Consider the following 461,373-nt stretch of genomic DNA (forward strand, 5'->3'; position numbering starts at 1 on the left):
GGTCGTAAAACGTGGGAAATCGTTGTCAGATTAGTAATTGTACCGCCATTAAAGAAATGAATATCAGCACTAGGTTGGCTAATTCTTAATCTAATTTGAGCCGCGACCCTGCTACAAACCTCATCAGTGCCATAACCTTTGAAACGTTTCCCTGATAAATCATTTAAAGTCTGCATAACTGCAGGGTGAGCTATTTCATTATAATCATTTAAAAAGCTATACATTCACTTACCTACCAATACCTAGTTATATTAATTTATAACCATCATTTATAGGTGCATCTAATTTATTATTCAATGATATTTTTTCTATATAAATACTAAATTTAACGATTAGTATTATTTAATCTACTGAGATGAAATATTAAGTCATTCATGGTCTATTTAATTGATAAATTGGAATATTGTAAAAGGCGAATTTAAGGTTGAGAACGCCTAAACGTCAAGTTATAGCGGTAAGGCCCTAACAACGGGTGTACACCTGATTTAATACGACGTACTCCATGATAATTTAACCGTGACCGACCGCCCCATACCAAGACATCCCCATGTTCTAAATAAACAGCGATTTTAGGCGCATCACGGGTTGCCCCACCAAAATCAAATATTGTGGGTAGCCCTAAAGAAAAAGAAACAATTGGATGAGTGAAATCAGCTTCGTCTTTGTCTTGGTGCAATGACATTGCAGCGCCAACTGCATACCGGTTAATTAGCAAGCATCAGGGATAAAATGTTCGAAGCCAGCGGTACTCGCTGCTGAAGTTGCCAATTGAACAAACGAAATAGGCATAGGTTGCCACGGCTGATTCGTGACAGGGTCACGCTGACTGTAACGATAACCCTTTTTATCTGTCACCCAACCCCAGTCGCCGCAGTTAGTCATTGCTGCCGACATTTGATAACCATTGGGTGTTGCCATATGCCTTAATGGATTAGCAGTAATAACGTTGCTTAATGACTGCAATAATGCATCACTTTGCCCCAGTAAAAAACCTTTGAGTAAAAAAGCCTCTGGTGCAATTTGTACGATATTATCTTCATCAGGAAATAACATATTAGTCACTAGTCACTTTTTTATAATCCAAGTGAATACTCTAATGGATATTAACACAGGAAAAAAGGTTGCTTAGCACAACAAATAAGCAACCATCAAAATACCTTTAACGTTGATAAGCTAAAGTGACTTTTCTTGTTTCCGCTCGTTGGCTCGCCCACACACTGAGTAAAATGACAACCATACCAATAAATTGCAAGGTGCTAAGTTGTTGATTGAGATAAAACCACCCTAAAACCACCGCACTCACAGGGCTTAAGAAACCCAGTGACGCAACTGAACTTGGGCCTAATATTGCAAGCCCACGGAACCATAAAGCGTAAGTCAATGCTCCACCAATAAGCGTTAGATACCCCAACCCGATTAAATTTAATGAACTTAACGGTGGCAAAGCCGGCTCAAACACAATGGCAAATGGTAATAAAACTAAGCCTCCCGCAGTTAATTGCCATGAAGTAAAGGTTAAAGCGCTCACTGGTGGCTGCCAGCGGCGACTCAAAACCGTCCCTGCGGCCATTGAAAATGCGCCTGCTAACCCTGCAACAATGCCTAGAGGGTCTAAGGCGGCATTCGGTGTTAAAAGTAATATTGCTACCCCGAATACCCCCGCTATTGATGCGATAATGGATACCGCTGATAACCGATTATTTAACAACCAGTAGCTTAGAAATAGTACAATTAATGGCTGTACGGCGCCAACCGTTGCAGCTACACCACCAGGTAAGCGATACGCAGCAATAAACAGTAACCACCAAAATAAAGAAAAATTTAAAACACCTAATATCACCACACGTAACCACCAAATACCCTCGGGAAGTTTTCGCAGCACGAGTATCAATAGTAACCCTGCGGGTAAAGCGCGCAATACCGCCAATGTTAATGGTATCCCTGCGGGTAACATTTCTGTTGTCACTAAGTATGTGCTCCCCCATACAATAGGTGCCAATGCAGTCAATCCTAAAACTGTTATACGACCCATATTTCTACTCTCTTAATTTATCTTGACCTCAAGATATGTGCATTTTACCTTGACGTCAAGATAAATAACCGCCATTATTGACCTATGGATAGAATAGATAAAATCACTCAACAGTGGGAAAGAGAACGCCCTGACCTCGATATTAGCCCAATGGGATTAATTGGTCGGTTGGGTAATGTCGCGTACCACTTAACTCGGGAAATGGAAAAGGTCTTCGCTCAGTTTGGTCTTAACCGTTCAAGTTTTGATGTGCTTGCAACTTTGCGCCGTGCAGGAGCCCCCTATACGCTAAGCCCAGGGGAAATGCTCTCAACGTTGATGGTTACATCGGGGACAATGACTAACCGAATAGACCAATTAGAAAAAGCGGGGTTAGTCATCCGCCATACCAACCCGGATGATGGCCGCGGTTTTTTGGTTTCATTAACAACTGAAGGCTTAACGCTAATCAACCAACTTATTGAAGTACATACACAAAACCAAGCTCGCCTCGTTGCTAAATTGTCACCACAAGAGCAACAAGCATTGAATCAGTTATTGCGAACATTCTTAGCGTCATTTGAGCCTAATGAAAAATAACACGCTGTCTTGAGAATAATACGAGGGGGAAATATCTCCCCCTCGTATTATTCATTGAATTGAAAAGGCAATGGCATTTGTAACCTTTCAAAACGGTCACATAAATAAACTAACTGTAATAGTACTTGGGGTTGTAAGTCACTGGAGGTAATCAATGGCTTAAACTGATTAGCCAACCAAAGAGCCCCCAAATCCTCAAGCGTTCTAATGACATACGCGATTTCATTTTGTTGAGTTTGGGATAAACATTGCCTTCCTGTACACGCTTGCGTTTCTAGTACTGAAAGTATCGGCCGAACAAGCTGGCTAGCTAACGTTAATTCAGGCACAAAAGCTTGGCTTTTTTGCTGTTTTTTCGCCATATATTCGATAATTTTATTAAAAAAACCGGAACGTTGCTTCTTACGTGGTGTACTTTCAAAGTCTAAGTAGAACAACTCAATGCTGTGTTCTTTTTTTAACCATAGCGTTTTAGGTACCAACTGAATCGCCTCTTGCGAATGATTTACCTGCACCGTAACAGCACAAATTGGCCATTGCTGTTTTGTAATAAAACGCAATTCTTCAATTTTATGGTCATCACTCCCTTGCCAGTTTAACCGTAAAAATGCTCGGTTTTTTTGTGAGTCAGTCACCGCCCATAAGACACATTGTTCTGTTTCATCCCAATAGAGTGGCTCATAGTCATCAATATGCAATAAAACGGGGGAAAACCTGTTGTCTTGTGTGAGTGTTGGCAACTCATTCGCTGCTAACTGCCAATCGGTATAACCAAATTCAGCTTTAATGTTAAGGTAATCATTGGTTGTTATCCCATTTTCTTGACTGCTAACGGCATAGCTTTCGCCACTGACTGATAATTTCCCCTCCTCTGATAACCGTGGTGAATGCAATTTAAAGGGAGTTTTCATCAAACTCTCGGCGGTATGTTTCCATAACGCCAGTGTTTGCCAAACATTTTGTCGATTAAACGTTGGGTCAAGGCTATTACTACGACCTTGCGTGCATTGAATGATTTTTTTATTTTGTCGATCCCAAAAACTCAATGTAGCACCAATCGCACCACTTTCGGTTTTCCACCAATTTGCATCGATAGGCAATAAATCAAATTCTATGGGTTGATCGCTATACTGCCGCCTTTGCAACCCTTTGAGTTCAATAAGCTGATGTTCATTTGCTACTGATAATTGATGCAAATAAGCTGATATTTCAGCTATCAACCGTAAAACTTGCCCTTCATCCATTGTAAAGTGCTTATCAGCTAACCGCCTGACTTGCTGGCTAAGGCGTCTCATATAATTGGCTAAGCGAGGCAACCCTTCCGCACGCGCTGACATATTCAGTAATTGTAACTGGCTAGCACTGCTTTGGCTAATATGCGATAGCCCTTGTCGTAACATATCCTGAATGAATTGTTCGATTGAACTCATCACTATTTTATCATCTTGGCTAAGCGCCTGTTGATGAGTTTGACTTGCGGTTAATTCCTCTGGCCAATGCCACTCTTGGCCATGCTGAAGCATTAATTTTGCAATAATAGCAAGATGAACCGCATTTTTTTGTTTTTCGGGTAGTGATGAAATCATGCCCTGCAAACCACTACCACGCATATAAATAATTGGCTCATCATATTCTGGTAGAATGATTTTTAACTGGTTCGATTGCGCTTCATAAACTAATTCTTTTTCTTGCCACTCCTGTATAAATCTAAACGCTAAACGCATATCAGGCTTAGAAGCTTGCTTGATTAGGCTTTCTGGTAACAATGCTAATAATTCGCTTAGCACCGTTTCACTGGCTATCGGCTCCGCTGAATCAATTTCTGTGGTTGCATTCGATTGTACCCACAAAACGGCCGCTAAAATGTGTTTACAGCACCCTGTTGCTGGGCAATCACAAGTGGCTTTTTGGATCCCTTGTGCATCTAAAGAAACACGTTGCCCATCACTCGTGAATGTTCCAGCGTCTAAGTCTGTTGGGTTAACTTTTTGGTTTTCAACGTCTTTACGTGCACGTCGAAGTAACCCCACATTCGCAAATACGGCTAATGCATCGTCATCATACTGTAAGTAACTGTTTTGCCAACTCATTGCATGACCTCTGCTAACCATTGTGCAAAATGTTCCGGTGTTAATGCCGCAACATGCATCCCTCTATCTGCAAGTTTTTGGGCAATGTCTGGATCATAAACGGGCAGTGCCTCATCATCCAACGCCGCTAGACCCAATAACTTCACTTGTTGGCTATGTAGGCGTTGTGTGCAATTGAGTAAATGATTGAGGGCGCCCCCCTCTTCAAAATCACTGATTAAGCTAATCACGGTACGTTTTGGATTGCGGATTAAACTTTCGCAATATTGCATAGCTTTAGCGATATCCGTTCCGCCCCCCAATTGCACTGTCATTAACACTTCAACAGGATCATGAGCAAGGTGGCTTAAATCAACCACTTGAGTATCAAAAATCACTAAAGATACACGTACTGTCGGTAATGCCGCTAATATACTTGCGCATACAGCCGCATACATAATAGAACTCGCCATCGAGCCACTCTGGTCCACACACAGGATCACATCCCATGGTAAATGTTGTTGCTGACGAGAATTAAAGTGAGGCGTTTTTATCACTAACCGTTGATTTTGTTTATCATAATTCTTTAAGTTGGCGGCAATAGTTCCTCGCCAATCAAAATTACGGCTGTTTGGTACCAGTGAGCGTCGAAAACGGTTACGCCGCCCTGTTAATGCATGACGAAATTGGTTACGCATTTGACTCAAAATATCATCCACCACTTTGCGTATAATATTTTTAACGGCATCACGGGTTTCTTCGTTCATCTTCCCGCGTAGGCTTAACAAAGCTTTTGCGAGAGATTTTGTTGGCTCCATGGCATTTAGCGCTTGTGGGTCCTTTAATAAGCTACTGATCTCATAACGTTCTAATGCTTGGGATTGCATGCGCTCAAAGGTACTATTGGGGAACAATTTACGCGCTTGGTTTAACCAATTAACCGCCGTTAATTGAGAAGCATCTAAGGAACCATGGCGCCCAGTTTCTTGCTTTAAACCTCGGCGTTGGTATTCCCGACGATATAAAAAGTCCAAAGAGCGTTCTATTTTTAACTCTTCAGCACTAAAGGTGGCCTGGCCAAGTGCGTTATCGGCATATTGCCCAAGTATTAAACGCCAGCGCTTAGCCAATTGAAGCTGTTCAGGGGTTAATGTGACATTTTTCTGACTCATTATTTGCCTTCCTGAGTGCTAATAAGCCAATTTTGTAACCCTAATTCAGTGAGCTGGCTTTGTAATTGTTGTTCAAGTTGAATCACTTGCATCATTTGTTGTTCATTAAATTCTGTTTGGTGCAATGTGAGCTCTTTTGCCTCAATCGCTAAGTCTTGTGCCACATATTGTGCCATTTGTGCATTTTGTTTTGGTGTTAGCTGGCTAAACGCAAACCGTAAATCAGGTAAAACCTGAATAAAACGCCCTTCATCCCATTCACTAAGCAACTGATTTAACATATCAATGAGTAATGGTATACGTAAGATCAACTCAGGTGCAGTTCGCATCACACCAATAAAATAGCCAATTGCCATTTCGGGATCACTACCGGTGCTGAACGCGCGTTTAATTTCCTCTATCAAGATGGTTTCATCAATTTTCGCCCCAAGGTAACGCAAAGCATCAACGGCACCTTTTAAAAGAGGCGCATGGTTTAACTGCCCTTCACAGCGGTCTAATTCATGATAAAAATCGATGCTATAATCATGATTTTTATTAATTTCAGGCATAAAAGTGATTAATTCACGGCAAGCAAGTAATGCTGAAAAATGGTGTTCCTGCTGCTGTTCATCCCCTTGTGTAATTTGTGCAAAACAATAAAACGCTTGTTGCAACAGGGCATCTAAACGTGCTTCGATAGCAAAACCATCTTCAATATCAAAGAATTGGCGCCCTCGCCACAGATGAACAAGCTTATGACCACAAGCTATCAAGGATTCAAACTTTGCATCCTGTTGAATATAGCCATCCAACAATGAAAATAATGCAGGCATCCGTTGATGCAGCCCAATTAATGCAGCTTGCATAAGTAGTACGACCGCACCTTGGCTTGAACGACTAACGCCTTGCTGTTCTAGGTTTTTTTCCATTTCAAACAAACGGTTTAGCGCGATAGTTTTTAATTGTGTTCCTTGTTCCGATAAGGCAATCAATTCCCCTTCAACATTGGACGTCCACGCGTATTGCCATTCTTCAAACAATAAATCCATTTGGTTACCAGACAAAAAGCTTGGCCCAGATAGATGCTTAGCAAAATGGATATCAAGAAATGCTAATAAATGCAGAAATCGGCTACGTGCACGATGTTGTTGATTACGATAGACATCTAAGCGACTCACCTTACTTAAGGTGTCATCAAGCTTGAAACGAAAACTTTTTGCCATTTCATAAGTTTCAGTGACCAGCGGAGGTGTTGCTGTCCCTTTGGGGATTTTCCCGAGTAAAAAGCCAGAGAAACAGGTTTTTATTTCCTGCCAAAGCTCAATTTGGCTTTCATCTAAGCTACCTTTGATAAAAACACTTTGTAACCCATCTAACAGATCATATCGCCCAGGGCCTGCATGCCCACGAAAGGCGGCAAGACGAATGCTTTGCTCTGCGGCCAGTTTAACCGATAAAAAACCAGGAGCAGCTTCAAATTGCTTTTCACGTAAAACATTCGCAACTTTAGAAAGATAGGCAACACCTAGACGATTTCGATAAGCTTGCGTAGGCTGGTTATCTCCTGTTATCTGCGCTTGGCGTTGTTGTAACAATGACAACCATGATTGTTGGTAAAATGCGGGGGACGGCATTCCTGATGCATAGCCATTTAATGCATCGAGTTTGTCATAGCTATAGCGAATGAACCAAGCCTTGTCTTGTTCACCCAGTTTTTGCTGTTGGATAAACGTTTTTTGTTGTGCCGCAGAAAGCTTAAATTGTTGTTTGTGAGCCACTTCCAACCCTTCAAGAAGAGCAAGGGTATGAAAGCCCCCCGTTACCACCACAATTTTAGCCTGTGGATGTTGGGCTTTAATGGTTTGGATATGCGCTTGCATATATTGCTCACGCTGTATAGAACCTTCTGACTCAAGGACTTGGGGTTCATAATCAAGTCGTGCCAATGCACACCATATAAAGCTGTCCATAAAAAATACAGGCCAATCTGCCAGTTGTTCAATCGTTCTTAATTCAAAAATTTGTTCCCATAATTCATCATGGTCACGGCAACCACTTTTCTTCGCAAGCTGGCTAATAAATAAGCTATGTGCTAAGTAACGCTCTTTCTGCAAACTTTGAGATTGCATATCATTAGCTTCGTCTTCATTAACTTGCGCTGTCCATGGTAAGTCAATAAAACGTAGCTGGGCTTGGTATTGCTGACCTATTTGTAAAGCCTGCCATTCTGGGGAATACTCACAGAATGGGAAATAGGCAGAACGAGTGACAGTGTCACTTTTATCATCTGTCTGTGTCGGTTTTAATTCTGTTTGCGCCATAATGGCGACGGGGGGCTGGGTATCATGATGTAATAAGCTCGTCAGTAGCTCATTAAAACTATCGGGTCCCTCGATTAAAACATAGTCAGGTTTGATTTGTTCAATCAAAGACAACGTGCTGTATGCACATGCGGGACTATGATGCCGAATAGGTGCAAAGTAGATACCGGCTGATTCAAGTTGTTGCCTGTCGTGTAATGCATTTTCAATGCGTTCTGGTAAAGGTATAGATAGCAAGCTCACCGCTGATTTCCCTAAGGGTTATTCGCCTTGAATGGCCTTTGCTGATTTAATCATCGTGACAATAAATGGGTAGAACCATAGCGGTTCTACCCTTGTTATGAAAACTTATTGCCAAAATGCCCTCGATGCATCAAAAAAGGCTTTCCAGTCTTGGCTATGTTTTGCCCTTTCTCTCGCGACATTATCAATGTAATAACGCATCCGTTTAATATCATCAGGGTTATCTTTTAAAACCACGCCAATGAGCTGCCGTGCAACTGCTCCTGCATTGAGCGTACCATCGCCTAAGTAATGAGCTTCAAGCGCACATGCATAAGCAATATTAACGGCCTCGGCTGTCGACATAACCGCGTCTGGCGTTTTAATATTGCCCCCATCTTTAGTATTTCCTGAGCGCAATTCTTGAAATGTCGTAACCAACAGTTCGATCACGTTGCTTGGGATTGCCACTTGGCCGTTCAGGTCAGCTAACTCTGTGGCTAATTGCTTATTAATCAGTTCAATTTCAAATGCAGGGTCTTGGATTGGCCGCACGGTTTCAAAATTAAATCGGCGTTTTAGTGCTGATGACATCTCATGAACACCGCGATCACGCAAGTTTGCTGTACCAATTAAATTAAAGCCTTGTTTCGCGCTGATCCGTGCATTGTCTTTCATTTCAGGGATCATCATTTGCTTTTCTGACATCAAGCTAACCAGCACATCTTGTATTTCAGGGGGGCATCGTGTGATCTCTTCAAAACGCACAATTTTACCTTCTTGCATACCTTGGTATAACGGCGAACTCACCAGAGCCTTTTCCGTCGGGCCTTCCGCCAATAGCAATGCATAATTCCATGAGTACTTAATGTGATCTTCTGTTGTGCCCGCGGTTCCTTGAATGGTTAAACCTGAATCACCACTAATTGCAGCAGCTAATAATTCAGATAACATGGATTTTGCCGTCCCGGGTTCCCCTACTAGCATTAGTCCTTGCTTACCTAATAACGTCACAATTGCACGGTCAACCAAAGCATCATCACCGAAAAACTTTGCAGAAATATTGAGTGATTCATCACCTAAAATAAATTGCCTAACGGCACGAGGTGAACGCAGCCACCCTTGTGGTTTCGGGTTTTGTTTATCCGCTTCGGTTAAACGTGCCAATTCATCGGCAAAACGAATTTCTGCGCTTTCACGCAGAACATTCCCTTGTGTTGTTTTATTTTTAGTCATTCCAAAATCCTACGTTAAACCCGCTTACCAAGGTGTTTTCTTTTCCCACTCAGGGTCAAAACCTGCACACGCATCCGCAACTTTTAAATAATCCGCATAGCTTTCAGCTAATAAAATAGGCGGGATATCTTTTAACTCGATATAGCTGCGGTTCCATGAGCTTTGTTGTGATTTTTCAAAGCTTAGTGAAAATAAGACGGCTGGGATATTTTCCTCTGGCACATAGCTACCACTAAACTCGATATAGACATAAAAACCTAAACTAGCGAAATGTTTTGCATAATGGGTAAAGCTTCCACCATCTTCCGCTTGCCCACGTTGGTAACCCATTTTTGTCAAGACGCCACGCAAGGTATAGGTGTCGGTTAACCAACCTTTACGATCTTCAATTTCAGTTAATTTCAGATCCAGTTCAGGGATTTTATGTTCCATCTGCGAGAATAAAAATTTCACTTTGTAATCTTTAAAATGCGCTATCCACGCTTTTCGCTCATCTTCACTGACCAATGCCGCATGGGCTAATTTGATATAAGAATCAGTGGATAACGTAATTTCATCGTCATCTAAATTTAATAAACTGCCATCGTCTGATGGACGAAATACATTTAGAATGTTGTTGTCTTTCGTTTCTATCCAAACTAATTTTTCGATAAGCCCACGCATCACTGGGTGTGCTTGAATATATTCCTGCCAGTCTGCGGTTGTCCAAAGGCGCTCTGCACACATCGCTTCGTACAAACGTGCAGTTTGTAATTCAATCACTTGCTTGAGTTCTTTTTTACTCGCAGTAAATAGTTTTTTAGATTCTTTAGCTAATTCTTCATTGTCTGTTTTGCGTGCAGCAGGTAATGCTTTGATTTCTTTACCTTCAGGATTAAACAAAACGAGTTTTTGTTGTGCGTCCAGTTTCGCGGTAAACGTGCGGTCACCGTATTCAAGTGCCAAGATACCTGTTTCATCCATTCCGGCTGTCGGTATCGTTCTATCTGCGAGTTCATCTGCGCTCCAACCATTACGTTCAGCAATTTGAGCAACAAGCCCGCGTGCTTTTTCCTGAACTGACGCGGTACGATAACGACGAGAAAGAGACAATAATAGTTGGATAATCAGTGGGTCATTACTCGTTGCAACCGCATCAATCATGGCTTCAATTTGTGCACGGCGCTGGTAGTGATCACGCATATAGTTACGCAATGTGGTCACGGCAAGGTGCCCTTCAATACCACAGATCAGGGCTAACATTCCTTTATCACTAATAGCGGAACCTAAATAACGGCGCAGAACTTCATTTTTTATCTCATTAAATGTCTGTTCTAAAGTATAGTTTTCATACTGACTATAATATTCAGGCCAGCGTTTCACCCAATCTTGATAATTAGCTAAGCGTTTTGGCGCATCACGTTCTGCTTCCGCCATTGCCATTTCTAATGACGGCCCAGCAATATCTTGGCCGATAAAGCTATTTAAAATAAAACTGCCTAGTTTCTTTTGGCTCTCCACCGAAAGCAAACCAATATAACGTTGTAGCAGCCCATTCCCTGCTGGCATTTTTAATTTAACCGCTAGGATCACCCACCAGCGAATAATATCTGCTTCTACGGGTTTATTATTTTGCCAAGTTAATGCCGGCAAAGAATCTAGGTTAAACCATGCCATGCTGGCAGGCGCTTTCGCTTTTAGCCCTTTTTGCGCTTCAGCTAATAACACTTTAGGTGCAAGGTAACCAGAAATATCTTCCCCAAATTGTTCCAAAGCGGTTAATAAGGCCGCCCGCACAACTTCCCGTTTTTCTTTCTTTAATAAGGCGTAGAGTGGTTTTAATGAATCTGGATTATTTAAGCGTGCCAGCCATTCAATGGCAGTGACACGAATTTCTTGTTTGCCTGAGTCTAACCCTTCTGCCGCATTAAGATGAATATTCGGTAATGTCTCTAGTAGTTTCTGCGCACTCAGACGATGGGTTTTATTTTCCCCTAGGGCCAACTCCATAATACGTGGAATAAATCGCGCAGGAATGGTCGGCAACATTGCAAGCACATCAATTCCACTCGCCGCATCATATTCTTGGTAATAGCGCTGAGTTTCTTGTTGAGGGATTAAACCCAATGCTTCTGCAATAAAATCTGGATTTTGAATGAAAAACGGCCAAACTTGTGCTGGCTGGTTAAAGATGGCTAACCCATTGGCATATGAGCGTAAGCAAAGGTCTGCAATCAACCGTGTTGCGTTTTTAAAATGACATTGTGTTAACGTTTTTTCTAATTGGCGCAATTCTATTTGCCCAAGAATTCTTGGTGGAACTTCCCGAGTAAGATGATAATGGGATAAATGCTCTTCATTTGTTCGGTTATGGCTAATCAGACGTAATGCATGGAATAACGTAAACTCAGGTAAGTTAGTAATACGTTCTTTAAATTTCACCACGCTATATTCATGATCAGTAATAATTTCTTTACCTGAATTCAGTTTATCAATCACTTTGCAACAAGCTTGCGCATTGAGCTTTTGGAATTCTTTGTAATGGCGTTGCGCCCAATTGTAACTGTGCTTCTGTTTCTTATTTTCTTCAATTTCATTTTCTGCATTTTCTTTTGCTTTTTGCAGCATTTCATTGAAATTATTAACTAAAATTTCTTTTGCACTTTCAGGCAGTGGTGTATCTTCTAATTCAACGAGTTCAGGTAACTCAGTCTCTTCAACTTGGCTGGCAGTATCCATGACTGAGAATCTCGAAATCGCACTTTCAATACTTTTAAGTACCGTTTTATTGGTTTCAGTTGTTAGTGCAGCTTCTAATATCTCACGGTGTTCCCCTATACGGGCAAATAAATCCGCGGCTTGGGTACGCTGTTTTGGTGTTCCCTCTGTTAGAATTTTTGTTAAATGTTGTGTGACCGATTGCGCAGGTAAAATTGCCATTGTCGGTTCCGCAGCCGCACGTACTGTTTTTAAAGAACTAGTAGCAAAAGCAACTAATATATCTGCGAAAAGCGTATAAAGCTCAACATCTTTCTTCAAAGTGTTGATTAATTGAATTTGCCCAGCAGCGGATAAATGATTGGTTAATGTATGCTTAATAAATGCTTGCTCTGCGATTAAATACGCTTTGAAACCTGGAATGGAAAATAGCCGATTTAAGTTATCATAATGATAATCGGATAAATGATGACGGTCGAAAATAATATATAAAATAGTGTTAGCCGGTTTATCAGTTTCTTTTGCGATGATTTCCGTTAATAGGTCAAAATGCCAATGTTTTCGATGTTCTAACTTAGTATCTCGCGAATTATCATAGGTTTTTGCAAAAGCATCGCCCATTAAATAACTCATCCATGACGGTAATTCAGGTGTTAATACTTTGATATTGATATCTTGGCATGCCGCCGCTAACACTTTAGCAAAACGGGCTATCTGTGATGCAGTAATGCCATCACCCACTTTTGAATATAATTTATGCCTTGCGTTTGCCCCTTGGCGAATTAATTTATTATATTGGCTCGAGTTAAAGTTATTTCCCCCCCACCACCAATCTACGGTGCCAGGTTTATCGAGTAAAATAACCGCTTTTTCGTTATCTAATTGGCTTAGTTGAACCAATACTTCTGGCGATTTTCCATCTAGCACATACTCTAAAACAGTTTTAGGCAATGCTTCATCTAATACTGACAAAGGCAAAAGCGCTTCTTGTAAATATTGTTCTGCAACAGGTGATTCTTTTTTCCCAAAAATTGAAAGAAGATTAAATGTGAACTTCGCCATGTGATATCCTTAAAAGTATTTATATAACAACTTCTTATCATTTTAATGATATCGTCACAATTTGATTATTCTTAATCATTTTTAATTAAGATATATCGCTCAATCTGCCCTGCCAATTTAAATTCTGCCTATAGGAATATCCCAGTAGATTTACTCTTGATAATTAACTTTTGCCCAGTAAATAATTTAATTAACTGTCTTATATCTCTATTTTTCTTTTTATTCTGTTGATGGCAATTTTGATAACAGTTTGTTGTTATTTACATCAAATTTATTTCGCGAAGAAAAGCGTTGACTAAACACATAATCTAATATTAGACTAAAAATCCAATCAAGGTATTTTATGCATAATGAGGTAAATATGAGTCAACGGATTGAGTGTGTGAATGCACCGACACTCATTGCCCCCAAAGGGCATTATTCACACTGTGTTACTGCCAATGGTTTGGTTTTTATCTCAGGACAATTACCCGTTGATAAGCTCGGCAATGCGGTGATTGACGTGTCATTCCAAGAGCAAGCCTTGCTTGTGCTTGATAATTTACAAGCATGTTTAGATGCCGTTAACTGTAGTAAAGCACAGTTGGTTCAAGTCCGAGTTTATATCGCAGATATGGAAAATTGGCCGTTATTTAACCAAGTTTATGCTAATTGGATAGGTGACCATCGCCCAGCCCGTGCTGTCGCAGGTGTTGCTGAACTGCATTTTGGTGCAGCCTTAGAAATTGAAGCCGTTGCAGTGTCTGCTTAATTAATTATTATTCATTGGGGTTATATATGTCAGAATTAATATTACCGACTTATCAAGATGTGGAAGCAGCTGCACGACGCATTGCGGGTTTTGCGCATAAAACCCCTGTTCTCACATCAACCACCGCAAATAAAGAATTTGGGGGTGAACTGTTTTTTAAATGCGAAAACTTCCAGCGTATGGGGGCTTTTAAATTTCGTGGAGCCTTTAATGCCTTGAGCTTGTTAAGTCCCGAGCAGAAAAAAGCAGGCGTTATTGCATTTTCATCTGGTAACCATGCGCAAGGTATCGCTTTAGCCGCGCAACTTTTGCGCATTCCAGCCACCATTCTCATGCCCAACGATGCACCTGCGGTGAAAGTGGCTGCTACACAAGGTTACGGAGCCACCGTTATCCGCTTTGATCGTTATAAAGAAGATAGAGAAATACTTTGCCAGCAACTCGCAGCCCAACAGGGGTTAACCATTATTCCACCTTATGATCACCCTGATATCATCTCTGGCCAAGGCACAGCAGCCAAAGAACTGATTGAAGAAGTGGGTGAATTAGATGCCCTATTCGTTTGCTTAGGTGGAGGAGGTTTACTCTCAGGGTGTGCCATTGCAACCAGAGAATTATCGCCTAATTGCCAAATTTATGGGGTTGAACCTTTAGCGGGCAATGATGCACAACAATCATTTCGTCGAGGGGAAATTGTACATATAGACACGCCAAAAACTATCGCAGACGGTGCCCAAACCCAACATCTAGGTAACTACACCTTTGCAGTAATCAAAAATAAGGTTGATGATATTTTCACTGTAACCGATGAACAGCTAATTGACCGCATGAAATTTTATGCAGAGCGCATGAAAATTATCGTTGAGCCGACAGGTTGCTTGTCCTATGCTGCTGCCCTTGCCCACAAAGAACAGTTCCAAGGTAAGCGCGTGGGGATCATTGTCAGCGGTGGCAATGTTGATATTCAGCACTTTGCACAATTAGTTTCATAAGTAGCTAACTAGTTTTATAAAGAATTAGTTTCATAATGATCACCACCCTTCATCTATTAGCAATACGAAAAATAGGTTAAAATTAGGGATTAACGCTTGATAGATGAAGGGAAATTGCATGTCAGATCAAAAAAATAATTCATTACTGGCTCAAGTTGAAATTATTGCAAAAGGTCTTAGTGAAACATTCGCCCCTTTTTGTGAGGTTGTTGTACACGACCTTAAAAATCCAGAGCACTCAATCCTGTCGATTCATAATAACTTATCTGGTCGCCAAGTTGGTGAGCCGACTACCGAACTCGGCCATGCAAGAATTGAATCTGAAGATTTTCCGAACATCATAGCCAATTATACCAACCAATTTTCCGATGGGCGCCCAGTAAAAAGTACTTCGATTGGTATTAAAGATGAGTCAGGGAAATATATCGCAGCATTATGCTTAAATCTGGATATGACGTTATTTAGAAGTATGCAAAGTATGTTATCGCAATTTATTGACGTGGGAAATAGCCCAATAAAAGAGCATATTGAGCCTAATGGGACCGAAGCGATTCGCATACGTATTGACCAATATGCAGCAGCCTTAGCAGCAACCCCACGCACATTGAAAGCGGACGAAAGAAAAAACTTAATTGAAGTGCTACGCAATGAAGGCCTGTTAGATGTGAAAAAATCCATGGAAACGGTGGCACAGCACTTAGGAATATCAAGGGCTTCAGTTTATTTGTATGCCAAAAAAGAAAGTTAACTATTTGCCTTTCTTAATATCTGTTTAATACTGATAGGGAAAAAATCATTCACATCTACGCCGACATTAATGGCTCGGGGCCCTAATACCGCTAAACGCTTAAACTGCTCAGGGTCTTTACCTGAATTATGAACATGTCCATATAAATGAATCGCATCACGGAAGAAGCCTTGCCATTCTAATATTGGGTAATGGAATAACACTAATTTCTGTTTTTGATATTCCAACTCATAATAGCTTTTAACCCATTCAAACAACGATTGGTCGAATTCAGGGTCGTCTAAAAATTTATCATGATTGCCGCGGATCAAATATTTTTTCCCCGCTAAACGGCGTAATATTTTATTGGCATCCGCACCACTACCCTTGTATAAAAAATCACCTAGTATGTAAATCTCATCATGATCAGTAACATACGCATTCCAGTTATGAATTAATGTATCATTCATGTGACTGGTGCTTTTAAACGGGCGATCACATAGGTTAATAATGTTCGAATGGCAAAAATGGGTATCTGAAATAAAGTAAATCATATAAAACCTAAAAATATATTAATAATTATTCTACTCAAGCAAACGATTTGCTTGCTAGCTATCATATCTCAATGATTTTTAATTGCTTTACAGAATTGACTGAAAAACAGATTTATATTGCATTGCCATGGTATATTTCAATTATATCATAGGTAATCATTGCCATTTTTTATGGCTCGCAATTACAACGAAACTACGGCATATAAATAGTTCTATTTATTAATAACAATTCCGGAAGAAAAATGACCGAAACCAATTCAGTTCCACTTTTTTACGATTCATTTGGTACACCAGATAATCCCACCATTGTTCTGATCCCTGGCTTAGGTGGCCATAACATTAGTTGGACGTCAGACTTTTGTCAGGAGATTGCAGATGCCGGTTTTTATCTCTTACGTATAGATAACCGTGATGCGGGTTTATCTCATCATATCAATGAGTTCCCACCTATTGATTTAGGGGTATTGATTGAAAAAATGCAAAAAGGTGAACCTTTCCCTATTCCTTATACTTTATTCGATACGGCTGAGGATATTATCCACCTCTTGGATACATTATCTATTGATAAAGCCCACGTTATCGGCCGTTCCATGGGCGGAATGATAGCACAAATAGTGGCTGCAAAGTTTCCTGAGCGTACACTCTCTCTTTGCGCGATCATGTCATCAACAGGGAACCCAGCACTGCCACAAAGCGCTCCCGATGTTATGCAAATGCTGATGAGCCCAAGTGCTAACCCAAAAGAAGATTTAGAAGGGTATTTATCAGGACAGCTTGCGTTTTATCGCCGGATCAGCTCAACGTTTGGCCCATTTGATGAAAATTATTATCGTGAATATATACTGCAGTCACTCACACGCAATCATTCACCGGAAGGAACAAAACGCCAAATTGTTGCTGTTGCCGTCACCGGAGATCTGCGTCCTTATATTCAGCAAATCAACGTCCCTGCATTGGTTATTCACGGTTCAATTGATCCGCTCTTTCCTTTAGCTGCAGGAAAAGACATTGCTGACAATATTCCTAATGCAAAATTGGAGATTATTGACGGTATGGGCCATGAAACGCCACCAATGATTAATCCACTAATCGCTAAATTGATAATTAATCACTTAAATCAATAAATTAACATACTAAGGCTCTAAAAATGAGCCTTAGTCATGCTTATAACCAACCTTGTTTCTTATGCTGTGCACAAATTGGACAAATATGGGTATTTTCTTCCCAAGAAGAAAAAGGTAAATGGCAGGTATGACACTGCGTATCATAATAATGGAAGATTTTCGGCACGTTATTTTTAGCTGTATAGCTTTGTACATGAATAGATTTAGGAAAACAAACGACTTGGCAACTCATACAACCAGTACAACGTTTTTCATCTATCAAAAATTGGTTATTTTCAATTTCTATCGCATGCTCATCACACATCTTGGCACAAGCGCCACAAAGAATGCATTTTTCCGTGTCTAGTTCGACCTTAAACCAGCTATCTTCAGGGTAAAATTGTTTTCTTGCATTTAATCCTGTTTTCACCTGCCCCTTATCTAACGGCTTTGAATCCAATTTTTGACGAAATAGCATCATCCGACGACCGCTATCGACTTGTTCAGGCTGAACAATACGTAATTGCCAAATAGGTTCTTGTAATGTTTTGAGTTTTAAATTTAATGCCGCAATCGTTGGCAACCATTTATCAACCCAGGGTTCAGCGATTTGCATACCACGAATGCCATATTGCCGGTGCCAAACAATCAGTTCGTCCGCATTAGCAATCGGCTCATCATGGTTTACTATCAAAAATTCCCCTTGATAACTACGTTCATGGGGTTTGATATTTTCGATGGCATCTACAGGGCAAGCAAATAAACAATTACCACATTGAAAACATAATTCATTATTAATTTCTGCATCCATATGGCTAAACGATACCGCCCCCACAGGACAACTGGTGGCACAATTATCACAGATGCTATTTTTCAGGCGTTTTCTTACGCACTGACCGTTAATTATGGGTTCAGGAGGCAGCTCTAAACTAATAAAACGTCTCATTGCTCTACACTCTCCCGTTACAACAAAAATAACTTATTTAAAAATTGTTATATTTAATAGTTAAATTCTAGCATTAATTTTTACACTATTTTAGTACAACACTCTGTAGATAAAGATGATTTGGGCTAAATAATTACTTAAAAACTACAAAACTCTCTGTATTTTGGAGCCTTGTGGTTTACGCCTCCTTTCTAACTCGCTTTTTTCATATAATTATCAACAAGGTTGGTGGGCTCCCAATTCTTCTGTAAATATTCAATATCCTGAATACCAATACAGTTTTCTTCGTCTTGTAGGCGTAGTGTCGCTAACGTCTCCACTAAATGATTCAATTTTTGTTGGGTAGAATGCTCATTTTGCCCCTCTAAAGACTGCACATGAACTACAGTGGGAGCTATCGTATTCGGATACTGAAATATTTTCACACTACGTCCCTGATCTGAAGTATAAATATATCGAGTTGCATTACTTCGGTGGTCAGGTTCTTCTCGAATAACGTTCTTATTAAAATTAATGAGGTAAATCGTGTTTTCACCGCCAAGGCTATACAACGAATTCCAGCCTACAATTTCGCCATTGATAATAAAACTATTTTTTCCGCTAGCATCTGTTAACAACCCATTTGAACCATTAGAGATGAAGACATCATTCCCTTCACCACCATATAAATTGGTATCACTTGTTGATGCATAAAGAACATTATTTCCGTAAATACCATCTGGAATTGAAATGGCTCCAGTTACCGCTTGCGCTTTAAATACCCGCCCGACCCCACTTCTATCCCAAACTTTTTGTTCTGGTCCCCTTGTCCGAATAAACAAGCGCCTAAATGGTGTATTTTCACTAATATGTATATTTTTTGTCTTTGTATCAAGAATTGATGAAAAGCTTAACTCGTTAGAAAAATTTTTAAACTCATCCATAGGGTGCCAAATCTGTTCTGGCGCTAATTCTCTTTTATATTGGCGCTGTTCAGCAAGGTAGCGAACTAAATGTGCCATACCATCATTATGAATATGGACTGGCATATGGGAGGGTAACCGCTGATGATGATAAACTTGATTATTGCTATTTTTATTATTTTGGGGCATCTTTACTTTGACTGTGCGCAAATTAGATTGCGATGTGTAAAGATGATAAGTATCTTCCCGTTCGTCTATGACTTCATACTGTGTTTTAAAATTAAATAAATGAATATTATTAAATCCAACTTGATCTAATATTTCTGTATTACCGCCCCCTTTACTTCCATCAATTAAATAGTGGTCATCCCCTCCTTGTCCATCAAGTTTGTCATTACCCAAGTCAGATAGAATTAAATCACTATTTTCACCACCATATACATAATCATCACCGTTACCTCCATACAAAACATTCCCTCCTCCATTTGTAATAATAATATCATTACCTTCCCCTGAATTTATGATATTTCCTATCATACTGTTGTCTTCAATTAAGTCATCACCATTATTTGTATCTAGAATAGGATAACGAAAATTATATCCCTTAGGAATTTTTATGTAATCATCATTTTCTGTGGGTAATTCCAAACATTCAATTGGTTCAATGTTATAATAATCCCTCCCCATTTTTATCCTAAATAAATTTCCATGACCGTCTTTAATATAAATTTCTTTACTTATTGGGTATGATAAATTAATGAAGCTAATTTCAATTTTTTCATTACTGAATTTATCATATAAAAATATTGATGTTCCCAGTGCCTTGATATCAAATCCATTCTCATAAGGTAATAAAATGGTCATATCAAACTCATTTTCCATTTCTGATTTAATATTTGAAAAGTCAAAAATGATTTTACCTTGAAAAATCTGATCTGGGTTAACTTGATAAACATCTCTTCCTTTAGTAACCATAATATGACTGTTTCTACTGACCATTAAAAGGTGGTCATCATTACTCTCTCCTTTATATTCTAACTTACTCGCTAAACCATGAAATTTAAAATCTCCCCATAAAGGTTGACCATATATTTTATTATCAACTGAAATTGTTTTTTCACTCTCATCGATACTTATTGTAGAGCTAGCGCCTCCCTGATAAGTAATATTAAAAATATTTTCACTTATAATGTGTGAAGCACTTGAATCCAAATGGTTTAGCTTAGTATTTAATACAAATCCGTCCTTTGTATATAATTGATATCTATGAAATATTTCCCTACCATTATTATCTATTTTATACGTGTTTTTTAAAGTAACATTCAGTGTTAAAACTTTCGTTTCTGACTCTGCCGATTTTATTTCAATATTTAATATGAGATCATTACCAGAAATACTGGCATCCTTTATTTCGCTTAACATATACCCTAAATTTACTCGGCTTTGGCCTTGTGTATTTTCAATAATTACAGCTGATAATTCTAATAAATTATCATTTAATTCATCTTGATTATTGTGCCAATCAACACGACGTAGAAAATAACTATCATTACCTTCTCCACCATTGACTATCCCTGATTCAAATATTAATTGATCATCCCCCTCCATACCTTGAATAAATGCAGTCATTGCCCCTACATCTAATGTGTTGGATTCTTTATTACCTAATAATTCTGCTATCGTAGAGCTATCTCCAATTAGCATCACATCATTAACATTGCGTAAATGAATCTTCTTAACTTTATGATTAATGAAGGCCACCTCTGACGTTATATTGTTCAAATCGATATCTATTTTACTGTTGGATGGAATGTCTTTAATGATTATACTATTATCCCCCCCATTGCCATCAAAATAAATTTCGTTACTTTCTTCAATGTTATTATCAAATAATAATGATAAGTTTATAATATCATCTTTTTCGCCGCCTACGAGAAATTTACTCCCTGCATTGATGTTAAATAAATTTTTTGAATTTTTTTTCCCAACGATAATATCTGTTCCATTCCCTGGGTTAAAACTAATGTTTTTTTGCTTTGCTTCATTTTCATATCGGTAACCAATATTTTGCATGCCTTCATAAATAACCCTAGGCTTCTCACTTAATAATTCTCTTGCAATATCAATAGGCTGGTTTAAAAATTCATTCCCTAGTCTATTCACTCTGATATCATTATTTATATCAGGGTGAATCGTATTGGTATAATTATTTCTGGCCTGGAATAGCCGTAGCTCTGATGCTGATAATGAACTTAGTTGTGTAGCAACCGACTGTTTTTTCTTTATGTTATAAAAAGTAGTTAGTTCGTTTTTATGTAAAAATTGTTTTAGTAATAAGCTATCATACTCAGGATTAAGTACAATAATGTCATTGGCAACCTCCTCGCCAATATTTTTATAAGCGATAGGAGCCGTTTTATTCACTAGTCTAAAACGATAATTAAAATTCAGTTCATTGACCCTCTGTGTTTGAAAGCTTTTTACCCAATGATTATCTTGAGAGTCATAATGATAATTTTCCCGAATAAAATTAATTTGCTCGATGGTATAGTAAGGCCCTATTTCATCACTATCAATATGACTAAGAGGTCCACGGTTATCCACATCAGCAAACTCTGCACTACTAATTATTTTTGAGTTATTTCTATAATAAATATAATGTTTGATATGTTCAACAAGGATCGGTTTACCAACCAATTGTAAGTGTTCATCAAAACCTTGATATAAAAATGACGACTTGAACGTATCTAAGTCTTGCTGCCAATTTATATTTTTGAAGTATGCTAAATGCTGTTTATAACTAAATCGATTTAATATATTGTCTGATGGAGGAAAACCAAGTGCAGCACGAATACCTTCTCTGGCTTTTTCATCCCAGCCTAGAGATTCACCGAGTTCCTCTTCAATTTTTTCTACTGCGCGAATACCTGTATATACCATCCCTCCAATTAATAAGGAACCAGCAACAATTAAACCAACGACAGGTATTGCCGATGAACCAATGATTATACCGATCATGGTTACACCCCCCACAATAATGTTAGCAATTGACAAAGAACCATTCACAATTAAGTCTTGGCGCTCTTTATCATTTGTAACCCTGTCTAGTTGTTCAAATGCTTCACAAGCTTGATAAATATCTAACCCCATTCCAATTAAATTAAATATAATTGTAATACGAGCTGTAATTTTTGATGATACATTAAACGATCCAGCTTGTTTATAAGCGAGCTTAAGTAGAATAGGTTGTAAGACCATATCCCCATAATTAAAGAATGCATTTGCGCAGGCTAGATCAAGGTTTTTCTGTATTTCTCGTCTTTCTTTTTCTGATAGATTAGGATTATCTAATTCATCTATTAACTGGTAAACAGAGTTGATTGTTAGAAATATCCCTGTAGAACCAATTCCTTGCCCAAAATAATTAGCTATTTTTGCATAAGTTGGTAATTTAATACCGATGCGTCGTAAATCTTCTATAGTCTTATTCATACCAACTGGATTATCGAGTTGTGATTTTTGAATAATTTGGAGCTGTTCTTGTAGTACGGCCCTTGGTTTGATCATTGAATTAACATCAATTCGTCTTGTTATATGATCATCTTGTAAACTCTTATTAATCATTTTAATTAAATTAATGTCTTTTTCATTTTCAGTTAAAAAGGTTAACTGAAATGCTAATTTATCAGGATTAAATTTAACATTATCCTCCCAGTTTGGAAGCTGAGTATGTTTAAAATCTAATGGTTCGCTATTTATTGTAGCCCCAATATCTCTAAGTTTTTTTAATGATGTTACCTGCTCGCCAAAAATAATTTCCGAGTCATTAGTCACTGATATTTCTGATGACTTGAAAAAGGTATCCAGCTCACTCATAATGCTTTGCCGCATACTGAGGTATGCTTCGCTCTCTGTATTTATGATTTGCACTTCACCAAACAGGGCTTCGCCTACTTTGTGTTTAAATCCCGCAATACTTCCTCTGGTTAATACTGAGCCATCCTCTTGCGTTATTTCTTGGTTAATATAATCATTAAAAACATTAGATAAGTGTTTCTTTGCTTGGCTAAATTCTGAATGACTAATAATAAGCTCAACACCAGTAGTATCGGATAAAGTTAAAAAGTACTTATCATTACGAGAATAGCTTGTAACTGTATATATTTCTTCATCACTTTGAAAAGTGATAATCTGATTATTCCCTATATTTTCAAATAATAATATGTGAGATTGCTCGTTTATTTCATTAGAAACAGCTCCTAATAAATCAAAATTCGATTGATATATTTCATCAAATCTAGTGAGAACTTCTTGTTCTTTATCAGTAACATTATCTATCTTTTGTTTTCGTGTTAGTTTGGTTAAAACTTCAAATTTTTCCTTAAGTTGTAAACTTTGTTCGTTAGTTAAATTACTATGCTGCAAAAGGCGTAAAAAGCAGATATTCTCAAATGAATGTATTTCAACTGGCAATTTATTTACTGTAACATCGAACCCCTCTTTATATGATAACTGAGATAATGCTGCATAATTAGATTTTAGTTTTTCATGTAAATCTAAAATTAATCTAAATTCTTTTTTTAATGACTTTTCGTTTCCAAATGGGGTTTCAATATCTATATAGAGCATTAATAAATCATCAATATATTGATTATATTCTCTTAATTTTATTGGATCTTGGACTAGTTTTAAAACTTCTGCATGATTAAAGCCTTGCCCACTAGGAAATAACGCACTCAAACGGTTTATAGACAGCTGACTTAGGTAGTTTAGTTTTTCAGGCTGGTGGCTCAAAAATTCTAAAATATCTTTTGCTTCAATGGCTTGCTGTTTAATTCTAGTGGTGTCATCATCAATAAATATTGAATTCCACATATGAGAAAAATCATTTTCATTCTCAGCGTCACAAACTTTATTAATTTTTTTACTGATAATGGGGTCATATGCTGCAATATTTAATTTGTTCTTATCGATACTTCCATCTTGGAATGTAAAATACCCTTTTAAATAAAGGTGTCTATTAATATCAATATTCTCTGCCTGTAAATTACCCATACTAATATCTTCAAGTAATGCTATTATTTTATATCTTGGTTCAAAATAATTCTCTAAAAAAACCTTAGTATATATTCCATTTATTTTCAACTTACTCGTTAGTTCCTCACTAAAAATCACCTTTTCTTCTTTTGTCAAAAGTGCCTTTTTATCGGTTAAATATAGAATAATATTTTCTGGCATTTTAAAATCATATCTTGTTTTTAATACATTTAATGAGTTTGCATAGTTTTGAATAAAACCAGGTTCAGAGTGAAGATTATCTATTAATATCCACTGTTGTTTAGTTGCTTTTAGTAAATGCTCTATGTCGCCATATTCTGAGAAAAATTCCATTGTATTCGGGTTTAATTGAAGCAATAATGTGCTATTAGGAAGCTCATTAACGAGATCTTCAGAATATTTTTTTCCTACAATACCTCTTCCTGAACGAATAATAATTTTTACAGTATCGTTGATTTTTTGTGGATTAGCATTCACATTAATTTTATTAATCATTAACCATAATGGTGTTTCTAATATTCCAATATTTTCATATTCACGAATTAGTTCTTTTCTAAAATCACTATTAAATTGAATATCTTTCGCATTTAACTTCTGTTTAAACATAGCGTATGCATCATGATTAAAAGCCACTTTTTTAATCAAATCAATATCAATTTTATACTCATTATTTGGATCCTTAAAAATATCCATAGCAGTAGAATGGTAATCTTTTATTAATTGCCAAACTTCTAGCTCACCACTTCTTAACTCATCGATAAAATATAAACTGGCATGTTTTCCATTAATATAAGCCTGTTGATTAGTTTGATTAATATTAATTTCTAATCGCCAATTTTCAGTAGATTGTTTCTCTTCTATTAAATTATATGGCCAAACTATTTTTTTACTCTCGTTCGTGACACTGATAGGCCTATTATAACCCACAACTGGAAGATATATTCCATGCTTAGCTAATCCTACACTTGCCCTAAACACAAAGTTTTCATTTACCCCCCCACAACCTAATTGGCAACCTGCCAAAACAATTTTATTGGGAGGGTATGCTTTCAGCACATGGCTTTTAAGGTATATCAACCCTGCAATAAGTTGGTAAGCTTGGTACCCCTCAAAGAGACTTTGCTGGTTATGCCCGTTATACTGACCATGACCGATAACCGTCCAACGTATTTTTCCGTTAACTTTCGTTTGTAAATCACCATGTAGCACTTTCCACTGCTCACTCTCAATATCAAACTGTATAACAAGTGAATTACTAGGAAATTTTGCTAATAATCTCCCCGTTGATTTAGCTGCTGTGTCATCATCTCCTATTTGGATTAAAACATGATAATTATATGTCGAGTCACTTGTAGGCCGACTCATTAAATGATGAAAAATTGTAAGCCTTGTGAATTCATCTATAGGATTAAACCAGTTAGATATATTTTTAAGTTCGGAGGACTGCTCCCCTACTAATGGCCTACCATCTATGTGTTCCGTTAAAAATATCAAATCATCATCTTTATTAATTATTTCATCATTAGTTTTCTTGTCATTTATATTTATCATATGAATTCTTTTTCCATGTCAAATTAAAGCCCACCTTCAACTTAACAAGGTTGCCACATCAGTAAAATATATAAAAAAACAATTAAGATTAACTACAATTAACAACGCTCAAGATAATTTCCCTATTAAAATATAAACCATCAAATCGATATGATACACAATCATTTTAAGATTATATTATGTTTACTTGTAATTATATTATATGCGTGTAATTATTTGGATTCATTTCTACTTTCTACGAAGGCCATATATGAACAATTTCGAATTTTATAACCCCACTCGTATCATGTTTGGTGAAGGTAAAATCAGTGAACTTGACCGAGTTGTCCCTAAAAATGCTAAGGTTCTTATTTTATTTGGCGGTGAAAGTGCAAGAAAAACAGGAACCTTAAATGAAGTTGAGCAAGCTTTAGGATCTCGAACATTCGATCATTTTGGTGGAATTGAGGCCAATCCTCGCTATGAAACATTGATAAAAGCTGTCGATAAAATTGAAAAAGAAGGTTTCGATTTCTTGCTGGCGGTGGGTGGTGGCTCCGTCATTGATGGTGTTAAATTTATCGCAGCCGCGGTAAATTACCCAGGCGATAAATGGGAGGTGGTCACAAATAGAGGCTCGACTATAAAAACTGCGCTGCCCTTCGGTACAGTGTTAACATTACCTGCTACTGGTTCCGAAATGAACAAGGGTTCTGTAATTACTCGTGAAGAACTGCATTCTAAACTTGCTTTTATGAGCGACCATGTATTTCCTCAATTCTCTATTCTTGACCCAGTAAAAACCTATACTTTACCGACTCGCCAAATAAGTAATGGTGTTGTTGACGCTTTCGTTCATGTTATTGAACAATATTTGACTTACCCAGTGAATGCTTACGTACAAGATGCATTCGCAGAAGGCTTATTGAAAACATTAATAGAGATTGGACCTAAAGCGCTTGAGACTCCAAAAGATTATGATATTAGAGCCAATTTAATGTGGACAGCCACCTTGGCTTTAAATGGTTTAATTGGTGTTGGGGTACCACAAGACTGGTCTACTCACATGTTAGGCCATGAAATCACTGTGCTGTATGGTTTGGATCATGCACAAACACTCGCTATTGTTCTACCATCCATGCTGACGGAAAAATTAGCCCAAAAACAGGCCAAATTGGTGCAATATGCAGAACGAGTTTGGGGAATTACGTCAGGTTCTGACCAAGAGAAAGCATTAAATGCCATTGAGTTAACTCGAGAGTTCTTTGAAAAAATGCAAGTAGGTACTCGTTTTAGTGACTACCAACTGACCCAAGAGGTTATTGAACCATTAGTTAATAGCTTAGCTGCACACAATATGGTGAAATTAGGTGAGCACCAAGATATTAACTTAGAGATTAGCCGCCGCGTATATACGGCCGCTTTATAATTTCCTCCCACTCGAAAAGGTGCAAACTTGCACCTTTTTCTTTTTTATCACCGAAAGCCCTTTTCCTTATAAGTCATTTAAATTTATCGGTTATTACAACAGCATATAACGTTTAATTGGCTAGATTGTATTTCATATTGCCAGATTTTTAATTGAGAATGGCACATTAGCATCAGCAAAATATTGTTTTCAATTTTGAGCATTAATCACCATATCTCACCACTGTAAATTTAGGTATTTTATAGCTTACAGATAGTCCGAAACAAATATATAACAACAATTAATAAGTTAGGTTGTGAGCCATGTTATCTAAATTTAATATATCAAACAGTGCATTACTTGCATCGTCTCTGCTCTTAACGATTGGGCGTGGTGCAACATTGCCCTTCATGGCTATTTACCTAACCCGTGAATATGAAATGGCTATTGATATTGTCGGTGTTGCAATGTCAATGGCTATGGTGGTTGGTGTTTTATTTAGTATGGGATTTGGTATGTTAGCAGACCGCGTTGATAAAAAACGCTGTATGCTATTCGCAGTTATCGCCTTTATTTGTGGGTTTATTGCGATACCTATCGTGAATAATGCTATTTTAGTCATTATTTTCTTTTCGTTAATAAATTGCTCTTATTCCGTATTCTCAACGGTACTAAAAGCCTATTTTGCAGATACCCTTACGGTTGCATTAAAAGCAAAAATATTTTCCTTAAATTATACCTTCATTAATATAGGCTGGACTGTTGGTCCTCCCATTGGCACCTGGTTATTAATGTATAGTATTAACTTACCATTCTATTTAGCTGCAATTTCAGCCGCTTTTCCAATCTTTTTTATACAACGGTTTGTACAGAGCATAAAACCGATACCATTAGAAGAAGGCCAGACCCGCAAATGGAACCCTGTCTCTATGCTACGAGACCAAGTGCTGGCATGGTTTATTTTATCAACTTTCTTAGGTTCATTAGTTTTTGGAACTTTTACCACTTGGATATCCCAATATGCCATCACCGTTGCTAACAGTGATTTTGCCCAAGTGGTTATCGGTGTTATTTTGCCCGTAAATGCTATTGTCGTAGTGACGTTACAATATACAGTCGGTAAACGTATCACTCCAGATAACTTAAGAGAATTGATGACATTAGGTAGTCTATTTTTTATTTTAGGGTTGGCAACCTTTATGTATGCCCATGAAAACTTATACCTATGGGCTCTTGGCGCCTTTATTTTCACTTTAGGTGAGTTAATCTACGCCCCTGGCGAATACATGTTAATTGATAGTATTGCTCCAGACGGAATGAAGGCCAGTTATTTTTCGGCTCAATCTTTAGGGCTACTTGGCGGTGCATTTAATCCGATGTTAACAGGAGTTGTATTAACTGAACTTCCCCCCTATTTTATTTTCATTATTCTTATGTTTATTACATTTTTAGCCTGGCTATCCATGCTAAATGGAATGCGTCTAAGAAAAAAACAATTATTAGTTACCCAATAGCATTTTTTCTCCACTGAAAAACATTTTCGGTGGAGAAAAATGACCAATCTACTGCCTTTTTATTCTCTGTCTTATCGGTAAAACTAAACAAATAGCTGAACTCAATAATACAATAGTCATGATTATAGAAACCTTAAGATAATTTTTCGAAATAAGTAAAGAAAATATTGGTAATGCAGATAATAAAATCAAGTTGTTAACACTCTCGGATATAGACAAGACAAAACCTTTATTCTCTGCACTTTGCCTTGCTAACATTGCGGTGCTTATCGGAGAGGCCAATCCTAACATCCCACCAATAACAGTTAAGCATAATCCATGACCAATTAACGAAAGCCATCCACTAAGAAATAAGATAATCGTTACTATGATTATTAAAATAATAACCACGAGTTTTGTATTATTTGATACTTTAATTTTTTCAATTTTTGCAACTAAGCCATTGCCAAATAATAATCCCATCCCAAATAATCCCATTAAGCTACCAACCTCCGCACTTTCTAAGTGGGATCGTTGCCTTAATATTTCACCTGCAAGCAAAAATATACAAACTGATACCCCATTCCATAAACCTTTCGCTAATATGAGCCTGATAATGCCTACCGGTTTAATCGCTTTAAAAGATAATTTTTTTCTGACAGTTTTTTGAGAGTACGGTAGTATAAATAGCCCTATAATGAACACGACTAAGCACCCTATCGCGGTATAAATAAAAGGGGCGTACCAAGCAAAATACTGGACTGATATCCCTGCAATGATAGGCCCCGTAATAATACCGACAGTCATTCCCATCATAATACTCCCCATTGCTGTAGCTTGTTTACTTTCACTAATTACATCAGCAATAAGTGCGAAGATAACGGGAACAAGTGCAGCAGAAGCCAATCCTCCGAAGACCCTTAAAACAAGTGCAGTCAATAGATTAGGTGAAAAAATAATGACTAAACTATCGAGTGATAATAGTAAAAGAGCCATAAGCACAATTTTTCGTCTATCAATTCTATCTGATAAAAAACCAATAATAGGAGCTGCCAAGGTATAGGCCAACGCATAAGCCGATACCAACCACGTAATTTGGTCAGGTTGAACATGAAATACCGTTGCTAACGGCGATAAAATAGCCGACAACATAAATTCTGCGGTACCAACAAGGTATACCGCTACTGCCGACAAAAGCAGTAAGTAATGAGTAGAAGTCATAGTTTTCTCGTTTTGATATATATTGCATTATCCAATCAGTGCTTATGATTGGTATCGATATGGTTTTATTTAAAAAAAATTAGGGGAGTTTTTTGGCAGTGAGTAGCTAGTTGTAAGTAACGTTTAAATACTGGAAGTATTGAGATGATTAATTAAGGTAACAAACTGAAAGATAAGAGCGAATAGAGGTCTATTAAATCTTAAACTTTAATTAAATTCAAGAGATTCCTGCAAAGTTAAATATATATTAACAAATATTCCATCTTCTTAAATTTAGCAAAAATAATTACTATCTGATTTCCTTGTTCCTATGCATTTAATACGTAATATTACCCATTCAAATACACTAATTCCTACGATTAATCGACTATTAGCCACTTCTATGTCAAAAAAAACTCTCATTATCTATTTTATAATGTACAAACAATAACATGATAGTTGCTTCCATATTTGGTTATTAAATCAATAGAATAGTTTATTTAATAATCACATTAAAGCATGTTTAGGCTAACGGAAGGTATATAAACATGAATATTATCACTCGGCTTAAATTCGTTTCATTTCTACAATTTTTTATCTGGGGATCATGGCTAGTTACTTTTGCATCTTACCTATTCAATACATTACATTTCAAAGGCGGTGAAATCGGCTTAATTTTTAGTACATTAGGTATCTCAGCCTTATGCTCACCGATTATCATCGGATTTATTGCAGATAAAATTGATAACAGAAAACTTGTATACACTACATCACATATCATTTCTGCTGTATTTCTAATCGTAATGGCTCATAGTGATTCAATAACCCTACTATTTATTGTGACATTAGTTCATCTAATGTTTTATATTCCAACTATTTCTATTTGTAATAGTATTGTTTTTGAAATGTTGAGCGCTGAAAAGCTCGATTCTGATGTTTATTTTCCTAAAATACGCGTTTACGGTACCTTAGGCTTTATTGTCGCTATGTGGACAATTAGCTTATTAAAATTGGAAATGAGTTTTTATCAATTATATATTGGTGCTATTGCATCGATTGTACTCAGTATTTTTTCTATTTTCTTTATTTCAACACAGAGCTGTAAAATTGAGAGAAAAGAAGAAAAACCCAGTTTTAGTTGTCAAAATATTATTTTTCTCTTTAAAAAAGGACGAGTTGCAGTATTTCTATTCTTTGCCATGTTATTAGGCTCTGTTTTACAAATTACCAATACCTTTGGCGTTCCCTTTTTACAAGATATGGCATTAATGCCTGAAGCTAGAGGCTCGGTTTTTTCTGAATATCCCACAATCTTTTTATCAATATCGCAATTTTCAGAAATTATATTTATTTTGCTTTTACCGCTATTACTCAAAAAATTCAAAATTGAAGCTATCCTATTTATGAGTATGATCGCGTGGATTTTACGATTAGGTTTATTTGCTTACGGTGATTTCACTGTGATTGGTACTATCGCTTTATTTTTATCCATGGTTGTATACGGCTGTGCATTTGATTTCTTTAATATCGCGGGAGCACTATTCTTAGAAAAAGAAATTGCCCCCGAATTTCGTTCAACAGCACAAGGTGTATTCACCACATTAGTGAACGGTTTTGGCACATTTTTAGGCGCTGTATTATGTGGATGGGTTATCGAACTTAATACGGTCAATGGTGTGGTGGATTGGAAAACTTTCTGGATGATCTTTACCGGCTACACTGCGAGTTTTACACTTTTCTATGTCATTTACTTGTTCTATCCTAAAAATAGTCAACCGAAAACTGCCATTCAATGACTCGTATTCCCCTTATTCATGAGCCATATATACAGAATAAGGGGGTTATATTATTTCAAATGTGTGATTTTGAAATAGTCATATTAGGGTTACTCTTCATTTTTAGTGCAATTTAATTATTATCTGCCTTATACTTCGCCTCTTTTAGCAATAACGCTTGTTTTCGGTCAATACCCCAACGGTAACCAGAAAGATCACCATTACTCCTAACAACACGGTGGCACGGTATTGCTACCGCTAACATATTTGCACCACAGGCATTAGCTACCGCTCTGACTGCACTAGGCTGGCCAATTTTTTCTGCAATATCACTGTAACTCTTTGTTTCCCCAACTGGGATATTACGTAAAGCTTGCCAGACGCGTTGTTGAAATGCAGTACCTTGAATGTCTAATGGTAAATTTAAACCAATTTCAGGCGCCTCAATAAAACCCACCACTTGAGCGACTAGTTGTTCAAAGTCGTCATTTCCTCCAATGAGCTCTGCGTTCGGGAATTTATCCTGTAAATTATTCAATAACTGCTCAGGGTCATCCCCTAACAAAATGGCGCAAACCCCTATCGGACTTTGTGCAACTAATAATGTTCCCAACGAGCAAACCGCAAGAGCAAAATAAATTTTACTGCCTCTTCCTCCTGATTTCCATTCACTCGGCGTCATGCCTAGTCGTTGAGATGAGGCTTCATAAAAGCGACTATTTGATTGATAACCTGCATCATAAATAGCATCCGTAATTCGTTTTTTTTCTTGAAGCTGTTGCTGCAATGTTTTATGGCGAAATGCATCCGCATATGCCTTTGGTGTTAACCCTGTCTGTGCTTTAAATAAACGGTGTAAATGATAGCGACTCATACCAATATAATCAGCTAACTCTGCCAAGCTCACCGTTTGTTCCTGCTGCTCAATATAACGACAAGCCTTTTCAATTTGTTCTTGATAAAATTGGGTTAATTGTGACGTTTCTGTCCGAAAGCGTTTTCCAGCACAGTAGCCTTGTTCAATAGCTTGCTGTTCATTATCGAAAAACTCAACATTATCTCTATTTGGTAAACGCCCCGCCGCAGATGGATGGCAATAAATAGCAGAGGTTCTTACACCGTAAACAAAATGACCATCTGCGGATTTATTCCTTTCAACCACCGCTTGCCACCTCTGTTCTGGCGTTTTCCACAAATTTTTAGTTATCATCATGTCGCCCTTCGCTGGTTAATTACATTAATTATGACAAACTTCAGTCCTAAAAAACTCCGAACATTGCTTTTTAATTCTAGCTTTATCCGTCCAGCACAAGGCCATAATTACATGAATTCCAATGTGTTATTGCGTTTATAAAAAGCACTCAACAAAAATTGAACCGCATTAGTATTATTTGTTTTTCAGCTCTTTTTGTGCAATGCGTTTTTTAAATCCTGTTAACGTCATTCCTGTATGCCGTTTAAAGTAGCGACATAAATAAGATGTATCTTCAAAGTTTAATTCATCAGCAATTTGCTTAATGGATAAATTACCAATTTCTAATAATGCTTTTATTTCTAAAATAACTTGCCTATCTATTAATACTTTTGGTGGGTCATTAAAAAAAGTTTGACTAATTTTGGACAAGTAGAATGGTGTAATAGACAATTGTTCAGCATAAAATTTCACTTCTTTATGCTGCTTACAGTGAGTTGTAATTAAGTCCCAAAAACGCCAACACAGCTGCTCTTGGCGGCTTTTATTTTCTGGTTTTATAGAAATGTGTTGTGCATGATTACTGATTTCTAAAAATAAATTTTGTAAATGGTTTTTTAATTGTAATACCCCATATTTACCCCAATTAGACACTATAGCTAAAAGAATGTATCTCCAGCTTTCAAACAGTGCAACTTTTTCTAATGGAATTGAAATAACAGGAAAATCATTAAAAAAAGCAAATAATTGATTTGGTAGTACATAGGCAATTTCTGTTGCTAGCTTTTTATCAATCAACCAATATTCCAAACGAAATTTACGTGATTTGGCTTGCAGCATTGCAAAAGAATCATCGTATAAAATGATAATATCGTTTTTGCGTATCAGATGCCGTTTGAAATTAATATTGAAGACTCCATATCCTTGCTCGCATACACAAACCGCCACATAAGATGTTTTAATCGGTTTAAATTGCATCTCATCCATATTACTTTCACCAATCCGAATGGCTTCAGGTAAATCAATTTGATAATTTTTTAAATGCTGCATGATTGTTGTGTTTTGATTTGCTTCATATAACGCCATCATAACAAAAAAGTTGTCATAAGTACCCATAATGTACAAGTTATGCCCTTATTTTATTTTCATAAATACCTAAAATAGCCTTCAAATTAAGGGATACCATAACGGGGAAGATTAGAAAATGGTACTTGCAACAAATAGGTTAGTATTGCGTCCTTGGCAAGAAACAGATGCCGCTGATTTATATTTCTATGCAAAAGATGAAAGAATTGGCCCTATCGCAGGTTGGCCTGCTCACAAAAATGAAGAAGAGAGTCTTTCTATCATCAAGAATATTTTTATGCGAGATGAAATTTACGCGGTAACGTTAAAAAAAGAAAACCAAGCTATTGGCCTGATTGGATTATCATTTAGCCATGAAAGTAATTTTCCCATTGGGGAAAATGATGCAGAAGTCAGTTATTGGATTGGTGTACCGTTCTGGGGTAAAGGCCTTATACCAGAGTCAATTAACGCCATCATGCACCATGCATTTACTAATTTGAAATTAGATAATTTATGGTGTGGTTACTTTCAAGGTAACGAACAATCTAAAATTGCCCAAGAAAAATGCGGCTTCAAATACTATGCAACTCTTGAACCACAATTTATTGAATTAATTGGTGAAACTAAGACAGAAGATATTAGTAAAATAACCGCTAAAGAGTGGCAAACTCGACAGTAATATTTGATTCTATCTATACATGTGGCCAGCATTTATCTGTTTGGCCTTTTTCTTATTAATTTATTGTCACAACTCATTTCAATGATGAATAAAATTATTCTACCGTGTTCCTATTAATGCTATGATTTTTCAATAATTATAAAATTCATACTTTCACTAGGATCACAGGTAAACACATGCAGGACTATGGTATTTGGACCGTTATCACTCCCATTGTGACTATAATTTTGGCGATATTAACTCGCCAAGTCATGCTTTCATTAATGCTAGGAATATTCGTTGGTTTTACTGTCATTAACGATCACAACCTATTATTAGGTGTGCAAGGTACCGTTGATGGTATTATTGATACATTTTCATCTGCAGGGAATACGCGAACAATTGTCTTTATGGTCATGATCGGAGGGATAATGAGGCTTGTTGTTGTGACAGGCGGAGTTCGAGCATTAGTTCAGCTACTAACCAATAAGACAAAACTGATTAAAAACCGTAAATCTACCCAGTTTCTTGCCATTATCATTACTTCTCTTATTTTTATTGAAAGCTCCATTAACCAATTAGTCGCTGGTGCCTCAACTAAAAATCTAGCACGACAATATGGTGTTGCTCCTGAAAAAATGTCCTATATTATCCAAACAGCATGTGTTTCTGTTTGTTCCTCCGCCATCATCAATGGTTGGGGTGCAGTAATAATGGGATTAATCGGGGTACAAATTTCCCAAGGTCTGATTCAAGGCGAGCCCTTTGATATTTTAATTACTTCGATTGGTTACAATTTAATGGCATGGTTATCTATTATAACTATCCTATTCTATGTATTTACCAATATTTCATGGGGTCCCATGAAAAAAGCTGAAGATAAATATCAACAAAATTTTATTGAGGGGAATATTTCCCAGTTACAAAGCCAAGATAATGAAGAAGAGATTATTGATCACCCTAACGCTCATTCTTCATTAAACTTCTTTATTCCTATTTTATCTACGGTGTTAATGGTCCCTATCGCACTATATATCACTGGTGACGGTGACTTTAGCAAAGGAAGTGGTTCGACATCCGTATATTGGGGAGTCATGTTTGGTACTGTGGTATCTTTCTGTTGGTTTATCGGTCGGCGGTTACTAAATATTGATGAATTCTTTAAAGAATTATTTATCGGCTACGCCAATATGCTAAAAATCAGCTCAATTATGATCTTAGCGTTCTTGATGGGAAATGTCTCTGCTGAGTTAAACACGGGAGCCTATATTGCTGAAGTCACTCAAGGAGTTATGGCCCCAGGTTTTTCTATTGGATTTATCTTTATAATTAGCGCCATTATGTCTTTAGCAACAGGCACCTCTTGGGGAACTTTCGCGATAATGATACCTATCGGGGTTCAATTAGGTTTATCTGTAGGAATGCCTGTTGAATATATGATTGGTGCAGCAATTTCTGGCTCAATATTTGGCGATATGACCTCCCCAATTTCTGCGGATGCTATTGTTGCTTCAATGGCGACAGACTGCGAACATATTGAGCATATTCGTACTCAAATGCCTTATGCGTTAGTAACTGCCAGTATTGTTCTTGCTATTTACCTTTACCTTGGTTTTTCTTATTAATTATTGGGAGTTTAGATGTCTATCCAACAACAACTAACACAGTACGCAAAAATAGATTTACTTAACTCGTCGACTCCACTTAATCGATTGAATAATTTATCGCATAAGTTTGGTCGTGAGATTTATATAAAACGTGATGATATGACTCCCCTTGCTATGGGGGGAAATAAACTGCGTAAACTAGAATTTTTAATGGCTGATGCATTAGCCAAAAAAGCAAAAATTATTGTTACCGCAGGGGCAATTCAATCAAACCATGTCCGCCAAACTGCAGCTGTTGCTGCCATGTATGGGCTTGAATGCGTTGCGTTATTAGAAAATCCAATTAAAAGTGATAACCCTAACTTTCTGCATAATGGTAATAAATTATTAACTGATTTATTTGCCACCCGTTGTGTGATGTGTGATGAATTAACCGACCCACAATCCCAAATGGAAGCGCTAATTAAAACACTTTCTCTTAAAGATGCCTATATTGTCCCTGTGGGTGGGTCAAATACATTAGGTGCTTTAGGCTATGTCCAATGCGCTATTGAGATAGCTCAACAGAAGCCAGAACATATTGAATTTGATAAAATTATTGTTGCTTCGGGAAGTGCTGGAACCCATGCAGGGCTTGCCATTGGTTTACAAGAATTACTACCACAGAGCCAAGTTATTGGCGTGACAGTGTCACGAAAGCAACAAGACCAAGCCCCTAAAGTTGAAAAATTACAAACTGAATTGGCTCAATGGCTGTCTCTAGCTAAAACCCCAAAGGTGCAGCTGTGGGATAACTTTTTTGCCCCTATGTATGGAATGCCAAACCAAAAAGGCCTCGCTGCAATCAATTTATTAGCGAGGCAAGAAGGTATTTTATTAGACCCAGTTTATACCGGTAAAGCCATGGCTGGGTTAATTGACTACTTGGAAAGCTCTGAAGAAAAAACTCCCGTTCTGTTTATTCATACGGGTGGAGCCCAAGCATTATTTGCTTACTCAGATATTAGCCAAACAATTAAATAATCATCATCAGATAAAAGGGCTAAATAGTCCTTTTATCTTCTCTCTAATACCAAAAATGCTCTACTTTTCCTCTTCTATGACATTTATCAATTGATTGCTATACACTGATAAAGCACAGGAGAAAACATTTATGAACCAAGTTCCCCATATACTAAGAAAAGCAACGAAACACGACGCGTTATTGCTACATAAAATAGGTACGGAAAGTTATTTGCATCATTTTGCTACATTATGGAATAGCCAAAATGAACTTAACACATATTTAAATCAAGAATACAGCACAACTAAAATCACTGAGGACCTTAATCAACAGCATATTGATTGGTATATTATTGAAAATACGAGCCCAATCGGTTTAGTAAAACTAACCTATCACTCCTGTATACCTGAAACTAATTTAGTTGGTACTTTGTTAAATAAGCTTTACTTTTCTCCTGGCGCTACAGGTAAAGGTTATGGAAAAACCGTATTTAAATTTATTGAAGAGCTCGCAAAACAACAAGGTGACTCTTTGCTATGGTTAGATGTTCTCGCAAGTAACACTCGAGCAATGGCATTTTATCAGTCAAACGATATGCATATTCTAAAAGAAATGTTATTTACAAGCGAAACTCAGCAATCTCTTGAATATATTATGAGCAAAACACTTTAACTGAATATATTGTCACTATAGGATATTCATGAAAAATACAATTCTTATTACTGGTGCAACAGGCCAGGTTGGTCATTACCTTATCCAATCATTACAGAACAAAGGCTATCATGATATTGTTTTAGCGGTTAGAGATCCTGCTAAGTTGAAAAACACACCTTATCGAACTGTTGTTATGGATTATGATAAGCCAGATACTATTGAAACCGCTTTACAGGGTATAGATTCCGTTTTCATGATGACGGGCTATACCATTGATATGCTTGTACAAAGTAAGATCTTCGTTGATATTGCAAAAAAATCGGCCGTGAAATATATCGTGCACTTAGGTGCCTGTGGGGACGATAGCGCTCAAGTGGCCCATTGGGCATGGCACCAGCTTATTGAACGCTATATTGAATGGTCAGGAATACAATTTACTCACCTTCGCCCCGAATCTTATATGCAAAACTTACTGGGTTATCAAGGGGATGAAAACTTACAAAAAGGAGTCTTGCGCTCTTATTTTGGCAATGCGGTACTCAGTTGGGTAGACTGTGCCGATGTTGCTGAACTAGCGGCTTATTGCTTACTTAACCCGCAACAACATGCAGACCAAATTTATCGTCTTGGTTATGAAAACAAAAACTACACACAAATAGCTGAATTATTAACAGAACAATTGGGGATCCCTTTCAGCTATCAGGCAGAAAATCCCAATCAGTTTTGGCAACATGCCGTTAAAAATAATTTAGAACTCGCTTATATGAAAAGTATCTATGACCATTATGTCGCTTTTACCAATGGGGAATTAGACCGTTCAGGAATAATTTTTGATAATTTTCAAACTATAACGGGTAAAGCGCCAACATCACTAAAAGAATTTATTTTAAAACATCAAGAAAAATTCAAATAAACTTAAAATAGGCCTCTAATTTGGCCTATTTTTATATTATTTTTTATTCGCAATAAGTATTCCCAAAAAATTAATATTCCGCCAATAAAGGTCACTGTACTGAGTTGCTCATTAAGAAATAGAGTTCCCACAATAACCGCACTCAGCGGATTTAGTGCAATAAATACCCCTGCACCCGCAGCCACTAATGGTGAACCCCCTTAGCCCACCAGTTAAGCGTAGTATTGCTTTTGCTGTTATTAACGAGAACCAAGCATCACCGGCAACAAAGGCATTTTTACAAATTACCAAAAAACTATATTCGTGATCAGTCAGTGCTATTCAGCAATTGGTAAGTAATCACGTATAAATATTGCTCGTTTGGGTAAATCTCTTTGATAAGTGCTTTCAACGTCTCTAGGTTCATGGCTTCTTGTTTAGCATGGTATTCAGAAATGTCATCATAAGAAATGGGCTCTACCGACAATATTTTAATATCAGTATAATATTCACCTGTTTCCAGCGCGTATACCTTCACAATACTCCCAGGAACATAATGGCTCTCGCTTTTATCACGAATAGTGATAATTTTTTTACCGGAAACTACCAATGGAAGCAAGCGTTCAAAAAAAGTTATCGTGTCTGGTGCGTTATTCATAATAATTCTCTTATTTTTATACAATCTCTTTTCTAGGAAGACCTATTTTCTTATAAATCCAATAAATTGCAATAAAATGGTTCTTTTTGTGCTTTCAATTATACGAACACTATAGCGATCATTCCGTTTTATATACAATCAGGCCATAAAAATATTATCTACGCCTATAAACTGAGTACACATAATGGATAACAATGAAAATTTGTTCTATCAACAAGAATACTATTTTTGGTCTGCAATATGTGCAAATACGGTGAAAATTAGCAACCAAACTAGTGCTTATTTTTCTGAGCTACCATTGCCTATATTTAATTATATTTACCTCCACCAAGGCGCACTCATTTCAGATTACGAGAAGGCCGAAGCGCTATTCAAACAACAAGCTAAACCTTATGCACTGGTTGTTCATGACCAAATACTTTCACTATTTGAGTCAGAAATAATAACACGGAGATTAGTCTTTGATGGTGAATCAACCGCAATGATTTTGCCACAAGGGGCTCTGTCTCAATACAATTCACCACCACCGCTTAATACTGATTTTCAGATAATACAGAGTAATGATCGACTCGAAGATTGGGCTCAGCCGTTAATTACAGCATTCCCTGTCGATTTTGATACAGATGAAAGTGACTCAACTGTTACTGACGAGTATATTCGTTATCACCAAAGAGCACTTGATAAACAAACTAATATGGTGCATTTAGTCTTATTTGCTGATCAGCAACCAGTCTCAACCTTAACTATGACATTTAATAATGAAACAGCTCGACTTGATGATATTGGTACTGATATTCAATACCAAGGTAAAGGGCTCGCGACTTCACTTATTAAACATGCGCTATACCTTTGCCATCAACAAGGGATTAAACAGTGTGTATTGGAGTCATCCAGTGAAGGGTTATCTATCTACAAAAAACTGGGTTTTGAACCTATTTTTAATTACTACAGCTATATTTCGGCGTGATTTTATTGAATGCATCTTAATAATCAAGATGCATTTTACTTTACCTAAAAAAATAAGGTTTAATGTAATCACTAATCGCAAAACTGCACCTAGTGACACAATCATGGGGATTAATATAATGATAACTCCCAGTATATTTATTTTGTCACCGTTTGGTACCAATGTTGAATATCTGTCACAATTTGTTCAGTGTGCAACTGCCCATCTTTATCTTTGAAATAATGGTCTAAATCTTGATAAGAACGGTAACTAACATGGGTATTACGAACTTGTTTCATCATATTATCTGTACCATGAGCATCCACGTTGGTATCCGCCATCGTTTGTATCACCAAATGTGGGGTTTTAACTGACTGGATAAGTTTTAAATTGTCAATGGTGAGCATCTCATACCACCATTTCGAGCCATGGCCGCTGACAAATTGGTCGTTATTTAATTGCTTTTGTTTTACCGCTTCTGCAAATTGTTTAAAACCTTCCTTTGAGTTAGCAATTTCTTCTTTAGGTGTATTATTTTCAATACTATATAGAACATCATTAATGAAGTATTGGCCGCCAACATTCAATGCAACGGATGCGGTAATAAAGTTTTCTTGTGCAACAATTAAATTAGTTACCAGCGCACCTTCACTTCCGCCTAATAGCACTATGTGTTGGTAATCATTTTTTAATTGCTTTAATACTGTTACATAATTATTGGCGCGTTCTAATGGCGAGTCTTTCGACATGTAGTCAACAGGACATTCTTCTTCTGAAGCTTCTTCGCCATTAACCCCCACTTGGCTGTTTAATCCTGTTTTTTCAACTAATAAAATATCATTATGAGGAAATACAACCCCGAAATTTTTCAACATATTGGGGTTATTAATGACGCTTTTACAATCTGAGCCTTGTAATAAAACTAATAAATCCTTTGATTTTTTGGCTTGTTTTTGGATTAAATAATAATTTATATCTTTGCCTGCAAAGTGCATAGTTTGCATACTCACAGGTAAATTCTGTGCAAATACACTTAATGGATAAATTGAAAACAACAAAGGCGTAATTTTTAGTTTCATTGCACACTCATCATGTTCTATAAGGACCTTTCGACGATATTATATTGAGTTTTTTATAACAAATAGCGCCTAAAATGCCCTCGTAAAACAAGATTAAATATAGATATACGGTTTAGACCTGTACAATTTTTTTATGGCGCTTGAGAAACAAGTATTAATGACTCGCTATGGGGGGAGAATGCTATGCAATGGCAATGTTAGCAGCGGGTAAAATCGATATTTGTGTCGAATTCGCACTGGAACCTTATGATATTGTTCCATTAATCCCTATTATAGAACGTGCTATTGGCAAAGTGACTACATTAGATGGTTGCTGAGCTGAAATTGGTGGTACGGTTGTAGCAACAGGCTACCCAAACCTTCATGAACAAATTCTGGCTATCTTAATACAGGTAGTTAATTTTATCTTTTAAGAAGTATTATAAAATGCAATCTACTCAACAAGTTAATAGTCATGTTTCCTTTATGCCTGCGAAAAGGGAACAAGTTTCTACTCGAATTATTTTTTTTATTGCCGGTTTTGTTACCGCGGCCTGGGCAGCCATTGTTCCTTATGTCAAACTTAACACAGGGGCAAATGATGCCACCCTTGGCATGCTACTATTATGTTTCGGTGGAGGGGCACTTATTGCTATGCCAGTAACTGGTGCATTAGCTGCCAAATTTGGTTGCCGCCGTTTAATGGTGTTTTCTACCATCGCCTTTAGTTTGTTATTCCCCATTTTATCCTCTTTATCGCAAATTAACTTTATTATCATTGCCTTATTATTATTTGGAATTTTCATTGGCTTAACAGATTGCGCGATGAATGTTCAAGCGGTGATTGTTGAAAAATCATCTGATAAGCCAATTATGTCCGGCTTTCATGGTTTTTATAGTGTCGGGGGGATAGCTGGTGCAGGTACCATGAGTTTGATCTTGTTACTTGGTGTTTCCGCGACAATGGCATCAATCATCGTTTCAGTTATTGCCGTAGTTTTATTAGCTATTTGCTATAACGGTTTAATCCCTTACGCTAACGCCCCAACAGGCCCTCTTATCGCTATACCGAAAGGCATTGTTTTGGTTATTGGGGTTGTTTGTTTTGCCGTTTTTCTTGCTGAAGGCGCAGTTCTTGACTGGGGAGCTGTATTTTTAATTGAACACCATGGATTAGAAGAAACTTTAGGCGGCTTAGGGTTTGCTGCTTTTGCCACAACTATGACGATTGGCCGATTACTGGGCGACAAAATTGTTATGCGAGTCGGTTCCTCTCGCGTCGTATTTTTAGGTGCTTTACTCGCTTGCCTCGGTTTTGTTATTGCTGTTTTATCTCCTCATCTTATATTTGCCATCATGGGTTTTGCATTAGTCGGTGCAGGTTCATCTAATATAGTACCGGTGATGTTTTCTGCTGTAGGGAAGCAAAAAACGATGCCAGAGGCTCTTGCCGTACCTGCAATTTCAACTTTAGGCTATTTAGGTATTTTGGCGGGACCTGCAGCTATTGGTTATGTTGCTTTTCAACTGTCCCTGGCAACTGCATTATTATTAATTTCTGCATTATTAGTTATTATTGCTTTTGTGACTCGTTTTATCCGTGTGTGATTTTTTGAATCTCATAAGGCTGCCCTTGCAGGTTCAGGTAAAATACTCTGTGCTGAAGATTATATTGATGATAAGCCTGAACACAACGCGTTAGCTATCGCACAAAACGCCCTTACAACAATTAAAAATTCATTTATAGGTAGTAACACGCTAAATCTTGAAAACGCTTTCACAGGAATGCGACCTATGCCTAAAGATGAGATGCCAATTGTCGGAAAAGTTGCTGATTTCGAAGGTTTATATATTATCAGTATGCACGCTGCGATCACGCTAGCACCTTTGATATGCCAATTGGCTCAAGATGAAATCTTGCATGGGATAGGACAAGCCGCATTAGGCCCATATCGATTAACTCGTTTTGTATCAGGTAACTGACAAATGAATATTCCGTTGTACTATTTAAGACATTATCAATCGATTGAAAAAACATTTTGGACATCTATTTGTGAACATAGTATCCAGATTGCACAACACACAATTTGCTATTTAACGCCCCTTAATTCGCCAGCGTTTAACTTTATCTATTTACAGCCTGACTCGACCAGCCACGCCTTTATGCAGGCTCACAACCTGTTTATTTCACAGAATAAAAACCATACCTTAGTGATCCCCGAAGAGATGCTCCTGCAGGTGGTAACTGAGGCTGAGTCATTAGGGTATAAACGTGACAGCGTCACGACCGCAATGGCACTGACCTTAATAAAGCAAAATGAAGTTGAACTGCCTGATAACCAAGTCGATATCGTCTTAGCCAATCACGATTTGTCTTTGTGGGCAAAGCCACTGGTTTCTGCGTTTTACCTGTCAGAAGAGCACGATCAGGTTATTCAGGAATATGTGCGTTATCATGAGGATGCATTACAACAAGGCGCCCCGCAGTTTCACCTTGTGTTACTCGTTAATGGTGAACCAGCGACCTCCATGACGGTGACGATCGAAGGTACGTTAGCGCGTTTTGATGATATTGGTACCGAGCCAAGTCATCAAGGTAATGGTTATGCTTCACAACTTATTGATTATGCGTTAGCATTTTGCCGCCAACAAGGTGTAGAACACTGTTTCCTAGATGCGTCTGAAGCGGGATTTGATTTGTATAAAAAATTTGGATTTGAACCTCTCTTTCGCTATATCAATTATGTTTGGTGCAAATAATTTATAACCATAATGTTATTTGTAGAGCTATCTGAAGTGGGATCATTGTTCACACAATGGTTCCAAGCTCAGTCATTCCAGATTAATCATAATGACAAAATTATCTAATATTTACATATGAAAATTAATATTATTGGCACTAGTGGTAGCGGTAAAAGTACCCTTTGCCAACAACTTTCGCTGTTGTTAAACGTCCCTTCTATCGAATTGGATAGCTTGTATTGGTTAGCGAATTGGCAAGGTTCTTCGGATGATGCGCTTAACCAGAAACTCACCGCTGCATTAGATAAAGCGGTATCTGGATGGGTTCTTGATGGAAACTATACGCGAACCCAACCCATTAAATGGAAAGAGGTTGATATGGTGGTATGGCTGGATTACTCCTTACCAAGAACGCTTTATCAGTCGATTACGCGCACATTGTCGCGCATTCGTTCAGGACAAGAGTTGTGGGCAAATACAGGTAATAAAGAACGTTGGAAAAATGCTTTTTTCAGCCGTGATTCGATAATTCTGTGGCTACTAAAGACTTACTATCCAAATAAGAAAAGAAATCTAAGTCATATGGCAAATATCAACTTACGCCATATTCAGTTTGTTCGACTCACCTCACCAAAAGAAACAAACTTATTTTTACAACAAATGAAAGCTCAAGTTCAGGGTAAATAAACATCTCGGTAGCCATAAAAACCACCGAGATAGTATTTTTTCAGCAATTAAAGCTCATCACATGCCGTTTTCAACATCGCAGTTTGTTGGAATTTTTCAATTCCTAACTCAATCAAGCGGCTGATTAATTGCGGGTATGTCATACCAGCTTGTTGCCACAATTTTGGGTACATACTGATGTTCGTAAAGCCAGGCAATGTGTTGATTTCATTGATGACCACGTCGTTGTTTTCCGTTAAAAAAACATCCACACGGGACATTCCACTGCAATTTAATGCGCGATACGCGGATAAGGCAATCTCGCGTATTTTATCACTCACCGCAGCATCTAACTGTGCAGGAGCCACGACAGAGGCGCCATTTTCATCAATATACTTAGTGTGGTACGCATAGAAACTATCGTGTAATACGATTTCACCACAAGGGCTGGCAAGAGGTTCTTCATTACCCAGTACGGCGCATTCAATCTCACGCCCTTTAACTGCACTTTCAATAAGGACTTTCATATCAAATAAGAAAGCAAAGTCCAGTGCTACGTAAAATTCTGATTCAGTGCTGACTTTACTGATCCCGACAGATGAACCTTGATTTGCTGGTTTAATAAAAAGTGGTAAACCTAATTGCGCCACGGTCGCTTCATATTCAGTTGTTGCGCGCTCATTTTTGAGCACTGTTATAAACGGAGCAATATTTAAGCCTGCATCTCTAAGTAATCTTTTGGTAACGTCTTTATCCATACAGGCAGAGGAACCTAAAACCCCCGGACCGACAAATGGTAAATTCGCCATGCGCAATAAACCTTGTAACGAGCCGTCTTCACCTAAGTTACCGTGAACAATAGGGAAAATAACATCGATTTGTGGCAATGGCTTAGCATCTTCTAACGAAATAAACTGTTCGCTTGTTTTACCTGGAACAAGTGCGATAGCTCGCTTAGGCGTATTCAACGCAATACGAGAGGGATCATCACCATGCAATAAAAAATCAGATTCGTTATATTCATGCCATTGCCCTTCTTTATTAATCCCTAAAAGGCATACATCAAATTTATTGCGATCTAACCCATTGATAATATTTTTAGCAGACTGTAGTGAAACTTCATGTTCTGTTGATCGGCCACCAAAAATAACACCGACTCGTATTTTGCTCATTATTTGCTCCGACATAAAACACCAAACCTAGCCGAGAAATATAGCACGCAAAGAAAAGGTTATGGCATAAATTATTTATTTTTCATTAAGATTAGCTGGCTTTATGACCAAACCTTCTTTTTTTGATAGCTAATTATCTTTTATCTATCAGAGTTTCAATACTGATATTCACCTGTTCAATTAGCCACTGCGTAAAAATAGCCGCTGCACTGCCTTGCTCTACAGGTTTAGATGACAATAAATAATATGCTGAATTATCTTCAATAAAGCCATATGGCGCGGTTAATTGTTTCGATTTTACTTCATCCGCAACCATCAAAAATGACGCAAGCGCCGCCCCTTGCCCAGCCAAAGCCGCTTGTATACACAAATAAAAGTGTTCATATGTAATAGTTTTACTATTTTGAAACACTATTTCTTTTATATTTTGCCAAGTTTCCCATGCAGTTGGCCTAGATAGAGTTGACAGTAGCGTTATATGACTAAAGTTTTCTTTAAAATCAAGTTCAGGCCGAACCACGATGCCCATACGTTCTGAGCACACTTTCACCGCGCAAAGGTTGTCATTCCATTTGAAATCATTACGCCTCAATGCTAAATCAACATTCGTTTTTGTGAAATCGATAACACCACCTGCCGCCACTAAATGCACTGTAATATGGGGATATTGTTGATAAAAATGTGTAAGCCGAGGAATTAACCACTTCATTGCGATTGTAGGTTCACAAGACAAACTAACAACATCAGGAAAGGTACTGTTTTTTATCTTTTCAACACCCTCCTTGAGCTGTTCAAATATTGCACTGGTTGTTTGTAACAATATTCGTCCATTCGCCGTTAAAAATACAGCACGGTTCCTTCGTTCGAATAGCTCAACACCAAGGTGTTCTTCTAATAAACGAATTTGTCGGCTAATCGCACTATGAGTCACATTCAGCTCTTGAGCCGCTTGCACAAAGCTACCTGCTTTCGCAGCAGTGTCAAAAAAACGTAATGACGTTAACGGTGGTAGTTTCATATATAGGTAATAAAAACTGACAGATTTATGTCAGGATAAATCGCTTTTTAGTTTTATTCAATCTATTGATAATAAAAACAATAAATGAACAAACAATTTCAGAATAAATCTGTTTTTGGTCTGTTTTCATTACCTTTTAGGAAATTAATATGAATGAAATTATTGCAGTTGCAACTATTACCATTTTAGCAGTCATTAGTCCGGGGCCAGACTTTGCTATGGTAACTCGTAATAGTTATACCTATGGCATTAAAACAGGCTTACTGTGTGCGCTAGGTATTGCTATTGGTGTGCAGGTTCATGTGTTTTATACCATTTTTGGCATCACTTTGGTCATTATGAGTTCACCCGCATTATTCTTAATCGTTAAACTTATTGGGGTGTTTTACTTGGTATACATCGGATTTAAATCATTGACCAATAAAGTAAAAATATCCTCAGATAAAGCAGTATCAAAGCCATTATCGGCCCTAAACGCGTTTAAAAATGGTTTTCTGACAAATGCATTAAACCCAAAAACCATGTTTTTTGTGGTTTCTGTGTATAGCCAAGTTATCAGTACACAGAACTCAATTTGGCTAAATTTGAGTTATGGCCTATTTATTTCTTTCACTCATTGGCTTTGGTTTAGTCTAATTGCTATTTTCTTTGCAACGCCAGCAGTCAGAAACAAAATTCTTAACTACCAATTTATTATGGACCGAACGATTGGAATTCTACTGATTTTATTGGGATTATCTCTACTATTCTTTAATATAAACTAACTCCACATTCACATTCACATTCATGGTAGTTATTTACCCTGCAATCGATAATATTCATTGACCACTTTCGCCAACTCAACCACATCGGTTGGAATATTGAGTTTGGCGAGTTGGTCAAATGGCACCCATTCAAATGGGGCAAAAGGCGATTGTGATGAGGGTAATAGCTCACATAAGTAAATCATATCAATATGCCAATGGTTCCCTTTCTTTTTATCCGCAATAAATTCTTTCAAGATAGCGATGGGCAACGGTAATACTTGTGTATGGGATGAATCCTGCACTTGCGATACAAAGGGGAAACCGCAACTGACCACTTGGCACTCTAATCCAGTTTCTTCAAGAACCTCTCGGAAAACAGCATGTTGTGGTTCTTCATTTGCTTCAATGTGACCGCCTGGAGGTAACCAAAAACCAAGTTTTTGATGTTCGTGTAATAAAAACTCACCATGCTCATTACGGATCATTGCTGTTGCCGTAAAATGTTTAACTTCCTCTCTCATCTCACCACATCCCTTTTTTATTTTGTTATTCTTACATTGTATTTCTGGTGTTGAGCCTAACACCTTGTTGCCTTCCAGTCACGGTAACCATTTCAACTTACATGAGGCATTTAAAGCGCAGTCAGCGGAAAGAAATTATCGTATGCTTAGCTGATAGCGATTGATTATTAACTCAGGTGGTTAAATTGAAAAAAGAATTTGATTTTTATAAGCAACAAGCTATGAACTTTGAGAATGGGGAACAAAATAAGAACCCATGAGATTTGTTATTGTTCATCATAAAGATGCGCAATAAATTGAACAAATTAGAGGAATAGCCAGCACATAGACTGGCTATTTCTGATAAAACCATTACGCGGTTAATGCAAGTTTTGCTCCAAACATCAAGAATACAGCACCAATACAGCTATTAGAGAACTTCGAAAGCTTTTTATTATGTTTAACCATGTTCGTTACGGCAACAGCACCAAAAATCAGCAGTGATAAATAAATCATGCTACAAGTTTCTAAAATTAGGCCAAGTATGAAAAATGGCACACCTGCACTTGGGTAAGCTGGGTCAATAAATTGGATAAAAAATGAAACATAGAAAATGATCATCTTAGGATTTAGTAAACTTAAAAAAACGGCTTTCTTATAGGTGCCCTTGGTTTCTAAGATAATTGAATCAACATCACCTGTATTTTCTTTCTTATGCAATACGCTATACAGGGTTTTAATCCCTAAATAAAATAAATAAGCCGCCCCTGCGTATTTTATAACACTAAAAAAGATAGGTGATGTTTTTACTAAAGATGCAACGCCTAAAAATGATAGAAAAATGAGCACAGCATCCCCGGTAAAGACACCTAATGCGGCTTTATAACCATTTTTCACACCATATTTTGCACTGCTAGTTAAAACAAATAAAGAATTAGGGCCTGGTACCAATGTAATAAAAATAACACCGATAAGATAAGTCCATAAGTTTGTAATACCGAGATTTTCAAGCATAGGAAACCCGCTAACTCAATAAAAGTTATAACAAAAAATTCACATCATTTATTTATGACTATATGATACAGGCTTTACATTACTTATAAAAGATATCACCACATAATAATGTCAATATGAAATATAAACCCAAATAATATTAAAATACTAGATAAACAACAATGAGTGAAGATCAAAAAACAGAATAACAACCCAAAACGAGAACCTTAATTAGAAGCTAACTATAAATAGCTAATCAAGTAGTTGCAAATGCTAATATAGATAATTAAATTAGCATTTAATTTTATAGAATAAATAAAAGTAGTAGTGATTTGATTATGGTTTCGCGTTATAACATAAAAGTTCGTGCTATTTAAAAGTAAAATTGGATAAAGCCAGTATAAAGCTAAAATAGCTCATTACTAATATTTCATCTCTTTAAAATCAATCAAGTTATATAAGTGTTCAAAATTACAATAAGGTTAGCGTAAATGGTGTCACAACAAAGTAATCAATGGCAAAAAGCAATGATGGCAGGCGCTGTTCATACCGCTCCTCTTAATCTTGCTGTTATTCCTTGGGGAGTTTTAGCAGGTTCAATGGCGGTCGAAACTGGTCTCGATTTCTGGCAAAGCGTAGCGATGTCCGCGATGGTATTTGCAGGTGCGGCACAATTAGTCACTCTTGGGTTGCTTAACTCGGGTGCTGGCTATATCACGATTGTTATTTCTGTTTTTTTTATCACTTCCCAGCATTTACTTTATGGACTGACATTACGCCCCCAAGTTAAAGACTTTACAACTCCTCAGCGCCTTAGTATCGGTTTCTTATTAACAGATGAATTATTTGCGATTAGCGCTGCTAAACGTCAGAGTTTAAGCTTTCCTTATTTGTTTGGTGCGGGGTTTAGTTTTTATCTCGTTTGGTTAATTACTAGTCTTTGTGGGATTGCAATGGCCAATATTGTGGGCGATTTGAGCCGCTTACATCTCGACTTTTCTGTCGTGGCAACTTTGCTTGCAATCGTCGTTCCATTAACAAAAAAAATAAGTACGTTGTGTGGCGTGATCTTTTCACTCGTTGTCGCTATCGTACTTTCAATGTACTCCTTCAGTAGTGCTATTGTTATCGCAGGTGTGGGTGGGATGTTTGTTTCGGTAGCCGTTTCACGTTTATTGAAGGAGGAAAAATGATTTGGCTTTTAATTATTACCTTAACAGCGGTTGTTTTTACTCTACGTTATATTTTTCTAATACCACAGTTGCCAATACGCCTTCCTCTTGTGGTTCGTCAAGCACTAGGGTATTCAGCACCTTGTTTATTAACCGCAATTTGTGCCCCTGTTATCCTATTAGAAAACCATGAATTGCGAACCTTCCCTGATAATCCTTATTTATGGGGAGCGCTATTCTGTGTCATCGTGGCTTCTGTATTAAAAAACATGCTGCTAACTGTCGGCCTTACCTTAGTATTTTTCTATTCTCTTATTTATTTTATCGGTTAACTTATTATTTAAGATAAAGCATCGTTCAGCGCTTTGCTTTATCTTGGTTAATCCCTCATAATATGGCCCTCTCAAAATACATTCCTTTTCAATTTCACCCTGTCATTGATTGTCATAGTGAATACTTTATTGGCCTTACTCAATAAATAGCCAATTAACCTTTATAGATAATGGATAATACAATACCATGCTTAATAATTATGTTTTACGCAGCGTTCGCTATATGTTGGACTTAAGCGACGCCCAAATGGTTAAAATCGTAAAACTCGCAGATTTGGCTGTAACAAAAGAAGAAATGGTGGCTTGGTTAAAAAAAGATAATGAACCTGAATATGTTGAATGTAACGATAATATAATGGGGCATTTTCTAAATGGCTTAATCTATCACCGCCGTGGTAAAGATGAAAACCACCCCGCTCCCGAAGTCGATAGCCGACTTAATAACAATATTATGCTCAAAAAATTACGCGTGGCTTTTGAATTAAAAGATACGGATATGATTGAAATTTATCAGCTTGTTGATTTTCGTGTATCCAAGCCTGAGCTTAACGCAGTTTTCCGTAAACCTGGGCATAAAAACTATCGCGAATGTGGAGACCAATTACTGCGTTACTTCCTAAAAGGCCTGACAATTCGCCTACGTGGTGATAAATAACCGTTATTTTTGTTTGTTTTTTATTCATTAATTTTGCATTCTCCTGACATTTGTCTATAATAGAAGTGACAAATGTCAGGAGATTCAAATGAGAAACTATATCCCCACAACCCCACTTCAACCGACTGCTTCATCCTTTAAACCACTGTGGCGCCATGTAGGGTTACCCGCAGAACGTGGTATTGAGTTAACTCATTTCTTGCGTCAAGGCCTATCTGTCTCTGTCTTAGACAATATCCAAGAATGGTCAGGAATGAGCAAAACTGAATTATTGCGAATATCCGGCATTAATGAGCGCAATATTGCTCGACGTAAAAATGCTGGCCAGCCCCTTAATGCTGATGAAAGTGAGAGAATTGCTCGTCTAGTGCGGGTATTCGATGCTGCGGTGCGTTTATTTAATGGAGATAAGCACGCGGCAAGTGATTGGCTTAACCACCCAGTTAAAGGGTTAGGACATTTACGCCCTATTGAGCTTATTGCGACAGAAAGCGGAGCCATTGAAGTGATTGATTTGATTGGCCGTATTGAACATGGCGTATTCTCATGATTTTATATCGATTGGTTAAATCCAATTTTGCGCATGATGCATGGTCGGGCCAAGGAGCTATGCTCTACGGCGGGCGTTGGAATCATAAAGGGACTCCTGCTGTTTATACTTCAACAAGTATTTCATTAGCGACCCTTGAAATACTCGTTCACATCAATCAAGACAGACTATTGAACCAGTTCAGCTTACTATCCATAGATATCAATGATAAGTACGTGATGAAATTGTCGTTAGATCACCTTCCGACAGATTGGCAACAAGACCCCGCACCAACCTCCACCATGGATATTGGCACTATATGGCTTAATAACCAAGATAGTCTAGCATTATTAATTCCCTCTTGTATTGTTCCCTATGAATACAACGCAATTATTAACCCGTTACATCCGCAATTTCAAAAAGCTTTACATACCGTTAAACCACTAGATTTTAGTGTTGACCCGCGCTTAGCATAATTAGATATTTGCTAATAAATACTGTAAAAAAGCATCTATTTTCGGTGATAATGCACTACGGCTCGCATAAACCGCGCGAAGTTCTATAGGCGCTGGCGATACTTCATCGAATGCTATCCGCGCTAATTTCTTCTGTTTAATCTGTTCTTCGCATGCATCTAACGCCAAAATAGCATAACCTACCCCATTCACTGCAGCAGCATGAGCCAAAATACCACTATTCACTCGGTAGCTGCTGTCAATTATCACTTTTTTCTGTAAGCCAGATGAATCAATAAATATCCACGGTTGCCCCTGTAATGCACTCAAGCTCGAAATGCACGGCATATTGGCTAAGTCAGAGTATGAACACGGTTTTCCTACTTTTTCAATTAATTGGGGTGATGCAACCACAACGCTTTGCCATGATTTGATCAGACGTGAGTGATAACTACTGTCTTCAAGATGACCACGATGAAAAGTGAGTAATAAATCAATATCATCACTAATAACATCTTGAGGTATTAGTTGTGTATCACAGTGAATATTCAATTGTGGGTGAGATAATGCAAACTTCGCTAATAAATCTGCTAATAATAAACTACCGGATTCACTGGGAATAGTTAGCCTTAACGTACCTGTAATTTGTTGTGGATGACATATTTGCACTACAACTTGCTCTAATTCACTGACTAGTTTTTGGCTTTGTTCAAATAAAATATTTCCTGTTTCCGTTAGCCGCATTTGCCGGGTTGTACGTTCAATTAACTGGCTATTAAGTTGTTGTTCCAACTGTTTAATATAACGACTCACATTCGATGTTGGCATTGAAAGTAACTTTGCCGCATTGACAAAATTTCCTTGTGTCGCGACGGCAATAAACACTTTCAATAAATTCAGGTCAACAGCCATTTCTAATTCCTACAGTTCACGCGCTATTAACTTGAACTAATAGCACTAGCAGTAACCAAAATCCATTATTTTTTGATACCGCTGTGCCAGTAATTCGTCTATGTCTAATTGAGTTAGCTCATTTAAATCAGTGAGTAACTGTTGTTTTAATTGTTGTGCAGCTAACTGATAGTCGCAGTGAGCCCCACCCAAAGGCTCAGAAATAATGGTATCGATAATACCTAACTCTTTTAACCGTGGAGCGGTCATTCCCATTACTTCCGTTGCAATTTGTGCCTTCTGGGAATCTTTCCATAAAATAGAGGCACAACCTTCTGGAGATATCGCCGCATAAGTACTGTATTCCAACATATTAATACGATCCCCCACACCAATCCCTAATGCACCACCAGAACAACCTTCACCTGTAATGACACAAATAATAGGGGTTTTTAAATGAAACATTTCTATAATATTGCGTGCAATAGCTTCTGCTTGCCCGCGCTCTTCAGCACCAACACCGGGGTAAGCCCCAGCAGAATCAATAAATACCATCACTGGTAAGTGGAAACGTTCCGCCATTTTCATTAAACGAAGTGCTTTACGGTAGCCTTCTGGCGATGGCATCCCAAAATTACGCATAACTTTCTCTTTTGTTGTCCGCCCTTTTTGTTGCCCAAGCACCATAACCGGCCTACCATCTAAACGAGCAAGGCCACCCACCAGCGCTTTGTCATCAGCAAAAGCGCGGTCACCCGCTAATTCCTGAAACTCAGTAAATATTAATGGAATATAATCAAGGGGATAAGGCCTTAATGGGTGTCTCGCTAATTGGACAATCTCCCATGCCCCAAGCGATGTAAATATGGTTTTCGTAAGTGAATGACTCTTTTTTCTCAAGAGCTGGATTTCTTCTTCTAATTTAATCTCTGATGGATGTCCTTTTTGCTTGAAGGCTATAAGCGCTTCAATTTTGTCATTGAGTTCAACGATAGGTTTCTCAAATGCAAGAACATGATTAGTCATAACGTTCCTAAAATGGTAACAGCAATCTTAGGAGTGTAATCAGAGAATCAATCCCATTCTATGCTTAAAAATAGGATTGATTGTTATCAAGAATGGGATAATGTTTTAACGCTGACTTTTCTTTAGCGAATTTGATTTTAAGCTGTTTTCCATAATCTTTTGAAAATTAGGGCATAAAAAGTGATTTTCTTCAGGACAATTCGCAATATGCAAAATACCCTTTTTTAAGGCTAGTAACCCCTGTATGGTTTGCTCAATTTCTTCTGCTTTTTCAAGTAGGCTCGCACGTTCAATATTAGGGCCATCCTTATGGTTGAGCATGCTAGCAATTTCATCGAGTGAAAATTTAGCTTCTTGCCCCAATGCAATTAAAGACAAACGGGTTATTACGTCTTTCCCGTGATAAACCCGTTTTAACCCTTTACGCCCTATCGGCTTAATCAGCCCTCTCTCTTCATAATAACGTAGGGTTGATGCTGCTAAACCTGATAATTGGCTAACTTGAGAAATATCTAACTCATCAGACATGAAATACTAACCCGCTATAATACTCGCTAATCAGGCTAATTGTTGGCGCAGTAACACCGTAATCGTGCCATTCATAAAAATTTCACGGTCAACAACGTAACCTAACTTTTCAGCCACACGTAAAGAAGCTAAGTTCCTCGGTTCAATAAAACAAATAGATTGCCGATACTTATTTTCTTTCGTCAGCCAAGACAGTGCAGCCTGCATAGCCTCTGTTGCATAGCCTTTTCCTTGATGTTCAGGTGCAATGACCCAACCCGCTTCTGGAATGCCTTTAACATGGGGTTCGACCATACGATGAAAATCCGCGAAACCTAAATCACCAATATATTGACCACTCGCTTTTTCACGGACAGCCCAATAGCCAAAGCCTAATAATGGCCATAAACCACCATAAGCTAACATTCTCATCCATGATTCGCGCTCACTAGAAGGCATACCACCAATGTAACGAACCATTGACTCAGTCGCCCATAACTTCGCAAGTGCAGGAAAATCACTTACTTGGTGTTTATTTAATATCAGTCTATCTGTTTCAAGTTCAGGTATTACAGCCATTGATTGCTTCTCCTTGCTATCTAAATGGGGGTTCATCGAACGTTCTTAATTTCCTTGAATGCAATTTATCCCCTTCTTTCCTCAATAAATCAATAGCACGAATACCTATTTGCAAATGTTCTGAGATTGCACCTTCATAAAAACTGTTTGCTTGACCGGGCAATTTAATTTCACCATGCAGAGGCTTATCAGAAACACATAACAGCGTGCCATAAGGAACCCTGAAGCGATACCCCTGAGCTGCAATTGTGGCACTTTCCATATCCACGGCAACCGCGCGGCTTAAACTAAAACGGCGAGCTGTTGCAAAAAAACGTAATTCCCAATTTCTGTCATCTGTTGTAACAACGGTTCCAGTTCGTAGACGTTGTTTTACCAATTCCCCAGGCATATTGCTAACTTGTTTTGTAGCGTCATATAGCGCACGCTGGACTTCCGCAATACTTGGAATAGGAATATCTGGCGGTAATACATCATCAAGAATATGGTCATCACGCAAATAAGCATGAGCCAAAACATAATCGCCAATTTTTTGGCTTTCTCTTAACCCGCCACAATGGCCAATCATCAACCAAGCATGTGGTCGTAAAACGGCTAAATGATCGCAAATATTCTTTGCATTTGAAGGACCAACACCGATATTTACTAAAGTAATTCCTGCCCCATCTCTAGCGATTAGATGATATGCAGGCATTTGAAATTTTTTCCATGTTAAATCAGAAGTCGCAATTTGTGGATCTGCATTCTCAGCGGTTAAATAATTATGTCCAACACAAGATAATGCAATATAACGACTTTCAGGATCACGTACCTGTTCACATGCCCAATTCACAAATTCATCGACATAACGGTTATAATTAGTGAAAAGAATGTACGGTTGAACATGTTCAGGTGGGGTTCCTGTATAATGCTTTAATCGCGCTAATGAAAAATCCACACGTAATGCATCAAAATGAGACAGCGGCATTTCATCCGTAGCAGAGTTCAAACCATCTGTAATATCATCACTGATATGAGATAAATCGGTTATCGGAAAATGTGCAGCTAAATTACTGCTCATACTCCTATCTAATGCTAAATCTGAACCATCAATGACAAAAGGATAAGGAATTTCAATTTTTGAAGGGCGAACGGAAAAAGTGACATCATAATCCTGTTGTAGGATAGATAATTGCTCAACTAAATAAGCACGGAATAGTTCTGGCTGAGTCACCGTAATGGTGTAATCACCCCGTTTAACAAAACGTGCATAAGCACGGGTTTTTTCGCAATGATCAACTTTGCCTTCCCATGTAACACACAGTTCGGGATAAGCAAATAACCCATTTTCCCTTTCTGTAATATCGGGTATGCGGCCTTCTTTTACATAAATAGCGATAGCATCTCTTAATGAATCAATCGCATTGCTATATAACAACGAAAGTTTATCTAAAACATCTTCAATAGATAAATTTTCATATTTCTGGCATTTTTCCAAAGACACACACAACTCCTTATCATCAGATAAAATTATCTCCGATAACATAGAGTATCAATGTGACAGTTGCAAAATATATCGCGATTAACGTACTTATATCACAGTTAATGTACTACAAAGGATAAAACAATTGGTAATGTGAATACCGCAGCCACGGTTTGTAATGTAATTATACCTGCCATTAGTTGGCTGTCCCCATTTAACTGACGCGTTAAAATATAAGCGGTTGGCGCAGTAGGAATAGCAAAAAATAGTACTAATAGAATTGTTTCAAGGTTTGGCAAAGAAAATAAGCCCGCCACTGTTAATGCTAAAATAGGCATAAGAAGTAAACGTAACAATGTTGACGCCATAATAGGCTTAAATTCATTTCTTAGTGTTGAGGTTTGTAATGCGGCTCCAATACAGATTAAGCCTAATGGTAAGCTGGCAGCTGCGAGTAGTTTTAAAAATTGGTCCGAGCCAAAGGGTAATCCCACTGGGGATATATTCAATAACACGCCAACGACACAGGAAATGATCAATGGGTTTTTTATGATTGGTAATAAAATTTGCTTAGCTGAAACCTTTTGTCCTGAAGATAACGAAAGCACAGCAATGACATTACAGCTTGGTACTAAAACAACCATAATTACCGCAGCAATAGCGATCCCTTCTTTGCCAAATAAATCAGCAACAATAGCCAACCCTAAATAAGTATTAAAACGCGTGATTCCTTGGATATGCGCGCCAAATCTCGGGATAGGTATTTTGAATAAATATTTACAACCTAGAACTAGCACAGAACTAATTGCTAAAACACAAAGGATGGCGCTCGCTAAATAGGGTAATTTAGGGTTGTCCAAAGGTGCAGTTGCGAGACTGTTAATTAATAATGCAGGAAACAAAATAAAATAGTTTAATTTTTCAGCACTCGGCCAAAAATCAGTGGTGAATATTGTCGAGCGACGCAATACAAATCCCATTGCAATCAGAGCAAATAATGGCCACAAAACTAATAGAATCTTATCCATGAGAACGTAATCTGTTTTTATTTGAGCATTAAGTGAGTTTGTTAATCAGTCTATCGTTAAATTTTTGTAGCTGATAGGTAAAAAAAGCGCTATTCCTATGTTTTGCTTTTCTTAGCTTATTTTCGATTAAATCGAGATTGTATCGACTTTCTCTTATTTATATTTAAATAATATATTTTTCCGCCCTTAAAACACAAGCTCCTAAACTTATCTCACTTCGACATATAAAAATCATTTGCTTAGGAGTTCAATATTATGTATTTTTATTCATTATAAATGCATAATTAAAGAGGTTGGTATGTTTAAAAAATTAGTTTTTGCTGGCTGTATGTCATTGGCAGCCTTCGCCGGGAATGTTTACGCAAAAGAAAGCTATACCGTTGGTGCTGGTGGGACTTACCGTCCGTTTGAATATGAAAATAGCCAAAAACAGCTCGAAGGCTTTGATATTGACATCATTAAAGCAATTGCAGAAGCAGAAGGTTTTGACGTTAAACTTGTCAATACCCCTTGGGAAGGGATTTTTGCGACCTTATCGTCTGGTGATAGAGATATTTTAATTTCGGGGATCACAATTACAGATAAACGCAAAAATATGGTTGATTTCTCTAACCCCTATTTCCCGGCTGAGCAAGCGATCGTCATCAGTGAAACATCTGATGTTAAAGACTTAAATAGCTTAAAAGACCTGAATGTAGGTGTTGTGAACTCCAGCACTGGTGATATTGTTGTTTCTGATGTAATAGGTAAAAACAGTACAGCAATCAAACGTTTTGACAATACTCCTCTTTTATTACAAGAACTATTCGAAGATGGCATTGACGCTGCAGTTGGTGATGTCGGCGTAATTAAATATTATATAAAAACGCACCCTGAGAAAAAATTTAAACTGATTTACGATAACCATTTCGAAAAACAATATTTTGGTATTGCTGTCGCTAAAGGGAATAGTGAATTACAGCAAAAAATAAATAATGGCTTAGATAAGATTATTGCAGACGGTACATACAATAAAATTTACCAAAAATGGTTTGATGAAAATGTTCCTCAATTACCAAAACAATAATTAAATTTAACTTAAAGCCATCTATGGATGGCTTTTTCACGTTTTAAATCAGGGTGAAAATTAAGATGTCTGCGTTTCGTTGGGAAATAATTGAAGAGTATGCTCCATTATTTGCTGAAGGCGCAATGATGACGATAAAAGCAACCATCATTTGCGTTATTTTAGGCTCACTATGGGGATTAACCCTCGGTTTAGGCAGAACGGCCAAAGCTGAACAAGGGATTTGGAAACCTATTTTACACTATTTTGTACAGTGGCCAGTTCGCTTCTATGTCAGTGCCTTTCGTGGTACTCCACTATTTGTTCAAATAATGGTTGTTCACTTTGCCTTAGTGCCACTGTTTATTAACCCTCGTGATGGCTTATTTGTTACATCAGGGTTAATGTCTGTTGATACCGCTAAAATGCTCCGCTCCGATTACGGTGCTTTTCTATCTTGCGTCATTGCAATTACTTTAAACTCAGGAGCTTATGTCTCTGAAATATTCCGTGCGGGTATTCAATCCATTGATAAAGGGCAAATGGAAGCCTCTCGTGCGCTTGGTATGAGTTGGGCAAAAACAATGCGCAAGGTGATTCTTCCGCAAGCTTTTCGGCGCATTCTTCCCCCATTGGGAAATAATGCCATCGCAATTGTCAAGGACTCCTCCCTCGCTTCCGCAATCGGTTTGGCCGATCTCGCCTATGCTGCAAGAACGGTCTCCGGCGCTTACGCAACTTACTGGGAACCCTACTTAACAATATCTGTGATTTATTGGATGCTGACATTTATACTTGCTCAGTTGGTGCAATATATGGAAAGAAGGTTGGGCAGAAGTGATTTACGTTAATAATTTACAAAAAAAATTTGGTGATGCTCATGTACTTAGAGGTATTTCTTGTGAAGTTAAACCTCAAGAAGTTATTTGTGTCATTGGCCCTTCTGGTTCAGGAAAAAGTACCTTTTTACGCTGTTTGAATGCGCTAGAACGCCCTGACGGGGGAGAAATTCAAGTCAATGGTTTTAACGTTCATGATCCTAAAACTGATTTAAATAAAATGAGAGAAAATGTGGGGATGGTGTTTCAGCGTTTTAACCTATTCCCCCATATGACCGTGTTAGAAAACTTGATGATGGCGCCAACCTTAGTGAAAGGAATAAAAAAGGAATTGGCACTTAAACAAGCAGAACAACTTCTGATCAAGGTAGGGTTGTTAGATAAAATTGATGCATGGCCAGCCAGTTTATCCGGTGGGCAGCAACAACGAGTCGCTATTGCTAGAGCGTTAGCCATGCAACCATCCATTTTGTTATTTGATGAGCCGACATCTGCACTTGACCCCGAATTAGTTGGTGAGGTTCTTTCAGTGATGAAAACCCTTGCAAATGAAGGTATGACAATGGTTATCGTCACCCATGAAATGGGGTTTGCACGTGAAGTTGCCGACCGAGTCTTGTTTATTGACCAAGGTATAATTCAAGAAGAAGGCACGCCAGAACAACTCTTTACTGCACCTAAAAACCCACGGACTGCGGAGTTTCTAAGTAAAGTACTTTAATTTTATAGCCTGCTTAGTATGCTAAGCAGGTTTTTCTGATAGCCAGGTCTTTTTATTATCGATACGCTAAGAATATTCGCTCTTAATAAAGATTAATTTATGGATATCAAAAGCCTCTGCAAACAATACCGCTCAGGGAAAAAATTTAAATATGTTTTCTTCTGGGGCCACCAAACCAAACAAAATCAAATTACAAAAAGCTGCTTCAGCCAATGGTACCCTTCCCCATTTATTGTTAATAACCACCGCTTTGCCAGTGCAGAACATTTCATGATGGCCGAAAAAGCACGCTTATTTGGTGATTTAGAAACATTGGATAAAATCATTCATGCACCAAATCCCGGAGCGGCTAAAGCATTTGGTCGTGAAGTTCGTGGGTTTAAGCAAGATGTTTGGGATGAAAACCGTTTTGCTATTGTTGTCAGCGCTAATATGGCAAAATTCTCTCAACATGAAGAATTAAAACAGTTTTTACTCTCCACAAACGAACGTGTTCTAGTTGAAGCTAGCCCCGTCGATAAAATTTGGGGAATAGGCCTTGCCGAAGATAGTGAAAATATTGAAAACCCATTAACATGGAAAGGGTTAAACCTTCTCGGTTTCGCATTAATGGATGTTAGAAGTCATCTAGCCAATTAACTCTCTAATTTTTGCTTATTTTCTGATAAAATGAAAAACCCGTTGTTATTAAACAGCGGGCCCGTCATTATTTTATCAAAATATAGAATATACTACTGAGCTTTATTATAAAGGCATTCTGTATTCAATTACCCCAGGCTTTTCTGCCACCCAGTTATACAATTTTTGGCCTCGCAAATTGGTTTCTTGTGTATGCCAATATAGACGGCCACATTGTTTCTCTTGCGCTTGTGCGTGTACAAATTCAATTAATTGTTTTCCTACATGACGTCCTCTCATTTCTGGCGTCACATATAAATCTTCAAGGTAACAAAAATCATTTTCAGCCCATGTTGAGCGGTGAAATAAATAATTCACAAAACCAACAACTTTTCCATTTTCCAACGCAACAGCACAGTACATCGGCTCACTCTCATCAAAAAAGCGCTCCCATGCTTTTAAGGTAATTTCTTCACTTAAATCTACCTGATAAAATTTCTGATACTCTAACCAATACACTAACCACTCTGGGTAATGTTCTGGCGCAACAAATTCCACTGTAACTGGTAATGCTGTTTTATTCATAATAACCCTTCCATTTGTAGACATATTACATAATGGCGCTATAGTACCTAGCAATCTGGCTCTATATAAGAGACACTTTTGTTATTTATTTAGGATCCACTTTATGCGACGCCAACAGCATGCCCAGTTCCCATTACTATTACTTGAAAAAGGTTACATTAAAGAAAATGTTTATCACACAATACGTAATGCCATCTTAGATGGACGTATTGCTGCTGGAATTAAACTTCCTTCCTCTAGAGCATTAGCAGAAATGATGGCGATCTCACGAAATTCGGTAATTGCTGGGTTTGAACGACTAATTGATGAAGGATACCTTTATTCCCAAAAAGGCTCAGGGACTTATGTTTCCCCCCATATTCCTGATGAGTTAATTGGTGCCATAAGTAGCACTAAACAGGGTGACCAATCTGGATATCCTGCATTAAATCTGAATCCTAGAGTTTCCACTTTATCGAATTTATGGGAAAAATCGCGTCCAAATACCAACAAACACCAAATGTTTAATATCGGTATTGGTTGTGTGGACCAATTCCCGCATGAATTATGGGGAAGATTATTAGGTCGAGTTTGGCGTAAGTCCAAACAAATTATTACGCATTTTAATCACCCTGATGGGTATACACCACTAAAAGACTTATTGGTAGATTACGTCCGTTCGACTCGGGGAGTTCATTGTAAACAGCAGCAAATTATTATTGTTAATGGAACACAGCAAGCCATTAATTTAGCGGCAAAAGTCTTATTACAGCAAGGGGATAAAGTATGGTTAGATGACCCTGGCTATGATAGTGCGAGAGCTATTTTAACCGCTGCTGGTGCTGATATTGACGCTATTCCATCCGACAAAGAAGGAATGGATATTATATATGGTGCGAAACACCATAAAACAGCAAAATTAATTTATACCACGCCTTCTCACCAGTTCCCTCTGGGCACAACTCTCAGCTTACCTCGGCGTTTAGCATTATTGGATTGGGCGCAACAAAATAACGCATGGATTTTTGAGGATGACTACAATAGTGAATTTCGCTTTTTATCAAAGCCAATTCAAGCATTGCAAGGCTTAGATAATCATCAACGTGTTATTTATGCAGGGACATTTTCTAAAATGATGTACCCCGGCTTTCGTTTAGGTTTTTTAATAGTGCCAGAAATTCTGAGTGAGGCATTCACCATGATGAAATATTATAGTGATAGCCACTGTGGTTATTTAGAACAGGCCGCTTTAGCTCAGTTTATCCAAGAAGGCCACTATGCACGCCATGTCAGAAAAATACGGAAGATATGTTACGAGAGGCAAAATACTTTTATCAATGCCATCAATCACTATCTCCCTCACCTATTTAATGTACAGATGACGGATTCAGGCATTCATACTGTTTGTTGGGTGAAAGATGGTTATGATATTAACGTGATCCTTAACCAATGCCGTCTGTTGGGCTTTGGCGCACAACCGTTATCGCGCTACTGTATTCAAAGTACTCACCAAAATGCAATTCTATTTGGCTATGCTGCTCATTGTGAAAATGAGATAATTAACAATATAAAATTACTCAGTGAACAATTGAGTAATATATACCCTAGTTAAACAAAAATGATTTTCAGCGTTTATCCGATAGCGCGAATTCTTCTAATCTTTATAACTATACCTTAATAGCATTGTTTATATTGAGGTACTTTTATGACAAAAATAAATTATCCCCATGAGTACGAAGTTGGCGATGTTGTCTTTACCAGTATTGGGACTGAGCTATTTCGCCAAATAGCCTCGGCATCTTTATGTTGGAGTAATCATGTTGGCATGATTGTAGGTCACAATGGTGAAGATTATTTAATTGCAGAAAGTCGCGTTCCCCTTTCAACAACCACGACCTTATCGCGGTTTATTGCCCGTTCGTCTGACAATCGTTACAGTGTACGCCGATTTTCCCATACATTAACAAGTGAACAAAAATCCGCATTAGTCGCCGAAGTTCCTGCTCGTTTAAATAAGTTTTATCACACGGGATTTAATTATGAGTCTTCTAGGCAGTTTTGTTCAAAGTTTGTTTTCGATATTTATCAATCTGCGTTATCAGTTCAAATAGGGGAATTAGAAACCTTCAAGGAATTATTAACTAAAAACCCGAATGCAAAATTAAATTTTTGGAAGTTATGGTTTATTGGGCAAATTCCATGGGAACGTAAAACTGTTACTCCTGCAAGTTTATGGCATCACCCTGAATTATCATTAATTTATCGCAGCCATGATGACATTCATTAATTAGCGATATTGATATTTGACTAAGCCACTCAACGTATATAAGAGTGGCTTAACATGATGCCTTAATCTTTATCAATCAATAAGCATTGCATCGCCATTAAACAAATTTGCTGTAATAGCCAGTTATTATAGTAAAGCCTCTTCTATTAGAGACTTTACTTTGCCTACCTGTACTGGAATTGCGTGGGTTATCGCGATTATTTTTTCTTATTTAGCATCGATTTCAAGTCAGCAAACGGGTTATAAGTTGCTGCTTCAATATCATTTTGTGCATCTTCCCCTGCCACGACATTAGTGCCATACATTTCAGCTTCTGTGTACTTCGAATGCTCATGATCATGGCAAAATAAACACAATAGTTCCCAATTGCTGCCATCTTCAGGGTTATTGGTATGATCATGGTCGATATGATGCACAGTTAATTCACGTAAATTTGAATACACAAACTCACGAGTACAGCGTCCACAAACCCATGGGTAAATTTTAAGTGCTTTTTCACGATAGCCACTTTCTAATCGCGCATAGTTTTTAGGGATCAAAGCCATTGCCGATATTCCTATTAAAAATAGTAATTTTAAGATAATACGCCTAATATACCTCAATTCAGAGCAAAAAAAGAAACTCAAAACAACAAAAAACCCAGATATGATGACATCGCCAACTTTATAGGGCATGTCATCAACTCCGGGCTAATTTATTAGTTAGTTTTTACTTAGATTACTTATTCAACAATTCTGTACGGATAATCTCAGCCCCTGCACTTAATGCATTAAGTTTACCCGTTGCGACCCGTCGAGATAATGGTGCCATACCACAGTTTGTTGATGGATAAAGTTTATCAGCATCCACAAATTGCAACGCTTTACGTAACGTATTGGCGACTTCTTCTGGTGTTTCGATGATATTGCTAGCCACATCAATCGCCCCCACCATCACTTTTTTACCGCGAATAAGCTCAATTAAATCCATAGGAACATGGGAGTTATGGCATTCTAAGGAGATAATATCAATATTTGAGGTTTGCAGTTTTGGGAAAGCCTCTTCATATTGCCGCCACTCAGAACCCAGTGTCTTTTTCCAGTCAGTATTAGCTTTGATGCCGTATCCATAACAAATGTGAACTGCTGTCTCACATTTCAGCCCTTCAATGGCTCTTTCTAACGCAGCCACCCCCCAATCGTTTACTTCATCAAAAAACACATTAAAAGCCGGCTCATCAAACTGAATAATATCAACGCCCGCGGCTTCAAGCTCTTTTGCTTCTTGATTCAATATTTTAGCGAACTCCCATGCCAGTTTTTCACGACTTTTATAATGGTTATCATACAGTGTATCAATCATCGTCATCGGCCCAGGAAGCGCCCATTTAATCGGCTGTTTTGTTAGCTTACGTAAAAATTTAGCATCTTCCACAAAAACAGGTTTTTGGCGTTCAACCGCTCCAACTACCGTCGGCACGCTCGCATCATAACGATCACGAATTTTAACCACTTCACGCTTTGCAAAATCAACACCACTGAGGTGTTCAATAAATGTCGTCACAAAATGCTGGCGTGTTTGCTCGCCATCGCTAACAATATCAATCCCAGCACGTAGTTGATCTTCAAGGGATAAGCGCAATGCGTCTTGTTTTCCCTCGATGAGTTCTTCATTTTGCAGCTTCCAAGGAGACCAAAGCGTCTCAGGTTCAGCAAGCCAAGAAGGTTTTGGTAAGCTGCCCGCGGTAGATGTTGGTAATAATGTTTTCATAATAATTGACCTTAAATTTTTATAATTAATCAAAGCGCGTAGTTAGCAGACCATTGCTCTAGAATATGCTTATAGGGTTCAATAAAGTGTTCTTCCGTATATTTCCCTTGCTCAATAGCCAATCGGCTACGTTCTTCGCGGTCATAAACAATTTTTGTTAATGAATAATCTTGGTTCGTCAAACTCGGTTGATAGCGTGGTCCCGCAACGGAGTTCGCATTGTAAATCTCTGGGCGATAAATCTTCTGGAATGTTTCCATCGTGCTAATCGTACTAATTAATTCAATATTGCTGTAATCACTCAGCAGATCTCCCGTAAAATAAAATGCCAGCGGTGCAACACTATTTTGAGGCATGAAATAACGAACCTGTAATCCCATCTTTTTAAAATATTGATCCGTTAATGAAGCCCCATTTTGCTGATATTCAATACCCAATATAGGATGTTGATTCCCAGTTCGGTGATAAATGTCTTTATTGGAGACGCTTAAACATATTACTGGCGCCTTACTAAAATGCGCTTTATATTCGCTAGAATTCACAAAATATTTAAAGATATTCCCATGCAAGTCACCAAAGTTTTCTGGAATACTAAAACTTGCTTGGTCCTTATTGTGGTCTAACAATAAAACACTAAAATCATAATCACGCACATAAGATGAAAAGTTATTTCCGACAATACCCTCAGTTCGTTCACCTGTTTTATGATCAATAATATTAGTTTTTAATATTTCAATCACAGGGAACCTATTACTATTTTCTTCAACACTCATCTCGACAGAAATAATTTCCAACTCGATTGAATAACGGTCGCTTTTAGGGTTATCCCAATAGGCTAATGTATTGAAACGGTTGTTCATCATGACAAGCGTGTTACGCAAATTTTCTTGGCGATTTTCCCCTCTGGCTAAATTAGCAAAGTTAGTTGTAATACGTGTATTTTCAGAAGGATTATAATTTTCATCAAAAAGACTACTTTTAATCGTAAATGTAAAATTTTTGTTCATCGTCTCGTCACACCCTAAATTCCAAGATGGAAACTCAATTGACTTCTTGATTTTTTAGAAGTTTTAGTTGCCCATTCATCAATCTTTATGTTGTAAATACGTTAATTCGTTTACGTTATCTAATTTATGCCAGAGCTGTTGATTGAGTGAAAGCGACTTAATTTCATTTCGAACATGAACGATTTTCATGATCATCTATTTCACTTATTTTAATTATGTGACGAAGAACTAAGAAATATTATTTTTCATTATAATTCATGATGTTAAGTATATTGCATGGACAATTTCCTAGAGGGGATGAATATTCGACTCGAAGACTTAAACATTGGTTAGTGAAATAAATTTATTTAGTGCATTTAGAAAACACTTAGGTCATACAGTCTAAGTTACTAACTAAAATTAACTACAATAATAAAAGGTGGCACAGTATTATGCACAAAAAAAAGGCACTCGCCCCCGAGTGCCTTTTGACTACAACTCACTGAATATAAAGTAAATTATACCTATTCAGCGGTTCTGGTACTTGTGCGGATCAGGTAATCAAATGCGCTAAGTGCGGCGTTCTAAAAGTGAGTTAAACAATTGATTTAAATGGATTTAGTCAATGGTTGATGTCCACATATTGACCACACTTATAAAGCCTCTTTTGATAAGAGGCTTTGTTTTTGCTTATTTTTCAATGGGTGGGAGGAGTTTTTAGACTGTTTAATCAAGGCTTCGATGTCTACCATTAAAAATATAGTTCAATTAACACCTACAAAACTCGCCATACATAAATAAGGTTTATTATTCATGGTATTATTTGATTGTCGTCACATTAATATAAGCTGTAGATATGTTACAAATATTACATTAATTTTTTTAATGTAATATATAATGGAATGTTATAATGACGCTGCAAAAAATAGTTCAAGAGAGAAATATTACTAAATTATTTCACTTCACTCATTCTGATAACTTATCTTCAATCATTCAGCGAGGCCTAAAAAGTAAAAAAGAATTGGATGATGAAAAGATTGCACATAATCATAACGATGATAAAAGATTAGATGGGCATACAAATGCTATTTGTTTATCGATTAGTTATCCTAATGCAAAAATGTTCTATAAATACAGGCAAGAAAAACAAGGTGATTGGATATTATTAGAAATAAGCCCTACTATTTTATGGGATAAAGATTGTGCATTTTATCCAACAAATGCGGCCTCAAATAACGTTAGAATGAATAAAGTTTCATTGATGCAAGGTGTAAGTGCTTTCAATGCTATGTTTGAAGACAGTATATTTGCAATAGAAAGGTGTAGTACACTACCCACTGAGTTTACTACCGATGTGCAAGCGGAGGTACTTGTTTTTGATAGAATAGAAGCATCATATATTCAAAAGGTCATTCATCCAAATGAGGCCTCTGCAACTCGTTTTCGTTGCTTAGATACAACATTACAACATGATCATTGTGACCCTAATACTAAAACTTTTTATTCTCAAAGAGACTATTTTTTAGGATAAGTTATGGCTGTTAGACCTGTTTTTATACCTATGTTTTATGAAAATGCATTATCTGTCACGAAAGATATTGATTTTAAATGGGCTGCTGGTATGGCTAAAGTACAAAAGCAAAAATCAATTAGGGCATTACATGAAGCTGCCAGTGCTCAAGGATTAAATAACTTATTAGAGATTTCTAGTAAATCAGAAGATGAGCAAGGTATAGCCCTAAGTGCATTTAACCTTAAAATCAAAACTAAATTACTTGCCAAAGAATTCACTGTTGAATCAGCATTTCAAGCAAGTAAGGTTTTCGAAAATGGAGGACCTTATGTTGACTTATTAGATAAAGATTCAAGAGAGTCAAAGCAAGATATAAGGTTAAAAGAATCAGGAAACCTTACAGCTTTTAAATTTTATAAAACTACTTGGCCACTCATTCCTCGTACTGCCTTTTATGATTGGCTGTATTTAAGTGCTCTTAATCAAAATAAAAAACTAGCTGAATATTTGTTAAATTTTGATGGTTTTACGGATATAGAATTTAATCCAGCAAAATCGATAAACTGCCAAGCTAGATCTGCAGCATTATACGTATCTTTAGTAAAACGACATATGCTGAATAACGCATTATCATCTCAAAAAAATTTCTTATCCGTTTTATCATCTCATTACGGAGTTGAAAGTTTTTCTATACAAAATCAGTTATTATAAATTATCAAAACATCTCCATCTGTTTCTCACCCCGATGTGACCTAGGTAACTTTTCCATCGGGATTTCAAAGCCTTCTGGTAACTCTTGTGGGATTGTTTTGGTTAGATAAATTTCAACTGAAGTAATGGTCGTAAAAGAACAACCACACAACAAATTTTGGCATTGGTGGTAACTTCTACGGGTTTCACTACTCATGGATTTACTGGTTTTGGTATAAGTCACAGCGCCACACTTTGGACAATTGAACGCCATTTTATAACCTTGGGTTATGGGTATGCCTGACGTTATTATAATCAATTATCCATCGTTTTGCTCGTCATCCGTCATTTGAATATCTTTGATTTTTACTTCCAGTTCCAAATGGGTAATAAATCCGTTCCCATCAATGGTGTGTGTTACTCGGCTAATCACCCACTGGTGACTATCAATAGTCGGTTTAAAGCCAGTTACCGTCACGGGCATTTCAGGGTATAGGTCTGCGCGCCCCTCAGCCAAAGTGATATTAAATTCTGCCACGCCCCTTTGTAATTTTGACCACTTAGCCACAGCGGCACGTTTAGCGGATTGCTCGTTTTTAAAGGTTTGTCGCATCACAAAAACGTTACCCTCAGCGCCCTCGATGTAATCGCCCTCTTTTTTGCTCGACTTCTCTTTTTTGGGCTTTTGCTTGCGTTTAAGATTGGTTTTCTTTTGTTTGCCGTAGTTCAAATCAAGCCAATAAGCTTGTACGCCGGTGTACGCTTGCCGGTCAGCCAACCTGAAATAATGCTTATCCCCACTTTCGCGCATGATGGTAATGACGGGCAATGGCTTGCCGCTTTGCGTGACTCCCTGATTAGGCACAATAAATAACAGACTGCCGTTTTTAATGGTGGCTATCGCGCCGAGCATTTCAGCCATGCGCGTTAAAAAGCTAATATCACTTTCATTGGTCTGGTCAGCGTGGTCAATTTCAATGTGCATCAATTGTTTGCTGACCGCAGGTTTTAAGTTATAACGCCCCGCTATCGCACTCACCACGTCAGGCACTTTGATATCGTGCCAGCTGTATTCCCGTTTGACGTTGAAGTCTTGCCGAAAGTCCGCGCTACGGGCAGTTACCGTGATTTGGTCGGGAGGGCCTGAGTGACTAATTTCATCAACGGTATACACCCCTTTATGTATTAAGGCTTCCCCCTGCCAGCCAAGGGAGACGGAAATCTCAGCCCCACGCGCCGGTAACGCAATTTTGCCGTCGGTATCATCGATAGTAAGTTCTAGCGTGTCAGCCTCAAAACCCCGATTATCCGTTAATGTTAATGACATAAGCCGGTCATTGACGCCGAGGAGCTGCACGCCGCCGACCGTTAAATCAAATGCAGGAACTTTGACTAAATTCCCCTCTGCCCAATCCATAAAAGACATATTCACCACCTAACCGATTCAATATGCCTAGATTGTCGTCGCGCGCGTAGGTGAGCAATCATCCGTGGTTCTCATGTGCCTATGAGAACCCTAAGTACATGATTTGTTATCAAACATCCCTGAGAATAAAGATAAATAGACATCAGGAGATAATAACGATGGCCGTATATCATCACGGCGTTGAAGTCGATGAAACCACCGACCTCAGCACCCTTATTCGAGATATCGACACTTCTGTGATTGGTATTGTCTGCACCGCAGAAGATGCCGACCCCGAAGTGTTCCCACTTGATACCCCCGTGTTAGTCACGCGCATTAAAACGGTACTCAGCAAAGCGGGTAAAACCGGTACGCTTTACACCACACTAAAAGCGATTGACGACCAATGCAGCCCCAAAGTGGTCATTGTGCGCGTTGCCGAAGCAAAAGAAGGCAGCGAAAAAACTCAAGACCAATTAGTGATTGGGGGTACCGGTGACGATGGCCGCTACACTGGCCTTTATGCCCTGCTAACTGCCGAGGCCAATACCGATGAACGTCCGCGTATTTTGGCGGTACCGAAACTAGACACTAAGCCTGTTGCCATGCAGCTTGCGATTTTTGCCGAGCAAATCAAAGCCTTTGCCTATATCAGCGCAAACGGCTGTAAAACTATCGCCGAAGCCAAGAAATACCGCGAGGATTTCAATCAGCGCGAGGTGATGATCATCTATCCTGAATTTATCGCCTACAACAAAGAAAGTGGCCAAAACGAAGTTATCCCCGCCACCGCTTACGCCATTGGTTTACGCGCCAAGATTGATGCGGAACAAGGCTGGCATAAGTCGATTTCTAACGTGCCGGTTAATGGTGTTTTGGGTATTAGCGCGGATATTTACTGGACGTTACAAGGTAAAGACACCGACGCCAACGATTTAAACAGCCACCAAATCACCACGTTGATTAAACGCGATGGGTACCGCATTTGGGGTAATCGCACCGGCGACAAAGAAATCTATACCTTTGAAGTGTATACCCGCACCGCACAAATCTTGGCTGAAATGATCGCCGAGGCGCATTTTAGCTATATCGACAAAACACTCACCCCCTCATTGGTGAAAGATATTGTCGATGGGATCAACCGCAAAGGCGCACAACTCGTCACGCAAGGCCGTTTATTAGGGTTCCAATGTTGGTATGACCCATCGGATAACCCGAAAGAAAATTTACGCGATGGTAAGGCGCACATTCGCTACAAGTACACCCCCGTACCGCCACTGGAAAACCTGTCTTTAACGCAGGAATTCACTGACGAGTATTTCGCTGTTTTTGACCAACTGGGCTAAGGAAATTGAATTATGGGTATGCCTAAAAAACTTTTTATGTTTGACCTGTTTATTGATGGCCAAACCTACCTTGGACAAGTAGAAGAAGTCACCCCACCAAAGCTGTCATTAAAAACAGAGGATTATCAGGGTGCCGGTATGGTGGGCTCTGTGGCTGTCATGATGGGCTTTGATTCTGGTGCATTAGATATGGAGGCCTCTATGGGGGGCTTAATGTCTGAATTGCTGGAAAGCTGGGGCGCCACCATTGACGGTAAGCAATTCCGCTTTGCGGGCTCTTACTACAATGATTCAACTGGTGAATCCGTTCCGTGTGAAATTCAAACTCGCGGACGTTTTACCGAATTGGATTTAGGCAGTGCGAAAGCCGGTGATAACACGCAACACAAATACACCATCAAAAATACCTACTGCAAAATCACCATCAATAACAAAGAATCATTTGAAGTGGATTTGCTCAATATGGTGTGGAAAGTCAACGGCAAAGACATGTTGGAAAAACACCGCGCCAACATTGGCCACTAATTAACACGGTGGGTTTAATCACCCACCCATTTCACGTTTATTTTAATAGGAATAGTAACCATGGCTGAAGTTATTCAATTCGACGCACCTATCAAATTAGAGTCAGGGCAAGAAGTCACTGAAATCACCATCACCGACACCATGAAGCAAGTCGGCGCATTACGTGGCTTAAAACTGTATGACGTGATGACCTCCGATGTGGATTCACTGATTAAATTGCTGCCACGTGTGACGTCACCGCGTATGACTGAGCGTGATGTTATACAACTGCCAATCCCTGCATTAAATGCACTTGCTACCGGCGTTGCCAATTTTTTAGTACCGAACTCCCCGCAAGAGACGACAGACAACGCGGGAGAGTAATTGAGTGCCCGAACATTGAAACGGACGAGTTAATCGCTGATATCGCCACCGTTTTCCACTGGGCGCCGTCTGAATATGACGCCATGACGGTTGGCGAAATCCTGTTATGGCATAAACGCGCAGCCGCCAGAACAGGAAATGAATCATGAGTGACCGCAATTTAAATATCAAAGTGTCGTTAAGTGCGGCGAATAAGTTATCATCCCCTGTCAGTGCTGCACAGCGCAGCGCGGCAGGGTTAGCAACTCAAATCAAAGCCACACACGCTTCAATCCGTAATTTACAAAGCCAGTCGAAAACGTTCGAACGGCTTTCTAATTCTGTTAATAAAAACTCACAAGCCTACGAAACAGCTAAAAATAAAGTTAAGGCGTTACGTGACCAATACCCCCCGCTAACCCAGCAAACCGAAGAACAAAAGAAAACCTTGGCTGCTGCACGGTTAGAGCGTGACCGTTACGGCCGCACGCTTGACAAAGAAAAACAAAAACTCAATACCGTAACGGCCACATTATACCGCCACGGCATATCCGCACGACAAAGCGGTGATGCCACGGCACAAGTGACACGACGCACTGAAATCTATAACCGGCAGTTAGACGAACAACGCCGCCGGCTTAATGCGGTCACTCGGGCACAAGGCCAATATGCAAAATCAAAAGAGCTACGCAATAAATTAGCCACTGGCGGTGCGATTGCTACCGCAAGCGGTGCGGGTGCGCTGTATGCCGGCGCGCGGATCACGGCTCCTGGTCGAGACTTTGATGAGGGCATGTCAACGGTTCAAGCCCTCACCCGATTAGATAAAAACTCGCCACAACTGGCCATGTTACGTCAGCAAGCGCGAGAGCTGGGCGCCAGTACAGCGTATACCTCTACTGATGTGGCGGCTGGCCAAAAGTTTTTGGCGATGGCCGGTTTTACACCGGATGCCATTAAGGCCGCATTGGGTGGCGTACTTAACATGGGCTTAGCCGGTGACATGGATCTCGGTGATGCTTCCGATATCGGCTCAAACGTTCTGACGCAATTTCAATTGAAAGCGGAAGACATGAACCGCGTTTCTGACGTGCTCACGGCTACATTTACCCGCAGTAATACCGATTTACGCCAACTCGGTGAAACAATGACGTATGCAGGCCCGATTGCCGCACAACTTGGCGTCAGCCTTGAAAGTATGGCAGCAATGGCAGGAACCATGGCAGATAACGGTATTCGGGGCAGTATGGCCGGTACGTCACTTCGCGCGGGCTTATCACGCATGGTTGCTCCAGTCGGCAAAGGCCAAGCCGCCCTTGATAAACTGGGCGTCAGTGTTAAAGACACTAGCGGCAAACTCCGTGACGCCGACGAAATCTTAAAAGACGTTGGCAAAAGCATGCGTAAGTTTGATCAAGCCAGCCAAATTCGCATGAAAAAAGACATTTTCGGCGAGGAAGCGATGGTCGGTATGGGCGCCGTCATTGATGCCGTAATGAATGGCCGTTATGACGCACTGAAAACAGCCAATATGGGCGCCGAGGGTGAAGCCGATAAAAACGCTAAAGTTAAGATTGATAACTTAAAAGGCGACCTGAAACAGTTGCAATCTGCATGGGAGGATCTCGGCATTGAAATTCAAGAAAATGTCAATTCCCCTTTACGCCGTGTCACCCAATCATTGACAGGCTTTATTGGCAAAGTTGGCCAGTGGATGAAAGAGCACCCCAAAACCACGCAAGCCCTTGCAGTTGGGGCAATAGCAATTGCCACCTTAGTCACTGCCCTTGGCGCGTTAGCCCTTGCCGCGGCGGCGGTGATTGTGCCGTTTGCCGCGATGCGACTTAGTCTATTTATGCTTACCGGCAGTCAAGGTTTTGGCGGCTTAATGGCCGCGGGCAGTAATGCCATTAACCTTATTGGTGGCGGGTTTTCTTTGCTATTGAGCCCTGTGGGTTTATTTGTTGCCGCCATCGTGGCCGCTGGGGTATTAATTTATCAATATTGGGAACCCATTAAAGCTTTTTTCAGTGGGTTTTGGGATGGTTTTACGTCTGCCCTTGCGCCAATTGGTTTAGCTTTCAGCGCCACCTTCGCACCATTTGCCCCGATATTCGACGGTATTTCAAATGCGGTCAGCAAAGTGTGGAATTGGTTTAAAGAATTACTGTCACCGGTTCAATTATCTACTGAAGAATTGAAATCGTGCACCGAAGCCGGCCAAGTGTTCGGCGAGGTAGTGGGTAAAGCTATCAGCGCCCTATTCTTTCCCATTCAGCAAGTCGCCAAAGGCCTTGGCTGGATATTAGAAAAACTGGGTGTTATCCCCTCCGCGGCCGAAGCTGCCGCCGATGCGGCACGTGCCATGGGGGTTGACCCGAACGAAAAAGACCCATTCAAAGTACTGAACTCCGTTTCCGCTTATGCAGGGAAAACCGCCAAGGCCAACGAACAGGCACAAAAACAGCAAGCCGAGGCAACCAGTAAAATCACCAGTAGCGTCACCGTTGCCGGTAAACAATTAGAAAAAAACAGCGAGCTACAACAAAAAGCCAATGACGTTAATCCGTTAGAAAATACGGAAAAATACGGCACGTTGGTGTATGACGGCGCAGAAAAGAAAAGCAAAACTAAAGGTAGTAAATCCGCATTAAGTGATGCCGCGGAGAGTGTTGATAGAAATAAACTCGGCGACATTGTGTTTAAAAACTTTCCGGCAGTAACGGCCGTTAATGGACTATATCAAGAGCCCCGTATAGCCGCGAGAAAAACCTCATTATTTCCACAATTCAATGATACGTTGATTAATACCTTAGCCCCTATTCAACCCAAATTAAATGCGGTACCGGTGGCAGTATCGCCGACACGGCCAGAACGGCAAATCATGCAGCCGGAATACAATACTTTTGAGTTGAATTTTTACGGTGTTGATATGAGCAATAAAAAAGAAATTGCCGACATTGTGAAACAGCAATTATCCACCTTGTTACGTGAACGTGATAGCCGCCGCCGTTCCAGCTTAAAAGATCAGGACTAAATTATGATGATGATTTATGGCATGTTTGTGTTTGAGCTACGCACCGCCCCTTATCAAACATTTAACCACTCACTTGACTGGCGCCATGTGAAAAATGACCGTGTTGGCCGCAGTGCTAAATGGCAGTATGTTGGCGCCGGTGAAGATAAGATCACGCTGGCCGGCACACTTTACCCCGAAGTGACCGGCGGTGATGTATCGCTGGAATTACTAAAAACCTCTGCCTATGTTGCCCGCCCACTACCGCTGATTGAGGGCACTGGTACCATTTATGGGATGTATGTGATCACCAATTTAGTCACTGATAGAACAGAGTTTTTTTCGGATGGTAAGGCAAAAAAAATTGATTTTACGCTGTCGTTGAGTCGGGTGAATGAGGATGTTAGGGAAAGGCTGGCAGGTGTGGATGTTGGGGAGTTGATTACAATACAATAACCAAATTATCATTCCAGCTCTATCAACTGGAATGATATTTTTTTAATATAACTATGCAGTAATTTGAACTATTGCCGAAACATACTCATTCCAATTCACTTTACCACCTGAACAGTTTTCAATTGACCAACATTGATTTCTAGAACTGTAAAAACATACATATAAATTAAAATCTTCATCAGAAAGTGCATTATTGACAATACAAAGCCTATAATCAGATTCATTTTTTAAGAAGTGTCTATATTCATTGGGGGTTAGCTGAATTTGTTTGCCAAGGCCAAATAAACCTTTAACTTCGATTCTTAATAGTTCATCAGATTTATATGCTTCTAAATCCCAACCAACATTGTCACGCTCAACACTTTTTATACTATAACCCTGTTTCTCATAGTACTCCGTCGTTCTTGCAACTGCTGATTTTTCTGTTTTCCTTCTTAGCTCAGGATTACTATTATAAATAGCAGAGATAATATCTTCTTGCGTCATACTGTCTTGTTGTTCATTTATTAAAGAGGTTCTTAAATTTATAATTCTCTTCACTCGTTCAACAAAGTCAGCGCCTTCACGGCTATCCCCATACCAAAAAGGTGATGTTCCCATTAAACCTTTTCCATTTCTAGGTACTCTCAAAGTTCGTTCTTCTACAGGAAGCAGTAAGCTATCTTTTGCATCAGCTTCAAACCAATAACTTTCCTCTTCATCATAATGAGCTCTTGGTTTAGCAGTATTCTCATCTAGTTTTTGAATATTCCTAAAAACACGTGCATTTCTATACCACCCAATGACAACATTCCCATCACTAGGACTAGTTGCGCACCAGATAACATCAACACCATCAATGTATGGCTCTTTTATATTATCATTGCCTGAAATCCGTTCTAAATTAAAAGAAGAGCCTCTGTTCCTGACGTAACCATAATATTTACCGCCAAACTCCAAAAAATTTCGGTTTTCATGACCTGTTTTCATCTCACTAACGTAAGAACCACCATTGACTATTTTATCCGTAGTTTCTCCACGGTAATTTTCCATCCATCCAATATTACAAAATAAAATCGCCATATATTTCTCCTTTTTATATATGATTACTCTATAACATTAATTATGATTATTCTGTAAGATAAATTGCTTAGCCGTTAATTCTATGAGACCAATTTATTGTCTTGTGTTTCCTATTTAGTATTCATATATTTTTCATGTAACATACTATGCAGTATAAAATTACTTTACTGAGTTTATTGCTAATGAAAAAAGCATTTCAACGAATTGGTTCTGTATCTAATGCGCATGTTGGCCTTGATTTTGAACTCAAAGCTCAATTGTTTTTTGAAAAACAAGGCATTTTGTTGGAAAAAAATCACAAAGTAATGATAGGTGTTGATAAAATCAAAAAATATCATCGGTTTGATTTAGGTTGTTCTGAACAAAAAATCTTAGTTGAATGTAAATCGCATCGCTGGACAACAGGTAATAATGTACCAAGCGCAAAATTAACAGTATGGAATGAAGCTATGTTTTATTTTCATTCTGCGCCAACTGACTATCGAAAAATAATGTTTGTACTTAAAGACAAAAGAAAAAAATCTGGTGAAACATTAGGTCAATATTATGTAAATAGATTTAAACATCTTATTCCTAATGGTGTAGAACTATGGGAATACGATGAAGTTTCGATGAGTGCTACTCAGGTTTATTGATTTGACAGAAATATTTTAATAACAAAGCCCCATTGGTTGGGGCTCAGAGTAGATTAATGTTATTCGGGTTTTTCAGGCCAATCAATATCTGGTGCGAGTGAAGTATCAACACGGTTTAACAAAACACGGTATGTTTTCCACGCTGTTAATTTTGCGTTGTAATCGTCATCATCAAGACCAACTTCAATGGCATCTTGCAAATATGTGATAGTGGCATTCGCTTCCTCTAATCGCTGCGCCTTTTCCTGCTCGGCTTGTGCAACCAATACCGCTTTTTGAGCTTCAGTATCTGTTACCCATTTTTTGCCGTTCCACTTATCAAATTCTGTTTTCGGCTCTAAGAGAGTTAGCGTATCGGGCAAATCGCCAATAAAATCAATTTCAATCGGTTGGCGGGTTTCTGTGCTGTACGCTGTTTTACCTCTGTTATCTGTCACGATTTCCCACTTAGAGCCATCTTCACTACGCACCACCGCAAAGCCCGCTTTTGTCGGTAGTTCTGGTGCATCAATATAAGCGCCAGCGGACACGCTCACATCAAAATAAATATTCTCCATGCTCGCGTTTAAATATTCACGCGTTTGTGGGTCTGCTATATAAACTTTAATCCAACCCGCTTTTGTTGCTAAACCATTTTCGCCAATTTCTGCTTGTTCAATATCTAAATTATAGTTTTTCATTATGCTGCTCTCACGATATATAAAAATGCAATGTTGCGCGGACGTGTTTCAGTTCCGCCTTCAAGGTTCATCGCGTCTTTTGAAATTGCTCTACGGTTACCGTTACCCCTACCGAAATAAGCAGTACCAGAGCCAGAATCCTCACCAATTACCGAGTGGTTATGTGCTCGAAATGCATCACCTTGAGCCGATAGAACGGCACGACCTGAATCAATACCGCGCCCCGCATCAAGACCTCGAAGGAACTCTGCTCGTAAATCAGGTAAAATTCCTGTTGAGTATGCTTTTGCTAAAAGTGGATAGGTTGTTTTATTAAATGACTGGCCATTACAGACTAAATAACCCGCAGGAGCGGTAGCTTGAGGCCAAGGGATTGGGCATCCCACAGGGTAATCACTTCGTTCAAGATAGCCGGGAATTTTTACGTTACCGTTATGATCTCTCTGAGTATTCGCAGTTGAAAACATGGTATACCACGGGTTAACCACATTATTTGTGATTGTACGAATTCCCACTTTCCCTGCCAAAGTAACCGCAAGTTGAGCACCGTAAGTATTGGATGTATATCCAAAAAGATTAAGGAGAATGTGATTTGTACCATCAAAAGAATCCGTAGATACATTTCCATAAGCGTACCCAATTGAATTAAGTCTATAGTCTGATAGCTTTGGATACCCACCGAGCGAAACTCCGACATCACGCATCCAGCCGCCATCACCCACTAACATAGTTGTGCCTGATTTGTTCGGTATGGTGACTACATTTCTATTACTACCGCTAGCAGTTCTATCAACAATAGTGAGTAGTGACTTATCATCGGTAGGATTTGTTTCAAGAATCAAGTTGCTCGAATCTGCTCTGGTGAGACCTATCCCAGAATAATTACTTGTTCCACCAATTGATAATCTAGCGTATTTAATAGTCACGCTACCTGTTATGGTTCCACCTGTTTTATCAAATTTCCCATTCAGCCCGTTAGTTAATGCTGTATTGGTTGCATAGTCACCCGCAGGGGCATAATTTCCCTTGGGTTGATATCTGCCATCTGATTCAATTTTTGAATAGCTGTACCCAATAGCTGCAAGCTTACCAATTTCAGTAGTGAACAAATGCAAACTAGGCACTTTGTCGTTATCGTTGCCTTTTTGTCCTGAAATATTCGCTTTATCGAATTTTTTATTTAAATCCAGTTTGGTTTGTGCTGATAGTGCATCAATTTTTTTGTCCAGCACGGTGATTTCAGTATTCACATATTCACGAGTTGCCAGAACAACTGACGGGTCAATTTTTAACGTTACTGATTCAGTGTGGCTGACAATTAACACTATACGAATAGACTGCGTGCGACCTGACCCCTCCGCTAATTGTGGCTTATACGTTTCGGGGCAGTTTGCTACCGCAATTAAATTACCGGCTTTATCAAATAAGCCAATCTCACGTATCCACCAACCGCCATCCTGTTCAGGAATAATTTGTTCAGCAATGATTTGATTTTTATTTTTATCATCAATAAATAATGTGTTAATGGCGGCTCTGCGTTTTTCAGCAATTAATTTAGTTTGATTGGTATCCGGCGTTGGCAAACTCCCGCCACCATCACCCACCGCCATTTGAGTCAATTCAAGCTTTGTACCCAGCGCAGTTGCTTGGGCTAATAAGTTCTCACCTAATTTTGTGAGTAAGGCAAAGTATTTCATTGTGGATTAATCCTCATTTCATCAATTAAGTGAATCGCAGCGCCTTGAACATCAAGGCCAGAAACCGAAATTAAAGGCGGTGTATACGCGTAAACAGTCAATGAATCACCGGTGTAACTGGATGCCGCGCAATAAAATTCCCCTCGGGTTTCTAGTTGAATAGTGAGCCCGACAAGGTGACGGCTTGCCGGCTTGGCATCAAAAATTAATGCCTCTAACTCTTGATACATTTCCTCGGTGATACCCGTTTCAAGTACGCCAATATCAAGGCGAAACGTGCCGGCGATTTCGTTGGTTTTCCACCACTCAATCACGCGAATTAAATAGCCCAACGGCTCCACTACTCGGCGCAATGCACCAATGGTGCCCTTGTGTTTATGAATAAACATGGCGGCTTTCACCGCATCCCGTTTGGCTTTTTCTGTCCAGTTCTTATCCCACCGGTCAACGCTGAACGCCCACGCCAAATACGGCAGCAAATGCACGGGGCATTTATCAGGGTTCCACAATTCACGAATAGGAATAGGCACGCGCTCAATCTGTGCCAATGACTCTGCCGCGGCAAGCTCTAACGGTGATGAGCCGACAGGCAATAACCGGCTATTCATCCGAGCCCCCTAAAACGACATTAATTTGCGTGCAGAAACTCGCCTGTGTTTTGTCTAGCTTGATATCTGCAACCGGCTTTTTCAGCTCCACACGTTGCACGCCTTGAACATGCAGCGCGGCATAAATGGCACTAAGGACAATGTCACGGCCTAGCCGGTGTTGCTGTGTCGCATAGCGTTTCACTTGCTCCTCTGCCGCCGCCATGATGGGCTCGTATTCAGGCGAGGGATAACAGTAAATCACCGCGTCGATTTCATAATTAACGATGGTTGCCGATTGCACAGTCACACGGTCAGCCACGGGTCTAATATCTTCATCGTTTAGCGCCATATCGACTTTTTCAATTAAATCAGCCGGTGCGCTGCCGTTCCCCTCACGAGATAAAACGGTGACAGTGACGTGAGCCGGTAATGGGCTAATCACAGAGGCGTCAGAAACCCGACCATCGGCAGAGCGTGCATGATATTCATAACTGCCAATCGGGCCAGCTACGCTTAACGCTTCGAAAGCGGCCGGTATACGCATGCGCAAATTAGAATCGGACTCATACACCGGTGCAATCGGTGGGATAGCGTTTTCATCACCGGCTGATAACATCAGGCGTTTCACGTTGTTATTGGCCGCGAGTTGGTCAAGGTCGGCACCGGTGGCAAAGGCCACCATACTTGCGCGAGCCGCTTCATTAACGCGCTGACGTAAAATCAATTCACGGTAGCAGCTCTCTTGCAATAATTTGGTTAACGGCTCAGATTCCAATTCTAAGGTGCGGGTGATGGCTTCCCGTTGTTCTGCTGGCATCGCACCAATTAGTGCGGCTTTGCGTTCGGCAAAGAGCACCTCATAATCTAACGTTTCGACCACATCCGGTGCCGGTAATAAACTTAAATCAATACTGGCTGCCATACTGTTACCTCACAGGAATAGAAATCGAAATCGGTTCACCCGTTTGCATGATCACACCGGATAAACTCACGCCCATTTCGCCAACATCAGAACGAATATAATCAATAGTTTGCAGCCTAACGCGGGGCTCCCACTGCATTAACGCCATATAACACGCACTCATAATTTTGAGTCTCAGTGCAGGGTTTTGTGGCTGGTCAATCAAGTCATACAACAGTGAGCCGTATTGCCGGCGCATCACCCGCGAACCAATGGGCGTTCGCAAAATATCAGCGATACTTTGGCGAATATGCTCATTATCAGTAAGGCTTTGCCCTGTTTTCGCATTCATGCCGCAATATTTCATACCGGTTCCCCTGATGTATCCCCACCCGAACGCACACCGCTATGTTGGTGAGTATGTATAACCACACCATTAGACGTTATCGCCCCGCCGTTATGGTTAAAATTGCCGGTCATTTCACCGCCCTTTTCCACATTCAACGTGGCGGTGGTGAGGTTATTGGTACAAATCACGTTCGGTGTATCGAGCTTGATTTCGACAGAGGCTTTGCAAATCACTTTTTTGGTTGTTGCACTAATTTCATCGCTAGCCTCAATCACCGCTTTTTTAATACCAACGGCCTTTAATGTTCCGTTTTCTGGCTCATACTCAATCACCGCACCATCGGAAAAAGTGTGGTGTAATGCATTGGCTGAATGTGTCGGCGCTGGGTTCGCATTGCTATACAGCGACCCCAAAACAAAACCGGTTGTTAGCTCACCGCCTATCGCCCCAATCAACACTTGCTCCCCTACCGTCGGCGCCCAGTAACTCCGAGATTCACCGGCGCGATGCACTAACCACCTAATCCAATCTGTAACTAATTCCCCCACTTGAACACGGCAACAGTTATTGTCTAAATCCACCTCAGTGACCACGCCTTGTCGAAAAAGGTTACTGAGTAAACGGTATAGCTCTTGTAAATTCATAACTGCCCCACCAAGTCGAGATAAATCATTTCCAATAAACCTAAGCGTTCATGCTCTGATAGCCCCAATAACTCCCGTTTGGGGTAACGTGCCCGTGCCAGTTCATTCACTGCCCCCTCAAGCCCGTATTGATGTTCCCGCGCAATTGCCGCAGCTTTGCCTTGAAAACCCACTATCGCGCTATCTTGTGTATTGCGGGTATGAAGAAAACGCGCAGCCCTAAGCCGCCTGAACATCGGTGCGTTACGTTTGGTACTGCGCTTGACCGAGGAAAAATTAATATCTAAAAAACGGGTAATATCTTGGCGATAAAAGGTTCTTACCGCGCCTCTATCTTCATCAAAACCGGTAATGGTTTTACCGCGACGACCTTTTGACCCTTGCCAATTTCGCAGGGTGCGAACATCACCACGGTGAATAAATCTAATTTGCTGCTGTGCGCGTAACACTTTGCGTTTACGGGGTTCATAGGCCGAGCCGTCCGCATTTTGTTGGCTACGAATGCGCTTTTGTTGGTCAGCACGAATTGCCCGCGCTAATTTTCCCGTCAGTTTTCGCCGGTAAGCCGCTGAGGTTGTCGATAACAAGCCGTTAAGCTCATTTTCAAGTTGCATAAACAGGCTGTTATCACTCATGAACCATCACCCCCTCATCGATCACGATATCCCATGCAGGTAAGGCAATTTCAGGCTCGGAAATATGCTCTTGCACAATTTTTCCATTCACTTTTTTAACAATCACGCGCTCGGTGGCCTTGATGGTATACAGCACGTCGATTTTTTCATTGTCGAGAATGTCGGCCTTATAGCGAATGCCATTCGCCCGTTTATCAGGGTTAAATAACAAATCTGGTTGATGTTTTCTGGCAAAAGTCAGAATGGCCAATGACAATGCGCTCAATTCGCCGGCGTAATCCATGGCCAACACCTGAATTTGGTACTCATTCAAGTAAGATGCGGATTGTGTACCGGTGGCCTGTATACCACCCTCAGTAATATAGACCTCTAATAAATCAGGGTTTTGTTTAAACTGGGGTATCTGCTCAACAATAGTTTGGCGTAATAGATTTGGCTTTAACATTATCTCCCCCGAGTGTCATAGAGTGCTTTTTGGCAACGCATTTCAATGCGTTCTTGTAGTGGTGCCGTGGCGCATTTGGGTTCTTGCAATAACACCACGCCGCCCAACAAAATCAGGCTTAAAAACAAAATAAAAACAATGAATATCAAGATATTAATTAATGTTTTCATCTCACCCTCTTGCACTGGTCTACCACCTCACGGATATAGCCCTGTAAATAACTTATTTTGGCTCTGTCTTGTTTAATTCCGGTTCGGATATCGTGAACAATAAGTCCACCTTTTCGAGTGAGTCCGACGGTGGCTGCATCGCCCACGCTGCCGGCGCGGGCAGTGTGATTGATGGTGAGCTCACAGGTTGCAAGGTCGGCGCTGGCGAACTGCACGCGACGACGCTCAGTGAGCAAATCATCACGCAAACGTTGAGATTCATTTTGTTCATCTAACAACCTCTGGTTATAAGTCACATCAAGCTGGTGCAAGGTCTCTTGTGCTTTTTTTAACTGGGCGAGTTTTTCATTTGCATCAATAAAGGCTTGGGCGCTTATCGCACTGAGTGCCATTTGGTGCCCCAGTTCACTCACACTTAACTTGGCTTTGAAGTCCAAACGTGCAATGCCAAACACCGCACCGCCGCTAACTAATGCAGCAATAAAGGCAACCGCTAAATATCCCCCAAAAACCTGACAATAATTCACCATTACCGCCCCCATTCGCCGCACAGTAATTCGGCCTCTTGGTCACGGCGGATCACTTGGCCATAACAGCCGTTTGGCTGGCCTTTAGTTTGGCGACAATCTTTACCGCCATCCCGCGTCCATTTAGGAAGCTCCGCACAGGCGCCCTTGATATCTCCCGCATTTAACTTGCGGTAGAACGTGGATGAGAAACATTTAGATGGCCCGATGTTGTAAGGGCAAAATGAAGCAATACCGGCGATTTGCGGCTCGGTCAGTGGTACGTGAACATGGCGTTTAACCCATGCAATCGCTTTGTCAGCTTCAATCTGGTTTAGCCAGTCACATTCCGCTGGGGATAATTGGGTACCCATTTTTACCGGTTTTCCGTCAATACGTGTTACACCACGACAAATAGTGGCCACGCCGCCCCCGTCACGATATGCCTTAAGCGAACTCCCCTCTTTTTCATTCAAAAAACCAGAAAGGATCGCGCCGCCACTGGCACCTGAAATAATCAACGCAATAACAGCCTGACTTAATCGTGATTTGGTATTCATTTCATAAATCCTTTGGTGATTGCTCGGTGACTTTCACAATATTTTCAATATCGCGCTCACTGATGGGGTGACGAGAGAAATAACGTTCTAATATGCGTGTGCGTTTCATTTGCTCACGGCGGTTTAACCGGTAGGTCATTACGCCCAATGAAACACTGGCAATTAACCCGATTAAAAACCCCCACTCATACACGGAAAAATCACCAAAAAATCCTAAAATGCCCGACCCACTGAACAAACCGCCAAATCCAGAAAGTGCGTAAGTTAGGCGGCTCCACCAATCATTCATGCTATTAATCCTGTTTTGTTAATCCCAAAGTTGGATCATGTCTTGTTTTGCCACCGGTGCGAGTTCGGGTAATTCCACCCATTGTCCCGCAGCTAGCTGTATGCCGCCCTCAACCAAATTCGGATTGGCTTGTAGTACTTGCTCAACGATGCCCTGAGTGCGCCCGTAATGCCGCCAACACAATAAATCAACGGTGTCACCTTGCAGCGCCTGCACTTTCATTAGACGAGCTCCGCAAACATGCGTAACTTACCGAGAATATCCCGCACGGCGTTTTGGCCATCACGCCTCAGATCATCAATTTGCGTGCTCAAGGCTTGAGCGTGTTTTTCACCCTCGCGTGTGGTGTCAATATCGCGGTAGTTTTCAATCAATAAGGCCTTAGTAAAGCTATACACCGCATGGTGATAACGAAAAACAACAGCCGTGGTGTCGTTAATTTGTGGTGATGGCACCGCAGATAACTGATTAAACCCTTTGGCTTTTTGTTCCTGCCGCCATTCATCCAATAGCTGATTAACATACAACACCGCTTCAGTGGCCATATGCTTTAAGCGGCTTGTGGTGACATTACCTGTCAAGCGCATGGATTGGCGTAACAGGTCTAAACCAATGTCAGGCCAAAAGTCACCCGATGTGATTTTTTCATCACCATCACTGATGCTTTCGTCTTGCACGCTATGAATTTGTTTTGATGCCACTAAGCTCATGATTACCCCTTTGAAAAAACGGAGGTGGACAGCGACAGTACAGAGGGTTAGCCCTTTATTATTGCTGTGCCTCCGTGGCACGCGGGTGCAACTCGGTTATTGCTATTTTTTAGGCGTTTCGTCTTCTTGCTTACGCACTGCCCGTAATAGCTGTTCAATCTCTTTTTTCACGCCAATATCTTTGTCGATAAGAATGGCTTTTTGTAGGTATTCAAGGGCTAAGGCTTGTTGCTTATCATCATTTTTGAGTGTTAAACCAATGACTTTGTACAACTTGGCACGCGCCCCATCAGGCATATCTGATTGCGCTGTAATACGCTCTAAACTCAGCAAATCATCAAGTGACGCTGTCACTTCATCGTCTTTGCCACTTGCTTTCACTGCTAATGACCAGTCGCAGATTTCATCAACTAAAACAGTGGCTAAGGTGCGGTTATAGTTATCGGGCAATGGTAAATTAAATTGGATGGCATATTCGGCCATGTTTAAAGCTTCTGTGTATAAACCCGCGTCGATATGCCACACCAAAGTACGAGTAAAGACCTCATCAGCCACACCGCTCTGGCTTTCCAACACGCCCTCAATCCAACCGCGATAATTAGGTAAAACCTTACGCTTATAAGCCGCTTTGCGGTCATTGCCTTGGATATTGCTTAGTTGCGCTTGGTCAGCCCGTAAACGGTGCAAAATATTTTCATAGGCGGTCATATCGGCCCGTGACATTTCGGCAGGTACCCCACCGCGACGCGATGCCATTACTTTTTGCCAGTGCTTCTGTGCCGGTGTTAAATGTTCCATTTGCGTTCCCCAATGTTGGCTTAAATTTCTTTGCTTTCGGCGTAGTTGATGCCTTCAATCAGGCAAGATAGACCGTAATCTTCAATCATATAGCCCTCATTACCCGACGAGTAAGTCGCTACACGGTTATATTCCGGCTCATCTTTGATCACACGGCGGTACTTGCCTTTCTGCCAGTACACTGACAGGTTCTTAAAGGTCGTTATCAAGGTTGCGCCATCGGGGAAAAATGGCACTTGTAAGGTCGGTAAGTTACCCATTGAACTCAATTTCAACAGCTCATTACCCGCGAGCATTTCCATGTTTGGGTTTTGTTCACTGTGCTGGTTCATGATTTTGAAGTTTTTATCGGTATAGAGTTGATAACCGGTGATCACCACTAAGCCCTGCGCACGGCGATGCCACGGGTCTAACAATGAATTCACCGCATCGAATACCATCGCATCTACGTTGGCATACATCCCTTTGGCAATGATTTTCCCGCTTTCATCACGGCTGGTTAACGTGACATCTTTCATCACGCGTTGTGGCGCCGCATTACGGATTTTTTGCAGCCAACCTATATTGACGTCTTGTAACAATGGATTTTCGGCTTTATTAGACTTTTTCACCCGTTTCACACCATTGAACCCAATCATTAAGCGGTCATTGGCTTCTTGTTGTGCAATCAGTTGGCTGATCATAGGTTGAAATTCAGGGTGCCCCGCCCATGCGTCTAACCATGAATACGGGATAAACGTATCCCAGTTGGTTTTATCACAACGGTAATCGTCGCTGTTTTCCTCATTGACTTGCTCAGGCTGACGGCGCTCGGTCGTTGAGTCATTCGTACCGGCAATAGGGCCATTGACCGAACCAAAAACCTTTTGCCCCTCCTGGTCCGTCACTCCAAATGAGTTGATTTGTTTTAAAAATGGGCTGTTTTCCATTTTTGCTTTTTCTAAGCGCTGCTGCACCGCAGGGTCAACGCTAAAATTTAATGACGAACCCTCACGGCGTACTCCATTTAAGCGGGCTTGCTGGTCAAGCCATGAGAGATAATTCGCCAGTGATTCATTACTGATACCCATAGTAAAAACCTTTTATTGATTAAAATTGAAGAAAGTAAAACGCGGCTTAATACTCAGCCAACTTAGTCGAACCACCGGTGACTTGAGGGCGTGACTCCCCTGAACCATCAGTCACTGCAAGTTGCTGCTTTAAGGCGTTAAAATCATTGGTTAGCTGTGATAACGCTCGTTTTTGCGCTTCATTTTCGGTTAACAAGGTGCCGCATTGCTGTGCAGTCAACTCAATGGCTGTTTTTAGGTTGGTGGTTTCTTCTGAGTTGTGATTACGTTCAAGCCCTAGCCACTGTTTTACCGTCGATAAAAACTTCTTACCGGCTTCCTTTTCCTCTTGGTGTTCGGTGTGTTGCTCACTTAACAAATGGCACTGCGTTTCTAATGAAGCGGTAAAGTAATTGCCGCTATCTGGTAAGCCGCGAGAAACCGCACTTAGTTCAATAGGTCGAGAACCAATAGCCGCTGGGTAATCAGTCAACGCTACCCCCGTTAAATACGCGCGTTTGGTTTGTGGGAATGAGGGGTAATATTCGATACTGGAAAAAATCTTTTGGCCTGACTTATTCAGATTAACAATGTATTCATCTTTTAAATCATCAATATCAATGGTGACTTCAAGCCCTAATTTGCCTTTAAGTTCACCCTCAGTTAATTCAACGGTATTCACCGCTGAAATCATGCTATAGCTGCGAAATTGGCTATCTGGAAACAAACTTTTAATGTGATCCAAATTCACACGACCACAGTAAAATTTTGGGTCGTAATCTTTCGCCATCTGCTCGATATGTTCACGCTCAACGGGAAAACCGTTTAGTGTCATCCCCTCTGCACAAGCAATCAGCTTTATCTGGCGCGTATTTTTACCTTGCGACATAAATCAATCTCCGTTTCTGACGTAACTGTCATTTCGATAACGCCACTATCTCAATCATCTTCTTTTTACTCAAAGGGTTACGGTTCTCATAGCGCTATGAGAACCCATATTCATAGAGGGTTACGCGCGGGCGTGACAAAGTGACAGCATGATGAAAACAGACATTGACCCACGACAAGAAGCCAAAGAACTTTATTGGCAGGCTTACAGCGTTTCGCAGATTGCAAAGCGGCTGGGCTTAAGCATTCACACCATTTATTCATGGCGACGACGTGATAAATGGGATGATGCATCCCCTATTCACCGTGTCACCGACCAAATACATGTAAAAGTGCTGCGTATCATGGCGAAAGACACGATGACCGCCCATGACTTTAAAACGGTGGATTTCTTTAACCGCCAATTAGACCGCTTTGAGCGTTTGGAAATGAAGAAACAAACGGCGGGAACAAGTAAAGTTAAGGCACAAAAGAATCACTTTACCCCTGAACAAATCGAACAGCTTAAAAACCTAGTGCTAGGTAGCTTATTTGAGTATCAGCGCCAATGGTGGGATGAACGCACGCAGCGAAACCGCTTTATTCTTAAATCACGGCAAATTGGGGCTACGTGGTATTTTGCCCGCGAAGCTTTATTAACTGCATTGGAAACCGGTAATAACCAAATATTTCTATCTGCTAGCCGTGCACAGGCCTTTCAGTTCAAACGCTTTATTCAATTATTGGCGCGCCAAGTGGGTGTTGAGCTCAAAGGCGGCGATGAAATTATGTTGTCTAACGGGGCGATCCTGTTTTTCTTGGGTACCGCAGCAGCGACAGCGCAGTCATATACCGGTGACCTCTATTTTGATGAGGTATTCTGGGTATCGCGTTTCTTAGAATTACGTAAAGTCGCCTCAGCCATGGCCACACAAACGGGATTACGCCGTACCTACTTTTCCACTCCATCCAGTGAAGATCACGAAGCCTATGAGTTTTGGACGGGGGATTTTTATAACAAAGGTAAGCCCGAGAAAGAGCGCAAAATCATTGAGCTATCCCATAAGGTATTAAAGCTTGGCCATTACTGCGCGGATAGTATGTGGCGGCAAATCGTGAATATTCATGATGCCATCGCACGCGGACTGAACCGCGTTAATTTGGAAGAAATCAAAGACGAAAACCCGCCCGACGACTTTCGTAATTTATATGAGTGTGAGTTCGTTAAAACGGGTGAACGGGCATTCAGTTATGATACCTTAATCAATTGTGGCGTGGATGGCTATAACAGTGATGTTTGGCCAGACTGGAAACCTTACGCACCGCGCCCGCTGGGTAATCGCCCTGTTTGGGTGGGTGCTGACCCAACTGGTACCGGTGATAATGGCGATGGGTTGGGGTTAGTGGTTGCCTCCCCACCTGCAGTCAGTGGCGGGAAATTCCGCATTATTGAAACTATCCAGTTACGCGGGATGGCATTTGAAAAGCAAGCCGAAGAAATCAAACGCATTACTCAGCGTTATAACGTGCAATCCATCACTATTGATGGCACTGGGGGTACTGGTGCCGCCGTGCACGAGCTGGTCGTTAAATTCTTCCCTGCTGCCAATTTACTCAACTATTCGGCTCCTATCAAACGCATGATGATCATGAAAATGCAAATGCTGATCCGTAGCGGCCGTTTTGAATACGATGCAGGGTTACATAAGCCTCTAATTACCTCATTTATGACTATCAAGAAAGTACAAACCCAAAGCGGGATTATCACCTATGAATCAAGCCGTGTTCGCGGCTTAGACCATGGCGATTTAGCGTGGGCGGCAATGAACATTTTCTCTAACGAAGCGATATCCAGTGAAACTGGCGGCGCTGGCGCACAAGTTATGGAGTTTTAACCATGGAACAAGCAACAGAATTAGCAGCAACCGAAGAACAAACACAAAGCCCTGAATTTTGTTCATTTACTTTTGACCCGCCATCAATTGTCTCTGGCATTGGTGATTTGCTGGACTGCATGGAGTGCAACCACAATGGCCGTTGGTATGAAACCCCTATTGACTTCACTGGCATTGCACGCTCGTTTACCTCGTCAGCGGCCTACCATCAATCACCGTTAGTGTTTAAACGCAATGTGATCACAAGTTGTTTTGAACCAACGCCGTATTTATCACGCCCTGATTTCACCACCTTAGCGCAGGATTTTGTGGTTTTTGGTAATGGTTACCTTGAAAAGCGCATTAACCGGCTCGGCGATATGTTAACGCTTAAACCCTCATTGGCTAAGTATACCCGCGCCGGTGTGAATGAGGGGCAATACTGGCAAGTGAAGAATTACCAAGATGCCTACGAATTTCGCAAAAATAGCGTGATTCACTTGAAAAACCCATGTATTCACCAAGAGATATATGGCGTTCCTGACTACCTAGCGGGACTCATCTCAGCAAATTTGAATCATTCGGCTACCCTGTTTCGGACAAACTATTATGAGAATGGAAGTCACGCTGGTGTCATGGTGTATCTTTCCGCGGCATTGGCTGACGACAAGGCCGTCGAGTCATTAAAAAAGTCACTCACCGAAGCCCGTAAAGGTAAGGCATTTAAAAATATCTTTGTGTATGCCGCCAATGGGGGCAAGGATGGGATTCAAATTTTACCTTTCTCCCAAATCAGCGCCAAAGATGAGTTTGTCGGTATCAAGGACACCACACGCGATGATTTGTTGGCCATGCACCGGATACCACCACAACTGATGGGGATCATTCCACAAGGCTCGGGTAGCCTTGGCGATATCGAAAAAGCCGCAATGGTGTTTTGGTTCAATGAGTTATTACCGTTGATGGAAAGCATGAAATCAATTAACGACATGCTAGGTGTTGAGGTGATCCGCTTTAAACAATATGCATTGCTGGATTTTTTGACACAGGCGAAAGGTAAAGAGCCGAATTATAAATAACTAAAGATAAGCAAACTGAGTGGTCCATTAACTCAGTTTGCTTATCTAGGCAGCGATTAAGACTTGTACTTGGCTAACATCTCATTAATTTTATTTAATTCCACTTCAATCATTCGATCACAAATATTTGGTAAACCTTTTAATTTTTGTAATAATGCTTTTTTCTCATCTTCATTAAGAGTCCAACTCTCAGCGATACCTGTAACTAAGTAGTTGTTGCAACCTGCTTCATAACTACCAGCCGTTTTCATTTCATAGTTATAATCTTCGATTTTAAACAATTTATTTTCAATCAAATAATTAATCATTTCTGCATTACCAACATAAAATGCATAAAAAATTAGATTTATTTTTTTATTTTTACTTTTATAAAAATAGGAGTCAATATCGTTAATAATTGTATTTTCTAAAATACCTCTATCATTCTTAACTTTTTCAATTACGAAAGGTAAGTTATTCGTTAATATGTTCATTGCTAATTTGTAATCATCATTACTAGGCGGCAATCTTGTTAAAAAATAATTTGCCGCATTAACTTCTCTATACTCTATCATTTTATGATAATCAATGTCTCGAAGATTAACATAACTAGCAATGTTTGGATTTAAATCAATTAACTTATCTAATCTACTAATATATATATCACTGTATTCCTTCTTACTTTCAGTTGCAATTTTATATACTAATTCCCATATTAATTTTTGTTTTGATTCTTCATCTAGTAAAGTGAAATACTTTTCAGCAAAAAGAGCCTCAAGATTATGATTTATAGTCATATTCTTTGATATTTTTTTATCAAAAAAAGACCGGAGGTAGTGTCTACCCTCTTCTATTCTATTAACATCAAAGTTATCTTCATGAAATTGGCAGCCAAATAAAAACTCTAAAGAGTCAATGGGGGCTTCAGACCGAAATAATGCATACCATATATAATCGTCTAGTTCATACTCAACTAAACTACAATTTTTCCCTAATTCTTTTTCTAAAGAGTTAGTGTCTCCATTAGCAATAAATGAATGTATTTTATTTTCAAAATCAACATTTAATTTCTGAGGAAAATAAATAATATTGTATGCAACAAAAGATATTAAGAATGCGCCAACAAATTCACTTGATTTTTTGAATCTAAAAACAACCAGAAAAAAATTCAAAAATGTAAATATGAAAAATGTGAAAATACCAAAAAAAATTTCACCTTTATCTTTAACAAAATAAATTTCAACATCACAATAGTATATAAAATTTAAAAATGGAATGAAAACAGAAGCAATAATCAGACTTCTCCATTTATAAACCTTGCTATTATTTTTAAATTTACTTTTAAAACTATTCTCTTCATCATCCTTAGCAAGAAATTTTTCAGAATGACATTCTGAGGTTTTATCCTTTGGTATTGTATCGTTGAAAGCATTTCCAATCGAAATCAAGTAGGTTATACATAAAGTAATTAAGACTACCGCACCGATCGCAACAACATAACCAAGACCATCAAACATAATAATTCCATTTATCATTAACGAATATCAGTGCATAGTCTTAATGTTAAATTTACCTTAGGTACATAAGATAAATCTCACTCACGTACTATTCCTTATCTTTGAGGCTTATTAGATTAATATATTACCCACAAAAGCGATTAAAACAATCTCAGTGCCATTTCATAATTTCCACATAGACAATACTTGTTTTTTACTCAATCTCACTGCTACGGGCTACAGACTCTCAAATAACCCCACTTATAGGCTAATCAAACCATAGCCAGCGCGGACCATCTTTACCCCTTTGCGCGCGCTTGCTCCCCCGCCTCGCCCGCACACAAAAGGTATGGGATTTTGTGCAGGTGTGCGGAGCGCTGAAAGTTAGGCTGGATATGAACTTGAGTAGAAAATAAGTTTAGATGAGAATTGTGCAGGTTTGTGAAGTATTATCAATATTTGCAACTAAACTGATTCTAATCTATGAATAGTTTTCTAGATTAGTTATTATATCAGCTCAACTTAATTTTAAAGTGATAATTATGAAAAACGATAATAGCTTAATTTATTATTTGAATCAGTTCTGCAATAACAATTTAGGTTATGCTCTACTTATAAACGGAGCGTGGGGAACAGGAAAAACATTTTTTATAAAAAAATATATGCACGAAAACAAAAGCAAGAATAAGTTCATATATAATAGTTTATATAATATCTCAACAAACGAAGATCTAAATCGTATATTCTACAATGCTGCACACCCTATCATGGAAAATGACAGTATCAAACATCTACAAAACATAGTAAAAAAAACCGTTACAATTGCTTTAAAAAGTGCAAGTATTGATATAGATACTAATGAGTTAACAACAAATCTAAAAAAAGAATTAGATGCTAAGGAATTTAATAAAATAAATGAAAAGGTTTTTATTTTCGATGATATAGAAAGGTGTACATTACCAATTGAGATGCTTCTTGGTTATATTAATAATCTATCTGAGCATTCTGATGCAAAGGTAATAATAATTGGTAATGAATGTGAAATAAGAAACAAAGAAGAATACTTAAAGATCAAAGAGAAATCTATAGGAAAGACCATAGAGTTTCATAGCAAAATATCAGAATCGTTAGTAGTGTTTAACGACGAACTAGAAAACAAAACACTAAAAAAAACAATTAGCGATAATATAGAAAAACTTGCTTATTGCTTAAGCACATCAAAAACAGACAATTTCAGAACTGTCAGGTCATTTTTGTATGAATCACAAACCTTATTTAATTTAATTGAGAATAAATTTCTCTCAAAAAATTCATTACTATCTGATTTAATTTACACACACATGATGATTTATTTAGAAGTTAAAAATAACAATCTAAATATTGATAACCTACTAACATACGAGGTACTTTCATCAGACAATAATGATTTGAAAAAAAAATTAATCAATCATTCTTTATATTCAAATGATTTAATATTAAATCCATCATTATGGTATAACATATTAAATAATGACATTATAGATAGAGATGAACTAAATAATGCCATCCAAAACTATTTATTAAGTACAGAATCAGAACCACCTGTATGGTATAAGCTATGGAATTATAAACACATTGAAATTAATAACATATATAATTTAATGAGTCAGCAGTTGAAAAAAATAAGAGAGTGTCAGTTTGATGATATGGGAGAACTATTCCATATTTCCGCATTTTTGCTATTTATGAACAATGAAGAAGTGCTAAATTTAAATGAAGACAAGTTAGTTAATAAAATCAAAAAAAATATAAGTAGTATACTAAGATCTGGTAAAACAATCTCTTTTTCTTCTATACCAGGAGTATCTACAATTACATTTTTTGGGCATGGTGTCATTGGCGAAAAACTTGATGGTATACAAAGTTGCTTCAAATTTCTAAAGTCAGAAATTAGAAAAATCGATAATAATATTTCAATGGATATTATAAAACAAATCAAAAATGAATTAAAAAATGATCCCTTTAGCTTTAAAAATACAATTACATCAAATCACAATAAAAACCATCTAAATTTACCAGTACTTTCAAATATAAACCCCAATAATTTTAGTAATGTTTTTATTAAACATACTCAACCTAATAGACTAAATATTCTATCTGCCATTCAATTTAGATTTCATAATTCAAAAAACACACAGTATATAGAAGATGAGAAGAAATGGTTGCATCAAGTAATTGAAACATTCAAGTTAAAACTAACAAATAAAAATATAAACAAGATCACAAAGCATTATTTAGAAATTTTCATTACAGAATTCAATAACATATTAACATATTAACATATTAACATATTAACATATTAACATATTAACATATTAACATATTAACATATTGTCAAAAAGCAATCTATAGAAATCATAGCATTGCTTTTTCCTCTAGAAAACCGAACTATTCATATAGTACATTGAATAATAAACTAGTTATATTGGAAATTATTCATATGAACAAAACCAATATTTATCATCTTTATCTTTTAGTGGTTCTCTTATAATACCAATTACATTTTGAGCACGTTTCACTTGATAAAAACATGTTTTTTTCTGATGGTATCTTAGAATATGAGATATAGCAGCCTTTGTTTCTTCTGGAGTTTTTAGTCCAAAAGTTATACTCGTGATAGCGTCAATATTAAGGTTAAAAATTTGTCCTCCGCTATTGGGAAAGTAGAATCTCCATTCTTGTTCATAACTCCAATCTTTTGATTTTATTGACAACATATTTCTAAAGAAATCATTAAAAGCATTTTTATCAATCCCCATTCCAATTTGTGCATAAAGTAAATAGGCATTCCTAATAATATTTAGTTCATCTTCATATGTTACTTTTTTTAACCATTCGATAGCATTATTAGGCGATTGATAGAACAGTTTTTTGGGATCATAACCTATACATATTCCTGAGTGGTTATCAGCATAATGTGACCACATAGTGCTATTTGTGGAGGTCTCTGATAACGAAAAAATACCGTATTTCTCACAATTAGAATTCCAATACTTCTGAAATGATCTCACCTTATTTTTTAATTCATATGTCGGCTTATTATTTTCAAATAATAAATCAAAAGTATTATATTTTATTCTTTTTTTATATTTATCAAAATACCAACTTTGAAAATGCACAAATGAATCCTTAAATTGCTGAAAAGACACATCAGCATCATTCAACTTAAACTGTACATCGAATGGATCGTTTAGTTGTGATGGTTTAGGTAACCATAGTCCTTTATTTAAAAGACTTAGGATTGTATATTTTTCAAAGTTTCTATATTTAAATAGTTCAGAAGGTATTTCCATTTTTACTGTTTCCTAAGACATTAATTATCAATAAATATTTCAAATAAAAATACCATCAAGTCAATCAGTAATCTAGCTAGCTAGATTGCTATTTATTTAACCTCCCCCGTTCCGGAAGCTGGTTATAATGGGATACAATACAAAGGTTAAAATGTTACTTCCTTATAAAATAATCAGTTATGTTTTTAATTTAAAGCCTCTTAAAACAGTTACCCGTAACCACGAAGTAACCCATTTGTAACCTTTTACCTTTAATATATTTTATATATATTATCAATAAGATACAAGACTATTTTATGTATGTAACCATTGTAACCAGTTTCCGACCCCCTCCTACGAATTCTGATTAGTTGTCAAAAAGATCAAATAATAGTCCATTCTTACTTCACTCGTAGCAAACGAAATTCTTATCAAAAATAACGGTGACGTGTTCGGAAAAGCGTTACAACCGTTACACCATCCAAAAACTAATCATAACCTATTGATAATAAATAATTCTAATGTAACGTTTTAACCGTTACAACGCATTACAAAACAGAGTGCTAAACGTTACATCCTTATAAAACAATAAGTTATATTTCTAGTTTGTAACCTTTTAAAACCGTTACGCGTAACGGCAAAGTAACGCTTTTGTAACGTTTTTACATGCTTAACTTTCTACTAATAATCAATGCATTACAAACTAAATCTAAATTTGTAACGTTTGTAACGCTTTTCCGAAGCCCCCCCACAAATTCTCTATTTATATAAAAAACCTCTAATAATGCTTATTTATTGTGCAATCAATAATATCTTCTTTATTTGTTATTCTGAGTATTTATGATTTTGCTTTGATGGATATCTTTAGATAAAAGAAAGGCTGCACAAGGCAGCCGATAGAAAGGAAATATACGATAACTAGCTTTCACTGTTTTCTTGGAATACCCAACATCTAAGCACATCCGGCTTCGACAAAGTACTCCCCACCGCAAGCGTGCTATTAAACTGACTGTTTACTACACTTCTCACCGTCTTAACGCCTACAAATTTACGCATACGCCCCGCTTTCAATAAGTTCTTAATATCGGTATTCAATTGCATAGACTGACGGTACTCACTGGCTACCTGTGCAATATGGTTAAAGTTCACCGCAAAAACACCCTTTTCACTACTGTGATTCACACCAAAGGCCTCGTTATCGTGTAAATAATCAAACAACTCCCAAAACTCCATCACTTGCGGTTGGTCGAGTTGGATCGCTTGAACACGTTGTTTGGCCAACTCAATAATAAAGTCACGGGTTTGGCGTATATGAGCCGCTTTTACAGGAAGAACTAACGCTAACGTTTCCAACAACGCAATTAACTGTGCGTGGTTTTTGGCGATCCGCTCATGGTTAATCGCCTTATCCGCAAATAACTGCGCCTGTAAACCATCTACACGCTCATTGTATTGCTTTAATATCGCCGCTTCTTTCATCAATACCGTAGGCAGAAAACCAGACAGCTTTTCAATAGGATAACGTTCAAGGGCAATGGCAGCATAACGAGTTTCAACACTTTGCTCCGCTTTGTCGGTATAAAGATGAATAATCCGTTCTAAAACGGCGCGTGACGCGTTAATCTCTGCATTCTGTGCAATCACAATACTGCCTTTAAATAACGGCTCGTAGGTCTCATTACCGCTATTTTTAACCCCTAGTGAACGCGTCGCACGGCCGTTATACAGTGATTTTAACTCTTCCCAATCAAACGCTTTTAGTTTTGCATTATCTTGCACGCGATCACTTTCAATTAAACACACTGGCAAATTACTTATCTGTGAAAAGTTTCGTCCTCGAGCGGCAACACTCGATTTTGATGCATCGAACCCCTCATAATCTGCACGGCCACATAAACGCCATAAAAACTCAATCAACGTACTTTTACCTGAACCAGGCTCACCGCAAATTTCTAAAAATGGGTAGCTTTTATGGGTCTTGCGTATCTGCTCCGCAAAGAACGAACCCAGCCAGAACGCCAACACCACATAACCTTTTGCACCAAACGCATCCCAAAGAGAACTTAACCAACTGGTATCAAATTCACTAAAATCGGTATTAATGGCCAATGATGGACTAAGGCTTAACGTCTTGATATCCAACTTATTGAGAGAGAAATAATCCTCCTCATTTAACGTAAAACACTTACCATCCTGCACCGCAACATCATTAAACACATACACACCATACTCTTTGTTATAACCCACATAGTTTTGCGTGATCACCTCTTTAATATCTGGCAAGGCTTGTTTGCAAATGCGGTCCAATTGCAAAGTTGTGCCGGTATAAACCGCCCCTTTGGCCACATGCAATAAACGCTTTTTGAATTCACTGGCACTGGTTAATTGCGAGGCGGTAAACGTGGCTTTAACTTGCGGTTGGCGAGGAAAATCGACGCGCATGTAATACCATGATTCGTCAGTTTCTACAGACTTTTGGAAATATAACGGAGTGGGATAACAATTAGCGATTTCAACCACCGTACCTGATTCTTTTACCGCTTTTTGTCTGGCTTCATCTTCATCTAAATCAGGTTCGGCATCATGAATACGCTCAATGGTTTTCATCATTTTATCGATATCCAACTTAAACCAATACAAGCGGTTATCATGTTGAAAATCGAACTCTGAACGTTCCGTCCAGTTAAACATTAAACGCGCCTTTTCAAACGCGGTTGAGGCTAACAACAACTTACCGTAATAGCGATAACGGGCGATATCGCGCTCCGTTAGCTTGCCTTTCATATGTAAGTCATTCCAATCGTTGCCACACTCTTTTTCAGCAGGTCTCGCGGCCGTGGCTTTCCAGCCATCATCGATACTGCGGGCAACAAACTTTTTCATGGCGCGTTCGCCGGCTGCGCCATTATCTAGCGCCCAAACCAACAACGGCTTTTTATTGTTCCCTAGTGCAGCTTTCAGCGCATTCAACGCGACTTCAGGGTAATTATGGCAAGTCATTAACGATACAGCCGCAATACCATTTTGAATCAAGCTAAGTGCATCAAAAATACCTTCCGTTAGCCAAATCTCTTTGGCTTGGGTTAAATCCTGTTGTGGCAGTGTCCACCAATGCCCTTTATAAGAACCAAAAAAGTTAGCTTTGCGATCAAACCGTGAGGGCCTATCAATAATGCGCTCCCAATATGCCCCCTCGGGTAAAGCAAATTTAACCGTTGCCGCACCTAACCCATTGGCATGATAGCTAGACTCGGAATACAACCCTTTCAATGGGGCGATATCAAGCCCTCTGGCGTGCTGTAAATAAGCATCTGCGGCTGCATTTGGTGCTTGTTGCGTCTTGGGGTAGTGTGCTGACCAGTCATCAAATATATCGGGGTAAATCTCTTTTACAATCAACTCAGCGCCGCATTTATTTTCACGGCCACAACGCAACACAAACGGCATTTCAATTGAGGTAAATAGCTCTTTTTTCTTACAATTTGGGCACACACCTTGGCGCAAATAGCCATTTTGCTCTTTAAATTGAAAGTCGTATATAAGGCGAGGCAATAACGCCTGAATATGATATGATTTCATGTGATAACCTTAGAGCACACAATCAGCGTCTATCCCGCAGGTTGTGTGCTTTTTATTTGCTTACAGAAAATGATTTCTCATACGCTGTGGTAATGTTTTTCTTTCAGTTCAAACAGAATTTGGCAGTCAATACACAAGGTGCAGCCAATCACCGCTTGGCGGCGGGCTTCTGGTATTGGGTGATCACAATTCTCACATTCAAACGCAGATACCCTATTCGCTGGCTTCCTCGCAGCTTGGATATTCTGTTCTAGCACTAATGCCGCATGTTCATTAGCGCGGTCGATAACATCAGACATAGTTAAGATCTCCCGCTTGTGACTCGAACTTATCCGCTTCATCGACTAATAATTGGTGTATTTGCGCGTAATCTAATTTCTCTGTTAACACTTTATCGGCTAATTGACGTTGGCGATCAGCAAAACGATTCATTAATGATTTACGCTCATCTTCCCTATTCGCTTTTATATTTTCAGCGACGGGGGTAAATATAGGGTCTGGAATATGTCTCATTTTAAAACCTCATTTTTAGGTAATAAAAAGCCCTGACCGATAAAGGTCATTGTTTATTAATTTGATTATTTAATTGCTATCTAACTCTAATTATTTTCTATATTAATAATCACCTTACGATATTTAATCCGATTTTTTTAACCATGATCGGCAACATGGTGTGTGGTATATTTGCTATGCCTGCAATTTCTTGACCGGAATCAGGCATAACAACCACCTACTAAAGGATATTGAACTATGACTCATGAAGAAAAAGTTAAATTTTTATTTGAACAAACGATGAAAACTATTTGTACAAAAAGAGGTGAACATACGACTCTTCCAAACATTGAGTTTGATTTTCCAATAATTTATCCTGTACTTGAAAAATTGCTCAACGAAAAATTACAAGAGAAATAATATCTGTTTAGTATCAGAGTCTTACCTAATTATATTTAAGGCTCTATTAATGTTTTCATTTATTTCACGAAGTTTATTATTTATTTCTGCATCAGTAGCTGAAGCCCAATCAATATCTTTTTTTAGGATTGATGAAATTATATTTAATTTACTTTCCAAAAATTTGTCATTTTCATCTAAACCAGCGAATGTATTTTCTATTGCATTGATCGCATCATCTAGAGATATAGCCATTCTATAATCACCAACAATCAGAGGTACGAGCGTTGTTGTAACATATTCAACAATTTCTAATTTTTTCTCTTTAATGAGTACATTTAAATTACTTTCCACTTTTCATCCTCCACAGCCCATCGATATATTTTATCGCTTCAGCCATTGCATCAAACTTGCCGAACGACTCCCCTACATGCCAAACGTGATAACGTGTGATTGGTGTCTGCTTCTTACGTGGTAACGTGATAATCATAAACCCGCGATACACCGCACAATGATGGCTCACACAAATAACCTGACTCATTGTGGCTTACCTAAACCCAACCACACCAACCAACCGTCGCGCATTTCTACTGGTAACGACTCATACGCAAGCCTTAAACCATTATTCCATGCAGGCAAATACACATAATTCTCCGCACGACTAGAGCCGGGTCTTTTCATCTGAACAATCGGTAACTTACCTGCTTTACGCATATCTGCCACTGCGCTTGCTGGCTTACCAATCAACTCAGCGAATTTTTCCTCAGTCACAACATCTGACAGACTTACGATTTTCTCTCTCATCTGCTACCCTCTTATGTCAGGCGCTTTCTAGCGCTTTAGGACTCTTTGCTTCATTGCATTGAGATATCAGTGTTCTTATAAAATAAGAGATCTCTTATATAATGTCAACGTACGATAGCGAAAGACTAAAGCTTATACGTGAGTCAGAAAGGCTTAATGTTAAGCAAGCTGCTGATTTGGTAGGTATTAATTATGTTACCTATCATGGATATGAAAGTGGAAAAGCCAAAATGTCATTGGAGTCTGCAATGAAATTCTTTAAGCACCCCCGGTTCAGAAAATACCGCGATTGGTTCATGTTCGATGAGGTTAATCCTGAAGCTGGCCAAATCGCACCGGCTTTAGCGCACACTGGGCACGAAAATTCAGGCTCACCCCACTCAGACAAGAAAACTGGTTAACAATTTATCAGGCATTTTGTGAGGTTAACTCGCAAGGCCAATCGACCCTCGGAGGGCTTTCTTATGGCAATTAAGAAACTCGAAGATGGTCAATATGAAGTGGACATTAGACCGGCTGGCCGTCAAGGAAAACGCGTCAGACGTCGATTTGATACAAAACACGAAGCCGTTTTGTTTGAACGTTACGCCCTATCAAACAAAATGCACAAAGATTGGTTAGATAAATCCAATGATATTCGGCCGCTACAAGACTTAATTGATTTGTGGTGGAACACCTTTGGCAAAAGTAGCGAATATGCGCAGGACACGTTATTAAGGGCAACACGCATTGCGACCGCACTCGATAACCCGCCGATGTGCTTATTAACCGATAAGCAATTAGCACTTTACCGCGAACTCCGGCTCGCTGCGGGTATCAAGCCCTCCACGATAAACCGTGATTTTTCAGCGATAAGCGGCATATTTACCGCTTTAAAGCGCACGGATTTATTTATGGGTAAACACCCAATACGAGGGCTATCACGGTTAAAGCAAAAAGCGACTGAGATGTCCTATTTAACGCATGAAGAAATTGGGCTGCTGCTGAATATATTAAAAGGTGATAATAAAAAAGTGGCGATTTTATGTTTAAGTACCGGCGCACGTTGGGGGGAAGCGGTTAAATTAAAACGCGAGCACGTGATCCAAAATAAAATCCGTTTCACTTTTACCAAAACGGGCAAAGCGCGCATTGTGCCGATTTCCCAAGAAGTCGCGGATGCTGTGTGTACGCGAAAATCCGGTCTGCTTTTTCCAAACACCTCTTATGATATGTTTAGAAAGCACATAAAGACCATTAAGCCTGATATGCCGCAGGGCCAAGCCACGCACGCATTACGGCATACTTTCGCAACCCATTTTATGATGAATGGCGGCAGTATTATTACTTTGCAGAGAATCTTAGGTCACTCGACATTACAGCAAACACTGACCTACGCACACTTTGCACCGGACTTTCTTCAAGATGCGATTACGTATAATCCATTAAAAGGAGGAACAGAGTTAGCTTAATAGATTGTTCGTTTTAGGATGATTTGAACGACAAAAAGCAATACAAATTTAACTTTTGCATGTCCACAAATTGTCCACACTGGGATGCATTTCTCCGCTGTAAGTACCACCAAATCAGCGTTTAGATCGTCCACAAGTTGTCCACACTTGAACACTTTTAGGCACTTTTGAGCCTTTTCTGTACAGATTATGTACAAAAAAAAGGCACTCGCCCCCGAGTGCCTTTTGACTACAACTCACTGAATATAAAGTAAATTACACCTATTCAGCGGTTCTGGTACTTGTGCGGATTAGGTAATCAAATGCGCTAAGTGCGGCTTTTGCCCCTTCTCCAGCTGAAATAATAATTTGTTTGTATGGTACCGTTGTACAGTCACCGGCAGCAAAAATACCTTTAATACTGGTTTCGTTACGTGCATCAATCTCGATTTCCCCCATACGGTTTCTAGCGACTGTGTCGCCTAACCAATTGGTATTAGGCAATAAACCGATTTGCACGAATGCTCCCGCCACTTCTAATAAATGTACGCTATCATCAGTGCGGTCTTTATATTCAAGACCCGTCATTTTACTGCCATCGCCTTTTACTTCTAAGGTTTGCGCATTGACGATAATATCAACATTCTTTAGGCTACGTGCTTTTTGCTGTAATACAGAATCTGCTTTCAGTTCCGGAGCAAACTCCAGAACGGTCACATGCTCAACGACACCGGCTAAGTCAATAGCCGCTTCAATACCCGAGTTACCACCACCAATAACGGCAACACGTTTACCTTTAAATAACGGACCATCACAGTGTGGGCAGAATGTTACACCCTTAGTACGATATTCTTGTTCCCCCGGAACACCCATATTTCTCCAGCGAGCACCTGTTGAAATAATAATACTGCGTGATTTTAAAATCCCACCCGATGCAGTTTCGATTTGGTGTAATCCACCTTCTTCTGCCGCAGGGATCAGTTTTGCAACTGATTGGCCATCAATGACATCAACATCATAGCTGTCCACGTGGTTCTTCAATGCGCCTGCAAAAATAGCCCCTTCCGTTTTGATAACTGAAATATAGTTTTCAATATCAACCGTGTCCATAACTTGGCCACCAAAACGCTCGCCAATTACGCCAGTACGGATCCCTTTACGTGCGGTATAGATTGCTGCTGAAGCTCCTGCTGGGCCACTACCAATAACAAGGACTTCAAAAGGCTCACGCTCTGTGAGTGATTTCGCTGCACGCGCATCTGCGTTGGTATCAACTTTGCTAACAATTTCACTTAACGTCATACGCCCTTGGCCAAACTCTTTTCCATTCAGGAAAACCGCAGGAACGCCCATCACATTACGTTCATCAATCTCATTTTGGAAAAGTGCACCATCAATAGCCGTATGGCTAATATTTGGATTTAAAACTGCCATTAAGTTCAACGCCTGAACAACATCTGGGCAGTTATGGCAAGATAAAGAATAATAAGTCTCAAAGTGGAATTCGCCTTCAAGGCCTTTAACCTGCTCTAATAACTCTTGCGCTTCTTTAGATGGATGACCACCGATTTGCAATAATGCCAGCACAAGAGAGGTAAATTCATGTCCCAAAGGTGAGCCTGCAAAACGCAAACCACTATCTGTACCTGGGTTAGTAATTAAAAAAGACGGTGTTCTTAGTGCGCTATTGCGCTCTTCACGTACAGTGACTTTATCTGACAGAGATGCAATTTGTTCTAACAGCTGCTTGATTTCATTTGATTTTTGGCTGTCATCTATATTAGCAACTAATTCAACGGGTTTAGTTAAACGTTCTAAGTAGGCTTTCAACTGTGCCTGTAAATTATTGTCGAGCATGTAATCCCCTTTAATTTTTATCATAAAATCGGGTACATATACCCGTCATGATCCAAGTTGCAGGCCTAAACACCTGCAACCTGAATTATTCAGTGTTAATCAATTGGGTTAGATTAATTAGATTTTGCCGACTAAGTCCAAAGATGGAGACAGTGTTGCATCACCTTCTTTCCATTTAGCTGGGCAAACTTCACCTGGGTGGCTTGCAACATATTGTGCTGCTTTAACTTTACGTAACAGGTCAGCTGCATCACGACCGATACCTTCAGCAGTAATTTCGATTGCCTGAATGATACCTTGTGGGTCAACAACGAAAGTGCCGCGGTCTGCTAAGCCTTCGTTTTCACGCATATTTTCAAAGTTACGTGTTAATGCGCCAGTTGGGTCACCGATCATGGCATATTTGATTTTACCGATAGTTTCTGAACTTGCATGCCATGCTTTATGGGTAAAATGTGTGTCAGTAGAAACAGAGAAAATTTCAACACCTAATTTTTGGAATTCTTCATAATGGTCAGCAATATCACCCAGTTCAGTTGGGCAAACAAAGGTAAAGTCAGCTGGATAGAAGAAGAAAACGCTCCATTTACCTGCAACATCTTTTTCAGAAACTTCGATGAACTGGCCATCTTTAAATGCTTGGTTAGTAAATGGTTTGATTTGAGTATTAATTAATGACATATGATGTTCTCCTGTTTGGTTGCCTATTAAGTTACTGTTTTACAGCAGCTTAATCCAATCATTACCCACTATCGATTTGATAGGCGCAACCTAATCATGTGCCAATAATTAATAGGTGAAGCATTAGAACGCTTACTGAAAAATTCAGCAAGCGTTTTATGCATTAATGGATGTTTTATGTACAGTAGGTTATGCCATGGTGGCAATCGTTTTGCGAAAACGAATGAGTGCGAGAGAAAAGAATACAGCACCAATAACAACAAGAACCGCAAATTGAGGCCAAACAATTTGGAAGCCAGCTCCGCGATATAAAATCGCTTGAGCAAGGCTAACAAAGTGCGTTGTCGGCATGGTTAACATAATGTCTTGAACAAGCTGAGGCATACTTTCTCGCGCTGTCATTCCGCCAGAAAGCATATTTAATGGCAATAACACTAAGATCATCAACAAACCAAACTGAGGCATGGAGCGTGCAATCGTCCCCATAAAAATACCAATCGACGTTGTCGCAAATAAACTCAAGGCCACCCCACACATAAACAATAAGATAGAGCCTTCGATTGGTACTTGTAGCAATGTTTTTACAACCAAAATTAAGGAAACACCAGATGCAATCAATACCACCAGCCCCATTGACCATATTTTCGACATCATAATTTCAAATGGCGTTAGTGGCATGACCATCAAATGTTCGACGGTGCCGTGTTCCCGTTCGCGGATTAGTGCAGCGCCCGTTAAAACAATCGATAACATCGTAATATTATTAATGATTGCCATAACAGAACCAAACCATGACTGTGTCAAGTTAGGGTTAAAGCGCATCCTCACTTCCAAATCAACAGGTAAACTTGCATTACTACGGTATTTTGCTAAAAATTCATTCACTTCCCCTAAGGTAATATTTTGAATATAACTATTTCCTAAGAAGGCTTGGCTCATCCTTGTTGCATCAATATTTACCTGAATTTCAGGATGCCGTCCTGCAAGCACATCACGTTGAAAATTAGGCGGAATATCTAGCGCAAAAGTATATGAACCACGATTTAACAAACCATCAATTTGATCTGGCGTGATATCCGCGGGTGGTAAGAAATAAGGCGCATAAAAGCTATTGATTATCCGATTTGATAACTGTGACTTATCTTGGTCAGCAATCGCAATGGGCGCATTATGTAAAGAGCCAGGAGTTACCGTTGCGGACGAATAGATCGATACCGTAAAAGCAAAGACAATCAACGCTAGCATTGCTTTATCGCGGCCTAAACTGCGTAACTCTTTGACTCCTAGGTTAAAAATATTCTGAATTTTACGTATCATCGCTATGCCTCCTGCTTTTTCAGGAATAAAACACTGAGCCCAATAACCAATGGAACAGTGATCAGTAATGGGATAAACGATGACTGTAAATCGAATAAATTTAGTCCCTTAGAGAAGGTTCCTCGCGTGATAGTTAAAAAGTGTGATGTTGGATAAACCATCCCAACCCAGCGGCCAATACCTTCCAATGATGAAACTGGGTCAATCATTCCTGAAAATTGTGTTGCTGGTATCAGAGTGATGATAGAAGTACCAAAAATTGCTGCAATTTGGCTTTTCATAAAGCATGAAATCAATAGCCCCATTCCTGTTGCAATACTGATATACAAAAATGCGGCCAAGGTTAACGTCAGAAAACTACCTTTAAATTCAACACCAAATATATAGACGGACAGTATGCAAAGTAATACAAAGTTAAACATGCCTAATAAAATATAAGGGAGCTGCTTTCCAAGTAAAAACTCTAATTTGGTGATCGGGGTGACATAAAGATTGATAATCGAACCAAGTTCTTTTTCCCGAACAACACTCAATGCGCTAAGCATTGCGGGGATCATCATTAATAATAATGGAATAACTGCGGGAACAATCGCCGGTAAGCTACGAACATCTGGGTTATAACGATATCGGGTTTCAATGTCGATAGCTGGCATACCAGCAACGCCAACGGGTTGGCGAGCAGCCATCGTACTTAGCCATGCTAAGTGCATCGCTTGCACATAGCCACGCACAGTTTCAGCGCGGTTTGGCATCGCACCATCAATCCACACGCCAATTTTAACGTTATTGCCGCGTGCAACGTCCCTTGCGAAGTTAGGCGGAATTTCAATCGCAACGGTAATCTTACCGCTACGCATACCAGCCTCTAAATCATCATAATCCTTGATTGGTGGTTGTTCGATAAAGTAACGTGAACCTGCTAAGTTCAGCGTATATCCTTGACTTAACCCCGTTTGGTCGCGATCTAGTACGGAAAAACGTAAATTTTCGACATCCATACTAATACCGTAACCCATAATAAACATAAGAATTACAGTCCCTAATAACGCGAGTGTTGAACGCACTGGGTCACGACGTAATTCCATCCCTTCTCGAATGGAATAACTGAATAACCGGCGTAAACTAAAACGTTTTTTTAACGCTTCGGTCGCTTGTTCTTTCAGTTCAGGGTCAACATGGAACTCAGGGGCAGTTTCTTGCCCTTGTCCTGCATCCCCCACAGCATCCTGTAAATAAGCAATAAAGGTTTCTTCAAGCGTGCCAAGGCCTCTTTTTTTGGTCAGGTTAGCAGGGGTATCACAATCTAAGACTTTACCTGCATGCATGAGTGAAATACGGTCACAGCGCTCTGCTTCATTCATAAAGTGCGTAGAAATAAAAATTGTGACACCGTCACGTCTTGATAGATCGACCATCAAATTCCAGAACATATCTCTGGCAACGGGGTCTACTCCCGAAGTTGGCTCATCGAGGATTAACATTTCAGGTTCATGAATAACTGCGACAGCTAAAGATAACCGTTGCCGGATCCCCAAAGGTAAATCGTCAGGCATTACGTCTCGCACATCATCAAGTTCAAAACGCTGGCACATTTCGTCCACTCGCTGGGGAATTTTGTCCTCAGCTATATGAAAAAGCTTGGCGTGAAGTACGAGATTTTGCTCAACACTCAATTCACTATATAGTGAAAATGCTTGCGACATGTAGCCGACACGCTTACGTGTTTCGATATCTTTCGGATCTATTTCTTGACCAAATAGCCATGCTTGCCCTTCACTGGCTTGTAATAAACCCGTCAACATTTTCATAGTGGTTGATTTACCACAGCCATTAGACCCTAAGAAACCAAAAATCTCCCCTTTTGGGATCTTAAAATTCACATGGTCAACAGCGACGAAGTTACCAAAACGCATAGTTAGGTCTTGGGCTTCAATAGCAATAATATTGTCTTCTGTGGTATCACGTGGAGGGATCACGACTTTTTTGTGGCCACTGCGTTTTTCTTCAGGTAGTAATTCAATAAACGCAGCTTCAAGATCATCACATTGAGTTTGGGCTTTTAATTCAGATGCATGACCTGTAGCGAGCACCTTGCCATCATCCATTGCCACTAACCAATCAAAGCGTTCGGCCTCTTCCATATAAGCCGTTGCGACCAAAACGCTCATATTGGTTTGTCGCAAACGAATGCGGTCAATTAAATCCCAAAATTGCGCACGAGATAACGGGTCAACCCCTGTAGTAGGTTCATCCAAAATTAATAAATCGGGATCATGAATTAGCGCACAGCATAACCCAAGCTTTTGTTTCATCCCTCCTGATAACTTGCCTGCTGGACGGTCTTTAAATGGCGCAAGCCCTGTACTTTCAAGCAAATCCTGAATCCGATATTCACGCTCAGCTTTTGATTGGCCAAATAAGCGGCCAAAAAAGTCGACGTTTTCATAAACAGATAACGTATGGTAGAGGTTCTTCCCTAAACCTTGCGGCATGTAGGCGATGCGAGGGCAAACAGCTCTACGATGCTCAATATCACTCATATCACCATCAAGTACCGTTATTTGGCCTTGTTGAATCACTCTTGCCCCTGCAATCAGGGAGATCAGGCTTGATTTTCCTACACCATCAGGGCCAATCAACCCAACCATTTTTCTTGCTGGGATGGAAAGTACAATGTCATCCAACGCACAATTGTCACCATAATGTTGGCTGACATGTTGTATATCGATAATCACATCACCCATCAGTTTATTGGTCATTGTGGTAATCTCACCTCTAATTCAGCAGGCCAAGATTCATTAGGGTCTAAACGTACATAAGCTTTTCCGGGCAGCCCTGTTTTCACATATTCTAGATGTTGCTCTAATAATTCAGGCGAAATTCGTGCACGCACTCTGAACATTAATTTTAGGCGTTCATTTTGTGTTTCTACGGTTTTCGGTGTGAATTGAGCAACACTCGCCACGAAAGTGGTTTTGGCTGGGATCACGATATTTGGTGCAGCGTCAAGTATGATGTGAACATCACTGCCTAAGGCAACTTTTCCTGCATCTTCAGTCGGTAAGAAAAATGTCATATACACATCACTTAAATCGACCATGTTCAAGACTCGCCCGCCAGCGCCAAGTACCTCTCCAGGCTCAGCGACACGATATTGAATACGCCCGTTTCTTGGCGCTTTTAGAATACTGTCATCTAAGTCCGCAATAATACGGCGTTCCGTTGCTGTCGCTGCATCAACACGGTTTTTCGCTTGGACTATACCAGCGCTTGCAGAATCAATGGCTGATGTCGCGGCGGCAACTTGAGCTTTTGATGCTTCCAGTGCTGCACGAGAGCCTTGCATCTGTGCTGTATCATCATCGACTTGTTGCTGAGATACGGCGTTGGTTCTCACCAAAGCTCTAGAACGATTTAACCGTTTTTGCGCTGCGTCTAACTCCGCTTCACGTTGACGAACAACAGCTTGGGCTGCAACTTTTTCGCTTTTACGTTGCGCTAAAGCAGACTCGGCAGTGGTCACTGCACTGATGGCTTGGCGTAATTGTGCCTGTACTTCATGGAGTTGCTCTTGGAGTGCTCGCGTATCCATACGAGCAAGTTCTTGCCCTTCTTTAACAAAATCCCCTTCTTTTACATTAATCGTTTCAATACGTCCTGCTGTCTTAGTGGCAATATCAATTTCTGTTGCTTCTATACGGCCGTTACTTTGAGAGAATCCAGCGGGTAGACCACCTGAATTAACATTCCAGTAATAGAAACCACCCGCAACAATAATTAATATTAAAATGATGTAAAAAGATACTTTTTGTTTATTTATTTTCATACCATCCCTTTCCATTAAATGAGAAAACAAGGAACAACAATTATTTTGATTATTAACCTGGTGATTATTAATAAAATGACATAACTGTCTCTATACGAAATAAATACCCTTAAAACTAAAAATATTATTTTTATTTAAAACTTGGCCAAGTAAGTGTTAGCACTACCATTAAATTGGCTATCTATTTAATTTAATGGCATTTTATCAACATTTGGTTTAAGTTTAGTTGCCTTATGTCACAAAAAAACAGAATAAACTCACAAAAATCAGGATAAGGCATTAATTGTACATATTTAATTCAAAATAAAAAAATAAAGCCAGTAACTTAATTTACTGGCTTTATTCAACGATGTTTGAATATGAATAAATATTAGCTTGCGAATGCAGCAATCACGTTTTCATCCATTCGGTAACGAACCCATTCATCTTGCGGTTCTGCGCCAATACTTTTATAAAAATCAATTGCTGGCTGGTTCCAATCTAAAACACTCCATTCCAGCCGTTGGCACTTTCGTTCTACGGCTAACACTGCAATATGCTTGAGTAACTTCTTTCCTGCACCCGCGCCACGAAAATCTGGGGAGACATACAAATCTTCTAAATAAATACCATTATTCCCTAACCATGTTGAATAACTCGTAAAAAATACGGCATACCCTGCTGGCTGGCCATCCACATAACAGATTAAGGCTTCTGTGCTTGAATTCGCTCCAAATAAGGAATTTTCAATATCAGCTACCGTGGCTTTAACTTCGTGACGTGCTTTTTCATAATCTGCCAATTCAATGATCATATCTAATATCAAAGCAGCGTCATCACATGTTGCGGGTTTTATTTCTACGTTCATTTGGGGCTCTCTTGTTTTTTGAATCATGATTTTAAACGCTACATAGCAAGAACCCAATTCACAGCAATATTATTCATTTCTTCGCGCATGATATAAGTAACATTTATACCTGTATATGCTTTTTCCTATAATAATCAGAGAGCGCATTTTCGGACCTTGTTGGTTAAATAACATATTAGCTATAATTCTCTCATCGATTAACTAAATGAATATTAAGGAGGCTAATTTATGTTGTTGTGTGATCTTATTGAATATTCACACTTCTTTGGTAATCGCCAGAGCTCAGGCTTTCACAGTTTTATACTGCGATAACCCTGCCTGAGCGAAGCCACTAAAGAAAATCTTCCCTCAGCTTACTGGGTTGTCGTTACGACTATACCCTGGCGTTTTTTCGCCTAAAATTTGAGTAAGCTATGAGCACTTTATTAACTGTAAAATCATTAAATTACGATACTTCAACCTCTACCTTATTAAGCGATATTTCTTTTACCATCCAACAAGGTGACCGCATTGGTTTAATTGGCCATAACGGGAGTGGAAAAAGTACATTATTGAAGCTAATAACCCAACAACTGTTTCCTAATAGTGGCAGTATTACCTATGCAAATCATTGTGTTACTGCTTATATTGAACAACATTTACCCGATGAAATCGCTTGTTTGACTCTGATTGATGCGCTTGTTCAAAAACTCCCTGAACAAGATAAAGTCACTGAGCGCTGGCGGGCTGAAGTTTTATTATCAGAATTAGGTTTTACACCTGAACAATGGGAACAAAAAGCGAATGCCATCAGTGGAGGACAACATACACGTTTGCTGCTGGGGCGTGCTTTAATTGAACAACCCGATTTACTGTTACTCGATGAACCTAGTAATCATTTAGATTTGCCCACACTGATTTGGTTAGGTAATTTCTTACAGTCATGGAAAGGGAGTTTTGTGCTAGTTTCCCATGACCAATCGTTATTAGATAAAGTCAGTAACTGTACTTGGATTTTACGAGATAAATCATTACATTTTTATCGGTTACCTTGCAGTGCAGCACGGCAAGCATTAAGTGAAAAAGACATCACTGATGCACGTCGTAATCAAGCCGAGCAAAAAGAAATTGACCGTATTGCATCAAGTGCCAAGCGCTTAGCGATTTGGGGGCATGTGTATGACAATGAAGCCTTATCACGCAAAGCTAAACAGATGGAAAAACATATTGACCGTCTTAAAGATGCCCAAACTGAGCTAACTGAAGGCTATCAATGGAAGCTTGCTTTAAATGGCAAAGCTATTCCTGCAGATAGAGTTTTAGAGTTGGAAAACACCGTTGTTTCAACACCGAATGGAAATCAGTTATTTAAAACGGCATTTCATCAAGTGAAAAGTGGTGATCGTATCGCTATCATGGGAGCCAATGGCTGTGGTAAATCAACACTATTACGTCTACTTTGGCAACATTATCAACAAGATTTACGCTATAGCTCACAATTGAAGTTTCATCCAGCAATTCGTGCTGGTTATTATGACCAACAATTAGAGCAGTTAAATGATAATGATAGCCTATTAGATGCACTACGTCATTTTTCACCTTTAACCGATGAACAACGAAAAATGGCATTGATTGGAGCGGGTTTTGCCTATAATCGTCACCAACAGAAAGTGGCAACACTGAGCGGTGGTGAACGCGCTAGATTATTGTTTATTGGTTTAAGTTTAGCTCAGTATGAGTTGATTTTGTTAGACGAACCTACCAATCACCTTGATCTAGAAGGTAAGGAAGCGCTTTGTGAGCAAATTAGCTTATTTTCTGGGGTATTATTGGTTGTAAGCCATGATAAATGGCTCATTGAAAATAGCTGCCAACGCTTCTGGTTTATCGATGATAATCGGCTAGAGGAATACCTTAATGCTGATGATATTTATCATAAAATCGAGCAGCAATCCCAGCAAGTGTTAACGTCTACGCTTGGGGAAAATGCCCCTTCTAAATCAACGATTGAAATTCTCAGTAAGGAAGCTACTCATGAAGATGAGTTGTTAGAAACATTGCTGATATTGGAGCAAAAGCTACTTGCGGATCAAAAACGCAAATTAAACCACCAAAAACCGCAATTACAGCAGCAGTGGATCAACGAAATAGCCCAAATACACGCTAAATTGGGCTTGTAACCGATACCCCTGGTTACGTTAAGTGATCAGGGGATTTTTTATGAAGTTATATATTGATATAGGATCATAGCTAAAGTTTACAAAATAATTATATGCACCCTAAAATTTACCTTATTGATGGAATAATAGAAGACTGAGTCGCGTTATTCATCAATAAGAAAATAAATAAGGTTTATTCTTTATGTCTTTTAAGTGAATAAAGATTTTGTAAACTATCTAATTGGTTATTTTATTTTTTGTTTCTTTGCTCGCTTAAAATATGAAGTTGGCACATTAGGGCATACAACCTCTTTAAATTTAACGTCTTTATTCGCCTTCACAGACGGTTCATTTTCAGATGAAACCGGGGCGTTGCTCTGTGGTATTTTGCTTGTCTCTTTCATATATAAACGCTCTTTTGCTTGTATAATATCATTCGTTTTAGCCATTTGATTTTCCCTCTGCCACTAACACTGCATTGACTTGCTCAATACGTTCCACTGCTCGGTTAATGATCTCAACGACTCTTGTTGTCTCTTCTTTCGTCAACTGTTGTATCACGATTTGGTGTCTCAACAATGACTTAAATTTATCTACAGCGCATTCAATTTCATTAGCGAATTGATTACCTGCTTTTAATTCCTGAGCATATTTTAATTTTAGTTGAACTTCTGCCAATATTTCAGCTTTGAGTAATAAAAAACAGCGACCTTCTGGCGTTATGACATAACACTTACGCCCTTTTCCATTATCTTTACCCGCCGAAATAAACCCTAACTCCTCTAATAACGTCAGAGTTGGATATATCACACCTGGGCTTGGGCAATAAAAACCTGCCGTTTCTTCTGCAATTTTTTTTATTAGCTCATAACCGTAATTAATTCCCCCTGTCAGTAAATGTAGGATATAAATCCTTAACTGTTTAGGGTTAAACATACGACTGACACTTTTACCGTTGCACAAACACGGCTCGAGTTGTTGTTCATTTGCCATTAAAATTCTCAGTGGTTATTTATATAAAAACCGATATATCTAATATGATAGTTACTTTTACAGAAAATGCCAGCTTTAGATATATCTATTTTTATGCATAACGTGCTAATGATAATCATTCTTATATGGATTATACCGACTAAATGTCGACACAACAGTAAAAAATGTGCGGTAAATTGTCTAACTGAGTAAAGTTGGCAATAGATATGAAATTAACCTATTTTTGAAGTGATAAAGCCAGCCGTCGGTATGTTGGCTGGCTATAGAAGCGAAGTACAATTACCCAATATTAGGTAATATGTTGAAAACAATCCCTAGCTGAACACCAATGACTATAATTCCACAAATAAATACTAATGAAAGACCTAATCCACCGCCTAACACTTGATATTTCCGTTGGTTTAATGTTCTTGATTTAAATGCCATAGCACTAGGTAATAATAAAGCCAGTATTGAAAGTGCGATTGCGGCATACCCTAACGCCATCACAAACCCTTTAGGATAAAATAAAGCAAAAACTAGTGGTGGTCCAAAGGTGAGCAAACCTGTTTGTAGACGCCCTGACGCATTATCTTGACGTTTAAATAAATCCGCTAGAAAGTCAAATAACCCCAAAGCAACACCAAGGAAAGATGTCGCAAGCGCCAAACTCATAAACATTTGTGCAATTAACTCTGTTTTTCCTGATTGAGCCACATCTTTAATTGCATCTAATAATCCATTAAGCCCTGCGTTTTCCGCCAAAATACCAACAAATGTGGTTGTACCAATACTCCCTAATGTTGCGATTTGCCATAAAATATAAGCAATCAACGGGATAGCACTTCCGATAATAAAAATAACCCGCAATTTTTTGACATCTCCCCCCATGTATTTAACGATACTTGGGACGCTACCATGAAAACCAAAGGAGGTAAAAAACACCGGTATAGCAGATAAAATAAGTACTTTTTCAGTTGGGGCAGCTAATAAATTTTGTTGCTCAACATGCGGCATCATTAATGCCAATATAATGACTAAGAAAACAATTTTTGCAGCAAATAAAATACGGTTGATAAAATCTACGGATGAAGTCCCGAAACATACAACTCCCCCACCAATGACGGTAAATACAACAATTCCCATCCAATCTGCCATTTCAATAGCAAAACTACTTTTCAAATTTGATGTAATGATTTCCCCTGCTCCACTGACATAAGCTGCTGTCAATGCATACATCAGGAACATCATACTAAAACCCGTAATAAATTTGCCACTAGAGCCTAAGTACCGTTGTGCAACACTACCGATCCCAGTTTCGTGAGATTCATGTTGATAAACTTCGACCAAAAGTAACGCCGTGTAGCACATCAATGCCCACAACACTAATAACATAGCGAGGCTCACTAAGAAACCATTACCCGCGGCAGCGATAGGCATGGCTAACATACCTGCGCCAATCGTAGTACCTGCAACAATAAATACACTACCAAGTGTGCGATTTTTCATATTGAGATCCTAACAATCAATTAAATATTAATTTTATAATTAGAGTGATTTAACTTATTTTCTTCATTAATGAGTTGTTGTAATTTGTCTTCAAAAATATTTTTTAACTCTGCCCAATAGGTTTCAAAATGTGCCCTATCACGCAGGCAATGTGTCATGACTGCCGCCCGTAGCACATAAATCGACCGTACTTTATGCCATTCACTATCAGAGAATTGTGCATCTCGACATAGATTCAATGGGTTATCGCCATATTCTTCATAAGTTAGCGAGGTTGATGAGGTGAGAAAATCATTAGAATAACTCCGGCCTGCCGCATAAGAGCATAATTCATATAACCGTTTATTTAATTGATTTTGTTTTTCTAAAGAGGTGTTGCCAATTTCACGAAACATAAAGTTAATCATGTGAAAATCAGGCGTTGGCATCGCTATAATTGAAAATTGACGTTCCTCAATAATAAAAGGCTCACATTGATTAATTTTATCAATCATCCAATTGGCAGTGATGACCCCAGCCGCAATCACTTTTCCATACCCTAAAACATTTAACGGAACTAAGCGATGTGCAGCCCATACCGCTGCTGCGGTTGCGCCCGCTTTTGACCCTTCCATAATAGATGAGCCCAATAATACATTTTGTGTTTTTTCTGTTTTACGCTGCTTTTCTTGAACTTCTTCAAATACATAAGCGGCATGGTAAGAAACTAAATCCACAATCCGCTTATCTTTCATACAAATTGCACCTGCCGCATAAGGAATAAACCCCACCTTATGAGGGTCAACGGTAATCGAGTCCGCTTGGCTTAATGCTTTAAAGCTTTCATAAACATCACGTTTTGGCCACACCATATTTTCAGGAAAAAGCCCTTCACTATGATAGCATTGGAGTAAATTCTCATACTCCATAAATTGGTTTTCTTCATCGCGAAACATCGCACAAGCGTATCCCGCGTAAGCAGCATCGATATGCACATAAAAAGAAACCCCAAAACGTTGCTCGCATTCACGTCGTAGCTCAATAACTTCTCTGACATTGTCTATTGCGCCAGTTTCTGTGGTACCAACAACGGCAACTACCGCTAAAATTGGCTCCCCTTGCTCAATTAATGTAAATACCGTTTCACGCATTTTACGCACATCTGTTCGATAACTTGCATCAACGGGTAATTGCACAATATTCTGTTGGCCTAAACCAAGAATATCCATCGCTTTCATCCATGAATAGTGTTTAGACTGCGGTACCAATAACTTACCGAGTTTTCCTTGTTCTATTCCAACACCACGGCAGGTTAAATAACGAATTTCCTCAAAAATTTGTTGTTTCTTTAACTCGTCAATTAAATCTAGAACCGCGGAAACTGAGAGATTGAGTAACTCCTTTTCAGTTTTATCCTTTAGCAAGTATTGGGATTTTGGATGCTGCATAATCGCTAACGGTAACGTTTTAATATTTCTAGCTACCCATAATCCTTCGTAGTTAGCAACCGTTCCACCAGATGTAATATGTCCCCAAGCATGTTGTACGTCATAACCAAACATGGCACATAAATCTAACCCGGCTTCTATTTCTAAAACTGTTGTCGTTGGTGAAGATTCTTGTGCACAATTATTGGGGTTGTACATCATCGCCATGACATAAGCCAAATTAGAAATCATCAGTGTATCTGCATTCATATGCCCCATATAACGGGGGGAGAACCATGGAACCGATGTTGTTTTTAATTTTGAAGAGAGTTGATTAAGAATGCCTTCAGTACGATAAAGCGTATCTCGGTACTCGGGAGCATAACGGTCAACAGTAGAGATAAGATCAGGATCTTCAGGATGATAGCTGGAACGCCAATGCATATGTTCACTAACTGAATACTCCATCATTTCTTTGAAAAAGACAGCATTTTCAGATTTAGGACCTAAAAATAATGCATCTACATTTATTTTTGAATTTTTAAAATTATTTATCATTACTACACCTTCAAACTACAATTAACGGGTGCTAATTGCACTTAAGTTACTTAACTTAATATCATTGGAAAGTGCATAACGGGCTGTGTTTATATAAAAGATATCAATATATTAATGATATACATTTAAAAATATCATTTAAGCATTAATTATTGATAAACAAACCGTTAATGGCCAACTTATTTATAGATATAATCTATTTCTATTAAATTATTAATAAACTAATGGGAATTTCATTCTGATTTGTGGACAAGCACAAAAAAACAAAATTTATTCAACTGTAAAGAGATTTTTACGCTGAAAAAGCTTGAATATGTAAAAAATTTGTTATAGATGGTGCGATTTTCACTGCTCTTAAAGAACTAAAGTAAAATAGTGAAAACCGCAGAAAGTAAATCCAATTAACTGTTTAGCAAAACAATTTTCCCAACAAGATCACCTGATTCCATATATTCATGGGCACTCCGCACCTGAGACAAGTGATATGTTTTGTTAATAATAGGTTTTATTTCACCATTTTGTAACAATCCCCAGACTTGCTTCTTTAGTTCTTGGGCAATCACTGCTTTTTCCTCAATAGTTCGAGAACGCATTGTTGATCCCGTATGAGTTAATCTTTTTACCATTAAAGGCATCATATTTAACTCTTTAGGGTTACCTTTCATCATACCAATTTGAATTATTCGTCCAAATTTAGCAGCAACTTGATAATTTTTCGCAACATAATCACCACCGATAATATCTACGACCATATCAACACCTCGAGAAGAGGTATAATTGAGTGTTGCTTCAACAAAATCATCGTTTCTGTAGTTAATAACACAATTTGCGCCTAACGATTTTGCAACTTGAACTTTGTCTTCTGAACCAACAGTAGTAATCACTGTTGCACCAAAGGCTTTTGCTAACATAATCGCCACGCTACCAATTCCCGATGTTCCACCGTGAATAAGTACCGTTTCGTCTTTTTTAAGTTTGCCTATTTGAAAAACATTTGCCCAAACAGTGAAAAAGTTTTCAGGTATCGCTGCACCCTCGATAAAAGATAAATTCCCTAACGGTAAGGCTATGTTTTTATGCACTAAACAATATTCTGCATAACCTCCCCCGGCAACCAGTCCACAAACTTTGTCTCCGAGCTGCCATTCCTCTACATCATCCGCCTTGGCAACTATAGTTCCTGCAATTTCAAGCCCCATAATCGGAGAAGCATCTGCCGGTGGAGGATAAGACCCCTTACGCTGAAAAATATCAGGGCGATTAACCCCCGCAGCTTCCACCTTAACGAGCAAATACCCTGCAGAAATTCTAGGTAACGGTATATCAATTAATCGCAGCTTTTCTGGTCCACCAGGTTCTATAATGTCTACAACTGTCATCGAGGTGGGTAAAGACTGTTGGATAAGTGCCATTATATTCTCCTTTTTGAGGTTAATTTGAAAAATTGATATTCCTAAATTTATTTTTGTGTTAAATTAATGCTAATTAGTTTAATATTTCGTGCTTAATTACGACAGTTTAGAGTAGTAACTACTATGATGATGTAAGTCATCTTTTTATCGTTTAGAGGCTAAAATTTAATCTATATCAAATTATATACTTAGTAATCTTCTTTAATTTAGCATGAATATCTAAATTCACTAATTTCTCACATGCCTTCTGATTGGCTTTTTTGTTTATTAAGTCGATTCTGTCATACATTACTACTTACTAGTTGCATTATCTTATGTTAAAATTGACTCATATCAATAATTTTAACTTGATTGAGCCTTAAATATGATCCCAGAAAAAAGAGTTGTTCGTCGCATCCAGTCTGGTGGTTGTGCTATTCATTGTCAGGATTGCAGTATTAGCCAACTTTGCATTCCTTTTACGCTGAATGAACATGAACTGGATCAACTTGATAATATCATCGAACGCAAAAAACCAATTCAAAAAGGCCAAGCTTTATTTAAAGCAGGCGATGAATTGCGTTCATTATATGCCATCCGCTCAGGTACAATAAAAAGCTATACAATAACCGAAGAAGGCGATGAGCAAATTACTGGTTTTCACTTAGCAGGAGACCTTGTTGGCTTTGATGCTATCATTCATACACAGCACCCAAGTTTTGCACAAGCACTTGAAACCTCAATGGTTTGTGAAATACCTTTTGAAACCTTAGACGACTTATCAGGCAAAATGCCTAATTTACGTCAGCAAATTATGCGTTTAATGAGCGGTGAAATTAAAGGTGATCAAGAAATGATCCTTTTATTATCTAAGAAAAATGCGGAAGAGCGTTTAGCTGCATTTATTCTTAACCTCTCTCACCGCTTTGCGGAACGTGGTTTTTCACCAAGAGAATTTAGATTAACCATGACTCGTGGAGATATCGGTAATTATCTTGGCTTAACAGTTGAAACCATTAGTCGCCTTTTAGGACGTTTCCAAAAAAGTGGCATGCTAAGTGTTAAAGGTAAGTACATCACTATCGAGGATATGGCTAAACTGACTGATATCGCTGGTAAAGTTTCAGCAATTACATGCTAATATCCCTAAACGGATCACGTTATCAGTGATCCGTTTTCATTTTTTTCTCCAGATTTCTTGCCTATTTAATCTCAATATCATAGTTTATCTATATGGAAATATCCGTGTATCGAGAGGATTTCAATATGGCAAACTATAAAAACCTGCTAGTTGCAATTGACCCAAATCAGGATGATCAACCTGCATTAAGACGTGCTGTCTACATCGTGCAGCGTAATGGTGGACGGATAAAAGCGTTTTTGCCTATCTACGACCTTTCCTATGACATGACAACCTTACTTTCTCCTGAAGAACGTAATGCCATGCGCAAAGGTGTAATAAGCCAAAAAGCAGCGTGGATCAAACAACAAGCTCATTTCTATCTTGAAGCGGGCATTGATATTGAAATTAAAGTTATTTGGCATAACAAACCATATGAGGCCATTATTCAGGAAGTAATAAATGGTGAACATGACCTGTTACTGAAAATGGCGCATCAAACCGATAATTTTGAGTCGATTATTTTTACCCCACTAGACTGGCATTTACTCCGAAAATGCCCTGCTCCCGTTTGGATGGTAAAAGACAAAGTATGGCCTGATCACGGTTCAGTGGTTGTCGCCGTTAACTTATCAAATGAGGAATCTTATCACGATGACCTCAATATCAAATTGGTCGAAAAAACAAAAGATTTAGCAACTCGCATTATTAAAGAACAGGAAATCCATTTAGTGAGTGCATATCCTGTTGCTCCTATGAATATTGCCATAGAGTTACCTGATTTCGACCCGAGCCTATATAACAACGCACTACGCGGCCAACATTTAATTGCTATGAAAGAGTTGCGGCAAAAATTTGGGATTGATGAAAAATATACCCATGTCCGTGAAGGATTACCTGAAAAAATTATTCCAGATATGTGTGAAGAATTGCACGCTGGGGTTGTGGTTCTGGGTATTTTGGGCCGTACAGGCATTTCAGCGGCTTTTTTGGGGAATACCGCGGAGCATGTCATCGATAAGCTAAAATGTGATTTATTAGCGATTAAACCTGACGGTTTTGTTTGTCCTATCAACCCTGCTGATGATGATTAGCTAATCATCTAAAACTTATTAAGCCCCAATAATATTTATGTTATTGGGGCTTAATTTAATCATGGCTAAGTTATTGCTGAACTGAACTTTGACTAAGTATCGGCCAAGCTTGCATAGCATTAAAAATGACTTGATTAAGTCTTTCAAGATCAATTCCATCACAAGCTTGTATGGTAAAACCATCAATTACCGTTATATAAAAATCAACGATAGCTTCAATCGGCGCATCTGGAGCAACATCACCATCATCAATACCTTTACGCATACGTGCCAGTAGAATTTCCTGATAACTTTTCCGTTTTTCTTGGACGTTTAATTGCACATCTTCGATTTGCTTTGACCCATTCATTGTCGCTGTAATCAGCATACAACCTGCAGGCTTGTTTGGCTGAATTAGCTTTTTAGCGCTTTCATACATCAGCAATTCAATTGCAATTTTCGCTGTTTTGGCTTGCTTTACAATAGACAAAATAGGACAAGCTTCATTCATCAAATAATAATCAATACATTGATTAAACAACGATGCTTTATCACCAAAAGCACAGTAAAGGCTAGGCGCTGTGATACCTAGCTCTTGAGTTAAATCGCTAATTGAGGTTGCAACATAGCCATTTCGCCAAAACAATAGCATGGCTTTAGCTAGTGCATCTTGTTGGTCAAAGCCTTTAGGCCGCCCGCGTTTTATTTGATTCATATTCTCACTTTACTCGCAGTCAATTCACTATACCACAACTATTTTATAGTGATCATTATAAAAATAATTGACAACGTCTAAATTCACATAAACAATAGCGCCATGATTTTATAGCGGTCACTATAAAATCATTCTTTTTTGTAAACTACTTAACTTTCATGGAAAGCGCATGACAACAACTCATATTTCTTCGCATAATGGTAACTGGCTTTCACTATTATCTGCAACTTTTGCTTGCTTCATTATTGTTACTGGTGAGTTTTTAGCCATTAGCGTGCTAAATAACATCGCTTATGATTTTCAAATATCAACAGGTACCGCAGGGCTTACAGTCACTGTCACATCTATCGCAGGTATGGCATCCTCCCTATTTGTCCCCATTTATGCAAAAAATATCGATAGACGCCAAGTTTTACTTTTCTTAGTTGCTCTCATGATATTAGCTAATGCAATTACGGCTTTCGCGTCTAATTTTAGTTTAGTTTTATTAGGTAGATTCGCATTAGGAATTGCACTAGGGGGTTTTTGGGGAGTTGCAGCAGGCTTAGTGATACGTCTAGCACCTAAAAATATGTCAATAACCACATCCGTAACAATATTCTTTTCAGCCGTCACATTAGTCACCGTGCTCGGAGTACCTCTAGGCGCTTGGTTATCTGATAATTATGGTTGGAGAATGCCTTATATTGCGCTGGTTATTGCAGGTGCTGTCGCGTTTTTAATGCAGTATTTCTCTTTACCATCATTAAAACCTTCTTCGTCTATGCAATGGAAGGAATTGTTATTGATGCCATCGCACCCTATTGCGCGTAAAGGGTTAATTATATTCACACTGATTTTTTTAGCACATTTCTCTGCGTATAATTATTTTACGGTGTTCTTTAAACAAACCGCAGGTTTTATCGAAGGACAAATTTCAGCATTATTGCTCTTTTTTGGAGTGGCCAGCGTAGTTGGCAATATACTGGCGGGTTATGTTGGAAAATATAATGTTCGTTATAATTTCGCGATTAGTGCTCTTTTATTAGCCTTAGCTTTTCTCGCATTATCTGTTTTAGATTTTAATTGGGCGACCAGTATTATATTTGTTTCTTCATGGGGGATCGCTGCGGGTATGGTTCCTGCAACAATCAATATGTGGATGCACGTTCATGTTCCAGAATTAACCGAGAAAGGTTCCGCCCTTATTACCTTTATGTTTTTAATTCTAATTACTATTGGCAGTCTAGTAGGAGGATACGTCATGGACCATTTCAATGGCGGAGTTCTCATGATGAGCATGCTGACTATATCTACACTAGCATTTTTATTAGTGTTTACCTTTGCTCGAGGGCTAACCAATTGCGCTCGATTTTGCTTCAAATGATGCGTTTATAAGACTGCATCACATAAACTGATTTAACTCTCAAATATCAAGAAGGGGTGACTGGAATTAACCAATCACCCCTTCTTATTTACTTTACTAATTATTTTGAAATGAATTAGTAACTCATTAAATTACAATGCACGTAAGATTGCATCAACGCTATCTTTTGCATCACCAAACAACATCTGTGTATTTTCTTTGAAGAATAATGGGTTTTGTACCCCAGCATAGCCAGTATTCATTGAACGTTTAAATACAATGACATTGCTTGCTTTCCAAACTTCAAGAACTGGCATACCTGCAATTGGGCTGTTTGGATCTTCTTGAGCCGCTGGGTTAACCGTATCGTTAGCACCAATAACAAGAACGGTATCGGTATCAGAGAAATCATCATTAATTTCATCCATTTCCAATACGATATCATAAGGTACTTTAGCTTCGGCTAATAATACGTTCATATGGCCAGGTAAACGCCCAGCTACAGGGTGAATACCAAAACGCACATTAATACCACGTTCACGTAATTTAGTGGTGATATCCGCAACAGGATATTGTGCTTGTGCTACCGCCATACCATACCCCGGAGTGATAATTACTGATGTTGAGTTTTTCAACATTTCAGCGACTTCCTCTGCGGTGCTTTCGCGATACTCACCCATTTCTTCTTCTGTGCCTGTTGAAGAGCCATCTGTACCGAAGCCTCCTGCAATAACACTGATAAACGAACGGTTCATCGCCTTACACATAATATAGGACAGAATCGCACCTGAAGAACCGACCAATGCCCCTGTGACAATCAGCAAGTCATTGCTTAACATAAAACCTGCCGCTGCAGCAGCCCAACCTGAATACGAATTCAGCATTGAAACGACCACTGGCATGTCCGCTCCACCAATTGAAGCGACTAAATGCCAGCCAAAAGCCAAAGCTATCGCGGTCATAATTAGCATCAAGAAGACTTGCAAGCCGACACTTTCTGTTTTAACAAAAATCACTAACAGAATAAATGAAACCACTAACGCCGCTAAATTCAGTTTATGGCGATTAGGTAACATCATCGGTTTTGATGACATTTTCCCTGATAATTTACCATAAGCGACTACTGAACCAGTGAAGGTAACTGCACCAATGAAGATCCCTAAGAAAACTTCAGTTAAGTGAATGTTTTCCATCACAACATCAGCATGCCCTTCACTGGCGATAAAGCTGTTAAAACCAACCAGCACTGCAGCTAAACCGACGAAACTATGTAAAATAGCCACCAGCTCAGGCATTTCTGTCATTTCAACTTTTTTCGCTAAGCGAATACCAATGACAGCACCAATGACCATCGCAACGATCATCCAGCCCACATTAGCACTGTGAGGACCTAAAATAGTGGCTATCAAGGCGATAGCCATCCCGATAATGCCATAAGTATTCCCACGTTGGGAACTTTCATGACGGGATAGCCCCGCAAGGCTGAAAATAAATAGGATAGCAGCAACTATGTAAGCTGCTGTCACAATTCCACTCGACAACATAAGTTACCCCTTACCCTTTACGAAACATTTTTAACATGCGTTGAGTTACAGTGAACCCACCGAAAATATTGATACTCGCGATCAATATGGCGATAAAGGATAAGAAACTTACCCAGCCACCGCTGCCAATCTGGAGCAAGGCGCCCACGACGATGATCCCTGAAATAGCGTTAGTGACTGACATTAACGGTGTATGCAATGCATGAGTCACATTCCACACCACGTAATAACCAACCACACAAGCTAAAGCAAATACAGTAAAGTGCGATAAAAACTCTTTTGGTGCTGAATTAGCAAACCAACCAAACAAGATGATAGCTAATGCCATCAAGCCATATTTTACCGTCGGTGACATCTTTTTCTCAGGCGCTTTAACTTTTTCCACCGCTTGCGGTTTCGCCTGCGGCTGAGCAGATACCTGAATTGGGGGCGCTGGCCAAGTGATTTCACCTTGTTTAATCACAGTGACCCCACGAATTACCAGATCTTCAAAATCAATGTCTATTTCACCATTTTTCTCTTTGCACAATAACTTCATCAAGTTAACGAGGTTTGTTCCATATAACTGCGATGATTGTGTTGGTAAACGGCTTGGTAAGTCGGTATAACCAATGATTTTTACGCCATTGTCAGTCACAACCAGCTTGTCAGCTTGGGTTAACTCACAGTTCCCCCCAGTTTGCGCCGCTAAGTCTACAATCACACTTCCCGGCTTCATTGATTCAACCATTTCCTTGGTAATCAATTTAGGTGCAGGCTTACCTGGAATCAGTGCCGTAGTTACAATGATATCGACTTCTTTCGCTTGTGCAGCGAACAGTTCCATCTCAGCTTTAATAAATGCTTCTGACATTACTTTGGCGTAGCCATCGCCACTACCGGCCTCTTCTTTGAAATCTAATTCAAGGAATTCAGCCCCCATACTCTGAACTTGCTCTTTCACCTCAGGACGAGTGTCAAAGGCACGCACAATGGCACCTAAACTACCAGCAGCGCCAATCGCAGCAAGGCCTGCAACCCCAGCCCCGATGATCATGACTTTCGCTGGAGGAACTTTACCTGCGGCCGTAATTTGCCCCGTAAAGAAACGACCAAATTCGTGAGCAGCTTCAACAATTGCACGGTAGCCGGCAATATTCGCCATTGAGCTAAGCGCATCAAGTGATTGAGCACGTGAAATGCGTGGTACCGCATCCATCGCCATCACGTTAATTTTCCTAGCTTTTAAAGCTTCCATTAGCTCAGCATTCTGTGCTGGCCAAATGAAACTCACCAGAGTCGCTCCTTCTTTTAATAGAGGAATTTCATCATCCAGTGGCGCGTTGACTTTAAAAACGATATCCGCAGCAAATGCAGTATCACGATCAACGATTTCCGCCCCCGCTTGTTCGTATGCTACATCGTCAAAACTGGCTAAATGACCCGCATTTTGTTCTACACAGACAGAAAAACCTAACTTAAGAAGTTGAGTTACTGTAGATGGTGTAGCTGCAACACGCGCTTCATTGGCAAGTCGTTCTCTTGGTATACCAATACGCATAATGTTCCCTTTTTAATGCCTAACGTAATGTTGTTAATAGAGTGTTTGCTAAAATAATGACTGTCATCACAGAGAAAAGTCTTATTTTGTGCCTAAACAGATTTTTAATGTTCTAATAACCTACTGAAAATAAGCTTCTTGATCCATAATTGATCACGATTCTTAGACAGTAAATGGAATTCGCAGTGAAAATCTTAGTTTTAGGTCAATAAAATACTGGATACTTTAAAAAATCTGGTAAATTTAACTAGTCAATAATTATTTATTTCTCATAAAAATAAAATCATGAGACAACAGGTTCCGTTACGTGTAATAATCACGTACATGTGATACAACTAAGATTCAGCATGTTTATAATAAATTGCGCAAGGCGGAAGGATTTTGTATGAAGCTGAAAACTACGGTCATCGCAGCCGCGGTGTTATCATTAACTAGTATAACTGCTACTCAGGCGGCTGTTGAATTGACGCCAAAACAGGCTACTGAATTAAAACCTTATGAGCGTATAACAGTCACCGGGCGCTTTAATGCTATTTATGAAGCATCCGATGCAGTCTCCCGTAGGGCTGATAAAATGGGGGCATATGCCTTTTACATTCAAAGCCTTGATGATGTAGGTGATAGCGGCAACATGCGTGTTGTTGCTGATGTCTACGCAAAAGATGCACCACAAGTTGATACACCAAAACGTCGTGTATTCGGTGGTGTTGAGGAAATGTCAAAAACTGACGCAACAGAATATGAGCCTTTTGATACTGTTACTGTAAGCGGTTTTTACCCTTCTCAACCAGACCTATATGAGGCTATTGCCAAAAAAGCACTTGAGAAAAATGCTGCCTCGTTCTATGTGGTTCGTAATATCGCAATGAATGATGGTGGAAATACATTAGCAACTGCTTATATCTATAAGAAAGATGCACCGAAACGACAAGTTCTTAATGAAGACGCAGTGGTTCCTGCCGATTCTGACGCTGGTCGTGCTCTATTAGCAGAGGGCGGTGAAGCGGCTAAAAAAGTTCGCATTCCTGGTGTTTCATCTTCTGAAGAACCAACAACCGCAGTCGGACGCTTCTTTGAAACCTCTAGCAGTCAACCGGGTCGTACTAGTGTGACTCTGCCAAGTGGTTATGTTATCGAAGAGGTCAACAAAACAGCAGCTGCACAAATGGTCCCATTTGACTCTATTACATTCTCTGGATATTACACCAATACGCCTGAAGTACGTTACCAAATAGCAAAACGTGCGGAAGCGAAAGGGGCTAAATATTTCCATATTACAAGAGAATGGCAATCTAATGGTGGAAGTGTCACCATCAGTGCTGACTTGTTTAAATAGTCCTAATTTATGTGATGTTAAAACCAGCCTACTCGGCTGGTTTTTTTGTTTTTAGACTCTCACTTTAGGTTATATCTCGTCTTTGACTCTATTCATCCTCACTCTTTTGAAAAAGTGCATAAAACATCTTAAAAAATGCATACATTACCATTGCATATCTGTCATTTCGTTCGTAGAATCCACACTCTGAAAACATGCAGTCATTCCATCTGCTTTTTTAATGGCTACTAGTTAAACTCATTATTGTAATGGCACTTTAACGTCATTTTAACTTTTGATTTCTGAACGTTCAGGATTTACTTTGAAAAATACTTTGAGTCTTACCGCACTAACTGCGCTAGTTCTTAGCTCAATGGTTGGCGCTGGTGTTTTTAGTCTCCCTCAAAATATGGCTGAAGTGGCTAGCCCTCTCGCATTAATAATCGGTTGGTCAATTACTGGTGTGGGCATCCTTTTTTTAGCATTTGCCTTATTGTTGCTTTCTCGCATACGACCTGACCTTGACGGTGGGATATTTACTTACGCCAAAGTCGGCTTCGGGGAATTAATTGGTTTTTGCTCGGCGTGGGGTTATTGGCTATGTGCGGTAGTTGCCAATGTGTCTTATCTTGTTATCGTATTCGCAGCAATCAGTTTTTTTACAGATACTCCTGACAACATTATTTTTGGTGATGGGAATACATGGCAAGCCCTAGTCGGAGAATCAATACTCCTCTGGTTTGTGCACTATTTAGTTCTTCGTGGAGTACAAACAGCCGCTGGAATTAATAAACTTGCCACAATGGCAAAACTGGTTCCTCTTGGCTTATTTATTGTATTGGCTTTTTTTGCGTTTAAACTTGATATTTTCAATGCAGATTTTAGTGGTATCGAATTTGGTGTTCCTGTTTGGGAACAAGTCAAAGATACCATGCTGATTACACTATGGGTATTTATTGGTATCGAAGGTGCCGTTGTCGTCTCTGCTCGAGCGAAAAACCGCCGCGATGTTGGCTTAGCAACAATTTTCGCTGTAAGTTCTGCTTTAATTATCTATATTCTAGTGACCTTACTTTCTTTAGGTATTATGCCTAGAGCTGAACTTGCAGAAATAAAAAATCCATCCATGGCCCCACTCATGATAAGTTTAATTGGTTCGAGTGGTGATATTATTATTGCAGCGGGCCTAATTATTTCTGTTTGTGGAGCTTACCTAAGTTGGACTATTATGGCCGCTGAAGTACCTTATATTGCAGCCCAATACCAATCATTTCCTAAAATATTCAATAAATTAAATAAGAATGATGCCCCATCATCTTCTTTATGGCTCACTAATGGTGCAGTACAGCTATCTTTAGTTCTTATTTGGCTTAGTGGGAGTAATTACAATACATTGCTTACCATTGCCTCTGAAATGATTTTAGTCCCCTATTTCCTTGTCGGTGCATTTTTAGTAAAAGTAGCTTTTGAACGTCATAATAAGGCATTACTTGCCGTTGGAGCTATTGCCAGTCTTTATGGTCTATGGTTGCTTTATGCATCAGGGTTAATCAATTTACTATTATCCGTCGTTTTATATGCCCCTGGTATTTTGGTATTTTTCTATGCTCGCCAGCAGCAAACCAACCAAATGCCATTAAAAGCGATTGAAAAAATCATGGCATATGCCATTGCTATCGGCGCTATCCCTGCGCTCTATTATTTGGTTGCCTAGTTTTAGAAACGAGGGCTTAATTTTAACCCATAAATTTAAGCCTTCATTTACTGCAACATCCTGTTTTTTTGATTACTAAATCACTCCATAATTTTCTAGTCGTAATTTCCTTCACAATTTTCGCCCTCCTTTACAATTTCCCCTCTCCTTTGCTGGTTAAAATTTCTGTTGTATGAGCTTCGATGCTTATATTTTTATCATTCATTAGTATGTTGTAACTAAATGATTAAGGCCAACTAAAAATGAAAAGCGCTTCACATACAGAATACGTGAAGCGCTAATTAGTCAAAATAAGGCTTACAGTTGTTGAGATAACTGTTCCATCGCCTGCATAATTCGCTTATCCGAAATTGGATATGGCGTTCCAAGCTGCTGGGCAAACAGACTGACTCTCAGTTCTTCAATCATCCAGCGAATTTCTTGGACTTCTGGCATATTTCTCTGAACTGGAGATAATTTTACTAACCATTGCTGCCACATATTCTGAACATGCTCTACTTTACTCAGTTGTGCACGATCTCGGTTAGGATCAATAGCTAGTTTTTCTAATCGCCGCTCTATTCCATTTAAATAACGAAGAATATCAGGTAAGCGTTTCCAACCATGAGTAGTCACAAAACCTTTAAACACTAAGTTCGACATTTGTATTTTTATATCCGATAACGCTATTGCCATCGAAAAATCAACCCGCCCTTTTAGACGTTTATTGATTGCAAACACCGCCGTTAATATTTGTTCAACTTGCTTAGCAATATTAACAACCACATCATTTAATTCTGCCCGTGCAAGCTCTTTCAGTTTTTCAAACTGTTCTTCATTCCATACCGCGCCACCAAAATCAGAGATTATTTGGTCGACACCACAAGCAATACAATCATCTATTAACTCCAATACCTTGCCATAGGGGTTAAAGTACAAACCCAATTTTGATTTATTGGGTAGTTTTTCATGTAAATACTTAATTGGCGATGGAATATTTAACAGTAATAATCGACGCACACCAGCCCACATTGCTTGCTGCTGTTCTAATTCTGTTTCAAACACCTTGATACCAACACTATTTCTTTCATCGACTAATGCAGGATAAGCTTTAACGGAATATCCGCCTCTCTTTTGCTCATAGCGTTGAGGTAATTCACCAAAACTCCAAATATGTAACCCATGTTGCTCAATACCGTCATCTACAACTTCAGACAACGTTTCTTGCACTTTTTCTTTTAGGCTATTTTTTAGCTCATCAAGATTTTGCCCTTCCGCAACGGTTTTATTTTTGTCGCCTACAACACGATATGTCATTTTTAAATGAGCGGGAAGTTGCTCTAATTGCCATGATTCACGTTCAACAGTGACGCCTGTCATACGGCGTAATTCACGTTCAAGTTTATCCAATACACTCCCCTCAGGCTCAGGGACTCGTTCTAAAAATGCAGAAGCATAGTTAGGTGCAGGAACAAAATTTCGCCTAATTGGTTTAGGTAATGATTTAATTAAAGCAACGATCAACTCATGACGCAGTCCCGGAACTTGCCAATCAAAGCCAATATTCTGAACCTGATTCAATATCGCAAGTGGTACATGGACAGTCACTCCATCTGCATCAGTTCCTGGCTCAAATTGATAACTCAACCGAAATTTCAAATCCCCTTGATACCAATAGTTTGGGTAATCAAGAGCCGAAACATTACTCGCATCCTCCTTGATCAGCATACTTTTTTCAAAGCTTAACAAGTCAGATTGTTGCTTAGATGCCTTTTTCCACCAATTATCAAAATGACGAGAGGAAATCACATCATTAGGGATCCGTTGGTCATAAAATGCAAATAACGTTTCATCATCAACTAAAATGTCACGCCGACGTGATTTATGCTCCAAATCTTCGACTTCAGATAGTAATTTCAGATTTTCTTTAAAGAATGCGTGGCGTGTGACCCAATCCCCTTCAACCAATGCATGCCGAATAAATAATTCACGGCATAATAACGGGTCAATATTCCCATAATTAACCTGCCTTGATGCAACAATGGGTAGCCCATATAAAGTCACTTTTTCTGACGCCATTACCGCGCCTTCAGATTTTGACCAATGAGGCTCACTATAGCTATGTTTAGTCAAATGTTCTGCTAAGGGTTCAACCCACTCAACATCGATTGATGCGGCAATTCTTCCCCATAATTTCGACGTTTCAACAAGTTCCGCAACCATTGCCCATTTCGGTGGTTTTTTAAATAAACCCGACCCAGGAAAAATAGTAAAACGTGCATTTCTAGCACCAGTAAACTCGTGTTTATCTGCATCTTTTTGTCCAATATGTGAAAGCAGCCCAGCCAATAACGAAACGTGAATGCTACGAAAATCAGCCTCCGCACTATTAATGGCAAAACCTTGCTCTTTTACCACTTGCCTCAATTGGGTATACAAATCTTGCCATTCCCGAATACGCAAATAATTAAGAAAATCTTGGCGACACATTTTTCTAAATTGAGCGTTAGAAAGCTGCGTTTGTTGTTCTTTTAAGTAATCCCAAAGATTTAAAAAAGCTAAGAAATCTGATTGCTTATCATGGAAACGACGATGTTTTTCATCGGCAGCTTGCTGTTTGTCTAACGGTCTCTCCCTAGGGTCTTGAATTGATAATGCAGAAACAATCACCATTGCTTCACGTACTGCCCCGTGTTTACGTGCTTCAATCACCATACGAGCAAGTCTTGGGTCAACAGGAAGCTGGGATAGTTGTCTACCCGTATCCGTTAGTTGATACCCTTTATCCGCCTGTTTATGGGACTTAATTGCACCTAGCTCCTCCAGTAATTTCACACCATCTTGGATATTGCGTTTATCTGGAGCCTCCACAAATGGAAATGCAGAAATATCACCAAGACCAATAGAAGTCATTTGTAATATAACTGACGCTAAATTCGTCCGTAAAATTTCAGGGTCCGTGAACTCTGGACGTGATAAGAAGTCATCTTCTGAGTATAATCGAATACAAATCCCGTCAGAAACACGGCCACAGCGCCCCTTACGTTGGTTAGCTGAAGCTTGAGAAATGGCTTCAACAGGAAGACGTTGTACTTTGGTACGGTAACTATAACGACTGATTCGCGCATAACCAGTATCAATGACATATTTGATACCCGGTACAGTTAATGATGTTTCTGCTACGTTTGTTGCAAGAATGATCCGCCGTCCCCCATGAGGATGGAAGATACGATTTTGCTCACTATTCGAGAGCCTTGCGAAAAGAGGTAAGATTTCAGTGTGGCGTAAAGAAAGTTTTGATAACGCATCGGCGGTATCACGAATTTCCCGCTCACCACTCATGAAAATCAATATATCGCCATTACCTTCAACCGATAGTTCATTTACCGCATCAATTATCCCATCAATTTGGTCACGGTCACTATCGTTCTGGTCTCCCATGATAGGACGATAACGAACTTCAACAGGATAGGTACGCCCAGACACTTCAACAATTGGGGCATGACTAAAGTGCTTCGAAAAACGCTCAGGGTCAATGGTTGCTGATGTAATAATAACTTTTAAATCAGGACGTTTTGGTAATAATTGACGTAAATAACCTAAAATAAAGTCGATATTCAGGCTTCTTTCGTGAGCCTCATCGATAATAATTGTGTCATATTGCAGCAGCAGTTTGTCATTTTGTAGTTCTGCAAGCAAGATACCATCAGTCATCAATTTGACTTGCGTTGTTTCACTCACTTGGTCACTAAAGCGTACTTTATAACCAACATTTGTACCTAGTTCACATTCAAGTTCTTGAGCTAAGCGTGACGCAACTGAGCGCGCGGCTAAACGTCTTGGTTGAGTGTGACCAATAAATCCTAGAACCCCTCTGCCAAGTTCAAGGCAAATTTTGGGGATTTGCGTTGTTTTACCTGACCCAGTTTCACCAGCAATAATAACAACTTGATGTTTTTTAATGGCATCTAAAATGACATCTTTCTTCTGGCTAACCGGTAAATTATCCGGATACACAATTTTAGGCGCATTTAATCTTTTAATTTCAACCTTTTGCTTTGCCTTTTCAATATCTATTTTGATAGCATCAAGTACCGCAGAGCGCGATTTTTCGTTCTGGATCTTTGCAATACCTTGCACTCTTTTTTTCAGTAACCATTGGTCACGTAATGAAGTTTGTCCAATATCAGCGGTTAATGCTGTCAGTATGGATTTCACCTGTTGAATCCTTATCTTTAATAAATTTCAATACACGATAGCCAATCAGCTTCGCAATTTGTGAGGGCTAAATTTCGCTTTTATTTTTAATTGTTGTTATCACATAAAAATACCATCAATTTTTTTGAAGAAAGCTATCTAATATTTTTCCTATCAATCAGTTACACATCACGTATTATTACCAATAAAGTTTTACCTAAAAAATAGAGGAACACATGAGTAAAGTATTACTATTGAAATCAAGTATTCTGGCTGACTATTCACAAAGCAATAAAATGGCAGATTACTTTATTCAACAATGGCAGGAAAAACACTCAGCAGATACAGTAACTGTACGAGATTTAGTCAAAGAGCCAATTCCAGCGATTGACGGTGAAATTTTAGCAGCTTTTGGTCCAAGTGACACGAAAACAGAACAACAACAAGCACATTTGGACCTGTCAAATGCATTGATTGAGGAAATTAAAGCTCACGATGTGATTGTTATTGCAGCTCCGATGTATAACTTTACGATTTCTTCTCATTTAAAACACTATTTCGACTTTATCGCTCGCTCAGGGCACACGTTTAAATATACAGAACAAGGTTCTGTTGGCTTATTAAAAGACAAGCGCGCATATGTATTAACGAGCCGAGGCGGTATTTATAAAGACACACCAACAGATACCATGGTGCCTTATTTAACACTATTTCTAAATTTCATTGGTATTACCGACGTTGAGTTCGTTTTTGCTGAAGGCACGTCGTTAGGCCAAGAATCAGTCGAAAAGGCACATCAACAAGCACAAAGCCATATAAATACCATTATCGCTTAAAATACATCCATTTAAGCAAGATAATATTAAAACCCAAAGCTACCATTGTTAAATTTTGCGCACTTTCTGAGTGCGCTTTTTATTTCTTTTGTAACCATTGACCATTAATTCCACGCACAAACTCCCCTGGATTAGCCCGTTCTACAAGTTTTTGTCCTGCTATCCTTGCGACATCATTTGTTTTTAGATTATTTTTTGCAGCAATTTCGCTGTATCTTTTTTCCCGTTCTTGGTTAATTTGTGCCGCTAGTTTAGTAGCCTCTGGATTACTCGTATTAATTGGAGCTAAATACCCCGATAACGTTTCCCCTAATAGACCTGTTTCTTTGGCCTCATCAACCGTTATTGCTATAGCCTGAAAGACAGTCAATAACGAACACAGGGCAAATACTTTGATTATTCGATTCATTTTGGGTTTACCTCACCGAACAAATCACTATTTTCTTTCAATAATTCTTCTACTTGCCTATCCGCTTTTATTTGGATTTCATGTTCAATTTTTACATTCATATTAATATTGATGGGCTTATCCGGTGTTGCGACCTCAACTCGCAAACAAGCTGATAACAACAATACAATCGATATAGCTGTAGTGAATTTTAATATTTTCACGTTCATTCTTATGCTCATTATAAATTTTTTTCCAACCACTCTTCTAAAGAGCTACCAAATCGTAAACTACGCCATAATTGAAAGATATTTTCTTCATGTTGATAATGCAAATGAACTTCGCGTTTTTTCTTTTCTTGCGTGTTATACCCTTCAAGGATTGTTGTCATCTTTAACAGCCCTAAGTTTGTGACATTAACATCTGTACGGCTGCGTTTTATTTCCAAATATTGTAACCAACCCATGGCCGAACCCGCAGATATATTATCCTCTCGGATAGAATCAACAAATTGGGTATCTAATCGTAATGTTAATGGCCCACTATTTTCTAACCACCCATCTTTAACTATCCATTCTGGGTTATTTAAATAAAAAGGTAATTCACCATTAACTTTACCAGAGACAGCAAATTGCGACACTTTTAGTATTGTAAATAACTGGCTAAGTTCAATCTGCTTTAATTTTATCGTAGAGGCTTGAGTTTGTGGCCAGCGCAGTAAATCCATCGATATTTCACCTCCTAATGTTTTAAAGCCTACATTAGTCAGTTTTAATGGCGAATTTTCCGTTGGCGGATAAGAGCCAGAGAGATCGGCTTTAATGTCAGTTAATTCGAATAAATTATTGAGCTGTTTAATACGCAACTCAACGGGTGCTTTTCCCCCCAAAGTCCAGGTACTTTGTTTTAAACGCCACGGTAAAACAAAATCTAATCCTGATAATTCGCCATCTTTTAACCAAAGGCTAGTATTCTCGACACGCCAATGTCCTCCAGCAATAAAACCCTCTTCCGGTGTTATTGAAAAAGCGGCTTGAGAAAATAATTTGCCTTGTTTTAATTCAATTCCAAGGTCAGCAGGAATTAACGTTTGAAAAGCTGTGACCGACTGTTCAGGCCAACGAGCTTCCCCTCTTAATCTTTCACCGTCCCAGCGCCCAAAGATGACTATTGGCCCGACATCTTTAGTACTTAAATCGCCTTTAAGTTGAAACTCAGCAGGAGATTTTCCCCTAAGATCTGCGTTTAATGTGAACCTTGGCAGATAACTTTCAGTGCCGAATTGCATCCGTTCACTGGTAAGCTGTAATTTTCCATTAAAACTGGCTTTATTCTGATCACGTTGCCAAATCAATGGCTTACTTAGCTGTAAACGTGGAGCCCTCATCGATAAAAGCCCATATTGTATTTGGTCAAACCCTGTATTTAAGCTATTTAATGTAATTAAAGTGTCCTGCCAACTCCCATTTCCCTTAATATCCCAATTAGCTGATAATGAGGGTAAATTGGCATTTCCCCAATAATTCCAAAACCATTTTCCCTTATCTAAGGTAAATTTATTAGCTTTGCCATCCAAATGAATATCAAAACTCCCCCAATATTGCTCTTTAATTTTTAGAATAGCTTGTAAACGTCCTGAAATACCCTCTTCACCTAACGATGTTCCTGCAAGTGGTAATCTAGCTTCATTAAGAACCAGTGTTTCCGAAAGACGGCCATAAGCTCTTAATAATGAACTGGATAAAAAAGAAATTTTGGGGGCAGCTAACTGGCCTGAAACTTTTGCAGGCAAATTAATATCCAGCACCATATCATCATATTTAACTTGGCCATGTAACCTAAAATTAATATCAGCATTGAGTAAATTTATCTGAGTAGATGGCACAGCTAAGACAATATTGGCTTTCCCTTTCTTTGCTTGTGTGAGCATATTAATACGCCCAGAAAATACCATTTCACTTAATGTATTATCCCAGTTATCAACTTGAAAGCTGATACCGCCTTGTAAAGGGATATCTGCTTCTTTCCATTGCCACTTACCTTGCGCTATTTGTATTCGAGAAGGCGATAGTGACCATGGTAAATAAAGCAATTCTTCCTTTGTGTCTGTATCCATGACGCTAAAGACACCTTGGTCATTCAACCAACTGAATTTAGCTTGTAAGAATTTTTCTGGGTTGATTAACTTAAAATAAGCATTCAACTCCCCTTTTTCTGGAAGCTGATTTGCCATTAAGGGGAGTTGCACATCACCAAATAATTCTATTGTTTGCTTTTGTTCTGGTAGAAATGCTAAAAAATTTTGAATGACTAATTGGTGTTCCGTATTAATTAAAGATGACAACCTTAAATTGTCGCCCCTAAAATCAAACTCTAGAGGGTTAACCTGATTTTTACGCAACCAAATACTGCCTTGGTAATCACTCCATGGCTGTATGTTGGTATTATTGATAACTAATGAAAAAACCGGAATATTATCGATAAGTTCTGCAATATTAATCGGCTCATTATCCATTTCATTCGTTGGCTCAAGAGCACTCAAACATTCAGTTTTAACATCAAGGTCATCCACAATAGCGTGTAAGGGAAAGATAGAAAGTCTTGTGCTATTCAACTGAACTAATGTGCAATTATTTGCTGTTATACTGATATTTGCTATATCCAACTGGCCATGACTAATTCTTGGTTCTGAAAACGACAGTTTAAATGGCTTAGGAAGATAGTGTGATGCAACAACTGGAGCCCAATGGGATATCGTTATCCATAAAAGTATTAAGAGAGCAATGCTTCCACCCAAAAAGCAGAGTAATATTCTGGATGCTCTTTTCATTAACTGCATTACTACATCCCTTGTTTGAATTGTTCTATAGCGCAAGTGATAAATTTCAACAAAATTTCCTCATTAAACACGATACTAACAAAGATAAACCACATTCAATCGTAAACAGATACCTATTTTCTTAATTTATAGGTGATTTACAAACTTAATTGTCTTATTCTGAGTTTATATTTTGTAGGTACACCTTTTTACCTACTCTTTTCTAATTGGTTCCTAAAAATTGGAGTCTTCATGATGAAAATTGTTTCTTATAGTACCAAACAGTATGACCGCAAGCACATGGAACAAGTTAATCAAAATTCTGGATTTAATTTTAGTATTGAATATTTTGATTTTCCATTGACCGTTCAGACAGCTAAAAATGCTGTTGGTGCAGATGCTATCTGTATTTTCGTTAACGATGAAGCTAATCGTGCTGTTTTAGAAGAACTTGCCGCACTCAATATTCGAATTTTAGCTTTACGTTGCGCTGGTTTTAACAATGTTGATTTACAAGCTGCTAAAGAATTAGGTATTCAAGTTGTCCGTGTTCCCGCTTATTCTCCTGAAGCCGTTGCCGAACATACTGTTGGTATGATGCTGTGCCTTAACCGTAGGATCCATCGAGCATACCAACGTACTCGAGATGCAAATTTTTCTCTCGAAGGATTAACAGGTTTTAATATGCATAACCGCACTGCTGGAATTATTGGTACCGGAAAAATTGGCCAAGCGACGCTACGTATTTTAAAGGGATTTGGAATGCGCCTACTCGCACACGACCCATACCCGAACCAAGCTGTTTTAGATATGGGTGCTGAATACGTTGACTTGGATACTTTATATGAACAATCAGATATTATTTCTCTTCATTGCCCATTAACACCTGAGAATCATCACCTACTCGATGAAAATGCATTCAAGAAGATGAAAAATGGGGTCATGATCATCAATACAAGCCGAGGCGCATTAGTCGATTCTGTTGCAGCAATCAATGCACTAAAATTACAGAAAATTGGCGCTTTAGGTATGGATGTATATGAAAATGAACGTGATTTATTTTTCGAAGATAAATCTAATGATGTAATTCAAGATGATGTTTTTCGTCGTCTTTCTTCTTGTCACAATGTGTTATTTACCGGGCATCAAGCGTTTTTAACGGAAGAAGCATTAACAAGTATCAGTCAAACTACGCTTAATAATATCCGTCAAATTAGTCATGGGGAAACTTGCCCTAATATTGTTAACGCATAGTTGGATCGGGAACCATGAAACGCCTAATTCCACTTACTATTTTGGGTTTATTGCTAGCAGCATGCCAAACTCATCAAGTCAATGCGCGTAATGATGACCAAGCACTTGAAAATAAGTTGATGCATCATCGTTTTATTTTAACTGAAGTGAATGGTAAGACGATTAGTAGCAAGCAAACTGTACCTTCCCTTGCTTTTGGCGAGAAAATGTTTGTTTCTGCATCAATGTGTAATGATTTTAACGGATTTGGCAATATCAAAAACGCAAAAATTACCGTAAAAAACTTAAGTAAAACTGAACTCGAATGTGTTGATGAAGATTTATCTAAATGGGATTCAATGATAAATCGAGTACTGTCTGATGGCGCAGTTATTTCATTAAACAACAACCAGCTAGTATTAATTCAAGGTCATTACAAATTAGTTTATACACTACGTGACTACGTCCATTAATGAATTATCCTGTACAACCGCCTCTTTTAGAGGCGGTATACGTTTGCCATAACCCACTGAACTGGCAGCCAAATAGGCTATTTCGCCTGATCAAATAGCAAGTTAATATTCGAGGTTTTTGCAATTCGCTCCATATAATCCCGAATATTTGTGCTAAACGATAAGTGCTCAACTATGCTCAAACTACGTAAGGTTGGAAAAATAATAAAATCATTAATATCAATGTGTTCACCACGTGTTTCTAACCACGCATCTAATAAAGACAATTGGGGCTCTAATTCAACTAGCAACGTATGAGTTTCTTTTTTAAACTCGTTTAAGTCACCATAAGATTTTGATGTTCTAGCGATATATGCCGCCCTCGCTTCTGCTGTACTAATTTCAGGGAAATCAGTTTGTGTAAAACGTGGTGTCACAAGCTTATATACCACAGCAGAAACCGCTTTAGACCAAGCCTCTACTTCAGGGGTTATGTTTCCTCCTGCATATTTAGGTTCATTAATGCTATCTACATAATGAACAATATCTAAGCTTTCAGGTAAATAACTTCCATCGTCTTTTTGTAAGATAGGTAACATTTTTCGACCTATCATTTTTGTTGGCGTTTCTATGTCATCATCGAATAAAACGATTTGCTCTACTGCTAACTTTTTTAAACCAAAAATCATTCTAGCTCTAACACAAAATGGGCAGTGGTCATAAATATACAATTTCATTGTGGACCTCACTAATTTGGTAATGAAAGTGCCAATAGGTTTTATACAGTATACTTGAGTACCCACATTTATGCCTTATCACGCTTGTAAAAATTTGTTTAGCGCGAGGAAAAATATATATAATAAAGTGCACAATATCTCAATAATAAAATCTAGGTCGTGGCATAATATGTCTGATGAAGATGTTCCATTAATAGAGTAATCATTTAAGATGATTTAAGCATTGAGTTAATATCAATTAAATTAATATGTCATAAATATCATTGATTTATTTTTTACCTTTAATTTTAATAACTAAATACTTTAAGTGAAAATTAAGTAAAAAAACAAAAAGTTAACATGCCGTAACGATATATTAACTTTGCTTCCTGATAATTTTATCACAACAACAAGGATGCAATAATTTGATTTTAAAGAAAAATAAAACAAAATAACTATAAAGGAAATTTAAAATTTATATTTTTCGCTATGAAAAATAGTAACGATAGATATTTTTACTTATTCAACAACAATAACCACATTAAAAGTAATGCTATCTTATTGCAAATAACCAAACTAAAAATAGCGATTTTCATCATAATTATGTTCATTAAAACTTTTAAATCTATTTATTTTTTAATATACTATGAAACGTAATTTGAATTAAGTGCATTAAATAACAACTTTTCATATAAATTGAGGATGTCATATGGACATTCATACTATAATTGGTATAAAAATAAAAAACCGGAGAAAAGAGCTCGGTCTATCAGGTGCGAATTTAGCTGATAAATTAAATTTAAGTCAACAGCAAATATCTCGTTATGAAAATGGTATTAACAAAATTCCAATTAATCATTTAGTGGATATTGCTGAAGCATTAAATTGCCCTATTGAATGGTTTTTCCAAGGTTATGTAAGCAATTCAAAATCAAATAAAAATGAACCATCTAATGAACTCAACCAAGAGCTAATATATACAGCTGAAAGTGTCATTGCCCCCTCTAAAGATAACTTTTAATGTAAATAAAAAATTAATTTATATAAATAAAATGCAAGTAACATAGACATTTCCATCCCGTGTTATTTGTACTTCACTTTCTTTAGAACTATAAAAGTAAAAAGGCTAATCCTCTATATGAAGATTAGCCATACATTTAAATTTCATAAAATTAACTAATGGTTTTAGCAATAAATTTTATATATAATATTTTAATCATAGGTAATATTGAAAACCATTTTAGAATTCACTTCTCCAGCAGAGACTGTTCGTTCATATTGGTAATAACGAGCTTTATAATTTAAGTCAAGATATTTTGTTTGCCGGTCAACTAAATTTCCAACTTTATATTTTTCATTAAATATAAGTGATTTATTAGTCTTACGCTCTAAAACTTGTATACCAACTCCTGCAGCTCCACTGGTGGATTTATTTTGATTAACCAAAACACCTTGTCGATTATTCATGTTTTTTGGAATATCACCACTAAAAGTCATATTAACATTTGCAAAACCAGAAATACTGACACCACCGCTGCATATTAAGCGAATATCAAAATCTTTTTCACCTGCCGTTGTTCCAATACCATTTAATTGTGAACGTTTAATTGGATCAAGATAAACATTTTTTTCGCTTCCCCCTTCAATTTGGCAAGACGGAGAAACTATTGTTATCGCTTCAGCATCTAATTTAGTGATCAAAAATGGGTTATTATTTGGAATGTACCCATAAGATGTATAAAGGCCACTAGCTATAGTTCCTGAGCCTGTAACAGGAGCGGTTTTCACTAAAGTTAAAATAAACTTTGATCCCGCAAGATAATAATTACTTGATCTAGGGGCATAAAATGTATCCGGATACGTCATTCTCACTGCACCTTCACGGTGGAATTTCATGCCAATTCCAGGAACGTTTGTCTGGTAAACCTTATTTCCTACTGGAACTAAACTTGGCATAGTAACCGAAGCCGTTATCGGTGTATTTCTTGTACAATATGCATATATTGCACTTGAATTTTCCCGCATATCCCAAGTTTGCTCCGCAATAGTATCCCCAACCTTTAAGTTAGGGTCTACCACGACCCTCCCCATCTGCATATTTAATACATATGTCCGAGTTGAGGTTCTATCACAATACGCAGAAACGTAACTAGCGGTAAGAAACACACCAACTCCGATATACAAGCGAATTTGTTTCGTTATTGACATAAAATTTCCTTACTATTGCTAGCTTCTAAAGAAAATGAACACTGCCCATTATCCCATTTTATAATTGCAACGTTTGCAGTTTCACTACTAATAAATACAGTTCCACCTTGACCAACGATACCTATGGATTCACCATTTATATCAGTAACGTTAGCCCCAAATGGCAATGGTTTATTTCCAGGCCTTACAACATTAAATGCAATATTTTTTTCGACTTTAGTACTAAATTTAACCTTAACGATACTTCCTTCATAAGGAACGACTTGTGTGGCCGTATTTTCAAAAACAATATCTTCAGGACTTCCTTTCGGATCAATTTCTACATTATTAATACGATAAGCCCTAACATAAGGAGCAACAGCATAACCATTTCCATCGATACGAGTTCCAGGTGCACCCATGATTGATGCTCCTTCCGCTCCTTTCGCTTCGATCAGAGCTATCGTTGTTGAAGTATTCGGTGTTAATGTTACGCCCTCAGAATGCACAATAACCGAACCATTTGCGCCAAGACCGAACTGACGATATCCCTGACCTTGGCTATAATTCGCATTCGTATTAACAAATGGTGTACGGTAACCTGTGTTCAAACCAATATTCTTCTGTCCACCGTTTGCAACAGAGGTATTTACGCCATAAGTCCAATTATTATCCCTATCGAATGCACCACTCGCACCGATTTGGCTAGAGCCAAATTTTTCATTATTGAATGTCGTATTTGAGGTCAGTGTTGCACTCTGACTTTCGCCAAAATACAGTGGGTAACTAAAGTTTATGTTAATGCGATCATCTTTTTTATTATTCGTATTATCTGCATAAACTCTCATAAATGCGACACCATAAGAAAGACGGTTAAAGTTATTGTTATAACTTAATTGATATTGCTTTTCTGTCCCCGACTTATCCCAATAATTAGAAATACGTCCCGTAAAATAAATCCCACCGTAACCATCAGGAAGATTTTGATTTACTGTATAGCTGAAACCATTTTTCTCACGCCCTAAAGTATTCTCTACGCCACGCTTATCATTATCTATCGCATATAATGCATTTCTGACGTTATAGTAATCCTTCGTTGAATACCTATAAGCTGCTAGCACTAAATTAGTATCAGTTTGAGTAAATAAACGACTGAAAGTTAAACGGTAGCTTTGCCCATTTTCTGTTTTATATTTGAATGCCGTTCTCGACTGAGTTAAATCCACAGCAATTGCACCAAACCCTGTGTTAACACCGGTACCAACTAAGTAAGCTTGATAATCATCAAATGCAGTGACGCCACCATAAAGCGTAAATGTATTATTTAAACCATGCTGAATAGTACCTTGCATAATAAATGGACGATTTCTCAATCCATCCGCATCTGCTTTACCACCAGAAACTTGATAACGAGTAAAACCAGGACGTAATAACTGTGCTAATGAAGAATATGGCACGCTAAAGCTGCTTTCACTTCCATCAGCTTCTTTTACCGTTACAACTAAATCATTTCCGTAACCTGATGGATAGACATCCGTTAAGCTGAAAGGTCCTGGCGCAACTGTTGTTTGATAAATAATAGAATTATTTTGCGTTACCGTTACTAAAGCATTACTTTGTGCTATTCCCCTAATCTCAGGCGCGTATGTTGACATTCCATCAGGATACATATTGTCATCTGTTGCTATTTTTGCTCCTCGTAAACTAATACTGTCAAAGAGATCACCATCTGTATAAAACTGTCCTGCTGTCGCTTTTGACTTTAGTTCGGTTATTGGTTTTTGCAGATATGTTTGATTACTATTCCAATTCGTTCCATCGTGACGTTGCCAGTTAAGATTTCCAATATGTTTAAGCAACCATCCATCAAAGCTTAAACCAGCATTCAGCCCCAAATAAGCACTGGCGTTATTAGTTCCTTTTGAACCACTAGTATGGTTATCATAATAGTTAGCCATATAACCGATATTTAGTGCAGGAATTCCCGTTTCCCAAAATTGGGGAGAAACATAACCACGGGAAATTCTCTGTTCATATATTTGCGGAACAGAAATATCTAAACGCAATGTAGAAGAATGAAATGTATCAACGACGTCTTTTTGGTCATTCCAGTCTTTTAATGGTAAACAAGCATTACTATCTTTACTAACTGTAGGGTTTAGTTTTTCAATATTAATACCAAAATCAGATAACATTTGTGGTGTATAACAGACTACTAATTGACCACTTTTCTCTTCTTCAAAATTAAGGTCGTAGCGTCCCTTCCAATTGTTATTTGTATATACGTCAACTGAATATTTTCCGGGACTAATCCCTGAAGAATTGAAACGTGTTAAATCAACATCTTCTTTACTACCTATAATAAAACCACTGTTAAATTCATAGGTTGTATCTTCTTCACCCCAAGCATAAAACGTAGGCACTATGCATGCAGTGACAAAGCAAGTCACAGAGAGCGTATTGCTATATTTATTTATTAACTCTCGCTGTTTCATTATATATTCCTATTTAACGGTGGTTTTCACCGAAATATCTGAACCATAATCATTAATATTATTAATTACGATATGACTTCCTGACCTTACGACTTGTTTTAATTCAACTATCATTTGAGATTTCGGTTCTAATAAAATTGTTTTTTCATTCAACCCAGATTTACCATCCGTTGATATTTTTGTAATAGTAATATAATAAGGTGTCGGATTATCTATAATAATACTCTTCCCATTTGCTTTTATAACAAGTTGCTCTGGCGCTAATTCACGGCTATTCAGGCCTGTTGGCCGATAAAAGAATTTAAATCTAGAGCGGATCGCTAATTGCAATACATTCTGACTATCGCCTTCTTTAGCTTTAGCCATAGGGGGAATATCTAATATATTCAACCACCATAAGCTTTCGCGATCCTGAGGAATGCTTCCTTTATCCATTAATTTAATTCGTAAAGTTTGTCCACCTTTAGCTTCTACACGAGAGATTGGCGGTGTAATCTGAAATGGTGTTTTTATCGTATCCGGTGTTTCTGACGCATCACCTGTATCAAGCCACGCCTGTGCAATTGCAGGACGGTCGGCAGTGTTATTTAATTGCACGGTAATTTCTTTTTCATTTCCAGGATAAATAAACCGTGTACCATTAACGATAATATTATTAGCAAATGAATGCGTACTGAAAATGAAGCAGAAGATAAATACTATTGCTTTCATTTGATCCTCAAAATAAAAGCGGCAGTATACCTACCGCTTATCATAGTAAAGCTGATTAAGTTAATATTTAAAGATTACTTACGTAACTAAAACTAATAAGAAATTAGCTTATTAAGTTATTATTGGTAAGTGATTTCATAAGTTGCATAACTTTTAACTTCACCTGTTGTTACATCTTTAGGTGTAGAAGTTGCGTAACCAACGTAATATTGGAAACGAGCCCCATTTTCAACTTTAGTCAAATCACCTTTAACTTTTTTCTGAGATGGATTGCCAGGAATAATTTTACCTGACAAGTCAGAGCTATCATCAGTTGAAAGTGCTAATTGAATATTTTTAGCACCTGTAGTTTCAGTATTTGCTAAGTAGCCTTCTGAATTACCTGATGCACCTTGCAGTAAGTTACCACCAGTCCAGTTAACGTTTAATAATGTTTTATCAATAGCGGAGTCATTAGCAACATCTTTAACATCTGCTGCAACACAGTTTGTTACGTCAATAACAAAAGATTTCGGTTTTAACAATGCATCTGCACCACCGTCACGTACTTCTGTTAATGATACTGGTGCTAAGTAAACACTAGCATCACTACCTTGTCCATCAACAGAAACAGTACAAGAAACATCCGTTACTTTACCGTGAAAGTTAACTTGGCCGCCACCAACGTTGGTGCTTGCAGCGTTAGCTGTTGATAACCCAATAATAGTTGTTGCAACTGCAGTCAGTAGTACTTTCTTCATTTTCATTTCCTAATATGAGGGTAATTATTTTTTACATTAAAAAGAACTGATTAAGTTTTTGTTTTATTGTTAGGTAAAAAATACAAACAAAAGCCTAATCATACATGGAGTATGACTTATGGCTTACGTTTCACTTTGAACCATTCGTTTAATGCAAATAAATATATTTCTTAATTAGTCCTATTTAGAATTTATAACCATATGCTCTATATGATTTCGAAGAGAGGATACATAATAACTTAAGTTTTATTAAATCGTTTTTTTCATCGCTAATTTATTTTTTGATAGTTACAGGCTATTAAATGACAGACATTGATTGGGTATTTTGATTTTCAATATTCACTAATTTACTCGTGAAAAGCCTAACATTTAGTTTTTAATATCTAATTTTTTTTAAATATAAGATTAAAAACCAACAAAACCAAAAAATACAGATTATAAAAAACAGCAAAAATCATTATATTTAGATTTAATATATGTTTTCATTTACATTTTGACACTTTATCTCACATTATCACTATAAAATTAATCCATTATAGAGTATCTAATTAGGGCTAAATCATTAATTAAATTAATGGTTATTGATCTGTAAAGATATGTCACTCCAAACAATTAAAAATATTGAATTCCGAATTATTATGCTTGAACATCAATTCCACTCATTATGAGTGTATAGATATTCTTTTATATCAACAATCAACTTTAGTCATTATTATAATTTTAAAATATGTTTTTAAGCGAGGTAAATATCGATTTTAATCTAAATTAAAAAATAAATGGAGTGATGGAAATAAATATGAAAGAAGAAATAGTGATAAAATCGCAATATAATCCTTTATTCATTCAACTTCTTATTGAAGTAAAAAATAGAATATCAAATCATTTAGTCGAACCTATGTTAAAAAAAATTATCATTATTTTTGATATAGAATAAGAAAACATGATTAACTGAACAAACTATAGCCTGTGTTATGTCAATTTTCTCATTTTCTAACCATATGAAAATAAGAGTGTTTTCTTAAAACGAACACTCTATGAAAATGTGATCTATACGGCAAACTTTAACATTAAGAATATTCCTAAATCACTCACTATGAGTGTTAAAGTGTGATCTAAACCAAAAAGCCATCGATAAAAGACGCTTTATCTGCCTATTATTTTTCTATTCACGGACAGTTTAGCGCCGTTTTAGTAAATCAATCGCTCTAATAAGCCTAATTTATTTAGCAATTACATAACATAAGGTAGCTGTTTCTATTTTAGTACCATAAATTATCGATTATGAGACATTAATGGATAAAAATATTTTATATCAATAATTTGCCATAAAAATATGATGACACCCTTACAAAATCCATATAAGGCCATCAAAATATGGGAACTCCCCGCATAATGTGTCTACGAAGAATTTCACGTGTACATCAACATAGTTATCTAGTTGATCAACTGATAAAAGCACATATATTGCAGGTAGTAATATCGGCTAATTTCAAGAAATGATTAATCTAAAATAGAAATATTGTTAGATTGGAGCCACAGCAAAAATCTTGCAAAAGATTTTTGCTGTGGTAATCAAGAAGTGAATGATTGATTAGTGTTTTTTCTGACGGTATAGAGCCCATTCTTCAACTTTTTCACCTGATGGTAAAATACAGTAACCTACCTGTCCTTGTGCTGTATCTACAATTTCCAGAGTCCCTCCAATTTGTTCGCAATATACTGATGCTGGATTTGCCATGCCTACAGCCTTAGGCTCTATTTCGGTTTTATTGGAAACACATCCAGAAATGAGCACTAAACTAGCTAATACAAGTACTTTCTTCATAAGAAATATTTTTTAAGTCAGTTTGGAATGTTTGTTTATTATAACGGAATGAAACTAATATAAACTGGTTTTTATTCATAAATAAAACAACATCGCATTTAATGTTCAAAACTTCATCAACAACAGTCAATAAATTACTTTAGTCTATCAGCATTATTACTTAAAATTTCAACTGTCAGCCTGACATGTTTACCTCTAAGAGTAATTATTGGCATCTTACTTATATCTATCAATATCTGGATTATATCAAATAATACTAGCTAACATTTTATGACTATATATCTATTTGTAAGCCATAAAGCCTATTTTACTTCCGTCTTTTATTGTCAAATAGGACAATTAAAACACCACAAAATGCGACTAACAAACTACCAATAATATAATTCTGTCTATCAAATGCCAGGCCCATATCTTTCACACTTTCCCCATAAACAATAGGAATGCTTACATCCATATTGTAAGAAATAATCGCAGTAACGAGGCCAATAATTGTGAGTACCACACCGAATGTTTTCATTTCCATCCCCCTACATTTGTATTTACTAAAAATAGATTAGCGAAGTATCTTGAGAAAGGCAAAATGAGAGGTCACAAATTACAATGTTTTCTTAAATAAAAAATGTTGTAATTTAAGCCATAGCGGGAAAATACTGGTTAATGATCAATTATAAAGATAATTTTTTATGCACTTAAAGTTTTAAGTCAGAAAAACTCGTAATTAGATGTAATATGAAGTATTAATTATAAGTATTCTTATTATTAATAGGATAAATAATCACACCCAGTTTTAACATGATGATTATTACTGTCTACTTTTATTCAAAGCACTATAATACATCGATTAAAATGTATAAAACATCATCAATGCCGCTTGGCTAAATTTTTCAAAAAAAGAAATCATCGCAGGCAAAATAGCAATATTTAGAATGGCAACTAAGCCTACTGTTAGTAACGAAATTTCCATAATAATTTATTGTATATTGAGGATTTATTACTATCCCTTACCCATAGGCCTATTCATTATGTGTTCTTCCCAGTCCACCACATCAATTTCTCTGACTGCAATATGGCGAACGGACACACCTTCATTATGCATCGCCGCTTTGGACCCTGTTTTTAATGGATGCCAAGCTGGGAGAGTTTTCCCTTCTAATAACAAGCGGTAAGCACAAGTACTTGGCAACCATCCAAATGTTTCTAAGTTATAGCGATTAAGCTTTATGCAATCCGCTTCATAACTGAAGCGGTCTTCATAATGCTTACACTGGCAAGTTTTTAGATTTAGCTGATTACAAGCGACATTAGTGAAATAGATTTCATCAGTATCTTCATCCATTAACTTGTGCAAACAGCACTGCCCACAACCATCACAAAGAGATTCCCACTCTTCATCTGTCATTTCATCTAAAGTTTTAACTTGCCAGAACTGCGACATAATACTTATTAATCCTATACTTAAATAACCCGAGTAGTCAGCGAGTGATCATTAATTGATAATTTTAGCATATCACCAGAAGCTAATGGGCCAACACCTTCAGGTGTTCCCGTTAAAATAACGTCCCCTGCACGCAATGTGAAAAAACGGGACATATAGCTAATCAGTGGTAAAATTGGGGTGATCATATCACGCGTCGAGCCCTCTTGGCGAACTTCACCATTAATTTCTAAAGAAAGCTGAACATTTTGTAAATCATTCGGGCTACTGACAGGAATAAAACCCGAAATTGGGCATGACCCGTCAAATGATTTGCTTTTTTCCCATGGCTGACCAGCTTTCTTAAATTTAGCTTGTAAATCACGTAAGGTTAAATCCAATGCAACTGCATAACCTGCGATAGAGCGTGATACACGGTCTTCATCCGCATTTTTTAATGGCATACCAATTAAAATTGCCATCTCAATTTCATGATGAACAGAACCAAAGTCTTTTGGAATAACAATTGATTGAGTAATGTCACACAAAGCAGTTTCTGGTTTAATAAAAATAACAGGCTCTTCCGGTGTAGCAGACCCCATTTCTTTTATATGCTTTGCATAATTACTACCAACACAAACAACTTTATTTGCAGGAAAATCAAGTAACGCACCTTGCCAGTCACGATGTTGATACATAATAGTACTCCTATTATCGTTATTTTATTTTATTAGCGATACCATCTGCCATCATGCATACGCTCAATGCAAAATAATATGAGCGGTTCCAATGCATAATGGTACGGAAATTTTCAGTCACTAAAAATGCTCTGCCTTCAGGATCATCAGGGATAACCACCCACGTTTTTACGTCTGAAGGTAACTGAGCAAATGCAGGTAATGCCACGCCTAGTTCCTGCCATTCACTGACAGATTTCCCTTGTTCCGCTTTTACGCCTTCCAACGTTTTATTAAAATCTGCAGGTAAATTAACTTGGTAACCCCATGGCAATTGTGCTTGCCAACCTTCTGTTGACAAATAATTAGCGATGGATGCAAATACATCAGATTTATTATTCCAGATGTCCATTTTTCCATCACCATCACCGTCCGCTGCGTAGGACAAATAGGAGGTTGGCATAAATTGACTTTGGCCCATAGCACCAGCCCATGAACCTTTAAGTTGTTGATCTTCTGGAATATAGCCTTTATCCATTATCTCAAGCGCAGCTAAAAGTTGTTTGCTAAAAAGCGCTTCTCTTCGCCCCTCAAAAGATAATGTCGCAAGTGCTGAAACCACATCCTCTTTACCCTGTGAACGTCCAAAACCACTTTCTAGTCCCCATAGCGAAACAATGAACTGAGGTGGAACGCCATATTTATCACTGATAGCATCTAGAATGGATTTGTTTTCTAAATATTTGTCATAGCCCGCATTGATACGTGATTGTGGGAGTACATTTTTTAAATAGCTTGCTAATGTAACCGTCGCCCTTTTCTCTGGTTGGCCTTTATCTGCTTTCACAACACGCTCAATAAAATGAACATTAGCAAAAGCACGTTCAATGGTGTCTGGCTTAATCCCCTGAGTAATAGCATGTTCTTTCAGTAATTCCACATAAGCAGGAAATTGTGACGGTTCACGTTGTTCAATAGGGAATGCTTTGTCTAAAGCAACGACTTCTTGGGCTATAGCCGCATTTTGTTCTACTGTAATCGGTTGAGTAACAACTGATTCGTTCTGCGTTGCAGAACAACTTGTTAAAAACAAACCAGCGACTAATGTATATAATAACGTTGGTTTCATTCGTCTCCTCCAGAGTGTTATTGCTTTTCAGGATTTTCTTAATTTGCTCTAGTTATTCAGTTCTTTGTGTTCTGAAAGCAAATTTTCCACCGGAGGTGGGAATTGTAGGTAATAACCAACCTCTATGAGATCAGATTTAACCTTTGCCAAGTCAGCATTGGCAAGCTTTTCACGCTTATCTAATGAGACGAGCATAGCAAATTGAGGTGTTCCAAATTGGGCTAATAATTCATCAGGAACACGTGAAAAATCATCTTTCTTCTCAATATAAAGATAAGTTTGGTCACGCTTAGGGCTTCTATAAATTGCACAAATCATTATATTTAACTCTTTTTCTTAGTTCATTAGCTTGCTTGAAGTATGCAGTAACTATAACATGCTATTGTTTTACAGAATATCTTCACCCGAGGATTGTTTCGGAAATTTTAATTTGCTGAGTCTGGATAGATGCCACAATCGCCAATAGAACTTAAAGGCAGCAGTTTTACTCTTTCAGTTATTCACTTATACAGTGAAGAGCCTAAACTCATCAAAAAATCGCTGCAAGATAAAGTAAATCAGGCTCCTGATTTCTTTAAAAATGCTCCTGTCGTGATTAACATCGCTGAATTATCCCCAAATGCAGATTTACAGAGTATTCATAAATCTGTTATTTCTGCGGGATTACGTATTGTTGGTATCAGTGGGTGCACTGACCCACAAATGCGACAAAAAGCAAACGATGCGGGTTTACCAATATTAAGCGAAGGTAAAAGCCAAAAACCTGTTGAAATTCAGCCTGAACCCCCGGCTGCTGTAGTTCAAGCTGAACCTTTATATCGTAAAACTCGTATTATCAATACCCCTGTTCGTTCTGGACAACGTATTTATGCACCAAATAGTGATCTGATCGTCACAAGCAATGTTAGTGCAGGTGCAGAACTATTAGCAGATGGTAATATCCATATTTATGGCGTGATGCGAGGCCGTGCATTAGCTGGAGCCTCCGGCGATATTGAAAGTCAGATTTATTGTACTCATTTGCAAGCTGAGCTGGTTTCAATTGCAGGTGAATATTGGCTGAGCGATCAAATCCCTGCTGAATTTCTCGCCAAAGCAGCTAAACTTTGTTTAGTTGATAACAAACTTAACATCGAATATTTAAATTAGACCTTATTTACAAGGAATTATTCATGGCACGCATAATTGTAGTGACTTCAGGTAAAGGTGGCGTTGGTAAAACCACTTCAAGCGCGGCCATAGCTACTGGCCTGGCACAAAAAGGGAACAAAACTGTAGTGATCGATTTTGATATCGGCCTACGTAACCTTGACCTTATCATGGGGTGTGAACGTCGAGTAGTCTATGACTTCGTAAACGTTATCCAAGGTGATGCAACCCTTAATCAGGCTTTAATCAAAGATAAGCGCACCGAGAATTTATTTATTTTACCTGCTTCGCAAACACGCGATAAAGACGCATTAACTCGTGAAGGCGTTGGCAAAATTCTTGACGAATTAAGTGACGATCTTGGTTTTGATTTTATTGTTTGTGATTCCCCCGCAGGTATTGAAAGTGGCGCCTTAATGGCACTATATTTTGCTGACGAAGCTATTATTACTACCAACCCAGAAGTTTCTTCTGTTCGCGACTCAGACCGTATTTTGGGTATTTTAGCGTCAAAATCACGCCGCGCAGAAAAAGGCGAAGCACCAATTAAAGAACACCTATTGCTAACACGCTATAACCCAGGCCGTGTAACGCGTGGTGATATGCTAAGCATGGAAGATGTTCTGGAAATTCTGCGTATTCCTTTGATCGGTGTTATTCCTGAAGACCAATCTGTACTGCGCTCTTCCAACCAAGGCGAACCCGTTATTCTGGATACAGAGTCTGATGCAGGCCAAGCCTATGATGATTGTGTTGCACGTATTTTAGGTGAAGATCGCCCTATCCGTTTCATTGAAGAAGAGAAAAAAGGTTTCTTAAAACGCCTATTTGGGGGGTAAATAATGGCTTTATTGGATTTCTTTCTGTCGAGAAAAAAAACGACAGCGAATATCGCAAAAGAGCGATTACAGATCATCGTTGCAGAACGCCGCCGTGGTGATAGCGAGCCCCCATATCTTGCAGATATGAAAAGAGATATTTTGCAGGTTATCTGTAAGTATGTCCAAGTTGACCCTGAGATGTTATCAGTGCAATTTGAGCAAAAAGGGGATGATATTTCTGTTCTTGAACTAAACGTTACGTTGCCAGAAGGTGACGACATAAAAACGACAACAGAAAAATAATTCGTGAAAGAAAGCCGCTGTCTAACTTTTGTTTCATGCAATAGCTTGCGGCTTACTTTTTATGATTTAGCCCAATTAATCAAATGGTTACATGATGATTTCGCTAAAGGAAAAACCTATTCCTTTTATAATTCAAATTTAATTTCCATTGTTATCAGTTTTTTTAAACCTTCTGGCGGTGCTCCTACTGAGCGGCTTTTCTGTACAGCTGATAACGCAGCTTGGTCGAGCGTATTATGTGTTGAGGAATTAACTATACGCACCATCGTAATTTCCCCTAATGAGGAAAGTTGAAAACTTACTTTTACAACTCCTTGGATATTGGTATTTCTCGCTTTTCTTGGGTAACGTTTATGTCGTTCAATTTCACTACGTAATTTATCAATATAGCTTTGATAAGTTGAATCTATTGCATTTCCTACCGAGGTCGTCCTTTGTGCTCCCTTCTGGCCTGCCGCATTAGATTGATTATCGTTTTTCCCCACATGCTGCTCTTGTTTTACATCATCATTTTTTTCACTTTTTTGTTGCGGCTCTTTCTGCTGAGTAACCTTTTTATTAGTTTGTTTTTCCTCTTTCTGTTTGATGACTTTTTTCTGATCATCAGAAATTTTATTTTCATCGCTATGTGAACTTTTTTTATTAGCAACTTTAATTACTGCATTTTCATTTTGTTGTGATTCAGCAAGTAAGCCCCCTGATAGCTTATTATTTAATATTGTATCGTTTGCTTGCTTTTCAATTACATTTTGCATCAATAAAACAGAAACAATAGCTGCTTGTATTGGTGTATAAATTTGTGCAGAACGTGTTTTTTCTATACTTAAACAATAAAAAACGATGCCAAAATGGAATAATAAAGAAACCATAACAGCAAAATTAAAACGTAAAGTAAGCATTTTAATATCCCTAACAACCCTTCGCCAATACTAAAATACAGCGGCATCAGCGAAGGGGATCCCTTTTAGAAGCGACTTGTTACATTGAAACGCACAGTCCTACCCGGTGCAGGCATCATACTGCGGGTTAATGGGTCTATATAATATTCATCAAATAAGTTTGTGGCTAATAATTCAAATGATAGGTCTTTATTAAACTGATAATTAACATAAGCATCAGCGGTAAAAACGGCATTCCAACTCATCGGGTCATTGTTTAATGGCGCATACTGGTTCGGGTATTTATCCATCATTTCCGCTTCATCTTCATTTTTTGCTTTGCTGTGATAACGCATGCGGCTACCCACTTCTAAACGTTCATCTAAGAAGCGCAAACCTAGGTTGGCATGAATGCTGTACTTAGGTTGCAATTGAGTACGCAAATAGCCGCCAGGGAACCCTGCTGTTGTACACTCTGAGCCACCAAATTGGTTATAGGGATCCATTACCATCAATGAAACTTCATCACAAACCTCATTTTTTAAGCGGTAATCCACACCTAAGTCACCGAATACCCAGCCATTATCATAACGCGCCAACAGTTCCAAACCGGCCGTGTTATGTTTATCAACCTGCGTAAAGACTAACCTGTAGTTCCTATCAAATGCGTTTGTAACAACCGTGTTATAGTAGTTTATGCGTAAATCAGCATGGTTTTCTGCCGCGACGAGACCTTGGAAATTACGCACATATCCCAGTTCTATCGTATGGCTGCGTTCTGGCAAATAAACCGGTGGCGTGTAATTCGGCTCTCTTCCCCCCGAAAAACCAATAGTGTCTTCAAAGATACTTGGCATCCTAACGGTTTCTAAATAACGCCCAAATATTCGATCGTTCTCTGTTAAATAAATTGTTGCCCCTAATGCCGGAGCCCAAGCTGATTCTTCATTTCTTTTTGGCGCTTTAAATTTTTGTTTATTGGAATACTTCACTTCATCATACCCGTTATTAGTAATATCTGCTTTTCGGTATTTTTTTGCTTTTAAGCCTGTTACGGGGTCAATTATTTCTTCTTTTAAATCAATCTCGCCATTATAGAATGGATTATTTTTTCGTATAAACCGGTTATTTTCATCCACCTTCCATTTTACTATATTGTTTCTTTCTGTAATTCTAAACTCAAATTTTTTTTTATTTACATCCATTCGATAGTGAGCATACATTAATGAATCTGCTTTCATATTTAGTGCTTTTCCGATAAAGATTCGCCTTTCATAAGATCTTTCTGCTGTATCTTTAAATGTCTTCCCTTTATCATCAACATACTCTTGTATGACTTGGTACTCTTTCTCACTTAACACACGAGAGAGTCGAAAATTTCTCGCCGTTATATGGCTATAAGGTGCATAATTTATATCTTTAGCCGCAATACGTCTCTCTTTTAATAAATCCCTTGACCAGTAGCTAATATATTGAGCCCCCGCATTCAGACTTAACCAATCAGTAGGCTGCCAATCAAAGCGAATAGTCCCATTATATTCTCGACGCTTACCTTCCCTTGGGATAGCTCGGAACATGTTACCCTTTGGGCTAGAGTCCGAATTAAAGATATCTTCACGGCTACCAATAGTTTCATCAATTAAGCTTCCCATTAAAGTCACTTTAAATTCAGGTGTAATTTGAAATTTATTGGATAATGAAACACCATAGCGATCGTTTAGTTGGTTTAATTTAATCCCATCAACTAAGGTGCCATTGATAGCAGGATTTTTAGCTACATTTTTATCTCGACCAAATTCATAATTCCAATCCCTTTCCACTGGTTCCCTAGGTTGGCCACCTGCGGTATTTGAGTTTAAATTAGTTTTTGTCAACCAATAGCCTAATCGAAAGTCAATCCAACCAATGGATTCGGGTTTGAACGAATAATTGGCGTAAAAAGTATTTAACGCCAAGTTAGCTAAAGGCCATTGTGGAATTTTTCCCTCTAAATCATGATAACGAATTTGCGATGGCATGATTTCGCCATAATGACTTGATGTATGCATATAACCAATGGATAAGTCCTGTGAATTAGGTAGCATTAAATTTAATTTAGCTAACCATGTCGACATTTCATTTGATGTATTCGCCACCTCTTTATTTGGCCCATAAATCCTAGCTACGAAGGGCATATATGGGTCTATCGCTTTATTTGAGTTATTAGGGTCATAAGTAATGATGTCGTCATAAAATTTACCCGCCCCTCGGCGCCCAGCAAAATAATTACCTTGGTTGCGATAGCTGTATGCTAGCATCAAATCAAACTTTTCTTGCCGTGTCCCAACGGCAATACGCGCTGCGTTATCTTGCAGATTAAAGAAATTAGCGTTACCTTTACTGCGAGGATCAACAAGCATTTCGTGATCTTTAAAATAAATCCCACGAAACTTCTGCATGTCTAACGTATTCAATAGCCGCTTATCATCACGGTAATCTATACCGTGGCTTAATTGATTAACCCTCGGTTTTGTCGAGTTACTCGATGTTTCTAATTTAATATCAAAACCAAACTTGTCGTATTTATCCACAACGTCATCAATGCCTAGCGTTGTTATAGCAACTCCTCCCCCCGTCGATGTACGCACATTGCGGTCTAGCGTTGCACTTTTCATTACCTTAATGCTACTAATCATATTCGGGTCGATATAATTACGATTATTCGCCCCATTATAACCACGCCAAACAGTGATAGCTTGCTCTGTACCGTCTACAGTCACCGGGACACGCCCTTGCCCCTGTATACCCCGAACATTGGGGTCTATTGCCCCGCTATTACGGGCATCTCCACTATATACCCCTACCGCATGGTTAATAGTGTCTGCGGGGTTAGTACCTTTATAACGATCAATTTCTTCTTTACTAATGTAAATATTTGATTCATCTTTATCATATTGGTCATCCGCCCCTTTTCTATCACGCTCTTTGATTGTGGCCGCTTTATCATTTACCACAATAGAACCGATGTTTTCACTTTGTTGTGCATAGACTAAGTTTGTAATATTGCCAATAGATAACCCTGTTGCGATATTAATGGCTATCACTGTTTTGATTTTCATTATCTGTTCCGGTGAAAATTAAAATTTCTTGGTGAAATTGACACCGACTTCACTTTGCTTAAAAGAATAAATAATATCTGCAGTACTTTTATTCACTTGGCTATTAAAATAAATAGAAGGCGTAAAAGTTAATATTTTATTTTTATCAAATGTTAATTGGGTATTTAAATACCCATTATGATCTTTTCTTTTTACATTCAAAAATGCATCAAACTGTTCAAAATTTGTTTGCTTATAACCTATCGCAACAAGTAGATCACACAGTTCGGTTACTTTTAGAAAACCCGCCCTAACCCCATACTGTACATAGCTATCACTATCGTATTGCTTTTTTCTATTGGCTCCATAAAAACTGCCAAAAACCATTAATCGAGGGTTCATTAAATAGGTACCAGTAACTGAATAAACCCATTTATCGCCGTTATTAAAACTATACTTATAAGGGTAAGTTTTATTTTTATATTCAATATTACCTAACAAGGTTACTCGATGATTTAACATGTATTCTGTCGCTATTTTTCCTCCTAGGCTTAAATTATAGTATTGGTTATCGTGCCATTTAGCCTCAAGGGTGGGCTGTATATGGAACGTTGTATTCGCGTTATCAAATTGATACCCCCCAGTAACATATATATTCGTTTTTCTAGCCGTGACTGTTTTCATTGGCTCCACCCCAACCACACCTAATGAGAGTACCGTTGAGTGGTTTCCTACTAGAGGAAAACGCTTTGATAGTTTAGTATAATAATGCCACTTTCCACCAGCGATAGACTGGTTACTACTATTCATACATTTACTACGAAAACAGTACATCTCACGGCTATTTGATGCTTCATTTAAATTAAAATCATAACTTGAGCCTAACTTAATCGTACCTTGCCAACGATTTTTATTTTCTAAATCTATTATTTGACTTTTAATAAATTTAGTTAACCCATTTGATATTCTTTCTTTATATTTAACTTTGATATTTTGATATATTGATAATGCTGATTCATAGTGCTTAACATAAGTCAGTGCTTGTGCAAGTTTTAACTCAACCAATAACATATTAGGCTTGTGAATTAAAATCTCATTATATAGGCTAATTGCTAAATCATACTGTTTATTTAAAACTGCCCTTTCTGAATGAATATATTTAACCAATTCTTTATCGTGGTCTTTATGGTCAACGTAATTACCAATAATTTCATTTATTTTGTCAAAATCTTGTCTCTGAATGAGATCATAAAGAATAAAACCAAGTTCGTCGATATTTTTTTCACTATATTTAACATTATTTATTTCTGATTGATGTTTTTTGTTACTATAATCTTTTAAATTACCGATAACTCCTCCTTTTAGCTCTTGAGCTGACAATACCGAAGGGAGAGAAAAAAGTAATAATAAACTCAAATATATTAAATGTGTTTTTTTATTAAAAAATAACATGATTAGGCTACCATTTTAATGACAAAAATAAAAAAGTAGACAAAATCACTTTTGCCTACTTTTTTTAGCTAATTATATGTTCAGTAATTATTCGTCTTTCTGGCCACCAAATGCCGTGTCTAACTCACGGTTATTCTCATAAGAGAGAATACCTGCCACTTGTTCTGCATTATCACCAAAGAGTTGCCCCATACTATCACCTTGGTGTATTCCATTGGCAATGGCAGTACCACTAAATTTACCGTCTTCTTCAATAGCCCCTTCCATGGAGTGGCTATTTACTCCTTCTAATGCACCTGTATATGATTTATCCGCGAAGTCAGCATTAAACCAACCTGCCTGTTTTTCTTCACCTGCAAACTGGTTAATACCCGCTATAGTATAAGTTGCTTGGCCACTGGTTGGCACTTCTGTCGTTGCATTCTCACCAGAGAAATAAACCGTGTGCATTGCATCATCAGTTTCCCCAGTTTGTGACCAATCACCGAAATATACCTCGGCATCTGCAACCTGGCTAAATTGGAACTTACCCATTCCACCGTGCGGGCTACCGCCACTTTCCAAAACATACACGTTGTTTGGTTTTTGCGTGACTAAGTTTTTTAAGCCTGAAAACGATATCATCATTCCCCCCATTTTATGTCGAGAACCGATACCCGGTGCACCAATACTACCACCGTGTGGCCCCATGGTTGATTGGGTTTTACCAACAATAATGTTTGTTAGGCCATCACTATAATCTAAACTCTGTTTTGATTCCGTTTCTGCCATAACACCAACAGAAAATATAGACAAAGATACTGCGACTGTAATTAGTGATAATTTTTTCATTTATTCATCCTCTTCAATAGAAGTTTGAATTAGATTGGTTTATTAACGAAACACATTAAATAAAAGATTATTCTTTCCTTTAATGTTCGAGATTCAGTATATGAAAATGATTTTTATTTACAAATGTAAGGGATATAATTCAATCTTTTATTATTAAACCATAAAAATAAAATAACCTTTTATTTTTTAACTGGTTAATTAAAGACCCTATAATGGATAGTTTTATTTATTGCGTTTTACATTAAAGATTAATTGAATTTTTAAGAGTAATTACAAATTTTGAGTTAAAATAAGATAAATATACCCATAAATATATGTGACGTATATTTTTATAAGTTTATTGAATGGATAGTAAATAAAAATGAAGATAAGATTGAGGATTATAAATAAGCTAAGCTATTTAAATAAGGTACAAGAAACTCTCTTCTTGTACCTTAATATATTACCCGTTTGCTAATAACTTTGTAATGGGCTCGGCGAGTAATCGCCCTCTCCACCCCGACAACAGCTCAGGAGGTGTAACCGAAGATTTTAACCCCCAATGAATCGACAGTAATTGGTTAATTTGCCGCCTAGAAGCCAATAGTTCTGCATTAAATTTTTCATTTTCAGCAATATCTTTGACCACCGCTTTAATTTCTTTAAATAAGCTTTTGTATTGGCTCTGTTCAGTAATATTCGCTACAGGTGTTGGGTATTCACTTTCTTCAAGTTGCTTTGCTTGCTCGACAATGGCTAACAAGCGCTTGCCATGGCAACGAATCTCCTGCCCAGTTAAGCCAAGTGCATCAAGTTCACCCAGAGAGCTCGGTAAATAACGAGCCACTTTCCACAGGTGCTCTTCTTTTACTACAAAGTTAACAGCCATATCGCGGGCTTTAGCTTGGTTTAAACGCCATTCGGCTAATAATTGCAAACAAGCGAGCTGTTCATCACGTAGCTGCCATGCATTATGGATATTCATGTAGGCTTTTTCTGGCTTTAAGGCTTTTTGCCGACGAGCCACAACACGTTGACACTCATCTTTGGCATCTTCCAAGTAGCCCGCTTCAGTCACTTTTTCCATTAGAATTTCAGCTAATGGCAGCAAATACAGCACATCTGCGGCTGCATAATCGCATTGTTTTTCGCTCAGAGGACGCGCAAGCCAGTCTGTTCGTGATTCACTTTTGTCTAGTTCAATACCTAAATGTTCAGCAACCAATGATGCAAAACCACAAGAAATTGGATAACCTAAAAATGCCGCCACAACTTGCGTGTCGATCATCGGCTCAGGGACACAATCAAAATCATGCATAAACACTTCTAAGTCTTCACTACCTGCATGTAAAAATTTAAGTTGCTCAGGATTCGTTAAAAGTGCTTTGAACGGGCTAAAATCCGTCATTAATAATGGGTCAATTAACGAAACTTGCTTTCCATCATATAGCTGTAGCAAACCTAGCTGTGGGTAATATGTTCGGGTACGAACAAACTCGGTATCCAAAGCGAGCCATGGTGCATTACCCGCCTCTTGGCATACTTGGGCTAATTCGCTATCTGTAGTTACTAAACGATAATTCAAAACAAGTTTCTCTTTGTTATTTTCATCACAATGACGCCGGCTAAAACCGGCGTCATCTATTCATAGTTCAAGACTAAACCACAATCATACTTGTGATTTTTCTCTTTGCAATTTTTCTTCATCACGTAGGTCTTTACGTAAAATTTTACCCACGTTAGATTTTGGTAATTCATCACGAAATTCAAATATCTTAGGGACTTTATACGCGGTTAATGAACGGCGGCAAAAGGTTTTTAGCTCATCACCCGTTAAATTCGCATTTTTCGTTACAACGAAAACTTTAACCGCTTCGCCTGTACTTTCACTAGGTACACCAATTGCAGCGCATTCTATCACGTCCGGATGTGCAGAAATGACATCTTCAATTTCATTTGGATAGACGTTAAAACCTGAAACGATGATCATATCTTTTTTACGATCAACAATACGAATATACCCTTCGCTATCAATTTCAGCGATATCCCCTGTCGCTAACCAACCATCCACTATCGTATCAGCAGTGGAATCAGGGCGGTTCCAATACCCTTTCATGACTTGCGGGCCTTTTACCCACATTTCACCAGGCTCACCAATAGCGACTTCGTTGCCGTTATCATCAAGAAATTTAACATCTGTTGATGGAACAGGTAAACCAATACTTCCGCTATAACTGGTTAAATTATAAGGGTTACCTGTAACTAGTGGCGCACATTCCGTTAACCCATACCCTTCGAGTAAATGTTTCCCTGTCAGCTTCTGCCATTTTTCTGCAACGGCTTTTTGAACGGGCATTCCGCCTCCAACTGAAAGGCGTAAACGTGAAAAATCCAACTTTTTGAACTCTTCATTATGCAGCCACGCATTAAATAACGTGTTAACACCAGTAATTGACGTAACGGGATAACGTCCTAGTTGTTTTACGGTGTCAGGTACATCTCTAGGGTTGGTAATCAATAAGTTAACGCCCCCTACAGTGATAAACAGTAAGCAGTTTACTGTCAATGCAAAAACATGGTACAGCGGTAAAGCGGTGACAACAAATTCAGCACCAAATTTCAGTACAGGCCCGTAAGCTGCCCTTGCCTGCTCAATATTTGCTAACATATTGCGATGAGTTAACATCGCCCCTTTAGCAACACCGGTGGTTCCACCTGTATATTGCAAAAAGGCCAAGTCATCACCAGTAATGTTAGGTTTAATATATTGCATACGATAGCCATAATGCATGGCACGGCGAAAGGAGATGGCGTCTGGTAAGTTATATTTAGGGACTAAACGTTTTACATATTTGACAACAAAATCAACAATCGTGGCTTTAGGACGTGAAAGCTGGTCACCCATACGAGTTAAAATGACGTGTTTCACTTTGGTATTGAAAACAATTTTTTCCAGTGTATGTGCAAAATTCGACACAATTACAATTGCGGTTGCACCGCTATCATTCAATTGGTGCTCTAGTTCTCTCGGGGTATAAAGTGGGTTGACGTTGACTACCACCATACCTGCTCGCAATATCCCAAACAGGGCAATCGGATACTGTAATAGGTTTGGCATCATTAATGCGACACGATCCCCTTTTTTAAGACCAAGTCCATTTTGTAAGTAGGCGGCAAAAGCGCGACTTCTCTCTTCAAGTTTCCGATAAGTCATCACTGCTCCCATATTAATGAATGCAGGTTGGTCGGCAAATTGAGAGACCGCATCTTCAAGTAACTCTGCTAGAGAAGCGAAGCTATCAGGATTGATTTCTTCCGGCACATCAGCAGGGTAATTTTTTAGCCAGATTTTTTCCAAAATGTTACTCCTGAATTTAGTGAAGTTATTATACTCAACATCTCTTTTAACAAATTATTAACTCAGCGTACCAGTTTGAAAAACAGACAATGTCAAGGTTGAGAGGTCTATCACTAAATAAATTTTGTTCCTTCAAGAAAAAACTAGGCGGACTAAGCCGCCTAGTTTGTCTTAAATTCGTTAAACAGATGTAAATCTGTACAAGATTGCCTGATTATACATGATTTTACGCTATTTTTGGAAAGGTTATCTCGCACTTAAGAAGGGATTTAATCTATTACATTAACCGAAGTCACTTTTGCTGGGATTAAATTTTAGCTAATACTTTTATTAAACACTCTTATTTATTAGCTCTTATTTAGATAATCTTTTTATGGAAAATAAATATCCTCCGGCATAGCCGGAGGTTTTTAATATGCGCCTATAAGGCTTTGTTACCAGCCGCGCCCTAACAGGCGCATAACGGCCCTGACATTTGCATCTATGGATTACTTACGGCCCGTAAACGGGCTGCCCGGATAGGGGATCGACAATTGCTCTCCCAATTTATCCTGTTCTAACTGATGTTTTATATATTCTTGTATTCGTTTCGTATTCTTTCCTACCGTATCAACATAGTACCCTCTGCACCAAAACTCTCTATTTCGATATTTAAACTTTAAATCCCCAAATTGCTCATAAAGCATTAGGCTACTTTTTCCTTTTAAATACCCCATAAAGCTCGAAACACTCATCTTGGGTGGGATTTCTAGAAGCATGTGTATATGGTCAACACAACATTCTGCCTCCACTATCCTGACATTTTTCCACTCACACAATTTCCTTAAAATACTACCTATCGCCCTACGTTTTTCACCGTAGAAAACTTGCCTTCTATACTTTGGGGCAAAAACAATGTGATATTTACAATTCCATCGTGTATGCGCTAAGCTCTTTTCGTCCCCATTGGGACCCCCTTTTGATTTTTTGTTTGACTCTTGCAGTTGCCAGACCGCAAGGTGTTTTAACAAATCAAAAGGGGTTTTAATATCTTATTCAAAGCTGAAAGCTTTACGGAACCCCCAGCCTAGCTGGGGGTTTTCTATGCACAACAAAAAGGCCCCGCAATAATCGGGGCCTTTAAATAAAAAAAAATAATCGTTATTCTGTTAGATAAGTTTGTACAGGTACTGGGCCTCCTGGATAACCGTACCCATAACCCCATGGGTGGTTATAAAAATACGGGTCGCCATAATAACCATAACCCCAAGGGCCAGACGGCGGGATCATAACACTTTGTGCGACATTCCAGCGTTGGAAACCTGTTACATCTAACGTGACATACTTATAAGGAACTTGCCCTACTTTCCCTTGCTGTTCCCCCGTGATTTTCCCCACCACAGTGATATAACGGTTAGTAAAATCACTTGGCTCACGAAAACCATTTAAGTACGCATAAATGCGGCCAATTGAAGGGGAATTAAGCTCTGGTGCTGCATCATATTTATTCAATGCCATCACCGCAATTTCTAAACGTGTTCTTGCTGCTTCGTTTTCAACTGCAAGGACTTTCCCACCAAAACGCGCCTCTTGGCCAATATACATTTCAGGAGCATTTTGTACCGATGTTAAGTTATCTGTTGGGTTTTGAACCGAGCCTTGAATTGAAGCAGGTATTGAAACACACCCTGTCAGCGCTAATACGCTTGCAATAAAAAGACCTTTAAGTGCATTACGGCAGTTTAATTCAATATTCATAGACCACCTCCGATTAGCGATATTATAAATTCAGGTAATACAATTTTAAATAGCATTTAGTAAACAAAACACGATATGTTAAAAGTAGCCATAAGAATTATCTTACCACCTAATAATATCCTAAATTATTGAATGATTCGATTTGTATTTTTATTATTCAATATTTGATTTGTTTTGTGTGTAATATAAAAAATTGGCCATATCACCTGATATAGCCAATTCAACATCAATTAATTTTCTGTGTATTATTCACGACCAGGCAATTTTTTCCATGTAACTTCATTACGCAGGTAAGTAGGTTCAACATTTTCAACGGCAACCACTTTTCCCTGTTGCCATAATTGAGCAGCAATGGGTAACATATCTTGCGCATCAGGCAGCGTAATATGACTGTTAGCTAATGTAATTGATGCATTCAACAATGAGGGATATGCCTCCCACCCAGTACCTGCATAACCCCACAGCCCTGAAAGCCCTGTCACTTTGCTCTTAAAATCGTCGGGAAGTAGAACTGCTTCAGTTTCTTCACCTAACCATTGGCCTGCGGATGTTCGCTGATATTGGGCACAATAGATTTCTGACATCCGTGCATCAATAGCCACTAATACCTGATGATGCCCCATTATACGAAAGGCGCCTTCAGCAAGTGTCATTAAAGAGGAAACGCCAATCATGGGCAAATTAGCCCCTAGTGCTAACCCTTGTGCAATACCAACACCAATACGAACCCCCGTAAAACTACCAGGACCACGCCCGAAAGCCAATGCATCTAACTGGTTCAACCCCATCCCAGCTTCTGCAAGAACTTCCTCAACCATCGGTAAAATTTTTTGTGTGTGCTCTCGAGGAGAAATCGCGAAACGCGAAATAATGTCACCTTCACACCAAAGTGCGACTGAACAGGCTTCTGTTGCTGTATCAACAGCAAGAATACGACTCGACATGCCTAAACTCCGGCAAATTAATAGTTTCTGATTAAAAGATGCCGATTATATTAACATAAACGGCCGTAGGAATAGCAGAAAAACAAGGTGGGATTTACCTCACTCTATTAACTTCTTGCCTTTTCTCTTCAAGAAATGCAATTGCTTTTTGTATACTTCTTGTTCGTGGTGATGGCGGAAGGCTACGTAAAAAAACCTCACCATAAGGGCGAGTCACTAAACGGTTATCACAAATAACGATGACACCATAATCACTAGTGTCTCGAATTAGCCGCCCTACACCTTGCTTTAAAGTAATAACTGCATCTGGTAATTGGACATCCGAGAATGGATCTCCACCCCGTAATTCACAATCTTCGATGCGCGCTCTTAATAGCGGGTCATCAGGGGCAGTAAATGGGAGTTTATCGATAATGACACAAGTTAATTCATCACCTCGCACATCAACCCCCTCCCAAAAGCTACTAGTGGCAACTAAAACAGCATTCCCCGCAGCAATAAACTGAGATAACAGTTTGTTTTTACTGCTTTCCCCTTGCATTAGAACCGGTAATGTCAATGAAGATTTAAATTCCTCGGCCAATTCACGCATCATCAGGTGTGATGTACATAAAAAGAAGCAACGTCCCTGATTTTTTTCAATCATAGGTCGTAGCATGGTTGCCAATTTTTGTGCGAGGCCTCGTTGATTGAGTTCGGGTAAAAAACGCGGAACACATAATAAAGTTTGGCTTTGATAATCAAATGGGCTGGCTAATAATAGCGTTTTTGCCATGGCTAGACCTAAACGGTCAGTGAAGTGACTTAGTTTTTCATTTACCGACAAAGTTGCTGATGTAAATACCCAACTGGCTGGCGTACTTGCGATCATTTCGCTGAATTTATCTGCAACCGTTAATGGCGTTAGTGCCAGTAAAAAATGGCGACCATAACTTTCAAACCAATAGCTGTAGCCTGCAATTGTCACATCTTTTAAACGGTTCAAACGATTTCGGTAAATAGTAACACGCTCAAAAATAGAGTCTAAGCTCTGTGAACGGCCCAAAGTGGTTTTGATCACTTCATAACAAAGTTCAAGAGAATCATCAAGTAATGTCAATGCCCTTTGTACTTCAGGGCGCTTTAGTAAATCACGTAAATTGCCACGAAAACTGTTTTCCCCCAAATTGAGCCGGAAATCTAGCGTACTTTGAGTGAGCCTATCTGCACTTTTTTGCAGTTGCACTTGGTCTTTTAACTCAGTTCGATAGGCCATAATCATATCACGTGCCAGATCAAGCAATTGGCGACTACTTAGTTGCTGACCAAAATATTGGCTGGCTATATCAGGAATTTGGTGCGCTTCATCAAAAATCATGACCTCTGCTTGGGGAATTAATTCTCCAAAACCTGTATCTTTCACGACTCTATCAGCCATAAATAAATGGTGATTCACAACGACAATATCCGCTTCTAAAGCTTTACGTCGTGCTTTTAAGACAAAACATTCTTGATAACGTGGGCAATCACTTCCAAGACAATTATCATTGGTGCTAGTCACTAACGGCCAAACAGGGCTGTCCTCCGCAATATCATGACAAGTGCTCGTATCACCTAGCTCAGATTCAATGGACCAACTGCGTAACCTCACAACAGCGGACAATATTTCCGGCTCAAGACTACCACCACCAAGGGATTGTTGGTCTAATCGCTCTAAACATAAATAATTCGAACGCCCTTTTAATAACGCGGTCCGTCCAGTGTAATTCATCGCATCAATAATTGTCGGTAAGTCTCGGTGATACAGTTGATCTTGTAAGGCTTTTGATCCCGTTGAAACAATGACTTTTTTTCCACTACGCAATGCAGGAACTAAATAAGCATATGTTTTTCCTGTTCCAGTACCCGCTTCCGCCACCAGCACATGCTGCTGCTCAATCGACTCGGTTACTGCATTCGACATCGTAACTTGTGCTTCTCGAGGCTGAAAACCAGGAATTGTTCTGGCTAAAAAGCCATCCGCAGAAAAATCGTCGTGCACTACATGACCTATTTATTAGGAATAATGAGGGCACACTTTACCATGAGTTTCTTAACCCTGCTTAGGTAATTATTACTTCGTTGAACAACTGATTTTCATCCAGCCTGCAAACTGTTATTCTTGAGCCACATGTATAATAAGGAATAATTATGACTATCAAACGTATTGACCCTGATAATCGTTGGTCTGAAGCTGTCATTCACAATAATGTAATTTACTACACCAGTGTTCCTGAAAACCTTGACGCTGATATTGTTGCTCAAACAGCAAACACGCTCGCGGCAATTGATGTCATGCTTGAACGTGTTGGTTCAGACAAAAGTAAAATTCTTGATGCCACCATTTTTCTTGCTGATAAAGCCGATTTTGCTGGTATGAACCAAGCATGGGATGCATGGGTTGTTGCTGGAAGCGCACCTGTCCGTTGTACTGTCCAAGCATTACTGATGAAGCCAGAATATAAAGTTGAAATTAAGATTGTTGCAGCAATTGATTGATTAAACAGGTTTTGCTTTGCATAAAAATGGGCGCCAATTATTAGCGCCCATCCATGCTCTAAATAGTTTGTGATGTCGCTAGGCGGCAAGTGAGTTAATCCCTTGGGGCATACATAAGTATGTGACTAGGGTTAACGAATGTAGCCAACAACGCGACACTGCAAAATATGACGAGCATTACGACATCTTGATGAGAACCATTCCTAGTAGCAATAACACAATCCCTCCCCAGCCTTTATAATTTAGCCGTTGATTGAAAAGTATCCAACCTGCTGCTACTGTCGCGATAATCCCGAATGCTCCCCATAATGCATAGGCAATTGAAAGTTCGATTCCTTTTACTGCTTGCGCTAATGCACTGAAAGCTCCGAGTACCGCAATTAGAGAAAGAATACCTATCCAGTATCGTTTAAACCCATTCGACATTTTTAACAAAATGTTGGCTGCGATTTCTAATATGACTGCTAGGATCAAAAACGCAGCATGCCACCATTCAAAATGACTGGCCATATTACGCCTCCGACTTAGCTTCGCGTCCAACTAAAGCATTTGTTTTGGCTGCATTGACCGCGTTTTGTGTAACTTGTTTTACTTTTTGTGCAGATTGACGAACGGTGGTTTTCTTGGTGCCTGATTTAATCAGTCCAATACCGGTGATAAGTAATACTAACCCCCCAATTTTCATCGGTGATAGCGTTTCTCCAAACCACATGACACTAAATGTTGTGATAAAAAGGATACCGATACCTTCCCATAGTGCATAGGCGACACCTAATGCCACTTTTTTAACTGCAACAGCAAGTAAAATGTATGATGTTGCTATCATCACATACATCACGACCATACCAGTAAAATCACCACTGACGCTGGCATGTTTCATTGATAGTGTACCGATAACTTCAGTTACGATAGCTAATACTAAAAATATCCAGTAAATCATTATAATATCTCTCTATATACAGCCACGTAATAGCCTATTTTTTGTACAGATAAAAAATACAGATTACTATTGCGTAGTTGTTGAAAATTCAAATAAATAACAACGTGTTGCTGAGTTTATTCAGCGAAATGAATAATCGAGAGAGACGCTATAATGCACCACACCAGTAGTGTTCACTGGAAAGGATAGCTGAAAGGAAAAGCCTGTGTGTCGTTCTTTTTTGGGACTTGCTGATCTTGCCGCTAGTTGAGCTAAGCATGATATCTTATTCTTTTCATCAGGTAGACATCTACCCAATTTACTCCGAACCCTCATGTTGATAGTTAATTTCAGTTTGTTTTTAACATGCCAAATTTATTAAGTCAATGAATATAAACATTTTTTGCATTGAATAAAAATATGCATAACTATTCATTAATATGCTAATCAACCCTTGAGCTATCAACTATTGCGCGAATAAACAAGCGATGATGATAAATTTTTCACTGGAATTATTTTATAAAAAAATCTCTTTTTTCCACTTTTCATGCTCTCGTCACGCCTTAACTAAGCTATTCGATTTTTAGCATTGACAACCTGATTGAACAAGCTTCTTATAGTAGCTATATGATTGTAATATGCCGAAGAGAGAGCCATGAACGCCTTTAGCCTTACCTCCAATAGTTTCCAAAATTCCGCTGATGCAACGCCATTACCTTATGATGTTATTTCAATTCAGTCACAAGTTATTTATGGCAGTGTTGGAAATAGCATTGCCGTTCCAGCCTTGACAGAACAAGGTTTACGTGTTGCGGCAGTACCTACTGTAGTACTTAGTAATACGCCTCACTATACAACTTGTTATGGTGGTGAGTTGCCTGGTGAGTGGTTTCGTGGTTATTTAAACGGTTTTGTTGAGCGGGGTAGCTTAAATTCTGTGAGAGCTATTTTGACTGGTTATCTAGGTTCCCCAGAAAAAGCCCAAGACTTAGCAAACTGGTTAACTCTAGTTCGTAAAGAAAGAACGGCACTACCGGTTATTGTTGACCCAGTCATGGGAGATGAAGACAGCGGTTTTTATATTCCACCCGAAATTGCCGAGGTATACCGCGATAAAGTCATTCCTTTAGCTACAGGTATTATTCCAAACAAATTCGAGCTCATGACGTTAAGTGGCAAACAAGTCCATAACTTGGATGATGCTACGGCTGCAGCCCGTAGCTTATTAAAGGGAAATACACAGTGGGTAATCATCACAAGTGCTTTCCAGCCTGATGACGACAACATTGAAGTCGTTTGTGTTACCCAAGATAACGTGACCGTAATCCGCCACAAACGTTACCCTGTCACACCAAAAGGAACGGGGGATTTATTTGGTGCTGAACTCACCGCTCAGTTATTAGCGGGACTATCCGTTCCTGATGCCGCTAAAATGGCATGTTTACGCATCGAGCAAGCGATTATCCATATGGCAGCGACAGGACGTAGCGAATTAATCCTTTAATATCCTATGTAGCCATACCTAACAATATGATAAACAAAGATAAATGGCGGGATTACCCCGCCATTTTAGTCAATATACTACCTAATATTTCAAATATTGATAATACTATTCAAACTCATTCCATGAACGGCCATCGCGTGCGATCATCGCAACAGATGCAATCGGCCCCCAGGTCCCTGCTTGATATGGCTTAGGCGCTTCATTGTCCATTGCCCATGCATCTATAATAGAATCAACAAATTTCCATGCTTCTTCTACTTCATCGCGGCGAACAAACAGTGCTTGAATGCCACGCATGGCTTCAAGTAATAAACGCTCATAAGCATCTGCAAGGTGAGTCTGGTTGAAAGTTTCAGAGAAACTTAAATCCAATTTAGTGGTTTGTAAACGATGTTTATGATCAAGGCCTGGCGCCTTATTCATAATTTCAATATCAATCCCTTCATCAGGCTGCAAACGAATAGTTAATTTATTCTGAGGCAGGTCTTGATAACTTTCAGAGAAAATATTCAATGCTGGTTTTTTAAAATAAACAACAACTTCAGAACATTTTGCAGGTAGGCGCTTACCCGTACGTAAATAGAAAGGTACACCTGCCCAACGCCAATCATCGATATCAACACGCAAAGCAACGAATGACTCGGTCATGCTTTGCTTATTCGCCCCCTCTTCTTCTAGATATCCAGGGACTTTTTTGCCTTGAACAAAACCTGAGGTATATTGCCCTCGTACTGCCTTTTCACGCACATTTGTATGGTCGATACGACGTAAAGAACGTAAGACTTTCACTTTTTCATCGCGAATACGGTCAGTGGTTAAATCTGCCGGTGGTGACATGGCTATCATCGTTAAGATTTGCAATAAGTGGTTTTGTACCATATCACGCATTTGGCCTGCTTGGTCGAAATACCCCCAACGACCTTCGATTCCTACTTCTTCTGCAACCGTGATTTGGACATGATCAATAGTGCGATTGTCCCAGTTATTGATAAATAACGAGTTTGCAAAACGCAATGCGAGTAAGTTTAAAACAGTTTCTTTACCAAGATAGTGGTCAATACGATAGACTTGGCTTTCATCAAAATACTTCGCCACTTCATTATTAATTTCTTGTGACGACGCTAAATCCGTTCCCAGTGGTTTTTCCATGACAACGCGATTTGGCTTTTTATTTAATTTAGCATGGCCCAACCCTTGACACATAGCACCAAAAGTACTCGGTGGCATAGCAAAGTAATGGATAGCAGGTTGTGCATCTTGTTTTAACATTTCAGCTAAACGCACAAAACTTTCAGTCTGGTTAACGTCTAAGTTACAAAAATCCAAGCGAGCGCTTAATTTTTCCCACAATGCTGAATCGAGATCTTCTTTTAAGAACTTATCTAACGCTTCTTTGACAAAGTGGACGTAATCATCTTGACTCCATTCAGCACGACCGACACCAATAATGCGTGTGTCTGGATGAATGTAACCTGCTTTCTCTAACTGATAAAGCGATGGCAACAGCTTACGACGAGCGAGGTCTCCCTTGGTGCCAAAAATAATTAAGTCACAAGCTTGAGCAGCATTATGTACCGCCATATTGGTTCTCCTCAATTTGCGGAATGTAAGACCTAACTAGGATAGGCCTTATTGTAATTTTGTTAAAATTAGCCCTAATTCCGCTAATGTACCCTGTTGCTAGTGCCCAGTAAATGTTCATGATACCGATCACAGTTTTTATGATGAAAAAAACAACATATTGTCTGTTTAATCTTATGTTACACACTGAATAATTTTTAGTGTATTAAAAAGATGCGATTTAACTGAATGGAGACAGCTTCCGTAAAAAAATAACAAAATAAGTAGGATGTTTACTATTCTGAAAATTAGATACGGGTCAAAGTTTCATAAAAAGCTGCTACTTATCACCTGTATTCAGATAGCTTACATATCATACATAGTATATTTTCACTCTCTATTACGACATCACAGCAAGAAATTTAAAATCAATAATAGGATAACGTGATGACTCAAAAATTTCTCCTTTCGATGAAATAGGCGCTTTTGCTATATGAATATTTTAGAACAAATGAAGACAAGTCTCGATTTTTTAAGTAAATCAGAAAAAAAGGTGGCTGAGGTTATTCTAGGTATGCCACAAAATGCCATTCATCTCAGTATCGCCACACTCGCGCAATTAGCTGATGTTAGCGAGCCAACAGTAAACCGATTTTGTCGAAAAATGGATACGAAAGGATTCCCTGATTTTAAATTACGATTAGCACAAAACTTAGCCAACGGCACCCCCTATATTAACCGCCATATAGAAGAAACCGATACAGTAAATACCTATACTCATAAGATTTTTGAATCTGCTATGGCTGGATTAGATAATGTAAAACACACATTAGATATCAGTGCAATTAATCGTGCTGTTGATTTATTAACTCAAGCTCGGAAAATCAGTTTTTTTGGCTTTGGTGCCTCTGCTGCTGTCGCACACGACGCAATGAATAAGTTTTTCCGCTTTAATATTCCTGTCATATACTTCGATGATATTGTCATGCAACGTATGAGCTGTATCAATAGTAATGAAGGAGATGTTATTGTGCTCATTTCCCATACAGGAAGAACCAAAGCATTAGTTGATATGGCACGTTTAGCACGGGAAAATGACGCGACTATAATTGCAATTACCTCAGAAAACTCACCTCTCTCTCAAGCCGCTTCCTTATCTATCATTATTGATGTTCCTGAAGATACTGATATCTATATGCCAATGGTATCAAGAATGGCGCAGCTCGCTGTCATTGATGTACTAACAACAGGTTTTACGTTAAGAAGAGGTGAAAAATTTAGAGATAACTTGAAGCGCGTCAAAGAAGCATTACGTGATTCGCGGTTTGATAGCATCTAAAGGCAATAAATTGGCTGTATAAATGCTTTTCTTTGCTTTTCAGGCTTTAATAGTTTTACAGACCTGATAGCATTAAGAAATTGGCTGTATATAATAGCTGTGCTCGTGTCAGCATCCCTATTTGCAGTAAACAGGTTTCGAAATGGAGTGAAATGGTTTCACTCTTTTATCAACACCATTACAGGTCAACGGAGTAATACATGTCTAGACGGCTTAGAAGAACTAAAATTGTTACAACTCTTGGTCCAGCTACAGATCGCGATAATAACCTTGAAAAAATTATCAACGCTGGCGCCAACGTTGTTCGCCTTAACTTCTCCCACGGAACTCCAGAAGACCATCTATTACGTGCGAACAAAGTACGTGAGATTGCCGCTCGTTTAGGACGTCACGTTGCGATCCTCGGTGATTTGCAAGGTCCTAAAATTCGTGTTTCCACTTTTAAAGATGGCAAAATTTTCCTAAATATTGGCGATAAATTCATTCTTGATGCCAATTTAGGTAAAGGTGAAGGCTGCCAAGAGAAAGTAGGTATCGACTATAAAGGCTTACCTGCCGATGTCGTCCCAGGTGATATTTTGCTTCTTGATGATGGTCGAGTACAATTGAAAGTCCTTGAAGTCAAAGGGTTACAGGTATTTACAGAAGTTACTGTTGGTGGCCAACTATCTAACAATAAAGGTATTAATAAACTCGGTGGCGGTCTTTCAGCTGAAGCATTAACAGAAAAAGACAAAGAAGATATAAAAACTGCTGCAAAAATTAATGTTGATTACTTAGCTGTTTCATTCCCTCGCTCAGGTGAAGATTTAGATTATGCACGCCGATTAGCTCGTGATGCGGGCTGTGAATGCCAAATTGTTGCTAAAGTAGAACGTGCAGAAGCCGTTGCCAATGATGAAGTGATGGATGAAGTTATTCTCGCTTCTGATGTCGTTATGGTTGCTCGTGGTGACCTCGGAGTGGAAATTGGCGACCCTGAATTAGTCGCTGTCCAGAAAAAATTGATCCGCCGCTCTCGCCAATTAAACCGTGTTGTTATAACCGCAACACAAATGATGGAATCGATGATCACTAACCCTATGCCAACGCGAGCCGAAGTCATGGACGTTGCGAATGCGGTGTTGGATGGTACTGATGCCGTTATGCTTTCTGCTGAAACTGCTGCAGGCCAGTACCCAGCAGAAACGGTAGCCGCGATGGCGCAGGTTTGTTTTGGCGCAGAAAAAATGCCGGGCCTAAATGTGTCTAAACACCGTTTAGATGCGGAGTTTAATAGCCCTGAAGAAGCAATTGCAATGTCAACAATGTATGCTGCTAACCATCTTAAAGGGGTTAAAGCTATCATAGCAATGACTGAGTCTGGCCGTACTGCTCGTATGATGTCTCGGATCAGCTCTGGTTTACCTATTTTTGCCATGTCTCGTCATGAAAAAACCCTTAATCAATGTTCTCTCTATCGTGGTGTTACACCTGTTTTCTGTAGCACCCATACAGATGGTATTGCGGCTGCCAATGAAGCTGTCACGCGTTTACGTGATAACGGCTATTTAATGAGTGGTGACGTGGTTCTTGTCACCCAAGGTGACTTAATGGGCACTGTAGGTAGCACGAATACTTGTCGTATTCTAGAAGTTGAATAATCTTTTAGCCCTCGCCTATGGGTGGGGGCTTTCCTTTATATTGAAACGCTATCTAACTTAAAAAAGAATTAACACAAGAAAGTATAGCTCTGCATCACTTGCGTAAAATACAGAGAAAATAGCATTTAATGATATTGTAGGTTAAATTGTAGCGTACCATTCGCTTTCCCAGCTGCCGTTGCAGATTGAGTTTGGATATACGCGGCTTCCAACGGAATGTTGTATTGCCCTATGTCATTTTTATTGGCGAGCGGTATTAATTGATTAAGCTTAATGGGTATACCGTTGTGCTTTACTTGGATGGCATAACCTTTCGCTGTATTTTCATCGGCTAAATTATTAAGTGCGATTGCCCCTGGTGTTTGACTTGAATCTTGAGTTCCAATAAACGTAATTTTTATCGGAGATATAGGGTCACAATCTAATTCAATTTGAAAATTTTGCTTGCTCTCAGAACTCGTTGAACCAACACCTGTAAATGACAATTTACTAACGTTACCGAATGGTACGTCTATTGATTTATTTTTGACTTCACAACCACTCGAAATAACATTGATTGGCCCCATATTTACTTTGGGTTCGAACCTCCCATATAAATCTGTAGTAATGAAACCATTGTGGAATAAAATCAACATCGCAGCATTAGATATTGGTAAAGTTTGGCTTTTAACATTATTACCAACTTTATAAAAATCCGCCCTTAATTTTACAGTATACGTTGCTGAAGATGCATTAGAGCCACATATAAATCTATTATTATTATTTCCATCTTTCGTATTTACCCCATCAACATATGCAAAACCAGAGCAAGGGCTCATTACTGTACCATGCAAAGTATAACCAACGCCTGAACTATTAATTTCTCTAACATAACCTATACCCGGAATATACCTTGAATTTCCTGGTTCGATTGGTACGTAAATTCCAACTTCTGTATTACCCGTCACATTCCACCATGTCCATGGAGAGTGGGTTCCTAAATCAATAGAACCAATAAAAGTACCTGCTGGTAAAGTTCGTGATACATAAAGTGTTTTATTCGGATTAACTAATTGGCTGGTAAATTCAGCCCTAAATTCAGCAGCCCCGAATTGTGAATATAAAAGGAACGAAATGCCTATTTTTAGACCTAAATTTTTCATGATAACTCCTATTCACAAACTCGTTCTATAAACTGAATTTTTTCATTCTCTAATGATAATAAAAGTGGAACTGTACATTGTTGATTATTACCGTTGCCCCATTTCACTATTATCTTGCTTTGCTCTGGAACGCCACTTAAATAAACTTCCCCATCATTTGCAACAATACCGCCTGTAACTTGTTCCTCACTTTCCATAACAGAAACTTGTGTACCAAATGCAATTGCTTTTCCCGCATACTTGAGTTTTAATAAAACTCTAGCACCCCGTTTTGCTTGGAAATTAGCTAATACAATCGCACCTTGAGTAGGAACGACTGTCGTTGTATTAATCGCAACATCATTATTGCCACTTAATGTTGCAGTATCGACACTAATTTTATTTCGTTCATAACGAGTCACTGTGGGAATTACTGCATAACCTGACGAATTAGTGTAAAGTGATTGCGCGTTATTTACTTTTAAATTGTCTATATCTTCTGCTTTAACGAGCACTGCAGAATCATAGATAGTACGAGAGGTCGTTAACCCGCCAGAATGCAATAATAGTGCTCCCGTTGCACTGAAATCGATAGCATGATATTTAGGGTCATAGTTATAACCCAAACTGTATTCTCCTGATGAAACTATATAGTTTGCACTAACGGAACTGCTAAATTCATTACGGCTATGGTTATATCTTTGCGTAAGGTTATACTGCAAATTATTATCTACTAATTGCATACCATTAAAACTTAATGAGCTAATCGAATCTCCATTTTTGCTGGTACTATAGCTATAGTTAGCCCAATTATTTTTTCGACCCAAATCAAAAGGAATACTCAAATTGAATGACAGCATTTGGTCATTTGTTTTTGAATAGTCTTGTTTAATATAAGAATAAGCAACGCTGTAATTCATTGAATTATAATTAGAGCTAAAACTCATTGTTAAACTTTTATCAGAACCACTTTTGTCCCAATAATATTGCTGATAACCATTCACCGATAAATAACCGATTTCGTCAAGTGACTGAGAGACTGACGCTTGAAACTGTTGTTTTTTTCGCCCCATCTTATAAGGATGATTATTAGAATCAGAAAAATCATAATAGTTTTTTGTTGAGTAACGATATGATGCCAAAGAAAAAGAAGTGCCTGTATTTGGAATGTATTTCGAATATTGAATTCGATACGCTTGCCCTTTCGCACTCTTTTTATCAATCAATTGTACCGATGCTTCTGTAATATCTGTTGATATCGCGCCAATTTTGCCTAAATTTACTCCAGCACCTATTGTGTAGGCTTGATAGTCTTGAGAAACTAAGAAACCTCCATAAACGGATAAGTTATATGGCAAGCCGCAAATTGCTGATGCTTGCGCAAAATTAGGTTTACGTCGTGCACCATCAACATTATATTTACCAATATCTACGCTATATTTTAATGTGCCGGCTCTTTGCATCATTGGCACTGCAGAGAAAGGCTGAATAAAAGACCTTACCGTGCCATTAGCTTCTTCAATTGTGACCTCAAGATCACCACTATATGACGTTGGATACAAATCATTAATCGCAAACCTACCCGGCGGCACGGTGGTTTGATAAATCACGTTGCCATTTTGGCTGATAGTAACAATCGCGTTTGATTGTACAAGACCAGTCACTGTAGGTGCAAAACCCCTTTCACTTTGAGGTAACATACTTTCATCAGATACTAGCTTCACTCCAAGATAAGGGGTACTCTCTATTACGCCATTATCAGAGGATATTTCACCAATCGTTAAGCGGCTTTTTAAGCTACGAATATCACGCTCTACATAAGTTTGTAGATTATTCCAATTCGTTTCATATGTCGTTTTACTGTAGGTACTATGATTACGGAAACGCCAAGCGCCCATATTAATACCACTTCTTAAACCTAAGAACGAGTTATCGCTATTATTCTTATTTTGGTACCAATGTTTATTAAACCGAACTGTGTAGTTAACAAATGTAGTGGTGATTCCATCGTCCCATTCCTTTGGTTCAATATAGCCTCTACTCGTATTTTCTAATCCAATTTGTGGGATACTAATTTGTAATTGTTGGGTTTCAAATCTGTATTGATAATTAGCACTGGGAATAATTTTACTAATGTCATTCAAATATTCGTCCTCTCCACTTGCTGAAAACTTTTCACTTGCTGAGTTTTTCACGCCCCAGTTTAGCAGCATTTTTTTTGTTATTTCAGGAGATAATTTTTTAGCTTTATCATCAAATAAAAACCTTATATTTTTGTTATCAATCAATTTATCATTTATATAGATATCAACAAAATAATCTCCTGGCAATTGCCCTCCCGCAGATGATAGGTAGCCTAAACTATTTATATCTGCGACTTGGTTTTCCATTCCGGAATTAATTGCATTAATATCAAAAATATCTTTAGCAATTGTATTATTGATATAAAATATTAAGCTAATCGCAGTAAAAACATTAGAATACATAAGCGTATTTTTTTTACAAAAAACTGGCATCTTAGAGACTCTTATTTGGTTTTTTTCTCTATAATAGCGCCATAGTCATTGATAAATTGAACAACTATTGAGTCACCATTATTTATTTTTTTCTTAATGATATAGTCATTTTTGAATGGATATATTAAACTAGCACCGTCAATGACCCTGCCATTGTCAAGGATATTTTTGATTGATAAGTGATATGGAGTTTGGTTATCAATCATAATCCCATCTGGTTTCTCAACTAAAAAAATTTTTTTAAAGTCGAATGGCTCTATATCTTTCGACCTTAAAAATAATTTAAACTGTGAATTTATGATTATCTGTAGTTCATTCTCAATACTATTATTTTTTGGTGGTATTGATTTGATATTAAGCAAATAAATTTGTTCAGTATTTGAACCGATAGGCTCACCTATATAAGAAATTCTAGCTGAACCATTTGTATCTGGCTCAATACGAAATAATGGTGGTATGGCAATAAATGGTGCTTTCCCCTCTCCGCCAAATGGTGATACCCAGCTTTGAATTAAAAAAGGTTTTTCTTTATCACTATTGAAAATAGGAATATCAATTTCACGTTTATTTTCTTCATAGACAAAACGTGTTCCACCTACACTAATCCCTGAGGCTTGAGAGGTGTTAGCTATAGAAAAAAAACATATACAGATTGAAAAAAATATTTTTTTCATAAAACAACCATTATATTGAAATAAGAAGGAGAGTAACCATTGTCACTCTCCAATTAGTTAATGATATTGAATACTGTATACTGCACTGCTATTAGCAGGCCCTGCAGTTACTACACCAGTCGCTTTATAACGAGCAACATAGTCTAAGTCTACTGTTGTACCATCGAATTCAATTTGTTTTGAATCTTCAAACAACTTAATTTGCGTTATTGCATCTTTTTCAAATAAAGCAACACCGACATTATTTGCAACACCTACAGCTTGGTTAATTGCAAGAATATCGTTGTCTGCGGTATCACGTGTGCCACCGAAGCGTACAGTTACTTTGGAGTTTGTTGGACAATCAACAAGTTTAATAGTGAAGTCTTTTAAACCCGCCACTTCTCCTTGTGCGGCTAAACTTTTAGCTGATACCTTTCCAAGGTCAACATTTAAATTTTTTGAGTTGCTATCAACTGTACAAGCTATATCAGTTATTTCCCCAGTAAAGTTAATTGTACCTGAAGCAAAAACAGTTGGCGTAGATGTTACAGCTAAAGTAACCCCTATTACAGTTAGGGATTTTTTTAGAATACTCATAATAGTTCCTATAATATAGATTTTTAATTATTAATTACTACATAAACAAATAAATCACTCATATTTTTAGTTCAGAAGAAATATATCATCTACCTTTAGTTAAGTTAACCAATGGATACATTGAATTTTTTAAAATTGCATCTAAAATATTAATGCTTTGTTTTTATCATTTATGAACTGGCTCTTTTATTTAGATTTTTTATTAGCAATTAGATAGTTTTTTAAAATTTCATTTGCCATTGAGATTTTATTAATATACATATAAAAATTATAGAACGACTTTTTATTTACTATTTTCAGCTCTTTTAATGAATTATTATTTAATTCTTTCTGGATTAAATTTTTCGGCAACCATAAATAACCAACCGAATTTTCGGCTAATTTAATTGCTAATTCCACATTAGAAATATGGATAGTTTGGATGCTTTTGCTCCCATTCATACCTGTAAGCTTCAAAGAAATTGAGGCTGTTTTTTCCATTATTTTCAGTATATTGTCAACTGAACAATGTTGCAGCTTATGATTTGGGTTGGTTACAAGCACCGCTTCAACCTGTTCAAGAAATATGGGATTTAACGACTCAATGTAATGATGAGTAATTAGTAAATCATAATTTTTAATTGTAAAAACATCTGATTTTCTTAGTGAAATCTTCTTAAGATCAATATCATAATCCTTTCTAGAGCAGCTTAGCTCTCCAATTTTTTTAAGTATTTCATCACTTTGATATAGCGAATCTATAACTATATTAATTTTATTATTTCCCTCATAATTTAATGACTTGGCAACCTCTTCTAATGAAATCGCTTTATTTGTTACTTCTCTTGATAACGCTAATAACTGTTCTCCTTGTTTAGTTAATACTGCACGACGTTTTTCTAAAGAAAATATTTCAATTTCTAACGTTTGCTCTAATTTACTGATGGTATAACTAATTGATGATTGTGTTCTATGCAAGATTTCAGCTGCTTGAGCAAAACCACCGTAGTCAACCACCGCTTGTAGGGTTATCCATTGGTCTAGCGTAGTTCGGGTTTTAACCATAGAGTCTCCAAATTATTAACCTGGGAGATATATTTTATTTATCGTTAATAAATACTTTTACATACTATTCCTTATTTACTCATATATTTAAAAGTTTTTAAGTTATTTATTTTGATATATCGATAATCATTTTTAATAGGGGATATTTTTTTATGTAAAGCTATCAGTTCTCTTATACTCTCGAAAAGATCAATACAAGTAACTAAAAACAGCCTAATAATAAAACCAAGAAATATAAAAATAAATTAAATAACTATGCACCATTAATAATGGTACCCAGCTTTTCAAAATTATGGGGATTAAGTGTATATTTCTATGATGAGCACACTTTTAGACAAAAAAAAGCCATTACTCAAAAGGTAATGGCTCAAAAATTATTCTGTAGATCTGGACACTAACGGTAAAGATCTTTTCGCTGATAAGGTTCTATTTCTCCCTCTTTTCGCGTTTTTAATAGCTTTAGTATCCATGTGTATTGTTCTAAGTTCGGGGAAACCAGATATTCCAGCTCCTCATTCATTCTTCGTGCAATATACTTATCGTCCTTACCATCGATATCATCCATTGGTTCACGGATAAAAATATGCAATTGATGCGTTTTATGGTCATAAACGGGAAATAGTGGCACAACTTTCGCCTTACAAACTTTCATTAACCTACCGATTGCAGGTAATGTTGCCTTATATGTACCAAAAAAATCAACAAATTCGCTATGCTCCTCACCATGATCTTGGTCTGGAAGATAAAACCCCCAATATCCTTGTCTAACAGAAGCAATAAAAGGCTTAATACCCGCTTCTCTTGAATGCAAGCGCCCCCCGAAATGGTATCTCGCTTTATTCCATAAATAATCTGCAACTGGGTTCTTTTGGTGATGAAACATTGCAGCCATTTTCTGGCCTTTTGCTGCTAATAACATCGCTGGTGCATCAACGGCCCAGCCATGAGGAACCATAAAAATAACATTGCTTTGCTGCTGTTTTAAGCGCTCTATAATTTCTTGATTATGCCAATGCGTTCTAGCTAGCGTTTTACTTGCACCACGAAGACATAGCTCTGCCAACATAACAAAAGACTGTGGTGCGGTTTCAAACATACGATCAACTAATTCTTCTCGTTGTTGTTCTGTCAATTTAGGAAAACAATAAAGTAAGTTAATTTTGGCACGACGACGGCCACTTTTAGCCAATCGCCCAACCCATTTTCCTATTTTAGCGAGTAAAGGGTCACGGATTTTAACCGGAATGAAAGCCAATCCTGCCAAAATACCCGCTCCTAACCATACCCCCCAATATTTAGGTAATAGATAAGAACGGTGAAAAGTTGGCATATAGCCTTTTTTACTATCAGTGTCTTGATCTTTATTCATGCTGTACTCAAGTGAATATTAGCTATCTCTCTATAGCTTATAATAATAGTTTACGGGAGCATTACAAAGAAAACTGGCAGATACAAGTACCTGCCAGCGATAAAATAGAAACTTAAGTTACTGTAGTTTAAGTTGTGGTTTCGTTTCTTTTACTAGCGCTAAATATTCTTTACGCTCTTTTCCTGTTAAACCACCAGAACTTGGTAATTTCGCAGTAAGTGGATTTACTGCTTGTTGATTCACCCACATTTCAAAATGTAGATGAGGCCCGGTCGAACGCCCAGTATTACCTGATAGCGCAATTCTATCACCACGCTTAACTTTTTGCCCAGGCTTAACTAACAATTGGCGTAAATGCATGTAACGAGTGGTATATTGACGCCCATGACGGATAGCAATAAAGTTGCCTGCAGCGCCGCTGTATTTTGAAACAATCACTTCACCATCACCAACAGCAAGTACTGGCGTGCCAACAGGCATTGCGAAGTCCACGCCTTTATGTGGTGCTACACGCCCAGTAACTGGGTTAACTCGGCGAGGATTGAATTGTGAAGACACTCTAAACTGTTTAGCGGTTGGAAAACGTAAGAAACCGCGTTCTAAGCCATTCCCTTCGCTATCATAATAGCGCCCATCTTCAGCACGAAAAGCATAATAGCTTTTTCCATTAGTTTGCAGACGAACACCAATGAGTTGGCTCTGCTCACTGCGCCCGTTAAGCATTTCCCTGCTCATTAACACACTGAATTTATCGCCTTTTTTCAATTTTTTGAAATCAACCTGCCATTGTAAGGCTTTAATCACCTCACGGCCTTCATTACGTGTTAAGCCCGCTTTGTTTGTACTTTGTGCAAATGAACCGTCAACAGTACCTTTTAAAACACTGTTAGTCCATTCACCTTCGCGAATTTGCTTAGTTTCTTCAAATTTATTTGTCGTTCCTACGCGGGTAAAAATACGGGTCTCACGGCGAGAAACATCCCAAGTCAATGATTCTAACTCACCCTGTTCTGTTAAAGACCAATTTAAGGATTGGCCTATTTTAAGGTTTCTCAATGACTTATGTTGGTTAGATAGCGTTGCAACATCCCCAGCTTCAATACCGAATTGAGTTAAAATAGTCGTTAAGTTATCACCACTTGCAACAACATATTCATGGGGGAGAGGCGCAGCTTCTCCCCCTGTCTCTATTGCTTCAGCTTCGGTATCAGCAAGGCCTTCATCAGGTAGCTGTTCACTACTGTCTTGAATTATATCGTCGGTAGCATCACTTGCAGGTAATAATAAGAGCGGTATGATGGTATCCGGTGTGCCATCATTTTCAGTTGTCGTTGGTACATGAACTGGCCGCCAAATTGCGACGGCCATAGTCGCTACAGTGAGCGTACTTAATACAATTTTATGTGTCCTAGACAGGCTACCGTATACCTGAGCCAGACTTTTGGCCATTTGCTGCACTTAAACAATTCCTTCTATTTTTAATTCAGGCAGCTGGCGTATTGCTCTGATAATTGAGTCAAAAACTGCATGTAGCTATCTGGCCCTATCGCCAGCCCAATTCCTAGTGGGTCGAGAGTTCCCATTTTCACCCCCGTATTTCGTGCTACACTTTCAATCACAGCAGGCCTGAATTGTGGCTCAGCAAAAACACATTGCGCTTTGTGCTCAACCAATTGTGTTCGTATTTGATGTAATTTCTGCGCGCCAGGTTGTATTTCTGGGTTTATCGTAAAGTGCCCTAATGGAGCTAATTGATAGTGTTTTTCAAAGTAACCGTAAGCGTCGTGAAAAACAAAATAACCCTTATTTTTAGCTGGCTGCAAAATATTAGCAATTTTCTGATCATTTTGCGTCATATTTTCTTTGAATTTACGAAGGTTTACGTCTAGCTTATTTTTTTGTTCAGGATAAAGCTCTACTAAACGCTCATAAATGTCTTGCGCAGCGTAATTTGCAATTTCTGGGGATAACCAGATATGCATATTATACTCACCATGGTGATGATGTTCGTGATCGTTGTCATGGTTAGCTTCATCTCCATGTTCGTGATCATGTTCATCTTCATGTGACTCCGCCATAAGTAGTGGCTTAATGTTTTTCTGCTCAGCCAATGCTAGGCGTTTATTCTGTGGTAATGTATTGATTGGCTTCTGTAAAAACATTTCCATATCAGGTCCAACCCATACGAATAGATCGGCCTGTTTAATTTTTTTCAAATCAGAAGGTTTAAGTGCATAATCATGAGGTGAAGCACCATCTGGTAATAAAACTTGTGTCTCAGTGACACCGTCTGCAATCCCTGCGGCAATAAAGGCCAGTGGGCGAATTGACGTTACAACATCAGCATTAGCAGTTGATACCATAGTTGCACTTAATACGGAGGTCGCCACCGCCCCGAAAAGAAATTTGCAGGCAATGTTTTTCGATTTATGTATCATAGCAGTCTTTTTCCGTGATTTTGATTTTGAAATGTTATAATATAACACAAAATGAATTCTGCAAGATGTTTTTCATATGCAACCATTACTGACTTTAAATAAAATTTCTGTTTCATTTGGCGAAAAACAGGTCCTTAACGATGTTACCTTTGAACTGAATAAAGGTGACATCGTAACCCTTTTAGGCCCAAATGGTGCTGGAAAATCAACTATTGTACGTGTTGTACTTGGGCTACTTGCCCCTACATCAGGTACCATTACGCGCCCTTCTTCTCTTGCTATTGGCTATGTTCCACAAAAACTTCATCTGGATACCACGCTACCTCTTACTGTTAAACGTTTTATGTTATTAAAGCTCGGTGCTCGTAAAGAGCATTTGTTACCTGCACTCGAAAGAGTCAAAGCAACGCATTTACTCGAGCAACCGATGCAAAAATTATCAGGCGGTGAAACTCAACGTGTTTTACTGGCTCGCGCCCTACTCAATAAACCTGACCTGTTAGTGCTCGATGAACCCGCTCAAGGTGTCGATATTACAGGCCAAGTTGCACTATATGATTTAATTAATCAATTAAGAACTGAGCTTAATTGTGCTGTATTAATGGTTTCCCATGACTTACATCTCGTGATGGCAAAAACAGATAAAGTACTTTGCATTAACGGCCATATTTGCTGTTCTGGCGCGCCAGACGTTGTTTCAAACCACCCTGAGTTTGTGGCAATGTTTGGTTATCGGGGTGCTCAACAACTCGGTGTATACCGTCATCAACATAATCATCAACATGATTTAGAAGGCAATATTATTGTTGGTCACCAACACAGCAAGGACTGCAAACATGATTGAGTTACTATTACCCGGCTGGGTAGCAGGCATGCTACTTGCCATTGCGGCAGGTCCTTTAGGCTCTTTTGTTGTGTGGCGCCGAATGTCCTATTTTGGCGATACACTAGCTCATGCTTCATTGCTAGGCGTCGCATTTGGGCTACTATTAAATATCAACCCATTCTATGCCGTTATTGCTGTCACTTTGTTATTGGCCTTAATCTTAGTTTGGCTAGAAAAACGTCCACAACTTGCCGTTGATACTTTACTGGGTATTATGGCGCACAGTTCACTGTCTTTAGGTTTAGTCGTTGTTAGCTTGATGGCTAATGTCCGTGTTGACCTAATGGCTTACTTATTTGGTGACTTACTCTCAGTCAGCTATGAAGATATTATAACGATTTTTATTGGCGTTATTGTCGTTTGCGGGTTGCTTTTTTATCGTTGGCGGGCACTTTTGTCCATAACGGTTAGCCCTGAACTTGCTTTTGTTGATGGCATTAATATTCAAAGACTCCGTTTATTACTAATGTTAGTTACCGCACTAACAATTGGCATTGCAATGAAGTTTGTCGGGGCGTTAATTATTACGTCTTTATTGATTATACCCGCAGCGACGGCTCGACGTTTTGCTCGAACACCTGAGCAAATGGCCTTTATCGCTATCTTAATTGGTATGATTGCTGTGACTGGTGGGCTAACACTTTCTGCTTTCTACGATACCCCTGCTGGGCCGTCTGTCGTATTGGTATCGGCTGTTCTATTCGTACTTAGCTTAACAATAAAAGCGAAAAATTAATTTAAGCTATGCATTTTAGTCATCACACGCTGTTTTTAGCACAGATGGCCCCAATATTGATAACAATATTGGGGCCATACTTATTTATTTTATATAATCAAATTTCTTTAGGGGTTAAACCAAAGTGGTTATATGCATGAACTGTCGCCATTCGGCCTCGAGGGGTGCGCTGAATAAAACCTTGCTGGATAAGATAAGGTTCTAATACATCTTCTATGGTTTCACGCTCTTCCCCGATAGCTGCTGCAAGGTTATCAACCCCAACTGGGCCACCCATAAATTTATCAATAATAGCAACTAAAAGCTTTCTATCTAAATAATCGAAACCAGCAGCATCCACATTTAACATGTCTAAAGCTTGGTTAGCTATTAGCCCATCAATTGAACCATCACCTTTCACTTGAGCAAAATCCCGCACACGACGTAACAAACGGTTGGTGATACGTGGAGTTCCCCTCGAACGCATAGCAACCTGTAAGGCCCCTTCTTCGGTGATATCTAACCCCATGTATTGGGCACTACGTTTGACAATATGTTGTAAATCGTCAACTTGATAAAATTCTAAACGTTGCACAATACCAAACCGGTCACGTAATGGTGATGTGAGCGACCCTGCCCGAGTCGTTGCACCAATTAACGTGAAAGGAGGGAGATCAATTTTAATAGAGCGCGCTGCGGGCCCTTCGCCTATCATGATATCTAGCTGATAATCTTCCATTGCGGGATAAAGTATTTCCTCAACAACTGGGGATAATCGATGAATTTCATCAATAAATAGGACATCATGGGGCTCTAAATTAGTTAACATTGCAGCTAAATCGCCGGCCTTTTCTAATACAGGCCCTGATGTTGTACGCAGATTAACGCCTAATTCATTCGCAACAATCCCTGCCAACGTTGTTTTACCTAGCCCTGGAGGGCCAAAAATGAGTAGGTGATCAAGTGCATCGCCTCGCATTTTCGCTGCCTGAATAAATATTTCCATTTGGTCTTTAACCTGAGGCTGACCAATATACTCATTCAATAGCTTTGGCCTGATCGCACGGTCAATAGCTTCTTCATCTGACTGTAATACTTCAGCAGTTATTAGGCGATCGGCTTCAATCATATTAAAAATCTCTCAATCAAAGTGCTGCACGAAGGGCATCACGGATCAGTGTTTCAGAGTCACTATTCGGTTTTGCGACTTTACTCACCATACGGCTTGCTTCTTGTGGTTTATACCCTAAAGCAATCAGTGCGGCTGCAGCTTCCGCTTCGATATCAGCCATATTTGGTACTTTGCTATTTACACTTGGCAGATTAATATCGCTATTTTGATTAAATAAATCCCCATTGAGGCCTTTGAAGCGGTCTTTCATTTCGACCACTAAACGTTCTGCGGTTTTCTTACCAATTCCAGGTAATTTAACCAGTGATGCTATAGCCTCTTGTTCAATAGCGGACACAAATTGTTGAGCAGACATACCGGATAAAATTGCGAGGGCTAATTTGGGGCCAACACCATTTACTTTGATCAGCTCTTTAAATAGCGCCCTTTCTTGCTTATCATTAAACCCATATAGTAATTGAGCATCTTCACGAACAACAAAGTGAGTGAACACAATCGCTTCTTGACCAATTTCGGGCAACTCATAGAAACAAGTCATTGGCATATGGACTTCATAACCAACACCTTGTAGTTCTAATAATACGATTGGAGGTTGCTTTTCTAAAACAATACCACGTAAACGACCTATCACATTGAAGCCCTCTATTGCTACCTAACCCCTGAACATACTATCTAAACCCTGAACAGGTTGGTTTATTATCATTAATACTGTTGTTTATACCATAAAAAATGCTGGATGCATATCCAGCTACGCGCTATTTATTAATAAGCAATTCTGTTTAAGATAAACTCGCTATCTTAAACGACCTCGAGTTAAAACTAACCGTGGGTCGCCAACTTTTAAAAGGTTTTGATTGAAATGGCAATGTGTTATCGCAATTGCCAAAGCATCTGCCGCATCAGATTGTGGACTCGCTGACAACTTCAGAATCGATTTAACCATATGTTGTACTTGACTTTTTTCTGCGGCTCCTGTGCCTACCACCGTTTGTTTGACCTGACGTGCTGCATATTCAAATACGGGTATATTCATGTTTGCAGCGGCGACAATCGCAACCCCCCGAGCTTGCCCAAGTTTTAATGCTGAATCCGCATTCTTCGCCATAAAAACTTGTTCAATGGATAATACATCCGGTTGATATTGAGTGATAATTTCCGAGACGCCCGCGTAAATTCGTTGCAGACGGCTTGGTAAATCATCAACTTGTGTACGAATACACCCACTACCTAAATACAGTAGTTGCCGGCCTTGTTGGCGAATAACACCGTACCCCGTAACACGAGAGCCAGGGTCAATACCTAAAATAATCGCCATATAAATTTACTTATGCCTCTTTATATTAATCATGTTGTTCTAATAAGCTTCATAATACTATCAATTTCAATCAAATAGCTATTTGAATATCAAATCCAACATTCAGAATAGTGATAATAAAGGCGAGTTATGGCACTGATACTTAGCCAAGTATAGCGAATAAAAGGAAGGAAAGCATCGAAGGCGTTAGAGAAAACAGGCTGCATCAGCCCGCTTTCTCTACGCGGATTATGCTAAATGACTAGGCCGCCATTTAGTGCCTCACAACTTACAGTGTGGCAGCGACTTCGTCAGAAATATCACCATTGTGGTAAACTTCCTGAACGTCGTCTGAATCTTCTAACATATCGATAAGACGTAACAATTTAGGCGCTGTTTCTGCATCTAACTCGGCTTTAGTTGATGGGATCATTGAGACTTCTGCAGCTTCACTGGTGAAACCCGCAGCATCTAATGCATCTTTCACTTCACCAAAAGTTTCTGGCGTTGTGTAAACATCGATTGCGCCATCATCATAAGTTTCAACATCATCAGCACCCGCTTCTAATGCCGCTTCCATGATCGCATCTTCATCAACACCAGGCGCATAAGTGATTACGCCGCGTTTAGTAAACAAGTAAGAAACAGAGCCGTCTGTCCCCAAGTTACCACCCGTTTTAGTGAATGCATGACGCACTTCAGAAACAGTACGGTTACGGTTATCACTTAAACATTCAACCATAACAGCCGTTCCGCCTGGGCCATAACCTTCATAAATGATGGTTTCCATATTATCGTTATCATCATTACCAACACCACGAGCGATAGCACGGTTTAAGGTGTCACGAGTCATGTTGTTAGATAATGCTTTATCTACCGCTGCACGTAAACGTGGGTTTGTTGCGGGATCACCACCACCTAAACGCGCTGCAGTCACTAATTCACGGATAATTTTAGTGAAAATTTTACCGCGCTTAGCATCTTGTGCCGCTTTACGGTGTTTGGTGTTGGCCCATTTACTATGACCTGCCATGAAATATCTCCAAAAAACGTCAATAAATAATTAAACAGCAAATTCTAAAATAGCCTGACTGTTGCTCCAGGATTTCGTTAAGCTCGCCGCTTCATCTGGTGCTAGCCAACGATATTCGCTGTGTTCCGTCAGTAATGGCATTTTTTCTTCACTTTGCACCATTTTAAACCAATGTTCTTTGCAATGCGTAACATCGGGTGCATAACGATGCCTGAAATGTGGGAAAATTTCAAAGATGATACTGTGCGACAAATCTTGCAGCTGGTTTTGTTCAACCTCAAAACCTGTTTCTTCTTTAATTTCACGACACGCCGTTTCATACGGTTTTTCATCAGGCTCCAAACTTCCGGTCACTGATTGCCAAAAGTCTGGGTCGTCTTTACGTCGTAACATAAGCACCCGTCCACTATTTTGAGCCACAATAATGACTAATACTGATTCTGGGTGCTTATATTTTTTCATTGAACTTACTCTTCGTCTTTCGCAACCACAGCGATAGCAAGTTCCGTTAATGCATCCGGGTTAGCATGGCTCGGTGCATTCGTCATTAGACACGCGGCCGCTGTTGTTTTCGGGAAAGCAATAACATCACGAATATTATCTGTTCCTGTTAACAGCATCACTAAACGGTCAAGACCAAATGCTAAGCCTGCATGTGGTGGTGTACCATATTTCAATGCATCTAATAAGAAGCCAAATTTTTCGCGTTGGTCTTCTTCATTAATACCTAAAATACTAAATACCGTTTGTTGCATTTCGTTGCGGTGAATACGGACTGAACCACCGCCAACTTCGTAACCATTGATGACCATATCATACGCATTAGCAACGGCTTCTTCAGGTTTACTCGCCAGTTCTTCAGGTGAGAAATCTTTAGGAGACGTAAATGGATGGTGCATCGCAGTTAACCCGCCTTCACCATTATCTTCAAACATTGGGAAATCAATCACCCACAGTGGCTGCCAGCTATTTAAATCGGTTAATTCAAAGTCACGACCGACTTTCAAGCGTAGCGCACCCATTGAATCGGTCACCACATTTTTCGCGCCCGCGCCGAATAACAAGATATCGCCATCAACGGCACCAGTACGGTCTAATAACTGGTTAATCACGTCTTCACTCAAGAATTTTGCAACTGGACTTTGAATACCGTCAAGGCCTTTAGCTCGCTCGTTGACTTTCATCCAAGCCAAGCCTTTCGCACCATAAATACCAACGAATTGACCATATTCGTCGATTTGTTTACGGGTCATAGCTGCGCCACCGGGGACTTTCAGGGCCGCAACACGACCTTTCGGATCGTTTGCTGGGCCTGAGAACACCGCAAATTCAACATCTTTTACGATATCCGCAACATCCACCAGCTCCATTGGGTTACGTAAGTCTGGTTTATCTGAACCATAACGACGCATAGCTTCCGCAAAGGTCATGATTGGGAAGTTGCCTAAATCAACCCCTTTTACCTCTAACCATAAATTACGGATCATACGTTCCATAATTTCACGCACTTGCTCTGCGGTCATGAACGAGGTTTCAACATCGATTTGGGTGAATTCAGGTTGACGGTCCGCACGTAGGTCTTCATCACGGAAACATTTTACGATTTGATAATAACGGTCAAAACCTGACATCATCAGCAATTGTTTAAATAATTGTGGTGATTGTGGTAATGCGTAAAATTTACCTTTATGAACACGGCTTGGTACTAAATAGTCACGAGCACCTTCTGGCGTTGCTTTGGTTAGCATTGGCGTTTCAACGTCCAAGAACCCTTCTTTATCCATAAAGTTACGAACAAAGCTGGTGATTTTAGCACGCGTACGCAGACGGTCAGACATCTCTGGGCGACGTAAATCTAAATAACGATATTTTAAACGACGCTCTTCTGTATTTGTTTGGTTGCTATCTAACGGCAGTGGCTCTGACTTATTAAAAACATTCAGTTCTTCAGCAAAAACTTCAATTTCGCCCGTTGCCATGTCTTTATTTTTTTGGCTATCTGGACGTGCGCGTACTGTCCCTGTGATTTGGATACAGAACTCATTACGCAGCTCTGACGCTTTTTCAAATATGTCTTTACGATCGGGATCGAAGAAAACTTGCACGATACCTTCACGGTCACGCATATCGATAAAAATCAAACCACCTAAATCGCGGCGGCGGTTTACCCATCCACTAAGAGTGACCTTTTGGCCTTCGTGAGCGATGTTTAACTGCCCACAATAATTAGTACGCATACAATATCCTTTTACTCAGCTGTTGTGCTTTTGCTTGCTGCGGGATTTTGGCATTTTGCTGAACCCTATTTATTTGCGAAACACGGGCTGAAAATTCAGAATGTCAAAAAGGCAGACATTATACAGGAAATTCTGTTAGACAAATAGTTACGTATTCTACATAACGCGTAAACCATTTTGTTTTTAATCATATTTTCATCAATTATTGTTTTACTAATCAACAATAATAAAATTGAATAGCGAGATAGACGTCTATCACGATGATCCTATCGATTTTAAGGGACTATCCGCACCATGTACATATTGCAGCAAAGGTTTATTTCATCAGTTTGAAGCCTTTTTGAGTAAAAAATCACCACTTAATGCATTCCAATTCAATTATTGATTAATAAATACCTCTTTAATCATTAATCTTTCTATTTCAGAATCGTTACCTTTTTCAGTTTGCTATAATCAAAAATATATAGATATAACGCTGAATTAATCATCATCTGCAGTTTAAGGATTGCCCATGAAAAAATTTTTACTTGCCACTTCCATGTTCGTACTACTCGCTGGATGCCAAAACATGAAACCCGCAGAGACTGATAATACAAAAACTTTTTATATTGATTCTTCACTTGCTGATTGTATGGGCGTTGCCCCAATGAAGTGTATGAAAGTGAAAGAAAACCCAAGTGATGACTGGCAACTTTTTTATAGCTCAATTCAAGGCTTCGAATATCAACCAGGCTTCTCTTATACTGTACAAGTGAAGCAATTCGATGTACCTAACCCACCGGCTGATGCCCCAAGTATTCGTTATGAATTGATAAAAATCGTTGAAAAGAAATAGCATTTAAAAATTTAATTTAAGTCATTAAGTAATTTTATCAGTTTACTTAATGACTCACTTATAACCATAATTATTTTATCATCAGTAAATAATAGAGTGACCCTATTATGAGTGTTAAAATCATCGATAAGCTTGGGTTAATCACCCTATCAGATCACAAAATTGCGATGGTGCGTTCCCATAATAAAAGTTTGTTTTATATACCCGGTGGAAAACGCGAACAAGGTGAGACGGATGTACAAGCACTCTGCCGTGAGATTGCCGAAGAATTAAAACTCGGCTTAGTTATCAGTTCTATCCGGTTTTATGGCGAGTTTATTGGCCCTGCTGATGGAAAATCAGATGGAACGCAAGTCCGTATTCGTTGCTACTTTGCGGACTATAGAGGCGAACCCCATCCTGCTGCTGAGATTGCCGAATTGGATTGGTTTAGCATTAACGATTTACCTCGCTGCTCAAGCACGGCAGTGACCATTCTGTCACAATTAAAAAAAGACGGATTAATTCAATAAAGCATATATGATTACTTAAAAAAGTTGTGATTTCATTTGTCGAACGGCTTTTTAGGATTTACAATTCACCAAATATTGTTAATACCCATTACTATAACTTATATTTTTAGGTGTTTTCATAGTTTGATTCGTTTTATGGTGGAGTAAAAAATGGTCAGCTCTTTGTACGCTGTACTGGGTGCCTTACTGCTGCTTAGATTATCCTTAAATGTTGTGAAGCTGCGTAATCAATACCGTATAGCTTATGGTGATGGCGGTTTTTATGAGTTACAAACCGCAATCCGCGTTCATGGTAATGCCATCGAATACATTCCCATCTCTTTAATTTTATTGCTTTTAATGGAAATGAATGGCGCACAAGTGTGGATGATTCATATTTGTGGCTTGATCTTAATTGCAGGGCGAATACTGCACTCTTATGGTTTAAAAAATCACGATTACTCATATCGCCGTTCAGGCATGGTAGCAACTTACCTTGCCATGGCGCTGATGGTTATCGCCAATACTTATTACCTACCTTGGCTACAAATCGTTTCATTTAATCTTTAGTTTTTATTCTCTGTAACGGCACGAATTATTAATGTGCCGCTCATTATTTCATTGCTTATGGATTGATTTTCAGTAGACTGCCTTTCTGATACAATCCTTCCCTACTTTTGTTTTTGATTAATACAGAACTTATGTCAAACTCGGATCCAACCTCAAAAGACCGCCTTTTCTCTGCGCCTATCGCTAACCTTGGTGACTGGCAATTCGATGAAAAAGTTGCTGAAGTATTCCCTGATATGATCCAACGCTCCGTGCCAGGGTACTCTAATATTATTACGATGATTGGCATGTTAGCGGGTCGCTTTGTCAAACCCAACAGCCATGTTTACGATTTAGGCTGCTCTTTAGGTGCAGCAACCTTATCGATAAGGCGTAATATTACAGTAGAAAAAAGCAAAATTATTGCTGTTGATAACTCCCCTGCAATGGTTGAACGTTGCCGCCGCCATATTGATGCCTATCGTGCTGACACACCGGTTGAAGTTATAGAAGGTGATATTCGTGATGTAAATATTGAAAACGCCTCTATGGTTGTGCTCAATTTTACTTTGCAGTTTCTCAACCCAGAAGATCGCCAATTATTACTCAGTAAAATTTATCAAGGGCTACAACCCGGCGGTATTTTAGTCCTTTCTGAGAAATTTAACTTCGAAGATAAAGAAATCGGTGAGTTATTATTCAATATGCATCACGACTTCAAACGGGCGAATGGCTATAGCGAATTAGAAATCAGCCAAAAACGTAGCATGTTAGAAAACGTGATGCTCACAGATTCTGTTGAAGCACATAAAGCGCGTTTAAAAAATGCGGGGTTTACTCACTGTGAAGTTTGGTTCCAGTGTTTTAATTTTGGTTCACTGTTAGCGGTTAAAGAGGCCTAAGCATGATTGATTTTGGTCGTTTTTACCAGCAAATTGCGGTTAGCCCCCTAAGTCATTGGCTTGAAACGCTTCCGGCACAACTTTCAGCATGGAAAAAACAAGGGTTACACGGTGGTTTTTCTTCATGGGAAAAAATGCTAGATAACCTACCTGTAATGGTCCCAACTGATTTAGATTTACGCAACAGCGTGACTGCTACACGTGAACCCGAGCTCACTGCGGGTGAAACTCGGCGCCTGAATAATATTCTTGAACAATTAATGCCATGGCGTAAAGGCCCTTTTTCTCTCTATGGTGTGAATATTGATACTGAATGGCGCTCTGATTGGAAATGGGATCGCGTATTACCTCATATTTCATCACTAAAAGACCGTTATGTCTTAGATGTTGGTTGCGGCAGTGGCTATCACATGTGGCGTATGTTAGGGCAAGATGCCAAATTTGTTGTCGGTATCGACCCAACTGAATTATTTTTATGCCAATTTGAGGCGGTGAGAAAATTATTGGGCGATGACCAACGTGCGCACTTATTGCCTTTAGGTATCGAACAACTGCCAGAGTTAAAGGCATTTGATACTGTGTTTTCAATGGGTGTACTTTATCACCGCCGTTCACCGCTCGACCATTTGTGGCAACTTAAGAACCAATTAGTGAGCGAAGGTGAATTGGTTTTAGAGAGTCTAGTTATTGAGGGGGATGAATTTCAGTGTTTGATCCCCGGTGACCGTTATGCTCAAATGCGTAATGTCTATTTTATTCCCTCCGCTAAAATGCTCAAAGTTTGGTTAGAAAAATGTGGTTTTGTTGATGTCCGGATTGTTGACCAAGAAGTGACCTCTTTGGAAGAGCAACGCCGCACACAATGGATGAAAACAGATTCATTGGCTGAATTTTTAGACCCTAATGATAAAACCAAAACTATCGAGGGCTACCCTGCACCATTACGCGCTATTTTAGTTGCTCGTAAACCATAAAAAAATGCCTATGGCAATTACGTCGTAGGCATTTTATTTCATTTTTATCAAGATATTACATTGTTATTTGCCATAAATTATAGAAGGCAATTCGGCCAGCTAACTCCGCTAAAATAACGGCTAGCGCACATAAGCCTAATATTACAGATGAGTTTCTTCCGCGATATAACAGAGCCGGATAAACAAACAGCATCACCGCTAATACGACTAACTGGAAGCTCCAAAAACCAGCTTGTTCTGCACTAATCTCTGGTCCTATTTCGCCTAAAAATGACACATAAGCGGCACGAGTGGCAAAAATAATAATTGAACCAATCAAAAATGCCATCGCCCCTAACCGCTGAGCACCGAATAGAATAGCCAATGCGCCACCAGCAACTAACAGAGTCATCCACATTTGTACTGTTGTGAAAACAGTAAACCAATTGGCTACCGTCGCAATATTATACACTTGAGGAATTGACCAGACGAATGCCAAACCAAAAATAACCGTGGCAACATTACACAGTTCACTCAGCGCTTTATTTCTAATAAATAAGGTGAATAATAAAGTTGCAGCCCCAAAAGCAACAAAAATACCACTAAGCAAAGCTTCATTACTCATTGGTGAACGGCCTACACCTAAAAGCATATTAAAGAAGCGCAGAGGCTGCCCAACGTGTAGCCCACCGATGGCTAGCGCAATGATCATAATGACAAATGCCGCTATATTGGAATGACGCAATTGGGTTTCGCTCAACATGCCCAGTTTTCGGCTCGCATATACCAATAAATATAAACCTGCTGCCGACTGCCCCAATACGGTGAAAAAAACGAGTGGAAGTTCGTGCATGTTATACCTCTGCTGGGTTTTGTAATTTACCGCTCTTGTCACCGCAAGGTTTAGCATCCTTGTGCGGCTTAATGACAATATTAGGATTAGTAAGAGCTGGGTTTGGCATGGGGGCAATCCCACTAATATTGCCATGGCGCTCGCGAAGAATGTTGATATCGTCAAAGTCCAATGCGCGTTGTGGACAAGATTCAACACAAACAGGTTTCATCCCTTTTTCGACCCGCTCATAGCACCCATCGCATTTACTCATCAATTTTTTCTTTTCGTCATACTGTGGTGCGCCGTATGGACAACGTAGTTCGCAGTAACGGCACCCGACACAAATGGTTTGGTCTACTACTACTAACCCATCTTGTTCACGTTTATGCATTGCACCGGTTGGGCAACCTGCAACACAGGTAGGGTTAGAACAATGATTACAGGAAATTGATAGATAGTAACTATAAACATTCTGTTGCCATATCCCCTCTTGCTGTTGCCAACTTCCACCACCAAACTCGTATACCCGACGGAATTTAGGCCCTAAATCAAGGTCCTTTTCATCCTTACAACTCACCTGACACGTTTTACAACCTGTGCATTTTGTTGAGTCAAAATAAAAACCATACTGTTTCATTCGTCACTCCTTATGCACGTTTCACGTCAACTAAGTTAGTATGTTGCGGATTTCCTTTAACGAGAGCGGAAGGCTGCTGTGTGGTGAGTGTATTAATACAGCCACCAATATCGACCCCCTCTTCATTGACTTCTCGCCAAGCACCTTGCGGAACTGCAATCACACCGGGTAATACGCGTTCTGTCACTTTTGCTTTAATATGCATACGTCCACGGTCATTGAAAATTTCAGTCATATCACCATCTTGAATACCACGAGCAGACGCATCAATTGGGTTAATCCAATACTGGTGCGGAACGGCTTCGCGTAGCATCGCAATATTAAAATATGAAGAATGCGCATGGCCTTTATCGTGATAGCCAGTCATTTGCAGCGGGTATTTTTGTTTAGCTTGCTTGTTTTCGACGCCTTCAGTATTTACACAATATTCAGGCACAGCAGGTATTCGCTGGTCAGCAGGGTAATCCCACTCTTTCGCTATCTTAGCGAGCCTTTCTGAATAAATTTCAATTTTACCCGATGGTGTTGGTAATGGTGAGGTTTCAGGTGAATCTCTGAATGGTTTTAAAGCAATATAATCTGCACTATTCGCCAATTTTCTATCAACAATTCCCATGTCATTCGTTTCTTCGAATGTTGGCAAATGTGGATTTTTTTCTCGCATCAAGTTATAGCAATGTTCTATCCACTGCTCATGAGTACGGCCTTCGGTAAATTGGTCTTTAATACCCAGTTTTTCAGCGATATCAGTTAAAACATCATAAGATTGGCGACATTCCCATAATGGCGTAATCGCATTTTGTAGGCGGATAGCATAATGGTAAGCACCACTGGCATACGAGTTATTAATTAAATCATTCGATTCAACACTGGTCACATCAGGTAAAATTAAATCCGCATATTTAGTCGATGGCGTCATATGCGTATCCCAAACCAAAATAAATTCACATAGGGACTCATCCGTTAGAATTTTGTGGGTTTTATTTAAGTCAGAATGTTGGTTACCCGTGACATTACTCGCATAGTGCCATAAAAACTTCACATTGGTTTCAAGTCGTTCTTTACCGAGCAGTGTCGAGTTTGTCGCGGTCATTTCGGTACCGCGCGCTATCGCATCCGTCCACATAAAACACGGAATTTTGGTTTTAACTGGGTTTGGAATAGCAAAACCTGGCACAGAATACGCTACGTTTCCTCCCCATCCTCCCGCATTCGTTCCTGGGCGTCCAATATGCCCCGTAACAATGGGTAACATCATCACAGCCCGTGCAGCTTGTTCACCTGATGCCGTTCTTTGTAACCCCCAACCTTGAGAAATCCACGCGGCTTTTGCATTACCCAGCTCACGAGCCAGTTGAATAATACGAGCTGGTGAGACGCCTGTAATTTGGCTAGCCCACTGCGGCGTTTTTTCAATACCATCATCACCGAGCCCTAAAATATAATCCTTATAGGAACCATTTTTTGGTGCAGACTCAGGGAGTGTCTGACTATCCCAACCCACACAGTATTGAGCTAAAAAGGCTTCATCCGTTAATTGTTCTTTAATTAATGTATGGATAATCGCAGCGACAAGCGCACCGTCAGTGCCCGGATAAATCGGGATCCATTCAGCACCTAGTGTTGTCACGCTATCAGTACGACGTGGGTCAATAATAATGACTTTAGCTTGGCTTTTTTCCAACGCTTTTAAGGTTTCGTAGAATTGCCCACCACCGGACATCCGTGTTTCCGCGATATTATGGCCAAACATGACGACTAAATCGCTATTGGCTATTTCAGATAACAGCGAATCATCCAACTTGCCATAAACATACGGAATAACACCGTTTATTTGTGCGGTTGAGTAGGTTCCATGTTGGTCAAGAAACCCACCTAATTGGCTTAATAACCGCTTGCAAGCATTACGTCCTTGTAAATTAGCACCGGTAGATCCTGAACCATACTGATAGTAAATCGCTTCATTGCCATATGTATCAATGGTTGAGCGCAATTTTTGCGCCACAATCGTCGTTGCTTCATCCCAACTGATCCGTTTAAACTTGCCTTCTCCCCGTTTACCTGTACGTAATAATGGGTATTTCAAGCGGTCTGGGTTATAGGTTTTCCAGCGAACAGAGCGCCCTCTCAAACAAGGACGTATTTGATGTAAACCAAATTGCGTGTCGTCATACATGGTTTCATTCGATATACGAGTAATGACGTCATCTTTCACATGTACTTTAAGTGGGCAACGACTGCCACAATTAACTAAGCATGCGCTGTATTTGATTTTTTCACTGACTTCATCTGGTTGAATTGTGATGGTTGGTGTTGCTTGAGCGGAAAAAGGTAGAGAGATAGAGCTGGCGATAGCCGTTGTTGTAGCGATAGAGGCAGAAGTTTGAATAAACTGTCGCCTACTCAGCGCTGTTTCCCTGATTTTATTGATCATTACATTGCTACCTTATTAATTATTATAAATTGAATTACTTAGTATTCTTATAGTAATTAGATAGTAGCCTTATAAAAAAAGTGGTTAATTGACATGCATCAACACAAGCAATAATTAAGCTATTAATGATAAATAAGTCATATTATTAGTATTTCTATCGACTATTTTAGCAATAATTAACTACATGGTAGCTAATAAACACTAAGAAAAACCAACTAATTGATTTTCCTTAGTGAATAACAATCTATTTAAAATTTCCATATCAAAGCCGTGCAGGTAAATAGTAAAGCTGCGTATTATGGCTAGCGGCAATTAAACGGAAACTTTTTCTGTAATAGAAATAAAGTCCTTCATCGCTTCTACTGTAGGGCCGTCCACACAATAGTGAGTAAATTCATCGGTTTCGCTATTAGAAGCCATTGTAACGCCTACTTTGCGGTAACTCATGGTTGATGGTACCGTTTTCCCTGCGGAACTGTGTACCTCAGATAAACCGATTTCCATGAATTTACTTAGGTTAGCTAAACGTACGCCCGCACCCGCCATAATTTGTGGGCCATTGATTTGCTGGCTTTTTTCATGTAACTCTTTCAAGAGAGGTAAGCCCAACTCCGCGCTTTGTTGCTGCCCAGAAGTTAAAATGCGAGCCACGCCGAGTTCCTTTAATTGTTCTAAAGCTAACGATGGGTTAATACACATATCAAATGCGCGGTGGAAAGTAATATTCATCCCTTGAGCTATTTCCATCAACGTTTGCATCCTGTTGATATCAATACGCCCTTCGCTATCCAATATACCGATAACGGCGCCTGAAAAGCCCATTTCCTTAATCATGATTAAATCTTCACGGATCACATCAAACTCACTGATGTTATAGCAAAAATCGCCACCACGAGGACGAATAATAGGATGAACAGGAATATGTAGTTTCTCTTTCGCTAATTTCAGGTAACCATAACTGGGTGTCAGACCACCATCAGCGGCGCCAGAGCACAGTTCGATACGATCTGCACCATATTCTTGAGCCACTTGGGCACATTCAATTCCGAAACAACAGATTTCCAGTTTTGCCATGACAACCTCCGAAATAGAGCAATAAAACACTGGCTTTATGTGCCCAAAAAATAATGAAAGATTTAATGTTAAACGTTAACAATTCGCCTAATAATGCCATTTATCAAAAAATGTTATCGGATAGATATCACACCGCCAAAAGTTAACGGGTACTATTGATCAATAACGTTAATTACATCACTTATTTTTCACTTTCAATTATCTTTTTTAGCGGGAATGGATGGTATTTAACTGTTATCTCACCATTTGACACTGCTAATGTTGGATTTGGCAACCTTTCTTGCTGCCCTTTGGGTTGGCTCATTTTAATGCTATACCCTTGGGGTAAAGGTTCAGGTAACAACTGCAATGCCGCGGTTTCTAGCTGATTCGGCTCAACATCTATTACCATTTCGATATGTTCCCAACTTTCTTTCGAGTAAATTTTGTCCTTTGGAAAAGGCAACTCAATGATAAATACATCTTGACCCGCGATATTTAATGGCTCACTTAGCTCATATAAACGAATCGGTCGGCCATTAATTATATTATCAGATAAAAGTTGGGCACATTGCATTAACCCTTGGTGCCAACGTTCTGCAGTTGCAATATGATGACAACGCACTGAAATATGGTCAATCGGAAAGGATGACAATAATACGTTTATCTCTTGCGCCATCTGTTGTAATTTACCTATGAATATAGGTAGGTCATCCCATAAATCTTGTAATTGCGAAATTTTGCTAAACTGTGGCACTTAACGCCCCCTTTACAAAAACTTATCTGCTAAACAGTGGCGCAGACTGTAGCATGAGAGCCCCAAAATGTGGTATAAAAGCTGCCGATTTTTCTCTTCCACCTTTTAGTTATGCGCATGTGATGGCACAATGCGGTAACTATGTTCGTAATTTAAGGTAATTCGGTGAATATTCAGGCGATTCTTTCAGATAAAATTAGTGCTGCGATGTTAGCAGCGGGTGCTCCAGAAGACAGTGATGCACTTGTGCGTCAATCCGCTAAAGCTCAGTTTGGTGATTACCAAGCCAATGGAGTGATGGGCGCTGCTAAAAAGATGGGGATAGCTCCGCGACAACTGGCTGAACAGCTTGTTAATCACTTAGATTTGGAAGGGATTGCCAGCAAAGTTGAAATTGCAGGCCCCGGCTTTATTAATATTTTCCTTGAGCCAACTTGGGTTGAAAAGCATGTTGAAGAGGCATTGGCTTCCCAGCGCTTAGGCATCGCGCCCGTCAAGCCTGAAACGATTGTCATTGACTATTCTGCGCCTAATGTCGCGAAACAAATGCACGTAGGCCACTTACGCTCCACCATTATTGGTGATGCTGCGGCACGTACTCAAGAATTTATTGGTCATAAAGTCATCCGTGCCAACCACGTCGGTGATTGGGGTACGCAATTTGGTATGTTAATTGCCTATCTTGAGAAAGTTCAAAATGAAGATGCCACAGATATGGCACTTGCCGACCTCGAAGAATTTTATCGCGAAGCCAAAAAACACTACGACGAAGATGAAGAATTCGCAGTCCGCGCTCGTGGCTACGTTGTGAAACTGCAATCCGGTGATGAATATTGTCGTCAAATGTGGCGCAAATTAGTGGATATCACTATGCAGCAAAACCAAGAAACCTATCGCCGTTTAAATGTCACTTTAACCGAAGATGACGTGATGGGCGAAAGCTTATATAACAGTATGCTACCCGGTATTGTTGCAGACTTAAAAGCCAAAGGTTTAGCTGTTGAGAGTGAAGGCGCAACGGTTGTTTTCCTCGACGAATTTAAAAATAAAGAAGGCGAACCAATGGGCGTGATCGTCCAGAAAAAAGATGGTGGCTTCTTGTACACAACAACTGATATTGCCTGTGCGAAATACCGTTATGAAACCCTTCATGCTGACCGCTCACTTTACTATATTGACTCTCGCCAACATCAACATTTAATGCAAGCATGGACCATCGTCCGTAAAGCAGGTTATATCCCTGAATCAATGGCACTTGAGCACCACATGTTCGGTATGATGCTAGGTAAAGATGGCAAACCATTTAAGACTCGTACAGGTGGTACCGTTCGTTTATCAGACTTACTGGATGAAGCGGTTGAACGTGCTCAAGCGCTGATCCGTGAGAAAAACCCAGATATGCCTGAAGATGAATTGCTCAATGTCGCAAATGTTGTCGGTATTGGCGCCGTTAAATACGCTGACTTGTCCAAAAACAGAACGACAGATTATATTTTCGATTGGGACAACATGTTAGCTTTTGAAGGAAATACCGCGCCGTATATGCAGTATGCGTATACTCGAGTGGCTTCTATTTTCAAGAAAGCCAATTTAACCCATGCAGACTTAACTCTGCCTATTTCATTACAAGACCCACGTGAAATTGCGCTTGCGACACGTCTGTTACAGTTTGAAGAAACCATTCTAACTGTCGCTCGTGATGGTACACCTCATGTGATGTGTGCTTATTTATATGAACTAGCTGGTTTATTCTCAGGCTTTTATGAGCACTGCCCTATCTTGTCAGCCGATGACGAAGCCCAGCGCCAAAGCCGCTTGAAATTGGCTGCATTAACTCAAAAAACTCTAAAAACGGGCTTAGATACTCTGGGTATTGAAACCGTTGAAAGAATGTAATTCAAATCAATAAATAGTCTATTAACGGTTCACTTTGGTGAGCCGTTTTTGTTTGCGCTGTTTCGCTAACTTTGTTGTTCGTTTTTGTAATTCATCGATATATTCATTTGCGCAATTACGGAGTACTAAGTTCCATTTACAAAGTATTTTTGCTTGTTCATAAAGTTCAGGGTTATTCGACAATCGGTTATTCTGTTGTAGCCAATCAGCAACACTCGCCCAGTCCCATAACGGGGATGTCCCTCTCAAACGTTGTACGGGTGTAGGGAAATGGCCTTTACCTCGATCCCCATCTTTCAGCAAAGCCACTGCTTGACGGGTTAGCCCTGTCAATTCTGCAATATCACTTAACCCAACCAAAGCGGAATCAATAGATTCCACTTTTATATTCAGCGATGTACTTTCAACATCTGTAATCGCAGTTTCAATTGCAAGATCAAAAGATTCCGCTTCCCTATCAAATTCTAAATAAACCGATTTACCATAAAAGCACACCAATGCATCGCAACAGCCTGCGGCGAATAAGGTATCAACTAAGCCTTCCGTATCAGCAGTCACACCCGATAGTGTTAATGTGAAAGTAAATAGCGCCATAATTTCCCCATCTTACATAAATAAGCGGCCTAAGCCGCTTGGATTAACCTAAAAGAGCAATGCAGTGATTCACTTTACGTATTATCTGTTTAGCATGCACTTCCATAACTTTTGGCGTTGACCAGACACTCATCACATGTGTTTTGTGTTCACCCACTGCGTTACCACAGCGTAACTTGCAAAAAGTATGTGATGAGTTTCCTGCTGTAACCCAGACCCAGCCATTTTCTATCGCATATTCAATAGCTGCCTGAACATGCTTATTTGGGTGTTTTTTCATCGACCTCCTTGATACATAACATAGCCATTCCGTTGACATCAGTCAACAAATAATATTCAATAAATTGAATACTCCCCTGAAATTAATTGCTGTCACAACAACCCAGTAAATATACCCCAGAAATAGAGCTGGATATTATTTTTATCAATAAAAACAATTAATTGAAAATTCATGAAATAATTTTGAAATTAATAATTCAGTTATAAAGAGAATAAATTTGAGTAGATAATTAGAAATTGAAGGGAAAGAATTTATGCCTGTTGGCACCTTAACTACGTAGATTACAGAGATAAAAAAGCCCAATTTTATGAGCTCTCCTCATTAAAATTGGGCTTTTAAGGTCATTGACATACTTATTAATTAGGCAATACTGCGTTTCATAAAATCACGAGGGCGGAACCCAAGCACGTATAAAGCAACGAAATAACTCCCCGCGCCAACAATCACGACGCCTATCAAACGTAGCATACGCATCAGCATATTACCTTCTTGCCAAGACGGCATAAAATGTAAGACACCAAATAGCACGGCACCCATTACAATTAACGCTATCAATAGTTTAACGATAAACCCTTTCCAGCCCGCTAAAGGCTGAAAAATATCTTGCTTGCGCAATTGCCAATAGAGAACTCCCGCATTAAAACAGGCAGCTAACCCAATGGATAAAGCTAAACCTGCATGTTGTAATGGCCCAATAAAGGCTAAATTCATCAGTTGCGTTAAGATTAACGTGACAATCGCAATTTTCACTGGGGTACGAATATCTTGGCGTGAATAAAAACCTGGTGCCAAAATTTTCACCAAAATCATCCCAGTTAACCCGACACAATAGGCAATTAAGGCATATTGTGTCATAAGTGAGTCATGCGCCGTAAAATTACCGTATTGGAATAAAGATACGGTTAATGCTTCAGAGAGTATCGCCAACCCTAACGCACAAGGTAGTGCCAGTAGCAGACAAAGGCGTAACCCCCAATCCATCAAGTGACGATATTCGTTTTGGTTGCCACTCGTAAAGCTTTTCGCAAGTGATGGCAATAAAATCGTTCCAAGAGCTACTCCAAGTACCCCTGATGGTAACTCCATTAGCCTATCGGCGTAGTACATCCATGATACTGAACCAGATTGTAAAAAAGAGGCAAATATCGTATTGATAATCAAAGAAATTTGCGCGACAGAAACCCCGATAATAGCGGGACCCATCATTTTCATTACACGCCAAACCCCACTATCACGAAATGATAAGCGCGGTAGCACTAACATGCCCACCTTTTTAAGGTGTGGTAGCTGATAGACCAGTTGCAAAACACCGCCAACCAGCACTGCCCATGCTAATGACATTATGGGTGGGTTAAAGTATGGGGCTGCAAAAGCAGCAAAAATGATCATACTGACATTGAGCAATGTTGGCGCGAATGCAGGGACTGAGAAACGGTTCCAAGTATTCAGGATAGCCCCAGCGAGAGAGGCCAGAGAGATCAGAAAAATATAAGGGAATGTGACTCGTAAAAGATCTGTCGTCAGCGCAAATTTGTCAGCATCGTCAGTAAATCCAGGCGCGGTGACATAAATGATCCAAGGGGCAGCAATCATACCAAGGATAGTTACAATCGCCAAAGCAAGGGTTAGCATCCCAGCAATATAAGCGACGAATGTACGAGTGGCCTCTTCTCCCTGCTGATTTTTGTATTCCGCCAGTATTGGGACAAAAGCTTGTGAAAATGCACCTTCGGCAAAAATTCGACGTAAAAGATTCGGTAGCTTAAATGCGACAAAAAAGGCGTCCGCCGCGGCTCCTGCACCAAAAACCCGAGCGATAATGGCGTCGCGAATAAACCCAAGCACACGAGACATCATGGTCATGGAGCTTACTGCCGCCAACGATTTTAATAAATTCATGATTGATAGACTAAAAGAATACAATCGCATCAGTTTAACAGCGAGCGCTGCAACTGACTACGATTGAAAAGTAAATTAGGAATTTAGGCTTTATTCAGCGCCCAAGTGTTATCTGTCAATGCCGTCAATACATGGTCACGCCACTCACCATTAATTTGTAAGTATTGCTTTGCATAGCCTTCACGTTCAAAGCCAAGCTTAGTCAATAAATGACCACTACGCATATTATGAGGCATATAATTTGCCATAATTCGGTGCATTTTTTGGTGCTGTTGCATATAACGAATCGCTTGGGTTAGCGCTTCATACATTAGACCTTGTCCTTGCCATTTTTCACCTAGTGAATAGCCTAAGTAACAGGCATAAAATGAGCCGCGCAATACATTACTAAAGTTCGCTACCCCCATAACTTCGTTTTCTTCTTTATCTAATAGTAAGAAATGGAAAGCACTTCCTTCTCGATGCATTTCATTCATGACTTGTAACCGATTATGCCAGCCAGCGGGCTGGTAATGAGAGTTGTCCCTGATGGGTTCCCACGGAATTAAAAAGTCTTTATTCAGACTGTAATAATCAGCTAGTCGATAATTATCACGTTCGTAAGTCAAACGAATAACCATTCTATCAGTGACAAGACGCACTTTCGGTACATTTGAACGATAACCAAACATCGTTAACCCTTAATTAATAAAAAGCCAGATATTTTCTTTAGTTCCAAGCCAATAACTTAGAACGTTAAAGTGTAGCTTACAATTCATTCACGAAAAATATGTTACGTAAATTAAAATATGAATACATCACTAGATGCCTTCATTGTGAAGCATACTCAAGTATGTGACCCAAGGAGCCGAACGCAGTCAACACCGTCACAAAGTGAAGTATGGCCCCCTATCAATATTCTAAATAATTCGCTCTGTGACTAGGCGACCAGAGAGGATAGCTTGGGGAGCATACTCAAGTATGTGACCCAAATAGCCGAACGCAATCAACACCGTCACAGAGTGAAGTATGGCCCCCTATCAATATTCTAAATAATTCGCTCTGTGACTAGGCGACCAGAGAGGATAGCTTGGGGAGCATACTCAAGTATGTGACCCAAGGAGCCGAACGCAGTCAACACCGTCACAGAGTGAAGTATGACGAATATTTATCGATAAAAAAATATCATCTATCAAACCTCAATATACTGATATTATTAATAACTAATTTTAAGCATCATTCCCTCTTTGCTATTTTTCTGATGGTGTCTCATGGCGCAGGTGTCACGGGCAAGAAGCCTTGGTAAGTATTTCCTTTTGCTTGACAACATGTTGGTTGTCCTCGGCTTTTTTGTTGTTTTTCCGCTTATTTCCATTCGTTTTGTTGATCAACTAGGTTGGGCCGCCGTGGTGGTGGGTTTTGCCTTAGGGCTTCGTCAGTTTGTTCAACAGGGTTTAGGTATCTTTGGCGGTGCTATCGCTGACCGATTTGGTGCGAAACCCATGATTGTTATTGGAATGCTATTACGTGCCAGTGGTTTTGCAGTGATGGCAGTGGCCCATGACCCTTGGGTTTTATGGTTATCTTGCGTCCTTTCTGCACTGGGTGGAACCTTGTTTGATCCCCCACGAACCGCATTAGTTATTAAATTAACTCGCCCTTATGAACGCGGCCGTTTTTATTCTTTACTCTTAATGCAAGACAGTGCTGGAGCCGTTATTGGCGCGTTGATTGGTAGTTGGTTATTACAATATGACTTCCATTATGTCTGCTGGGTTGGCGCTGCTGTTTTTATTATTGCTGCTATCTGTAATGCTTGGTTGTTACCTGCTTATCGAATATCAACCATCAGAACCCCTATTAAAGAAGGTATGGGCCGTGTACTAAAAGACAAACGCTTTGTGACTTATGTAGTCACTTTAGCTGGCTATTTTATGTTGTCAGTACAAGTGATGCTTATGTTTCCTATTGTTGTCAATGAGTTAGCAGGGACGCCAACTGCCGTCAAATGGATGTATGCGATTGAAGCAGCGATATCCTTAACATTGCTTTACCCTATTGCTCGTTGGAGCGAAAAACATTTTCGCCTTGAGCAACGGCTCATGGCCGGGCTATTTTTAATGAGTCTCAGCATGTTTCCAATTGGCATGACAACCTCACTCAACACGCTATTTGCCCTTATTTGCCTATTTTATTTAGGTACTGTGACTGCCGACCCCGCTAGAGAAACACTAAGCGCATCACTTGCTGACCCAAGAGCCAGAGGGAGCTATATGGGCTTTAGCCGCTTAGGCCTTGCTTTAGGCGGAGCTGTCGGTTACACCGGTGGCGGCTGGATGTACGATATTGGCCACCAATGGAATATGCCACAATTACCTTGGTTCTTATTAGGGATCATCGGTTTTATCACTTTATGGGCACTGCATAAGCAATTTAACCGTAAAAAAATTGAAACAGTCATGTTGAGTGGGCAGTAATGCGCTAAACTAGCGGTATTACTGTAAAAGGAGTCTTTATGAAGAAGTTTATAATCGCCGCTATGGTGGGCTTTCTCACTCTCTTATCGGGTTGTAGTCAATTATCTGAGTTTAGTATTAGTGAATCACAAATTAATGATTATCTTGCTAATAAAGTAAAATATGACCACAAGGTCGGCATTACTGGCTTTGCTGATGCGGATATTCAACTCGCTAATTTAAAATCAGAAATCGGCCGCAGTGAACCTGGAAAAGTCGCGTTGACAGGGGATGCAAGCGTTAAATTAGACTCGCTGATTGGTAAAGCAGAAGCACAAATTAACCTGACCCTCACTGCTCGTCCTTATTTTGACGCCAAAACCGGCTCAATTTACTTAAAAGAGTTAAATATTAGCAGTTACAAGGTAACACCCGAAAATATGGATACGGCAATGTCAGCTGTTATTCCTTACTTAAATAGTTCCCTTGAAACTTTCTTTGAAACTCAGCCTGTTTATGTGTTAAATCCAGATAATGGTGCTGCTGAAGCAACTGCGAAGAAACTCGCTAAAGGTCTTGAAATCAAACCGGGCAAACTGGTCATTCCATTAGTTGATTAATTTTAACCATAAATTATTTCGATTGATAAAAGCATGAAAGGCAACAAAAAGTCTGTTGCCTTTCTAACTTATTCAATCTTCAAACAAAATTATTAATCAATACCGCTGACTAAAACATAAGTAACATCATCATAAAAAAGTGACAGCGTCACAGCTATTCGGTTTCTGAGTCAAGCTCATCACGCAGAGCAATAACTGCATCACGCGTAATTTGGGCTAAAGTACGATAAAACGTGGTTGTAGCATGCGCTTCAACTTTACCTAGAAAGCTGCCATACCAGCTAAGAATATAGCTATCAAATAATTCTTCTTGGGCGGCTGTTTCATCTTCTGCCGCTTGGTCTTCCAACCAAGAAGCCGCGAGTAGTAACGCACCAAAAGCATCCGCAGGTGCATTCGTCAGGGACATTCCTCTCACAGTTAAAAATTCGCGAACTTCTGCTTCTGTAATTTCAGAATCGTAATCATTCGCTAGCATTGAAACTGCTGGGGATTCACCTACAAACAGGGCTTGGTAATCCGCATTAACCGCATTGATATCGAGATCTTTTGCCATGCGCGACCATAATTCATCTTGCTCCAATGGCCATGATGCTTTTAATTTATCTTGAGCAATCATATCAATAAGCGGCTTTACGAGGCTATCAGAGGGACTACGTTGAAATAGTGTCCCCAAAATACGGCAGACGATTGAAAATTCGTTCATATATTATCCTATTTTTCAGATTCAGTAGTCACACCTCGTGACCGAAGCAGTTACTTTCAGTATATCGAAAAAATAGGAAAGATATTAGGGGTGATGATTGCGAGTGTTCACAAAGACCACTCGCAACAAAGAAGTGACTAATAACCGCGTTGCATATCAACCACACCAATAGGAGCTTGGCCAGCTTCGATGCGCTGGATATTACTGACAATCATATCCATAGCTTCTTTCGGTTTTGTAAAGGCGGCAACATGGGGCGTGATAGCGATGCGTGGATGCGTCCAGAACGGGTGCATTTGCGATAACGGTTCACTCGCAAAAACATCAAGCGCAGCACCTGCAACTTGCCCTGATTCAAGCGCTAAAAGCAAATCTTGCTCAATCAGATGAGCACCACGTGCAAGGTTGATAACATATGCCCCTTGCTCTAATTGGCTAAATAGTTGCTGGTTTAAAATTCCCACCGTTTCTGGCGTGCTTGGCAGAAGATTAATAATCACACGGGTTCCAGAAAGAAAGCTAGCTAATTGGTCATTACCAAAATAGCTTTTTACGTTATCAAGTTGTTTTTCAGAGCGACTCCATGTTCTTACATGAAAACCAAAGCTGACTAAGCGTTTTGCAACCGCTTGCCCTAATGCCCCTGCTCCCATAACACCAATGACAAAATCTTCGTGTTGGTAGGCTGGTAATTGCTTCCATTGTCGCTGTGATTGTAATTGGCGGTACTCATCCATACGACGAAAGTAGCTTAACACTTTTGCACAAGCGTATTCTTCCATTTGAATCGCCATTCCAGTGTCTTCCAAACGCATTACAGGAACGCCTGCCGGTAAGGTCCCAGGTTTGTCTTGTTCTTGCTTTAAAATAGCATCCACACCCGCACCTAACGCGAAAATACCTTTTAAATCACTGCGACCAGCGAGACATTCATAAGGCGGTAACCAAACCATAGCGTAATCTGCACTTTGGTTATCCCCTTTTTCCCATTGGCGAATATTCACTTGGGGTAATCGCGCTTTCATGCCCTCAATCCACTGTTTTGAATCAAAAAATGGATGGTAAAATAAAATATTCATGGCAACTCCTCTTTAGTTTCTAACAGAGTGTGCCGAATGGCATTTCTTTTCAAGTTAATCAAGCCGATACACTGTATTCAATCAGAATTTTGTTAACTAGCTAACGCTTTTTATCTTCACGACTTGCCGTTTCAAATTAACATTAAACGTATTATTTACCTTAGCTGATAACATTTAAGATTAGATAATAATCAAATTGTTTTTTATTTAGCTAAACAGCAACAAAAGTCGGAAAAAGGATAAATAGGGAGTTGACGTTAGACGCTATTTTCCCTATAGTAGCGCCCCGTTGCAGAGCAGGTTTTTATTCCCTACTCCACAACAGATTTAGAAAAACGGTGAGGTGTCCGAGAGGCTGAAGGAGCACGCCTGGAAAGTGTGTATACGGCAACGTATCGAGGGTTCGAATCCCTCCCTCACCGCCATTTTTCTTCTAGTTTTTCCTCTCTTCTTCTTGATATGCCATTCCTTGATTTTTTTTCTCTTTCGGTTCTATACCAATTCCTTGTTCGTAATATTCGCGGCTTATATCTTCCCAGAGTTCTGCATTTTCTATCCCAGCGACTTTCGGGTCAAACACCGGATCAACGCCTAGTTTTTCCTGCCGCTCAAAGTCACGCAGTGCTCGTAATGCAGGTTTCGACAGGAAGACTATGGCAATAAGATTAAGGTAACTCATACTACCGAACCCAATATCGCCAAGGCTCCACATTAAGCTCACTGACTGAACGCTTCCCATAAAAACAATAATCAGAAATACAAACTTAAGTATCAATTTCAAAATGGGGTAACGCAATTTTCTATCGAGATAAACAATCGTGGTTTCTGCAATATAGTAATAAGCCATCAAGGTTGTGAAAGCGAATAAAAATACGGCGATTGAGACAAATCCCGACCCTGCAGAAGTAAAGACTGTTGATACCGCCATTTGTGTCCATGCGGTCCCCGCGGCAACCCCGGGAACATATTCGACTAAGGCAGTCGCTGAACCATCTGGAAAAACGTTATACATATTGGTGACAAGGATCATCAAACCTGATGCTGTACACACAACGACAGTATCGATATAAATAGAAAACGCTTGAATTAAACCTTGTTTTACAGGGTGGCTTACCTCGGCTGCCGCAGAACTAAATGTGGCTTCACCCGCACCTGCCACGTTGGAAAAAACGGCACGGCGCACACCCCATGAGACAGCCGTACCAACAATACCACCGAATACAGCGTCCATTCCCATCGCACTACGGAAAATTAAACTGAACATACCCGGCACTTGTTCGTAATGGCTACCCAAGATGATCACCATCATGACGATATATGCCAATGCCATAATTGGCACGATCTTGTCTGCTGCACTCGCAATACGTTTTACACCACCAAAGATTAACCATGCCATCAGCACTGTCACAATGCCGCCTGTCGCAATTGGGGGTAAGTTAAATGCAGTTTGAAAGGAATCAGCAATGGTATTGGCTTGAATACCCGGAACCAGTACTCCATAAGATAGGCAAATAACCGCAGCCACTATAATGGCAAATGGTTTCAGTTTTAACCCTTTCTCGATATAGTAAGGGGAGCCTCCGCGGTATTGGCCATCAGAGCGCTGTTTGTATACTTGAGCAAGTGTGGATTCGATAAATGCGCTTGCTCCCCCCAATAGCCCCATGACAACCATCCAGAAGATTGCACCGGGGCCGCCTGCGGCAATGGCTGTCGCCACCCCCGCAATATTACCTACCCCTACACGCCCTGATAATGCTAAACAGAATGCTTGGAAGGAGGAAATTCCTTCTTTTGACGCTTTATTTTCCTTTAACAAACATACCATTTTAATGAGATAGCGAAACTGTACACCGCGAGTCGCTAATGTAAAATAGAGCCCAACACCTAGCGATAACACCACTAATGCATTACCCCAGATGTAACCAACGATTGTATTAACGATGGCTTCCATTTTGTACTCCTTCGTTATTGTAATTGTTTATTTGTATTTGCAGGGTAAAAAAAAACCTGAGTCCAATAAGGTACTCAGGTCAACGTTTTTATTGATGAATAAACCAGATAACCTTGGTTTGAGTGTATTGTTCAAATGCCTCTAAACCGTTGTCTTTACCGCCAAAGCCTGATTGACGAAAGCCACCAAACGGCGTTGTAATATTGCCTTCACTAAAACCATTGACTGAAACGGTGCCTGCATTAATGCGCTGTGCAATTTGCATGGCTCGGTGAATATTTTGGCTATAAAATGAAGCCGCTAAACCATATTGAGTGTTATTGGCCAAAGCGACCGCTTCATCATCAGTTTTAAAAGACGTAACGGCTAAAATAGGGCCAAAAACTTCATGCTTAAATAGTGACATTTCAGGAGTGACTTCATCAAAAATTGTCGGTTCGATATACCATCCAGCCCCCAATTCATGATGGACCTTCCCACCAGCAATGAGTTTTCCGCCCTCTTTTAATGTGGAATCTAAAAATGATTTCACTTTTTCAAAGTGAGCTTGTTCGACCATTGGCCCAATTGAAATATCCGCATGCCTTGGGTCGCCGACTTTCCATTCTTTAACGGCGACGGCAAGTTTCTCTAATAGTGTTTTTTTGATACTTTCATGCACAATTAAGCGAGAACCGCAGCTGCAATTTTCACTCATATTCCAAAAGGCAGCCGCCATAATATGCGGAATTGCCGCCTCAATATTGGCATCTTCAAACACCACTTGAGGGCTTTTTCCCCCACATTCGAGTACAATTTCTTTTAAGTTACTTTCTGCTGAATATTTTAAGAATAAACGCCCTACCTCTGTTGAACCGGTGAATGACACAACATCCACATCATGATGGCGGCCAAGAGCTTCCCCGACTTTTTCACCTAACCCACAGACTAGACTTAATGCGCCTTTAGGGACTCCTGCCTCATAGGCCAGTTCCACCATACGATAAGCACTTAATGAGGTTAATTCGGCAGGTTTCACAATCACCGAGTTGCCTACCGCGAGAGCGGGTGCCACTTTCCATGCAAACATCTGAGCAGGGAAATTCCACGGCAACACTGCACCAACCACGCCAATAGGCTCATGCACTATCAACCCCAATTCTTGATGGCTTGTTGGTGCAATTTTACCAAACAGTTTGTCAATCGCTTCGGCATACCAATAAAAGGTGTCAATCGTTGCAGGTAAATCCGTATTTAAGCATTCAGTGATAGGCTTACCTGCATCAATACAATCTAGCGCCGCAAGCTCTTCACTGTGTTTTTCAATGAGATGAGCCCATTTAAGCATGACAACTTTACGTTCTTGAGGCGATAACCCGCGCCATTCACCTTGATTAAATGTGTTACGCGCTACCTGTACCGCGGCATTAATATCGTTCGCATCACCGTCAGCAATAAAACCAATAACACTATTATCGATTGGAGTACGGTTTTCTAATTTATTTTGCTGTTCTGGGTGCCCTGCAATTAAATTGCCCGCCCACAGTTTCCCTTGTTTTGCACGTTCAAACACCTGCTGTTGGGTCATGGTCATATTTCCCCCTAGCGTTTAATTAATTTAATGAATTCATCGCGTTCTTGAGACGCTAGATTTGACAGAGGCAAACGAACCGGGCCAACATTGAACGTTCCATTCAAGCAACCCGCCTTAGCTTTTTGGTTATAGTTCCCTGACTCCATTGAGTAAATTGCAGGATAGATTTCAGTCATAATTTGCTTCGCTTGTTGCCAGTCACCCGCCTGCGCTGCATTAAAAATAGCAACTTGCTCTGCTGGGAATACGTTCCCCGCCCCCGCTATCCAACTTTTCGAACCCCAAAAGAAGAAATCCACAGGTTGGTCATCACAGCCACAAATAACCTCGAAATTTTTGAATGGTGTTTGTAATAGATGCAATGCTCGGCTAAAGCTACCGCTGCTTTCTTTGATGGCGACAATATTGTCAATTTCAGCTAACTTAATGACCGTTTCAATGTCGATTTCAATACCAATCCGAGCGGGAAAATTGTACATAATAATGGGTAATGGTGTTGATTTTGCGACTTTTTCATAATGGGCATACACCCCTTGCTGGTCCGGCAGACTATACGGCGGAGGCGATAACATTAACCCTTCATAACCGAGCTCTTGAGCTTGTTTCGCGCGTGCAATTGCCCCCTCGGTTGATAAGTCGTTAATGCCCGCAATTAATGCCACTCGCCCTTTTGCAATCTTGCAAACGGTAGATAACACGGTTTTACGTTCATCTTCATTTAAAGCGTAATATTCCCCTGTTGTCCCACAAACTACTAAACCGGTAACACCTTGCTCAATAAGTTTTTCAGTTAATTCAGCAAGTGCACTGACATTTAGTGTTAAATCATCATGAAACGGGGTCACTAAAGGAACAAGAATGCCATGGAAATTCATTTGAATTCTCCTCAAAATTAAAGAAATCGTTCAATGGAAAAAGGGGTACAGTCGATGCTTGTCGGCTGCTGATGAATAAAACTATTCACAATATCTGCGGTGATCGCCGCTTGGGTTAACCCCAAGTGTTGGTGACCAAATGCAAAAATATAGGGACCTTTGTGGTCTAAAACTGGCAATGAGTCTGATGTGGATGGGCGAAACCCCATCCATGATGTCGATTGTTGGCTATTTAATGCTTCTTTGAGCATTGGTTGTGCTAACGGAAGAAAATGTTGAGCACGCTGCATATTTGCGGGGCGCTTTAGCCCTGCGTATTCCACGGTTCCTGCAAGGCGTAACCCTTGAGACATTGGCGTCATAATAAAACGCCTATCCATACTTGATACAGGTATTGATAAACGGCTTAATTCATTAGGCAACATCAGGTGATAACCACGCTCTGTTTCAAGTGGCACTTTGATGCGGCTGACCATTTTGACTAATGATTTAGAGAATGCGCCACCTGCAATAACAATTTTTTGTCCTGTGAACTGCCCTTGGGTCGTTGTCAATACGGCTTGTTGATTCGATGTTGATGTAATTTCTGTTACTTCACAGTGGGTTAATGCCTGCCCACCCGCTTGTAAAAACGCCTCGGTCAACTTTTGGTGTAATGCACATAAATCCACAACATGGCCTGTATCTGGATAAAAAACACCCCCGATTTGGCTTTCAGATAAAGCAGGTTCGCGTGTGAGTAGCGCATCTTGACCAATCAATTGATTTGTCACACCAATACTTTGTAGGTACTCACTGTGCTGACTTAATTTATCGAGAGTTTCTTTTTTCTCAGCCACCAACAGTGACCCCTTCATTTTGACAAGGTCACTTAATTGCCATTTTTGAATAAATGCTTGCCATGAATCAAAAGCGGCACTATTTAATGTCGTCAAAGTGTGATGAATATGGGTAAAAGGCTTATGGCGCATATTACCCAATAATTTTATTAACCAAGGGGTTAAGGGTAATAGATAACGCCAATCCAAGCGCAAAGGCCCTAATGGGTCAAGTAGCATTTTTGGAAGTGATTTTAAGACACTCGGGTCAGCAATCGGAAAAACTTGTTCTGTCGCAATATGCCCTGCGTTGCCAAATGAGGCGCCTTGGCCAATTTCATGTTTATCAAGCAACAATACGTTTGACCCATTAGCTTGAACTGTCAGCGCAATACTCAGGCCAATAATACCGCCACCCACTACAATCACTGGATATTTGCGTTCCATTTCATTCCCCTATGCCACCGAAATTCCAAACCGAAATGGGTCTTGTTCATCTATCAATAAGGTATTTTTCCCACTGATATAGGCATGTCCGCGAATAGTAGGAATAATGCCGTTTTCATCTGCCTGCTGAAAACTGGTTTGAAATTGGCTACCAATAACACTGGCTTGATGCCAAATTTCACCAGCTGCCAGCTTTTTATCTGCCGCTAAGCAGGCAAGTTTGGCGCTAGTCCCTGTTCCACAAGGCGAGCGGTCATAAGCGCCACCAGGGCACAAAACAAAACTTTGGCTATTAGCATTGGGGTGTGAACCGAATAATTCGATATGGTCAATTTCTTGGTCATCTTTACCGTAGATACCTTGATCAGCTAAGGCTTGTTTAATCTTTAAGCTGACTTCTGTCAGTAATTTAATATTTTGGTAATCAATGGCGACTGGTGACTGTTCAACAAGAAAAAACCAATTTCCGCCCCAAGCAATATCCCCAGTAATGGGGCCGAGGTCTGGAACATTAACTTGTACCGCTTTGCGATAACGATATGAATAAACATTCTGAATGCTCACGCTACCATCTTGGTGTAGTTGCGCCGTCACATCTCCTACCGGAGTTTCAATAAGATGTTTGCCATAAGTGATATGACCGAGAAAATGCAACGAAGCCACTAAACCGATAGTGCCGTGGCCACACATTCCCAGATAACCTTGATTGTTAAAAAAAATCACACCTGCTGTTGCCGCTGGGTTTTGTGGTTTGCAGAGTAATGCGCCAACAAGAATGTCATTGCCACGTGGCTCTAAAATGGTGGTTTTACGCCATACATCATGTTGCTTGCGTAATTGCTCCAATCTCGATGCCATGCTTTGTTGCCCTAAATCAGGGAATCCATCAATGACTAGCCGAGTTGGCTCGCCTGCGGTATGGGAATCGATAACTTCAATTTTGGTATATTGAGATTGCATCAGCTAGCATCCTATTTATTATCATTGTTAATAGAATGCTTGATTTTTGTTAACAACTCTTGATATCTTTCTAACAAACTTATGCGGTTTTCTGCACAATCTCAAAATATTTAACAGAATTAGTAAGATTAATTTAATATTTCGGAGCGCAGCATGATCAATCTAAATAAATTGCTATTGATTAGTCAGGAAAATATGCTGTTTCCCGTTGATAATATTGACGTTTTATTAAATCATTTAGGTTTAATCATGCCTCTAATTAATACCTTGCCTAATGTGACTTTTTTTATAAAAGACCATAATGCAAAGTATTTATTAGCTAATGATAATCTAGCTACTCGTTGTAAAATCGACAGTGTTAATCATCTCGTTGGTAAAGGCGCTGAGGATATTTTTCATTCGGAACTCGGCCAAAGCTATAGTTCTCAGGACTATTTAGTGATGGAAAAGAAAATTAGCGTCATTAATAAACTAGAGCTTCACCTGTATAAAGCGGGTTTGTTGGGATGGTGCTTAACGACTAAGGTTCCTATTTTTAATACACGTAACCAGGTTATTGGGGTTGCAGGAATTTCAGTGGATTTACAAGATGTAAAATCTGTCAGTCCTAAGCTGAACAACCAGCTTAGCCGTGTTGAACGCCATATTAGTGAACATTTTGATACCGCTATAAAAATGACAACTCTTGCTGAAATATCTGGCCTCTCCCTTTCCCAATTAAACCGCCAGTTTAAAGCTATTTTTTTGATAACCCCTCAGCAATATATTCAAAAAATGCGGCTTGAACATGCTATTGAACTGCTCGAAGATGATTTTTCAATCACTGAGATTTCCAGTAAATGTGCCTACGCTGATCACAGCGCTTTTTGCCGTAAATTCAAAGAAATGACCACAATGACACCCAGCCAATTTAAACGAATGCGTTCAAAAATCGATAAACAAAAGATATTGACGTGATCGGGTATCATATTGTTAATCTGTTTTCCTCAACGTGAATAAATCCATTCCATTTAATTTCATTAAATGTTTTTAGTTAATTATTCAAATAGTTAGAATAATTTTTTTACTAAAATAACACGGCTATATTCCTTGGTTATTTTCTAACTTAAGATAGCTCTTATTGCAGACATCAATCAATCGGGTATTGATATATCCCAAAGCTGCATCATTGTGCAGTGACGAGAAAGGAACACTCAATGACCATTTACGATCTGAAACCTAAATTTCAAGATCTGCTTCGTCCAATTGTTCATAAGTTATTTAGTGTGGGAGTTACCGCCAACCAAGTCACCTTGGCGGCTTTACTTTTATCCGTGATCAGCGGAATGCTATTACTGTTCATTCCAAATCCGCACCTGTTTATTTTATTACCTTTCGTTCTGTTTATTCGTATGGCACTCAATGCGATTGATGGCATGTTAGCAAGAGAACACAACCAGAAAAGCCATCTGGGTGCAATATTAAATGAGCTTGGTGATGTCATTTCAGATGTCGCACTCTACTCACCATTTGCCGTTATTTTCCCTCAAGCATTTTGGCTTATTTTATTAATTCTATTTCTTGCGCTACTCACTGAGTTTATTGGCGTTATCGCTCAATCAATTGGTGCATCTCGGCGCTATGACGGCCCTATTGGTAAAAGTGATCGAGCCTTTATTTTTGGTACGCTAGGACTGCTCGTTAGCATTTTTCCACAGATTATCTTTTCTAGTTGGGTAAATTATCTGTTTATCCTTTTAACTTTGTTGCTGTTTTATACTTGCTATAACCGTATTCGCCGTGCTCTTTGTGAATTATCTACACCTGCGAATAATAATTAAGGAAGAATTATGAACGTTCAGACAGATTATCTGACGCAACGTCCCGTTATTGAGTCCCAATTTACCACCAGTGACCATACTTCTCTTTTTTATCGACATTGGCCAACAGAAACGCCGACCAACAAAGCGATTATTTTATTTCATCGAGGCCATGAACATTCCGGCCGAGTCGCCCATTTAGTCGATGAACTCAATTTACCTGACTATGCTATGTTTGCATGGGATGCCCGTGGCCATGGTAGAAATGATGGCCCTCGAGGTTATAGCCCTTCACTAAGCACATCCATCAATGATGTCGATGAGTTTGTGCGTTACATTTCCGCTGAATATAATATTCCGTTAGAAAATATCATTGTCATTGGGCAAAGTGTTGGTGCCGTTCTTGTCTCCGCTTGGGTTCATGACTACGCCCCCAAAATTCGAGGGATGGTACTCGCCTCCCCTGCATTTAAAGTTAAATTGTATGTTCCATTTGCCCGAACAGGGCTTGCTTTAATGCAAAAGGCTCGAGGCTTGTTCTATGTAAATTCGTATGTTAAAGCTAAATTTCTCACTCACGATGCACAACGAATTGATTCGTTTAATCGCGACCCATTGATCACTCGCCCTATTGCCGTCAATATTTTACTTGAGCTGTATAAAACGGCTGATCGCATCGTTGCTGATGCGGGTGCAATTACTTTGCCCACTCAACTATTTATTTCGGGTAGCGACCACGTTGTTCACCACCGACCTCAACATCAGTTTTTTGAAAAATTAAACACCCCAATAAAAGAAAAGCATATATTACCCGGTTTTTATCATGACACTTTAGGTGAAAAAGAACGCCATATCCCACTTGAGAAAATCCGTGAGTTTATTGGCAAATTATTCGCCTTACCGTGCTACCAACATAATTATCAATATGAAGATACGTGGAGTGTCAGCGCTGAAAAATATCGTTCACTCATGACTCCATTACCTAAATGGTGCCCCAAAAATCTTGCTTATAAAATTATGAGCAAATCAATGAGCACACTTGGCAAAGCTTCTGAAGGTATTCGTATTGGTTATGATAAAGGGTTTGATTCAGGTTCGACCCTTGATTACGTATATCGGGATAAAGCGCAGGGGAAAGGCTTGTTTGGCCGTGTGATTGATAGGCAATATCTCAACAGTATTGGCTGGCAAGGAATACGCCAACGCAAAGTCAATATTGAAAACATCATTCGGCAGGCTATTCGTGACCTAACAGAGAAAGGGACTCCCGTGCGAATTATGGATATTGCCGCAGGCCAAGGTCGTTATATTTTTGATGCGATTAATGACTATGGAAAAGTCGAGTCCGTCCTGCTAAGAGACTATAGCCCTATCAATGTTGAGCAAGGGCGATTACATATAAAAGAACGTTACCTTGAAGACAAAATCCAATTTACTGAAGGTAATGCTTTTGATGCCGATGATCTAGCTGCGGTTTCACCATCGCCAACAATTGGCATCGTCAGTGGTTTGTATGAGCTGTTCCCCAATAATGAAATGATAAAGGCTTCATTAAATGGGCTTTCTCGGGCAATTCCATCTGGCGGGCTATTAATTTATACCTGTCAACCATGGCACCCTCAAGTTGAAATGATTGCCCGGGTACTCCCAAGCCACCAAGGTGGGCAAGCATGGGTTATGCGTTGCCGTAGCCAAGGCGAAATGGATGCTTTAGTTGAAGAAGCGGGCTTTGAAAAACTAAACCAATCAATTGATAACTGGGGCATATTCAGCGTATCTATAGCTAGACGGCGTTAATCTAGTTATCCTCCAGAGTGATTGGTGACACATTATTGCCATCAATCACTTACTTCAACTTTAGATGATAGCCGTTGTTTATTGTTAGCAAAGCACCTATGCTGCTTAGCGTTATTTGTTTTCCCAATCATTTACTAATATCACCACCAGTTCGTTGACATTTAAGGAATAGGATAAAGGATGATAACTGCAACCCGCGAACCTCAACAGGTTGTACCTCGTCGCAAAATATTACTGTCTGGTTTGTTATGGTTAGTTTTTCTAGCACCTTTTTTCTTCTTAACTTATGGCCAAGTCAATACCTATACCGCAACGTTAGACCAGGTTCCCTCTATCGTTTTTTCTTGGGAAACACATATCCCATTTCTTCCTTGGACTATCATTCCCTATTGGAGCATTGACTTATTCTATGGGTTATCATTATTTATTTGCACGACCTGTAAAGAACAAACCATCCACGGCTTACGGCTGATCACGGCTTCTCTTGTTGCTTGTATTGGTTTTTTGCTATTTCCACTAAAGTTTAGTTTCCCTCGACCAAGCACTGATGGCCTATTTGGCTGGATGTTTAACAGCCTAGAGCTATTTGATCTCCCCTTTAACCAAGCCCCTTCATTACATATTATTTTATTGTGGATCCTATGGTTACGTTTTCGAGCACATACACCAACAAAATGGCGCTGGTTGCTTCATAGTTGGTCTGTTTTAATTTTAATTTCAGTTCTAACCACATGGCAACACCACTTTATTGATGTCATCACTGGCTTTGTCGTTGGCCTATTAATTAGCTATTTACTTCCTATACAAACCCATTGGCAATGGCATTACACAGGTTCTCCTCGCAGTTTTAAAATGAGTAAAAACTATGGAACCAGTTCTCTTGCTTGTTTTATTCTTGCTTTTACCTTCCAAGGGTTCGCTTGGTTACTATTATGGCCTGCTATTGCCCTCTTTTTTATTACCCTTGGCTACTTAGGAGCCGGAGCCAGCGTTTTCCAAAAAACACCGGAAGGTAATATTTCCCCTTCAGCTGCTATTTTATTACTGCCATACCGGCTGATTGCTTGGGGAACCTATCATTACTTCGCTAAGCACTGCGCACAACCCAGTATTGTCAGTAAACATATTGTTTTGGGAGGGCGCCCGCTTTACGCTTTGCAAACTCAAGCTGTTTTAGATATGACTTGCGAATGGCCTCGCAATTCTTACAGTAAAGGGCTGAAATATTGTAGCCAACCGCAAATTGATTTGTTACCTCTAAGCGCGGAAGATATCGAAAAGTCAGTCCATACTATGGATGAGTTGGTAAAACACGGTGCGGTATATATTCATTGCAAATTAGGTTACTCACGAAGTGCGACTGTGGCTGTTGCATGGCTGGTACATCATGGTGATGCTAAAAATATAGAAGGGGCCGTAGTATTAGTTGAGCAAACTCGCCCACAAGTGATTTTAAATACAGCAACGATAGAGCAGCTGAATTATTGGTATACCCATTACCACCTAAACCGAGTGAAAAAATGAATACATTGATGAATAAACAACAAGGTGAAGTCATCACTATTTTGACTCATAGTTGGCGTTATTTCGCTGTAGGGTCTGTATTAGCATTATTTTGCCAATTAAGTTTATTTTTGGATTCTAATTACCCTAAATATATTTTATTCGTCAATGTAATTATATTTATAATTTGCCAATATTATATATATCGCCTATGGCTAGATAACCATTTCTTTAAAATTATCTACACACATAATGAAACAGAACATTTTGATAACGCTTTAAATTTTTTATTTCCAAGCAAAATTAAACATTGTACGATGCAGCAAAGGTGGTCTGGGACTAAACGTCTTTTCATACGTGCTCTTGGGCTAGTACTACTGCAATGGATAGGATTATTGGTAGCAATCATAACAATCTAGCCATTATACGTGTTGACTAATTATTTATTTATAATGATTTATAATTACTACTTAAAAAATAAAATTACGATTACATCATTCACATATACAGTCTAAAAAAGAAAAATAGCCATATAAAATGTACTCTAACTATTTTTCTTTATAATATAACGGTTTTTTACTTTTGTTACTGAAAACGTTATGATAATTGCAGATTCATTGATACATAACAGATTTTTTTTAGATTGCTAAGCGTATCCTTATAGGTACATCTTTCGTTTATTTTTCACCCTGTTATTTGGTAGGGTATAATGAGTACAAAAAAAATTAATAGGTTGCGCCCTTTTAGTGCGCTAATAGATTCTTGTTGGAAAGAAAAATATACGGCTACCCGCTTTATTAAGGATTTAATCGCGGGTATTACCGTGGGTATTATCGCTATCCCCCTCGCAATGGCTTTGGCTATCGCTAGCGGTGTTCCGCCTCAATATGGGCTTTATACTGCCGCGATTGCTGGGATCGTCATCGCGGTAACTGGTGGGTCACGCTATAGCGTTTCAGGCCCCACAGCGGCTTTTGTGGTGATCCTCTATCCTGTCTCTCAACAATTTGGGTTAAGTGGGTTATTAGTCGCCACATTGATGTCGGGTGTCATACTTCTTGCGATGGGGTTTGCTCGCTTTGGTAAGTTTATTGAATACATACCCGTTTCTGTCACCTTAGGCTTTACTTCGGGAATTGCTATCACCATTGCTACCATGCAAATTAAAGATTTCTTTGGCTTGCAAATGGCGCATGTCCCAGAAAACTATGTTGATAAGCTCATTGCTATTGGCAATACCTTCCCCACTTTTCAGTACAGTGACACACTAATTGGTCTTTCAACCCTTTTGGTGCTTATCTTCTGGCCTAAACTAAAATTAAAACTTCCCGGCCATTTGCCAGCCCTTATTGTCGGGACTTTCGTCATGTGGGTACTTTCATTATTTGGTATGGAAGTCGCGACTATCGGTTCTGAATTTAGCTATTTATTGCCTGATGGTACTGAAGGTAATGGTATTCCCCCTATCCTACCGCAGTTTATTTTGCCATGGGAACTCCCCGGAAGTGCGCCAATCAACTGGGCGATGATCACCGCATTAATGCCTGCAGCATTTTCTATGGCGGTACTTGGCGCAATTGAGTCACTGTTATGTGCTGTAGTATTGGACAACATGACAGGAACCAAGCACCATTCCAATAGTGAACTTATTGGCCAAGGTGTGGGGAACATTGCGGCGCCTTTTTTTGGTGGGATCACAGCAACCGCTGCAATAGCACGCTCTGCAGCTAACGTCCGTGCAGGTGCTACATCCCCCATTTCTGCGATTATTCACTCAATACTGGTGATACTTACATTATTAGTTCTTGCACCAATGCTCTCTTATCTGCCATTAGCCGCAATGTCTGCATTACTATTGATTGTGGCTTGGAACATGAGTGCTGCGGGCAAAGTCGTTTACCTGATTAAACGCGCGCCAAAAGATGACATTATTGTATTAGTACTATGTATGTCTCTAACTGTTCTATTTGACATGGTTATTGCTATCACTGTCGGGATTGTTCTCGCGTCATTATTGTTCATGCGGCGTATTGCCAATATGACCCGTTCAACACAACTCGCAGAAACAGACGAAGAGCGAAGCCGTTTAGTCGTAAGAATAAATGGCCCGTTATTTTTCGCTGCTGCTGAGCGTATTTTCGATGAATTGCGCGTCAAAAGCGCAGGTTATGAAACCATTATTATGCAATGGGACGCAGTGCCGGTTTTAGATGCAGGTGGTTTAGAAGCTTTCGAAAAATTCATAGATGCCGTACGCAAAGATACCCATGTCTTAGTTTGTGACATTCCGTTCCAGCCATTAAAAACTTTGGCAAGAGCGAAAGTGACACCTATTGAAGGCATATTGAGCTTTTATAATTCAATGGATCATGCACTTGAAGCCGTTAAAGCTATCGAACAGGCAGGTTCTATCGACACAGAAAAACCAACAACAACGCCTTAACTTAGGTATCAAAGCAAACCGCCATGCTATTTCACATGGCGGTTTAGCTATCACTCACTAAAACAAAACATCTCATTCCCTGCATTTTTTCCTTTTTCGCAGGCTATTTCCCTTAATTTTTTTGCTTTAACTTGGTCGATGGTCACCGTTCCTGTGTTATCTTCAGAAAATCTAAACGCAGCCATCCACTCTGCATAGCCTGGATAAGTCATCTCATTTGCTTTATCAAACCATTGCTGTGCTTGCTTTTCGTCTTTTGCAACGCCTTTGCCATCTAAATAGATAACACCAAGTAAAATTGGAGCAATAAAATAATCCGGGTTATTTAACGCATTAACTTCATTAAGAAGTTCTATAGATTGTTGATAATCCGTTTTGCCTGCAATTGGATTTATCAATGACTCTGCTAAACTGATTTTTCCGCGCGTACTGCCCATTTCAACCGCTTTTGTCGCGTATTTACGGGCATCAGCCAATTCCTGCGAAAAGTAACTATCACTTAATAGATTGATATCCGCCAATAATGCATAACCATCCGCATTACCGTTTTTTGCCGCTTCATTTGCCCATAAACGCGCATTATTAAAATTTTGTAGGACACCTAAACCGGAAAAATACATTTGAGCAAGTTGGTACTGAGCAAGGGCATCTTTCTTGACTGCTTTTTGGTAAGTTTGTACGAATTTTTGTTTATCTTCAGGAGTAATATCAAGTTGAGCGGCAGCTTGAAAAGAAAACGTAATTAGAGATGAAACGATAATAGCTTTATAAAAATTTGATTTCATAGTTGTTCTCATTAAAGAAGTCAAAGCGCGGAGCCTTGCCCTCCCCATTTTAAGAAATATTGATATAAATTATTCATTCCCACCCAATGATTTTCACACCAGTTCGGGGCGAGCAAAGTTGGCTTTCTTGCACTTGCACTGATACGGTGGTAGACAATGTCAGTCGGAGTATGACGTACCATTTCACCAGCAGTTTGGGTATATTCATCAAGAGAAAGCGTTGCCAAGCGCCCTGCTCGCCAACTTTTGGCCATCACACTGCCTTCAACAATATGTAACGGATGTAATTTGATACCATCCGTTCCGCATTCAAGCACTTTATCAAGTGTTTCCATGTTCATTTGGCCATTTTCCCCGGGTAATCCACAAATCAAATGCGTACACACTTTTAATCCAAGGCTACGGGCTTTTTGCGTTGTTTGTCGGTATGCATCAAAACCATGGCCACGATTAATACGATGTAGTGTTTTATCATGAGCACTTTGTAAACCTAGCTCAAGCCATATTTCATAGCCTTTCTGTTGATACTGGCCTAACAAAGACAAAACGGATTCAGGGACACAGTCAGGGCGAGTTCCTACGCATAAACCAACAATATCGGCTTGCAGTAAGGCTTCTTCATAAAGTTGTTTTAATAGGCTTACTTCGGCATAAGTGCTGGTATAGGCTTGAAAATAAGCTAAATAACGTTTTGCGCGGGAAATTCGGGTGATCTGTTGGTGAATTTGTTCACTAATAGTTTGAGATGACTGACTTTCATCAGCAAAAGAGGCCACATTACAAAAAGTGCAGCCTCCTCGCCCAAGGGTGCCATCACGGTTCGGGCAATTAAAGCCACCATGTAAGGTGATTTTATAGATTTTTTCACCATATCGGCGCTGTAAATCAGCGCCGAACATAGAAACGACTTCAGTGAGTTGCATAAACCGCCTAACTTAGCGACTTGTATCTAACTCTGGGAAGCTTTTTACAACTTCGTCAATTGCTTTCATTTGTTTCAGGAATGGTTCCAGCTTATCTAATGGCAGTGCTGATGGGCCATCGCAACGTGCGTTGTCTGGGTCTGGATGCGCTTCAAGGAATAAACCTGCTATTCCAACCGCCATTCCAGCTCTTGCCAACTCAGCAACTTGACCACGACGGCCACCAGATGCTGCACCGAACGGGTCGCGGCATTGCAGTGCATGGGTTACGTCGAAAATGACAGGACAGCCTTTTGATGCTTGGACCATGACATTAAAGCCAAGCATATCAACCACTAGATTGTCATAACCAAAGTTCGCACCGCGGTCGCAAAGAATAATTTTATCATTACCGCCTTCGATAAATTTCTCGACGATATTCCCCATTTGCCCTGGGCTGATAAACTGTGGTTTTTTAATATTAATTACTGCATCTGTTTTAGCCATTGCCGCAACTAAATCTGTTTGGCGAGCTAAGAACGCAGGTAATTGGATAACATCAACGACTTCAGCAACAGGGGCGGCCTGTGCTGGCTCATGAACATCCGTAATGATTTTTACGCCAAATGTTTGTTTCAACTCTTGGAATATTTTCATTCCTTCTTCAAGACCAGGGCCACGATAAGAGTGGATTGATGAGCGATTTGCTTTATCAAATGACGCTTTAAAAACATAAGGAATTCCCAGCTTTTGTGTCACCGTGACATAATGCTCACACACTTTCATCGCCATATCGCGGGATTCTAATACATTCATTCCACCAAATAACACAAACGGCAAGTCGTTCGCGACATTGATATCACCAATATTGACTACTTTCTGTTGCATACTCTTACCTTAAATATTAAAACAGGGGATAGGCCTGTATGTTAATTAATGTAATACGACCGGATGGTTATCCAGCGAATAAATTTGTATTTTAATCATTTCAGAAACAGGGTCTTCTGGGCAATGCTCAATAAAATAATTGAGATCGCTCAATGCCACATGATTACAGTCTAAATGTGCCAGAATTAACCCTCGGTCACGAATTTCGTAAGGGTCTTCAGGGTCAAGAGTCAGAAGCGTTTCACAAACCCGCAACGCTAATTCCATCTTTTTCTCTTCCATTAATGACGCTTTTAATGTGTCAAAAATTTTACGAATGACAACGCTGTTTTCTGCTACATCCAGTTGGTCATGGTAAAATTCAGAAAAAGGATCAACTGTTCCTTTGAGCCATAAATTTAATGTGTGTAATGATAAAGACTCGCCATTAACAGGGTTAATTACCCATTGGCTGCCATCATTTCTTTCACTGATAAATAATAATTGCGTAGGAAAAATAGCGGGATAAATCGCAATACCAAGGCGTTCGGCAACATACAAGAAGATAGCACCGAGTGTCACTGGCGTACCTTGCTTAGATGACAATACTTTATCTAACCACAGCATATCCGATAACAAATAAATTCCTTCAGCTGGACCAAACGACCATTCTTGGTAGAAAAGTGAAGTCAATTGCTGAATTTTTGTTTCATTATCAGCAGTTAAATCGATACAAGACTTGGCTGATGATACTAAGCTATCTAACTGAGCTTGCACTTTCATCAGCGGGAAATCATGACGGATACATTGTGACACAGTCATGATCCCTTCACTTAAAGGGAGTTGATTAAACTCTATATTCGCTATGGTTTTCATTACATTCCCACTGCTACGCCACTTAACCATTCCATTGACCGAGTGAAATTCGCTCTCTTCCACCATAATCAAGACAAGTCTCAATTTTGGTGTACCCATGTACTTTAAATAAATCACGCACCGCAAGACCTTGTGTCCAGCCATGCTCAAGAAGCAACCACCCTTGATTTTTAAGATACTTTTTAGATTCTTTAATGATATGCATTAAATCAGCTAAGCCTTCATCCTTCGCCACTAGAGCGGTTAACGGCTCAAATCGCACATCACCTTCACTGAGGTGCATATCATTTTCATCAATATAGGGTGGATTACTGATAATCATATCAAATTGTTGAATTGATAGTGAAGAAAACCAATTACTTTGTATAAATTTGACATTTGAAATATTCAAACGCTGCTGATTTCGTTGTGCTAAAGCAACTGCATCAGGGTTAAAATCAACACCAATAACCTGACTTTGTTGCATCTCTGACGCCAAAGCCAATGCAATCGCCCCTGTCCCAGTGCCTAAATCTAAAATTTGATTTTTTTGCTCTGTTAGCCTAGATAATGCTTGTTCAATAATGCATTCAGTATCTGGCCTAGGTATTAGTGTTGCAGGAGAGACATAAAGAGGAAGAGACCAGAACTCACGTTCACCGATAATATAGGCGATAGGCTCACCTTTCTCACGGCGTTGTAAAAGTAATTCAGCTTGTTGGAATTCTTCGGCTTTGAGTTCTGTTTCACCAAAAGCAAAAAGATAGGTACGACTGCGGCCTGTGACATGTTCCAGTAAAATTTCAGCGTCTCGCTTTGCACTGTCACTTGCAGACAGCCGATTCGCTGCCTGCTTGACCCATTCGATATATTGCATTATTCCTGCTCAGACAACGCAGAAAGTTGGTCTGCCTGGTATTCATTGATGATAGGTTGGATAAGTGAATCCAGTTTTCCTTCCATCACTTCATCCAAACGGTATAACGTTAAGTTGATACGGTGGTCAGTCACTCGGCCTTGAGGGAAATTATAGGTACGAATACGGTCAGAACGGTCACCAGAACCCAACAGGTTACGACGTTCAGAGGCTTCCGCGGCTTGGCGTTTATCCATTTCTGCTTGGCGAATACGCGCACCTAACACAGACATCGCTTTCGCTTTGTTTTTATGTTGTGAACGTTCATCTTGGCACTCAACAACGATACCTGTTGGAATATGGGTAATACGAATTGCAGAATCTGTGGTGTTAACGTGCTGACCACCCGCTCCCGATGAACGGAAGGTATCAATACGTAAGTCCGCAGGGCTGATCTCAGGTAACTCAGCTTCTGGCAGTTCAGGTAAAATAGCCACAGTACAAGCAGAAGTGTGGATACGGCCTTGAGATTCAGTTTCAGGGACACGTTGAACACGATGACCGCCTGACTCAAACTTTAAGCGACCATAAACGCTATCACCGGAAATTTTCGCGATAACTTCTTTAAAACCGCCATGTTCACCATCACTCGTGCTCATTAATTCAACGCGCCAGCGGTTGTTTTCTGCATAGCGGCTATACATACGGAATAAATCACCCGCAAAAATTGCCGCTTCGTCTCCCCCTGCTCCCGCACGGATTTCAACGAAGCAGTTATATTCATCATCAGGATCTTTCGGAAGCAATAACAATTGTAATTGCTGTTCGAGCTCTTCATTGCGCGCTTTGGCTTCTTTAAGCTCTTCTTGAGCCATTTCTTTCATTTCAGGATCGTCTAACAACATTTCAGCTGTTTCGATGTCATCCTGTACTGTGCGCCATGCGCTAAAGCATTTAGCGACATCAGACAATTGAGCATATTCTTTTGATAAAGCACGAAAACGGTCTTGATCGGCAATTACACCTGCATCAGCAAGGTGCGCTTCAATTTCTTCGTAGCGTTCTTGTAATGCTTCTAGTTTTGCGACAATAGAAGGCTTCATTCGTTATATAAGACCTATGATTAAAATGTGGTTATTGATGGTCCAGCCCTAAGCTGTCCCTAAGTAGATTTAGACGCTCTACATCCCCATTTCCTGCAGCTTGCTGCAAAGACTTGGTTGGAGCGTGAATAAGGCGGTTGGTTAATTGTTGCGATAATTGCATGATCACTTGCTCAGGGTCTGCACCTTGACGGATAGCCGTCAACGCTTTTTCAGTCATATTTGCCCGAATGGCCTCAGCTTGTTCTCTGTAATCGCGAATTGTAGACACTGCCGCTTGTGAGCGCAACCAATCCATAAAGTGGCTACTTTCTTGCTCAACAATGTATTCAGCTTCAACGGCTGCGGCTTTTCGCTGAGCAAGGTTCTGTGCAATGATAGATTCCAAATCATCCACAGTATAGAGATAAACATCTCTTAATTTTTCAACATCTTGTTCGATATCACGAGGAACGGCAATATCAATTAATAACATCGGCTTACTACGACGTATTTTCATAGCACGCTCGACCATCCCTTTCCCTATAATGGGTAAAGGACTCGCCGTTGAACTAATGACAATATCCGCTTCAGCTAAACGGTTATCAATATCCGATAACGAAATAACTTGTGCATTCACCTCATTGGCCAATAGCTCCGCACGTTCACGTGTTCGGTTAGCTATCATCATTTTTTGTACGCCGTGTTCGCGCAAATGACGAGCCACAAGTTCAATAGTTTCCCCTGCGCCAACTAACAAAATATTTAAATGCTTAAGTGATTCAAATATTTGACGAGCAAGTGTACAAGCAGCAAATGCCACAGAAACTGCATTCGCTCCAATATCGGTTTCTGTACGCACACGTTTTGCAACAGAAAATGATTTTTGGAAAAGACGCTCAAGTTCGCTTGATAACGAATGGTTACCTTGCGAAAGTGCAAACGCCTTTTTTACTTGCCCTAATATTTGTGGCTCTCCCAAAACTAATGAATCCAAGCCACTCGCCACACGCATTAAGTGGCTCACCGCTCGGTCGTCTTGGTGCCAATATAAACTTGGCTGTAAATCTTTTTGGGTTATACCATGAAAATCACACAACCATTTTACTAGCTGTTCTTGAGCTCGTTCTTGTGATTCAAGGCTCAAGTAAAGCTCAGTTCTATTACAGGTAGACAGCACAACGCCACCATTCACTTGAGGCTGTTTGAGAAGTTCCTCAAGTGCATGGTCAATTTTTTCAGGACCAAATGTCACCCGCTCACGCAGGGCTACTGGTGCTGTTTTATGGTTGATGCCTAAGGCTAATAAGGTCATTGTGCTTTACGACTTACTCACATTGCTTACAGTGCTAATTATTTTCAGTAATGCTCGATGGGTATTCCCCATCAATTTAGCAATACTGTTATTTATATTGTTCTATTGTAGATGATCCGCGTCTCTCTTTCTACGGTTTACATAAGCCTATCCTTCAGAAAGATGACCCACGCCAAAAAATAAACCGAAAAAAACAGACGTAATGGTTATTTTACCAATCACAACTGATCGTAATTTTATCGTTTATTTATGCTATATGAAACTGATTATCAGCCATATCATTATTTACAATGATAAATTAACTACAATAAGATGCATAGAGAATGCAATTATTTCGCACAGAAAGCAAATGGTGACTGGTGAGGTTTATCCTGATAACTTAACGCCACATGAACCCAAACTGGATTGGCCTAATAACATTTTTAAGGAACCATTTTCCCTGTCAATACACTATGTTATTTGTATACAAACGGTAAATCACTTACAGGTTTTTATCCGCAAGGTATATCATCTAGTGTAATAGATGACTCTGATGGCCTTAACGCGCTAAACTGAACTTCTTTAAATGCAAGTAACTCAATTAGAGACTGCTATCAGCGCCCAATACAACTTTGAGATTTGATATGCAATTAACTCAAACTTTGCCCTTTATGCACATAAATAAGCATTTTTTTCGCCTATTGCCACTTTCATGCGTCTTGCTAACCGCATGCGTGACAACGTCACAAACGACCACAAAAGGAACCAGCTCCGCATCCGATGCGAAATGGAAAGCACATCAACAGGAATTAAGTCAGCTACGTGACTACCAAACCCGTGGATCATTTGCCTATAACGGCGGAGAAACAAAAACGTATGCTAAGTTTTTCTGGCAACAATATACACCTGAAAAGTACCGTTTGTTGCTGACCAACCCATTAGGTAGCCGCGAACTTGAGCTTACCGTTGAACCTGATTTAGCTCGGTTAACCACTAAAGATGGCCAAACCCATATGAGTGACGTTCCAAGCGAGCTTATCTATCAACTTACTGGTATGGAAATTCCAATTGATGACCTAACTGCATGGTTAACAGGCTCACCGGGACGTGCAACAGACTTTACCTTAGATGAAAACCACCTGCTGAAAAGTGTCACGTTTAAAAGCAATGGTGAAACTTGGCAGCTCAACTACATTTCGTATGACAGCAAAACGGTACCTATGCTGCCAAACTACCTAGAGCTACGCCAAGGGGACAGGCTTATCAAATTAAAAATGGATAGTTGGACACTGAAGAAATGACGTTAACATGGCCTTCTCCGGCAAAATTAAATCTTTTTTTGTACATCACAGGCCAACGCTCTGATGGCTACCATGAATTACAAACTCTATTTCAATTTGTTGATTATGGCGATGAAATCACCATTACAGCACGTGATGACGACCAACTGAATTTATTGACTGACATGCAAGGGGTTCCCCCCGAAAAAAACCTAATTTTACGGGCAGCTAAATTATTACAATCCTATTGCCGCGATACCTTACAATACGATGGCCCATTAGGGGCTGATATTTGTATTCATAAAGTATTGCCCATGGGCGGTGGTATTGGTGGGGGCTCATCAAACGCAGCAACAACCTTAATTGCGCTTAACGAACATTGGAAAACACAGGTTTCTGATGAAGTCCTTGCAGAATTAGGTGCATCATTAGGTGCTGATGTTCCTGTGTTTGTTCGTGGACATGCCGCTTTCGCTGAAGGGATTGGTGATATTTTAACCAAAGCTTCCCCTGAAGAGAAATGGTATCTCGTCGCTCATCCCGGAATTGAAATATCAACCCCGATGATCTTCACAGATCCACAATTAAATCGAAATTCTCCAAAACGCTCCCTAGCCGCATTATTACTGGCTCCGTACGCAAATGACTGCGAACCAATCGCAAGAAAACGTTTTCGTGAGGTTGAACAGCTTGTTTCTTGGCTGTTAGAATATGCTCCGTCTCGCCTTACAGGAACAGGCGCATGTGTTTTTTCTGAATTTGAAACACAAGCGGATGCCCTGCAGGTGTTAAATAAAGCCCCATCGTGGGTGCAAGGGTTCGTCGCTCAAGGCGTTAACGTTTCCCCACTGCACAAGTTCCGCGCTGGGATAACCCGTGTATTGCACCAATAAGCCTTGTCGCTATTGGTCAACAATATCTCTCTGGACGCAAGCCTGAGGTTTTTCTCGTGCCCGATATGAAGCTTTTTGCTGGTAACGCTACACCGGAACTAGCACAACGTGTTGCTAACCGCCTTTACACTAATCTTGGAGACGCGGCTGTTGGTCGTTTTAGCGACGGCGAAGTCAGTGTTCAAATTAATGAAAATGTTCGCGGTGGTGATATTTTTATCATCCAGTCAACTTGTGCACCAACCAATGATAACCTGATGGAACTGGTTGTTATGGTCGATGCGCTACGCCGTGCATCTGCTGGTCGTATTACCGCTGTTATCCCTTACTTCGGTTATGCAAGACAGGATCGTCGCGTACGTTCTGCCCGTGTACCAATCACCGCTAAAGTTGTTGCCGATTTTCTGTCAAGTGTAGGTGTAGACCGTGTGCTCACTGTCGATTTACACGCAGAGCAGATCCAGGGCTTCTTTGATGTTCCTGTGGATAATGTATTTGGTAGCCCTATTCTTCTGGAAGATATGTTACAGAAGAATTTGGAAAACCCAATCGTTGTATCTCCAGACATCGGCGGCGTGGTACGTGCTAGAGCTATCGCAAAACTCCTGAATGACACTGATATGGCCATTATTGACAAACGTCGCCCACGTGCGAACGTTTCTCAAGTTATGCATATCATTGGTGATGTTTCAGGTCGTGATTGCATCTTAGTGGACGATATGATTGATACCGGTGGTACTCTGTGTAAAGCAGCTGAAGCACTGAAAGAACGTGGTGCTAAACGTGTATTTGCATACGCAACACACCCGATTTTCTCAGGTAATGCTGTAGACAACATCAAAAATTCAGTCATTGATGAAGTCATTGTTTGTGACACTATACCTCTTTCTCCTGAAATCAAGGCGCTGAGCAATGTTCGCACCTTAACGCTTTCAGGTATGTTAGCTGAAGCTATCCGTCGTATCAGCAACGAAGAGTCAATTTCAGCAATGTTTGAGCACTAATTCTCCAATATTGGGTTTTAGCGTTCAACCATAATGAAAAAGTCACAATAAAAAATATAAGCCCCTGCAATGTCATTTGCAGGGGCTTTATGATTTTGGCAGGAAAGAAACCATCGATGCCTATGTTTATATTCTATCGCCAATCATAGTGGTGATTTCACGTAATAAAACGATAAAAATAGCCATCTAAAATAACTCACAATCTTCACGACAAAAGAGCAAAATTCTTTGGAATTTCACTCTTCTTAATGCCTAATTATCAAACTTGTTCACCATTATCAGCAATTAATTGCTCTAGGCTATTTATGGATAGCGGTGATTATCTCTGCGTGAATGATATTGTTGTTTTAACTGCCAGTAACGGTCTGCAACTTTTTCACGGCCGCCGATCCTTGCACCGACTAACCATACCATCGCACCAATAAAAATGCCGAATAAGGAACCATTGGTAATAAGTTCTGAAAGGCCTAAGTTAACAATATGAGAGAATAAGTTGACACCAATACTCCCGATCATCAACACCATTCCGATTCCCATGAAGACATTACCAAGAAGATGAGCGCTTTTCCGTTTCATATATACCTCCAGTACCAGTAAACTGATAAGCAAGCATGTGTAAATAAATTCGGTCATACTTTATATTTATGTAATGATTATAGTGCATTAAGTAAAATTTTTTGCGATAGACATCACAAGGAAGGAAGTTAGCAAGAATATCTGTACAAAAAGTGCTTTTTATCAAAAACCCAGAAAATCCGAATAGTTTATTCGGCAATTATAATCATAGTGACTTTTATCTATCACAATTTTGTACATCCTGTATTTCACAAGGTAAACTAAGGCATTATTTTCATAACTGATAGTGAAATCATCGCCGTGAGCAAAATTAAGTTAATTGTTGGACTTGCCAATCCAGGTGCTGAATATGCACAAACGCGCCATAATGCAGGTGCATGGTATGTTGATTTACTGGCTGAGCGCCATAATCAGCCATTGAAAGAAGAAGCTAAATTTTTTGGTTATACCGCTCGCATTAATATGAATGGTAACGATATCCGTCTGCTGGTTCCAACCACCTTTATGAATCTAAGTGGTAAATCTGTTGCCGCTATAGCTAATTTTTATCGCATCAATCTCGATGAGATCTTAGTCGCCCATGATGAGCTCGATTTACCACCAGGTGTGGCTAAAATGAAGTTAGGTGGCAGTAATGGCGGGCATAATGGGTTGAAAGATATTCAAAGCAAATTCGCCAATAACCCGAATTTTTATCGTTTACGCATTGGTATTGGTCATCCGGGTGATAAAAATAAAGTTGTTGGTTTTGTTTTGGGCAAACCGCCTTTATCTGAACAAAAGCTCATTGATGATGCGATTGATGAAGCAGCTAGGTGCACAGATATTCTCCTGGCTGATGGGATGGACAAAGCCATCAATCGTTTACATGGTTTTAAAGCAACCGCATAAGAGTTCATTTCATCCGAATCAACTTTTTGTGTATAATCAGCGCCAATTTCTAAACATTGGGTGCAGCGTGAGACTGCCCCTTGCTATTAAGGTGAGAAACATATGGGTTTTAAATGCGGTATCGTTGGTCTGCCTAACGTGGGTAAATCCACCCTATTTAATGCATTGACCAAAGCCGGCATCGAAGCAGCCAACTTCCCTTTCTGTACAATTGAACCAAACACGGGTGTTGTGCCAATGCCAGACCCACGTCTTGATCAATTAGCTGAAATTGTGAAGCCACAGCGTATATTACCAACGACTATGGAATTCGTTGATATCGCGGGCTTAGTGAAAGGTGCATCCAAAGGTGAAGGCCTAGGTAACCAATTTTTAACGAATATCCGTGAAACCGAAGCCATTGGCCATGTTGTTCGTTGTTTTGAAAACGACAATATCATTCACGTTGCAGGCCAAGTTGACCCTGCCGCAGATATTGAAGTCATTAATACTGAATTAGCACTTGCTGACCTTGATACTTGTGAGCGCGCTATTCACCGTGTCCAAAAACGTGCAAAAGGCGGCGATAAAGACGCAAAAGCGGAATTAGAAGCATTAGAGAAATGTTTGCCGCACTTAGAGCAAGCAGGCATGTTACGCACATTAGATTTATCTAATGAAGATAAAGCGGCTATCCGCTACTTGAGCTTCTTAACATTAAAGCCAACCATGTACATTGCTAACGTTAATGAAGATGGTTTTGAAAATAACCCGTTCTTAGATGTGGTGTATAAAATCGCAGAAGCTGAAGGCTCTGTGGTTGTTCCTGTCTGCGCAGCGATTGAGTCTGATATCGCAGAACTTGAAGACGAAGAGCGCGATGAATTTATGGCGGATTTAGGTATTGAAGAGCCGGGTCTTAACCGTGTTATTCGTGCTGGATATCAGTTATTAAACCTGCAAACCTATTTTACTGCCGGTGTTAAAGAAGTGCGTGCGTGGACTATCCCTGTTGGTGCAACTGCGCCACAAGCTGCGGGTAAAATCCATACTGACTTCGAAAAAGGCTTTATTCGCGCGCAAACTATTGCATTTGATGACTTTATCCAATACCGTGGCGAACAAGGTGCTAAAGAAGCAGGTAAAATGCGCGCAGAAGGAAAAGATTACATCGTGAAAGACGGCGATGTGCTCAACTTCCTGTTTAATGTGTAAACTTACACTTTAGTCTCACACTGTTTCATAAAGTATCACTTAATAAGAAAATAGCATAAAATTCATGATATTAACTGGGTTTTATGCTTTTTTATGTCTCATTAAGTTTCATAAAAGCTCGCGATTAAATGAGTACGTAACTGAGTACAATTTATTTATCTTCCCTTTTTAAGTGAGTATAATAATATCAACTTACATAACTCGTTGAACTCATTATGCTTACTGATACAAAATGCCGAACTGCAAAACCTAAAGAAAAACTTTATCGTATCAATGACTTCAACGGTTTGTACCTTGAAGTGAAACCTAATGGTAAAAAAGCATGGCGATTCCGTTTTCAAATAAATGGAAAATCAAGCATGCTTGCATTGGGCAACTACCCATTGGTAACACTAGCTGAAGCCAGATCTAAATGTGATGATGCCAGAAAACTCGTTTCAGAAGGAATTAATCCAACACAAGCTAAGCAACTAGATAAGATTAGAAAAGCGAACGAATCTGCAAATACATTTCAAATCATCGCAAAAGAATGGTTGCAAATGAAAGATTGGGCTGATGTGACCAAATACCGTCGCCTTGATATGTTGGAGCGCATTGTATTTCCTTCTATCGGCACATTACCAATAAGAGAAATTACATCTCACCATATTCTCAAAATATTGCAACGTGAGGTTCAAAGAGGTGCTCCAACAGTTGCTGCTGAAGCTAAACGGACTATATCCTCGATTTTTGAATTTGCTGTTGCCACATTAAGAGCTGATAGTGATCCAGTATGGGCAATAAGAAAAGCTCTCCCAGCAAACAAAACACAACATAAAAAAGCCCTCACTACGGATCAAATAGGTCAACTACTCAATAACTTTGATAATAGCCGTGGCACCTTTCAACTGAACTATTGTATGTGGTTAATGTGGTGGACGCTTTCTCGTCCATCTGAAGTCGCTGAGGCTGAATGGTCTGAATTCGATCTTGATAATGCACTTTGGACTATCCCAGCTGAGCGTATGAAAGCACGAAGAGAACATATTGTTCCTCTGCCTACACAAGCTATTACGATTCTAAGATCTCTTTATGGTTTTACTGGTAACCGCAAACATTTATTTCCCGGTCGTGATTCTTGCCATAAACCAATGTCTACTAACTCGCTAAGGCAATTTCTTAAAACGAGAGGTTGGAGTGGTATATATAGCCCTCATGCGACACGTACAACAGGCAGCACACGATTAAATGAGTTAGGATATCGACCTGATGCTATCGAAGCACAATTAGCCCATATGGACTCAAATAGCGTTAGACGTTCATATAATCATGCAACTTATCTTGAAGAGCGCAAAATCATGATGCAAGATTGGGCTGATAAACTTGATATTTGGGTAAAACAGGTCAACCTAGAATCAAAATCATGATGCATGGGTGTGTTAGTATTGATATATAACGATATTTATTAATTTTTCAGCAAAACCTATAATTTAACCTACACTTAATTAATCCGTTGATTTATAGGTAGTTATTATTTATTTGATGTTTTTAGCATTATAACGTACAAAATTCATACCCACACCACAAGAACACGCTTATATGAATAAATACGATGTGTTTAGCAGCGAAGGAAAATTTGCTGACGGATCTGATGAAGAGGTACTGGCTAACAAGCTGGGGCTTTCAAACGTTGATGATATCAATGATGCTGAGCTTGTCCTGTTAGAAAAACTGTATCAAGTCATTTTTGAAGAACAATTTCCCACTGAGCAAATTACCGTATCACTTATTCAGCGTTGGCACCGCCAATGGTTAGGGAATGTTTACGAGTGGGCTGGTCAGTTACGTACGGTGAATATTAGCAAAGGTTGCTTTATGTTTGCCCCTGCGGGTCGAGTTGCAAGGTTACTTGCTCAATTTGAAAAAGAGTTTCTAGCGAAGTACACACCCTGCACCAATATGAGCCGAGAACAAGTCATAGAAGCTATAGCAACAGTACATGTGGAATTAATTCTGATACATCCATTTAGGGAAGGAAATGGGCGCTTATCGCGTTTACTCGCAGATGTGATGGCAGTACAAGCTGGTTTCCAGCCACTAGACTATGAAAGTTGGACTCAACACCCTGAGCAGTACATCGCAGCAATCCACGCAGGGTTAAACCTTAACTATGAACCCATGAAATATTGGGTTAACGAAGCCTTGAAAGCGAACTAAATCGCAAGTTTCAAATGTCCAAACTTCTCACGTTTCGCTTTCATTTCTTCTTCAAGGCGACGGGACTCCTGCCCTGTTTCAATCGCCGTAGAGGTTGCTACCGAACGAATAAGTTGAGTACGAGTTGGTCTTGTTGCTTGAATTAATTCACTCTTTTTCATGGTAGTCTCACTTCAAACTGACAATAGTGTATTTTATCAGCTTTGTTTTATATGACAATATAGATCACTGTTCTAGTTAAAAATTTTACAGCACAATGTCACTTCATTTCCATCTGCTTTGAGCGAAGAGCGGACATTCATGATTGGCAGCCTAGAGATTTACTAGTATGAATATTTGTGAATCATTTGGGAGCAGGTCACCTGAGCTTGGTAGTAAGAGGTTCGGTTACACATTCTTTTTCTATGCCACCTTCGATTTCCTGAACTGTCTGGTGCGAAAAAAACAGCCTCCCCCCTTTGCTGAATGGTGGAAATTTGGTCTAGCTCTCTTAAAGCACATAGGTTTGCAGACGCTTGTTGCATTATCTCCTGATTATGAGTCCGAAACACATCAATATGTAAACTTATAAATCAATCACTTACATCGCTTGCCTGTGTATTTATCAATTGAAACCAATGTAACTAAAGCATATTTTATTAATGTCATGACACAAATGTGTCACACTATAAAAGAAATATGAACCATACTTTAAGCAGTAATTTTCCTAGAACGAACCAGATGTTCTCGAAGGTAATAGGCTCGTGCAGAACCCGTTTCTACGAGACCATCTAAGAGAACAAGACAAATCTTATACATTCTACGACTCAACATTCCTCGATTTTCTACTTGCAAATATCTTGCTATAGACATTTCTAAATAGAATGCAGTGTTAACCTGCTTTGCTATCAGAGCAGAGTCATTGGTAAATTTTTCAGCTAGAATTTGAATACCCTTGTCAAAAAACAAATCATAAAAATGATATATCAGCGAAGATAAAGCCATGAAAACATGACTGTTATTTGCAGATTGCTTAGCAAACCCAAGTAAATGCTCAACACCTTTTTCCATACATTTTCTATCACTTTCATGCCCTTGCCATGAAGTATCTGCATAAAGCTCTCCGCGTAGCAATTTATTTAAGTCACTCTGTAGGCCTTGATAAGGATCATTAACATCATTTAGAGCGATCTTATGTAATTCAGGCTCTATAACTTTCCATAGTGACCATATAGCATCAAAATCATTATCTTTCCCTGCAGCAACGTCAAATGATAATTTCACTGAATAAATAAAACTTGGTGCCCGTAAACACCCAGAAATTATTAGCTCTTTATAAGGCATAAAATTGTAATTCTTTGAATAGATAACATGTTCAACAAAAGTATCTTGAATATACTTTTTGATATCATGATTTATATTTTCATCATCATTTGACTTATAATTTTTGTATTCAGAGTCAAAAACAAAATTTACAATTTTTTTGATCAGATTAATTTGTTGAAGCTCTGTAGATCCAAGCGGAATCATTAACATAGGTAAATGAATAAACCATGATGAATGGCTTTCCAAGGAAATATCATCGACACTAAATTTAAAATCTCCCGCAATTAATTTGAGACGAAAATTTACTATCTGAGTTTTTTTATTTTCAAGGGCAACGTTTAATTTCTCTCCTTGTAAATAATAAAGCGCATGACTATCCGTTTCCTCTTTTCTAAACTTAGCATATTCAACAACTCCACTTAGACAATCAGATGCTAATTTACTGTCAATTGGCCAAAGAAACTCTCTCACACCTTTGGCTGCCGAGGCACAAACATTAACATTTGGATGTGTTAAAGCTGTCGCTAAAGCAAGTTTTAAATTATCTATTCGCTCTGCATCTAGAGGTAATGCTAATAACTTTGGCAAAACAAAAGCGCATGCACTTGAACCGTAATGATCTGTTAGATCATACTGAGATGAACCTTCTGTAATATCCGCATGCATAAAGACTGCTTCCATAATTATACTTAAGCACCACTCTATATTTTCACTACTTAAACTTTCTATATCATCACGAATGCAAACAGCCACCACAGTTGTTATTGTTTCAACTGCCATTTCTGAAAAATCATGAATTTTTCGATTTTTAAGATCGACTAATAATTGCTTTGCGGCTTCTAATCCCTCCTTATATGAAGCAAAATACTCTGACTTAAATTGTTTTTCTTTAAATAATATACTTGCCCATAAATTCAAACTAATTATTGAACTATGTGCACTATGCTTTTCCGTAACCTGCTTCTGATCTTGTTTTAAATCTTCAGGGAGTTCAGAGGAAGTTTTAAACACAATTCGATTATTTTCTTCATCATTAATAACATCCCAAGTTCTTGAATCTACTCTATGGACTAAATATCTAATATTTTTTTCATTCCTACCAGAAGCTTCAACTTTAAGCTGATCTATGATTTTTAATGCATCTTCTCGCAACTCAGAGTCTAATTGTAGTCTCATTAATAAGTTCTCTAATGACTCTCCTCTCCAAGGTCTAAGAGCTGCTTCTTTTCTCTCCTCTGCATAGACTTCACTCATTACATCATTTGGAAAATATCCAAACCAATTAAGCGTATTTTTGCCTCTTTCCTGTATCATTCGAGCCAAATCTAAAGAGTACACATCTGGATTGTATAGGATTGGAAATGCTGCTTTTCCAATCTTAGCTGGAAATCCAACAGCTACTGACGATAAAACAGAAGTAGTCATTACAGAGTTACTATTTTTTAATATATGATTATAAATCCACTCAATTTGATTTTCCTCACCACAATTACTAACATAGCCTATCAACCAATTTTCCAAAGCCATGAGAGCGCACTGTAGTATATTAGGTAAGGTCGATTGTCCTCGATAACCTTTCCATAAGTGAGGAGATGCATACTGTTTTATAAGCATTTCATCGTTCAGTTTTAACTCAATTTGTTTGACTGTCACTTCACCTACATATAAATGTTCTGCTGAAGGATTTGCAAATTCAGATTGAGCATAAGTTTCTGCACTTAGATTGCATAATTCAAGAATAAAATCTAAACCTTTTCTAGGATGATATTTCAATAAATATATAAATGGTCCTTTTAAACCACTAGATGGAGAGAAATCTCTTTCTTTATCGAGCCCAAAAGATTCATCTATCTCTATTCTGTTGTATCGTGACCACTCATCACTTTCTTTTTCTTGTAGTAACCATTCATGCATTGCTAGCTTAATAATAAAATCAGGCCGGTTCTTACATAACATTGGTACATGTATTCCAACTAAAGCTAAACTTGTTAATTGTTCTACATAACTCAATCTTCTAGGATTAACTTTAGAAACAAAAACATCTTGTACCATTAACTGATCAAATTCTGCTTCTATTGATGGAGAGACTTTAAGTAAAACAGTAATGATTTTTTTTCTACCAATTTTATTTTGGTAATCATCCTTTAAAGGCTCTAATAACCAAAGAGCTATTAAACCAACGATTCTAGATTCTGTCGGAAGATCATCGTTAATGTTTATAACACCATACCATTCATTAATTAACTCAATAATTTGATTATGGATAGATTTACTTAATTCATTTCTAACCTCGTAGATAAAATTAAATAGGGCTCCCCACCCTTTACCGTAAGGTACTAAAAATAACGTCCGGAGTATTCCAGATTTCTTATCTAATGAGAGTGAATCAGTAAAATGAGAATTTGGTTTTTGACAAGTAATTCTCAAAATAAAACAAAAACGAATCAATAAAGCACAATCATTATTAAGAAGATTATCTTTCATAGACTGTAAAAATATATTTGGAGAATTATGCTGTAAAATTGCCGCAATAGTTTCATCTTTCCAGAAACTTTCAATATTATTATTGGTTAATATATCACCAACAAAATCATAAGTAGATTCATCAAATTGCAATCGACGGTATAACCACAATCTAAAAGCTCTACTTATAGCAGGCTCATTACCTATAGCAGATAAAAATTCATCCAAATTATCTATGTTATGTTTATATTTATCTTCAATAAATTCCTCTAATGCCCAATCCTCTAGTACATCATGGGGGAGGCTGATAGTTGAATTTTTTGAATCTCGATAAATTAAGTTATCCTCTTCAAGTTTAGATATTACTACTGGATCAAATTGATCTGCTGCAATACCAAACACCATTTTTTTTGCTCGCTGTGTAGCAATTTCAATAAATGTTTTTCTACGTTTTATTGGCATACCAGATTTTCGGTCTTGCTCTTTAGCAATAACTGAAGACCAAACATTCTTTCTAAAATCAATTTCAGTATCACCTGTTTGAAATTGTGCGCCGTTACTTATCGCACGAACAGCAATATCAATAAAAAATGGTATCCGAAGAATATCTACTAATGCATCATTTGATATTAATGTTTTAAGCTCAGGAATATGTTCACAAACTAGTTGTACTTGTGCTTCAGAAAAACCTTCAATGTTTACACTGGTAAAATTGATCTGATTCTGTTGCAAAAAGTTAAAACAAAGCAGTTGAAACGCGTAATCACGTCCTGTCGCAATGATGGTCCATCCTTCCTGTTGACGGATAAACTGAAGTAAATCAATAAATGCTTCTTGATGGTCAAGTTCTAAAATTTTTTCAATAGACTCAATAACTAGAATTTTCTTAGGAAGTAAAGAAAAATATCCTTCAATTTGACCTAAGGTTGAACTCATACCGATAGATGAGAAAACATCATTAAGATGAGTTCGGTCTAAGTCTTCAGCTCTCAGATAAAAAACTGGTACATCCTTACCTTTGCTTGAAATAAAATCTTTTACTATGCCTGATTTTCCAGAACCTCTCGATCCTGTTACAAATACGAAATCACTTGTATCAAAAGCTTCTGAAATTTCTAGTAAATAATCATCTCTACTAACATGAAAGCCTTGGATTTTGTTTGAAATACCATCATAAATGTGACGTCCACGCTCTTGGAGTTTAAGAAAATCCATTTCAAAATTAACTTTACTATTAACTTGAAATAAATCTCTAACCTCTTGAGGAATATTTTCAAGCGTTAGTGTTCCTGCATTCTGGTTATATTCCTGAACACACGTAATGACTTTAGATAATATAAGTTCCGGTGATTCATTAGAATGACATTGAATAAGTGAACATAATAAGTGGGCAACTACCGAATGTTTAGCATCTAAATCAAAAGAAATTAGATAAAAAACTCGAAGAAATTCCCAAAACTGTTCGTCAGTTATTGCCAGACCACCATTAGCATGATCTAACTGCTTTCTTAAAGCCTCTAACTTTTTTAGCTTTGCTGCACTAGTAAATCCTTTAGTATTTGATTTTTTAATAAAGTCTGATGCACTTGATGAATACCTAGCCCATTCTAAGAGTGGAAGCATATTGGCTATATCCAGCTTAGGAAGTGGTCCTGTGATTAAAACAATCGCATCATTTTTTTTATCAAAAGAATCCTTCTGGAAATCTTCCCATGCACTCTTTATAACATCTGAAAAAATAGAACTATTTTCATCACTTCCAATCGATCCACTTATTGTTATTTCATGTTTTATTTGAGCATATAATTTACTTTTATTACCCAATTTATCTGATGCGACTAAAACAAAATCATCAGTATTCGAACCATCATATTTATTTTGGAATTTTAGTTCTTGAGGCCTCATATTTTGAGACAAACATGGAACACAAGATTGAGTAAGTAGTGCGATAGCAAATGATGCTTGAACTCTAGTTTCAAAATTTACACCACCTCCACCTGTTGAAAACGGATTGCTTTGCTTTTTTGAGTCCACGCTCATTCTGATCTTCCTTCAATAAATATATAACGCTATAAATTCATGATTATCATAGCTAATTAAGATAATTGAAACATGTTATAAAAGTTAAAGGCTTTTTCTCCTTTTATCATTTTTATAATGATTTTTTTCAAGCTCAATCCATATTTTTGCTTCCATATAAATATCTTCAATAAATAACGGCACTTGAGTGTCTTCCTGCTCATTATCAAGTAGTAAATGGAATCTAGCTGTAAATTCACCCCAACTCTTAGAACCTATCCCAATAGGGTTTTATTCCAGACAATGATACCGCAGGCAAAATGCAGCATCGCCTCATAATTCTCGACCTTCTTCTCCCAACGAGTCAAGACACGACGGTAGCGATTCACCCAACTGTGTGTTCTCTCTACAACCCAGCGGTGAGCCTTAAAATCCGTGTTTTTGATGGCTTCTGATTCATCCTTCCTTGACTGGATATGAGGTTCATAGCGACGACTTTTCAGATACGATCCCAACCATTCCGCTTCATACCCTTTGTCCATGCATAACCGGAGCCTCTTGCCCGGTCTGCCCGTCTGGAGGGCATCGAGCGTATCCGCAACCAGCTTTATGTCGTGCGTATTTGCTCCGGCAACAACCAGTGCAAGCGGAAGCCCGTTCCCGTCAGTCATCAGACTGCGCTTTACGCCCCGTTTCCCCCGGTCTGTTGGGTTCCTGCCTGTTTTTTTGAGCCTGCCAGCGGTGATTTGGTCATACAACACTCCATCGACAGCCACGACCAGTCAATAGCGTCCAACTGTTCGCAAGCAAGCAACCCGTTTTGCCAGAAGCGTTCAAATACGCCAGCATCCCGCCACTCCTGAAATCGGCGATGAGCAGAGCTTGACGAGCATATACCGGTGGCATTTAGCGCATTCCACTGGCAACCCGTCCTGAGTACGAAGAAAATGGCGTTCATTGCAGCGCGATTATCAACCCGCTTGCGGTGCGTACCCAGCGGGTGTTGAGTTCTATGCTCCGGGATGAGAGGAGCCATTTTCTCCCAGAGTTCATCACTGATTTGCCACTTGTTGCCCACCATGCTTCGCCCTCAGAAATTATCATTATGTATTATCTGACAATTCCTTTTGGGATAGGTTCTTAATGTTATTTTATTCTCACAGAACTGCGCCGGTTACGTTATCAATGGCACTCGCCATCAGTATAGAAGTAAAAGTTACTTTTATAGTATTTATTTTTGAATAAGTCAGCGATGTGCTCATTCACTATTTATAACTGAACTCTGCCTGTGCAGGTCAATCTAAAGCGTGCCACGCACATCTTTTGACCTACCCCCGTTAATCAATACAGAATGTTGTTAGCCGCTTCCGCTTCTGGCACAGAACTGCCACTTAATTAAGCATGATTCTGTGCCACAGAGAAAGCGCAAACTAATTCCAAGAAATTAATTTTAATTCACTACTAACAACCATGTTTCAACACAATCTCCAAATACTCGTGTTTCCAATCACCATCAGACAGCTCATGCAAACTCACAAATCCATCGTGTTCTAGTGCACAGACACCGTTGTGCGACCTTACATAATCATAGACTGCACGGCTTTCTAGTCCTTGAATCATGTGGGCGAGTAGCTTACGTCTCATCACATCACGACGCCACGCCTTCCACTCCTCGTTTTTTGTTTTTCGCTTTGTCGTATTGAATGGCTGCCCAGCCGCATTCACGACAGAAAGCCCATGCCTATTTTTCTTTCCTATTTTTAGATACTCGTCAATGAGTTGATTTATGCTTTCGCGTAGCTCTGTTGTCTCTAATTTCCAATGTTCCAGTATTTCTGATACATAATCGTCGGAATAGAGCTTTCGTAGCTTTTTCACCATACTTCCCTTCGCTGACAAACTAACAGAGCCAGCATTAAATATAGTACCGTAGCGGATAGTTTTAACGAGATTATCATCTACACCTAGCGTATCTTTGATAAAGTCAGTTTCTAGTACAGATAGTGAATCAGTGCTAATCCCATATTTCTTGAATTCTTGCTCTAAGATAGCTAACTGGCAGCCTTTAATATCATAATTGTACCCGTTGGCTAAACATGCCCATTTCATCTTGCTGGGTAAATATTGAAAACCTGTACCTACCTCAAAAGAACGGCTACCCACTTTGGCGGTTTTATACGCTTGTCGATACTCAACGATTAGCGGTGTTTCACTCATCACCTTGACACCTACCTCCATCAAATGAGAGATAAAATTAAAATAAAAGCTCTTATTTTTTGCAGTAGGATGGTCATTACAATATTCTTGTAGTTTATCAAGGTTGATCGGTAATGCTTCGAGTTGTTGATACACACCGATAATACGCTGTCTAAAATTGGCATTTTCGATGGCTCGTTTCGATGTTTTATGCTTAGGAGGCTTTACATTATAATAGCTTTTTAACATCAATTCATACAGTGTTTCGGGTTTCTTACGCTTATCAAAAATATTCGTCAAATAGGTATAGCGATCGGTGCGTTTAAGATAATCCTTTCGTTTACCGGGAAATAAGGCTTTAAGGACACTTTTAGATAAAGCAAATTCACGACATTTATGGATCCCAAAGCTATGTGGAATAATCTTAATAATATTAGCTTGTTCTAAGCACTCTAAACCGCGCTCTAATCCTAAATCACGACTTTGCTTAAAAATCATAGGGAATTTCTCTTTCCCCAGTTCAGCGGAAAATGGCACAGAGTACGTCCATTTTTTATTTCCTTTAAACCTCGCTTTTTTCTTCGTATTTTTGCTAACCGTCGCACTACAGATAATATGCTGTAAGAACAAGCCAATTTCACTGTAATATTGAGGTTTTTGACGTTGATCGACGGTATTATCAAAGGGAACGCTCAGAACAATCGCTTTATAGGCTTCTACTGTAGCTTCTGTAACAAGAATGTTATCTTTGGTGATATATGCTGTCATTTCAATTTACCATGTTGTTAATAGTAAATTGAATTACGCAAATGCATTTTTAATGGGGTTAATCCCTAACCCCATTTTTTAGTGGGTAATTAGAAAAACCGAGAAAGCGTCAAATACCCGTGCCAGCTACTCAAAGCGATCAGTTAAGACCAACAACTCGCGGTCTAGACGAAAATAGCTAATCCCAATATCCCCACACTATAGGCATTATATATATACGTTATTATTCATAGCCATTATGCTTATGATGCTTGCTAAACTTGATGTTATGCTGGTAACCAGCATTGATATATATATACATATATTATTATGTTGAGTCGCCACACAATACTGCCGCAGCGACCCTACACCATTACCCGTGATACAGGCTATTAATAACCGTGTTTAAGAGCCCATTTTTCACGTAAATTCTTCTGCCAAAGAGCATCATTGCCAAGAATGGCAAGGTCGTATTTCAGTATGTAAAGCTGATCCCACACCTTTTGGTGATCAATCAACTCCACATGATGTTTTTTTAACAAACGATCAAGCTTCTTCACTACTTTTTTCGGGTATTTCTCTTTAATGTATGCCCTTATTTCTGGTAATGTCCGCACTTTATAGTCAGAAACTAACACGGCTAGTTCAGATGTCACCTTAGTGTCAATGAAGATCACTTTTTCAAGTAAATTAGGCATATTATTCATCTTACGTAATAACAGTTTTTGTTTTTGTGGCTGGTAACGTAATTCAATGCGTAAAAATTTCGGATACTGTTCTACATCAACCAAAACATTACCGAGTTCATCAACTTCCTCTACAACATCCGATATATCCTTTCCTACATCGCATTTAGGATAGACAGAAGCATAAATTTCAGAGTTACGACTGCCCAAATTAATACCAACCCCACCATCTGATGAATTCTTATTGACCTTACCTTTGCTTGCACTCTTTAGGTGGATAAAGTAATCATCGATGTTAAGTCCATAAGTATCAAGTGCATAATCTATACGTGTCACCCACGCTGATTTTAAGAGCTGAAATAAATATTCGCCTAATAACGGTTCGCTACCTAACCACATAAAGAGAGCATTAAGCTCTTTTTTACGAAAGTGTTGAGGACTGAATTCAAAGCGAAATTCTCCCCTCTTCCCCTTTCCGGTTGGATGAAAATTGATTAACAAATACTGGTTACGGTTGCGCTTACTTCGAATGAACACTTCTGAGCGGTAGTACTTGCCCATATCGCCAGTCGAAGAACGACGTTCTACAGTATATTTAGCTGTACCGTCTATTTTCTCAATTCTTTCATCTATCAACTTCGAAATATTAGACCCGCAGGTAGAGACAATAGATAACTTATCAAATCTCGCTTTTATTAATTGTCCCATTACATTTCGACCCACTTCGCAGGAATAAGTGAGATCATCAATCCGCTTTGCCGACATACTATTCATAGATACTTCCCCATAAATATATAAATTATCAATCAGATACTGGTATATGGTCATGCCATATCATCATCATTTGTCCATATAAGACGCTTAAAGAGTCATTCATTAATCTTCCTTTTCTCCAACCAATCATGAAGATCGCTAGCTAACCAACGTGCGGTTCTTCCAGACGGTACGAGTTGACATTGCGCAGGAAATTCCCCTGCTTTCACCCAGCGATAAATGGTCGCTTTAGATACCTTACAGCGCTCCACTACATCACTAATCTTGAGTAGTTGATCTTTATGCATATACCCTCGTCATCTTTCATGCTTCGATGGGAATAGCTTAAACCATGGTTTTTTGAGGGTTCTGACACGCAATTGAAAGGAAAAGGTCAACGTTTATGACGCAACCGATTGCGGATTAAACGATGAGAAATTTGACTAATGATTTATTCTATGCAGTATAGGGAAAATAATTGAAAATAGTTTACCAGCTCTCTTGCAAGCTAATATCGAGAATTTTTTGATCTAAAAATCAGATTTTTATATTAAGGATACTCATAATGCTAATGGATAAAGATATTCTAAACCAAATATACCCTTACATTGGAAGTGATTCACTAAAAAAGCTATTATTGATACTAAAAAAAACCAATCCTAAATTTAATAATCGTGATATTAAAAGCGGTGATGCTTTGAGCTTAACACTTAGCTACTGCATAGAGATTGCCTATAACGAGTTATTTAATTCATTCGATGATAATAGCCCCTCACCTCTTCCACCGCCCAAGACACCCAAATCGCAACTACTTTATGGAATTTTTCAGTTGGTGACATCTTTACGCGCTAAAAACCTAAGTAACAAAAAAATCATCAACTACTTGAATAAAAAGCAGATACCTACGCCAGATCATGTCATGAACAAATATAGCTTAGCCCTAATTCAACAACATACCCCTAGATGGGGACTGGCTGATTTAACCAGTATCCTTACAGAACAAAACAAAGCTGAAGTGTTACTTTATGAATACCTAGAAGAATTGAATCATCGGGCACAAAAATAGTCATACAACAATATTGTATCCCTCTACTCACTTTATTGCTTTAAGTGTCTAGATTGAGAGTAAATCAATTTATGGAGGAGATATCTCCACAAAATAAATAGATTCACTATACAACCGCCGTACCTTGTTACCTCGTAATCCATAACGGGTGCGGCTTACTCGCTCTTGCTGGTGGCTATCAAAGAAATAGAGATAGTCACTATCCATACGCTCCACCAGCGACCAATGCCACTGATCACCCAGAAGAATAAGCCGACGTGACGTTGTATGTGCGTCTAAGAACGCCTGACAAGTAGACAGTATTTTTTGTGTGGTAAGTCCATCTTTGTAACGAAATGGCGTGGTGACGTGTAGAGAGGCTTGTGATGGGTATTTTGAGGTTAGGCGCTTAATCAAGTAATCCATTTCAGGAATATCAATACCTTGGGTTAAACACTTGTACAGTGACCAGTATTCGCTGTATTCACGCAAAAGATAATTAAATAACGGGCGGGGCTTAATGCGGTCGCCATAGAACCATGTACTCATATTCACCAGACTGTAAATCCCACAGAGGCAATCTAAATCCCCTTGCTTGGACGGTATCAACATCAACTCAAACCTTCTATTGATTGTACTGTACTTAATGGAATCACCAGCGCTGGTATTATTTTTTACTTAATTAGTGGGTTTCCCACTGAATACTGACTTCATAACATTTCATTTTGTGGTATTGAATAAAATTGCGTTGCCACAGTTCAAACAGTGCTCCGCCCTCTTCTTCATCAATATCCCCCATCATAAAATGATAAACATAACCCTGCGACCAACAAATATCGAGTTCCTTTTCAAGCTCAGGATAATAGCTCCCCATGTATGAAAAATCTGTCACATAATCAAACTGCCATTGCTCATGCAGCCGTAACAAGCGTATTTCGACAGGATGGAAACCGCCTGTTTCAGAACTATACAATGGGTCTCGAAAATTTAAGGTAACCGCCCTAACAGTGGTTAAATCAATCGCTGAGTTAATCACTGAATTATCCAGTTCATGTAATAACAATTGGCTAAATACTTGTGCGATAGGCAAGCGTAGCCCTGACTGATGAATAGTCATATAAAGTTGCCTTTAAATAAAAAAGTAAAAATAAACTGTTAAGCAAAACCCAATCATATTTTGGGTATAGTGCCATGCTAATATTTTACCATAACCACTAGCAAAGTAAAGCATTTTATTATTTATAATCAGGTAGTTACGTGTATTTAGCCATCATTGCTATTTGGATGTGCGTACTGTGATTTTTATTGAAATAAAGACATTATCAACGTTTACATTAGCCCAAAACGTAAAATTTCCGTATATCAGATTTATTGATTCTGAATCACGCCATTTACCCAAAGGATCCCTCCCTATCACCTCTTGTCCTCGCGTTATACCCAAATAATTAGACTGCCTCCCTTAAATTTTCACTCACATTAGAATCTCAGCAACCCATGACCGATCGTTTTTAACGATCGATAAATCATTATTGATAGGCGTAATTGATTCTAACAATCGTTTTGATCATATTGATAGGTAAAACAGATCATATTTTGTAAGCTTGTGTTTGATAGGTTCACACGTTGTAGCCCTTTTTAATTAAAATTTTTGTTATTTTGTTCTACAAAAGGTTATCAAGTGAACCTAATAATCGATGTAACCGCCTATTTTAACGGGCGCTTATCCATTTTTTTTCATCAATTAATAAAGATGTCATTATGAAAAAACAATTAAATACAAACTATCGTCTTGTCTGGAGCGCTGTCCAAAACGCGTTGATTGCCGTCTCTGAACTAACCCATGCAAAAGGTAAGAAAACAGCGGGTATCATCGCACTTTCAGCATTATCATCACTGGCTTCAATACCTGCCTTTGCCGATGATAGCCGTTGTGTCAATGGCACAACAGTGACCGATAATTGCACCGTTGAGGCTGGGGAAACAGTGTCAAATATGACCGTTAAGGAAAATGGCAATTTACGAGTAAACGGTGAATCAAATAATACCGTTTTAACAGGACAGAAAAATCCAACCGGTTCAGGGGCGTCATTTGATGATGGAAGTCGGTATGATTCAGCGACAGAATGGGTTTATGGCACGGCGACGGGCACCATCATCAATGCAGGTGGGATCCAAAAGGTCGACGGTGGTACAGCCGACCAATCAAAAGTCAATTATCACGGTGTATTAGAAGTTAACAACGGGGGCGCAATCACTAATTCAACAGTAGGCTCTAATGATGCCGTTGATGGGTTAAAAACCGATGAAGCCTATATTTCTGTTATCGGTAATGGTAGTTCAGCTAAGAACACCCATATTAACAATGGTGGCGTTCTGAGTGCGTCAGAAGGAGCTATCGTCACGGATACAACCATCAATGCCGGAGGGCGTCTAGAACTTTCAGTGGATAACGACCTCGATAACAACGAGTTTAGGACGAATGCAGGCATAACTACAGCTAATGGTGTAACAATTAATAAAGATGGCATACTGGCGCTTGATAAGGATACAAAAGCAACCGATGTGGCCGTCAATGAAGGCGGCACCCTATGGGCTGAAAATGGCGCTATTCTTGAAAATATAACGACCGTTGGAGGAGAAACTAAAGTTCAAAATGCCACACTCACTGGTAGCAACGTCTTTAATCAGCAAGGAACATTGACCGTCTCAGGGGATGTATCTGCGGAAATCATTGAGTTGTATGATGCCAATATTCAATTTGAGGGGGCGTCTGTTTCACAAGCCTCTTATCGCCGTAACACACCAGAGTTCAATGCGGGGCATCTTACCGTGAAAGAACTGAAAGGTGAAGGTGACAATAACAACATTACTCTGCGTATAGATGCCACATCGGGAGAGCATGACACATTACAAGTGACTGACGCTATTGACGGGCATTTTAATGTCAATATTAACAGTCAAGGTAAAGAAATAAACACATCGGCGTTAGATTCAAGTTTCATTGAAGCAAAAGGCAGTGATGCTCATACGTTCTCTGGTGATACTGATATTGGCGCTTACAACTATTCGCTTTACCAAGATGGCGATGACTGGCGGCTCCAACGCAGCGGCAATTTATCGGCATCTTCGAGCAATGCCATGATGCTCGCAAACGTCACACCAACAATTTGGGCGAGCGAATTATCCGTCTTACGCAACCGCCTAGGCGAACTCCACGCAGATTCTGAACAAAATGGTGTGTGGCTGAAATACATAACTGCCCGTAACCGCGTTAATAATAACCAGACAAGCTACAAACAGGACATGAACGGGTTTGTCCTCGGCGGCGATCGACAGCTTGATGTAACTAATGGAAAACTGTTCCTCGGCAGTCAGTTCGGTTATTCCTACTCATCTCTTGATGCAGCAAGCAGCGACGGACAAGTCAAAAGTTACAGTTTAGGCCTCTATGCGACATGGTTACACAATAGCGGCTACTACGTCGATGGCGTACTCAAAGGAAATCGATTCTTTAGTGAGAATAATGCACGCTTCAATCAAGGTACATCGAAAGCCAATGATGCGACCAATGGAATTGGATTCTCTCTTGAAGGAGGGAAACATATTAATATCAATACGTACCAAATTGAACCTTATGTTCAACTCGCTGGATTCCAAGGACAAAAAACACACTACACGTTTGATAATGATCTTCATGTTAATGCGAATGCAACCCGCTCTTTAAAAGCTGAGATAGGTACAACATTGGGTAAAGAATTTACACTACCTAATGGCGGTAATGCAAAACCTTATATTCGTCTGGCGGCAAGCCAAGAGTTTATCAAAAATAATGATGTCACTATCAATAATACCGAACGCTTTACCAATGATATGTCTGGCTTAACGGGGAAATATGGTATTGGTATGAATACAAACATTGTTAAAGATCTGGACATGTATGGTGAATTTAATTATGCCAAAGGCAACAAGCTTGAAACACCGTACAGTGGCACTGTGGGGATAAGATACAGTTTCTAACCTTTTCACTTAGCCCTCGACTATCAGTTTGAGGGCTTATTTAAACCACTTCCACCATGCGATATTAAAAATCAGTCTTTAGATGACTTTTTATCTCAATTGTTCCCTTTGGCGTGATTAAACAACGTTGATGATTTTTTTATGGCGGGGGAATATTGATGTGGAAAGTGAATGAAATAATAGAAACGTCAAATGGTAAAATGCCAACCTAATAATAGGCTGGCATAGTAATTAACCGTTGAGTAACGTAACAACAAAACTTTTTTTATCATCCGTGAGCTGCACGGAATAAATTACCGTGACAGAGCCTGCTTCTCCCGTTGCTTCGGCAGCACAGAGATAAACGCCTCGTTGTGTATTTTGACGTTGCGTTCGCACATTCTCAAGCTGCTCATACATTGCCCAACCGACATGTTGATTGACCACTTGTAACGCTAATGCTTTTGCACCATCACTATTACAATTAACGGTACTCTCATTGCATCCCGTTAAACCAACCATCGCAGTTAATATGCTTGATTTCATCCATTGGCTAAGTTTCATTTTTACATTGTCACCTTATAGCAGAAAATTCACGGTTATTCCTGCTAATATATCGAGTGCAATCACAACCAACGCCACGTAATACCAAGCACGGCGATTCGGTATTTTCACGATAAAGTAAAAACAGCAAACATCCCAAATGAGAATCAATGCTTCCACTTTATTCAATGTCACCTTTTTAGTAATAAAAAATTCAACGATATTTAAGAATAAAATCGGTAAAAACCAAAATAGCCAAAAGGTTTTAGCTAATCCAAAGCCACCGTTGAGCAAACGCTGTTTAAATAAAGCCGGATCATTTAATCCTTTTACTTCGTTTTCTTCTCGGATTTTTTGCAATTTATTTTTGATAGACATGACTGTTCCTTCAATTAAATGAATTAAGTTTTTTTTTCCATGATGTTGGCGCCAGAATGGGTGCAATGCCTTACCGATAGGCAAGGGTAAATATTTAGGCTATTTCAATGACCGTCCATGATTATTAGAGGGTGGCTTGTTGATGTAACGACTCGGCCATATTGTTTCAGGAACCGTGCCAATCACATCCGCAATGATCTGTTCAGCTCTTGGGTACGCTCGCTCTAGCGCATTATTTAACGTCCGAGAAGAAAGACCATGCTCACGAGATAATTGCGCTAGTGTGACCCCTTTTTTATGCAAAGCCGCCACAATATCCGCACGGTGCCAATCCGCAACGCTTCCTTTTCGGGGCTTTTTTTGAGATGCTACAGGGTTAGACATAGTAATAACTCCACTGTTTAATTCCTCGTCTATTAAAAACCAATTAAAGGGAATTATCAATAGATATCTTTATGATTTTAACATCTTTCTAGTGCGGTTATTTTATCCTTTTGATATATATGGGATTTATAAAAATCATGACTGATAAAAAACAATTAACTGAAATGGATAATGCGCCCAAGCTCTGGTTTACCAGTGGGGAGCTAGCTGCTATAGGAAAAGAAAAAGCTGACGATCCAACACGTTACCCTGAATATAAAGAGATGGATATCCCTACCACCGCGAAAGGCGTTAGAGTCCGTCTAGAGTCAATCACAGCTCTTCATCCCCACTTTCGCAAGAAAAACCCTAATAAGCGCGGCGACCTCTATCATATTGATGCATTTAAGGTGATCCTAAACACGGATGAAAAAGAGCTCATCAAGCAAAACACACTATCTTCTGAAAGTGCAGATCTTAACCTTTTACTTGAAATCTACAAATCACTGTCAGTTGAGAAAAGAAAAGCGTTATTAAAAAATGCACTCACAATGAAACAGGAAGAATTAGATTAGTATCTTTTAATACCTTTTGTTATTTTAATAACTGTATTTTCGTCACTGACTCAGAGGCACTATGCAGTTATCTCACCACAACACGCTAGACAGCAGCTATGACCCATTGACAGTTAAAGCTATTGATTATGTCATTCTCATTAACAGAGCCTCACCGAGACGTTTACAGCGCCATTTTCGGATAGGATTTCACCGTGCTGAGCGCATTATTTATCAACTTGAATATTTGGGTGTGGTTACGCCTTTGAATCAGTATGATTATCGTGAAGTGCAGGGATACCCAACTCACTACCAATCTTTTGATGCATCAGCCTTTGCAGCACCTATTGAGACAGCACAGACACCGTTATTCATTGATTCACCACTAGATACGCAATCCCTAGAATACCGTTGCTTAATTCAAGCTATCGTCTGGCAGCGTATTGTGGTCTGGGTCGAAGAAATCGAGATTGAGGGCGGTACAGCCAATATCTTGAAATCTGTTTCACCGTTTGAATACCTAATTGATACGCACAGCGATGACATTTATCAGGATACTCTTCGCAACAACGCCAGTTCTTACCGTTTTCTTGCCACACTTCGTCCTGAAACCCCATTGGATGTACTACGGCAGCATGGGCGCATTAGTTATCAACCCTGCTGGAAGCTGCCTCGAATAGCACAAGAAGAATGGCAAGGTTTATGGGTGCCAAATGAAGCAGGATGGGAAAGCCTATGTGAGGAAAATATTCATCAGCCAAGAGGGATTGGCGAGTGGCCTGATTTACCCCATAGAAGCATGAAACCGTTTGTACATGGGCTGCAAGAGGATGGTGGGGATTATTTACGGTATTTGATTTATTGGAAGAGTCATTAGTTATTATATAAGTGTAATATTTTTACAAATATGGACATACTAGAATATCCAGCCAGTGGGATATCTTAATCGAACAAGAATACCGTAAGACTCTTCCCAATGAAAAGAAGATTTTATGTTGTATAATATATAAACATGAAATACCATTAATGTATTAATGATATAAAAGAAAGGAACTGAAATGGATAATTTATTGGAATCAAATGATATTTATAAAAATTATTCGACCAACGAAGAGAGCAACACTTATAATAATGCATTAGGAACTTATAATACAGAGGATTTTACTATAAGGTTAGCTTATTTTATTCATGATAAACTAGAAAATTTAGAAACAGGAAATCTTAGTTTTTCAAACATAGATGTAGATACATTACGTGCATATTCGACTTATTTTCATGAAACAATACATTGGCGACAACATATAGGTTCAACATCAGGGTTCATTTTAAGCCTGATAATGCCCTTTCAGTACACAGCTATCGAACAATCCCTTAAAATAGTTTTAAAAGAGATCGGTCCAATAAAATCATTAAAGCAATATTATTATAATAATGTGAAGACCAACACCCCAACAGATGAATTATTCATTAATTTGAATAATGTTTTCAATAATTTCTATGACATGCTTCATTATAAAAATCTAGTAATAAATCCAAAAATAATAACTCAGGAAATGCATGAAGAATTCTATTTAAGTTACGGTCATGCAACAGCGTATACTTATATAAACTTACTAGACCAGCTATCTTATTTTTTCGATGATAAAGATAAATTTAAAATTAATAATAAGATTGAAAGTTTAAAAAAACTAATATCCAGCCAACAAGGATCCCCTTATGTTGAATTCAATGCATTTAAAGAAAATAATAAAGTAATCCCTCCTTTAGGGGTAAAGCAAATTTATGAAGGTCAAGCTAGATTTCTTCAGCTTCAATTATTATATTTTTCAAATAAAAACTTATTCAATATAGAATATTTTAAAGATAAAGATTTGCTATCTGGAATATATGGAGATGCATTTGAGCTTTATCTAAAAATAATTGAGCATGACTTCCCAGAAGATTTCGGTGATTCAATCATAGCCATTTTTTTGATTGTATGTGACCTAGCAATTAACCCCTCCACCGCATTTCCATTAGAAATAGAGCATGATGATTCGTTTTTTTTTGATGCTATCCCTGGTATTAGATTTTATGATTTATGTAATGAAGTAAAAAATCTCATTAATTCAAATGAAAATATAAGTATTAAAGATTATTCGAAAGATGAATATGATAGAATAACCTCACTACTATGCGAGAATCTATGCTATCCAAAACCTAACTTTTTCCTCAACAAAATAATTAACTGGAAGAATGAGAATAAAAAAATATCTGAAATAATAGATGAGGAAATTGATTATTCTTTTAAAGATGAATTTTACCAAGTTAGATTTTTATTTTCAAAATTCATTACATTTAGTCAGGATAAGCTAAATAGCCCTGAATTTTTTTGTTGGACTGGAGCTTGTAGTGCAGGAAAAAATGTAAATGATGAATATAGAAAATTAACAGAAAAATACAAAGCACCATTTATAAATCAAAAAGATTTAGATGTTTATGCTGCATCAATAGACAATATCAATGAGAATAATTTAGAAAAAATGAAAGATAGTTTTACTCTAATGAATATTATCTCAAATTTAACTCGCCAATGGATAAATAATGACGGTGATTTCAAGATTGATTTCATTAAAGAGATTAATGGTAAATACTCATATGATGAATTGTATCAATCATACAGCCTAATATTTAAAAATCACTTTGGTGTTGATTTTGAGCAATTCAAATCCCCTAATGAATAGCACCAATAAATTCATTTTTCATTACAAAAAATAAAAAAATGACCGTTTAGTCGGTCATTAAATAAAACGCTATTTCATATAACGATTTATTTATATTTTTTAAACTTAACCCTAACAATTTAAATTTACAATCGATAACTAAATAATATTAGCCTCTTCAGCTGAATCTAGCATCACTTTAATTAATGAAACTGCTCTCTGACCATGAAATAATACCCTTAAAAAAAAACCATCCATTATTGCAAACTCTGCTTTAGCATTACCAATGAAAATTACTTCTCCTTTATATTTAAAAGGCTTGTTACTTGTATTATCTAGACGTCCCCTTTCTTTTTTAGTTGCAAATCTTACCTGTAATCCTTCTTTTCTACACTCGTTGATTAGTCCATCAATAGATATCCCCATACAGACATGCTTTCGGCCAAATAAAATATCAAATTTATATTTGTCCGGTATGCAACGACTAAATATAGGTAAAGCAAGTGGTATTTTCATACAATCTAATAAACTAACCCTAGGACAATCTGATGAGCCACCGCAACCGTCAAACCAAAGATTAAATGCTATATGCCCCCCCTTCCGCATATGCTCGGATGAGTAGATCCCCAAAAATAAACAATTATCTATTACATCAATAACGTAACTTTCTTCATCTGATTTTTCTAATGCGCTTTCAAGCCGATCATCCCATGTGGTTATCTCAAAGAATTGTTCTGGTATATATATTTTATCTTGAGTATCTGGATCTACACCTATACCTGTTGAAAGAACTTTAGAAACATGTGACATTCTACTTGCTTGTCTAAACATTCTTTGAAGCTGCTTCAGAGCGTTAGTACCTTCTTTTTTAGTGAAGTAAAATAAAGATCTGTCGCAACGTGAGCTAATATAAAAGTTCATGAATTCTCCTATTTTAGAATTCATTTCTCCTTCTTTAACTTCACATAACCTGATACCTTTCTCAGGCTCAAACATTAATAAATCGCCAACTTGAATGAATGATGTTAGATCTGATATTAATGGTACTAAATCAGGTTTATCTTTACGCAGCTCTTTCACAGCAAAAACAACAGAATCAAAATTGCAATTATATAGATCAGGCTGCTTTACAGCCTTAAAAAATCTTCTTCCATAACATAGTTGTTGACCTAATAACTGCCAAGCAATTGCGTCAGCAATCCCTCGGAGCAAAAGCTCTTGTGGGTAATCAATCTTATCACTACCTTGAATAATGGAAATAATACAATCTTGTGCTTCGTTCATGCCTTTATTAGCTGAAGCATAGAAATCTTTTTTTAACTGCAAATCATGAATTAAATCATCGACATTTGTGATTTTATCCCAAAGCTGACTAGACCCCCTACAAGCTTTATCATACAAATCCTGTATTAACTCCTCATATTCTAACGGAAATATTTGTTGCTTTAATGTTTCAACTACATCATATTTAGATTTGTATCTTTTCTTACCCATCAAATTTCCCTTCCTATCAATAACCAACAATTATTCCTTTATGTAGGATAAAGGAACAAGGTGCTTTTAACCATAACCTAAATTAACGTTCTTATTTTCACTGTCTTATTATTATAGTTATATGTTTAGTTGTACGTTTTAAACGTGTCCACTTAATACAGGTAGGATCAATAGAATTATACTTAGCACTTGTATTTAAATGGGTACTCCGGTAATCCCCCCATATGATCCGCCCACCTCTGCAATCACACCTTGCATTCACTCTCATAACCACATAAATCATACGTTCCTTCGATACCACTACGTGAATGCCCAAGTATCGCCTCCCCCACTTCATTAGGGCAACCTAATTTAGCCAACCCAGTACGTACTGTTCGACGTAAATCATGAGGTGACCAATCAGGGATATCTAGCATCTTGCCTTCTTTGCGTAAACGTCACGCACATTCTGTTAGATATTTTTGTTGAATCGGCAACTTGGTTACTTGAGATGGGAAAAGATATTTATCGGAGTTCATGCGCATTGATTTCAAGTAGGTGACTGCTTGCTCGGGTAATTGCACATATCGTTCAATTCCTGTCTTGGTTTCTTTCAAATGAATAGTTCCTTTTTCAAGATCCACATCATCCCAAGCCATTGCGCACACTTCACCAGTTCGGCAGCTTGTCCAAAGCGTCAGACGAAAAGCATTGACTGGTAATATCCGTATCAATAGATAGCAAGCTAATCAAGTTAACTTTACCTATAACGCTCTTTAGCATATTATCAAAAAAGGAAAATATAACTTTATGCCACTTTATAATAGTCATTGCGAAGTAAATTTATTGTATGGAATTGTTTAATTTTAACAATAATACGCTATTTTATCAGACACCTTGTTCTAAATGAGTACACCGCTGAGTACAAAATCAATAACACAAAATTAAATCAATAAAAATCAAATAAATACACCCTAAGTTAGTGCTTAATGTGTAAGCCTATATTTTAGATTTGCACCCAACTAAAAAGTATCATTAATCAAAAAAACAGCATAATATTTAATTTATAAATATAATACTATGCTGTTTTCCCTCCTGTTATATCATAAAAACTCACTATTGGTTCTCCTTCTCTTTCTAAATAAATAGAATCTAGCTTACTTTCATAACAATTTGAATTTACAGGCTAACAAAGCCAAGTTAAAAAATATCAGACTAATGACCGCCCTAAGTCATATCTTAAAATAAAACATTATGGTAAAAAACGACACATATCCGTACTTGTTTACTACTCTGCAGTAACTCTCTTACTAGATATAAAGTAAGCTAGAAGAGCCCGTAACAAAAAATTTAAGCAGATAGAACCCTATAGTGTCTCGGCTATGGAGGTATAAATATTTAGATAAGTAAGGCTATTGATGTAATGATAAGAAGCCACACATCATCTCTGCTAGCTACTATAATGATTTAATTGTATTTTTTTGTAGATTTTTACTCCAAATGAGAGTATTAATTAATCACTTGATTTTACTGTCTTTTTTCTAAAGTCTTTCGTTTTTCAAATTACATAATCACTCCTTATGTGTGTGTTTTTGATTGAAATCAAGTTATTTTGTTACAATCTAAGAGGATTTATTAAAATTTGTTAATTTCAGATAAAAATACTTTTTTTTATGTCAAACCAAGCCTAATAAACTAACAAGCTAACTTCTAAATTTGATTTTAAAAAAATTGTTAAAAACTTTAAATGTTTATAACTTATTGTTAGATAAGAAAAACAACTGAATTGTAAAAAGTGTAAATATAGCCAATTAAATAGACTCTATTCTTTTTCGTGGTTTGATTTAAAAAATACTACTCATTATAATTGTAAGCACTTAAAGGGAATATATAAGAGCACAACAAATTATAAATTATTAAACTGAGACCTTGTTATTAATTATGAGTAAAGTTAATAGAGTCATATCCAAATATGAAACACAAGATAATCTATTTTCTATTTACTGTGGATTAGTTATAAGAAAAATACGTAAAGAGAATGGTATTTCTGCTTGTGAACTAGCAAAACAAGTAAATGTTTCACAGCAACAAATGTCACGTTATGAACGTGGAATAAATAAAATTAGTATTGATATGTTATTTAATTTAAGCGTAGCACTCGATTGTCCATTTGAAAGAGTCATTAAGCTTATTATTGCTGAAGTTCAAAAATCCCCTTCGGATGATGTAATTTCTTTAAAAAATAAGATATCAGCATCTGATACAATTTATTTTTATTAGTCCATTTAAATATATTTTATTTAAATATTTTTTTATTAAAAAAATGCATATAAATATTTATATGTATATCTATACTTATCGTTTGAGGAAAAAATGAAAAAAATTATTTTAGCAACTATGATTTCTGGTTTAATGAGTACATCTGCTTTAGCTGTTGATGCAGGGAGTGGAACGGTAACATTTTCTGGTTCTATTATTGAAGCGCCATGCTCTATTGCTCCTGGTGAAGAGAATCAAGAAGTTCCATTAGGCCAAGTATCTAATGTGACTTTAGATAACGGTGGTGAATCATCAGCACAACCATTTCAGATTAAATTAGAAGGCTGTAACCTAAAAGGTGATAATCAAGTTGCGGTAACTTTCAAGGGAACTGAAGCGGGGAAAGATACAGGTTATTTACAGATTACAGGTGATGCTACTGGTGCCGCAGTGAAGATCATGAATTCATCGGGTACTCAAATTAAAGTTAACTCTGGCGCAAAACAAAATTATGTTGAAGGGAATAACACATTAAAATTCCAAGCATCATTAATTGGACTTCAGTTAGTTGATGCGCAAAGCAAAGTTATTCCAGTAACACCAGGGAAATTCCAAGCAGTTACTAATTTTACATTAGCATATAATTAAATAAATTTTTATAAGATGCTATCTCACCACGGGGTTGATAGACCTCGTGGTGTATATTTTAATGGTTATAATATGATAACAAAGAAAAAAGAAGTTATTTTATCATTGTGTTTTTTTTTACTATTACCCTTTTTTAAAAATGCTTCTGCAAATAACTCAATGGATCTGATAATACAAGGTAGCATTATGGATACGGCATGTAGTATTGATACTGGTTCTTATGAACAATCCATTGACATGGGAATTTTACCACTATCATTAATACAGCAAAAAGGACAAGGACAAGCACATGATTTTTTTATTACATTAATTGGTTGCAAACTAACATCTTATACAGGTGAACCATGGAAAACATTTGAAGTTTCATTTGATGGGCCTGTTAATGGGGATTTTTTTTCAGTATCGGGGTCAGCACAAGGTATAGCACTATTATTAACTGATTCGAAAGGCGTACATATTTACCCAGGAAAAAAAACACTACCGAACGATATAAAAGCTGGGAAATATATTTTGAATTATCAGTTAAAAGTTATTTCAGATAAAACACCTTTACGTGCTGGGCAGTATCAAACATCACTGCGTTTTAAACTAGATTATTACTAAATAATAAATAAATTATTGTTAGATTTTAGGAATGTTTTATGTCTTCGTTACCTATTTATACACCAAAATTAAAATGGTTAAGTATTCTTATTGGATTAACAATCAGTTGTGTGACTTTAACTATCAATGCAGATAATCATATTGAATTCAATACTGATGTTTTAGATTTAGAAGACAAAAATAACATTGATTTAAACCAATTCTCTCGTGCGGGTTATATTATGCCCGGAGTTTATAACTTTACGCTAAAAATCAATAACGAACAAATATCTGACATTAGCATCCCCTATTATTCTGGTGAGTATGATCCTGATAATAGTCAGCCTTGTTTATCTCCAGAAATAGTTAAGCTACTCGGGCTTACTTCTGAGTCGCAAAAAAAATTAACATGGTGGCATGAAGGGCAATGCCTTAATGAAAACAGCTTGCCAGGATTATTGCTGCGCGGTGATTTAGCTACGTCATCTCTATATGTCAGTATTCCACAAGCGTACCTAGAGTACACATCAGAAAACTGGGATCCCCCTTCTCGCTGGGACAATGGAATATCAGCATTACTTATTGATTATAATGTGAATGCTAATGCCACTAATTCCTATAATGGAGGAGCAAATTCATCCTCAGTAAATAGTAATGGTGTTGCAGGTATCAATTTAGGTGCTTGGCGGTTTAGAGCTGATTGGCAAAGCCGCTATAACCATACAACAGGAAGCCAAGGACGTGACCAATCTGATTTCACATGGAACCGTTTTTATGCATACCGAGCTCTATCTGAATTAAAGGCTAAACTCGTACTGGGTGAAGACTATTTGGTTTCAAATATTTTTGATGGCTTTAGATTTATTGGTGCAAGCTTGCAATCTGAATTAAGCATGATGCCACCAAACTTGCGAGGATATGCCCCTGAAATAACAGGGATAGCACAAAGTAATGCTACAGTGACGGTCATGCAACAAGGACGGATACTGTATGAAACACAAGTTGCGCCGGGTCCCTTTCGTATCCAAAATTTAAGTGATGCCATAACAGGAACTTTAAATGTTGCCATTAAAGAGCAAGATGGTTCAATTCAAGAGTTTCAAGTTGATACCGCAAATTTGCCATATTTAACAAGACCTGGGCAAGTTCAATATAAATTTGCGCTCGGCCAGCCAACGAATACCGAGCGCCAAAGTGAAGGGGAAAATTTCATTACAGGTGAATTTTCTTGGGGTATTAGTAATGGTTGGTCTTTAATTGGCGGTAGTTTGAATAGCCAAAATTATAATGCGCTATCAATGGGATTTGGACGGGATTTACTCGCATTTGGTGCACTTTCATTTGATGTTACTCAGTCTATCGCCCGTTTATCCGGTGAAGGGACATTAAGTGGGAGCTCATACCGAGTTAACTATTCTAAACGATTTGAAGAGTTCGATAGCCAGATACAATTTGCAGGTTATCGTTTTTCAGAACGAAGTTATATGAGCATGAGTGATTTCTTAAATACCCAACGAACAGGGCTACGCAATTATGGAAGCAAAGAGCTATACACTATATCTGTAAATAAGAATTTCCAGGATATAGGGTTATCATTATATTTAAATTATAACCATCAGACGTATTGGGATAAAAAAGATAATGATTATTACAGTTTAATGCTATCGAAATATATGGATATCGGTCCAATAAAAAATATGAGTATTAGCTTATCTGCAAATCGTAGTTTTTATAACGGTGTGACCGATGATAGCGCTTATGTATCATTATCTTTCCCACTAAGTAATGGGGCAAATGTTGGTTATTCGATGAATACAAGCCGCTATGATACGACTAATCGTGTTTCTTATTATGACCGATTGGATGATAGAACAAATTATCAGGTAAGTGCAGGTGCAAATCGAAAAGGAGGAACCGCAAGTGCTTTTATTTCACATCAAGGGGACAATGCTCGTTGGTCAGCCAATGCGAATCATATAAATAACCAATATAGTGCTTTTGGCCTTTCCACTTCAGGTGGCTTGACCTTAACAGGAAAAGGTACGGTTGCACATAGAATAAATAATCTCGGGGGAGCACGTATATTAGTTGATACTGATGATGTTCCAAATATTACGATTCGTGGTATTGGTGTTCCTGTTGAATCAAACCGATTTGGGAAAGCAGTTATTTCAGATGTCAGTAGCTACTATCGAAATAAAGCGCAAATTGATTTAAATAAGCTACCTGATGATATTGATGCCCAACAATCTGTTATTCAAGCAACATTAACTGAAGGTGCTGTTGGATACCGTTCATTTTCGGTTATTTCAGGTCAGAAAATTATGGCTGTTATCGTACTTACTGATGGTACTCATCCACCATTAGGAGCTCAAGTAACAAATCATAAAAAGCAAAACGTAGGGATTGTAGGTGATTTAGGTAATACTTATATAAGCGGTGTTCATCCTTCAGAAATAATGAATGTCACATGGGGTAAAAATATGTCATGTGAAATAATTTTTCCCTCTGAATTAATGAATCAAGAAATTCAAGACAATTTATTACTTCCTTGTAACTAGGCAGTAAAAAACAAACAAATAATTATTTAATTTAAATAGATGAAATTAATGTATAAAGGTAATAACCAAGTGAATATCAAAAAAATATTAACAAATGTTTTTTTAGGGTCATTAGCCCTAAGTGGTTTTTCAGAGGCTGCAGTATCATTAGATAGAACAAGAGTTATCTTTGATGGAGAGAACAAGTCAATCTCTTTAAATATTAACAATAATAATAAGCAACTTCCTTATCTTGCTCAAGGTTGGATTGAAAATGAAGAAAGTAAAAAAATAACATCACCATTGATTGTATTACCACCGGTTCAACGATTAGAACCAGGGAAATCTAGCCAAATGAAAATTGAAGCTTTACCTGATATAAAAAATTTACCTCAGGATAGAGAATCATTATTTTATTTTAATATGCGAGAGATCCCACCGAAGAGTGATAAACCAAATACTTTACAGATTGCATTACAAACAAAAATAAAATTATTTTACCGTCCAGAAGCAATTGCACCACAGCAAAACAGTGCACCATGGCAAGAAAAAATGCAGCTTGAGAGAAAAGGAAGTGTTGTTTTTGTTAAAAACCCAACACCTTATTATATCACAATAATTAATGCAGGGGCTCATGAAAATACAGATGCAAAAGAATTTACTCCAATTATGATTTCACCCTTTAGTGAAATCAATATTGGAATGACAAATGAGCAACTAGGTAACACCCCTGTAATTACTTATATTAATGACTATGGTGGTCGTCCAAAATTAGCCTTTGATTGTAAAAATACAATCTGCTCTGTTACTAAAAAAGATCATTAAATAAATAGCAAAGGAATATAAAGCTAAATGAGGACATATTTATGAGCTTAAGAATATACCACTGGCTACGTTCAAAACATGTGGTCATTTCACTTTGCTTAGCCACAGTATTGCCGGCAACTGCTGACAATAATAATCTGTTTAGGCCTACAGATGGTTGGGAGGTTGATGGCCAGCATGGAGTCATTCATGTTTCAGGTTCTTTAACTGAAAACCCATGCGAATTAGCCATGAAATCTAGTAACCAATCAATTTCACTAGGAAATATATCATTCAGTGATTTAAATTCTTCTGAGCAAGTGATGCAGCCTATTCCATTCCAAATTGAGTTGTTAAATTGCCTGCAAGTTCAAAGTGAGCTTCAAAATTTCCAAACTGGAAAAACGGTATGGAGTAGCACACAGCCTGCGGTCAAAGTTAAATTTTTAGCAGTAAGTGAACCTGAATATTCGAATATTATTCGAGTCAATGGAGCATACGGCTTTGGGTTGCAAGTAGCAAATTCAGCAGGGAAAATATTACCAATAGGTAAAGAAAGTAACCCAACGTTAATTGCATCAGGCCAAAATAACTTAACTTATTATGTCTCAGCTATCCGAACGTCCGGCCCACTCATACCTGGTGCTTTTTCTGCATTAATTGCTTTTGAAATGCTATATGATTAACGTCATAGCATCGCAATAATAATTTATAAAAATTGATAGGTAATAGCGTAATGCTAAAAAATAAAAACATTTATCTTATAAAAATATTGATGCTAGCTTTACTATTCATAATTAATAGTAAAGCTAACGCAAGCCCATTAAATCCTAACAGTATATATACAACAAGTATAAAGCATCCACTAATTAGTGATGCATACAATGTTATACCAAAAACGTTAGGTCCTTATTTTTTGTATATTCCAGATGAGATCAAAAACAGCACAAATACTGAGTGTAATATTACAGTTATTGCAACTGGTCGCTCATCGACAGGCTCTATATACGCTATGTCAACACCAGATATTACTCTACTATCTGGGTTTAGTAGTATATATAATCAAGGTTTAGCTAAATACTATTCAGTCACACGAAACACACCAAAGCACTGTAGTGAGGTGCTACCTGATTTTGGCGTGAAATTTGGGCAGTTTAATGTTAGTTATATCAATTTCTTCGATTATTCTGCATCTGCAACAGGTTATGCCGATACCTGTTTACAAATAATTGTGAATGACAAAACTGTAGGAACAACCTGTTCAGTTAATGTCCCTGAAATCCCTGTATTGCCTTCTTGCAATGTATCTATGCCATTAACTATATCTCATGGTAATGTCAATTCAAATAATATAAATGGAAATATTGCAAAAATTGACGGAAGTATATCATGCACTGGCGATATGAGCGCCACATTCCAATTTTTACCTGAAAATAAAATTGATTTATTACATGGTGTAGAAAGCCAATTAGATGTATGTGTCTCAGGAAAATGTATGTCAAATAATTTAGTTCAAACTGAGATTAAAAAAAATACTAACTTACCATTCTCCATTAGCTCAACTCTATCTGCATTGGGAAATCCTGAGCCAGGTTCGAGGGTTGGAAATGCTATTCTATCTGTTGTAATTAATTAATAAAAATAAATTATTTAATTTATTGATTGGAGTATAAATAATTATGATATTCTTAATTCAAATAATAAAAGAAAGATTACTTTTACTATTTGCAATACTCACGAACACACTAATTATTTTTTTTAGTGGATTTTGTATTGCAGAAACCTATACATTAACAATTAAGGTAGATGTTATTGAAAGCACTTGTGATGTATATGGTGAAAATGGCCCTGGACAACCTATTGAGGTCTCATTTGGTGAAATAAATCTAAATAAGTTTACCAGTGAACGCTATACAAAAAATATTGACTATCATTTGGATTGCGGAAATAAATCATCCAGTAATCCAAATCTTAAATTAAAGCTTGAAAGCTCTAGTGCTGGCTTTAATACTGATTTAGTTGAAACATCCAACCCTAATTTAGGTCTAAAAATTCAAGCAGATAATACGCCTTTATTACCTAATGAATATCGTAATTTTACTTACTATGCACAGCCAGTATTAACTGTGTCCCCAGTTTTTCATGAAGGGAAAGAAATTGAACTAGGTTTATTTACCGCTTCTGGAATATTGAAAGTGGAATATCAGTAATAGTTTGTTTAGCTTTCAAATGATTATGCACGGTCGAAATTTTTATCGTGAAGGTAAGGTTTATCTACATCATCCCAAGCCAATCAAGTCAGCTTCACCTATAACGCTCTTTGGCATATTATCCAAAAAAAGGAAATACGACTTTATGTCACTTTATAGTAGTCATTGCGAAGTAAATTTTTTGTATAAAATTATTTAACTTTAATAAAAGTACGCTATTTTATTTGATAGATTTAATTAAATGAATATACTGCGAGTACAAAATAAACCATTAAATATAAAAATACTATAAATCAATAAAGCAAAATAACGGTTTAATATATAACACCACAACTTAATGTTAGATCGTTCTAAGTACCGTAAGATTATTGAAACAGCATAAAGCTTGGGTGGTTGCCTTGATTTTATGCTGTTTTTCTATTATTACCTTATCGCAAGGCTAATTTGCGTTCCTATCTTCTATAATCATCGCTGCTGCGCGTTCTGCAATCATGATCGTTGGGGCATTTGTGTTTCCACTTGGAATTTCAGGCATCACAGAACAGTCCACGACACGTAAGTTTTCAATACCATGTACACGTAACCGCAAGTCAGTCACTGATGTTGTAGTATCCGTTCCCATACGGCAAGTTCCCACAGGATGGTAAACCGTTTTACAAAAATTTCGGACAAACTCTTCAAGTTGAGCTTCATCATGGCGCACCGACGCTGGCGGCATTAGAACTTCTTTGCTTAATACTTGTAATGAAGGGCAATCCAATACTTCCAGTCCAAATTTAACTGCCCGTTTGCAACCTTCCATATCTTCAGGTGACGCAAGATAATTAGCATGTATCTTTAGTGGTGCTTGTGGGTCTGCGCTGCGCAATAAAACTTCACCACGGGACTTAGGTTGCAGGTACCCGACCTTTAAAGAAAAGCCGTGGGCGGCGGGTAGAGGTTCGCCAGGAACATCATCCCAACTATCTAAAATAGGTAAAAAATGAATTTGTACATCAGGACGACCTTGGCTGCAACTGTCTTTAAATGCAGCGCCTTCTAAAACGTTAGAGGTGAGCAGTCCACTGCGAAATGCTATCCACTCTACCCCGTGTTTAATCGCATTTAGACCTTGGTCTGCGCCGAATAAGCTAATTGGTTGCTTAGTCGTGACGTTAATTGACATATGTAGGTGGTCATGAAAATTTTGGCCAACAGGCAGATTCACATGAGTATCAATCCCCAACGAAGATAGGTGCTCCTCTGGCCCGATTCCTGACAGCATCAATAATTTTGCAGAGCCCATCGCACCAGAACAAACCAATACTTCGCAACTAGCGAATGCCTCAACTTCATGGCCATTTTTCCCTTGATAAGCAACACCAATAGCGCGGCCATCGCGAATTATAATACGGTTCACTTGAGTGCCAAGCTTTAATGTCAACTTATCATTCTTTTCCACTGATTTTAAATAGGTTCTTGATGTACTGGCTCTTTCTCCATTATGCGTTGTCGTCTGGTAAAAGCTTGTTCCTTGCTGGCTTTCTCCATTAAGATCATTGAGATAAGGAAGACCATGCTCTTGTGCTGCACGAATAAATGCCATTGATAATGGGTGCCGATATCTATTTTCACTGACAGGAAGTGGGCCTTCTGTTCCATGATGTTCCCCTGTCAGGCTTTCATTGTTCTCTGCTTTTTTAAACCATGGCAATACATCCGCATATCCCCAACCTTCACAACCATAGTTTAGAGCCCAATTATCATAATCTTGTTTCTGTCCTCGGATATAAATCATTCCATTGACAGAACTACTTCCCCCCAATACTTTCCCTTGGGCAATTTGCATTTTACGGTTATTAGCATGAGGCTCTGGCTCAGTTTCATAAGGCCAGCTTTTTTGGGCGATAATTTTAGCTACACCTGCAGGCATACGAATAAACAAATGGTTATCGCTATCGCCCGCTTCGATAAGTAATACTCTAGATTGCGTTTCTTGGATCAACCGAGCAGCAAGAACACAACCGGCAGAACCCGCACCTACAATAATATAATCATATTTTACTGCGCTCATTTGTCACCCCGCCAAATAAAATAAACAATTTATTTTTATTTGCTTAACAATAGCGCCTTTAATTCATTAATGTATGAACAATATTCCGCATATGTGATTTAAATCAAAAATAATTTCTTATGTAATTATTTTATAATCTCAATAGATTCTGTTTATTAAAGAAAATTTTTAATTAAGATAAATATTTAAACCTTAGCAATATTCATTAATAAATGAATATTTTTGGGTGGTTTAATGCAAGACTTAGCAATACAGGACTAACTGCCTCATCTTGCCCTATTGGCCTTTAATATAGTTAACGCCAAATCATGCCATGCTTTGGCACGACGGCTTTGGTGGTGGTTTTTTACTGTCGCTAAAGCAATATCGTAAGCCAATATTGGCTCAATAACTGGAATAACGGATAATCCCACTGAACTGGTATTCTGCCACATACTATCTGGCAGTAGCGTTACCCCTACCCCGGCTCTTACCATGGCAGTTACCAAATCTAAATGGCTACTGCGTCCGGAAATAGTGGGCTTTTTGCCATAAACACCGCAAGCACTGACAACCAGTTCATTAATTAGAAAATCATCAGAAAAGAAAATAAAAGGCTCATCGACTATTTCACTAAATTTAACAAATTCACGGATCGCGAGTGGATGTTGTTTGCTGACTAATAGCATTAATCGGTCCGTTGAAAAGGGGTGTACTTCAAAGCGGTCATCAGCAAAAGGTAACATCACCGCGGCAGTTTCAACTTCACCATTTAACATTGCCTCACGCATTTTTCGGGTACCTAACTCAAGAATTTTCAGTTCCACCTGTGGGTAACGTTGGCTAAAAGCCATAATAATGTCAGCAAAATAGGTCGATGCTATCACGGGAGGTAGCCCAACAGGTAGCACACCAGATATAGGACCCGACCTTTCCTGTAACGCTTTCTTCATACAGCTAAACTGTGAAAGAATTTGCTTCGCATGAGCCAATAAAATGTCCCCTTCCTCCGTTAATTTAACGCCATCGACTTCCCTAATCAGCAAGGTATAACCAAGCTCATCTTCTAATTTTTTAATACTGCGGCTAATCGCCGGTTGCGTTACAAATAAACTTTCTGCCGCACGACTAAAACCATTGAGCTGTACGACTTCAACAAAATAACGTAATGAACGAATGTCCATTCCACCCCCTATGATTTTTAGTTATAGATAGAATGAGTTTAAGTGATTTCCTTTAAAGCACAATAAACGATAAAAATAATTCAATTTAGAATTATTAGCTAAGCAATTAATGGAGATCAGCATGATGAATAAGACGGTTATCGAATACGTATTGGACAGACTTTACCAAATCGGTATTCACGATATTTTTGGTGTTGCTGGTGACTACGCATTCCCTATTGAAGATGCAGTATGTGAAAGTGAAAATATGCGCTGGATTGGCAACTGCAATGAACTTAATGCTTCATATGCTGCAGATGGCTACGCCCGCGTGAAAGGTGCAGCGGCATTATCGACGACTTTTGGTGTCGGCGAACTTAGTGCTTTAAATGGTATTGCAGGCGCTTATGCCGAACATCTTCCCATTTTTCACCTTGTTGGTATGCCAGCAAGTGGGGTTCAAAAAAACCACCGTTTAGTTCACCACACTCTAGGAAATGGTGATTTCGATGTATTTTATCAAATGAGCCAACACTTAAGCTGTGCTCACGCTATTTTAACGCCTGAAAACTGTATTGCCGAGACAGAGCGCTTAATTACAAGCGCTTTACAAAAATCTCGACCCGTTTATTTAGGTTTCCCTTCTGACTACGCTGTTATGCCAGTTAAAGCAGATAAAACATCTGAAACTATCACTATAAATAAAAGTCATAGCAGGACATTATCAGCTGCCGTTACAGCTATTGTCGAAAAGCTCACATCGAGTACAAAAGCCTGCATTATTCCTGGAATTTTAACAGCACGTTTCGGCTTAACGACTGATGTTGAGGCTATTATTCAGAAAACTGGCCTACCCTATGCCACTATGTTTATGGATAAAGGGGTCTTAAGCGAATCTAACTCTCGATATATGGGGATTTATAACGGAAAACTAATGAATCCTGAAGTGAGAGAATTTGTCGAGAGTTGTGACTGTGTTATGGGGATCGGTGCAGTATTAACGGACTTCAACTCCGGCAGCTTCACGGCAGCTATTGCCCCTGAAAGCTGTATTAACATTCTTTCTGACCGCGTGAAAGTGGGCTCTGCTATCTATCCAAATGTATTGATGAAAGATGTGTTACATAAATTAAAAGAACTTGTGCCCTCACTGAACCATGTTGGGATCAAAGCCCAAGATTTAGGATCTCCACAACAAGGTGAAAATGGCCAAATTACTGCCTCATATTTGTACCCTCGCCTAGAAAAAATGTTCCGTAAGAACGATATTATTATTGCAGAAACGGGAACTGCATCCATGGGGTTAGGTTTTGCTTTATTACCTGAAAATGCACAGTTTCATAACCAAACCTTGTGGGGCTCTATCGGTTGGGCCACTCCTGCTGCATTTGGTGCAGCAATAGCTGAGCCACACAAACGGGTGATTTTAGTAACTGGAGAAGGTTCTCACCAACTCACTGCCCAAGAGATTAGCCAGTTTGCCCGTTTTGGCTTAAAACCCATTATTTTTGTCCTAAATAATGACGGCTATTTAATTGAGCGGCTTTTGTGTAAAAACCCTGAAGCCTATTACAACGACTTACCCCAGTGGAATTATGCACAGCTTCCCGCGGCATTAGGCTGTAAAGATTGGTATTGTCAGCGTGTTACCAACTGTATTGAATTAGACAATGCGATTAAACAAGCCGAGCTATCGAACCATGCGGCCTATATCGAAGTGATCATGGATAGATATGCGGCATCTGAGCTTGCTGAAAAGCTTGGTAAATCAGTAGCATCTTTATATTCATTTTAAATTGACAAATTATGGCAGCCATAGCGCTGCCAATGTATTTATGATTCAAATACCAGCCCTACATCGTCCCGTGATTGATGCAATATTTTTGAAACAATTAATGCTAATTCAAGCAATTCATTACATTTAGCATGGCTTTTAGTGCCAATTTGCTCACGAAAGAATGCAAACTCATAGACCATATGATTGATTGTTGTATCCCGAGATACGCTGGATATTTCCCCGTCAATGCAAACCTCGACTGACTGGCAAAGACTTGGAGCCCCCTTGATACAAATATACCCTTTGGTACCTTGAATAATAAAGTAACCAGGGCTCGCCGAATCTTTCGCTCCCACGCACGATGTAACTGAACGCCCAAAATGGGCGGTTAATATCCCTGATGTATCAATTCCATTAAACCCTTTATTACAAATATAATGGCTACTATCGGGTGCTCCCATCAAGGCCGATAACAAATAAATGTTATATAGATTAATATCATAGAGTGCACCGCCTGCTTGCTGTGGGTCAAAAGCGGCATGAATACGGCCTTGTAAATAGTCATTGTATCGACTTGAATATTGGGAGTAATTACCGTGAATCACTTTGATTTCACCAATTTTATCAATATGTTGTTTGATAAAATGAAATTCAGGAGTATGAATAGACGTAATGGCTTCAAACAAAAAAAGCCCTCTAGTCTGTGAAATGGAAATTAACACCTGCAATTGTTGCCAATTTGGTGTAAACGGTTTTTCGCATACCACATGTTTGTCGGCCATCAATGCATCAAAGGTATACTGAAAGTGCAAATGATTTGGCAAACCTATGTATATCACCTCAACATCAGGGTCTTGCAGGAGTTCTTGATAATCAGTATACAACTTTGCTATACCAAATTGTTGGCAAATAACCTGCCCCTTTTCAATACTTTCCGCCCGAACACACAGTGCAACTAGCTCTATCCCCTGCACCTGTATTAAAGCATCAAGAGCCGACATGATTATTTTTCCAGAACCAACTAGCGCGAGTTTCATCTCTGTTATCCATTAAAGAAAGTGAATTTCATTCTGCCATAAGGCTCATTATTTAAGAAATGCCTTCGATGCTTTTTTGATAACCTCTGCCATTTCCGAATTTTCCCCTTAAAAAATCAATAAAAGTGACGCATTTTTTCGCTGAAGGTTCTTTTATTTATTGCTGGTGTACGAATCAATTTCACTAGGTGAACCAAATAACCGCCATAAATGACGATTAGCTTCCCATTTACAATCATTTCTATTCGCGTTGTCATCAAAATTTTCTTATTTTAGATTTCCTATAACCAATTGTTTTATATTAAAAATACTTCACTTTCATTTTTATCACTGAAAAATACCTTTTTAAAACCCTAACTCACCTCACAATTTATTAACAACTCTCTTGAATCATTTTTTATTATTCTCCATGCTAATTTTATTAAATAAACCAATGGTTTACTGTATGAACCAGTCGAGGTTGATATGAAAGAAAATATTGTCACTGCCGTTGATGATGCTTTATTGTTATTGATGCTATTAGGTGAAAAAAACAATCTTGGGTTAAGTGAACTTGCACGCTTATCTGGCATGAATAAATCCAAGGTATACCGCTTATTATGCACACTGGAAAATCGCCATTTCGTACAAAAAAACGAAAATCCGGTTACTTATCATTTAGGCCATCAATTATTAAGCTTGGGGAATTGCGCTCGCCAACAAATTAACTATATCCAAGTCGCAGAAGTTGAAGCAGAGCAACTACGTCAACGTTTTGATGAAAATATTCAAATGCGTATACGTGACAACGATGAAATTTTACAAGTTCTTCATAAGCCATCAGGACAATCACTTCAAGTGCGCAGTGAAGCTGGTAATCGCCGACCGTTAGGATCTGGGGCTTCAGGCAGAGTGCTATTGGCTTACTCACCTAAAGATGTTCAAGCACATTTTATTGAAAAGAACCCCTCTATTGAAAAATCTATTGTAACCATACGCTCACAAGGTTTTGCAATTACCCGGGGTGAATTAACCGCAGGTATTGGTGCGATCGCCGCACCTATCTTTTCACAACATGGGGAATGCATTGCTTCACTGAGTATTAGCTTACCTCTAAGCCGTTTTTCTGATGAAAAAGAACAAGATATGACTGAACAACTGCTTCTGTCTGCTTTACGTATATCGAGGCAGCTCGGTTACGACTCATAATTAATACAATAAAAGAGACAACATCATGCAACCAACAAACAGCACAATACAAAGCCCATCTTCACCACCAGGCTGGCAAATGAACCCGGTTTTAGTAATGTTAACTATAGTTATCATTGCCTTTTTAATGACTTATTTTGTTAATTCAGGCCAATATGAGCGTGATGGCAAGAAAGTTATTCCTGATTCTTACCAAACTATCACTAAAGACATTACGTTAGAGCAATTATTAGGCACTGAGAAATCGGAGGAAGGTACTGCCGCTCCTGTCAGTTTGCCTCAACTATTTAAAGCGATCCCCGAAGGAATTGTTAAGCAATCGCCACTTATATATATGGTGCTATTCATCGGAGGAATGTTTGGTATTCTCAATAAAACAGGGGCTATAGAATCAGGGCTAGAGCGATTGCTCCATGTTACCCGAGGCAATATCTACTTGTTAATCCCTTTCTTAATGATTGTATTTTCCATGGGAAGTACCTTTATGGGGTTGGCCAAAGAGTATCTTTTGGTTATTCCCATGGTTATAGCCTTAGTGAAACGCGTTGGGTTGAATGAACTTATTGGGCTTGCCATTGTAGCTATTGCGGTTAAGGTAGGATACCTCGCCTCCATCACCAACCCATATGCACTTTCTATCGCACAACCGCTTGTTGGTTTACCCGTGTTTAGTGGTTTAAGTATGCGAATTGCGGCGTACCTTATTTTTATTACACTCGGTATTTTATTCGTTTTCTATAGCATTCGTAAAACGACACTCACAAACTATGTGGTTGAAGAACATAATCAAACCACACAATTAACCCATCGCCATAAACTTATGTTAATTGTCTTAGCTATCGGTGTTGCATTTTTAGTCTATGCCTCTAATCGCTGGCATTGGAAAAATAATGATTTATCTGCTTACTATTTATTCTTAAGTGTCATTTTAACTTGTTGTAGTGGTTTGACCGCAAGTGCCGCCGCTAATGCATTTGTCAGTGGAATGAAAAAAGTCCTCATCGCAGGGGTGTTAATTGGGTTAGCGACTGCTGTCGAAATTATTCTTTCTCAAGGTAAAATTCTTGATACCATTATTCATCAATTAGTTGGGCTTGTCGGTAATCACGGTCCTTATGTTTCATCATATAGCATGTTTATTTCCCAACTATTATTAGACATTGCTATTCCATCTACTTCTGGGCAAGCCGCTGTCACAATGCCAATTTTAGGCCCCGTTGGTGAAATTTCTGGTGTTTCCCCTCAAACAACGGTTTTTGCATTTTTAATGGGTAATGGGCTAACCAATATGATCACACCAACATCTAGTGGGTTATTGATCTTTTTAGCTACAGCCGGTGTCAGTTGGACCACCTGGGCAAAATATATTTTACCGCTTTTTATCATTTTTATGGCAATCAGCATTGGTTTACTGAGCGTCGCCGTTACCATAGGGTATTAGTAAGATGGATATGAAGAATTACCGAATAGAAATGCGTGATGGAATAATGCTATCAACCGATATTTACTTTCCACAAACTCAATCAACTGCATCTTTTCCCGTTATTATAGAGCGAACCCCCTATGATAAAACCGCACCTTCTCGTTCGGAAAAAACGGTATCAGGCCAGCAAATAACACGCCAAGAAATGGCGAAATACTTCAATAAACATGGTTTTATTGTCGTGTATCAGGATTGCCGTGGACGTTATGAGTCCGAAGGAAAGTTCACAAAATATATTAATGAAGCTGAAGATGGTTTTGATACATTACAATGGATTATGGAACAACCCTGGTGTAATGGCAAAATAGGCTCAATGGGTCTCTCTTATGCCGCTCATACACAATTAGCGATGGCGTGTTTAAATCCACCAGGTTTACAGACGATGGTGCTGGATTCTGGCGGTTTTGCCAACGCCTACCAATGCGGGATCCGTCAAGGGGGGGCTTTTGAACTCAAACAAGCCACTTGGGCGTTTAAGCAAGCTAAACTAAGCCCACTCGCCCAACAATCTCCCGAAATTTTAGCCGCACTCGAACAAGAAAATATCCATGAATGGTTTACGACAATGCCATGGCATCAAGGACAAACATTGCTTAAACATGTTCCTGAATATGAATCATATTTATTTGAGCAATGGGAAGAAGAGTGTTTTTCCGATTATTGGCAGAAAATAGGCATTTATGCCGAAGGCTATTATGACCAAATACCGGATATCCCAGTGTTATTTATGTCTAGCTGGTACGATGCCTATGTCAGTTCAACATTAGATAACTACTATGCATTTGTTACCAAAAAACAATCACCGCAAAAATTGATCATGGGGCCTTGGCTACATGGTGACCGTAATATCACGCATAGTGGCGACGCAGAGTTTGGTGATATCGCAGCATTTGACCACAATGTTAGTGAAAGTTGGTTATCTTGCCGTTTAAACTGGTTTGAAACTCACTTAAAGGATAAGAGCGCCAAAAACCATCGTGACGAAGTAACAATATTCATGATGGGTGGTGGAAGTGGTAAACGCAACCAACAAGGACGTATAGAGCATGGGGGAAAATGGCTTAGCCACCATCAGTGGCCTTTGCCAAATACTGAGAAAACTGCGTATTATCTGTGGCCAGATAACAAATTACATCATCAGCCCTACACTAAAACAACCACAATATCCTATTGTTATGACCCTAAGCACCCAGTGCCTACCATTGGCGGTGCCTTAACCTCAGGTCAGCCTATATTTTGGGGTGGGGCTTTCAATCAATGTGAATTACCAAAGTTTTTTGGTAGTAAGCATAATAACTTACCCCTTTCTGCCCGCTGTGATGTATTAGTATTCGAAACCGAAGAATTACAAGCAGATGTCTGTTTAGCAGGTGAAATTGAAGTGTCGCTTTGGATAAGCAGTGATGCATTAGATACAGATTTCACTGCAAAACTTATTGATGTTTACCCTCCCAGTGCCGATTACCCTCAAGGCTATGCCATGAATATTACTGATGGCATCATCCGTTGTCGTTTTCGGCATGGTTATGAACGGAAGGAATTATTAACCCCAAATGAAATTGTCGAAGTAAAAATTAAGCCGTTTGCCTGTGCAAACCGTTTCGCAAAAGGACATCGTATCCGATTAGATATTTCTAGTAGCAATTTCCCTAAATATGACTTCAATACAAATACAGGTAAAACTATCGCGGGTGATAGAACCTGGAAAATAGCTTGTAATAGCCTACATATTTCTAGCGAATACCCGTCAAAAATCATTTTGCCCGTGCTCAACGAAACTTAAAAATAATATAATTAACCAATAAATTTGCCCGCTTTAACTGCCAACACCACTAAAGCGGGCTATATGAGAAGATAATTATTCCGCTTGAACCCAAAACACACCATCCCCCTCTAGGGCAGTAAAGGTCTGGTGTAAATAATCGCTATCTGCCTGTGGGTCAAGGTCTGCAAACAACTCTGGGTGGATAAATTTTGCAATCGCTTCCACCGCAATAATGTTAAATGGCGTATCGTAGTATTGCTGGTATAACGCTAATACTTGCTTGTTTTTGTAAGCAGATAATGAACGAAACTTAGGGCGATCCATTAGCTTACTCAAGCGAGCTAAAGACTTTTGTTTATCCCCCGTATAACCTAACGGCACAGAAGCACTACCTTTACGGGTACTATCCCAATCAGCTGCGGTCATTAAATAATAATCAGGGTTGCTGTGAATCAATTGTTCTTCACTGATTTCCCCACCCATTCCAATACTAAACCATTGTGAACCAAGGTTATTCCCGCCTGCCGTTTCAACAAATTCGCCAAAATTACCATTACCGAACGTTTTACAGCAATAATCTTCCCCTTGGATACCAGCAGCTCGTTCAATGAATACGCTTGGACGCTGCTCTTTGCTAAGTTTAGCCACTCTTGAACGGATTAAGTCTAACTTTTGTTGATAAAACTGATTAAATGCTTGTGCTTGTTGTTCCTCACCGAATACTCGGCCAAGTAATGCCATACTCGGCATGGTATTTTTTAATGGATATTGCCTAAAGTCGATAAAAATAACGGGTAAACCACTTTTTTCCAATAACGATAAGGTGCCACTTTCAGCAAGCTTACTTTTTAAGCCAATATCAAAAATTAACAAATCAGGTTGAGCGACTAAGGCTTTTTCAACACTAAAATCTGTCGTATAAGGGTTGGGAAAAACAGGGATTTGACTGAGTTGTGGAAATTTTTTGCTGTACGCAACACTCAAATCAGGCGCTTTTTTAATTAACGCATCATCCCAAGCAATAATCCCTTTTAATGGGTCTTGCGGATGTAATATATTTAACGCAACTAAAACACGGCTGTCCGCCAGCATCACTCGAGATACAGGGGCATTAACCGTCACATCCCTACCCGCAATATCCGTCACAGTGATAGGTGCCGCCAAACTATTAGTTGAAAATAGTAGGCTAACAGCACTAAGAATCAGCACGAATGCATTGATAAGTTTTCTCATCATCATTGTTCTGCCTTATTTTTATTAAAATTTTACGGATGCTTGAACATAGTAAGTTCTTGGCTGCCCCACATAGATACCATAATTGTTATCCGTAGAACGTGTAAAATAAGTTTGATCAAAAAGATTTTTAATACCAGCAGATAGCGTTAAATCAGACAAACTTTTTCCAAAATGGTACTCGCCTCGTGCGTCCCACACCATATAACCGGGGATTGTTCCGTATCGGCCATCAGCACTTGGTTTTGTTACATAATGGCTTGATGTTCCTGGCGATTCTTGAGTAGATTGTGCATAAGTATTTAAGTTCCATATCCAATTACCAGTTTCATAACGGCTACCTGCGGTAAAGACTTGCCTTGAATAAAACGGTAAATCCTTATGAGCGAAATCCCCTTTTTTACTTACCGCTTTAGTGTAGGTATAAGTACTATACACACTTATACCATCCAATTTATCGCTCAGCTCAGACAGGTTATACCTTGCCGCCAATTCCACACCTTGATGAGTTGTGGCTCCCAGATTTGTCCAACCCGTTGTATTTTCAACGTAAAGTAGTTGGTCATCGAAATCGATATAAAATAATGTCGCTTCAAGAGATAGCGCAGTATTATCGTATTTAGTCCCTACTTCATAGTTATGTGCTTTTTCTGCACTTAACCCATTTGCGGGTGAATTCCCTACCCCTTTCGTATTCAACTGAAAATACTGCAAACTGCCAAATGACGTACTCGCATTGGCAAATAGTTTCCATTCATCATCAATGTGATAGATCACCGCTAGCGCAGGAAGCGGTTCGCTATATCGCTTACTTCTGTTTTGGTTTTTAAAACTGTCATTTAAATGAATATTAATGTTCTCATAGCGGATCCCTGGGATCACCGTCCAATTACCAACATCAATGGTGTCATCAAGGTAAATAGCGTGGGCTTCTGTTCCACCTGATGTGTGTTGGTAATAATCATTAGTACTCGGCCGCGAACTTTGAGTGCCGGCTTGGTACCAATTTGAACGGTAAGCTTTTTCGTCTGCGGTTTCATTTAAATAACGGTATCCCACCGTCACTTCATGTGAAATATCATTAAAACGGAATAATTGTGAATAACTCGGTTCAATTGCATACGCGGTATAGTGACGAGGGTAAGAAACTAACCGTCTTTCATTCGCTTTATCTTTATGGTCACTTTCTATATAACTCCCCCGATAACTTTTACTAAACCATGTCATTAACTCAAATTGTTTATCATCTTCTTCATGTTTATATTTCAATGACATGTCTTGTCGATTTCCTTCAAAACGGTCATAAGGCCGTGTTGATTGGAATGGGTCAGCGTTATATTGCGCTTGAGTTAGCCCACCTGGCATACCTGACATTGCATGATAATAATGAAAATTAGCCAGTAACTCGTCGTTATCGGTTATGGCATAACGTGTTTTTAAAATCAGGTCATCAATATCTGTATTATCATTGCTTTTACGGTAGCCCTGCCCATGTAACCCTGAATACAGCAGTATCGCTCCCGCAGAGTCATCGGCTTTTGAGCCCCCCACGGACGCATCGACTAGGGTTTTGAGCCCTCCTGTTTTAGCCCCTTGGGTTTGTAACGAAACACCACCAGAAAAGTCTTTCGGGATAGGTTTTGTCACAAAGTTAATGACGCCCCCCACATTTTGTGGCCCATAACGTACGGAAGCTCCTCCGCGGATCACATCAATAGATTCAATACTCCCTAGTGATAATGGCGACATCGACAGCTGAGGTTGGCCATAAGGAGCTGCCGCTAGTGGCATACCATCGAGTAAAATCGTTGAGCGGAGTGAAAGGCGTGAGGTTAACCCACGAACCCCAACATTCAAGGAAACATCGCTCCCACCTGTCCCGTTACTTTCTCGTACCTGCACACCGGGTATCCCTTTCAATGCATCAGCAATGGTTTCACTGCCTGATTCTTTAATTTGTTGTTGCGTTTTTACCGTTCGAGCACCTGGGTGATTAAATACCACCTCACCATCTTCAGTATTTTCAAGCCAATTGCCTGTAACTGTAATCTGATCATTTTTTGGATTATCAACAGCAAATACATGATAAGGCGCTAATGCCGCTGAAATAGCTAATGATATGAATAGCTTGCTAGTTTTTAAATTCATAAGGAATAAGCAATAAAGGAGATTAAGAGAGATAATGATAATTATAATCATTACAAACAATCAACTTAATTTACTATTTATTTTGAAATTATTCTGTTTTAATTCCTTATTATATAAAGGGTTATTGAGAGTGAAGAAAGCTAAAAAAACCGAAGGGAGATTCCCCTCGGTTCATATTATTGGTAAACATTATATAATTAGAGGCAAATATCATTTTGCCTCTAAAGGCATTAACCACCCAGCGAGAAAAATACCACTCGGCCAACCCCCTCACCAACAAAAATACAGAGTGTTGCCAGTGACATAACAAATGTTGCATTTACATTGCGCCCATTTTTTTGGCACAGTAAACGGCCAACAAACAAGATTCCTAATGCAATAAGTATAACTCTAACAATGCTTAAGTTCACTAAACCCTCAGGTAGTTCACGCGGCGTCATTCCCATATAAATAGGCTCCCCGATATTTCCGAGTAGAGATAATGTGCCCAGCAGCATAAGTAAGATCCCAATAACACCAATACCAAGTGTAATTTTAACCACTCGCTTTAATTGCTCTTCTTTATCATTGCGACGTAAAGAACCTACCAGTAATAATGCCGCTATCACGCCACCAACCAGTAATACCGCCCCAAAGAAACTGGCGTAGGTAAATAAGCCATTCCAGAGATTAAACAAGGTGTTAGCATACAATGCTGACATTGCGTACATATAGATAATACCTGCTAACGCACTAAGCAACAGTAGCAACGCGTTCGCTTTTTGTTTCAGCAATAGCAGCGCGACACTGAAAAATAATAGCGCCATATAAATTGCAGTCGCCCACACTTCGCGACTCATCCATGAGGTCGATACATGCAACATGGTATAAAACATGTGTAGCGGGTTACCCATATGAAATAATGAACCCAATAACCCAACACAACCCAGAACAAAACTAGCTAGAATAGGCAGTTTAATAAACTGGACGCTTTGTAGGTTATTTCCGCCTTCAAGCACACGAAAATAGCATACTAATGAAACTAACAAGCACCCCACAGAAGCTTGCATAAATAAGGTGAAAATCACCAACGGAAATTCATGCATGATAATTCTCCTTATCCTTTTGTACCGACAACTAGGTTCGGTTTGGTAATACTTGAGCTAGGTAGCCCGGCAATATCTGCATTCGAGCCATATTTTTTACGTAATTCGCTAATTAGACCGAACTCAATCGCACGCATAGGGCAAGAATCAACACACATTGGATTTCCTCCTTTTTCACGGAGATCAAGACAAGTGTCGCACTTAGTCATCATTCCAATACTGGCATCAAACTGAGGTGCTTCATATGGACAAGCCCACGTACAATAGCGGCAACCCACACATTTATCATGGTCGACTAAGACAACGCCATCTTCCTCTCGTTTGTGCATTGCGGTGGTAGGACAATGACTTACACATTGCGGATCATCACAATGGTTACAGGCAATAGACAAGTGCCAAGTCCGAGGACGTGGATACTCCCCCACTTCAATATCATACACACGGCGAAAGTTGCGCCCGACTTCAAGGTCATTTTTGTCTTTACATGCAACAACACAGGTCTTACAACCAATGCAAGTGGCAACATTAATATAAAATCCGACTTGTTTATCCATTTCTTATTGCCCCCTAAAATATAATACGCTGTGGAATTGCTGCATCTGGAACTAACTGGTCACCATGCCATTTTTCGATATTACATAGCATCGTGTTCCACCCTGATGTACCAAGCCCTGTAGGGACTTGAATGGTTAGCGTATTGTCGGCCCCCGCCATATCTATCCCTGTTTTTTCGTCAACATTGGTCCAACTGCCATGGGGTAATGCGACCACGCCCGGCTTCATCGTTTGTGTCACCAATGCAGGACGAACAATCTTCCCTTGTGGGCTCGTTATCAACACAGTTTCACCGTGTTTAATACCTAAACGTTTCGCATCAGACGCATTGATATAAATTGGGCTTGGCCACTGCTCACGTAACCAAGGCACATTATCAAGCGTGCTGTGAGAGCGGCGTAAATAGTGTGGATTATAGATTTGGAATGGGTAATCCCCTTTCTCCTTCTTCGAGAAATCGCTAAAGCTAGCCTCGTAACCACTTGCAGACGGAATATACTCAGGAATTGGTGGTAATTTAGTCCAGCCACACTCATCGGCTTTTTCGACTAATGTTTGGCAGTAAATTTCAAATTTGCCACTTGGTGTTGGTCGTGGATTGGCCTGTGGGTCGCGAATGAAATCTTCATAGGCAATATAGCCATAGTTATCACCAGCCGTCCGTTTTACTTGGTATTTCCCAACAGTAAGAAATTCATTGAGGGTAATTCGCCCCTGTTGTGGCTTGCCTGTTACTTGCCATTCATCAATGTCCGCTTGAGTGATTGTGATTAATGGTTCTGTTGTCTTACCATCTTCACCAATGATTGTTGCGCCATTGAGTTTATTGAAAAATTGTTGTTTTTCCGAAACAGGAAAAACTTCATCGACATTAATACCTAGACGCTTACCTATTTCTTTGGCGATCCATTGGTCACTTCTCGCTTCATAAAGTGGTGGCGTTACATTCACCGCAGCTATCATAACTTCACGGTTACTTGGATTTAATATGGTTCCTTCACGCTCCCATTCAGTCGTCACCGGTAAGACAATATCCGAATATTTGGCGCAAGTATGCGGAACATACGCTGCGGTCACAACCAATTCCACATCTTTACGGTAGGCCTCAACGCTTTGCGAAATATTGGCTCGTGTTTGTAACGTGGCATTGAATGGATGAATGATCATTTGGATATTTGCATCGACATCTCCCACACCACGTTGGCGGAATTTTTTCTCTAATAATGCACGGTTAAGCTCATTGTGATTGATTTTTAAACTGACTGGGTTTGGTACTGAAGGTAGCCCACTTGCTCCCGCCATAACGAGCCGCGTGCCATTATTTCCAGCAGCGAAATGGCAACTAACTCCTGTCATCCGGCCAGGCCTTCCCATATGGCCAGTCATAAAGCCTAAGGTTGAGAATGCTTGCACCCACCCTTCACCATTATGAATTCGAGCAGGTGCCCAACCTGTAAGCAATGCGACTCGGTTAGTGCCACCGATTTCACGTGCCAAAGTGCGAATATCACTCACTGACAGCCCACAAATATTAGAGGCCCACTCAGGTGTTTTTGGCTCTCCCGTATAGGTGCCTAATAGATAATCTTTGAAGTTCCCCTTCGGGTCTGCGCCTGCGGGCATATTACTTTCATCAAAACCAACTGTGCAACGGCGTAAAAAATTCCAATCAATCAACGGACTGTCAGGGCTATCCATTTCTAATAGTGCGTACATAATACCCAGTGCTAATGCATGGTCAGTACCCGGATTGATGGGGTACCAATCTGCATCCATTAACTCTGCCGTCGTCGTATAACTTGGGTCAATGCTAATGAAGCGAGCCCCAGCTTTTTTTGCCTGATAATAATTATAGGTTGGGCTACCCGGGCTACTCCACGCTGGGTTTGCCCCCCACATCACGATCAACTGGGAGTTACGCATATCAAAACGGTCATTGGTACCAAAGGTATAAAATCCTTCAAGTAATCCTAAATGGGCTGGTGTTTCAAACCATGCTCCCCACGAGGTTGTTCCCCAATCCCCAACAAAACCCCCCGCTTTGGCGTAAACGTTTTGGATATCAACACCGTTACCACCCGTGATCCAAATAGACTCGTTACCATATTTTTCTTTAATACGTTTCGACTCTGATGCCACAATATCTAATGCTTCATCCCAACTGATGCGCACCCATTGGTCCCGTCCTCGTAAGCTTTTGTCCCCACCACCCGGGGCCCAGCCTTTACGCTTCATGGGGTATTTCAGACGATCCGCCCCAAAAACTTGTTTACGTTGTGAACGACCACGTAAACAACCTCGCTGTTGTGGGAAATCAGGAGAATCTGCAACCACATCATCTGTTTTTTGTCTAACAACGACACCATCGACCACCAATGCTTTATTAACACAGCGGCCACCACAGTTATGCCAACAGGCTACGGGTTTCCATTTCCCTTGAGTCACTGCATCAGTAGCTTGTGCAACCGCTTTTTCTTCCTCTGGTGTTGCCGCATATAATTGCTTACTCAGCGGTAACGTAGCCATTACTGATGCCGCTGATGTCCAAGCTATAAATGAACGGCGACTTAAGGCTATTTTCTGTCTTTCTGACATTGCTCTTACCTCTTCATTTTGTTTTATTATTATAAATTGACTAATTCATTGATTTTTTTAATATCATTGCGTAAAAAAAGTTCAAGTAATGAACTTAATTGACGATAAAATACGGTTTCTGCATGGTTATACATTGAACGGCAAAATGGCGTAATAAAAGCCAATAAATGGGTATTCAGGAATGTCGCAGACCCGAGTAATAATGCGTTTACTTTAGTCCAATCAACGTTTTCAGTTTCGCTATCAATAACTTCAGTAATACGCAGACTTAAATGCCACATAAAATCTAACTCATAACCAATATGGTCAGCGGCTTCCATATCACCTTCTGGCAAGTGAACGCCATACTGTTCATAAAAAGACTTCACTGCTAAGGTACTTTCTTGAAATAACAATTTGTCACGAGAAACATACGTTGATTCCCATGGCGCTGCCGGCGGGGCTTCTGGGCCAATAAATAAGCGAGTAAAATCCCAATGCAAATTTTCGAAATCTTCGGTATTGGCTTGTATCCGCCTATTGTTTAAGTCTTTATGCATCTCATTTATCGCATTTTTCATTGCAGGTAATGCTTCATCACAGGGGAATAACAACAACCCTGAATCACTTAAATAACTTAATAATTCTGGCGTCGGCTCTTCCATAAACAAGCGCCGTAATACGTCATAAGCAAATTGACGCGCATAAAGAAAATCTAAAATTTGGTCATCATTGGTCATAAATGTTTCCCTACAGGTCAGTCAATAAAAATTCAGTGGGTGTGGTGAGTTCAACTCGCACTTCTTTAATTAAAGGATTGCCCTGTTCATCGGGCTCAATAATGTGGGAAGTCAATGCAATAGGTAGTTTGGCTAGCGGGGTTAATAAGCAAATTGCTTCAGGATTAAACTGCAAAAATCCATGCAACAATTCTTGATGATAAGAAACGCCTGCGTTTTTCAATAAAACCGCCACTTTTTCACAATCGTCACCAAAAACTTTGGCGCTTTTAAAAAAATAATCCCGAGAGGAAAAAATATAATGCTTTCCTATTATTTGTTCATTGTGCTCAAAAAAAGCATTGCTTTGGTACACTTGCCCAGTATGCTTATTTTCTAAAGAGCAGTAGTGCACTCCAATAGATAACTGATTTTCTAGTGCAAATTTAAGAACACGGAGGCAGGCTAGTTCACTCTGTGCGACAGCTAATCCACCTGCATACCAATAGTTGTAATACACCTCATAAGGTGGGTTTTTAAGCATGAACCCGCGAGTTTGATAAGCCTCGCTATTTGTTAGTGGAAAGCAAAACTCTAATAAATTGATACCATCAATACCAATATCATCAAGCTGAGTAAGTAATTGATACATCTGCGGTTCTGTACCGGGGATCACGGGCATTTCCACCATTACAGCAGGAAAAATTTCGCGAGCTAAAGTAATGCGATGTAAAACTTTAGTAATTCGTTCTTTAGGATCATCAATTTTGATACTAAAGCGGATTTCTTGTAGACCAGCTTTAGCTAGAGCTAATGCCGTATTACGGTCTAATGGATCACCTGCTGTATATAAACGGCTATGAGCCAGAGGTAATTTCTGTTGGACTGCTTGGAAAAACGCAATGCTTTCTTGGCGAAAAAGTAGAGGTTCCCCTCCTGTTAGTGCGATATGGGTAAGTGGATAACCTTGTTTTGCTATCGCATCAACTTCACTAATAGCATCGCGCATTTCCTCTTGAAATTCATGATAGTTTTCTTGATTTGGATTAAAACAAAAGTAACAATCGCGGTGGCATTTTAAGGATAAAAATGTCGTGTGACTCCCTTCCCCTGTACGGCATTGTACACAAGCACTTGATAGCCAATTACAATGTATACTCTTTCCACTATTCGCAAAAATTGCGCCTTTACTTTTTATATCTAGTTTGAGTTGTTCAATCTCATGTTGCTGTGCAAAAGGGTCTTCAAAATTAAGTCCATATTCGATAATTGCCTGCTGTGTTTGCTGTTCAATATCCAAATAGCGAATAGCATAACGCTTAAACTTTTGGTTATTTACTGTAGAGATTGTTCTATCTGTAATAGGATAGATCATAAATTTACCTTCAATTTATGAGCAAATAGTTCCTATTATTCGTTGAATTTTCAATTGGACTCAGATCGCAAATAATCAATTAATAGACGGGTATGACAATACCTGTGACAATTAGAAAAATGCTTATAAAGACTCACATCATTACCGATTAAATTGAAAATATTTTTTAAATAGGAAATATTCGCATTATTTTATTTTGATTTAGTATTAATGGCAGTATAAGTTAGTGGCATTATATGATGTTGCGCAAGATCAAAAAAACTTTCCTTTCATTATTTATATATCAACCAATTAGCTGATACTGCCAGCATAGCCAAATTATTACTCAGCAACGTTCTCATTATATGAGAATAATCTCATCAAATAAGTCGCTATATAAAAACTAAATAGCCAATTAGACAACACTTAAAAATAAAATAAAACTAACCTGTTAACATTAAAATAATCATAATAATATTTCAATTTGTAAAATTAAAATTCAAAAAATGTTCATCTATTCATTTTTTTATTATTATTTATTTTTATCTTATAAAAATAAATCTCCCCAACAAATAAAGCATAGTGACTATTTATCCTTTTTATCATATTTAATTTATATAATTAAAATTAATCGTTAAGCATTTTCAATTTGTCACTATCGTTCTATTAGCTATTATCATCAAAGTGGTAAAGCATAAGTAACCTTAACCGTTTCCATTGGTACCTCCGTCTTAATACTTTGAATACTACTAATTTGTGTTAAATGATCCGCATGGAAACGACGATATGAAGCTAAGTCTTCCGTCACAATACGGATCAGTGCATCACATTCCCCAGCCATTAGATGGCATTCGACGACTTCAGGCATCTGTTTAATGTCTTCAACGAATTGGTTGATGGTTTTAGCATCCTGTGTTTTAAACCAAATACGAGCAAATAAAGAAAGGCCAGCTCCAATTTTACTGCCATCCAACACCGCTACATAACGTTTGATAACCCCAGCCTCTTCAAGTAATTTCACGCGACGTAGGCAAGGTGACGGGGAAAGCCCCACTTCTTTAGCTAATTCAATATTCTGAATTTTTCCATCTCTTTGTAATACTTGTAAGATATGCCTATCAATGGCATCCAGTTTTAGTCTACTTTCCTTCATTGGCATTCCACCTCAATTTTATATTAATTAATGATATTAAATACCAATTTTTGTTTGTTTTAAAGCAATAAAAAAATCCAATATCATTGGATTATCGCTATAATTTTATCGCTACTGGCCAGTTGCGTGAAAATAACAATGAACAATAATGAGGAATTGAAATGGAGTTACAGAACTTACTCTTATTTAGCGCAACCGTGATCCCTTTAGTCTGCACACCAGGCCCAGACATTCTATTTATTTCCGCACAAGGATTATCAGGAGGAACCTCAGCGGCCTTGAAAGCGAATTTGGGTATTATATTGGGTTATGTGGCACATGCGATTCTGGCTGCACTTGGTTTAGCGGCGATTGTTGCAGCTTCACCCATGATTTTCCACACCATTAAATGGGTTGGGGTCGCTTATGTCACTTACCTTGCTATTCGCATGGTGTTATCTGCAATGAAAGCCGGAGACTTAAGAATTCAAACTGTGTCAACAAAGGCGGTCGTGGGTAAAGCATTTTTAACTAGCTTTCTTAACCCCAAGGGGTTACTGGTGTATTTTGCTATTTTACCGAATTTCATTAAGCTAACAGAAAGTGTCGCTGTCCAATCCTTGATACTTTCAGCCACTTTTATACTTTCGTGTGTCTTGATCTACGGCGTAATAGGTGCATTATTTGCATCCATGCATAATAAACAAGCTTATAATGATAAAAAACGTCGTATAACCGAAGGTGTTGCAGGTGGAATGCTAACGCTAGCCGCTATCGGTTTAGCAACCAGTTAGCGGGGTAATAACTCAATCCAGATTAACTTGCTATCGGTGCTAAGTGGTTTTATATCTCCTTCACCGATATCAGGTAACCACCACGCTCCTTGTCCTTGCGCCATATGATGGCAATTTGCCCCTGAAATTTCCCATTCGCCATTGAGCACGTAGACTAACCCCGCTTGGTTGGCGGGTAATCTACAATCTTCAGTGATGAAATAGTTTATAGCCACCCACCTATCATCTCGAAAAATAAAATTCATTAACTTAACTGATGGCTCTGAGACTTTTACCGCGCAAAATTGCTGAGCTGAAAATTGGGCGTGATCACCTGCGCGCTCTAGGCGATGCTCAAACGCTTTGGTATCGGTTAAAAGAAGCGGCTGGTCATTCAACAATACCACCAGCCTTTCCCCTTCTGCATAGCGCTTTAAATAGCTATCTTGGTTAATGGTTGCAATGCTTGCGCGTAATGAATAATCCGATGCAACCGGCCAGCAAAACACTTCTTGGCTGGCCCCCGCACCATCATTCCAATCAAGGATAGGTAATTCCATTATGTCAAAACATTTTATTTTCACATTACCTCCCGTCTGTTGCTGCTAACACATTTAGATTTATACCTAGATTGGCAAAGTTAATCTTTCAGGGCAATGAATTAACGATGATAATGTGACTAATCACGCCTCTCATTGATTAAAAAGTGACATAAACGACCTAAAGTTTTCATTGCTTCCTCCACCCTCTCATTCCATGTAAACGATGCATTAAGACGAAATGCATGATTAAACTGGTCACTTGTGGAAAACATGCTCCCCGGCGCGATACTGATACCTTCTTTTAGTGCGAGTTGATACAACCGAATTGCATTAAACGGCGGTTCAAACTCTAGCCATAAAAAATACCCACCTTTTGGTGTATTAACTTTTACTGACTGAGGCATGTATTTTGCTATTGCACTCAACATTTGGTGCTGACGCTGTTCCATCGTTAAACGCAGTTTACGAAGGTGGCTGTCATATCCCCCTAATGATAAGTACTCCGCAATAGCTAATTGCGTGGGAACGCTGGCAGAAACGGTACTCATCATTTGTAAATGTTGAATTTTTGTCGCGTGTTGGCCTGCAGCCACCCAACCCACACGATACCCCGGTGCTAAACATTTCGAAAATGAAGAACAATGAAAGAAATTACCTTTAGTATCAAGTGCCTTTGCGGGTATTGGCTGTTTGCTACCAAAATAAAGTTCCCCATAAACATCGTCCTCAATTAAAGTAATTTGATGCTTATTAAGGATATCGACCAGACGTCTTTTGTTTGTTTGCGGCATCGTTCCGCCTAATGGATTTTGATAATGCGTCATTAGCCAACAGGCTTTAATTGGATATTTGCTCGCAATATCCTCTAATGCGTCAAGATCAATACCAAATAACGGGTCTGTTTTAATGGCAATGGCCTTAAGTTTTAACCGCTCAATTGCCTGAAGTGAACCATAGAATGCAGGAGATTCGATAACGACCCAATCCCCGGGCTGAGTCACCGATTGTAAACTCAAGACTAAAGATTCCATTGCCCCTGCTGTAATCACGATTTCATCCGGAGCGACATGGATCCCTTGGGTTGCATAACGCTGAGCAATGTTACGACGCAGTTGTTCATTACCAGGAGGCAAATTAGCCGGGGTATTAAATTTCGATAAGCGCCTAGCAACAGACGCAAGAGACTTCGCGAGTTTTGGATCATCCAATAAGGCGGGTTCTGGAAATGCAGAGCCAAATGGGATAATATTCGGGTCCTTACAAGCTTGTAGGACACCAAAAATAGAGGCATTAATCTCTACATTTTCATTCAAATGTAGCCCTTTACCTCCTTTTGCGGCAGCAAATGCGTTATTGCGGTTTGCCACGTAATACCCTGATTGCGGCCGAGCAACGACCCATCCTTGGCTTTCAAGTAACTGATATGCTTGCACAACAGTCATTAAACTTAAACCAGACTGTTTAACACTTTCCCTCAATGAAGGTAATCTGTCGCCCACTTGCCAGATATTGTCTTCAATTTGCTGACGAATTTGCGCTGCTAATTGTTCGTATCTCGTCATAGCCGCCTCAACTGTTATAGTTAATATCCCAATAATTGTTACTATTATAGTTTATCGTCTCATGTTCTACTTATCCACACATTCACCTGACTTTTTTTTAACTATAAGCACAAAAAATTTTTCGTTGAATTGCGGTTATTTTGCATTCAGGTGTGAGCAATTCCTTTTGCTAGGGATTAGCGCCTCAATTGCTCTCATCAAAACGTTAAATATTGCGTGCCATTAACATATCCACTCAGGGGTCAATATGTTTGGACTAACTGCGCTGGAACTTGCCCGTATACAATTTGCTTTTACGGTCTCGTTTCATATTATTTTTCCAGCCATTACTATTGGGCTAGCAAGTTACCTTGCGGTGCTACAAGGTCTATGGCTTAAAACTCGTGACGAGGACTATATAAAACTGTTCCATTTTTGGTCGAAAGTTTTTGCGGTTAATTTCGGAATGGGCGTTGTTTCTGGATTGGTGATGGCATACCAATTTGGTACCAACTGGAGTTTCTTTTCAGATTTTGCGGGTGGAATTACCGGCCCATTGCTCACGTATGAGGTATTAACCGCGTTCTTTCTTGAAGCCGGTTTCCTTGGTGTCATGCTGTTTGGCATGAACCGAGTGGGTGAAAAACTGCACTTTTTTGCCACCTGCATGGTTGCATTAGGTACCATCATTTCCACTTTCTGGATTTTGGCATCTAACAGTTTTATGCAAACACCGCAAGGTTTCGAAATCATCGATGGGCGTATCGTTCCTGTTGATTGGCTTGCGGTTATTTTCAACCCATCGTTTCCATACCGTTTATTGCACATGACCACGGCTGCTTTCCTTGCTGCGGCATTCTTTATTGGTGCTTCTGCGGCATGGCATTTACTCAAAGGCAATAAATCCAGTGCCATGAAAAAAATGTTTTCCATGTCCCTGTGGTTGATTTTAGTGTTAGCCCCTGTTCAAGCTTTAATCGGTGATGCTCACGGCCTAAACACACTTAAACATCAACCTGTTAAAGTGGCTGCAATGGAAGGTCACTGGGAAAATAAACCTGGAGAAGCCACTCCGCTTATCTTATTTGGTATACCAAACCAAGAAAAAGAAAAAACAGAATTTGCTATCGAAATCCCTTATTTAGCAAGCCTGATTTTAACCCACAGTATCGACAAACAAGTGCCTGCGTTAAAAGAATACGCGCCAGAAGATAGGCCTAACGTGTTTATGGTGTTTTGGTCATTCCGCGTAATGGTCGGGCTCGGCTTATTAATGATCGCGGCTGGAGTCTGGGGTTTATGGCTACGTTATCGTAAAAACCTGTATGAATCCAAAACCTTCCTACGCTTTATGTTCGTCATGGCTCCTTCTGGTTTGATTGCCATTTTAGCGGGTTGGTTTACAACAGAAATAGGCCGACAGCCATGGGTTGTTTATGGGCTACAACGAACCTCTGATGCAGTCAGTGCACATGGTGAAATGCACATGAGTATCAGTTTAATCGCCTTCTTTGTGGTTTACGGTGGGGTGTTCGGTATCGGCTACATGTACATGATGAAATTAATTCGTAAAGGCATCGCGGAGGACGCAGCTCATGGGCATTGATTTACCTCTCATTTGGTTTGTCATCATCGTATTTAGTATGTTGATGTATATTGTTATGGATGGGTTCGATTTAGGCATCGGGATCCTTTACCCTGCGCTAAAAGACAGCCAAGACCGTGATCTGATGATGAATAGCGTTGCCCCTGTGTGGGATGGCAATGAAACTTGGTTGGTTTTAGGTGGGGCAGCACTATTTGGTGCTTTTCCTCTCGCTTATGCGATTGTCCTTGATGCCCTGTCAATTCCATTAACTTTCATGTTATTGGCCTTGATTTTCCGTGGTGTCGCCTTTGAGTTTCGCTTTAGAGCGGATGAATCACACCGCCGCCATTGGGATCACGCCTTTATTTGGGGTTCAATTTTTGCCACCTTTGTTCAAGGTGTGGTAGTTGGTGCCTTTATCCAAGGCTTCCATGTGGAAAACCGTGTTTACATGGGTGGTTATTTCGATTGGTTCTCACCTTTCCCACTGTTTTGCGGATTTGGCCTCGTGGTCGCTTATGCGCTACTAGCGTGTGGTTGGTTGATCATGAAAACGGAGGGCCACTTACGTAGCACCATGTATCGTGTCCTACGGCCATTAACATTACTGATGTTAGCGATCATAGCAGTAATCAGCTTCTGGACCCCAATGTTAAATGAGGCAATCTTTGAGCGTTGGTTCTCACTGCCGAACCTGTTCTTCTTTTTACCTGTTCCGTTACTGGTATTAGCCTGTACTTGGTTGATCCTAAAAAACGCTAAGTGCCAACAACATGACAGCGTGCCATTCTTAGCGGCTTTAATGTTAATTTTCCTTGGGTTTACTGGTCTAGGTATCAGCATCTGGCCAACGCTCATTCCACCTGCAATAAGTTTCCGTGATGCCGCAGGCCCATCCGAAAGTTTAGGCTTTATGTTAGTGGGTGCGTTATTCATTATTCCTGTTATTTTGGTTTATACCTATTGGAGTTACTATGTCTTCAGAGGAAAAATTACCCCAGAGCAAGGCTACCACTGATAACGTGGCAGCCTCCTCTTGGTGGAAAAAACTCGGTTGGATGGCCATTATCTGGTTCGGAAGTGTACTTGCTTTATTTGCATTTTCGTCAGTGTTTAAATTGATGATGACCGCCGCTGGAATGAAAGTGAAGTAATCAACTTACTGAATGCCGCATAAATTTTTACGCGGCATTTTTAGACTTTTCAGGAAAGGCACTGTCGGGTGTGATGAATTTGACCGCCGCAAAAAAGACGCCTCGGCTAATTTATCCAAATCATTATACTTCCCATTATACACTTCAACCATATTATCGATATCTACCATGGTAATTTTATTTTCACCCAGTATTTCACTATTTTTTGTTTCAAGATAGCTTCCAATATTACTCCAATTTAAATCTTGAGCTAAATATTTACCTTTGCTATTCCAGTCAGCTATTTTTGTTTTTAAGAGGTCGTTATAGTCTTCTTTTTTACATACAATATTTGCCCATGGATCAATATTATAATCTTGCCCATTGATAGCAATTTGACAAAAAACATGATCAAAACGTTTATTTTTCACATCTATTAACCGGACAAAATTTGGATTAAGACCAGCATGACATGATAAAACATAACAAATTGCCGCTAATTCACCGCAATTCCCCGTTTTAGATTGAATGGCTGCGAGTAAAAAAGCTTTTTTATCTTTAATGGCTCTATTTTTGCTTAACTGTTCTAAACAATTTTGATGTTGTTGAACAGTACGATTTAACCTGATTTTATTTGCTGATTTATTAGGACTTCCCTTAAAATAAGAACGTGTTTGCAACAGGCAATCATCCGCTTTTTTTAATAATGTGATGTGTTTCTTATCGCTATCAGCCTTATATAATGAGTTTAATGAAGGTAGTGATGATAAATTTTTAATATTAACAATATGTGATTCAATTCTCGTCTCATTTCTGGGTGATAATTGTGAAAAACAGATATCCTGTGTTCTTTGTTTATTTATTCTCATGACGATTGTCTCTTATAATAGTGAATAACTGATACGCAGCATAAATCTATCACGCCTATTTGTATTTAAAGAAACGACACAAGACACTGCGATATATTTACCATAAGAACCGCTGATAGCACTAAACTCGCTCAAGTTCGTAGCCATCATTTATCAGCTGCAATCAGTGTTTCCCTCTTGCAACCTTTTAATTTATTCATGATAATGATAATAATTACCAAATAATAAAATTATCATTAACACATAGGAGAACGTCCGTGGCCACTGAACAACCTGTTGAAAAAAACATCTACCGCCCGGCTCCACCACAGCTCATTCAAGTCAAATCCATAACCGATATCAGCCCATCTATTCGTAGTATTACTTTCACCGGTGAAAGACTCAATACATACCCAACAGATTGTGAAGGTGGGCACCTGAAAATATTTTTAGCCCCTGATTTAATCAGCCAGCCCGCACTCCCTATCCTAAGTAAAGAAGGCCGTAGCTGGCCAGAAGACAAACCTCGCCCATTTGTTCGTACCTATACCGTCAGAGCCATCCGTCCAGAAGTTAGCGAGATAGATATTGAATTTGCTATGCATGATGGCGCAACTGGCCCTGCATATCTATTTGCTCGGGATGCAAAACCAGGAAATTGGATGGGAATTACCAACCCAGGTGGCCCAGACCCATTATTACCTGCCAGACAACATTACTTCATGGCTGGTGATTCAAGTTCCCTACCCGCTATCGCCGCATTATTAGAAAAAATGCCAGCGAATGCCCAAGGCAAAGTTGTACTACGATTAGATAACCCAAAAGACGTAAGAGAACTAAAAAAACCTGAACAAGTTGAGGTGATTTGGGTTTGTGGTGATATCACCAAAACCGCTGAATTAATTAGCACATTTAAGTCTTGGGACATCCCAAGCAGCGACTGCGCTTTCTGGATTGCGGGTGAAGACCAAATTATTCGTGATTTGCGTCGTTATATTCGTCGTGAAAAAGGTTTTGGTCGTGATGATATCTATGCGATCCCTTACTGGCGATATGGCTATGATGAGGAAGGTTACCATCATGAGCGCCATGCTGTAATGGATAATCCTGACGATTAACTTCACTTCAAATATTTAGTTCGCTTATTGGTTTATAAATTCTAATAAGTGAACTTATTTCCTGATCTTGCCTGTCTTCATCAAGTTGTTAGCCATTATATTCCCCAACAATAAACGCCCTAAAATACTTTTCATACCCATTAATGTTATGTTATAACGTAATTGTTTTTATGGTCGTTATATTCACTACAAAAATAGGAAAACCACTGTGTACAAAATGGCAATTTTAAAAACTAGTCTTTATATTGCATTAGCTCTCACTAGCTATACTGCTGCTGCTCATGGCTCACATAGTCACTCCCATCCACAATCAGAGAAAGCGCTACAAGCTTCAAAAGGGATTTTTGAAGATACTGACGTCAAAGATAGATCTCTTAGTGACTGGCAAGGCATCTGGGAATCTGTTAATCCATTACTATTAAATGGAAAACTTGATGAGGTTCTAGAAAGTAAAGCGAAGAAAAATAAAGACAAAACTGTTGAAGAGTATCGTGAATATTATAAAAAAGGTTATGCCACTGATGTTGACAGTATTGGTATTGAAAACGATGTTATTGAGTTTACTCAAAATGGTACTGTAAGTAGCTGTAAATATGACTATGCCGGTTACAAAATTCTTCATTATACTTCAGGAAAAAAAGGCGTTCGTTACTTATTTGAATGCAAAGATGCAAACTCAAAAGCGCCTAAATTTATCCAGTTTAGTGACCATATTATTGAACCACAAGCCTCGGGGCATTTTCACCTATATATGGGAAATGAATCTCAGGAAAAATTATTAAGTCAGCTAGAAAATTGGCCAACTTATTACCCATATACCCTCACAGATGAGCAAATCGTACATGAGATGCTCTATCACTAATCGGCTTCCTATATAGGAGTCTAACCTATGCCCCGTGGGTAAATCGCGGGGCATATAGTTAATAGCAATGCTAATTAGTGGTTATAAGCCAATAATGCCTTATGGCATAATTGTGATCTCACACAATCCTCTATAGTAAAATTCACCATTGAAACCATTTCATCACTACTAAAACGTTGTAATGCATCAGCTAACCCTGAAGACACACCTTCTGGTAAATCACACTGGGTCACATCACCATTGACTATCACCGTCACATTTTCACCAAGCCGAGTTAAAAACATTTTCATTTGAGTGACTGTGACATTCTGAGCCTCATCTAATATCACGACGGCATTTTCAAATGTTCGGCCTCGCATATAAGCAAATGGGGCTATTTCCACTTTAGCAATTTCGGGACGCAAACAATATTGCAAAAAAGATGCGCCGAGCCTTTTCACCAAGACGTCATAGACTGGGCGAAAGTAAGGCGCAAACTTTTCTGACATATCCCCCGGTAAAAAACCGAGATCTTCCTCCGCTTGAAGAACGGGCCTTGTCACAATGATCTTATTGATATCTTTATGAATTAACGCATCAGCCGCAAGTGCAGTACTGATGTAAGTTTTACCACATCCCGCTTCGCCATTCGCAAAAATTAATTGCTTATGTTTAATGGAATTAATATAGAGTTTTTGAGCTTCATTTCTGGGCAATATAGGGGATTCATCACGCCGTTCTTTTGCCATACCGATAGCTTCAATACCAGTAAATTCAGCAAATGATGCGACGTTATTGATATCAAAACGACCTGAGCGATCTTTGCGTGATGAACGTTTCATTTCACGGCGTGCCTTTGTTGCAGCTTTCTGTCTACTCATAGTATTAACCCTTCCAGGTATCAGTGATGTCAATTCAAATGACGGACTATTCAAAACAGAGGCGAGCTCCCTTCAAGCTCAAAGTTAATATCAAATATCTATTATGTGGCTGTAACTCCATGCCATAACTCGGCTAATAAAAAAACCGGTTACCAATCTCACCATGGAAATCTCATGATGGAGTGGTAACCGGCTTTGTATTCTCGTGTACAAACACTTATTTCCCATTAGTTTCTCCTGTAACAGCGATACTTTTAAACTAATGAATCTATGTGACAGTAATATGACGAACTGCAATATTTTTTGTGCCCCAATGAGTCCATGTTTTTATTGCAGTTTTCACTGCTTTAAATATAGCGTCATTTTTTTTGATAAAGCAACATTTTTCTAACAAAATTTTGGGCGTTTATTAAAATTTTTCGTTATCACACATAAAAACAAAAAAAGTAAAACCACAATAATCAGTTAGTTAACTATTGTGGTTTGAAAGGATAATTAGCGTATTTTACAATTTCCCGCTAACTCAAAACCTGCGGCTTTAGCCGATTGTTCGTCAGTGAAGATGACGGCATTTTTATCAGCGATGGTATTGAAGCTAGCGCAATGTGAAAAATGATATTTTTTAGAATTACGATTACCTTTAATTTCAACCGCATCTGATACAATAGATTTATCTTCTATTACTTGAGGCTGATTTAAGGGTGAGACTGGTGAAATATTAACTCCCTCTGCGCTATTTTTATGATTTAAATTCCATTTTTTCTCCCCTGTCACAAATGGGTTATGATGCCCCATTACCTTAGCGATTCGATTATCTCGCTTGATTTCCCAAGAGGTTGGAGGATATTTATTATCCCAAGCCATCAATAACTGTTGTTGTTGACGTGACATAGACAAGTTATAGCGGTCATACATATAAAAATATACTCGGGCTACCTGCCCTTTGGCTTCATCTCTTGGCTCAAAGACTTTTTGTTTAAAATCAACTCGGCTACGGCACATTCCGTATGGATACGGTGTATTAGTGGATAATTGCCCAAAACTAAAATTGCTTCTATCACCATTCACTTCACCAATAGAAGGCGCTAAATTATGCATATCTGCTTCCATTCGGCCAAAAATAGGGTCACTAGACACACAGTTTTTCCGCCCCCCTTTTTGCCAGCATTGCCTTTGATGACCAAACACCCATGCTGGAACAATATGCTCCCATTCAATACGCTCAGCTCGGTTCTGTTGTTTACGCACTTGGTAGCCACAAGAGGCTAAGTCAACCTTTCCCCCGCTTTTTCCTACCCATTCCCACTGGCAACCACAATATATTGTTCCCTCTCCTTGATGATTTTGATCTGCATAAACCTGCGTTTTACTTAGCACTTTAGCTTCTGTAAACGAATTTGGTGCGGAAAATGAAAAAGCAGAGAAAAGAAATAATAGAATCGAAAAAATGAATTGATAATATTTGGACAAGCTAAATTGTTTCAAAATAACACCACTAATAAGAATATATGCGAAGAATTAATATAAATGCATTAGTTTTTCCTCTAACACATTAATGCATAAGAAGAAATATCACATATTCTAATCAAATAGTAGCATAAATGATATCAGAGATGACCCAATTTTATGGCTCACCATCCATATCGGAATTTATGCAGCTTTAATAGGATATCTAAATCTTATTAGTAAAAAGTAAAGTATGACTTACTCACATAACGAGAATGCCAGTAAGCCACACCATTAAAAATTACACGCTTGGTCTTTTGCGATATAACCATAAACCAGGTAAAGAAATACCAATAGACAAGGCTCCAACAATGAAAGAGGCTTTTAAGAAATTAGTCACTAGAACTTCAACTAATTCAGGGTCATAGCCAAATTGCGATATTTTAACGACTGAAATCATTGCAATATAGGCACTAATACCTGGAAACATTGGGATCACGGCAGCAACAGTAAACACTTTAGGATGAGCTAACCACCAACGCGACCACTGAATACCGATAATACCGATTAAAATTGCAGCAAGAAAACTTGCCCACTCAATTTGCAATCCTAATGTCATCAGTATCATTCTAAAGCCATAGCCAATAGCACCCAATAAGGCACAATATTTCAATGCCCTTACAGGCACATTAAATACCATAGCAAACCCTGCTGCCGGTATAGCGGCTAATAGCATTTTCTCACATAAAGAGAATAGAAATTCTATGCCCATTCTTTTAAACCCCAGATTGTCATTGCTAACACAACCCCAATACAGGTAGCCAAAGTGAGAAGGCTCGCCATTGTCCAACGCGCTAATCCTGTATTAACATGCCCTTTAAACATATCAGCGACTGCATTAATTAATGGAAAGCCGGGAACTAAAAGCAATACACTGGCAGCCATCGAAATTGTTTCAGTCACAGCCAAATACGGTATTTTCAATAATAAACCTGAGACCGTGGTAGCAACAAAGGCAGTAATACAAAAATTAATTAACGGATTCATTTGATGGGAACTTAACACTTGCCGCACATACATTGCACAACCGCTGGCTAAAAATGTAATTAACGCACTCTCCCATCCACCTCCATTCAACCTACTAAAACAAGCACAAGATAGTGCCACCATCAGCACCATTAACCATCGAGGATAACGCAACGGTTTAATTGATAATAATTTCTTTTTTAATTGTTTTCGGTCTAACAAATGATGTTCGACTAGGATGACTGCATGCTGAACTTCAGTAACAACATGCATATTTATACCGCGGTCAATAATGCGTCGTGTTGACGTTAAGCAGCGACCATCAATTATAGTGGTTAAAACTAATGAATTAGATGAAATAGCACTATCGACTTGGCTTGCTCCAAGTGCAATACCCAAACGGGTCGTCAATTGTTCAACGAGCATACTTTCAGCGCCATGTTGCAATAACAATAAACCACACTCAATACATAGCCGAGTTACCTCACGTTGCTGATTAACAGGATCATCTTGGTCTGTTTTTTGCTCATTTAATACATGCTCTGTCATCTTGCCCCCAACATTGTGACAACCATTCAGATATCTACCTAAACATGTTAATCTTTATAAATATCATAAAGACAAATATCAGCTTAAATGATGATCTCTTTCAGGTAAATCTGTGATTGAGGTAACGTGATTTAAACTATTTCGTAAAATTTGTTATGTTATTTTCTTATTGAAGACAAATTGTAGGATTAACCATTCATGAATAGCCCTCTAACAGCTAAAACCCCAAAAGGCCAACGTCGGCATCAGGCGTTGATCACTGCAGCAACTGAAATTTTTCTGCAATATGGGTTTGAAGGCGCAACTCTGGATATGATTATTGAACGTGCTGGGGGCTCTCGCTCAACCTTATATAAAAATTTTGGTGATAAAGAAGGGTTATTTGCTGCAGTTATTGCATCAATGATTGATGATATTTTTCAAGAGCCCGACGAAAAAACACCACCACTGGATACGATTGAGTCCATACTTTCTTTTTATGGTTCTCGATTTTTATTGAATGTGCTTAAGCCTGAATCCATTGGGTTATACCGGTTAATTTTAGGTGAATACAACCGTTTCCCAGAAATAACTCACGCATTTTTTGAGCAAGGTCCAGTAAAAAGCTATCGTCTGTTGACACAAAAATTGGCTTTGCTTCCTGACGTTAAAGTGGATGAAAAAACATTGTTAAGCATTTCTTCACGCTACCTAGAAATGCTAAAAGCAGATGTGTTTATCACCACTTTCTGTATTGCTGATTTCAAGCCCAGCGATGAATTTATTCAACAGCAAATTGCTATGTCTGTCGATATCATCGCCAGTTATATCCGTAAAATCAGTAAAACCACAGCCGACTAAGCTAGAACTGATTGGGCTTGTTCTTTGGCTGCCATGGAATTATTTGCGATTAAAACTTGAGGGCCGTACAACGCAGACAGCATGGGTGCCATTCGTTCCATTTCTTCTTGATCTCGCCCGTCAGGTTGTAGGGTAACAACCAGAGCACGACAATGTTGCTCCATCGCTTCTTTTGCATCTTTCAACCAACGACGTATATATTTCATGCTTTCCATATCTTCTAAGGATGGTTTTTCTTTTTTAACCACCGGAGGATATATCAATACAAACTCATTTCTTCTTGCCAATAGCATATCCATTTCCTCTAACCATAAACGGGTTTCATCCATCGTTGAAGGAAATACATTCATCTCACAGATTGGCCAGCTTTCTGTTTCTATCATCTTTTTGTTCATCATAATCATCTCTTTTGTCATCATTATTCAAAGTGTACTCAAATGTACACTTTTACATTGCACTCAGTCAAGAATGATTATCATTTGTGTTTTGCAAATTATGCTATTACCGCGAGTTACTAACAGGAATACTCTCAATATGCAGTAAAAATTTATCAATTAAAAACATTCACGTGTTCGAGTGATGCGTTTTTGAATATGGGATGTTATTCTGACGATATTATGAATTTTAAAAGCGAAAATATGATGAAAAAAACTCTTCCAATTGCATTTAGCCTTTTAATGGCTTTCGCTGCATTTAATGCAAATGCAGGTGCTACCTGTGATACTTATTTCAAAGAAATGAACGACCTTGTTAAGCAAGCTGAAGAACAATATAAAGATGAAGCCAATGCAGGTGAACAAATTGCATTAATGAAGTCACAATTAGAGGAAGCGAAAAAAGCCCTTGCTAGCTACCCTGATGATGCACAAGAGCAAGCTTGTAGCCAAGCACTTAAAGCAATTGAGCAAGCCAAAGAAGCAGTTAAAACCCCCTAAATTTGTTCGCTTTTAATAGACAAAAAATAGCCTGCTGAGCAGGCTATTTTATTTTATCGAACCACAAGAACTGAAATCTTAGCATAGGAAACAATCCCAGAAGCATTTGAACCTAATAAATGCGTTGAAATACTTGGATTGCGTGAGCCGATAACAATAAGATCAGCATCAATAGCTTCAGCTTCTGATAAAACTTTGTCTCTTGGTGAACCAAACTCAACCTTATAAGAGATTTTGTCTGATGGATAATCAATTTTTTCAATGATTTCTTTTAACTGTTCTTCTGAACGTTCAAGTGCTTTTTTAGCAAATGAGGACAATAAATCATAATGATAACTGTAGCTCATTGAAAATCTTGAAACATCCGGAACTGAGTGAAATAAGTGAATTTTCGCATCTGAAATTTTTGCTAAATAAATAGCATGTTTTAATGCATTATCTGTTAGTACATCTTCAGATATATCCACAGGAACCAAAATTGTTTTATACATATGATGCCCCTTATTAGTTATGATTACATTTTTATTCAAGCTGTATTGTTGTGTATTTTTACAACTTGGTTATTAGGCGTAGCGGGTGAATATTGTCCTTTTAGTCTTCTAAGTATAGTCTTACTACACTAAAAAAAGCTGTGAAGCCCCTTACTATTACAACAAAAATTATTCTTCTAAATGCCATTTATGCAAAACACGATGAATAAAAGGAGTTACGATTAATCCAATACTGATAATAAAAACGCTTTGTAAAAATAGACCATAAATAGCAATAAAGAAACGACCTCCCCGTGTAATAGGAGCCGGCTCAATAGCTTGTCCACTCAACATAGACAACGCATTAAGCATTGACTCAACAACTGAGTGACCTTCAATAAAATAAAAACCAACTATACCGGGTAATAAGCCAAGAAAAAAAATCAAAAGTGCGAGTAAATAAAAACGCAAAACTCTCAGAACAAAGTGTTCAACACGCAGTAATTCTTGCGAAAACTTTTCCATATTGACTCAAACTCACCTTGTTATAAGTAAGATCAATTAACTTGAGTACTAAAATTAATTAAATTGGCAATATAAATAATCAAATAACAAAGAACCCACCCGATAAGCAGGTTCTTCTCTAATTATTAACGTACAACCAGTACTGATGTTTCCGCGTAGCGCACTATTCCCGCGGCTGTTGACCCTAAAAGATGAGTTGTAATATTTGGACGACGAGAACCAATAACAATAATATCTGCATTAATGTCTTTTGCTGTATTAATCACTTCATCTCGCGGGGAACCAAACGTTATAGTATAACTAACATCATCATGAGGTAAATCAATTGAATCCATTAACATTTTCATGTCTTCTTCCGCTTTCACCGTCGCACGGTCTTTGATTTCCATGTAACCTAAGGCGTACGCATTAATAATTGCTGAAGAAATGGGTAAAACATGAATAAGATGAATTTTAGCACCGGATTGCTTTGCAAGATTAACCGCGTGACGGACTGCTTTACTGGTTAATTCATCTTCTGTTAAGTCGATAGGGACCAGAATCGTTTTATACATAACCCCTCCTAAAATAGTTAAAATGAAGTTCTACAACAAAATTATAAACAATTACTAATAAATGTCTCTTATCCACAAAGATAAATGAGATCTCTAACTACAAATAAAAACAAGCTATTCCCTTAGCCATGGCGTTACGGTTAAACCAACTAACATACCTTCAGGACTTAATAACCTTGTGACTGTTTGCCCCCAAGGTTCCATTCGGTTATTAACTAATAAGACATAACCTTCTTTAAGGCAAATTTTTGTAATTTTTTCAATGTCTGAAACCTCAAACTCCATCCAGCTTTGCGGGGTAGGTATGTTTTTAGGCCATTCACCTTGACCAAAACACGATTGAGCGGCTTGCTCTATAGGCCAAAGTGCAAAATGTTTGACACCTTCTAGCCCTTCTTGCTCACAAGTTAAATATTGGCTCCCTTCTTCAATTGGTTTTAAAGGTAGCTTTAACAACTCAAGATAAAAAGAGTGACTTTTTTTATAATCTGTAACTATTGGTCCAAATCCTGCAACAAACAATACATCAGAGCTATCTTGTAAATGTATCATCTCGCGTTCCTATAAAGTAATGAGATACTAAAAATTTACTGTTTAATAAAATAGATAATGACTTTTAACATAGAAGATAATTAATCACTGATTGTATTCGCTGTAGATATCATCTTTTCAACCATTCTTTGAGCCTTCAAGCCCTCTTCGCCACTGACCAACGGTTGAGTTTGATTTGAAACAGAATCAATAAAATGGCGAATTGCACCATCAAAGCCGCGTTGAACTAAAATCGAATCCCAATTAGCCGGTTTTCTCTCGCTAATCCCAATGGCATTTTCGTTCCACCAATGGTTCATATTGGTTATTTGGTGAATACTGTCTTCAGCCACCACAATAAGTTGCTCTTGTTGGCTTCCTGCTTTGCGATGCATCGATGTTGTTAGGCAACTTTGGCCAGCTTGCATATGGTGCTCTGCATAAAATAGCTCACCAGCATTTGTGTTATGAATACTACCACTGATTAATTCTACATTTTTTTGCGCTATCCACATTACAGTATCAACAACATGCAAATAATCATCTAATAACGTAAATCTAGCGTCATTCGGCCCTACGCTGTTCATACGGTGCTTATCCATACGAATAGACGTGATATTTTTAATATCCTGTTTAACTGCCAAATAAAATGGCGAGAAGCGGCGGTTAAACCCAACCATTAACATTTTCTGGCGTCGCGCTGCAAACTCAATTAATTGCTCCGATGGTTCAATTAATTCAGTCAATGGCTTATCAACATAGATATGGACGTTTGCCTCTAATAGCCGCTTGATTACTTCAAAATGGCTTTTCGTCGCACTATGAACAAAAATAGCATCACATTGCTGTGCTAGTGCGTCAATATTGCTAAACAGGGGGATTCGATAACTATCACAAACTAATTTTGCCTTTGATTGATTAGGAGAAAAAGCGCCAACTAACTCCCAATTTTCTTCTTTCGTTAAAACCGGTAAATACGCTTTTTGTGCAATAGAACCTAAGCCAACTACACCTAACTTTAATTTTCGCATCGTAAACACGCCTATTAATGATTAATCTGAGCAAGAATAATCTCATTAATATCAATTAAAAAATTTTTTTTGGAGTAATAACGTAATTTTAATTAGAAATAAATATACAACATTTTGTTTTTTATAAATAAAAAACAAAATCAAGTGAAGAATGAGAATGAGTAACTACATAAAAAAAAGGGTTGATTTCTTAAATGAGAATGGTTATCTTTTACCTCGTGAATACTTGAGTAAATCACTCAGGTTTATCACAAACGACATTGCTCACATTGCTTCCAGTTTAGCAGGCCAACTTTATATGTTGGCCTTTTTTTTGTTTAAAATTACACACTATTTTCTGCGTATTGCACTACTAAAGCTCCATGATTTCAAATGCCCAACATACGCTAGACGCTGGGTTGGCATGAAAGTTGGCACATCACCTGTACGCATATGTAATATATCCGCAGGTGTTATCCACGATGAGTTACCTTCAAATAAGGGAATACCTGCATATTTATAAGCATCGAGGACAAACTGTGAACAAAAGAAACCATTAGCTTGGTCTATATCATCGCCTAATTGAACTTTAGCTAAAGTTTTTAAGCAAAAATTACGTATCGTTTCACCAATTAATGGAAGCTCACATACCCTTTTTGTGATCATCCAAGGCGCTATCATCACAATACCTTTATAATTATATTTATTTCCATTATTTTGAACTGAAAACTCGCGTAATTTTTCTGCATGCAATGATGTTAAGCCTGTTTGCCTCAGCACTACCATGTTGTTAGAGTCTCTCACTGCTTGGTCTAATGTAATGATCCTAACGCCACTTCCAACAGACTCAGCTACTTCCCCCAACCCCAAGTAAATAGATGCGTGACTTACCCCACTAATACTAAATAACCGAATTCCCCATGAATTTAACCCTGTAGCAGAAGATAAAAGAATATCGCCTGGCAACATGTCAGAAACCGCCAACGGCTCAACAGAATCCTTGATAGGAATCGTGTTTGCGTGTTGAATATTAAAATTTAAGCGATTAGTTTCTTCATCTGATTTGAATTGAGTTGAACACCCTGAAAGAGAAAAACAAAATAAAAATAGCAGGAAACAATAAAATTTCATTCAATAACACCCGATAGTCATCTTTCTTTTTAGTTTTTAATTAATGAAGATAATATCGCTTAATCTATTTTATGACTACTGTTTATTTCTATAATAGAAGAGTTAGAATATTACTCATATGAGTGGTGCATATTGAAATGAGCTAACGTAATCTAATGAAAAATTAGTTTTAACAACTTAAATTTAACCCTCTAGTAAACACTAGAGGGTTACATACATTCAATTAACTAATAACATATTCTGGGTAAAAAACGGTTACTGAATGATATGTCTTCTTTTCTGTCGCTTTATTCTTTTGTACTGCAACTGTAGTATTATCTTTAGAACCAAGCGAAACACGTATGTTTTTTTTAGAGCGACTTAATTTATAAGGCATACCTAATAAACGACGTGCATTATTATTACTAACCATTATCGACTCCTTAAACTACTAAATTAAAATTCATTAAAAAATGAACATCAAAAAATATAGTCATCGTTGACCACAAAGGCTTTCTTGTTTCATAAAATGACAAAACAAAATGTAACTCTTTTAGTATAGCACTAAATCACCAATATATAATCCAGTTTTATTTATTAATTTCTATCAGTTATCATTTTGCTGGTTACAGCTCTTCATAAAATAATCAAATTATAGTGCGTTAAAAATATTAGCATACGTCGTTCCCTACTCAAGTGGTGAGGCAGGACTTGAGCATTTATCATTCCAAATTTGGTTAACCTGTTCAGGCAATAATATTTCATGTCCTCCATCAATAAATGGAATTGAAATATCCATGCGACCTTCATCATTAGTATAAGCTTTAACAATAAAACGCTTAAATCCGTCAGGCTTATCATTTTTATATCGATAAACCTCCCCACAAACATAACCTACCTTACCATTATCTGCAGTGTAACGAGAAAAATGATATTCAATATTTCTAAACTTTGCTGCTTGTGGGTACGCTAGAACGTCATAAACATTCTTTTTCACTTGCTCAACTAAACTTAATTGAGTTGGTTTCATATATAGTGCTCCTAACAAAAATGCAGCACCAAAAATGAGTATCGCAATGATTACTTTGAAAAAATTCATTTTTATTCTCGCCATATATGACCAACTTTTTAGAAAAAATATTTTTTACGATGATAACCAGATATCAATTAAAATCCATCTTTAAAACGTAAATGTTCTTATATTTATCCTTTTTTAATTTAAAATATGTTAAATATAAAAACCCTTCAAAAAGTAATGTTAAGTTGTGTTTAATATTACAACTGTTTTTTACTTTTAATCATCTAGAAAATTTTTCTCATACTATTGTGTTCTTTTAGAAACTATCAGTATAGTAAGGAAAACATTACAATAATAGGAACTAAAAAATGAAAACAATAGGCCTTATTGGCGGCATGAGTTGGGAATCAACGTTACTTTACTATCAACAGCTTAACGAAGGTATCAAACAACAACTAGGTGGCCTGCATTCGGCTAAAATTGTTTTATATAGCGTTGATTTTTCTGAAATAGAACAATATCAATCTAGCGGGCGATGGGATTTAGCCGGCCAGTGTTTAGCTGATGCAGGAGAGAGTTTAAAGCTTGCAGGTGCTGATTTCCTTGTTCTTTGCACAAATACCATGCATAAAGTTGCACCACAAATTGAATCTCAAACAGGTCTTCCTTTATTACATATTGCTGATGCGACGGGTGAACGCATTATACAATCAGGTATAAAAAAAATTGGACTCCTAGGTACCGCTTTTACTATGGAGCAACCCTTCTATAAGCAAAGATTAATTGAAAAATTTAACGTGGATGTACTAATACCTAACCAGCAAGATAGGAAAATAGTTCATAATATTATCTATAATGAACTATGTTTAGGGATAATAAATGACAAATCTAAAAAAGAATATCAGCGTATAATGGCATCCCTTGTAGAAAACGGGGCTGAAGGTATTATTTTAGGCTGTACCGAGATAACATTACTAGTTAATCAGAATGATACGACCGTAGGAATATTTGATACTACTGCCATTCATGCTCAAAAAACAGTAGAAGTCGCACTATCTGTTTAACCAACATTAAATCCTTTCTTTAGTAACTATTGTTAAATATAGTCATTGTTAAAGAATAGTATCAAAATTAACATATTATCTAGTGCAAAATTTCATTTAATACTATTAAAAAGAATTTTGCACCCATTAAACTTCATCTTTAGATCATAATGTATAATAATATCTTTCCCTGTTGTTAATTATACCTGAGCTAATCTTATAAATATCATTTATACTTATTCACCTTAGTTCATCTATCTTAAATTTACAGATTATTACCCATTGAATATTAATTTTCTTCTAAGATAATAAAAAAATTTATTATCGAATTGACAATGGATCACTATGAATAAAAATAATGTTGGTAATGCCGTGTTGGGCAAATTTATTAAACAAAAACGTATAGAGCATCAAATTACGACAAAAAAAATGGCAGAATTAATATCTATCTCTGAAAAGTCATACATAAAATATGAAGATGGGAGCCTTTCCATATTCATTGAACATCTTATGGTAATATCTAACACATTGAATGTAGATGTTAAAACATTATTTGAAACCTACGTCAACGCACAACCATGTACATAAGTATATTTCACTATCGTGCAAATTGTGCTTTACATTGAAAGAGTAAGGTATAGGCCTCGACAAGCAAAAATAAGCTAGATAACATACAAACATAACTTCAACACGAGATAAGAAATCACTATGAGCCAATCAAAAGCGGAGAAACCTCCCTTCTAATATCAGTAACATTAACTTATTAGAAGGGAAAATTATGAATTATACTAAATTTAATATAGAGACATGGTTACGTAGAGAACATTACAATATTTACGAAAAAACCATAAATTGTGGGTTTAGTTTAACAACTAAGATAGATATCACAAACCTAAAAAGATATATAGATTCAAATGGTTATGAATTTTATCCATCAGTGATTTATTTATTATCACGGGTAGTTAATACCTATAAAGAATTTAGGTTTGCAAAAAAAAATGATGAACTAATTTTATGGGATGAAGTGCACCCTAGTTTTACTATCTTCCACAAAGATACCGAAACTTTTTCTTCATTATGGTGCAAGTATTCTTCAGAAATAACAACATTTATGGAGAACTACCACCAGCAATTAACGTTGCATAAAGATAATCTCGATTTGCACCCTCAACCACAGCAAGTTGAAAATGTCTTCTATGTGTCATCTTTGCCTTGGGTTTCATTCGACAGTTTTAATCTAAATATTGCAGATATTACTAATGTTTTTACCCCGATTTTCACTTTGGGAAAATACTATAGTGAGAATAATAAAATGTGGCTTCCTCTAGCTGTACAAGTGCATCATGCAGTTTGTGATGGCTTCCATGTAGGTCAGTTTTTAACTACTTTACAAAAGCTATGTGACGAATTAACCCATTAGCCTAGATTACTCTCAGTCATGAAGGAAGCTAGCCTTCCTTCATTTATAGGAAATTAACCTCGTTAAATGGATACTCTCATCATCTTTAATTCAAAAATAATAAGCTTATGTAAATGGCATCCCCAATAGCGTCACTTTGAATAAGATATTCCGTTGGAGTAATCACCATTTTAATGGTGTTGGCGAGTAAAGAAAAAATCAATTCAATAGGATCAGTTGCAGGCATGTTTCCTCCATATTTTTCTATACATTAAGTTCTCATTGGCGCTTATACAATAAGATAAAGGCTATAGCGAAGACACTATCCCCTAACAGATTTTCATCTTTTGATAAATCTCACTGATTAAAATTTAAGCATAGAATAATCATAACTTAAAAAACTGGGCCATTACCTATGGTAAGCTCCATTATATTAAATAATTATCAACCGAGGCTCTAGTTGGTACTCTTTACCTCAAAGATTTATAATACGTTCTGTAATTAAAGATATTAATTTCGATGTATCAACGTCAGTAATAATTTTGCATTTAGCTTCATTATACTTAGCTTTTGGGTCATGATTAATGGAGGTAGATGTGTAAGCAAAACTATGACCGAATAATTTATTAGACTCATATTCGATAGTAATTGAACCGTCAATACCTGAAAAAATTTCAGGTTGAATGAGGTATGCAATAACGCAGGGATCATGGAGAAATGGGTCAAACTCTGCATATCTTCGACACATTTCTGCAACAGTCTGAGCGATAAGGCCACCTTTTTCCAAAGGACTACACAAACCAGCCCTTATATCAGCCTTACTTGTTACATCCAAACCAAGCATAGTAATATGGCGTGCACTATCAAAAACGATATGAGCAGCATGAGGATCTACATAAAAATTAAACTCAGCAGCTGGCGTTATATTCCCCTGTGTAAATGCAGCTCCGCCCATGACTACAATGTCTTTTACATTATCAACTAATTTTGGTTCTTTGATGATAGCGACGGCTATATTAGTAAGAGATGCTATTGTGCATAATGTTATTTCACCTGGGTTTGACATTACCGTATCAATAATAAAATCTACGGCGTGACCAGAATAATTTGGATAATCTGATGCGGGAAGCAATACTCCAGCTAGACCATCAGTACCATGAACATGAGTTTTACTCCCACTTTTGGACATTAGTGGACGCTCACAACCTTTTGCTAGAGGAATATCCTGCCTATTTGCTAACGCAAGTAATTGTCGTGCATTATTGTGAACCTTTTCTAATTCTACATTACCTGCAACTGTGGTTATGCCTATTAATTCTATTTCTGGAGAAGCTAAGGCTAAAAAAATGGCCACAGCATCATCTACACCAGGATCACAATCAATTATTATTTTGTTCATTCTATTACTCCTTGATTTATATGTTATACAAAAATACCAACAATAGTCGCTGATAAACAACTGACTAAAGTTGAGCCAACAATCAATCTAAAACTATTTGATGCGATCATTTTTCCATGTTCTCGGCTTATACTTGTAACGCAACCGATAATCATTCCGATAGAGCCAAAATTTGCAAATGATATTAAAAATACGGACATAATTGCATCCGTTCGTGGTGTAATGCTTGTTAATTTCATATAGTCAATCATAGCAACAAACTCATTCGATAAAATTTTAGTCGCAATAATTGTTCCAAAAGTAACACTTTCATCCCATGAACTACCCAAAATGAAAGCTAAAGGTGAAAAAATATAACCAAGAATTCCTTGAAAACTAATTCCTAAAATATTTAAAAAAACATCATTCAGCATACTAATTAAGGCGACAAAACCGATAATTATGGGAACAATTGCAAGAATAAGCTTAAAGGCATCCTGCATGTGATCTGTCAATACCTCAAAAAATGAGCCCCTTTCACCTTTATTTGCCCCCAAAGGACAAGTTGTGATATTTGTGGGTTCACTTGGATTAATAATAGAAACAATAATAAAAGTACTAAAAAAATTGAGACTAACACCAATAAAAACATAGCGTGGCTCAACCATTTGTGTATATGCGCCTAGCAATGCGATATCTACTGTTGAGATAGTACATGCAGCAATAGTATACATCTGTGCTTTAGATAGCCTTGGAATGTAATCTTTAATTGATACATAAGCAGGCATCATTCCGACTATCACAGCGCTAATAGCGGCAAAAGACTCTAATTTTCCAACTTTAGATATTTTGTTAATTAGAAAGCCTATAGTATTAATAATTAAATCTAGCGCACCGATATATTTAAATATTCCAATTATAGAGCAAATAAAAATCAAAGGTAAAAGAGCTACAACAACAAAAACCATAGAAGTTTTACTGCTTATATCTCCAAAAACAAAATCAATCCCCTTATTAGCATAATTAATTATATAATGAATACCTGATGCTATACCGTCAAGAGTAGTAAGCCCAATGGTAGTATTTAGCATGGTAGACGCGACAATAATCTCCAATGTTAACAATGTTAGTATAGATGGAAGTTTATGTTTTATATTTTTTTTACTAAAACTAAGCAAATATGCTATAAGAAAAACAAATATTAGACTAAAAAAGAATATAAGGTATTTCATAAATATCACCATGTTAATAGATTTTAATTATGATTAGTTGATTTAATGTCTCCTTAACCCACTAATTAAAAGCAAAAAAATAATTTTTAATATCAATATATATGACCTTGCTTAAAGGTACGATTTTAAGCATTTACATTCAATTTATAATTATATTTATAGTTCAAGCGCCAAACACTCAGGAACATAATAATTCAAATAAACTCTCCTAGTTTGTATTTTTAAACACATAATTCTTAAAATGTGAATCATGTCGCACTTGTAAGCCATACTTAAAATAAAGCTTTTTCTTTTCACAAATAACTCAGAGCGTTAGTTACCTTATAATTTTTTTCAATATCTTATTGTTATTAAGCGTTAAATTCTAATGATTCTGCAATTATACATTCACTCTATCTCGCTCTCTTTACCACTGCACTGGAAAACTTGCTAAGTTTAAATAGAAGAATATGTTCTATCTAAATATTATAAACATAGGCTTTATAATGCCCATATAATTCTTACCGTGATTAACAATTTATTAAGTTACTAAAATTTCTAGTGACTACTAAAAATATAAAATAGCTAGTGGGATAAATATTTATTACTTATTTACCTTGCTTATACTAAATAAGAATAAGAAAAACTCAATACAGCTATATTATTTTAGCTCAAAAATAGATACTTTAGTCCCCAAAAAATGGAAAGTAATAATTGAAAAATTTATTGGTTCTGTATCTAGGCATAAAAACAATAGTATTGTTAACTCACATCTGAATAAGGCAGCTATAATTAGATTTTCTGACCTAAAATTTGCAGATGTCATCATGAAAAAGCTCAAATACTCAAGGGGCATTAGGTTTCATGCACGAAAATTTATATTGCAGTAAATACGTTAAAACACTCAATATTATTAATGAAGAAACACACGAATGCTTAGCGCATTTTGGTTGATACATCATTGCAGGCTAAAATATCATCAGAGCACTTGAAAGTTTAAATCAGCTTCCACCGGAGGCATATCGTCAACAGTTAGAAAACTCTAAGTTTGTGTGTCTCTATTAAAGTAGGATGGACACCAATTTTCACCTATTTTATCGAACTGGTATCACTCTTCCCTCATGTTCTGCTATCATGAGCCTCTTTTTATAACTCTCGCTGATTAGGCTTTAAGCATAAAACAATAATAATTTAAAAACCAAATGTACAATTATCCATCAGCAACATAAACCCCAGTAGCAGAACCTATAGAATGACGACCAATAAAGAACAGTACAACTTAAATAAGTTGCAAAAAAGAATTCGCCGCGATGTTGGCCAAGCAATCGCTGACTTTAATATGATTGAAGACGGTGACCGGATAATGGTTTGCTTATCTGGAGGTAAAGATAGTTACACACTACTTTCCATCCTGCAAAGCTTGCAAAAAAGTGCCCCAATCCAGTTCTCATTAATTGCGGTTAATTTAGATCAAAAGCAACCCGGGTTCCCTGAGCATATCTTACCTGCATACCTTGATAAACTTGGTGTAGAGTACAAAATTGTTGAAGAAAATACCTATGGGATCGTAAAAGAAAAAATTCCTGAAGGGAAAACAACCTGTTCACTGTGCTCGCGTTTACGTCGTGGAATTTTGTATCGTACGGCTACTGAATTAGGAGCAACTAAAATTGCTCTTGGTCACCACCGTGATGATATTTTACAGACTATGTTCTTGAATATGTTTTACGGTGGAAAGTTAAAAGGTATGCCCCCTAAATTGATGAGTGATGACGGAAAACACATTGTCATTCGCCCGCTCGCTTACTGTCGAGAAAAAGATATAGAACGCTTTGCGCAGGCTAAAGATTTTCCAATTATTCCATGTAACCTATGTGGTTCTCAACCAAACCTGCAACGTCAAGTTATTAAAGAGATGCTACGTGATTGGGATAAGCGCTATCCCGGCCGTATCGAAACAATGTTCCGTGCTACTCAAAATATTGTACCGTCTCATTTATGTGATACCGAATTATTTGACTTCAAAAATATTTCTCATGGAGATGAAGTTATCAATGGCGGAGATCTTGCGTTTGACAAAGAGGAGCTACCGCTTCAACCTTTTATAGATGAAGATGATAAGCCCGACTTTACAGCAGAACGCCTTGATATTATTGAAGTTAAATAAACATTTATTGATAACCTCCTCGTATGGAGGTTATTTTTGCTCGGATTAGATGCAAAAAAAAGCCGATGTAAAATACATCGGCATTACAGTGGTCAATTATTCTGTATAAGAACTCAATATGAGAAAAACTACAATTATGGAGCACAACGTTCATCGCTCAACGTTGCATTCACCTGCAGGACTAATACTGCACTAAAACCTCAGTAGTTTTATTGATTTATCTCAAACTAGGTCCGGTTATCGCAAATAAGTCATCAATATTAGAGCCATCGGCTTTTTCTTAACCACCACAAAACGGTTCCAATTAAAACGGCTAATAAAACACAAAATACACTAAAGGCAAAACGGAACTCATTACCAGGGATCCCGCCTAAATTCACACCAAACAGCCCCGTTAAAAAAGTTGTTGGTAGGAATATCATGGCCATTAATGACATTGTATAAATGCGCCGATTCATCATCTCAGTCATCATATTCGTTATCTCGTCAGAAATAATCGCTGTACGTGCAATAAAACCATCGAGATCTTCAATACAACGTCCTAATCGGTCAGAAATCTCTTGAATTCGACGACGATTGGTTTCATCTAACCAAAGCAATTTTTCTGTTGTTAAACGGGAAAACATATCTCGCTGTGGAGCCATATAACGGCGTATCACAATAATTTGTTTACGAAGTAATGCTAATTCCCCTCTCTCAGGAATTTGGCTATTTAATATGAAATCTTCCATATCAATTAAACGCTCATGCAAAGAATCCGTAAAATCACTTATTTCATCTGTAATAGAATCAGCAACCTCAACTAACCAGTCACCTGTACTTTGGGCCCCGACTCCCTGCTTTAAATCATCAATAATAGAATCTAAGGAATTTACTTTTCGATGACGACTAGAAATAATTATCCGATTATTAATAAATACCCTAAACGCAACTAATTGCTCAGGCCGCTGGCCAGCATTGGTATTTAATGTTTGCAATGTTAATAAAATACCATCGCCAACACGAATCAATCGCCAACGTCCTGAATGCCCAGATAAAGCAGACTTAACTTGGTCATTAAAGAGATCTGATTGCTGAATCCAATTAAAACTTTGTGGGTCCTTATAATCATAATGAAGCCAAAACGGTGATTGCTGGTTTGCGCTAGCATTCACGTCGATAGGAAGTAACCCACCGTCTCCATTTAACTGAAATGCATGTACAGGATTTGAATTTTGGAATAAAGAACCATAAATCAGTCCCATGCAATATCTCCCTTTTATAATCAATACGGTATTTTTAGTCGAATAGTGACATATTTGTCATTATTTCAAGAATCGTTCTCACGATACATAAAATAACAAAAAAAAGATTGAGATTAATATCTCATAAAAACAGACAATTTCCCATAAATCACAAAATATCGCCATTTTTGCTAAATAACACTACATAATTGACACAAACGAGCAATAAAGTTCATGATGATTTTTTTATTATGAAAAGGTAGTGTTTATTCCTTTTTTGGTCCTCCTTCCCATTCTCCAGAGGAAGGAGCTTTTTTTCTTTCCTTTAGAAAAAGCAGCCCGTACCTTGCACAGGCTGTATCCTATTTTAATGTTTAATGATATAAAAACTGTGGCTATAAGCGACATCTTCGGGGTTGTTTATCGGGTACCCCTTCAGCCAAGGCTTAATTAAGCGTGCATTGGTATATTGGTAAATAGGCGCGATTGGAGCTTCTTTTGCAATGATTGCTTCCGCATTATTATAATAACGGTTGCGTAATTGTGCATTCGTTTCAATACTCACCGACTCAATAACGCTATCATATGCAGGGTTATTAAATTTTGGTATATTGCCAGTATGTTGAGATGTAAGCAGAGACAAGAATGTTGAAGGCTCATTAAAATCACCTATCCATGATGCACGTATAACATCAAAATTTCCTGTATTGCGGCTATCTATATAAGTTTTCCATTCTTGATTTACTAATTTGACTTCAGCGCCTAATTTTTTCTTCCACATAGAAGCAATTGCAATCGCAATTTTCTGATGATTTTCTGAACTGTTGTACAACAATGTTAATTCTAACGGGTGATTTGGACCAAAACCTGCTTGCTGTAATAACACTTTTGCTTGCTGGTCTAATTCTTTTTGTGAGTAGCTATTGTAAAGCCCTTTTTCAGGTTTAAAGCCATCGGTGACATCGGGAGTAAAATAATTTGCAGGTTTTTCCCCTGTACCTAATACTTTATTAGCAATTAACTGGCGGTCAATCGCCATGGATAAGGCTTTTCTAACACGAACGTCATCCGTCGGTGCGCGTTGGGTATTAAATGCATAGTAATAGGTCCCTAATTGGTCTGGTGTAAAGACTTCATTAGGAATATCTTTCAATAATTTTTGATAGCGTTGTTTTGGAAATGATTCGGTAATATCCAAGTCTCCCGCTAAATAACGATTAGTTGCATGAGACTCTTGGTTAATCGGGACAAAAGTGACTTTAGTTATCACTGTATTTTGATGATCCCAATAATTTTTGTTTGGAACTAAAACAATTTTTTCATTAACCACTCTGTCAGATAAAACAAAAGCGCCATTTCCGACTAAATTACCTACTTTTATCCAGTCATTACCAAACTTTTCAACGGTTCCTTGGTGAACAGGAAATAAACTAAAATTAGCTGCTAATGAAGGGAAATAAGGTACTGGTTTATTTAAAGTAATCTTTAATGTATGCGCATCAACCGCTTCAACACCTAGCTGTTCAACAGGCAGTTTTCCATCAATAATAGCTTGCGCATTGTTAATACCTGCTAATGCTGCAAACCAAGCAAATGGTGATGATGTTACCGGTGAAACCAGTCGTTGCCAGCTATAAACAAAATCTTGAGCCGTGACAGGGTCACCATTCGACCAACGAGCATCAGTCCTCAGTGTAAATGTCCAAATCCGGTTATCTGTTGTATTCCAATTTTGGGCTACACCTGGGATAGGTTTTCCATGGTCATCCTGGTTAACAAGCCCTTCAAATAAGTCACGCATGACTTGCGCTTCCGTTAACCCCACTGACTTTACCGGGTCCAAAGAAGCCGGCTCGTCTTTTAAATGACGCGTAACTTCTTGGTTTTCAGCTAAAACTGTGCCAGTGGGTATCACCGCACTAATAGCTTGTGTAGTAAAAATAACTGAAGAAATCAAAACAGCTAAAGATGTGAATGAATGTTTATGCATTTTATTTTCTATCTTGTTAGTATAAATAAAGTTAACTAAAAGCCTAGTTAAATGATTTCAAGTGAAGGTGCTATTGTTAGCAATATTACTGCATTTACGTCTTAAGTTTCATTTAGGTAAATTAATTATTGAAACATATTTCCGTATATCCATAAAAAATAATAGATTATAGAGCAAAAACTCACTCAGTTTAGATAATATCAAACAGCGATACACTTGAGTTATTCTGTAGTTTATCTTAATTTATCATATGCTTTCATATTTCAGAAATCTACATTTCTCTTGTAACCAATTGATTTACCTATCTAAATATACATAAACTAATACTCGCATTATACAATAATAGCTATGCCCATATCCTTGTCATTTTTCTGATCAGTAAATAATGACTAAAGAAATCAATACAGACAGATTTCCTTTTGTTACACTCCATAAGGCAATTTAAAAAGGTGCATAACAGAAAACGCAAGCATTGAAAAAGCTTAGCTGTTATATAATGATAATGCACCATACCCTAATAAAAAGTATGTAATATTACCTTACTTTGCCCCATGTAGAACTCAAAGTAAGTGATAAGGTTTCTGTATAAAATTTGGTCATTAGTAGAATGTAAAACTCAGCACTGTATAACTACTCATTAAAAAACCTTTAATCGCAAAGATTTTTTATTAGAAGTTAGATTAAGTTAACAGTGAATCACTTTATGAACGGGAGAAAAATTCATGTCGCAAACAGTTAAATTAAAAGGTAATGACATCACAGTTAATGGTGTTTTTTTACAAGCAGGTTCAAAAGCTAAGCCCCTTACCCTTGTCACCAAAGATCTCAGCGAAGCAACGCTGGAAACTTATGAAGGTAAAAGAAAAGTTTTAAATATTTTTCCAAGTGTAGACACTGGCGTATGCGCGGCATCAGTTCGCAAATTTAATAAGCTCGCAAACGAGTTGGACAACACGGTTGTGTTATGCATTTCTGCTGACCTGCCTTTCGCACAAGCACGTTTTTGTGGTGCAGAAGGTTTAGATAATGTCGTTATGCTATCTTCTTTCCGTAGTGATTCATTTGCTAATGACTATGGTGTTGCTATCGCTAGTGGTCCATTAAAAGGCTTAAATGCACGTTCCGTTGTTGTCTTAGATGAAAATAATAACGTTATTTATAGCCAATTAGTTTCTGAAACTACTGAAGAACCTGATTACGACAGTGCATTAAACAGCCTTAAATAAGCTTTTTATATCATTTAACTCACTGTAATTAATAATGAAGCGGGAATTTCCCGCTTCATTACTTAATATAAAAACCACACTAATCTACGTGAGCCCAGTACAATGGCTGGTGGTTCTTCGCATTAACAACATTCGCAAATAGCTTATTGCCACTCATTATAGAGATCAAAGTATGAGAAAGCGTACTCAATACTTTTAAGGCTTGATCCTGAGTGACAGGGCAACAAGATGTCAAAATATCAATAATAAGGTCTCGAGGCTTATAACCATTTTTCACCAATGCCTCCCACGTGAAACGATTTTTCTTCGTTAAATATTTTACTGCGGCTTTATTCATCAGATAAAGTTCGGCAGCTGAGGCAGCAGACTCAAACATATCATTTTTATAATGACTCTGGCTCATGTATTCGCGTAGCTTACGATTTACAATGAAATTAATAGTGAATTGGTCCATGGCAACTCCTTGTAGGCTGAAACCCATCAGATGAGATTACGATACCCTAAAACAGTAGCTGTCTTTGTTATATAGCAGGAAAATTCACCAATTAGCAATAGTATTAGTAAGGTTTTGCCATACTAAACACGAGCTAAAAAAGGTACGTCTTTAAAATAACATTGAATTAGTGCCCTATTCTCATAGATTTTACCGACTGTTCGTACTACAGCATCTCGGCAATACTTATTCAAACCGTGGGTCGGTATTGCCGTTGCAATGCCAGAACCACTCAAAAACAAACCTATTGCTGTTAACACATAGGTTATTCTTTTGTTCATTTAAATTAGTTTTGCTCTTTTTTCGTATTGAGACCATATTCTCTTAATTTATTGGCAATTGCCGTATGAGAAATATCCAAGCGTTTAGCTAATTTACGGGTGCTCGGGTAATCACGATACAAGCGCGCTAATACTGACGCTTCATAGCGTTTAGTAATTTCATCTAGCGAACCATTGAGCGAATCTAAAGCCAGTGCGGGAGGATTTACTACATCAGGTAATTGGATATTCTCTGCTTCCAATATATTGCCATTAAGTTGAGTTAACCCTTGATAAAGGGCATTTCTCAGTTGCCTTACATTACCCGGCCAATAATAACTGCTTAAAAATTCGATTAGCGAAGGCGCCAATTTAGGCTCTGCAATATGAAGCTCTTTGGAAAAACTGGCTACAAATGTCTTGGTTAGCGGTAGAATATCTTCTTTACGTTCACGTAATGGAGGGATGGTTAATGTGAGTACATTTAAACGATAATAAAGGTCCTCTCTGAATTTTTTTTCTGCCACCAATTCAGGTAGATTTTTCTGTGTTGCACAAATTACACGGACATTAACCTTAACTTCTCGTTCCTCGCCAACACGCCTAAATGTTCCATCATTTAAAAAACGTAATAACTTAATTTGCATTTGAGGTGACATTTCAGCAATTTCATCAAGCAATACTGTTCCGCCATTTGCTTGTTCAAAAAAACCTTTTTTACCTTCAACTGCATTTGGATACGCCCCTGCTGCATAACCAAATAATTCACTTTCTACGACATCATCCGGCATCGAAGCACAATTTAAACCTAAAAACGGTTCTTTTCCTCGCGCACTATGCAAATGACAAGCTTTCGCTAAGATATCCTTCCCAGTCCCTGTTTCACCAACGAGTAATAATGGCTCATCCAGCATCGCAACACGTTTAGCCCGTTCAACCACATTTGCCATGACAGGGCTAACAGCAATAATTTGTTCAAAACCACTGCCATCTACCTCAATAACTTGTTTACGTTGCTTATCTAAAATTTCAGCCGATTTCAACAGCAACACAGCTCCAGTGCAATGGAGTTTACCATTTTCATCTGCCAAAATAATAGGAGTCACTTGCATCAAATAGTCTTGGCCTTTAATGACGACTTTCTCTGTATAAGCTTCTGGTGACTCTCGTTCAAACCAACGTACCAGCCCTTGGCTACCGACTAACTGAGAAAAGGTTTTTTCTCGAATTTTTGCCTCATCATAACCAAATAATTGCAATGTCATTGGGTTAACCAACTCAATATTTAGCTTATTATCAATGGACAAAACAGGTTCTGGAAATGAGTTTAATAGCGCCCAAACAGCTTTATGCTCTCTTTCTGAAGGCATAAAATAAATTCGGCGAACATCAATAACACCATTGATACGCCGTATTTCTGCCATCAATGTGCTGAATACCTGAAAATCCACAGGTGTAAAATTTAGGTAAATCCTACGTTGAGGAGATATTTCAATACCTTTTAAATCAATATTTTGTAGGACTAAAAGATCAAGTAATTCACGCGTTAAACCGATACGGTCTTGGCAGGTCACTTCGAGGCGCATGGATAGGAACCTTCATCAAAAAAGCCGAGAGAATAAAGGTATTTTAGCCTTAAACATTAAGGGAATACAGTGTTTGTGTCACAAATTGTTGACAGCTTGTAAGCTTCATAGGTATTAACAAATAAAATCACTGCTTTCCTTAATTTTTTAAGGCTTGAAATAACAATAAGCATATTAATCAACAAATGATGCTGCTGAGTGAGTGAAAACTGTCAACTCACTCTGCCAGCGATATTTCTTTACGCTTTATCTTTTTTACTGGGAATAACATTCTTTAATTGGCCAATTAGCTGATGACGAAAATCGGCTAAACGAGGCTTGTTTTCAATCCAAGGCAGTGGTCGGCATAATTCCATCGCCTTAATACCTAAACGTGCAGTTAACAAACCCGCACCAATACCTTGTGCTGCACGTGTTGATAACCGTGCGGTAATATCTTGAGATAACCAATCCATCCCCACTTCACGAATTAATTCAGATGCACCTGCAAAGGCAATATTAATGAGCACCATACGAAATAGCCGAATTCGGCTGTAATAACCGAGTTCAATACCATAGATTGCCGCGATCCGATTAATTAGACGAATATTTCGCCAAGCAATAAATGCCATATCCACCAGTGCTAACGGGCTCACTGCAATCATAATGGCCGATTCAGCGGAACAACGACTAATTTCTTTACGAGCTTGTTCATCAAGAATGGGCTGAACCATTCGACTATATAATTCAACAACTTCTCTATCATTATGAGAATCATGGAGAGTGGCTTGCCAATTAACAATCGCAGGATGTTGCATTGATAACGCAGATTGTTTTGCCAATTTTTCACAAAAAACCTTTCCTTGCCCCATTCCATGACTGTGCAATAATTCGCGAGCAAAGTCTCGTTCCTCTGCTCGTTCTCTTAAGCGATACAACCGCCGCCATTCACCAACGACTGACCCTACACCCGCCACAACGATTAAACCACCCGCAGCAGCAACACCTAACGCAGTCCAATCTTGTGTTACCCATGATTGATGGATCCAAACGCCCAGTTGAGCAACGACACTGACCCCAAAAATTCCTGCTGCAGCGCCAACTAACTTTCTCCAAAAACTCCGTTTTGGTTTTAACGCTTCGTTAATCAGGCTTTCAACCTCACCCTCTTGGCTATCTTGTTCTGCTTCCAAAGAAACTGGAGTGAATTTTTCGAGTTCTCGTTCATCAAAAACTTGGGCTTTTTTTAGCGATTCTTTCGTATCATTTTCACTACTTTCAGCGAAATCTAAACGCTGTTTTAAAGGTTCATTCATTTCAGTTTATCTCCCAACAAAAATTCAAGCGCACTGTCCATACGAATATGTGGCAATGGTTGATCCATTGGCGTTGGCCTTGGTCTGAAATCTTCAAATTGAAAACCTTGAGTTTGCCAGAATTGCTCATTTGGCAACCGTTTTGGGACTTCACCAGGATAAAACATTAGCGGTTGTCCATCACTTAACCGATTCCCTTTTAACGCAGGTAATTTTTCACCTTTATAATCCACAAGGCCACTTTCGGTTGCTTGTATTGATGCTAAACCAACACAATCCATGCTGATCCCTTCAAATGCAGCATGCTGCCATGCCTCTTGCACTAATTGTTGCAACAAAGCCACTAAATTTGCATGCTGGTCTGGTGTTACATGGTCTGACTTGCTCGCCGCAAAGAGTAATTTATCAATACAAGGTGAAAATAAACGCCTCAATAATGTGCGTTTACCATAATGAAAACTACGCATTAATTGGGTTAACGCCATTCTCATATCATTAAATGCATCAACACCGCTATTTAACGGTTGCAAACAATCAACTAAAACAATTTGTCGGTCAAAACGTTGGAAATAATCACGATAAAAACCCTTAACAACATGCTCACAATAATATTGATAGCGTTGCTGTAATGCGCCAATATTGGTGTTTTTTCCTGCCTGTGCGAGCTTTTTATCACCATATTTGGCTACATTTGGCCATGGGAAAAATTGGAGTGCGGGTGCTCCTGTTAATTCAGCCGGTAAAACGAAACGACCTGGTTGAATAAAATGTTGCCCTTGGGCCTTGCATTCAACTAAATACTGGGTGTAGGCAGCAGCAACTTCAGCCAGCAAATTTTCGTCAACAGGCGCTAAAGGGTCACATTTTTCACACAATGTCAGCCATGGTTGGGCTAAATGTGCACGCTCTCCCTTTATTAAAGTGTTCATTTGTTCAGACCATGCTAGATAATTTAAATCTAGCATGGGTAAATCCAACAGCCATTCGCCGGGATAATCGACAATCTCTAAATATAATGATGAGTTATCGACAAAATGGCGCAAAAAAGAGTCTTCTGAACGGTAATGCAATTTAAGGCGTATTTCACTGACACCCCGTGTTGGTGTTGGCCATTGCGGTGGTTCCCCATAAAGGGATGCAATACCTTCATCATACGCAAAGCGTGGTACTGACAAATCACGGTGAGGTATCCGTTTCACCCCTAACAACCGCTTATCACGCGCGGCAGAAAATAAAGGGAGCCGTGCGCCCGCATTCACATTCAATAATTGGTTCACCAGTGAAGTAATAAATGCGGTTTTTCCACTACGGCTAAGCCCTGTTACTGCGAGCCTAACATGACGATCAACACTTCTATTCATCAAATCAGTTAATTCACTGTGCAGTCGTTTCATGCTCCTCCCAAGACTTATCCTTTCAATTTAAACTCATTTTACGTCATATTGCGTTCTATAATTTAGCATAAAACAAATTGTATTAGGTTAACCGTTTAATTAGTACATTAAGCAACCATTTACTTGTCAATAACTTAATAAGTTTACCTATGAACCCTGCTGGGCCATACGTCATAAGCAACACTGCGGCGAATCGAATACCTTTTCGTAGCAAAAGTTTCTTTGCAAATTTTTTAATTCGATAACGAACGTTGTTTGCCATATTTCACTCACTTTTTTATCAAAAACAAAAGGGATTTGGTTTTGAAACCTAATCCCTTATCATGTGATGGTGATGCGATTTATTATAGATTTCGAAATTTACTGTTCACTGTATAAGTATCTGACGTAACGTATCTTTCAATCTGGCGTAGCTTCATTTCACCTGATTTTAATTGTGTATCGATTTGGTTAATAAGACTACTGACTTCTGGGCCAATATCTTGCTGTGAACGGTAGCCACTTGGTGCCGTTTCTACGACAAAGCACATCACGATATACAAAATCAAAGTAATACCAAAACTGACAAATAGAGCCAATACGGCTAATGCTCTAACCAAAGCAACTGGAAGTTCTAAATACTCAGCAATACCCGAACACACACCACCGAACACACGTCTATCCGTTAAACGATAAAGTTTGCGGTTGCGAAATTGAGTCATTATTTTTGCCTCCAATTTGGGTGTTCTGCATCCAAAATATCTTCAAGTGTTTTAATGCGTTGCTGCATCTGTGATGCTTGTTCTGCTAATTGCATCAAACGTTGTACTTCATTTTCAGTTAGCTGACTCCCCTGCCCACTGTTTTTTTTGCTGTAATGTAACCACAGCCAAATAGGCAGAATAAAAATGAGAAAAATGATTAATACGAGAGACAGAAAAACGTAGCCCATCACATATCCTTATACATATGGTTAACCTATCTATGGCACTGATACGATATTACTAACGTACCAGTGCATCAAAATAACTGTTACTGATCTTTATTGATTTTAGCTTTAAGTGCCGCTAATTGCGCACTTATTTCGTCGTCTGCTTTTAACTCTGCAAACTGTTGATCCAGTGATTTTTGTTTCCCAATACCATAACTTTGGGCTTCACCTTCCATATGGTCTATACGGCGCTCAAACTGTTCAAAACGCGCCATTGCTTCATCCAGTTTGCCGCTATCCAGCTGGCGACGTACATTACGACTAGATTGTGCGGCTTCCATACGAACAACCATTGATTGCTGTTTCGCACGAGTTTCTTGCAGTTTGTTTTCTAATTCAGTGATTTCACCTTTCAAACGAGTCAAGGTTTCATCAACAATAATCAGCTCGTGTTTTAAGGTATCGACCATTGCACTCACTTTTTGCTTTTCAATCAGTGCCGCACGCGCTAAATCTTCTTTATCTTTCACCAGCGCTAATTCTGCTTTTTCTTGCCAATCAGCAACTTGTTTTTCGCCCATCTCAATGCGACGTTCTAAACCTTTCTTTTCTGCTAAAGTACGTGCTGATGTTGACCGGATTTCAACTAACATATCTTCCATTTCTTGAATCATCAGACGGATCATTTTTTGCGGATCTTCTGCTTTGTCTAACAAAGAAGCGATGTTTGCATTAATGATATCGGCAAAACGTGAAAAAATACCCATTGTTTATATCCCCTTGATGGATTTAATCATTCTGTAGCGCCTCGACCTGATTTGGCTTCCAACCCATACCTGACGCTCCGTAAGTCTAACAACAATTCGCATGTTGCTGTATTTAGCTATTGCTATTACATATTTTAAATAGCAATTCGCGTGCCAACTTTTAAATTAATTCATATTGATATGATTTTAAAGAGAATAATTATAAGCTTCCCCTGAAAATCATTTTAGTCTATAGTTCAAATATCGGCATTTTAAACCAACTATTGGTGAAAAAAACCATGAAAGAAACCAATGAACCTATTCTTGGCGTTTCAAGTAACTTTCTCGATGTACTCGAACAAGCCTCTGAACTCGCACAACTCAATAAACCTGTTTTAGTTATCGGTGAACGCGGCACGGGTAAAGAGCTTATCGCAGATAGACTCCATTACCTTTCCCCTCGCTGGCAAGAAGCTTTTATCTCTCTCAATTGCAGCGGACTCAATGAGAATTTGCTGGATTCTGAATTATTTGGACATGAAGCGGGGTCTTTTACGGGAGCCCAAAAACGCCATCAAGGGCGCTTTGAACGAGCTGACAAAGGTTCTCTTTTTCTTGACGAACTCGCGACTGCACCTATGTCAGTTCAAGAGAAACTCCTGCGTGTCATTGAATATGGCGAGCTTGAACGTGTCGGTGGAAGCCAAGCTTTACACGTAGATGTGCGTTTAATCTGTGCCACAAATGCCAATTTACCCGAACTCGCCAAACAAGGTCGTTTTCGAGCCGACCTCTTAGATAGACTGGCTTTTGATGTCATTCGCCTTCCCCCATTACGTGAACGGCAACCTGATATATTATTATTAGCAGAGCATTTTGCTATTTTAATGTGTGGTGAATTAAAACGTTCGCACTTTACAGGTTTTACACGACATGCCCAACAAGCCCTGCAAAACTACCCATGGCCAGGTAATGTACGCGAATTAAAAAATGTCATTGAGCGTTCAATATACCGCCATGGAAACCATGCTGAACCCGTTGATAATATTATTTTCAATCCATTTGGTGAAAAACTTGCTGAGCTGCATGAATCACCAAGCCCCCAACCCATACAGCCTTCCCAACAAGCAAATACCATTTTACCTTCACTACCTTGTGACTTACGTCAGTGGCAACAGCAATCTGAAAAAGCACTATTAGAACAAGCGCTAGCAGATTGTCATTTTAATCAGCGTAAAGCAGCACAACGGTTATCTCTAAGTTATGACCAACTGCGTGGTTTAATTAAAAAACATCAAATAAATATTGAAATTTAATAGTCATTAGTTCAAACAATCCAAATTTATTGTTTGAACTAATGCAATATACTTAGAGATAAAAAATTTAAATTTGAAAATCGTGGGCTTTATTATTACTAAATGTTTCCAATTTCATATTGCACTTTTAAATATTACTTATCACTTAATTACTAACAGCATTAGTAAAAAACCAAATAAAATAAAAACAATAAGTAACAATTAGTTAAAAGATAACTTCATCATAAAAAATTAAGCCAAATTACACTAAAAACCATTTTGACACCCCCCAAAAAAAGTGATAATTAGTAATTTCCACTAGCTATTATATAAAAAATATAATTTTCTTTAGCACATTTAGTTAATTATATATAGATAATTCTATTTTAATATGATTAATGCTGTTTTATTATTTGTATTTACACCTTGTCATATTTAACTACTGTGCGAAATATATTTATATGATATCTCTATTAATATAATTCTTATTATATGAGGAGCCTATTATGAAAAATATAAATGTACTAGCGATCACCTTTTTTCTTCTAGGGTTATCTCCTACGGTTAATGCGCAATCATTGATGAAAACATTTTCTTACTGTGATGCCGCTTTCTTCAAGAAAATAAAAGATGACCCTGTTTTAAACGATATTTCTAATGCATTGAAAAATAACCAATTAGGCACCAATGAACACGTTTCTGTTAATCTCAATTTTTCACCAACCGGTATTGTGACTTTTAACCGTTTTTTTGTTAGTCATAGTAATTTTGATAAATATGATGGCTTCGCCTATTTAGGCTTGCGTGGTCAATACTATTTTTGGGGATTTGAAACAGCACAAAGCCTTGAAGAGGTTGTCCGCTATACGTCATCAAGAATTGCGATTATAAAGGTAGGAAATACTTATATCTACTCACCGATGATCCGCCATAATTTGCAAAGTAAATGGGTATTTAACGAACACGCAACGCAAGATTACAACTTGGAACCAAATGCTGCTGAAAAAATGCTGATTATTGAAAAAGATGAGCAAAGAGGTGTTGTTCGTTTCTTATGTACCCTTCAAGGCAACGTAACCGATGAAGACTTACACTATGTGGGTTTAAAATAATAGCTAGAAATTAAGCTAAACAAGCTCATCTATTTCTCCATAAAAAAAAGCCAGCACCCAAGCTGGCTATCAAATAAAACACTGGAAGCAATGTGAGCAATGTCATGCCTTGTCTACATAAGCACTCGGCTTAAGTGACAAAACGAATGATAATCGTTATCAGTGTCATTTGTAAAGCTTTTTAGTGAGATTTTTTCTCATTAAGACATACTTCAATGATTAATATAATAATTTAAGTTGATTATTATATTAACATCATCCCTTTTAGCTTAATTTTCATACGTTATGAGGCTAAATTTTGCTTATACCCTGTATCCCCATTTTTACGCTACAATAGGTCAATTCTCGTTAACGATGTCAGTGGTATGCGCCTATTAACTGTTTGGTTTTTATTTATCATTTCTGTGTCTGCACAAGCGCTTAATAACCAAGAGCGCTTTACCGATATTGTGGCTAACGAGGTCCCTGCAGATATACGCCAAAAAGGCTTTATTTACTGTGTAAATGGGGTCGTTACCACGTTTAACCCACAATTAGTTAGTAGTGGGCTAATTGTCGACCCTCTCGGTGCTCAAATTTATGATCGGCTATTAGATGTTGATCCGTTCACTTATCGCTTGGTTCCTGAACTGGCTGCTAGATGGGAAGTTTTAGATAACGGTGCAACTTACCGTTTATACTTGCGTAAAGATGTAAAATTCCAAAATACAACTTGGTTTACACCTACACGCAATATGAATGCTGATGATGTTGTGTTCAGCTTTTCCCGCATGTTTGAGGTGAATCACCCCTATCACTACATCAATGGGGGGCATTACCCTTATTTCGATAGCTTACAGTTCGCCAACAGCGTGCAAAGCATACGTAAAATTAATAACCATACAGTGGAGTTTCGTTTGAACTCTCCTGATGCGTCTTTTTTATGGCATTTGGCGACACATTATGCTCCTATTCTTTCATCCGAATATGCCGATTTCCTTTCAAGCATAAATCGCCAAGAGCTGATCGATTGGCGACCAATTGGTACGGGGCCATTTCATTTAGATGACTACCAAGCAGGGCAATTCGTTAGACTTCTTAGAAATGACAATTATTGGAAGGGCTTGCCTCGTATGGAAGAAGTGGTTGTTGACATGGGAGCAGGTGGAACTGGCCGTATTTCAAAATTACTCACTGGGGAATGTGACGTTTTAGCTTACCCTGCCGCAAGCCAGTTAAAGGTATTACGCGATGACCCGCGTTTACGAATTTCTATGCGTTCTGGGATGAATATTGCCTACCTCGCATTTAACACCAGCAAGCCACCATTAGATAAGCTAAAAGTACGCCAAGCAATTGCGTATGCAATTAATAATGAACGTCTAATGCAATCAATTTATTACGGCACGGCAGAAACAGCCGCATCTATTTTACCAAGAGCATCATGGGCTTATGACAATCAAGCAAAGATCACCGATTATAATCCCGAACTTTCTAAGCAAATGCTCAAAGAGATGGGATTAGAAAATCTAAAACTAGATTTATGGGTACCAATCGCCTCCCAATCATATAACCCAAGCCCACTTAAGATGGCAGAGCTTATCCAAGCTGATTTAGCGCAGGTCGGTATTGTGATGAATATCCGTTCTGTCGAAGGCCGTTTCCAAGAAAACCAATTAATGGATAGAAGCCATGATATGACATTAGCGGGTTGGACAACTGACAGTAATGACCCAGACAGTTTTTTCCGTCCGCTACTGAGTTGTGCAGCAATTGGTTCCCAAACCAATTTAAGCCATTGGTGTAACCCTGCCTTTGATGAAATCTTACATAAGGCACTATTGACACAGCAATTAGCCGCACGTATAGATTATTACCACCAAGCACAGCAAATTTTAGGGGAAGATTTACCCGTCTTACCCCTCGCCTATTCTTTACGTTTACAGGCCTACCGCTATGATATAAAAGGCCTAATGATCAGTGCGTTTGGTAATACCTCATTTGCTGGCGTGTATCGTGAAATGGAGCAGCCTGAAAAAGTTTCTCCGAAAAAACAGAGGCAGAAACCATGATTATTTATTCACTGCGTCGTTTTTTACTTTTATTAGTCACGGTGTTCTTCTTATCGCTAGTCAGCTTTAGTTTAAGCTATTTTACGCCTAATGCACCTCTGAGCGGCGCATCACTTATCGATGCCTATATTTTTTATTTTGAAGGCTTACTCCATTTTGATTTTGGTGTTTCAAGTATCAACGGGGAACCCATAACGGAACAATTAAGGGACACATTCCCTGCAACCATGGAGTTATGCATTTTAGCGTTTATTTTTGCTTTAACGACAGGTATACCACTCGGTATCATTGCTGCATTTTGGCGTAACAAGCCTGCAGATATTGCTATCAGTGTCTTTGCTTTATTAGGATTTTCTGTCCCTGTATTTGTACTTGCACTGGTTTTAACTCTCTTTTTCTCATTACATCTAGGATGGCTTCCTGTATCTGGCCGAATTGACCTATTATATAATTTAAAAACGGTGACTGGCTTTGCCTTGGTTGATGCATGGCTTTCTGACTCCCCCTATCGTAAAGATATGATTATCAATGTACTTGAGCACATGGTGTTACCTGTCCTCACTTTAGCACTCGCACCAACAACCGAGGTTATTCGGTTAGTACGTAATAGCACCGAAGAAATCGCCAGTGAAAATTATATCAAAGCAGCCGCTATTCGAGGGCTTTCACGGATTAAAATCATTCGCCGCCATATTTTTCATAATGCTATTCCACCGATTATTCCTAAGCTTGGCTTACAGTTTTCTACGATGTTAACACTGACCATGGTCACTGAACTCGTTTTTAACTGGCCGGGGCTTGGTCGTTGGTTGGTTACAGCAATCCGCCAAGAAGACTACTCTGCGATTTCTGCTGGGGTGATGCTAATTGGTGCGCTCGTGATTACTGTAAATGTGCTGTCTGATATTTTAGGTGCCATGATGGACCCATTAAAACATAAGGATTGGTATGTCCTCAGATAATTTTTATCGTGAACAAAAAATGCCATCCCCAACTCGAGTGGTATGGAATATCTTCTCATCAGATGTGACCTCTATGGTGGGGTTTGTTGGTGTGTTGGTTTTATTAATTTTATGTTTTGTTGGCTCTTATCTAGCACCTTATGCACTAGATCAACAGTTTCTAGGTTACCAATTAACGCCGCCGTCTTGGTCTCATTATGGCGAAGTGGCATTCTTCTTTGGTACAGACGATCTGGGCCGTGATATTCTAAGTCGGCTATTGATTGGTACTAAATCGACATTTGGTGCCGCTATTTTAGTCACACTGATTGCGACACTTATTGGATTAGTTCTCGGCTGCTTAGCTGGGATGACTCGTGGGTTAAAATCTGCAATTTTTAACCATATACTCGATACCTTACTGTCAATTCCTTCCTTATTACTGGCAATTATTGTTGTCGCCTTTATGGGCGCTAGCCTACAAAATGCAATGTTAGCTATTTGCCTTGCATTAATTCCACGAATGGTAAGAACTATCTATGTCGCTGTACATGATGAGTTAGATAAAGAATACATCGTTGCCGCACGCCTTGATGGCGCTTCAAACATTTTTATTTTATGGTATACCGTACTTCCTAACATTACCCCTATTCTCGTCACTGAACTGACTCGAGCACTTTCTATCGCTATTTTAGATATTGCTGCTTTAGGTTTTCTTGATTTAGGTGCGCAACTTCCCTCTTCTGAATGGGGTGCAATGCTAGGTGATACTTTAGAGCTTATCTATGTGGCTCCTTGGACGGTTATCTTGCCAGGTGCTGCCATCATGATAAGCGTGCTTTTTGTTAACCTTTTAGGTGACGGGCTACATCGTGCCATCAACGCGGGGGTTGAATAATGCCACTTCTAGACATCCGCAATTTAACTATCGAATTTATGACTGCAAATGGCCCCGTCAAAGCGGTTGACCGCGTTTCAATGACGCTATCTGAGGGGGAAATAAGAGGTTTAGTTGGCGAATCAGGTTCCGGAAAAAGCCTTATTGCAAAAGCTATCTGTGGCGTGACTAAAGATAATATTCGAGTAAAAGCTGACCGTTTTCGCTTTCAAGACATTGACTTACTAAAACTCAGCCCACGTAAACGCCGCAAACTAATTGGCCATAATATCTCGATGATATTTCAAGAGCCACAATCTTGTCTCGATCCAGCTGCTGATATTGGTAAACAGCTTATCCAAGCTATCCCAGGGTGGACTTATAAAGGCCGCTGGTGGCAACGTTTTAATTGGCGTAAACGTCGTGCTATAGAGCTATTGCACCGTGTGGGGATAAAAGATCATAAAGATATCATGCGCAGTTATCCTTATGAATTAACCGATGGTGAATGTCAAAAAGTCATGATAGCGATTGCCATCGCTAACCAACCCCGGTTATTAATCGCTGATGAACCCACCAATGCGATGGAGTCAACTACTCAGGCTCAAATTTTCCGTTTATTGGATAAATTAAACCAAAACAATAATATGGGAATTTTACTCATTAGTCATGACATGGAAATGATGTCGAAACTTGTTGATCGCATCAATGTACTCTATTGCGGGCAAACAGTTGAAAGCGCAACTCCTGAAGATATTCTACAACGGCCACGCCACCCTTATACTCAAGCACTAATCCGCTCAATCCCTGATTTTGAAAGCCCTCTTCCCCATAAAGGGCGGTTAAATACGTTACCTGGTGCAATTCCTTCACTTGAACATTTGCCCATTGGTTGTCGCCTTGGACCTCGTTGCCCCTATGCACAACGAACTTGCATCAACGCGCCACAATTACGCAATATTAAAGGCCATCTCGTTGCTTGCCATTACCCGCTAAACACCGAGGAACAACCCTAAATGGAAACCTTACTTGAAGTCCGTAATCTCACAAAAACTTTCCGTTTTCGTGAAGGGTTATTTCATCGACACGAATTACAAGCCGTCAAACCCGTTAGCTTTAACTTACAGGCAGGCCAGACATTAGCTATCATTGGCGCCAATGGCTCAGGAAAATCAACCCTTGCGCGAATGTTATCAGGCGTTGTAGAACCCACCAGCGGCGATATTTTCATTCGTGGACAACGCCTGAATTTTGGCGATTATAGCTACCGTTGCCAGCGTATTCGCATGATTTTCCAAGATCCAAGTACATCCCTAAACCCAAGGCAGCGTATTGGTCAAACGCTTGAGCTCCCTTTAAAATTAAACACTGACTTAACTGGAATAGAACGTGAAAGGCGTATTATTCAAACGCTTCGCCAAGTCGGGTTACTCGCCGACCACGCTGAATATTATCCACACATGTTAGCATCTGGACAAAAACAACGTATTGCATTGGCAAGAGCACTTATTCTACAACCCGAAATTATTATTGCTGATGAAGCGTTAGCTTCGTTAGACATGTCCATGCGCTCGCAAATCATCAACTTAATGTTAGATTTACAAGCAAAACAAGATATTGCATTTATCTATGTTACCCAGCACTTGGGGATGATGAAACACGTCAGCGATAAAATGCTTGTCATGGATAAAGGCGAAGTTGTTGAGCGTGGTAATACCGCAGAGGTTTTAGCTGCCCCTCTTCACGACGTTACTCGCCGGTTAATTGAAAGTCACTTTGGTGAACCCCTGTCGATTGATGCTTGGCGACAAGACTTGTAACTGTTATTCAGTTGTCTGTGGGTAAACACCTTCACAGGCAACAAATTAAACATCTTATTTAACGTGCTATCGTCACATTGGCTTTAATATGTTTAAGGTGAACGACTATCGTAAATGTGACAATCACCAACAGTGACCATGCTCCCCACTTACCTGCATGTACCATTGACCAAGCACCAATTTGGTTTGGATACTGCCAAACACCAAAAAATGTCCCAAAATTCTCAGCTAGCCAAATAAAAAAACCAATTAGCATAAATGCAAGTAATAATGGCATTTTTCGCTCTTTATCTAGCGGAGTGTAAAAAACCATACTGCGCGCATACAACCCCATAATAAACGTCGCTAAATACCAACGATAATCATCAATATAATGGTGGCTAAAAAAATTAATATAAATAGCCAGTGCGACTAGTGTCGCCATCCAATAAGGTGGATAGTGTTCAATTCTTACTTTAAAAAATCGCCAAGATTGAATGATATAGCTCCCTACGGCGGCATACATAAAACCAGTAAATAGAGGAACTCCCCAAAGCTTCGTATAGGCCTCATCGGGATATTGCCAAGAACCTATCGTTGCTGAAGTTTTAAATAGCTCCATCATAAAACCGACTAAATGGAAAACACAAATAGCCTTTAATTCATCCCAAGTTTCTAACTTTGACCACACTAACAAAGCTTGAAAAGCAACGGCAAAAATTAGTAACAGGTCATAGCGAGGGATACCTATTAATCCTTTAGCTGGGACTAAGAATAGTGCCAAAAAGAAAAAACCAGCGAATAAACAAGAACGAGCATTAATTAAACCGAAAAACCAAAACTCTAATAGAAAGCGTTTAATTCCATGGCTATTATTCGGCTGGTGAGCCATTAAAATTTGGTCTAACTTTCCTAAAAAATTCAATTTCTGACACAAACTGGTCATCTATTCACTCACCTATTCTTTTATTATTCGGTTTGTTTTCTTTCCGAAGATTAGGCGAGGAGTTTAGCAAAATCGAATTACTCTACATAAGGTAACTATCTTAAATTTATGCATTTTTATTATTTATAGCTTTAATCACTAGATTTACACTACCTATTAATATTGACGATACTTTCCATCCAATTATGGGTTTTATTGTTTAACTCGCACCTGATGGCAATTCGTTAATAGAAAGTAATGATATACTTAAGCAATATGTGTTTATTTGCTATATGAATGCCAACTCAACAATTTAGGAGTTTTATGATGAAATTATATTACGCTCCCGGTGCTTGCTCACTTTCTCCTCACATCATTCTGCGTGAAACAGGTTTAGATTTCAGTATTGAACGAGTAAATATAAAAGAGAAAAAAACTGAGAAAGGTGAAGACTTTTTAGCAATAAACCCAAAAGGACAAGTACCCACTTTAGTGTTAGATAATGGCGAACAACTCACAGAAGGTGCTGTAATTGTCCAATATATTGCGGACCAAAAACCGGATCGTAACCTAATCGCACTTCCTGGTTCTATGAAACGTTATCACCAATTAGAAGCTTTAAACTTTATTTCGACAGAACTACATAAAAATTTCTCACCTTTATTCACTCCAGGAACACCAGAAGAGTATAAAGATACTGTCCGTAATGTATTGTTTAATAAGTTTGCGTATGTTGATAACGTGCTCGCTAAACAGGCTTTCTTTGCTGGAGATACTTTTAGTGTCGCAGATGCCTATTTATTCACTGTGAGTAATTGGGCAAAACACGTTGGGCTCGATTTAACTAGCCTGACCCACCTGCAAGATTACAGTGCTAAAATAGCTAAACGCCCTAATGTTCAAGATGCATTAAAAGCGGAAGGACTAATCTAATCTGTAAAATAGCACGCTTTCAGTAGTGCGCTGTAAGGTTGTTGATAAAGCGGGAAAAAACATAGTTTTTCCCGCTTTATGTTATCAACTAAAATTTTATCAGCTGAAAAGCAGCTTAATCTAATTGTGTTGCACAGAAGTTATGTTCTGGGTTAACCATTTTGTCTTGAGCAGCGACGAGTTGTAATTCGTACTCCCCCATCTCTTTGGTTTTTATCATCACTTCATATACTGCAGCAGCAACGTGCTCTAATCCCTTATCTAAGCGCTCACCTTTCAATAAGTTAACCAACATTAAACCACTGGTCAAGTCACCGACACCTACAGGTTGTTTTTCACCAAAGTCAACAAGAGGACGGCTAACATGCCAACTGTGCTCTGCTGTTACAAGGATCATTTCAAAACGATCTGCGCGATACCCTGCTCGGCTTAAATGTTTAACAAGAACGATTTTAGGGCCTTTGTGACACAATTCACGTGCAGCTTGGGTAGCTTCTTCAACATTTTTAATTGTTCTACCCGTTAATGTTTCTAATTCTAATAAATTTGGTGCGATAACATCACTCGCGGCCAATGCACGCTCACAAAGGAATTCAGCAACTCCCGGAGCAACAATACAGCCTTTCTCCGGATGCCCCATTACTGGATCACAAAAATAGAGGGCTTGCGGATTAGCTACTTTGACCCTTTCCACGATAGCAAGAATATCATTTCCTTGCTCAGCTGAACCGATATAACCGCTTAATACAGCATCACAAATTTCTAATTTATGGATTTTAGCTAAACCATCAATGATGTCGGTTAAGTGTTGTGCGGAAAAAACACTTCCGGTCCATTGTGAATACTGTGTATGATTCGAAAACTGTACGGTATTGAGTGGCCACACATCTACGCCCATTCGGCACATAGGAAATGCGGCAGCACTGTTTCCTGCATGGCCGAAAACAACATGGGATTGAATTGATAATACGCTTTTCATTGAAAACCCAAAGAATTGTTATGTCGAATGAAGAGAAATCAGTGATTATCCGTTGCTAATATGGATATACTCCAAATAATTCTAATTACATGTAAGCGGCTTGAGAAAATAGCTCGAATTATATACATCGATATATAATTCGAAGAGCATAGCACAATTAACACTCATGCAACTTGAAGTATGACGAGTATAGCCCGGAAAATTCCGGGCTGATATTACAAAGGTTAGTCAGAGCTATTTCCAATTAATTAAACAGTCGTTTTTCTTACCACGACGGATCAAGGTATAACGACCAAACAGGCGATCTGCGTCAGAGAACACATACATTGGCTCTGTTTGTTTTTGGCCATTAATTGATACCGCGTTAGAACTAATTGCCGTTCTTGCTTGCCCACGAGAAGGCACTAACTCTGAATCAACTAAAGCTTGCTGTAAATCCGCACCTGCTTCCAAAGTGATACAAGGCATGCCATCTTGAGCCAATTGCTCAAAATCAGCTTCAGTTAAATCAGATACTGCACCAGAGAATAAGCTTTCTGTAATACGTTTCGCTGCTGCTAACCCTTCTTCGCCATGTACCAGTTTAGTGACTAACTCCGCTAATACATATTGAGCTCGAGGTGCCTTTCCACTGTTTTTATCTTCTTCTTCTAGCGCATTGATTTCATCTAGTTCCATGAATGTGAAGAATTTTAAGAAGCGATAAACATCCGCATCTGCAGTGTTGATCCAGAACTGATAGAATTTATACTGGCTGGTTTTCTTGGAGTCTAACCAAACTGCACCACCTTCAGTTTTACCAAATTTAGTGCCATCTGCTTTAGTAATCAGAGGAACCGTCATACCAAATACTTGGTTTTGGTGTAAGCGACGTGTTAAATCGATACCGGAAGTAATGTTACCCCATTGGTCAGAGCCACCAATTTGCAGCTCTACACCCATCTCTTTGTTCATATTTGCGAAGTCATAACCTTGTAAAAGGTTATAAGCAAACTCAGTAAAAGAGATACCAACGTCATCACGATTTAAACGTTGCTTAACAGACTCACGGTTAATCATTTGGTTAACCGAAAAATGTTTACCAATATCGCGCAAGAAAGTCAGCACATCCATTTTGCCAAACCAATCATAGTTATTAGCAAGGCGTGCACTGTTATCACCACAATCAAAGCTTAAAAACGGTGAAACTTGGTTACGGATTTTTTCTACCCACTCTTGAACGGTTTCTGTGGTGTTTAATTTACGCTCAGTAGCTTTAAAGCTCGGGTCGCCAATAAGGCCCGTTGCACCACCGACCAACGCCACAGGCTTGTGCCCGGCTAGTTGGAATCGTTTTAAACACAGCAAAGGAACCAGATGTCCCAAATGCAAGCTATCAGCGGTAGGATCGAAGCCACAATAGAGAGAGATAGGGCCCTGCGCCAGTCTCTCTGCTAACGCATCCTCATCCGTTACCTGGGCAACGAGGCCCCGCTCTTGCAATTGTTTAATCAGGTTATTGCTAGACATCAATGACTCCATCAGTTGTATTTTGTCTATCTATTTTGGTTTGAATGACCAGTAAGTTTGAGAGGCTTATCAAAAACTCACCAGTGTAATTTGTCAATTTACTTAAATGAGGCTATAGCATAAAGCGCATATCAATTAAGTGCCAGCTAAAAAACATGATCCTAAGGGGCTAATCTATCAATTTTCCAGCCATCACCTTCTCGCTGGTATAAAAAACGGTCGTGCAAACGGTGTGCACCGCCTTGCCAAAATTCAACACTATTAAATACCACTCGATATCCTCCCCAAAAACTAGGCAATGGGACGTCACCGTTCTTAAATTTTTGTTTTAGTTCTAAAAATTTCCCTTCTAAAATACCACGCGCTGAAATTTTAGAAGACTGTGCTGATGCCCATGCTGCAATTTGGCTATCTTTCGGCCTACTATGAAAATATTTTACAACTTCAATAGGGTTTAAACGCTCAGCAACCCCAGTGAAATTGACTTGGCGCTCTAATGGGTACCATGGAAAATGTAGGCTAATTTTATTATTTTTTTCTAAATGCTGTGCTTTTCGGCTACCTAAATTGGTATAAAATACAAGGCCTTTATCATCAAAATGTTTTAAAAGTACAATACGCTGGTAGGGTTGCCCGGTTTCATCCACAGTAGCAACACACATTGCTGTTGGGTCACTCAAGCGAGCTTCACACGCCTGCTTCATCCAGAGTTCGAAAAGCGTCAGTGGGTTTGGCGTTAAGTCATTACGTCTTAACCCACCTTTTGTGTATTCACGACGTACCGATGCAAGATCTATTTCACCTAGCTCGTTCATTTTTATGTCCTTTACCACAGTTATTTTTTATCGGTATTTTTAGGGTATATTGCCCCAAGCACAGTCTCTTTACTTGCCCCAGTAACAGAGGCTAAATTTCCAGGAAGACCAGATACCGTTCTAGCAGCTAGCCATGCAAAAGCCAAGGCTTCCATGTCATCACCACTTAAACCAAATTTATCACTTGGTGCCACTTCAATTCCCGGAAGCAAGGCTGCCATCCGTTGCATTAGAAAAGTATTCTTTGCCCCTCCACCACATACTATTAAGCGCTCACAACCGCCACACAGTAATACTTGTTCTGCGATAGAAGCTGCGGTTAATTCGCACAGAGTGGCTTGAACATCGTCAGCTGAAATTGATGGAAAATGAACTAAATGCTGCTCTAACCATTGTGTGTTGAAATACTCACGCCCCGTACTTTTCGGTGATGAACGTCTAAAGTATGGGTCACTTAGCATCGCTTTTAGTAATGCATGATCAACTTGACCTCGACTTGCCCATTCACCGTCTTTATCATATGCCTGTTGCTTTATACGCCAGCTCCACGTATCCATTAACATATTTCCCGGCCCTGTGTCATAACCCTTAACATAGGCACCAGGTAATAAAGCAGTGACATTAGCTATTCCACCAATATTTAGTACAATTCGTTTTTCTGTAGGATGCCCTAAAACAGCTAAGTGAAATGCAGGAACTAAAGGTGCTCCCTGTCCCCCATAAGCCATATCTCTTCGGCGAAAATCACCTACCGTCGCGATCCCTGTTAAAGCGGCAATACGGTTGTTGTCGCCTAACTGCATAGTAAAAGGCTGTTCGCCATCGGGCTCATGCCAAACAGTTTGCCCATGGCAACCGATAGCAATGATATCTTCAGATGTTAAACCAGTTTGAATAAGAAGTTGGTTTACCGCATCTGCATATAAAGAGCCTAACTCTCGATCAATTTTACCAACCTCTGATAGCGTTGTTGTTTGCCCTTGGCATATATCTAAAATTCTTTTTTTTAATTCAATGGGAAATGCAACACTCAAACTGGATTGCTCTGCGACAAATTTGTCACTAATTGCGGCAAGAACGACATCAACACCATCTAGGCTAGTTCCTGACATAACCCCTATGTAACGACCTGATTTCATCATTATTCTTGTTCCTTCAGAGTGCACATTAACTTTACAACGCTCAGCTACAAAAGATTGTGCTTTGATGACAAATTTTGTCAACAATTCGATGCAATTTCTCGGAGCGCTTCGCAGGAATAATAAATAAATGCTCTAAAACTAAAAATTGCTAGACAACCCAACTAAAAAGACGTTTTGTAATATCTGAAACTTTCATTTTCAATATAATGATACATAATACATTTATCAGCTTAGCAATACTGTTTAGTATTTCAGCTAAAGTTTTAACGCACTATTCTTTTAGCAACTGGTGCGAAATGATGCTCATAAGCTGACTACCCTATATGAATATTTAACAAAGAGTGCCTTATTGAATGAAATCATCTCGAATTTGAGATATTTTACCTAGTGTTTACACTCTATTTAAATCAAAATCGGTAATCTAACCATCGCTTTTTAATATCATTATTTTGATACTTGTTGTGTTTATGGTGAAAACAAATATACGATGCTATGTTAGTGCCACAGACAGCAAATCTCATAGGAGTTCTTATGCTTAAGAAAGTTTTTGTAGGTGTTGTAGCAGTTGCAGCTTTATCAGGCTGTGTCAATACCAGTACGCTTTCTGGTGATACTATTTCAGCCAAGGATGCGAAACAGGTACAGACTGTGACTTATGGTACTGTTCTGAATGCTCGCCCTGTGACTATTCAAGCTGGTGAAGACGGTAACGTGATTGGTGCAATTGGTGGTGCTGTTCTTGGTGGGTTATTAGGTAACACCATCGGTGGTGGTACAGGTAACACATTAGCAACTGCCGCAGGTGCTATTGCAGGTGGTTTAGCTGGTCAGGAAGCTCAAGGCGCATTAAATAGAAGCCAAGGTGTTCAATTAGAAATCCGCCTCGATAGCGGTAAAAACATTGTTGTTGTTCAAAAACAAGACCCAAGCACCTTCCGTAATGGCCAACGTGTTATGATTGCGAATAGCGGAAATACTGTTACTGTGTCTCCTCGGTAATCATACAGTACTAAATTAGGCATGCTCACCAGCCATGGCCGGTGAGCATTACTTACAAATAGTATTGCTGAATGATATCGTTACTTTATGGTAGATAATCATATTTTTTATTTATTGTGCATGGCTTTTGAATGACACAATTTCTTGTTTACATATAAATGCCTTGCATTCAAATCAATAAATCTATTTTAGCCTATCTCCTTTAATAAAGTATTTATTAGTATCTACCGATAAATTAGCTAGCTAACAATTAAAAATGAAGGTATCACATCGAAAAAATAATTAATAGCCTTAACTATATTTCATAATAATAATGATTTAATGAAAATTATAACCAAGTGTAATTACTATTTCATTAAAAAATCATATACTAAATTATTTTAAACACAAATTTAATAATTAATATGTCATTCATTAGCTAGGCATATTTTTTACATCAAGAGTCATTTTGTAGCCTCAAGATATTTTTTTCAAGTTTCATAAGTAACTGTGATAGTTGGTAAAGTTCATCTTTACTAATGTTGTTCAATATTTCTATACGCGTATTATTTATGACTTGGTCTACCGTTTTAATAAAGGGTTCAGACTCTTCCGTTAATTTTATTCTTTTAGCTCTCCTATCATTTGTACAAGTATGTCTAGAAATCAATTTTTTTTCCTCTAATTGATCTAGAGTCCTTACTAATGAAGGCTGTTCAATACCAATCGCTTTCGCTAACTGTATTTGAGATTGCTCAGGTGGTAGTTGACTTATATTATGCAATGTAACCCAATGTGTCTGTGTAAGCTTAAGAGGCTTCAAACGATAGTCGATTAATGCTCTCCACATGCGAACAACACGTGATAACTCTGTCCCAATTTGTGATTCCAATTTACCCTCCTTTATATAATTATAATGTCTAAAAAATATACCGTCCTCATATTATTTTTTGAATTATATATTAATTTCCTTTTATATTTACAGCTTTTTATTTATACATTAGCTATTAAATACCTATTCCTAGTTATAGTAGCTGTTTTATTATGCGATATATCTCTAATTAATACATCACTGATTCATCCATTATCTCAATCTAGGATTAATAAGATAACCTATCAATTATCTTATTAATAAGAATAGCCGCACTCTCCTTTTTGATCTATCTATTTTAGCTCTTATAGTAGCCATGAATAACAATAAAAAAAGTAACGCCAAATAATTCTTTAAAAAACAAATAAATATAGTTAATCTTAAAATCATGTTAATTACAGTCATTTTGATTCAACCTATACCTATTTTGAATAAATAAAATTTTATTGAAATATAAACCAAGAAATAAATATTTTGCTAATAATTCAACCTGAATTAGTTTACATTAGAAATAAAACATTTGATTTATTTTTATGATTATATTAAAAACTGTGAACTAAAAGAGTTGTTGTTGTGTATCTATGATTTTTTCTTGTTCTGTTTTTTTATTTAATATTCTTAAATAACGTTGACGACATAAACGAAGTACATTTCGTTTTTCAGTATCAGAGAATTTTAGCCAATTAAAACGCTCATCACGAGTGCGATAGCAACCTCGACAATAGCCTTGTTCATTACTTTGGCAAATACCACGGCAAGGGCTGGGGATCTCAAAAAATTCAAGTTGTTCCGCCATAAGTTTCCCCTTCAAAAGAAAAAATCACTGATAAATGTATGATATACTCCTGAAAATGAGTATTACCATTATTTGTTCAAAAAACAAACTGTAATCATTGTATTTATTAATTTAAGCACGTTATATTAATAAGTAAATCGATTCAGGCTGATTCTAAGAGGTTTAAAAATGCGCTTACTCCATACTATGTTACGTGTTACTGATATGCAGCGTTCTATTGATTTTTACACGAAAGTGTTAGGCATGCGTTTATTAAGAACTAGTGAAAATACAGAGTATAAATATTCTCTCGCATTTGTTGGCTACAGCGATGAAAGTGAAGGCGCCGTAATCGAGTTGACCTATAACTGGGGGGTTGACCAATACGATATGGGTAACGCATATGGTCATATCGCCTTGGGCGTCGATGATGTTGCAAAAACTTGCGATGATATACGTAGTGCAGGTGGTAACGTAACACGTGAAGCCGGCCCTGTTAAAGGTGGAACAACAGTGATTGCTTTTGTTGAAGACCCTGATGGCTATAAGATTGAGTTGATCGAAAACAAAAGCGCAAGTAAAGGCTTAGGCCATTAATTAGCTATATAATTTAAAAGTACTATATAATTTAAAGTTTAGGTGCCAAATCTAGCGCCTAAACTTTTATCACTGTTTACCTGCAAATTTTTACTGGTTTTGGCATAATGTTACCTAACCAGAAAACTAAAATTGAAAGTCCTAATGTCTGAAAAAAACAATCCAAATGCCCTAGTGAACCGTTTCAGGGGATACTATCCTGTCGTTATTGATGTTGAAACAGGCGGGTTCAATGCTAAAACTGACGGCCTATTAGAAATTGCTGCCATCACCTTAAAAATGGATAAAGACGGCTGGCTCTCCATGGATGAAACATTACATTTTCATGTAGAACCTTTTGAAGGTGCTAATCTTGAGCCATCTGCTCTTGCCTTCACAGGGATTGATCCAACAAACCCTCTACGCGGTGCTGTTAGTGAATATGAGGCTCTTCATGCGATATTCAAAGTCATTCGCAAAGGAATGAAAAATACAGATTGCAATCGTGCAATTATTGTCGCTCATAATGCAAATTTTGATCACAGTTTTGTGATGAATGCAGCCGAACGAGCAGGTTTAAAACGTAATCCTTTCCATCCATTTGCAACCTTCGATACTGCGGCACTGAGCGGCTTAGTATTCGGTCAAACAATTCTAGCAAAAGCTTGTGTTTCCGCAGGTATTCCATTTGATGGTAAACAAGCTCATGGCGCACTGTATGACACCAATCGAACGGCTCTGCTATTTTGTGAGATCGTTAATAAATGGAAAAAGCTGGGTGGTTGGCCAATTATTGAAGAATCCCAATAATTTTTTAATTAATCGCTATTACATAAAAAAACCGTGTTTGATAAAAAGTAATAAGTGCTTTCATCAAATACGGTTTTTACGTTTTTATTTATGGCTTAATTTAGTCTGTGCTAGCTTCATCTGCTGGACGATACTTATCAGCAGTTTCTTTAATTAGAGATTGGAGCTCACCACGCTGGAACATTTCCATGATGATATCACAGCCACCGACCAGCTCACCGTCAACCCATAGTTGAGGAAACGTTGGCCAATTTGCGTATTTTGGCAATTCAGCGCGGATATCTGGGTTTTGTAAGATATCGACATATGCAAAACGCTCACCACAAGAAGACAGAGCTTGTACTGCTTGAGCAGAAAAACCACAGCTCGGAAGTTTAGGAGAGCCTTTCATATATAATAAAATTGGGTTTTCTTTAATTTGGCGCTCAATTCTTTCAATAGTTGTCATTTTTTAACTTCCTTAAAACAAAGATGCAGGTTTTGCAGTCAGCCGGTAACTGGGAGTCTACCGCAACTTAACAGAATACATTGACTGATATAATAGGAAACTGAATTGTTTCATACAATATGCCAGTTTTATAGGGGCATTACTATAGCATTCCAAAAAACAAAAAGGCACCTTTTCTATCTTCTCTCTACTTAAGTCAAACAAGTAGCTATTTCTAGATAAAAACCGAAACTTAATATCTTTAGATTTTTCGATTACAATATCTATATGATTTTTATGTGTAATACCTCTATTTATTTGTTAACATCTTAGTAACACTATTACCTTTATCTTTGTATGGTTTATCGTGTTATCATTAATGTATTAAGTATCATATCGCCAATAGGCGAAACTGTAATGATAAGCTGTCACATATTATTTCGCTCATTTTAAGAGCAAACACCCTAAGTATATTGATATAAAAGCAATCAAGGAGTACGCAATGTCATTTGAACTACCCGCTTTACCGTATGCAAAAGATGCTTTAGAACCTTATATCTCTGCTGAAACCTTAGAATATCACTATGGTAAGCACCACAACACTTACGTTGTTAACTTGAACAACCTCATCAAAGGCACTAACTTTGAAGGAAAATCTTTAGAAGAAATCATTAAAACTTCTGAAGCAGGCGTTTTTAACAACGCGGCACAAGTTTGGAATCACACTTTCTATTGGAATTGCTTAGCACCAAACGCTGGTGGCGAGCCAACAGGTAAAGTCGCTGAAGCTATCAATAAGGCATTCGGTTCTTTTGCTGAATTTAAAGCTCAATTTACTGATGCAGCAACCAAAAACTTCGGTGCGGGCTGGACTTGGTTAGTGAAAAAAGCGGATGGTAACCTTGCTATTGTAAATACATCCAATGCTGCAACACCTATTTCTGGTGATGATAAGCCTGTGTTAACTGTCGATATTTGGGAACATGCTTATTATATCGATTACCGTAACGCTCGCCCTAAATATTTAGAAAATTTCTGGGCGCTAGTTAACTGGAAATTTGTGGAAGAAAATTTAGCATAACAATTTCTGCTTATTGCTAGGTATAGATACAATAAGGGCGAGATATTCTCGCCCTTATTAAATTCACCCTATTCGAGGCTGAAATAAAATCAGAAAATATGTGCAGCAAGAAATATAATCAATGCTAATGAGCCCAACGCAGCAAGCAAACCATATTTAACATCTGTATCCATGAGTTCCTCTCATCCAAACGTAGTTAAACAACTAAATAACCATACAAAAATCAATGTTATTCAGTATACATATCTAAAAAAGTAAAACTAGTGTCTATATCACATGTTATAACATCAATTATTTCTTTCGTTTTTGCGCTAGATCAGACAAAATCGACAACAAATCGCTAAATTATTGCCAGCAAAGGATCAATGCATCAATATGCAGGTAATTTTTTAACAAGAATTCTTATAGAGACCGGTTATTGGTCAGGAGTTTTTTTCCCCCATGGCAACGATTAAAGATGTGGCGAAACGCGCTGGCGTATCTACCACAACCGTATCCCATGTTATTAATAAAACGCGCTTTGTAGCTGATGACACTAAAGCTGCGGTTTGGGCTGCAATTAAAGAGCTCAATTATTCGCCAAGTGCGGTTGCCCGTAGTCTAAAAGTTAACAACACAAAGTCGATTGGGTTGTTGGCAACCTCATGTGAAGCTCCTTACTTCGCAGAGGTAATTGAATCAGTTGAAAATAGCTGTTATGAAAAAGGTTATACGCTAATCCTTTGTAATTCTCATAATAATTTGGGAAAACAAAAAGCGTATTTGCAGATGCTGGCACAAAAGCGTGTTGATGGTTTACTCGTAATGTGCTCCGAATATCCTGCCCCCTTAATCAGTATGCTGGAAGATTACCGCAATATCCCAATGGTAGTGATGGACTGGGGAACTTCCCGTGGCGATTTTACCGATAGTATTATTGATAACTCATTCCACGGTGGCTATCTTGCAGGACGTTATTTGATTGATAGAGGGCATCGTGACATCGGAGCCATCCCTGGTTCTCTTGAAAGAAATACGGGTATTGGTCGATTAACTGGCTTTAAAAAGGCGATGGAAGAGGCCAAAATCACCATAAAAGATGAATGGATTGTTCAAGGGGACTTCGAGCCAGAATCTGGCTATAAGGCAATGATGCAAATTTTAAGCCATAAGCAACGCCCTACTGCCGTTTTCTGTGGCGGTGATATTATGGCAATGGGGGCAATTTGCGCCGCTGATGAGATGGGATTGCGTGTCCCACAAGACATTTCAATCATTGGCTATGATAACGTGCGAAATGCGCGCTATTTTACCCCGGCATTGACCACAATTCACCAACCAAAAGAGCGTTTAGGCCAAATGGCTTTCACAATGCTGCTCGATCGTATTGTAAATAAGCGCGAAGATGCTCAAACAATTGAAGTCCACCCTCGCCTTGTAGAACGCCGTTCCGTTGCTGACGGCCCATTTATCGATTATCGTCGATAATACGCATAATTAGTTTGAAAGCCACTCGGCATTGAGCGTTTCGTTATCGCCAAGGTAATCCAATAACCAATTCAACGCTGGTGATGTATTATTTTCCACCCAAGTTAGACAACAAGGACTGGGTGGAAATGGCTGTGCTAATGCTAGTTCAACTAATAAGCCTTTTTCGCAAAACGAAGCCGCACGATGCTCTGGCACCATTCCGACACACAACCCGTTAACCAAACAAGCTAGACCATTTTCCCAAGAAGGTACGACAAGACGACGTTGATTATCAAGAGCCCATGTATCACGTTTTGGTAGATTACGAGAAGTGTCTTCGAGACATAAACTTGGAAACTCGCGCATTTGGTCGTCTGTTAGCTTGCCGCTTATATTCGCTAATGGGTGTTTAGGGCTCGCCACACACCTCCATGACATAAAACCCATATCACGGAAACTATATCTTTCACCAATCGGTGAGGCTCGAGTAGCTCCAATAGCAACATCTACACGCCCATCAGCAAGTGCATCCCAAACACCATTAAATACTTCAGGATGAATGAAAAGTTCAATATCTGGAAAGTGACGATAAAAATCCAGTATCAATTGCTCTGCTCTCTGTGGTTTTACAATGCAATCAACAGCAATACTAAATTGCCCCCGCCAACCATTAGCAACCTGCTGGCATTGATGCCTTGTATCTGTCATTTTTTTGATAACAGAACGACTTTCCTTAATAAATATCGTTCCAGCTTCTGTAAGAACAACATCGCGATGTCGACGCTCAAATAGGGGAACCGCAAGCCATTCTTCAACTTGCTTGACGGTATAACTGATTGCAGAAGGTACACGGTGTAACTCTTCAGCAGCACCACTAAAGCTCCCAGTTCGGGCAACAGCATCAATCACTTCGAGTGCATGCGCAGACCACATAACCTCTCCTTTCAAAAATTTTGATAGCAAGATCCAAATATTACCGTTTCACAACCTAAAAAAATAGCCTATACAATGGCATCATCATTAACATTTTTTTTAAATATCAGATAAGTAATAATTATGTCGAATACTGTGAAAAAAAATTCCCCTGGATTTATGGTTTACCTTGCAGGACTTAGCATGCTGGGGTTTTTAGCTATTGATATGTATTTACCTGCATTCGGTGCTATGCAAGACACCCTGCATACATCAGAAGGCGCTATCAGTGCTTCTCTCAGTATATTTTTAGCCGGTTTTGCCTTCGCTCAATTGTTATGGGGGCCATTGTCAGACAAACTTGGCCGTAAGCCTGTGCTCATTGTGGGCTTAACTATTTTCATTATCAGTAGCTTAGCTATTTATTGGGTGGAAACCGCAACACAGTTATTAACACTACGATTTTTACAGGCTGTTGGTGTCTGCTCCGCTGCAGTTTTATGGCAAGCTCTTGTTATCGACCGCTATGATGAAGCAAATACCCAAAAAGTTTTTGCTTCTATTATGCCGTTAGTTGCGCTATCCCCTGCTTTAGCACCATTATTAGGAGCATGGGTACTAGAACACCAAACATGGGAAGCAATTTTCCTGATCCTAATGGCTGTGGGTATATTACTTTTATTGCCAACACTCTTTTTGAAAAATGTTTCAGTTAAAACAATAATTGATGACAGCCAACCACAAGCTAAGATTTCTTTCTCAAACTTACTCAGTTCGCCAGTTTTCAGCGGTAATGTGCTCGTTTACGCTTCATGCAGTGCGGGTTTTTTCGCTTGGCTAACCGGCTCGCCTTTTATCTTACGTAATATGGGTTTCAACCCTGCGGATATCGGTTTGAGTTATATTCCACAAACTTTAGCCTTTATTGTTGGTGGGTATGGCTGCCGTATTTTATTAGCAAAAGTCCGAGCAGAAACAATATTTCCATTGTTACTTGTTGGTTATGCGGTAAGCATGTCTATTTTATTCATCATGGCTATTTATACCACACCATCATTAACTATGATCTTGATCCCATTCTGCTTTATGGCAGCTATGAACGGAGCCTCTTACCCAATTGCAGTATCCAAAGCACTAAATGCATTTCCTAGCGCCAGTGGTAAAGCTGCCGCATTACAAAATGCCTTACAACTAGGTTTATGTTTTTTAGCCAGTCTACTTGTTTCTGCTCTTACTTTCGACCCATTGTTAGCAACAACTGGGGTGATGGCAGTAACGATCATTCCAATGGCCATTGGCTACTTTATGCAACGCTGTGCAAGCAAAAATAACCAAACTATTAAGCAGGTTGATTGCCAAACGAATTCATAAAGTATAGCTTACCGACTCAATCATGCCGAATCTTATCGGCATGATTTTTATTTTAGCAAATTCATAAAAATTTCCTTCAGTGTATAGCACTAGTGACCATACAGTAATATATGTTCAGTATTTTGCTATATAACCAATAGCCGATTATTCTTGGCTGGTAAAACCTTACCTTTCTCATCAATTTTCTTAATTCAAAGCGGATTTCACTAAAAATTAAAGTTTTAATTTTGTCATCTACTAAGATATAGATATTTCATGGTTAATTTTCTTGTTAAAAAACGTTATCATTGCGACATTAAATAATGAGTGCTCAAGAATGATGTTAAAACAGTACTATCCACCAGATGAATTAAAATCCTTTGTTAGTTCTATTTTGATAATCAAAGAGTTTACAGAAGCAATTAAAATTTTCCCTGGAACAGGTGCTGAAATCTGGGTTTCATCAGATGCATTTCGCATGACAACTGATAACGATTCAATAACAGACCCTTACCAGCTGATTATTCCTAGGGTTAATACATTTACTGCTAGCCCTAATCATTCAAAAGTAATGGTATTACGTATTCGTCATGATGCCTTACGTTTTCTACTGCCTCAAAGAACATTAAACTATACTGACACCCCAATCGCACTAAATGAGATATGGAAAGACCGCTGGTTTGAAGCTTTAGCTAATTCTTCATTTAAAGAGTTGTTAGATTGCTTTAATAGGACTAAAGCTAAGAAAAAGCCTCACTTCATTGATGAAGTTTTAGAATTACTGTATCGAAATCCAACAAAAAAAATCACAGAAATTGCTGAAGAGACAGGATTACACGTCCGAGTCATTCAAAAAGAGTTTTTGAAAGAATACGGCATTACACCAAAAAGGTACCAGATCAATTGCCGCTTAGAACATGTTTTAAAAAGTATGGTAGTAGAACAAGACACCTACCGTTGGTTTGAAACAGGGTATTATGATCAATCCCACTTTTACCGTGATTTTAAAAGATACTTTACTATGACGCCGTCGGCATTTTTAAAATCGAGTTATTCGCTTTTTTACAATACAAAAACTAAGTACCCATTAAGATAGTTCTTAATACATAAGGAGAACGGAATGAGTATTGTTGTGTATGCCCAAATTACAACAGAAAGGACAGATGGGTATTTAACGAAAGAAATCGTTCGCGACTTAGCAAAACTGAGCCGCCGAGAGAAAGGATGCATTCAATATGATCTTATGGCTAAAGAAAATGGTTATATTGTTTTTGAGGAATGGGAAGACACTCAAGCATTAGAGATGCATAAAAATAGTCCGCATTTCAGGCGATTAGTTGAAGCAATTGAACGTGATAACGCCAGCTTCTCTGTCAACTTCAGTGAAAAATGATCTATTAATATTGAAAACCGGAACTAGTCATATTTTTTGATAATGTTAATTTTCATTATTTAATAGAACTTCATGACAGACATTCAATAAACAAAGACTAACCATATTTTATTTAGGCTATAGCATAAATCATTATAGCTATAGCCTACTTGGCTGTTTCTTCTGCTATTTTTCTTTAAAGTAAATAACGCGGTTATCACCTTTTACGTCTGTTTACTCTGTTTTCGCTATGTCCGCCATCTCTTCTGCTTGCTGTAGTAATTTTTCTTGTTCTTTTTGATTTAAAACACGCTCAACGGTATCAACAATAGCCTGAGTTTGAGGGTCTATCTCAATATTTATTTTATCACCCAACCGTTTTTTACCTAATGTTGTTCTCTCTAATGTTTCAGGGATGAGATGTACGCAGAACCGATTGTTGATTACATCTCCGACCGTTAAACTGATACCGTCAATCGCGACAAAGCCTTTATGCAAAATATATTTCATCAAAGATTTATCACGAATTGATAACCAAATCTGGTGGTTATCTTCAGATGTGAAGATCTTACTAATTTCAGCTGTTGTCATAATATGACCTGAAACAACATGGCCACCGATTTCGTCACCATATTTTGCAGCCCGTTCGATATTAACAACATCACCTTCTTGTAATTCCCCCAAGTTAGTTAATCTCAGGGTTTCTTTAATTAGATCAAAACTAACTCTTTCACCATCAATCTTTGTTACCGTCAAACAACAACCATTATGTGCAACGGAAGCCCCTGTTTCTAAACCTATAAGTAATTCTGGGGTAAATTTCATTACATGAGTTCGAAAGTTGGCCCTTTCTGTAATTTCAACAATAGGAGCAGTCGCTTGAACAATGCCTGTAAACATAATGATTCTCAGTGTAGTGGATTAATAGGCTCAGTTTACATCAGAATTGTTAGAGATCTATCCTATTTGAGTGATAAACAAAACGATAATAAACCTAGTATGTAACAATATATTAGGTTCTAAAATGCTCTTTTATAGTTTGTTACCATATCATTATTGGAATCCATTTAGAAACGGGATAGAATAAGCGGTTTTTAGCGATCGATGTGTTTTTAGTAACTCATTTATTTTTCTAGTTTTTTCTCTTACTTGCTTTTATTACAAAGGTGTATGCGTGCAGAAATATTTTACAGAAGCGCGTAGCTTGTTGGCACTTGGTATTCCTATCGTTTTAGCTCAATTTTCACAAACTGCAATGGGGTTTGTGGATACGGTTATGGCTGGAAGTGTTAGTGAAATTGAGATGTCCGCAGTTGCAGTTGGGTTTTCCATCTGGCTGCCAGCTATTCTTTTTGGCCAAGGAATTTTGATGGCATTAACCCCAATCGTTGCACAAATGAATGGGTCAGGCCGTCGCAACCTAATAGGCGACCAAATTCAACAAGGTCTATGGTTAGCGCTACTTTTAGCCTTAGGCATTATGTGCCTTCTTTATAACAGTCAGCTTATTATTAGCAATATGCCCCATATTGATAAAGAATTGGCAGATAAATCTGTCCGTTTTTTACATGCCATTATGTGGGGAGCACCAGGCTACTTATTTTACCAAGTATATCGTAGCCAATGTGAAGGGCTTTCAAAAACCAAGCCGGGGATGGTGATTGGTTTTCTTGGCCTAATGATTAATATTCCTATTAACTATATCTTTATTTATGGTCACTTTGGTGCACCTGCTTTAGGTGGTGTGGGTTGTGGTGTCGCCACTGCATCAGTGTATTGGGCTATGTGTCTGATGATGAGATGGTATGTGAAACGTGCTACTGCGCAGCGTGATATTCGCCCTACACTCTCTTTCACATCGCCAAATCCATTAATCTTAAAGCGAATTATCGTGTTAGGTACGCCTATTGGTCTGGCACTTTTCTTTGAAGTCACTTTATTTGCTGTCGTTGCACTGCTAGTCGCCCCATTAGGTGTTGTTGCAGTAGCTGGTCACCAAGTTGCGTTGAATTTCAGTTCTGTGATGTTTATGTTCCCATTATCATTAGGAATAGCAGCAACCATTCGCGTAGGTTATAACTTAGGACAGAAATCGACTGAAGCTGCTAAAGTTTCATCTTATACTGGTATTACTGTTGGCTTAATGGTCGCTTGTTTTACTGCAGTTCTCACCGCCGTTTTCCGTGAGCCGATTGCAATGATGTATAACAAAAACCCAGAGGTAGTTGTTTTAGCAAGCAGCTTAATGTTATACGCCGCTATTTATCAGCTGTCAGATTCTGTGCAAGTTATAGGTGCCGGAATTTTACGTGGTTATAAAGATACTCGTTCCATTTTCTTTATTACCTTCACCGCATATTGGTTACTTGGCTTGCCTTCTGGTTATATTTTAGCGTTAACTGATTTTATCGCACCGGCTATGGGGCCTAAAGGCTTCTGGATTGGCTTTATTATTGGTTTAAGTGCCGCTGCAATAGGAATGGCAACACGAATTATATGGATCCATAAGCAAACAGAGGATGTTGTCTTACTTCGCTCAGCTCGCTAATTGACGGTTTTTTAAGCTTTTTATTATGGGAGAAGATGTATTTCGCACCAGATAGTTTTAAATACGAACAAACTATCGCGAAAATACATTTTCCCCTTGCCAGATGAACTTCATAACGTTAATATTCATCCCCGTTGTCACCTAGATATCTTTTAGATGCGTCCGTAGCTCAGTTGGTTAGAGCACCACCTTGACATGGTGGGGGTCGGTAGTTCGAGTCTACTCGGACGCACCATTTCTAGTGAACACAATGTTAATTTTCAGCGCGTCCGTAGCTCAGTTGGTTAGAGCACCACCTTGACATGGTGGGGGTCGGTAGTTCGAGTCTACTCGGACGCACCATTTCAAATTAACACAATCAAATTTTCCAGTGCGTCCGTAGCTCAGTTGGTTAGAGCACCACCTTGACATGGTGGGGGTCGGTAGTTCGAGTCTACTCGGACGCACCATTTTATTTATCTCCCTGCTACCTAAAATTTCTCTTGATTGTCTATTATTATTCCCTTAATTTGTTGCGCAACAATTAACTTCCTTAATTTTAAATGAATTTTTGATCTGAATGGTCTCTTCTTTCAATTTCGTAAAATTTGATTTGTCTCACAGTTTTTTGTTGTCTATAATACTCACGCTGGCTGAAAGGTTTCACCAGTAGTAAATCAATACGTTAGCTTTAATTGAATTTGTCATCTACACTATAATAAGAAACAAAATGTGACAAATTTAAGTGTAATAATGCATTAAACACCAGACTGTCGCCTATTCTTATAAATGAGTTGCGCAACAAAATTTACCATGCGTACGATTTATAAAATGTACTAAGCATCGGCGACAATACCGATTTCCTTTATAACATTAGATAGACTGCCATGAAAAAAACCAAAATTGTTTGTACTATCGGTCCAAAAACCGAATCAGAAGAAAAACTGACTCAACTTCTTGATGCTGGCATGAATGTCATGCGCCTCAACTTTTCTCACGGTGACTATGAAGAACATGGTCAACGAATCAAAAACCTTCGTTCTGTTTGTGCCAAAACCGGCAAACAAGCAGCTATTCTGTTAGATACCAAAGGCCCTGAAATTCGCACCATGAAATTGGAAGGTGGTAACGATGTTTCACTCGTTGCGGGTCAAACTTTTACATTTACTACCGATACCTCTGTTGTAGGCAATAAAGATAAAGTTGCCGTGACCTACGCAGGCTTAACTTCAGATTTAAAAGTTGGCAATACCGTATTAGTTGATGATGGCTTAATTGGCATGAAAGTGACTAATGTCACTGCAACTGAAGTCGTTTGTGAAGTTTTAAATAACGGTGACCTCGGAGAGAAAAAAGGGGTTAACCTGCCAGGCGTTTCTATTGGCTTACCTGCATTAGCAGAGAAAGATAAAGAAGATTTAGTTTTTGGTTGCCAACAAGGTGTTGATTTTGTTGCTGCTTCATTTATTCGTAAACGCTCAGATGTCGAAGAAATTCGAGCTCACCTGAAAAAACATGGTGGTGAGAACATCCAAATCATTTCTAAAATTGAAAACCAAGAAGGTTTGAATAATTTTGATGAGATTTTAGAAGCCTCTGACGGCATCATGGTTGCTCGCGGTGACTTAGGGGTCGAAATCCCGGTTGAAGAAGTTATTTTCGCCCAAAAAATGATGATTGAAAAATGTGTTGCTGCGCGTAAAGTCGTGATTACTGCTACACAAATGTTAGATTCAATGATCAAAAACCCACGTCCTACTCGTGCAGAAGCGGGTGACGTAGCCAATGCTATTTTGGATGGTACTGATGCAGTTATGCTTTCAGGTGAAAGTGCGAAAGGTAAATACCCTGTAGAAGCCGTAACTATTATGGCGACTATCTGTGAGCGTACTGACCGCATCATGCAAACTCGTATCGATAATCAAAAACCAAGCCAACGCTTACGTGTCACTGAGGCTGTATGTCGTGGTGCAGTGGAAATGTCTGAAAAATTAGATGTTCCACTAATCGTTGTAGCAACCTACGGCGGTAAGTCTGCTAAGTCTGTTCGTAAATATTTCCCTACTGCACCAATCCTCGCGTTAACGACTAATGAAGAAACTGCACGTCAGTTATTGTTAGTAAAAGGTGTGATCCCAATGATAGTTGGCGGATTTACATCTACAGATGACTTTTATCGTGAAGGTAAACGCGCAGCTCTAGAAAGTGGATTAGCGGCTCCTGGTGATGCTGTTGTGATGGTTTCCGGTGCGTTAGTACAAAGCGGTACAACCAATACCTCTTCAGTTCACGTGCTGTAATTAAATTTTATTTGTCTTTTAAAAGGCCGATAGAGATCACTTCAAGATCACTTCATCTATCGGCTTTTTAATTTAAATTTAACATATAGTGCTGCCCTGATGTAACTATTCATTTATTTCATTTTCTCTAGTAAATATCTTATTGCTATTTAAGCGTAATATCATAAAACGCACTCAAATTGGTCAAATAACAACCTTCATTGATCTTAATTTAAATTTTTCTTCTTTTTCCTAGTACTAAATATAAAGTATTTCTAGCAAAACTTTATATTTAGTACTAGCATAAGACATAGTAAGTGCCATACCCTAATTTTCATTAGGTTGTTTTAAAGGGATATAGCAAGCTGTAAATAACAGTCTTAGCTCTATTGTTTGGTGACTTGCTTTTTATATTTTCAAGATAAATCAATCTAGAGGGTAAAATAATGATTCGTACTAAAATTGTACTGGGCTCTATCGTATTAGCTTCAGCATTACTAGCGGGTTGTTCTAACAGCACTGAAGTGCAAAAACTCTCTTCAGACGTACAAACTCTGAATGGTAAAGTTGATCAACTGAGCAACGACGTTCAGTCTCTGCGTTCTGACGTACAGACAGCTCAAGAAGAAGCAGCACGTGCTAACCAACGTTTAGACAACCAAGTTCGTACTTACAAAAAATAAGTTAGATTTGGTCGTTGTCTAGTTGAAACGGTGCTTCTTTGAAGCTAATAGTATTTATGAGGGCCTATGAAAATAGGCCCTTATTATTTGGAGTAGTTATTCAACTACAGAGGAAGAGCGATATTTAGTAGGAAGCACTGCGCTGACTTTATGGTCATAGATAGGCTGTGGCTGTGAAATAGTAAAAGGTTCAATAGGCACTAACCCTTCGTGCTGCGTTTCAGAGTCTGAAGAACTATTACCCTGATCATTATTCACACGCACAGGCATCCCAGAACGCCTTGCTAGCTCTTTTTCTACTAAAGCCTTATCAACCCCTTCATTTTCCAGAAAACGCTTGAAATCGTCAGTCAGTTTGATTGGCATTGTTTGTGGGTCATCATTACTTGTCCGAGATAATGGCTGATGCACCTCAATGTAATAACTGCCATCAGTTTCTTTGGAGTATTTTACAGGCTGATCAATAACTTGGACACGAGTTCCTTTTGGTACTGTCTTGAATAACGCTTCAATATCATCAGGACGTAAACGAATACAACCGGAGCTCACCCGCATACCAATACCAAAATCTGCATTAGTACCGTGGATCAGATATTCACCACGCCCATATGCTAGTCGTAATGCATACAAGCCCATTGGGTTTTCAGGACCTGCTGGAACGACAGCAGGAAGCGTTATACCTTCTTTAGCATAATTTTTACGGATGTTCGCCGTTGGCGTCCATGTTGGATCTTTAATTGATTGGCTTACTGAAGTTACCATTTCAGGTGTATCACGACCTAATTGGCCAATACCTATAGGGTAAACAATCACTTCTTCGCTGTTCGCCGGATAATAATATAAACGCAGCTCCGCTAAGTTAATCACAATTCCGGTTCTTGGCGTTGACGGTAACAACATTTGTGCTGGAATGATAAGCTCTTTTCCAGCTTCAGGAAGATACGGGTCCGTTCCAGGGTTTGCTTCAAGCATGCCTAGTAGCCCAATTTGGTGCTCACTGGCAATGGCTTCCAGTGGACGCCCGTCATTGGGTACGATATACGTGTAATTTTCCCCGATAAGTCGAGTGTTACTGTCAGGTAATGGATATTCTTTTGCTTGAGCTGGAGCCAATAAGGCGCTCATGACAAACAAACTTGCCACCGTCAAAACTCTTTTCATACCTACTCCAAGGAAAATAATGTTCTTACAATAATTCAATGATTATTGTTCATAATAGCAACTATCTCTCATATCTTTAATACTAAATAAATATTTTTATTAAGTATTAATATGGAAGTAGTCTTTTTATGATAACTAAATACGATGACTTTAATGAATTGCTCGGATAAAGAATAATACCCAAGAAGTAAAATATAAGAGAGGGAGCATAACGCTCCCTCGGTAAGATTATACTAATTGTGCCGCTCGCGATAAAATTGTGCGGATCATCGCATTCAAACCTTGGGTACGTGAAGGTGTTAAATGCTGCTCTAATGCTAATTGTTCAAAAAATGACTTCACATCGAGTGCTAATATTTGTTGCGCTGTTTTACCTTGAAAAAGAATAATAACAATGGCAACTAGCCCTTTAACGATGGCTGCATCGCTGTCACCTGCAAACGTAATTGTACCGTCCGCTTGTTTTTGCATATCAATCCACACTTGGCTTTGGCATCCAGCGATTAAATTATTATCGCTTCTTTGTGCCTCAGAGAGTTCAGGTAAACGCCCCCCTAGCTCTATCATATAGAGGTAACGCTCCTCCCAGTCCTGACAGCGAGAGAAATTACGTAATAACTTACTTTCATCGGGTAATGCGGGCATGCTCAGTTCCTTTACCATCTGTTTCTTATGTGCTTAGCCTAACAATTTTTTGATGCGCTGTAACGCATTGCATAAAGAATCGATTTCTTCTTTAGTGGTGTATATCCCTACAGAAGCGCGGCACATAGCGGGAACTTGGTAATGTTCCATTAATGGTAAAGCACAATGATGCCCAGTACGGATTGCAATGCCATACCTGTCAAGGAAAGACCCAACATCATAAGCATGGTGCTTGCCTAAATTGAAAGCCAGAACACCTTCCCGTTGGTCATTGCCATATAATATAACTGAAGGTATTTCTTGCAATTTCTTAGAAGCATAAGCCATCACTTCAGCTTCATGAGCAAACACATCAGATAAATTTAGTGCATTTAAATAATCAAATGCCGCCCCTAAACCAATAATTGCGCTTACATTAGGTGTTCCCGCTTCAAAGCGCCAAGGTGCGTCAGCAAAAGTGATCCCTTTGGTCAGGCTGACTTGGCGGATCATCGCCCCACCACCTTCCCATGGTGGCATCATATCCAAAATAGCTTTTTTACCATAAAGGATACCAATACCCGTCGGGCCATATAGCTTGTGACCTGAAAACACATAGAAATCACAGTCTAAAGCTTGTACATCAACCTGCTGATGCATTGCACCTTGCGCACCATCAACCAATACCGTGATTTCACCGCCTTTTGAGGCAGCAATTGCTCGTGCTTGCTTGATTATCTCCTGTACGGGATTAACTGTTCCCAATACATTAGAGATATGTGTAAAGCTCAATAATCGCGTGCGTGAATCAATGACATCATTTAATACCTCTAACTGTAGCCTACCATCATCAGAAATTGGGATAACTCGGATTTCAAAACCAATTTCTTCAGCTAACATATACCAAGGTACAATATTCGCATGATGTTCCATTTCAGTGATGACAATATTGTCCCCTTCATGGAAATACTTTCGACCAAAACTATTTGCTACTAGGTTAATACCTTCCGTTGTGCCTTTAACAAACACAATTTCTTCATTTGAAGCTGCGTGAATGAAAGCGGCCGCTTTTTGACGAACCTCTTCCATCATTGTCGTGGCATTTGCACTGAGAGTATGTATACCGCGGTGAACCGCGGCATATTGATGCAGCGTAAATTCACTCTCTTTTTCAATGACTTGCAAAGGCTTTTGTGCACTTGCTGCACTATCCAAATAGACTAATGGATGATTATTGACAGACTGAGATAAGGCAGGGAAATCCTGCCTGACTGAAGCGACATTGAATAGCATGGGGATTAAACCTCCGCTAAGCGCTGGCGGATGTTTGCCATCACAGCGTGTTTTAACTCTTCCGATTCAATAGATTCTGTAAGTTCTGCAGCAAATGCGATGATAATCATATGTTTTGCTGCTTTACCCTCAATGCCTCTTGAACGCAGATAAAACAGTTGTTCGTCATCAATACGACCGACCGTTGCACCGTGACCACACTTTACGTCGTCCGCATAAATCTCAAGCTGAGGTTTAGTATCAATTTCAGCTTTTTCACCTAACAACAACGTATTGTTAGTCATCTGACCATCTGTTTTTAATGCATTCGGCGCTACTTTAATCATGCCATTAAAGACAGCTTTACTGCTATCCATCGCAATGACTTTATGTAGTTGGCGGCTATTACAGTAACCCTTATTGTGCTCCAAATACGTACGAGTATCTGCAATTTCATTGCCTTTAGGCAGCAATAAACTGTTAAGTTCAAATTCTGTATTTTCACCATCAAGGCGAGCACTGGTATGGTTTCGCGTTAATAATGCGCCAAGTAAAAAGCTCGTACTTTTCACCCGACTATCGCGCCCAATAACAATATCATTGTGAGCAAAATGCTGAGCCTGACCATTTTCAATATTTAACTTAAAGTGACTAAAATCTGCATTATCACCGACTTCAACCGTTAAACGGCTGCCCGTCATGTGCATTTGGTCATTCAAACTGACATAATGCTCAATCACTTGAGCTTTGCTGTTCGCATCTAACGTTAAATGGTAGCGATACTGGCTAATATTCGTAGCTTGTTTATCGCTGCTACCCGTTGAAATATTCAGCAGATACAATGGTTTCTCTGCTATTTTATTTGCAGCAAGATGAACAACTAACGGTTGTACCGCCAAGCTTTCTGTTAAATGCAAGAAAATCTCGCTATTTACAGGCGAAGGAAGCAAGTCTTGGTTATCAAGCAAAGACACTTGGAATGGCCCCATATCAATGGAGCTTAGTGCTGAACTATAGCGCCCATCAATTAAAACAAGGCGATAGGCGTCAATCGGCAGAGCCAATGCTTCACAGTCTTTTGCTTCAACATCGCTATCACTAAAACGATACTGAGCCTCAAGTACCGTATTTAGTGGTGTATAGTGCCAATCTTCATGGCGAAACGCAGGCAAGCCAACTTGTTTTGCCATTTCCCAATGCGTTTTAGCATGTTGAGAATTCACACCGTGTCGTTGCTCAAACAATTCAGAAAAACGTGACATTGCTTGCTCATTGAGCTTTGCAACTTCAGCACGTTTTTGTGCTCTTTCACTGTTGGTCAATAAGCCAGCCATAACCCTGCTCCTCCAGTTTTTTCGCTAAACTGAAATCACCTGATTTGATGATTTTCCCTTGATATAACACGTGGACAAAGTCAGGCTTTACATAATCCAAAATGCGTTGATAGTGGGTTACGATAATAAATGAACGTTCAGGCGAACGTAATGAATTCACACCGTTAGCCACAATTTTCAGCGCATCAATATCTAAACCGGAGTCAGTTTCATCAAGAATACACAATTGAGGCTCTAGAGCTGCCATCTGCAAGATATCGTTACGTTTTTTCTCACCACCGGAAAAACCCACGTTAACAGAACGAGCAAGTAAATCTTCTGGCATTTCTAATAATTTGATTTTATCTTCAATAAAATCTTGGAAATCAAAACGATCTAATGCTTCTTGCTGGCGATATTCTCTGACCGCATTAACGGCGGTTTGTAAGAAAAATTGGTTACTGACCCCTGGAATTTCAACAGGGTATTGGAATGCGAGGAAAACGCCTTCCCCTGCACGCTCTTCTGGATCTAACTCAAACAGGTCTTTACCTTTAAACGTCACTTCACCGCTATCAATTTCATACTCTTCGCGGCCAGCAAGTGTGGCTGATAATGTACTTTTACCAGAGCCATTTGGGCCCATGATGGCGTGAACTTCCCCTGGTTTTACTTCCAGAGATAACCCTTTTAAAATCTCATTACCTTCTACACTCACGTGTAAATCTTTAACACTTAACATATTTACATGCCTTTAGCGCCTTAGCGCAAATAAACTCGATTAGGATCAACCAACACTGTGCTCTAAGCTGATTGCCAGTAATTTTTGTGCTTCTACGGCAAATTCTAATGGAAGCTCCGAGAACACATCTTTACAGAAACCATTTACAATCATTGATATCGCATCGTCTTCGCTGATACCACGTTGTAAACAGTAAAATAACTGGTCTTCTCCAATACGTGAGGTTGTCGCTTCATGTTCGAGCTGTGCCGTATTATTTTTAACTTCCACATACGGGAAAGTATGTGCACCGCACTGTGTACCAATTAACATAGAGTCACATTGGGTAAAGTTACGAGCATTATGTGCACTTGGTAAAATTTTCACTAAACCGCGATAACTGTTTTGGCTTTTACCTGCTGAAATACCTTTAGAAATAATCGTTGAACGGGTGTTTTTCCCGATATGGATCATTTTCGTTCCGGTATCTGCTTGCTGATTACCATTTGTTAATGCAACAGAGAAAAACTCACCGACAGAGTTATCCCCCTTAAGGATAACGCTTGGGTATTTCCATGTGATGGCAGAGCCAGTTTCTGACTGCGTCCATGACATTTTTGAATTTTCACCTTCACACAATGCACGCTTAGTCACAAAGTTCAGGATCCCACCGGCTTCGCTATCTCCACCGGAGAACCAGTTTTGGACAGTCGAATATTTAACTTCGGCATCTTTATGAATAATCACTTCAACAACCGCCGCATGGAGCTGATAGCTATCACGAACAGGCGCAGAACACCCTTCGATATAACTGACATAACTACCTTCATCGGCAATTAAAATCGTACGCTCAAACTGGCCTGTTTTGGCTGCGTTGATCCTAAAATAAGTTGATAGCTCCATTGGACAATGTACGCCTTTTGGTACATACACAAACGTACCATCTGAAGCTACCGCCGCATTTAATGCCGCAAAAAAGTTATCATGGCTCGAAACGACTGACCCGAGATATTTCTGCACCAGTTCAGGGTACTCTTGAATAGCCTCACTGAACGAACAAAAAATAACCCCATGTTTGGCTAAGTCATCACGGTAAGTTGTAGATACCGAGACCGAGTCAAAAATGGCGTCAACCGCAACAGCCTTCCCTTCACGTACAGGAACACCCAATTGGTTAAAAGCTTCTTCAACTTCAGCCGTTAAATAATTATTGGTTTCCGCTACACCTGTGCCTTGGGTTGCACCAGATTGCGAACCACAGGTATCATCACATGAGCCACAAGATGGCGCAGAATAATAGCTATAGTCTTGATAATCGAGATTTGGGTAATTCGCTTTAAGCCAATGAGGCTCTTCCATGCCTTTCCAGTGATTAAAGGCATCAAGACGGAATTGGAGCATCCACTCAGGCTCATTACGTTTTGCTGAAATTGCGCGGATCACATCTTCGTTGATGCCTTTCGCCATTTCATCAGTCGCGACTTCGGTAAAGAAGCCTTCTTTATAACGCTGGTCATCAAGCCAGCTTTGAACATCATCGCCAACTTCTACATTGCTCTGTGACATAATCTGACTTCACATGTTAAACGCCGAAGCTTTCACCACACCCACAGGCATGTTGGGCTTTCGGGTTATTGAATTTGAAAATTTGATTCAGCCCTTCTTGGACAAAATCAACGACTGTGCCATCAATAAATGGCATTGCTTCTTTTGGCACATAAAGATGTGCGCCATCGAGTTCAAATAACAGGTGTTGCTCTGTTGGGTTTTCGATCATTTCAAATACATAACCAAAACCCGCGCAGCCGGACTGTTTTACGCCAAGTGAAAGCCCTTTAGTGTTTGGGTTTTGCACCATCAATTTTTTGATTTGTTTTGCAGCGCTTTGTGTCAGGCTAACTCCCTGCCAATTGTTTTCATCAAATGAAAATGTCTCTACACCGTCAGTCATATTGACCCCACATTTCTTATGGCTTTTCAGCCTGTTATCAGGAGATTAACTCTGCCTACCCTATGGTAATGATTAGCTAATTGACTTCAACCATTTGTTTTAAGAGGTTATAGCTATTTTAGCTCTTTTCTTGCTCATTATCAGGTTAAAAAACAAACAAACACCTAGCAAAATAAGATTAACCCATTGATAAATAATGAATAAGTAGAGTTGTATTTTTTATTCAAATTTGTACTAAATAATACACTTAAATGACACAAATTAATAAAGATGCATTTATTATACAACTTAATTAACTTGATAAAAAATGAATTTATAGAAAGAATGGCCATATAACCATACAAGAACAAGGGTTTTATAGGGTGTTCTGGCATTTAATTAGCCAAAAAACCCTATATATAGAATGGTTATTATTCAAATAATACCGCAGTTGTCAGGCGAGAAGTACAACACAATTTGCCTTGTTCATTGAAAATTTCAATATTCCACACTTGCTGGCGACGTCCTAAATGAATAGGCTTACAAATACCTTTTACAACCCCTGAGCGAGCAGCACGAACATGATTTGCATTGATTTCCAACCCGACCACCTTTTGTTCCCCTTCCGAGCACATATAACCCGCAATTGAACCCAAGGATTCGGCTAACACAACAGAAGCACCGCCATGCAATAACCCAAAAGGCTGTTTGGTACGATGATCGACAGGCATTATTCCCTCTAAATAATCATCTCCAATTGCCGTGATTTCAATGCCAAGATGCCCTAACATGCAGGTTTTTGACATTTCAGCGAGTTGTTGCAAATTAAATTGACGTTTCCAAATCATTAAACTATCTCCAACAGTGCTTGAATCGGATGTTTTATCGATACATTTTCCATTCGCTTAACTTGGCTACGGCAAGAATAACCTGAACTTAAACAGCGATCTTTTGGCAAAGAAGACATCGCGCCTTTCCACGATAAATCATAAATTCCTTTTGAATTTTGAAGATTGGCCACTTCGTGCCCATAAGTCCCTGCCATGCCACAACAGCCAACACTAACATTATTTAATGTTTGCCCAAAGCGAGCAAATAACGCTGCCCATTGATTCGCACTATTAGGTAAAGCCGTTGATTCCGTACAATGACCGAAAAAATACCATGGTTGTGTCGAAGCCACTTGCACATTGTGTGGTTCAGGCAATGTCATTAACCACTCATGCGCCAACATCACCGTAAATTGGCACTGTTCTTTACCTAAAATTTCATGGTATTCATCGCGATAACAAAGTACCAGTGCAGGGTCAACACCGACCATTGGTAACTGTAATTTTGCCACTCGATTTAAAAAGTCCGCTGTCTTGCGAGCTGTTTTAGCAAATTTCGCTAAAAAACCTTTGATATGTTGCGCTTTTCCATTCGGTGAAAACGGTAACAATACAGGTTTAAGACCTAACTTTTCAATTAAGCGGACAAAATCTGCCACCACTTTGGCATCGTAATAGCTAGTGAAAGGGTCTTGAACCACCAGCACATATTTTTCACGCTGTGAATCCGCCATACTTTCAAGTTGTTCAAGCGTAACAGAAACCGCGGCATGGCCTGAAAGTTCTTGTTTTAATGTGGGTTGAGAAAATAACGGTAAATCCACCATACCAATGGTGTGTTGGCTCAGTTTTTGCACCACCAGTTGACGTAAAAAGAAATTAAATACGCTAGGTACCTTGGAAAGTATTGGTGCACTCGCTTCGACGTTTGCAACAATATGGTCCCGAATAGGTCGCAAATAACGCCCATGATACAATGCTAAAAATTTAGCTCTAAATGATGGCACATCAATTTTAATCGGGCATTGTGTTGAGCAGGCTTTACAGGCGAGGCACCCAGCCATTGAAGCTTTCACTTCATGAGAAAAATCATAATCCCCTTGCTTCGCACGCCAAGTATTACGGGTTTTCTCGATTAAGCCTCTTAATGAAGGCTGGTTGTGCGTAATTCCTTTTTCAAGGTGTTCTGGTGTAACGCCTTGTTCCGCTAGCAACCTTAACCATTCACGAACAAGTGTTGCACGGCCTTTCGGAGAATGGACTCGTTGACCACTCACCTTCATCGATGGGCACATTGGGCTCTTTACATCAAAATTGAAACACAGCCCATTGCCATTACACTCCATAGCACCACGGAACTCTTGGCGCATTTGGACTGGAATTTGCCGGTCATACGTTCCTCGCTTGATGTCATCAACCTGCTTCATCGGTGCATCCAACCCCGCAGGTGGGCAAATTTTACCTGGATTCAAACGGTTATCGGGGTCAAATGCCGCTTTAATATTCCGAAGCTCACCGTATAATACATCGCCAAAAAATTCAGGACTATATTGCGCACGGAAACCTTTCCCATGTTCACCCCACAAAAGCCCACCATATTTAGCGGTTAATGCCACAATTTCATCAGAAATTTGTTTCATCAATACTTCTTGCTGCGGATCACACATATCAAGCGCAGGACGGACATGTAATACCCCTGCGTCCACGTGACCAAACATGCCATAATTCAAGTTGTGACTGTCTAATAATGCACGGAATTCCACTATATAATCAGCAAGATGCTCAGGAGGAACACAAGTATCCTCAACAAACGGAATTGGCTTTGCAGCCCCCTTGCTGTTCCCTAACAGCCCAACTGCTTTTTTACGCATGTTATAAATGCGCGTAATATCTTCAAGGTCATGACAGGTTTGATAACCAATCACGCCGGCTTGGTTATTCGCCATTAACTCATCAAGCCGCTGACAAAGGCTTTCAGTTAATTGGTTAATTTCCGCTTCATCATCACCACTAAACTCAACAATATTCAGCCCCAACATTTCCTTATTTGGAATGTCAGTAATCAATGCTTTAACTGAGTGCCAAACAATATCTTCACGCGCTAAATTCAATACTTTCGAGTCAACTGTTTCAACAGACAAGGCTTTTGCATCAACCATAAAAGGTGCATTACGCAATGCGGACTCAAAAGAGTCATATTTGACGTTTACTAAGCGGCGTACTTTTGGCAAAGGTGTGATATCAAGCGTCGCCTCGGTAATAAAGGCTAAAGACCCTTCAGACCCAGTCAAGATACGGGTAAGGTCAAATTCTGTTAGTTCATCATTAAATACATGACGTAAATCATACCCTGTCAGGAAACGATTTAACTTGGGAAATTTTTCTTCAATTAATGGACGTTGCTCTAAACAGCGTTCTAATACTGTTTTATATATACGCCCCACTGTTGAATCTTCTGACGCAATCGTTTGGGCGAGTTCGATAGGCATAGCACGTGTATCTAGGCATTCTCCACCTAACACCATGGCTTTAACGCCTAACACGTGATCAGAGGTTTTACCATATACTAATGAGCCTTGACCTGATGCGTCAGTGTTGATCATTCCACCTAATGTTGCTCGGTTGCTGGTAGATAGCTCCGGCGAAAAGAAATAACCGTAAGGTTTGAGGTATTGATTTAATTGGTCTTTGATGACCCCAGCCTCAACTTTAACCCAACCTTGCTCTGGGTTTATTTCTAAAATCCTATTCATATAACGGGACATATCCACAACAATCCCTTCAGTTAAGGATTGCCCATTAGTTCCCGTCCCACCACCCCGAGGTGTAAAGCTGAGCTCACGAAATTTCGCTTGCCCCGCAAGCCGAGTGATAATTTGTACATCTGCACTCGAACGCGGAAATACAACCGCTTGGGGTAATAGTTGGTAAATACTATTATCTGTTGCCATGGATAAACGCTCAGCATAGCTGGTGCCGTTATCCCCAGTAAAACCCTGTTCTTGTAGCTCATGCAAGAACTCAATAACTAGATGACTAAGATGAGGAGCTTCTGATATACGCGGGATCATTATTAACGATGACTCTTGTTGTTTAGTGTTCGCATTACTCGTTATGTACTATCTTTATTTTAAGTTGCACAATAGTGTCTTAGGTCTATGATGGGTTACCTTCACAGCCTGTAAAGACAGCACAGCCGCTGATGACATTGTCATTATGAACCATATCACAATATTGTTTTTTTTAACCGTGAAAAAAAATTACGTTATTTTCACCTAAAAATTTGCCACAGACACAGAATTTTCATTTGTAAAGGACCAGTCATTAATGGAAAAATCGCAAAAACGCTTGGATCTTCCCAAACTTATTTTCGGCCTATTATCCATCGTTTTAATGATAGCAGCCTGCTTTTGGGTACTTAATCCATTTATTCTTGGCTTTGTATGGGCTGGAATGATGGTAATTGCTACTTGGCCACTATTATTAAGACTGGAAGCTCGCTTATGGCATAAGCGCTGGTTAGCTACATTGGTGATGGTTCTTCTTATATTACTGCTGTTCGTTATTCCATTGGGTATTCTAATTGGCAGTATCATTGAAAATAGCACACCACTTATTGATTTAGCGAAATCGCCGTCAAGCCTAACATTGCCTGATTTAGAATGGCTCAATACCATTCCAATGGTGGGTGAGAAAATTTACTATGCATGGCATAGCTTAGTCGCCAGTGGGGGGAATGCTTTACTTGCTAAAATTCAACCCTATTTTGGCCAAGCTGCTGGCTGGTTTGCTACACAGGCCATTAGCGCAGGAAGATTTGTTTTTCACTTGATGCTAATGCTGCTATTTAGTGGCTTGCTCTATCTTAAAGGCGAATCTGTCATGGTTAGCATCCGTCACTTTGCGGTCCGTCTCGCAGGGATCCGTGGGGATGCTGCCGTCGTGTTAGCGGCACAATCTATTCGAGCTGTTGCCCTTGGTGTCGTCGTCACCGCGCTAATTCAAGCCATCGTCGGAGGAATTGGACTTGCCTTGTCGGGTATTGGTTATGCGGCCATCTTAACTGTCTTGTTGTTTATATGCTGTGTGGCGCAATTGGGGCCTCTACTCATTATGGTGCCATCCGTCATTTGGCTATTTTGGACAGGTGATACGACATGGGGAATTATCCTTGCTATATGGGCCGCCGTTGTTGCCACTATGGATGGCGTTCTTCGCCCATGGCTCATTAAAATGGGGGCTGACTTACCAATGGTTCTGATCCTTGTTGGTGTTATTGGTGGAATTTTATCATTTGGCATGATTGGTTTGTTTATTGGCCCTGTTGTATTAGCCGTTTCATATAGCTTATTAAAAGCTTGGATGAATGAGGTTGCAGTTCCAAGTGAAGACTTAACAGAAACTGAAAAATTTCTAGAAGAAGAGTTTTCGATTAAAAAGTAGTACGTAGTTGATTAGTAGCAGGCATGTTCAAGCAAGACATGCCTGCTAACTTAATAAGTATTGCTCCATTAATATTTAGAAACAATATTTAACATTCTAACGTTAGTATTTAGTCTAATTTATGTTAACATAAATCTATTGAATTAATTCTCTTTAAGTAACAATGAGTAATATTAATATTGAGAGTGTTCTTAATGATTGTATAATATGAATAGTTTAATATTCTATTATTGAATCATATGGATATAAAAAGCGATGCCCCTCCCTTTTTAGGCATCGCTTTATTTAACTGAATTGCTGTGTGTAGTCTTTGCCTGTCAGCCCATGATAGGCTTTTTTTTTATCCTCATTTAATATGAATATTATTCATATCGTAATCAGAACATCACTTTATAATTATTGATTAATATCAATTTTTGACATAACTAGCAGTTTTCATACTCCTTTAGCGTTATATAATTAAATAACTTTCGTTATTTCTATTTAAGATATATTTTCTGTTCAAATCAAATACACAAAATAAGAGTAATTATATTCGTTTTTTATTTATACCTAAAAAGTATTATATGAATATTTATTTAGAACTGTTTGCTATCAACCTATTAATAATAGTATTAATCAATTTCTGTAATAGGTAATTTTAATCAAATAAATGCGAAGGCTGAATGTTATTCACATTCAGCCTTGATAATTAAAAAACGAGATAACTATTGATTCTCAGCTATCGTCAGCCATGTTTGTACCACGGTATCTGGATTCAAAGATAAACTATCAATACCTTCATCTACCAGCCATTGAGCAAAATCTTGATGGTCGGATGGCCCTTGACCACAAATACCTACATATTTGTTTTGTCGTTTTGCAGCCTGTATAGCCATAGATAACATGGCTTTTACCGCATCGTTTCGTTCATCAAATAACTCAGAAACAACACCAGAATCCCTATCAAGACCCAATGTTAACTGAGTCATATCATTCGAACCGATAGAGAAACCGTCGAAATGTTCGAGGAATTGATCTGCCAGTAAAGCATTTGATGGAATTTCGCACATCATAATGACTTTTAGACCGTTTTCACCACGTTTCAAATCATGTTTAGCCAGCTCAGCAACTACAGACTCAGCTTGTGCAACTGTCCGCACAAATGGGATCATAACTTCAACATTCGTTAACCCCATAGTGTTGCGAACACGTTTAACCGCTTCACATTCTAATGCAAAACAGGCACGGAAGCTGTCAGATACATAGCGCCCTGCACCACGGAAACCTAACATTGGATTTTCTTCTTCAGGTTCATAAATATCCCCACCGACTAAGTTGGCATATTCATTAGACTTGAAGTCAGATAAACGGACAATAACGCGTTTTGGCCAGAAAGCAGCGGCTAGAGTAGAAATCCCTTCGGTTAATTTACCGACATAAAATTCAATCGGGTCATCATAACCCGCCATCATTTGGCGAATTTCTGCTTGTAACTCAGGAGATTGCTGATCAAATTCCAGTAATGCCCTTGGGTGAACACCAATCATACGATTGATGATAAACTCAAGTCTAGCTAGACCCACACCTTCATTAGGTAAGCAAGCAAAATCAAATGCACGGTCAGGGTTACCGACATTCATCATGATTTTGACATCTAGATTTGGCATATCACTCACTTCAGAACTGTGAATTTCAAACGCCAGTTTACCTTCGTACACAAAGCCCGTATCACCTTCTGAACAAGAAACTGTCACTTCTTGGCCTTCTTGCAAACGGTCAGTCGCATCACCACAACCCACAACCGCAGGAATGCCTAATTCACGCGCGATAATCGCAGCATGGCATGTACGTCCACCACGATTCGTAACAATCGCAGCGGCTTTTTTCATGATAGGCTCCCAATCAGGGTCTGTCATATCGGTAACAAGTACATCACCCACCTGAATTCTATCCATTTCACTCAAGTTATGTATGACTTTAACAGCCCCAGAGCCAATACGATGACCGATTGCACGTCCTTCAACTAAAACTTGTCCTTGTTGTTTTAATTGATAACGCTCCATCACTTGTTGATTAGAGCGAACGGTTTCTGGCCTTGCTTGGACAATATACAAACGCCCATTATGACCATCTTTTGCCCACTCAATATCCATTGGGCGACCGTAGTGCTTTTCAATCTGTATAGCTTGGCGTGCAAGCTCTTCCACTTCGAGATCAGTTAAAGAGAAACGATTGCGTAGTGCTTCTGGCACATCTTCAATTTGTACTTGTTTACCGTGCTCTTTACTGTTGGCGTACACCATCTGTAATTTTTTAGAGCCCAGGGTACGGCGCACAATTGCAGGACGGTTATTGGCTAACGTTGGTTTATGGACATAAAACTCGTCTGGATTCACGGCGCCTTGCACCACCATCTCACCTAAACCATACGCAGAGGTAATAAATACGACTTGGTCGAAGCCCGATTCAGTATCAATCGTAAACATAACACCCGATGAGGCTAAATCTGAACGTACCATGCGTTGAACGCCCGCGGACAGTGCTACACCGCGGTGATCATAACCTTGGTGAACACGATATGAAATCGCACGGTCATTAAACAATGAAGCAAAAACGTGTTTAATCGCAACTAATACAGCGTCAATTCCTTGAACGTTAAGGAATGTTTCCTGTTGCCCTGCAAACGAAGCGTCAGGCATGTCCTCAGCAGTTGCCGATGAGCGGACAGCAAATGAAGCTTCCGCTTCACCTTCTGACAGTTGTGCGAAAGCATCACGAATATCTTGTTCCAACTCCTTCGTCAATGGTGTATCAATCACCCATTGACGGATCTGAGCACCTGCTACAGCCAGTTGGTTCACATCATCAATATCCGTTTCATCTAGCAGGTTATAAATGCGTTGATTTACACCGCTCTGCTCCAGAAAATCATTAAACGCCTGTGCGGTTGTCGCGAAACCGTTAGGTACGGATACTCCCAGATCAGATAAGTTAGTGATCATTTCACCGAGAGAAGCATTTTTGCCCCCGACACGGTCAACATCATTCATCCCTAATTGGTTATACCAAAGTACATTACACGGAGTGAGGCCATTTGTGGACATTGAAAGCGATCCTTTTATAGCAATTTAGTGACAGAGTACAAATCGTAAAAAATCTCGTTGGCGAAATTTCGCCTCGTGAAATAGACTAGCACAGACGCTAAGAGAAGATGGACTGGTGAATCGTTCCATCACTGAAGAAAACTTTTTTGTTCTAAAAATCGTTCAAAAAATGGCTATAGTTTCCCCTATAAACTAATTTTTAAACTTTAAACAAAGATAATATTTCCCAATATCCAGTGATAAATACAATAGAGACGAATAATGATGAGCGAATTAGGAGCAATGAATAATATGGTAAGCCAAGTTCAACGTACTGTTTTTTTTATTTCTGATGGAACAGCGATAACCGCTGAAACTTTGGGGCACGCCGTACTTTCTCAATTTCCTCTGTCATTTATTTCTTATACTCTGCCGTTTGTAACAAGCGAAGCTCGTGCACATGAAATTAAGCAAAAAATAGATATTATCTTCGAAGAAACCCAGTTGCGTCCTTTAGTGTTCTATTCGATTATCTCCCCTGAAGTTAAGCAAATCATTACCCAGAGTGCAGGTTTTTGCCAAGATATCGTCCAAAGTCTAGTCGCCCCAATTCAGAAGGAAGTCGGCCTAGAACCTGAGCCAAAACTCAACCGAACCCATGGCCTATCCATGCAAAATATGAATCAATATGATGCACGTATAGCTGCTATTGAATACACACTGGCTCACGACGATGGGATTTCTTTACGAAATTTAGACCAAGCTCAAGTGATACTAATTGGTGTTTCACGTTGTGGCAAAACGCCAACAAGCCTCTACTTAGCGATGCAATTTGGTATCCAAGCGGCAAATTACCCATTTACGGCTGATGATATGGATAATTTACAATTACCTGCAGCATTACGCCCATATACACATAAATTGTTTGGTTTAACTATTAGCCCTGAACGGCTAGCAGCTATCCGCGAAGAGCGCCGTGAAAATAGCCGTTATGCATCCATAAGGCAATGTCGTATTGAGATAGCTGAAGTGGAAGCTTTATTTAGACAAAATAAAATCAACTACTTAAATACAACTAACTATTCTGTTGAAGAAATTTCAGCAAAAGTGATTGATACCATGGGCTTACAAAGACGAATCTTTTAATGAATACAAATAAAAAAAATATTCATTCCTGCTAAGTTGGAGGTTGAAATTAAGCCATATTCGTTTATTGTGATCTTAATCACTTATAGGGCATACGCCTATTAAAGTTCTTTGAGAAAGAAAATGCACAAAACTGATGAATTACGTACTGCGAGAGTGGACAGTTTAATTACCCCACAAACTCTTGCTGATGAGTTTCCTATTTCCCAAAAAGTCGCTGAAAACGTGACAGCGTCACGAAAACGCATAGAACAGATATTATCCGGCCAAGACCCACGTTTACTGGTCATTGTCGGCCCTTGTTCCATTCATGACATTGATGCCGCTATTGAATACGCTAAAAAACTAAATGTGTTAAGAGAGCGTCATCAAGACCGTTTAGAAATTGTCATGCGAACTTACTTTGAAAAACCACGTACTGTCGTTGGTTGGAAAGGGTTAATTTCTGACCCTAACCTCGATAATTCTTGCCAAGTCAACACTGGTATCCGGTTAGCTCGTAAATTATTGATTGAAGTTAACCAGTTAGGGTTAGCCACGGCAACCGAATTCCTTGATATGGTCACGGGCCAATATATTGCCGATCTCATTAGTTGGGGAGCAATTGGCGCTCGCACAACAGAAAGCCAAATCCACCGTGAAATGGCATCCGCATTGTCCTGTCCTGTAGGTTTCAAAAATGGCACCGACGGCAATATTAATATTGCTATTGATGCGATAAGAGCTGCAAAGGCGCAGCATATGTTTTTATCGCCGGATAAGAATGGCCAAATGACCATTTACCAAACCAGTGGTAACCCGCATGGCCATATCATTATGCGTGGCGGTAAACAGCCTAATTACACGGCTGGTGACTTAGCAGCAGCCTGTGACAAACTGCGTAAATTCGAATTACCAGAGCATTTAGTGGTCGATTTCAGCCATGGTAATTGCCAAAAAATTCATCGTCGCCAACTCGAAGTTGCACGAGATATTGCGGAGCAAATAAAAGATGGCTCGACCGCTATCAGTGGAGTGATGGCAGAAAGCTTCTTAGTTGAAGGCACACAAAAAGTGGTTTCTGACCAACCGTTAGTTTATGGCCAATCTATTACCGACCCATGTCTTGGCTGGGAAGATACCGAACAACTTATTGAAATTCTTGCTCAAGCTGTTGAGTCACGCTTTAAATAAGCCAAATCATTCCAATTTTTTTATTATGAGCCCTTTAGTGAACATAGAAACTAAAGGGCTTTTATATTTACAAAAAAAATAATTATCATTTAATGCATAATTAAATAATATAATAATCTAATTAATAAAATAAATACAGAATTTTAATCCAAAAAATCCTTGACCCACCTCGCGCCAACGATAATAATTCTCACTACAAACTAATTTATCCGTTAGAACTTCTGTAGCCTAGCCCATTATTCGCTACGACATTACAGGGCTAAATAGTTCTAATAAATAAATGAGTTACATAAATATTTATTGCATGCCACCCAGATTATTTATCCAGGCAGCCAGCAAATTCTGAAACCAAAGGAAAGGATTTCCTATGCTGTTTAAATCGATGCCTGCATCAATCCATCAAGATCATAAAATATCACTCTCAGCTATTGCTGCCACCGTTGTAATGACCGGGTTTAGCAACACCGCTTTAGGTGAAAACTTATCGACTCCAAAAGCGAATACCCGCGACATTATTCACGTTTCGACCTCACCTCTTAGTTTAGAAAATATCGCTGTAGCAGAACAAGTCGATGTAATTGATGCAAAAGCGCCTGAATATCAATCTGCGACATCCGCCTTAGATTTACTAAAAGGCCAAGCTGGGGTATTTGTTTCTGGTTCCAATAGCACTTATGGCCAGGGTATTCAAATGCGGGGTTATGATTCACGAGGTGTTAAAGTCACCGTTGATAATATCACCCAAGACTTTTATTCCGGCTTATATGAAGCTACATTTATTGACCCCACCTTAGTAAAAAAGTCTACGTCCATAAAGGCGCATCATCTGTACATCATGGCGGCGGGGCGTTAGCCGGAGTCGTATCATTCAAAACAATAAATGCAGCTGACATATTAAAACCAGGGCAAAAAATCGGTGGTCAGGTCTTTAGCGGTATTAACCGTAATGATCACGGTTACTATGCAGGTGCAACGCTATTAGGCAGAACTGAATCAACAGATACTCTGTTTACCTATAGTCAACGTAAAAAGCACCTACTCGGCTCACCCGAGTTTGAAGAGGTTGATAATACTGAACAGCTAAGCAACTGGATGCTCAAAAGCAGCTGGCTTGCCCACCCTTCATATAACTTGACGTTACAATTAAAAGAATACCGCAACAACAGTTTAGGGGTAAAACAACCCGCTAAACCTTCAGAAAAAAATAGATATCCAAATACACCGCATGAAAGACAAAGCCATCAGCGAGATGTTGCCATTAGCCAATTTTTTACACCCAAAAATGAGGTAAATTGGCAAGCCCAGTGGGATATTTATTATACAGATTTATATTTAGATCAAACTGATACAGTTAAGGTCAAGAGCAAACCAAAAGAGTATGGCTCTGAAACGCGAAATCAATATACCTATGGGACTAAATTTACTAATAGCTTCACTTTACCTATGTATAACTGGGTAAATCATCATATTCAAAGTGGTTTCGAATATTATCAGCAAAAGCAAACGTCAAATCAGTATGCAATAAGTTATCCACCAGCAGAACTTGATAACCTGTCTGGCTGGTTAGTCAATGACATGACATTGCATCAATTACCGTTAACTTTATCAATTGGAACGCGCTTTACACAATACCGTGCATCGAGGAATAATTTCCCTGAAAATAAACATATCAACTTGTCATCCCGTATGGCTGTTAGTATTACTCCAACCCATTGGCTCAATCTTTACTCATCATACGCTGAAGCATACCGTACCCCACGTATGTCCGAGCTTTATAACAATTCTAACCATTTCACTATACCCTTTTTTGGCACTCCCTCGAACTTTCGCCCATCGCCTGATTTACGTCCAGAAACGAATAGAACCCTCGAAACAGGTATAAAAATCAGTTTTGATGGGGTATTTATTGATAATAGCGACCTTCAATTCGGTTCAACCTACTTTAAGACCAAAGCTAAAAACCATATTGCCCTTGAAGGTCTTTATACGCCAAGGTATGGCCAATGGTTCCCAGATGAGCTTTATTATATCAATATCCCCAGCGCATCCATTTATGGCATTGATAGCTTTATAAGCTACAGAACACGGTGGTTTGAATTAAATATCAATCACAATAAAACCACAGGTAGAGAAGACGGCTCACATTATTCTCTTTCGTCTATACGTCCTGAAACACTAACGGCTCGATTCAATGTACCGGTTGCTAGTACTGGCTTTACTCTAGGTTGGATAGGGGAATTCTCTGCAAGAACGCAACTTCAAGGTAACGATAAATATAAAAAGTGGCATCACAGATCTGATAAAGGCTTAGACCGCTATCATAAAGAAGTCATTCAATATGCGGGCTATAGCATTCATGATTTCTATGTGAATTACCAAGCAGATCAATTCATAAAAGGGTTAAGTTCGACTCTCACAATGAAAAATGCATTTGATAAGCCATATCTATCTTCCACTGGCGTACCCCAAGAAGGTCGGAACTTTTATCTCAACATGAATTACAACTGGTAGTTAAGTAGTAAAAAACCATGTTATCAACTGATTTTATTAAATTTATCAGCAGTATAAAAAATAAATCAGTTGATAACTTTTCACTATGTCTTTTAATTTTATTAAGGAAAAATTTGTGAATTCAAACCTCTATAATGATTACCTGCAAGCTAAGAAAATGCACTCTGATAAGCACTCCCAAGAAATAGCGGCCTTACTTAGCGTATCGGAGGCCCAACTAATTCATTGTCGTGTCGGTAAAGATAATGTTCAACGATTGGTCAGTAAACCTATTGATATCTTGCAAGATTTAACCACAATAGGCAAAGCTATAGGGATCACTCGTAATCAGTACGCTGTTAGTATTCAAACGGGTGCATACAATAACCCAAAATTTAGTAACCACGGTGGGCTATTTCTAAACCCTAAAGCATTAGACTTACGCATGTTCTTTGCGCAGTGGAGCTCAGTTTTTGCACTCACTGAAAAAATGCCAGAGGGAACTCGCCACAGTATTCAATTTTTCGATAAATATGGTGATTCGTTACACAAGGTCTTTTCCACCGACAACTCTGATATAGCTGCTTGGCAAGCCATGATAGAGCGCTACAGCACATCAGAGAATCCGCCTATCGAACCTAAAACAATTTCGCCATTTTCAGAACAGAAAATTAGCGAAGAACTCGCCTCTCAATTAGAGCAACAATGGCGTGAGATGACCAATGTTCATCAGTTCTTTGGTATATTAAAGAAACACAATTTAAGTCGTCAGCAAGTTTTTCGTGTCGTTAGCCAAGAATTAGCATGGCAAGTCCCTACTACGGCTTTATCTGAATTACTCTCTCTTGCATACCATGCAAAAAATGAAGTTATGCTCTTTGTAGGAAACCGTGGGTGTGTGCAAATATTTACAGGAAAAATAAATGAACTATCATCACTCTCTGTTGAAAGTTCTCAAACTGATTGGTTAAATGTTTCAAGTACAAACTTTAAACTTCATATCATTGAAAATGGCATTTCTGAGTGCTGGGTCACACGTAAGCCAACTAAAGATGGCTTTGTGACAAGTCTTGAGGTCTTTGATACCCAAGGTAACCAAATTATTCAAATGTATGGCCAGCGTATTGAAGGCACTCCCGAACAAATAGAATGGAGCAAGCAAATTCTTTCAATATCTCGCATATAATAAAAGAATAATAAGAAAGTAGATAATCTGTCATGGTAATTTTCTAAATACTTTTCAATCATAAATTGTGGTTTGAATTAGACATGAAAATTGCCATAGACCCTTTACCTCATTAATTCACAACAACGATACAAGCCACTTTTTGATATAGAAATAGAATAATCATCCATCTCTCGCACAAAGTATTTAACTTACCGCATATATTAGTTATTCATACTACGAAAACTGTAGTTACAAGCACTTTCAATCATAACAATTACCTCGGAATTTCCTGTTTATTGTTATAGAAATACGATTATAAATGAAGCAATAATATTTCAATTATTTACTTGGTTAATAATTTCGAATAGCTTGAACAATTTTTTTGAACATGATGAAAACTTTCTCTTTTTCTCATCTATAAAAATGACATAAAAACATAGTTACTTGAATTAAAAGAATTTTAAACATACAATATTGAATGTTTAAAATGTTAATTTTTTCAACATCTATTGTACTGATAGTTATTCTCATTAAAAAACCGCACGTTTAGCCTATCGATATATCGGAAAAACAGGAAGAATAGACCCTAATTTCGTGAGTTATTATTAGTTATTAATGAACAATAGCCTACTTGAGTAGGAGGTAAATATGTCAGAAAGTGTAGTCAACGATATTGTTAAATGGCTTGAAAGTCAGTTGCAGCGCAATGAAGGCATCAAAATCGACACAATTGCCGATAAAAGCGGCTATTCAAAATGGCATTTACAGCGTGTTTTCAAAGAAATGAAAGGCTGCACGCTTGGTGAATACGTCCGTAAACGTCGTTTATTAGAAGCAGCTAAATCATTACGTGAAGGCAACTTACCTATTCTTGATATCGCATTGCAATATGGCTTTAGTTCACAGGCGACATTTACCCGCATCTTTAAAAAGCACTTTGATACAACGCCTGCAAAATTTCGCCAATCAGGTGAATTACCTGAATGCAAAAACTTTATGACTTGTAGCTGTCATAACTGATTATTTTAGAACATCCCTTCCTATTAGTTATTTGCAATTTTGAAGTCTATGTCTGAGCCGACTATGTCGGCTCTTTTTTTAACTTAATTCATGAACTAACCAGTTTTCCAAATCAGCTAACTGCTCCTGCAATTGAGGCCATTTTACGGCCATTTGTTTACCTAAAGAGCGTATTGTTTCTGTCTGATATGTTTTACCCGTCAATTGCTCACTTAACCACTCCAAAGGAGATGGGTCTAAGCTATCTGTAAAAAACTGACAGCGATTTATCACGCCTTTTTCGATATCAAAATGAAACTCAATTCCTCCCCAAGAAAAACGTGTATCTGAATAGTGAGTGAACGCTGGTGCTTGCCCAAAATTCCATTCCCAACTACTTTGTTTAGCAAAGGTTTCTGGAAAATTTGGCAAATCAGGTAATTTTTCAGGGGAAATATACTCCGCTTCGACCGTTTCACCGAAGTAATTAAAAAAACTTTTAATTATTCCCTCACAAACAATTTCATGAGAAATATTAGGAACAAGCTCAGACAAGTTAGCCACACGAGAACGCACTGACGTAATCCCTTTTGCCTGTAATTTTTTAGGATCTGGATTCAGGTAATTAGCTAAACGACTTAAATCTGCATTAATCAGCAAGGTTCCATGGTGAAAACCTCTATCTTTCGTTTCTCTGTATGCAGAACCGGATATTTTTCGCGGACCACTTTCTGTATCTAAAACCAAATCATTGCGACCTGAAATTTGTGCGTTAATACCGACCTGTGCTAATCCATCAACAATGATTTGTGTAGAAACTGTTTTATCATATTCTGGCTTTCCCGCCATAAATGTGAAACAAGTGTTACCTAGATCATGAAAGACAGCACCACCACCACTACTGCGCCGAGCTAAACGAACATTATCTTCTTCCATCCGCCGTGTATTACATTCTTTCCACGGATTCTGAGCGCGCCCTATGACCACGGTATCCGCATTTCTCCAAAGAAACATAACACGTTGGTCGGTTGGCATTTGTCGGAAAATAGTTTCTTCAACCGCAAGGTTAAACCAAGGGTCGTAGGATTCTGAGATGAGTAAACGTACTGTTGACATTGAGCTATCCTTAAAACAAAACTTGCCCTTAAGATAGCATAATCACTGAATAAAATAGTGAATTTAGATACGTCTTGCTTGCCAAAACACTTTTCGCCAATAAACATTATCCATTGATGAACGAATTACCCCTTTACTCGTTGATGCGTGAATGAATGTATTATCGGTATCGTAAATCCCCACATGCAATCCATTCTCCCCTGAACCTGTTTTAAAGAACACCAAATCCCCTGGCATCAAATCAGATTTATCAATCCGTGTGCCTAATTGAGTTTGATCTACTGTTGTTCGAGGTAACTGAATGGCAAAACGGTCGTTAAATGTGCGATAGACAAAACCGGAACAATCCACACCATTTTGATTCATTCCACCATAATGATAAGGCGTACCATACCACTGCTCTAGCTGGTCTTTTAATTGCGCTATCGTCATGATTGGGTCTGATAATTGTGTTTTTAATGGCGGCGGCGTTCTTTTAACGGATGTCGATGAACAACCAATTAAAACTAAACACAATAATAGTGGTAGGTGTTGTATTTTGATAACCATAAAGCACCTTATTTATCTATCTTATTGCGATAACTTGCTTATATTATAGTGCGTGAAGACTATAATATAAGCAACTAAGAAATTATTCCGTTCTATCACTTGGTGATTTATTGGGCCGGCTAATTAGCCATACCCCTAATAAAATAAAGCCAATTCCAATGGCCTTTAGTCCTGTCGCAGGTTCATTAAACCAAGGTAAGAAAACTGCTAATAAATAAACGAAAACATAGCTTAAGCTAATAAGCGGATAAGCTTTATTCAATGCTATGTGTTTTAAAGCTAATAGCCAACATAACATCGATAACGCATAACAAACTAACCCTAAAAAAATAATTCCTAAGCTAGTAATATTTGCGAGTAACCACTCTAATTGTAGCCAATGCCAGCCAAGTGTGAATGAGGGTAGTTCAACTACCCCGGCTTTTAAGCTCAGTTGAGCGACTGTGACTAATAAAGCACTGCTAATCACCCACAAATAACCCTTGTTCATACGCCGATACTCATTAGCAAAATACCAAACATAATGGCAGCAACCCCTAACCAGTGGTTAAGCCCAGTTTGCTCTTTATAAACAAACTGGCCAATTAAAGTAATTAATACAAAATTAATACTTAACATTGGATAAGCGATACTCAGCGGCATGGTTTCCAATAATTTCAACCAAAACAACATGCCAAGGCCTAGCATAAAAACCGCCAGCACCAGCCACCGAAAGGCTGATGCTGTTTTATTGGTTTTATTACTCTGCCAATTGACGACGGCTTGCTTTTGAGCCACTTGCCCAACGCAGGTCAAAACGCTAACCAGCAATAACAGCAGTAGTTGTGCAATCATTGTTGATGGTAAACCACAATCGCCATACGTGAATTTTTAATGACTTCATCTGGCTTAGGAATATCCGGTAACCCTTCTTTACGGCCTAATAAAAAGACAACAGTTACCTGCCCTTCTTTGCGTGCTTTTTCTAGCCACTGTGCAAATTGATCCGGTTTAACTAAGCGATGTTGGCTATCTGGGTATTCCAAACCGTAACTTAGCTCTCCACTACTATTGTATAAATAGATATTGGAATTTTGTGTTTCCCACGCAAGACCTGCTGCCACCCCAACATTACTTGCCATCAAATATTTGCTATTCATCAGTAAATCATGATTTTGATGAATAAAGTTTTGAGGTAATTTAGAATCGATGGTGTTGTTCGGCAGAGCACTACCAATACACAAACTCACGGCCAAAGAGCACGAGGCTGCCCATAACCAATATTTAGCATTTAATACCGTACATAGGTAACCGATAATCGCCCAAATAGAAAATGCAACGACACCTAACACCATTTTTGACCATTCATCAGGTTCGTATAACGGTTTTTTGATCACCGTGCTCACGACAATTACCGCTATAACCGCAGCGATCCCTAATACAACATTAATGATCCCATTGGCTTTCAATGCTTTCATTTTACCATTACGAACGCAATCAACCCCATACTTCGCCATAAGCAATGCCAATGGCGCCATAAACGGTAACATATACGTTGGTAACTTACCGCGGGAAATACTGAAAAAGATAACAGGAACAACAAACCAGCACAGTAAGAAAAACATATCGGGGCTAGATTTACGTTCTTTCCAGCCTTTCATTATCGCACCTGGCAACAGCCCTGCCCATGGAATAGCGCCAAGAATGATAATTGGAATATAATACCAAAACGGTGCAATATGCTGCGCATCATCTGCTGTGAAACGCTTAATGTGCTCAATCCAAAAGAAATAGTGCCAATAGTCTGGTTCTTGTTTTGCAACCGCCAAAGCCCATGGCAAACTGATAATAACCGCCGAAATTATTGCAAGCGGCCCGTACTTTAGTAACTCAAGGAACCGCTTTTGATAGATTGTGACAGGAAGCATGACTATCACGGGGATCGCAAGGGCTAAAAAGCCTTTAGTCATAAATGCCATGCCACAAGCCAGCCCAAGACAAAGCCATGCCGCTAGTTTAGATTTTACTTCTCTCGATTTCATTGCCCACAAGCAACAGAACATGCTTGCCGCTATCCATAAAGACAACATTGGGTCGAGTACACTGTAAGTTCCGATGGAGAATACCAAGAACATTGAGATATAAATGAGGCTAGCAACATAAGCAACGTGGTTATTACGCCACATCATTTTTGCCATACGGTAGACAAGTAATGCACTGAGGAAAATACAAAAAACCGAACCAAAGCGAACAGCAAAATTAGTTTCACCAAAAATCATTTGGCTAATATTGTTTATCCAGTAACCTGCTACTGGTTTTTCGAAATAACGTACATCCAGCATGTAAGGAACAATCCAATCCCCACGCTGTAACATTTCACGGCTAATTTCCGCATATCGTGTTTCATCTGGTTGCCAAAGTAAACGGCTATCCAACGGCAATAAATAGGTTAAGATAAAAAAAAGAGCCAGCAGAGAGGCTCCTACTTTGCTCGCTCGGTTATTCAACATAGGTTGCTTATTCCTCTTCTTGGCAGCCTAGCCAGCCTTCACGCCCAGGGAATGGTGCCCTCACCACACGCCCTTTTGGCAATGAATTCAAATCGTCTGGCAGTAATTCACTCAATGTACAGAATTGGATATCTTCTTGTGTAATTCGTTCCAATAATTGTGAAAATTGTTCCGATTTAGACATCCCTTCCACTTCAGTGTGAATAGTATAAACTGGAATGCCTTGATCTTCTTTAATTGCTTGAAGAATAAAATCATTAAATGCCTCATCACTCACGACTGTTCCCACAACTTCATCGTAAGTCGGCAGTGTTACAGGAATTTGAACTGTCCCTAATGAGCCATCCGCTAAAATTGGCCTAAATGGATATTTACCACGGCAATCACTGTTGTAGTCAAAGTTAAACGTTTGTTTAACTTCCAATACGCGCTCATCGCCTCGCCAACCAGCGACGGCTGAACAAGTCACACGATGCCCAATAGCTTGCTCCAATGCATCAACACCTAGCTTGACCTGCTCAGTCAGTTGCGGTTTGCTCCATTTCGCAACCTTAGCCTGCCAGCCTTGATGATCCCATGCATGTAAGCCAACTTCATGGCCAGCATCCAAGGTTTGTTTCATCAAGTAACCTAAATCCTTAGCAATTTTTTTACCCGGCCATGCTGTGCCCGCTAATAAGATATCTAACCCATAAAGGGATGCTGCATTAGACCTAAGCATTTTCCACAGAAATTTAGGACGCAAAAGGCGCCATAAATGGCGCCCCATGTTATCGGGTCCTACGCTGAAGAAAAAGCTGGCCTGAATATTATGCTCTTTGAGCACTTTGAGTAACTGTGGAACCCCTTTTAATGTACCTTGGTAAGTATCCACATCAATTCTCAAGCCAACTTTTTTCATTAGTCTTTATTACCTAACTCTTCAACAGCACCTTGTAAGAAGAAATCTAATGTTTCTTCAATGGTATCTTTCATATCGATAGTTGGAACCCAGTCTAGTAAACGACGTGCGTTTTCAACACTTGGTTTACGGTGTTCAACGTCTTGATACCCTTGGCCATAATAGCTGCTGCTTTCGATTTCACGGAAACCTGCAAATGGAGGGAATTTTCCACGTTGTGGGTGTTTTTCGAAGCTTTCCAGCAACATTTCCGCTAATTCACGAATACTGGCTTCATTCGTTGGGTTACCGATATTGATGATTTGGCCGTCACACTTACCATCTTTATTTTCGATAATACGGAACAGTGCTTCAATACCGTCTTTAATATCTGTAAAACAGCGTTTTTGTGCTCCACCATCAACTAGTTTAATCGGAGAACCTTCAACTAAGTTCAAGATCAACTGTGTAATTGCACGAGAACTACCAATACGCGCAGAGTTCAAGCTATCTAAACGTGGTCCCATCCAGTTAAATGGACGGAATAAGGTGAACTTCAGACCTTCTTTTGCACCGTATGCCCAAATCACTCGGTCAAGTAATTGTTTAGATACTGAGTAAATCCAACGTTGTTTATTGATTGGACCTACGATCAGGCGTGATTCATCTTCATCAAACTCTTTATCATCACACATACCATAAACTTCAGAAGTTGATGGGAAAATGATGCGTTTGTTGTATTTCACACAGTAACGTACAACTTTTAAGTTTTCTTCGAAGTCTAACTCGAAAACACGCAGTGGGTTACGGGTATATTCGATTGGCGTCGCGATCGCAACCAAAGGCAGAATAACGTCACATTTTTTGATATGATATTCAATCCATTCTGTATGGATGCTAACGTCACCTTCAATAAAGTGGAAACGTGGGTTACCAATAAAACGTTCAATTGCGGAAGAACCGATATCCATACCATAGATATCGTAATTACCGTCTTTTAACAGGCGCTCAGTCAAGTGGTTACCGATAAAGCCGTTAACACCAAGGATCAGAACACGTGTACGACGTTTTACTTGTGCCGTTGGTTTTGCACCAACACGAACATCTGTCACGATACCCATTTCGTTAGCAAGGCGGCTACCTTGCATATATAAACCCGTCTCACTTTGGCCACTAATCACTTCGATAGCACCTTGACCACAAGCGATACGCAGTGGGTCACTCGAAAGTACCGTACCTGCTGGTTTACCTTGGTTATCATCTAAAACGCGTGCGCGCCAAATAACCATTTTGCGTGCACCTAAATAGGTAAACGCACCTGGGTAAGGTTCAGTCACTGCACGAATCAAGCAGTTAACGTCTTTTGCACTGTCGTTCCAATTAATCAAACCATCTTCAGCGGTACGACGACCAAAGTACGTTGCTTGACTTTCGTCTTGTGCAACGGCTTTGTAGCTACCAGTTTCGATTAATGGCAGTGTTTTATCCAGCAAAACTTCCGCCGCTTCACGGACTTTTGCATGTAAAGTTAGGCTAGTGTCTGTATCGGTAATAACCACTTTTTCTTGAGCAATGATATCGCCAGCGTCGGCTTTAGCTACCATTTTGTGTAAGGTTACACCTGTTTCGCTTTCGCCTTTTAATAATGCCCAATTAATAGGCGCACGACCGCGATATTTAGGGAGTAATGAACCATGTAGATTAAACGCACCTTTAGGCGCGATAGCTAACAGCTCTTCACTCAACATATCACGATAGTAGAAGGAGAAAATCACATCAGGTTTCATTTCGCGAATACGTTCAATCCACAATGGGTGATTAACGTTTTCAGGCGCAAAAACAGGAAGCTCCATGTCAGCACTTAAACGCGCAACAGAGGAGTAAAAGTGGTTTTCATTTGGGTCATCAGTGTGGGTAAACACTGCTTGGATATCAAAACCTGCTTTTTCAAGCGCTTTTAGCCCTACGCAGCCAATATCATGATAGGCAAAAACAATAGCTTTCATTAGTCTTCTTCCTGATTTTTGTCGGATTTCGCATCTGCTCCAACGACTTTTTGAATAAAATAACGGGGTCTCGCGCGCACATCATTGTAGATCCTACCAATGTATTCGCCCAATAAACCCATGGCAACAAACTGTGCACCAATAAACATAAAGAGTACTGCAAACAGCGTGAATACGCCATCTGCGGCCCACTCTGCGCCAAAAATTAAACGCAATGCAATTAACAATACCGCTAATAAAAAACCGCCAGCGGCGATAATACTACCGACAACACTCAATAAACGCAGTGGTGCCGTAGTCAGGCATGTTAATAAGTCATACATTAAATTAATCAGCTTCATAAAGCTGTATTTAGAATCACCAAACTCGCGTTCTGCATGCGCTACATCAATTTCAATGGTTCTACGTGCAAATGTATTTGCTAAAATAGGAATAAATGTACTTCTTTCATGACATTGCAACATAGCTTGAATAATATGACGGCGATACGCACGTAACATACAGCCATAGTCACCCATAGAGCGGCCTGTTGCTTTGGTGATCATCGCATTAATCATTTTAGACGCTGTTTTGCGAAACCAAGAATCTTGGCGATTCGCACGGCGTGTACCAACTACATCATAACCTTGCATCGCTGTTTGCACTAAACGAGGGATTTCCTCTGGCGGATTTTGCAAATCCGCATCCAAGGTAATTACTAAATCGCCATCCGCTTGGTTAAAACCTGCCATAATAGCAGAATGCTGCCCATAATTACGGTTTAAAATAATTGCAATAACGTGGTTTTCTGGATTTTCCGCTGCTTCTGTAAGCATTTGCGCTGAACGATCGCTACTACCATCATCAACTAAAATTAATTCATAAGATTGAGTTAATTGTTTACATGACTTGATAGTACGTTCTAGTAATTGCGGTAAGCTCTGCTCTTCATTATAGACAGGGATTACCACTGAGACTTTTTTTATCTCATCAAATTCATCTGCGTGTGACACTATTTTGACTCCAAAAGAACTGCTTCTACAGCTTTGACAACCCGTTCAACATCTGCATCCGTCATATCGGGAAATAAAGGTAATGAACACAATGTGGCGCTATTCCAGGTTGATTCAGGTAAGGTTAATTCAGGGTATTTTTCGCGATAATATTTTTGAGTATGTGCGGCGCGAAAGTGCAACCCTGTTCCAATATCATGCTCTTTCAATTTTTCCATGAATGTATCGCGATCAATTCCACATTCGGCTTTATCGACACGTACCATAAATAAATGATTCGCATGTAAATGTGAGTAGCTAGGTACACTCAACATTTGCAAAGGAGAGTTTTTCAGCAATTCACGATAACGAGCAGTTAGCTCAGCACGACGCTGATTTAATTGCTCTACTCGTGATAACTGCACCACTGCAATCGCGGCATGAATATCCGACAAATTATATTTAAAACCGGGTTCAACAACCTCTGCTTGCGGCTTACGGCCTTGCATTTGTCTATCAAACGCATCAACGCCTAGACCGTGAAACTTAAGCGTTCGTACACGCTGAGCGAGCTTGTCATCATCTGTTGCGACTAATCCCCCTTCCGCACAGGTGACATTTTTGATGGCATGAAAAGAGAAAATAGACGTTCCCTTTTCGCCAATCCACTCATCTTTATAACGAGTACCCACTGCATGTGCTGCATCTTCGATTAAAGCTACACCGGCTTTTTGAGCAATCAAACGCAATGCGTCAAGATCACAAGGAGCCCCCGCATAATGAACTGGGATAATGGCCTTTGTTTTTTCTGTTAACGCTTTTTCTACGGCATCGGGTTGGATCATTAATGTGTCACGATCAACATCAATCATCACAGGGGTTGCACCAAGCAATTCAATCATGTTAATCGTAGAAACCCATGTTTGTGATGGTGTAATAATTTCATCACCAGGGCCAATACCTAATGCCATTAAGACAACATGCATCCCCGCTGTTGCAGAAGAAAGTGCAATCGCATGCTTACAGCCATAACGCTTACAAAAATCTTCTTCTAATTGATGATTCTGTGGGCCTGTAGTTATCCAGCCTGAACGCAGAACTTTTTCAACTGCCTTGACCTCTTCATCACCGATTGCCGGTTTTGAAAATGGTAAGAAATTGCTCATATTGTTTATAGCCTAGTTTTCATTGTGAATAGAATATTCTAGTTAATTATACTTTAACCGAACCTCAACACCTGCAAACATTGCGGGATTATCATGCAAAAATAAGTGATAAAAACACCTTATTGCTTATCCGTTAAATTTATAACCTGCCACACCCGGTGAGATGCACTGTGGCTTAACTTAATTTCAGACATAAATATGTCAGATAAATTTTTTTCTGTCATTATACATTCTGGTTTCCCTACTGCGACTAACTGTCCTTGTTTTATCATCCAAATACAAGATGCATTTTTATACGAATGGCTAAGGTCATGACCACTCATTATAACGGTTCCTAAGCAATCACAAAAATATTTAATCCATTTATCAAGCATTGCTTGCTGAATAATATCTAAATTATTGGTTGGCTCATCCAATAATATAAATTTCCCCTCGCATTGCTGTTTATCCCAGACCTGCAAAAATGCTGCTACAATTCGGACTCTTTGCCATTCACCACCCGAGAGTTGGTTAATAGGTTTACTTAACAATGATGTTAGTTGAAAATCGCTACATAAACGCTCAAAAATACTAGCTGAAAACACTGTTTTAGGTGAAAACAGGCCAATATATTGAAACACTTTGAGTATTGGAATGTAACTAACTAATTGTGAAAGATAAGCACGTTGTTGGCTCAATTGAGCAATATGATATTGCCGTATACTTCGCCCACCAATTAAAATATCGCCACCTACAGGCAAATAACCGCTTATCGCAGCTAATAATGTACTTTTTCCGGCCCCATTGGCACCCAATATATGAATTTGTTCACCAGCTAGCACTTGAGCTGAAATATTGACCAAGCGTGTATCGGTAGTAATGTTTTTAATATCAATAATTAATTTATTTTCCATCATTTTTACCGCCATTGTTGGTGACGAATTAACAAGAAAATAAATACCGGGGCCCCTAAGGTTGCCGTAATAACACCAATGGGAACTTCCGCATTGGCGATTAATAACCGAGACAGAATATCTGCTGTTAATAACCCTAATGCCCCTGCCACTGCAGAACCAACCAATAATACGCGGTTATCTGTTAAACCACTTAATCTCAATATATGAGGAATAACTAAGCCAATAAAGCTAATCGCCCCCGCAATAGCAACGCTGAGGCCAATTAATACACCGCTAATAATAATCAATATAACGCGCCATTTATAAATTGAGATACCTAATTGATAGGCTTGTACCGTTCCTAATGAAAGATAATTCAGTATATTTCCTTGGAAAAGCACCCAAATTAAAAATGGTAAGCAACCAATAACAAGACCAAATTGTCGCCAATCAACCCCACTAAAACTCCCCATCATCCAATAGAGTAACTGTCGCAAATCAAGGTTGCTGCTCATGTACACCATCCATGTCATACAGGCACCACTAATCACGCCTAGAGCAACACCAACAAGCAATAAACTTGAATTATTCAAGTTTTTACGGCGAGCAAAATAGAGCAATATGGAGGTAAAAAATAGTGCTCCCATAATTGCGCTAATACTTAATAGCCAATAGTGCGTCACGCCTGAAGACAACAATACAGCCAGCACCACAGCAACACCCGCTCCATTGCTTACCCCCAATAAGCCAGGCTCGGCCAAGGGGTTTTCAAATAAGGCTTGCATGATAGCCCCTGTGACCGCAAGAGCTGCGCCAATAACAATCACCGCAAGTGTGCGGGGAAAACGAATTTGTCCCACGAACATGTGTCCTGCATCACTCATCCATCGTGTTGGTGGTAACCACACTTCACCTGCACACAGAGAAAGTAGCACAGCAGTAATCAGCAAAGCGCTCAATAGAGTAATTAGCTTTAAGTCGGAACATCGCTGTTGATGATGCAAATTTTCAAGTTGCTGATCCATTGAATTTTTTCTTATTTTTCATTAAGTCAGGAAATTATAGCTTTTTATGTAAGCAAAGCGATAACAATAATCTTATGCTCCTGCATAATTTAACGACCTCATTAAAAGGAAATTATATGAATACTAAATCAAATACAAATCTCCATCCTAGGCTTAAATCGTTTAACCTACAACCAGCCCAACCAATAGAGACTGTATATAGCGAAAGAAAGGGGGTTTTTGCGTCCATAAAGAAAATAATAAATAGCTGCAAAAGTTTCTTTGGTTTCGTCTCAAATCACAATTTCGAACCTATAAATGTAGAAAATGTAAAGTTCAGAGCATTGACAGAACAAGAAAAATTAGTAAACAGTATTATTTCTGATGCCGTTAGCAGAAACGCACTCTCGCCACATGAAGTCTCTCTGTTAGAAACAAAACTACCTAGTGTACAAACACTAGTTAAAATTCTAATTGAAAAAAATAACGCCCTATCAACGGAAGGAATTTTTCGAATTCCAGGTCAAGAAACAGCCATGCAATTTATAAAAGATAATATTAATAAATCAAATTTAGCTGATTTAGATATTTGTAGCTTAGCAGGGGCGTTAAAATCTTTATGCTCTGAAGTAAATAGTAATTTTCCCTCAGAAGAAAATAGAATCAGTTTGCTCATGAATCAACATCACGAAGACTACCTCAATCTGTTGAAAGTTAAAGTAGGAGAAATATTCACAGAAAAATCAGAAAATTACAATGCGTTACTGGATTCAATTGAAAAGTTAGAATTTAACACTTTCACTCAACAAAGAGCACAGATATTCGAACAAGAAGTTTCAAAAGCAGAAGATTTAGGTGGATGTAACGAACATACTAGAAAACTAATTCGCTATCTTTTGGATGAGATCACAGAAAATTCTAGTCAATGGAAAGTTTCGGTATTAAAGCACAGCGAAGTAATGAAATCGCCCTTAGCTCAAACACTAGCCCCTCTAATTGCTGGGATAGTAAAAAACTCAGACAAAAATAAAATGTCTGCACATAATCTCGCTATTGCAGCAAAAGCTCTACTCATACCTGCAAATACCTTTTCAAAGAACACTAAACCAGAAGACATAATTTTAAGAGAAAATATGTCTGCCCATTATTTTGAAGCTATTGCTACTTATATGGCTAATAAATACTAATTCTACACTTTTAGTAAAAACAAAGACCGCCTAGGCGGTCTTTTTTCATATCAAACGATATAATTACTCTTTCGGAGTTGCTTTTTCTACACGGCTTTTTAATTTTTGGCCTGGGCGGAAGGTAACAACACGGCGGGCAGTAATTGGAATATCTTCCCCAGTTTTAGGGTTACGTCCGGGACGTTGATTTTTATCACGTAAATCAAAGTTACCGAATCCAGATAATTTTACTTGCTCACCATTTTCTAAGGAAAGGCGAACCTCTTCAAAGAAAGTTTCGACAAGGTCTTTAGCATCACGTTTGCTAACACCCAGTTTTTCAAACAAATTTTCTGACATTTCAGCTTTAGTAAGCGCCATAGGTTTAGTCCCTCAAGGAGGCTTGGAATCGCTGTTTTAACGCAGCAATACACAGATCAACGGTAGCAGTGATCTCTTCTTCTTCCATAGTACGCTGGGTATCTTGGAAGACAAGACTGATAGCAAGGCTCTTATAGCCATCCGCTATTCCTTCACCACAGTACACATCAAATAAGTTTATGCCAACTATATGATTTATGCCAACTTTTTTACACTCTGCTAAAACTTCAGCAGCAGCCACATCTTCTGGCACGACAACAGCGATGTCACGGCGGTTCGATGGATAGCGCGAAATCGCCTTAGCTTCAGGGATGACACGTTGTGCTATCGCATCACTACGAACCTCAAACACCACCGTACGACCATTTAAATCGAGTTTGCGTTCTAATTCTGGGTGAACTACACCAATAAAGCCAATGTGTTCATTTTCCAGATAAATCCCAGCACTTTGACCTGGATGCAATGCAGGATGTGCCTCAGATTTAAATGTAATTTGATTTAGTTTCCCAGTCAATTCAAAAACAGCTTCAAGATCACCTTTTAAGTCAAAGAAGTCAACAACTTGTTTATCTAATGACCAATGTTCTTCAAATCTGTTACCTGTAATGACCCCTGCCAACATAGGTTCTTGGCGAATTCCATATTCTGCTTGATTATCAGGAATAAAGCGCAGACCTGTCTCAAATAAACGAATTCTATTTTGTTGACGATTTTGATTATAGACAACCGTTCCTAATAAACCAGTCAGTAACGATAAACGCATCGCTGACATATCAACAGAAATAGGGTTAGGTAAAAGCAACGCGTCTTGTTGTGGATGCAGTAAAGCTTGAACTTTAGGGTCAACAAAACTATAAGTGATTGCTTCTTGGTAACCACGGTCAACTAACATTGCTTTAATACGTTTTAAAGGTAAGTTAGCTTCTTTGTGGTTAGTCATGGTCAAATCAGCACGTAATGGCACATCAGGGATGCTGTTATAACCATATACACGAGCAACTTCTTCCACTAAGTCTTCTTCGATTTGCATATCGAAGCGCCAACTTGGGGCGACAACATCCCATGTATTAGCAGAAACCGTGACTTTGCACCCTAAACGCGTCAAAATATCAGTAACTAACTCATCTTCAATAAAGTGACCAATCAAACGGTCTAATTTATTGCGTGTCAGTTTAATATTTGCGGCTTTTGGTAAATGCTGTTCACTGGTTACATCAATAATTTCACCGACTTCACCACCACAAATCTCAACAATTAGCGCAGTAGCACGTTCAATCGCTTTAAACTGTAATTGAGGGTCAACACCACGCTCAAAACGGTGAGATGCATCAGTGTGCAAACCGTAATTACGTGCACGACCTGTGATCGATAATGGGTCGAAGAATGCACACTCTAATAAAATATTTTTGGTTTCCGTATTAACACCTGAGTGTTCACCGCCAAAAATACCTGCAATCCCCAGTGCTTTTGATTCATCAGCAATCACTAATGTGTCTGATTTTAACGTTGCTTCACTGCCATCAAGGAGAACTAGTTTCTCCCCTTCTTTTGCCATGCGAGCAACAATAGCACCATCTAAACGGTCTAGATCATAAGCGTGTTGAGGCTGACCCAATTCTAATAAGACGTAGTTGGTAATATCCACAACCGCGTCAATAGAACGGACGCCACCACGACGCAACTTTTCTTTCATCCACATTGGCGTTGGCGCTGACACATCAATATTTTTGATCACACGACCTAAGAAACGTGGGCAGGCATTAGGTGCTTCTACTCGAATTGGGAAAGTATCTTTTGTGGTCACAGATACTGTATTAATAGCAGGCTTATTTAGCGCTAATTTATTAATAACAGCGACATCACGTGCAACCCCAAGAATACTTAAGCAATCTGCACGGTTAGGTGTAATGCTGATTTCAATCGCATTATCATCAAGCTTTAGATATTCACGAATATCGGTACCGATAGTGGCATCTAGTGGCAATTCAATAATGCCACTGTGGTCATCAGAAATACCCAGTTCAGAATAAGAACACAGCATACCTTCAGAAGGCTCGCCACGTAGTTTTGCCGCTTTAATTTTAAAATCACCCGGTAATACCGCACCAACCGTTGCAACAGCAACTTTTAGGCCTTGACGGCAGTTTGGTGCACCACAGACGATATCTAATAAACGCTCACCGCCTACGTTAACTTTTGTAACGCGCAGTTTGTCTGCATTTGGGTGTTGACCACACTCAACCACTTCACCAACAACAACGCCGTGAAATTGGCCAGCAACTGCATCTACACCATCAACTTCCAAACCCGCCATCGTGATTTGGTCGGATAATGCTTCACTACTGATCGCCGGGTTTACCCATTCGCGTAACCATAGTTCACTGAATTTCATGAGATAACCCCGCCTTATTTAAACTGTTTGAGGAAACGAAGATCATTTTCGAAGAATGCACGTAGGTCAGAAACACCGTAGCGTAGCATTGTTAAGCGCTCCATCCCCATACCAAAGGCAAATCCAGAGTAGACTTCAGGGTCAATACCTACATTGCGCAATACATTTGGATGCACCATTCCGCAGCCTAATACTTCTAACCATTTACCATTTTTACCCATAACATCAACTTCCGCTGAAGGTTCGGTGAATGGGAAATATGATGGTCTGAAACGTACTTGAACTTCCTCTTCAAAGAAGTTATTCAAGAAATCATGCAATGTGCCTTTTAGATTGGTAAAGCTGATATCTTTATCAACAATCAGGCCTTCTGTTTGATGGAACATTGGTGTATGCGTTTGGTCGTAATCATTACGATATACACGACCAGGAGCAATGATACGAATCGGTGGTTGTTGGCCATTCATTGTACGGATTTGTACACCCGATGTTTGCGTACGCAGTAAGCGTTTTGCATCAAACCAAAAAGTATCATGGTCAGCACGCGCGGGATGGTGAGCAGGTATATTTAACGCATCAAAGTTATGATAGTCATCTTCGATTTCTGGACCAGTTTCAACAGAGAAACCTAATTCGCCAAAAAACTCTTCAATTCGCTGAATTGTACGGGTCACTGGGTGTAACCCACCATTTTCCATACGACGCCCAGGTAATGACACATCAATTTTTTCTGATACTAGACGTGCATTAAGAATTTCAGCTTGCATCGCGTCCTTACGGGCGTTCAGTGCATCTTGAACCTGTACTTTAGCTTCATTTATCACAGCCCCTGCTGCTGGGCGTTCCTCAGCAGGCAGATCACGCAACGTTTTCATCTGTAGTGTGAAATGGCCGCTCTTGCCTAAATATTCAACACGCACTGATTCCAACGTAGCAACATCTTGGGCCTGTTCAATGGCTGCTTTTGCCTGTGCAACCAACTCAGCGAGATGTGGCATTGTTTCCCCTTTATGACCACTTGGTCTTTTTGCTAGTTATTCACTATATATATTAAGCTTCACATTCTATTTGGTAATGAATGAATACTTAACTGATTTTACTGTACTTAATCTAAAACTAGAAATGAAAAAGCCTCCCTAAGGAGGCTTTAGCGTAACTTTTCATTTCTTTTTTCTATTTACGCGAAAAAGCCCCCGAAACTCAGGTGCTAAAGTAAAAAAAGAAACGAAAAATCACAGAATGCATGTAGTAAACTCTCAATAACTAACTGTATCTAAAGTATTAACACAAATAGCTATAAATGAAAAGAGGAAGTTTCCCTCCTCTTTCCAAGCAAACAATTAAGCTAAAGCGCCTTTCGCTTTTTCAACTAAAGCAGTGAATGCTGCTTTATCGAAAACTGCGATGTCTGCTAAGATCTTACGGTCGATTTCAATTGAAGCTTTTTTCAAGCCATTGATGAAGCGGCTGTAAGACAGACCGTTCTGACGAGCCGCAGCGTTGATACGTGCGATCCACAGTTGACGGAACTGACGTTTACGTTGACGGCGGTCACGGTAAGCGTATTGACCAGCTTTGATTACCGCTTGAAATGCTACGCGGTAAACACGTGAACGTGCACCATAGTAACCTTTCGCTTGCTTCAGAATTTTTTTGTGACGTGCACGGGCGATTACACCACGTTTTGCGCGAGCCATAAGCTATCTCCTATCGTCTTTATCTTATATTAACTAAATTGTTTACTTATGCGTAAGGCAGGCAAGCAACTACCAGACCCAGATCGCCCTTAGATACCATTCCTTTCGGACGTAAATGGCGTTTACGCTTAGTTGACTTTTTAGTCAGGATGTGACGAAGGTTTGCATGCTTACGCTTAAAGCCACCACCTGCAGTTTTTTTAAAGCGCTTTGCTGCGCCACGTACAGTTTTAATCTTTGGCATTTCTTTTATTTCCAACTTCGCATTGTGATTAACTACGAATTAATTAGGCGAATAACATCTATATTGCTATAAACGAGTATTACTTGCAGGCCTAATTATTTCTTCTTCGGTGCCAGCACCATGATCATCTGACGTCCTTCAATTCTTGAAGGGAAAGACTCCACGGATGCCAGTTCTTCCAGGTCAGCTTTGATGCGGTTAAGCATTTCCAGACCGATCTGCTGGTGAGCCATTTCACGACCGCGAAAACGCAGTGTAACTTTAGCTTTATCACCATCTTCCAGAAAGCGAGTCAGGTTGCGTAGTTTGACCTGATAATCACCTTCATCTGTACCAGGGCGGAATTTAATTTCCTTCACCTGAACAACTTTTTGTTTCTTTTTTTGCTCTTTTTGAGATTTGCTCTTCTCATAAAGGAATTTGCCGTAATCCATGATACGACAAACTGGCGGTTCAGCATTTGGGCTGATTTCTACTAGGTCTACACCTGCTTCTTCAGCTTTTTCAAGCGCTTCGCGTGCGCTCATGATGCCTAACTGTTCACCGTCTAAACCCGTTAAACGGACCTCTGGAACACGAATTTCATCATTGATACGATTTGGACGTGTTGTTGGGATTCTTTTTCCGCCTTTAATACTTCATTCCTCCAATTGGATAAAGAGATTTGCTTCTCTCAAGCAAATACACTCGTCACTCAATAGTTACTACTTGACGCGTGTACGATATTCTTTGTTTGTCTTTATGCGCTATGCGCCGACAAAGTGATTCGACCGCGGATTTTAATGCTTCTTGCCGGATTACTCAAGTAAATCTTGCAATAAATCACACTGAACTGTTTGAAAACTTGGATTTTGAGGGAAATTTGTAGCATTGAAGCAATTATTTTTACTCATTAGATAAGACAAACAAAATAGAGAAGCAGCGCCCAAATGAGCGCTGCTAGACTCTAGCAATACTTCGCTATAACCATACTGGCTTAATTATTTTTTCTTTGGTGCCAATACCATGATCATCTGGCGTCCTTCAATCCTTGATGGGAATGATTCTACTGATGCCAGTTCATCCAGATCGGTTTTGATGCGGTTAAGCACTTCTAAGCCAATCTGTTGGTGAGCCATTTCGCGACCACGGAAACGCAGTGTCACCTTAGCTTTGTCACCATCTTCCAAAAAGCGAATTAAACTACGTAGTTTAACTTGGTAGTCGCCTTCGTCTGTTCCCGGACGGAATTTAATTTCCTTCACTTGAACAACTTTTTGTTTTTTCTTTTGTTCTTTTTGAGATTTGCTTTTCTCATAAAGATATTTACCGTAGTCCATGATACGACAAACTGGTGGCTCAGCATTTGGGCTGATTTCGACTAAGTCGACACCTGCTTCTTCTGCTTTAAAGAGGGCTTCACGCACACTCATTACACCAAGTTGCTCACCGTCTAAACCAGTGACACGGATTTCTGTTGCGCGAATTTCATCGTTAATACGATTTGGGCGCGCCGTTGGGAGTTTTTTTCCGCCTTTAATACCTTATTCCTCCATCTGATTGAGTTGACGACTGCGGATCTCTTCAAGCAGTTTTGTCATGAATTCGTTGACATCAAGGCTGCCTAAGTCTTTACCACGACGGGTACGTACAGCAACTTTACCTGATTCAACTTCTTTATCACCACATACTAACATGTAAGGGACACGACGCAGCGTGTGTTCACGGATCTTAAAGCCGATTTTCTCGTTACGTAAGTCCGCTTTCGCACGAATGCCAACACTTTGCAGCTTGCTTACTAATTCTTGAACATAATCTGCTTGGCTATCAGTAATGTTCATTACAACCACTTGCTGTGGTGCTAACCATGTTGGGAAAAAGCCTGCATACTCTTCTGTTAAGATACCAATGAAGCGTTCTAGTGAACCTAACACTGCACGGTGGATCATAACAGGAACGATACGTTCGTTATTTTCACCTACATAGGAAGCTGTTAAACGGCCCGGTAAGAAGAAGTCTAACTGGACAGTACCACATTGCCATGCACGGTCAAGGCAGTCGTACAGTGTAAACTCGATTTTCGGACCATAAAATGCGCCTTCACCTGGTTGGTATTCAAACTCAATACCTTTTGATTTCAGTGCATTCGCTAAGTCTTCTTCCGCCCTATCCCACATCTCGTCAGTACCGATACGTTTTTCAGGACGGGTTGATAGTTTTACGACAATCTTTTCGAAACCGAAAGTTGCGTAAACATCATAAATCATTTCAATACAGCTAGTTACTTCGCTTAAGATTTGCTCTTCAGTACAGAAGATATGTGCATCATCTTGAGTAAAGCCACGCACACGCATTAAGCCGTGCAGTGCACCTGACGGCTCATTACGGTGACAGCTACCAAACTCTGCCATACGCAATGGTAAGTCACGGTATGATTTCAAACCTTGGTTGAAAATCTGTACGTGACCTGGGCAGTTCATTGGTTTCACACAATATTCACGGTTTTCAGAAGAAGTCGTAAACATCGCGTCTTTATAGTTATCCCAGTGACCTGTTTTTTCCCACAGCACGCGATCCATCATGAATGGGCCTTTAACTTCTTGATAGTTATAAGCTTTCAGTTTAGTGCGTACAAAGGTTTCCAGCTCACGGAAAATTGTCCAACCGTCATTATGCCAGAATGCCATACCCGGCGCTTCTTCTTGCATATGGTATAAATCTAATTGTTTACCAATTTTACGGTGGTCACGCTTAGCTGCTTCTTCTAAACGTAATAAATAGGCCGCTAATTGTTTTTTATCGGCCCATGCGGTGCCGTAAATACGTTGCAGCATTTTGTTATCGCTGTTACCACGCCAGTATGCGCCAGCCACTTTCTGTAATTTAAAATGGTGGCAAAAACGCATATTCGGTACGTGTGGACCACGACACATATCAACATATTCTTCGTGATGATATAAACCAGGGCGGTCATCTTGGCTAATATTTTGATCTAAAATTTCAACTTTATAGTCTTCGCCACGGGCAACGAAAGTTTCACGAGCTTCGCTCCAAGAAACGCGTTTTTTCACCACATCATAATCTGTTTTGGCAAGCTCAAGCATACGCTTTTCAAGCTTTTCCAAGTCTTCCTGCGTCAGCATATGGTCTAAATCGACATCATAGTAAAAACCATTATCGATAGTAGGGCCAATCGCCATTTTCGTGTTTGGCCATAGTTGTTTAATTGCATGACCTAACAGGTGAGCACAAGAGTGACGAATAATTTCGAGTCCGTCTTCATCTTTACTCGTAATAATGGATACGTTTGCATCATGTTCAATTATTTCACATGCATCGACACGTTCGCCATTAATTCGTCCTGCAATACAGGCTTTAGCTAAACCTGCGCCGATGTCACGAGCAACATCCATCACAGAAACGGGGTGGTCAAACTGACGCTGACTTCCATCAGGAAGAGTAATAACAGGCATTAAAAAATCCTTATCAGCAGTGGTGACCCACACGAAAGATCACTTGCTTGATTATTCCAAAGTTTATAAATCAATACGTTACTAACGATTTCTCACTTCACAATGCAAGACATGTACACAAATATGGGCAATTTAAGTGCCCTATTTCGTTACATCGTGAGTAACTCAACTACTAATGATAACACAGACCTATTTTATGGTGATAGCGTAATGCCGCTAATTGTTCTTCTTCATATGAAAAATCAATACCTTCCCGATTAAATGGCAAATAAGTTATCTAATGCAGGAAATAGTTTCTCTTTTTGCTCAAAAAAAACGCGATACCAATGGGATCCACTAGGTGCGATTAACTCTTCACTGATTATCTTATTTTGTTGAAGAATAATAACCGATTGAATTGATTTCCATAAAGAGTAAATGATGTAGAAAGTGGCTATTAACGAGAGTAATAGTACATAAGTATTATCTAATTTCTCTATTTGCCAAAGTAAATAAATACAAAAGATAATTTGAATTAACGCCCGAATAATAAAGGCAATACTAAAGAATGACTTCGCATGCTGTATCGTTGCAAAACAGGGATTGGAGAGAGTTTGTCTTCTTTCTTGGACTGGAATACCATTCACATATACCATCCAATCAGATGTATCGCTATTTTTTAAGACTATTCCTTTTTCCTTCATTCCATGAATTTTAAATGAGACTACGACAGCCCAAACAACCCCGATGGTAAATAAATAAAGTATAAAACCACTTACCGAAAAAAAAGCAAAAAATACGCTGAACATTATAAAACATGCGAGTTTACTGGAATATATCCAAAATGGCGCCACCTGATAGTTCATGATTATCCTAAATATGTTTTGCGTAAATTCTAAATTTGAAGTGTACAAAACAGATTAAATGATAAAGCGTCTCATTTCCACCAATCTATAACCAACGTCTCGTTTGTTTGCTATATTTTTCCCACTCATTCTTAAATGATGCAGATAAAAAACGTTCTTCCTGTGGGATCGTGTATAAATCAGTAATCAGCCAAAATACTAACCCTGCGACCAAAAAATAAGGAGAATGTGAAAAGAAAGCTAAAGCCAAGCTCATTGATGTAAAAGCTAAATACATTGGATTACGTGAAAATCGGTAAGGCCCGTTAGTCACTAAATGCGTTGCCTTAACCGTAGGATTTGGTGATGTTTTATGTTTATAAAAGTAGTAAAGGCTTGTCGCGACCCAACTCACACTCTCCAGTGCAATTAATATACCTAAAATTCCCATCCAACCAGAAAACGTCCAGTCTAAAAGACCTTGCTTGGAAAGAAAATATACAGCGACCCCATTAGCGACTAACCAATTCAATAATGGCAATTTAAATATATTCATTGCGTTACCTGTAAGCCAAAATGATGCTATTAGCATACCATAAATGAATATATAAATTTGAGTGGAGGAACATATAGAGGAGTGATATTAACTACAAAAATAATTAGTTATTGGGAGTTAAGGAAAACACACTCTTTAAACCTTCTAATTTACTATATTCTTGCTGGCAAACTAAATTTCGTACATCACTGGGCATAGAATCAATTCTGGTTTGAATATTGGCAAGTTGTTCATCTAAACTATTCATTCCCTTTACATCAACAATGTCCTGATTCACTTTAAGATAATCAGTAAAACTTTGCAGGTTATCCTCTAGACTATTACAAATATCATTACTGGCTAAACTCTGCGGTAAAATAGCACTGAGGGATGTTGGTAAGACTTGGGATATATTCGGATAAATGCTTTGCTTCCACTGCTGAGGAAAAACGATTAGTAACATGGCGGCAGCCAAAACTAATAGCATCGACGCCCCGGCTAATGTCGCTATAAGTTTTTTCATTCTTTTTCCTATTACTCAAAATTAACTGAAAATAGGATAACCAACTCTGCGTAAAGCTATTTTTAAAACTAAAAATCCTTTGTAAAGAAATCCATAACTCTTTTTAATAAAATTTCATTTCTTCATACGGTTTTTCTTGGCAGCTCTTTAAGCGCTGTAATAAGCCGCCTACATGCAATTCTAATTTGTGGCCATCTGGATCAAGAAAGTAAAAAGAATCTCCTTCACTTTTATTTTCTTTCCAGACAATGACATTTGCTTGCATTAGCCTATCAACAACGATAAGAAAGTCTTTCGCATCAACGTTAAAGGCATAGTGTGTGTAATCCGTTTTTTCTGGGGACGAAAATTGGCGAGTTATATCTAATGATAAACATAACCATAAATCGCCACAGGAAATATAGGCGCCCTTTTTCCAACTCGCATGTAACTTCATACCAAGTAGTGATTGATAAAAACCAATACTTTTTTCTAAATCAGTTACAGCTAAAGTTAAATGGTTGATTCCGTTTAACATATTTTTTTACCCTTTACTTGTCTGTCACAGTGAATTCTTTTAATGAATTTACATAAATTATCAGTAAATAACATTGCAGCAGATATACTGTATCCCATATCAACTTAAAGACAACCTGTTACGAAATGCCCTTAACCTTTTTATCCCCCATAAAAAGGTTTTTTTTTGCCTTTAAAAATTGAATACTTTTACCACAATCACTCATCTTGCTGTTATTTAACAAATAAAATAAGTTATTCACAGATGAAAGCCATTGTTATCCACAATTAATGTGAACAACTCTTATTATCTACAAACTAATAAATGATAGTTAATATTAACTCTTACTCATCAGTATGCTAACCACCTCCTACCATAAAATATCTCACTAGATATAAATGCTAACCTACAGATCTATAAGAAATTTTGCTATCATTTGAGATAAGGTATTTTATTCACATTAATCAGGAGCTTGAATCTAACTTCCATGACAAATTTTCTTGAGCTATTTCAAGCCGTTGGTATTGGTCTGGTACTGTTACTTCCTCTCGCCAACCCTTTAACTGCAATTGCAGTCATGTTAAGCATCTCTGCTAATATGACAAAAGAGCAGCGTGACCATCAATCGTTATTGGCTTCTATTTATGTATTCGCAATCATGACAATCGCTTTTTATGCAGGCCAATTAGTCATGAACACATTTGGAATATCAATACCAGGACTGCGAATTGCAGGCGGGCTAATTGTGGCATTTATTGGATTTGGCATGCTGTTTCCTAGCAGTGATGTTGGGGAAGACCCAACCGCCAATGCCCTTGATGATCCAAATGTCCCTAAAAAACGCCAAGAATCACCTAGCATTGCCTTTGTTCCTCTTGCTATGCCAAGTACCGCAGGCCCTGGTACTATTGCTATGATCATCAGCTCCACTGCATCATTACAAGGTAATGTTAGTTTTGCCCCATGGGTTTTAAAAGTCGCCCCCGTAATTACCTTTTTTATTGCAAGTCTCATCGTTTGGATTGGTTTAAGAGGCGCAACTTCTATTATGAGGTGGCTAGGAAATAGCGGTATTGATGCAATCGCACGGGTGATGGGATTTTTATTAATCTGTATGGGAGTGCAATTTGTAATCAACGGAATTGTTGAAATTGTCGCGCAACTCCCACACTTAATGCGTGAATATCAATAAGACATAGCTAATGCATTGTAAGCATTTTTAACTTTCCACAAATAGCGTGGGGCTTGCGGTGCAGGATGTTTTGTTTGTACATGTTGATAAAATTCTTCCGGCGATAAGCTGTTAATCATTGCAATCGCCCTACCCTTATCATTATCAAATGTTCTTAATAACGCTCCAGCCCCGTTCACATAAGCGACAACAGTTGCATAATATAACGTCTGAGGGTGGCTTATTCCAGCAAGGTGCTGTTCCCTTAAAATACGAATATAGGCTGTGCCAATATCAATATTTTTTTGTGGATCTTTTAGGTCACGAGTACTCGGCTCCCCTGGCTTCCCTTGGTAACGGTATGCGTCACGCCCCGCTGTCGAAGCTTTAATCTGCATCAAACCTATTGCGTTGGATTTACTGACAACTTCAGGCCTAAAATTGGATTCGACCTCAATAATAGCCCTAATTAAAGCTTCATCAACACTATAACGAACCGCAGAATCACGAATAAATTCATCAAAAGGCGTTCTTGGAAATGTCGTATTTTGTGTGGCTATTGGCCCTGTAGGCTCTAACATTCGCTGTTTTGTTACAGGCCTATCTGGCTCGCTTGAACAACCTGCTAGTAGCAGTAGCATAAAAGTACCGCCAATTATTTTTCTCACTGTCGAATCCTCTACGATGGAAGCCGATGGCAGAATAACTAATCCTAAGAAAAATAAAATAATTTTTACTTAACTTTTACTTCAGGACGTGTTTTAGTCATACAAATAGCCATGGGACTTAGAAGCCTATAATGACGAATAATGCTATTCCACACTGTTTGTATTTATTTTTCACAATTGATATTGATAATCATTATCAATTAGGATATAAAATATAATTGTTATAAACCTTAACAACTGTATGTTAAAAAACGCTAAACCAATAATGTCAGGGTCAACTTTTATGAAGAAGAACGTATCTCGATTATCTGCACCTTTACTAACCAGTATGTTTGCTTTGGTAGCAGTCATCTTTTTTAGCCAACCTGCTTTTGCTAAAAAGTTTAAAGTCGTAACCACTTTTACCATTATTCAAGATATCGCTCAAAATGTAGCTGGAGATGCAGCAATTGTCGAGTCTATAACGAAGCCTGGTGCGGAAATTCACGGTTATCAACCGACTCCTAAAGATATTATGAAAGCCTATGATGCAGATTTAATCTTATGGAATGGGATGAATTTGGAAGTTTGGTTCCAACGTTTCTTTGAAAATTTCAAAAATGTTCCTGCAGTCGTAGTCACTGAGGGTATTGAGCCAATGCCAATCCGTGAAGGTGAATATAAAGACAATCCAAACCCACATGCATGGATGTCTCCTGCCAATGCTAAAATTTATATTGAAAATATTCGTCAAGCTCTGGTCAAATATGATCCTGAAAATGCAGAAACATATAATGCCAATGCTAAAAAATATGCGCAGCAAATTGCTGAACTTGATGCCCCTTTACGTGAACGTTTAAATCGCATTCCAGAAAATGAACGTTGGTTAGTCTCAAGTGAAGGCGCATTTAGCTATTTAACAAAAGATTACGGCTTTAAAGAAGTGTACTTGTGGCCAATCAATGCAGAAGAGCAAGGCTCTCCTCAACAAGTGAAAAAAGTGATTGATACTGTCCGTAAATACAAAATCCCTGTGGTATTTAGTGAAAGTACAATTTCTGATAAACCTGCTCGCCAAGTCAGTAAAGAAACCGGGGCAAAATACGGTGGCGTGTTATATGTTGACTCATTATCAACTGCCGATGGCCCAGTACCAACATATATAGACCTTTTAAATACGACTGTAGACACGATAGCGAAAGGATTTTCACAGTAATATGAATCACTCAAGTCAATTCGAACACCCGAATCTTATCGTCGATGATGCGACTGTGACATATAATAACGGTCACACCGCTATCTATGACGCAAGCTTTACTATCTCAGGTGGCTCTATTTGTGCCTTAGTTGGCGTAAATGGTAGTGGCAAGTCAACGTTATTTAAAACCATTATGGGGCTTGTCACCCCATCTTCTGGCAGTGTGACATTAAATGATCAGCCGATAAAAACCGCGCTTAAAGAAAATGTGATTGCATACGTCCCACAAACAGAAGAAGTTGACTGGAATTTCCCCGTTCTCGTTTCTGATGTCGTGATGATGGGCCGTTACGGCAAAATGGGTTTTTTCCGCATCCCTAAACAAGCCGATAAAGATGCGGTCAAAATGGCATTAGAACGGGTTGACCTTGCAGGGCTTGAACATCGCCAAATAGGCGAGCTTTCAGGTGGTCAGAAAAAACGGGTTTTTTTAGCGCGAGCGCTCGCACAAGAAGGTAAAGTTTTACTCCTTGATGAACCCTTTACTGGGGTTGATGTTAAAACTGAAAATGCCATTATTGACCTGCTGCGTAGTTTGCGTGACGAAGGCCATCTAATCCTCGTTTCAACTCATAACTTGGGTAGTGTGCCTGAGTTTTGCGACCACGTTATCTTAATCAATCGCACTGTTTTAGCGAGTGGACCTACAGAAACAACATTTACGCAACGAAACCTGCAGCAAGCTTTCGGCGGTGTATTGCGTCATATTAACCTGTCAGGTCAAGAGCTTCATGACGATGATGACCCTCGCTCTGTCACCGTCATTACCGATGATGAAAGAGCGGCTGTATTCTATGGTCATGACCATAATGCGCCCGTTCGAAAAAACCAAGCTAAGGGTTCCGAATGATTGAGATGTTATTACAGCCCTTTGAATATGATTTTATGATAAAAGCTATTTGGGTCAGCGCCATTGTTGGTGCTGTCTGTGCGTTTTTATCGGCGTATTTGATGTTGAAAGGCTGGTCATTAATGGGAGATGCGCTCTCCCACTCTGTTGTTCCTGGGGTGGCTGGTGCTTATGCTTTAGGTTTGCCCTATGCGGCTGGGGCCTTTTTTACTGGGATCCTCGCGGCACTGGCCATGACATTAATAAAGCATCTAACTCGTTTACGTGAAGATGCTGTCATTGGCTTTATTTTCTCTACTTTTTTCGCAGCAGGTTTGTTGATTGTTTCATTGAACCCAACATCTGTGAATGTACAAAGTATTATTTTTGGTAATATTTTAGGTATTGCGGATTCTGACGTATTACAAGTAGAAATTATTATTGGCGTTTCATTCATTGTACTGCTGTGCTTATGGAAAGATTTATTAGCCGTTTTTTTCGATGAAAGCCACGCTCGTTCAATTGGCTTGAACCCATTACGCCTAAAAATTATTTTCTTTACATTATTAAGTGCTTGTACTGTTGCTGCCTTACAAACAGTTGGTGCAATCCTTGTTATCGCAATGGTCGTCACCCCAGGGGCAACCGCCTATTTATTGACCGACCAGTTTAAACGTTTACTCATTATTTCAGTCACAATTGGCACCGTAACCAGTGCTGTTGGTGCTTATATCAGTTATTTCCTCAACGGTGCTACAGGTGGGTTAATTGTTACACTACAAACTATTATTTTCCTGTTGGCATTTTTCTTTGCACCTAAGCACGGTATTTTTGCCTCAAAACGTAATGCAAAAAAGGAAGTAGCTCGGCTGCATCAGTCACACCGACAAGGAGCTTCTCATGAGTGATTTCATTGACTTACTGATGGCTCCGTTTGCTTTTCCTTTTATGCAAAAAGCATTGATTACCGCCATTGTTAGTGGGACCGTATGCGCTATCCTTTCTTGCTTTTTAGTATTGAAAGGTTGGTCATTGATGGGTGATGCAATTTCCCATGCCGTTCTGCCGGGGATCATTATTGCTTCTTTACTCGGTATCCCATTGGCGATAGGGGCCTTCGCATCTGGCTTATTCTGCGCTGTCGCGACAGGGTATTTAAAAGAAAATAGTCGGATAAAAGAAGACACCGTCATGGGGATTGTGTTTTCTGGGATGTTTGCTATCGGCTTGGTTATGTTTGCTAAAATAGATACCGAACAACACCTTACACATATTTTATTTGGTGATATTTTAGGGATCACGGATAGCGAGTTTAAGCAAATATTGCTATTTGCAGGGGTCACTATTGCAATTATCTTACTGAAACGTAAAGATTTTATGCTCTATTGTTTTGACCCAAACCAAGCCCGTGTGATTGGCCTCCCCGTCAAGCTGATACATTATGGTTTACTGTCTTTACTTGCATTAACCATTGTCGCTTCACTGCAAGCGGTTGGGATCATTTTAGTTATTGCCATGCTGATCTCCCCGGGAATTATTGCATTTGTCCTATGCCGGAGCTTCGGCAAAATGCTCATCGTCGCTATCATCGCTTCTGTAACATCAAGTGTTATTGGAACCATCTTGAGTTTTCACATTAATGCGACGACTGGGCCAACCATTGTTGTTACGCAAGCGGTTTACTTTGTAATAGCCCTGCTCTATAGCAAGCTAGTACTGGCACGTAAAAGAAATCAGACTAACCCACAAAGTATGCATACCGCATAATAAATGGCAGATATAACAAAAAAGCTGAATTCACGCATAACGAATTCAGCTTTTTTATTTTAAATAATGCCCTAATATGTGACTAAATCTTCTTTAGTGATACCTATTTACTGCGTGTTTTGAGGTGGTTTACAGCAATATTATGACGTTGATCTTTAGATTGAGTTTCATACACCTTCATTTCCCCTCTTCCCGCTGGTAACGCCTGCTCAACAACAAGTTCCGCATCCGTCTGAGCAATAATATCTTGTAATTGTTGGTGCTGATTACACCAAATTGCATCAACATCCTGGTCTCGAGAATTATCCCGCTCTGCAGAAAAAGCCACTGTACGCGCTTGAAAACGAGCTTGTTTTCCACCTAATTCTAGTCCATACCCCGGCGTGGCAGGATGTGTGACGACCACTTTGCCATCATCCAGCCATGCTTTAACATCAGTATCTTGAACTTGATAACCGAGTTTTCCTAACCCTTCTAATACCGTTTTCCTTTGTGCAGTGGCAACAACCTGTTGTTCTGCAGTATTTACGGCATTATTCAGCTTACCTATCCATGCAGTTAACACTTCTATCGAGCTTGATTGTATACTCGCTAACGCATTCGAAATCATGGCTTCATTTTCATTACTCGCAAAAATAGCCAATTCATCACAAAGTTGTTCAATTTTATCGATAAGTTCAATTCGTTGCTGACTTAACTTCAATTGCCCTGCTAATGTCATGATCAATGAATCGGCACGTAAATGGCGCTGTGTGCCTTCTTTAAATTCTTGAAGCTCAACCAGTTGTTGTTCCGCACGCTGAGCTTCATCAGAAGAAGCGATTAATTTCAGTTTTTCAATCATCAATAGTAGCTGTTCACGTTGCTTGGCAAACGGCGTTTGAGGTAAACCTGATTGCCAAAATTGCTTCACGCCTTCAGATTGTGCTTTTAGCTGGCTCAATAATGCCGCTGCCGATGGTGTTAGTGAAGTTGATTGTGAACTCAATAAAGCTAATACTTTAAAAATTAATTTATTAGATTGGTTTTCATCCAGTTCACTAGCCGAAATTAATTGCGTAAGAAGTTCGGTCTCATTTGGCAGTTTTTCATGTACCAGTGCGATTAATTCAGCCAAATTATGTTCTCTGTACTTTTTTGTTCGGGCTAATAACGCTTGTTTTTCAAGTTGTTGCTCACGAACTTCCTGTACTTCGTTATTCAGTGTCCCAGTAAACTCAACCAATTGGTTATTTAATAAACTTAAATTGCGTGCTGACAATGTGGCAACCTGTGCCTCATTTTCCATTAACTGCTGGTATGCTTGTTTGATTTGTGCAATACGCGGCTGATGATATTGGCTGCGGTTTGCCAATGCATTCCACTGTTTAAATCGACGTTTAACTACCGCAAGCTGACGCCGACACTGAATTTCATTCATTTCCCTAACAGTTATACGATGAACCGATGAACTCATAACGCACCTTCTTGCGGATTTTGGCTCTCTATTTGAGAGAGGGATGAGGTTAATAAAGCCTGAGAAATGGCATCATGCAGTTGTTGCTGTGCCAAATCACGATTTTGATACCATTCGATAATAGAAACCCGGTAGCGTGCTGGTATCACTCGTGCCAGAACAGCACTGCGCCATAGCTCCCTAGAACGCGCTGTTTTTAATAGTGGGTGTGATGGTATGTCGCATTCAATACCGATGAGCAAACGGCCACTGGTTCGGTCCTCAACAATGCCATCAAAATGGAATACCCCATTTTGGCTTGCGGTGGTCACCTGCCAGCCACTTTGTCGAATAAAACTCATTACCGAATCGACAAACGCATTTTGCGGGAGCGTTTCGTTATCAACCGCTGACTGTGTATGACACATGCGACTAAGTAATTTTTTATTTTCTTTTTGCATTAATGGGTTACACGCATTTAACGCATAAGCCAGATAACCTTGTAAATAATCTCTTGGAATTTCCGGTTTGCGGTAAGTGGCTAGTAAATCAGAAATTTCATCTATTGGCATTGATGACATTATTACGACTTGCTGACGAGCACGAGTGATGGCGACATTTAAACGCCGTTCACCACCAGTTTGCCCTAATACCCCGAAGTTACGCCTGAATGTCCCCTGCGCATTGCGACCAAATGTGGTAGAAAATAAAATCACATCGCGTTCATCACCTTGCACATTTTCCACATTTTTCACAAAAAATGACATATCTTCGTCATTGTGAGTGCGTTGGTTTTCCTGCGTATACGCCTGAAGAAAATCTTCATCCTGTGCTGCACGTAATTGAATTATTTGATTAATTAATGTTGCTTGCTTTTGGTTAAACGTGACTACCCCCACAGAGGGTCGTTGTTCGAAAGGCCGTTGCCACATTGAAGCTAAATGATCCACGATAGCGACTGCTTCAGCTTCATTGCTTTGGTTAACATATGTACCATTGACTTGAATAAGCTGTAATGGCTTAATTTTGCTGACCATTTTAGAAGAAAACTGCGCTGGAATATTAAGCCTATTTTCGTAGAAAGCAAAATTGGAGAAATTAATCAGCTCTCGATAAGCAGAACGGTAATGAATATCCAATGTATGAATAGGCAACACTGTACGTGCTAAATGTAATAAATCCGGGCAATCACTAATTTGCCGGTAATCCCATTGCTCTCCTGCCAATTCTTGTTGGTCATCGTCTTCTTCATCAATATCGTCTTCAATTTGCTTGCCTGTGAAAAATTTTGAAGGTGGCATTTGCTTTTCATCGCCACTAACAATGGCCTGTTTGGCTCTAAATAAAGTCGATAAGGCAAATTCAATCGGCATCTGTGAAGCTTCATCATAAATCACACTGTCAAACATGGCACCTTCAAGAGGGAGCACCTGGCTCGCTACATCGGGTGTCATCAACCAAACCGGCCGTAGTTGCATTAACCCAATATCTCGACCTTCTTGTATAAATTCCCTTAAACGTCGCGCTCTTGGCCCTGCTAAACGAGTAATTTCTTCCCATTCTCGGCGGTTCCCTAACGTTTTGATATCTATATTGGTCGTCAATGCCAATTTATTGAATTGTTGTAATTGTTTTTGAGCATTTTCTAGTTCAGCTAGGTCTGACATCAGCTGGCCGTGATTAGTACTTAATGCAGGCAATGTTGCCTGCAATTGAGCTTTAGTAAACAGACAGAAATAATAGTTAATTGTTTGAATTAATTGATCTCTCCATTGCGTTGTGCCCCCTTCAGTTGCGATAAGTTGTCCAATAGCCGGTTTTAATAGCGTTAAGATCCCCCAATGCTGCTCGGTAAAATGTTGTGTTTCTTCCCGAAACGATTGGTAACGCTGTAAATTTTCTTTCTGTTGCGCTATCAGCACCAGTTCAGTCGTATTTGACTCACCGTTTACGATGGCCATCTTAAACCGTTCAACGGTTTCTGATGAAAATACGCTATCTAGCCGACTTAATTGGTTTAAGCTTTCCGTTTTTGCACGTAACTTAGCTATTGCCGCCCTGACTTCATGACATTGATGGATAAACCCGGCTTTTTGTTGCTGAGTAATCGCGTCTATAAAATGCAAAGGCTCAGGGTACTGAGCGAGAAGCTCAGCCATATCTGCCACTCGTTTTAATTGCATGACCAACGGTTGCAATGTGCTACGCCACAGGTGGTTTGGCTGAAGCTCAAGACCAAGCTGTTGATATAATGGTTGTAATTCCCTTTCAAGTAAACGCCATTGTTGTTCAACGGCAATGGTATTAAGCACTGACGTCTGTTTTTCAGTCGTAGGCGCTAAGCCACTAGCCGCCATAAATGACTGCAATTGGTTTTGCCGACGGTAGTAATACGGGTTCAAGAAACGTAACCATGACCTTTGCATTGTTTCCATCAATGCTCGCGATAATTGGGCAAGATGGTCATTATCAATCCCCCTAAACACAGGGAATAATAACGGGTCGATATTTTCTTCATTAATCGATAATAAACGCTGATACAACAGCTCAAGTTGGTTAATAACTAAATTTCCCGTTTCACTGCTAAATAGCGTTAACCAACGGGAGAAATCCTGCCATTGTTCAGCCGTTAATTGGTTAAATTGTGCTTCATGCTGTGATAACCATTGCTCATGAGTCGATAATTGAGTCAACGTAATTTGCTGATATGGCGTTTTATAAGCTTCATCACGTTGCTTTTCAGTATCGATCAATCCCATAATAGATTGATTAAACAATAAATATTGAGGGTCATTCACCGTAAACTGCGATAAGGCTTTTAGTGCATTATTTTCATAATCCAATTGCCACCAAGTATACGCATGTGACTTCAAATCATCCGTTAGTTGCTCAATCGTATGGCTATCAAATTGCGCTAATAAAGGCTTAATGTGCTGTTCATCAATATCAAAATGAGGAAGCTTTTCAAGTTCAATCAATTGGCTTAATACTTGTTTATAAGAAACTTGAAACTTTTCGTCGATATTATTGAGTGAGTGAAAATACCTATCTATTTTTTGTTCAAATAGCTGAACGCGATTTACAAGATGAATTCTCTCTCCCTGCCAATCAAGCTCAACGAGCTGGCTTTTTTCTTGTCCCCAAAGTTGCTCAATTTGTTCTCTCACCGCCAAAATAATCTCACGGCCTTTTTGGCTTTGGCTGATATATAGTGCTCTATCCCCTAATCCATTAGCAATCAAACGCTTATAGACTACTTCTAGTGCAGCAGGTTTTTGACACACCACTAAAACGGTTTGCTGACGCCCTATCGCATCTGCAATCAAACTCACGATGGTTTGGCTTTTCCCTGTCCCTGGCGGCCCCTCAATCAGCAGCCCCGTGTTAGCTTGTACAGCTTGAACAACTTGTTCTTGTGATGGGTCTGCCAATGACAATGCATACTGATTAAGTAAATTATCTGGCTGTGTTTCACTCGTGCTATTGAGCGGTGAGACTTTTAGCATTGTCGCTAAGGCTGTTTGGGAAATAGGTAGCCCAGCAATTTGCTGTAAATCGCTACTCATCGCCTGTCCAATAAACGAGGTATGGAAGAGTACCGCTGAACAACAGATTTGTGCACTATTCTCTGCAATTGAAGTAGTGATCGACGGAAGTGGCGCGAGTTCTGTACTTTGTATCGGTAATAAAGACGTAAGTGTCTCCATCATATCTTCAATGGTTAAACCTGCTTTAGATAATAAATTATCTAATATTGTTTGCCACTCACTCACCGGAGGTATCCCCGCAAAGCTTGCCAGTGCTGGATTTAAGCGTATTGCCGCCCTCTCATGATCAAAACTAAGCTGTATAGGGCTGTTTTGAGCTAAAGAAGTCCGTAATGAAACGGGCCATAAAAATAAAGGTGCAATTCGTGGTTTAATTTGATTCGGCTGTGTGTGCAATAATAAGAATGGGAAACCAAGGTACATGCCATCAATACCTGTATCCCGTTGATATAACTGCGTATCTGATTGTAGGATCCGTAATCGGCCATTGACGCCTTTATGCTGTAATAGCAAATCACTATCAATGGTAACCGTGCTTTTTTTGCGGTTCAATAAATGTTCAAGTAATGCACTTGCAGGGCGAACGGGGCTATCGCATTCCATTAAATCGACTCGCCCAGTATTTTGCGTTAAACGCATACGTACCAGGTTTCCACGTTGTGTCACTGACGTGAGCTTTTGTGTAAAAAACCTTAGAACTTCAAGAACATATTTTTGTGATTCGGGTACTTGCCAGTGTTCGAATGGAATAGCCAGCAATACGAGGATTTTGACTAACGGCAAGCGACGCATTAATAAAAAGTCATCAACCCAACCATCTAATTCAGGGATCCCTATACGTTTGAAATCACTGACTCGGTGGTTAATGAGCTGGTATAGTTCCCCTCTTGGTAACAAAAGTTGGTTTTTGGCTATTTCGCTATCAAAATTGTGGATATCATTGTGTTTTGCTAATTCAAAAGATTGCTCGACTAATGCAGTCAGTGAAACAAATTGCCCAATATCGGCACTTAGCAATAAAATATAATCAATTTCTTGCAGATTTTGTCTATCTAATAAGGCTTGTAGGCTTTCATTATGTGAGTCAGGAAATTGGCTATGCAGTAATTCCCAACGCGCAGCGAGCTGGCTTATTGACGTGATTAACAAATACAGTTTCAAGCTTTCTTCATTGAGTAATATATTCAACTGTTCAGCACGTTGGCGTACTAAACATTGGCGGTGGTAGAGCTGCACTAACCAATGTTGTGGGTCGATATTCTGAATATGTTGAGTTAATGGCTCACTAATTAGTGCGTAAGCAAGAATAGGCTGTTCTAATAACCAAGCTGGTGTGATGATTTCACCACGGTAAATAAATGGCATATTCGGGTTTAGGATTTTTAAAGCTAAAGTGAGTTTAATATCTTGATTAATTTCACTTTGTAAGGCTCCATCTAGCGTTTTTGGGCTATCTAAAAAAGCCTGAAGTTGTTTGAGTTGTTCCTGACTATTATCAAACTTTGCTAACCACGACGTTAATTCCCCGCGTAGCAAAAATTGGACTGCACCATCCCAATGAGCTTGTTCACCAGCAACCATGGCAAAAGTATCTGGCTGAGAAAATTGCTGACCGGCAAACTGGACTTGATGGTATTGAGTTGGCGAGCCTGCTATCGCACTTTTCGGTGCTTGGACCGCTTTCCCCTCTAGCCATGCTGACACCTGCGGCCATTGCCAACGTAAAAAACGATCCCGGCACAATAACCCGCGCAATAATAGTTGTAAGTTGGGGTCTAAATCATCAGGAAAATCAACGCCATTAGTCATGACTTGGATTAAGAACGCATTATCATGAACTTGAGCAAAACACTGCCCTTGGGTCAGTTGTTCTAATAAAATAACCCCAAGACTCCACCAGTCTGATGCGGCGCTCACACCGCCTGCTAAGGTTTCTGGTGCGCTATAACGGGAAATATCTAAGGGTGTTACGATATCAAGGTCAAATTCAGACAAACTCGCAGAGCCATATTCAATTACCACAATATCTAAAGGCTCGCGGCTGCGGATCAATAAATTAGCGGGACATAGATTGCGATGACGTAAGCCATGCTCAGTAAATGCCGCTATCGCTTGCCCCATTTCTTCAACCAATTTGGGAATTTCATGTAACTGCCAAAATTCCCCTTGCTGAACAAATTGGCTCAGTGAGCCACCTTCCAATAATTCAGTCACATGCCAAGCGCGGTTTTCCCAGCGTCCCGTTTCATAAAACTCAGGCACATGGTCTGTTGGGATCAATTGAAGTACTTGATAAATCGTAGGGTCAGGTTCTTCACCTTTTTGATATAAGGTAAGCACACCATTTTTGTCGTTTTCAATATGTGTGACTAAATAACGTTCACGTGGGCTATCGTTTTGGTTAATACGTCGTTCAAGCCGCCAATTGCCAATCAGTCGTTGAGATTGCTCCTCAATATTGCTTAGTTCAAGAGCTGCATCCGCCCCACACTCAAGGCAGATAAAATCCCCCTCATCCATGGAATGCCCATTCACACAAACTCTTTGTTCAATAATTTGGTTATTTTGATTATTCTCATCAATACTGAGTTTTGGGCTCTCCATCGAGGTATTGTGCTCATCAATGGGGCGCCAACCCGTTTCATGAATATCTTCAAGGGTTAAATCCCAGCCACAAAACTGATTATCTCCTTGTGGTGTTTTAATTTGCCCAGCACAAAAAATTTCAGTTAACGGTCGCTCTGTTTGGCAATGTGGGCAAAAACGTATCATGGTCATCCATTCATCCAATTAATTATTTTTTTAGTTGTCGCAAGGATTGATCTTGCTGTTCAATCAAGGTCCGCAAACGCAACATATCGTTACGTTCAGGAACCCCCGCCAAAAATAGCCGCCCTGTTTCATCAAACGCTAAATCCAGTACTTTATCTTCTGGTGTTATCGAGCGCTGATATGCCATAAATCGCGCTTTTCCTAATGGCGTTAACATATGCAATTGCTGATTATCACTGCCTTTGAGCATCTGGGTTTGCGGAAGATCCACAATAAATGGCTCACTAATTAAGGCATCAATATTGGGAGCCATTTGTAAAACACGCTCTTCAATGTGTTCCCATTGATAACCGCTATAGACTAAAATATCCGCATCTGTTAGCTGTTTAATCCCTTTCACTAATGCGGATAAGGCTTCAGGCTGTTCAAACGGTTCTCCCCCTGAAATCGTGATGCCATCTGCGAATGGTAACCACTCCGTTATCTGGTCCAGTAATTGTTTCACCGTGATGCTATTGTCTTTCACTTGCCATGTATCAGGAGAAAGACAGCCTTTACAACGTAATGAGCATCCCTGAAACCAGATACCAATACGCTTTCCGGGGCCTAGGGCCGTAATGGGAAAATGAACTCGTGAAATATTAACATTCACCACATCAATTACTCATCGCTGCTAACGTGATTTGCGTTGTTTCACCTGTGGCAATTTCGACAATTTGATAAGCCGAATTAGGTTGTAAATCTTGGTCGAAAACAGCGCGAGATAATGGGTTAATTAAATAGCTTTCTAATTGGTTACGTATACCTCGACCGCCATTAGATAAATCAGCTAAGCAATGTTGTTTTAACGTTTCTTTGGCTTGTGGTGAAATTGAAATAGTCAGTGATTGCTTTTCCAAACCAGAAAGAATATTTCCCACCATTTGTTCGAATATTTGTTGTGCCACATCGGGGCGAATAAAATCAAAAACAATAATGTTTTCCCCAATTCGGTTGAGCAGCTCTGGTCTATTTAACACTAATTTAAAGTGACGTTCGATTTCACTTTTCACGTTACGCGTCACCGTTTCGAAAGGCTCACTCGGCTGGACATTCGCTACCCGCTCACCATTTGCATCCAAACGATAAATGCCAAGATTTGACGTAAAAATAATCAACGACTCTGAAAAATAAACGCGATCACCACGTCCTGAGGTCAATACACCATCATCAATAATTTGTAGAAATTTATCCATTAAATGAGGGTGTGCTTTTTCTATCTCATCAAACAACACCACACTAAACGGCTTTTCACGAATGGCATTCGTCAATTCACCACCAGAATCATAACCGACATAGCCAGGAGGAGCGCCAATTAAACGTTGGTCTGCATGTTCTGCACTAAATTCAGACATATCAAAGCGGATATACGCACTTTCATCACCAAATAGCAATTGAGTGACCGTTTTCGCCAGTTCCGTTTTCCCGACACCCGTTGGCCCCGCTAGAAACAAAACGCCTCGAGGTCGCCCACCTTTATGCCCCCCCACTCCGGTCATTGCACGTTTAATAATGTCCAATAAATGAGTGACGGCATGTTGTTGTCCTTTAACTCGGCGAGAAATAATCTCTGGTGCGTTATGTATTTTCTGCTTATCAATTTTTTTCCAAGGGTCTTCCGTTATGCCTACTTTATAACGTCGTACCGCATCACTAATACGTGTCACAGGGACATTTTCAATCCGTGCGAGCTGCACTATCGCCGTTAAGTCCAGTAACAAGAGTCCTTCTGTTTCATCAATAAAGTCATTAAATAAGCTGTCTTTATCCGCTTGTTCTATGCTATTAACATCAGATAATGAAGCTAACAACATTGGCGTAAGAACCCGACGAACTTGGCTGTCAGGCTTCGCAACAGGAATGGCTCTCACTCGTGGGTTATTAACTAAAAACCAATCAGGTAAATCGGTTTCTTTCTCCACAATCCAAAAAATAGAATTGTAGAACGGCTGGTTATTTTCCCCTGCTGGTCGCGTTTTTGCTTGGTGAGAAACCACCAGAGCCCGAGTAAATAAGCTGTGCTCAGCGGGAGTCAGGTTATCGCGATGGGAAATCAAGCAAGAGGCGAAATCAATACATAATGCAATTGGCTGCTGCTTATAGTTAATAAATTTTTCCAGCAAATGATTCAACATATCAATACCACCAGCAGCTTTATCATCAGCCATATGCAAACCTAAGTTTTGCATCAATGTGGCACTCGCTTGCGAGTTTTCTGTGGGGCTCGCCACGCATTGAAAACCAATCAGTGGTGTATAGGTAATAACATAGGCATACCCTGCCTGAAACAAGTTATTAAAGAGTGCTTGGTTAAACGGCAGTGGTGTCACTACCCTAGGCGCAATTTCGCTGGCTTGTAGGTCTCGAACATTGCCAAATAGAACAAACTGACTTTTCAGTGGAATAAATCGCAGTAAGTCTCTTAACCAGCGCGGTTTTTGAAAATCCATGTTCATAGCACCCCTTGAGTATGAAAGTATTCTTTGCAGTTTACCTGAAATCACTAGCAAATGGCGTCAAGATCTTGAACTCATACCGTATTATCTGAACATTCTCATTTAGATAGAAATAGGCTAAATTTAAAGCAGAACAGGTTTGTGTTTATTGCCTGATAATTGTTCAATAATTTCGTGATAGCTTCTTCTTTTTAAACAATTATCACTGTTAATTCCTAAACTGTCGCTATAGTATTGTATTAATGAAGACCAAAGCAGAGCGAGGTGAGTCATGTGGCAAGCAATGTGTCGTTTATTAAGTGAACACTTAGGTGAGGCGGAGCTACGTAACAAAGTCATTCTGTCTGGTGGTGATATTCACCATACGTTAAGAATTGACTATGGCGAACACACCGTGTTCATTAAACAAAATCGGCGTGAGTTTTTGCCTTTATTTAAACAGGAGGCTGAGCAACTTGAAATGCTCGCTAAAAGCCAAACGATAACCGTTCCTAAGGTTTACGGTGTTGGCAGTAATAAGCACCACAGTTTCCTTCTGCTCGAATACTTCCCTCTTAAGCCTTTCGACAACACCAATGCATGGCATTTTGGCCAACAATTAGCGCGTTTACATCAATGGGAAGAGCAGCCTAGCTACGGGTTTGATTTTGATACTATGCTAAGCACAATTGTGCAACCTAATGGCTGGGAAAAGCGTTGGAATTCATTTTTTGCAGAAAAGCGTATTGGCTTGCAATTACAACTCGCTTCCGAAAAAGGAATGGTATTTGCTGATATTCAGCAAATTGTCGATATTGTTAAGGAGAAACTTGCTGGGCATCAGCCACAACCCTCTTTATTACATGGTGACTTATGGCCAGCTAACTGTGCTATCACTCAAAATCTTGAAGGTGTATTATATGACCCCGCATGTTATTGGGGAGATAGGGAGTGTGATATAGCAATGTTGCCATTATATCAAGATCTTCCGATCCAAATTATTGATGGCTACCAAAGTGTTTGGCCGCTCCCCAATGGCTTTTTAGATAGACAACCAATATACCAACTTTACTATTTACTTAATCAAGCCCATATCTTTGGTAACGAACAAAGCTACCAGCAAGCACGCACGATTATTGATAATCTACTCAACGAAAAATAAGCTCCTGTTTTTTAGCATTTAGCACGACAAATAATTAATTTTCTAAATAATTCGAACTGTGGCAAGGCGGCGATTGAGGATAGTTTGGGGAGCATACACAAGTATGTGACCCAAATAGCCGAAAGAAGCCAACACCGCTACAGCTCGAAGTATGACGAAAATTCGAAAATTACCAATTAAGGAAACGCAGAAGAAAATACAACGCTAGCCCCAATACAATTGGCCAAAAATAAAGAAGAAAAAATTGAGTGAATATCGTATGACGTGGAATAGTCACCTTAGCTTCAAGCTCTTCTTTTGAGATGTCTATCCCTTTTGCTTTTTCTATGATCACGTGGTCTTCTAAACTTTCACGAATAAACTTAATTTGCCGGTACATACGCAAACCTGATGCACTAAGCGCCAGTCCAACAAAAATAAAAATAAAGATGATGATAAAGCTGATATTACTACCGGAAAACCCATTAGCGACTTGAGGTACTGGTGAGTTATTCCAAAAGAAATTTAGGAATGGTGTACTTTGACGGGTCATTTCCGCCATTAATTTAATAAAATCATTAGCGACTGCATTAATCCCTTCTCCTGCGAGCCCCTTCATGCCTGCCAGTTTAATTAAAGACGCCAATGTCGAAATTAATGCTAACAGAAAAACAACCCAACCCAGAATACGTTTGCCGATTGCGACATAATTGGCATTATGGTAATTCATTACTGCTTTTCCTCAGCGTTATGATTTTTGATAAATTTTTACAATGATTATTCAACGCTAATCATAGCTGAAAATATTCATTGCCTCCAAATTTCAATTCACGATTAATAATAATATATAGACTTTCAGACTAATCAAAATAGTGAGGCTATTCATTACCATTATACTTTTACTTCATACTGTCCGAATATTCCTCAATATTAGACTAATACTGATTTCAAGTAATACGCTTAAAGTCAGTTTACTGATATCATGACTTCTTCGTTAATAAATACGACATGAATGGAGTTTTGACATGTACCATAATCTTCCCATCCAATCGGTCATTTTTGATATGGATGGTTTACTGATCGACTCGGAACCTTTTTGGGCACAGGCTGAACTTGAGATTTTTTCACAATTGGGTGTTGACGTTTCAATTGCGGATACCCTGCCTGATACCTTGGGTTTACGTATTGACCATGTGGTGGAGCTTTGGTACCACGCTTCCCCTTGGCAAGGATGCAGCCAAGAAGAAGCCACACAACGCATCATTGACCGTGTTGTTGGCTTAGTTGAAGAAACTCGCCCTATTCTACCGGGTGTGCAACATGCGATGGAACTTTGCCGTTCAATGGATTTAAAAATTGCGCTGGCTTCCGCCTCTCCTTTGTACATGTTAGAAAAAGTATTAAACCTTCTGGATATTCGTGATTATTTCTCCGCGGTTATTTCCGCATCTGATTTACCCTTGAGTAAACCTCATCCTGAAGTTTATCTTAAAGCAGCAGCTGAGTTATCGACTAAACCCGTCAATTGCGTTTCATTAGAAGATTCATTTAACGGTATGATTTCTGCAAAAGCCGCCAGAATGCGTTCAATTGTGGTGCCTGACAGCAAGCATTTTAATGACCCGCGCTTTGGTTTAGCGGATATCAAATTAGCCTCACTGAATGACTTAAAGGCTGAACATTTACGTTAAGAATACCTTGAGTGTCTAATAAGTGTTCTCCCCTATCTAATTTAGGTAGGGGTATTGTGTTAAATTATAAAATACTTCCCTTATTTGCTAATAAATAAGAGTTTTTTTATCTTTCTACCACTATCATATTCTTTTCAAACACTTTATACTGCCAATCAACTGTATAGATAAACAGATGGTATTTTATCCACCATGACAGCTGAAGGGCATCTGCTTTTTTCCGTCGCCTCTTTAATAATGGCTCATAAACTTCAAATCACCCCAGAGATTGCTCATGGTGATTGGCTGCACATGGTTCCAGGGGCCTTATTAGGCGCATTATTGCCCGATATTGACCACCCCTCTTCAATTCCTGGTCGACTACTACGGATTTTTTCATTACCCATTTCCAAATTGTGTGGGCACCGGGGGTTTACTCATAGCTTAGTTGCATGGTTACTTTTGATGATTTCTTGTTATCAATGGATACCAACCGAATGGGCAATTCCAAATGATATTATCCAAGCTTTTTTATTAGGTTATATCAGTCATCTAGTCGCTGACATGCTCACCCCTTCAGGAGTACCATTCCTATGGCCACTCCCTCAACGCTTTTGTTTTCCCATGATCCGCGGTAAAAATAGCCAACGAGGGGAACGCTTTATTGCCATTATTTTGACTGTTTGTGCCTGTTTTTTACCTGCAGGTTACCAATTCGATTTTTATAACCACATTGATATGATTATAAAATATATTCATAATCAAATAGATACACACATTCCCACATAAATTATAGTTTTGTAATATAATGTAAGTATGAATAATACTATATTATTACTTTTTGATATAAGAAATGTGTTTTATCAACTGATAACATATAACCAGTTGTTTGAAGCAACTAAATCCTTATAACCAATAAGGACTAAAGGGCAAGTAACATACCTTATAAAAATATGATTTGGAGTTCGGAATGAATATTCCTCTAATTATTAATGTGCTCGGCTTTGTAGCACTACTAATACTGTTGGCAAAACTAGGGGCTAAAGGCTGGAGCCTATCTAAAAAAGTGTTAGTCGGTCTGGTTTTCGGTGTTGCCTACGGGGTAATACTGCACCTCGTGTATGGTAGTGGCCACCAAACGGTAAAAGACTCCATTCTGTGGTTTAATATTGTCGGAAATGGTTATGTGCAGCTATTACAAATGGTGATTATGCCATTAGTATTTGCTTCAATACTAAGTGCAGTGGCAAGGCTACATAAAGCTTCTTCGCTAGGTAAAATTAGCTTTTTAACAATTGGCACTTTGTTATTTACCACAGCTATTGCGGCGTTAGTGGGTATTTTAATTGCCAATTTATTCGGCCTGACTGCCGAAGGTTTAGTTCAAGGTCAATCCGAAACAGCACGTTTATCAGCAATAGAAAGCAACTATATTGGGAAAGTTTCTGACTTAACCGTGCCTCAGCTAATCTTATCGTTTATTCCAAAAAATCCATTTGCAGATTTAACGGGTGCAAACCCAACGTCAATTATTAGTGTCGTTATTTTTGCTGCTTTCTTAGGTGTTGCCGCACTGCAACTGTTTAAAGATGATAAAGAGCGTGGTGAAAAAGCCTTAGCAGCGATTGATGTTATGCAAGCTTGGGCAATGAAATTAGTTCGCTTGGTCATGCGTTTAACGCCATATGGTGTGATGGCACTGATGATTAAAGTCGTAGCAAGTTCAAACTTGCATGACATCATCAACCTAGGCACTTTTGTTATTGCGTCCTATGTTGCGTTAGGCATTATGTTTGTTGTACATGGTATTTTAGTGGCGACGACTGGCTTAAACCCTATTAAATTCTTTAAGAAAGCGGGCCCGGTTCTGACATTTGCATTCACTAGCCGTTCAAGTGCTGCAAGTATTCCACTAAATATTGAAACACAAACACGTCGTTTCGGTATTCCTGAATCGATTGCTAGCTTCTCTGCATCGTTCGGAGCAACAATTGGGCAAAATGGTTGTGCGGGTATTTATCCTGCAATGTTAGCCGTGATGGTCGCACCGACAATGGGTATTAATCCATTCGACCCGCTGTGGATTGCGACATTAGTCGGTATCGTGACTATCAGTTCCGCAGGTGTCGCGGGTGTTGGTGGCGGTGCAACTTTCGCCGCATTAATTGTACTACCAGCGATGGGCTTACCAGTTACATTAGTTGCTCTGTTAATTTCAGTTGAGCCATTAATTGATATGGGTCGTACTGCATTGAATGTCAGTGGTTCAATGACAGCAGGCACAGTGACTAGCCAGTTGATGGGTGAAACAGATAAAGCAATATTTAATCAAAATGATGACGCAGATTTAAAACACGTTTAACTTATCATTATGATTCAAATGAAACCTGCCTTCTGGCAGGTTTTTTTATGATTATGATAAGTATGTGAAATTTATTTACCTTGGGGAATATCAAAAAAACCAGTTTTTTGTGCTGAATAATATTGCAATAAACTGGAATAACGTAAGATAATAAAGCCTGAGCAACGTTTTCTTGAGCTTCCTGCTTGTGTTGCGTCAACCCATTTTCTATGGGTATTTTATCAACATCATTTATGGTTTTTTAATATGACTAATAATGTCCATATCCTAAAAACTGATCCTTCAGATAACCCTTGTGTAAGCTGCGGTGCATGTTGTGCCTATTTTCGTGTCTCTTTTTATTGGGCTGAGGCTGAAAGTGGGGGTGGTGTTGTACCACAACATTTAACTGAGCAAATAACCCCATTTATGAGTTGTATGCAGGGAACAAACCAAAAACATAATACGCGTTGTAGCGCTTTAGAGGGCACCATTGGAGAGTGTGTGTCTTGTTCGATATACACACAAAGGCCAACACCTTGCCGCGAGTTTGAACAATCTTGGCAAGATGGTATTTATAATGAGGCGTGCGATAGAGCACGTGCTGCTCATGGTTTACCCCCTTTAGAGCCTCATCAACCACAAATAGCGTGCTAGCCGTCAATGACCCAGATTTTTCTGGGTTATCTCTTTTTTGAGCCAAATCTGAAAAATGCGTCCTTGCACACGTGTTAATCATCCAGCTATTTAAATTACATAATTTCGTTCATTACCTGCATCGCCAACTCAAAAGAGTATAAACGAGCTTGATGATCAAAAATTTGGCCATTTACCATAATTTCATCCGCTTGAGTTTGCCGTAATATCGTATCCAACCCATGACGTACCTTGGTTTTATCCCCTACCAATGACATGCCTAATGCTTGTTGAACACCAAATTTTTCAGCGGGTGACCAAATATTTTCCATACTCTCAACAGGTGCAGACAATTGAGAAGGTTGACCACGACGTAACATAACAAAGGCTTGCTGCATCGACGTAAATAAAAACTCTGCTTCACGTTGAGTATCCGCGGCAATGATATTGATACAAACCATCGCATACGGCTTAGAAAGCCTCTGCGATGGCTGGAAATTAGCACGATAAACTTCCAACGCCTGTAATAATAAATCAGGGGCAAAATGAGAAGCAAAAGCAAAAGGAAGCCCCATTTGCGCGGCTAACCTTGCACTGTATAAACTCGATCCTAACAACCAAACCGGAATTTTTTCACCAAAGCCTGGCACTGGGCGCACTGCTGGGTCTGGGTTTATAGCATCAAACCAATTAATAATTTGCGCAACATCTTGCGGGAAATTATCGATATCCGTATTCATATGGCGGCGTAAAGCTTGCATCGTTCGCTGATCACTTCCAGGAGCACGCCCTATGCCTAAATCAATACGTTCAGGGTAAAGTGTGTTTAGTGTGCCAAATTGCTCTGCGATCACCAACGGGGAATGATTCGGCAACATAACGCCACCAGAACCTAAACGTAAATTGTGAGTATTTGCGGCAAGATAGCCTATTAACACCGAGGTCGCCGCGCTGGCAATCCCAGTCATATTATGGTGTTCCGCAAGCCAATAGCGGTGGTAACCGAGTTTTTCTGCTAACTGAGCAATATCAAGGGAATGAGCAAAAGCCTCTTTCGCCGTCGAACCCTGAATGATTGGCGCAAGGTCGAGTAAAGAAAGGGGTATTTTTTTATCTGACATACACACTCACTTTGTTAGAATTTTGTTTAACCTAGCTTACCATCCTAGACTATCCCCTTTGATGTCTCCAGCACTGAAATTTGCATTAGCACAAGTGGTCTAAAAATGTAAATTACCGTCTAATAAGCCACTGTTTTATATAAATTATGGTTCAAGCTTGAATAAAAAGTGCAGTAATTATGGAGCTTCCGTCAGGGGAGGTAAAAGCGATTGCGAGACAATATGAATTGGTGAATGATTTGCCCATCACCAATACAGAGGATACTGAAATGAAAAAATTAAATACCAGTTTATTAGCTTTAGCATTATTAACCGTCGGCTTTACCGCAGCAGCAAATGGCGTTAACCACAAAATGCCTCGTCAGCACATGGGTAACCATCACAATATGGTGTATAGCGTTGCGGAACAAACGATGACACCAAATGAAACTGCAAAAAAGCTGGCCAATAATGCGCCCAAAATTGAAGATGGCAAACGCTATATTGTCAAAGTTACAGTGATGGAAGTCCCTGAATTTAAACCAATGAATGCCATGCCAACACCAGAGCCAATTCGTGTCCCAGCTACACAGTAATAATGGTATCAATAAAAATTAATTAAGTTATCGGCAAAACCTTTTATATTGATAAGTACAACCAGATAGCACCTATCAATAAAAGCCGATATCTTATCCAGACAATAAAGAGTTCTACACTCTAAATAACTCATGGTGCAGTTAGGCGACGAATGAATTCCGTCAACAACGCTGTAACTTGAAGTATGACGAGTATATATATCCTACGATTGCCTCTGTATACCAGAGGCTTTTTTTTAAAAAAAGTTTCTCTGAATTGGACCTTCCTCTCTAGTAATAACACCTAATAGCGACTACTCTTAATTCAAGCAGATTGTTAATAACTGTAATTTATTAACACTTTGTTTGACATCCCTTAAATAGAAAATCAGGAGCTTATCATGGGGTATTTTGAATTAAAAAAATCCACTAAAGACGTTGCTCAGCCTTACTATTTCGTTTTAAAAGCAGCAAATCACGAAGTGATTGCAAAAAGTGAAATGTATGCATCTAAGCAATCTGCGCTTAAAGGGATTGCCTCTGTCCAAAAAAATGGCTCTTCTGAAACAATTAAAGATCTAACTGAGTAAGTTTCTGTGGCCCCAGTCTTCTGCGAATCGGGGCCACTTTTTTATCTGTTGGCTTATATAACTTACATAAATACACGCTATTGCAAGTAACACAATTTAAATTAATTGCTATTCAATTTAAGCACTAATCAAATTAACCTAAGTAACGCGGTCACAATCGCAGCTGACAACACAATGATAATAAATGGTTTTTTAAACCAAGTCAGTACACCTGCCACTAATACCCCTACAATTTTAGGCCAATCCGAAACTTCATCACCTGAAAATAACGTAGACGTTGCCGCAACTGAAAATAAAATAACAATGGCTGCTGCTGAAAATAATACTTTGCTATTCTCCGAAAGGACTACTCGACCGCGTAGCAAAGCCCCTGATGCTCGCATTAAATAAGTACCAACCGCCAACAGCAGTATTCCGCTAATAATTAACCACGGGTTATTTGTCACTATTATTTCCTTATATAAACAACCAAGCTCAATAATGCCAGTAATACAGGGATCCCCGCTGGTAGTATCGGTGTCGTTGCAACAGCGATAACTGCACCGATAACAGCGGTTAACCGCAGGCGTTTATCCGATAACGCGGGCAATGAAAGCGCTAAAATAATCGCAGGAAACATCGCATCCATACCATATATATGAGTATCATTAATAAAGCTGCCCAATACCTCACCTATCACAACACCAATTGGCCAACACAATAGAATACCTATCCCACACAACCAAAAAGCCGCACGTTTTTCTGATTCAGTTTCTTGAGCTAAGCCAAATACAACACTCTCATCATTCATAATATGATAGCCCAATAGCGACTTTGCTCCCTTCCCCGTTAAATCACTAGTTGCAAAACTAAAGGGGATATGTCGTGAATTGACTAATAGCCCCGCGAGTGCAGCAGAAAACGGGCTTCCACCAGCAAAAATCACGCCGATAAACAAAAACTCGGACGCCCCTGCGAGCACTAAAATAGATAAAGTCACTGGTATCCACCAGTCAAATCCCTGTGAAAGCGCCAATGCACCATAAGAAATGCCAACAATTAAGTCAGCAAAACAGACAAGAGCTATATTTTTCACTGTGCTATGATTTAGCTTTGAGCTTATTGAAGTTAGCATCCCTAGACCGTTCGATATATAATACGTTTGTTCATTATGTCGATAGATAGTATAAAGTGCAATCTAAATAGGAAAATTAAAATTGAATCTACCTTCACCTCCCATTGAGTTGATTTCAAAAGCCCTTGTTCGTGAAAGACAAAAAAGCGGGCTATCCCTATCAGAGCTATCTCGCAAAGCGGGTATCGCTAAATCTACACTTTCTCAATTGGAATCGGGTAGTGGTAACCCAAGTATTGAAACCTTATGGGCACTTTGTGTAGCGTTAGATATTCCTTTCGCACGATTAATTGAAGAAAAGCAAGAAGCTGTCACTGTGATCCGCCATGGGGAGGCGATACCGGTCAGTGCCGAACACGCGAATTATTTGGCCTTTTTACTCTCATCAGCCCCCGCAGATTCGCGACGTGATATTTATACTGTGGTTGCCCAGCCCGGTCGTGATCGTATTTCAGAACCTCATATGCATGGCGTCAGCGAGCACATCATTATTATGTCTGGCAGAGCGTTAGTCGGCCCATTGGATAACCCTGTTGAGCTACAAGTTGGGGACTATATTCACTACCCCGGAGATGAGCCACATATAATGCGAGCCTTAGAACCGAATACGATGGCTGTTATGGTGATCGATAAACAAAATTAATCGCCTATCTAGCCCAATAGATTTTGCGTTATTATAGCTTTAGTGAATATTAATTGGAGCCTGTGTTATGTCCTACTATGATGAAATTGTTGAAAAAGTAAACCAATTGATTGATGAAAATTCAGTTCATAAGATGAATGAAATGCTGATGCAGCTATCCCATGACCCGCAAATCAACCAAGAACAACGTTTTGAACAACAACAGCGCTTAAGAGAAGCTATTTTTATTCATCACAACAAATAGCAGCCAAATATATGGCCGCTATTCGCACTCTTAACTGATCTTAATAACCAAAATAAATAGGCAGTAGGGTTAGTGGTAATCCCGGTATTGGTAAAATAACTAGCCCTAATAGCATTAACATACTCAATTAAAACTCCTGTTGCTGTAAATAACTCCACGCATATTGGGCATGAAGTTCAGCACCTGTCGCCATCGTGTCTTCATCAATATTAAAACAACCATGATGATGTGCCCATTGAGTGTCCTTTTCGGCATTTCCTGTGCCTAACAGCGCAAAGCACCCCGGGATGTTTTCAATGTAGAAGCTGAAATCTTCACCACCCGGTGTTGGTCTTTCGTTAATCAGAGCTTGCTCACCAAAAGCTTGTGAAATGACTGATTGAGCCAGTAGCGCACTGCGCTCCTCATTGATAACCGGTAGTGTCCCATAGATATAATCAACCTGCGCAGTCGCCCCATAAATAGCCGCAGTGTGCTCGGCATAACGACGGATCGCAGCTTCGATACGGTTACGAGTTTCAATATCAAAACAACGTACCGTACCATCCAATACTGCATTTTCTGCAATAACATTGAAGCGTGTCCCGACATCCATTTTACCTATCGTGACCACGGCTGAGTCTAAAGATGAGGTTTCTCGGGACACAATCGCTTGTAAATTCATGACAAATGCAGAAGCAACAACTGCTGCATCAATAGTTGCTTCTGGCATAGAACCATGACCACCACGGCCTTTAAAAGTGACTTTCAGTAAATCAGCAGAAGCAAAAGACCCACCCACATTACAAGATACTTTTCCTGATGGTGTGGTTGTCCAAATATGCATACCAAAAACGTTATCCACATTTTCGATTGCGCCTTGTTTGATTATGGCTAATGCGCCTTGAGCAATCTCTTCTGCAGGTTGGAAAATTAAACGCACATTGCCGGCTAATTCTTCTCGCACCTCATACAATGCTTTGGCTGCCGTTAATAACATTGCCGTATGTGCATCATGACCACAAGCGTGCATTTTGCCTTCAATAGTCGATTTATATTCTAATGAATCATTCAACTCCAAAACGGGTAATGCGTCTATATCTGCACGCAGAGCAACTGTTTTACCAGGCTTACCGCCTTTAATTTCCGCAATAACACCGGTAGGCTCGGTTAGCCGATACTCGATTCCGATTTTGTCTAATTCTTCAGCAATACGTTGCGTGGTGCGTACTTCTTCAAACGGTAGCTCAGGGTGAGCGTGTAGATCTCGACGAAAAGCAATCATTTCAGGTGTATATTTTTTGATTGCGGCTGTAATTGTTTTATTAATCATTTTTCTACCTTTTACCCTATTGCTCAACCAGATACTGAATCTGGCTCACTTATTAATTAACATTCTATTAATGACTTAACGGTAGCAAACATCACATCTGCTCCTCGCGCGATTTGTGCATAATCCGTCCATTCATCTGGGTGATGGCTTAACCCATTACGACTTGGCACAAATATCAGTCCCGTTTGAGTTATGCCTGCAAAAATCATAGTGTCATGCCCCGCGCCACTGACCATTGAACGAAAACGTAAGTTTTGGTCGCTGGCATGTTGTTGCATTAGTTGATGAATATCACTATTGAGCTCCGTTGGCTGAACATATAACGGCTGAACAATATCGCTTGAAATCGCTAACGAATTGCTAACCTGTTCTGTTAATTCGATTATTTGTTCAATCACTTTACGTAACGCAACGTCATTTTTAGAGCGAATATCGACGCTAAAAGTGACTTCGCTTGGGATGACATTCGCCCCATTAGGTAATACTGATAACCGGCCTACGGTCGCAACCGTATTATCCCCTGCCGCCTTTGCTAGTTCAGGAATATGACTAATAATTTGGCTTGCACACACTAATGCATCGGCTCGCATATTCATCGGCGTAGTACCTGCATGGCCTGCTTTACCTGTCAGTTTAATCTCTAACTGACTGATACCTACGATAGTTTCTACGATCCCTATATCTTCATTTGCCTGTTCTAACACCGGGCCTTGTTCGATGTGTAATTCTAAAAATGCTTTGACCTTTTTAGGGTCGAGCACAGCTTGTGATGCATGATCAGCATTAAACCCTGCCTCTGCCATACGCTGCGCCGCACTTACACCCTGCCTATCTTTGAGTTGGTATAATTCTTTTGTACCAATCAAACCCGTTATCACACTTGAAGCCATCAAGCCCCGGCCAAAACTGGTCCCTTCCTCTTCAACCAAGGCAATGACTTCTAAGGGATATTTCGGAGTTAAGTTTTGTTCACTAATACGCGCTACGACATCCAAACCTGTAACAATCCCTGCCGGGCCATCAAATGCCCCGCCATGAGGAACAGAGTCAAAATGAGAACCCACAATCACCACAGGCAAATCAGGTTGCTGGCCTTCTAAGCGCCCATAAATATTACCAATAGCATCTTCTCGAACTTGTAATCCTAAAGCGCGCATTTCTTGTTTTAGGTAATCACGCGCTTGTTTATCTTGTTCGCTATAGCTCATCCGAGTAGTGCCCTGCCCCGGTGTTGCGGTGTATTCTGCTAACTGTTCTAAATGACGCTGAATTCTTGAAGTACTTGTTTCCATTATTTTTTACCCTGCAATTGGAACAATATAAGCCACCATAATACCTGCTAATACAACAGAAACCATGGTCACAGAAATAAAGCCACCAACTAGCATCGGCCCTAACATATGGCTAGTTAATACTTGGCGTTCTTTTTCATCTTTCGTTAATGCGTTGATCGCTTCGTTAGTAATGATGTAGTCAGCAGGGAAACCATATAAAGCCGTTAGAGCAACAGCAAATGCCATTTCTTTGGTAACGCCTAATATTTTACCAACCACCCATGATGCAAGGTACATTCCAATAACCGCTGCACTAATTAACACCACCATCGGATAAACTAGACGCAATAACATATCAGGAGTCGCATGGTTTAATGTATCGAAGATAAATAACATTAAGGCCATAATGGCGAACCCAAAACCATTGGCTTTTTGTAATGGTTGCCTTTCTAAGAAACCTAACGAAGAGGCAATAACACCAAATAATAAACACAACACAAATGGGCTAATACTCACATAAGGGGCTGCAAAAGATGAGGCTAAATAAGCCAAATACCCTACCGCAGCTAAGCGTAAGAATTTAAAATAGCTGGTGTTATAGTGGTTAGGGATTTTCTTGAACATACGTGGCATTTCATCTTCAGATACCACTGCTTTAACTTCAACATCTTTTGCGCCATCAACAGATAATGTTTCTTGCCATTGGCCATTGCGATATTTTTCTAGAACTCGACGCCCTTCTTTTTTTAACATCACGGCAGTGAGTGGATAACCTGCAAACCCCTGCATAACGTAAATTAAAATAGCGAAAACCGAAAGGTCAACTAAACCTGCCTCAGCAGCACCTTTTGACATAATTAGCGAAGAAACGATTCCACCAACTAACGGAGGAACTGCAACTAATACAGTATTTAAATCAAATAAGGCAATACCAACAATAAAGGTCAAGAAAATAATGCCTAAAATCCCAGCTAAGGAGATAAGAATAGTTTTCCATTGGCGCAACAATTCTTTTAACGATAATAAGGTTCCCATATTTGTAATTAACAAATACATTAAGGTAACCGCAACGACTTGAGGAATACCGGCAATACTCACAATATCTTTCGGGAAAATAGTCCAATAACCTAAAAGAAAGAGCACTGCGCATACAAATACGGAGGGGATCCAAGCCTTAGTTCTAACGGCTATAGCATCCCCAATATATAATATCCCCACTATCAGAAACAGAGCTAACATCTGTGACATAACTTTTTCCCCGCACTTATCTTTTTTTATTAGATTATTTTTTGGTATTGAAAACTATTAATTTTAATTAAGGTTAGATTATAAATTTTATTTGGCGCAACAAAACACCAATATAGAGAGTATTTCGCTACAAATACACGAAATTGCAACAAAATTCATCATAACACCGAAAATTCAGATGTATAGAGAGTCAAACAGGATTTAAACAGCTTGGAATAAAGGTATGCAGTGAACTAAATAGTCAGATATAACATTGAAAGGGGGAAAGCACATTAACATTCTCTAAATGCAGGTTTATAAGCCAATATTTTATGTCATTTAAGTTATTATTTATAAACAAATCAACTATAGTTTATTTTTTAATCTATGAAATTATATTCTATTGTCCATGGCTGTATTTTCAATAAATATCGTAATAAGATGAAAAATCACCTTATAAATATGACCAATATTTCTATTTATAGGAAATATTCTACTTTATTTTATTTTTAAACCGTTTCTCTTTATATTGCTGTTGAAAAGGATGATATCCCTTCATCTCCAATTTAGTTTGTTTTGGCAATAAAGTTTATTTAAACAAAGAAAAACCCCATAGATAATTCACTACCTACAGGGTTTAATGAGTAATAGATAAAGTAATTTAATGACTAGTTTGTTGTTCAGCCGCTACCTTAGCTGGTTTTATTTTGCGATTATTTTCAAAGCCGGGTTGTGGAACTTTAATAAAGAATGTCAGTATTCCTGCAAAGATATACAAACCTGTATATGCCCAAACAACACCCACAATATCAAAGAAAGGCAATACTAAACTAGCTATTGCCGGTGCAGCAAAATTACTCAGCCCCGCTGAAAGGTTATAAATTGAGACCGCAGCACCTTTATGGTGTGGCTCAATACTTGGGAATACCGCCGTCATTGGAACAAATGCAGCCACAAAAATACCTAATAAAATGGCGGGTATTAATGCGATGGCAAAATTATGACCAAAATAAACCGGTAAGTAATAAAACATTAAGCTGGATATTGCCATACCTAGGCACCCAAACCACCTAACTTGGCGGATCCAACCAATATGTTCACCAACAATTCCCCAAAAAATATTCGTAAAAATAGTGACAAAGAAGAAAACCGCCCAAATCTGTAACCATTCAGAGATGGTGAACCCTAAGCGGTCAACAAAGAGTAATGGCATGATGATTGCAAAACCAAACAACGAAATAGTGTTGATAATGCGGATTAAACTTGCCATAAAGATGTCTTTGTTGGTAAATAAAATGGTGGCAGCCCGCGACAATTCAGCCATTTTATCTTTCATGGGTAAATTAACTTTGGAGCGATCAACTGGAATGTTACGTAGGCTAAAATAAGCAATTGCGCCACCAATAGCGACCCAACCGATGGCCATCCATAATGTTCCTGTTTCACCCATCATTGGGATTGAAAAACTAGGCAGATAACTGCCGATAACACCAATGCCTACCGAGTACATCGCCCAGAACCAACCCGTAGCCGCAGCAAGATGCGCTCGAGGGATGACTTGCACCAGCATCATCATAAATGAATAAATAAACAATGGATAAGCCAGCCCACGAATACCATAGAATAACAGCATCAAGGTATAGCTTTTCATACCGAGACCAAACGCCATAAATAAGGCATGCATGACAATCCAGAGAATAAACCCGATCATCATGGCTTTTAGGGGGGTGATAATTTCAGCCACAACACCAGATGCCCACGCCGCAACGGCTGCCATTAAACCATAGACAGTAAATACCATCGCGGATTGCGCCGGTGTAAACCCTAAATCAGTAATATGTTTTGATAAAAAAGCCATTTCAAAGCCATCACCACTCATAAAGATAGCGATGGCAATAAAACCCCAGAACAAATGCTTAGGTAGACCAAGCCAATACTGCTTCTGTTCCATTGCAGTTTCCTCATTTTAATTTTGTTATTTTAATCAATCGCGAAGAGATAACCGTGGCGGTGATATGTAGGGAAACACCGCCACACTCGCCTACTGCGGCAATAATTCCCTTGCTTGTTTTTGCTGTTGGTATAATAAACGGAAAACATCAAGCCGTTGATTTAACCAAGTTTGGCACTGTTTTTGTGGTAAATAGGTACTCAGCACTTCTGGTTTTTGGCACACGGTTTCTGTATTACCGCCGTCCGCCAGCCATGCCAAACGAGCCGCACCTAAAGCCCCCGACGAACTCGCCGGGTGAGTCACAATCGGTATATCGATAACATCAGCAATAAGCTGCGCCCAAACAGGACTACGTGCTCCTCCCCCTGTTAAGCTACACCGGCTAATTTGCGTTCCCGTTTGCGTTAAAACCTGCATGCCATCCGCCAGAGCGAAGGTCACGCCTTCAATCACCGCATAACCAAGCTGAGCACGCGTTGTTTCATTTTTTAACGCAAAGAATGAGCCCATTGCGTAAGGGTCATTATGGGGTGTTCTTTCCCCTGATAGGTAAGGCAAAAATACTGGCGCTTGCTTCTTCTCGTCATCGGTCAATAGCCCCACTTCATCCATTAGCTGGTTTTCCGTTGTGGAAAGAAGCTGGCAAAGCCAACGCAAACAGTTGGCAGCACTTAACATCACACTCATTTGGTGCCAACGATTTGGCAATGCATGAGCAAATGCATGGACGCCTTGGTGTGGTGCTGCTTGTAGCTGATTATTAACCACAAAAATGACGCCAGAGGTGCCCAAAGAAATTAGAGCATCACCGTCATTAACCGCACCAACACCAACAGCAGAAGCCGCATTATCACCGCCTCCACCAGCGATAATTACATCGGCGCTAAGCCCCCATTGGGAAGCTAAATCCGCCCGTAACACACCGCTTTTTTCAGCGCCTTCAACTAAAGAAGGCATTTGTTCACGAGTTAAATTAGTTGCAGCCAATAGTTCATCAGACCAATCACGCTTAGCCACATCTAGCCATAATGTGCCCGACGCATCAGACATATCACTGGTAAATTGACCAGTCATTTTCCAACGTAAATAATCTTTAGGAAGCAATACCTTAGCAACTTTTTTGAATATTTCTGGTTCATGGCGTGCGACCCACAATAACTTGGGCGCCGTGAAACCTGGCATCACTAAATTAGCACCAATCGTTAGAAACTCAGGGTGATTTGCCATTAACCATTCACATTCCTTCGCACTGCGGGTGTCATTCCATAAGATACAGTCACGAAGTACTTGGTGTTCGCTGTTTAATAATACTGCGCCGTGCATTTGGCCCGATAAACCAATCGCTTTCACCGCTGCCCATGCTTCTGGGGCTTTTTGGCGCAAGGTAGCCGCAACCGCGTTAGTGGCTTCCCACCAACTATCTGGTGATTGTTCTGCCCACTGAGAATGTGGCCTTTGTACTGTTAATGCCATGTGACTTGAGGCAACAATTTCGCCCTGAGCATTAATTAATACGGCCTTAAGTTCTGAAGTGCCTAGGTCAATTCCGAGGTACATCGCCTTTCTCCTTACAGAGGTTGTTGAGGTGACTTGAGCCAATTTTCAACTTTTTCAACCGTGTTACTCATCAATTCGTGGAATTCAGTAGAATGAGCGAGTGAGCCGAACAACATTTCACTTGAGACAAATTGCGACAATGCGTCACTGCTATTCATCATTTTTTGATATAGTGCCACATCCAACACACCATCCTGATATTCATAAGGTAATTCACCACGAGCCCAGCGCTGTAAAAATACGAAAAATAAAGCGGGCAGCACAGCCGTCGCAGCCGGAGTCTGCTGACGCTGATAGCATTCTTGGAGTGTTGGCGTAATAAAACCAGGTATTTTTGATAAGCCATCTGCGGCTACACGTTGGTTAGTATCCTGAATATAAGGATTACTAAAGCGTGCGAGTACCACATCACGGTATTGTTCTAAATCGAGAGGACTCGGCGATAATGACGGGATCACATCTTGTGTCACATAATTCCATGCCATTTGTTTGATAGCAGATTGGCGGGTGCTTTCATCAATAAAGCTCAAACCGATTAAGGTGCCTGCCCAAGCAATGCAACTGTGGCTTGCATTCAGAATACGAATCTTCGCTTCTTCCCAAGGTAAAACGGACTCAACCATTTCTACATCGACATTTTCTAATGCAGGACGTCCATTAATAAAGTCATCTTCAATCACCCACTGAATGAATGCCTCTCCCATAACAGGTGCTTTATCATCCCAACCAGTATGCTGTTTTACACGTTCAGCCACATCTGGGGTTGGGCGAGGCGTGATCCTATCAACCATGGTATTCGGCGAACGCGTATTTTCTTTCACCCATTGGTACAGCTCAGTTTCACCTTTTAATTGTAAAAACGATAAAAAGCCGTGTCTAAAGCGTTCGCCATTGTGGCGCAAATTATCACAATTTAACAAGGTCACAGGTTCACCATGAGCCGCTAAACGTGCACGTAAAATTTGTGTTAATGCACCATATATCGTGCTCATTTTGCCCGTTAAATCCGCTTTAATGTCTGGCTGTTCTGCATCTAACTCATGCTGTGGGGTTAAATAATAGCCCGCTTCTGTGACTGTAAAAGCAATAACACGTGTTGCTTTATCACAACCTTGTTCCACTAACTGGCTTAAATTCTCATCCCAATGCAATACTTTGCGCACTGAAGTAATTTTTTCATAATGACGCTCACCTTCAGGTGAAACTGTTTCAAGGGTATATTCCCCATTTTGCTTGGTTAAGTTATCAAGCAATGCATTCGCATCATTGCGAATATTCCCTAAGGCAATTGACCAACTATCATCCCCTTGTTGACACAAGCGGTGCAAATACCACGCTTGGTGAGCACGATGAAATGACCCAGCACCGATGTGCATCCACACTGATTTCTGCTTTAGCATTGTGACTCCTTACCCTAAAATTAAATAATTGCTATTTTTTTGGGCATATGCCCGTTTGTTATATTTTAGTTTCAATCTGATCACAATTACTGCGATAATGCTCACAGTATTGACTTTTGCCCTTTTAATAAACAATTGCCCAGAATTACAATAAGCGAAACCAGCAGGAGAATGTTCATGCAGAAAGAATTAAAAAAAATGGAACAAGCTGCACGTGCGGCATGGCTATATTTTGTGGCAGGCAAAACACAACAGGAAATTGCGCATGAACTTGGGCTATCAAGACAAGTCGCCCAACGCCTTATTTCATTAGCAAAAGAACAAGGTATGGTTCAGGTGCAAATCACGCACCCGATTACGGAGTGTTTAAGACTCGCTAATGAAATCCAGCAAAAGTATCACCTAACACATTGCTTTGTCGTCCCGTCAGGGCAACTAGATACAGAAGCGACACTCGACATGATTTCAGTGGCAGGTGCTGAGCTCATGGAGCAATTAATCGAACCCGATAAACCTCAAGTTATTGGTATCGGTTCAGGCAGAACATTACGCAGTATTATTGACGCTCTTCCTTACCTAGAAACCTCTCAGCACCAATGTGTTTCATTAATAGGCGCTATTGCCCGTGATAGCTCAGCAACACGCTATGATATTCCATTACGCTTTGCAGAAAAATTACAATGCCGACACTATATTCTACCTGCACCTCTTTATGCTGATAGCCCAGAAGATAAAGCAATGTGGTGCCAACATCGCGTGTATAAGGAAGTCACGGAAAAAGCCCTGAATGCAGATATTACCTTTATTGGTATTGGCGAAGTCGGCAAAGGATGCCCACTCAATTCTGAAGGTTTCGTCACGGATGAACAATTGGAAATGTTGTTAGAAAAAGGTGTCGCCGCAGAGCTATTGGGGCATTTTATTCAAGCTAACGGTGAGCGACTTTCTACGGCTTTGGATGACACACACACCAGTGTCCCACTGTTCCCTTCCCCAAATAAGCCTGTGATCGCATTTGCGGGTGGTGTGCACAAAACAAAAGCCATTCAAGCCGTTATGAATGGCGGTTGGGTAACAGGTTTAGTGACCGATGAAGCCACTGCGCATCATTTATTAGCGAATAAATAAATTATCCCTGTGTCAGCCAATGATGGCATAACATACCAAGCAAGGTAAATATTAAGGCACCAATTACGTGGATAGCAATGGTGCTAATAGCGAAACCCAATTTACCTTCTTGGATTAGCACCAACACTTCGAGTGAAAAGGTCGAAAAGGTGGTAAATGCGCCGCAGAAGCCAGTCACAATGAATAATTTATAGGCAGGGCTAATATTTGCATTGGCAAAGTACGAAATGGCAAAACCAATGACAAAGCCGCCAACCAAATTGACCGCAACGGTACCTAGAGGAATATTTGGGTAAAGGTGATTGAGTCTTAGGCTAACAAACCATCTTAGCCATCCGCCAAGCACTGAACCCATCGCAATTGCAAATAATGAGGCATACATAGAAACTTCCTTTAATGTCTGGCGGGATAAATGAAAGGAAAGTCTCCCAGTTATACTCTAAATAATTCGAGTTACATGTAGGCGACAAACGAAGATAGTCCGATGAGCATACACAAGTATGTGATTCGGCTAGCGCAGTGCAGTCAACACCCATGTAACTTGAAGTATGACGAGTATAGATCATTTATGCCCTAAATTAGGGCACATAATACCTACGTACCCCATCAAATGAAAAGGTTAACGTAGGCATCATCAGCCCTCTACGGGCGGTTTTATATAAGGAGGAATGCCATCTCCCAAAGGTTTACATAAAAATAATAAGGCAACTAATTAGTTGATGCAAACCTATTTTATAATAGATACCCTAAATAGTTAGGGGTCATAACTAAGCAGAAAACGAATAAGTTAGTGTCGTCAACAACGCTACAGCTTGAAGTATGACGAGCTATTGGGACATCTTCAAAATCGTCCGCACATTACTCGCACTCGTTGCAATAATATCAATCGCCCCCGTACGCAGCGCCCCCATGATAGCCATGGCCTTGGAGGATTCGGAAGCAATCGCTATTACGCAAGGAATTTTCTTGAGTTCTTCTATGCTTAGGCCAATTACTCGGTCATTCATCACCGTATCAACATGTTGCCCTTGCGCATTAAAAAAATCATAACCCGCGATATCGCCAATCACCCCTTGATTCAAACTCGCATCAACAATTTCACGCGGTGTAAACCAGCCTAGTTTGACCATATAGCTATCTTCATTCATATCGCCAATACCAATTAAGGCAATATCCGCTTTACGGGCGCGATCTAAGGTTTCCTTAATGGTCCCATTTTTCATAAAAGATTGCTTTAATTCGTTATTTTCAACATAAGCAGGGGCGTATAGGGTTTCACTGGTTCCGCCAAATTTCTTCGCTAAGCGACGGCTGATATGGTCCGCATTGATAGAGTCGCCAGGCCGGTGTGTTCCGCCGATTCCACAAATAAAACGGCAATCTTTTTCAGGAACGGCCCCGCCGCTATCGGCTACCACCGCGACATTTCGCCCCTGACCGACGGTGACTATCATATTGTCACGTAATGTTGTCGATAAATAATTAGCGACGAGTGTACCAACTTGGTAGCGTTGTTCTTCTTCATCGGGATGATCGAGGGCAATCAACGCACGGGAAATCGGAAAACGAGAAAGTAGCTGTTGCTCTAGCTGAGTGCTAAAAATAGGATGATAGCGAACATTGATCTCAACAATACCTTCTTCTTTTGCTCGCTTAAGTAAGCGCCCCACCTTAATTCGCGATATACCAAACTTATTGGCGATCTCTTCCTGAGTAATTTCATCGCGATAATAAGCTATCGCAATTTCAGTCAGTAGCTCGATTTCGGAAGATGTTTGTGATCTATCCATAAGATAGTGGTTTCCTCTTTATTGGTGTTAATCGCAACAAGGATGATAAGGTTTTAGTATAGCGTTTCTAGTGGCAATTAATAAGTGAGTTATAAAAGAGAGTGGATATATAGCAATGGTTTTTGACTATATATCCACGAAAAGAGTTATATAAAACAATTATGCATTGGTTAATGCGCTCTGTTTTTCAACACTTTGCGCTAATTGGCATAATAATAAACAACAAGAAGTCGCGCCTGCATCTAACACGCCCCTTGAACGCTCACCAAGGCGGCTTGCACGGCCAATTTTAGCCACTAAATCTACCGTGGAATCACGGCCTGCAACTGCAGCGGCCTGCATCGCATCAAGCGCTTGTTTAAAGTTTTTCCCTGCTTTTGTTGCCTCTTCAAAGGCATTAACCGCAGGGATCAATGTATCCATTAGGCACTTGTCACCCACTGTTGCACTGCTGATGTCTTGCAGTTCAGATAGCCCATTTTTCAACATAGCAAGAAAATCTTGCTGCGATAACTCATTTTTCCCTGAAATGCTGTCTGACATTCCCATAAAGAAACTGCCATAAAGTGGCCCCATTGAACCGCCAATACCGTCCATCAAGGCATCAGAAATCTCTTCAAAGCCTTCACTGAGTGATAATTCACGGTCTGCGATTGCTTTAGCGCATAGATTAAAACCTTTTGCCATATTGATGCCATGGTCTCCATCCCCTATTGCTCCATCAATTTCGCTGAGGTATTCACGGTTAGAAACAATAATGTTCACTAAATCAAGGGTAATTTCCTTGCCGTTGCCCGTTGAAATAACTTGCATAGTTGTCTCCTTATTTGACCTGTGTTAGACCCAATGAATATGCAGGGACATCCATCAATGCTTTCAATTCATCATCCACTTTCATTAATGTCAGCGTTACCCCCATCATTTCTAATGACGTAAAATAGTTACCAACATAGTTACGAGCAATACGCACGCCTTTTTCGCTGAGTTGTTTTTCAACCTCTGCATAATAGATATACAATTCCATTACGGGTGTGGCACCTAATCCTGAAACCAATACGACGACTTCATCACCTTGTTTTGCCTGCATATCATCTAAGATTGGCGTTAACATAGTTTGTGCCATTTGCGCTGCAGACTGGATTGGCATGATTTCAATGCCTGGCTCACCATGGTGGCCAATACCGAGCTCCATCATCCCATCTTCAATATGAAAATTTGGATGACCCACCGCTGGAATGGTACAAGACGTTAGCCCAACACCAATAGAATGGCAGTTATTAATCGCTTTTTGTGCCGCATTAATCACGCCGTCTAAATCATAGCCTTTACTTGCTGCGGCAGAACCCACTTTCCACATGAGTATTTCACCCGCGACACCACGGCGCTTTTCTTTCTCGCTCGCAGGGGCTGAAGCGACGTCATCGGTAGCAACCACGGTTTTAACTTTCATACCCGCTTTTTCAGCTTTTTTCATCGCCATTTTGACGTTCATGTTATCGCCTGCATAATTACCATATAAACAAGCAACGCCCGCCCCACTGTCTGCGGCTTTGAACGCATCTAAAAATGCCCCAGCGGTTGGCGAGGAGAAAATTTCACCAATTGCCACCGCATCTAACATGTTTTCGCCCACATAGCCTAAAAATGCAGGTTCATGGCCGGAGCCACCACCAGTAACAATGCCCACTTTCCCTTGTATTGGTGCTTTTGGGTATTTTAATACGCGCGCATTATCAGTCTGCGTAAAATATTCAGGGTGCGCTTTCAAATAGCCTTGAATGGCATCTTCAACAACAAGATCAGGTTCATTAATGATTCTGTTCATAATTCCCTCATTTACTTATTTTCTGGTGTTAGCTGCATCTCTGCCGACTTTTCAAGTAATTCCGCCGGCACAGTAATAAATTTCATCAATATCGCACTAAATAAATAGAGCCCCGAGAAAATCCAAATCACGCCAAAAGCACCTACACTACTAATAAAGAGCCCAACTAATGCAGGACCGACAAAAGTGCTTAACCCTGCCCCTAAATTAAGGACTGACATTGCTGCACCTTTATTTTCAGGCGCTAAACTCGGCATGATGGCTGAAAGTGGTACGTATCCAGCGAGGCATGCACCAAATAAGCCAGCGGCTATCATCATCAGGGTATAATTGTGCCCAAAATAATAAGGCACGTAATAAAACATTAAGGTACAAACCATACAGCCGACACAACCAAACCAAATCACAATATTGCGCCAACCGATACGGTCACTGACAACGCCAAAGATCAGATTAAAAGCGATGTTTACTGTCCAAAGTGCTGCGTAGATATGTAACCATTCTGTGCGGGAAAAACCAAAGTCGGCAAGAAACATTGGCATGAAGATCACAAAACCATACGCTGCAGAGGTATTAATAGTACGAACAATGCCACCTAAACCAATTTTTGGGTTTTCAAACGCAATCGTGATCCCTTTAAACACATAGCTAAGTGAAACTTTTTCTTTCGGTGAGTCCGGTGTATCTCCCGCTTTGTTGCGGTTAAGCGCGATAGCAATAAATGCCCCGATAGTGACAAAAATTAGTCCACTCCATAACGTTGCCATTTCACCTAAAATTGGCAGCGCATAACTCGAATACATCACCCCTAAAACACCGAGTCCGCCACTATAAACAAACCAGAAGATCCCGACAGCAGAGCCCAATTTTTTAATTGGCGCCTCATAGGCCACCCAAACTAAGAAGCCGTAGGCAAACATTGGATAACCAAAACCACGCAACGCATAGGTTGGGATCATGATAGACAGGCTGTTACTCGGTAAACCAACAGATAAGAAAATAACCGAGCCAATCACAAACATCACAAAACCAAAAATCATCACACGACGAGCAGTATAAATTTCAGCCAACACACCGGATAACCACGCGGCGACAGCAGCAAAAAAACCATACACACTAAACAGTAATGAAGACTCTTCAATACTCATTCCACGGCTAATAATAAAAGGCGACAACCAGCCTTGTTCAAGCCCTTCCCCCATCATAAAGATCAGGACGCCAAAATAGCCAAGTAGTAACTTTGGTGAAAACCCCGTTACTTTAGACAGTTTATTGATTATCATATTGTTGACCTCAGTGCTTGTTCGCTGGGTTAGGACCTGAATAACAAGCCTTGGTAGGGTGACATTTATTCAGGTCCAATTTTTATCGTTATATTTTTAATTTCGTATTTTTTTCAACCCACTACAGCACTACAGGTTTGGGTCGAGAACCACTTTAATGTGCGGGTCACCTTTCGCCATCATCGAAAAACCTTCCGCAAATTTATCTAAAGGTAAGATATCCGTCACCACCCCTTTAGTTGGGAAATCACCATTACCAATGCCTTCAATCACTAACGGGTAGCAATATGGGCCAAGGTGAGAACCTAATAAATCCAGTTCTTTGCGGTCACTGATAATGCTCCAATCCACGGTCACAGGGTCTTTAAATACAGAAAACTCAACAAAGGTACCTAATTTACGGATCATCTTAAGGCCTTGCTCTACCGATTTAGGGGCCCCAGTCGCTTCAATGTAAATGTCACAGCCATAACCTTCAGTCATCTCTTTGACAATTTTGTCTACATCATCACGTTTAGGGTTTAATACGATATCAGCACCAAATTCTTTTGCTAATTCAAGACGTTTATCAAATAAATCTAGAACGACTAACTTACCTGCTCCGGATTTTTTAATTGCTCCAATCATGCCTAGGCCTAATGTTCCCGCCCCCGAAAGCACGACAACATCACCCAATTTGACATTGGCACGCTGCACCGCATGTAAAGAACAGGCGTAAGGTTCAATTAAAATAGCGTCTTCAATTGGCATCTCAACAGGTACATGGTAGTTAATGGCCTCTTTGGTGAACTTCATATATTGCGCCATACCGCCGTTCACGTTGTTTTGGAAACCATACAAGTCATGCTTCTCACACATCCAGTATTCACCGCGTTTACAGAAACGGCATTCCCAGCAAGGTACGATTTGCTCAGAAATAACACGGTCACCTAATGCAAAACCTTCAACTTTTGAACCAAAGCCTACGACATGGCCAATAAATTCATGCCCTGGGATCATCGGTGCCTTGATATAAGCGGGCTGCTCTGCATCCCCCCAAAAGCTTGGCGCACCTTCAAAAGCCTTCACATCTCCCGCGCAGATACCACAAGCTTCTACGCGAACCAAAATTTCTTCTTCACTAATTTTAGGGACATCGACAGTTTCTAAACGGTAGTCTTTTGGTGCATAAGCAACCACGGCTTTCATTTTTTCTGGAATGCTTTCGCTCATCGTTGCTTTTGAATCACAGTGTTCACACATAGTTCTATCCTCGGCGGTTTGTAAAATGAACATAAGTTCAATGAAGATACAAATTAACCATACCTTCTTTTCTTCATCCTTGCCCATAGTCAGATTGTCAAAGTGTGATTCAGTGCAAAAATTCTTATAAAATCGCCTTAAAACGCCTATTTTTTACATTTTTGGCAAAAAAAATTAAATTTGAAGCTGTAGATCACAGAATTCATCATCACAAAAATAAAAACATATGTTCACCTATTGATTATTTGTTCATAAGATCCTATTTTCTAAATAGTACATTTGATTGATTAATGAACTTTTGTTCAACAATAAGGATCTCTATCATGCTATCTATTGCTATTGGTGCAGATGATGCTGCATTTGAAATGAAAGATTTGATTAAGGCTCACTTAGCAGAATTAAACATTGAAGTGACTGATTACTGCTTAAATACTGGGGTTGCAGATGAAATGTATCCTGATGTTGCCCACGCTGTTGCAACTGCAATCGTACAAGGTAAGCACCAGCGCGGTATTTTAATTTGTGGTACCGGAATTGGTATGTCCATTGTTGCCAATAAAGTCACAGGCATTCGAGCAGCACTGTGCCATGACACATACTCCGCTGAACGAGCACAAAAAAGTAATGATGCACAAATTATTACCTTTGGTGCCCGTGTGATTGGCCCTGAACTGGCTAAAACCATTGTCGACACATGGCTGGCTTCCCATTATGAAGGGGGACGGTCAGCGCCGAAAGTGGCTCGAATCAGTGAGTATGAAAATGGGGAACGTTAGTTTTACTTTAGGCGCTTTTACTTTGGGAGCTTTGTAATGTCCACTCAACCACAAAATAAATTAGCCAATGCCATTCGATTTCTTTCAATAGATGCCGTACAACAAGCCAACTCAGGCCACCCCGGCGCACCAATGGGAATGGCTGATATTGCCGAAGTCCTATGGCGAGATTACTTACAGCACAACCCTGCTGACCCGAATTGGCCTAATCGTGACCGTTTCGTCTTGTCAAACGGCCATGCATCAATGCTGCTCTATAGCTTACTTCATTTAACGGGCTATGATTTATCTATCGACGATTTAAAACAGTTCCGTCAGCTCCATTCCAAAACACCGGGTCATCCTGAATTAGGCTATACCCCCGGTGTTGAAACCACTACAGGTCCTTTAGGCCAAGGCATTGCCAACGCGGTTGGTATGGCAATAGCAGAAAAAACGTTGGCTGCTACGTTTAATCGCTCTGGTTTCCCCGTTGTCGACCACTATACCTACACATTTTTAGGTGATGGCTGCTTAATGGAGGGGATCTCCCATGAGGTGTGTTCATTAGCAGGAACGCTAAAACTCAATAAACTCATTGCCTTTTATGATGATAACCGTATTTCTATTGATGGTAATACTCAAGGTTGGTTTACTGATAATACCGCAAAGCGTTTTGAAGCTTATGGCTGGCATGTTATTCGCCAAGTCGATGGACATTCTCGGCCTGCAATCAAAGCGGCCATCGAACAAGCTCGCCAACAAACCTCGAAACCAACCCTCATTATTTGCAGAACCACTATTGGTTATGGGTCTCCCAATAAAGCCGGGACAGCCGATTCTCATGGTGCTCCATTAGGGCAAGACGAAATAGCGCTGACTCGTCAACAACTCGGCTGGGAATACCCTCCTTTTGTTATTCCTGATGAAATATACCAGCCTTGGAATGCCCTAGAACATGGTGCTGAACAGCAATTACGTTGGGAGCAAGCATTACGAGAATATGCCAAACAATACCCAGAACTTGCCGAGCAGCTAACGCAGCGATTATCCAATCAACTTCCTGAAAAATTTACAGATATCATTGATAACTTCATTCAACAATTAAATGAAAACCCTGCAACGATAGCTACACGTAAAGCGTCACAAAATACACTCAATATTATTGGCCCTGTTTTATCTGAATTAATCGGTGGTTCCGCAGACTTAGCCCCAAGCAACCTCACCTATTGGTCTGGGTCACTGCCAATTAATGAACAGCCTTCAGGCAACTATATTCACTATGGCGTCAGAGAGTTTGGTATGACCGCCATTGCTAATGGAATTGCATTACACGGCGGTTTTCGCCCTTACACAGCAACTTTTTTGATGTTCTCTGAATATGCGCAAAATGCCGTGAGAATGGCCGCATTAATGAAATTGCCCCAAATACTCATTTATACTCACGATTCCATTGGATTAGGTGAAGATGGCCCAACGCACCAACCTGTTGAGCAACTTGTTTCACTACGTGCAACACCTAGTTTGTCAGTATGGCGCCCTTGTTGCCAAGTAGAAACAGCGGTGGCTTGGCAACAAGCTATCTTAGCGAAACATACGCCAACCGCCTTAATATTATCGCGGCAAAACCTAATACAATATTCGCGAACAACTGAACAACTCGCCAATATTGCACATGGTGGATATATTTTGCGCAGTAATAGTGAAAACCCTGAATTACTATTAATTGCCACAGGCTCTGAAGTCACATTAGCGGTTGAAGCTTGGAAACAACTGACTGAACAAGGGTTTAATGTGAATGTTATTTCGATGCCTTCAACAGATACCTTTGACCAACAACCCTTAGAGTACCAACAGCGCGTTTTACCCAATCACGTTCGGCACCGTATTGCTATCGAAGCCAGTATAAGTGATTACTGGCGTAAATATGTAGGAATTGATGGATTGGTCATGGGAATGAATAGCTTTGGGGAGTCGGCTCCTGCAAACCAATTATTTGAATATTTTGGTTTCACCGTAGAAAAGCTTATTACTATGTCGCTTTCATTATTAAAACCTAATGATTAATTGATATAGCAATAATTAATATCTGTTATCCTACTTTGTAATTTTCTATTACAAGCCAAATAATACTTATGTTATTTGGCTTATTTTTTATTTAAATAAAATCATCAATAATAAATAAAGCGAGTCGCTACTCACACTCACTTTATTCATTATTAAATATCACTATTGGATACTGTAGCCACCATCAATAACCAAATTATGTCCGGTGATCATATCGGATGCATCACTGGCCAAAAATAATGCACATGCGGCAATTTCAGACGGTTCAGCAAAACGCCTTGCAGGAATTTTTTCTTTCATTTCATCACCTTTTTCACCTTCCCACGCTTTTTTGCCCAGTTCTGTCATCACAATAGTTGGTGAAATGGCGTTGGTTTGTATCCCTTTAGGGCTCCATTCAAGTGCTAATACTTGGGTTAAACCAATAATCGCTGCTTTACTCGCACAATAGGCGGCATGTTGGTCTAAGGCAATCACGCCTGCTTGTGATGCCATATTAATAATCTTCCCTTTTCCATTATTAATCATGATATTACCTGCAGATTGGCAAACCAAAAAAGTCCCTTTTAAATTCACGTTCATGGTTAAATCCCAGTCTGACTCACTTAAATTTTCAGCGGGAGCAAGCGCTACAATTCCAGCACTATTGACGACAATATCTAATGTACCATAATGCTCAATGACATGTTTTACCATCTGAGAAACCGCCTCAGAATTTGTGATATCACATTGAATACCAATTGAATTTTTTAATTTCTCTGCAATTTTCACTACTTTATCTGACTTATCAATTAACGCAATTTTAGCCCCTTTTTCGACATACAGTTGAGCAATCGCCAACCCAATGCCTGCAGCTCCCCCTGTAATTAAAGCGACCTTGCCATCAAGTGAAAAGTTGGTGTTATAGCCACTAAATTTTTTCATTTTAATTCCTTAATGTCATGATGTGATATTTAATATATAGATGAAATAAATATAGTGTTGCCTTAGAGAGACAACAAAATATTAAGTGCAGATTAGATTACTTGGTATTATTAATATAATATTATCACTAGTTAAACTCTATATTATTTATGTAAAAAAAAGAGATATCTCTCAAATTAAATACCATCCTAAATTCTGAATGCACATATGTTCAAAATAATAATTTGAATGAATATTTGTGCTTTATTTTCAACTGTACAAATCTTTCCTAGAACTCATCTACGTTGTCCTACTTCATTAGAAGTGTATTTTTTCTTCCCCTATAATTTTTCAATTAATTGGCGCATAATATTAGTTATATCTAAATTGATATTGAACAATATCAGCGCTGTATTATTGAGTAAGATATTGAATGAATATCATTTACACTAAATGCTGCGCACTTAATTTATAGGTCATTGATAATATGGAACAAAGCAACTTGCTATTACAACTTAGTAACATTGGCTATAGCATTGAGCAAAAAACAATTCTTGATAATGTGCAGATTAACTTACAGGCAGGCGACTTTAAACTGATTACGGGTCCTTCCGGCTGCGGTAAAAGTACCTTATTAAAAATAGTGGCCTCGTTAATTTCACCTACTCAAGGAACGATTAAGTTTCAAGGGAAAGATATCAATACCATCCTCCCAGAAACTTATCGTCAGCAGGTTTCTTACTGTACTCAAACGCCCACTTTATTTGGACAAACTGTGTATGACAACCTCGTTTTTCCCTATCAAATTCGAAAGTTGCTATTTAATAAAGACAAAGTCATCAGTGATTTGCACCAATTTTCTCTACATGAATCTATTTTGGATAAAGGGATCAATGAACTCTCTGGAGGAGAAAAACAGCGTATTTCTCTTATTAGAAACTTACAATTTCTTCCGCAAGTCTTGCTATTAGATGAAATCACCAGTGCCCTTGATGAAGAAAACAAAATTATAGTGAATGAATTTATCCATCATTTAACGAGTGACAAAAAAATAGGCGTGCTATGGGTAACTCATGACCAAGATGAAATCGCTCATACCAATGAAGTTATCACCCTTCCTGTTCATCACAACGAATCATAGGATATCACTGTGCATCAACCAACTATTTCCAATGAATCCTTAACCTTTTCAATCCTGTTAGTCCTCGTGGCTATTTTTATTAGCCATAAAGAAAAACTATCCCTTGAAAAAGATATTATCTGGAGTACTTGCCGAGCGATTATTCAACTATTGATCGCTGGCTACATTCTAAAATATATTTTTAATGTTGATCACGAATTGCTCACGATTGCATTGGTGATGTTTATTTGTGTCAATGCTGCGTGGAACGCTAAGAAAAGAAGCAAATATATTGATAAAATTTATGTTACTGCATTAATTGCCATTACCTCTGGCACATTTCTTACATTGTTAATTCTGATATTAACCAATGCCATTGCATTTACGCCTATGCAGGTAATTCCTATTACTGGAATGATTGCGGGTAACGCCATGATTGCGGTAGGGTTATGCTTTAATAACCTTGGTCAACGGTTTTCAAGCCAGCAACAACAAATTCAAGAAATGCTTAGTTTAGGGGCAACGCCCAAAGTTGCTTCCGCTGCTATTATTCGTGACAGTATCCGAGCATCATTGATCCCAACGGTAGATTCTGCCAAAACAGTGGGAATTGTCAGCTTACCGGGCATGATGTCTGGGTTGATTTTCGCTGGAGTTGACCCATTACAAGCTGTTAAGTACCAGATTATGGTGACTTTTATGTTGTTAGGTACAGCAAGCCTTTCAACCATACTGGCTGGGTATATGACCTATACAAAATTCTATAACCAACGCCACCAATTATTGGTTACAACTCTGAATAAACAATAACCTTCCGCCGCTTATTGGTCACCAACGATAAGCGGCACTTTCTTAATATCACTCTTTAACCACCCCCACAGGTAACACTTCAATTAATTGTGCTTTGCTATTTTCATTATCTATCAACTTAAAAATATGATTTAACATCGTTGGCACATCCTGTTTGACCATTTCGATGTCATTACCTAAAAGAGCAACAAAAGGATCCCAGTCAAAACAGCCTAAGTGGGGTTGCTGTGAACCGATATAGCCCTTTTTACCTAACCAATCAATAACCCCTTCTAATGAAATAGTTGAATTAATAAACAAACCGCATTTCACTATTTTCTGTGGATCATCATTATTCTGTTCAAAAAACTGTGAGAGTGATTTTTCAGCTTTTTCGGGGGCATAACCACAAGCCAAAATATTTTCTTGTGGAACCGTGATACCTTTTTCATTATGCGCATCAATAAACCCACGAATACGTTCACGTGTATTGTGGTCATGTTCACGACCACCAATAAAAATTAAAGCTTCATTTATTGATGTTTGAGACTTATTTTTGCTTAAAATACGTTGGGTTAAATTTTTTGCACCAAGATAGTTATTTGAAATAACCGAAGGCGCCAACGAGCCCGGTAAGTCTAAATTTAAGGTCGAAACCCCCGAGGCTTGGCAAATTTCAGTAATTTTATCCGGGTTCGTTGCCCCTGTTGAAATCAACCAATCAACCTGATAAGAAATCATTGCGCGTGCAGCTTCTATTTCTAACTTTGGGTCACGCCGCGTACAAGTAATAATAGGAAACAGCCCCCTTTCACGCGCCATTTCTTCAAAATGCTCGACAATAGAGCCAAAATAGCGGTTGTCATACTTCGGAACCAACATACCAATTATTTTGGATTTATTACTGCGCAATAAGCTGGCTTGCTTGTTAACTGCATAATTTTGTTCTTCGGCGATGCGGATCACTTTTTCCGCAAGTTGTGCGCTAATTCGCCTTTTTTGCCAATTACCGTTGAGTATTGCACTCACTGCACTCGCTGAAACCCCGGCTAATTCGGCAAGGTCATAGATCGTTGTTTTCTTATTTTGTCTGATCTTTGTCACAGATTCTTATCTCCATTTTTTACTAGCTTGACACCAAAGTCGAAAAGTCGCAATACTGCTACATCGATTGAGCAAAATTGAAATTGATGATGCATGAGTTGATAAACTGCAAAATAAATACTATCAATCCATCGCATGTAGCCACCTATCCATTGTTGTGACTCATTGCTGTTTCATTAATTTCAGACGCTTTTCATTCTTACATTTCGCTAAAATATCCGATTGGAGTAAATTATGGCTATTTCTATTGAGAACAAAGTCGCAGCAATTACCGGAGCTGCCTCAGGTATCGGGCTTGAATGCGCACGTACACTGATCAAGGCGGGTGCAAAAGTCGTTCTAATTGACCGTGCTGAAGAGCGATTAAACCAACTTGTTGAGGAACTAGGTGAAAATGCGATTCCATTAGTAGTCGATTTAATGAAGCCAGAACAAGTTGATGGAATGCTAGATGCCATCTTACAAAAAGCAGGCGGCTTAGATATTTTCCATGCTAATGCCGGTGCTTATATTGGCGGCCCTGTTGCTGAGGGTGACCCAGATGTATGGGATAAAGTTTTAAACTTAAACATTAATGCGGCCTTCCGTTGTGTTCGCGCAGTGCTACCTCATTTTATTGCCCAAAAATCAGGTGATGTATTATTCACCAGCTCAATTGCAGGTGTGGTTCCAGTAATCTGGGAGCCGATTTACACTGCATCAAAATTTGCTGTCCAAGCCTTCGTCCATTCAACTCGCCGCCAAGTTTCTGAACATGGTGTCCGTGTTGGTGCGGTATTACCTGGCCCTGTAGTGACAGCCTTACTCGATGATTGGCCGAAAGAAAAAATGGAAGAAGCTCTGGCAAATGGTAGCTTAATGCAACCGATTGAAGTCGCTGAAGCCGTATTATTTATGCTAACTCGCCCACGCAATGTCACTATTCGTGACCTTGTTATTGTGCCAAACAGTGTTGATCTCTAACTTGTCACCTCGCAATTCATTGCAGTTAGCACCTTGGAGGGAAAATGAATAATTCACATGCACGATTAAAAGATAACGATAAAGTCGTTATTGGTATCGATGTTGGCACAGGCAGTGCACGCGCCGGGGTCTTTGATATGTCCGGCAATATGTTAGCATCTGCCAAACGCGATATTACGCTCTTCCGTGATAACGCCAATTTCGCTGAGCAATCAAGTAACGAAATTTGGGAAGCGGTTTGTTATTGTGTCAAGCAAGCGATAGCATCATCAACAGTAAAACCACAACAAGTTGCAGGTATTGGCTTTGATGCAACCTGCTCACTGGTTGTCATTGGTTCAGATAAACATCCTATTACGGTTAGCCCATCGAATGACCCTGAGCGCAATATTATTGTTTGGATGGATCACCGTGCAACAGAACAAGCTGAGCGCATTAATCAATTAAAGCACCCTGTTCTAAACTATGTTGGCGGTAAGATTTCGCCCGAAATGGAAACGCCTAAGATTTTATGGCTAAAAGAAAATTTACGTCAATCCTATGATAACGCATGGCAATTTTTTGATTTAGCCGATTTTTTAACTTGGAAATCAACTAGCTCCTTAGCTCGCTCAACCTGTACTGTCACCTGTAAGTGGACATATCTTGCCCATGAAAAACGTTGGGATGCAGGCTACTTTCAACAGATTGGTCTATCTGAACTTGCCGATGAAAATTTCGCACGTATTGGTCAGCTTATTGTAGAACCAGGAACGCCTTGTGGTGAAGGCTTAACGGAAACCGCAGCCCAACAAATGGGATTACTAGCAGGGACACCTGTCGCTGCAGGCATGATAGATGCTCATGCAGGCGGTATTGGTACCGTTGGCGTAAATGGTGATGCAACCGCTAATATGGCATACGTATTTGGCACATCTTCATGCACGATGACAACGACTAAAGAACCCGTATTTATACCGGGTGTATGGGGTCCGTATTTCAGTGCAATGGTACCGGGCATGTGGCTAAATGAAGGAGGCCAAAGTGCGGCTGGTGCTGCAATTGACCAGTTACTATCCTTACATCCCGCTTCAGTACAAGCAAAACTTACGGCAAAAGAGCAAGGTAAACCCTTGCCTGTGATGTTAGCGGATTTAGTATTAGAAAAATCATCGTCACCATCACAGTCTGTTGAACTAGCTGAAAAAATACATGTGGTTCCTGAATTTTTAGGGAATCGAGCACCTTTTGCTGACCCTCATGCCAGAGCTGTCATTGCTGGATTAACCATGGATAACAGCATGGAAAATTTACTTTCTTTCTATGTTGCTGGTCTGTGTGGAATTGGCTATGGATTACGACAAATCATTGAAGCACAAGCAAAATCTGGTGCTGCTATTGAAAATATTGTTGTTAGTGGCGGTGCAGGACAGCACCCGTTGATCCGCCAGCTACTTGCTGATGCTTGTGGCGTTCCTGTGATTTCAACACAAGCCAGTGAACCAGTATTGCTAGGTTCTGCTATCCTTGGTGCCGTTGCAGGGAAAGTCTGTGAAGATGTCTCGCAAGCTATGGACCAATTTAGTGCTATCGACTTAACCTACCAAACCAATGAAGCATATAAAAACCGCCATGATACAAGATTCGCCTCTTTCTTGCATTTGCAACAATGTGCTAGAGAATTAAAAGGTTAATCACGTTGATATGACACTCAAGTAATATTTGGACTAAAGAAAGCCGTAAACCGGCTTTCTTTAATAGAATTCGTTTTGCTTATCGAGCTTAATTTAATAGAAAAACCTGCGCTATAGCTCACTTTTAGAAGCAATATCTTGTCCATAACGAATCGACCATTTCCTTTGGTACCAAATCGTAATCTCCCTCGACCATTGGAATAGACAAGGAGACCTTCCCTTGTTTATCACTGTAAGCTTTCACAATGAATTTTTTATAGCCTTCTAGCCTTGCATTCTTAACTCGAAACACTTCGCCACATACATAACCTAAATCCCCTTTATCCGCAGTTTGGCGAATAAAATTATATTTCACATTTTTAAATGAAGCAGATTCTGGATAAGATAAATAGTCTTCAACGCTACTCTTAGCCATTTTCACAAGATCAGGTGTAGGGGTATAGTTCAATGTCACACCTAAGATAAAAGAGCCCCCAGTTAACAATAAAATTGTGAGCAACTTTATGATATTCATATTACTAAGCTCTCATTTATTCAATAACAAGCCAATTGACCAAAATGACCTAATAATTTCGCCCCAAAATATACTTAAGCAGTTATCTTCAGCCAATTGTAAATAAATAATAATTATTTTAATAACAACCAACCTTATCTATATAAGAATACCTTATTAGATAACTTGTTTTTCTAATTATTACCCCAGATAACTGCTACCAACAAAGCGAATAAGTACAATTAGATTGATATGGGCTATTCGTATTTATACTTTATTTTACACACCTAATGAGTAAGTATACCAGTATTAAACTAAGAATATAAATAGTACTCGAAACATTAACTGTTTCAATTTGTATTTTTTTAACTAAAATAGTTTCAATTACCCAAAAACAGAAACAATAATAAGCCTTAACTGTTTATCATAACTTAACAAAAATAAACAAAAATATGTAATAAAACAATTCAATTCAATAATAGTCATGTCTAAATGTTAATTAACCCACTTAATGAGTATTTTCACTCAATATAAGCGTAAAATAGAATTAATTAATAATAAATCCGTTATTTTCAATTAAAATTCATCTAGCTTATTTAGATATTATAAAAACAAAAAATACCTAAAATTCAATTCACTACGAAATAACATATTAATTTGCATCATCTCTTAGCTTAATTTTTAGCATATCGTTAACGAGTATCTTTATTTCAGGCTAAATTAGCAATTTTATAGTACCCGTTAAAATGCAACGCAACCTAATCAATTGATTAATAAAACAAAAATAACAAATAAATTGATTAAAACGACGTTAACCATATGATAAAAAATAGTTAAAATCATCAACCCACCTTAAGAAACATAAGAATATTTAACTATATGCATATTGTAATTTACCATTGAATGCCTCTATATCTCTTCTTTTACACAATTTTTGATATATCTGACCAATCAAAATTACAGAATATTCCTAGGATAATTGATGCATTTAACCAATACATAAAATTATCCGGCTAAATTTGACAAAATATTTTTTTTATCTCATGTAGCATTGCTTTCCAAAGAAAAAGGGTTAACCATGACAAATACTCAATTACTATTACTTGCAACTAATAACATCAGAAATAACGTAGATCTAAGCCACTCTCAGGAATCTTATGTATACCAGTTTTACTATGCTAACGTCGTAGGTCACTTCGACAGCATTCAAAATTTTCTTACTGTATTTAAACAGCAGACGAGCGCAATATTAGATGCATCACAACAATTAGCAGAACAGCGGCAGCAGATATACTCAACAGTTGAGTATTATTTAGAAATAGCTGAAAAACGCTATATTGAAAGGAAAAAAATACTAGGCAATTAACTTAGCATTACAGTTGGAAAGGCCTACAAACCAAATGAGGCCTTTTATCGAAAATTTCTCTGTAAGTGTTTATTGCTCTTGTAGCTCTAATTCAGCAATTATAGGTAGGTGGTCGCTAACACTTGACCATTGAAACTCTTTACTATCCGTTGGAATTTCCATTTTTTTCACATCCCAAACTTGCCCTTTAAATGTAAAAATATGGTCGATGTCTATGGCTGGGTTTACCGCTGGCCAACTACGATAATCAACACCTTTAAACTCAACTGGGTTCCACATATAACGAATTTCTTGGATAGGCTGTTCATTAGCTGTTGAATTGAAATCTCCCGCTAATATTTTTATTGAGGCCGCAATATTATCAAACCCCGTATCTGTATCCCCAATACTCGCATCTAAAATATGGCGCACTTGCCCAATGCGAATGGTTGGATCTTTCTGCCAATCCAGATGTGTTCCCATCACAATAATTGGTGCATCAAAACCTGGCTTTGATATTTGAGATATTAATACAACCCGTTGTTCTGCATCACCAGAAGGTAAATTAATTACTTTAGATTTATCAATTTTATATTTTGATAAAATTCCTACACCGTACTCTCCACCATCAAAATCTAATGCCTTACCAAAAGCAAAATCCATCTTATTGGCTTTAGCTATTTCTTCTAGCTGGTGAACTTTTTTACTACGAGCGGTTTTATTATCAATTTCAGTTAAAACAATCACATCAGCATCTATTTTCGCAATCGCCTTATTTAGCTCATCAAGATTACTGACATCAGGTGACAACTCATTTTTACCAATGTTATACGTTGCGACTTTAATGGTCGGCTTGTTCGAAGTGTAAACTTTATTCGGAGTTCCTCCATCCTGTACTTTCAGAATTTCGGAACCCGACATTGTTGCCATCGCACCACAAGAAACTAGAATTGTGGTGGAAATAACTGTTTTTAGTAATTTCATTGTCTTCCCCTGTTAATGACTAATACAACAGAATAGTACAAGTATTTAATAAAATTCTCGCGGAGCTAACCCCGTTAACTTGCAGTTTTCATACATTAGCAGAGAATAAAAAAGATATAGTGACCCAGTCTACAATCTTATTTCGAGAGAAAAAAAAACATCTTTTTGACCGTCAAAATAGAGAGCTATCGCACTCCTATTCACTTAAGGATAAGCAAGAAATTCAAGAAAACGTGATCAACATACGATAAATTATATTTCACGCACTTTGTCTTGCTTCAAATTTATATGGGAAAACAACCCCTTCTTTACGTTCAACAAAGTCACAATCGACATCTGCAAGCCATTTTTGTAGCCTTTTCGCTGTTTCTCGTGCCATTTTACTGTAATCAATTCGCACAGATGTCAGTGACGGATGGATATGATCACAATTTGAAGTACCTTCAACACAAGCAATTGCTAACATTTTTGGTATCTGAATTAAACGTCTTTGGCACTCAAAAATGACACCAAGTGCAATCATTTCATGACTGCAAATCACAGCTTCAAGCTCAGGTTGGCGGGTCAACATCTCACTAATTGCCTGACGACCAAAATCCATCGTTGCGACATACGGAGTTGTAATACTTTGATCTGCACTTTGGTTATACGCCAGCATCGCTCGGTTCCAGCCACTTAATTGCTGACTTTGCATTTTACTGTCCATTTGAGCACCAATATAACCTATCTTCTTATACCCTTTTTGTAACATATAGTTGGTTAAAAAATTAACCGCATCTCCAACGTTACTTTTTATGTTCAACGTGACTGGATGATTAGATTCCCCCGCAACACTGACTACAGGGATATCTAAATTCTTCAAATAATTCGAAACGCTTTCTGAGTTTATCGCCCCAAAAACAATCAAAGCTGCGGGGTTACTCTGCAATAATGTCGATAAAACCTCAGACTCTTTTTTTTGCTGGTAATCATGGCTACCAATAACAACTTGATAACTATTTTTGTTCAGTGCTTCTTGTAAAGATTGCAGAAAAACTGAACTGGCATTATCACGCAAAGACGGAATTAAAACAGCAACAGTACGGCTTTGGCCTGACGCTAAAATACCTGCTGCGGAATTAGGTATATAACCAAGTTCTTCAACAGCAGCATTAATTTTTTCACGTAACTTATCAGACACTAATTCGGGTGTACGCAAAGCCCTAGATACCGTCATGGACCCAACGCCTGCGAATTTTGCGACGTCCTGCAGCGTGACTCGCCCTGTATTTTTTCTTTTTCGTATTTTTTGCATGTAATACTTTTACTTAGCCTAAACTGATTATTAACCCTAAGGTTATTGATCTTTGATGGTCAATTTTCATTCGAATCAAGCATGTTTTTTGCTTTTTCTCATGTTCTAGATTAAATGCGCTAAAAATAGCCAATATGGTTCTATTAAATCTAAAGAAACAGTCAATATCACCAGTCCTAGTTAACTTACCACAGGTTGAATTTGTTAATCAGCTGAGAAGTGTGTTCATTTCATATTTGCTCGCTATATTTTTTTAAAATGATAGCGCTATCACGAAAATGAAAGATTCAACTAGATAGCGCTACCATAGAACACTACTATTCATTCAACCATTACAAAGATAATAATTTCACTCTACCAGGAGCAACCCGATGCTAACGACATTACTGACCCCTAACGTCATTCAAGTCGTCGACAGTGCCAATAATTGGCAAGAAGCGATAAAAATCGCCTGTAATCCATTAATTAATAATAAGTTCATCGAACCAAGATATATTGATGCAATAATTCAATCACACGAAAAAATCGGCCCTTACTATGTATTAGGCCCAGGTATTGCCATGCCGCATGCACGTCCAGAAGACGGAGTAA

General features: G+C 39.0%; 424 protein-coding genes, 4 tRNA genes, 3 pseudogenes, 1 riboswitch and 1 other annotated feature (2 of these 433 running past the window's edge). Of the genes and pseudogenes, 170 read left to right on the plus strand and 261 right to left on the minus strand.

Annotated features, from left to right (window positions below; translation table 11 throughout):
- The 3 genes and pseudogenes from PZ638_RS10625 to PZ638_RS10635 form a co-directional block, all read right to left on the minus strand.
- Positions 1 to 224, minus strand: the start of a protein-coding gene (locus tag PZ638_RS10625) for a threonine aldolase family protein (protein ID WP_112307110.1). 802 nt of this gene lie to the left of the window's left edge; the window shows 224 of its 1,026 coding nt (coding positions 1-224); its start codon is at positions 222 to 224; the stop codon falls past the left edge of the window.
- Between the two features lie 194 nt (positions 225 to 418).
- Positions 419 to 1,053 (minus strand): annotated as a pseudogene (gene alkB, locus PZ638_RS10630) (DNA oxidative demethylase AlkB).
- A gap of 106 nt (positions 1,054 to 1,159) precedes the next feature.
- Positions 1,160 to 2,032: an EamA family transporter gene (locus tag PZ638_RS10635; protein WP_004254350.1), complete on the minus strand. Its 873-nt coding sequence runs from the start codon at positions 2,030 to 2,032 to the stop codon at positions 1,160 to 1,162.
- Between the two features lie 84 nt (positions 2,033 to 2,116).
- Between PZ638_RS10635 and PZ638_RS10640 the strand changes: the two genes are divergently transcribed.
- Positions 2,117 to 2,611, plus strand: a complete 495-nt coding sequence (locus tag PZ638_RS10640) for a MarR family winged helix-turn-helix transcriptional regulator (protein WP_004254353.1) — start codon at positions 2,117 to 2,119, stop codon at positions 2,609 to 2,611.
- A gap of 47 nt (positions 2,612 to 2,658) precedes the next feature.
- Here the strand turns inward: PZ638_RS10640 and PZ638_RS10645 are convergent, their stop codons facing one another.
- From PZ638_RS10645 to PZ638_RS10665, 5 genes are all read right to left on the minus strand, one after another.
- A complete protein-coding gene (locus tag PZ638_RS10645) occupies positions 2,659 to 4,701 on the minus strand; it encodes an SWIM zinc finger family protein (RefSeq protein WP_164455647.1) in 2,043 nt (680 codons plus the stop codon).
- Positions 4,698 to 5,852: a VWA domain-containing protein gene (locus PZ638_RS10650; protein ID WP_004254361.1), complete on the minus strand. Its 1,155-nt coding sequence runs from the start codon at positions 5,850 to 5,852 to the stop codon at positions 4,698 to 4,700. Before PZ638_RS10650 ends, PZ638_RS10645 begins: the two co-directional genes overlap by 4 nt.
- On the minus strand, positions 5,852 to 8,398 hold the full coding sequence (locus PZ638_RS10655) for a DUF5682 family protein (protein WP_180311954.1): 2,547 nt from the start codon (positions 8,396 to 8,398) through the stop codon (positions 5,852 to 5,854). The genes PZ638_RS10650 and PZ638_RS10655 overlap by 1 nt, the downstream gene beginning before the upstream one ends.
- Before the next feature lie 105 nt (positions 8,399 to 8,503).
- Positions 8,504 to 9,613, minus strand: a complete 1,110-nt coding sequence (locus tag PZ638_RS10660; RefSeq protein ID WP_094960567.1) for an ATP-binding protein — start codon at positions 9,611 to 9,613, stop codon at positions 8,504 to 8,506.
- A 24-nt stretch (positions 9,614 to 9,637) separates the two neighbouring features.
- Positions 9,638 to 13,372 (minus strand): DUF4132 domain-containing protein, encoded by a 3,735-nt coding sequence (locus tag PZ638_RS10665; protein ID WP_272674163.1) that lies wholly within the window; start codon positions 13,370 to 13,372, stop codon positions 9,638 to 9,640.
- A 361-nt stretch (positions 13,373 to 13,733) separates the two neighbouring features.
- Between PZ638_RS10665 and PZ638_RS10670 the strand changes: the two genes are divergently transcribed.
- From PZ638_RS10670 to PZ638_RS10680, 3 genes are all read left to right on the plus strand, one after another.
- Positions 13,734 to 14,123 (plus strand): RidA family protein, encoded by a 390-nt coding sequence (locus tag PZ638_RS10670; RefSeq protein WP_047757265.1) that lies wholly within the window; start codon positions 13,734 to 13,736, stop codon positions 14,121 to 14,123.
- Between the two features lie 26 nt (positions 14,124 to 14,149).
- Positions 14,150 to 15,115 carry a threo-3-hydroxy-L-aspartate ammonia-lyase gene (locus tag PZ638_RS10675; protein WP_112307104.1) on the plus strand — a complete coding sequence of 322 codons (966 nt, stop codon included), beginning with the start codon at positions 14,150 to 14,152 and terminating at the stop codon, positions 15,113 to 15,115.
- Positions 15,116 to 15,233: 118 nt separating this feature from the next.
- On the plus strand, positions 15,234 to 15,863 hold the full coding sequence (locus tag PZ638_RS10680; RefSeq protein WP_181487878.1) for a helix-turn-helix transcriptional regulator: 630 nt from the start codon (positions 15,234 to 15,236) through the stop codon (positions 15,861 to 15,863).
- On the opposite strand, the gene PZ638_RS10685 is transcribed toward PZ638_RS10680, so the two are convergent.
- Positions 15,860 to 16,396, minus strand: coding sequence for a metallophosphoesterase family protein (locus tag PZ638_RS10685; RefSeq protein ID WP_140172157.1), 537 nt, complete (start codon positions 16,394 to 16,396; stop codon positions 15,860 to 15,862). The genes PZ638_RS10680 and PZ638_RS10685 overlap by 4 nt on opposite strands.
- Before the next feature lie 242 nt (positions 16,397 to 16,638).
- Here PZ638_RS10685 and PZ638_RS10690 point away from each other — a divergent pair, with 242 nt between their 5' ends.
- Positions 16,639 to 17,520, plus strand: coding sequence for an alpha/beta fold hydrolase (locus PZ638_RS10690; protein ID WP_196724914.1), 882 nt, complete (start codon positions 16,639 to 16,641; stop codon positions 17,518 to 17,520).
- Positions 17,521 to 17,560: 40 nt separating this feature from the next.
- Here the strand turns inward: PZ638_RS10690 and PZ638_RS10695 are convergent, their stop codons facing one another.
- Together PZ638_RS10695 and PZ638_RS10700 are read right to left on the minus strand one after the other, a co-directional pair.
- A complete protein-coding gene (locus tag PZ638_RS10695) occupies positions 17,561 to 18,445 on the minus strand; it encodes a DUF362 domain-containing protein (protein ID WP_275612189.1) in 885 nt (294 codons plus the stop codon).
- Positions 18,446 to 18,636: 191 nt separating this feature from the next.
- Positions 18,637 to 25,956, minus strand: a complete 7,320-nt coding sequence (locus PZ638_RS10700) for a C80 family cysteine peptidase (RefSeq protein ID WP_272674158.1) — start codon at positions 25,954 to 25,956, stop codon at positions 18,637 to 18,639.
- A 250-nt stretch (positions 25,957 to 26,206) separates the two neighbouring features.
- On the opposite strand from PZ638_RS10700, the gene PZ638_RS10705 reads away from it, so the two are divergent.
- Entirely contained in the window at positions 26,207 to 27,364 is a 1,158-nt protein-coding gene (locus PZ638_RS10705) for an iron-containing alcohol dehydrogenase (protein ID WP_094960576.1), read from the plus strand.
- A gap of 302 nt (positions 27,365 to 27,666) precedes the next feature.
- On the plus strand, positions 27,667 to 28,857 hold the full coding sequence (gene ydeE / locus PZ638_RS10710) for an efflux MFS transporter YdeE (RefSeq protein WP_144140019.1): 1,191 nt from the start codon (positions 27,667 to 27,669) through the stop codon (positions 28,855 to 28,857).
- 48 nt (positions 28,858 to 28,905) lie between these two features.
- On the opposite strand, the gene PZ638_RS10715 is transcribed toward ydeE, so the two are convergent.
- The gene (locus PZ638_RS10715) at positions 28,906 to 30,057 is read right to left on the minus strand and encodes an MFS transporter (protein ID WP_272674154.1); all 1,152 of its coding nucleotides are present in this window, start codon (positions 30,055 to 30,057) and stop codon (positions 28,906 to 28,908) included.
- A 527-nt stretch (positions 30,058 to 30,584) separates the two neighbouring features.
- Between PZ638_RS10715 and PZ638_RS10720 the strand changes: the two genes are divergently transcribed.
- Complete coding sequence (locus tag PZ638_RS10720) at positions 30,585 to 31,832, plus strand: MFS transporter (RefSeq protein WP_004254412.1); 1,248 nt, start codon at positions 30,585 to 30,587, stop codon at positions 31,830 to 31,832.
- A gap of 112 nt (positions 31,833 to 31,944) precedes the next feature.
- On the opposite strand, the gene ada is transcribed toward PZ638_RS10720, so the two are convergent.
- Positions 31,945 to 33,021 carry a bifunctional DNA-binding transcriptional regulator/O6-methylguanine-DNA methyltransferase Ada gene (ada, locus tag PZ638_RS10725; RefSeq protein WP_036957739.1) on the minus strand — a complete coding sequence of 359 codons (1,077 nt, stop codon included), beginning with the start codon at positions 33,019 to 33,021 and terminating at the stop codon, positions 31,945 to 31,947.
- 177 nt (positions 33,022 to 33,198) lie between these two features.
- Positions 33,199 to 34,119: a helix-turn-helix domain-containing protein gene (locus PZ638_RS10730; protein ID WP_226617036.1), complete on the minus strand. Its 921-nt coding sequence runs from the start codon at positions 34,117 to 34,119 to the stop codon at positions 33,199 to 33,201.
- Between the two features lie 88 nt (positions 34,120 to 34,207).
- Here PZ638_RS10730 and PZ638_RS10735 point away from each other — a divergent pair, with 88 nt between their 5' ends.
- The 5 genes from PZ638_RS10735 (at position 34,208) to PZ638_RS10755 (ending at position 38,906) form a co-directional block, all read left to right on the plus strand.
- Positions 34,208 to 34,750 (plus strand): GNAT family N-acetyltransferase, encoded by a 543-nt coding sequence (locus tag PZ638_RS10735; RefSeq protein WP_110591708.1) that lies wholly within the window; start codon positions 34,208 to 34,210, stop codon positions 34,748 to 34,750.
- A gap of 176 nt (positions 34,751 to 34,926) precedes the next feature.
- Positions 34,927 to 36,354, plus strand: a complete 1,428-nt coding sequence (locus tag PZ638_RS10740) for a Na+/H+ antiporter NhaC family protein (RefSeq protein ID WP_004254427.1) — start codon at positions 34,927 to 34,929, stop codon at positions 36,352 to 36,354.
- Between the two features lie 15 nt (positions 36,355 to 36,369).
- Positions 36,370 to 37,359 carry a D-cysteine desulfhydrase gene (locus tag PZ638_RS10745; protein WP_164455656.1) on the plus strand — a complete coding sequence of 330 codons (990 nt, stop codon included), beginning with the start codon at positions 36,370 to 36,372 and terminating at the stop codon, positions 37,357 to 37,359.
- Positions 37,360 to 37,489: 130 nt separating this feature from the next.
- On the plus strand, positions 37,490 to 38,011 hold the full coding sequence (locus PZ638_RS10750) for a GNAT family N-acetyltransferase (protein WP_094960583.1): 522 nt from the start codon (positions 37,490 to 37,492) through the stop codon (positions 38,009 to 38,011).
- Between the two features lie 28 nt (positions 38,012 to 38,039).
- On the plus strand, positions 38,040 to 38,906 hold the full coding sequence (locus PZ638_RS10755; RefSeq protein ID WP_094960584.1) for an SDR family oxidoreductase: 867 nt from the start codon (positions 38,040 to 38,042) through the stop codon (positions 38,904 to 38,906).
- 307 nt (positions 38,907 to 39,213) lie between these two features.
- Here PZ638_RS10755 and yqfB read toward each other — a convergent pair whose 3' ends face one another.
- Complete coding sequence (yqfB, locus tag PZ638_RS10760; RefSeq protein WP_094960586.1) at positions 39,214 to 39,543, minus strand: N(4)-acetylcytidine aminohydrolase; 330 nt, start codon at positions 39,541 to 39,543, stop codon at positions 39,214 to 39,216.
- A gap of 184 nt (positions 39,544 to 39,727) precedes the next feature.
- Between yqfB and PZ638_RS10765 the strand changes: the two genes are divergently transcribed.
- Positions 39,728 to 40,510, plus strand: coding sequence for a GNAT family N-acetyltransferase (locus tag PZ638_RS10765; RefSeq protein WP_094960587.1), 783 nt, complete (start codon positions 39,728 to 39,730; stop codon positions 40,508 to 40,510).
- 137 nt (positions 40,511 to 40,647) lie between these two features.
- Here PZ638_RS10765 and PZ638_RS10770 read toward each other — a convergent pair whose 3' ends face one another.
- Complete coding sequence (locus tag PZ638_RS10770; protein ID WP_144140002.1) at positions 40,648 to 41,568, minus strand: alpha/beta hydrolase family protein; 921 nt, start codon at positions 41,566 to 41,568, stop codon at positions 40,648 to 40,650.
- Between the two features lie 145 nt (positions 41,569 to 41,713).
- Between PZ638_RS10770 and PZ638_RS10775 the strand changes: the two are divergent.
- The 5 genes and pseudogenes from PZ638_RS10775 to PZ638_RS10795 all read left to right on the plus strand — a co-directional run.
- Positions 41,714 to 41,981, plus strand: a pseudogene (locus PZ638_RS10775) (inositol monophosphatase family protein); the annotation flags it as partial.
- A gap of 13 nt (positions 41,982 to 41,994) precedes the next feature.
- Complete coding sequence (locus PZ638_RS10780; RefSeq protein WP_164455658.1) at positions 41,995 to 43,155, plus strand: MFS transporter; 1,161 nt, start codon at positions 41,995 to 41,997, stop codon at positions 43,153 to 43,155.
- 186 nt (positions 43,156 to 43,341) lie between these two features.
- Entirely contained in the window at positions 43,342 to 43,530 is a 189-nt protein-coding gene (locus PZ638_RS10785) for an FAD-binding oxidoreductase (RefSeq protein ID WP_226617037.1), read from the plus strand.
- Between the two features lie 3 nt (positions 43,531 to 43,533).
- Positions 43,534 to 44,307: a GNAT family N-acetyltransferase gene (locus tag PZ638_RS10790; protein ID WP_094960591.1), complete on the plus strand. Its 774-nt coding sequence runs from the start codon at positions 43,534 to 43,536 to the stop codon at positions 44,305 to 44,307.
- 117 nt (positions 44,308 to 44,424) lie between these two features.
- A complete protein-coding gene (locus tag PZ638_RS10795; RefSeq protein ID WP_004254476.1) occupies positions 44,425 to 44,976 on the plus strand; it encodes a P-loop NTPase family protein in 552 nt (183 codons plus the stop codon).
- Between the two features lie 47 nt (positions 44,977 to 45,023).
- Here PZ638_RS10795 and ddlA read toward each other — a convergent pair whose 3' ends face one another.
- Positions 45,024 to 46,127: a D-alanine--D-alanine ligase gene (gene ddlA / locus PZ638_RS10800; RefSeq protein WP_164455660.1), complete on the minus strand. Its 1,104-nt coding sequence runs from the start codon at positions 46,125 to 46,127 to the stop codon at positions 45,024 to 45,026.
- Positions 46,128 to 46,260: 133 nt separating this feature from the next.
- A complete protein-coding gene (locus tag PZ638_RS10805; RefSeq protein WP_136134960.1) occupies positions 46,261 to 47,145 on the minus strand; it encodes a LysR substrate-binding domain-containing protein in 885 nt (294 codons plus the stop codon).
- Positions 47,146 to 47,294: 149 nt separating this feature from the next.
- On the opposite strand from PZ638_RS10805, the gene PZ638_RS10810 reads away from it, so the two are divergent.
- Entirely contained in the window at positions 47,295 to 47,909 is a 615-nt protein-coding gene (locus PZ638_RS10810) for a LysE family translocator (protein ID WP_004254484.1), read from the plus strand.
- A 29-nt stretch (positions 47,910 to 47,938) separates the two neighbouring features.
- On the opposite strand, the gene PZ638_RS10815 is transcribed toward PZ638_RS10810, so the two are convergent.
- Positions 47,939 to 48,412: an NUDIX hydrolase gene (locus tag PZ638_RS10815; RefSeq protein ID WP_036957747.1), complete on the minus strand. Its 474-nt coding sequence runs from the start codon at positions 48,410 to 48,412 to the stop codon at positions 47,939 to 47,941.
- Positions 48,413 to 48,763: 351 nt separating this feature from the next.
- A complete protein-coding gene (gene leuE / locus PZ638_RS10820; RefSeq protein WP_004254492.1) occupies positions 48,764 to 49,405 on the minus strand; it encodes a leucine efflux protein LeuE in 642 nt (213 codons plus the stop codon).
- Positions 49,406 to 49,875: 470 nt separating this feature from the next.
- Here leuE and PZ638_RS10825 point away from each other — a divergent pair, with 470 nt between their 5' ends.
- From PZ638_RS10825 to PZ638_RS10845, 5 genes are all read left to right on the plus strand, one after another.
- Positions 49,876 to 50,577, plus strand: a complete 702-nt coding sequence (locus PZ638_RS10825) for an AzlC family ABC transporter permease (RefSeq protein ID WP_004254495.1) — start codon at positions 49,876 to 49,878, stop codon at positions 50,575 to 50,577.
- Entirely contained in the window at positions 50,574 to 50,888 is a 315-nt protein-coding gene (locus PZ638_RS10830; RefSeq protein WP_094960595.1) for an AzlD domain-containing protein, read from the plus strand. The genes PZ638_RS10825 and PZ638_RS10830 overlap by 4 nt, the downstream gene beginning before the upstream one ends.
- A gap of 187 nt (positions 50,889 to 51,075) precedes the next feature.
- A complete protein-coding gene (locus PZ638_RS10835) occupies positions 51,076 to 51,543 on the plus strand; it encodes a YehS family protein (RefSeq protein WP_094960596.1) in 468 nt (155 codons plus the stop codon).
- A gap of 88 nt (positions 51,544 to 51,631) precedes the next feature.
- The gene (gene parS, locus PZ638_RS10840; RefSeq protein ID WP_004254502.1) at positions 51,632 to 52,093 is read left to right on the plus strand and encodes a type II RES/Xre toxin-antitoxin system antitoxin; all 462 of its coding nucleotides are present in this window, start codon (positions 51,632 to 51,634) and stop codon (positions 52,091 to 52,093) included.
- On the plus strand, positions 52,090 to 52,548 hold the full coding sequence (locus tag PZ638_RS10845; RefSeq protein WP_164455662.1) for an RES family NAD+ phosphorylase: 459 nt from the start codon (positions 52,090 to 52,092) through the stop codon (positions 52,546 to 52,548). Before parS ends, PZ638_RS10845 begins: the two co-directional genes overlap by 4 nt.
- On the opposite strand, the gene PZ638_RS10850 is transcribed toward PZ638_RS10845, so the two are convergent.
- The 6 genes from PZ638_RS10850 to PZ638_RS10875 form a co-directional block, all read right to left on the minus strand.
- Positions 52,549 to 53,439, minus strand: a complete 891-nt coding sequence (locus PZ638_RS10850) for a LysR family transcriptional regulator (protein WP_206277497.1) — start codon at positions 53,437 to 53,439, stop codon at positions 52,549 to 52,551. It abuts the gene before it with no gap.
- A 45-nt stretch (positions 53,440 to 53,484) separates the two neighbouring features.
- Positions 53,485 to 54,444 carry an acetyl-CoA carboxylase carboxyl transferase subunit alpha gene (gene accA, locus PZ638_RS10855; protein WP_164455664.1) on the minus strand — a complete coding sequence of 320 codons (960 nt, stop codon included), beginning with the start codon at positions 54,442 to 54,444 and terminating at the stop codon, positions 53,485 to 53,487.
- A gap of 105 nt (positions 54,445 to 54,549) precedes the next feature.
- Positions 54,550 to 54,972: a helix-turn-helix domain-containing protein gene (locus tag PZ638_RS10860; protein ID WP_094960600.1), complete on the minus strand. Its 423-nt coding sequence runs from the start codon at positions 54,970 to 54,972 to the stop codon at positions 54,550 to 54,552.
- A 30-nt stretch (positions 54,973 to 55,002) separates the two neighbouring features.
- Positions 55,003 to 55,566, minus strand: a complete 564-nt coding sequence (locus PZ638_RS10865) for a GNAT family N-acetyltransferase (RefSeq protein WP_004254518.1) — start codon at positions 55,564 to 55,566, stop codon at positions 55,003 to 55,005.
- On the minus strand, positions 55,547 to 57,007 hold the full coding sequence (locus PZ638_RS10870) for an AMP nucleosidase (RefSeq protein ID WP_377146078.1): 1,461 nt from the start codon (positions 57,005 to 57,007) through the stop codon (positions 55,547 to 55,549). The genes PZ638_RS10865 and PZ638_RS10870 overlap by 20 nt, the downstream gene beginning before the upstream one ends.
- A 104-nt stretch (positions 57,008 to 57,111) precedes the next feature.
- Complete coding sequence (locus tag PZ638_RS10875) at positions 57,112 to 58,020, minus strand: AEC family transporter (RefSeq protein WP_144139987.1); 909 nt, start codon at positions 58,018 to 58,020, stop codon at positions 57,112 to 57,114.
- A gap of 298 nt (positions 58,021 to 58,318) precedes the next feature.
- Between PZ638_RS10875 and PZ638_RS10880 the strand changes: the two genes are divergently transcribed.
- The 4 genes from PZ638_RS10880 (at position 58,319) to PZ638_RS10895 (ending at position 61,264) form a co-directional block, all read left to right on the plus strand.
- On the plus strand, positions 58,319 to 59,086 hold the full coding sequence (locus PZ638_RS10880) for a basic amino acid ABC transporter substrate-binding protein (protein ID WP_004254527.1): 768 nt from the start codon (positions 58,319 to 58,321) through the stop codon (positions 59,084 to 59,086).
- Positions 59,087 to 59,151: 65 nt separating this feature from the next.
- Positions 59,152 to 59,916: an amino acid ABC transporter permease gene (locus PZ638_RS10885; RefSeq protein ID WP_004254530.1), complete on the plus strand. Its 765-nt coding sequence runs from the start codon at positions 59,152 to 59,154 to the stop codon at positions 59,914 to 59,916.
- On the plus strand, positions 59,903 to 60,625 hold the full coding sequence (locus tag PZ638_RS10890) for an amino acid ABC transporter ATP-binding protein (RefSeq protein WP_004254533.1): 723 nt from the start codon (positions 59,903 to 59,905) through the stop codon (positions 60,623 to 60,625). The genes PZ638_RS10885 and PZ638_RS10890 overlap by 14 nt, the downstream gene beginning before the upstream one ends.
- Positions 60,626 to 60,724: 99 nt before the next feature.
- Positions 60,725 to 61,264, plus strand: coding sequence for an NADAR family protein (locus tag PZ638_RS10895; protein WP_094960603.1), 540 nt, complete (start codon positions 60,725 to 60,727; stop codon positions 61,262 to 61,264).
- Between the two features lie 105 nt (positions 61,265 to 61,369).
- Here PZ638_RS10895 and PZ638_RS10900 read toward each other — a convergent pair whose 3' ends face one another.
- Positions 61,370 to 61,828: a GNAT family N-acetyltransferase gene (locus PZ638_RS10900; protein WP_094960604.1), complete on the minus strand. Its 459-nt coding sequence runs from the start codon at positions 61,826 to 61,828 to the stop codon at positions 61,370 to 61,372.
- 103 nt (positions 61,829 to 61,931) lie between these two features.
- Here PZ638_RS10900 and pdxR point away from each other — a divergent pair, with 103 nt between their 5' ends.
- Positions 61,932 to 63,419, plus strand: a complete 1,488-nt coding sequence (gene pdxR / locus PZ638_RS10905) for a MocR-like pyridoxine biosynthesis transcription factor PdxR (RefSeq protein WP_094960605.1) — start codon at positions 61,932 to 61,934, stop codon at positions 63,417 to 63,419.
- 93 nt (positions 63,420 to 63,512) lie between these two features.
- Positions 63,513 to 64,094 (plus strand): YebB family permuted papain-like enzyme, encoded by a 582-nt coding sequence (locus PZ638_RS10910; protein WP_004254550.1) that lies wholly within the window; start codon positions 63,513 to 63,515, stop codon positions 64,092 to 64,094.
- 197 nt (positions 64,095 to 64,291) lie between these two features.
- Here PZ638_RS10910 and yajD read toward each other — a convergent pair whose 3' ends face one another.
- The 3 genes from yajD to PZ638_RS10925 all read right to left on the minus strand — a co-directional run bounded on the left by yajD (position 64,292) and on the right by PZ638_RS10925 (position 66,850).
- Positions 64,292 to 64,639, minus strand: a complete 348-nt coding sequence (yajD, locus tag PZ638_RS10915) for an HNH nuclease YajD (protein ID WP_004254555.1) — start codon at positions 64,637 to 64,639, stop codon at positions 64,292 to 64,294.
- Between the two features lie 172 nt (positions 64,640 to 64,811).
- Positions 64,812 to 65,843 carry a methionine synthase gene (locus PZ638_RS10920; protein WP_096863716.1) on the minus strand — a complete coding sequence of 344 codons (1,032 nt, stop codon included), beginning with the start codon at positions 65,841 to 65,843 and terminating at the stop codon, positions 64,812 to 64,814.
- 29 nt (positions 65,844 to 65,872) lie between these two features.
- On the minus strand, positions 65,873 to 66,850 hold the full coding sequence (locus PZ638_RS10925) for a DUF1852 domain-containing protein (protein ID WP_094960606.1): 978 nt from the start codon (positions 66,848 to 66,850) through the stop codon (positions 65,873 to 65,875).
- A gap of 889 nt (positions 66,851 to 67,739) precedes the next feature.
- On the opposite strand from PZ638_RS10925, the gene PZ638_RS10930 reads away from it, so the two are divergent.
- Entirely contained in the window at positions 67,740 to 68,360 is a 621-nt protein-coding gene (locus PZ638_RS10930) for a DarT ssDNA thymidine ADP-ribosyltransferase family protein (protein ID WP_275612190.1), read from the plus strand.
- Positions 68,361 to 68,363: 3 nt separating this feature from the next.
- Complete coding sequence (locus PZ638_RS10935; RefSeq protein ID WP_275612191.1) at positions 68,364 to 69,053, plus strand: DarT1-associated NADAR antitoxin family protein; 690 nt, start codon at positions 68,364 to 68,366, stop codon at positions 69,051 to 69,053.
- A 4-nt stretch (positions 69,054 to 69,057) separates the two neighbouring features.
- On the opposite strand, the gene PZ638_RS10940 is transcribed toward PZ638_RS10935, so the two are convergent.
- The gene (locus PZ638_RS10940; RefSeq protein WP_140186463.1) at positions 69,058 to 69,306 is read right to left on the minus strand and encodes an Ogr/Delta-like zinc finger protein; all 249 of its coding nucleotides are present in this window, start codon (positions 69,304 to 69,306) and stop codon (positions 69,058 to 69,060) included.
- A gap of 45 nt (positions 69,307 to 69,351) precedes the next feature.
- On the minus strand, positions 69,352 to 70,458 hold the full coding sequence (locus PZ638_RS10945; RefSeq protein ID WP_275612192.1) for a phage late control D family protein: 1,107 nt from the start codon (positions 70,456 to 70,458) through the stop codon (positions 69,352 to 69,354).
- A gap of 158 nt (positions 70,459 to 70,616) precedes the next feature.
- Here PZ638_RS10945 and PZ638_RS10950 point away from each other — a divergent pair, with 158 nt between their 5' ends.
- The 6 genes from PZ638_RS10950 to PZ638_RS10975 all read left to right on the plus strand — a co-directional run bounded on the left by PZ638_RS10950 (position 70,617) and on the right by PZ638_RS10975 (position 76,122).
- Positions 70,617 to 71,783, plus strand: coding sequence for a phage tail sheath subtilisin-like domain-containing protein (locus tag PZ638_RS10950; RefSeq protein ID WP_275612193.1), 1,167 nt, complete (start codon positions 70,617 to 70,619; stop codon positions 71,781 to 71,783).
- Between the two features lie 12 nt (positions 71,784 to 71,795).
- Complete coding sequence (locus tag PZ638_RS10955; RefSeq protein WP_004254594.1) at positions 71,796 to 72,308, plus strand: phage major tail tube protein; 513 nt, start codon at positions 71,796 to 71,798, stop codon at positions 72,306 to 72,308.
- Positions 72,309 to 72,368: 60 nt separating this feature from the next.
- Complete coding sequence (locus PZ638_RS10960) at positions 72,369 to 72,671, plus strand: phage tail assembly protein (protein WP_275612194.1); 303 nt, start codon at positions 72,369 to 72,371, stop codon at positions 72,669 to 72,671.
- Positions 72,672 to 72,754: 83 nt separating this feature from the next.
- Positions 72,755 to 72,820, plus strand: a complete 66-nt coding sequence (locus tag PZ638_RS10965) for a GpE family phage tail protein (protein ID WP_230083332.1) — start codon at positions 72,755 to 72,757, stop codon at positions 72,818 to 72,820.
- Complete coding sequence (locus PZ638_RS10970) at positions 72,817 to 75,687, plus strand: phage tail tape measure protein (RefSeq protein WP_275612195.1); 2,871 nt, start codon at positions 72,817 to 72,819, stop codon at positions 75,685 to 75,687. The genes PZ638_RS10965 and PZ638_RS10970 overlap by 4 nt, the downstream gene beginning before the upstream one ends.
- A 3-nt stretch (positions 75,688 to 75,690) precedes the next feature.
- The gene (locus PZ638_RS10975; RefSeq protein ID WP_275612196.1) at positions 75,691 to 76,122 is read left to right on the plus strand and encodes a phage tail protein; all 432 of its coding nucleotides are present in this window, start codon (positions 75,691 to 75,693) and stop codon (positions 76,120 to 76,122) included.
- Positions 76,123 to 76,173: 51 nt separating this feature from the next.
- On the opposite strand, the gene PZ638_RS10980 is transcribed toward PZ638_RS10975, so the two are convergent.
- The gene (locus PZ638_RS10980) at positions 76,174 to 77,184 is read right to left on the minus strand and encodes a protein NO VEIN domain-containing protein (protein WP_272660640.1); all 1,011 of its coding nucleotides are present in this window, start codon (positions 77,182 to 77,184) and stop codon (positions 76,174 to 76,176) included.
- A gap of 182 nt (positions 77,185 to 77,366) precedes the next feature.
- Between PZ638_RS10980 and PZ638_RS10985 the strand changes: the two genes are divergently transcribed.
- Positions 77,367 to 77,819: a hypothetical protein gene (locus tag PZ638_RS10985; RefSeq protein ID WP_172767205.1), complete on the plus strand. Its 453-nt coding sequence runs from the start codon at positions 77,367 to 77,369 to the stop codon at positions 77,817 to 77,819.
- Positions 77,820 to 77,878: 59 nt separating this feature from the next.
- Here PZ638_RS10985 and PZ638_RS10990 read toward each other — a convergent pair whose 3' ends face one another.
- The 17 genes from PZ638_RS10990 to PZ638_RS11070 all read right to left on the minus strand — a co-directional run bounded on the left by PZ638_RS10990 (position 77,879) and on the right by PZ638_RS11070 (position 88,731).
- On the minus strand, positions 77,879 to 78,499 hold the full coding sequence (locus PZ638_RS10990) for a tail fiber assembly protein (RefSeq protein WP_272673763.1): 621 nt from the start codon (positions 78,497 to 78,499) through the stop codon (positions 77,879 to 77,881).
- Positions 78,499 to 80,196 (minus strand): phage tail-collar fiber domain-containing protein, encoded by a 1,698-nt coding sequence (locus PZ638_RS10995; protein WP_275612197.1) that lies wholly within the window; start codon positions 80,194 to 80,196, stop codon positions 78,499 to 78,501. The genes PZ638_RS10990 and PZ638_RS10995 overlap by 1 nt, the downstream gene beginning before the upstream one ends.
- Positions 80,193 to 80,804, minus strand: a complete 612-nt coding sequence (locus tag PZ638_RS11000; protein ID WP_275612198.1) for a phage tail protein I — start codon at positions 80,802 to 80,804, stop codon at positions 80,193 to 80,195. The genes PZ638_RS10995 and PZ638_RS11000 overlap by 4 nt, the downstream gene beginning before the upstream one ends.
- Complete coding sequence (locus PZ638_RS11005) at positions 80,797 to 81,708, minus strand: baseplate assembly protein (protein ID WP_275612199.1); 912 nt, start codon at positions 81,706 to 81,708, stop codon at positions 80,797 to 80,799. Before PZ638_RS11005 ends, PZ638_RS11000 begins: the two co-directional genes overlap by 8 nt.
- 4 nt (positions 81,709 to 81,712) lie before the next feature.
- Positions 81,713 to 82,054 carry a GPW/gp25 family protein gene (locus PZ638_RS11010; protein WP_141173610.1) on the minus strand — a complete coding sequence of 114 codons (342 nt, stop codon included), beginning with the start codon at positions 82,052 to 82,054 and terminating at the stop codon, positions 81,713 to 81,715.
- The gene (locus PZ638_RS11015; protein WP_275612200.1) at positions 82,051 to 82,680 is read right to left on the minus strand and encodes a phage baseplate assembly protein V; all 630 of its coding nucleotides are present in this window, start codon (positions 82,678 to 82,680) and stop codon (positions 82,051 to 82,053) included. The genes PZ638_RS11010 and PZ638_RS11015 overlap by 4 nt, the downstream gene beginning before the upstream one ends.
- On the minus strand, positions 82,677 to 83,315 hold the full coding sequence (locus PZ638_RS11020) for a phage virion morphogenesis protein (protein WP_275612201.1): 639 nt from the start codon (positions 83,313 to 83,315) through the stop codon (positions 82,677 to 82,679). The genes PZ638_RS11015 and PZ638_RS11020 overlap by 4 nt, the downstream gene beginning before the upstream one ends.
- The gene (locus PZ638_RS11025) at positions 83,308 to 83,760 is read right to left on the minus strand and encodes a phage tail protein (RefSeq protein ID WP_004254663.1); all 453 of its coding nucleotides are present in this window, start codon (positions 83,758 to 83,760) and stop codon (positions 83,308 to 83,310) included. Before PZ638_RS11025 ends, PZ638_RS11020 begins: the two co-directional genes overlap by 8 nt.
- On the minus strand, positions 83,760 to 83,930 hold the full coding sequence (locus PZ638_RS11030; RefSeq protein WP_141173614.1) for a preprotein translocase subunit SecG: 171 nt from the start codon (positions 83,928 to 83,930) through the stop codon (positions 83,760 to 83,762). Before PZ638_RS11030 ends, PZ638_RS11025 begins: the two co-directional genes overlap by 1 nt.
- The gene (locus PZ638_RS11035) at positions 83,927 to 84,460 is read right to left on the minus strand and encodes a lysis system i-spanin subunit Rz (RefSeq protein ID WP_275612202.1); all 534 of its coding nucleotides are present in this window, start codon (positions 84,458 to 84,460) and stop codon (positions 83,927 to 83,929) included. The genes PZ638_RS11030 and PZ638_RS11035 overlap by 4 nt, the downstream gene beginning before the upstream one ends.
- Positions 84,460 to 84,996, minus strand: a complete 537-nt coding sequence (locus tag PZ638_RS11040; protein ID WP_275612203.1) for a lysozyme — start codon at positions 84,994 to 84,996, stop codon at positions 84,460 to 84,462. Before PZ638_RS11040 ends, PZ638_RS11035 begins: the two co-directional genes overlap by 1 nt.
- Before the next feature lies 1 nt (position 84,997).
- Positions 84,998 to 85,285 carry a potassium channel protein gene (locus PZ638_RS11045; RefSeq protein WP_153673430.1) on the minus strand — a complete coding sequence of 96 codons (288 nt, stop codon included), beginning with the start codon at positions 85,283 to 85,285 and terminating at the stop codon, positions 84,998 to 85,000.
- Between the two features lie 18 nt (positions 85,286 to 85,303).
- Positions 85,304 to 85,507 carry a tail protein X gene (locus tag PZ638_RS11050; RefSeq protein ID WP_004919643.1) on the minus strand — a complete coding sequence of 68 codons (204 nt, stop codon included), beginning with the start codon at positions 85,505 to 85,507 and terminating at the stop codon, positions 85,304 to 85,306.
- A complete protein-coding gene (locus PZ638_RS11055; RefSeq protein ID WP_275612204.1) occupies positions 85,507 to 85,995 on the minus strand; it encodes a head completion/stabilization protein in 489 nt (162 codons plus the stop codon). The genes PZ638_RS11050 and PZ638_RS11055 overlap by 1 nt, the downstream gene beginning before the upstream one ends.
- 102 nt (positions 85,996 to 86,097) lie before the next feature.
- Positions 86,098 to 86,793, minus strand: a complete 696-nt coding sequence (gene gpM / locus PZ638_RS11060) for a phage terminase small subunit (RefSeq protein ID WP_228367002.1) — start codon at positions 86,791 to 86,793, stop codon at positions 86,098 to 86,100.
- A 20-nt stretch (positions 86,794 to 86,813) separates the two neighbouring features.
- On the minus strand, positions 86,814 to 87,863 hold the full coding sequence (locus PZ638_RS11065) for a phage major capsid protein, P2 family (protein ID WP_275612205.1): 1,050 nt from the start codon (positions 87,861 to 87,863) through the stop codon (positions 86,814 to 86,816).
- 46 nt (positions 87,864 to 87,909) lie between these two features.
- Positions 87,910 to 88,731, minus strand: coding sequence for a GPO family capsid scaffolding protein (locus tag PZ638_RS11070; RefSeq protein ID WP_151207471.1), 822 nt, complete (start codon positions 88,729 to 88,731; stop codon positions 87,910 to 87,912).
- Between the two features lie 148 nt (positions 88,732 to 88,879).
- Between PZ638_RS11070 and PZ638_RS11075 the strand changes: the two genes are divergently transcribed.
- Together PZ638_RS11075 and PZ638_RS11080 are read left to right on the plus strand one after the other, a co-directional pair.
- Positions 88,880 to 90,604 carry a terminase large subunit domain-containing protein gene (locus PZ638_RS11075; RefSeq protein WP_275612206.1) on the plus strand — a complete coding sequence of 575 codons (1,725 nt, stop codon included), beginning with the start codon at positions 88,880 to 88,882 and terminating at the stop codon, positions 90,602 to 90,604.
- A 2-nt stretch (positions 90,605 to 90,606) separates the two neighbouring features.
- On the plus strand, positions 90,607 to 91,662 hold the full coding sequence (locus PZ638_RS11080) for a phage portal protein (protein WP_272660629.1): 1,056 nt from the start codon (positions 90,607 to 90,609) through the stop codon (positions 91,660 to 91,662).
- Between the two features lie 56 nt (positions 91,663 to 91,718).
- On the opposite strand, the gene PZ638_RS11085 is transcribed toward PZ638_RS11080, so the two are convergent.
- The gene (locus tag PZ638_RS11085; RefSeq protein ID WP_275612207.1) at positions 91,719 to 93,158 is read right to left on the minus strand and encodes a hypothetical protein; all 1,440 of its coding nucleotides are present in this window, start codon (positions 93,156 to 93,158) and stop codon (positions 91,719 to 91,721) included.
- A 521-nt stretch (positions 93,159 to 93,679) separates the two neighbouring features.
- On the opposite strand from PZ638_RS11085, the gene PZ638_RS11090 reads away from it, so the two are divergent.
- Positions 93,680 to 95,455 (plus strand): P-loop NTPase fold protein, encoded by a 1,776-nt coding sequence (locus tag PZ638_RS11090; protein WP_275612208.1) that lies wholly within the window; start codon positions 93,680 to 93,682, stop codon positions 95,453 to 95,455.
- Between the two features lie 153 nt (positions 95,456 to 95,608).
- Here the strand turns inward: PZ638_RS11090 and PZ638_RS11095 are convergent, their stop codons facing one another.
- The 4 genes from PZ638_RS11095 to PZ638_RS11110 all read right to left on the minus strand — a co-directional run bounded on the left by PZ638_RS11095 (position 95,609) and on the right by PZ638_RS11110 (position 100,540).
- Positions 95,609 to 96,469 carry a DUF2971 domain-containing protein gene (locus PZ638_RS11095; protein WP_275612209.1) on the minus strand — a complete coding sequence of 287 codons (861 nt, stop codon included), beginning with the start codon at positions 96,467 to 96,469 and terminating at the stop codon, positions 95,609 to 95,611.
- Positions 96,470 to 97,366: 897 nt separating this feature from the next.
- Positions 97,367 to 100,027, minus strand: a complete 2,661-nt coding sequence (locus tag PZ638_RS11100; protein ID WP_275612210.1) for a toprim domain-containing protein — start codon at positions 100,025 to 100,027, stop codon at positions 97,367 to 97,369.
- 77 nt (positions 100,028 to 100,104) lie between these two features.
- Positions 100,105 to 100,326, minus strand: a complete 222-nt coding sequence (locus PZ638_RS11105; protein WP_004254739.1) for a TraR/DksA family transcriptional regulator — start codon at positions 100,324 to 100,326, stop codon at positions 100,105 to 100,107.
- Entirely contained in the window at positions 100,319 to 100,540 is a 222-nt protein-coding gene (locus tag PZ638_RS11110; RefSeq protein WP_076913939.1) for a DUF2732 family protein, read from the minus strand. The genes PZ638_RS11105 and PZ638_RS11110 overlap by 8 nt, the downstream gene beginning before the upstream one ends.
- Positions 100,541 to 100,777: 237 nt before the next feature.
- Between PZ638_RS11110 and PZ638_RS11115 the strand changes: the two genes are divergently transcribed.
- On the plus strand, positions 100,778 to 100,939 hold the full coding sequence (locus PZ638_RS11115) for a hypothetical protein (RefSeq protein WP_153673441.1): 162 nt from the start codon (positions 100,778 to 100,780) through the stop codon (positions 100,937 to 100,939).
- 21 nt (positions 100,940 to 100,960) lie between these two features.
- Here the strand turns inward: PZ638_RS11115 and PZ638_RS11120 are convergent, their stop codons facing one another.
- Genes PZ638_RS11120 through PZ638_RS11130 form a run of 3 tightly spaced genes read right to left on the minus strand, consistent with a single transcriptional unit; the run spans position 100,961 to position 101,722 of the window.
- On the minus strand, positions 100,961 to 101,272 hold the full coding sequence (locus PZ638_RS11120) for a hypothetical protein (RefSeq protein WP_153673442.1): 312 nt from the start codon (positions 101,270 to 101,272) through the stop codon (positions 100,961 to 100,963).
- A complete protein-coding gene (locus PZ638_RS11125) occupies positions 101,262 to 101,459 on the minus strand; it encodes a hypothetical protein (protein ID WP_275612211.1) in 198 nt (65 codons plus the stop codon). Before PZ638_RS11125 ends, PZ638_RS11120 begins: the two co-directional genes overlap by 11 nt.
- On the minus strand, positions 101,456 to 101,722 hold the full coding sequence (locus PZ638_RS11130; RefSeq protein WP_153673444.1) for a Cox family DNA-binding protein: 267 nt from the start codon (positions 101,720 to 101,722) through the stop codon (positions 101,456 to 101,458). Before PZ638_RS11130 ends, PZ638_RS11125 begins: the two co-directional genes overlap by 4 nt.
- A gap of 101 nt (positions 101,723 to 101,823) precedes the next feature.
- On the opposite strand from PZ638_RS11130, the gene PZ638_RS11135 reads away from it, so the two are divergent.
- On the plus strand, positions 101,824 to 102,123 hold the full coding sequence (locus tag PZ638_RS11135) for a helix-turn-helix transcriptional regulator (RefSeq protein ID WP_164528876.1): 300 nt from the start codon (positions 101,824 to 101,826) through the stop codon (positions 102,121 to 102,123).
- A 63-nt stretch (positions 102,124 to 102,186) separates the two neighbouring features.
- Positions 102,187 to 103,173 carry a phage integrase gene (locus PZ638_RS11140; protein ID WP_181469265.1) on the plus strand — a complete coding sequence of 329 codons (987 nt, stop codon included), beginning with the start codon at positions 102,187 to 102,189 and terminating at the stop codon, positions 103,171 to 103,173.
- Positions 103,174 to 103,434: 261 nt separating this feature from the next.
- Here the strand turns inward: PZ638_RS11140 and ahpF are convergent, their stop codons facing one another.
- The 6 genes from ahpF to PZ638_RS11170 form a co-directional block, all read right to left on the minus strand.
- On the minus strand, positions 103,435 to 105,009 hold the full coding sequence (gene ahpF, locus PZ638_RS11145; RefSeq protein WP_036957764.1) for an alkyl hydroperoxide reductase subunit F: 1,575 nt from the start codon (positions 105,007 to 105,009) through the stop codon (positions 103,435 to 103,437).
- 117 nt (positions 105,010 to 105,126) lie between these two features.
- On the minus strand, positions 105,127 to 105,690 hold the full coding sequence (gene ahpC / locus PZ638_RS11150) for an alkyl hydroperoxide reductase subunit C (protein ID WP_004254784.1): 564 nt from the start codon (positions 105,688 to 105,690) through the stop codon (positions 105,127 to 105,129).
- A gap of 189 nt (positions 105,691 to 105,879) precedes the next feature.
- Positions 105,880 to 107,004, minus strand: a complete 1,125-nt coding sequence (locus PZ638_RS11155) for an ABC transporter permease (RefSeq protein WP_164456325.1) — start codon at positions 107,002 to 107,004, stop codon at positions 105,880 to 105,882.
- 5 nt (positions 107,005 to 107,009) lie between these two features.
- The gene (gene rbbA, locus PZ638_RS11160; protein WP_144139979.1) at positions 107,010 to 109,766 is read right to left on the minus strand and encodes a ribosome-associated ATPase/putative transporter RbbA; all 2,757 of its coding nucleotides are present in this window, start codon (positions 109,764 to 109,766) and stop codon (positions 107,010 to 107,012) included.
- A complete protein-coding gene (locus PZ638_RS11165) occupies positions 109,763 to 110,833 on the minus strand; it encodes an HlyD family secretion protein (RefSeq protein ID WP_094960609.1) in 1,071 nt (356 codons plus the stop codon). The genes rbbA and PZ638_RS11165 overlap by 4 nt, the downstream gene beginning before the upstream one ends.
- 370 nt (positions 110,834 to 111,203) lie before the next feature.
- Positions 111,204 to 111,680, minus strand: coding sequence for a GNAT family N-acetyltransferase (locus PZ638_RS11170; RefSeq protein WP_144141834.1), 477 nt, complete (start codon positions 111,678 to 111,680; stop codon positions 111,204 to 111,206).
- 413 nt (positions 111,681 to 112,093) lie between these two features.
- On the opposite strand from PZ638_RS11170, the gene PZ638_RS11175 reads away from it, so the two are divergent.
- Positions 112,094 to 113,839 (plus strand): ABC-F family ATP-binding cassette domain-containing protein, encoded by a 1,746-nt coding sequence (locus PZ638_RS11175; RefSeq protein ID WP_144141836.1) that lies wholly within the window; start codon positions 112,094 to 112,096, stop codon positions 113,837 to 113,839.
- A 224-nt stretch (positions 113,840 to 114,063) separates the two neighbouring features.
- Here the strand turns inward: PZ638_RS11175 and PZ638_RS11180 are convergent, their stop codons facing one another.
- The 5 genes from PZ638_RS11180 to PZ638_RS11200 all read right to left on the minus strand — a co-directional run bounded on the left by PZ638_RS11180 (position 114,064) and on the right by PZ638_RS11200 (position 119,675).
- Positions 114,064 to 114,267 carry a DEAD/DEAH box helicase gene (locus PZ638_RS11180; protein WP_096863708.1) on the minus strand — a complete coding sequence of 68 codons (204 nt, stop codon included), beginning with the start codon at positions 114,265 to 114,267 and terminating at the stop codon, positions 114,064 to 114,066.
- Entirely contained in the window at positions 114,260 to 114,811 is a 552-nt protein-coding gene (locus tag PZ638_RS11185) for a PadR family transcriptional regulator (RefSeq protein WP_004254808.1), read from the minus strand. Before PZ638_RS11185 ends, PZ638_RS11180 begins: the two co-directional genes overlap by 8 nt.
- Before the next feature lie 279 nt (positions 114,812 to 115,090).
- Positions 115,091 to 116,299: a tyrosine transporter TyrP gene (gene tyrP, locus PZ638_RS11190; RefSeq protein WP_004254811.1), complete on the minus strand. Its 1,209-nt coding sequence runs from the start codon at positions 116,297 to 116,299 to the stop codon at positions 115,091 to 115,093.
- 20 nt (positions 116,300 to 116,319) lie between these two features.
- A complete protein-coding gene (locus PZ638_RS11195; RefSeq protein WP_144141839.1) occupies positions 116,320 to 118,260 on the minus strand; it encodes a pyridoxal phosphate-dependent decarboxylase family protein in 1,941 nt (646 codons plus the stop codon).
- 404 nt (positions 118,261 to 118,664) lie between these two features.
- The gene (locus PZ638_RS11200) at positions 118,665 to 119,675 is read right to left on the minus strand and encodes an NAD(P)H-quinone oxidoreductase (protein ID WP_094960611.1); all 1,011 of its coding nucleotides are present in this window, start codon (positions 119,673 to 119,675) and stop codon (positions 118,665 to 118,667) included.
- Positions 119,676 to 120,039: 364 nt separating this feature from the next.
- On the opposite strand from PZ638_RS11200, the gene PZ638_RS11205 reads away from it, so the two are divergent.
- Both PZ638_RS11205 and uspE read left to right on the plus strand, forming a co-directional pair.
- The gene (locus PZ638_RS11205; protein WP_004254821.1) at positions 120,040 to 120,795 is read left to right on the plus strand and encodes an FNR family transcription factor; all 756 of its coding nucleotides are present in this window, start codon (positions 120,040 to 120,042) and stop codon (positions 120,793 to 120,795) included.
- A gap of 125 nt (positions 120,796 to 120,920) precedes the next feature.
- On the plus strand, positions 120,921 to 121,868 hold the full coding sequence (gene uspE, locus PZ638_RS11210) for a universal stress protein UspE (protein ID WP_036957775.1): 948 nt from the start codon (positions 120,921 to 120,923) through the stop codon (positions 121,866 to 121,868).
- 70 nt (positions 121,869 to 121,938) lie between these two features.
- Here the strand turns inward: uspE and PZ638_RS11215 are convergent, their stop codons facing one another.
- Positions 121,939 to 122,562: a TetR/AcrR family transcriptional regulator gene (locus tag PZ638_RS11215; RefSeq protein ID WP_206277599.1), complete on the minus strand. Its 624-nt coding sequence runs from the start codon at positions 122,560 to 122,562 to the stop codon at positions 121,939 to 121,941.
- A gap of 169 nt (positions 122,563 to 122,731) precedes the next feature.
- Here PZ638_RS11215 and PZ638_RS11220 point away from each other — a divergent pair, with 169 nt between their 5' ends.
- Positions 122,732 to 123,928, plus strand: a complete 1,197-nt coding sequence (locus tag PZ638_RS11220; protein WP_094960612.1) for an MFS transporter — start codon at positions 122,732 to 122,734, stop codon at positions 123,926 to 123,928.
- A gap of 131 nt (positions 123,929 to 124,059) precedes the next feature.
- On the opposite strand, the gene pntB is transcribed toward PZ638_RS11220, so the two are convergent.
- A complete protein-coding gene (gene pntB, locus PZ638_RS11225) occupies positions 124,060 to 125,448 on the minus strand; it encodes a Re/Si-specific NAD(P)(+) transhydrogenase subunit beta (RefSeq protein WP_094960629.1) in 1,389 nt (462 codons plus the stop codon).
- A gap of 13 nt (positions 125,449 to 125,461) precedes the next feature.
- Positions 125,462 to 126,991, minus strand: coding sequence for a Re/Si-specific NAD(P)(+) transhydrogenase subunit alpha (pntA, locus tag PZ638_RS11230; RefSeq protein WP_004254837.1), 1,530 nt, complete (start codon positions 126,989 to 126,991; stop codon positions 125,462 to 125,464).
- Between the two features lie 385 nt (positions 126,992 to 127,376).
- Here pntA and ydgH point away from each other — a divergent pair, with 385 nt between their 5' ends.
- Both ydgH and PZ638_RS11240 read left to right on the plus strand, forming a co-directional pair.
- Complete coding sequence (ydgH, locus tag PZ638_RS11235) at positions 127,377 to 128,327, plus strand: DUF1471 family protein YdgH (RefSeq protein ID WP_144141468.1); 951 nt, start codon at positions 127,377 to 127,379, stop codon at positions 128,325 to 128,327.
- Positions 128,328 to 128,679: 352 nt separating this feature from the next.
- A complete protein-coding gene (locus PZ638_RS11240; protein ID WP_004254844.1) occupies positions 128,680 to 130,020 on the plus strand; it encodes a basic amino acid/polyamine antiporter in 1,341 nt (446 codons plus the stop codon).
- A gap of 297 nt (positions 130,021 to 130,317) precedes the next feature.
- On the opposite strand, the gene hrpA is transcribed toward PZ638_RS11240, so the two are convergent.
- Positions 130,318 to 134,217 (minus strand): ATP-dependent RNA helicase HrpA, encoded by a 3,900-nt coding sequence (gene hrpA, locus PZ638_RS11245; RefSeq protein ID WP_206277598.1) that lies wholly within the window; start codon positions 134,215 to 134,217, stop codon positions 130,318 to 130,320.
- Between the two features lie 215 nt (positions 134,218 to 134,432).
- Here hrpA and PZ638_RS11250 point away from each other — a divergent pair, with 215 nt between their 5' ends.
- Positions 134,433 to 135,032: an FMN-dependent NADH-azoreductase gene (locus PZ638_RS11250; RefSeq protein ID WP_004254853.1), complete on the plus strand. Its 600-nt coding sequence runs from the start codon at positions 134,433 to 134,435 to the stop codon at positions 135,030 to 135,032.
- A 79-nt stretch (positions 135,033 to 135,111) separates the two neighbouring features.
- Here the strand turns inward: PZ638_RS11250 and PZ638_RS11255 are convergent, their stop codons facing one another.
- The 3 genes from PZ638_RS11255 to PZ638_RS11265 are packed head-to-tail and all read right to left on the minus strand — an operon-like array spanning position 135,112 to position 138,259.
- On the minus strand, positions 135,112 to 135,441 hold the full coding sequence (locus tag PZ638_RS11255) for a YdbL family probable chaperone protein (RefSeq protein ID WP_004254856.1): 330 nt from the start codon (positions 135,439 to 135,441) through the stop codon (positions 135,112 to 135,114).
- Positions 135,438 to 135,650, minus strand: a complete 213-nt coding sequence (locus tag PZ638_RS11260; protein WP_050763751.1) for a YnbE family lipoprotein — start codon at positions 135,648 to 135,650, stop codon at positions 135,438 to 135,440. Before PZ638_RS11260 ends, PZ638_RS11255 begins: the two co-directional genes overlap by 4 nt.
- Before the next feature lie 11 nt (positions 135,651 to 135,661).
- Positions 135,662 to 138,259: a YdbH family protein gene (locus tag PZ638_RS11265; protein WP_241098233.1), complete on the minus strand. Its 2,598-nt coding sequence runs from the start codon at positions 138,257 to 138,259 to the stop codon at positions 135,662 to 135,664.
- Between the two features lie 234 nt (positions 138,260 to 138,493).
- Here PZ638_RS11265 and PZ638_RS11270 point away from each other — a divergent pair, with 234 nt between their 5' ends.
- Together PZ638_RS11270 and PZ638_RS11275 are read left to right on the plus strand one after the other, a co-directional pair.
- Entirely contained in the window at positions 138,494 to 139,492 is a 999-nt protein-coding gene (locus PZ638_RS11270) for a 2-hydroxyacid dehydrogenase (protein WP_094963091.1), read from the plus strand.
- Positions 139,493 to 139,506: 14 nt separating this feature from the next.
- Positions 139,507 to 139,944: an META domain-containing protein gene (locus tag PZ638_RS11275; protein WP_094963074.1), complete on the plus strand. Its 438-nt coding sequence runs from the start codon at positions 139,507 to 139,509 to the stop codon at positions 139,942 to 139,944.
- A 77-nt stretch (positions 139,945 to 140,021) separates the two neighbouring features.
- On the opposite strand, the gene grxB is transcribed toward PZ638_RS11275, so the two are convergent.
- Complete coding sequence (gene grxB / locus PZ638_RS11280; RefSeq protein WP_094963075.1) at positions 140,022 to 140,660, minus strand: glutaredoxin 2; 639 nt, start codon at positions 140,658 to 140,660, stop codon at positions 140,022 to 140,024.
- Positions 140,661 to 141,348: 688 nt separating this feature from the next.
- Here grxB and PZ638_RS11285 point away from each other — a divergent pair.
- The gene (locus tag PZ638_RS11285) at positions 141,349 to 141,660 is read left to right on the plus strand and encodes a helix-turn-helix domain-containing protein (RefSeq protein ID WP_004254881.1); all 312 of its coding nucleotides are present in this window, start codon (positions 141,349 to 141,351) and stop codon (positions 141,658 to 141,660) included.
- 191 nt (positions 141,661 to 141,851) lie between these two features.
- On the opposite strand, the gene PZ638_RS11290 is transcribed toward PZ638_RS11285, so the two are convergent.
- From PZ638_RS11290 to PZ638_RS11305, 4 genes are all read right to left on the minus strand, one after another.
- Positions 141,852 to 142,847, minus strand: coding sequence for a fimbrial protein (locus PZ638_RS11290; protein WP_094963076.1), 996 nt, complete (start codon positions 142,845 to 142,847; stop codon positions 141,852 to 141,854).
- Complete coding sequence (locus tag PZ638_RS11295; protein WP_206277927.1) at positions 142,838 to 145,321, minus strand: fimbria/pilus outer membrane usher protein; 2,484 nt, start codon at positions 145,319 to 145,321, stop codon at positions 142,838 to 142,840. Before PZ638_RS11295 ends, PZ638_RS11290 begins: the two co-directional genes overlap by 10 nt.
- A gap of 9 nt (positions 145,322 to 145,330) precedes the next feature.
- Positions 145,331 to 146,032, minus strand: a complete 702-nt coding sequence (locus PZ638_RS11300) for a fimbrial biogenesis chaperone (RefSeq protein WP_153673454.1) — start codon at positions 146,030 to 146,032, stop codon at positions 145,331 to 145,333.
- A gap of 119 nt (positions 146,033 to 146,151) precedes the next feature.
- On the minus strand, positions 146,152 to 146,772 hold the full coding sequence (locus tag PZ638_RS11305) for a fimbrial protein (protein ID WP_036957782.1): 621 nt from the start codon (positions 146,770 to 146,772) through the stop codon (positions 146,152 to 146,154).
- 796 nt (positions 146,773 to 147,568) lie between these two features.
- Between PZ638_RS11305 and PZ638_RS11310 the strand changes: the two genes are divergently transcribed.
- Positions 147,569 to 147,706 carry a hypothetical protein gene (locus PZ638_RS11310; RefSeq protein WP_153673455.1) on the plus strand — a complete coding sequence of 46 codons (138 nt, stop codon included), beginning with the start codon at positions 147,569 to 147,571 and terminating at the stop codon, positions 147,704 to 147,706.
- Positions 147,707 to 148,363: 657 nt separating this feature from the next.
- On the opposite strand, the gene PZ638_RS11315 is transcribed toward PZ638_RS11310, so the two are convergent.
- The 7 genes from PZ638_RS11315 to PZ638_RS11345 form a co-directional block, all read right to left on the minus strand.
- The gene (locus PZ638_RS11315) at positions 148,364 to 148,597 is read right to left on the minus strand and encodes a putative hemolysin (protein ID WP_094963079.1); all 234 of its coding nucleotides are present in this window, start codon (positions 148,595 to 148,597) and stop codon (positions 148,364 to 148,366) included.
- A 307-nt stretch (positions 148,598 to 148,904) separates the two neighbouring features.
- Positions 148,905 to 149,114: a hypothetical protein gene (locus PZ638_RS11320; RefSeq protein ID WP_094963080.1), complete on the minus strand. Its 210-nt coding sequence runs from the start codon at positions 149,112 to 149,114 to the stop codon at positions 148,905 to 148,907.
- A 324-nt stretch (positions 149,115 to 149,438) separates the two neighbouring features.
- On the minus strand, positions 149,439 to 149,561 hold the full coding sequence (locus tag PZ638_RS11325; RefSeq protein ID WP_256372542.1) for a hypothetical protein: 123 nt from the start codon (positions 149,559 to 149,561) through the stop codon (positions 149,439 to 149,441).
- A 30-nt stretch (positions 149,562 to 149,591) separates the two neighbouring features.
- Positions 149,592 to 150,032, minus strand: a complete 441-nt coding sequence (locus PZ638_RS11330; RefSeq protein ID WP_004254930.1) for a YcgN family cysteine cluster protein — start codon at positions 150,030 to 150,032, stop codon at positions 149,592 to 149,594.
- A 20-nt stretch (positions 150,033 to 150,052) separates the two neighbouring features.
- Complete coding sequence (locus tag PZ638_RS11335; protein WP_094963081.1) at positions 150,053 to 150,709, minus strand: fumarylacetoacetate hydrolase family protein; 657 nt, start codon at positions 150,707 to 150,709, stop codon at positions 150,053 to 150,055.
- Between the two features lie 19 nt (positions 150,710 to 150,728).
- On the minus strand, positions 150,729 to 151,817 hold the full coding sequence (locus tag PZ638_RS11340; RefSeq protein ID WP_094963082.1) for a lytic murein transglycosylase: 1,089 nt from the start codon (positions 151,815 to 151,817) through the stop codon (positions 150,729 to 150,731).
- A 48-nt stretch (positions 151,818 to 151,865) separates the two neighbouring features.
- Entirely contained in the window at positions 151,866 to 152,135 is a 270-nt protein-coding gene (locus PZ638_RS11345) for a YcgL domain-containing protein (protein ID WP_004254941.1), read from the minus strand.
- A 129-nt stretch (positions 152,136 to 152,264) separates the two neighbouring features.
- Here PZ638_RS11345 and minC point away from each other — a divergent pair, with 129 nt between their 5' ends.
- The 3 genes from minC to minE are packed head-to-tail and all read left to right on the plus strand — an operon-like array spanning position 152,265 to position 154,090.
- A complete protein-coding gene (gene minC, locus PZ638_RS11350; protein WP_094963083.1) occupies positions 152,265 to 152,966 on the plus strand; it encodes a septum site-determining protein MinC in 702 nt (233 codons plus the stop codon).
- 23 nt (positions 152,967 to 152,989) lie between these two features.
- Positions 152,990 to 153,805 (plus strand): septum site-determining protein MinD, encoded by an 816-nt coding sequence (gene minD, locus PZ638_RS11355; protein ID WP_004254944.1) that lies wholly within the window; start codon positions 152,990 to 152,992, stop codon positions 153,803 to 153,805.
- Between the two features lie 3 nt (positions 153,806 to 153,808).
- On the plus strand, positions 153,809 to 154,090 hold the full coding sequence (gene minE, locus PZ638_RS11360) for a cell division topological specificity factor MinE (RefSeq protein ID WP_004254951.1): 282 nt from the start codon (positions 153,809 to 153,811) through the stop codon (positions 154,088 to 154,090).
- Between the two features lie 125 nt (positions 154,091 to 154,215).
- On the opposite strand, the gene PZ638_RS11365 is transcribed toward minE, so the two are convergent.
- From PZ638_RS11365 to PZ638_RS11410, 10 genes are all read right to left on the minus strand, one after another.
- Positions 154,216 to 154,989, minus strand: coding sequence for a TonB family protein (locus PZ638_RS11365; protein ID WP_094963084.1), 774 nt, complete (start codon positions 154,987 to 154,989; stop codon positions 154,216 to 154,218).
- Positions 154,990 to 155,054: 65 nt separating this feature from the next.
- Positions 155,055 to 158,066: a TonB-dependent receptor domain-containing protein gene (locus tag PZ638_RS11370; protein WP_094963085.1), complete on the minus strand. Its 3,012-nt coding sequence runs from the start codon at positions 158,064 to 158,066 to the stop codon at positions 155,055 to 155,057.
- 18 nt (positions 158,067 to 158,084) lie between these two features.
- Positions 158,085 to 159,497: a surface lipoprotein assembly modifier gene (locus tag PZ638_RS11375; RefSeq protein ID WP_094963086.1), complete on the minus strand. Its 1,413-nt coding sequence runs from the start codon at positions 159,495 to 159,497 to the stop codon at positions 158,085 to 158,087.
- Positions 159,498 to 159,584: 87 nt separating this feature from the next.
- Positions 159,585 to 160,328 (minus strand): Slam-dependent surface lipoprotein, encoded by a 744-nt coding sequence (locus PZ638_RS11380; protein ID WP_094963087.1) that lies wholly within the window; start codon positions 160,326 to 160,328, stop codon positions 159,585 to 159,587.
- Between the two features lie 442 nt (positions 160,329 to 160,770).
- On the minus strand, positions 160,771 to 161,892 hold the full coding sequence (gene rnd, locus PZ638_RS11385) for a ribonuclease D (RefSeq protein ID WP_094963088.1): 1,122 nt from the start codon (positions 161,890 to 161,892) through the stop codon (positions 160,771 to 160,773).
- Positions 161,893 to 161,976: 84 nt separating this feature from the next.
- Positions 161,977 to 163,665, minus strand: a complete 1,689-nt coding sequence (gene fadD / locus PZ638_RS11390) for a long-chain-fatty-acid--CoA ligase FadD (protein ID WP_094963089.1) — start codon at positions 163,663 to 163,665, stop codon at positions 161,977 to 161,979.
- A 488-nt stretch (positions 163,666 to 164,153) separates the two neighbouring features.
- On the minus strand, positions 164,154 to 164,648 hold the full coding sequence (tnpA, locus tag PZ638_RS11395) for an IS200/IS605 family transposase (RefSeq protein ID WP_180312677.1): 495 nt from the start codon (positions 164,646 to 164,648) through the stop codon (positions 164,154 to 164,156).
- A gap of 157 nt (positions 164,649 to 164,805) precedes the next feature.
- Entirely contained in the window at positions 164,806 to 165,402 is a 597-nt protein-coding gene (locus PZ638_RS11400) for a Slp family lipoprotein (protein WP_144139888.1), read from the minus strand.
- Between the two features lie 245 nt (positions 165,403 to 165,647).
- The gene (gene tsaB, locus PZ638_RS11405; protein ID WP_096864866.1) at positions 165,648 to 166,346 is read right to left on the minus strand and encodes a tRNA (adenosine(37)-N6)-threonylcarbamoyltransferase complex dimerization subunit type 1 TsaB; all 699 of its coding nucleotides are present in this window, start codon (positions 166,344 to 166,346) and stop codon (positions 165,648 to 165,650) included.
- Between the two features lie 94 nt (positions 166,347 to 166,440).
- Complete coding sequence (locus tag PZ638_RS11410; RefSeq protein ID WP_272674454.1) at positions 166,441 to 168,366, minus strand: DNA repair helicase YoaA; 1,926 nt, start codon at positions 168,364 to 168,366, stop codon at positions 166,441 to 166,443.
- Between the two features lie 149 nt (positions 168,367 to 168,515).
- Here PZ638_RS11410 and PZ638_RS11415 point away from each other — a divergent pair, with 149 nt between their 5' ends.
- Complete coding sequence (locus tag PZ638_RS11415; RefSeq protein WP_004254978.1) at positions 168,516 to 168,863, plus strand: RidA family protein; 348 nt, start codon at positions 168,516 to 168,518, stop codon at positions 168,861 to 168,863.
- Positions 168,864 to 169,040: 177 nt separating this feature from the next.
- Here the strand turns inward: PZ638_RS11415 and mdtI are convergent, their stop codons facing one another.
- Both mdtI and mdtJ read right to left on the minus strand, forming a co-directional pair.
- Positions 169,041 to 169,373, minus strand: a complete 333-nt coding sequence (mdtI, locus tag PZ638_RS11420; protein ID WP_004254980.1) for a multidrug/spermidine efflux SMR transporter subunit MdtI — start codon at positions 169,371 to 169,373, stop codon at positions 169,041 to 169,043.
- Between the two features lies 1 nt (position 169,374).
- The gene (gene mdtJ / locus PZ638_RS11425; protein ID WP_004254982.1) at positions 169,375 to 169,803 is read right to left on the minus strand and encodes a multidrug/spermidine efflux SMR transporter subunit MdtJ; all 429 of its coding nucleotides are present in this window, start codon (positions 169,801 to 169,803) and stop codon (positions 169,375 to 169,377) included.
- Between the two features lie 634 nt (positions 169,804 to 170,437).
- On the opposite strand from mdtJ, the gene pdxK reads away from it, so the two are divergent.
- The gene (gene pdxK, locus PZ638_RS11430; RefSeq protein WP_144139893.1) at positions 170,438 to 171,286 is read left to right on the plus strand and encodes a pyridoxine/pyridoxal/pyridoxamine kinase; all 849 of its coding nucleotides are present in this window, start codon (positions 170,438 to 170,440) and stop codon (positions 171,284 to 171,286) included.
- Between the two features lie 105 nt (positions 171,287 to 171,391).
- Here pdxK and zwf read toward each other — a convergent pair whose 3' ends face one another.
- Complete coding sequence (gene zwf, locus PZ638_RS11435) at positions 171,392 to 172,867, minus strand: glucose-6-phosphate dehydrogenase (RefSeq protein WP_004254987.1); 1,476 nt, start codon at positions 172,865 to 172,867, stop codon at positions 171,392 to 171,394.
- Positions 172,868 to 173,339: 472 nt separating this feature from the next.
- Between zwf and PZ638_RS11440 the strand changes: the two genes are divergently transcribed.
- Entirely contained in the window at positions 173,340 to 174,185 is an 846-nt protein-coding gene (locus tag PZ638_RS11440; protein WP_004254990.1) for a MurR/RpiR family transcriptional regulator, read from the plus strand.
- 200 nt (positions 174,186 to 174,385) lie between these two features.
- Entirely contained in the window at positions 174,386 to 175,828 is a 1,443-nt protein-coding gene (gene pyk / locus PZ638_RS11445; protein WP_275612112.1) for a pyruvate kinase, read from the plus strand.
- Between the two features lie 125 nt (positions 175,829 to 175,953).
- Here the strand turns inward: pyk and PZ638_RS11450 are convergent, their stop codons facing one another.
- The 8 genes from PZ638_RS11450 to znuA all read right to left on the minus strand — a co-directional run bounded on the left by PZ638_RS11450 (position 175,954) and on the right by znuA (position 185,569).
- The gene (locus tag PZ638_RS11450; RefSeq protein ID WP_206277772.1) at positions 175,954 to 176,970 is read right to left on the minus strand and encodes a fimbrial protein; all 1,017 of its coding nucleotides are present in this window, start codon (positions 176,968 to 176,970) and stop codon (positions 175,954 to 175,956) included.
- Positions 176,971 to 176,978: 8 nt separating this feature from the next.
- The gene (locus tag PZ638_RS11455; protein WP_272674456.1) at positions 176,979 to 179,465 is read right to left on the minus strand and encodes a fimbria/pilus outer membrane usher protein; all 2,487 of its coding nucleotides are present in this window, start codon (positions 179,463 to 179,465) and stop codon (positions 176,979 to 176,981) included.
- Between the two features lie 11 nt (positions 179,466 to 179,476).
- Positions 179,477 to 180,139, minus strand: a complete 663-nt coding sequence (locus PZ638_RS11460) for a fimbrial biogenesis chaperone (RefSeq protein WP_112307022.1) — start codon at positions 180,137 to 180,139, stop codon at positions 179,477 to 179,479.
- Positions 180,140 to 180,196: 57 nt separating this feature from the next.
- Complete coding sequence (locus tag PZ638_RS11465) at positions 180,197 to 180,718, minus strand: fimbrial protein (RefSeq protein ID WP_094962970.1); 522 nt, start codon at positions 180,716 to 180,718, stop codon at positions 180,197 to 180,199.
- Between the two features lie 186 nt (positions 180,719 to 180,904).
- Entirely contained in the window at positions 180,905 to 181,762 is an 858-nt protein-coding gene (locus PZ638_RS11470) for a LysR family transcriptional regulator (RefSeq protein ID WP_206277308.1), read from the minus strand.
- A 394-nt stretch (positions 181,763 to 182,156) separates the two neighbouring features.
- The gene (gene lpxM, locus PZ638_RS11475) at positions 182,157 to 183,131 is read right to left on the minus strand and encodes a lauroyl-Kdo(2)-lipid IV(A) myristoyltransferase (protein ID WP_004255007.1); all 975 of its coding nucleotides are present in this window, start codon (positions 183,129 to 183,131) and stop codon (positions 182,157 to 182,159) included.
- 117 nt (positions 183,132 to 183,248) lie between these two features.
- Complete coding sequence (gene mepM / locus PZ638_RS11480; protein WP_275612113.1) at positions 183,249 to 184,589, minus strand: murein DD-endopeptidase MepM; 1,341 nt, start codon at positions 184,587 to 184,589, stop codon at positions 183,249 to 183,251.
- A gap of 20 nt (positions 184,590 to 184,609) precedes the next feature.
- Entirely contained in the window at positions 184,610 to 185,569 is a 960-nt protein-coding gene (gene znuA, locus PZ638_RS11485) for a zinc ABC transporter substrate-binding protein ZnuA (RefSeq protein ID WP_094962967.1), read from the minus strand.
- Positions 185,570 to 185,645: 76 nt separating this feature from the next.
- On the opposite strand from znuA, the gene znuC reads away from it, so the two are divergent.
- Complete coding sequence (gene znuC, locus PZ638_RS11490) at positions 185,646 to 186,413, plus strand: zinc ABC transporter ATP-binding protein ZnuC (protein WP_004255015.1); 768 nt, start codon at positions 185,646 to 185,648, stop codon at positions 186,411 to 186,413.
- Entirely contained in the window at positions 186,406 to 187,191 is a 786-nt protein-coding gene (gene znuB / locus PZ638_RS11495) for a zinc ABC transporter permease subunit ZnuB (protein WP_094962966.1), read from the plus strand. Before znuC ends, znuB begins: the two co-directional genes overlap by 8 nt.
- Before the next feature lie 97 nt (positions 187,192 to 187,288).
- Here znuB and ruvB read toward each other — a convergent pair whose 3' ends face one another.
- The 6 genes from ruvB to aspS form a co-directional block, all read right to left on the minus strand.
- Entirely contained in the window at positions 187,289 to 188,299 is a 1,011-nt protein-coding gene (gene ruvB / locus PZ638_RS11500) for a Holliday junction branch migration DNA helicase RuvB (protein ID WP_004255021.1), read from the minus strand.
- 16 nt (positions 188,300 to 188,315) lie between these two features.
- Positions 188,316 to 188,933 (minus strand): Holliday junction branch migration protein RuvA, encoded by a 618-nt coding sequence (gene ruvA / locus PZ638_RS11505; protein WP_206277309.1) that lies wholly within the window; start codon positions 188,931 to 188,933, stop codon positions 188,316 to 188,318.
- A 162-nt stretch (positions 188,934 to 189,095) separates the two neighbouring features.
- Entirely contained in the window at positions 189,096 to 189,617 is a 522-nt protein-coding gene (ruvC, locus tag PZ638_RS11510; protein WP_004910683.1) for a crossover junction endodeoxyribonuclease RuvC, read from the minus strand.
- Positions 189,618 to 189,885: 268 nt separating this feature from the next.
- Complete coding sequence (locus PZ638_RS11515; RefSeq protein ID WP_004255032.1) at positions 189,886 to 190,629, minus strand: YebC/PmpR family DNA-binding transcriptional regulator; 744 nt, start codon at positions 190,627 to 190,629, stop codon at positions 189,886 to 189,888.
- A 30-nt stretch (positions 190,630 to 190,659) separates the two neighbouring features.
- Positions 190,660 to 191,091, minus strand: coding sequence for a dihydroneopterin triphosphate diphosphatase (nudB, locus tag PZ638_RS11520; protein WP_096864855.1), 432 nt, complete (start codon positions 191,089 to 191,091; stop codon positions 190,660 to 190,662).
- Positions 191,092 to 191,096: 5 nt separating this feature from the next.
- The gene (gene aspS, locus PZ638_RS11525; RefSeq protein ID WP_004255040.1) at positions 191,097 to 192,866 is read right to left on the minus strand and encodes an aspartate--tRNA ligase; all 1,770 of its coding nucleotides are present in this window, start codon (positions 192,864 to 192,866) and stop codon (positions 191,097 to 191,099) included.
- A 511-nt stretch (positions 192,867 to 193,377) separates the two neighbouring features.
- Between aspS and PZ638_RS11530 the strand changes: the two genes are divergently transcribed.
- The 5 genes from PZ638_RS11530 (at position 193,378) to cmoB (ending at position 196,617) form a co-directional block, all read left to right on the plus strand.
- Complete coding sequence (locus PZ638_RS11530; RefSeq protein ID WP_004255044.1) at positions 193,378 to 193,701, plus strand: DUF4377 domain-containing protein; 324 nt, start codon at positions 193,378 to 193,380, stop codon at positions 193,699 to 193,701.
- A 107-nt stretch (positions 193,702 to 193,808) separates the two neighbouring features.
- Positions 193,809 to 194,213 (plus strand): NUDIX hydrolase, encoded by a 405-nt coding sequence (locus PZ638_RS11535; protein ID WP_144139911.1) that lies wholly within the window; start codon positions 193,809 to 193,811, stop codon positions 194,211 to 194,213.
- A gap of 150 nt (positions 194,214 to 194,363) precedes the next feature.
- The gene (locus PZ638_RS11540; protein ID WP_004255048.1) at positions 194,364 to 194,762 is read left to right on the plus strand and encodes an MAPEG family protein; all 399 of its coding nucleotides are present in this window, start codon (positions 194,364 to 194,366) and stop codon (positions 194,760 to 194,762) included.
- 131 nt (positions 194,763 to 194,893) lie between these two features.
- Positions 194,894 to 195,643 (plus strand): carboxy-S-adenosyl-L-methionine synthase CmoA, encoded by a 750-nt coding sequence (gene cmoA / locus PZ638_RS11545; protein WP_004255051.1) that lies wholly within the window; start codon positions 194,894 to 194,896, stop codon positions 195,641 to 195,643.
- Positions 195,644 to 195,645: 2 nt separating this feature from the next.
- Positions 195,646 to 196,617, plus strand: coding sequence for a tRNA 5-methoxyuridine(34)/uridine 5-oxyacetic acid(34) synthase CmoB (cmoB, locus tag PZ638_RS11550; RefSeq protein ID WP_094962962.1), 972 nt, complete (start codon positions 195,646 to 195,648; stop codon positions 196,615 to 196,617).
- 55 nt (positions 196,618 to 196,672) lie between these two features.
- Here the strand turns inward: cmoB and PZ638_RS11555 are convergent, their stop codons facing one another.
- From PZ638_RS11555 to PZ638_RS11575, 5 genes are all read right to left on the minus strand, one after another.
- Positions 196,673 to 197,449, minus strand: a complete 777-nt coding sequence (locus tag PZ638_RS11555; protein WP_206277310.1) for a dimethyl sulfoxide reductase anchor subunit family protein — start codon at positions 197,447 to 197,449, stop codon at positions 196,673 to 196,675.
- Position 197,450: 1 nt separating this feature from the next.
- A complete protein-coding gene (locus tag PZ638_RS11560) occupies positions 197,451 to 198,068 on the minus strand; it encodes a DMSO/selenate family reductase complex B subunit (protein WP_096864850.1) in 618 nt (205 codons plus the stop codon).
- Positions 198,069 to 198,078: 10 nt separating this feature from the next.
- Complete coding sequence (locus tag PZ638_RS11565; protein ID WP_110591666.1) at positions 198,079 to 200,502, minus strand: DMSO/selenate family reductase complex A subunit; 2,424 nt, start codon at positions 200,500 to 200,502, stop codon at positions 198,079 to 198,081.
- Positions 200,503 to 200,814: 312 nt separating this feature from the next.
- Positions 200,815 to 201,576, minus strand: coding sequence for a copper homeostasis protein CutC (gene cutC / locus PZ638_RS11570; protein WP_004255070.1), 762 nt, complete (start codon positions 201,574 to 201,576; stop codon positions 200,815 to 200,817).
- A 181-nt stretch (positions 201,577 to 201,757) separates the two neighbouring features.
- Positions 201,758 to 202,312: a VOC family protein gene (locus tag PZ638_RS11575; RefSeq protein ID WP_094962958.1), complete on the minus strand. Its 555-nt coding sequence runs from the start codon at positions 202,310 to 202,312 to the stop codon at positions 201,758 to 201,760.
- A gap of 165 nt (positions 202,313 to 202,477) precedes the next feature.
- On the opposite strand from PZ638_RS11575, the gene argS reads away from it, so the two are divergent.
- Entirely contained in the window at positions 202,478 to 204,208 is a 1,731-nt protein-coding gene (gene argS / locus PZ638_RS11580) for an arginine--tRNA ligase (RefSeq protein ID WP_094962957.1), read from the plus strand.
- 21 nt (positions 204,209 to 204,229) lie between these two features.
- Here the strand turns inward: argS and PZ638_RS11585 are convergent, their stop codons facing one another.
- The 4 genes from PZ638_RS11585 to rimJ form a co-directional block, all read right to left on the minus strand.
- Positions 204,230 to 204,802 carry a helix-turn-helix transcriptional regulator gene (locus PZ638_RS11585; protein WP_206277312.1) on the minus strand — a complete coding sequence of 191 codons (573 nt, stop codon included), beginning with the start codon at positions 204,800 to 204,802 and terminating at the stop codon, positions 204,230 to 204,232.
- A 43-nt stretch (positions 204,803 to 204,845) separates the two neighbouring features.
- Positions 204,846 to 205,082: a hypothetical protein gene (locus PZ638_RS11590; RefSeq protein ID WP_094962955.1), complete on the minus strand. Its 237-nt coding sequence runs from the start codon at positions 205,080 to 205,082 to the stop codon at positions 204,846 to 204,848.
- Between the two features lie 360 nt (positions 205,083 to 205,442).
- On the minus strand, positions 205,443 to 206,981 hold the full coding sequence (gene murJ / locus PZ638_RS11595) for a murein biosynthesis integral membrane protein MurJ (RefSeq protein WP_094962954.1): 1,539 nt from the start codon (positions 206,979 to 206,981) through the stop codon (positions 205,443 to 205,445).
- An 83-nt stretch (positions 206,982 to 207,064) separates the two neighbouring features.
- On the minus strand, positions 207,065 to 207,652 hold the full coding sequence (rimJ, locus tag PZ638_RS11600; protein ID WP_094962953.1) for a ribosomal protein S5-alanine N-acetyltransferase: 588 nt from the start codon (positions 207,650 to 207,652) through the stop codon (positions 207,065 to 207,067).
- Between the two features lie 579 nt (positions 207,653 to 208,231).
- On the opposite strand from rimJ, the gene mdtH reads away from it, so the two are divergent.
- Together mdtH and PZ638_RS11610 are read left to right on the plus strand one after the other, a co-directional pair.
- On the plus strand, positions 208,232 to 209,437 hold the full coding sequence (gene mdtH, locus PZ638_RS11605) for a multidrug efflux MFS transporter MdtH (RefSeq protein ID WP_004255096.1): 1,206 nt from the start codon (positions 208,232 to 208,234) through the stop codon (positions 209,435 to 209,437).
- Between the two features lie 38 nt (positions 209,438 to 209,475).
- Complete coding sequence (locus PZ638_RS11610) at positions 209,476 to 210,036, plus strand: lipoprotein (protein WP_094962528.1); 561 nt, start codon at positions 209,476 to 209,478, stop codon at positions 210,034 to 210,036.
- A 154-nt stretch (positions 210,037 to 210,190) separates the two neighbouring features.
- On the opposite strand, the gene PZ638_RS11615 is transcribed toward PZ638_RS11610, so the two are convergent.
- Positions 210,191 to 210,742 (minus strand): TorD/DmsD family molecular chaperone, encoded by a 552-nt coding sequence (locus PZ638_RS11615; RefSeq protein WP_164455698.1) that lies wholly within the window; start codon positions 210,740 to 210,742, stop codon positions 210,191 to 210,193.
- A gap of 137 nt (positions 210,743 to 210,879) precedes the next feature.
- Positions 210,880 to 211,821: a glyoxylate/hydroxypyruvate reductase GhrA gene (ghrA, locus tag PZ638_RS11620; RefSeq protein WP_004255104.1), complete on the minus strand. Its 942-nt coding sequence runs from the start codon at positions 211,819 to 211,821 to the stop codon at positions 210,880 to 210,882.
- Between the two features lie 337 nt (positions 211,822 to 212,158).
- On the opposite strand from ghrA, the gene PZ638_RS11625 reads away from it, so the two are divergent.
- Positions 212,159 to 212,246, plus strand: a tRNA-Ser gene (locus PZ638_RS11625).
- 8 nt (positions 212,247 to 212,254) lie between these two features.
- Here PZ638_RS11625 and PZ638_RS11630 read toward each other — a convergent pair.
- The 5 genes from PZ638_RS11630 to PZ638_RS11650 form a co-directional block, all read right to left on the minus strand.
- Positions 212,255 to 213,775, minus strand: a complete 1,521-nt coding sequence (locus PZ638_RS11630) for an alanine/glycine:cation symporter family protein (protein WP_180311977.1) — start codon at positions 213,773 to 213,775, stop codon at positions 212,255 to 212,257.
- An 88-nt stretch (positions 213,776 to 213,863) separates the two neighbouring features.
- Entirely contained in the window at positions 213,864 to 215,348 is a 1,485-nt protein-coding gene (locus tag PZ638_RS11635) for an aldehyde dehydrogenase (protein ID WP_206277313.1), read from the minus strand.
- Positions 215,349 to 215,356: 8 nt separating this feature from the next.
- Positions 215,357 to 216,223 (minus strand): 4-hydroxy-tetrahydrodipicolinate synthase, encoded by an 867-nt coding sequence (dapA, locus tag PZ638_RS11640; RefSeq protein ID WP_153673467.1) that lies wholly within the window; start codon positions 216,221 to 216,223, stop codon positions 215,357 to 215,359.
- Positions 216,224 to 216,240: 17 nt separating this feature from the next.
- Positions 216,241 to 217,488 carry an NAD(P)/FAD-dependent oxidoreductase gene (locus PZ638_RS11645; RefSeq protein WP_206277314.1) on the minus strand — a complete coding sequence of 416 codons (1,248 nt, stop codon included), beginning with the start codon at positions 217,486 to 217,488 and terminating at the stop codon, positions 216,241 to 216,243.
- Between the two features lie 9 nt (positions 217,489 to 217,497).
- The gene (locus PZ638_RS11650; protein ID WP_206277315.1) at positions 217,498 to 218,448 is read right to left on the minus strand and encodes a 4-hydroxyproline epimerase; all 951 of its coding nucleotides are present in this window, start codon (positions 218,446 to 218,448) and stop codon (positions 217,498 to 217,500) included.
- 153 nt (positions 218,449 to 218,601) lie between these two features.
- Between PZ638_RS11650 and PZ638_RS11655 the strand changes: the two genes are divergently transcribed.
- The 5 genes from PZ638_RS11655 (at position 218,602) to dauA (ending at position 225,990) form a co-directional block, all read left to right on the plus strand.
- The gene (locus PZ638_RS11655) at positions 218,602 to 219,405 is read left to right on the plus strand and encodes a helix-turn-helix domain-containing protein (protein WP_096864840.1); all 804 of its coding nucleotides are present in this window, start codon (positions 218,602 to 218,604) and stop codon (positions 219,403 to 219,405) included.
- Positions 219,406 to 219,644: 239 nt separating this feature from the next.
- Positions 219,645 to 220,268, plus strand: coding sequence for a CDP-alcohol phosphatidyltransferase family protein (locus PZ638_RS11660; RefSeq protein WP_153673470.1), 624 nt, complete (start codon positions 219,645 to 219,647; stop codon positions 220,266 to 220,268).
- A 9-nt stretch (positions 220,269 to 220,277) separates the two neighbouring features.
- A complete protein-coding gene (locus PZ638_RS11665) occupies positions 220,278 to 222,044 on the plus strand; it encodes a bifunctional alpha/beta hydrolase/class I SAM-dependent methyltransferase (RefSeq protein WP_206277316.1) in 1,767 nt (588 codons plus the stop codon).
- 180 nt (positions 222,045 to 222,224) lie between these two features.
- A complete protein-coding gene (locus PZ638_RS11670) occupies positions 222,225 to 223,568 on the plus strand; it encodes a phosphatase PAP2/dual specificity phosphatase family protein (RefSeq protein WP_144139930.1) in 1,344 nt (447 codons plus the stop codon).
- Positions 223,569 to 224,256: 688 nt separating this feature from the next.
- Complete coding sequence (gene dauA, locus PZ638_RS11675; RefSeq protein ID WP_094962517.1) at positions 224,257 to 225,990, plus strand: C4-dicarboxylic acid transporter DauA; 1,734 nt, start codon at positions 224,257 to 224,259, stop codon at positions 225,988 to 225,990.
- 50 nt (positions 225,991 to 226,040) lie between these two features.
- Here the strand turns inward: dauA and PZ638_RS11680 are convergent, their stop codons facing one another.
- The 7 genes from PZ638_RS11680 to hemA are packed head-to-tail and all read right to left on the minus strand — an operon-like array spanning position 226,041 to position 232,652.
- The gene (locus PZ638_RS11680; RefSeq protein ID WP_094962516.1) at positions 226,041 to 226,775 is read right to left on the minus strand and encodes a tetratricopeptide repeat protein; all 735 of its coding nucleotides are present in this window, start codon (positions 226,773 to 226,775) and stop codon (positions 226,041 to 226,043) included.
- Between the two features lie 20 nt (positions 226,776 to 226,795).
- Positions 226,796 to 227,698 (minus strand): tRNA modification radical SAM protein MnmL/YtqA, encoded by a 903-nt coding sequence (mnmL, locus tag PZ638_RS11685; protein ID WP_094962515.1) that lies wholly within the window; start codon positions 227,696 to 227,698, stop codon positions 226,796 to 226,798.
- A 12-nt stretch (positions 227,699 to 227,710) separates the two neighbouring features.
- The gene (gene kdsA / locus PZ638_RS11690; RefSeq protein WP_004255137.1) at positions 227,711 to 228,565 is read right to left on the minus strand and encodes a 3-deoxy-8-phosphooctulonate synthase; all 855 of its coding nucleotides are present in this window, start codon (positions 228,563 to 228,565) and stop codon (positions 227,711 to 227,713) included.
- 45 nt (positions 228,566 to 228,610) lie between these two features.
- The gene (sirB1, locus tag PZ638_RS11695) at positions 228,611 to 229,420 is read right to left on the minus strand and encodes an invasion regulator SirB1 (protein WP_036958727.1); all 810 of its coding nucleotides are present in this window, start codon (positions 229,418 to 229,420) and stop codon (positions 228,611 to 228,613) included.
- A 22-nt stretch (positions 229,421 to 229,442) separates the two neighbouring features.
- Entirely contained in the window at positions 229,443 to 230,276 is an 834-nt protein-coding gene (gene prmC, locus PZ638_RS11700) for a peptide chain release factor N(5)-glutamine methyltransferase (RefSeq protein WP_094962514.1), read from the minus strand.
- A complete protein-coding gene (prfA, locus tag PZ638_RS11705) occupies positions 230,276 to 231,358 on the minus strand; it encodes a peptide chain release factor 1 (RefSeq protein ID WP_004264135.1) in 1,083 nt (360 codons plus the stop codon). The genes prmC and prfA overlap by 1 nt, the downstream gene beginning before the upstream one ends.
- 31 nt (positions 231,359 to 231,389) lie before the next feature.
- Complete coding sequence (hemA, locus tag PZ638_RS11710) at positions 231,390 to 232,652, minus strand: glutamyl-tRNA reductase (RefSeq protein WP_004264133.1); 1,263 nt, start codon at positions 232,650 to 232,652, stop codon at positions 231,390 to 231,392.
- A 623-nt stretch (positions 232,653 to 233,275) separates the two neighbouring features.
- On the opposite strand from hemA, the gene lolB reads away from it, so the two are divergent.
- From lolB to prs, 3 genes are read left to right on the plus strand one after another with little or no spacing between them, the layout of a single operon-like run.
- On the plus strand, positions 233,276 to 233,932 hold the full coding sequence (lolB, locus tag PZ638_RS11715) for a lipoprotein insertase outer membrane protein LolB (RefSeq protein WP_004264131.1): 657 nt from the start codon (positions 233,276 to 233,278) through the stop codon (positions 233,930 to 233,932).
- Positions 233,929 to 234,804, plus strand: a complete 876-nt coding sequence (gene ispE / locus PZ638_RS11720; RefSeq protein ID WP_094962513.1) for a 4-(cytidine 5'-diphospho)-2-C-methyl-D-erythritol kinase — start codon at positions 233,929 to 233,931, stop codon at positions 234,802 to 234,804. The genes lolB and ispE overlap by 4 nt, the downstream gene beginning before the upstream one ends.
- Positions 234,805 to 234,860: 56 nt before the next feature.
- Positions 234,861 to 235,808: a ribose-phosphate diphosphokinase gene (prs, locus tag PZ638_RS11725; protein WP_004910604.1), complete on the plus strand. Its 948-nt coding sequence runs from the start codon at positions 234,861 to 234,863 to the stop codon at positions 235,806 to 235,808.
- Between the two features lie 303 nt (positions 235,809 to 236,111).
- On the opposite strand, the gene ychH is transcribed toward prs, so the two are convergent.
- The gene (gene ychH / locus PZ638_RS11730; protein WP_004910602.1) at positions 236,112 to 236,384 is read right to left on the minus strand and encodes a stress-induced protein YchH; all 273 of its coding nucleotides are present in this window, start codon (positions 236,382 to 236,384) and stop codon (positions 236,112 to 236,114) included.
- Between the two features lie 300 nt (positions 236,385 to 236,684).
- Here ychH and pth point away from each other — a divergent pair, with 300 nt between their 5' ends.
- The 4 genes from pth to PZ638_RS11750 all read left to right on the plus strand — a co-directional run bounded on the left by pth (position 236,685) and on the right by PZ638_RS11750 (position 240,665).
- Positions 236,685 to 237,275: an aminoacyl-tRNA hydrolase gene (pth, locus tag PZ638_RS11735; protein WP_110591647.1), complete on the plus strand. Its 591-nt coding sequence runs from the start codon at positions 236,685 to 236,687 to the stop codon at positions 237,273 to 237,275.
- Between the two features lie 102 nt (positions 237,276 to 237,377).
- Complete coding sequence (ychF, locus tag PZ638_RS11740) at positions 237,378 to 238,469, plus strand: redox-regulated ATPase YchF (RefSeq protein ID WP_094962511.1); 1,092 nt, start codon at positions 237,378 to 237,380, stop codon at positions 238,467 to 238,469.
- A 215-nt stretch (positions 238,470 to 238,684) separates the two neighbouring features.
- Positions 238,685 to 239,875, plus strand: coding sequence for a tyrosine-type recombinase/integrase (locus PZ638_RS11745; protein ID WP_272662760.1), 1,191 nt, complete (start codon positions 238,685 to 238,687; stop codon positions 239,873 to 239,875).
- A gap of 172 nt (positions 239,876 to 240,047) precedes the next feature.
- Positions 240,048 to 240,665: a Fic/DOC family protein gene (locus PZ638_RS11750; RefSeq protein ID WP_121874807.1), complete on the plus strand. Its 618-nt coding sequence runs from the start codon at positions 240,048 to 240,050 to the stop codon at positions 240,663 to 240,665.
- Here PZ638_RS11750 and PZ638_RS11755 read toward each other — a convergent pair.
- The 6 genes from PZ638_RS11755 to PZ638_RS21225 all read right to left on the minus strand — a co-directional run bounded on the left by PZ638_RS11755 (position 240,662) and on the right by PZ638_RS21225 (position 251,142).
- Complete coding sequence (locus tag PZ638_RS11755) at positions 240,662 to 240,826, minus strand: hypothetical protein (RefSeq protein WP_171883385.1); 165 nt, start codon at positions 240,824 to 240,826, stop codon at positions 240,662 to 240,664. The genes PZ638_RS11750 and PZ638_RS11755 overlap by 4 nt on opposite strands.
- Positions 240,827 to 241,355: 529 nt before the next feature.
- Positions 241,356 to 246,473 (minus strand): ATP-binding protein, encoded by a 5,118-nt coding sequence (locus PZ638_RS11760; RefSeq protein ID WP_275612114.1) that lies wholly within the window; start codon positions 246,471 to 246,473, stop codon positions 241,356 to 241,358.
- Positions 246,474 to 246,727: 254 nt separating this feature from the next.
- Positions 246,728 to 247,533 (minus strand): IS5 family transposase gene (locus PZ638_RS11765; protein ID WP_183124499.1). Its coding sequence is split into 2 segments (ribosomal slippage): positions 246,728 to 247,180 and positions 247,183 to 247,533, totalling 804 coding nucleotides; the frame shifts between segments, so codons are not numbered across the junction.
- A gap of 380 nt (positions 247,534 to 247,913) precedes the next feature.
- Positions 247,914 to 249,416: a hypothetical protein gene (locus PZ638_RS11770; protein ID WP_259465991.1), complete on the minus strand. Its 1,503-nt coding sequence runs from the start codon at positions 249,414 to 249,416 to the stop codon at positions 247,914 to 247,916.
- A 371-nt stretch (positions 249,417 to 249,787) separates the two neighbouring features.
- Entirely contained in the window at positions 249,788 to 250,855 is a 1,068-nt protein-coding gene (locus tag PZ638_RS11775) for a hypothetical protein (protein WP_048607100.1), read from the minus strand.
- Between the two features lie 95 nt (positions 250,856 to 250,950).
- Positions 250,951 to 251,142, minus strand: a complete 192-nt coding sequence (locus PZ638_RS21225) for a helix-turn-helix transcriptional regulator (protein WP_048607098.1) — start codon at positions 251,140 to 251,142, stop codon at positions 250,951 to 250,953.
- A gap of 263 nt (positions 251,143 to 251,405) precedes the next feature.
- On the opposite strand from PZ638_RS21225, the gene PZ638_RS11780 reads away from it, so the two are divergent.
- Positions 251,406 to 251,900 carry a hypothetical protein gene (locus tag PZ638_RS11780; RefSeq protein ID WP_140171330.1) on the plus strand — a complete coding sequence of 165 codons (495 nt, stop codon included), beginning with the start codon at positions 251,406 to 251,408 and terminating at the stop codon, positions 251,898 to 251,900.
- Between the two features lie 69 nt (positions 251,901 to 251,969).
- Here PZ638_RS11780 and PZ638_RS11785 read toward each other — a convergent pair whose 3' ends face one another.
- Both PZ638_RS11785 and PZ638_RS11790 read right to left on the minus strand, forming a co-directional pair.
- Positions 251,970 to 252,491 (minus strand): hypothetical protein, encoded by a 522-nt coding sequence (locus PZ638_RS11785; protein ID WP_187710317.1) that lies wholly within the window; start codon positions 252,489 to 252,491, stop codon positions 251,970 to 251,972.
- Between the two features lie 70 nt (positions 252,492 to 252,561).
- Positions 252,562 to 252,996, minus strand: coding sequence for a DUF2787 family protein (locus tag PZ638_RS11790; RefSeq protein WP_048608175.1), 435 nt, complete (start codon positions 252,994 to 252,996; stop codon positions 252,562 to 252,564).
- A gap of 641 nt (positions 252,997 to 253,637) precedes the next feature.
- On the opposite strand from PZ638_RS11790, the gene PZ638_RS11795 reads away from it, so the two are divergent.
- A complete protein-coding gene (locus PZ638_RS11795) occupies positions 253,638 to 255,896 on the plus strand; it encodes an autotransporter outer membrane beta-barrel domain-containing protein (protein WP_272662767.1) in 2,259 nt (752 codons plus the stop codon).
- A 231-nt stretch (positions 255,897 to 256,127) separates the two neighbouring features.
- Here the strand turns inward: PZ638_RS11795 and PZ638_RS11800 are convergent, their stop codons facing one another.
- From PZ638_RS11800 to PZ638_RS11810, 3 genes are all read right to left on the minus strand, one after another.
- Positions 256,128 to 256,439, minus strand: coding sequence for a hypothetical protein (locus tag PZ638_RS11800; protein WP_272662768.1), 312 nt, complete (start codon positions 256,437 to 256,439; stop codon positions 256,128 to 256,130).
- A 15-nt stretch (positions 256,440 to 256,454) separates the two neighbouring features.
- Positions 256,455 to 256,796 carry a hypothetical protein gene (locus tag PZ638_RS11805; protein ID WP_048608177.1) on the minus strand — a complete coding sequence of 114 codons (342 nt, stop codon included), beginning with the start codon at positions 256,794 to 256,796 and terminating at the stop codon, positions 256,455 to 256,457.
- A gap of 99 nt (positions 256,797 to 256,895) precedes the next feature.
- Complete coding sequence (locus tag PZ638_RS11810; protein ID WP_275612115.1) at positions 256,896 to 257,180, minus strand: helix-turn-helix domain-containing protein; 285 nt, start codon at positions 257,178 to 257,180, stop codon at positions 256,896 to 256,898.
- Between the two features lie 137 nt (positions 257,181 to 257,317).
- Here PZ638_RS11810 and PZ638_RS11815 point away from each other — a divergent pair, with 137 nt between their 5' ends.
- From PZ638_RS11815 to PZ638_RS11825, 3 genes are all read left to right on the plus strand, one after another.
- Complete coding sequence (locus PZ638_RS11815) at positions 257,318 to 257,734, plus strand: hypothetical protein (RefSeq protein WP_070929666.1); 417 nt, start codon at positions 257,318 to 257,320, stop codon at positions 257,732 to 257,734.
- Between the two features lie 61 nt (positions 257,735 to 257,795).
- Positions 257,796 to 258,590 carry a DNA translocase FtsK gene (locus PZ638_RS11820; RefSeq protein ID WP_272662770.1) on the plus strand — a complete coding sequence of 265 codons (795 nt, stop codon included), beginning with the start codon at positions 257,796 to 257,798 and terminating at the stop codon, positions 258,588 to 258,590.
- Between the two features lie 181 nt (positions 258,591 to 258,771).
- Positions 258,772 to 260,436 carry a hypothetical protein gene (locus PZ638_RS11825; protein WP_272662771.1) on the plus strand — a complete coding sequence of 555 codons (1,665 nt, stop codon included), beginning with the start codon at positions 258,772 to 258,774 and terminating at the stop codon, positions 260,434 to 260,436.
- A 138-nt stretch (positions 260,437 to 260,574) separates the two neighbouring features.
- Here PZ638_RS11825 and PZ638_RS11830 read toward each other — a convergent pair whose 3' ends face one another.
- Together PZ638_RS11830 and PZ638_RS11835 are read right to left on the minus strand one after the other, a co-directional pair.
- Positions 260,575 to 261,909: a hypothetical protein gene (locus tag PZ638_RS11830; RefSeq protein WP_272662772.1), complete on the minus strand. Its 1,335-nt coding sequence runs from the start codon at positions 261,907 to 261,909 to the stop codon at positions 260,575 to 260,577.
- A 245-nt stretch (positions 261,910 to 262,154) separates the two neighbouring features.
- Positions 262,155 to 262,601, minus strand: a pseudogene (locus tag PZ638_RS11835) (tyrosine-type recombinase/integrase); the annotation flags it as partial.
- A gap of 1,228 nt (positions 262,602 to 263,829) precedes the next feature.
- Here PZ638_RS11835 and PZ638_RS11840 point away from each other — a divergent pair.
- The 8 genes from PZ638_RS11840 (at position 263,830) to PZ638_RS11875 (ending at position 270,931) form a co-directional block, all read left to right on the plus strand.
- Positions 263,830 to 264,168: a helix-turn-helix domain-containing protein gene (locus PZ638_RS11840; protein WP_004264112.1), complete on the plus strand. Its 339-nt coding sequence runs from the start codon at positions 263,830 to 263,832 to the stop codon at positions 264,166 to 264,168.
- Positions 264,169 to 264,261: 93 nt separating this feature from the next.
- Positions 264,262 to 264,795: a fimbrial protein gene (locus tag PZ638_RS11845; RefSeq protein ID WP_094962509.1), complete on the plus strand. Its 534-nt coding sequence runs from the start codon at positions 264,262 to 264,264 to the stop codon at positions 264,793 to 264,795.
- 72 nt (positions 264,796 to 264,867) lie between these two features.
- Positions 264,868 to 265,398, plus strand: coding sequence for a fimbrial protein (locus tag PZ638_RS11850; protein ID WP_241098301.1), 531 nt, complete (start codon positions 264,868 to 264,870; stop codon positions 265,396 to 265,398).
- A gap of 38 nt (positions 265,399 to 265,436) precedes the next feature.
- Entirely contained in the window at positions 265,437 to 267,938 is a 2,502-nt protein-coding gene (locus PZ638_RS11855; protein WP_272674466.1) for an outer membrane usher protein, read from the plus strand.
- Between the two features lie 48 nt (positions 267,939 to 267,986).
- The gene (locus PZ638_RS11860) at positions 267,987 to 268,742 is read left to right on the plus strand and encodes a fimbria/pilus periplasmic chaperone (protein ID WP_272674468.1); all 756 of its coding nucleotides are present in this window, start codon (positions 267,987 to 267,989) and stop codon (positions 268,740 to 268,742) included.
- 41 nt (positions 268,743 to 268,783) lie between these two features.
- Complete coding sequence (locus PZ638_RS11865; protein WP_272674469.1) at positions 268,784 to 269,407, plus strand: fimbrial protein; 624 nt, start codon at positions 268,784 to 268,786, stop codon at positions 269,405 to 269,407.
- A gap of 50 nt (positions 269,408 to 269,457) precedes the next feature.
- Positions 269,458 to 270,357, plus strand: coding sequence for a hypothetical protein (locus tag PZ638_RS11870; protein WP_272674473.1), 900 nt, complete (start codon positions 269,458 to 269,460; stop codon positions 270,355 to 270,357).
- 43 nt (positions 270,358 to 270,400) lie between these two features.
- Entirely contained in the window at positions 270,401 to 270,931 is a 531-nt protein-coding gene (locus PZ638_RS11875) for a fimbrial protein (RefSeq protein WP_275612116.1), read from the plus strand.
- 439 nt (positions 270,932 to 271,370) lie between these two features.
- Here the strand turns inward: PZ638_RS11875 and PZ638_RS11880 are convergent, their stop codons facing one another.
- Entirely contained in the window at positions 271,371 to 272,984 is a 1,614-nt protein-coding gene (locus PZ638_RS11880; protein ID WP_094962502.1) for a GMC family oxidoreductase, read from the minus strand.
- Positions 272,985 to 273,250: 266 nt separating this feature from the next.
- On the minus strand, positions 273,251 to 274,147 hold the full coding sequence (locus PZ638_RS11885) for a LysR family transcriptional regulator (RefSeq protein ID WP_094962501.1): 897 nt from the start codon (positions 274,145 to 274,147) through the stop codon (positions 273,251 to 273,253).
- A 124-nt stretch (positions 274,148 to 274,271) separates the two neighbouring features.
- On the opposite strand from PZ638_RS11885, the gene PZ638_RS11890 reads away from it, so the two are divergent.
- Positions 274,272 to 275,921: an alpha-keto acid decarboxylase family protein gene (locus PZ638_RS11890; RefSeq protein WP_206277782.1), complete on the plus strand. Its 1,650-nt coding sequence runs from the start codon at positions 274,272 to 274,274 to the stop codon at positions 275,919 to 275,921.
- Positions 275,922 to 275,959: 38 nt separating this feature from the next.
- On the opposite strand, the gene PZ638_RS11895 is transcribed toward PZ638_RS11890, so the two are convergent.
- Entirely contained in the window at positions 275,960 to 276,940 is a 981-nt protein-coding gene (locus PZ638_RS11895; RefSeq protein WP_206277780.1) for a Gfo/Idh/MocA family protein, read from the minus strand.
- Positions 276,941 to 277,405: 465 nt separating this feature from the next.
- Between PZ638_RS11895 and PZ638_RS11900 the strand changes: the two genes are divergently transcribed.
- Genes PZ638_RS11900 through PZ638_RS11910 form a run of 3 tightly spaced genes read left to right on the plus strand, consistent with a single transcriptional unit; the run spans position 277,406 to position 281,394 of the window.
- Positions 277,406 to 278,128, plus strand: coding sequence for an IclR family transcriptional regulator (locus PZ638_RS11900; protein WP_004264067.1), 723 nt, complete (start codon positions 277,406 to 277,408; stop codon positions 278,126 to 278,128).
- Between the two features lie 25 nt (positions 278,129 to 278,153).
- Positions 278,154 to 279,569 (plus strand): YfcC family protein, encoded by a 1,416-nt coding sequence (locus tag PZ638_RS11905; protein WP_050763789.1) that lies wholly within the window; start codon positions 278,154 to 278,156, stop codon positions 279,567 to 279,569.
- A gap of 4 nt (positions 279,570 to 279,573) precedes the next feature.
- The gene (locus PZ638_RS11910; RefSeq protein WP_206277781.1) at positions 279,574 to 281,394 is read left to right on the plus strand and encodes a CocE/NonD family hydrolase; all 1,821 of its coding nucleotides are present in this window, start codon (positions 279,574 to 279,576) and stop codon (positions 281,392 to 281,394) included.
- A gap of 75 nt (positions 281,395 to 281,469) precedes the next feature.
- Here the strand turns inward: PZ638_RS11910 and PZ638_RS11915 are convergent, their stop codons facing one another.
- From PZ638_RS11915 to PZ638_RS11950, 8 genes are all read right to left on the minus strand, one after another.
- Positions 281,470 to 282,612: an ABC transporter substrate-binding protein gene (locus tag PZ638_RS11915; RefSeq protein ID WP_172412280.1), complete on the minus strand. Its 1,143-nt coding sequence runs from the start codon at positions 282,610 to 282,612 to the stop codon at positions 281,470 to 281,472.
- A 21-nt stretch (positions 282,613 to 282,633) separates the two neighbouring features.
- The gene (locus PZ638_RS11920) at positions 282,634 to 284,757 is read right to left on the minus strand and encodes a TonB-dependent receptor family protein (RefSeq protein WP_206277783.1); all 2,124 of its coding nucleotides are present in this window, start codon (positions 284,755 to 284,757) and stop codon (positions 282,634 to 282,636) included.
- 230 nt (positions 284,758 to 284,987) lie between these two features.
- On the minus strand, positions 284,988 to 285,842 hold the full coding sequence (locus PZ638_RS11925; protein WP_172767270.1) for a dimethyl sulfoxide reductase anchor subunit family protein: 855 nt from the start codon (positions 285,840 to 285,842) through the stop codon (positions 284,988 to 284,990).
- Positions 285,843 to 285,853: 11 nt separating this feature from the next.
- A complete protein-coding gene (locus PZ638_RS11930) occupies positions 285,854 to 286,396 on the minus strand; it encodes a DMSO/selenate family reductase complex B subunit (protein WP_004264054.1) in 543 nt (180 codons plus the stop codon).
- A gap of 13 nt (positions 286,397 to 286,409) precedes the next feature.
- Positions 286,410 to 288,992 (minus strand): molybdopterin-dependent oxidoreductase, encoded by a 2,583-nt coding sequence (locus PZ638_RS11935; protein ID WP_206277903.1) that lies wholly within the window; start codon positions 288,990 to 288,992, stop codon positions 286,410 to 286,412.
- Between the two features lie 29 nt (positions 288,993 to 289,021).
- The gene (locus PZ638_RS11940) at positions 289,022 to 289,711 is read right to left on the minus strand and encodes a TorD/DmsD family molecular chaperone (RefSeq protein WP_094962495.1); all 690 of its coding nucleotides are present in this window, start codon (positions 289,709 to 289,711) and stop codon (positions 289,022 to 289,024) included.
- A 10-nt stretch (positions 289,712 to 289,721) separates the two neighbouring features.
- On the minus strand, positions 289,722 to 291,065 hold the full coding sequence (locus tag PZ638_RS11945; RefSeq protein ID WP_206277902.1) for a radical SAM protein: 1,344 nt from the start codon (positions 291,063 to 291,065) through the stop codon (positions 289,722 to 289,724).
- Between the two features lie 658 nt (positions 291,066 to 291,723).
- Positions 291,724 to 292,203 (minus strand): Lrp/AsnC family transcriptional regulator, encoded by a 480-nt coding sequence (locus PZ638_RS11950; protein WP_004264035.1) that lies wholly within the window; start codon positions 292,201 to 292,203, stop codon positions 291,724 to 291,726.
- Between the two features lie 155 nt (positions 292,204 to 292,358).
- Here PZ638_RS11950 and PZ638_RS11955 point away from each other — a divergent pair, with 155 nt between their 5' ends.
- The gene (locus PZ638_RS11955) at positions 292,359 to 292,970 is read left to right on the plus strand and encodes a LysE family translocator (RefSeq protein WP_094962493.1); all 612 of its coding nucleotides are present in this window, start codon (positions 292,359 to 292,361) and stop codon (positions 292,968 to 292,970) included.
- Here the strand turns inward: PZ638_RS11955 and PZ638_RS11960 are convergent.
- Both PZ638_RS11960 and PZ638_RS11965 read right to left on the minus strand, forming a co-directional pair.
- Positions 292,967 to 293,533, minus strand: a complete 567-nt coding sequence (locus PZ638_RS11960) for a HutD/Ves family protein (protein ID WP_226616984.1) — start codon at positions 293,531 to 293,533, stop codon at positions 292,967 to 292,969. The two genes, PZ638_RS11955 and PZ638_RS11960, sit on opposite strands and share 4 nt — an antisense overlap.
- A gap of 95 nt (positions 293,534 to 293,628) precedes the next feature.
- Positions 293,629 to 295,053 carry an aminotransferase-like domain-containing protein gene (locus tag PZ638_RS11965; protein WP_004264022.1) on the minus strand — a complete coding sequence of 475 codons (1,425 nt, stop codon included), beginning with the start codon at positions 295,051 to 295,053 and terminating at the stop codon, positions 293,629 to 293,631.
- A 247-nt stretch (positions 295,054 to 295,300) separates the two neighbouring features.
- Between PZ638_RS11965 and PZ638_RS11970 the strand changes: the two genes are divergently transcribed.
- The 3 genes from PZ638_RS11970 to PZ638_RS11980 are packed head-to-tail and all read left to right on the plus strand — an operon-like array spanning position 295,301 to position 297,774.
- Entirely contained in the window at positions 295,301 to 296,638 is a 1,338-nt protein-coding gene (locus PZ638_RS11970) for a cytochrome ubiquinol oxidase subunit I (RefSeq protein ID WP_094962491.1), read from the plus strand.
- Positions 296,628 to 297,638, plus strand: coding sequence for a cytochrome d ubiquinol oxidase subunit II (cydB, locus tag PZ638_RS11975; RefSeq protein WP_275612117.1), 1,011 nt, complete (start codon positions 296,628 to 296,630; stop codon positions 297,636 to 297,638). The genes PZ638_RS11970 and cydB overlap by 11 nt, the downstream gene beginning before the upstream one ends.
- A 4-nt stretch (positions 297,639 to 297,642) precedes the next feature.
- Positions 297,643 to 297,774: a DUF2474 domain-containing protein gene (locus PZ638_RS11980; protein WP_311135863.1), complete on the plus strand. Its 132-nt coding sequence runs from the start codon at positions 297,643 to 297,645 to the stop codon at positions 297,772 to 297,774.
- A 5-nt stretch (positions 297,775 to 297,779) separates the two neighbouring features.
- Here PZ638_RS11980 and PZ638_RS11985 read toward each other — a convergent pair whose 3' ends face one another.
- On the minus strand, positions 297,780 to 298,622 hold the full coding sequence (locus PZ638_RS11985; protein WP_094962488.1) for a hypothetical protein: 843 nt from the start codon (positions 298,620 to 298,622) through the stop codon (positions 297,780 to 297,782).
- A 257-nt stretch (positions 298,623 to 298,879) separates the two neighbouring features.
- On the opposite strand from PZ638_RS11985, the gene PZ638_RS11990 reads away from it, so the two are divergent.
- Both PZ638_RS11990 and zinT read left to right on the plus strand, forming a co-directional pair.
- Entirely contained in the window at positions 298,880 to 299,719 is an 840-nt protein-coding gene (locus PZ638_RS11990; protein WP_094962487.1) for a siderophore-interacting protein, read from the plus strand.
- A 217-nt stretch (positions 299,720 to 299,936) separates the two neighbouring features.
- Positions 299,937 to 300,581, plus strand: coding sequence for a metal-binding protein ZinT (zinT, locus tag PZ638_RS11995; protein WP_004264004.1), 645 nt, complete (start codon positions 299,937 to 299,939; stop codon positions 300,579 to 300,581).
- 74 nt (positions 300,582 to 300,655) lie between these two features.
- On the opposite strand, the gene phoH is transcribed toward zinT, so the two are convergent.
- From phoH to PZ638_RS12015, 4 genes are all read right to left on the minus strand, one after another.
- Positions 300,656 to 301,441, minus strand: coding sequence for a phosphate starvation-inducible protein PhoH (gene phoH, locus PZ638_RS12000; RefSeq protein WP_094962486.1), 786 nt, complete (start codon positions 301,439 to 301,441; stop codon positions 300,656 to 300,658).
- 495 nt (positions 301,442 to 301,936) lie between these two features.
- On the minus strand, positions 301,937 to 302,890 hold the full coding sequence (locus PZ638_RS12005; RefSeq protein ID WP_272674489.1) for an endonuclease: 954 nt from the start codon (positions 302,888 to 302,890) through the stop codon (positions 301,937 to 301,939).
- Positions 302,891 to 303,188: 298 nt separating this feature from the next.
- Positions 303,189 to 303,659: a threonine/serine exporter gene (locus PZ638_RS12010; RefSeq protein ID WP_112307410.1), complete on the minus strand. Its 471-nt coding sequence runs from the start codon at positions 303,657 to 303,659 to the stop codon at positions 303,189 to 303,191.
- The gene (locus PZ638_RS12015; protein WP_094962484.1) at positions 303,650 to 304,462 is read right to left on the minus strand and encodes a threonine/serine exporter family protein; all 813 of its coding nucleotides are present in this window, start codon (positions 304,460 to 304,462) and stop codon (positions 303,650 to 303,652) included. The genes PZ638_RS12010 and PZ638_RS12015 overlap by 10 nt, the downstream gene beginning before the upstream one ends.
- 198 nt (positions 304,463 to 304,660) lie before the next feature.
- On the opposite strand from PZ638_RS12015, the gene PZ638_RS12020 reads away from it, so the two are divergent.
- Positions 304,661 to 305,302: a TetR/AcrR family transcriptional regulator gene (locus PZ638_RS12020; protein WP_094962483.1), complete on the plus strand. Its 642-nt coding sequence runs from the start codon at positions 304,661 to 304,663 to the stop codon at positions 305,300 to 305,302.
- Here the strand turns inward: PZ638_RS12020 and PZ638_RS12025 are convergent.
- On the minus strand, positions 305,299 to 305,700 hold the full coding sequence (locus tag PZ638_RS12025) for a hypothetical protein (RefSeq protein ID WP_226616985.1): 402 nt from the start codon (positions 305,698 to 305,700) through the stop codon (positions 305,299 to 305,301). The two genes, PZ638_RS12020 and PZ638_RS12025, sit on opposite strands and share 4 nt — an antisense overlap.
- A gap of 243 nt (positions 305,701 to 305,943) precedes the next feature.
- On the opposite strand from PZ638_RS12025, the gene PZ638_RS12030 reads away from it, so the two are divergent.
- The gene (locus tag PZ638_RS12030; protein WP_096864009.1) at positions 305,944 to 306,237 is read left to right on the plus strand and encodes a DUF5339 family protein; all 294 of its coding nucleotides are present in this window, start codon (positions 305,944 to 305,946) and stop codon (positions 306,235 to 306,237) included.
- A 53-nt stretch (positions 306,238 to 306,290) separates the two neighbouring features.
- Here the strand turns inward: PZ638_RS12030 and PZ638_RS12035 are convergent, their stop codons facing one another.
- From PZ638_RS12035 to PZ638_RS12070, 8 genes are all read right to left on the minus strand, one after another.
- On the minus strand, positions 306,291 to 306,728 hold the full coding sequence (locus PZ638_RS12035) for a universal stress protein (protein WP_004263984.1): 438 nt from the start codon (positions 306,726 to 306,728) through the stop codon (positions 306,291 to 306,293).
- 168 nt (positions 306,729 to 306,896) lie between these two features.
- Complete coding sequence (locus tag PZ638_RS12040) at positions 306,897 to 307,232, minus strand: hypothetical protein (protein WP_004263981.1); 336 nt, start codon at positions 307,230 to 307,232, stop codon at positions 306,897 to 306,899.
- Between the two features lie 125 nt (positions 307,233 to 307,357).
- Positions 307,358 to 307,786 (minus strand): universal stress protein, encoded by a 429-nt coding sequence (locus PZ638_RS12045; RefSeq protein ID WP_004263978.1) that lies wholly within the window; start codon positions 307,784 to 307,786, stop codon positions 307,358 to 307,360.
- A gap of 114 nt (positions 307,787 to 307,900) precedes the next feature.
- Positions 307,901 to 308,338 carry a VOC family protein gene (locus tag PZ638_RS12050; protein WP_004263976.1) on the minus strand — a complete coding sequence of 146 codons (438 nt, stop codon included), beginning with the start codon at positions 308,336 to 308,338 and terminating at the stop codon, positions 307,901 to 307,903.
- Between the two features lie 80 nt (positions 308,339 to 308,418).
- Positions 308,419 to 309,348, minus strand: a complete 930-nt coding sequence (locus PZ638_RS12055; protein ID WP_110591631.1) for a Gfo/Idh/MocA family protein — start codon at positions 309,346 to 309,348, stop codon at positions 308,419 to 308,421.
- Positions 309,349 to 309,678: 330 nt separating this feature from the next.
- Positions 309,679 to 310,458, minus strand: coding sequence for a YaeF family permuted papain-like enzyme (locus PZ638_RS12060; RefSeq protein ID WP_004263971.1), 780 nt, complete (start codon positions 310,456 to 310,458; stop codon positions 309,679 to 309,681).
- 223 nt (positions 310,459 to 310,681) lie between these two features.
- Complete coding sequence (gene sra, locus PZ638_RS12065) at positions 310,682 to 310,870, minus strand: stationary-phase-induced ribosome-associated protein (protein ID WP_004263968.1); 189 nt, start codon at positions 310,868 to 310,870, stop codon at positions 310,682 to 310,684.
- A 255-nt stretch (positions 310,871 to 311,125) separates the two neighbouring features.
- Positions 311,126 to 311,467, minus strand: a complete 342-nt coding sequence (locus PZ638_RS12070) for a hypothetical protein (protein WP_180311987.1) — start codon at positions 311,465 to 311,467, stop codon at positions 311,126 to 311,128.
- Positions 311,468 to 311,823: 356 nt separating this feature from the next.
- Between PZ638_RS12070 and PZ638_RS12075 the strand changes: the two genes are divergently transcribed.
- From PZ638_RS12075 to catA, 3 genes are all read left to right on the plus strand, one after another.
- Complete coding sequence (locus tag PZ638_RS12075) at positions 311,824 to 312,519, plus strand: aspartate/glutamate racemase family protein (RefSeq protein ID WP_096863984.1); 696 nt, start codon at positions 311,824 to 311,826, stop codon at positions 312,517 to 312,519.
- Positions 312,520 to 312,843: 324 nt separating this feature from the next.
- Positions 312,844 to 313,086: a helix-turn-helix domain-containing protein gene (locus PZ638_RS12080; RefSeq protein ID WP_206278017.1), complete on the plus strand. Its 243-nt coding sequence runs from the start codon at positions 312,844 to 312,846 to the stop codon at positions 313,084 to 313,086.
- A gap of 190 nt (positions 313,087 to 313,276) precedes the next feature.
- Positions 313,277 to 313,918: a type A chloramphenicol O-acetyltransferase gene (gene catA, locus PZ638_RS12085; RefSeq protein WP_004263956.1), complete on the plus strand. Its 642-nt coding sequence runs from the start codon at positions 313,277 to 313,279 to the stop codon at positions 313,916 to 313,918.
- Between the two features lie 85 nt (positions 313,919 to 314,003).
- Here catA and PZ638_RS12090 read toward each other — a convergent pair whose 3' ends face one another.
- The 3 genes from PZ638_RS12090 to PZ638_RS12100 form a co-directional block, all read right to left on the minus strand.
- Positions 314,004 to 314,144, minus strand: coding sequence for a hypothetical protein (locus PZ638_RS12090; protein WP_004263953.1), 141 nt, complete (start codon positions 314,142 to 314,144; stop codon positions 314,004 to 314,006).
- Positions 314,145 to 314,372: 228 nt separating this feature from the next.
- Positions 314,373 to 315,296: a nucleoside hydrolase gene (locus tag PZ638_RS12095; RefSeq protein WP_180311988.1), complete on the minus strand. Its 924-nt coding sequence runs from the start codon at positions 315,294 to 315,296 to the stop codon at positions 314,373 to 314,375.
- A gap of 23 nt (positions 315,297 to 315,319) precedes the next feature.
- The gene (locus tag PZ638_RS12100) at positions 315,320 to 316,507 is read right to left on the minus strand and encodes a NupC/NupG family nucleoside CNT transporter (protein ID WP_036958682.1); all 1,188 of its coding nucleotides are present in this window, start codon (positions 316,505 to 316,507) and stop codon (positions 315,320 to 315,322) included.
- Positions 316,508 to 317,738: 1,231 nt separating this feature from the next.
- Between PZ638_RS12100 and ttcA the strand changes: the two genes are divergently transcribed.
- Positions 317,739 to 318,653 carry a tRNA 2-thiocytidine(32) synthetase TtcA gene (gene ttcA / locus PZ638_RS12105; protein WP_004263945.1) on the plus strand — a complete coding sequence of 305 codons (915 nt, stop codon included), beginning with the start codon at positions 317,739 to 317,741 and terminating at the stop codon, positions 318,651 to 318,653.
- Between the two features lie 260 nt (positions 318,654 to 318,913).
- Here the strand turns inward: ttcA and zntB are convergent, their stop codons facing one another.
- Together zntB and PZ638_RS12115 are read right to left on the minus strand one after the other, a co-directional pair.
- The gene (gene zntB, locus PZ638_RS12110) at positions 318,914 to 319,897 is read right to left on the minus strand and encodes a zinc transporter ZntB (protein ID WP_004263941.1); all 984 of its coding nucleotides are present in this window, start codon (positions 319,895 to 319,897) and stop codon (positions 318,914 to 318,916) included.
- A gap of 346 nt (positions 319,898 to 320,243) precedes the next feature.
- Positions 320,244 to 321,866, minus strand: coding sequence for a peptide ABC transporter substrate-binding protein (locus PZ638_RS12115; protein ID WP_144141663.1), 1,623 nt, complete (start codon positions 321,864 to 321,866; stop codon positions 320,244 to 320,246).
- A gap of 722 nt (positions 321,867 to 322,588) precedes the next feature.
- Between PZ638_RS12115 and tpx the strand changes: the two genes are divergently transcribed.
- Positions 322,589 to 323,092 carry a thiol peroxidase gene (tpx, locus tag PZ638_RS12120; protein ID WP_004263934.1) on the plus strand — a complete coding sequence of 168 codons (504 nt, stop codon included), beginning with the start codon at positions 322,589 to 322,591 and terminating at the stop codon, positions 323,090 to 323,092.
- A 79-nt stretch (positions 323,093 to 323,171) separates the two neighbouring features.
- On the opposite strand, the gene PZ638_RS12125 is transcribed toward tpx, so the two are convergent.
- The 7 genes from PZ638_RS12125 to pspA all read right to left on the minus strand — a co-directional run bounded on the left by PZ638_RS12125 (position 323,172) and on the right by pspA (position 329,797).
- Positions 323,172 to 323,546, minus strand: a complete 375-nt coding sequence (locus PZ638_RS12125) for an ATP-binding protein (RefSeq protein ID WP_144141660.1) — start codon at positions 323,544 to 323,546, stop codon at positions 323,172 to 323,174.
- 325 nt (positions 323,547 to 323,871) lie between these two features.
- Positions 323,872 to 325,431, minus strand: coding sequence for a transcriptional regulator TyrR (gene tyrR / locus PZ638_RS12130; protein WP_144141657.1), 1,560 nt, complete (start codon positions 325,429 to 325,431; stop codon positions 323,872 to 323,874).
- Between the two features lie 239 nt (positions 325,432 to 325,670).
- Complete coding sequence (locus tag PZ638_RS12135; RefSeq protein WP_094961775.1) at positions 325,671 to 326,726, minus strand: YcjF family protein; 1,056 nt, start codon at positions 326,724 to 326,726, stop codon at positions 325,671 to 325,673.
- Positions 326,723 to 328,120 (minus strand): YcjX family GTP-binding protein, encoded by a 1,398-nt coding sequence (locus PZ638_RS12140; RefSeq protein WP_094961774.1) that lies wholly within the window; start codon positions 328,118 to 328,120, stop codon positions 326,723 to 326,725. Before PZ638_RS12140 ends, PZ638_RS12135 begins: the two co-directional genes overlap by 4 nt.
- A gap of 344 nt (positions 328,121 to 328,464) precedes the next feature.
- Positions 328,465 to 328,821: an envelope stress response membrane protein PspC gene (gene pspC, locus PZ638_RS12145; protein WP_004263899.1), complete on the minus strand. Its 357-nt coding sequence runs from the start codon at positions 328,819 to 328,821 to the stop codon at positions 328,465 to 328,467.
- Positions 328,821 to 329,051 (minus strand): envelope stress response membrane protein PspB, encoded by a 231-nt coding sequence (gene pspB, locus PZ638_RS12150; protein WP_004263897.1) that lies wholly within the window; start codon positions 329,049 to 329,051, stop codon positions 328,821 to 328,823. The genes pspC and pspB overlap by 1 nt, the downstream gene beginning before the upstream one ends.
- A gap of 80 nt (positions 329,052 to 329,131) precedes the next feature.
- Complete coding sequence (gene pspA, locus PZ638_RS12155; RefSeq protein ID WP_004263893.1) at positions 329,132 to 329,797, minus strand: phage shock protein PspA; 666 nt, start codon at positions 329,795 to 329,797, stop codon at positions 329,132 to 329,134.
- Positions 329,798 to 330,075: 278 nt separating this feature from the next.
- Here pspA and pspF point away from each other — a divergent pair, with 278 nt between their 5' ends.
- From pspF to sapF, 7 genes are all read left to right on the plus strand, one after another.
- Positions 330,076 to 331,092 carry a phage shock protein operon transcriptional activator gene (gene pspF / locus PZ638_RS12160; protein ID WP_004263890.1) on the plus strand — a complete coding sequence of 339 codons (1,017 nt, stop codon included), beginning with the start codon at positions 330,076 to 330,078 and terminating at the stop codon, positions 331,090 to 331,092.
- Between the two features lie 485 nt (positions 331,093 to 331,577).
- Complete coding sequence (locus tag PZ638_RS12165; protein WP_164455720.1) at positions 331,578 to 332,183, plus strand: hypothetical protein; 606 nt, start codon at positions 331,578 to 331,580, stop codon at positions 332,181 to 332,183.
- A 365-nt stretch (positions 332,184 to 332,548) separates the two neighbouring features.
- On the plus strand, positions 332,549 to 334,234 hold the full coding sequence (sapA, locus tag PZ638_RS12170; protein ID WP_094961772.1) for an ABC transporter substrate-binding protein SapA: 1,686 nt from the start codon (positions 332,549 to 332,551) through the stop codon (positions 334,232 to 334,234).
- Positions 334,231 to 335,196 carry a putrescine export ABC transporter permease SapB gene (gene sapB, locus PZ638_RS12175; RefSeq protein WP_094961771.1) on the plus strand — a complete coding sequence of 322 codons (966 nt, stop codon included), beginning with the start codon at positions 334,231 to 334,233 and terminating at the stop codon, positions 335,194 to 335,196. The genes sapA and sapB overlap by 4 nt, the downstream gene beginning before the upstream one ends.
- Complete coding sequence (gene sapC, locus PZ638_RS12180; RefSeq protein ID WP_094961770.1) at positions 335,183 to 336,073, plus strand: putrescine export ABC transporter permease SapC; 891 nt, start codon at positions 335,183 to 335,185, stop codon at positions 336,071 to 336,073. The genes sapB and sapC overlap by 14 nt, the downstream gene beginning before the upstream one ends.
- On the plus strand, positions 336,073 to 337,068 hold the full coding sequence (sapD, locus tag PZ638_RS12185; protein ID WP_094961769.1) for a putrescine export ABC transporter ATP-binding protein SapD: 996 nt from the start codon (positions 336,073 to 336,075) through the stop codon (positions 337,066 to 337,068). Before sapC ends, sapD begins: the two co-directional genes overlap by 1 nt.
- Complete coding sequence (sapF, locus tag PZ638_RS12190) at positions 337,069 to 337,872, plus strand: putrescine export ABC transporter ATP-binding protein SapF (RefSeq protein ID WP_004263864.1); 804 nt, start codon at positions 337,069 to 337,071, stop codon at positions 337,870 to 337,872. It begins immediately after the preceding gene.
- A gap of 58 nt (positions 337,873 to 337,930) precedes the next feature.
- On the opposite strand, the gene PZ638_RS12195 is transcribed toward sapF, so the two are convergent.
- Positions 337,931 to 338,797, minus strand: a complete 867-nt coding sequence (locus PZ638_RS12195; protein WP_094961768.1) for a DUF817 domain-containing protein — start codon at positions 338,795 to 338,797, stop codon at positions 337,931 to 337,933.
- 306 nt (positions 338,798 to 339,103) lie between these two features.
- Here PZ638_RS12195 and gstA point away from each other — a divergent pair, with 306 nt between their 5' ends.
- Positions 339,104 to 339,709 carry a glutathione transferase GstA gene (gene gstA / locus PZ638_RS12200; protein WP_036958678.1) on the plus strand — a complete coding sequence of 202 codons (606 nt, stop codon included), beginning with the start codon at positions 339,104 to 339,106 and terminating at the stop codon, positions 339,707 to 339,709.
- Between the two features lie 115 nt (positions 339,710 to 339,824).
- Here the strand turns inward: gstA and pdxY are convergent, their stop codons facing one another.
- The 4 genes from pdxY to anmK all read right to left on the minus strand — a co-directional run bounded on the left by pdxY (position 339,825) and on the right by anmK (position 344,154).
- Positions 339,825 to 340,688, minus strand: a complete 864-nt coding sequence (gene pdxY, locus PZ638_RS12205; RefSeq protein WP_094961767.1) for a pyridoxal kinase PdxY — start codon at positions 340,686 to 340,688, stop codon at positions 339,825 to 339,827.
- Positions 340,689 to 340,922: 234 nt separating this feature from the next.
- Positions 340,923 to 342,197, minus strand: coding sequence for a tyrosine--tRNA ligase (gene tyrS, locus PZ638_RS12210; RefSeq protein WP_094961766.1), 1,275 nt, complete (start codon positions 342,195 to 342,197; stop codon positions 340,923 to 340,925).
- Between the two features lie 161 nt (positions 342,198 to 342,358).
- Entirely contained in the window at positions 342,359 to 343,012 is a 654-nt protein-coding gene (pdxH, locus tag PZ638_RS12215; RefSeq protein WP_036958675.1) for a pyridoxamine 5'-phosphate oxidase, read from the minus strand.
- Between the two features lie 20 nt (positions 343,013 to 343,032).
- Positions 343,033 to 344,154, minus strand: a complete 1,122-nt coding sequence (anmK, locus tag PZ638_RS12220) for an anhydro-N-acetylmuramic acid kinase (RefSeq protein ID WP_172412250.1) — start codon at positions 344,152 to 344,154, stop codon at positions 343,033 to 343,035.
- Positions 344,155 to 344,685: 531 nt separating this feature from the next.
- Here anmK and PZ638_RS12225 point away from each other — a divergent pair.
- Positions 344,686 to 345,153, plus strand: coding sequence for an outer membrane lipoprotein (locus PZ638_RS12225; protein WP_036958672.1), 468 nt, complete (start codon positions 344,686 to 344,688; stop codon positions 345,151 to 345,153).
- Between the two features lie 436 nt (positions 345,154 to 345,589).
- Here the strand turns inward: PZ638_RS12225 and slyA are convergent, their stop codons facing one another.
- Together slyA and PZ638_RS12235 are read right to left on the minus strand one after the other, a co-directional pair.
- Positions 345,590 to 346,024, minus strand: coding sequence for a transcriptional regulator SlyA (slyA, locus tag PZ638_RS12230; RefSeq protein ID WP_094961765.1), 435 nt, complete (start codon positions 346,022 to 346,024; stop codon positions 345,590 to 345,592).
- A gap of 535 nt (positions 346,025 to 346,559) precedes the next feature.
- Positions 346,560 to 346,799, minus strand: coding sequence for a DUF1289 domain-containing protein (locus PZ638_RS12235; protein ID WP_004263835.1), 240 nt, complete (start codon positions 346,797 to 346,799; stop codon positions 346,560 to 346,562).
- 168 nt (positions 346,800 to 346,967) lie between these two features.
- On the opposite strand from PZ638_RS12235, the gene gloA reads away from it, so the two are divergent.
- Both gloA and rnt read left to right on the plus strand, forming a co-directional pair.
- Positions 346,968 to 347,375: a lactoylglutathione lyase gene (gene gloA / locus PZ638_RS12240; RefSeq protein ID WP_036958666.1), complete on the plus strand. Its 408-nt coding sequence runs from the start codon at positions 346,968 to 346,970 to the stop codon at positions 347,373 to 347,375.
- A gap of 144 nt (positions 347,376 to 347,519) precedes the next feature.
- Entirely contained in the window at positions 347,520 to 348,164 is a 645-nt protein-coding gene (gene rnt / locus PZ638_RS12245; RefSeq protein WP_004263830.1) for a ribonuclease T, read from the plus strand.
- Positions 348,165 to 348,264: 100 nt separating this feature from the next.
- On the opposite strand, the gene PZ638_RS12250 is transcribed toward rnt, so the two are convergent.
- The gene (locus PZ638_RS12250) at positions 348,265 to 348,612 is read right to left on the minus strand and encodes a Grx4 family monothiol glutaredoxin (RefSeq protein WP_004263827.1); all 348 of its coding nucleotides are present in this window, start codon (positions 348,610 to 348,612) and stop codon (positions 348,265 to 348,267) included.
- 481 nt (positions 348,613 to 349,093) lie between these two features.
- Between PZ638_RS12250 and sodB the strand changes: the two genes are divergently transcribed.
- Together sodB and purR are read left to right on the plus strand one after the other, a co-directional pair.
- Positions 349,094 to 349,672, plus strand: coding sequence for a superoxide dismutase [Fe] (gene sodB, locus PZ638_RS12255; RefSeq protein WP_004263823.1), 579 nt, complete (start codon positions 349,094 to 349,096; stop codon positions 349,670 to 349,672).
- 441 nt (positions 349,673 to 350,113) lie between these two features.
- Complete coding sequence (gene purR / locus PZ638_RS12260) at positions 350,114 to 351,139, plus strand: HTH-type transcriptional repressor PurR (protein WP_110591620.1); 1,026 nt, start codon at positions 350,114 to 350,116, stop codon at positions 351,137 to 351,139.
- A gap of 9 nt (positions 351,140 to 351,148) precedes the next feature.
- Here purR and punR read toward each other — a convergent pair whose 3' ends face one another.
- Positions 351,149 to 352,054, minus strand: a complete 906-nt coding sequence (gene punR / locus PZ638_RS12265) for a DNA-binding transcriptional activator PunR (protein WP_206277661.1) — start codon at positions 352,052 to 352,054, stop codon at positions 351,149 to 351,151.
- A gap of 123 nt (positions 352,055 to 352,177) precedes the next feature.
- Between punR and punC the strand changes: the two genes are divergently transcribed.
- The 3 genes from punC to PZ638_RS12280 all read left to right on the plus strand — a co-directional run bounded on the left by punC (position 352,178) and on the right by PZ638_RS12280 (position 354,776).
- The gene (gene punC, locus PZ638_RS12270; RefSeq protein ID WP_094961763.1) at positions 352,178 to 353,404 is read left to right on the plus strand and encodes a purine nucleoside transporter PunC; all 1,227 of its coding nucleotides are present in this window, start codon (positions 352,178 to 352,180) and stop codon (positions 353,402 to 353,404) included.
- A gap of 316 nt (positions 353,405 to 353,720) precedes the next feature.
- Positions 353,721 to 354,479, plus strand: a complete 759-nt coding sequence (locus PZ638_RS12275) for a helix-turn-helix transcriptional regulator (protein WP_004263811.1) — start codon at positions 353,721 to 353,723, stop codon at positions 354,477 to 354,479.
- 24 nt (positions 354,480 to 354,503) lie between these two features.
- Positions 354,504 to 354,776, plus strand: a complete 273-nt coding sequence (locus PZ638_RS12280) for a putative quinol monooxygenase (protein WP_004263806.1) — start codon at positions 354,504 to 354,506, stop codon at positions 354,774 to 354,776.
- A gap of 213 nt (positions 354,777 to 354,989) precedes the next feature.
- On the opposite strand, the gene PZ638_RS12285 is transcribed toward PZ638_RS12280, so the two are convergent.
- Positions 354,990 to 355,655 (minus strand): riboflavin synthase, encoded by a 666-nt coding sequence (locus PZ638_RS12285; RefSeq protein ID WP_004263802.1) that lies wholly within the window; start codon positions 355,653 to 355,655, stop codon positions 354,990 to 354,992.
- Between the two features lie 274 nt (positions 355,656 to 355,929).
- Between PZ638_RS12285 and PZ638_RS12290 the strand changes: the two genes are divergently transcribed.
- The 6 genes from PZ638_RS12290 to PZ638_RS12315 all read left to right on the plus strand — a co-directional run bounded on the left by PZ638_RS12290 (position 355,930) and on the right by PZ638_RS12315 (position 360,244).
- A complete protein-coding gene (locus tag PZ638_RS12290) occupies positions 355,930 to 357,303 on the plus strand; it encodes an MATE family efflux transporter (protein ID WP_094961762.1) in 1,374 nt (457 codons plus the stop codon).
- Between the two features lie 158 nt (positions 357,304 to 357,461).
- A tRNA-Val gene (locus tag PZ638_RS12295) sits at positions 357,462 to 357,538 on the plus strand.
- Positions 357,539 to 357,568: 30 nt separating this feature from the next.
- Positions 357,569 to 357,645: transfer RNA gene (locus PZ638_RS12300), tRNA-Val, on the plus strand.
- 30 nt (positions 357,646 to 357,675) lie between these two features.
- Positions 357,676 to 357,752: transfer RNA gene (locus PZ638_RS12305), tRNA-Val, on the plus strand.
- A gap of 417 nt (positions 357,753 to 358,169) precedes the next feature.
- A complete protein-coding gene (gene pykF, locus PZ638_RS12310) occupies positions 358,170 to 359,582 on the plus strand; it encodes a pyruvate kinase PykF (RefSeq protein WP_004263791.1) in 1,413 nt (470 codons plus the stop codon).
- Positions 359,583 to 360,007: 425 nt separating this feature from the next.
- Positions 360,008 to 360,244: a major outer membrane lipoprotein gene (locus tag PZ638_RS12315; RefSeq protein WP_004263789.1), complete on the plus strand. Its 237-nt coding sequence runs from the start codon at positions 360,008 to 360,010 to the stop codon at positions 360,242 to 360,244.
- A 96-nt stretch (positions 360,245 to 360,340) separates the two neighbouring features.
- Here the strand turns inward: PZ638_RS12315 and PZ638_RS12320 are convergent, their stop codons facing one another.
- From PZ638_RS12320 to ydiJ, 9 genes are all read right to left on the minus strand, one after another.
- Positions 360,341 to 361,405, minus strand: a complete 1,065-nt coding sequence (locus tag PZ638_RS12320; RefSeq protein WP_004263785.1) for a L,D-transpeptidase family protein — start codon at positions 361,403 to 361,405, stop codon at positions 360,341 to 360,343.
- Positions 361,406 to 361,633: 228 nt separating this feature from the next.
- A complete protein-coding gene (gene sufE, locus PZ638_RS12325) occupies positions 361,634 to 362,050 on the minus strand; it encodes a cysteine desulfuration protein SufE (protein WP_036958665.1) in 417 nt (138 codons plus the stop codon).
- Between the two features lie 33 nt (positions 362,051 to 362,083).
- A complete protein-coding gene (gene sufS / locus PZ638_RS12330) occupies positions 362,084 to 363,322 on the minus strand; it encodes a cysteine desulfurase SufS (RefSeq protein WP_094961760.1) in 1,239 nt (412 codons plus the stop codon).
- Positions 363,323 to 363,327: 5 nt separating this feature from the next.
- Positions 363,328 to 364,635, minus strand: a complete 1,308-nt coding sequence (gene sufD / locus PZ638_RS12335) for a Fe-S cluster assembly protein SufD (protein WP_110591616.1) — start codon at positions 364,633 to 364,635, stop codon at positions 363,328 to 363,330.
- Positions 364,610 to 365,356 carry a Fe-S cluster assembly ATPase SufC gene (sufC, locus tag PZ638_RS12340; protein ID WP_004263776.1) on the minus strand — a complete coding sequence of 249 codons (747 nt, stop codon included), beginning with the start codon at positions 365,354 to 365,356 and terminating at the stop codon, positions 364,610 to 364,612. The genes sufD and sufC overlap by 26 nt, the downstream gene beginning before the upstream one ends.
- A gap of 45 nt (positions 365,357 to 365,401) precedes the next feature.
- Positions 365,402 to 366,901: a Fe-S cluster assembly protein SufB gene (sufB, locus tag PZ638_RS12345; RefSeq protein WP_004263774.1), complete on the minus strand. Its 1,500-nt coding sequence runs from the start codon at positions 366,899 to 366,901 to the stop codon at positions 365,402 to 365,404.
- Between the two features lie 16 nt (positions 366,902 to 366,917).
- A complete protein-coding gene (gene sufA / locus PZ638_RS12350) occupies positions 366,918 to 367,286 on the minus strand; it encodes a Fe-S cluster assembly scaffold SufA (protein WP_004263773.1) in 369 nt (122 codons plus the stop codon).
- A 410-nt stretch (positions 367,287 to 367,696) separates the two neighbouring features.
- Positions 367,697 to 368,113 (minus strand): 1,4-dihydroxy-2-naphthoyl-CoA hydrolase, encoded by a 417-nt coding sequence (gene menI, locus PZ638_RS12355; protein WP_094961759.1) that lies wholly within the window; start codon positions 368,111 to 368,113, stop codon positions 367,697 to 367,699.
- The gene (ydiJ, locus tag PZ638_RS12360) at positions 368,113 to 371,166 is read right to left on the minus strand and encodes a D-2-hydroxyglutarate dehydrogenase YdiJ (RefSeq protein ID WP_094961758.1); all 3,054 of its coding nucleotides are present in this window, start codon (positions 371,164 to 371,166) and stop codon (positions 368,113 to 368,115) included. The genes menI and ydiJ overlap by 1 nt, the downstream gene beginning before the upstream one ends.
- Positions 371,167 to 371,422: 256 nt before the next feature.
- On the opposite strand from ydiJ, the gene ydiK reads away from it, so the two are divergent.
- Complete coding sequence (ydiK, locus tag PZ638_RS12365; protein WP_004263767.1) at positions 371,423 to 372,538, plus strand: AI-2E family transporter YdiK; 1,116 nt, start codon at positions 371,423 to 371,425, stop codon at positions 372,536 to 372,538.
- 707 nt (positions 372,539 to 373,245) lie between these two features.
- Here the strand turns inward: ydiK and ppsA are convergent.
- Positions 373,246 to 375,624: a phosphoenolpyruvate synthase gene (gene ppsA, locus PZ638_RS12370; RefSeq protein WP_004263765.1), complete on the minus strand. Its 2,379-nt coding sequence runs from the start codon at positions 375,622 to 375,624 to the stop codon at positions 373,246 to 373,248.
- A 261-nt stretch (positions 375,625 to 375,885) separates the two neighbouring features.
- On the opposite strand from ppsA, the gene ppsR reads away from it, so the two are divergent.
- From ppsR to PZ638_RS12400, 6 genes are all read left to right on the plus strand, one after another.
- Positions 375,886 to 376,749 carry a posphoenolpyruvate synthetase regulatory kinase/phosphorylase PpsR gene (gene ppsR / locus PZ638_RS12375; RefSeq protein WP_004263762.1) on the plus strand — a complete coding sequence of 288 codons (864 nt, stop codon included), beginning with the start codon at positions 375,886 to 375,888 and terminating at the stop codon, positions 376,747 to 376,749.
- A gap of 123 nt (positions 376,750 to 376,872) precedes the next feature.
- Positions 376,873 to 377,922, plus strand: coding sequence for a 3-deoxy-7-phosphoheptulonate synthase (locus PZ638_RS12380; protein ID WP_004263759.1), 1,050 nt, complete (start codon positions 376,873 to 376,875; stop codon positions 377,920 to 377,922).
- Positions 377,923 to 378,289: 367 nt separating this feature from the next.
- On the plus strand, positions 378,290 to 378,775 hold the full coding sequence (locus PZ638_RS12385; protein WP_275612118.1) for a Plug domain-containing protein: 486 nt from the start codon (positions 378,290 to 378,292) through the stop codon (positions 378,773 to 378,775).
- Between the two features lie 239 nt (positions 378,776 to 379,014).
- A complete protein-coding gene (locus PZ638_RS12390) occupies positions 379,015 to 380,433 on the plus strand; it encodes a TonB-dependent receptor domain-containing protein (protein ID WP_272674486.1) in 1,419 nt (472 codons plus the stop codon).
- Between the two features lie 115 nt (positions 380,434 to 380,548).
- Complete coding sequence (locus tag PZ638_RS12395) at positions 380,549 to 381,598, plus strand: hemin-degrading factor (protein ID WP_094961754.1); 1,050 nt, start codon at positions 380,549 to 380,551, stop codon at positions 381,596 to 381,598.
- Between the two features lie 630 nt (positions 381,599 to 382,228).
- Positions 382,229 to 382,600 carry a helix-turn-helix domain-containing protein gene (locus PZ638_RS12400; RefSeq protein ID WP_004910390.1) on the plus strand — a complete coding sequence of 124 codons (372 nt, stop codon included), beginning with the start codon at positions 382,229 to 382,231 and terminating at the stop codon, positions 382,598 to 382,600.
- 78 nt (positions 382,601 to 382,678) lie between these two features.
- Here the strand turns inward: PZ638_RS12400 and PZ638_RS12405 are convergent, their stop codons facing one another.
- The 11 genes from PZ638_RS12405 to btuC form a co-directional block, all read right to left on the minus strand.
- The gene (locus PZ638_RS12405; protein WP_004263748.1) at positions 382,679 to 383,695 is read right to left on the minus strand and encodes a lipoate--protein ligase; all 1,017 of its coding nucleotides are present in this window, start codon (positions 383,693 to 383,695) and stop codon (positions 382,679 to 382,681) included.
- Positions 383,696 to 383,758: 63 nt separating this feature from the next.
- A complete protein-coding gene (locus PZ638_RS12410) occupies positions 383,759 to 384,244 on the minus strand; it encodes a C40 family peptidase (RefSeq protein ID WP_036958662.1) in 486 nt (161 codons plus the stop codon).
- A gap of 82 nt (positions 384,245 to 384,326) precedes the next feature.
- Entirely contained in the window at positions 384,327 to 384,734 is a 408-nt protein-coding gene (arnF, locus tag PZ638_RS12415; RefSeq protein ID WP_004263744.1) for a 4-amino-4-deoxy-L-arabinose-phosphoundecaprenol flippase subunit ArnF, read from the minus strand.
- Entirely contained in the window at positions 384,731 to 385,078 is a 348-nt protein-coding gene (arnE, locus tag PZ638_RS12420; protein ID WP_004263742.1) for a 4-amino-4-deoxy-L-arabinose-phosphoundecaprenol flippase subunit ArnE, read from the minus strand. Before arnE ends, arnF begins: the two co-directional genes overlap by 4 nt.
- Positions 385,075 to 386,733 carry a lipid IV(A) 4-amino-4-deoxy-L-arabinosyltransferase gene (gene arnT, locus PZ638_RS12425; RefSeq protein WP_004263740.1) on the minus strand — a complete coding sequence of 553 codons (1,659 nt, stop codon included), beginning with the start codon at positions 386,731 to 386,733 and terminating at the stop codon, positions 385,075 to 385,077. The genes arnE and arnT overlap by 4 nt, the downstream gene beginning before the upstream one ends.
- A 7-nt stretch (positions 386,734 to 386,740) precedes the next feature.
- Positions 386,741 to 387,634, minus strand: coding sequence for a 4-deoxy-4-formamido-L-arabinose-phosphoundecaprenol deformylase (gene arnD, locus PZ638_RS12430; RefSeq protein WP_004263737.1), 894 nt, complete (start codon positions 387,632 to 387,634; stop codon positions 386,741 to 386,743).
- A complete protein-coding gene (gene arnA / locus PZ638_RS12435) occupies positions 387,634 to 389,619 on the minus strand; it encodes a bifunctional UDP-4-amino-4-deoxy-L-arabinose formyltransferase/UDP-glucuronic acid oxidase ArnA (RefSeq protein ID WP_096863958.1) in 1,986 nt (661 codons plus the stop codon). The genes arnD and arnA overlap by 1 nt, the downstream gene beginning before the upstream one ends.
- Positions 389,619 to 390,611, minus strand: a complete 993-nt coding sequence (gene arnC, locus PZ638_RS12440; RefSeq protein ID WP_004263733.1) for an undecaprenyl-phosphate 4-deoxy-4-formamido-L-arabinose transferase — start codon at positions 390,609 to 390,611, stop codon at positions 389,619 to 389,621. The genes arnA and arnC overlap by 1 nt, the downstream gene beginning before the upstream one ends.
- Positions 390,611 to 391,756, minus strand: a complete 1,146-nt coding sequence (arnB, locus tag PZ638_RS12445; protein WP_094961751.1) for a UDP-4-amino-4-deoxy-L-arabinose aminotransferase — start codon at positions 391,754 to 391,756, stop codon at positions 390,611 to 390,613. The genes arnC and arnB overlap by 1 nt, the downstream gene beginning before the upstream one ends.
- 119 nt (positions 391,757 to 391,875) lie before the next feature.
- A complete protein-coding gene (locus tag PZ638_RS12450; protein WP_094961750.1) occupies positions 391,876 to 392,652 on the minus strand; it encodes a vitamin B12 ABC transporter ATP-binding protein BtuD in 777 nt (258 codons plus the stop codon).
- Positions 392,653 to 392,654: 2 nt separating this feature from the next.
- On the minus strand, positions 392,655 to 393,656 hold the full coding sequence (btuC, locus tag PZ638_RS12455; RefSeq protein ID WP_004263725.1) for a vitamin B12 ABC transporter permease BtuC: 1,002 nt from the start codon (positions 393,654 to 393,656) through the stop codon (positions 392,655 to 392,657).
- Between the two features lie 116 nt (positions 393,657 to 393,772).
- On the opposite strand from btuC, the gene PZ638_RS12460 reads away from it, so the two are divergent.
- Positions 393,773 to 394,822 carry a RhoGAP domain-containing protein gene (locus PZ638_RS12460; RefSeq protein ID WP_161595388.1) on the plus strand — a complete coding sequence of 350 codons (1,050 nt, stop codon included), beginning with the start codon at positions 393,773 to 393,775 and terminating at the stop codon, positions 394,820 to 394,822.
- A gap of 63 nt (positions 394,823 to 394,885) precedes the next feature.
- Here the strand turns inward: PZ638_RS12460 and ihfA are convergent, their stop codons facing one another.
- From ihfA to fos, 13 genes are all read right to left on the minus strand, one after another.
- Complete coding sequence (ihfA, locus tag PZ638_RS12465; RefSeq protein ID WP_004263721.1) at positions 394,886 to 395,182, minus strand: integration host factor subunit alpha; 297 nt, start codon at positions 395,180 to 395,182, stop codon at positions 394,886 to 394,888.
- Between the two features lie 4 nt (positions 395,183 to 395,186).
- Positions 395,187 to 397,574: a phenylalanine--tRNA ligase subunit beta gene (gene pheT / locus PZ638_RS12470; protein ID WP_094961748.1), complete on the minus strand. Its 2,388-nt coding sequence runs from the start codon at positions 397,572 to 397,574 to the stop codon at positions 395,187 to 395,189.
- A gap of 14 nt (positions 397,575 to 397,588) precedes the next feature.
- The gene (gene pheS, locus PZ638_RS12475; protein WP_004263717.1) at positions 397,589 to 398,572 is read right to left on the minus strand and encodes a phenylalanine--tRNA ligase subunit alpha; all 984 of its coding nucleotides are present in this window, start codon (positions 398,570 to 398,572) and stop codon (positions 397,589 to 397,591) included.
- Between the two features lie 123 nt (positions 398,573 to 398,695).
- Positions 398,696 to 398,825: a sequence feature (Phe leader region), on the minus strand.
- Complete coding sequence (gene pheM, locus PZ638_RS21230; protein WP_136134757.1) at positions 398,775 to 398,819, minus strand: pheST operon leader peptide PheM; 45 nt, start codon at positions 398,817 to 398,819, stop codon at positions 398,775 to 398,777. (Overlaps the previous feature by 45 nt.)
- 89 nt (positions 398,826 to 398,914) lie before the next feature.
- Positions 398,915 to 399,271, minus strand: coding sequence for a 50S ribosomal protein L20 (gene rplT / locus PZ638_RS12480; protein WP_004263714.1), 357 nt, complete (start codon positions 399,269 to 399,271; stop codon positions 398,915 to 398,917).
- A 46-nt stretch (positions 399,272 to 399,317) separates the two neighbouring features.
- Positions 399,318 to 399,515 carry a 50S ribosomal protein L35 gene (rpmI, locus tag PZ638_RS12485; RefSeq protein WP_004263702.1) on the minus strand — a complete coding sequence of 66 codons (198 nt, stop codon included), beginning with the start codon at positions 399,513 to 399,515 and terminating at the stop codon, positions 399,318 to 399,320.
- A 95-nt stretch (positions 399,516 to 399,610) separates the two neighbouring features.
- Entirely contained in the window at positions 399,611 to 400,150 is a 540-nt protein-coding gene (gene infC / locus PZ638_RS12490; protein WP_071524539.1) for a translation initiation factor IF-3, read from the minus strand.
- Between the two features lie 345 nt (positions 400,151 to 400,495).
- A complete protein-coding gene (gene infC, locus PZ638_RS12495) occupies positions 400,496 to 401,035 on the minus strand; it encodes a translation initiation factor IF-3 (protein WP_071524538.1) in 540 nt (179 codons plus the stop codon).
- Positions 401,036 to 401,038: 3 nt separating this feature from the next.
- Positions 401,039 to 402,967 (minus strand): threonine--tRNA ligase, encoded by a 1,929-nt coding sequence (thrS, locus tag PZ638_RS12500; RefSeq protein WP_004910357.1) that lies wholly within the window; start codon positions 402,965 to 402,967, stop codon positions 401,039 to 401,041.
- A gap of 257 nt (positions 402,968 to 403,224) precedes the next feature.
- On the minus strand, positions 403,225 to 403,812 hold the full coding sequence (locus PZ638_RS12505; protein WP_110591604.1) for a hypothetical protein: 588 nt from the start codon (positions 403,810 to 403,812) through the stop codon (positions 403,225 to 403,227).
- Between the two features lie 85 nt (positions 403,813 to 403,897).
- Positions 403,898 to 404,347: a methyltransferase family protein gene (locus PZ638_RS12510; RefSeq protein WP_096863950.1), complete on the minus strand. Its 450-nt coding sequence runs from the start codon at positions 404,345 to 404,347 to the stop codon at positions 403,898 to 403,900.
- 103 nt (positions 404,348 to 404,450) lie between these two features.
- On the minus strand, positions 404,451 to 404,849 hold the full coding sequence (locus PZ638_RS12515) for a hypothetical protein (RefSeq protein WP_094961745.1): 399 nt from the start codon (positions 404,847 to 404,849) through the stop codon (positions 404,451 to 404,453).
- Between the two features lie 103 nt (positions 404,850 to 404,952).
- Positions 404,953 to 405,366 carry a fosfomycin resistance glutathione transferase gene (gene fos, locus PZ638_RS12520; protein WP_004263671.1) on the minus strand — a complete coding sequence of 138 codons (414 nt, stop codon included), beginning with the start codon at positions 405,364 to 405,366 and terminating at the stop codon, positions 404,953 to 404,955.
- Positions 405,367 to 405,832: 466 nt separating this feature from the next.
- Here fos and PZ638_RS12525 point away from each other — a divergent pair, with 466 nt between their 5' ends.
- On the plus strand, positions 405,833 to 406,537 hold the full coding sequence (locus tag PZ638_RS12525) for a MarC family NAAT transporter (protein ID WP_004263665.1): 705 nt from the start codon (positions 405,833 to 405,835) through the stop codon (positions 406,535 to 406,537).
- On the opposite strand, the gene PZ638_RS12530 is transcribed toward PZ638_RS12525, so the two are convergent.
- Positions 406,531 to 407,157, minus strand: a complete 627-nt coding sequence (locus PZ638_RS12530) for a transglycosylase SLT domain-containing protein (RefSeq protein WP_153673696.1) — start codon at positions 407,155 to 407,157, stop codon at positions 406,531 to 406,533. The genes PZ638_RS12525 and PZ638_RS12530 overlap by 7 nt on opposite strands.
- A gap of 310 nt (positions 407,158 to 407,467) precedes the next feature.
- On the opposite strand from PZ638_RS12530, the gene PZ638_RS12535 reads away from it, so the two are divergent.
- The 4 genes from PZ638_RS12535 to PZ638_RS12550 are packed head-to-tail and all read left to right on the plus strand — an operon-like array spanning position 407,468 to position 411,017.
- Positions 407,468 to 408,379, plus strand: coding sequence for a metal ABC transporter substrate-binding protein (locus PZ638_RS12535; RefSeq protein WP_144140122.1), 912 nt, complete (start codon positions 407,468 to 407,470; stop codon positions 408,377 to 408,379).
- Between the two features lies 1 nt (position 408,380).
- Complete coding sequence (locus PZ638_RS12540; RefSeq protein ID WP_004263653.1) at positions 408,381 to 409,271, plus strand: manganese/iron ABC transporter ATP-binding protein; 891 nt, start codon at positions 408,381 to 408,383, stop codon at positions 409,269 to 409,271.
- Complete coding sequence (locus PZ638_RS12545) at positions 409,268 to 410,158, plus strand: metal ABC transporter permease (protein ID WP_112307444.1); 891 nt, start codon at positions 409,268 to 409,270, stop codon at positions 410,156 to 410,158. The genes PZ638_RS12540 and PZ638_RS12545 overlap by 4 nt, the downstream gene beginning before the upstream one ends.
- Positions 410,151 to 411,017: a metal ABC transporter permease gene (locus tag PZ638_RS12550; protein ID WP_004263651.1), complete on the plus strand. Its 867-nt coding sequence runs from the start codon at positions 410,151 to 410,153 to the stop codon at positions 411,015 to 411,017. The genes PZ638_RS12545 and PZ638_RS12550 overlap by 8 nt, the downstream gene beginning before the upstream one ends.
- A 103-nt stretch (positions 411,018 to 411,120) precedes the next feature.
- Here the strand turns inward: PZ638_RS12550 and PZ638_RS12555 are convergent, their stop codons facing one another.
- The 4 genes from PZ638_RS12555 to PZ638_RS12570 are packed head-to-tail and all read right to left on the minus strand — an operon-like array spanning position 411,121 to position 421,261.
- Complete coding sequence (locus PZ638_RS12555) at positions 411,121 to 412,473, minus strand: AAA family ATPase (protein WP_164455734.1); 1,353 nt, start codon at positions 412,471 to 412,473, stop codon at positions 411,121 to 411,123.
- Positions 412,470 to 418,778, minus strand: a complete 6,309-nt coding sequence (locus PZ638_RS12560; protein WP_275612119.1) for an AAA domain-containing protein — start codon at positions 418,776 to 418,778, stop codon at positions 412,470 to 412,472. The genes PZ638_RS12555 and PZ638_RS12560 overlap by 4 nt, the downstream gene beginning before the upstream one ends.
- A 16-nt stretch (positions 418,779 to 418,794) precedes the next feature.
- Positions 418,795 to 419,427 (minus strand): 4Fe-4S single cluster domain-containing protein, encoded by a 633-nt coding sequence (locus PZ638_RS12565; RefSeq protein ID WP_197701515.1) that lies wholly within the window; start codon positions 419,425 to 419,427, stop codon positions 418,795 to 418,797.
- 1 nt (position 419,428) lies between these two features.
- Positions 419,429 to 421,261: an AAA family ATPase gene (locus PZ638_RS12570; protein ID WP_036958655.1), complete on the minus strand. Its 1,833-nt coding sequence runs from the start codon at positions 421,259 to 421,261 to the stop codon at positions 419,429 to 419,431.
- 277 nt (positions 421,262 to 421,538) lie between these two features.
- Here PZ638_RS12570 and PZ638_RS12575 point away from each other — a divergent pair, with 277 nt between their 5' ends.
- Positions 421,539 to 422,408 carry a fructosamine kinase family protein gene (locus PZ638_RS12575; protein WP_004263637.1) on the plus strand — a complete coding sequence of 290 codons (870 nt, stop codon included), beginning with the start codon at positions 421,539 to 421,541 and terminating at the stop codon, positions 422,406 to 422,408.
- Positions 422,409 to 422,577: 169 nt separating this feature from the next.
- On the opposite strand, the gene PZ638_RS12580 is transcribed toward PZ638_RS12575, so the two are convergent.
- Positions 422,578 to 423,117 (minus strand): YniB family protein, encoded by a 540-nt coding sequence (locus PZ638_RS12580; protein WP_004263634.1) that lies wholly within the window; start codon positions 423,115 to 423,117, stop codon positions 422,578 to 422,580.
- A 295-nt stretch (positions 423,118 to 423,412) separates the two neighbouring features.
- Here PZ638_RS12580 and hxpB point away from each other — a divergent pair, with 295 nt between their 5' ends.
- The 4 genes from hxpB to PZ638_RS12600 all read left to right on the plus strand — a co-directional run bounded on the left by hxpB (position 423,413) and on the right by PZ638_RS12600 (position 427,055).
- Positions 423,413 to 424,078 (plus strand): hexitol phosphatase HxpB, encoded by a 666-nt coding sequence (gene hxpB / locus PZ638_RS12585; RefSeq protein WP_004263628.1) that lies wholly within the window; start codon positions 423,413 to 423,415, stop codon positions 424,076 to 424,078.
- Between the two features lie 192 nt (positions 424,079 to 424,270).
- Positions 424,271 to 424,846, plus strand: coding sequence for a metal-dependent hydrolase (locus PZ638_RS12590; RefSeq protein WP_094961739.1), 576 nt, complete (start codon positions 424,271 to 424,273; stop codon positions 424,844 to 424,846).
- Between the two features lie 181 nt (positions 424,847 to 425,027).
- Positions 425,028 to 426,419 (plus strand): L-cystine transporter, encoded by a 1,392-nt coding sequence (locus PZ638_RS12595; RefSeq protein WP_094961738.1) that lies wholly within the window; start codon positions 425,028 to 425,030, stop codon positions 426,417 to 426,419.
- A 246-nt stretch (positions 426,420 to 426,665) separates the two neighbouring features.
- Positions 426,666 to 427,055 (plus strand): YkgJ family cysteine cluster protein, encoded by a 390-nt coding sequence (locus tag PZ638_RS12600; protein ID WP_094961737.1) that lies wholly within the window; start codon positions 426,666 to 426,668, stop codon positions 427,053 to 427,055.
- Between the two features lie 95 nt (positions 427,056 to 427,150).
- Here the strand turns inward: PZ638_RS12600 and PZ638_RS12605 are convergent, their stop codons facing one another.
- Positions 427,151 to 428,155 (minus strand): luciferase-like monooxygenase, encoded by a 1,005-nt coding sequence (locus tag PZ638_RS12605; protein WP_094961736.1) that lies wholly within the window; start codon positions 428,153 to 428,155, stop codon positions 427,151 to 427,153.
- A 179-nt stretch (positions 428,156 to 428,334) separates the two neighbouring features.
- Here PZ638_RS12605 and PZ638_RS12610 point away from each other — a divergent pair, with 179 nt between their 5' ends.
- Both PZ638_RS12610 and PZ638_RS12615 read left to right on the plus strand, forming a co-directional pair.
- Positions 428,335 to 428,730, plus strand: coding sequence for a hypothetical protein (locus PZ638_RS12610; protein WP_004263615.1), 396 nt, complete (start codon positions 428,335 to 428,337; stop codon positions 428,728 to 428,730).
- A gap of 380 nt (positions 428,731 to 429,110) precedes the next feature.
- Positions 429,111 to 429,299, plus strand: a complete 189-nt coding sequence (locus PZ638_RS12615; RefSeq protein ID WP_004263611.1) for a YegP family protein — start codon at positions 429,111 to 429,113, stop codon at positions 429,297 to 429,299.
- Positions 429,300 to 429,427: 128 nt separating this feature from the next.
- Here PZ638_RS12615 and PZ638_RS12620 read toward each other — a convergent pair whose 3' ends face one another.
- Both PZ638_RS12620 and PZ638_RS12625 read right to left on the minus strand, forming a co-directional pair.
- Entirely contained in the window at positions 429,428 to 429,745 is a 318-nt protein-coding gene (locus tag PZ638_RS12620; protein ID WP_172412227.1) for an AzlD domain-containing protein, read from the minus strand.
- 2 nt (positions 429,746 to 429,747) lie between these two features.
- Positions 429,748 to 430,413 (minus strand): AzlC family ABC transporter permease, encoded by a 666-nt coding sequence (locus PZ638_RS12625; protein ID WP_094961251.1) that lies wholly within the window; start codon positions 430,411 to 430,413, stop codon positions 429,748 to 429,750.
- 82 nt (positions 430,414 to 430,495) lie between these two features.
- Between PZ638_RS12625 and PZ638_RS12630 the strand changes: the two genes are divergently transcribed.
- Positions 430,496 to 431,056 carry a helix-turn-helix domain-containing protein gene (locus PZ638_RS12630; protein ID WP_144140111.1) on the plus strand — a complete coding sequence of 187 codons (561 nt, stop codon included), beginning with the start codon at positions 430,496 to 430,498 and terminating at the stop codon, positions 431,054 to 431,056.
- 67 nt (positions 431,057 to 431,123) lie between these two features.
- Positions 431,124 to 431,300, plus strand: coding sequence for a DUF2526 family protein (locus PZ638_RS12635; RefSeq protein WP_004263596.1), 177 nt, complete (start codon positions 431,124 to 431,126; stop codon positions 431,298 to 431,300).
- Positions 431,301 to 431,427: 127 nt separating this feature from the next.
- On the opposite strand, the gene PZ638_RS12640 is transcribed toward PZ638_RS12635, so the two are convergent.
- The 6 genes from PZ638_RS12640 to dalD all read right to left on the minus strand — a co-directional run bounded on the left by PZ638_RS12640 (position 431,428) and on the right by dalD (position 440,024).
- A complete protein-coding gene (locus tag PZ638_RS12640) occupies positions 431,428 to 432,612 on the minus strand; it encodes an amidohydrolase (RefSeq protein WP_094961249.1) in 1,185 nt (394 codons plus the stop codon).
- A 56-nt stretch (positions 432,613 to 432,668) separates the two neighbouring features.
- Positions 432,669 to 433,904, minus strand: coding sequence for a Zn-dependent hydrolase (locus PZ638_RS12645; protein WP_144140109.1), 1,236 nt, complete (start codon positions 433,902 to 433,904; stop codon positions 432,669 to 432,671).
- 6 nt (positions 433,905 to 433,910) lie between these two features.
- Positions 433,911 to 435,134, minus strand: a complete 1,224-nt coding sequence (locus PZ638_RS12650) for a hypothetical protein (RefSeq protein WP_004263585.1) — start codon at positions 435,132 to 435,134, stop codon at positions 433,911 to 433,913.
- A gap of 640 nt (positions 435,135 to 435,774) precedes the next feature.
- Entirely contained in the window at positions 435,775 to 437,064 is a 1,290-nt protein-coding gene (locus tag PZ638_RS12655; protein ID WP_004263579.1) for an MFS transporter, read from the minus strand.
- Between the two features lie 90 nt (positions 437,065 to 437,154).
- Entirely contained in the window at positions 437,155 to 438,624 is a 1,470-nt protein-coding gene (xylB, locus tag PZ638_RS12660; protein WP_144140106.1) for a xylulokinase, read from the minus strand.
- Between the two features lie 11 nt (positions 438,625 to 438,635).
- Entirely contained in the window at positions 438,636 to 440,024 is a 1,389-nt protein-coding gene (dalD, locus tag PZ638_RS12665) for a D-arabinitol 4-dehydrogenase (protein ID WP_094961246.1), read from the minus strand.
- A gap of 177 nt (positions 440,025 to 440,201) precedes the next feature.
- Here dalD and PZ638_RS12670 point away from each other — a divergent pair, with 177 nt between their 5' ends.
- A complete protein-coding gene (locus tag PZ638_RS12670; RefSeq protein WP_094961245.1) occupies positions 440,202 to 441,152 on the plus strand; it encodes a sugar-binding transcriptional regulator in 951 nt (316 codons plus the stop codon).
- 1 nt (position 441,153) lies between these two features.
- On the opposite strand, the gene crcB is transcribed toward PZ638_RS12670, so the two are convergent.
- The 6 genes from crcB to PZ638_RS12700 form a co-directional block, all read right to left on the minus strand.
- A complete protein-coding gene (gene crcB / locus PZ638_RS12675) occupies positions 441,154 to 441,534 on the minus strand; it encodes a fluoride efflux transporter CrcB (RefSeq protein ID WP_094961244.1) in 381 nt (126 codons plus the stop codon).
- A gap of 236 nt (positions 441,535 to 441,770) precedes the next feature.
- Positions 441,771 to 441,840: riboswitch (Fluoride riboswitch) on the minus strand.
- Positions 441,841 to 441,979: 139 nt separating this feature from the next.
- Positions 441,980 to 442,942: a sugar-binding transcriptional regulator gene (locus PZ638_RS12680; protein WP_004263559.1), complete on the minus strand. Its 963-nt coding sequence runs from the start codon at positions 442,940 to 442,942 to the stop codon at positions 441,980 to 441,982.
- A 159-nt stretch (positions 442,943 to 443,101) separates the two neighbouring features.
- The gene (gene dhaL / locus PZ638_RS12685; protein ID WP_144140102.1) at positions 443,102 to 443,755 is read right to left on the minus strand and encodes a dihydroxyacetone kinase subunit DhaL; all 654 of its coding nucleotides are present in this window, start codon (positions 443,753 to 443,755) and stop codon (positions 443,102 to 443,104) included.
- Positions 443,756 to 443,765: 10 nt separating this feature from the next.
- Positions 443,766 to 444,767: a dihydroxyacetone kinase subunit DhaK gene (locus PZ638_RS12690; protein WP_144140099.1), complete on the minus strand. Its 1,002-nt coding sequence runs from the start codon at positions 444,765 to 444,767 to the stop codon at positions 443,766 to 443,768.
- A gap of 11 nt (positions 444,768 to 444,778) precedes the next feature.
- Positions 444,779 to 446,050 (minus strand): MFS transporter, encoded by a 1,272-nt coding sequence (locus PZ638_RS12695; protein ID WP_004263544.1) that lies wholly within the window; start codon positions 446,048 to 446,050, stop codon positions 444,779 to 444,781.
- Positions 446,051 to 446,179: 129 nt separating this feature from the next.
- Entirely contained in the window at positions 446,180 to 447,292 is a 1,113-nt protein-coding gene (locus PZ638_RS12700) for an MDR/zinc-dependent alcohol dehydrogenase-like family protein (protein WP_036958649.1), read from the minus strand.
- 323 nt (positions 447,293 to 447,615) lie between these two features.
- Here PZ638_RS12700 and rpiB point away from each other — a divergent pair, with 323 nt between their 5' ends.
- Both rpiB and tkt read left to right on the plus strand, forming a co-directional pair.
- Positions 447,616 to 448,068 (plus strand): ribose 5-phosphate isomerase B, encoded by a 453-nt coding sequence (rpiB, locus tag PZ638_RS12705; RefSeq protein ID WP_004263541.1) that lies wholly within the window; start codon positions 447,616 to 447,618, stop codon positions 448,066 to 448,068.
- Positions 448,069 to 448,104: 36 nt separating this feature from the next.
- The gene (gene tkt, locus PZ638_RS12710) at positions 448,105 to 450,114 is read left to right on the plus strand and encodes a transketolase (RefSeq protein ID WP_144140096.1); all 2,010 of its coding nucleotides are present in this window, start codon (positions 448,105 to 448,107) and stop codon (positions 450,112 to 450,114) included.
- A 162-nt stretch (positions 450,115 to 450,276) separates the two neighbouring features.
- Here the strand turns inward: tkt and PZ638_RS12715 are convergent, their stop codons facing one another.
- Complete coding sequence (locus tag PZ638_RS12715) at positions 450,277 to 451,038, minus strand: SDR family oxidoreductase (protein WP_144140093.1); 762 nt, start codon at positions 451,036 to 451,038, stop codon at positions 450,277 to 450,279.
- 466 nt (positions 451,039 to 451,504) lie between these two features.
- On the opposite strand from PZ638_RS12715, the gene fetA reads away from it, so the two are divergent.
- Both fetA and fetB read left to right on the plus strand, forming a co-directional pair.
- Positions 451,505 to 452,158, plus strand: a complete 654-nt coding sequence (fetA, locus tag PZ638_RS12720) for an iron efflux ABC transporter ATP-binding subunit FetA (RefSeq protein ID WP_094961239.1) — start codon at positions 451,505 to 451,507, stop codon at positions 452,156 to 452,158.
- Positions 452,159 to 452,167: 9 nt separating this feature from the next.
- A complete protein-coding gene (fetB, locus tag PZ638_RS12725; protein ID WP_094961238.1) occupies positions 452,168 to 452,947 on the plus strand; it encodes an iron efflux ABC transporter permease subunit FetB in 780 nt (259 codons plus the stop codon).
- Between the two features lie 48 nt (positions 452,948 to 452,995).
- On the opposite strand, the gene PZ638_RS12730 is transcribed toward fetB, so the two are convergent.
- A complete protein-coding gene (locus tag PZ638_RS12730; RefSeq protein ID WP_094961237.1) occupies positions 452,996 to 454,030 on the minus strand; it encodes a LacI family DNA-binding transcriptional regulator in 1,035 nt (344 codons plus the stop codon).
- A gap of 234 nt (positions 454,031 to 454,264) precedes the next feature.
- Here PZ638_RS12730 and PZ638_RS12735 point away from each other — a divergent pair, with 234 nt between their 5' ends.
- Both PZ638_RS12735 and PZ638_RS12740 read left to right on the plus strand, forming a co-directional pair.
- A complete protein-coding gene (locus PZ638_RS12735; RefSeq protein ID WP_014657463.1) occupies positions 454,265 to 454,993 on the plus strand; it encodes an SDR family oxidoreductase in 729 nt (242 codons plus the stop codon).
- 44 nt (positions 454,994 to 455,037) lie between these two features.
- Complete coding sequence (locus tag PZ638_RS12740; protein WP_094961236.1) at positions 455,038 to 456,666, plus strand: FGGY-family carbohydrate kinase; 1,629 nt, start codon at positions 455,038 to 455,040, stop codon at positions 456,664 to 456,666.
- A 124-nt stretch (positions 456,667 to 456,790) separates the two neighbouring features.
- Here PZ638_RS12740 and PZ638_RS12745 read toward each other — a convergent pair whose 3' ends face one another.
- A complete protein-coding gene (locus tag PZ638_RS12745; protein ID WP_004263505.1) occupies positions 456,791 to 457,180 on the minus strand; it encodes a hypothetical protein in 390 nt (129 codons plus the stop codon).
- Between the two features lie 1,057 nt (positions 457,181 to 458,237).
- Here PZ638_RS12745 and PZ638_RS12750 point away from each other — a divergent pair.
- Positions 458,238 to 458,525, plus strand: a complete 288-nt coding sequence (locus PZ638_RS12750; RefSeq protein ID WP_094961235.1) for a hypothetical protein — start codon at positions 458,238 to 458,240, stop codon at positions 458,523 to 458,525.
- A gap of 69 nt (positions 458,526 to 458,594) precedes the next feature.
- Here PZ638_RS12750 and PZ638_RS12755 read toward each other — a convergent pair whose 3' ends face one another.
- Together PZ638_RS12755 and PZ638_RS12760 are read right to left on the minus strand one after the other, a co-directional pair.
- On the minus strand, positions 458,595 to 459,488 hold the full coding sequence (locus PZ638_RS12755) for an endonuclease/exonuclease/phosphatase family protein (protein ID WP_094961234.1): 894 nt from the start codon (positions 459,486 to 459,488) through the stop codon (positions 458,595 to 458,597).
- Positions 459,489 to 459,747: 259 nt separating this feature from the next.
- Positions 459,748 to 460,782, minus strand: coding sequence for a LacI family DNA-binding transcriptional regulator (locus PZ638_RS12760; protein WP_004263493.1), 1,035 nt, complete (start codon positions 460,780 to 460,782; stop codon positions 459,748 to 459,750).
- A 371-nt stretch (positions 460,783 to 461,153) separates the two neighbouring features.
- Between PZ638_RS12760 and PZ638_RS12765 the strand changes: the two genes are divergently transcribed.
- Positions 461,154 to 461,373 carry the 5' portion of a PTS sugar transporter subunit IIA gene (locus PZ638_RS12765; protein ID WP_004263485.1) on the plus strand. It continues 227 nt past the right edge of the window, so the window shows 220 of its 447 coding nt (coding positions 1-220); its start codon is at positions 461,154 to 461,156; its stop codon lies off the right edge, out of view.

Origin of the sequence: Providencia hangzhouensis (assembly GCF_029193595.2) — a bacterium.
GTDB classification, from domain to species: domain Bacteria; phylum Pseudomonadota; class Gammaproteobacteria; order Enterobacterales; family Enterobacteriaceae; genus Providencia; species Providencia hangzhouensis.

What these genes read in the sequence shown, in the direction of transcription:
- PZ638_RS12575 (WP_004263637.1), top strand. Translation starts at nt 421,539, where the DNA reads ATGTGGCAAGCAATGTGTCGTTTATTAAGTGAACACTTAGGTGAGGCG.
- PZ638_RS11865 (WP_272674469.1), top strand. Translation starts at nt 268,784, where the DNA reads ATGAGCTTAAGAATATACCACTGGCTACGTTCAAAACATGTGGTCATT.
- PZ638_RS11200 (WP_094960611.1), bottom strand. Translation starts at nt 119,675, where the DNA reads ATGGCACTTATCCAACAGTCTTTACCCACCTCGATGACAGTTGTAGAC.
- PZ638_RS11905 (WP_050763789.1), top strand. Translation starts at nt 278,154, where the DNA reads ATGCAACCAACAAACAGCACAATACAAAGCCCATCTTCACCACCAGGC.
- PZ638_RS11885 (WP_094962501.1), bottom strand. Translation starts at nt 274,147, where the DNA reads ATGGACATTCGTTCATTACGTTATTTTGTTGAAGTCGTACAGCTCAAT.
- PZ638_RS11615 (WP_164455698.1), bottom strand. Translation starts at nt 210,742, where the DNA reads ATGAACGAATTTTCAATCGTCTGCCGTATTTTGGGGACACTATTTCAA.
- PZ638_RS11515 (WP_004255032.1), bottom strand. Translation starts at nt 190,629, where the DNA reads ATGGCAGGTCATAGTAAATGGGCCAACACCAAACACCGTAAAGCGGCA.
- PZ638_RS12690 (WP_144140099.1), bottom strand. Translation starts at nt 444,767, where the DNA reads ATGAACAGAATCATTAATGAACCTGATCTTGTTGTTGAAGATGCCATT.
- nudB (WP_096864855.1), bottom strand. Translation starts at nt 191,091, where the DNA reads ATGAAAAAATATAAGCACCCAGAATCAGTATTAGTCATTATTGTGGCT.
- PZ638_RS11590 (WP_094962955.1), bottom strand. Translation starts at nt 205,082, where the DNA reads ATGAAAAAACACCCAAATAAGCATGTTCAGGCAGCTATTGAATATGCG.
- PZ638_RS12400 (WP_004910390.1), top strand. Translation starts at nt 382,229, where the DNA reads ATGTCAGAAAGTGTAGTCAACGATATTGTTAAATGGCTTGAAAGTCAG.
- fetA (WP_094961239.1), top strand. Translation starts at nt 451,505, where the DNA reads ATGGAACAAAGCAACTTGCTATTACAACTTAGTAACATTGGCTATAGC.
- PZ638_RS10975 (WP_275612196.1), top strand. Translation starts at nt 75,691, where the DNA reads ATGATGATGATTTATGGCATGTTTGTGTTTGAGCTACGCACCGCCCCT.
- PZ638_RS12235 (WP_004263835.1), bottom strand. Translation starts at nt 346,799, where the DNA reads ATGGCGGAACAACTTGAATTTTTTGAGATCCCCAGCCCTTGCCGTGGT.
- PZ638_RS11220 (WP_094960612.1), top strand. Translation starts at nt 122,732, where the DNA reads ATGACAACAACTCATATTTCTTCGCATAATGGTAACTGGCTTTCACTA.
- btuC (WP_004263725.1), bottom strand. Translation starts at nt 393,656, where the DNA reads ATGGATCAGCAACTTGAAAATTTGCATCATCAACAGCGATGTTCCGAC.
- PZ638_RS11845 (WP_094962509.1), top strand. Translation starts at nt 264,262, where the DNA reads ATGAAAAAAATTATTTTAGCAACTATGATTTCTGGTTTAATGAGTACA.
- PZ638_RS12735 (WP_014657463.1), top strand. Translation starts at nt 454,265, where the DNA reads ATGGCTATTTCTATTGAGAACAAAGTCGCAGCAATTACCGGAGCTGCC.
- gpM (WP_228367002.1), bottom strand. Translation starts at nt 86,793, where the DNA reads ATGGAACATTTAACACCGGCACAGAAGCACTGGCAAAAAGTAATGGCA.
- grxB (WP_094963075.1), bottom strand. Translation starts at nt 140,660, where the DNA reads ATGAAATTGTATATTTATGACCACTGCCCATTTTGTGTTAGAGCTAGA.
- PZ638_RS11310 (WP_153673455.1), top strand. Translation starts at nt 147,569, where the DNA reads ATGAAAGAAGAAATAGTGATAAAATCGCAATATAATCCTTTATTCATT.
- ada (WP_036957739.1), bottom strand. Translation starts at nt 33,021, where the DNA reads ATGATAACTAAAAATTTGTGGAAAACGCCAGAACAGAGGTGGCAAGCG.
- ppsR (WP_004263762.1), top strand. Translation starts at nt 375,886, where the DNA reads ATGATGAGCGAATTAGGAGCAATGAATAATATGGTAAGCCAAGTTCAA.
- PZ638_RS11780 (WP_140171330.1), top strand. Translation starts at nt 251,406, where the DNA reads ATGGATAAAGATATTCTAAACCAAATATACCCTTACATTGGAAGTGAT.
- PZ638_RS11750 (WP_121874807.1), top strand. Translation starts at nt 240,048, where the DNA reads ATGAATAAATACGATGTGTTTAGCAGCGAAGGAAAATTTGCTGACGGA.
- PZ638_RS12390 (WP_272674486.1), top strand. Translation starts at nt 379,015, where the DNA reads ATGCTCAAAAGCAGCTGGCTTGCCCACCCTTCATATAACTTGACGTTA.
- PZ638_RS11270 (WP_094963091.1), top strand. Translation starts at nt 138,494, where the DNA reads ATGAAAATTGTTTCTTATAGTACCAAACAGTATGACCGCAAGCACATG.
- PZ638_RS10950 (WP_275612193.1), top strand. Translation starts at nt 70,617, where the DNA reads ATGGCCGTATATCATCACGGCGTTGAAGTCGATGAAACCACCGACCTC.
- PZ638_RS10690 (WP_196724914.1), top strand. Translation starts at nt 16,639, where the DNA reads ATGACCGAAACCAATTCAGTTCCACTTTTTTACGATTCATTTGGTACA.
- PZ638_RS11070 (WP_151207471.1), bottom strand. Translation starts at nt 88,731, where the DNA reads ATGTCGCAAGGTAAAAATACGCGCCAGATAAAGCTGATTGCTTGTGCA.
- PZ638_RS10850 (WP_206277497.1), bottom strand. Translation starts at nt 53,439, where the DNA reads ATGGCTGTTGACCTGAATTTATTGAAAGTGTTTATTGCCGTCGCGACA.
- PZ638_RS12195 (WP_094961768.1), bottom strand. Translation starts at nt 338,797, where the DNA reads ATGACCAGTTTGTGTCAGAAATTGAATTTTTTAGGAAAGTTAGACCAA.
- arnF (WP_004263744.1), bottom strand. Translation starts at nt 384,734, where the DNA reads ATGAACAAGGGTTATTTGTGGGTGATTAGCAGTGCTTTATTAGTCACA.
- PZ638_RS10830 (WP_094960595.1), top strand. Translation starts at nt 50,574, where the DNA reads ATGATTTGGCTTTTAATTATTACCTTAACAGCGGTTGTTTTTACTCTA.
- parS (WP_004254502.1), top strand. Translation starts at nt 51,632, where the DNA reads ATGAGAAACTATATCCCCACAACCCCACTTCAACCGACTGCTTCATCC.
- sapA (WP_094961772.1), top strand. Translation starts at nt 332,549, where the DNA reads ATGCGCCTATTAACTGTTTGGTTTTTATTTATCATTTCTGTGTCTGCA.
- prfA (WP_004264135.1), bottom strand. Translation starts at nt 231,358, where the DNA reads ATGAAGCCTTCTATTGTCGCAAAACTAGAAGCATTACAAGAACGCTAC.
- hxpB (WP_004263628.1), top strand. Translation starts at nt 423,413, where the DNA reads ATGTACCATAATCTTCCCATCCAATCGGTCATTTTTGATATGGATGGT.
- PZ638_RS11860 (WP_272674468.1), top strand. Translation starts at nt 267,987, where the DNA reads ATGTATAAAGGTAATAACCAAGTGAATATCAAAAAAATATTAACAAAT.
- PZ638_RS12680 (WP_004263559.1), bottom strand. Translation starts at nt 442,942, where the DNA reads ATGGATAGATCACAAACATCTTCCGAAATCGAGCTACTGACTGAAATT.
- sufA (WP_004263773.1), bottom strand. Translation starts at nt 367,286, where the DNA reads ATGACTGACGGTGTAGAGACATTTTCATTTGATGAAAACAATTGGCAG.
- PZ638_RS10880 (WP_004254527.1), top strand. Translation starts at nt 58,319, where the DNA reads ATGTTTAAAAAATTAGTTTTTGCTGGCTGTATGTCATTGGCAGCCTTC.
- PZ638_RS12635 (WP_004263596.1), top strand. Translation starts at nt 431,124, where the DNA reads ATGTCCTACTATGATGAAATTGTTGAAAAAGTAAACCAATTGATTGAT.
- purR (WP_110591620.1), top strand. Translation starts at nt 350,114, where the DNA reads ATGGCAACGATTAAAGATGTGGCGAAACGCGCTGGCGTATCTACCACA.
- PZ638_RS10795 (WP_004254476.1), top strand. Translation starts at nt 44,425, where the DNA reads ATGAAAATTAATATTATTGGCACTAGTGGTAGCGGTAAAAGTACCCTT.
- PZ638_RS10825 (WP_004254495.1), top strand. Translation starts at nt 49,876, where the DNA reads ATGGTGTCACAACAAAGTAATCAATGGCAAAAAGCAATGATGGCAGGC.
- punC (WP_094961763.1), top strand. Translation starts at nt 352,178, where the DNA reads ATGTCGAATACTGTGAAAAAAAATTCCCCTGGATTTATGGTTTACCTT.
- PZ638_RS11330 (WP_004254930.1), bottom strand. Translation starts at nt 150,032, where the DNA reads ATGTCGCAGTTCTGGCAAGTTAAAACTTTAGATGAAATGACAGATGAA.
- PZ638_RS10700 (WP_272674158.1), bottom strand. Translation starts at nt 25,956, where the DNA reads ATGATAAATATAAATGACAAGAAAACTAATGATGAAATAATTAATAAA.
- PZ638_RS10770 (WP_144140002.1), bottom strand. Translation starts at nt 41,568, where the DNA reads ATGAAACTAAAAATTACGCCTTTGTTGTTTTCAATTTATCCATTAAGT.
- PZ638_RS11165 (WP_094960609.1), bottom strand. Translation starts at nt 110,833, where the DNA reads ATGAAAATAAATAAACAAAAAGTATCTTTTTACATCATTTTAATATTA.
- rbbA (WP_144139979.1), bottom strand. Translation starts at nt 109,766, where the DNA reads ATGACCAATAAACTGATGGGTGATGTGATTATCGATATACAACATGTC.
- ihfA (WP_004263721.1), bottom strand. Translation starts at nt 395,182, where the DNA reads ATGGCGCTTACTAAAGCTGAAATGTCAGAAAATTTGTTTGAAAAACTG.
- PZ638_RS12015 (WP_094962484.1), bottom strand. Translation starts at nt 304,462, where the DNA reads ATGACAGAGCATGTATTAAATGAGCAAAAAACAGACCAAGATGATCCT.
- PZ638_RS11795 (WP_272662767.1), top strand. Translation starts at nt 253,638, where the DNA reads ATGAAAAAACAATTAAATACAAACTATCGTCTTGTCTGGAGCGCTGTC.
- ychH (WP_004910602.1), bottom strand. Translation starts at nt 236,384, where the DNA reads ATGAAACGGAAAAGCGCTCATCTTCTTGGTAATGTCTTCATGGGAATC.
- PZ638_RS11380 (WP_094963087.1), bottom strand. Translation starts at nt 160,328, where the DNA reads ATGAAAAAATTATCACTAATTACAGTCGCAGTATCTTTGTCTATATTT.
- ahpF (WP_036957764.1), bottom strand. Translation starts at nt 105,009, where the DNA reads ATGCTCGACAATAATTTACAGGCACAGTTGAAAGCCTACTTAGAACGT.
- PZ638_RS12055 (WP_110591631.1), bottom strand. Translation starts at nt 309,348, where the DNA reads ATGCGAAAATTAAAGTTAGGTGTAGTTGGCTTAGGTTCTATTGCACAA.
- menI (WP_094961759.1), bottom strand. Translation starts at nt 368,113, where the DNA reads ATGATTTGGAAACGTCAATTTAATTTGCAACAACTCGCTGAAATGTCA.
- aspS (WP_004255040.1), bottom strand. Translation starts at nt 192,866, where the DNA reads ATGCGTACTAATTATTGTGGGCAGTTAAACATCGCTCACGAAGGCCAA.
- PZ638_RS10900 (WP_094960604.1), bottom strand. Translation starts at nt 61,828, where the DNA reads ATGAATAAAACAGCATTACCAGTTACAGTGGAATTTGTTGCGCCAGAA.
- PZ638_RS10735 (WP_110591708.1), top strand. Translation starts at nt 34,208, where the DNA reads ATGGTACTTGCAACAAATAGGTTAGTATTGCGTCCTTGGCAAGAAACA.
- PZ638_RS11925 (WP_172767270.1), bottom strand. Translation starts at nt 285,842, where the DNA reads ATGCATGAATTTCCGTTGGTGATTTTCACCTTATTTATGCAAGCTTCT.
- PZ638_RS11010 (WP_141173610.1), bottom strand. Translation starts at nt 82,054, where the DNA reads ATGAAATATTGCGGCATGAATGCGAAAACAGGGCAAAGCCTTACTGAT.
- znuA (WP_094962967.1), bottom strand. Translation starts at nt 185,569, where the DNA reads ATGATACATAAATCGAAAAACATTGCCTGCAAATTTCTTTTCGGGGCG.
- PZ638_RS10845 (WP_164455662.1), top strand. Translation starts at nt 52,090, where the DNA reads ATGATTTTATATCGATTGGTTAAATCCAATTTTGCGCATGATGCATGG.
- rimJ (WP_094962953.1), bottom strand. Translation starts at nt 207,652, where the DNA reads ATGTTTGGTTATCGTTCAAATGTACCGAAAGTGCGTCTTGTCACTGAT.
- PZ638_RS10705 (WP_094960576.1), top strand. Translation starts at nt 26,207, where the DNA reads ATGAACAATTTCGAATTTTATAACCCCACTCGTATCATGTTTGGTGAA.
- PZ638_RS11375 (WP_094963086.1), bottom strand. Translation starts at nt 159,497, where the DNA reads ATGTTATTTTTTAATAAAAAAACACATTTAATATATTTGAGTTTATTA.
- PZ638_RS11855 (WP_272674466.1), top strand. Translation starts at nt 265,437, where the DNA reads ATGTCTTCGTTACCTATTTATACACCAAAATTAAAATGGTTAAGTATT.
- tyrP (WP_004254811.1), bottom strand. Translation starts at nt 116,299, where the DNA reads ATGAAAAATCGCACACTTGGTAGTGTATTTATTGTTGCAGGTACTACG.
- PZ638_RS11775 (WP_048607100.1), bottom strand. Translation starts at nt 250,855, where the DNA reads ATGAATAGTATGTCGGCAAAGCGGATTGATGATCTCACTTATTCCTGC.
- mdtJ (WP_004254982.1), bottom strand. Translation starts at nt 169,803, where the DNA reads ATGATTTACTGGATATTTTTAGTATTAGCTATCGTAACTGAAGTTATC.
- PZ638_RS11670 (WP_144139930.1), top strand. Translation starts at nt 222,225, where the DNA reads ATGATAACTGCAACCCGCGAACCTCAACAGGTTGTACCTCGTCGCAAA.
- ddlA (WP_164455660.1), bottom strand. Translation starts at nt 46,127, where the DNA reads ATGAGCAAAATACGAGTCGGTGTTATTTTTGGTGGCCGATCAACAGAA.
- yajD (WP_004254555.1), bottom strand. Translation starts at nt 64,639, where the DNA reads ATGGCTTTGATCCCTAAAAACTATGCGCGATTAGAAAGTGGCTATCGT.
- PZ638_RS12580 (WP_004263634.1), bottom strand. Translation starts at nt 423,117, where the DNA reads ATGAATTACCATAATGCCAATTATGTCGCAATCGGCAAACGTATTCTG.
- PZ638_RS11940 (WP_094962495.1), bottom strand. Translation starts at nt 289,711, where the DNA reads ATGACCAATGATGACCAAATTTTAGATTTTCTTTATGCGCGTCAATTT.
- PZ638_RS11840 (WP_004264112.1), top strand. Translation starts at nt 263,830, where the DNA reads ATGAGTAAAGTTAATAGAGTCATATCCAAATATGAAACACAAGATAAT.
- PZ638_RS11400 (WP_144139888.1), bottom strand. Translation starts at nt 165,402, where the DNA reads ATGAATATTGAATTAAACTGCCGTAATGCACTTAAAGGTCTTTTTATT.
- fos (WP_004263671.1), bottom strand. Translation starts at nt 405,366, where the DNA reads ATGTTAAACGGAATCAACCATTTAACTTTAGCTGTAACTGATTTAGAA.
- PZ638_RS10885 (WP_004254530.1), top strand. Translation starts at nt 59,152, where the DNA reads ATGTCTGCGTTTCGTTGGGAAATAATTGAAGAGTATGCTCCATTATTT.
- PZ638_RS10980 (WP_272660640.1), bottom strand. Translation starts at nt 77,184, where the DNA reads ATGGCGATTTTATTTTGTAATATTGGATGGATGGAAAATTACCGTGGA.
- PZ638_RS11610 (WP_094962528.1), top strand. Translation starts at nt 209,476, where the DNA reads ATGAAGAAGTTTATAATCGCCGCTATGGTGGGCTTTCTCACTCTCTTA.
- PZ638_RS12610 (WP_004263615.1), top strand. Translation starts at nt 428,335, where the DNA reads ATGGAGCTTCCGTCAGGGGAGGTAAAAGCGATTGCGAGACAATATGAA.
- PZ638_RS11455 (WP_272674456.1), bottom strand. Translation starts at nt 179,465, where the DNA reads ATGCCAGTTTTTTGTAAAAAAAATACGCTTATGTATTCTAATGTTTTT.
- hemA (WP_004264133.1), bottom strand. Translation starts at nt 232,652, where the DNA reads ATGACCTTATTAGCCTTAGGCATCAACCATAAAACAGCACCAGTAGCC.
- PZ638_RS11915 (WP_172412280.1), bottom strand. Translation starts at nt 282,612, where the DNA reads ATGATGAGAAAACTTATCAATGCATTCGTGCTGATTCTTAGTGCTGTT.
- PZ638_RS10745 (WP_164455656.1), top strand. Translation starts at nt 36,370, where the DNA reads ATGTCTATCCAACAACAACTAACACAGTACGCAAAAATAGATTTACTT.
- PZ638_RS11110 (WP_076913939.1), bottom strand. Translation starts at nt 100,540, where the DNA reads ATGAGACATATTCCAGACCCTATATTTACCCCCGTCGCTGAAAATATA.
- PZ638_RS12560 (WP_275612119.1), bottom strand. Translation starts at nt 418,778, where the DNA reads ATGACCATGATACGTTTTTGCCCACATTGCCAAACAGAGCGACCGTTA.
- punR (WP_206277661.1), bottom strand. Translation starts at nt 352,054, where the DNA reads ATGTGGTCTGCGCATGCACTCGAAGTGATTGATGCTGTTGCCCGAACT.
- rpiB (WP_004263541.1), top strand. Translation starts at nt 447,616, where the DNA reads ATGCTATCTATTGCTATTGGTGCAGATGATGCTGCATTTGAAATGAAA.
- PZ638_RS11255 (WP_004254856.1), bottom strand. Translation starts at nt 135,441, where the DNA reads ATGAATCGAATAATCAAAGTATTTGCCCTGTGTTCGTTATTGACTGTC.
- PZ638_RS12505 (WP_110591604.1), bottom strand. Translation starts at nt 403,812, where the DNA reads ATGAACTATCAGGTGGCGCCATTTTGGATATATTCCAGTAAACTCGCA.
- xylB (WP_144140106.1), bottom strand. Translation starts at nt 438,624, where the DNA reads ATGTACCTCGGAATTGACCTAGGCACTTCAGAACTTAAGGCCGTATTA.
- PZ638_RS11115 (WP_153673441.1), top strand. Translation starts at nt 100,778, where the DNA reads ATGACTCATGAAGAAAAAGTTAAATTTTTATTTGAACAAACGATGAAA.
- PZ638_RS11205 (WP_004254821.1), top strand. Translation starts at nt 120,040, where the DNA reads ATGATCCCAGAAAAAAGAGTTGTTCGTCGCATCCAGTCTGGTGGTTGT.
- PZ638_RS12595 (WP_094961738.1), top strand. Translation starts at nt 425,028, where the DNA reads ATGAATATTCCTCTAATTATTAATGTGCTCGGCTTTGTAGCACTACTA.
- PZ638_RS12070 (WP_180311987.1), bottom strand. Translation starts at nt 311,467, where the DNA reads ATGAAACCAACTCAATTAAGTTTAGTTGAGCAAGTGAAAAAGAATGTT.
- PZ638_RS11540 (WP_004255048.1), top strand. Translation starts at nt 194,364, where the DNA reads ATGGTCAGCTCTTTGTACGCTGTACTGGGTGCCTTACTGCTGCTTAGA.
- PZ638_RS10635 (WP_004254350.1), bottom strand. Translation starts at nt 2,032, where the DNA reads ATGGGTCGTATAACAGTTTTAGGATTGACTGCATTGGCACCTATTGTA.
- PZ638_RS11275 (WP_094963074.1), top strand. Translation starts at nt 139,507, where the DNA reads ATGAAACGCCTAATTCCACTTACTATTTTGGGTTTATTGCTAGCAGCA.
- PZ638_RS11985 (WP_094962488.1), bottom strand. Translation starts at nt 298,622, where the DNA reads ATGAGAATAAATAAACAAAGAACACAGGATATCTGTTTTTCACAATTA.
- PZ638_RS10875 (WP_144139987.1), bottom strand. Translation starts at nt 58,020, where the DNA reads ATGGATAAGATTCTATTAGTTTTGTGGCCATTATTTGCTCTGATTGCA.
- pspB (WP_004263897.1), bottom strand. Translation starts at nt 329,051, where the DNA reads ATGGGCTACGTTTTTCTGTCTCTCGTATTAATCATTTTTCTCATTTTT.
- dalD (WP_094961246.1), bottom strand. Translation starts at nt 440,024, where the DNA reads ATGCTAAAGCAGAAATCAGTGTGGATGCACATCGGTGCTGGGTCATTT.
- pykF (WP_004263791.1), top strand. Translation starts at nt 358,170, where the DNA reads ATGAAAAAAACCAAAATTGTTTGTACTATCGGTCCAAAAACCGAATCA.
- ydgH (WP_144141468.1), top strand. Translation starts at nt 127,377, where the DNA reads ATGAAGCTGAAAACTACGGTCATCGCAGCCGCGGTGTTATCATTAACT.
- PZ638_RS10715 (WP_272674154.1), bottom strand. Translation starts at nt 30,057, where the DNA reads ATGACTTCTACTCATTACTTACTGCTTTTGTCGGCAGTAGCGGTATAC.
- PZ638_RS11680 (WP_094962516.1), bottom strand. Translation starts at nt 226,775, where the DNA reads ATGAAATCAAATTTTTATAAAGCTATTATCGTTTCATCTCTAATTACG.
- PZ638_RS11140 (WP_181469265.1), top strand. Translation starts at nt 102,187, where the DNA reads ATGGCAATTAAGAAACTCGAAGATGGTCAATATGAAGTGGACATTAGA.
- PZ638_RS11050 (WP_004919643.1), bottom strand. Translation starts at nt 85,507, where the DNA reads ATGAAAGTGCAGGCGCTGCAAGGTGACACCGTTGATTTATTGTGTTGG.
- PZ638_RS11095 (WP_275612209.1), bottom strand. Translation starts at nt 96,469, where the DNA reads ATGGAAATACCTTCTGAACTATTTAAATATAGAAACTTTGAAAAATAT.
- PZ638_RS10660 (WP_094960567.1), bottom strand. Translation starts at nt 9,613, where the DNA reads ATGACTAAAAATAAAACAACACAAGGGAATGTTCTGCGTGAAAGCGCA.
- PZ638_RS11910 (WP_206277781.1), top strand. Translation starts at nt 279,574, where the DNA reads ATGGATATGAAGAATTACCGAATAGAAATGCGTGATGGAATAATGCTA.
- PZ638_RS12450 (WP_094961750.1), bottom strand. Translation starts at nt 392,652, where the DNA reads ATGATGGAAAATAAATTAATTATTGATATTAAAAACATTACTACCGAT.
- PZ638_RS11465 (WP_094962970.1), bottom strand. Translation starts at nt 180,718, where the DNA reads ATGAGTATTCTAAAAAAATCCCTAACTGTAATAGGGGTTACTTTAGCT.
- PZ638_RS10860 (WP_094960600.1), bottom strand. Translation starts at nt 54,972, where the DNA reads ATGTCTGATGAGTTAGATATTTCTCAAGTTAGCCAATTATCAGGTTTA.
- PZ638_RS12315 (WP_004263789.1), top strand. Translation starts at nt 360,008, where the DNA reads ATGATTCGTACTAAAATTGTACTGGGCTCTATCGTATTAGCTTCAGCA.
- PZ638_RS12750 (WP_094961235.1), top strand. Translation starts at nt 458,238, where the DNA reads ATGACAAATACTCAATTACTATTACTTGCAACTAATAACATCAGAAAT.
- PZ638_RS10675 (WP_112307104.1), top strand. Translation starts at nt 14,150, where the DNA reads ATGTCAGAATTAATATTACCGACTTATCAAGATGTGGAAGCAGCTGCA.
- PZ638_RS12225 (WP_036958672.1), top strand. Translation starts at nt 344,686, where the DNA reads ATGCTTAAGAAAGTTTTTGTAGGTGTTGTAGCAGTTGCAGCTTTATCA.
- tpx (WP_004263934.1), top strand. Translation starts at nt 322,589, where the DNA reads ATGTCGCAAACAGTTAAATTAAAAGGTAATGACATCACAGTTAATGGT.
- PZ638_RS12625 (WP_094961251.1), bottom strand. Translation starts at nt 430,413, where the DNA reads ATGCTAACTTCAATAAGCTCAAAGCTAAATCATAGCACAGTGAAAAAT.
- PZ638_RS11020 (WP_275612201.1), bottom strand. Translation starts at nt 83,315, where the DNA reads ATGAGTGATAACAGCCTGTTTATGCAACTTGAAAATGAGCTTAACGGC.
- sra (WP_004263968.1), bottom strand. Translation starts at nt 310,870, where the DNA reads ATGGTTAGTAATAATAATGCACGTCGTTTATTAGGTATGCCTTATAAA.
- ahpC (WP_004254784.1), bottom strand. Translation starts at nt 105,690, where the DNA reads ATGTCATTAATTAATACTCAAATCAAACCATTTACTAACCAAGCATTT.
- PZ638_RS12600 (WP_094961737.1), top strand. Translation starts at nt 426,666, where the DNA reads ATGACTAATAATGTCCATATCCTAAAAACTGATCCTTCAGATAACCCT.
- ychF (WP_094962511.1), top strand. Translation starts at nt 237,378, where the DNA reads ATGGGTTTTAAATGCGGTATCGTTGGTCTGCCTAACGTGGGTAAATCC.
- PZ638_RS12025 (WP_226616985.1), bottom strand. Translation starts at nt 305,700, where the DNA reads ATGATGAACAAAAAGATGATAGAAACAGAAAGCTGGCCAATCTGTGAG.
- PZ638_RS11560 (WP_096864850.1), bottom strand. Translation starts at nt 198,068, where the DNA reads ATGAAACAGTATGGTTTTTATTTTGACTCAACAAAATGCACAGGTTGT.
- znuC (WP_004255015.1), top strand. Translation starts at nt 185,646, where the DNA reads ATGCAACCATTACTGACTTTAAATAAAATTTCTGTTTCATTTGGCGAA.
- PZ638_RS12115 (WP_144141663.1), bottom strand. Translation starts at nt 321,866, where the DNA reads ATGCATAAACATTCATTCACATCTTTAGCTGTTTTGATTTCTTCAGTT.
- dhaL (WP_144140102.1), bottom strand. Translation starts at nt 443,755, where the DNA reads ATGCAAGTTATTTCAACGGGCAACGGCAAGGAAATTACCCTTGATTTA.
- PZ638_RS10835 (WP_094960596.1), top strand. Translation starts at nt 51,076, where the DNA reads ATGCTTAATAATTATGTTTTACGCAGCGTTCGCTATATGTTGGACTTA.
- kdsA (WP_004255137.1), bottom strand. Translation starts at nt 228,565, where the DNA reads ATGCAACAGAAAGTAGTCAATATTGGTGATATCAATGTCGCGAACGAC.
- PZ638_RS11295 (WP_206277927.1), bottom strand. Translation starts at nt 145,321, where the DNA reads ATGAAACAGCGAGAGTTAATAAATAAATATAGCAATACGCTCTCTGTG.
- PZ638_RS10910 (WP_004254550.1), top strand. Translation starts at nt 63,513, where the DNA reads ATGACAAAAATAAATTATCCCCATGAGTACGAAGTTGGCGATGTTGTC.
- PZ638_RS11650 (WP_206277315.1), bottom strand. Translation starts at nt 218,448, where the DNA reads ATGCAATCTCAATATACCAAAATTGAAGTTATCGATTCCCATACCGCA.
- dauA (WP_094962517.1), top strand. Translation starts at nt 224,257, where the DNA reads ATGAGTACAAAAAAAATTAATAGGTTGCGCCCTTTTAGTGCGCTAATA.
- PZ638_RS10865 (WP_004254518.1), bottom strand. Translation starts at nt 55,566, where the DNA reads ATGAACCCCCATTTAGATAGCAAGGAGAAGCAATCAATGGCTGTAATA.
- PZ638_RS10750 (WP_094960583.1), top strand. Translation starts at nt 37,490, where the DNA reads ATGAACCAAGTTCCCCATATACTAAGAAAAGCAACGAAACACGACGCG.
- murJ (WP_094962954.1), bottom strand. Translation starts at nt 206,981, where the DNA reads ATGAATTTATTAAAATCGTTGGCGGCAGTAAGCTCCATGACCATGATG.
- zntB (WP_004263941.1), bottom strand. Translation starts at nt 319,897, where the DNA reads ATGGGACTGATTTATGGTTCTTTATTCCAAAATTCAAATCCTGTACAT.
- PZ638_RS10685 (WP_140172157.1), bottom strand. Translation starts at nt 16,396, where the DNA reads ATGATTTACTTTATTTCAGATACCCATTTTTGCCATTCGAACATTATT.
- PZ638_RS11770 (WP_259465991.1), bottom strand. Translation starts at nt 249,416, where the DNA reads ATGACAGCATATATCACCAAAGATAACATTCTTGTTACAGAAGCTACA.
- mdtI (WP_004254980.1), bottom strand. Translation starts at nt 169,373, where the DNA reads ATGGCCAGTCATTTTGAATGGTGGCATGCTGCGTTTTTGATCCTAGCA.
- PZ638_RS11555 (WP_206277310.1), bottom strand. Translation starts at nt 197,449, where the DNA reads ATGCACGAACTTCCACTCGTTTTTTTCACCGTATTGGGGCAGTCGGCA.
- PZ638_RS12010 (WP_112307410.1), bottom strand. Translation starts at nt 303,659, where the DNA reads ATGGGCATAGAATTTCTATTCTCTTTATGTGAGAAAATGCTATTAGCC.
- thrS (WP_004910357.1), bottom strand. Translation starts at nt 402,967, where the DNA reads ATGCCTGTTATTACTCTTCCTGATGGAAGTCAGCGTCAGTTTGACCAC.
- PZ638_RS11930 (WP_004264054.1), bottom strand. Translation starts at nt 286,396, where the DNA reads ATGGATAAACAAGTCGGATTTTATATTAATGTTGCCACTTGCATTGGT.
- ruvB (WP_004255021.1), bottom strand. Translation starts at nt 188,299, where the DNA reads ATGATTGAAGCCGATCGCCTAATAACTGCTGAAGTATTACAGTCAGAT.
- PZ638_RS11900 (WP_004264067.1), top strand. Translation starts at nt 277,406, where the DNA reads ATGAAAGAAAATATTGTCACTGCCGTTGATGATGCTTTATTGTTATTG.
- gloA (WP_036958666.1), top strand. Translation starts at nt 346,968, where the DNA reads ATGCGCTTACTCCATACTATGTTACGTGTTACTGATATGCAGCGTTCT.
- PZ638_RS10665 (WP_272674163.1), bottom strand. Translation starts at nt 13,372, where the DNA reads ATGGCGAAGTTCACATTTAATCTTCTTTCAATTTTTGGGAAAAAAGAA.
- PZ638_RS11815 (WP_070929666.1), top strand. Translation starts at nt 257,318, where the DNA reads ATGACTGATAAAAAACAATTAACTGAAATGGATAATGCGCCCAAGCTC.
- PZ638_RS11805 (WP_048608177.1), bottom strand. Translation starts at nt 256,796, where the DNA reads ATGTCTATCAAAAATAAATTGCAAAAAATCCGAGAAGAAAACGAAGTA.
- PZ638_RS10720 (WP_004254412.1), top strand. Translation starts at nt 30,585, where the DNA reads ATGAATATTATCACTCGGCTTAAATTCGTTTCATTTCTACAATTTTTT.
- PZ638_RS12555 (WP_164455734.1), bottom strand. Translation starts at nt 412,473, where the DNA reads ATGAGTTCATCGGTTCATCGTATAACTGTTAGGGAAATGAATGAAATT.
- lpxM (WP_004255007.1), bottom strand. Translation starts at nt 183,131, where the DNA reads ATGAATAAAGATCAAGACACTGATAGTAAAAAAGGCTATATGCCAACT.
- PZ638_RS11250 (WP_004254853.1), top strand. Translation starts at nt 134,433, where the DNA reads ATGAGTAAAGTATTACTATTGAAATCAAGTATTCTGGCTGACTATTCA.
- sirB1 (WP_036958727.1), bottom strand. Translation starts at nt 229,420, where the DNA reads ATGAAAACCATAGCGAATATAGAGTTTAATCAACTCCCTTTAAGTGAA.
- PZ638_RS12385 (WP_275612118.1), top strand. Translation starts at nt 378,290, where the DNA reads ATGCTGTTTAAATCGATGCCTGCATCAATCCATCAAGATCATAAAATA.
- PZ638_RS11335 (WP_094963081.1), bottom strand. Translation starts at nt 150,709, where the DNA reads ATGTATCAACATCGTGACTGGCAAGGTGCGTTACTTGATTTTCCTGCA.
- uspE (WP_036957775.1), top strand. Translation starts at nt 120,921, where the DNA reads ATGGCAAACTATAAAAACCTGCTAGTTGCAATTGACCCAAATCAGGAT.
- PZ638_RS11530 (WP_004255044.1), top strand. Translation starts at nt 193,378, where the DNA reads ATGAAAAAATTTTTACTTGCCACTTCCATGTTCGTACTACTCGCTGGA.
- PZ638_RS10695 (WP_275612189.1), bottom strand. Translation starts at nt 18,445, where the DNA reads ATGAGACGTTTTATTAGTTTAGAGCTGCCTCCTGAACCCATAATTAAC.
- PZ638_RS12320 (WP_004263785.1), bottom strand. Translation starts at nt 361,405, where the DNA reads ATGAAAAGAGTTTTGACGGTGGCAAGTTTGTTTGTCATGAGCGCCTTA.
- PZ638_RS12250 (WP_004263827.1), bottom strand. Translation starts at nt 348,612, where the DNA reads ATGACAACTATTGAAAGAATTGAGCGCCAAATTAAAGAAAACCCAATT.
- PZ638_RS10985 (WP_172767205.1), top strand. Translation starts at nt 77,367, where the DNA reads ATGAAAAAAGCATTTCAACGAATTGGTTCTGTATCTAATGCGCATGTT.
- ghrA (WP_004255104.1), bottom strand. Translation starts at nt 211,821, where the DNA reads ATGAATATTTTATTTTACCATCCATTTTTTGATTCAAAACAGTGGATT.
- rplT (WP_004263714.1), bottom strand. Translation starts at nt 399,271, where the DNA reads ATGGCTCGCGCAAAACGTGGTGTAATCGCCCGTGCACGTCACAAAAAA.
- accA (WP_164455664.1), bottom strand. Translation starts at nt 54,444, where the DNA reads ATGACTAATCATGTTCTTGCATTTGAGAAACCTATCGTTGAACTCAAT.
- yqfB (WP_094960586.1), bottom strand. Translation starts at nt 39,543, where the DNA reads ATGAATAACGCACCAGACACGATAACTTTTTTTGAACGCTTGCTTCCA.
- PZ638_RS10670 (WP_047757265.1), top strand. Translation starts at nt 13,734, where the DNA reads ATGAGTCAACGGATTGAGTGTGTGAATGCACCGACACTCATTGCCCCC.
- PZ638_RS11870 (WP_272674473.1), top strand. Translation starts at nt 269,458, where the DNA reads ATGCTAAAAAATAAAAACATTTATCTTATAAAAATATTGATGCTAGCT.
- PZ638_RS11755 (WP_171883385.1), bottom strand. Translation starts at nt 240,826, where the DNA reads ATGAAAAAGAGTGAATTAATTCAAGCAACAAGACCAACTCGTACTCAA.
- PZ638_RS10990 (WP_272673763.1), bottom strand. Translation starts at nt 78,499, where the DNA reads ATGAAAAACTATAATTTAGATATTGAACAAGCAGAAATTGGCGAAAAT.
- sapD (WP_094961769.1), top strand. Translation starts at nt 336,073, where the DNA reads ATGCCACTTCTAGACATCCGCAATTTAACTATCGAATTTATGACTGCA.
- PZ638_RS11340 (WP_094963082.1), bottom strand. Translation starts at nt 151,817, where the DNA reads ATGAAACCAACGTTATTATATACATTAGTCGCTGGTTTGTTTTTAACA.
- PZ638_RS10960 (WP_275612194.1), top strand. Translation starts at nt 72,369, where the DNA reads ATGGCTGAAGTTATTCAATTCGACGCACCTATCAAATTAGAGTCAGGG.
- PZ638_RS11850 (WP_241098301.1), top strand. Translation starts at nt 264,868, where the DNA reads ATGATAACAAAGAAAAAAGAAGTTATTTTATCATTGTGTTTTTTTTTA.
- PZ638_RS11830 (WP_272662772.1), bottom strand. Translation starts at nt 261,909, where the DNA reads ATGGGTAAGAAAAGATACAAATCTAAATATGATGTAGTTGAAACATTA.
- pheT (WP_094961748.1), bottom strand. Translation starts at nt 397,574, where the DNA reads ATGAAATTCAGTGAACTATGGTTACGCGAATGGGTAAACCCGGCGATC.
- leuE (WP_004254492.1), bottom strand. Translation starts at nt 49,405, where the DNA reads ATGCTTGAAAATCTCGGTATTACAAACTTATGGACTTATCTTATCGGT.
- PZ638_RS11630 (WP_180311977.1), bottom strand. Translation starts at nt 213,775, where the DNA reads ATGGAAGCCATCGTTAATACAATCGTTGGTTACATCTGGGGTAATGCA.
- PZ638_RS12405 (WP_004263748.1), bottom strand. Translation starts at nt 383,695, where the DNA reads ATGTCAACAGTACGTTTACTCATCTCAGAATCCTACGACCCTTGGTTT.
- tyrR (WP_144141657.1), bottom strand. Translation starts at nt 325,431, where the DNA reads ATGCGCCTCGAAGTGACCTGCCAAGACCGTATCGGTTTAACGCGTGAA.
- PZ638_RS11315 (WP_094963079.1), bottom strand. Translation starts at nt 148,597, where the DNA reads ATGAAGAAAGTACTTGTATTAGCTAGTTTAGTGCTCATTTCTGGATGT.
- ydiK (WP_004263767.1), top strand. Translation starts at nt 371,423, where the DNA reads ATGGAAAAATCGCAAAAACGCTTGGATCTTCCCAAACTTATTTTCGGC.
- PZ638_RS11955 (WP_094962493.1), top strand. Translation starts at nt 292,359, where the DNA reads ATGGAGTTACAGAACTTACTCTTATTTAGCGCAACCGTGATCCCTTTA.
- PZ638_RS12020 (WP_094962483.1), top strand. Translation starts at nt 304,661, where the DNA reads ATGAATAGCCCTCTAACAGCTAAAACCCCAAAAGGCCAACGTCGGCAT.
- PZ638_RS10785 (WP_226617037.1), top strand. Translation starts at nt 43,342, where the DNA reads ATGCCTAAAGATGAGATGCCAATTGTCGGAAAAGTTGCTGATTTCGAA.
- PZ638_RS11745 (WP_272662760.1), top strand. Translation starts at nt 238,685, where the DNA reads ATGCTTACTGATACAAAATGCCGAACTGCAAAACCTAAAGAAAAACTT.
- sufE (WP_036958665.1), bottom strand. Translation starts at nt 362,050, where the DNA reads ATGCCCGCATTACCCGATGAAAGTAAGTTATTACGTAATTTCTCTCGC.
- PZ638_RS11950 (WP_004264035.1), bottom strand. Translation starts at nt 292,203, where the DNA reads ATGCCAATGAAGGAAAGTAGACTAAAACTGGATGCCATTGATAGGCAT.
- PZ638_RS11895 (WP_206277780.1), bottom strand. Translation starts at nt 276,940, where the DNA reads ATGAAACTCGCGCTAGTTGGTTCTGGAAAAATAATCATGTCGGCTCTT.
- PZ638_RS11055 (WP_275612204.1), bottom strand. Translation starts at nt 85,995, where the DNA reads ATGAGCTTAGTGGCATCAAAACAAATTCATAGCGTGCAAGACGAAAGC.
- mdtH (WP_004255096.1), top strand. Translation starts at nt 208,232, where the DNA reads ATGGCGCAGGTGTCACGGGCAAGAAGCCTTGGTAAGTATTTCCTTTTG.
- PZ638_RS12380 (WP_004263759.1), top strand. Translation starts at nt 376,873, where the DNA reads ATGCACAAAACTGATGAATTACGTACTGCGAGAGTGGACAGTTTAATT.
- arnT (WP_004263740.1), bottom strand. Translation starts at nt 386,733, where the DNA reads ATGTTGAATAACCGAGCGAGCAAAGTAGGAGCCTCTCTGCTGGCTCTT.
- PZ638_RS11945 (WP_206277902.1), bottom strand. Translation starts at nt 291,065, where the DNA reads ATGATCTATCCTATTACAGATAGAACAATCTCTACAGTAAATAACCAA.
- pdxK (WP_144139893.1), top strand. Translation starts at nt 170,438, where the DNA reads ATGAACGCCTTTAGCCTTACCTCCAATAGTTTCCAAAATTCCGCTGAT.
- PZ638_RS12100 (WP_036958682.1), bottom strand. Translation starts at nt 316,507, where the DNA reads ATGAAATACCTTATATTCTTTTTTAGTCTAATATTTGTTTTTCTTATA.
- PZ638_RS11175 (WP_144141836.1), top strand. Translation starts at nt 112,094, where the DNA reads ATGAGCACTTTATTAACTGTAAAATCATTAAATTACGATACTTCAACC.
- tsaB (WP_096864866.1), bottom strand. Translation starts at nt 166,346, where the DNA reads ATGTCGAGTCGTATTCTTGCTGTTGATACAGCAACAGAAGCCTGTTCA.
- PZ638_RS10920 (WP_096863716.1), bottom strand. Translation starts at nt 65,843, where the DNA reads ATGAAAACATTATTACCAACATCTACCGCGGGCAGCTTACCAAAACCT.
- ttcA (WP_004263945.1), top strand. Translation starts at nt 317,739, where the DNA reads ATGACGACCAATAAAGAACAGTACAACTTAAATAAGTTGCAAAAAAGA.
- PZ638_RS10935 (WP_275612191.1), top strand. Translation starts at nt 68,364, where the DNA reads ATGGCTGTTAGACCTGTTTTTATACCTATGTTTTATGAAAATGCATTA.
- cydB (WP_275612117.1), top strand. Translation starts at nt 296,628, where the DNA reads ATGGGCATTGATTTACCTCTCATTTGGTTTGTCATCATCGTATTTAGT.
- PZ638_RS12040 (WP_004263981.1), bottom strand. Translation starts at nt 307,232, where the DNA reads ATGGAAAAGTTTTCGCAAGAATTACTGCGTGTTGAACACTTTGTTCTG.
- minD (WP_004254944.1), top strand. Translation starts at nt 152,990, where the DNA reads ATGGCACGCATAATTGTAGTGACTTCAGGTAAAGGTGGCGTTGGTAAA.
- PZ638_RS11090 (WP_275612208.1), top strand. Translation starts at nt 93,680, where the DNA reads ATGAAAAACGATAATAGCTTAATTTATTATTTGAATCAGTTCTGCAAT.
- PZ638_RS11085 (WP_275612207.1), bottom strand. Translation starts at nt 93,158, where the DNA reads ATGTTTGATGGTCTTGGTTATGTTGTTGCGATCGGTGCGGTAGTCTTA.
- sapB (WP_094961771.1), top strand. Translation starts at nt 334,231, where the DNA reads ATGATTATTTATTCACTGCGTCGTTTTTTACTTTTATTAGTCACGGTG.
- PZ638_RS11135 (WP_164528876.1), top strand. Translation starts at nt 101,824, where the DNA reads ATGTCAACGTACGATAGCGAAAGACTAAAGCTTATACGTGAGTCAGAA.
- PZ638_RS12715 (WP_144140093.1), bottom strand. Translation starts at nt 451,038, where the DNA reads ATGAAAAAATTTAGTGGCTATAACACCAACTTTTCACTTGATGGCAAG.
- PZ638_RS11440 (WP_004254990.1), top strand. Translation starts at nt 173,340, where the DNA reads ATGAATATTTTAGAACAAATGAAGACAAGTCTCGATTTTTTAAGTAAA.
- rnt (WP_004263830.1), top strand. Translation starts at nt 347,520, where the DNA reads ATGTCTGAAAAAAACAATCCAAATGCCCTAGTGAACCGTTTCAGGGGA.
- PZ638_RS11970 (WP_094962491.1), top strand. Translation starts at nt 295,301, where the DNA reads ATGTTTGGACTAACTGCGCTGGAACTTGCCCGTATACAATTTGCTTTT.
- cutC (WP_004255070.1), bottom strand. Translation starts at nt 201,576, where the DNA reads ATGGCAAAACTGGAAATCTGTTGTTTCGGAATTGAATGTGCCCAAGTG.
- PZ638_RS12740 (WP_094961236.1), top strand. Translation starts at nt 455,038, where the DNA reads ATGAATAATTCACATGCACGATTAAAAGATAACGATAAAGTCGTTATT.
- PZ638_RS10765 (WP_094960587.1), top strand. Translation starts at nt 39,728, where the DNA reads ATGGATAACAATGAAAATTTGTTCTATCAACAAGAATACTATTTTTGG.
- zwf (WP_004254987.1), bottom strand. Translation starts at nt 172,867, where the DNA reads ATGGCGGTACATAATGCTGCTCAAGCTTGTGACTTAATTATTTTTGGC.
- PZ638_RS11345 (WP_004254941.1), bottom strand. Translation starts at nt 152,135, where the DNA reads ATGATTTGTGCAATTTATAGAAGCCCTAAGCGTGACCAAACTTATCTT.
- PZ638_RS11015 (WP_275612200.1), bottom strand. Translation starts at nt 82,680, where the DNA reads ATGAATTTACAAGAGCTATACCGTTTACTCAGTAACCTTTTTCGACAA.
- pntA (WP_004254837.1), bottom strand. Translation starts at nt 126,991, where the DNA reads ATGCGTATTGGTATACCAAGAGAACGACTTGCCAATGAAGCGCGTGTT.
- ydeE (WP_144140019.1), top strand. Translation starts at nt 27,667, where the DNA reads ATGTTATCTAAATTTAATATATCAAACAGTGCATTACTTGCATCGTCT.
- minC (WP_094963083.1), top strand. Translation starts at nt 152,265, where the DNA reads ATGCCACAATCGCCAATAGAACTTAAAGGCAGCAGTTTTACTCTTTCA.
- PZ638_RS12535 (WP_144140122.1), top strand. Translation starts at nt 407,468, where the DNA reads ATGAAGAAGAACGTATCTCGATTATCTGCACCTTTACTAACCAGTATG.
- sapC (WP_094961770.1), top strand. Translation starts at nt 335,183, where the DNA reads ATGTCCTCAGATAATTTTTATCGTGAACAAAAAATGCCATCCCCAACT.
- sufD (WP_110591616.1), bottom strand. Translation starts at nt 364,635, where the DNA reads ATGGCTGGCTTATTGACCAACAGTGAAAGAGCACAAAAACGTGCTGAA.
- PZ638_RS10995 (WP_275612197.1), bottom strand. Translation starts at nt 80,196, where the DNA reads ATGAAATACTTTGCCTTACTCACAAAATTAGGTGAGAACTTATTAGCC.
- PZ638_RS10970 (WP_275612195.1), top strand. Translation starts at nt 72,817, where the DNA reads ATGAGTGACCGCAATTTAAATATCAAAGTGTCGTTAAGTGCGGCGAAT.
- PZ638_RS11040 (WP_275612203.1), bottom strand. Translation starts at nt 84,996, where the DNA reads ATGAATACCAAATCACGATTAAGTCAGGCTGTTATTGCGTTGATTATT.
- PZ638_RS11180 (WP_096863708.1), bottom strand. Translation starts at nt 114,267, where the DNA reads ATGGCTAAAACGAATGATATTATACAAGCAAAAGAGCGTTTATATATG.
- crcB (WP_094961244.1), bottom strand. Translation starts at nt 441,534, where the DNA reads ATGTATGCCTCATTATTTGCAATTGCGATGGGTTCAGTGCTTGGCGGA.
- PZ638_RS12590 (WP_094961739.1), top strand. Translation starts at nt 424,271, where the DNA reads ATGACAGCTGAAGGGCATCTGCTTTTTTCCGTCGCCTCTTTAATAATG.
- PZ638_RS10740 (WP_004254427.1), top strand. Translation starts at nt 34,927, where the DNA reads ATGCAGGACTATGGTATTTGGACCGTTATCACTCCCATTGTGACTATA.
- PZ638_RS11665 (WP_206277316.1), top strand. Translation starts at nt 220,278, where the DNA reads ATGAACGTTCAGACAGATTATCTGACGCAACGTCCCGTTATTGAGTCC.
- PZ638_RS10945 (WP_275612192.1), bottom strand. Translation starts at nt 70,458, where the DNA reads ATGTCTTTTATGGATTGGGCAGAGGGGAATTTAGTCAAAGTTCCTGCA.
- PZ638_RS10650 (WP_004254361.1), bottom strand. Translation starts at nt 5,852, where the DNA reads ATGAGTCAGAAAAATGTCACATTAACCCCTGAACAGCTTCAATTGGCT.
- PZ638_RS10815 (WP_036957747.1), bottom strand. Translation starts at nt 48,412, where the DNA reads ATGAGAGAGGAAGTTAAACATTTTACGGCAACAGCAATGATCCGTAAT.
- PZ638_RS10955 (WP_004254594.1), top strand. Translation starts at nt 71,796, where the DNA reads ATGGGTATGCCTAAAAAACTTTTTATGTTTGACCTGTTTATTGATGGC.
- PZ638_RS11320 (WP_094963080.1), bottom strand. Translation starts at nt 149,114, where the DNA reads ATGAAAACATTCGGTGTGGTACTCACAATTATTGGCCTCGTTACTGCG.
- PZ638_RS11105 (WP_004254739.1), bottom strand. Translation starts at nt 100,326, where the DNA reads ATGTCTGATGTTATCGACCGCGCTAATGAACATGCGGCATTAGTGCTA.
- pdxR (WP_094960605.1), top strand. Translation starts at nt 61,932, where the DNA reads ATGCGACGCCAACAGCATGCCCAGTTCCCATTACTATTACTTGAAAAA.
- PZ638_RS11585 (WP_206277312.1), bottom strand. Translation starts at nt 204,802, where the DNA reads ATGGCGCTATTTACTTTCACATTAACACTATCGGGTGTGACTGCTGAT.
- PZ638_RS12050 (WP_004263976.1), bottom strand. Translation starts at nt 308,338, where the DNA reads ATGATACATTTACAAGATAGCTCTGATGTATTGTTTGTTGCAGGATTT.
- PZ638_RS12125 (WP_144141660.1), bottom strand. Translation starts at nt 323,546, where the DNA reads ATGGACCAATTCACTATTAATTTCATTGTAAATCGTAAGCTACGCGAA.
- rpmI (WP_004263702.1), bottom strand. Translation starts at nt 399,515, where the DNA reads ATGCCAAAGATTAAAACTGTACGTGGCGCAGCAAAGCGCTTTAAAAAA.
- arnE (WP_004263742.1), bottom strand. Translation starts at nt 385,078, where the DNA reads ATGATTGCACAACTACTGCTGTTATTGCTGGTTAGCGTTTTGACCTGC.
- zinT (WP_004264004.1), top strand. Translation starts at nt 299,937, where the DNA reads ATGGCAATTTTAAAAACTAGTCTTTATATTGCATTAGCTCTCACTAGC.
- cmoA (WP_004255051.1), top strand. Translation starts at nt 194,894, where the DNA reads ATGTCAAACTCGGATCCAACCTCAAAAGACCGCCTTTTCTCTGCGCCT.
- arnB (WP_094961751.1), bottom strand. Translation starts at nt 391,756, where the DNA reads ATGAGCAATTTCTTACCATTTTCAAAACCGGCAATCGGTGATGAAGAG.
- sufS (WP_094961760.1), bottom strand. Translation starts at nt 363,322, where the DNA reads ATGCTATTCAATGTCGCTTCAGTCAGGCAGGATTTCCCTGCCTTATCT.
- PZ638_RS12670 (WP_094961245.1), top strand. Translation starts at nt 440,202, where the DNA reads ATGCAGAAAGAATTAAAAAAAATGGAACAAGCTGCACGTGCGGCATGG.
- PZ638_RS11450 (WP_206277772.1), bottom strand. Translation starts at nt 176,970, where the DNA reads ATGAAAAATTTAGGTCTAAAAATAGGCATTTCGTTCCTTTTATATTCA.
- PZ638_RS12550 (WP_004263651.1), top strand. Translation starts at nt 410,151, where the DNA reads ATGAGTGATTTCATTGACTTACTGATGGCTCCGTTTGCTTTTCCTTTT.
- tyrS (WP_094961766.1), bottom strand. Translation starts at nt 342,197, where the DNA reads ATGTCTAGCAATAACCTGATTAAACAATTGCAAGAGCGGGGCCTCGTT.
- PZ638_RS10730 (WP_226617036.1), bottom strand. Translation starts at nt 34,119, where the DNA reads ATGGGTACTTATGACAACTTTTTTGTTATGATGGCGTTATATGAAGCA.
- PZ638_RS12695 (WP_004263544.1), bottom strand. Translation starts at nt 446,050, where the DNA reads ATGATAATCAATAAACTGTCTAAAGTAACGGGGTTTTCACCAAAGTTA.
- PZ638_RS11260 (WP_050763751.1), bottom strand. Translation starts at nt 135,650, where the DNA reads ATGAACGTGAAAATATTAAAATTCACTACAGCTATATCGATTGTATTG.
- PZ638_RS12275 (WP_004263811.1), top strand. Translation starts at nt 353,721, where the DNA reads ATGATGTTAAAACAGTACTATCCACCAGATGAATTAAAATCCTTTGTT.
- gstA (WP_036958678.1), top strand. Translation starts at nt 339,104, where the DNA reads ATGAAATTATATTACGCTCCCGGTGCTTGCTCACTTTCTCCTCACATC.
- PZ638_RS11025 (WP_004254663.1), bottom strand. Translation starts at nt 83,760, where the DNA reads ATGTTAAAGCCAAATCTATTACGCCAAACTATTGTTGAGCAGATACCC.
- PZ638_RS11875 (WP_275612116.1), top strand. Translation starts at nt 270,401, where the DNA reads ATGATATTCTTAATTCAAATAATAAAAGAAAGATTACTTTTACTATTT.
- ydiJ (WP_094961758.1), bottom strand. Translation starts at nt 371,166, where the DNA reads ATGATCCCGCGTATATCAGAAGCTCCTCATCTTAGTCATCTAGTTATT.
- pdxY (WP_094961767.1), bottom strand. Translation starts at nt 340,688, where the DNA reads ATGAAAAGCGTATTATCAATTCAATCCCATGTTGTTTTCGGCCATGCA.
- PZ638_RS11240 (WP_004254844.1), top strand. Translation starts at nt 128,680, where the DNA reads ATGGTTGGCGCTGGTGTTTTTAGTCTCCCTCAAAATATGGCTGAAGTG.
- PZ638_RS12165 (WP_164455720.1), top strand. Translation starts at nt 331,578, where the DNA reads ATGAAAAATATAAATGTACTAGCGATCACCTTTTTTCTTCTAGGGTTA.
- PZ638_RS11065 (WP_275612205.1), bottom strand. Translation starts at nt 87,863, where the DNA reads ATGGGTATCAGTAATGAATCACTGGCGAATTATCTCTCATGGCTTGAC.
- PZ638_RS11185 (WP_004254808.1), bottom strand. Translation starts at nt 114,811, where the DNA reads ATGGCAAATGAACAACAACTCGAGCCGTGTTTGTGCAACGGTAAAAGT.
- PZ638_RS11655 (WP_096864840.1), top strand. Translation starts at nt 218,602, where the DNA reads ATGATCAATCTAAATAAATTGCTATTGATTAGTCAGGAAAATATGCTG.
- PZ638_RS10680 (WP_181487878.1), top strand. Translation starts at nt 15,234, where the DNA reads ATGTCAGATCAAAAAAATAATTCATTACTGGCTCAAGTTGAAATTATT.
- znuB (WP_094962966.1), top strand. Translation starts at nt 186,406, where the DNA reads ATGATTGAGTTACTATTACCCGGCTGGGTAGCAGGCATGCTACTTGCC.
- PZ638_RS21225 (WP_048607098.1), bottom strand. Translation starts at nt 251,142, where the DNA reads ATGCATAAAGATCAACTACTCAAGATTAGTGATGTAGTGGAGCGCTGT.
- PZ638_RS11285 (WP_004254881.1), top strand. Translation starts at nt 141,349, where the DNA reads ATGGACATTCATACTATAATTGGTATAAAAATAAAAAACCGGAGAAAA.
- PZ638_RS11080 (WP_272660629.1), top strand. Translation starts at nt 90,607, where the DNA reads ATGGAACAAGCAACAGAATTAGCAGCAACCGAAGAACAAACACAAAGC.
- pdxH (WP_036958675.1), bottom strand. Translation starts at nt 343,012, where the DNA reads ATGAACGAGCTAGGTGAAATAGATCTTGCATCGGTACGTCGTGAATAC.
- PZ638_RS10755 (WP_094960584.1), top strand. Translation starts at nt 38,040, where the DNA reads ATGAAAAATACAATTCTTATTACTGGTGCAACAGGCCAGGTTGGTCAT.
- PZ638_RS12060 (WP_004263971.1), bottom strand. Translation starts at nt 310,458, where the DNA reads ATGAAATTTTATTGTTTCCTGCTATTTTTATTTTGTTTTTCTCTTTCA.
- PZ638_RS11415 (WP_004254978.1), top strand. Translation starts at nt 168,516, where the DNA reads ATGACTATCAAACGTATTGACCCTGATAATCGTTGGTCTGAAGCTGTC.
- PZ638_RS12510 (WP_096863950.1), bottom strand. Translation starts at nt 404,347, where the DNA reads ATGAATATATTTAAATTGCCATTATTGAATTGGTTAGTCGCTAATGGG.
- phoH (WP_094962486.1), bottom strand. Translation starts at nt 301,441, where the DNA reads ATGAGTAGACAGAAAGCTGCAACAAAGGCACGCCGTGAAATGAAACGT.
- PZ638_RS12755 (WP_094961234.1), bottom strand. Translation starts at nt 459,488, where the DNA reads ATGAAATTACTAAAAACAGTTATTTCCACCACAATTCTAGTTTCTTGT.
- PZ638_RS10895 (WP_094960603.1), top strand. Translation starts at nt 60,725, where the DNA reads ATGGATATCAAAAGCCTCTGCAAACAATACCGCTCAGGGAAAAAATTT.
- PZ638_RS12080 (WP_206278017.1), top strand. Translation starts at nt 312,844, where the DNA reads ATGAATAAAAATAATGTTGGTAATGCCGTGTTGGGCAAATTTATTAAA.
- arnA (WP_096863958.1), bottom strand. Translation starts at nt 389,619, where the DNA reads ATGAAAGCTATTGTTTTTGCCTATCATGATATTGGCTGCGTAGGGCTA.
- PZ638_RS12095 (WP_180311988.1), bottom strand. Translation starts at nt 315,296, where the DNA reads ATGAACAAAATAATAATTGATTGTGATCCTGGTGTAGATGATGCTGTG.
- PZ638_RS12605 (WP_094961736.1), bottom strand. Translation starts at nt 428,155, where the DNA reads ATGTCAGATAAAAAAATACCCCTTTCTTTACTCGACCTTGCGCCAATC.
- PZ638_RS12135 (WP_094961775.1), bottom strand. Translation starts at nt 326,726, where the DNA reads ATGAATGAACCTTTAAAACAGCGTTTAGATTTCGCTGAAAGTAGTGAA.
- PZ638_RS11100 (WP_275612210.1), bottom strand. Translation starts at nt 100,027, where the DNA reads ATGAAATCATATCATATTCAGGCGTTATTGCCTCGCCTTATATACGAC.
- tkt (WP_144140096.1), top strand. Translation starts at nt 448,105, where the DNA reads ATGTCCACTCAACCACAAAATAAATTAGCCAATGCCATTCGATTTCTT.
- PZ638_RS12645 (WP_144140109.1), bottom strand. Translation starts at nt 433,904, where the DNA reads ATGGAAACAAGTACTTCAAGAATTCAGCGTCATTTAGAACAGTTAGCA.
- PZ638_RS11880 (WP_094962502.1), bottom strand. Translation starts at nt 272,984, where the DNA reads ATGAGCGCAGTAAAATATGATTATATTATTGTAGGTGCGGGTTCTGCC.
- PZ638_RS11305 (WP_036957782.1), bottom strand. Translation starts at nt 146,772, where the DNA reads ATGAAGAAAGTACTACTGACTGCAGTTGCAACAACTATTATTGGGTTA.
- PZ638_RS12615 (WP_004263611.1), top strand. Translation starts at nt 429,111, where the DNA reads ATGGGGTATTTTGAATTAAAAAAATCCACTAAAGACGTTGCTCAGCCT.
- lolB (WP_004264131.1), top strand. Translation starts at nt 233,276, where the DNA reads ATGCAATTAACTCAAACTTTGCCCTTTATGCACATAAATAAGCATTTT.
- PZ638_RS11760 (WP_275612114.1), bottom strand. Translation starts at nt 246,473, where the DNA reads ATGAGCGTGGACTCAAAAAAGCAAAGCAATCCGTTTTCAACAGGTGGA.
- PZ638_RS11810 (WP_275612115.1), bottom strand. Translation starts at nt 257,180, where the DNA reads ATGTCTAACCCTGTAGCATCTCAAAAAAAGCCCCGAAAAGGAAGCGTT.
- PZ638_RS11045 (WP_153673430.1), bottom strand. Translation starts at nt 85,285, where the DNA reads ATGAATGATTGGTGGAGCCGCCTAACTTACGCACTTTCTGGATTTGGC.
- pspA (WP_004263893.1), bottom strand. Translation starts at nt 329,797, where the DNA reads ATGGGTATTTTTTCACGTTTTGCCGATATCATTAATGCAAACATCGCT.
- PZ638_RS10930 (WP_275612190.1), top strand. Translation starts at nt 67,740, where the DNA reads ATGACGCTGCAAAAAATAGTTCAAGAGAGAAATATTACTAAATTATTT.
- PZ638_RS12745 (WP_004263505.1), bottom strand. Translation starts at nt 457,180, where the DNA reads ATGAATATCATAAAGTTGCTCACAATTTTATTGTTAACTGGGGGCTCT.
- PZ638_RS11170 (WP_144141834.1), bottom strand. Translation starts at nt 111,680, where the DNA reads ATGAACGTAGAAATAAAACCCGCAACATGTGATGACGCTGCTTTGATA.
- PZ638_RS12280 (WP_004263806.1), top strand. Translation starts at nt 354,504, where the DNA reads ATGAGTATTGTTGTGTATGCCCAAATTACAACAGAAAGGACAGATGGG.
- PZ638_RS11325 (WP_256372542.1), bottom strand. Translation starts at nt 149,561, where the DNA reads ATGGAAATTTCGTTACTAACAGTAGGCTTAGTTGCCATTCTAAATATT.
- PZ638_RS11030 (WP_141173614.1), bottom strand. Translation starts at nt 83,930, where the DNA reads ATGAAAACATTAATTAATATCTTGATATTCATTGTTTTTATTTTGTTT.
- catA (WP_004263956.1), top strand. Translation starts at nt 313,277, where the DNA reads ATGAATTATACTAAATTTAATATAGAGACATGGTTACGTAGAGAACAT.
- prmC (WP_094962514.1), bottom strand. Translation starts at nt 230,276, where the DNA reads ATGCAATATATCGAATGGGTCAAGCAGGCAGCGAATCGGCTGTCTGCA.
- ruvC (WP_004910683.1), bottom strand. Translation starts at nt 189,617, where the DNA reads ATGGCGATTATTTTAGGTATTGACCCTGGCTCTCGTGTTACGGGGTAC.
- arnD (WP_004263737.1), bottom strand. Translation starts at nt 387,634, where the DNA reads ATGAAAAAAGTTGGCTTGAGAATTGATGTGGATACTTACCAAGGTACA.
- ispE (WP_094962513.1), top strand. Translation starts at nt 233,929, where the DNA reads ATGACGTTAACATGGCCTTCTCCGGCAAAATTAAATCTTTTTTTGTAC.
- PZ638_RS11125 (WP_275612211.1), bottom strand. Translation starts at nt 101,459, where the DNA reads ATGAGTCAGGTTATTTGTGTGAGCCATCATTGTGCGGTGTATCGCGGG.
- PZ638_RS12030 (WP_096864009.1), top strand. Translation starts at nt 305,944, where the DNA reads ATGAAAAAAACTCTTCCAATTGCATTTAGCCTTTTAATGGCTTTCGCT.
- PZ638_RS12700 (WP_036958649.1), bottom strand. Translation starts at nt 447,292, where the DNA reads ATGTGTGAACACTGTGATTCAAAAGCAACGATGAGCGAAAGCATTCCA.
- PZ638_RS12460 (WP_161595388.1), top strand. Translation starts at nt 393,773, where the DNA reads ATGAATACTAAATCAAATACAAATCTCCATCCTAGGCTTAAATCGTTT.
- PZ638_RS11935 (WP_206277903.1), bottom strand. Translation starts at nt 288,992, where the DNA reads ATGTCAGAAAGACAGAAAATAGCCTTAAGTCGCCGTTCATTTATAGCT.
- PZ638_RS12530 (WP_153673696.1), bottom strand. Translation starts at nt 407,157, where the DNA reads ATGCTACTGCTACTAGCAGGTTGTTCAAGCGAGCCAGATAGGCCTGTA.
- anmK (WP_172412250.1), bottom strand. Translation starts at nt 344,154, where the DNA reads ATGATGAAATCAGGTCGTTACATAGGGGTTATGTCAGGAACTAGCCTA.
- PZ638_RS11035 (WP_275612202.1), bottom strand. Translation starts at nt 84,460, where the DNA reads ATGGTGAATTATTGTCAGGTTTTTGGGGGATATTTAGCGGTTGCCTTT.
- PZ638_RS12285 (WP_004263802.1), bottom strand. Translation starts at nt 355,655, where the DNA reads ATGTTTACAGGCATTGTTCAAGCGACTGCTCCTATTGTTGAAATTACA.
- PZ638_RS11370 (WP_094963085.1), bottom strand. Translation starts at nt 158,066, where the DNA reads ATGAAAATCAAAACAGTGATAGCCATTAATATCGCAACAGGGTTATCT.
- PZ638_RS10810 (WP_004254484.1), top strand. Translation starts at nt 47,295, where the DNA reads ATGAATGAAATTATTGCAGTTGCAACTATTACCATTTTAGCAGTCATT.
- PZ638_RS11005 (WP_275612199.1), bottom strand. Translation starts at nt 81,708, where the DNA reads ATGGCAGCCAGTATTGATTTAAGTTTATTACCGGCACCGGATGTGGTC.
- PZ638_RS12045 (WP_004263978.1), bottom strand. Translation starts at nt 307,786, where the DNA reads ATGTATAAAACGATTCTGGTCCCTATCGACTTAACAGAAGATGAATTA.
- PZ638_RS11820 (WP_272662770.1), top strand. Translation starts at nt 257,796, where the DNA reads ATGCAGTTATCTCACCACAACACGCTAGACAGCAGCTATGACCCATTG.
- mnmL (WP_094962515.1), bottom strand. Translation starts at nt 227,698, where the DNA reads ATGCAACTCACTGAAGTCGTTTCTATGTTCGGCGCTGATTTACAGCGC.
- PZ638_RS12140 (WP_094961774.1), bottom strand. Translation starts at nt 328,120, where the DNA reads ATGAAACGACTGCACAGTGAATTAACTGATTTGATGAATAGAAGTGTT.
- PZ638_RS12640 (WP_094961249.1), bottom strand. Translation starts at nt 432,612, where the DNA reads ATGATTAATAAAACAATTACAGCCGCAATCAAAAAATATACACCTGAA.
- PZ638_RS12410 (WP_036958662.1), bottom strand. Translation starts at nt 384,244, where the DNA reads ATGGTTATCAAAATACAACACCTACCACTATTATTGTGTTTAGTTTTA.
- pspF (WP_004263890.1), top strand. Translation starts at nt 330,076, where the DNA reads ATGAAAGAAACCAATGAACCTATTCTTGGCGTTTCAAGTAACTTTCTC.
- sufC (WP_004263776.1), bottom strand. Translation starts at nt 365,356, where the DNA reads ATGTTAAGTGTTAAAGATTTACACGTGAGTGTAGAAGGTAATGAGATT.
- PZ638_RS12760 (WP_004263493.1), bottom strand. Translation starts at nt 460,782, where the DNA reads ATGCAAAAAATACGAAAAAGAAAAAATACAGGGCGAGTCACGCTGCAG.
- PZ638_RS11645 (WP_206277314.1), bottom strand. Translation starts at nt 217,488, where the DNA reads ATGGAACGCAAATATCCAGTGATTGTAGTGGGTGGCGGTATTATTGGC.
- pspC (WP_004263899.1), bottom strand. Translation starts at nt 328,821, where the DNA reads ATGACTCAATTTCGCAACCGCAAACTTTATCGTTTAACGGATAGACGT.
- PZ638_RS12075 (WP_096863984.1), top strand. Translation starts at nt 311,824, where the DNA reads ATGAAAACAATAGGCCTTATTGGCGGCATGAGTTGGGAATCAACGTTA.
- PZ638_RS11300 (WP_153673454.1), bottom strand. Translation starts at nt 146,032, where the DNA reads ATGAAAGCAATAGTATTTATCTTCTGCTTCATTTTCAGTACGCATTCA.
- PZ638_RS12545 (WP_112307444.1), top strand. Translation starts at nt 409,268, where the DNA reads ATGATTGAGATGTTATTACAGCCCTTTGAATATGATTTTATGATAAAA.
- sapF (WP_004263864.1), top strand. Translation starts at nt 337,069, where the DNA reads ATGGAAACCTTACTTGAAGTCCGTAATCTCACAAAAACTTTCCGTTTT.
- PZ638_RS11075 (WP_275612206.1), top strand. Translation starts at nt 88,880, where the DNA reads ATGATGAAAACAGACATTGACCCACGACAAGAAGCCAAAGAACTTTAT.
- PZ638_RS10790 (WP_094960591.1), top strand. Translation starts at nt 43,534, where the DNA reads ATGAATATTCCGTTGTACTATTTAAGACATTATCAATCGATTGAAAAA.
- PZ638_RS11800 (WP_272662768.1), bottom strand. Translation starts at nt 256,439, where the DNA reads ATGAAACTTAGCCAATGGATGAAATCAAGCATATTAACTGCGATGGTT.
- PZ638_RS11890 (WP_206277782.1), top strand. Translation starts at nt 274,272, where the DNA reads ATGAATAAGACGGTTATCGAATACGTATTGGACAGACTTTACCAAATC.
- PZ638_RS12035 (WP_004263984.1), bottom strand. Translation starts at nt 306,728, where the DNA reads ATGTATAAAACAATTTTGGTTCCTGTGGATATATCTGAAGATGTACTA.
- PZ638_RS10780 (WP_164455658.1), top strand. Translation starts at nt 41,995, where the DNA reads ATGCAATCTACTCAACAAGTTAATAGTCATGTTTCCTTTATGCCTGCG.
- PZ638_RS11965 (WP_004264022.1), bottom strand. Translation starts at nt 295,053, where the DNA reads ATGACGAGATACGAACAATTAGCAGCGCAAATTCGTCAGCAAATTGAA.
- PZ638_RS11470 (WP_206277308.1), bottom strand. Translation starts at nt 181,762, where the DNA reads ATGGTTAAAACCCGAACTACGCTAGACCAATGGATAACCCTACAAGCG.
- PZ638_RS12090 (WP_004263953.1), bottom strand. Translation starts at nt 314,144, where the DNA reads ATGCCTGCAACTGATCCTATTGAATTGATTTTTTCTTTACTCGCCAAC.
- PZ638_RS12540 (WP_004263653.1), top strand. Translation starts at nt 408,381, where the DNA reads ATGAATCACTCAAGTCAATTCGAACACCCGAATCTTATCGTCGATGAT.
- PZ638_RS11000 (WP_275612198.1), bottom strand. Translation starts at nt 80,804, where the DNA reads ATGAATAGCCGGTTATTGCCTGTCGGCTCATCACCGTTAGAGCTTGCC.
- pheS (WP_004263717.1), bottom strand. Translation starts at nt 398,572, where the DNA reads ATGCCACATCTCGCTGAGTTGGTTGCACAGGCAAAAGCAGCCATTGAA.
- PZ638_RS11365 (WP_094963084.1), bottom strand. Translation starts at nt 154,989, where the DNA reads ATGCTTACTTTACGTTTTAATTTTGCTGTTATGGTTTCTTTATTATTC.
- PZ638_RS12650 (WP_004263585.1), bottom strand. Translation starts at nt 435,134, where the DNA reads ATGTCACAGATGTTAGCTCTGTTTCTGATAGTGGGGATATTATATATT.
- cmoB (WP_094962962.1), top strand. Translation starts at nt 195,646, where the DNA reads ATGATTGATTTTGGTCGTTTTTACCAGCAAATTGCGGTTAGCCCCCTA.
- PZ638_RS11635 (WP_206277313.1), bottom strand. Translation starts at nt 215,348, where the DNA reads ATGACCATGACCCAACAGCAGGTGTTTGAACGTGCAAAACAAGGGAAA.
- PZ638_RS11825 (WP_272662771.1), top strand. Translation starts at nt 258,772, where the DNA reads ATGGATAATTTATTGGAATCAAATGATATTTATAAAAATTATTCGACC.
- PZ638_RS11130 (WP_153673444.1), bottom strand. Translation starts at nt 101,722, where the DNA reads ATGAGAGAGAAAATCGTAAGTCTGTCAGATGTTGTGACTGAGGAAAAA.
- PZ638_RS12515 (WP_094961745.1), bottom strand. Translation starts at nt 404,849, where the DNA reads ATGAAAAAACTTATAGCGACATTAGCCGGGGCGTCGATGCTATTAGTT.
- PZ638_RS11785 (WP_187710317.1), bottom strand. Translation starts at nt 252,491, where the DNA reads ATGTTGATACCGTCCAAGCAAGGGGATTTAGATTGCCTCTGTGGGATT.
- PZ638_RS10640 (WP_004254353.1), top strand. Translation starts at nt 2,117, where the DNA reads ATGGATAGAATAGATAAAATCACTCAACAGTGGGAAAGAGAACGCCCT.
- PZ638_RS11265 (WP_241098233.1), bottom strand. Translation starts at nt 138,259, where the DNA reads ATGCAGTTAATGAAAAGAGCATCCAGAATATTACTCTGCTTTTTGGGT.
- PZ638_RS10805 (WP_136134960.1), bottom strand. Translation starts at nt 47,145, where the DNA reads ATGAAACTACCACCGTTAACGTCATTACGTTTTTTTGACACTGCTGCG.
- PZ638_RS10925 (WP_094960606.1), bottom strand. Translation starts at nt 66,850, where the DNA reads ATGAACAAAAATTTTACATTTACGATTAAAAGTAGTCTTTTTGATGAA.
- PZ638_RS12525 (WP_004263665.1), top strand. Translation starts at nt 405,833, where the DNA reads ATGACAAATTTTCTTGAGCTATTTCAAGCCGTTGGTATTGGTCTGGTA.
- PZ638_RS11215 (WP_206277599.1), bottom strand. Translation starts at nt 122,562, where the DNA reads ATGAATCAAATAAAACGCGGGCGGCCTAAAGGCTTTGACCAACAAGAT.
- minE (WP_004254951.1), top strand. Translation starts at nt 153,809, where the DNA reads ATGGCTTTATTGGATTTCTTTCTGTCGAGAAAAAAAACGACAGCGAAT.
- PZ638_RS10645 (WP_164455647.1), bottom strand. Translation starts at nt 4,701, where the DNA reads ATGAGTTGGCAAAACAGTTACTTACAGTATGATGACGATGCATTAGCC.
- PZ638_RS11565 (WP_110591666.1), bottom strand. Translation starts at nt 200,502, where the DNA reads ATGATCAATAAAATCAGGGAAACAGCGCTGAGTAGGCGACAGTTTATT.
- ppsA (WP_004263765.1), bottom strand. Translation starts at nt 375,624, where the DNA reads ATGTCCACAAATGGCCTCACTCCGTGTAATGTACTTTGGTATAACCAA.
- PZ638_RS11460 (WP_112307022.1), bottom strand. Translation starts at nt 180,139, where the DNA reads ATGAAAAAAATATTTTTTTCAATCTGTATATGTTTTTTTTCTATAGCT.
- sufB (WP_004263774.1), bottom strand. Translation starts at nt 366,901, where the DNA reads ATGTCACAGAGCAATGTAGAAGTTGGCGATGATGTTCAAAGCTGGCTT.
- PZ638_RS11920 (WP_206277783.1), bottom strand. Translation starts at nt 284,757, where the DNA reads ATGAATTTAAAAACTAGCAAGCTATTCATATCATTAGCTATTTCAGCG.
- PZ638_RS11535 (WP_144139911.1), top strand. Translation starts at nt 193,809, where the DNA reads ATGAGTGTTAAAATCATCGATAAGCTTGGGTTAATCACCCTATCAGAT.
- pyk (WP_275612112.1), top strand. Translation starts at nt 174,386, where the DNA reads ATGTCTAGACGGCTTAGAAGAACTAAAATTGTTACAACTCTTGGTCCA.
- PZ638_RS11660 (WP_153673470.1), top strand. Translation starts at nt 219,645, where the DNA reads ATGACCATTTACGATCTGAAACCTAAATTTCAAGATCTGCTTCGTCCA.
- PZ638_RS12570 (WP_036958655.1), bottom strand. Translation starts at nt 421,261, where the DNA reads ATGGATTTTCAAAAACCGCGCTGGTTAAGAGACTTACTGCGATTTATT.
- PZ638_RS11290 (WP_094963076.1), bottom strand. Translation starts at nt 142,847, where the DNA reads ATGTCAATAACGAAACAAATTCGCTTGTATATCGGAGTTGGTGTGTTT.
- PZ638_RS11790 (WP_048608175.1), bottom strand. Translation starts at nt 252,996, where the DNA reads ATGACTATTCATCAGTCAGGGCTACGCTTGCCTATCGCACAAGTATTT.
- PZ638_RS12655 (WP_004263579.1), bottom strand. Translation starts at nt 437,064, where the DNA reads ATGGAACAGAAGCAGTATTGGCTTGGTCTACCTAAGCATTTGTTCTGG.
- sodB (WP_004263823.1), top strand. Translation starts at nt 349,094, where the DNA reads ATGTCATTTGAACTACCCGCTTTACCGTATGCAAAAGATGCTTTAGAA.
- dapA (WP_153673467.1), bottom strand. Translation starts at nt 216,223, where the DNA reads ATGAATTTCCATGGCATTCTTGTTCCTTTAGTGACCCCGTTTCATGAT.
- PZ638_RS10940 (WP_140186463.1), bottom strand. Translation starts at nt 69,306, where the DNA reads ATGGCGTTCAATTGTCCAAAGTGTGGCGCTGTGACTTATACCAAAACC.